We start from the raw sequence: 461373 nt of genomic DNA, 5'->3' as shown, positions 1-461373 counted from the left end.
GCCTCGCCTTCCCCGGCATCCGCGCCGTCGTCGGCCGGCACCCCGGCGAGTTGCTGCGCGGGTTGCAGGTCGGGGCCACCGCCAGGTCGGATGACCTCGCCGATGCGGCGGCGGTCCCCGAGCTTGCCGACGAGGGGCAGTTGGCGCTGCTGGATCCCAGACCCGAGGCTGCGGCGGTCATCACCTTCGCGCCACGGGTTGCCCGCCCGGAGCCGGCACCGCCGGAGGCGGACAGCGCCGGCCCGGCTGACCCGGTCGGGCCGGCCATCAAGATCGTCTGGACCGCGGCGACGATGCTCGCCGGCGTGCTGCGGCTGACCCCCGCGCGGGACGCCGACGTGCTGGCAGTCCTCTTTCCGGGCCTGCAACCGTGAATCGCGCCGCCCCCGCGGCCGCGGACCACGCCCCCTCGGCGCGGGACGACACCTCCGCGGTGACCCGCATCGACCAGATCGTCTACGCCTGGTCCAGGCGGACGCGGGCCGGCGCCGAGGGCTACTTTCCCATCGCAAGCTCGCTGAGCTCCGCGGCGACCCGTTCGTGGAACGGCCTGCTCGCCGCCCAGGTCGAGGCGGGCGACAGCCCCGTCGACCAGCCGCCGCCCGCGCTCGCCTACGTCGTCGGCGCACCCGACCGGCCCGTCCGGGACGATCCGGACGACGTACCGGACGCCGCGCTCGTCCACCACGTCCACGTGGCCGGCCGAAGCGGCGCCGGTAGCGGCCGGCTACGGGCGCACGTCCTGATCGGGCGGGCCGACTACCTGACCGAACGGGTCGCGCTGGCCCTGTACGCGGCCGGCGGGGCCACGGCCGGCGGCGCCCGGACCACACCGCGGCTGAACCCCCTGCACCTCGACGACCTCACCGCGCAACGACGGGCCGGCGAACGGACGCTGCGCCAGGCCGCCCGGGCCGCCGCCCGGCGCAACCGGCTGACCGTCCTGGTCTCCGCAGCCCTCACCTGGTCGTGGACGGATCGACCGGTCGTGGTGTCACACACCGGCTCGGACGAGGCCGTCACGCTGATGTGGGCACTCGTCGAAATGCTCGAAGAGGTGCTCCCCTACCGGCTCACCTTCTCCATCCACGCCGCCCCGCCCGCTCCCCGTCCCACATCGCCCGCCGCCCTCGCCACCGGTGCGAGGCATGAGCCGGCGGACGAGCCGGCGTGGGCGTCGAGCGGCCCGTCGGCCGCGGGCCACGGACCGGCGGCATCGGCCGGGGCGGCCACCGGCGTGGGTCGATCCGAGCCGCGGTTCCGGTTCGTCCCGGTCCCGCCCGAGCTCGGGCCCGGCGCCGACCCTGCGGCGATATACGTGGATCCCCGCATGGCGCCGCCGGTCCCCCCGGCCGTCTCCGACGCGGCCCACCTGCTCGTCGGCGTCTACGGGCGGGGCGGGATCCGCGGCGTCAGCGACCTGCTCGCCCAGGTCGGCGACGAGGCGTTCCGGCCGCACGATCCGGAGCGCTGGTGCCGCCGGCTGGTGGCGACCGGCGGGCGGGACGCGGCGGTGGCCGAATCAGGCGCGCAGCCGGGCCCCGACCCGGCCGGCTCCCTCACGGCCGACCGCCACCCGATCGACCCCCACCCGATCGACCGCCACCCGATCGACTCCCACCCGATCAGCCCCCGCCCGATCGGCGAACCGTCCTCGAGCTGGGAGGCCTCACCGGCACGGCCGTCCCCGGGTCAGCCCGCACCGTCACCGGCGGATGCGCGATCACCCGCGGCGGCGTTCGCGGGGCGAGGGACCGCCGGGCAGGCGCACGCGGTCGCCGAGCACCTTCACGACGCCTACGAGCGGTTGCTGGCGCCGGGAGGCGCCGTCGGGGACGACGCCGACCCGGCAGGTCGCCTGATCGCGATCCTGGCCCACCCGGTCGGCCTGCCCGCCGACCTGCCAAGCGCCGAACGACTGCGCGGGCAGCTACACCGCATCGCGGGCCGACTGACCGTTCCGGGTGCCTCCGGCCGGCCGCCGAGATCGCCGGCGGGGCAGGAGGCACGCACCGGGCCGGCATCACGTGAGCAGGGCCGCGCCATGATCGTAGCCGGCGTCCTCGACCGGCTGGGGGAGACGGATGCGGCCGATCGTGCCCGGGTCGCCGCGGACGTCGAGGCCGCCGTCGTCGAGGAGCAACGGCAGGTCGAGGGGGCACTGACCGCGCTGGCCGACGATCTCGCCGCGCTGCGCGGTCCGTCGCCCACCCGTGGCGCCGAACAGTCGATGCGCCGGGCGATCCCGCCCCTCACGGCCGGCCTGGAATCGGTCTTTTCGTCCTACCGCCTCGCGACGGCCAGCGGCCGCGCGCGGCGGCTCGCCACCGAGACCCTCGACGCACTGCGCGCCGTCCGCCCGGCCGCCCCTGCGCCCACCGCCGCCCCGCCCGACCTCACCGCCCAGCCCAGCCTCACCGCCCAGCCCGACCTCACCGCCCAGCCCAGCCTCACCGCCCCGCCCGCCCTCACCGCCCAGCCCGACCCCAGCGTGCGACCGGACGTCTCCGTCACGAGCCGGGAGGGCGGCGGCGCCGGAGACGACCTCCCGGCCGGAGCGGAGACCGGCTTCGAGGTGACGGTGACGGTCCTGCCGCCGGTCGCCGCCTCCCCCGCAGCGGCCGCCGCCGCGCACCGGCAGGAGCTGGAGCGAGCCGCCCGGGCCGCGGTCACCCGGCACGTCGCGGCGGCCTACCGGACGGAGTGGTCGTACTGGGACGGCCGGCTGCATCCCGTCGACCGGCTGCTTGCCGCGCTCGGCGTGCCGCTGGGGGTCTCGCTGGCGCAGTCGGGTCCCGATCCGCTGGCCGATCCACTGGAATCGCCCACCGAGCTGCGTGAACTCGCCGCGCTGCGCGACCTGTTCGGCCCGCTGTGCCCGCCGGGCTCCCGGTCCCGGCCGCAACCTGACCGCCCACCTGGTCGGCGCGCCAACGTCCTGGCCCGCGCCGCCAGCGACGTCACCCAGGCAATCACCCGGCTGGCACCGGACGCCCACCTGGCGGAGGTGAACCGGGCGGCCTACGTCGCCGCGGTCCATACCGCCGTCGCGGAGATGCATCGGCAGATCGTGCAGCTACTGGCCGGGCTGGTCGCGGATCTGGCCGCCCTGCCGGTCGCCACCGAGGCCGGCCCGGACCGGCCGGACGAGGGCCACCGCACCGCGCGCGTGCGGGACCTGCTCGCCTCCGCCCTGCGGACCGTGTTCGACCGGTTCGGACTCCCGGAGGGGTTCGCGTTCGCCGACGCCCTGGCCGACGAGCTGGCCTGGCTGATCGCCGGCGCGGCCCTCCCCGCGGCAGCCCTCCCCGCGACGGCGTTCCCTCCGGCGGCATTCCCTGCGACGGCCGCCTACCCGGCAGACTCGCCGCAGTCCGGTCCCGCGGCCGAATCGGCGGCACACGACACGCCGGTGGCCGGCCACGCCGTGTCGGCGTGGACCGCGGGACAGCCCGCCAGCGGGTGGCCGGCCGAGTCGCCGGCCGCGGCGGTGGTGCGGCTGCTGCGGGAGACCCGATCGTGGGGAGCCGACGCCTTCCGGATACTCGTCCTGTACGCCCCGGGCTGGTACGGAGCCGAGGACATCCGGTATGCCATCGCCGCCGCCGTGGCGGCCGGGCCGGGCGGGTTCGGGCCGCCGGGAGCCGACGACGGATCCGGGCTCCTCGCCGCCGGCGCCCGACCCTTCTTCGAGCGGCTGGCGACGGCCCGACCGGGCGGGGGCCAGGTGATCGACACCGTTGCTCGCGTTCTGGACCTGTACGCCCGCGGCGAGAACGGCCAGGCGCACGGCGAGGACGGCCAGGCGCACGGCGAGGCACACGGCGGAGGTGGCGAGACTCGGCGCGGGGGCGGCGAGGACCGGGCGGCGAGCGCGAGGCAACAGTCGCGGCCCGCCTCGTCCGCGGCGGAGCTTCACGCCCTGGGTGCCGAGCTCACCGCGCGCATCCCGCCGACCGCGGCGGCCCCGCAGGATCCGGCGGTCGCGTTCCTCGACGCGTGCGCGTCGGGCCGGCCCGACGCGGCCCGGGTCTTCGGCCTGCTCGTCCGGTACGTGCCGAGCTGGGACGATGCCTGGGACCTCTACGAGGCGATCTGGAGCTGGGGCGCGCCCCAGCGCAGCGGCAGGGCGTCGCCCGAGCCACCCTCGGAGGCGGAGCTGAGCGTGGCGGCGGAGCGGTACTTCCGCCACGCCCAGCGCGCCGACGGCGGCGACGGCGACGGCGACGGTTTCGGCCCCGGCAGCGCCGACGACTACGCCGCGGAGGCCTACGGCGCAGCGGCCTACGGCGACGGGGCCTACGGCGGCGAGGTCGGCGGCGGCCCGTATGCCGCCGACCTGGAACGCGTCGTGCGCCGGCTGGTGGCGCTCTACCTTCCGGACGATCCACGCCTGCGGGCCGCCCACGAACTACCCGGCTTCGTCGAGTCCCGGGTCACCGCCGAGATCGCCGCAGGTGGCGCGGCCCCGCGTCGGCGGCGCTCCTTCGGGCTCCCCGTGTTCGCTCTCACCTTGGCCGCCGCCGTACTCGCCCTGCTCGTCGTCGTCCGGTGACAGCACCGGTCGCCGGGCCGCCGAGCGACGACCGCGAGCCCGCCCGACCGGCAGGACGATCACCGCGGCTGACCCGTTCGCCCTACTCGGCGTCGGTGGAGTCTGGAACAATGACCAGCACTTGTGTCGGTGTCGCGACACACCCGGGGTTCTCGGTGCGTCGGTGCCCTTGGGTAAGAAGGAAGACGGCTGGCGACACGTCCCGACAGCGTGATCGTGACTGGTTCGGCGAGGACGGAGGCCATGGGTAGCTCGCTGGTGCCGATCATGCTCATCGTGGTGCTGCTGGTAGCCCTGGTGATCTACTTCGCCCTGAACAACCGACCAGTTCGGCAGGGAAGCCAGCGCCGCAGCCGCGGCTTGGACCATCAGCGGCATCGATCCGGTACGGTGCCGCTGCGAGACGGCTCTGACGCCGCCGCGCCGGACGGGATCGTGCCGGGCTTCACCGAGCCGGCGCCGAGCCCCCCCGCCGCACAGACGGCCGACGACCCGAGCGACGGCCCGGAGGCGGGCTCGTCGTGGGGAGGGGATGTGACCACGCAGGTTCCAGTCGGGGGGGAGAACAGTCGCGATCCCGACGCGACCGGTTGGACTCCGCCACCCGCCGTCCCGCCGCACCAGGCACAGTCCTTCGAGGACGAGCGGGAGGACGCCACCCGCTACTACGACCCGCAGACCGGCGACTATCCGATCGCGCCGCCCACGACGACCTTCGTCGCGCAGTCGGCCGCGGTGGGAGCGGAGCCGGCGGGGGGCCGGGCGGCCGCGGGCGACCCGCGGTGGGAGAGCACGCCGACCGCGACCACCTATCCCAACGGCGCTCCCGACGCCGCCGCCGCGCCGCGGGAGCAGGCTGCCGACCTGATGGCGACCGAGCCCGAGCAGACCACGGCCGCCCCGCTGCGGCTGGCCGCCGCCGGCCGGACCCGCCGGGGCAAGCGCGGCGGTCCCAACGAGGACGCCTTCGTCGTCGTGGACGGCCTGCTGGCGGTCTCGGACGGCGTCGGCGGGGAGGCCGCCGGCCAGATCGCCTCCACGCTGACCGTCACCACCGTGGCCGGCTTCCGACCGCAGTACGCGGAGGATCCGCTGGAGGGGCTGCGCAGGGCCGTGGAGCGGGCGAACCGGGTGGTCCGCACCCGGGCCCGGGAGGAACCGACCTGGCTGGGCATGGCCTGCACGCTGGACGTCGTCATCCTCGGCCGGCAGCACAACACCGGCGAGTACCTCACCGTCGCCCACGTCGGCGACAGCTCGGTGTGGCTGCAGCCGGGCCGGGGGCGCCCGCGGGCGCTGACCACCCCGCACGCGATCCGCAACGGCCCCTTGCTGAACGCCGTCGGCCTCGCCGACGAGATCGAGGCCGACATCTTCAGCGAGCCGGTCCGAGCCGGCGACCGGGTCGTCCTCGCCAGCGACGGCATCACCAAGGTGATGACGCCCGAGCAGCTCGACGGGCTGCTCGGCGAGCTGGGCTCCGAGCCGCCCGAGCGGGCCGCGGATGCCCTCGTCGAGGCGGCTCTGCTGGCCGGCGCCCGTGATGACACCACCATCGTCGTCGCCGATCTGGTATCCGAGCCCACCTCGCGGTGAGCCCGGTCGGACGTCCGGCGCGGCCACGGCGCAGCCGGCGTCGGCGGTCCCGGTCCCGCCCCCGGCAACCCGCCCGGGACGGCCACGGTGATCGGCCGCGGCGCGCCCGGCGGCCGGGGCGGGCGCGCGGGCCTGGGGCATCGGCTGGAACGCTGGGCGGCCCGGCCACTGCTCGTCGCCGGCCGGGTGGCCCGCTGGTTACGCCGTCACCTGCTGGGGACGTTCGCCGTCCTCGGGGTGGTCGCGTTCAGCCTCGGGCTGATCGGGATGTACCGGCATTTCCGCAGCGAGCCGGCGATGTTCAGCTGGCCCAACATCGTCTTCTTCACGGCGACGCTCTTCCTCGCCGACGGAACGGTCTTCCAGGACGGCGGGAAGTTCCCGCTGACGCTGGAGATCGCGCGGTTCCTCGCGCCGGTGGCGACGGCCGTCGGGGTCGCCGACGGCGTCAGTACGATCTTCGCTCAGCGCTTCGAACGGTTCCGGGCCCGCCACGCCCGCCATCACGTCATCGTGTGCGGCACCGGCCCCACGGCGTCGGCGCTCGTCGACAAGCTCTCCCGGTCCAAACGGGTGGTGCTGGTCGCCGAGGACGCGGAGCGGGAGTATCCGGACGCCGAGCTGCCGCCCGGCCTGCTGCGGGTCGTCGGTGACCCGGTGGAACCGCTGGTGCTGGCGAAGGCCGGCGTCGCCCGTGCGGACGTGGTCTACGGCTGCCTGCCGGACACCTCGTCGAACCTGGCCATCGCGCTGGCCGCCCGGCGCCTCGCCGCCGATCGGGCGGAGCAGCCGCTGCGCTGCCTGGCCCAGGTGGGCGACCTCTCCCTGATCCCGCACCTGCGCGCCCGGCGGATCGGGCTGAACGACGACAGCGGGTTCCGGCTGGACTTCTTCGCCGTCGAGGTGCTCGGCGCGCACGCCCTGCTCAACCGGTACCCGCCGAGCTGGGCCGCCCCGGAGCCCGGCGCGGCACCGACCGTCGCGCCGGCGCCCCTGGTCGTGCTCGGGCTGTCCGGCCTCGGCCGCGCCCTGGTGATGGAGCTGGCCCGCCGCTGGCGGGCCCTGGCCGGCGCGTCCGGGCCGCTGCTGCCCATCGCCGTGGCCGATCCGGCGGCCGAGGAGAAACTCGCCGCGCTGCGTGCCCGGGAACCCGCGCTGGCCCGCGTCGCGCTCACCGCTCACGACACCCCGCACGGCGAGCTGCCGCCGGCCGTCACACAGGCGGATGGTCCGCAGGGGTCGCCCGAGTTCGTCTACGTCTGCCAGAGCGACGAGGAACGGGCGCTGCTGTACGGACTGGACGCCGCGCAGGCCCTCAACGACCGGTTCGGCGTCGCGCGGACCACGGTCATCGTGCGCACCGGGCGGCAGCGCAGCCTGCAGGACGTCTTCGGCCGGCCGACGTTCCCCCGCCCCACGACCCCCCTGCCGGGCCCGCTGCTGGAGGACCTCCAGGGGGGCGTGCGTTTCTTCGCCGTCAACGACGAGGCGCTTCCACTCGACCTCGGCGACACCGACCTCATCGAGCGCTTCGCCCGGGCAAGCCACGAGCGCTACCTGGAGACGGAACGCCGCCGGGGCAACGCGATGGGGGCCAGACGGGCGATGGTCCCGTGGGCGGAGCTGCCGGACGACCTGCGCGACTCCAACCGGGCGCAGGCCGCCCAGTTCGGGGAGGTCCTGCGGGCACAGGCGCTGATGCTGATGCCGGCCGGGGAGGCCGACGCCGACTTCGCGTTCACCGTGGGGGAGATCGACGAGCTCGCCCAGCAGGAGCACGAGCGGTGGCGCCGGGAACGCGAGGCGAAGGGCTTCGCCCTGGGGCCGACCCACCAGGACGGCGCCGACCGGCGCCACCCCGCGATGGTCGACTGGTCGGCGCTGTCCGAGACCGACCGGGAGCGCGACCGCGACGTCATCCGCAGCCTGCCGGCGATCCTCGCCCACGCGGGGCTGCGCATCGTCCGCCTCGAAGAACCCGGCTGACCGCTGGCCCGGCCCAGACCCCGACCCAGACCCCGGCGCCGGCGCCGGCCCCGGACCCGGACCCGGACCCGGTCAGGAGATGCGCTGGTCCACGGGGCAGTCCAGGGCGCTGGCCCGGGTCAGGCCGTCGACCGAGAGCCGGGCGGACAGGCGCACCGGCCCGGACGCCTCGGTGAGGATGCCCGTCCAGCCGCCGGCGGCGCGGAACACGCACGCCCGCCCCTCCGACAGCCGCCAGTAGGGCGTGTAGTGGACGAGCACGGTGGCTACCCCCGGCGTGCGGAAGCGCACGGCCACCGAGCTCACCCCGAGCTCGGTGAGGCTCGCCGGCCCCTGCACCAGACCGGCGGAATCGGTGACGAGCCAGACCTTCCAGTGCGGGTTGTGCCAGGCGAGCTCGAGGTAGGGCAGGCCCGCCCGCAGCAGTTTCGCCTCCGCGACGGCGGACGGGTCGAGCTCCACGTCGGGCAGGGCGACATAGCGGATGCCCCGGGCGAGCAGCCACTCGTGGTAGGTCTCGGCGTTGAGGCTGCCGTCGTAGAACAGCGCGTTGTACTTGCTGTCGAGCTGGCGCAGCCAGCCTCGGGCCATCGGCACGCTCGGCGCCACGAAGCGCGCCTCCCAGTGGGCCCGGGTGAACGGGACCTCGACCCGGCCGGCCGGCACCGGCGCGCCGCGGTCGAGGTAGTCGAGCAGCTCGGTGTAGTACCCGGCGGACGAGGACGGATCGCCCTGGGTGAGCAGCGCGCCGTGGATCGGGCCGATCTGCCAGCCGATCAGCGGGATCGCCACGATCGCGAGCACCCGGCGGCGGTCGGCGAGCAGCAGCGCCGCCGCGGGGCCGGCCAGCAACGTCGCCGGCCGGGTGATGTTCCCCCCGACCTGGGAGGGGATGAAGAAGAACACCGCCGCCGCGGCCGCCCACAGCAGCAGGCCGTGGCGGATCGCCCGGGCACCCTTCGGGACCACCAGCAGTCCCACCGCGATGAGCGCCAGCAACGACAGGAAGGTCAGCGCCGGGAACGGTTGGTAGCCGTCCTCGGGGAAGGCGAGCGCGACGACGATGCCGGCACCGGCGCCGGCGAACGGCAGCACGCGCCGCCAGCCGATGGTCAGCAGCAGCGCGACGCCGACGAGCAGCACGAAACCGGCGGCCAGAGGCGAGGCCAGCGACGACAGCACGGCGCCGGCCCAGGTCAGCTTCGTCCGGCGCTCGCGGGCCCCGAGCAGCGCCAGCGCGCCGAACGCCATGCCGAGGGCGAACGGCATCCGCCCGACGACGAGGTTCGACACCGTCGCCACGGCGAACCACACGAGGACGAGGTCCTGCCCCGACCGCCGGCCCGGCCCACGCAGCAGCCGGGTCACGATCACCGTGGAGGCGACGCAGGAGATCGCGCCCAGGAGCTGCACCCCGAGCAACGCCCCCAGCGGCGGGAACAGCACACTGTACCCGGGTATGGTGTGGCCGCCGTACCATTGATCGTCCCAGAGGACCGCCCCGCCGTGGCGGAACAGCCACACCCGGTATTCCTGGGCGGGGGTGTCGGGGCCGGTCACGCCGAGCCCGACGCACAGCAGACACAGGGCCGCGGTCAGCGTCCAGGGCCACCGGCGCACGGCCGCGACGAGGACGAGCAGGCCCCGCACGACCGGCCCGTGGTGCCGCGGCGGCTCGAGGGCGATGAAGGGGGTCTGGGGCAGTGGAGCCACGCGAGACTCGGTCTCGCCCGCCGGCACCGCCACGGCCACGGTCGTCGGCCGGCTACCGCGCGTGGCGTCGACCGGGGAACCGGGCGCCGCGAGCGCTGTCACCCGCGACCTCCCAAGACACCGACGACGGTCCGTCCGCCGCATCCCACCGATCATCTCCCGACGGTCCGCCGGTCGGCGAACGGCCGGCCGCGGCCACCTCAGCTCCGGCGGCGCGCGGCGGCCGCGGACCGTCCGCCATCAGGTCCCCGACCAGCGTCATCTGGTTGATCCTCGGCGGAGCCGGCGCCGCGGTCGCGGCCATGCTGGCCGAGGGGCGGCTCGGCCCGCGCGATCCGAACGTCTCCGACCCCTCATCCTGGTGGGGAATTCTCCCATCGACCCCGCCGACGGAGACGGCAAGGGGCGTTCTGGCCGGACTGTCCGCGCTCAGCGTCATCACGCTGTGCCTGTGCTGGGTTCTCCTGGTACGCGCGATGGCCGCCGGGCGGGTGTCCACCCGCGCCGGGCTCGCGGCGGCCGCGGCCTGGAGCCTGCCGTTCGCCGTCGGGCCGCCGCTGTTCAGCCGGGACGTGTACGCCTATGCCGCTCAGGGCGAGCTGGCCAGGCTCGGCCTGGACCCGGCGACCCACGGGGTGGCCGCGCTGCTGACGGCCGGTGCACCGGACGGTTCGGGCCGGGTGTTCGTCCGGGCCGTCGACCCGCGGTGGTGGCACACCCACTCCCCCTACGGCGGTGCCGCGGTCGCGGTCGAGAAGGCCGCGGCGGCCATCGGCGGCGGCCCGACGGGGACCATCGCGGTCCTCCGGGTGATCGCCGTGCTCGCCACGATCGCCGTGATCGGCCTGTCGCTGCGCCTCGCCGGGTCCGAGCCGTCCCGGCGCCGGGCGGTCGCGGTCCTGGTCGCGGCGAACCCCGTGGTCGTCATCCACCTCGTGGGCGGCGCGCACCTCGACGCGATCGCCGCCGCGCTCGTCGTCGCCGCCCTCGTGCTGGACCGCACCACCCGACGCGCGCCGGCACCAGGCTCGCAGGTGGCGGACCCACCGGCGCCGGGACCGCAGGCGCCGGGACCGCAGGCGCCGGGACCGCAGGCGACAGAACCGGGGCGGACCGGGGCGCGCGGAATCCTGCCGGGCGCCGCCGCGACGGGACTGGCGTGCCTCGCGGGCAACGTCAAGGCGACCGCCCTGCTCTGCGTCGGCTGGCTGGTGCTGGCCCACCTGCTGGCCGCGCGGCAGGCGCCGCGGCCGGTGCGGGCGGGGGTCGTGCGTCTCGCCGCCGACGCCGCCGCCGTCGCCGTCGCGTCGGGCCTGAGCATCGCCGCCGCCGGCTTCGGCCCGACCTGGATCCACGCGCTGTCGACCTCGGGCACCCTGACCACCGGAATCGCTCCGGCCGCGGTCCTCGCGGCGGCGGCCGACGGCGTGCTCGCGCTGGTCGGCATGCATACCGCGGACGGCGCGACGCAGCGGGTAACCCGGGCGCTGTGCCTGGCGGCCGCGGCGGCCGTCGTCCTCGCACTCGCCCTGCACGCCTGGCGCCGCTGCTCCCGCGAGGCGCCCGCCGGCACCGGCACGGCGGACGAGACGCGGCCAACGGACGCGACGCGGGCGGCGAACGACACGCGGGCGGCGAACGACACACCGCCACCGGCGGAGTCGTCACGGGCGGAGTCGTCACGGGCGGAGTCGTCACCGGCCGGAGGGGCGCCGGCGGGCGGCGACCGGGCGTTCCGGACGTTCGCCGGCAGCCGGCCGGATCTGGTCGTCGTCGGCTTCGGCGGCCTGGCCGTGGCGCTCGGCAATCCGGTGGTCTACCCCTGGTACCTGGCGCTGTGCCTGACGCCGCTCGCCATCCTGGCGGCCGGCGGCGCCCCGGGCGGGCGGCGGGCGGGGCGGCTGCCCGGCACGGCCGCGGGACGCACGGTCGCCGCGCTGGTCGTGACCTCCACCTGGCTGTGCCTCGCGACCCTCTCGCCGCTCGCGGCCACCTGGCGGCTGCTCGGTCCCGCCGGGGTCGCCGCCCTGGTCACGGTCGTCGCGCTCGCCGTCGTGGCCGCGGCCGCACTGGTGGCGGTCCGGCGGCGGCCCGCACCGCCCACCAGCACACCGTGAGCAGACCGAGGTTGCGCCCGACCAGCAGCAGGCTCAGCACGATCCGGCCCTGGATGACGTCGTTGTACCGCCAGGGGTAGATGAGCTGGGTCAGCGCGACGCAGGCCAGCAGCGCCACCGGCAGTCGCCCACGTGGGCCCCGCGGCCGGCCGCCGAGTTCCGGCGCCGGCGCGCTGCCGACGCCACCCACATCGTCCCCGAACTCGGCATCGCACCCGCAGCCGGCATCGCACCCGCAGCCGGCGTCGTCCCCGAAGTCGCCGTCATCCCCGAAGTCAGTGTCGTCCCCGAAGTCAGTGTCGCCCTCGCAGCCGGCGTCGTCCCCGCAGTCCGACGCGGCCGGGGGCGCGACGGCGAGTCCCGCGGCGACGAGCGCAAGGATCCACACGAGATACTGCGGGCTGAGCACCCGGGCGGTCACGACGACCACGACGACAAGCGCGAGGGCCCGCCCGGCGAGCGTCGCGGCCACCGTCCGGGCGGCCCCGGCCTCCGCCGGCGGCCGACCCCGCGTCCACCACCACACCGCCGCGGCGGTGATGGCGACGGCCTCGACCAGGCTGCACGCGGTGGCGACGGCGCGTGCCACCGGTCCGTCGAACTGCAGGGAGCCGTAGGAGTAGTCGGGCCCCGGGCCGCCGAGCATGTGGGCGATGACGAACGGCGTCGCGGCCACCGCCTCGACCTGCAGTCCGCGGGCCTGCTGCGCGCCGAGGAAGCCGAGGACGTCGCGCCACCAGCCGGTCAGCGCGAGGACGGCGGCCAGCAGCCCCACCGCGCCCGCCAACCCGCCGATCAGGCGAGCCGCCCCCGCCCGCAGCCAGGCCGGCCACCGGACGGGCGAGCCTGCCGGCGCCGGCATCGCGACCAGCAGCAGCAACGGCCACACCTTGAGCAGCGTCCCCACGCCGAGGTGAAAGCCGGCGCGGCCGAACCGGGCCCGCGACACGGCGAGCACCGCGGCGACCGCCGCCGCGGCCGGCAGCAGGTCGAACCGAGCCAGCGCCACGGGGCCCAGGGCGGTGATCCCGACCACCCAGAACAGCGCCGCGCCACGGTCGCGCCGTGCCAGCGCGGCGGTCACGGCGAGGTCGGCGAGCAGCGTCAGCACGACGAACGCCACCCGATAGGGCACCGCCGAAAGGGTGTGAGCGAGCTCCGGTAGCACCAGCGCGACCGCCGCCCCCGGCGGGTACTGCCAGCGGTCGTCGCCGACGGGCAGCCCGCCGCCGTGGCCGAGATCGTGCGCCCAGCCGGCGTAGATCCGAAGATCACCGAGGACGGTCTGCTGGGCACCGAACGTCTGGCCGGTCAGGACGCCGGCGACGAGCAGCGCGCGAGTGACCAGCCAGCCGCCCCACAACCGGCGAGCGGCCGGTAGGGGGGCACCCGGACCGGTCCGGGATGTGGCCGCCGGGCCGGCGGCGGCGGTCGGCTCCGGGGCCGGCGGGCGGGGCGGCCCGGCGGACGGGGCCGACTGATCCGGACGCACGTCCGCGACCGTACCCGCCCGTTCGGGCGGCCCGAGGCGCGCCCTCGATGCGCCGGGCGGGGGGGCTCTGCCGTCACCTATTGTTTGCGCCATATCGAGTCACTGCCACGGTGCGCAACGGAGCGCGCCGTGGCCGACGAACCCGGCGGCGCGTTCGGCGGCAGAGGGTGGCTCGAAACGCGCCGCGGAGGTGCCTGTGATCCTCGGATCCGGCTCAGCATGGGACACGGCCTGCGTTCAACTGGGGAACGCGGCTCGTCATCTGGGCCTCGACGACGGACTGCACGAACTGCTCCGCACGCCCCGCCGGGCGATCACCGTCAGCGTGCCACTGCTGCGTGACGACGGATCGCTGATGGTGCTGACCGGCTACCGCGTCCAGCACAACCTCGCCCGCGGCCCCGGCAAGGGCGGCATCCGCTTCCACCCGAGCTGCGACCTCGACGAGGTCAAGGCGCTGGCGATGTGGATGACCTGGAAGTGCGCGCTGATGGGGATCCCCTACGGCGGGGCGAAGGGCGGCATCGCCGTCGAGCCGGCGCTGCTGTCCCGCCAGGAGCGCGAGCGCATGACCCGGCGCTATGCCGCCGAGCTCGTCCCCCTGATCGGGCCGGAGAAGGACATTCCGGCCCCCGACGTGGGCACCGACGAGCAGACCATGGCCTGGATCATGGACACCTACTCCGCCCACACCGGCCACACCGCGACCGGCGTGGTGACCGGCAAGCCGCTGTCGATCGGCGGCTCCGCCGGGCGGGCCGGGGCGACCAGCCGTGGCGTCCAGCTCGCGCTGTTCGCCGCCCTGCGCCAGACCGGGCGGGACCCGTACGGCACGACCGTCGCCATCCAGGGCTTCGGCAAGGTCGGGGCGCTCGCCGCCCAGTACCTGCACGACGCCGGCTGCAAGGTCGTCGCCGTCTCGGACGTCAAGGGCGGCGTGTACAACCCGCAGGGCCTCAACCCGGCGGCGCTGATCCGCCACCTCGCCGAGGGGGCGGAGACCGTCGTCGGTTTCCCCGGCACGGACACGCTCACCAACGACGACCTGCTCGAACTCGACGTGGACGTGCTGATCCCCGCGGCCCTCGAAGGCGTCATCACCATCGAGAACGCCGACCGGATCAAAGCGAGGATCATCGTCGAGGGGGCCAACGGCCCGGTGACGGCGGACGCCGACCGGATCCTGGAGGGCCGGGACGTGATGGTCGTGCCGGACATCCTCGCCAACGGTGGCGGCGTCGCGGTCTCGTACTTCGAGTGGGTGCAGGACATGCAGGCCTACTTCTGGTCCGAGGACGAGGTCAACGACCGGCTGCGGACCCTGATGGAGCGGGCCTACAGCGAGGTGGCGATGCTCGCCACCACGCAGGGCGTCAGCATGCGCCAGGCGGCGCACATCATCGGGGTGAGCCGGGTCGCCGAGGCCCACCAGACGCGCGGCCTCTACCCCTGAGCGACCCGCGGCTCCCGCCGAGGGACCCACGGCCGATCCGCCGTTCCCGCCTGGACCGACCGTCCCTTCCCACCCGGGATCCTCCCCCAAGGGAACCTGCCGCACAGGACCCGGCCGCACAGGACCTGGCCGCACAGGACCCGGCCCCACGGGACACAGATCCGACCCACGGGACATCCGCCGGCGCGAGGTGACGCGCCGGCCGGCGGAACGGGCCGCGCCGGGCGGCATCCCGGGACGCCCGGGACTGCCACCGGACGGTGCCGGTCGCCGAGTTGCCGAGGGTGACCACGGTCAAGGCCACCGATCGTGCGAGCTCTCGGCAACTCGTGCGGCTGCCCGACCTGGCGGCGTCGAACCTGGGCGCCGGCGCTCAGCGGCCCCGCCCGGCTCGGGCGCGACGCCGGGGCCGGGGCCTGGCACGGGCCGAGCCCGGCCCGACCGGAGACCCCCACGCCGGAGACCCCGCCGCCGGGAAGTCCGCTTCGGCGGGGAACACCGCCGCCTGGGCCGCCGCGGCGGCGACGGCGAGCAGGGCGTCGCGGTCGTCGGCCGGCGCGGTACGGTTGCGGCGGCGGTGACCGCAGCGCTCGCAGGCGTGCGTGAGGATCACGTCGTGCGTCCGGGTCTCGACGGCCACCGGGCGCATCACCCCACCGCAGGCGGCCGCGCGGTCGCCGGGATGCACGTCGACGTGGCGCGAGCACAGGCAGGCCGGGCAGTGGTTGGTGTACCCGTCGCCGCGCACGGCGGTCCCGCAGACGAGGCAGTCGAAGTCCTCCGTGGTGCGGGTGAATCGCCGGCTCACCGGTCCAGCGTAGCCATCGGCCGCCTTGCGGCACGGTGCGCACGGTTTCCGGACTCAGACCGCGCAGAACGCACCGCAATCGGCTCGGCCCGGTCTGCAACGAGCTCGGGTGTCGGTCATCGGCCGGAACGTGTGTTCCCGGAGACGACCGGGGATGTCGGACCCACAGGATGAAATAGTGGGCGGCGAACCATACCGGGCGTGGCGTGACCGCGTCCGACCGCGATCGTCGTCCCGGATGCGTCCCAAGGAGGTCCCGCTGTGCAAGCAGCTCAACCCCTGCCGCCCGAGGAACCCGGGCGGGCGAGCACACCGGCCGCGGAGCTGTCCGACCGCGACCGGCGCATCCTTCGCTTCGAGCAGGGCTGGTGGCGTCATCCGGGGGCCAAGGAGGAGGCGATCCGCGCCGAGTTCGGCCTGTCCTCGACGCGCTACTACCAGATCCTCAATCGACTGATCGACTCGGACGCGGCACTGATCACCGACCCGATGCTCGTCCGGCGGCTGCGCCGGCTGCGCGAGCAGCGCCGGGCCGCCAGGTCCGGCCGCCGGGACCGGAACGAGGAGTAAAGCCGCGCTTGGCATCCTCCCTCGCGTGAAGGCGAGGGATTCCAACATCTACACATCCACCAGGAGAGGGGGTGCGCGGTGTTGAGGTTCGCGGTTCACCGGCCGCCCATCGGCGTCGCCTCCCCGCGCAGTCATCCACGTGGTTTCCCACCGATGTCCCAGGGCGATGTTGCGTGCGGCGTTCACGTTGGCGTTCGCCTGCTGCCCGCAGGATCGGCACCGGAAGACGGCTTGGTTCTCGCGCGCCTGGCGGTCTCGGGTCCCGCAGGTGTTACAGGTCTGCGACGTCCACGCAGGGTTGATTTTTTCGGCCCGGCCGGAGGCTTTCTGTTCCAACCGGGCGACGAGCAGCCCCGCCGGCCTGCGGTGCGAACCCCGAAAAAAGTTCGCCATCGCCGTCGCGAAATCCCGCAACGCCTGCTGCTGAACGGTCTGCGAACCGGCCGCCAGCCACGGATTCTCCCGCCGCGCCTCGGTCAACTGCCGGGACTGCTCGTTCTACCCCGGCGCCGGCCCGCGCCGCGGATTCCACCACGACTACTGTTCCACCGCGAGGTTCCACACATACCGCGCATGCCCGCGATGGACTTCCATCACAGCCGCCTGTTCGACGGTCAGATAAAGCCGGTAACGGGATATACCTCAATTCTACGACAAGGACGTCAACCGATGGGCAAGACAGGGCGGCGTTTCCTCCCCACCGTGAACGGCGGGGTCTCCACGCCGCAAGTCCGATGACGCATGGCACGAGCGCGCCACCGCGCCGCCGCCCCCCGGGCCGGCGCGCGGACCGGCTGCACGCCGTGGTGGCGGGGGCCGTCGCCGTCCTCGCCGTGCTCGCGGGCATCCTGCTGGTCAACCTGTTCAACGGCACGTCCGACCCCGAGCGGCCGAGACCGGTCGCGGCGCCCACCCACACCCCGGACGGCGGCAGCCCGAGCCCGTCCCCCGCGGGGCACCGCACGACACCCGCGGCCTCGCCGACCCGTCGCCCGAGCCCGGCCGCGACGACACCGCCCACCGAGCGGCCGCCATCCCCGACACCCGCGCCGCCGCCGGCACCGCAGAGCCGGCGGCCCACCGTGACGGCGCCGGTGGTCGTGCTGAACAACTCCCGGATCTCCGGCCTGGCGGAGACCGCGGCCGGGCGGGTCGAGGCCGCCGGGTTCCCCGTCGAGCGGACCGGTAACTTCCAGTCGGTCTACAACGTGCCGGTCTCGACGGTGTTCTACGACGACGACGACGCCGCGGCCGCCCAGGCGCTCAAGGACGCCGTTCCGGGCATCGAGAAGATCGTCCCCCGCTCGCAGACGAGGATCGTCTCCACCGACACCCTGATCCTCGTCATCACTCGCGACTTCCCCACCGACCCGGAAAAATGATCAGTGATCGTCCCAGCTGAGGCATCCCCCGGTGCGCATGTCCGCCGGCCCTCGACCATCGACCCCGGGAAGGCTCCGTGAGCGATTCCGCCCAGCACCGCGCGCCAGCGCCCCGCACCCCCGCCGGGGGTGCCGGGCTCGCCGCCCTGCTCACAGCGCCCGACCGCGCGCTGATCGCCCTCGACTACGACGGCACGCTCTCCCCGATCGTCGCCCGCCCGGCCGACGCCGTCCCCGCCCCCGGGGCGATCGAGGCGCTGCGCCGGATCTCCCGCGCGGTGGGCACGCTGGCGATCATCACCGGGCGACCGGTCGACGCGCTGCTGGAGCTGACCGGGTTGGAGAAGCTTCCCGACCTCGGTGAGCTGGTCATCCTCGGCCAGTACGGACTGCAGCGGTGGGACTCGCGGTCGCACGCGATCACCAGCCCGGAGCCGCTGCCGGGTGTGGGCGCCGTCCGCGCCGCGCTGCCCGAGCTGCTGCGCGACGCCCCCGCCGGCACGGTCGTCGAGGACAAGCACCAGGCGCTCGTCGTGCACGTGCGCCGCACCGCCGACCCGGACGCGGCGCTGGCCGCGCTCGCCCCCGCGTTGACGACCCTCGCCGAGGAGCACGGGCTGGAGGCCGCCCCCGGCAAGAAGGTGCTGGAGCTGCGTCCGCCCGGTCACGACAAGGGGGGCGCGCTGCGCGAGCTCGTCGCCGCCCGCGGGGCACGCTCGGTGCTCGTCGCCGGGGACGACTACGGCGACCTGCCCGCCTTCTCCGCCGTCGACGAGATGCGAGCGGCCGGGCTGCCCGGCATCACGGTCTGCAGCGACAGCCCCGAGGTTCCCGCCGTGTTGCGGGAACGCGCCGACCTTGTCGTCGGCGGTCCCGCCGGCATGGTCGCGCTGCTGGAGGTACTCATCGAGCGCCTCGGCGGCTGACCGGTGCGTCGGGGCGATCCGCGGCGAGGGCGTCGAGCTGGTCGGTGAACCAGACCCGCGGTGGCAGCCGGCCCGCCACGGCGGCGAGCTCGCCGGCGCGGCGCCGGCGGTCGGCCGCGGGCATCGTCAGCGCCGCGTGCAGCGCCTGCGCCGTCGCCTGGATGTCGAACGGATTGATCACCAGCGCCGCCCGGCCCATCTCCGCGCAGGCCCCCGCCTCCCGGGACAGCACCAGCACGGCGTCGCGCCGCGACACGACCGGCCCCTCCTTCGCGACGAGGTTCATCCCGTCCCGGATCGGGTTGACGACGAGCACCTCGGCGAGCGAGAGCGCGGCGATCGACCGCGGGTAGTCGTCGGTGATCTCCAACCGCAGCGGCAGCCAGGTGTCCGTGGCGAACTCGTCCTCGATCTCCGCGGCGAGCCGCTGCACCGCGGCCGTGTACTCGCGGTACTCTGGCAGATCGTGCCGCGACGGGTAGGCGCAGACGAGGTGCATCACCTTGCCACGCCACTCCGGGTGGGTCCGCAGCAACTCGCGGTAGGCGGCGAGGCCGCGCACGATGTTCTTGGACAGCTCGGTGCGGTCCACCCGGACGATCAGGCGCCTGCCCTCGGCCAGCTCGACGAGCTCCGCCGCCCGGGCAGCGACGTCGGGCGCGTCGGCCCGGTCGCGAAGCTCGTCGGCGTCGACGCCGAGCGGGTGCACGCCGATGCGCACCGTGTGCCCGGCCCCCGTCGCCCCGGCGGACGGCGCCACCGTGATTGAGCGCCGCTCGACCCGCACGCCGGGCAGACCGCGGACGCACTCGGTGAAGGCGTCGGCCCACGCGTCGGTGAGGAACCCCAGCCGGTCGGCGCCGAGCATGCCGCGCAGGATCTGCTCGCCGATGTCGTCGGGCAGCATCCGGAAGTACTCCGGCGGCGCCCACGGGGTGTGGCTGAAGTGGCCGATGCGCAGGTCCGGGCGCAGCCGGCGGAGCTGCCCGGGGACGAGGGTCAGGTGGTAGTCCTGGATGAGCACCGAGGCGCCCGGGGCGGCCTCGTGCGCCAGCGCCTCGGCGAACATCGCGTTGTACGCCTCGTAGGCCGCCCAGTCGCGGCGGAACGACAGGTCGAACACCGGCTGCGAGGCCGGGGCGTAGAGCAGGTGCTGGATGAACCACAGGATGCGGTTCGCGACGGCGTTGTAGGCCCGGTCGAACACGACCCGGTCGACGTCGAGCATCCGCACGGCCGTGCCGCCGGTGTCGTGGCCGGCGAGGTCGAGCCGGCCGGCCGGTGCGGCACGGACCGCGCGCCGGTCGGCGTCGCCGAGCGCGGCGCACACCCAGACCATCGGCAGGGCCTCGGGCGGGGCATCGGCCGCCGCCTGGCCCAGACCGCTGACCAGCCCGCCCGCCCCCCGGCGCAGCACCAGCTCCCCGCTGTCACCGGTGACGAAGGCCACCGGCCCCCGGTTGGAGGCGACCAGCACCCGGGCCGTCCCCAGCGGCGAAGGACCCCCCGACGTGCCCTGCTCGGCTTCCCGCATCCGCTGCACACTGCGGAGGGTAGGCCATCCGGACGGCCGTCCAGGCCCGACCGCCGGCCACACCGCGGCCATCCGGCGCGGGTTCCGCCGGGTATGGCCGGACATCGTCCGTCCGGTGTCCGGATACCGTCCAGTCCGCCAACACCAGGCGAACCCGCAGCGAACCACCAGCGAACCGGCCGCGAACAGGCACTGGATCGGCATCGCACGCGCCGCGAACCGGGTGCCGGCCGGACGCGGGTGCCGGCCGCATGCGGGCCGCTGCCGGCGGGCGGGTCAGGCGGCGACGGCCGTCCGTACCGCGCTCGCCCATCCCGCGCCGACCGTGCCCGCCTCGACGGTGACGTTGTCATACCGCTCGAGCAGGGCGTTGATGTCGGGGTGGCGCAGCGCGTTGGCAACCAGGTGCATGTGCCCGACATGCGGGGCCATCGTCAGGTCGCTGGCGGAGTCGCCGATCGCGATCGCCTCGGCCGGGGACACGCCGCGCCGCTTGAGGTCGTAGGCCACCGCGTCGCCCTTGCCCACCCCGGCGGGGACGAGGTGGTAGACGTGCGGCGCCACGCCCAGCCCAGGCATGTGGGCCGGCGAGATCAGACCGTTGTCACGCATGCTCAGCCAGGCGAAACCGGTCTCGGCGAGCCAGCCGTCGACCTCGGGCACGTCGATGCGGCCGCGGAGCATGACGTCGACCTCGCGGCCGGCGTGCCAGGGGGTGTGCAGCTCCAGGCGGCCCGGGTAGCGCTCGATCAGCCGGTCGAGCAGCGACTCGGGGACCTGGTCGAAGTCCGGCGGCATGGCACCGCGCAGGATCTCGCTGTCCCGCCCGTCGTTCCAGCCGACGATGGCGCCGAGCTCCCCGATGAAGCCGTCCGCGCCGAAGATCTGCGCCGCCTCGACGAGCTGCGGCCGGGTGCGGCCGCTGACCAGCACCAGCGCGATGCCGGCCGAGTGCAGCTCGGCGAGCGCCTGCGCCGGGTCCAGGGTGATCGCCCCGCCCTCGGCGCGGAAGAAGCAGCCCTTCGGGCCGACCATCGTGCCGTCGAGATCGGTGTAGACGACGCGAATACTCACTGTCACGGACTCCCTGGTCTGCGAGGTGGGTCGGCCCGCCGGCACCGGCTGCCCGGGCACCGGGCGCGAGCGGCGGTCACCGGACGCGGGCCCGGCGTGCCCGGCGCCGGCGAACATTACGGAGGCCGGGGCGGGCTGCACCCGGCGAAACACGATCTCACGGCCGTGAACCACGAAACACCGGTGCACGATCTCCGGCACACGGTCTACAGTACGGACAGACAACTTCATCTGGCTCATCCAGAGGGGCAGAGGGAACGGCCCAGTGAAGCCCCGGCAACCACCCGCATCCGATGCGTGGCAGGTGCTAATTCCGACCCGTGGCAGGTTGCCCCGGGAAAGATGAGGAGCTTCTTCATGACTCTCGCGCCCGAGCGTGCCGACACCACCGCCCTCGACGTCGCGAACCCCGCGGTCGGACTGGCCTGTCGCCACTGCGGCGCCACCTATCCGCTCTCCCCGACCCACGTGTGCGTGGAGTGCTTCGCCCCGCTGGAGATCTCCTACGACCCCGACCTGCTCGGCCGGGTCACCCGGGAGTCCATCGAGCGCGGGCCGGCCAACCTGTGGCGCTACGTCGGCCTGCTGCCCGCGGGGCATGACCCGGCGCGCCGGGTGTCGCTCGGCGCCGGCTGGACGCCGCTGCGCCCGGCCCCGCGCCTGGCCGCCGAGCTGGGGATGAAGACGCTCTACGTCAAGGACGACAGCGCCAACCCGACGCACTCGTTCAAGGACCGCGTCGTCTCGGTGGCCCTCAGTGCCGCCCGCGAGCTCGGGTTCACCACAGTGGCCTGCGCCTCGACCGGCAACCTCGCCCAGTCCGTGGCCGCGCACGCCGCCGGGGCCGGCCTGCGCTCGGTGGTGCTGGTACCGCACGACCTGGAGGCCGGCAAGACCGTCTCCACCGGCGTGTACGGCGGGACCCTCGTCGCCATCCAGGGCAACTACGACGACGTCAACCGGCTGTGCAGCGAGCTGGCCGGCGAGTACGAGTGGGCATTCGTCAACGTCAACGTCCGCCCCTTCTACGCCGAGGGCTCCAAGACGCTGGGTTACGAGGTCGCCGAGCAGCTCGGCTGGCGGCTGCCCGAGCAGGTCGTCGTGCCGATCGCGTCCGGTTCGCTGCTCACCAAGGTCGACAAGGCGTTCGGCGAGCTCGGCAAGCTGGGCCTGGTGGAGCCGACGCCGTACCGGGTCTTCGGCGCGCAGGCCGCCGGTTGCAACCCGGTGGCCGCCGCCTTCGCCCGCGGGGTGGACACGGTCGCCCCGGTGCGACCGTCGACGATCGCCAAGTCGCTGTCCATCGGCAACCCGGCCGACGGCCCGTACGCCCTCGACGTCGCCCGCCGCACCGGCGGTGCGATCACGGACGTCACTGACGACGAGATCCTCGAGGGTATGCGGCTGCTGGCCCGCACCGAGGGCATCTTCGGCGAGACCGCCGGCGGCGTCACGGTCGCGAACCTGCGCCGCCTGCTGCGCGAGGGCCTGCTCGACCCGGCCGCCGAGACCGTCATCTACAACACCGGCGACGGGCTGAAGACCCTCGACCCGCTGGTCGAGACCGGTGGACCGACGGCCACCATCAAGCCGTCGCTGCGCGCCTTCGAGGCCGCCGGCCTCGGCGACGACTGACCACCCCCGCCGTCTCCCAGACCCGCGGTCTGGGCCCCTGCGGCGCGGTTCCTTGCCCTTTCAGAGGCACGGATCAGACACAAAGCCTCCAGAAGGGCAAGGAAGTCGCCGGCCCTGCTGCACCTGACTGACGGCCGCCGGTGCCGCGGCCTGTCGGCTAGCCGACACCGAGCCGGCAGCCAGCGTGCCCGCGGCCCTCGTGCGCGGCTGACCGGGGATGTCGCCGCGCCGCATCCGGTCGAGAAAGGGGCTGAGGACGCGGCGGGGCGCGACGCGGAGGGGCGGTACCGAGCTTGCACTCTCCCATGCCGAGTGCTAAACAGGACTTGGCACTCTCACCTAGGGAGTGCCAAGGCTGAAACGGCGAGGCTGCCCGTACCGCCCGGCGTCCACGGTGGTTGCACCGAGGTCGGAGCCGGCGGGAGCCGTCCGTCGCGGGCGTCGTTGTGGCCAGGCCATCGAACCTGCCATCCCACTGGGAGGACCCAGAAACCATGCCGAAGATCATTGCCTTCGATGAGGAGGCTCGGCGCGGCCTGGAGCGCGGCATGAACCAGCTGGCCGATGCGGTCAAGGTCACGCTCGGTCCGAAGGGTCGCAACGTCGTTCTGGAGAAGAAGTGGGGCGTTCCCACGATCACCAACGACGGTGTGAGCATCGCGAAGGAGATCGAGCTCGAGGATCCGTACGAGAAGATCGGTGCGGAGCTCGTCAAGGAAGTCGCGAAGAAGACCAACGACGTCGCGGGTGACGGCACGACGACCGCGACGATCCTGGCTCAGGCTCTGGTGCGTGAGGGTCTGCGCAACGTGGCCGCCGGCGCGAACCCGCTGGGCCTGAAGAAGGGCATCGAGGTCGCGGTCGAGCGGGTCTCCGAGGAGCTGTCGAAGCAGGCCAAGGAGGTCGAGACCAAGGAGCAGATCGCCTCGACCGCGTCGATCTCCGCGGGTGACTCGGCGATCGGTGGTCTGATCGCCGAGGCGTTGGACAAGGTCGGTAAGGAGGGTGTGGTCACCGTCGAGGAGAGCAACACCTTCGGTCTGGAGCTTGAGCTCACCGAGGGTATGCGCTTCGACAAGGGCTACATCTCGCCGTACTTCGTCACCGACGCGGACCGTCAGGAAGCCGTCCTCGACGACCCGTACATCCTGATCGTCAACAGCAAGATCGCCGCGGTGAAGGACCTGCTCCCGTTGTTGGAGAAGGTCATGCAGACCTCGAAGCCGCTGGTCATCATCTCCGAGGACGTCGAGGGCGAGGCGTTGGCGACCCTGGTCGTCAACAAGATCCGTGGCACGTTCAAGAGTGTCGCGGTGAAGGCGCCGGGGTTCGGGGACCGTCGTAAGGCGATCCTGGGGGACATCGCGATCCTCACCGGCGGGCAGGTGATCTCCGAGGATGTGGGTCTGAAGCTGGAGAGCACCTCGCTGGACCTGTTGGGCCGCGCCCGGAAGGTCGTCGTCACCAAGGACGAGACGACCGTCGTGGAGGGTTCGGGTGACCCCGACCAGATCGCCGGTCGGGTCAGCCAGATCCGCAACGAGATCGACAAGTCGGACTCCGACTACGACCGGGAGAAGCTCCAGGAGCGTCTCGCGAAGCTCGCCGGGGGTGTCGCGGTCATCAAGGTCGGCGCGGCGACCGAGGTCGAGCTGAAGGAGAAGAAGCACCGCATCGAGGACGCGGTGTCCAACGCGAAGGCCGCCGTCGAGGAAGGCATCGTCGCCGGGGGTGGCGTCGCGCTGCTCCAGGCCTCGATCACCGCCTTCGAGAAGCTCGACCTGTCCGGCGACGAGGCCACCGGCGCGAACATCGTCCGCCTCGCGCTCGAGGCGCCCATCAAGCAGATCGCCTTCAACAGCGGTCTCGAGGGCGGCGTCGTGGTCGACAAGGTCCGCAACCTCCCCACCGGCCACGGCCTCAACGCCGCCACCGGCGAGTACGTCGACCTCATCGCCACCGGCATCATCGACCCCGCCAAGGTCACCCGCTCCGCACTCCAGAACGCCGCCTCCATCGCCGGCCTCTTCCTCACCACCGAGGCCGTCATCGCCGACAAGCCGGAGAAGAACCCGGCCCCGGCCGTCCCCGGCGGCGGCGGCGAGATGGACTTCTAGTCCAGCTCCCCCGCACCACCCAGCGCACGCGCTGGTCAGTACCACCGTCACGACGAAGGCGGCTCCGGCTCACGGGGCCGCCTTTCGCCGTTACCCCCGCCGATCGCCGTTACCCGCCGCCGATCGCGGTCGTGCCAGCCAGCCGCCGCCTTACCACGCCGGTCCACGGCGCCCAGCCTTCGGTATCTTCGCGGACCGGACCGCCCCTCATCCGGGACCTCCTACGTCAGCTCGACGCGGTCACCGTCCACGCCCACCATTGCGGTCGGTGCGGTCTGGGCCGGAATATCGCGCAGGCCGCACCAGCGGCCACCCGATCCGACGCCGCGTCAACGCCGCGATACCCCTTTATTGGGGTGATTGATGTCAGAGTCGCACGTCACACCGAAAGCGCATCATGGGCTCCACCATCCGCACCCACGCGGCAAAGCCGACATCTCCGGCTTTTCATCGGACTTAGACGCCCCAGGAAGATCGCCGAACGGCGATCCGACGAAGACCCGAACGGCGCCCCTAGGGCAGCCGCTCCTCAGCCCCTTGCCGGTGTTCGGGGAAGGGTGTGGCGTCGATCCGCCCCCGCCTGGGCCCGGGGTCCCCGCGAATCGCCGGAGGCCCCACCGGCTCCCCCAGGAAGATCGCCGAAGGCGATCTGACGGAAACCCCGAACGGCGCCCTGGGCCCGGGGTCCCCGCGAATCGCCGGAGGCGATTCACGGGGAAAGGCCCGCCTCCGCGGACGGGAGGTTCCGCGGAGGCGGGCTCATCGACCTGGGAGCGGCGCCACTCGGGACGGAGCGAACGCCGGGAGGTGCTCCCAAAGTCGACCTTGCGCCAAGAAAGGTCCTCGGCTACCAGCAACGGCGATCAAGTTACCACCGGGTATTGGAGCCGACAAGAGTTTTATGTCACTTCTTTTCAACAATTCGCGGCGGGGACGGTTAGAGCTCGACTATTTGCACGACACGGACAATTAACGCAGCCGGGCTTTCGACAGGACCCCCGTGGCAGGGCACCATAGGCAGCGTGGTCCAGGCACCCGCGCAGTCCCGCTCCCACCGCCCGTCCGTGACCGTGCCCGCGCCTCCGGTCACGGTCGAGGATCTGGATGCCGGCGGGTACGACGATGCCCGGCTGGAGCTGCTCGACGGGCTGTGCCTCCTGCGCCCGTGGCCGACACCGCTGCGCGCCCGGGTGACCAGCCGGCTGACCCGGTTGCTGACGCAGGTAGCCACCTCCGGCGCCCACGTGCTCCCCGCCGGCGTCGGGGTGGAGCTGTCGGCGCGATCCCTGCTCGTGCCGGACATCGTCGTCGCCCCGAGCGCCGAGGTGGCGGGCCGCCGGCTGCTGGAGACGCCCTACCTGGTCGTCGAGGTGGCGGATGCGAGCACCCGCCGCTACGACCGCACGCTGAAGCTCGACCTCTACCGGGAGCGCGGGGTCCCGGCGTGCTGGCTGATCGATCCGGATACGGCGACGCTGGAGGCGTTCGAGCTGGTCGGCGGCGTCTACGTGACCGCCAGCGCGACCGGCCCACACGGTGAGTTCAACGCGACACGACCGTTCCCGGTGACCGTCCGGCCCGCCGAACTGATCGACCCGCCCGACGCCGAGTGAGCGGCGGCCCGGCGGGCCCGGGGCCCCCGCCGGCGCCGCCGCGGGGCATGCGCAGGCGGGCGCACAGGCGGCACTGACTGGTTAGTCCCGCCCGCCGGCGCCGTCGGCGATGTCGTCCGGATCCGCCAGATCGTCCGGATCCACGACACCATCCGGATCCACGACACCATCCGGATCCACGGCACTGTGCGGGTCCGCGGCACTGCGCGGATCCACGACACCGTGGTGATCCGCGACACCGTGCTGATCCGCGAGTTCGTCGCGGTCGGCGGCGTCACGCGAGTCGGGGATGTCGTCGGCGTCGACGATCGTGTACGCGTAGCCCTGCTCGGCGAGGAAGCGCTGACGGTGAGCCGCGTACTCCTGGTCGAGGGTGTCGCGGGCGACCACGGTGTAGAAGTGCGCCGCTCGGCCGTCCGCCTTGGGCCGCAGCACCCGCCCGAGGCGCTGCGCCTCCTCCTGCCGCGAGCCGAAGGTGCCCGAGACCTGCACCGCCACCCCGGCCTCCGGCAGGTCGATGGACACGTTCGCGACCTTGGAGACGACCAGCGTGGTGATCTCGCCCGTACGGAACGCCTCGAACAGCCGTTCGCGCTCCCGGTTGCGGGTCGAGCCCTGGATGACGGGGGCGTCCAACAGCTCGCCGAGCTCGTCGAGCTGATCGAGGTAGGCGCCGATCACCAACACCCGGTCGTCGGAGTGCCGGCGGACGAGACGCTCCACCACCGCCCGCTTGCTGTGGGCCGTGGCGCACATCCGGTAGCGCTCCTCCGGCTCGGCGACGGCGTAGGTCATCCGCTCGTCGTCGGTCAGGGTGACTCGCACCTCGGTGCACTGCGCGGGGGCGATCCAGCCCTGCGCCTCGATCTCACGCCACGGCGCGTCGTACCGCTTCGGCCCGATGAGCGAAAAGACGTCGCCCTCCCGGCCGTCCTCGCGGACCAGGGTCGCCGTCAGGCCGAGCCGGCGGCGGGACTGGATGTCGGCGGTCATCCGGAAGACCGGCGCGGGCAGCAGGTGCACCTCGTCGTACACGATCAGCCCCCAGTCCCGGGCGCCGAACAGGTCCAGGTGCAGGTACTCGCCCTTGCGGCGCGCCGTCATCACCTGGTAGGTCGCGATGGTGACCGGACGGATCTCCTTGCGCTCGCCGGAGTACTCGCCGATCTCGTCCTCGGTCAGCGAGGTGCGACGCAGCAGCTCGTGCCGCCACTGCCGACCGGCGACCGTGTTCGTGACCAGAATCAGCGTGGTCGCGCCCGCCTGGGCCATCGCCGCGGCGCCCACGATGGTCTTGCCCGCGCCCGAGGGCAGCACGACGACCCCCGAGCCGCCCTCCCAGAAGCCCGCGACCGCGCCCTTCTGGTACTCGCGCAGCTCCCAGCCGTCCTGACGGAGCTCGATCGGGTGCTTCTCGCCGTCGACGTAGCCGGCCAGGTCCTCCGCGGGCCAGCCGAGCTTGAGCAGCGCCTGCTTGAGCCGGCCCCGCTCGGACGGGTGCACGGCGATCGTGTCGTCGTCGATGCGCGTGCCCAGCATCGGCGCGACCTTCTTCGCCCGCGCGACCTCGACGAGCACGGCCCGGTCGAGCGCCCGCAGCACCAGCCCGTGGACCGGATCGTTCTCCAGCCGCAGCCGGCCGTAGCGATCCATGGTGTCGGCGACGTCGACGAGCAGCGCGTGCGGGACCGCGTAGCGGGAGTGGCGGACGAGCGCGTCCACCACCTGCTCGGCATCGTGCCCGGCGGCGCGGGCGTTCCACAGGGCCAGCGGGGTCACCCGATAGGTGTGCACGTGCTCCGGGGACCGCTCCAGCTCGGCGAACGGAGCGATGGCCGCCCGGGCCTCGGCCGCGCCGGGATGGTCGACCTCCAGGAGCAAGGTCTTGTCCGACTGAACGATCAACGGGCCGTCCGCCACCCTCACCATCCTCCCGGTCCGCCATACGGCATAAGCCCACCACGGGCAGGTCCCGGCGGGCACGCCGCTGTGCTGGCGACGTACTTTGACGGTACAGGCGCCCACCGACAGGTTGGCGACCCCGTCCCGCCGCGGCCCATGGCTCAGGGCGGGTCGGCCGCGTCCGGCGTGGCTGCCGTCCAGTCGGCCGGCGCCACGACGCCACCGCCACCGAACACCTCGTCGATGTCGGCGACCCCGGTCACCCGGTGCAGGGCGAAGCGGCGCGGGCCGGCGCTGAGCTCGTCCCAGGCGGTCAGCCAGCCGCCGTCCACCGCGGTCGGCCGCACGATCCGGTCACTGGGCGTGCCCTGCTGGTCGACGTACCCGAGCAGGACCCGGCGCCGATCCCGGACGGCACCCTGCAACATCACCAGGATCAGCGGGGCGGACCGGGTGAGTCCGATCTCGGCGCCGGCGACGCCACCGGCCGCCCGCATGGCCTGCGCGCTGTCGTCGCCGCGGCGGACCAGCCGCAGCACGTCGCGCGCCTGCGCGAGCCGCCCGTCGGCGACGTCGACCGGCGCCTGGCGCGGCCTGGCCGGAGTCCGGTGGGCGGCCGGCCGGCTGAGCACCACCCTGCCGTCGGGGGCCTCCGCGACCGGCGCGTAGCCCGCGGCGCGCAGGCCGGCCAGCAACTCGCCGGTCGGCAGCGACGAGATGACGATGGTCGGCGCGATCCGGCGCAGCCCCAGCGTCTGCGTGCGACGGCTCGCGACCACCTCGGCGAGCAGCGCGGTGTCGTCGCATCGCAGGTAGCTCGACGCCGGACCGGCGCGCAGCCGGCCGTGCCGGCGGGCGGTGTCGTCGATCAGATAGGTCAGTCCCTGGGGAACGCCGGTGCGGCCCAGGCGATCGAGTACGGCGTGGATGTCCTCAGCGGCCAGCCCCGAGTCGAACCCCCGGCGCAGCGACTCCTCGGAGAAGCGGTAGACGGTCGCGGCCCCCGACGACTCGACGTCCGCCATCCGCGCGAGCTGCGCGGCCACCCGGGGAACCAGCGGGCCGGGGGCGACCGCGGTCAGGTCCGCCTGCAGCAGCAGCTCCTCGACCGGTTCGGGCAGCAGCGGCGTGAGGGCGTCGGCGAGCCGGGCGCACAGCGCGGCGTCCCCGCCGGCCGGCCGGCTCGGCAGGCCGACGACCCGCGCCGGGTCCGCGCTCTCCTCGTCGAGCTGCGCGGCCAGCAGTCGCCCGACGGTGCTGGGTGCCCCCCGCCCGGTCAGGCCGAGCAGCTCCGCCTCGGCGACAGTGCCGTCGATCATCCCGGCCAGCAGCGTGCCGGCCCGCCGCGGCGCCCGCCAGGTCAGCAGGGCGCGCAGCGACTCGCCGGTCGGCGCCACCCCGGCCGGCGCCGCCGCCAGCGCGCGCAGAACCTGGGCCCGCAGGTCCGGCGCGGAGGAGCGGCGGACCTCCAGCGACAGCGCGGCGATCTGGCGACCCCGCTCGTCCCGCTCGCCGACCAGCCAGGCGGCGCTCAGCGACCGCAGCCAGCCCTCGACCAGCACCGCCCACCGCGCCGCCACCAGGTCGGTGCCCCAGCGGTCATAGGCAGCGGTGGGCACGTACTGGACATCGACGCCGGCGGTGGCGTCGACGAGTCCGGCGGCCGCCGCGAGCTCCACGACGAAGGCGGCGGTCCGCTCGTCGGTGTCGAGCAGCTTCGCGGTCGCGCGCAGGTCGCGCACGCTCAGGCCGCCGGTACGCAGCGGCGTCACGGGCGTAGTACCCCACGCGTCGAGCAGCGTGGTGATCCAGCGTACGACAGTGTCCGCGGCGAGCGCGGCCGCACCGTCGGCGGCCGAGGCGCCGACAGCGACGCCCGTCAGCTCGGGCGGATGCGGATGCAGCCGACCGGCCGGCTCGTCGCCGCGCACCGCGAGGCCGACCTCCCGTGGCAGCTCGACGGTGTCATCGTCGATCCCGACCAGCAGACCCCGCGCGAGCAGCTCCTCCACCGGGCTGCGGGCCGTGGCGACGGTGAGCAGCCGACCCGCCTCGCTGGTGGTGCCGAGCGCGGGCCCGGCCGCCAGCCGGCGAAGGAGCTGGTGGGCCCGCTCGGAACACCCGTCGAGCCAGCCGCGGACCCGGGCCGGATCGGCGAACAGGTCGGCGATGGCGTCGACGAGATCGGCTCGGACGGTGAACCCGCCCCCGGACTCCGTCGGATCCGTCGCGGCCGGGATCAGGTCGAGGGCGCCCGCGATCCTGGCGAGCTGGGTGTGCCGGTAGACCGACAGGCACTCCCGCACCGGCCGGCCGAGCCCGAGCGGCCGCGCGCCCACGAGGTCGACGGCCATGCCGACGACCCGCAGCGCACCATCGTCGCCCCAGAGCAGACCCAGCTCACGCAGCCGGCGCACCACCCCGACGATCTCGGCGTGCCCGCAGAACGCGGCGAGCTCGGCGAGCGGCACCGGGGAGGGCAGGATGGTCAACGCCTCCAGCACCTCGCACGCGTTGGTATCGAGGCGCTCCAGGGCACGGGCGACGCTCACCCGGATCTCCAGCCGGGCGGCCAGGACGTCGAAGTCCGGCGGCGGTGGCGTCGCGAGATCGGGCCGCAGCAGGAAAAGCCGGATGATCGCCTCGTCGGGCAGCGCGCGCAGCCAGCCCACGAGAGTCGTGGACTCGTCTGGCGCGGGATCGGCCGGCATCGACACCATCATGACGGTAGCTGGCCCGGCGCCAGCCGGACACGGCGCCGCGACCTACCCCGAACGCGCCGCGTCACCCGTCCGGGCCCCGGAGTCGCAACCCCGCCGGACGCCGCCGTCACGGCGAACCGGTGGCGCCCCGGCGACCTGCAGGTCCGCGCGCCGCATGGTCGGGCCGCCGCCGCCGCCCGTCCCGAGACCGAGCCGGGCCGTGCCGACCTGGTCCAGCACCCAGCCGCAGCAGGTGTCCCAGCGCAGCACGGCGATCGCCGGGTCGGTGCCGCCCGGGGTGCGCAGGACGGCGAACGCCCAGTCCGGCGCGCCGGTCGAGGTACGGATGCCGGTGATGCGAAGATCCGCCGCGACTGTGGCGACCAGCGGGCTGTCGAGGACAGCGGCGGCGATCGCGGCGGCCTCGGCCTCGGTGGCCGGGCGACCGGGACCGTCGGAGACGTCGGCCATGGTGGCGCCCGTCCCCGCGAGACCCGGCGCCGTCCAGTCCCGCTGCGGCACCCCGCGACCGGCGTCGCCAGCCAGCGGGACCGCAGGGGCTACTGCGAGTCTCGGACGCACGTGGCCTCCTTGGATGCCTTGGCAGGCCGGGGCACGCGTTCGGTCGAACATCGGCGACCAGGCTGCCCGGCGGTAGCGGGCGCTCACGAGACGAGGTCGACGGAATGCGACAGACCTACCAATACCGATTGGACACGCCGAGGACCGCCGGACGCAAGGGGATTCGGCAAACTGGGACGCACCAATTTCGGCCGGGTCCGCTTCCCCCGTCTCGGGGGCGGGAAGGCCACTCGCGCCCTAGATCGCAGGTTACCCGAACATTGATTTGATCATACGCAAGGGCGACCATAAAGTGACAAGCTCGACAACAGCGACAACAATGCCCCTCCACCCGACAAACCGGTAACTAAGTCACCGCCTGCGACCACATTCCCACGCGGACCACCAAAGCGGCCACCGGGCCCACCGGCCGGCCGTCAGCGCCGCGCATCGACCCGATCGACGAGGAACGACAGGTGGTTTGCGCGGCCCCAGTCCCCGAGCCTCGAGATCGTCCCGGCGTCCCCAGGCAACGCCAGCGTCCGGCCGAGTGACACCCCGACGACGAGTACCGCCAGCACGAGCGCTGCCTGGAGCAGGCCGGGCCGATCGCCGCGCCGGCGCCGCCCGCCCGGGCGAGCACCAGGCCCGCTGGCCGGACCGCCCGTCCGGGCCCGGCCGCCGCCGCGTTCGCGCGACCCCTGGCGGTCGTACGGATCGTGCCGGTCGTCGCGGTCGTACGGGTCCCGGTCGTCGCGGTCGTACGGGTCGTCGCGGTCGTATGGGTCGTCGCGGTCGTATGGGTCGTCGCGGTCGTACGGGTCCGTCGGCGGGCGCCCCTCCTTGGGCGGCCTGTCGAATCGCGCGCGAGGCCGGTCGTCCCGGCGCACAGCCGTCCCGACGGCGGGCTCGCCGGCCTGCGGCGCGCGCCCGGAGGACCGGGTCCGCCCGTCATCCGGGAGACGGCGGCCCGGCCGGGGACGCTCGGCGCCCGCGGACGGCCGCGCCCCCTCCCGGGCGGCCCCGCGCGGCTGCCAGCCCTCGCGGATGGCGGGCTGATAGCCGGTGAAGCTGACCTCGTCCAGCGCCGAGCCGCCGTCCGGACTCCGTCCGCGGGGGCTGGCCGGCTCCGGTCCACCGACCGGCACCGCCCGCTGTACGCCGGTGAAGCTGACCCGGTCGAGCAGGCTGGGCGTGGCAGGGCGGTCGCCGGTCGCGCCGGCAGCGGTAGGGCGTGGCTCGGGCTGACGGAGATCTCGGTGGCGAGGATCGCGGTGGTGGGGATCTGGACGGCGGGGATCTGGATGGCGGGGATCTGGTGCCCCGGGGACGGGAGCGACCGCGGGTTGCCGACGCTGGTCGGGAAATCGACGGCCGCCCGGCGGATCGGCCGCGGGAAAGTCGCGACGGCCCGGCGGATCGGCGCCGCGAAATCCGCGCCAGCCCGGCGGGGCGTCATCCCGAAAGCCGGTCGGAGGCGGCGCGGGTTCGCCGCCGAACTCCGCATACGCCGCCCGTCGCCGAATTCCGGCGGGGTCGGATCGGTCGAACCGGTCGGACGGATCAGCCGGCGGATCACCGGCGGAGGCGCGGTCGGCGGGGGCGCGGTCGGCGGGATCGGGGCGCCACGGGCCCGGCGGAGGTGCGTCCGCGGGGTCGAACGGCACCACCTCGGCGCCGCCGGCCGTGGGATTGCCGAAGGCCACGGCTCGAAACGTCTGGCGAGTCCGGCCCCCCGGCGCTGCCCCGGGCGCTGCGCGGACGGCCGGAGGCGCGTCGGCGGGCCGAGTCGGCAGCCCGCCGTCAGGGGGCAGGGCGGTCACCATGTCCGCCGGGTCGAACCCGGTCACGGCCGCGATGCGCTCAGCCCGGGGCTCGGGGCGCCTGGTGGGGCCGGTCGGCAGGGTGCCGAACGCGACGATCCGGCCGCCCCCGGGCGGATCCAACCCGGCTGGGTCTGCGTACGGAGCCGGCCCCGGGGGCGGGGGCGGGGCGCGTCGGGCGGCGTCGGACGGGTGGCCCCGCGAACCATCGCGGCTCCGGCCCTCAACGACCACCGCCCGCACCTTCCCGCCTTCGCGTCTTGCCACCGCGACATCGACCGACCGGCAAAAAAGATCCGCCGCCAATCACCACAAGGTGGTCTTAACACGGACAACCCTGGCACCGATCGGAGTCACATGCGGCGATTCCCCTCAGACTAGCTCCGGCTCCGAGCCGCCCGGCGACCAGCTCGGCGGTCGTGACCAGCCCCGATCCGCCGACCGCGAGCACCGGGAGACGGCCGGCTCGTTCGGGCGAGCACGGTCACACCGCGGCGGTCGGGAGACGGGACGCCGGGCCGGAGCCGTCCACATCCCGCGTGGACAGGACCTGCTCGTCCAGGGCTACGGCTTCTTGACCCGGCACACCCGTTCGAGGATCAGCCCGCCGACGAGAAGAACGACGGCGGCGGCCAGGCCGAGCCCCGCGCTGATCGCGTCGCCGCCCGCGGTCGGAAACTCGTCCGTCCGCGGCGCGGTGTACCCGAGCACGCCCGCCCAGGCTCCCGCGAGCGCCGCCCCCACGACCGAGCTGGCCTTCGCCAGTGCCGCCAGGCGGGCGACGGTGAGCGGCAGGATCGGCCGGGTGCCCGGCCGGCCCTCCAGCCGGCGCCGCGTCTGGGCCGCGACCTGAAGCTCGATGACCCCGATGACGACCACCGACAGCGACGCCGTGCGGGGCAGCGTGGGAGTCGACCGGTACGCCCACCACAGCAGCAGATAGCCGAGGATCCCGAACACGACCGCGGCCAGGACGAGATCGCGCGGTCGGGTGGGTCTCACGCCGACGCACCGCCCTCGCCGGTCTCCCCGGCCGGGGTGGACGCCCCGGCGGCGTCGGCCGGGCAGCCGCCGGCCACCGCTGTGCCGGCCGGATCGGCGCCGGCCGGATCGGCGCCGCGCAGCCGGCCAGAGGTCCGCCGCAGGCCGACGAGCTCCCCGGCGCCCGCCATCCGGGCGACCAGGTCGGCGACCCGGCCGTGACCCGGCAGGGTCGCCTCCGGGTCGACGTCCAGCCAGGGCACGCAGACGAAGGCCCGCAGGTGCGCCCGCGGGTGGGGGATGGTGATCTCCGGGTCGTCGCTTCGCAGCGCGCCAAGGGCGATGACGTCCACGTCGAGCGTGCGCGGCCCCCACCGCACGCTCCGGGTCCGCCGCGCCCGCTCCTCGACGGCGCGCACGGCGGCCAGCAGCTCCCGCGGCGGCGCCGGCGCGGTCAGCACGACCGCGTTGAGGTAGTCATCCTGCTCGGGACCGCCCACGGGGGCGGTCTCGTACACCGCCGAGCACGCCGTCACGCCGAGGATCTCGTCGAGCTGGCGCACGGCGGCCCGCAGCAGCGCCCAGCGGTCGCCCAGGTTGGAGCCGAGCGCCAGCACCGCGTGGGCGACCTCGGTCATCCGGTCACCGGCCATCGGGTGCGGGGCCGGCCGGCGGCGGCGGGTCTGCGGGCCGGGCCCGGGTCACGGTGACGGCGACGTCGCCGAAGGGGATCGGGATCGGCGCGGCCGGCTTGTGCACGGTCACCTCGGCGCGCACAACCCGATCCGCGCGTAGGCAGGCGGCGACGAGACGCTGGGCCAGGGTCTCGATCAGATCCACCGGGGGGCCGCCGACGATCTCGGCGAGCGTCTCGGCGAGCTCGCCGTAGTGGACGGTGCGGGTGACGTCGTCGTGGCGCGCCGCCTCGGAGACGTCCAGCCAGACGACCGCGTCGATGACGAACTCCTGGCCGAGTTCCCGCTCGGCCGGCAGCACCCCGTGGTGGCCGCGGACCCGCAGCCCGGTCAGGGTGATCCGGTCCAGCGGCACGTCGCCGGGCCCCGAGCCGTCCGTCATCGGGCTGACCACGGTACCTCCCGCTCCCCCGCGCAGCCGGGCGTGGCCGTGGGCCGGTCCCGGCGACCCGGGCCGGACTCGACGCCGCCGCCGCCGCTCCTGCCCGTGCCCCTGGCCGGGCCGGCACCGGTCCGCGGCGCCGCGCCCAGCCGCGGCCGGTGCCCGGCCGAACCGCCGGCGGTGCCGGGCACCACCACCGGCAGGCTCGCGGTGCGCGCCGCATCCCCGGCACCGCCCTGCCGCCATGCCCGCACGACGCGCACCGCGTCGGCCGCCGGCCGCACCGCGTGCACGCGCACGGCCCACACCCCGGCGGCGGCCAGCAGCGCCGTGGTCGCCTGCGTGGCGTCGTCGCGCTCGTCGCTCGGGCGCGCGCCCGCGCCCCCGGCGGCCAGGACCGTTCCGAGGAAGGACTTGCGCGACGTGCCCACGAGCAGCGGCCGGCCGAGGGCGGCGAGCGCGTCGATGTTGTTCAGCAGCGCCCAGTTGTGCGCCGCCGTCTTGGCGAAGCCGATCCCGGGGTCGAGGATCACCCGCTCCGGCGCGACCCCGGCGGCGACGACCACCTCCAGCCGCGCGGCGAGCTCGGCGGTGACCTCCGCGACCACGTCGCCGTAGACGGCCCGGCTGGACATGTCGACGCTGGGACCGCGGGCGTGCATGAGCACGTAGTGGACGCCGCGGTCGGCCACCAGGGCGAGCAGGTCCGGGTCGCAGCCGCCGGAGACGTCGTTGACGAGCACCGCCCCCGCGTCGACGGCGGCGGCCGCCACCGAGACCCGGCTGGTGTCGACGCTGACCCGTATCCCGGCCGCTGCGAGCTCGGCGACGACCGGCAGCACCCGGCGCATCTCCTCCGATGCGACCACTCGGGACGCACCTGGACGGGTCGACTCGCCGCCGACGTCGATGAGATCGGCGCCCTCGTCCACCATCCGCAGCCCGGCCCGCACCGCGTCCACCGGGTCGAGGAACGTGCCGCCGTCCGAGAACGAGTCGGGCGTGACGTTGACGACGCCCATCACCTTGGTGAGGCCATCCGGCTCGAGGAGGTCGTCGACGGTCGCGTTCACGCGGCACCCGCCCCGGTCGGCCCGCCGTCCCGGGCGTCCGGCAGGTTCCGGGCCGCCGACGCCGACGCCGACGCCGACGCCGGCGCCCGGCGGTAGGAGTAGCGGTAGACCGGCCGGAAGCCGAGATCGGCGTACAGCCCCCTGGCCACGGTGCTGACCTCCTCAACCTGGAGATAGGCGTGCGTGGCGCCGCGCGCCCCGGCCCACTGCGCGAGCGCGGCGACGACCCGCCGCGCTGCGCCGCGGCCGCGGGCCGCGGGCAGGGTCGCCATGCTGTAGATGCCCAGCCAGCGGTCATCGGCGACGCCACGGCCCACCGCCACCGGCGCACCGTCGACGCTCAGCGTCACATAGACGGTGGGCAGGCGCAGCGCCGAGAGCACGTCGAGGGTACCGGCCCGCTGCCCGTCGAAGGTGGCGAGCACCTGGCCGGCGACCCGCAGCCATTCGTCCCCCGGCGCGTCGGCGGTGGTCACTCCGACGGAGGTCGACGCCGACGCCGCCCCCGGCGCCAGCGCCTCGAGCGGCGCCACGCACATGTCGGTGGTCCCGGTGTCGTCGTAGCCGGCGGCGTCGAGCGCGGTGCCGAGCTGCGCCGGCTGGGTGACGGGGGTCTGCTGAAACATGGGCGGCAGGCCGGCGGCGGCGTAGAAGTCGGTGACCGCGGCGAGCGCGGCCCGCACGTCGGGCACGCCGCCGTGGGCCCAGACCGAGTTCCCGCGACGGGACGAGCCGGCGGAGGCCCGCAGGGTCCACCCGCCGATCTCGATCTGCCGCAGCGGCGGCCAGGCCCGGTGGGCCACGGCCTCGAGCTCGCGGGCCAGTGTCGCCCCGGCCGGCGGCAGGTCGGCCCGCGGGCCGATCAGCGGGTCCGGCGCACCGGGCGCCGCGTGGTCACCGGGCACGGCGCACCCCGGTGGGCCGGGCAGGTCCGCGCCCACGGCGCGACCTGCTGGAGTGGGAGTACTGCTGGGCCGCATCCGCCATCATGCCGAGGCTACCGACCCGATGGCGTCGATGGACGGCGACACCGGTCGGACGAGCACCACCCCCGTACCCCACCCAGCAGCGGCAACCATGACCGAATGTCATAATTTCGATACTATTGCCGCTTCGTTCCCATTCTGGAGCAGACCGACGGTCGGTTGCCGTCGACGGCCGATCCGGCGCCACCGCGCAAGGCCGGCGGATTCCGACGGCAACTGCACAATCCTTCACCGTTCGGTCCGGTCAGGACGTGATTTCCTTCTCCGCAGCCGCCGGAACCGGCGTCGGCGCAGCCCCACCAGGCGATCGAGAGCAGCCGGCCACAACAAGATCAGTTGTGGAAACCTCGGAGAAACACCACGTAGAGCCACAATGGCCGGCACATTGCGGCTGCTTCATCGTCACCCTCCGGCGCAGCGGTCCTTCTACTATCGATAACGAGGAACCGGTAGAGCCGGGTCAGCACGACCGGAGTGATCGGCCGGTGGCAGCGTCGCCGCCGCGCGATCGCCGGAACAGCCGGCCATCGACCGCCGAACCAGACCGGACCGCCGCCGGAGCAGCCGACGGTCACGGAACCCGCTAGGTCTCGTGGTCTCACTGTGCGCTTCCGACGGGTTGCCCCTCGCAGCGGACCTCGTCCCTCGCTACCTTGTCGACACGGTCGCTGACCGTGATGTTTTCGGAAGGAAGGACGCGCGGCATGCCGCAGTCGAGCGGATCGTCACCGGGCCGTGGAGCCGACCACGGATCCTCGGGTCCGACCGGTCGCTCCGGCCCTCCCCCGGTCCGGCGAGCGACGAGCGAGTCGATCAGCATCCCGCCGGCCCGCACCCCGCCGGACGATCACCCTGAGGACTATTCGCCGGAGCCGCCCGCGCAGCCGCCGGTCGACCGGTGCGACCTCGGCCCCATCAGCGCGCCGTCCGCCCAGCGGCTCTGGGCCGCGGACGACCTCGCGGACCTGGCCCGTTCGTCGGCCCTGTTCGGCCAGGATCCACTCGGTCCCGGAGGCCCGATCGGTCCCGGAGGCCCGATCGGGTCCGGGTGGTCGCCGGGCGGCCCGCAGCCGTCGTGCGCGGCGCCCTCGACGCACCCCGCCGCCCTCTCGTTGACGATGTTCGGCGGACCGCCCGCGTTCGCGCCGACCGCGACCGGCCCCGCGCCCACCGGTGCCGTGCCCCCGGCCACGCGGCCCGCGACCCCGGGCGTCTCCGACCGGCGGCAGTTCCACCGTTACGCCGGAGCGGCGATGATGACCGCGATCCTCGCCGAGGGCCAGATCATGGAGGTCTCCGACGTCCTCGCGGCCAGCCCCATCCAGCTCGCGCTGGAGCGGGCCGACGACATGCTCGGCGACCTCCTCGACGCCCACGAGGCGACCCCTCCGGCGCACATCTTCGCCCAGACCGCCCGCCTGCGCCGGGGGCTGGAGCGGCTCGGCCGCCGCTCGATGCCGGCCGGCGACGCCCGTCGCCGCGACATGCTCACCGGGCGGGTCGCGGTCCTCGGCGCCGACGCGGCCTTCAAACTCGGCGACATCGAGACCGCCCGGTCGCTGACCGCCCTCGGCTTCCAGGCCGGGGGGCTCGCCGGGGAGGGGTCACTGCGCGGCTCCGCCCGGGAGGTCGCCGCGGTCAACGAGTTCTACGCCGGCCGCCCCGACGAGGCCCTCCGCCTCGCCCGCGACGGGCTGACCCACGTCGGCGACGGACCCGTGCGCGCCCGGCTCACCTGCCAGGTGGCCCGCGCCCTGGCCGCCCTCGGCGACGTGCGCGGCGCCGCCCAGGCGTTGGACCAGGCCTACGACCTGGCGGATCTGATCCCCCCGGACCAGTGGGGGCGGCCGGGTCCGAGCTTCGAGAACTTCAACCCGGTCGAGGTGTCCTACAACGCCACCACCGCGCTGTGCCTGCTCGGCCGGCCGCAGGCGGCGCAGGAGCATGCCGAACTCGCCCTGCCCAAACTCGACACGATGAACGCCCCCGGCTTCCGTTCGGTGATCCGGCTGGACCTCGCCCTCGCCCTCGCCCGCCAGGGCCGCCTGGAGCTCGAACGGGTCTGCGACCTGGCCACCGAGGCCATCCAGATCTCCTGGGGACGCACGGTCGCCTCCGTTTCCGGCCGCGCCGACCAGCTCCTGTCCGCGACCCGTCCGCACAGCGAGGTGCGTGAGGTCCGGGAGCTCGCCCTGCTCGTCCGGGAATGGCAGCGCTCCGCCGCCGGCCAGCGTCCCGGACCGGGTGCGGTCACCGCGCCGGGCCTGACCGTCTGACCCGACCGACCCGCCGGAGACGGGGCCCGCGTGCCGATCCCGCGGCCCGCGGCCCGACTCGGCGCCCCGACCCGGTGTCCCTCGATCGGGAGGACCGCGGCGATGGCCGACGACAGTCCTACTCGGCACGATCCACCCGGCCCGCCCCGTCGGGCCCGTTTCACGGCGGCGGCCACCCGCCGCGCGGTGGCCGAGCTCGCCGCCCGCGCCGGGCTCGACGATGCCGGCGCCGTCCTGGTCAAACGCACGGTGAACGCCGTGTACCGATTACCCCGCGCGGGGGCGATCATGCGCATCACCGGTTCTGCCGCGATGACGCACCGGGTGGCGAAGGTCGTCCGGATTGCCGGCTGGCTGGCCGATCGGCGTGCCCCCGCCGTTCGCCTCCTGCCCGGCGTGCCCGCCCCGGTCGAGGCCGGTGGCTTCGTCGCGACCGTCTGGGTGGACGCGACGCCCGCCGGCGCCCCGCCCGCCGGCCCGGCCCCGCGCACCGGAGACCTCGCCGCCCTGCTGCGCGTCCTGCACGCCCTCGACCCGCCCAGTCCTCCGCTGCCCCGCTGGGATCCCCTCGACGACGTCCGGCGGCGATTATCGGACGCGGAGGCGTTGGCCGGCGCCGACCGCCGGTTCCTGGAACGGATGACCGAACGCGTCGCCGCTGCGCTCGGCACCGTCCGCTACGCGTTGCCGACCGTCGTCGTTCACGGCGACGCCCACCTGGGCAACCTGATCCGGGCCGCGGACGGTCGGGTCCTGATGTGCGACTTCGACGCCACGAGCGTCGGCCCGGCCGAATGGGACCTCGTGCCGGTCGCGGTCGGCCGGACGCGATTCGGCCACGACCCCCAGGCCCACCGCGACCTGGCCCGCGGGTACGGCTTCGATGTCACGTCCTGGGAGGGATTCGCCGTCCTGCGGGCCGTGCGCGAGCTGAAGCTGGTCACCAGCGTCCTGCCCGTGTTGGCCAGCAGCGCGACCGTCGCGGCCCAGTTCCGGATCCGGATCGACAGCCTGCGGCACCGGGACCACGATGCCCACTGGTCGCCGTACCGGTGATCCTGCCCCCCGGAGCCGGGCCGGCCGGCCCCGCGCGCCCGGCGGCGACCTCACCCGGCTGCCACGGACGCAGCAGGGCCGCCATCCCCAGCGCCCACGCGACGCCGAGCAGGTAGCCGCCGAGGACGTCGGACACGAAGTGCACCCCCAGCCCGAGCCGGGAGAATCCGGTCAGCGCGACGATCACCCCCGATCCGACCCACCAGGGCCATCGCGCCCGGCGACCGGAGACGGCCCGGACGGCGACGAGGCAGACGACGGCCGCGACCATCGCGCCGAGCGCATGCCCGGAGGGGAAGCTGAGCCCGGCGGCGTGCGCCACCGGGTTGGTGAACGACGGCCGGGCCCGCCCGATCAGGTCCTTGAATCCCGTCACCAGCAGGCCACCGGCGCCGACCGTGACCAGGACGTAGACAGCCAGTCGGCGGGTGCCCGCCGGATCGGCTCGGCCTACGCCACCGCGACGAGAACGCCACCACAGCGCGCCGGCGCCGACGACCGCGAGCACCCGGAAGACCGTCGGGTGGAACACCTCGCTCACCCATCGCAGCGCGGTCACCAGCCAACCCGTGGTGGCCGCCAGCCGGCCGAGCGCCTCCGCGACATCGGCGTCGTTCTCCACCACCGGCGACCAGCCGGCGTCGACCATGATCGCGAGCACCGCAAACGCCAGGGCGGCGGCCTGCGCACCCCGGCGAATCCCGCGGGTTCCCGATGGCATCGTCGTGTCCCTGCCCAGCTTCGTCCGGCTTATCCCGTGCGGCGCCCGGCTCTCGAACCACGCGAGCTGGGCGTTCCTCAAGCGACACGGGCGAGCCACGGCGTTTGGGACGCACCGGCCCGTGCGGTCCGTCCCATCGCATGTCATTCTGGTTCGACCCGCCGGACCCGTCCGGCCGGCCACGTCCTGCAACGGACGGTCGGTTCCGCTCGACGCGGACCGGCGTACCGTCCCCCCGCACGGGCGTCAGACAGCCCCGGCCGCATGGCTCGGCTCGCCCGATCGGAGGGGAGACCCTTGGACATCGCGGAGGGAAAGCCCGGATCGGAAGATCCAGCGCAGGGCCTCGCCGCCCGGGGAGTCCGCCCGTGAACGGCGACGGGCGGGAGATCAGCGCCATTCAGGTCGGCGGTGTGACCGACGCCGAGCGGACCAGCGGGGATGCCAGGCGGCGCAGTGGCGACGCCAGGCCGGCCGCCGGCGACACGGGGTGGGCCCTCGGCGACACGGGGTGGGCCGTCGGCGACACCGGACGGGCCGTCGACGACACGGGGTGGGCCGTCGGCGAACCTCGGCGGTCCGTCGACGAACCTGGGCGCGCACAGTCGCCCGGCCGTGGTTCGACCCGCGGGCCGGCTGGCGGAAGCGCGCTGCCGGGACCCGGGCATCCGTCCTGGCCGCAGGGCCGGCTGCCGGCGGCCCGGCCAGCGACCCCGCCCCCCGGCGGGGGAGCGACCAGCGCCGCCGCAGGAGGTTCGGCGGCAGCAGCAGGTTCCGGGTGGTCCGCCCCGGCGGGGCGGCCTCGTTCCGGTTGGTCCGCCGGGGCGGACATCGCCGGCCCCCCTGCCGCGGGCCAGGGCTGGTCGGTCGACGCTGCCCCGCGCGGCCGCGACGTGGGCGCCCTGCCGGCCGAACGGGCCGGTCACGCGACGCCGCCGGCCGTCTCCGACACCTGGCCATCGATCCGCCAGGCCGAGCCCGGCCCGGCCCCCGAGCCGGTCCCGCAGCCCGGTTGGACCAGCGGCAACGGCCGGATGCTGCCGGTCGAGACGCGCACGTTCGACCCGCTGCTCGACCAGTTCCCGTTGGCCCCGGGCGGTTCGTTCGGTCCGTCGTACCCGCCGGCCCCGCCCGCCGAGACCCGCGCCTGGCGGGCGGACCCGCTCCCGCCCGGCCCCCAGGCACAGCCGCCCGGCGCGCCGCTCCCGCCGGCCCCGGTGCCGCCGCCGGCCCCGCCCACAGCGCGCCACGCCACGCCGGTGATCCGCGGCGACCAGCGACCGGACGATCCGGCCGGCTCGGCGGCCCTCCCTCCCCCCGCCCGCGGCGAGCGCTTCGACGAGTACCGCCCCTCGACCGAGTACCCGGCCCCGCCGCCCAGCAGCGCGGCGACCGGGGCGATCGCCCTCGGCGGCCCGTTCACCGGACCGGCGCCGCTTCCCACCCCGCCCGGCCGCGTCCCGTCCTGGCTGCGCGACCCCACCGTGCCACCGTCCCGCCACCAGCCGGCTCCGGTGGACCCCGAGGCCTCGGCGGGACGGGACGGCCGCGGTCCCGACCCCCGGCGCCGGCTGCCTGCGCCCGAGGTCCCGCACCCGGGCGAGACGCGCCAGCACCGGCCGCCCGCCCAGCCGCCCCACCCTGGCCGGGCCTACCAGGGTCGGCCGGCCGACACGCCCGGCCGCGACGCGCCCCGTCCCGCGCCGCGCGCGGACAGTCACCGCCGCGTCATCCGGCAGGAGGCGCTCGGCCGCGGCGGCGCCCTCCCCGGACCGCCGCCCGTCGACGGTGCGCCATACGGTGCCGGGCGGGCACCGCTCGGACCACCGCCGGGACCGGCCCCGTATCCCGACGACGGCTCCTACGGCCGGTCCCGTCGCCCGACGGATGCCGACCGGCAGCGCGCCCAGCGGGTCGCCGGGTCCGGACGCCACCGAGGCGCCCGGACCGACCAGGAGCCCCGGATCGACCGGGAGCCGGGGATCGACCGCGAGTCCCGGACCCGGGCGGACCAGGCGTCCGGGCCGGACCGCGGCCCCCAGCGCGATCGCCGCCACCCCTCCCAGGACGTCGGACCCGACCGGGATGCGGAGCTCCGTCCGGACGTCGGGCACCGCCATGACCCCGCCGCCCGCCAGGACGGCGGGCCGTGGCCGAGTCGTGAGGCGCGAGCCGCCCGTGGATCTCGCGCGGACTACGACCCATACCCGGGCGACGGTCCATCGGTCTCCGCAGATCCGTACGTCCCGTATCCGGACGGCGACGCCCATCTCGACCAGACCCGGCGGCATCGGACGGACGGGTCCGACCCGTATCCGGCCGGGGAACGCCCGCCCGCCGGAACGGTGCCGGGCGGGACACGCCGGCCGCCCGCCGAGGAGCCGGGGCCGCGCGACGCGGGTGGCCGCGCCGGGCTGCTCACCAGCGCCCTGCTGCCCCCGCCGCCGCAGACGGCCTCCCGCGGCTGGCGCAAGCTCGTCTATCAGGTGTCGGCCGGCGCGGTGAATCCCGGGCCGTCGCCCGACGAGGTCCGCGATCGCCGGCAGATCGCCCGCATCCGCACCCCGCTGCTGGACTGCCACCGGATCGCGGTGCTGTCCCTCAAGGGCGGGGTCGGCAAGACCACGACCACCGTGGCGGTCGGTTCGACCCTGGCCAGCCTGCGCGGTGACCGCGTGGTGGCGATCGACGCCAACCCCGACCGCGGCACGCTCGGCTCGAAGGTGCCGCGCACCTCCGCGCACACCGTGCGGGAGCTGCTGGAGGACGCCCCGCGCCTGCACCGGTACGTGGACGTCCGCAAGTACCTGTCCCAGGCCGACTCGCGGCTGGAGGTGCTGGCCTCGGCCAACGACCCGGAGTTGTCCGACACCTTCGGCGCCGACGACTACCGGGCCGTGGACGATCTGCTCCAGCGGCACTACTCGATCCTGCTCACGGACTGCGGAACGGGCATCCTGCACAGCGCCATGCACGGGGTGCTGGAGCTCGCCGACACGCTGGTGATCGTAAGCAGCGCGACCGCGGACGGCGGCTCGAGCGCGAGCGCCACGCTGGACTGGCTGGATGCGCACGGGTATTCGGAGCACGTCCGCGAGGCGGTCGCGGTGATCTCGATGTTTCCGGCGCAGGGCGAACACGTCGACGTGGACGCCCTCGCCCGTCACTTCGAGGCGCGGACCCGCCGGGTGGTGCGGGTCCCCTTCGACCCACACCTGGCCGACGGCGGACGGATCGTGCTGTCGGACCTGAAGCGGGAGACCCGGACGGCGTACCGGGAGATCGCGGGCGCCGTGGCCGAACGCTTCGGCGAGGATCGCGGCAGCCGCCCCCGCTGAGCCCGCCGCCCCAGGACCTCCGCCGGGCGGCGGCGACCTCTGGCCGGCTCGCGGCCGGCCGCCTCAGCGGCCCACGCAGCCGGCCGCCTCAGCGGCCCAGCGCCGCCACCGCCGCCCGAACACCGGGGCGCCGCAACTGGCGGGCGACCGTCGTGCGACCCTCGATGAGCCGGGTGAACAGTCCGAAGGTGCCCGGGCCCGCCATGAGCGCGTGCATCACCCCCGGCCGCCGGGTGAACGCGCCGAGCACCTCGCGGCCCGCCGCCATCTCCGGACCCAGAACCGCCTCGACGCGGGCCGGGTAGGCGTCCAGGGCCGCCGAGCCGACGGGCCCGGCGGCACCAGGGGCGCCGACCGCCCCCGCCGCCGCCTCCCCGGCGAGCCGGCCCGAACGCAGCGCGAACGAGATGCCCTCCCGAGTCCACGGGTCAAGCAGGCCGGCGGCGTCCCCGACGACGAGGACCCGGCCGCGGCGCAGCGGGGAGTCGACGGCCCGGACCCGGGTGAGGTGGCCGGAATCGTGCTGGCGCGGGGCGCCCGCGAGCCCGAGCCGCTCGACGAACCGCTCGTAGTAGCCGCGTAGGGCGGCGCCCTCGGCCCGGTCGCCGATCACCCCCACCGTCAGCACCCGCCCCTTGGGGAACAGCCAGCCGTAGGAGCCGGGCACCGGACCCCAGTCGAGCAGCATTCGGCCGGCCCACCGGTCGGCCATCGCGGCGTCCACGACGAACTCGCCCTCCAGGCCGACGTCGATCTGATCGCACCGGACTCCGACGTGGGTGCCGCAGCGCCCCGAGGTGCCATCCGCCCCGATGACGACGCGGGCCCGCAGGTCGGCGCCGCCGCGCACCCGGACGTTCACCCAGCCGTCGTCGGCCCCGGGCACCGCGGCGCCCGCCAGCCGGTCGACCGGGTCGATCGGCTCGACCGGGTCGGCCGCCTCGCGCAGGCCCAGCACCTGCACGCCGGTCCGCACGATCGCGCCCGCCGTCTCGGCGGCGGCCAGCAGCGCGGCATCCAGGTCGGTCCGCATCACCATGGACAGCCAGGGCCGCGCGTCCGGCTGGCCGCGGCTGACCGTGTACCGGCCGTCCAAGGTCATCGTCAGCGAGCTGACCGTGGCCCGGACCAGGCCGGCCAGGTCGATGCCGACATGGTCTGTCGACAGGCCGACCAGCCCGCCGCCGCAGGTCTTGTACCGGGGCATCGACGACCGTTCGAGGACGCAGACGCGGGCCCCGGCGGCCGCCGCCGCCCGCGCCGCGCTGCCCCCGGCAGGGCCCGCCCCGACGACGATGACGTCGAACGTGCTGTCCGGCCTGTCGCTCGTGCCCACCGCAATCCCCTCCTGTCGGACCACCGCCCGCGTCAGCGCAGGGTGAGGCTGCGGCCGACGAGACCGGCCCGGACCCGACGCTCCTGCGCGCTGAGCGGGGTCGGGTCCGCGAGCGCCTCCCGGTAGGCGAGCCCCAGCGCGGCGGCCGGCTCCTCGCAACGCTCGGCCGCGGTGTCCGCGGCGAGATCCCAGACCGGGATGACGAGACCGTCAGCCCGGAAGAAGCCGACGAACCGGGTTCCCGGACCGACGGTGAGCCGCTCGGCCGCAGCCAGCCGGGCGAGGGCGTCGAGCAACGCCTCCTCCGAACGGGCGGCGTCGCCGGCGTCGGCCGAGTCCGTGGCAGCTCCGGCCGGCGCGGCCAGGGGCAGCGCCCAGCGCAGATGCCACCGGTCGCTCGGGTGGCACCAGTAGGCGGCGGGCACGGCGGACAGCCGCACCGTGGGCACCACGGTGGCGTTGGCGCGCTCCAGCATCGCCGCCACCTCCTGGTTGGGCCCGCTGTCGTCGTCCGACGACGGCAGCCACCACCCGAAGCCGGGGTGGACCGTGATCTCCAGGGGGGCGGGATCGAGCAGGTCGGTGAGCCGGGGCAGCCCGGCCAGCCCGTCCGGCCGCTGTTCGACCAGGCGCGGCGACGAGGCCGCCGGGGCGTCCACCACGTTGCCCGGGTCGGCGTCGAGGGCGGCCAGCAGCGCCCCGGCGATGTCCCGGGACGCGTCCAGCCCGGGCAGCGCGGTCTGCATGGCGACGAGGATCTCCCCGTCCTCCCGGACCAGCGCCGGCGCCGCCTGCGGCAGCATCGTGCAGAGCGTGATGCGCCGGTCGGCATGCTCGGGATGCTTGGCGAGGTGGTCGGCCGCGAGGATCACCGGGGCGGTCGCGCTCGGCACCAGCTCCCGCAACGCGACGAGGTCGGGCTCGTCCCGGCGGCCGAGGAAGGGCCGCAGCACCGGCGCCGGCCGGCTCCGCTCGCCATGGCACGCCTTGTAGCGGCGCCCGGAACCGCAGGGACAGGGCTCCCGCGGCCCGACGACGCCGATCGCGCCGGTCGGGCCGTCGGGTCCCGGCTCGGATGAACGGCGGCGGGCGGCGGTCGAACCGGCCGCGACGCGGGAGGGGCCGGCGCCCGGACGCTGGGGTGCGGGTCGACGTGCGATCACGGGCTCCTAAGGTCATGACCGTCACGCACGGTCGTGGACATGGACTGGGTACGGCTGGATTCGGGGTAAGGCTAGGCCATGGGCGGCGCGAGGCGGGAACGCCGGGCGCCGCGGCGGCACCCCGCCAGCGCATTCCGGGAGAACCCCCACCCGTCCTGGGTGTTGTCCTGTGGAGTCGGCGCTGGCCGCACCCGGGCGTCGGGGATGACAGGCACGATGGTGGTGCCTGACCGCCGGGTCGCTCCCGGCGGGTGCGCGGAGATGATCGCCGCGCTCGGCTCGCCTGCGGCCGCCCGGTCGGGCTCCGCGATCCCACGAAAGCGATGTCCGGGACGGATAATGGGGGTTTACCCGCGAGCCGGCCGGCGTCGATGTCGAGACAATGGGGGGGTTGGTGACAAAGGTCGTCGTCGCCGGCGGAGGAATTGCGGGAATCGCCTGCGCCAGTGTGCTGCAGGCCCAGGGAATCACGGTGGAGGTCCGGGACCGGGGCCGAGTGATCGGCGGCCGGATGGCCTCTCGGTGGATTGACGGGCGGATCGTGGACTCCGGCGCTTCCTACTTCACCGTCACCTCACCCGAGTTCGCCGAGGTCGTGGACGACTGGACGGCCCGGGGAACAGCCCGCCTGTGGACCCGGCGGATGTCGGTGATCAGCGGGCCGACCGCGACGCTGACCGCGGCCGAACCGGGGCCGCTGCGCTACGCCGCGCCCCGCGGGCTGCGGTCGCTGGTCGCGGACCTCGCGTCCCGCGCGGGGGTCAGCGTGACGCAGTCCGCCCCGATCGCCCGCATCACCCCGGGCCCGCTCGTCGACGGTGAGCCGGTGGACGCGGTGGTGCTGGCCATGCCCGATCCGCAGGCGGTGCGCCACCTCGACGAGGCCTTCACCGAGGAACGCGCCCTGATCGCCGACCGGTCCTGGTCACCCACTCTGGCGCTGCTCGCGGGCTGGTCGCACCGCTGCTGGACGCCGATGGACGGCGCCTTCGTGCACGACGACGACACGCTCGAGTGGATCGCCGACGACGGGCGCCGCCGCGGCGACAACGCGCCTGTCCTGGTGGCGCACTCGACGCCCGGGTTCGCCCGGCCGCGCCTGGCCGAGCCGGCCACGGCCGGGCCCGCGCTCACCGAGTCGCTGCGGCGGCTGCTCGCCATCCCGGAGCAGCCCCGGTGGGTATACGTGCAGCGGTGGACGTTCGCCCGGCCGGAACGCCCGCACGAGCAACAGTTTCACCTGTCCGACAATGGAATCGGTCTTGCGGGCGATGGATGGGGCCGGCCGAAGATCGAGAATGCCTGGCTCTCGGGTACCGGGTTGGGCCGGGCGATCGCCGGGCGACTCCGATGATCCGCAACGGTGTGACGCACTTCCGAGAATGTTCGTCTAGCAGGTCCGATTGACGTTGCCCGAGGGGGGTACACCAGCCGACATGGAGATCAAACTAAGCCTGTCGTTGCCCCGCGATGAGATCTCCATACCCGTGGTCAGACGAATCTGTACGCAGTCCCTAAAGGTTCTCGGGGTATCCCAGGAATGCATTGATGATGTTGAGCTTGCGTTGACCGAGGCATGTGCGAATGTTCTTCTCCATGCCCAGGCTGAGGACGAGTACGAGGTATCGGTCGGCGTCGACAACGAGGTGGCCGTCATCGAGGTGAGCGACCGCGGTGGCGGCCTGGACTCCACCTTCGAGAGCATGTTCGATCCGGAGCGGACGACGCGCCCGACCCCGGACGGCACAGCGCCGGAGAACGTCCCGGAGCAGGGGCGGGGGATCTTCCTGATGCGGGCGCTCATGGACCGCGTCCAGTTCCACCGGGTCGAGGGCCCGCATCGGGGTACCCGCGTGCACCTGGAGAAGGGGCTGGTCTGGGAGGAGAGCGCCCCTGGTGCGCAGCTGGCCCGGGCACGCAGGGCGACCGGGCCGTGGGGCACCTCCCGCTCGCCGAAGGCCGCGGACGAACCCGTCTGACCCCCGCCCGTCCACGACCACCCCGAGGACGATCAACCGGCCTTCCCGCCCGGGGGGAGCGGTTACTCTGACGCTAGCTGACGGAAAGCCGACGGAAGCTGACGGGCGAGCGGGAGCTGGGTGAGGGCCGGGATGGATGCGGTGGGAACCGACGCGACCAGGACGACGGCCAGGATCGGGGTCGTCACCTTCCCGGGTTCACTCGACGACCGGGACGCGGCGCTGGCCGTGCGGGCCGCCGGCGCCGAGCCGGTCGCCCTCTGGCACGGCGACGACGACCTCGCCGGGGTCGACGCCGTCATCCTGCCCGGCGGCTTCTCCTACGGGGATTACCTGCGCGCCGGTGCGATCGCCCGGTTCTCCCCGATGGTCGCGGCCCTCGTCGCCGCGGCCGCCGACGGCCTGCCCACGCTGGGCATCTGCAACGGCTTCCAGGTGCTGTGCGAGGCCGGCCTGCTGCCGGGCGCGCTGACCCGCAATGCCGGGTTGCACTTCGTCTGCCGCGACCAGCGACTGCGGGTCGAGACCGCGGCCACGGCGTGGACGCGCGACTACCAGGCCGGCGAGGAGATCATCATCCCCGTCAAGCATGGTGACGGCCGCTTCGTGGCGAGCCCCGCGGTGCTCGCCGAACTGGCCGCGCAGGACCGGATCGTCCTGCGTTACGTCGGCGGCAACCCCAACGGCTCGGCCGACGACATCGCCGGAGTCTGCAACCTCGAACGCACGATCATGGGGCTCATGCCCCACCCGGAACACGCCGTCGACGAGCTGACCGGCCCGGGCCTGGACGGGCTGCGCATGTTCACCTCGGTGCTGACCGGCCTGCTCGCCCGCACCTGAGGCGGCCCTCCGGTCACACCTGCCCGGAACCGGGGGCGGCCTGCGCGGCCGACCGCACCGGCCCGGCCGACCCAGCGGGCTGCTCGATCTCGGCGTCGGGCTCTGTGTCAGGCTCGTCGTCGGGCTCGTCGTCCCGCGCCACCGACCGGCGCAGCGCCGCGTGCAGGGCCGCCGGCGTGAGCACACCTGCCAGCTCGCCGCCGGCGTGGACGTCGAGCACGCCGCTGTCCTGCGCGAGCAGCGCGGACAGCGCCTCCCGCAGGGACGCCCCCACCTCGATCCCGTCCACCCGGATCCCGTCCACCCCTGCGGCGCCGCCCGGCGGCCCGCCGCCCGGCGGCCCGCCGCCCGGCTGCGCGTCGCCCGGCTGCCCGTCGCCCGCGGCCTCGACCTGGCCGGCTCGGGGCGGTTCGAGATCCTCCCGGCGCAGCGTGGTCACGGACAGCCGCCGCAGCGCCCGGTCGGAACCGGTGAAGCCGGCGACGAAGTCGGTGGCCGGGCGGCCGAGGATGCGGGCGGGCGGGTCGATCTGCTCCAGGTGACCGCCCTGGCGGAACACCGCGATCCGGTCACCGAGCCGGATCGCCTCGTCCAGGTCATGGGTGACGAAAACCACGGTCTTGCGGATCTCCCGCTGCAACCGCAGGAACTCCGCCTGCAGCCGGTCCCGCGCGATCGGGTCGATCGCGGAGAAGGGCTCGTCCATGAGCAGCACCGGCGGATCGGCGGCCAGCGCCCTCGCGACGCCGACCCGCTGCTGCTGCCCGCCGGACAGCTCGTGCGGGTAGCGCTTCCCCACCGTCGCCGGGTCGAGGCCGACGAGGTCCAGCATCGCGTCCACCCGGGCGCGGTCCCAGCCCAGCATCCGCGGCACGGTGCCGACGTTCGCGCGCACCGTCAGGTGCGGGAACAGACCGATCTGCTGGATGACGTAGCCGATGCGCCGGCGCAGCCGCACCGGATCGGTGCGGGCCACGTCCTCGCTAGCCACCAGGATGTGCCCGGACGTCGGCTCCACCAGCCGATTGATCATCTTCATCGTCGTGGTCTTGCCGCAGCCGGACGGGCCCACCAGGCACAGCAGCTCGCCGGCGGGCACGTCGAAGGACAGGTCCGCGACCGCGGCCGTGCCGTCCGGATAGCGCTTGCCCACCCCGCGCAACGAGATCATCGGGTCCACCGAGGTCGTCGGTTCCACGGTCATGGGCGTCGGGTCCTCCGTACCGGTTACGGTGCTTCGGTGGCCATCGTCGCGTCCGGGAGCTGCCTCGAACGGAACGCCTGGATCTGCGGAGATTACGTCGAGACCCGCTCGGACGAGCTGCAGGCGGCACTGCGCGAGCACGTCAGCCTCACGCTGAGCGCGGTGGCGATCGGCCTGGTGATCGCGGTGCCGCTGGTCCTGCTCGCCCGGCGCTGGCGGTTCGCCGTCGCCTGGATCAGCGGGCTGGCGAGCATCCTGTACACGGTGCCGTCGCTGGCGTTCTTCGCGCTGCTGCTGCCCGTCACCGGCCTGTCCACGACCACGGTGCGGATCGGGCTGGTCGCGTACACGCTGGTCATCCTCTTCCGCGGGCTGCTCGCCGGGCTCGACGCCGTGCCGGCGGACGTGCGCGACGCCGCCCGGGGCATGGGTTACGGCCCGCTGCGGCTGCTGGTCACCGTGGAGATCCCGCTCGCCCTGCCCTCGATCATGGCGGCCATCCGGGTCGCGACGGTCTCGACGATCGCGCTGGTCACCGTCGGCGCGACGATCGGCCACGGTGGCCTGGGCGATCTCATCTACGACGGCCTGACCAGCTCGTTCAAGTCGGAGGTGCTGACGGCCTCGGTGCTGTGCGTGGCGCTCGCCGTCGTCGCCGACCTGCTGCTCGTCGGCCTGCAGTGGCTGCTGACGCCATGGCGCCACGGCCGCCGAGCCCGAGGAACCGTCGCATGAGCACCCTGACCAGCGCGTTCGACTGGCTCACCACGGGCGCGAACTGGCGCGGCGACGAGGGCATCGCCCACCGCCTCGGCGAGCACCTGCTGCTTACCGGCGCCTCGGTGGGCATCGCGTGCGCGGTCGCGCTGCCGGTCGGGATCGGCCTGGGGCACCTCGGCCGGGGCGGCACCCTGGCCATCAACGTCTCCAACATCGGGCGAGCGGTGCCGACGTTCGCCGTGCTCGTCCTGCTGGCGATTGGCCCGCTCGGCATCGGCGACACGACCACCGTCGTCGCGCTCACCCTCTTCGCGATCGCCCCGTTGGTCACCAACAGCTACGTGGGGATGCAGGAGGTCGACGCGGGAGCGAAGGAGGCCGCCCGGGGCATGGGCATGTCCGGCGGCCAGCTCCTGCGCCGGGTCGAGCTCCCGCTGGCACTACCGATGATCATGCTTGGTCTGCGACTGGCCGCGGTGCAGGTGGTGGCGACGGCGACCATCGCGGCGCTGATCGGCGGGGGCGGGCTCGGCCGCTTCGTCGTCGACGGCCTGGCCAACAACCGCCGCCCCGAGGTGGTCGGCGGCGCGATCCTCGTGGCGGTGCTCGCGATCCTCGTCGACGGCCTCCTGCTCCTGCTGGCCCGCGCGGTGTCGACCACCAGGGCCTCCGGACCCCGCTGACCCACCCGGAAGCCCACGCGCCTGCCGTGAGATCGGCTTTCACCCGCGGGAGATTGGCAAGCAGCAGCTCCGCCTGCTGGTCAGGCGTCAGATCGTTCAGACGCCGCAGAAGCACGTCGGACGGCGCCCTCCGCCGAGTCGCGCAAAAATCTCACCGAAGCCACTGTCGCCGGAGACGACGGGGCCGCGTCGTCCTAGGCCGGGCAGCACATCGCCCGAGGCGCGTGGCTGGTCCGTGGAGCGACCAGGCGCGTGTCGGCGACACCCGAGCGCACACGTCGGACCTGCAGGAACCGGGTAGGGAAGGCGTCCAGCGGACGGGAACGGTGCGCCTCGACCTGGGTGTCGAGATGCCGAAACAGTGCGAAACCTGCGATGTCGATATAATCTGCCGGAATGTCCACACTATATTCGGGTGATGTGGAGAGCGGCACGGGGGCGTGGACGGACCGCTGCTGGAGGTCACGCGCTGGAGGTTGTATGTCGGCGGTTCTCTTCAATGTCGCGATCGGGATTCTTACGAGCGTCTTAAGTGGAACCGGAGTCTGGGCGTGGCAGCGCCTGGCGCACGTACGACGACTGGCCCGAGAGCGGAGGTTTCTCGGCATTTCCGTGAACAGGGAGTGCATTCTTGTCGTTGGCCACCAGATGCAAAACAGATCAGGGATACATCGCGCCGACGTCAACGCGGTAATCGAGGTCGGGGGTATGACGAACGACCTCGTCTCCGGGGCGTGTATTTCAAGCCATACCGGCCGGGCCACCGAGACTCCATCGCGATCATTGCCGGCGAAGAGGAGTTCATTCGGGAGCGAGACCAGCGGGAATACGCCATCCTCGCCAGGATAATTCTCGATCGAGAATCACGTCCACTCTTCCTCATAGCCGGACAGACAGCGGTGACCAATCACGCTGCCGCTTTTTATCTACGATCACGCATCCGCCAGATGAACAAAGAGTACGGCTTTGATCGAAAATTCTGCCTGATTCTCTCGGTCAACCAGCCCATGATCTATGGTCACTCGGCGGTTCGACTGGAGAGTGATGTGACCGGTGTTGCTTTTGCCGATCCGTCGGAATGACAGGGGCCTGCCTCGTCTGCCCCCAACCGCATGTGGCAGGCATCCGAAGTACTCAGCGCCCTGGACGCGTTCGCGGCACGCGCCGGCCGCCACATAGCACAGTAGGCGTCCGGGTACGACCGGCCGAATCCGCGGACACAGCATGCTTCGACCGCACTTCTGCGGCCCGGCGCGGCAGCGCGGCGGCCTGGTGTCAGGCCGGCTCGGAAACCTCCCGAGCCGGGCTCGACAGGTCTGTTTCGCCGTCAGTCGTGATCGGTGTCTTCGGGACGGAAGAGCTGAGTCTGGTAGGTGCGACGGTAACGCACATATCTACTCTTGGGGCTGTTACCGAGAGCCTCGATCGAACCTTCCTCGCGCATGATCTTCAGCCATCGCCTGACGGTCTGATCACTGAGAGCGGTCCTGGTGACAAGCTCGGTGCGCGAGAGGATATCGTTGCCCAAGGCGACGAGCAGTTCCGATCTGCGGTCGGCCCGAGCAGACCTGCCATCGCCTGAGGCGGTTCGCGAGGACAGTTGGTACCTGGCCCATCGGCGGCTTCCGGCCTGTGTGACGAGTTCGCGAACGACCAAATCCCGAAGTTCGCTCGTTGCGACGCGGGAGTCAACCCCGGTCACGTTGCGGTAGGTTCGATTGTCGAGGATTCCTCCCTGGCGCAGGAGCGCGAGCGCGACGCACTGGCTTTCGGTAAGACCCCTCTCGCCCAACCCGCCAATCCAACTGATGGTGTCCTCGCTCAGCAGGGTGTGGTTGGGAAATACCACGGCGAAGGACGAGATCTTATCGTTGAACTCCGGCGGACTCATTCCCACGGCGAGCAGCGAGTCGCGCATGGCGCGGATACCCGAGCCGCGGTTTTCGCAGACGGTACGGGTCTCACCGGGCAGCGGTACGTCTTCGAGAATCTTGATAAGGGTGGCGTTGCGAGCCGAGGAGATGCCTTCTTCACCGAGGCTGGCTAGCGTGACAGGACCGAACAGACCTCCAGGATTACGGATCACCAGGCGGTCGGGGTACATCTCGATCTGCACCTGGGTACCTCGAGCACCGCTGGACAGGTCACGGTGAACCAGGGCGTTGACAATCGCTTCGCGCAACGCGGTCTCCGGGTACTCCCAGACGTCCTGACGGCCCGTGCCCTTGATAAACGCGCGACGAGACATGTTCCGGCGAACGGTTGCCAGGGTGTCGCGGACCATGACCGGGACCGGCCCTTCCAACGTCACGTTGTCCAGGAACCTCTCATGTGATCGTCCGCCGGTCTCGGTGGGGTAGTGGACAAAGGTGACCATCATCTGCGGGAAGTATTCCTGCGGATACCTACCGAGCGCCAGCAGTCCCCCCAGTGAGGCAACATCTTCGCCGTCGTCCCCGGACACGAGCACCTTGGCACGGCGCAGTATCGCCAAGCGGTCCAGGTCTTTGAACGCGTATGGCCTGCTGGTTCTCAGCCGGGCGACCAGTGCGTCGACACTCGCCACATCCAGGTGATCTGGACCGGCGCCGGGCACGGCCTCCTCGTCCTCGCGGGGCTGGCCACGTGAGGACAGCATCATCTGGACCTCGTAGGCCGTCAGCCGGCGATCTCCGTCACCCACCCTGACATAACTGCCCCTGGTGACTCCGGCGCCGCGCGAGTAGCAGGGTCTCTGAGCGGGGTCGAGCTCGGGAACCTCGGCGACCAGGACCTGCGCACCCTCGAAGTTGTGGATCTTGATGAGTGGTCGCAGTGGAGGCTCCATATCCTCGGAGCACATGGCGCCGAGATCGGCTGCAAGCCTCGCTGGATCGGAGAGTCCCGTCGCGGCGAAGCCCCTGCCTTCGTCTAGACCGAGAACGATCACGCCGCCCTGCGTGTTGGCGAACCCCGAGAGGGTCTCGCGCAGCGACTTCGGCAGCCCACCCTGCGCCTTCTTCACCTCCACGTCTGCGATGTCCGCGCCGATGGCGCGAAGATTGTCGACGATCTCTGCGAGTTCCGCGTCGAGCATCTGTCCTCCTCCGCAGCCACATGTTAGTTAGCATGTTAGTTAGCATGACCAGCGACCAGGTACCGCTCCAGAGTTGATCGTCACCGCGTCATGTGCAGCGCGCCAGAGGGACGATCGAAAGCAGTGCGGCCCGGAGGGGGTCGCATCGTCCACGTGACTGTTTGTCCACCTTGACGGTGTTGCTTGTGTCTTTTGCGGTTGCGGGGTCGCCCCGCCGGGGAGGAGCGTGTCCCGGGCGTCCGGAAATTGTCGGACCGGGGTGCGAGGGTGGGGGACAGCCGGGGGCCGCCGTGGCACGCGCCCGACGATCAGGAAGAACAGTCTGACGACGAACGGTGGGGTCCTCGAACGTGACTGATCCAACATCACCGAGCGAACCGGGGAGCCGACGCGCCCCGTGGGGCCGGCTGAACCGCAGCGCCATAGCCGGTCGCCGGCACGCCGGGCGTCCACGCCGCGTGCTCGCGGGTCTGGCCGCGCTGGTCGCCCTCGCGCTGACCTCCGCGGCCTGCGGCTCCGACTCGGACGGCGGCGGCGCCGGAGCCAGCGCGACGACCTCGGCCGGGGGCTCGCTCACGGTCGCCGACGCCGGTTTCACCGAGAGCAAGATCCTCGCGGAGATGTACGCGGCGGTCCTGGAGAAGGCCGGCTACAAGGTCGACCGGACCTCGGTGCAGCAGACCGAGCTCGCGCAGTCCTCGCTGGAGAAGGGCACGGTCGACGCGATGCCGCAGTACGTCGCGACCTACGCCGACCTGCTCAACTCCAAGGTTCACGGCCCGGACGCGGCCTCGGTCTCCTCGCCTGACCTGCAGAAGTCGCTGGCCGCGCTGCGCCCGCTCGCCACCGGGCTCGGCCTGACGGTGCTCGACCCGGCCGACGCGGTCGACCAGAACGCCTTCGCCGTCAGCAAGTCGTTCGCCACCCAGCACAACCTCAAGACGCTGTCCGACCTGGGCGCCAGCGGCCAGACGGTGAAGATCGCCGCCGGCCCCGAGTGCGAGAGCCGGCCGTTCTGCCAGCCCGGCCTGGAGAAGACCTACGGCATCAAGATCAGCGAGATCGTCAAGACCGGGGTCGACACGCCGCAGACGAAGGCTGCGGTCAAGGACGGCACGGCGCAGCTCGGCCTGGTCCTCACCACCGACGCGACCGTCACCGACTACGACCTCGTGGTGCTGACGGACGACAAGAAGCTCCAGAACGCGGACAACCTCGTGCCGATCGTCAACACGAAGTCGCTGACACCGCAGATCTCGGCGGCGCTGAACAAGCTGGCACCGGTACTCACCACCGCCGACCTGGCCGAACTGAACAAGAAGGTCGACGCGCAGCGGGAGAAGCCCGCCGACGTCGCCAAGGAATACCTCCAGAGCAAGGGCCTGCTCAGCTAGCCACGGCGCGGTCCCGGCGTGGCAGTGGCCCATGCCACGCCGGGCTCGCGGGGCCGGTGTCCGGGCACGGGGGCCGCGAGCTGGCGGAATCCGCGAGGATGGGGGGGTGACCGGCAACCCGACCGCCCCGGCGGCCACCTCCGAGACCACTGGCAGCGCGACTTCCGGTGCCACGGGCACCGCCGAGCAGCCGTACCGCGAGCTGGGACTCACCGACGACGAGTACGCCCGGATCGTGGCGACCCTCGGCCGCCGCCCCAGCGACGCCGAGCTGGCGATGTACTCGGTGATGTGGAGCGAGCACTGCTCCTACAAGTCCTCCAAGGTGCATCTGCGGCAGTTCCGGGACACCCCGTCCACCGACCGGCTGCTCGTCGGCATGGGGGAGAACGCCGGTGTCGTCGACGTCGGCGAGGGTCTGGCCGTCACCTTCAAGATCGAGTCACACAACCATCCCAGCTTCGTGGAGCCCTACCAGGGGGCGGCGACCGGCGTCGGGGGCATCGTCCGCGACATCCTGACCATGGGGGCCCGGCCGATCGCGGTCCTCGACCCGCTGCGCTTCGGCGACGCCGACGCGCCCGACACGGCGCGGACGCTGCCCGGGGTGGTCGCCGGCATCGGTGGCTACGGCAACTGCCTCGGCCTGCCCAACATCGGCGGCGAGGTCGTGTTCGACCCGACCTACGCCGGCAACCCGCTGGTCAACGCGCTCTGCGTCGGGGTGATGCCGGTCGGCCGGGTGCAGACCTCGGCGGCCACCGGGGTCGGCAACGCCGTGGTCCTGCTGGGCGCGAAGACCGGCCGGGACGGGATCGGCGGTGTGTCCGTGCTCGCGTCGGCGACCTTCGACGAGGGCGGCGGCCCGGCCCGGCGGCCATCCGTGCAGGTCGGCGACCCGTTCACGGAGAAGATCCTGATCGAGTCCTGCCTGGAGCTGTTCGACCGCGGGCTCGTCACCGGCATCCAGGACCTCGGCGGCGCCGGACTGACCTGTGCGCTGACGGAGACGACGGCGGCCGGGCTCGCCACCGGCCAGCCCGGCGGCATGGACGTCGACCTTGACCTGGTGCCCCTGCGCGAGCCGTCGATGGCGGCGCACGAGGTGCTGGCCAGCGAGTCCCAGGAGCGGATGCTCGCGATCGTCACCCCCGAGGCGCTGCCCGAGGTCCTCGCGCTCGCCGAGCGCTGGGGGGTGCTGGCGACCAGGATCGGCACCGTGACCGACACCGGGCGGCTGATCGTGCGCTGGCACGGCGAGGTCGTCGTCGACGTGCCACCCGGCTCGCTCGCCGACGAGGGCCCCGTCTACGAGCGCCCGCTGCGCCGCCCCGCCGACCTCGACCTGGTCCGGGCGGACGGTCCGACGGCGGCCCGGCTCGACCGGCCGACCACGCCGGCGCAGCTCCGGGAGACCCTGCTGCGGATGGTCGCCTCCCCCAACCTGTGCTCCCGGGCCTGGGTGACCGACCAGTACGACCGGTACGTGCAGGCCGCCACGGTTCTCGCCCAGCCGGAGGACGCCGGCGTGCTGCGGCTGTCCGAGTCGACCGGGCTCGGCATCGCACTGGCCACCGACGGCAACGGGCGCTACGCCCGGCTCGACCCGTTCACCGGCGCGCAGCTCGCCCTCGCCGAGGCGTGCCGCAACGTCAGCGCCGCCGGGTCGGTGCCGATCGCCGTGACGAACTGCCTGAACTTTGGCTCCCCGGAGAACCCCGAGGTGATGTGGCAGTTCGCGCAGGCGTGCGCGGGCCTCGCCGAAGGCTGCCGGCGCATGGGCCTGCCCGTCACCGGCGGCAACGTGTCGTTCTACAACCAGACGGGCTCCGCCCCGATCCACCCGACCCCGGTGATCGGAGTGCTGGGCCTGTTCGACGACGTCGCCCGGCGCACCCCGATCGGGTTCACCGACGAGGGCGACGCGCTGATCCTGCTCGGCGAGACCGCCGATGAGTTCGGCGGCTCCGAGTGGGCCTGGGTGACGCACCGCCACCTCGGCGGAGCGCCGCCGGCGGTCGACTTCGCCCGGGAGAAGCTGCTCGGGGAGGTCCTCGTCGCCGGTTCCCGCGACGGCATGCTCACCGCCGCCCACGACCTGTCCGAGGGGGGACTCGCGCAGGCCCTCGTCGAGTCGTGCCTGCGCGGCGGCCGCGGCGCGCGCATCGTGCTGGGCGCCGGAGCCGACCCGTTCGTCGAGCTGTTCAGCGAGTCGGCCGGGCGCGCCGTCGTCGCCGTGCCGCGCTCGGAGGAGCTGCGCTTCACGGACATGTGCACGGTCCGCGGCCTGCCCTGGCGGCGCATCGGCGTGGTCGACGGCGACACGCTCGACGTACAGGACGTGCTGCGCGTCGGCCTCGACGAGCTGCGTGACGCCCACGAGGGCACCCTGCCCGCCCTGTTCGGCCGCACCGCCTAGTACTGCCGCACCAGGCGGGTACTGCCGCACCCGCCTGGTACTGCAGCCGCGCCAGGGCCGCACCGCCCAGGGACGCACCCGCCAGGGACGGGGTGAAACGGGCCGGCGATCAGGAGTGGCCGTAGGGCTCGGGGTCGGCGCCGTCCTCGGCCAGCTCCCCCGGCTCGACGTCCGCCACCGAGCCGGGGCTGTGGGCGGCGACGCCGATCAGCTCGACGTCCGTCGGCTCCAGGTCGGAGGGGTCCTCGTCGAAGACGATCGGTTCCGGGTGCGCGGACGGCGCCACCAGCGCCTCGGAGTGCGCCCCGCAGCCGTGATCGATGGCGGTGACCCGCCCGTCGTCGGGGGCCAGCTCGTTGGCGCAGGCGCCGAACATGCGGCCGAGCGCGCCCGCGAGGCGGACATGGAAACCGCAGGTCAGGCACGAGGCCGGGGCGACCTTGGCGATCGAGGCGTCCGGCCCGGCATCACCGGCGTACCAGCGCTCGACGGCCTCCTCCCGACCGGTGACGGACAGCACCCGGGCCCGGCCCAGGCCGAGCTCGAAGTAGTCGTCGGTGTCGACGAGCTCCTCGACGTCCTCCACGCGCAGCGCGAGCCGGGGATCATCGATCGCCGTGGGCAGCAGGTCGCCGACCCCGACATCGCCCGGCCGCAGCCGCTCCGACCACGGCACCCACGCCGGGGCGAGCATCGCGCCCTCGCCCGGCATCAGCACCACGTCGTCGACCGTGACCTTGCGCACTCGCGAGGCGCGGGTGACGACGACCGTCCAGGCCCAGCCCGGGTAGGCGGGCGAGGTGCAGGCGAAGCGGTGCAGCACGATCCGATCGCCTTCGGCCTCGATGCCGAGGTGCTCGCCGACCTCGCCCTCGCCGCCCGCCTGCTCGACCGCGGCCGCGCGGGCCAGGTCCACGGCGGCCGCGCACACCGCGTCCACCGCCGGCTCCCGCGACGCACGGACCGCCCGGGACCGCGCGGCCGGCGCCGCCGGGTCGGCGACCGCCTCGGTGGCGATGCTCACGTCGGGCGGCGGCGCCGCGGTGGTGGTGGACGACGCCCGGGGGCGAGTCCGCAGGGTCGGCGCGTCAAGGTCCGTCGCCGGAGCCGTTGTCACCGTTGTCACGTCTGGGACCTCCGCGCTGCCCTGGGCCGTTGCACCCGCCATGAGTTCCGCGCCGGCCGCCTGCGCGGCGTCCGGCACCGAATCCGCACCGAGGGTAACGGATGGATCCGGCGGCTCGGTCGTGGCGGAACGGACCTCGGGAGCATCCACGCAACGTATTCTCACCCACGGACACTCGCACCGCCCGACGTGGTCGTAGAAGCGCAGGCCAGGGACGAGGACACTCGGCATGGTGAACCTGGGCAGCACGGTCTCGAACAACCTGCGAAGGTTGCGGTCGAGCGTGCGCGGGGACGGTGCCGACCGGACCGGACTGTCCGCCCTCACCGAACTGTCCTTCGTCAACGCCGCGGGCGACGCGCTGGTCACGGTCGCACTGGCCGGGTCGCTGTTCTTCTCGGTGCCCTCGGGGGAGGCCCGGTCGAAGGTCGCCCTCTACCTGCTCATCACCATGGTGCCATTCGCCCTGCTGGCACCGGTCATCGGGCCGCTGCTCGACCGGGTCGCCCACGGCCGGCGCACGGCGCTCGCCGCCATCTGCCTGGGCCGAGGCCTGCTGGCCTGGCAGCTTGCCGGCGCGCTGCACGGGCTGGCCGTCTACCCACTCGCCCTCGGCCTGCTCGTGCTCTCCCGCGGCTTCGGCGTGGCGCGCAGCGCGGTCATCCCCCGGGTCGCCCCGGCCGAGCTCACCCTCGTCAAGGTCAACTCACGGATCTCGCTGGTCAACATCGTCGCCGGCGCCATCGTGGCACCGGTCGGGCTGGGCATCGCGCACATCCCGTTCGTCGGCTATCCGTGGGTGCTGCGGCTCTGCGCGATCGTCTACATGGCCGGCGTCCTGCTGGCCTTCAACCTCCCCAGGCACGTCGACTCGGCGGCCGGCGAGCTGCCGCTGCGCGCCCCGGTCGCGCCCGGCGGCCGACGCGGGCTCGGGGCGCGGCTGCGGGCGTTCCTCGGCGCGCTGCCGGTGGCCCTGCGCGCCACCGCGGTCCTGCGGGGCCTCGTCGGCTTTCTCACCTTCTATCTCGCCTTCCTGCTACGGACCAACGGCGGCAACAACCTGTGGCTGGGCGGCCTGGCCGTGGCCGCGGGCGTCGGCAGCGGGCTCGGCGTGTTCATCGGCGGCCGGCTCGGCCGGCGGCGCCCGGAGGGCATCCTCATGCTCGCCCTGGTGCTGGCGGCCGGCGGGTGTCTCGGCGCCGCCATCACTTACACCAGGTTCACCTCGCTCGTCGCGGCGCTGCTGGTCACCATGGCCGGCTCGATGGGCAAGCTGGCGCTCGACGCGGTCGTCCAGCGCGACATCCCGGAGGCGACGCGCAATTCCGCGTTCGCCCGCTCCGAGACCGCACTCCAGCTCACCTGGGTCGCCGGCGGCGCCCTCGGGCTCATCGAGATGCCCGGGACGGTCGGTTTCGCGGTGGCCGCCGCCGTCGTCTGCGCGACGCTGTTCGTCCAGGCCGGCGCACTACGCCGCTCGCGCCTGGCGGCCCGCGACCGGCTGGCGGGCGCCGAATTCCCGCCGCCGGGCGGCGCGGTCCCGGCGGGTGCACCCCCCGGTGCCGTCCCGACTCCCGCCGACCAGCCCCGCGTGGGACCACCCGGGCCGGCGTACCCCGCCGGCGCCGCGGCGTACCCCCCGGGTGCCCAGCCGCAGGCCCCGCTCCCGGACCTTGCGGCATATCCGGACCCAGCGGCATACCCGGGTCCGGCGGCGATGGTGTCCGCACCGGCGCCGCCCGTCGACCCCTGGCGGGAGGCGCCGGCGCCCATCCCACCCACGCTGGAGGACCCCACCCGCCCGGACGCGCCGCGGCAACGCCGGGGACTGGGTCGCCGGCGGCGCGCCTGACCTACGCCACCCGCCTGACCAACGCCACCGACCAGATCAACGGCGGGGGCCTGACCGACTGTAGGGGCCTGACCGACGGCACCGGCCTGACCGACGGCAGGGCCCGGCCGTCCCCGTCGGCGCGGACGTGACACCGCTCACGACGCCGGCCCCACGCCACTCGCGGACGCCTCGACCCGGGACGCCGCGACTGCGGCGGCGATAACCTCCGAGCGTGCGCACGTCAACGCGGTCCCGTGGCAGGCCGTTCCCACGGCTCGCCGCGATCACCGCCGCCATCGTCGCGGTCGGTCTCGGGGTCGCCGGCTGCGACCGTCCGACACCGCTGGTGACGATGGAGTCGGGCGGCGACTTCGTGAAGACGAACGCGGCCCAGTACCTGCGGGACGGTGCCCTCATCCAGCAGGCGGTCTCCCCGCCGCACCTGGATGCCCGGCCCGGGAGCAGCCTCAACATCGACGTCCCGACCTCGGTGGCCGATCGCGGCTACTTCCTCTCGGTCAACAACCAGCGGATCACCGAGACGATCAGCGACACCCATTACCGCTACCTGCTCCCGAACGTGCAGGGCACGGTGAACCTCGTGGTCTTCGCCGCGCCCACCGACCCGAAGTCGACCACGGCATCGGGGAGCTGGCCGTTCGTGGTCTCGATCAAGCCCTGACCCGCATCCTGCCGCGCCGCCCGCCCGCGACGGCGGCCCGACCGGCGACCACCCGGGCCGGATCGGGGGACATACCGTCCGGGTACCCCCGTTGCCACCGCCCGGCCCCCCGGCATGCGCGCAGCGTGCCCCTGGTCGCCATCAGGACCACGCAGCGTCGACCGTGGTGCTAAGGTCCGGCAACAAGTCCGATTTGCACCACATCGAAAATCCCGTGCCGTTACATCGCCGTCCGGCCCGGTGGCATTCGAGTAGATCGACCGACAGCGCATGACGGCAGACGAGGACATTCCAGATCATGATCCGGACCTGGTCGTGAGCCGCACCCTGATCGTCACCGCGGTGACAGCCGAGGCAGACGCGGTGTGCGCAGGGCTGATGGGTAGCTGGTCGCGTGGCCGGACAAGGTTGCCGGCCGGCCCGGGTAACCTCGTGTCCCCGGACTGGGACCGCCAGTTGCTCACCACGTCGACGTTGGGCCCCTACGTCGGGCGCCGGCGTGGCCCGGTCACGGTCCTCGCCGCGGGCACCGGCGGTCCGGCCGCCGCCGCCGGCACCGCGACGGCCCTGGCGGTCGCGAGCGCCGCCGGGCAGCCGTTCGATCTCGTGGTGACCATGGGCGTCGCGGGCGGCTTCCGCGGCTGGGCGGAGGTCGGCGACATCGTCGTCGCCGAGCGGATGGTCGCCGCGGACCTCGGCGCCGAGTCCGGGCTCGACGAGGAGCCCCCGTCGGCACCGGCCGGCCGGATCAGCGAGATGGACCGCAACCTCGGCTTCCACGCGGCCGGCGCGCCGACCCGTCGGGGCCCCGACGGACGCGGCCCGGCCGGCGGCGGGGCGTTCCTCACCTTGGACGACCTGGGACTCGGCTCGTCCACCGTGCGCCCTGAGCCCGAGCTGGTGTCGCGGCTGCACACCGTGCTCGACGCCACCGGGCGGCGGATCGTCACGGGTACCGTGGTCAGCGTGTCGACCGTGACGGGCACGGAGCGCCGGGCCAGCGCCCTCACCGAGCGGCTGGACCCGGTGGCCGAGGCGATGGAGGGCTACGCCATAGCCCTGGCCGCGCGGTCCTTCGGCGTCCCCGCCGCGGAGATCCGTGCCGTGAGCAACCCGGTCGGCCGCCGGGACCGCGCCGGCTGGAACCTGCCGGCCGCTCTGACCAGCCTGCGCACGGCCGCGGCGGCGCTGGTCGCGCACCCCGAGGGCCTGGTCGCCGCCGAGGCGCTGCCCGCCGCCGGCGGCGGGACAGCCGCGGCGGGCTCCGGCCCCCAGCACGGCAGCAACGGCGCGCGCTGACGGATCGGACGACGGGACCTTCAGGGCGACGGGACCTTCAGGGCGACGCGCCTGTCGGGGCGAACGGCGGACGCGAGCGAACGGCGGGACACACACCGACGAGCGGGAGGACACCGGATGAGCGAGCGCCCGACGGGCACGGCGCGGGACACCCAGTCGCTGTCCCTGGCCATCTCCCCGTGTCCCAACGACACGTTCGCCTTCCACGCCCTGGCCCACGGGCTGGTGCCGGACGCGCCCGCGGTGACGGTGACGTTCGCCGACATCGACGTGCTGAACTCCCGGGCGGCCGAGCGGCGTGACGATCTGGTCAAGGTGTCCTACGGTGCACTGCCCTGGCTGCTGGCCGACTACCAGTTGCTGACCTCCGGCGGGGCGCTGGGCCGCGGCTGCGGCCCGCTGGTGCTCACCGCGGGCCGCACCGACCTGCGCGGCGCTCGGGTCGCCATCCCCGGCACCCGCACCACCGCCTACCTGCTGTTCCGGCTGTGGGCCGCCGATCGTGGCGTGGCGAGCATCGACGTGGTGCCGTTCGAGAAGATCATGCCGGCAGTGCAGGAGGGCCGGTACGACGCGGGACTGGTCATCCACGAGTCGCGCTTCACCTACCCGTCGTACGGACTGACGGCGCTCGCCGATCTCGGCGACTGGTGGGAGGAGCAGACCTCGCTGCCGATCCCGCTCGGGGCGGTCCTCGCCCGCCGCGAGCTGGACGGCGCCGCGCTGTCCGCCGCGGTGCGCGCCAGCGTCACCGCCGGGTTCGCCGACCCGTCCGCGAGCGCCGACTACGTCCTCGCCCATTCGCAGGAGATGGCACCGGACGTCGTCGACGCGCACATCAAGCTGTACGTCAACGAGTTCAGCCTCGATCTCGGCGACGAGGGGTTCGCCGCCATCGAGACGCTGCTCGCCCGTGCCGCCGACGCGGACCTCGTGCCGAGGCTCAGCCAGCCGTTGCGCTGAGCTCCGGTATCGCTGAGCTCCGGTATCGCGCTGGGCGCGGGGTCGCCGAGCACGGTATCGCTGGGCCCGGGATCGGCGCCACGGGTGAGACACTGCGGTCATGCCGGAGCTGCCGGAGGTCGATGCCCTCGCCGCCTTCCTGCGCGAGATCGCGCTGGGCCGGGTCGTCGACCGGGCCGAGCCGGTCGCCGTGAGCGCCCTGAAGACGTTCGACCCGCCGCCGTCCGCGTTGCACGGGGCCGCGCTCGCCGCGGTCGAGCGGCACGGCAAGTTCCTCGACCTCGTCTTCGCCCTTCCCACCGGGGAGCGCCTCGACCTCGTCACCCACCTGGCCCGGGCCGGCTGGCTGCGCTGGAAGCCGAACCAGCCGGCGGCGCCGGCGCGCCCCGGGCGGGGCCCGCTGGCGTTGCGGGTCACCTTCGCCGACCGCAGCGGCTTCGATCTCACCGAGGCCGGCACCCAGAAGCGGCTGGCCGTCTACGTGGTCCGCGACCCTGCCGAGGTGCCCGGCATCGCCCGACTCGGCGTCGACCCGCTCGGGGCGGCCTTCACCGCGGCCGCGCTCGAGGAGATCCTCGCTGCCGCCGGGCGGGCCCAGCTCAAGGGGGTGCTCACCGATCAGGCTCGCCTCGCCGGCGTCGGCAACGCCTACTCCGACGAGGCGCTGTGGACGGCGCGGCTGTCGCCGTTCAAGCCGGCCTCGGGGCTGTCGGCGGCGGAGACCGAGAGCCTGCACGCCGCGCTCGTCGGTGTGCTCACCGCCGCCCGCGACAGCGCCGCCGGGCTCGCCGCCGGCGAGCTCAAGGCCGAGAAGAAGGCCAACCTGTCTGTGCATGGACGGGCCGGGTCGCCCTGTCCACGCTGCGGCGACACCGTGCGGGAGGTCTCGTTTGCCGACCGGGCCCTGCAGTACTGCCCGACCTGCCAGACCGGCGGGCGGACGCTCGCCGATCGCCGGCTGTCCCGACTGCTGAAGTAGGTGGCAGGATGGCAGGGTGAGTTCTGATCAGATCCCGGCCGTCAGCGTCGCCGACCTGCCTGCCGACCTGTCCGCGGACGGTGCCCCGCTGCTCGTGGATGTCCGGGAGCCCGACGAGTGGTCCGCCGGTCACATCGCCGATGCCCTGCACATCCCGATGGGCGAGCTCGTCACCCGGCTCGACGAGGTGCCTCGCGGGCAGGACGTGGTCGTCGTGTGCCGCTCCGGCGGACGCTCCGCCGCCGTCACGGGCTACCTCGCCCAGGGCGGCTGGCAGGTCCGCAACCTCACCGACGGAATGCTCGCCTGGCAGGCCCACGGCCGGCCGATGGTGAGCGAGAGCGGCGCCGCGCCCCGAGTCCTCTAACCAGCCCCGGCGGCGGTCGGGGCCGGCCGGCTCAGCCCGCGGCGCTCGGGCTGGGCTCGGCCGACGCGTCCTCGACCCGCACCACGTAGTCCTCGATGACCGGATTGGCCAGCAGCGTCGACGCGAGATGTTCGACCCGCGCCAGCACCGCGCCGTCCAGCGCCACCCCGTCCGCCAGCTCCAGCTCGAACCGCTTGCCCTGGCGGACGCCGACGATCCCGCTCACCCCGAGGCGAGGCAGCGCGCCCAGCACCGCCTGGCCCTGCGGATCGAGGATCTCCGGCTTGAGCATCACATCCACCACAACCCTGGTCACACCCGCGGACACTACCGGCCCGGCGGCCCCGTCGGCGGCGATTGCGGGCCGATTGGGGACCGTGCCGGGGAGTCGGCCCGCCGCGGCCGCGGCGGTGGCCACGCGGGCGAAACGTCCGGCCGGCCCGTCGGGTCCGGCCTAAGCTCGGTTGGTGCCGTCCTGGAATGCCTCAGCACCGGTTGTCGGGTTCGACCTCGACCTGACCCTGTTGGACGCCCGTGCCGGCATCCGGGCCACCTTCGCCGCCCTGTCCGGCGAGACCGGCGTGGCCGTCGACGCCGACCTGGTCGTCTCCCGGCTCGGACCGCCGCTGGAGAGCGAGCTCGCCCACTGGTTCCCCGCCGCGCAGGTACCCGCCGCCGCCGCCCGCTACCGGGAGCTGTACACCGTGCACGCCCTTCCCGCGTCGAGGCCGATGCCGGATGCCCGCGACGCGGTGGACGCGGTGCGCCGGCTCACCGGTCGCGTCGTCGTGGTCACCGCCAAGAGCACCGCGCTCGCCCGGGCGAGCCTGGACCGCATCGGCATCGCCGCCGACGTCGTCGAGGGTGCGCTGTTCGCGCGGACGAAGGGTGTCGCCCTGCGCGCCCATCGCGTGGACGTCTTCGTCGGGGATCACCGGGGTGACATGATCGGCGCGCGGGAGGGCGGCGCGCTCGCGGTGGGCGTGACCACGGGCCCCTGCTCGGCGGGGGATCTGCACAGCGCCGGCGCGGACGTCGTCCTGGCCCGGCTCGGCGAGTTCCCACCCTGGCTGCTGGGCGAGGACACCCGCCGGCGTTGACCGCGGCTCAGGCGGTCGAGGCCGGGGCATCGGGATCGACGCCCTCGCCGGCGTCCCCGGCGGGCCCGCTGGGCGGTGCTGGTTGGGGGCGGCCGACCGGCGGGTCGATCGGGAGGTACGGGTTGGTCCGGTAGAGGTCCGGATCGGCCTCCTCGGGGATCCGCGAGCGGACGGCGGCGAGCACCCCGGCCAGCGCGACGGCGAACCCGATGGTCAGCCCGCCGCCGGCCACGGCGTTCAGCCACGTCGGCAGGTTCTTTACGCCGAAGAAGAACGGGATCACCGCGACCGCCGTGGCGAGCAGGCCGATCCCGAACAGCACGCACCCGGCCCCGACGAGCCGGTCCGCCCGGCCCGCCGCCGGCTCGCCCCGGGGTCCGACCTGCTCGGACGGCGGCGACGTCGACGGCACAGCCGCCAGCCTACGGGGAGCTGCCCACGGGAGCTGATCTCGGGAGCTGATCTCGGGAGCGGCGACGGGAACCGGTGAGGACTCCCCGGGGTGCCCGGCTCCGGGGCGGGCACCCCGCGGCGGCGCTCAGACGACCGGCGCGCCCTCGCCCTGCTGGTGTGCGCCCCGCTCGACGTGCTCGCGGTAGTTCGCGGCCTCCTGCTCGGAAACCTCCAGACCCTCGGCCGCGCGGTTCGCCTCGGGATCGTCCGGGCCGCCGTCCGCGCCGAGCACGGCCTCGTCCCGAGCCCGGCTCCGCTCGGCCTCCTCGAAGTCCTCCGGGGTACGAAAGTCCTCGCGATCGGGATTCGCCATCGAAACGCCTCCTGCCATCGGGGACCGGCCGTCCAGCCCGGACGGTCGGCCCAGGGTCAGGACCTGGCATGCCCGGGGTACACCCCGGATAACGCCGGGGAGGGGATCGTCACTGGTGAGGTCCGGCTGACAGCCGATCGCGACCGAAGACCCCGCGCGTGGTGCGGTCGACGGATAGCCTGGGATTCCCTCAGCTTTCGTCGCGTTGTCCTGTCGTTACACAGAACGAGGTCGCCCGTGCCCACCGGCAAAGTCAAGTGGTTCGACGTTGACAAGGGCTTCGGCTTTCTCAGCCGTGACGACGGCGGCGACGTCTTCGTCCACAAGGCCGCCCTACCGGCAGGGGTGGAGCGGCTCAAGCCGGGCGATCGGGTGGAGTTCGGCGTCGCGGCCGGGCGGCGCGGGGACCAGGCGCTGTCGGTCCGGCTGCTGGCCGCGCCGCCGTCGGTGGCGAAGGCAGCCGCGCAGGCCGCCCGCCGCAGCCCCGACGAACTGCACAGCATGGTCGAAGACATGATCAAGGTGTTGGACGACGTCCAGCGCGATCTGCGCCGCGGCCGCTACCCGGACCGCCGGATCGCGCAGCGGGTGGCCAAGGTCGTGCACGCCGTCGCCGATGAGCTGGAGGCGTAGGAGGCGGCGGGGCGCCAGTCCTCACGACTCCGTCGGCGGCAGGAAGCTCACCCGGCGGCCGCAGCCGGTGCACACCGCCACCTGGGAGCCGGGTTCGTCGTCGGAGGCGACGAGATGGGTCAACGGGACCGGCCCCGCGCACCAGGGGCACAGCAGCCACGGTCCGTCGACGCCGGGCGGGCCACCGGTATCCATTCGCCCACGATGCCTCATCCCGCCGCGGGCACGGGCCACTATCGCCACATCCACTATCCGCAAACGCCCGGAGTCCGCAAACATCCACAATCGCAACACATTGTCGGCCAACCGACCCGAACGGCCGGCCGAGAGCCCGTGCGTGCCGAAGACGGCCCGCGGTGCGGCAGACTGCGAACGGAGACGACGCGACCCAGAAACACCGGCGAACCCCGACCGCCGCGTGCCGCCGGACGGGGACGAGCTGGTAGCGGGTCGGGTCCGGGCCGTGCGTGGGATCGGGAGCTGAGAGGCATTCGCGTGACAAGCAGTGGGCAGCGGTCGTGATCACATCCGTAGGGTGCTGACCGTGGTCGACGACGCCGCGGGCCCGAACCCCCGTCGCACCGATCCGGGCGACCCACTCAACCCCCACGAGCCGCGGTCCATCGGTCCCTATGCCCTCATCAGCCGCCTGGGCGTCGGCGGGATGGGCACGGTCTACCTGGCCCGCAACACCACCGGGCGGCGGGTCGCCGTCAAGGTGATCCGGCCCGACCTCGCGGCCGACGAGGAGTTCCGCCGCCGGTTCCGGGCCGAGGTGGAGGCCGCCCGGCGGGTCGCCCCCTTCTGCACCGCCGAGGTGCTCGACGCCGATCCGAACGCGCCGGCGCCCTACCTGGTCACCGAGTTCATCGACGGCGTCCGGCTGGACGAGCAGGTCGAGTCCGGTCCGCTGGCCTCCTCGACCCTGACCGGTCTGGCCGTCGGGGTGGCGACCGCCCTGACCGCCATCCACAGCGCGGGGCTCGTGCACCGTGACCTCAAACCGAGCAACGTCATGCTCTCGCTGTCCGGTCCCCGGGTGATCGACTTCGGCATCGCCCAGGCGTTGGATGGCGCGAAGGCCAAGCCGACGGCGTGGGGGTTCGGCTCGGCCGGCTGGATGGCACCCGAGCAGGTGCACGGCCAGCCGATCGGACCCGAGGCGGATGTGTTCGCGTGGGGCATCCTCATCGCCTACGCCGGCACCGGCCGGCACCCTTTCGGCGACGGCTCGGATATCGACCTCGGCATGCGCATCGTGGGCTCCGCCCCGGATCTGCGCGGCCTGCGGGAGCCGCTGGTCGGGCTGGTCAGCGCCGCCCTGGCGAAACATCCCGACGACCGGCCGAGCGCCCGGGAGCTGCTGCTGCGGCTCGTCGCGCAGCCGCCGGCCCGCGGTGGCCCCGCCATCGGGCCGGCGATAGGCCAGGTCGAGGAGCTGCTCAACCGCACCGGCGAGGTGCCCCGCCCGGCACCGACGCGGGTGGGCCCGGTGACCTCGGCCCCTGCCCGCCGCCCGCCCCGGGACGGCGCGCCCGCGGTGCGGCCCGACCTGGCCGGCCCACCGGGCCGCGCGCCAGCCGCGAACCGGGCCCCGGGTGCCCACGGGCCCAGCCCGACACCGGCGGTGGGTGGCTTGCCGCACGGCGGCCGGCCGCGGGGCGCCCCCTACCCGGCAACCGCCGGCCCTCCCGGTGGTCGCGGGCCGGGAGCCGTGCCAGGCGCGCGCCCGTCCCAGGACGCCCGCGCGCCGGCCCCACCGGACGGCCGCCAGCCGGACGGCCGCCAGCCGGCCCCACCGGACGGGCGTCAGCCGGACGGGCGTCAGCCGGACGGGCGTCAGCCGGGCGGGCGGCCGCGCGGGTCGGCGCCGGGCACGCCCGCGGCCAGGTGGGCCGGTCCTGGCGGCCAGCGCGCACCCGGCCAGGCGCCGGGACCCGGGCCGCAGCCGGCGCGGATGGCCGAGCCGAACCGCACGCCGGAGCCGGCCCGGACGCCCAGCCCGCCGCGGATGTCGGAGCCGCCGCGGATGCCGGGGCCGGCCCGGATGTCGGAACCGGCTCGAGTCCCGGAGCCGGCACGAGTGCCGATTCCCACGCCGATGCCGGGCGCCGCCGACACCCCCTACCCGCCCTATCCACAGTCCCGGCCCCGGCGCGGACCGGACCACCGGCAGCTCGCACTGATCATCGGGATCGTCGTGGCGGCGCTGATCGCCATCGCGGTCGTGGTCAGCCTGCCGAGCCGCAACGGCGGCGGGGCTGACTCCGGCCGGCCGCCTGGTTCCGCCGGGACGGTGGCGGGCGGTGCGTCGGTCACCCCGAGTCCCACCGCGGGGCTCGGTCTGCCGGCGACGGACGGCCGACTGGAGTTCGTCGTGGCGGGCGTCGACTGTTCGAAGTCCCAGCTAGGCGACGGGATCCTCGCACTGCGCGCGAGCGGCAGGTTCTGCCTGGCCCAGGTGACGGTGCGCAACACCGGCGACACCTCCGCGGCGCTGGACAACACCACCGAGCTGCTCTGGGACGACCACGGCGACCGTCACGAGGCGAACTTCCTCGCCCGCTTCAAGCTGGGCGAGAACCTGTGGGACTCCATCGACCCCGGCGAGACCAAGCGCGGCACCCTGGTCTTCGACGTCCCCCGCGACGCGGAGCCCCAGGAACTCGAGCTCCACGAGAGTTCGCAGAGCGCCGGGGCCCGCATCCAGGTCGGCTGACGGCTGCCGGCCGCCATCAGTCGACGCTCGCCGGCGTCTCCCCGGCGCCCGCCAGCGCGGCGTAGGCCGGCACCGGGGGCACCGGCAGCTCGCCGTTGCGGGAATCCGGCCTGAAGCCGGCCAGGATGATCTCCAGGGAACGCCGCCAGGAACCCGGCGCGACTCGCTCGGTGAGGTCCACGACCAGCCGCAGGGACCGCATCAGGACCAGCAGGTCCGCCAGCACCACATCGCTGCGGACCGTGCCCGCCCGCTGGGCCGCGACGAGCATCGCCGCCACCGGCGGGACGACCTCGGCAATCATGCGCTCCGCGGTGCGCCCGCTCCACAGCCGCTGTGCCAGGAAGGCCCCGTGGCAGGGGTCGGCCGCCAGCACTCGCACCACGAAGCAGTGCAGCGCGCTTGCCGATGGTTCCGTCGCGGCCACCTCCACGGCGAGCTCGCGGATGTCGTCGACAGTTGACCGCAGAATCGCCTCGATGAGCGCGTCCTTGTTCGGAAAGCGTCGGTAGAGGGTGCCCATGCCGACTCCGGCGCGGCGGGCGATCTCCTCGACGCCGACGTCGTTCCCGCGCTCGACGAACAGCTCCCGGGCGGCGGTGAGGATGCGGGCACGGTTCAGTTCGGCGTCGCGGCGTAAGGGCCGGGAGGGCACAGCCGAGGATCGCGGCGACGCGGACGGGACGGCAACCACGTGCTACCCGCGGGGATGGGACGGCATCGGGGCGGCGACCTCCGCCAGCAGTCTGAGCATGGCAGCACACTGTAGGGGATTGACTGGCTACAGTGCGATGTTTCGCGCTAAGAACTGCTCTTTCCGGGTTGTACCCACCACCAAGACAGCACGATCGACCGCTAACGTGACTCTCTGCCCGGACGGGCGTCAAGCGGGCAGAGGCGTTCTTCCCGCGGACCCGGGGCGTCGATGGTGGGCGGGGCGTCGAGGTGGGGAGTCAGGTGCGGACAAGCGCTGTCGGTGCGGGCCCGCGCCGCCGGGTCGGGCGGACGGGATTGGTTGGGCGGACGGGATTGGTTGGGCGGACGGGATCGGCCAGACAGGCGGGATCAGCCAGCCGGATCAGGTACGGCGGCCTCGCGCTGCTGCTCGCGGTGGCCATGTCGTTGGTCGCCTGCGACAGCCTCGGCGACCAGGCCGGCGCGGCGGATCCGGGCTCGGCAGGCGCGGCAGGCTCGGCCTCCCGGGGCGCCGCGGGCTCGGCGCTCGCGCTGCTCGCCAGCCTGCCGGTCCGCGTCGAGGACAACTCGCCGAAGTACCAGCGCGACGAGTTCGGCGCCGCCTGGTCCGACGTCGACCACAACGGCTGCGACACCCGCAACGACATCCTGCGCCGGGACCTGCGCAGCACCACCGTGCGGAAGTCCGACGGCTGCACGGTGCTGACCGGCGAGCTCACCGATCCGTACACGACCCGGATCATCCGCTTCGACCGTTCCCGCAACGCCTCGGCCGTGCAGATCGACCATGTCGTGCCGCTGGCCGACGCCTGGCGGACCGGCGCACTCGACTGGACCGACGCCCAGCGCCTGCAGTTCGCGAACGACCCGGAGAACCTGCTCGCGGTGGACGGCCCCACGAACCAGCGCAAGAGCGACCACGATGCGGCCGAATGGCTGCCGCCCAGCCCCGGCGAGCAGTGCCCGTACATCGCCCGCCAGGTGGGGCTGAAATCCCGCTATCACCTGTGGGTGGTGGCGGCGGAGGCCCAGGCGATGCGGGCGGTGCTCCAGAAGTGCTCCACCCAGCCGGCGCTCGGCGCCACCGCGGCGCACTGATCACCGCCAGCCGCCCCGCCCGCCGCCGCCCCGCCGGCCCGACCCGCGGGGGGGTCGGGCCGGATCGCCTACCGCGCCGGCGGATAGCCCTGGTAGGGGGTGCGCTCGTCGTCCGGGTAGTACTCGGTGGTGCTGCGACGGCGGTATCCCGCCGCGGCGGGCGCGGCGGGCGCGTCGTAGGTGTCCACCTCGCGGACGGCGCCGATGGACCGCCGCCGCCGCGGCGCGAGGATCGCGAGGTCCACCACGAGCCCGATCGCACCGGCGATCATCAGGACCACGCCGACGACGGCGAGATCGAGACCCGAGATGGAGACGTCGACGGCGAACGTCAGGATCGCGCCGAGAGCCATGAGAAGAATGGCGGCACCGATTCCCATGCGGTGCACTCCCTTCGCCCCGGCCTCCGATCGGAGGCGTGCGGATCACGCCCTACCCGCCGACTGATCCGGTATGCGCTCCACCGGGCCACGACCCCGACACCGATCCCCGCCGCCCCGACCCACACCGCCCCGCGGTGCACTGCGCTGCCCCGCGGTGCACTGCTCAGCCCCGTGCTGCACTGCCCAGCACTGCCTGACCGCCACGATCGGCCGTCCACTTCACGACAGTCGCCCGCCCGACCCCACCCCCCGAGGGGCACTCAGTGGTGTGGCCGCAGGGGCGCCCCAGGGGCGAGAGCGGTTGCTGTGCGGCTTGGAATGGCTGCTTTGGGCCAGTTTCTTAGTGCGGGGGCGGCCTGGACGGGGTGGTCGCCTTAGGGGTGCCAAAGTTCGCCCCCCACCCCCCACCTAACCACCCGACCAGACGACCGTGGGGGGTTCGGGGGGGCTCGGCCCCCCCGGCAAAATAAAGGAAGCCCCTACCGGCGCAGCATGCTCCGGTAGGGGCTGACGTGGGCGAGGGGGGAGTTGAACCCCCACGTCCGCTAGGACACACGGACCTGAACCGTGCGCGTCTGCCATTCCGCCACTCGCCCGAGTGGGACTATCTCTTAACCAGGGGACACGCTATCACGCCGGAGATGTCCGCTGCGTCGGGGGGCCGCCCACCGCGGTGGACCTGTCAAGCGGCCGAGCCGTGGGGCGTCCGCGCCCGGGGGCATACGATCTCACAGACCGGGAGAAGGGAGGTCGAGCATGGGCGTGCTACAACGCTTCGAACGGCGCCTGGGCGGCCTCGTCGAGGGTGCGTTCGCCAAGGTGTTCAAGGGCGGGGTCGAGCCCGTGGAGATCGCCAGCGCGCTGGCCCGGGAGACCGACGACCGGCGGGCGGTCAGTTCCAACCGCGTGCTGGTGCCCAACGAGTTCGCGGTGGAGCTCGCCAGCGGCGACTTCGCCCGGCTCTCCCCGTATGACCGGGCGCTGTGCGACGAGCTGGCCGAGATGGTCCGCGAGCATGCGGCCGAGCAGCGGTACACCTTCGTCGGCCCGGTGTCCGTCCGGATGTCCGAGGCGGCCGACCTCGACGTCGGCGTCTTCCGGATCCGCAGCAGCGTGGCGGCGGCGGACCCGGGTGTCGTCAGCGGGCGCCGCGGCCGTCCGCGCCCGAGTGCGCCCGGCACCCCCCATCTACTGATCACGACGAAGGCCCCGGGCGGGACGGGTGGCGGCGGGGAGCGGGAGTACCCCCTGGACGCCGAGACCACCGTCATCGGGCGCAGCGTCGAGTGCGACATCCGTCTGAACGACACCGGGGTGTCCCGGCGGCACGGGGAGATCCGCCGGCTGCCGGACGGGCAGTTCCTCTACGTCGACGCCGGCTCGACGAACGGCAGCCTCGTCAACGGCCGCGCGGCCACCCAGGTCAAGCTCGTCAGCGGGGACCGGATCGAGCTCGGCACCGCGACCATCGTGTTCCGCCGTGCGGACGGCCGGGGCAGCGCCGCGGGCCGGTCGCCCTCCCGGGCCACCCCCCCGCCGGAGCGGGTCGGGCATCGGACGACGGCCCCGCCGGACCGGCGCCCCACGCCCCCGCCGGACGACCCGTACCGGCGTGGCACGACCCCGCGCGGCGGACGGCCGGAGCCGTACGAGGAGCGGGAGCCGCGTGGCGGCCAGCCCTACCCGGCGGATCCCTACCGGGAGCGCCCCGCCCGGGCGGGCAGCGACCCCGGCTACCACGGGCGCGGGCACGACCAGGGCTCGGATGTCGGCCGGGCCCGTGACCAGGCTCGTCCGGCCCGCCGCGATCCCGGCCCCCGGGACCCGGGCCGCGACGCCGGGCCCGAGCACGCGGTACCGGAACGCGGCGGGCGCGACCCGTATCGCCGCGATCCGCGGGACCGCCGCGACGACGTTCCCCACCGGTCGGACCCCTACCGGGAGGATGCCGCCGACCGCTACCGCGAGCCGGCCCGGCCCGCCCGCGGCGCGGCGGGGCCCGACAGCGGCCTCGAACCGCTGGACGACGTGTACGACGCGCAGACGTACCTGCCGGGCCAGCTCGACCCGCCGGCGGGCGGCGACGGTGGGCGCGGACGGTCGCGGTCGGATCGGGGCTGGTAGCGGCCGATGGATCCGACCGAGCCCAGCGAACTCGTCCTGCTGATCGTCAAGATCGGTTTTCTCGCCCTGCTGTGGGGATTCGTCCTGGTCGCCGTGCGCGCCGTCCGGCTGGACATGTTCGGCCCGACGAAGCGCCAACAGCGGCGCGAGCCACCCCCGATGGCGCGGCCGACACCCCCCCGGACCCCAGCCCAACCGGCACGCAAGCCACAGTCTCCGAGCAAACTCGTGGTGACCAAGGGGCACTTGGCAGGCACAACGATTCCCCTAGGATCGTCGCCTGTCACCATCGGACGGGCACAGGACTCGACTCTGGTCCTCGAGGATGACTTCGCATCAGGGCGGCATGCGAGACTCGTGCCCCACGACGGACAGTGGTTCGTCGAGGACCTCGGCTCGACCAATGGCACATTCCTCAACCGTTCGAAGGTGACCAGTCCCATGCCGGTACCTCTCGGCGCGCCGGTCAGGATCGGGAAGACGGTCCTGGAGCTCCACCGGTGAGCCTCAGGCTTCACTTCGCCGTTCGCTCGGATGTCGGGCACGTACGGGAAGGAAACGAAGACTCCGCCTACGCCGGGCAGCGCCTGCTGGCGGTGGCCGACGGCATGGGCGGGCACGCCGCGGGCGAGGTCGCCAGCTCCATGGTGATCTCCCGGCTGGCCGACCTCGACGACGACATCGACAGCGACGACCTCGTGACGGAGCTGAACGAGGCCGTCCGCGACGCCAACCGTCAGTTGCGCGAGATGTCGCTGGAGAACAGTGCGCTGGACGGCATGGGCACCACGGTGACCGCGGTGCTCTCCTCCGGAGACATGCTCGGGGTCCTGCATGTCGGGGATTCGCGGGCCTACCTGCTGCGCGAGGGCATCCTCAGCCAGGTCACCCACGACCACACGCTGGTACAGGACCTCGTCGACCAGGGCCGGATCACCCCCGAGCAGGCGAACACGCACCCCCAGCGCTCCCTGCTGATGCGTGCGCTCGACGGCCGCGAGGTCGAGCCCGACCTGTCGGTGCGCCAGGCCCGAGACGGGGACCGCTACCTGCTGTGCACCGACGGTCTGTCGGGGGTGGTCAGCGAGGAGACGATCCTGGAAACGCTGCTGCTGCCCACCCCGCAGGAGGCGGTGGACCAGCTCGTCGACCTGGCGCTCAAGGGCGGTGGTCCGGACAACATCACGGTCGTCGTCGCCGACATCTCCGAGGACCGCGGGGAGGGCCGGCCCTACCCGCTGGTCGCCGGTGCCGCGGCGGAGAAGCGGGTGGTGCCCGGGGCCGCGTCCGCGCGCAGCGGGCCCGACCCGCGCTACCCGGACACCGAGTCCGCGGCGGCCAAGGCGGCCCGGATCGGCCGGTCGGGCTTCCACCGCCGGGACCGCCAGGAGCAGGCCAGCGACCGCGGCGACGGCGAGAGCGACGACGCGGACGGGGACGGGGTCGGCCGACGCCGCTCGGGTCGGCGGATCCTGTTCGTCTCCACCGTCGTGTTCGTCCTCGTCGTCGCGGGCGCCGCGGCGGGGTGGACCTACGTGCGTGGCCAGTACTACGTCGGCGTCGACGAGCACGGGCGGGTGGCCCTGTTCCAGGGGGTGAAGGGCAGCATCGCCGGCGTCCATCTCTCGTCGAAGGTCTCGCCCGGCGGCCGGCTGCTGTCCGAGGTCTCCCCGGCCGACCAGGACGATGTGCGCCGCGGCATCCCGGCCAACAGCCGGGACGAGGGGAAGCAGATCATCGCCCGGCTGCACACGCCGACCCCGACGCGGTCGACGGTCACCGCGACCCCCAGTCCGTCCCCGACCAACCGTCCCAAGTCCCCGTCGCTGAACCCCGCCGGGCTGGTGCCTGCGGCGTGCCAGGTCGCGAGCCCCGCCGGCGTCGTCCCAGGCTGCCCGAGCACGCCCGTACCCACCACGTCACCGTGACCCCAGGCCAGCGATGACCCGCCCGCCGATACCCCTTCCTCCGCTGCGCAGGCCGAGGTCGGCGGACCTCACCGCGACATTCGCCGGCCTGCCGCTGCCGCAGGGCACCGACCTTCCGCCGTACCGGCGCCGCGAGCTCGGCCTGCTGGTCTTCGCCGGAGTGCTGGCGACCAGCGCGCTGGCCGCACTGACGTTCGCCGACATCGGGGAGCTCTCGCTCGGCATCTTCTCGATCGGCCTGGGCTTCTTCTGCCTGTGGGCGCTCGCGCACCTGGCGGTCCGCCGGTTCGCGCCGGCCGCCGACCCGGTGCTGCTGCCGGTCGTCGTCGCCCTCAACGGCCTCGGCCTGGTCATGATCTACCGACTGGACCTGGCCAAGAGCCAGGCGGCCAAGCAGGCCGGCACCCACATCCCGCCCAGCGCCGCGCAGGTGCAGCTCGTCTGGACACTGCTGGCGGTCATCGTCTTCGTCCTGGTGCTGGCGGTGGTGCGCGACCACCGCAAGCTCGCCCGCTACGCCTACACGGCCGGGCTGGTCGGCATCGTCGGCCTGCTGCTGCCCATCGTGCCGGGTATCGGCACCTCCATCAACGGCGCCCGGCTCTGGCTGCGCGTCGGGCCGTTCTCGTTCCAGCCGAGCGAGGTCTCGAAGATCATCATCTTGATCTTCTTCGCCGGCTACCTGGTGAACAAGCGGGACGTCCTGTCCGTGGCGTCGCGCTCGGTGCTCGGCGTGAAGCTGCCGCGCGCCCGCGACCTCGGCCCGGTCCTGGTGGCGTGGCTGGCGAGCCTGGGCATCCTGGTCGTGCAGAACGACCTCGGCTCCTCACTGCTGTTCTTCGGGATGTTCATGGTCGTGCTCTACGTGGCCACCGAGCGGGCGTCGTGGTTCCTGGTCGGGTTCGTGCTGTTCATGATCGGCGCCGTGCTCGCGCACAGCATGTTCAGCCACGTCCAGGTCCGCGTCGACGGCTGGTTGCACGCCTTCGACGGGGACAACCCGTCGAGCACCTCCTACCAGCTCGTGCAGGGCCTGTACGGGTTCGCGGCCGGCGGACTCACCGGCACCGGCCTCGGCGAGGGCCATCCGCAGAAGGTGCCCTTCGCCAACACCGACTTCATCATGGCCAGCCTCGGCGAGGAGCTGGGCCTCACCGGGGTGATGGCGATCCTGACGCTGTACGCGCTGATCGTGCTGCGCGGCATGCGCGCGGCCCTCGGCGCGAAGGACGCCTTCGGCAAGCTGCTGGCCACCGGGCTGTCGTTCACCCTGGCGCTCCAGGTGTTCGTGCAGGTCGGCGGGGTGATGCGACTCATCCCACTGACCGGGCTCACCCTGCCGTTCGTCTCCTATGGTGGGTCGTCCATCGTGGCCAACGCCGCGATCATCGCGTTGCTGTTGCGGGTCAGTGACAGCGCGCGCCGCGCGCCCGAGCCGGCGTCGGACGCCCCGCTGTTCGATCCGGGCGCGGTCGCCGACAGCCCCACCCAGGTGGTGAAGACGACATGAACCGCCCGGTGCGCAAGGTCGCCATCGCCTGCCTGGTCCTGTTCGCCGCGCTGCTGGTGAACGCGAACTGGCTGCAGGTCGGCGAGGCGAGCGACCTCAAGACCCAGCCGACCAACGGCCGCCAGATCACCGAACGGCTCGAACGCGAGCGCGGGGCGATCCTGGCCGGCGACGTGGAGATCGCCCGGTCGACTCCGTCGAACGACCAGTACAAGTTCCAGCGGCAGTACCCGGCCGGAACGCTCTACTCCGACATCACGGGCTACTACACGCTGTTCACCGCCGCCGGGCTGGAGCGCTCCCAGGACGTGTTCCTCTCCGGCGACGACGACCGGCTGCTGGCCAGCCGGGTGACCGGGCTGTTCACCAACAAGCAGCGCCGCGGCGGCACCGTGGTCACCACGATCCTGCCCGCGGTCCAGCAGGCCGCCGCGCAGGCGCTGGGCGGCCGCAAGGGCGCCGTGGTGGCGCTGGACCCGTCCACCGGCGCCATCCTGGCGATGGTGACCAGCCCGTCCTACGACCCGAGCCCACTGGCCAGCCACACCGAGAAGACGGCGACGGGCGCCTACGGGGCGCTCTCCGGCGACCCGGCCCAGCCGCTGCTGAACCGGGCGACGCAGCAGACCTATCCGCCGGGTTCGACGTTCAAGCTCATCACCGCCGCGGCGGCGCTGTCGCACGACCGCCACCCCGACGACCGCATCCCGGCGCCCGACGAGCTCGCGTTGCCGCTGAGCACGGTGCGGCTGCCGAACTTCGGCGGCGAGCGGTGCGGCGACGGTGAGACCGACACCCTCATCCACGCGCTGACGATCTCCTGCAACACCGCCTTCGCGCAGCTCGGCATCGATCTCGGCGCCGAGACGCTGCGCCAGCAGGCCGAGGCGTTCGGCCTGAACTCGACCTTCCCCGACTTCCCGTTGCAGCAGGCCCGCAGCGTGTTCCCGGCCAAGCTCGACGCCGCGCAGACAGCGCAGTCGGCGATCGGCCAGTACAACGTCCGGGTCACGCCCCTACAGATGGCGGAGGTGGTCGCGGCGATCGCCAACGGTGGCACCGAGATGAAGCCCTACCTCGTCTCCGAGCTGCGCGGCCCGGACAAGAAGACGATCAGCCGGACCGATCCCAAGGAACTCGGCAAGCCGGTGAGCAGCGACGTCGCCGCCGAACTCACGACCATGATGGAGAGCGTGGTGACGTCGGGAACGGGCCGCAAGGCGCGCATCGACGGCGTCTCCGTCGCAGGGAAGACCGGAACCGCGGAGCACGGCACAGGCGAGGCGCCGCACGCCTGGTTCGTCGGGTTCGCCCCGTCGGACGCGCCCAAGGTGGCGGTCGCCGTCATCGTCGAGGACGGCGGGGGTGAGCTGAGCACCGGTGGTGCCATCGCCGCTCCCGTCGCGAAACAGGTCATGCAGGCCGCATTGGACACACCATGAACAACTCGCCGGGTAACCCCACCTCACCGTCGCAGCCGTTCGCGGGCGCCGCCTCGCCGAACACCGTCCTGGACAACCGCTACCGGCTCGACGGCCGGATCGCCGCGGGCGGCATGGGCGAGGTCTGGCGGGGCCTCGACCAGACCCTCGGCCGCCCCGTCGCGGTGAAACTGCTGCGCCCGGAGTACGCCAGCGACGAGTCGTTCCTGGTGCGCTTCCGCGGCGAGGCCCGCCACGCCGCCCGGCTGTCGCATCCCGGGGTCGCCTCGGTCTACGACTACGGCGAGGTCGCCACCGCGGACGACTACCCCACCGCCTACCTGGTGATGGAGCTGGTGGAGGGCGAGCCGCTGTCGGCCGCGCTGCACCGGGAGAAGCGGCTGTCGCCCGAGCGGATGCTGGACATCCTCGGCCAGGCCGCCGACGCGCTGCAGGCCGCCCACGCCCTCGGCGTCGTCCACCGCGACGTCAAGCCCGGCAACCTGCTGCTGCGCCCGGACGGCGCCGTCAAGGTCACCGACTTCGGCATCGCCCGCGCGGTGGACGCCGCCCCGCTGACCGCCACCGGCATCATGATGGGCACGGCGTACTACGTCTCACCCGAGCAGGCCTCAGGGCGGCCGGTAACGCCGGCCAGCGACGTCTACTCACTCGGCGTCGTCGCCTACGAGTGCCTCGCCGGCCGCCGGCCCTTCGACGACCGCAATCCGATCGTCGTGGTGATGGCCCACCAGCAGGACACCCCGCCCCCGCTACCCGCCGACGTCCCCTACCAGGTGCGAGCCCTGGTCGAGTCGGCCATGGCCAAGGACCCGGCGCGCCGGCCGAGTTCCGCGGGCGCGTTCGCCCGCTCCGCTGCGGGCATCCGGCGCAGCCTGTGGAGCTCGGACTCCGGTCGGTGGCCGGGCCCCGGCGACGTGGCGGATGCGACCGCGCGCCATCCCGGCCCGGGCACCGGCCTGCCCTCCTCGAGTCCCGGCAGCCGCCCGCACCGCCCCACCTCCCGCAACCGCCCGCCCTCCTGGGTCACTCCCCCGCCGCCGGCCACGGGGCGGACCAGCGGGCCTGGCCGGTCCGGCGCCGGGCCGGACCAGACCCAGGCGGTGCCCGGCGGTCCGGCCGGCCCCCCGCATGGCGCCGCCGAGCTGCCCGCGACGGCGATGCACAGCCCGTCGTTCGGTCCCGACACGGGGTACGCCGACTATCGGGGCGAGCAGGGCGGCTACGGCGCCGAGACCGCCTACAGGGAGCAGGGCTACCGGGCGGGCGACCGCGGCGACAGCCGCGACCCGGGCACGCTCTACCGACCGGGTCCCCCGTCGTGGTCCCGCCCACCGGGCGGGTCGGCAGGCCCCGGCGAGCCGGACGCGGCCCGGCCGGGCCGGGCGGCCCGGCGCCGAGCCGGTCCGGCGGCCCGGCGGCCGATGCCGCTACCGGTCCTGATCATCCTGCTGGTCCTGACGGTGGCCATCACCGCCTTCGTGACCAACAAGCTGTTCTCCAGCAAAGGCTCCGAATCGAACTCTGCGGCCACACCACCAGGTGTGGTGTATACAAACGCATTCGGTGATGAAATCGTCAGCGGCAACGCCGGGTCGGCGCTCTCCGACGCGGGAGGGGCGACGGCGGGGGAGTATTCGTGACCGACGCGACGGAGATGTACACGCCCGACGCGGCGCCGCAGCTCATCGGTGGCCGCTACGAGCTGGGCGCGGGCATCGGCTATGGCGGGATGGCCGAGGTCTTCCGCGGCCGCGACATCCGGCTCGGCCGCGAGGTCGCGATCAAGACGCTGCGCTCGGACCTCGCCCGCGACCCCACCTTCCTCGCCCGGTTCCGGCGCGAGGCGCAGTCCTCGGCCGCCCTGAACCATCCGGCGATCGTCTCGGTGTACGACACCGGCGAGGACGTCATCAACGGGACCCACATCCCGTACATCGTCATGGAGTTCATCGAGGGCCGGACGCTGCGCGACGCGCTGCAGGCCGAGGGCCGCTTCACCGAGCGCCGCGCCATGGAGATCACCTCCGACGTCTGCGCCGCGCTGGACTACAGCCACCGGATGGGGATCATCCACCGGGACATCAAGCCGGCGAACGTGATGCTGAGCCCGGACGGCTCGGTCAAGGTGATGGACTTCGGCATCGCCCGCGCCACCACCGCGACGTCCTCGACGATGACGGCGACGGCGGCCGTGATCGGCACCGCCCAGTACCTGTCCCCGGAGCAGGCCCGCGGCGCCCGCGTCGACGCCCGCAGCGACGTCTACACCACCGGGGTGCTGCTCTACGAGCTGCTCACCGGCTCCCCGCCGTTCCGCGGGGACAACCCGGTGGCAGTCGCCTACCAGCACGTCCGGGAGGATCCGGACCCGCCGTCCGCACACGACCGCGACATCTCCCCCGAGGCCGACGCGATCGTGCTGAAGGCGATGGAGAAGGACCCGGACGACCGCTACCTCACCGCGGGTGAGATGCGCGACGATCTGGAACGGGCGTTGGCGGGACGTCGGGTGCAGGCGATGATGGGAGGTGGTGGCGCCAGCGGTGCCGCCACCACCCTCGGCCCCGCGGCCACCGCCGGCACCGCGCTGCTCGGTCGGGGCGACCGGGCTGGTTACCCGACCCGGGACCGCTACCCCGACGACCGGTTCGGCGACGACGCGACCTCCTACCGCGACGATTCCTACGACGACGGCCGGTTCGGCACCGGTCCGTTCGACCGCTACGACCTCACCGGCGCCATCGACCGCCGGGCGGTGCCGGACCAGCAGCGGTCCCAGACGTTGAAGTACGTCCTCGCCGGCCTGAGCATCGTCGTCGTGTTCGTCGCGGTGGTCCTGCTCGCGACCACCTTCCTCGGCGGCGGCGACGGCAACCAGACGGCCAAGTCGTTCACCATGCCCAAGGATCTCGTCGGCCAGTCCGAGCAGTACGCCCGTGCCCGGCTCCAGAGCGCCGGCTACACCGGGAAGCCGACGATCGTCTCGGTGGACGCGCCGGAGATGGCCGGCCGGGTCACCAAGGTGGACCCGGACGGGGGCAAGCAGGTCGACGTCAACGCGGTGGTCACCCTGTCGATCGGCAAGGCCGCCGGCGACGTCGCGATCCCGGCCGACCTCGTCGGCAAGTCGCAGGCCACCGCGGAGGCGGAGCTGCGTGGGCTCGGCCTGGTGCCGAACTCGGTGCCCTACGCGAACGCGACGAGCCACAAGGTCGGCACGGTCGACAGCACCGACCCGCAGGTGGGCTCCGCCGTCAAGCCCGGCAGCACCGTCCTGCTGAACGTCGTCAGCGACAACGTCAACGTGCCCGACGTGCGCAACCGCTCCTATGAGAACGCCGTCGCCGAGCTCGGCCGCTTCGGCCTGAAGGCGACCCAGCAGTCGGTGGCGAACAACAACGTGGCCCCCGGCACCGTGGTCGACCAGCAGCCCTCCGGTGGGAACGTCCCCCGCGGGTCGACGGTCCAGCTCTCGACAGCCGCCCAGATCCAGACGACCCCGCCGCCGAGTCCCACCCAGACCCAGCCGACCGACCAGCAGCCGACCGAGCAGCCGGACACCGCCAGCCCGAGCCCCGCGGCCACCCAGACCCAGCCGAACCCGAACCCGACCCCGAGCCGCACAGGCCTGCTCGGCCTGTCCGCCGGCAACGGCGGGACGCCCAACCGCGGCGCGGGCGCCGCAGGCACCGGCGCCGGCGCGGGTGGCGGCGCGGCACAGAACGGGAACGGGTGAGCTCGATGACCGAACTCGCCCCGAACTCGCCGGAGGTGGCGTGCTGATGCGGATCCTGGTGGTCGACAACTACGACTCGTTCGTCTTCAACCTCGTCCAGTACCTCGGCCAGCTCGACACCGAGTGCGTGGTGCGCCGCAACGACGAGATCACGCCGGCGGAGCTCGGCGACCTCGGCGTCGACGGCGTGCTGCTGTCCCCGGGGCCGGGCACGCCCGAGGCGGCCGGAGTGAGCATCCCGATGGTGCGCGAGTGCGCCCGGCGCGGCACCCCCCTGCTCGGGGTGTGCCTGGGGCACCAGGCGATCGGCGTCGCGTTCGGGGCGACGGTCGACCGCGCGCCGGAGCTGCTGCACGGCAAGACCTCCCAGGTCCACCACGACCGCGTCGGCGTCCTCGCGGACCTGCCGTCGCCGTTCATCGCGACCCGCTACCACTCGCTGGCCGTGGAGGAGAGCACTCTGCCGGCCGAGATCGAGGTGACCGGCCGGACCGACAGCGGCGTGGTGATGTCGCTGCGCCACCGCGAGCTGCCACTCGAGGGCGTGCAGTTCCACCCCGAGTCGGTGCTGACCCAGGGCGGCCACCTGATCCTGGCCCGCTGGCTCGACCAGTGCGGCGACGGCGGCGCCGCGCGCCGGCTGGCACCCGAGCTGTCCGCCGAGGTCGAGACGCTGCGAGCGGCCGCCTTCGCCTGAGCCACCCGCCACATCGACTCGACCGCCATCCGCCCCCGTGACGGCGGCCGACTCAGCCTCGACGACTCCCTCAGTCCGCCCGGCCCGCCGGGTCGCCCGGGTGGGCGAAGGTCAGCGGCCCGTCGTATGCGGGCATCCCGACGTCCGCGACCTCGCCGATGCGGTAGCCCAGCCGGTAGGCGGCGACATACTGCTGGTAGATCGCGATCTGCGGGCTGTCGCGAAGCGCCGCGCGCAGGGCGGCGACGCCGCCGATCGCGGTGATCCGGAACGGCGGTGAGAAGACCTCGCCATGCAGTAGCAGCGTGTTGCCCACGCACCGGACGGCCGTCAGGGCGGTGACCCGCCGACCCATTATCGTCATCGCCTCTGCGCCGCCGGCCCACAGCGCGTTCACGACCGCCTGCACGTCCTGCTGGTGCACGACCAGATCGTCCGGCCCCGGAGCGGGGATCCCCGACGGATAGGGGCCGCGGCGACTCTCCCGCGGCGCGTCGTCGAGCTCCACGGTCAGCGCCGGCCCGTGCACCGGCGCCAGCCCGGCGGCCTCCGCCAGGCCCGCGACCGGCCCCTCGCCGGCTCCCGGCGACCCGCCCGACTCCGTGGCCGATCCGCGCGCCGCCGAACCGTCCGCGGCCAGCCCGCTCGCGGTCGGGTCGGTCGCGGCGACTGCCGCGGGCCGATGGGAGTCCTCGGCCACTGCGCGGCGCCGCGCCGCGACCCGCTCCGACTCGTTCCCCACAACCTCGGCGATACCGCCGGGCCCCAGGGCGGCCGCGGCCGGGGAGTCACGCAGGCTGGGCGGATCGGCGAACGGTCCGGCGCTGGCGGCGGCGCCGGCCAGCAGGCCGAGGCAGCACACCAGCCAGATCGCCGTCAGCCGCCGAGCCCGCCGTCCACCCGCCAGCACGCCGGCCAGCCGACCGAACCCAGGCGACCGGCCCGCACGGAACACCCGACCCGCGCTCGCCGTTCGACGCCCGCTGAACGCCCAACCCACCGTGGCGCCGGCCTCTCCGACGCGCCGGGCGGGCGGCGCGTCCGCATGTCGGCGGATCGCCGGTCGACGGCGTGCGGACACGCCATCACAGTCCCGGCCGGGCGATCCGTCCGCCGCGTCGGAGGTATCGCCTCTTGCCGCAGGCTACGCGGCCGGCGACACCCGCGATGCCACGTCGCGGTGATCGCCGGGCCCCGTCGCAGGTGAGAATCCCGCACGCCGGTACGCGGCCGGTGTGTTCACCGTCCCGCTGTCCACCCTGCTGGCCGCCGTCTAACCTGTTGCCCGCCGTCTAACCTGCTGCCCGCCGTCTAACCTGTTGCCCGCCGTTTACCTGCTGCCCGCCGTCTAACCTGTTGCCCAGTGCGGGACCGCCACCCGCCGAACCGGGAGGGCGGCGGCGGTCGCCGCTCGTCCACGCACGGCCAGCCGAGGAGTCCCGCAGTGCCCGAGTCACGACGTCGCAAGCCGAAGAAGCCGACGCCGAGCGTCAACGCCAGCCAGACCCGCCGCAGCAGGCCACCGTCCCCGCCCTGGTTCGGCGGGCTCATCCTGGCCTTCTTCCTCATCGGGATCGCCTACCTGCTCGTCTACTACTTCTCCAACGGCGGCGTGCTGGGAATGGAGGGGTTGGGCGGCTGGAACATCCTCATTGGGTTCGGCTTTGTCGTCGTCGGCCTCGCCGTGTCGACCCAGTGGCGCTAGCCGGATATCTGTCGAGCCGGCGGTCGTTCCGGCCGGTGCCCCGGACGCGCCCGGCCGGACTTCCAGCGGTGTCATTTATCCACAACCGTTGTCCACAAGTGTGGATATCAACCCCCTCGCGCCACTGACGAAAAGCGACCTCATGCATACCGATCGTCAGCTCATCGCCGGAACATCCCCGTTCGAGGCGACCATCGGGTTCTCCCGGGCTGTCCGGGTCGGTGACCGGGTGTTCGTCAGTGGTACGGGCCCCGTCTGGCCGGACGGAACGGTGGCCGCGGACGCGCAGGCGCAGGCCCGGCGCTGCTTCGAGCTCATCGGCGCCGCGCTGGCGCAGGCCGGGGCGAGCCTGCACGACGTCACCCGCACCCGCATGTTCCTCACCGGTACGCAGCACGCCGCGGCGGTGGGCACGGTCCACCGGGAGCTGTTCGCGGCGACCCGTCCGGCCGCCACCATGGTTGTGGTCGCCGGCCCGCTCGACCGGCGTTGGGTCGTCGAGGTGGAAGCCGAGGCGATAATCGGGATTGGGTAGGGCGCCGGTTGTGTCAGCGAGCGAGGACCGCGGCGCGCAGCCGGGACACGGTGCTCTCGGCGTCGTCGGCACCGATGATCAGCCGGCGGAACTCCCCGCCCGGCCGGACCTCGACGACGACCGCCGGCCGCCCCCGGTAGACGGCGGCGAAGGCCTTGCCGTCCCGGGAGCGCCACGTGCCGAGCGCGATCACACGCGGGATTCCGGTTCCCGGCAGCCGCCAGCCGCAGAGCTCGGTGAACGGTTCCGGTGCCGGGCGGACGTCGAGGATTTCGTCGAGGGACACAGAGACATCGCCGCGTAGCGCGCCGAGCCGCTCCAACCCGCTCATGACGACCTCGACCCGCTTGTCCCTGACCTCCAGGCTTGCCACGCCCCCACGTTAGTGCCACAACCGCCGTCGACGCCGCGAATACGGCCGAGACCCAGGTGGCCGAGACCCAGGTGGCCGAGACTCAGGTGGCCGAGACTCAGGTGGAGGGGGACGGACGGGCGTACGCCTCGGCGTCCTCGGCCCGGATCACGTACATCACGGCGTTGATCAAGGCGAGGTGGGTGAACGCCTGCGGGAAGTTCCCGAGGTGGCGGCCGCTGTTCGGATCGATCTCCTCCGCGTAGAGGTCCAGCGGGCTGGCCAGGCTCAGCAACCGCTCGCAGAGCTGGCGGGCCCGGGTCAGCTCACCGATCTCGACCAGCGCCGACACCAGCCAGAACGAACAGATCAGGAAGGCGCCCTCCCCCCCGGCGACGCCGTCGTCGGTCTCCTCGGTGCGGTAGCGCAGCACCAGGCCGTCCTCGGTCAGCTCGTCGGCGATCGCGAGCACGGTCGCCTTCACGCGTTCGTCCGATGCGGGCAGGAAGCCCAGCAGCGGGATCAGCAGCAGCGAGGCGTCCAGTGCCTTCGACCCGTAGTACTGGGTGAACACGCCGCGGTGGTCGACGCCCTTGTCGCAGACCTCCGCGTGAATCTCCTCGGCGATCGCCTTCCACCGCATGGCCGTCTTCGCGTCGCCGCGCATCTGCGCGAGCCGGCGGCCGCGGTCCAGCGCCACCCAGCACATCATCTTCGACACGGTGAAGTGCTGTAGCGCCCCGCGGACCTCCCACATCCCGCAGTCCGGCTCGTGCCAGTGGGCGGCGGCGGCCTCAACGAGGCGCACGAGCACCGGCCACAGCCGCTCGGACAGGTAGTCGCGCGACTTGGTGTGCAGGTAGACCGAGTCCAGCACGACACCCCACACGTCGTGCTGGCGTTGCAGCGCGGCGGCGTTGCCGACCCGGACCGGCGAGGCCCCCTCGTAGCCGGAAAGGTGACCGAGGATCTCCTCGTCGATTCTCGGCTCACCGCCGACCCGGTACATCACCTGGATGTCCTCATCGTGCTCCGCGACGTCGGCGATGAACGAGAAGAAGTCGTTGGCCTCGTAGTCCAGACCCAGGGTGTACAGGCCCCACAGCGCGAAGGTGGAGTCCCGCAGCCAGCTGTACCGGTAGTCCCAGTTCCGCTCGCCGCGTGGCGTCTCCGGCAGCGAGGTGGTGGCCGCGGCCAGCAGTGCCCCGGTCGGCGCGTAGGTCAGCCCCTTCAGCGCCAGGGCGCTGCGCTGCAGGTGGCGCCGCCAGGGATGGTCGGGGAACATCCCGCGCGAGAGCCACTGCCGCCAGAACTCGGTCGTGCGGTCCACCGCGCCGCAGGCCTGCAGGTAGGTGTCCGGCAGCAGCGGCTCCTCGGGGCGCCAGGTCAGGGCGACGAACGCCGTGTCGCCCTCCCGCAGGGAGGTGCGGGCCAGGGCACGCCGACCGTCGAAGCCGAGCCGGAGGTCGGTCCGCAGCCGCAGCGTGATGTTGCTGCCGGCGTTGGCGATCACCCCCGAGGAGTAGTCGTCCTCCTCGTACTCCCAGGACTCCGCCTGACGGCCGTAGTCGAAGTTCGGCTCGCAGACGAGGCTGAGGTCGACCGTGCCGTGCTCGCAGCGGGCGAGGCGCAGCAGCACGTGGTCGGCGTCCCAGTCGCTGGGGGTCCGCCGGTGGGTGTTGGAGCGCTTGTGGGTGCGGTGCCAGCGGCCGACGACCAGGCAGTCGGTGACGATGAGCCAGCCGTTCGGCGTCTGCCAGGTCGTCTCCAGGATGTTCGTCCCGGGCAGGTAGCGGCGCCCGGCCGGGATCTGCGTGCGGTCGGGCCCGAACCGGAAGCCGCCCGCCGAGCGGTCCAGCACCGAGCCGAAGATGCTGGGCGCGTCCGGCCGCGGCACGCACATCCACTCGACGTTCCCGCTGGGCGCCACGAGGCACGCCGTCTCGCAGTCGGACAGGAATCCATACTCGGCGATCGGCGGGAACGGGCTGCTCCCGCTGCGTCGCACCGGTGAATGTGCCACCCGAACCCCCTGATCACGACCTGCCACGGCATCTCTCACGCCATCGCCACCTCACCGAGATCAATACAATGAGTGTTGATGAGATAGCGAATAGTAGCCGCTACTCAGCATGGTGCAAGCACCTCGGCCACCCGGCAACTCGGCGCCGATCTCCACAGCCCGCGCCGACCGCGGCCGCCCGGGCGGGATGTGGTTGCGTGGTGGCGTGACCACGCAGCCCACCGGGTCCGGGGAACCGCCCGGCGCCGACCGTCCGCCGACGTCCGCCGCCTGGTCACCGCCGCTGTGGCGGGTCGGGCTCTACGCCCTCGCCGGCACGGCGGCGGCGCTGGTGGCCGCCGTCGGTCCGCTGGCGCAACGGGTCGGCTCGCTCGACGCCGCCGGCCGGCTGCTCGTCGGGGTGCTCGCCGCCGGTCTGTGGGTGCTGACGCTGCGCGACCTGCTCGCCCGGCCGACCCTGCGGGTCTCCCCCGCCGGGCTCGACCTCGTCGACGGCCTGCGCCGCCGGCACCTGCCGTGGGCGGCGGTGCTCCGGGTGCGCGCCGGCACCCTCACCCACAATCGGCGCGCGGTGCACCTGCGCACCCTCGAGGTGGAGACGATCGACGGCCCGATCCTGCTCACCCGCCGCCAGCTCGGCACCGATCCCGGCCCGGTCGCCGAGTGCATCGAGGAGATCCGGCTCCGGCTGGGCTGACCGCCGCGGCCGAGGCGGGCTGTGCGAGGCGGGCTGTGCGAGGCGGGCTAGACCAGCGTCGAGGACTTGACGGCCGCCGCGACGAACAGCAGCGCGATCATCCCGACGACGCCGCCCGCCTGCACCCACACCCGCCGCGGGGGGACGTAGGCGTAGATCAGGCCGACGATCAGGCCGGCCGCGAGCCCGCCGAGGTGGCCCCACTTGTCGATGCTGCTGAACGAGAAGGTGATGAGCAGGTTGATCCCGAGCACGATGAGGATCTGCCGCGAATCGACCCGCAACCGGCGGGCGATGACGTAGTAGGCCGCGAAGAAGGCGAAGATCGCGGTGGATGCGCCGACCGAGGCAGTGAACAGGCCGCCGAGCAGGTAACTCAGTGTGTTCCCGCCGACCGCACCGGCCACGAACAGGCCCAGGTAGCGGGCCCGGCCGAGGATCGCCTCGAGCTGGAAGCCCAGCAGGTACAGCGCGTACATGTTGAACAGGATGTGCAGCACGCCCGCGTGCAGGAAGGCCGCGGTGAGCAGCCGGTAGTACTGGTCGTCCGCCGCGATCCGGAAGCCAATCATCGCGAAGTCGTCGGTGAACCGGTTGCTGCTGTCGCCGCCGGCGAGCCCCGGCGCCCCCTGGAGGATGTACGCGACCACGCACAGCCCGATGAGGATCTGGGTGACCAGCCCCTGCCGGGCGAGCTGCGCCCGGCCGCCGAGGGTTGTGCGCGGCTCGCGCTCACGCGGGGCGACCCGCCCGCCCTGCGGGCGGCCCTCCTCCGGGCAGTGGAATCCGACCGCCGCGGGCCGCATGCAGTCGGGACAGATCGGCCGGCCGCAGCGCTGGCAGGAGACGTAGGTCTCCCGATCGGGATGGCGGTAGCAGTGCGGAATCGACGACGCCTGCGGCCCTGGCACTGGCGGGGGACCTGGCAGGTGCGAGGAACCTGGTGCGGGCGAGCCGGGCGGCGGGGTCCAGCCCGGGTGGCCGGCCGGCGGTCCGATGGCGGGCCGCCAACCCGCCCCGGCCGAGCCGGAGCCCGCGTCGCCCCCGGCTCCGCCCGGCTCCGGCGGCGGCTGGGTCATCGCCCGACCCCGTGAGCGCGGCCGGGTCGCACCCGCCGTGCCGGGCGCGGCCGGCCGGCCGGCGGCACGTCCGGTGCTCTCATGGTCGAACTCCCCCGGGGTCGGGTCCGGCCGGACCGGTCAGGCCGGCCGACGGTCGATGACGATCTCCTGGATCACGATGTCGGACTTCGGGCGGTCCTGAGCGGCGGTCGGCGCCTTGGCGATCGCGTCGACGACGTCGGTGCCCCGGGTGACCTCACCGAAGATCGTGTGCTTGCGGTTGAGCCAGTCGGTGGGCGCGACGGTGACGAAGAACTGCGAGCCGTTCGTGCCCGGCCCGGCGTTCGCCATCGCGAGCAGGTAGGGCTTGCTGAACGTCAGATCGGGGTGGAACTCGTCGGCGAACTGGTAGCCCGGGCCCCCGCGGCCGGAGCCCAGCGGGTCCCCACCCTGGATCATGAAGTTCGGGATGACTCGGTGGAAGATCGTGCCGCTGTACAGCGGGGTTCCGGTCTTCTTGGCGCCGCTCGCCGGGTCCGTCCACTCCTGCGTCCCGGTCGCCAGCCCGACGAAGTTGCGGACGGTCTTGGGAGCGTGATCGGGGAACAGACGGATCTCGATATCCCCCTGAGTCGTCCGCAGCGTCGCGTACAGCTCCTCGGCCATGAGCCTCTCTTCTCTTCAGGTCTGGGTCGATGTCCGGTCAGACGGCGCCCGAGCCGGACCCGATCGTATGCGCCGGACGCAGCCGACGTTCCGCACCGCCCGCATCGGCATGCACCGCGTGACGGGCCTCTGCACAGCCCAGGCATGTCACGCAGGTCGGCGTGACACGCCTGCGGGGGGCCGGCGCGTTGGAGAGGGCCGCCAACGGGGTACGGCACACTGCACAGATCTTGACCGCCCGCGACCCCCCGCCACGATCTCGGCTCCAGGGAAGGACGCCATGAGCACGACCTTTAAGGACCGTATTTCGCACGTCACCGACGCCGCGCCGGTCAGCGGGCTCTCCGATGCGGCGAAGCACGCTGCCGACCGGGCCGGCACGGTCGCCCACCGCGCGGCGAGCATCGCCGGGGAGACCGCCGGCACCGCCGCGTCGGCCACCCGGGACGCCGGGGTGACCGTGGCCCACCGGATCTCCGACGTCTCCGGCTCCGCGACCCGCGGCGGGACGGCCGTCCCGCGCGCCGCGGGCAAGGCGGCCGGCAAGGCCGCGGGGAAGGCCGTCGCCGTCTCCGGGCGGGCCGGCCGGCGGATCGAGAAGGCCCGGTCCCAGGCCGAACTGTCCGCCGAGCGGGCCCGCGCCGCCGCCGAGCTGCGCTCGGAGCGGCAGCGTTCGCGCAAGGCCGTGGCCAACGAGGCGAAGGCCCGCGTCCAGGCCGACAAGGCCCAGGAAATCCTGGAGAAGCGGCTGGCCAAGGCCGAGGGCAAGCTCGCCAGGGTGCACCGCCGGCGCCGCCGCAGCCTGGTGACACTCGCCCTGGCCGGAGCCGGTGCGGCGGGCGCCGTCGCGGTGCGCCGTTACCTGGCCCAGCAGGACAGCCCGACGGTCACCGCGGAGCCGGCGCCGATCGGCAGCACGACCGGCTCGGCCGCGGCCACCGATCGGGCGAGCGGCCGCGACGCCTTCGACGACCGCCTGTCGAGCTCGACGAACAGCCTCGAGGAGATGCCGGGCGTGGACACGACGTTCGGCGAGCCCAGCCGGCCCCGCTGAGGCACGCGGCGGCGGCATCCGGCCGGCGGGCGTAGCGCCCGCCACACGCCGGTTCCGCCGCCGGTGTCCGCCCCGGTCACCGGCCCGACCGTGGTGTCCGTCCGGCGGGGCGGGCGCGGGCGAGGCGGCGCGACCAGTCAACGGCGCGGCGCGGCGACCGGATCGCCGATGCGGTACGCGCCCGGGGCGCCCACCGGCACGGCCGGGCGGGCCGGCGGGCGGGGATCGACCCGCCGGTAGGGCTGACCCATCGTCGGACGGGGGTCCGCTTCCCCCTTGTTCGGCCAGAACGACATGGCCCGTTCGGCCTGCGCGGTGATCGTCAGCGATGGGTTCGCCCCGAGATTCGCCGAGATCGCCGCGCCGTCGACCACGTGCAGGCCCTCGTACCCGAAGACCCGCTGGTAGGGATCGATCACCCCGCTGGACGGGTCCGCGCCGATCGGCGCGCCGCCGAGGATGTGCGCGGTCATCGGGATGTCGGCGATCTCGCCGACGGAGCCGCCGGGGTAGCCGCCGATCCGGGCCGCGATCCGGCGGACGGCGTCGTTACCCGCCGGGATCCACGACGGGTTCGGATCGCCGTGGCCCTGCCGGCTCGTCAGCCAACGTAGGCCGAACGGGCCGCGCCGCAGGGACACCGTCAGCGAGTTGTCGCGCGACTGCATGACCAGAGCGATCATGGTCCGTTCGGACCAGCGCCAGGGCAGCCCCATGGCCAGCGCGTGGTGCGGGCGCACCAGCAGCTCCCGCAGGTACTTCAGCCAGCGCGGCACCCGGCCCCCACCATCCGTCATCGCCGCGCTGATCAGGGCCATCAGGTTGCTGCCCCGGCCGTAGCGGACCGGTTCGACGTGGGTCTGCCCGTCCGGGTAGAACGACGACGTGATCGCCACTCCGCGGGCGACCCGGCGGTCCGGGCGGAACCGCGTCGCGCCGAGGATGGACTCGGAGTTCGTCCGGGTGAGCTCGCCGAGCCGGGGCGACAGGGCGGGCAGATCGCCGCGCTCGCGCGCCGAGAGCAGCAGACGTTGGGTCCCCAGGGTGCCGGCGGCGAGCACGACCTGCCCCGCGGTCAACGTGCGCCGCCCGCGCCGGGGCACCCCCGGCGTCCGGACCGTGTCGACCTCGTACCCGCCGCCGGACCGCGGGCGGATGGCGGTGACCGTGGTGTCGGGCAGGACCTGCGCGCCGGCCCGCTCGGCGAGGAACAGGTAGTTGCGGTCCAGCGTGTTCTTCGCCCCGCGGCGGCAGCCGGTCATGCACTCGCCGCATTCGACGCAGCCCGTTCGGCCGGGCCCGACCCCGCCGAAGTAGGGGTCGGGCACCCGGACTCCCGGCTCCTGCCGGCCGTCGCGGCCGAAGAAGACCCCGACCCGTGCCGGCGCGAAACTCGGACCGACGCCCATCTCGTCCGCGACCGCGTGGAACACCTCGTCGGCGTAGGTCGTCGTCGGGTTCGCGGTCACCCCGAGCATCCGCTCGGCCTGCTCGAAGAACGGGGCCAGCTCGGCGCGCCAGTCGGTGATGCCGCGCCACTGCGGGTCGGCGTAGAAGTCGTCGAGCGGCCGGTACAGGGTGTTCGCGTAGACGACCGAACCGCCGCCGACCGCCGTCCCGGACAGCACGATCACCCGACCCAGCCAGGTGATCTTCTGGATGCCGTGGCACCCCAGCCTCGGCAGCCACAGGAACCGGCGGATGTGCCAGTTGTTGCGCGGCAGCGTCCGCGGGCTGAACCGGCGACCCGCCTCGACGACGAGGACCCGGTAGCCCTTTTCCACGAGACGCAACGCGCTGACGCTGCCACCGAAGCCACTGCCGACCACGATCACATCCGCGTCGAGGCCACCCGCGTCGAGATCATCGCCGGATCCGCGTTCCGCCATGCTTGTCACCTGCCGCCGTCGACGCCGGCCTCCCATGATGACCCACCGACCGGCCCGTGCAACACCGCTCGACGCGCACAGCCCGCCGCGACCGGACCGGATCCGGTCAGGCCGCGCCGTCCGCTGCCTGCTGTCGTTCCCGCAGCCGGGCCTCACGTGCCGCCTGAGCGGCTCGCTCGATCGCCTCGAGGGGAGGCCGCGGGATCTCCACCGGCGGTGCCTCGGTCTTCGCGGCCGCGGAGCGTTTCGGCTCGGCCGCCGCCGCCGGCCGGCCGGCGCCGCGACCGGCCCCGCCCGTGCGGTTGAACCGGCCCTTGGGGGAAGGGGCTGACGGCGACTTCAACTGGTCGGCCCGGCGCTCCCGGCAGGAGCGGCACTCGCAGTCGGTCGAGGCCCGCGGCAGCCGGTCAAGGCGCCAGGACAGGTTGTCGATCTCGTCGCCGTCCCCGACCAGCACCCCGGTCTGGATGATGTGGACGAGGTGCAGGGCCAGCGTGACCGGATCCCAGTTGTCCTCGTCGAAGATGATCTGCAACTTACCGAAGATCTCCAGGAAGTCGGAGGTCGGGCGGCGCATCGCGTTCGCCAGCACGTTGATCACCTGGGTCGCGGCGAGAGTCATCGGCGCGGGCGGCGGCGGGGGCAGCGGAACCGTGGGCGCCGGGGCCTCGCCCGACGTGGCCTCGTCCGCCGCATCCTCGTGCGTGGCCTCTTCGTGCGCGGCCTCTGGCCCACCCTCGTCCGCGGTCGCTTCGTCCACCGCGGGCTGCGCGGCGGGCGCCTGGTGCGCCGTGGCCTGATCCGTAGGCTCCGCAGCGGCGGGCTCGGCGAAGATCAGGTCGGTGACGGCGGTAGCGGTGGGCGCGGTGGCAGTGGGCGCGGTGGCAGTGGGCGCGGTCGGGTGCGGCGGCGCAGCCGCGTCCACGGTGGCCGGCTCCTCCGGCACGGCGGGAGCGTCCGTCGGCTGGTGCGGATAGTCCTCGCGATGCCAGTCCTCGGGACGCTGATGGGGCTCGGGACGCTGATGGGGCTCGGGACGCTGGGCGGCGTCGGAGACGAAGGGGCCACGATCGCGCGAGGGCACGAGGTCGACGACGAATCCGCCGGCCCGGTCCTGCGCCTCGCTGCCCACGGTCGCCATCTCGCGCTCGCGGGTGCGGCGCCGGGCGGCGCCCTTCGGGTGGGCGCCGGCACGGCTGCGGCGCCCGCGGCGGCGGCCCGACTCGCGCGAGGATTCCTGGGTGCCGGCGGCCCCGGCGCGCGTCTCGCCGGTGGACTCGACGGGCGGCTCGACCAGGCGGACGAGACCGGCCCGGACCATGGAGTCGGGGATGCTCAGGGCGAACCGGGTCGTCCGGCCCGCGGCCGGCCGCGCGACGGTGGTCAGCCATCCCTGCCGGCGCAGCAGGGATACCTGCCGCTGGACGTGGGTCCGGCTGTAGCCGGTCTCCTCCCGCAGGGTGATCAGCCCGGGGCCGCTCACCGCCGCACCGGCGGGGAGGAACTCCGGCGCCTCGGCGATGTGGCACGCCAGGGTGCACGCGACGAGTTTCGCCGCGGAGGGCATGGATGCGCGCAACACGGCCCGCTGCCATCCGCTGCGGTCCGCGATCAGGGTTCCCGGCTCCTGCACCGCCTGAACCGAAACCAGAGCACCGGGGATGGTGAGCTGGATCGTGTCCGGCGGCACAAGCCTCCTTCCCTCGGCTGGGTCACTCGATGCTGGCGGACTGCCCGGACCCGATGTGGTCACGGCCGGCTGTCCGGGGATCAGCCCCACCGGAACGGGCTCGGTGGGGCGAGAGCGGGTCGACGTCTGTTCAGGCACCGTACTCCGCACCGGGTCAAGCGGCTCCTGTGGAGGGCCACCACGGTCACATGAAGAGGACATGACTCCATCACCGCCGTTGGGTAGTCGTGGTGTGACGGAAACATCAAACATCGCCCGACTGCTGCCAAGCAAAAAGATGGCGACGCGGCCACGAAAGGGCCACACCGAGGCATCCGAATAGCGAGTCCGAGCGGCCGAAAAATTCAGCGAATCAAGCCGCCGATGACAACCGGTCATCGATTTGATCGGTTTCTTTCGGCCGCGGTGCCGGCTTTCCGGCGGGGTAGCAGAGGTGTCCGCGGGCACGAGGCCCCCGGCGCCATGCCCGCGCCCCGCGACACACCCGGCTCAGGTTCACCACGCCGCCTGAGGGCCGCCCGGCCGCGCCTCGCGCCGGCCGCCCGGCCCGGTCCGCCCGCCGACCACCGCGCGTCGGGCGCGCAGACGACCGGATCTGGCCCGGGCGCGGCGTCCGACGCCGAATCAGCCCCTCTCATCGGCCATCCCGGCCTGCCGGGGCGACCATTCACCAGCGGCCCTTCCGGCCGCGATCCCGGCGCCGCCACGAGCCGGACGGGCCGGCCGCGCGGCTCGGGGTGCCCCGGGGACACGGCGGCGGTGAGGCGGCGACGGTGCCGGCGGGAGGAATACCAGGCACCAGAGCGACGCATCCCCGCAATCGTCGAGGGCGTGGAGAACCAGCCGTCCCGTTGCCCGCGAACAGAGCCGACAACACCGCACCCGCCGGCAAATCAGCGAGCGGCAGGCTGACATTCTTCCGAACAAGACGCCACATCTTTGCGCGACCTTGTCGGGCGATTTCGGCGTCCCTTCCTCGCGCGTCCGGCGCCCGACCCAGGCCGGGGCACGGCGCGACAACCACCGACCGACGGCGTCGGCCGGGGCCGGCCGGTACATCAATGCCGGGAATGCGGAACGGAGCACGGCCGGCAACATCTCGTCGCGCCCGGTGACGAATGCCGCCCGGCGGCGCCGTGATTCGCGCGCGACCGGATTGGAAGGATCTCCGGGGGATATGGATCATTGCCGGATCGCGGCCAACCGAGGCTGTTGCGGATCAGACGCTGCCGGGCTTGCCCAACCACCCCTCATGGTCAACCGACTTTCCCGCCGGCAGGTGTGACTGAAAAGTCACGAGTAGCGCGTGCACGGCGGCAACCCACGGTGAGACCACCACAGCGGGCCGCCCTCCGACCACTTCCGGCCCTGACCCTCCGGACGGCCGGGAAACCGCGGCCAGGACCATCGAACCCATCTGTCCGGCTATGGAGGCACCACACCACGGGCCCCGGTAGCTCTGGCCGGGGGGTGGTCGGGCTTGCGGGGCGGGCCGCCGGCCGGGCCCACTCGCCGAGGGTTCCCCACCGGCGGGTGGGGTATTCCGACCGTGCTTCCGCGGACGCGGCGCCACCCGGGCGGCGAAGGAGGCGGCGGATGGCCGACATCGTGGTCGGGGTCGACGGCTCACCGGGCTCCCACGTGGCGTTGTGCTGGGCACTCGACGAGGCCGAGCGGCACGGCTGTGGGCTGCGGGCCGTCGTCGGGATCGGACACGGCGGCCCACCCCGGCCGGAGACCGCCGACGGCCTGGCCGAGCGGGCGGCCCAGGTACTGCACGAGACCGTCACCGCCACGGCCCCGGCCGGGTCCGCGGTCCACGTGGCCGAGGAGGTCGTCGATCAGCCCGGGGCGGAGGCACTGCTCACCGTGGGGCACGACGCCCGCATGATCGTGGTCGGGGCCCGCGGGCGGGGCCTGCTGCACCGGCTGCGGGTCGGCTCGGTCAGCGCCTCGGTGGCCGTGCACTCGCCGGCACCGGTGGTGATCGCCCGCGGCGGCGACCCGGCCCAGACCCGCGGCCGACCGGCGCGAGCGGTGGCCGTGGGCGTGGATGGTTCCCCGAACTCGCTGGCCGCCCTGGCCTGGGCCGCCGAGGAGGCCGACCGGCGTGGGGTTGCGCTGATCGCCGTGCACGCCTGGCTAGCGGCCATCCCGCTACCCTTCGCCGAGGCACCCGGGGAGATCACTCAGGCGCTGGAGGAACAGGCCCGGGCCGCGCTCGACGAGGCAGTCGCCACGGTGCACGACGCCCTGCCCGCCGGGCTGGAGCTGCGACGCCGGGTGGTGCCGGACTCGCCGACCCAGGCGCTGCTCGCCGCCGGCCGGGAATGCGACCTCGTCGTCGTCGGTGCCCGCGGCCATGGCGGATTCGCCGAGTTGCTGCTGGGTTCGGTCAGCCATCAGTGCATGATCCACTGTCCGACTCCCGTCGCGATCATCCGCAGGCGGTAGCCGGCCGTCACCGAGTGGGCCCGTGCACGACCGTGTGCACGTCCGCCACGACCTGCGACCAGGCGTACCACCGCACGTTGTCCGCACCCGGCGCGGGATCCCAGGGATTTCGCAGCAGCACCCGTCCCCGCGCGGCATCCACCGCCAGCGCCGGGTACGCGTGGGCGGCGACGAGGCCGCCGGGCCGGGTCCGGCTCCGGGTCGCGAGCACGACGACCTCGCCTCGGCCGAGCAGAGCCGCGAGGTCCGCGACACTCGTCGCGCGGGCGGCTCGCCGGCGCACCGGCCGTCCGGTGAGGGTCCCCAGGGCGACCGAGGCGCTGCCGAATCCGATCGCGGGGTACCCGCCGTGCAGGCGGGCGTACGCCTTCTCGTAGAGCGCCGGCCAGAGCTCAGGCTGGCCCGCGGCGTTGTCGCCGTCCATCGCGATCTCCTGGACCGCCTCGCCACGCCCACCGCCGCCGGGGGGCGCGGGTGCGGGCACCCGGCTCGCGGGCAGCGTCGCGGTCACCGTCACGCCAACCGGCGCGCCCGAGCCCGGGTGGAGGCTGATCGTGACGGTGCCGTTGGAATTGCGCCGCAGCCGTTCGGCGAGCAGGGCGGGGTCCTGCCGCGCGAGGCCGATCAGCGCCGCGGCGAGGTAGCAGTCGGCGACGGCGCCCTGCCCGACATCACCAGGGTCGGCGCCGTCGTGCACGATGGCATCCCCGGACCGGTCCACATCGACGACCGGTCCCGACCGCTCGCCGCCGCCGGGCGGCGGGGCGGCGGGTTCCAGCCATGGCACGGCCCGCACCAGCTCGCCGAGCAGGTCGGGCGGCGCCCCGGCGAGCAGATCGTCGGCGAGGCCCGCGAGTTCGGCCGCGGCGAGCACCGCCCCCGGCTTCGCCGTGCCGGCCAGCCGCGCGGCCATCGCGGCGAGGACGGTCAACGGCCCGCCCCGCAGCTGCCCGATCACTCCCGCGCGGGCCGGACCCGGCAGGTCCGCCAGCCGCGCCCGGATCGCCCGCAGCCGCTCGACGCCGGGAGTGTCCGGTCCGGCTCCAGACCCGGACCCGGCATCGGACCCGGACCCGGCATCGGAGCCAGACCCGGCATCGGAGCCAGACCCGGACCCGGACCCGGCATCGAACAGGGCCAGCAGGCCCGCCGCCACTGCCAGGGCGGCCGGCGACGCGGGCGGGGCGGCCGGCGACGCGGGCGGGGCGGCGGGCGTCCGGCCGACCCGTTCGGGCGGATCGCTCGGCCCGGCCCGGCGCAGGGTGATCGGCGCGGCGGCGAAGCGGGCCATCCGCAGCTCGATGTCGGCGGCGACGGCGGGGGCTTCGACGGCCACGAGCCGCAGCCCGCGCCCGGCCGCCCCGACCATCTCGACCATCCCGACCATCTCGGCGGACGTCCCCATGCGCGCCAGGGTGCGGTCGGCCTCGCCGACGGCGACGGCCACCGCGCGGCCGAGCGCCGCCGCCCGGTCCGCGGCGGCACGCAGGCGCGCGGCGAGGACGCCCAGCAGGACCGGATCGAAGCGAACCGCCGCGCCGCCGATTCCCCCGACCCAGGCCTCGGCCGGCGCGGACGGCCCGATCGGCACCCGCGACGAGGTCGGTCCGGGCGAGATGGCCGCAGCGGACCAGGGGCCTGGGTCGGGCAGCACCCAGCCGGCCGCGAGGCGGTCGAGCAGCGCGGCGCGGGCCCGCAGCGCCTCGGCATCCGCGTCGAGAGCCGCCTGCCAGGCCAGGACGCTGCCGCCGAACCGGGCCTGCAGGGGCGAACCGGCGCCGCCCGCGGCCCGAACCCCGGTCAGCACAGCAGCCACCCCGGTGGCGGCCCGGCGCAGGGCGGCGGCGTGCCGGCACAGGTCGTCGGCCGCGCCGGCCGACACCACGGCGCCACCCGTCGGAGCAGGTCCCTCGCGCATCCGCCCGTCCGTCCGGCTCGGTCCATCCCGATGATCAAAGGGTAACCCGGCCGGTCCGGCATCGCCGCGCCGGCCGCGAGGCCGCGACCGAGGGCACCGCGCCGCGCTAAAGTTTGATCATTTAGCCACGAGTGGCGCGCGATCAGGTGACCGCGGCGCCGAGCTTCCGGGAGGGCGTCCGTGACCGAGGCCGTCGTCGTCGCCGCCACCCGCTCGCCGATCGGGCGGGCCTTCAAGGGCACGCTGCGGGGGCTTCGGGCCGACGACCTCGCCGCGACGATCATCCTTGCCGCGCTCGACCAGGTTCCGATGCTCAACCCCCACGAGATCGACGATCTGATCGTCGGCTGCGGGCTGCCCGGCGGGGAGCAGGGGCACAACATCGGCCGGGTCGTCGCGGTCAGCCTCGGTCTCGACGGCGTGCCGGGCACGACGGTCTCCCGGTACTGCGCGTCGTCCCTGCAGGCGATCCGGATGGCGATGCACGCCGTCCGCGCCGGGGAGGGGGACGTGTTCGTCGCCGCCGGGGTCGAGGTCGTCAGCGGCTTCGTCAAGGGCAACAGCGACAGCCTGCCCGACACCCAGAACCCCAGCTACGCCGGCGCCCAGGCGCGGACCGCGGCGCGGGCCGGCGCCGGCTCCCCGTCGTGGACGGATCCCCGCCGCGACGGGGAGCTGCCGGACGTCTACATGGCGATGGGCCAGACGGCGGAGAACGTCGCCCGGCTCACCGGCGTGGGTCGCGCGGAGCAGGACGAGTACGCCTGCCGGTCGCAGCACCTCGCCGAGCAGGCCGTCGCCGCCGGCTTCTACAAGCGGGAGCTCACCCCGGTCCGGCTCCCCGACGGCACGGTCGTCGACGCCGACGACGGCCCCCGGCCGGGCACGACCATCGAGGCCCTCGCCGCCCTGCCGCCGGTCTTCCGGCCCGACGGCACGGTGACCGCCGGCAACGCCTGTCCACTCAACGACGGCGCGGCGGCGGTCGTCGTGATGAGCGACACCCGGGCCCGTGAACTGGGCGTCACCCCGCTTGCCCGGATCGTTTCCACCGGAGTGAGTGCGCTCTCGCCCGAGATCATGGGGCTGGCGCCGGTCGAGGCGTCCCGGCAGGCGCTCGCCCGGGCCGGGATGACGATCGACGACGTGGACCTCGTCGAACTCAACGAGGCGTTCGCCGCACAGGTCATCCCGACCTACCGCGAACTCGGCGTCGACCTGTCGAAGCTGAACGTGCACGGCGGCGCGATCGCGCTGGGGCACCCGTTCGGCATGACCGGCGCGAGGATACTGACCACGCTGATCAACGGGCTGCGCACCACCGACGCGACCATCGGGCTGGAGACGATGTGCATCGGCGGGGGCCAGGGCATGGCGCTCGTCCTGGAACGGCTGTCCTGACTCCGGCTGTCCCGAGTTCCTCAGGTGCCGGCCACTCCGTCAGGTGCCGGGGCTCGGGACGGCGTCTCCCGGGGCATTGCCCGCGAGACGGGCGCCGGCATCGTCCTCGGTCGCGGCCCGCTGCGGCGGCGCGGCACGGGGCGCATCCCCGCCGGACGGGTCCGGAGCATCGGCGAGGGTCGCGCCGACGGCGGCCGAGGAGCCCTTCCTGGCACGCGGCACCTCGGATGCGGGTCGACCGAGGGCCTCTGGACGATCGCGGATGACCGCCCCGGGTGACGGTCCGCCCGCCAACACCACCGGTGCGCCCGTCCCCGGTGCGCCCGCCATCGCGGCGGCGGGCAGGGCCCGGACCGGCAGGTGGAAGGCGATGGCCCACAGCCGCAGGCGGGCCTGGACCTCCGGCCGGGTGAGCTGGACCGCAGCCACGACCAGGCCGCCGCCGATGATGCCGTCGAGCCAGTAGTGGTTCGCCGTGATGACCACGACGATGGTCGTGATGATCGGATGCAGGACGGCGAGCCACCGGGCGCGGGCGCGCAGGATGGTGATCACCCCCCACGCCTCCAGGATGGACCACCCGATGTGCAGACTCGGCATCGCCGCGTACTGGTTGGCGACGGTGTCGTGCGGCCCGTAGGGCGACGGCCCGAACACCGCCCCGGTGTCGACGAGATTCACTCCGGGCACCAGCCGCGGCAGGAATCGGGGGGGCGCCAGCGGGTAGGCGATGTGAATCAGCAACGCGACACCGGTCGACGCCATGATGACCGTCCGCACCCGGCGCCAGGCCGGCCGCTGAAAGATCAGCACCCAGAGCAGAAAGATGATCGCTGCGGGGAAGTGCACGGCAATGTAGAAGCGGTTCGCGAACTCCAGCAGGTGGCTGGAGTGCAACGCGAGGGACTGAATGGACGACTCGTTCGGCAGGTCGAACAGGCGCTCGACGTGCCAGACACGCTTCGCGTGGTGCAGGGCCACGAGCTCCCGGCCGTCGGCGAAGTGCCGGCCCAGCCCGTAGAGCCAGTACAACGAGCCCAACAGAACGACCTGACCCACGATGAAGGCGCTACTGCGCAGCGCCCCGGCCGCCCGACCAGGTCGGTCACTCCGACCGGAGCCTCGGGCCAGCGCGGCCGGCCGGCCCGGCCCGCCCATCAGGGTCTGGCCCGTCGTGCTCACCATGAGCAGCTCCGAACCATCTCCGCCTCCCCATCACGACACTTCCCGTTAACCCATCCATCGTTCCTACCGACCGATCGGTAAGGAGGACCGGGAAAAAGATGTGAGATAGGGCTCAGTCCCCGGAACTCTGCTCGACATCTCACGCTGGGTCGCATAGCGGTCCCAGCCGTGAGACCGGCGGCGGACGAGTGATCGCCTCCCGCAGGAGCCTTACCCGCAGATTAATGACAGGGAACCCACTTCCTACGTTTTCACCGCAGGTAGGTCGTCGCCCCCGCAACCGCCCCGCTTTCGGACATCGACCGGCGTAGGACGAACGATCCGGCGACGGCGGCGGGTGTGACCGGACGGGGAACCCCCGGCCTCCAGCGGTGCCCGTGATCCCCGCCGCGCGGCCGCGCCGGACTCGGCCGGGACCGGCGGGGATCGGTGGGGACCGGCTGGGCTCGCCGCGACTTCGGCGACCTTTCGGACTTCGGGCCAGCCGGGCCCCCGCGGCTGTGTTACGCAGATAGCGCAGGTGCATGCCATCGGTCACCACAACGGCAGGGAGGTTGACCGCCATGATGTCCGCATCCGTCGGAGACAGGTTCGTCGTCCACGGCCGCACCGTGGGCAGCCCGGAACGGCACGGCGTCGTGATCGAGATACGTGGCGCCGACGGCGGTCCGCCGTACGTCGTTCGGTGGGACGACGGGCACGAGGGGCTGTTCTTCCCGAGCTGTGACTCGCTCGTCGAGCTCCACGTCGCCCGGGAGACCGTCCGGGTCTGAACCACCGGCGTCGGCGGTCGGCCGGCCCCGCGCCGGCCGACCGCCGACGATCACGCCACGCCGCCGCCGCGCACCGGCACCATCGGGCGACGCATGGGGGAGGTGCGGGGTCGCTCCCCGGCCCGCCCATTCCTACGGCCACCTTCAGGCCGAACGAGGGTCACCGGGACGGCATTGCGTCTATGAGGCGTCGAGACCTCCGCCGCCGATTACGCAATGTGCCCCCTCGGTTCCATTCGGAAGTTGTGCAAAAGATCAACGTCCGAGCTACTCCCCTCGGATGTGATCTGCGCTATACACCGAGGGGTGTAGCCCTCGGACCGACTGGTCACTTTGCGTTGATCCGGAGGCCAACGAAGACTCCGGAGCGTGCCCGATGCCGCCAAGCACCATGCCAGCCGATGATCCGACGAGCCCTCCTGACCCGACCGACCGCACGAGCTCGTCCGACGCGGATCCCGGCGGCCCTTCCTCGCGGAGGCCGACCGGTCCACGAGGGCGCGGGCCCGCCGACCCGCCGGATGGCCCGGGCGGGCGCTGGCGGGCACTCGTCGCACGCAACGGCCGGCGCTCCGGTGTCGTCGCCGTCGTGACCCTGCTCGTCACGCTCGTCCTCGGGTACGGGCTGAACCGGCTGGAGTTCACCACCGGCCAGGACAACTACCTCAACAGCGATTCGCAGGTGGCCCGGGACAACGTCGACTACCAGTCGTTGTTCGGCGGGCAGGCGATGCTCACCCTGTTCACGATCGAGCGCGGCGCCGACGCCGGCGATCTGTTCACCCCGCACAACATCAAGCAGTTCCGGGACCTGCAGGCCGAGCTCGACGCGGACCCGCGCATCCAGTCGGCGATCACCCCGCTGACCGCGCTGGAGTTCACCGACAACCTGGTGCGCAGCAAGAACGGCAACGTCCTCGACAGCCCGGCCGCGAAGATCCTGCTGGGCGCCCAGAGCCGCGACCCGGATCCGGGCTCCGCGCAGCGCCGCCTCGCCGACTCGCTGGCCACCCTGAAGCGGATGCAGACGATCCCCGAGGCACAGCGCACGGTCGACAACCCGGCCTGGGTGGATTTTCTGCTCCACGACAACACCGGCGCGATCCGCAAGTCGCTGCGGCCGTTCTTCCCGACCCCGTCGACCGCCCAGATGGTCACCCGGCTGGAGGGCAACGCCTCGCTGGCGGCCGAGGGTGAGGGCGCGCGGATCGTCGAGCGTGCCACCTCCGGGCTGCGGTTCGACCACGCGACGACGATGACCACCGGCGCCGCCGTACTGCTCCGGAACATCAACAACTACCTCCGCGGCGGCTTCCTCACCCTCGGCGCCATCTCGCTGGCCCTGATGGCGGGGCTGCTGGTCGTCGCGTTCGCGGTGCGCTGGCGGCTGCTGCCGCTCGGGGTCGTCGGGGTCGGGCTCATCTGGGCCTTCGGTCTCGCGGGATACATCGGCGTGCCGCTGTCCGTGGTGACCATCGCCGGCCTGCCCGTCCTGCTCGGCGTCGGCATCGACTTCGCCGTGCAGTTCCACAGCCGGGTCGAGGAGGAAGCCCAGCTCGACCGGGCCGGCAACCCCGTGGTGGCGGCCCTGGCCGGGCTGCTGCCCGCGCTGGCGCTGGCCACCGTCGCCGCCGTGCTCGCCTTCCTGGCCCTGGAGTTCAGCCAGGTTCCGATGATCCGGGACTTCGGCACGCTGCTCGCGCTCGGGCTGCCGGTCATCGTCGTCGCGACGGTGCTGCTGCTCACCGCGTCGCTGACCATGCGGGAACGGCGCCGCCCCACGCCGCCGAAGGACTACACCCACGGCCCGCTCGGCCGCACCGTCATCCGGCTGGGCGCCCTGCCACGGATCACCGCGATCCCGCTCGTCGTGGCCGCTGTGGCGATCTTCGTCGGCGGGATCTTCGCGGACGGCCGGCTGACGATCCAGACGGACCCCGAGAAGTGGGTCGACCAGCAGAGCCAGGTGATCAAGAACATCAACACGCTGCGGGCGAGCACCGGCTCGGCCAGCGAGCTCGGCATCTTCGTCAAGTCGGGCGACGTGTTCGACGACGCGACGGCGGGCTTCGTCGGCAGATTCGCCAACGCACAGCTCGCGGCCCACCCTGACGACCTGCTGGACGCCTCCAGCCTGGTCACGACGATCAGCTTCATGATGGAGGTGCCGAACACCACCGTCGTGATGCCGACCGGCGCGGACATCCGGCTCGCCTACCAGGTGGCGCCGCCCGACATCCAGCGCGCCATGGTCAACCGCGAGCACCACGCGCTGAACCTCGTCTTCAGGACCGGCTCCGGGTCGCTGGAGCGCCAGGCCGGCGTCGTCGACGGCATCCGCGACCACGTCCGCCCCCCGGCCGGCATCAGCGCCACCCCGTCAGGGCTCGCCGTCGTCGGCACCGGTCTGCTGGACAACTTCGCCAAGAACCGGGTCGAGCTGACGTACTACGCCCTGGCCGCGGTGTTCGTCCTGCTCGTGCTCTACAACCGGAGCCTCGTGCGGGCGGTGCTGTCGGTGGTGCCGGTGCTGATCGCGGTGGGCCTCAGCTCGATCATCGCCCTGCTGATCGGGGTCGATCTGAGCCCGCTCACGGCGGTCAGCGGCCCGCTGATCATCGCGTTGTGCACGGAGTTCACGACCCTGCTCGTGCTACGCCACCTGGAGGAACGTCGCCGGGGCCTGGGGCCGCTCGAGGCGGTCGAGGCGGCCGCGGCCCGTACCGGACGGGCCTTCCTCGTCTCCGCGCTGGCCGCCGTGATCGGCGTCGCCGTGCTGGCGTTCAGCTCGTTGCCGCTGCTGCGGGACTTCGGCCTGCTGGTCGCCCTGAACGTGGCCGTCGCGCTGCTGTCCGCGCTTGTCGTCCTGCCTCCGCTGCTGGTCTGGGCCGACGAGCGGGGTTGGGTGCACCGCCGCGGCGGCGGCGGCGCGGTCGCGGCGGCGGAACCCGGATGGTTGGACAAAAGGCTCATAAGCGGGCAGGCGGCTACAGGGAGGACCGGTGAGGGCCGGCCATCCGGCACACCGCGCAGCGGCGGGGGCGCGGCCGGCGCCGGTGACGCGGGGCCGGGCGCGCCAGGGGCCGCGCCGGCGGCGGGAGTCCGACCAGCTCAGCGGGCATCACGGCGAGGGTGAGGCAAAACCCGGGCCGGGCTACCCCGCTGTGCGGGCGGGACTGGGCGGCCGTGCCGCCCGGCTGGCCCGGGTCTTCGCTCCCCTGCCCGCATGTGGCACGCTCAGGAAACGTGTTCCCGGGCCGGCGCATCACGGCCACCGCCGCCGCTGGCGGGTGGTTCCCGGGACTCCGCACCCGCCACCCAGGCTCGGCAGCCGCCCGAGCGTCGAAGGAGAAGGCATGAGTTTCGACTTCAAGGTCGCGGATCTCGCGTTGGCCGAGTTCGGCCGCAAGGAGATCCGTCTTGCCGAACACGAGATGCCCGGCCTGATGGCCACCCGGGCGGAGTACGCGGCCAGCCAGCCGCTGCGGGGCGCCCGCATCATGGGCTCCCTGCACATGACGATCCAGACCGCGGTCCTCATCGAGACCCTGGTGGCGCTCGGCGCCGACGTCCGCTGGGTCTCCTGCAACATCTTCTCCACCCAGGACCACGCGGCCGCCGCGATCGTCATCGGGCCCAACGGCACCAAGGACGACCCGCAGGGCGTGCCGGTCTTCGCCTGGAAGGGCGAGACCCTCGAGGAGTACTGGTGGTGCACCGACCAGGCGCTGGCCTGGCCGGACGGCGGCACGCCGAACATGATCCTCGACGACGGCGGCGACGCGACCCTGCTCGTCCACAAGGGCGCGCAGTTCGAGGCGGCCGGCGCGGTCCCTGCGACCGACCCCTCGGACAGCGAGGAGTACGCGATCGTCCTGGAGACGCTGCGCCGCACCATCGCCGAGAAGCCCGGCCGCTGGACCGAGACGGCGCGCAACATCAAGGGCGTCACCGAGGAGACCACCACCGGCGTGCACCGTCTTTACGAGATGGCCAAGGCCGGCACGCTCGCCTTCCCGGCGATCAACGTCAACGACTCGGTGACGAAGTCGAAGTTCGACAACAAGTACGGCTGCCGGCACTCGGTCATCGACGGCCTCAACCGCGCCACCGACGTGCTCATCGGCGGGAAGGTCGCCGTCGTCTGCGGCTACGGCGACGTCGGCAAGGGCTGCGCCGACGCGCTGCGCGGCCAGGGCGCCCGGGTCATCGTCACCGAGATCGACCCGATCTGCGCGCTGCAGGCCGCGATGGACGGCTTCCAGGTCACCGTGCTCGAGGACGTCGTCGGGATCGCCGACATCTTCGTCTCCACCACCGGCAACTTCAACATCATCACCGCCGAGCACATGGCCGCGATGAAGCACCAGGCGATCGTGTCGAACATCGGACACTTCGACAACGAGATCGACATGGCCGGCCTGACGAAGACCGCCGGCATCGAGAAGATCAACATCAAGCCGCAGGTCGACGAGTGGGTGTTCCCGGACGGCCACTCGATCATCGTGCTCGCCGAGGGCCGGCTGATGAACCTCGGCTGCGCGACCGGCCACCCGAGCTTCGTGATGTCGAACAGCTTCACCAACCAGGTGATCGCGCAGATCGAGCTGTTCACCAAGACCGAGAGCTACCCGGTCGGCGTCTACGTGCTGCCCAAGCACCTCGACGAGAAGGTGGCCCGACTCCACCTCGACGCGCTCGGGGTGAAGCTCACCGAGCTGACCAAGCAGCAGGCGGACTACATCGGCGTGCCCGTCGAGGGTCCGTACAAGGCCGACCACTACCGCTACTAGGTCCCGCTGCTACTCAGGACCCGCTGCTACTCAGGTCCCGCTGCTACTCAGGACCCGCTGCCGCCGGTACTGGCGGCCATCCCTGGCGGGGGCCCTCTCCACCGGGAGAAGATCAGGGCCCCCGCCGGGTGCGGCCGTCAGCGCCGGAAGGACGACCAGCAGACCGACGTCCACGCCGGGTCGCTGGTGTCGCCCAGGTCGTACCAGCCGTCCGGCAGGTAGGTCCCCCAGGTCACCGGCGGCCCGTCGGCGCCGCTGCCGCCGCCGGCGGCGGGGCGCGGCACCCCGAAGGTCGCCTCCCCGCCCGGGCAGCCCTGGTGCTCGAACCGGAACGTGGGCTCGCCCGCATCGACCCCGCGGCCGGCCTCGGTCCGGCACAGCAGCGCCGTCGCCGGCCGCCAGAACGTCGCGATGTGGGCGTAGTAGCCGGCCTCGAGCCAGGTCGCGCCGGTCGCCGGCGCCCCGTCCGACGCCGGCACGCTGACCTCGCTGACCTGGCCGGACGGGCAGCTCGCCCAGACCACGCCGCCGGCGCGGGCGGCCCCGGCGTCGGCCACGGCGAACAGCCCGGTCAGGGCGATCGTGGCGCCGGCCGCCGCGAGGGTCGTGCGGGTTGGCCGGGATCCGCGCAGGCAGCGGCCCCGCCGGCGCGGCGCGGTGGGCCGGGCCGGTGGGTGGTCGTCGCCGGGAGCGGGAGGGCCCCCCGCGGGGGCGCGCATCGGTCGCCCGGCCCGCCGTCGCGAGGCTGCGGCATACGGCATTGAATGCCTCCTTGTCGAACCCGGCCGCGAACGACCGTCGAACGAGCCGTCTACGCGGGATCGGAACGCCCGTTCCACCATTTGGTCCGGGATTCCCGTAAATAAAACAGCAGGTGCCCGTCAGGATAGCGAGAGTTGGTGGGACGTTGGGATTTCGTTCGCCCCCGGCCCCGCGCCGGGAAAGGCGGGAGGGGCGAGATCCTCGGCCACCGTGGTCGGTCCGGCTTGCTCACGCGCCGGCCGGGGAAGCCGGCAGTCCCTTCACCGGGGCGGCGGCGGGGGCCAGTGGGGGCAGCTCGCGGCGAAACTCGATTTCGGTCGTCGCCGAAAGGTCGTGCAGGTCGCGGCTGTGCCCGGTAGCCCGGTAGCCCAGCCGCCGGTACAACCGGTGAGCGTCGGTGAACCTCGTGTCCGTCCACAGCCGCATCTGCCGCGCCTCCCACCTCCGGGCCTCCCGTTCGGCGCGGCGCACCAGGGCCGCGCCGAGTCCTCGGCGGCGGGCGAGGGCCGACACGTACAGCGTCTTCAGCTCGGCCGCCGCCGCGAGGTTCGCCACCGGTCGGGCCCACACCGCCACGCTGGCCAGCACCCCGCCGGCCGGCCCCGCCGCCCCGGCCGGATCGGCGGGGTCCGTCGGGACCACCCACAAGGCCCGAGCGGGTTCCCCCGCGCCCGCCGCATGGGCCGACCCGGGGGCCCGCAGCCAGGGCTCCTCGGCGTCCACGTCGAGGACGCAGCTCGGGTACTCCGCCCAGGCGGTCGCGATCAGGTCCTGAAGGGCGGCGGCGTCGGAGTCCCGCACCCGCCGCAGGCCGGGGAGCAGCTCGCGGCGCATCCACACGTGTTCGATGCCCGCCTCGACGTCGGGTTCGCCGATCGACCGGTACCCCTGGCGGGTGTAGAAGTCCGTCACCCTCATCTGGGCGTGCAGCTCCACGGCCGGCAGGCCGCGCTCCCCCGCCCGTCCCTCCAGGGCCGCGGTGACCAGCCGACCCAGGCCCCGGCCGCGCCAGGCAGCGGAGACGGCGACCCGCCCGATGACCCCCGCCGGCTCGGTGTCCGGCTGGCGGGGCCCCGGATCGAGCAGGCGGGCCGTGGCCACCGCCCGACCGTCGCCGTCGAGGACGACGGCGTGGTCCGCGGTGGCGTCGAGGCCGTCGTACTCCAGCTCCGGCGGCACGCCCTGCTCCCGGACGAAGACCTCGTACCGCAGGTCGAGCACGGTGCGCGGGGGCGCCCCCGCGAGCACTGTGACGGCGGCGTCGCCGGAGGGCCCGGTCACCGGCACTGGTCCGATCGGGGGAGACGCAGGCCGGATCCGGACATAGGCCGGCAGTCTAGGCGCCGGGCCGGCAGACGGCCGGCGGGTGAGTCCGGACCCGGGCCCCCGAACGAGGCGGTCCGGCGCCGGATGCCGACGGCGGGCGGCGCGCAGGTTCCGTGGGCGGTACGTCCGGGCATCCTGCCCGATACAAACCGACAACCATCAGACCCGGCATCACGACCATCTCGGCGCTCCGAGTAGAAAGCAGGACTGTACCGGTCGGACCGACCATCCTAGGTCGGCACCGACTATCGACCGCACGAAGAGGAAGCGGCCCGGAATCGTGAGTTTCCAGACGAGGACCTGTCGTGACGACGCGTGCGCACGGGAGGGCCGCTGACGATGGCGCCGACCCTCTACCCGCCCGCCCGGCTGCGGCCGGTGCGGAACACGTCCGGCACGATGATCCAGCCGACCCGCGGACTCATCGCGCACGTCCAGGTCGGCACCGGCTCGCTGTTCGGCTGGTTCGACAACGCCGCCAGCCAGGTCAGCTCCCATCTCTGGCTGTCCAGGAACGGCGACTTCGAGCAATATGTCCCGTTCGATCGGCGGGCCTGGGCGCAGGCGGCCGGGAATCCGTACTGGATCTCCTGCGAATGTGAGGGTTACGACACCGAGGACTACACGCCGGTACAAATCACCAGGCTGGCCGAGCTGTTTGGCTGGGGGATGCGGGAGTTCGGCTGGAAAGGGGAGATCGCCGACTCGCCGAACGGGTATGGCCTCGGCACCCACCGGATGGGTGGGCAGGCATGGGGCGGGCACACCTGCCCCGGCGACCTGCGCGCGGCACGCCGTAGCGACATCCTGTCGCTCGCGCTCGGTAATGGTCGCGGTGCGGCGTCCGATCCCCGCGACCGGTACGTCGGCCGGCCGACGCTGCGCGAGGGCGCCCACGGCGCGGATGTCGTGGAGCTCCAGAACGCGCTAAACATCATCTTCGGCCACGAGGCGCCGACCGGCGATCCCAACCGGATCAGTCCGGATGGCAAGTACGGGCAACGCACCACCGCGCGGGTGGCCTCGCTACAGCGCTACGCGTCCCCGTGGTTCGGCCGCATCCCCGATGACGGCATCTGCGGAGCGAACACCTGGCGCAAGATCGGCTACATCCTCACCGGAATGAACCGCGCCGTCTGACGCCGTCCCGCCCGGCCGGGCCGGCAGCCTCGGCAGGGGGCCGGCAGCCTCGGCAGGGCCGCCGGCGGGGCCGGCGCCTCCCCGCTGCGATGTCAGCCAGCCCGGCTGGCGAGCTCCGCGCCGGCCGCGCGCAGCCAGCGCAGCGGCTCGGCCATCGCCGCCTGCGCACCGCCCGCCAACCGGGTCAGGGCGACCTCGGCGATGGCCCCCTCCGGACGGGGGGCATCCACCTGGCCCGCGGCCAGGAGCACCGGCACGCCCGCCGCCCGGGCCAGGGCCAGCACCCCGCCCACCACCTTGCCCGCCAGGGACGTGCGGTCGAAGCGGCCCTCGCCGGTCACCACCCACCCGGCCCCGGCGAGGGCGGCCGGTAGGCCGGCCGCCTCGGTGATCGTCCGGACGCCCGGCACCAGGTCGGCGCCCCAGGCCGCGGCGAGGCCGTAGGCGGTGCCGCCGGCCGCGCCCGCCCCCGGGGCCGTCGGTTCGCCGCCGAGCACCTCGGCCAGCCGCCGCAGCCCGGCCGCGAGCAGGTCGACGTCGGCGGGGCCCGCCCCCTTCTGCGGCCCGAACACGGCTGCCGCGCCCGCGGGGCCCAGCAGGGGGGCGTCCACGTCGACCAGACAGCGCACCCCCCGGAGCGGCGGGGGCCGCAGGCCCGCCAGCTCCACCCCGGCCAGCCCCGTCAGGGCACCCCCGCCCGGTGGCAGCACCGCCCCGCGCGCGTCGAGGAAGCGGGCCCCCAGCGCGGCGAGGGCGCCGGTACCGCCGTCGGTCGAGGCCGAACCGCCCAGCGCGACCAAAATCCGTTGGGCCCCACCGGCCAGGGCGGCCCGCAGCGCCTCACCGAGGCCGATGGTCTGCGCCCGCAGCGGGTCCGGAGCCAGCATGAGCGGCAGACCGCTCGCCCGCGCGAGTTCGATCACGGCCACGTCGCCCGGCAGCGCCAGCCATTCGGCGTCGTGCGGGCGCCCGTCCGGGCCGGTCACGCGCACCGGGTGGCGTACCGAGTCGGGCACGGCGGCGGCGAAGACGTCGAGGGTGCCCTCGCCGCCGTCGGCGATCGGCAGCGTCACGATCTCGTCGTGCGGCCGCCGCGAGCGCCAGCCGTCCCCGAGCGCCGCGGCGACCTCCGTCGCGGTCGCCGAACCCTTGAACGAGTCGGGTGCGATGACCACCCGCCGCGGGCGGTCACCCGCCGCCGATCCGGTTCCGCCCATCGGGCGCACCGCGCCGTTCTCGTCTGCCCGGCTCAGCCGGCGGCCGGAGCGGTCAGCGGAGCCGGCGTCGCGAGCCAGGCATCGATGGCGGCCAGGGCCGCCGCCCGCACCGGCTCCGGGGCCGCGCCGGCGAGCACCGAGCTACGCGCACAGGCCGCCAGCTCCTCGTCGGACAGGCCGAGCTCGCGGCGGCACAGCTCGTATTCCTCCAGGCAGGTGGGCCCGAACAGCAGCGGGTCGTCCGCGTTGATGGAGCAGCGCACCCCGGCGCGCAGAAGGGCCGGCAGCGGGTGCGCGGCCATGGACGGCACGACCGACAGCAACAGGTTGGAGGTGGGGCAGACGTCCAGGCACGTGCCCCGGTCGAGCAGGTCGTCGACGAGGGCCGGGTCCTCGATCGCCCGGATGCCGTGCTGCAGGCGGTCGGCGCCGAGGGTCTCGACGGCGCCGCGTACCGACTCCGGACCGTCGAGCTCGCCGGCGTGCGGGGTCGACAGCAGTCCGCCCTCCCGGGCGACCCGGAACGCCGCCGCGAACGGTTCCGGTGGCCAGCCGTTCTCGTCGTTGTGCAGCCCGAGACCGACGATGCCCCGGTCGGCGTGGCGCAGGGCCGTGCGGGCCACCTCGACCGCCTGTTCGGGGGAGTCGTAGACGCGGTCCACCGCGGCCATCCAGCGGACCGTCACCCCATGCCGCGCGCCCGCCTCCTCCGACCGGGCCAGCACGGTCTCCCAGGCGGCCTCGGCGCTGCCGAAGACACCCAGGTGGGCATACGGCCAGAAGCTGGGCTCGAGATACACGACGCCCTCGTCGGCCGCGTCGCTGACCATCTCGTCGACGAGCCGCTCGAAGTCAGCCGGGCGGCGGAAGACCGGCAGGATCCCGCCGATCACGTCGCTGAAGCCACCGAACTCCGTGAATCCCCCGGTCCGGGGGGTCGGAATGCCCGCGGCGGCGGCCAGATCGGCAAGCGTCGACGGCCGCATTCCCAGCTCGAAGTGCAGGTGCAGATGCCCCTTGGGCAGGCAGCGGAGGTCCCGCATCGACGTCCTTCCTCCTCGCGGCACGGCTTCACGCCCTCGTGGCACGGTTTGACGCCGTCCCCGGCGTCCGGACTATCACATGCCGGCGGGGGCGGTGGATCGAAACCTATGCCGGCCCCGCGGGGCCGTGTCCGGTCGGCGGCGGCTTGTTACCTGCCTGTCACCTCCCGGCATGCGGACGGCGCCGGGCCACGCGCGGAGGAGGAAGGGAAACGGCGCGGCCGGCCCGATGTCGGACCGGCCGCGCCGCTCGTCGTGCTCCGTTCAGCCGCGATCACCAGCCGCCGGCGGGGCTCCCCGGGTTGCGGCGGTTCTGGGCACCGGTGCCCTGGCCACCCGCCGCGCCGCCCGAACCGGGGGTGTACGGCGCGCCACCCGGGCCGGGCGCGCCCGAAGCACCACCCGAACCGGGAGCACCCGTCGAACCGCCCGAACCGGGGAAGCCCGAAGAACCGGCCGAGTCGGGGGTACCCGAAGCGCCGAAGGACGGGTCGCCCGGCGTCCCGCCCGCGCGGGGGTCCCCCGGGCTGCCGGCGGCGTCGGGCCGGGGCACGTCGCCGCGCCAGCCGCCGGTCTCGCTCTGGCGGTGCTCGATGAACGACTTGAACCGCTTGAGGTCGGCCTTGACCCGCCGGTCGTCCACCCCGATGGCGGCGCCCGCCTTCTCGGCGAGTCCCTCGGGCTGCCAGTCCATCTGGACCGTCACCCGGGTCTCGTCGTCCGCGAGCCGGTGGAAGGTCACCACGCCGGCGTGCGAGGTGCCCTCGGTGCTCTTCCACGCCACCCGCTCGTCGGGTAGCTGCTCCGTGATCGTGGCGTCGAACTCCCGCTCCTGCCCGCCGACCTTCACCTTCCAGTGGGTGTGGGTGTTGTCGAGCTGCGAGATGGATTCGACACCGTCCATGAAGTTCGGGAAGGACTCGAACTGCGTCCACTGGTTGTAGGCGGTGCGAATCGGGACGTGGACCTCGATCGATTCCTGTACCGTGCTCGCCATGTTTCCTCCCGGCTGACTTCGGTGTCGGATGCAACGCTCATCCCCAGCCGCCAGCCCCTAACACACCTGTGCGCAGGACGCCGGGGACTGAGCACCGCGACTGCGCGGGACACGAGCAGCACGGCTGCCGGTGGTGCGGCGCGGCGGCGCCGCCGGCTCAGCCGAACGATCGCGGCGTGGCCCGCGTCGACGCCCGACGGGCCGCGGCCATCGCGACCGCGGCCTCCGCGAAGCCGCGGATGACCGGGTGCGGGCGGCTGGTATCCGAGCCGAGCTCGGGCTGGAACAGCGTCGCCAGAAAGAAGGGATGGCCGGGCAGCTCGAGAACGCGGACGTCGCCGGACTCGTCCACCCCGCTGAACCGCAGGCCGTGGGCGAGCAACAGGCCGACGTGGTCCGGGTTGATCCCGTACGAGCAGTAGTACCGCTCGACCGTGCGGTCCGCGCCGATGACCCGTTCGGCGAGGGAGTCGCGGGTGATCCGGACGGCGCCCTCGTGACCGTTCAGGGCACAGGCGATCGGCACGATCAACGGGTGGGGCGCGTCGGGGTCGACCTCGGCGTGTGCGGCGTCGGCGAAGCCGCACACCGAGCGGGCGAACTCCAGCACGACGTGCTGGAGGCCGCCGCAGGTCCCGAGGAAGGGAATGCCCCGCTCCCGCGCCGTGCGGACCGCCGCGAGCGCGCCCGCCTCGCTGGCGTACGGGCTGCCGGGCACGAGCCAGATGCCGTCGAAGCCGTCGAGCGGCCCCGCGGCCACCACCTCGTCGGTCGGGATCCAGTAGACGTCCACCGGCAGTCCGTCGCGCCGGCGCAGCGCGTCGAGCAGGTCGGGGATGCGGCCATGCGCGGCGATCTCGGCGCTGCGGTCGCCGACCAGCGCCACGCGCGCAGGAGGTGCTGAGCCCGGGAGAGGCCCTGAGCCCGGGAGAGGTGCTGACCGCGTCACGGGTGCGGCCGATGCGACGGGTGCGGACGGCGTGGCGGCGGCGCGGGAGGTCATGCGTCGATCGTCGGCGAACTCCCAGTTCAGGTCCAACGATTATGGATGCATCCAGCATAAGCAAGACTGATGTCGTGGATCCCCAACAGCTACGCACGTTCGTCGGCGTCGCGACGGCGGGGTCGTTCTCGGCCGCCGCCCGCGAGCTGGGCTACACGCAGTCCGCCGTCTCGCAGCAGATCGCGGCGCTGGAGGCCGACCTCGGCGTCGCGCTGCTGCACCGCCGGCCCGTCGGCGTCACGGAGGCCGGCGCCCGCCTGCTGGAGCATGCCGGCCCGTTGCTGCTGCGCCTGGCCGCCGCGCGCACCGACGTCATGCGCACCGCCGGCGCGCCGAGCGAGCGGTTGACGGTCGCCACCCATGCGCTGGCCGCCGACCGGCTCGCACCGGTCCTCGCCGACGTCCTGGCCGGCCGGCCCCGGCTGGACGTCCGCGTGGTCGTCGCCGGCACCGTGACGGTGGCCGACGGCGTGGCCCGGGGCGAATTCGATCTCGGCCTCGCCGTCGGGCTGGCCGCCTCCGGCGACCCGTTGCGACTACCCGACGTGGGGCCCGTTCGGGCGGTCGGGGTGGCCGCGGATCCGGCCGCCGTGGCCCTCCCTCGCGGGCACCCGTTCGCCCGGCGCACCGGGCTGCGGTTGGCCGACCTCGTCGACGCCCGGTGGATTGACGCACCCGAGGTGGCGAACGCGGTGGCCGATCTTCGGATCGTGACCGGGGAGCTGCGGTTCCGGGCACACCTGCGCTATGACGGCGCGGACGTCGCGGGCCTGCTGGCGCTCGTCGCCGCCGGCCACGGCCTCGGCATGCTTCCCCGCCGCCTGCTCGCCCCCGGCCGGCCGCCCGGTCCGGCCTGCGGCGACGACCCTGACACGCACGATCCCGACACGCACGACCCCGACACGGACGGCGGCGACACGCACGGCGGCGACGACGACGGCTCGAGTACCGTCCGGGCGGACCCGATCGGCGTGCGGCTGCTCGGGCCCGCCCCGGAATTTCGCACTGAGCTGCTCTGGACCGGCCGGCCGGGACCTGCGGTTCTGGCTCTGTCCCGGGCGCTCGGCGGGTGACGGCCGGGCCCGGACCGCAGCAAGTCTGACGCTGGTCCAGCGCGCCGAGCCGGGCGGGGGGTAGGCTGGAGGTGTTGCTTGTTTCTCGGTGCGTGACCTACGCGGGAGAACGGCACGACCAGACCACGGAACCGATCGGGGTCTGGTGCGAGGCCGGTACGCGAAGGACGCCTACCGGGAGCGCGGCAAGGAGAAAGTATCGTGGCGCAGGGTACCGTCAAGTGGTTCAACGCGGAGAAGGGCTTCGGATTCATCTCCGTCGACGGTGGCGGCCCGGACGTGTTCGTCCACTACTCCTCGATCGTGGCGGACGGCTACAAGTCCCTGGATGAGGGCCAGAGCGTCCAGTTCGAGATCGTGCAGGGCCAGAAGGGACCGCAGGCGGACAACGTGACTCCCGCCTAAGGTCGCACCACCCCCAGCTTTGCGTTCGGCGCGTGGCTCCACCCCAGGAGCCACGCGCCGAAACTGCGTTGTGGACCGGGTCTCATCCGGCGATACTTCGCCGATGTCCGCCTTCTCGCAGTTCGACCTGCGCGGATACCCGACTGTGGACGTCCGGACCGGCTACGAACAGTGGTCGGCCAGCTATGAGCGGACGGTCGAGGACTTCATGGACCTCGCACTGCTGGCCCGACTCCGGCAGCCGGCGTGGGCGCAGGTCGTGCGGGCGGCGGACCTCGGCTGCGGCACCGGCCGCACCGGCGCCTGGCTGCGCGCCCGCGGGGTCGCGGCCGTCGACGGCGTGGACCTGACTCCGGGGATGCTGGCTCTCGCCGCGCAACGAGGCGCACACGACCGGCTGGTCGTGGCGGACGCGACCGCCACCGGCCTGTCCTCGGCCGGCTACGACCTCATTGTGGCCTGCCTGATGGACGAGCACCTGGCCGGACTCGTCCCGCTCTACGCCGAAGCGGCCCGACTGGCCCAGCCCGGCGGCCTGTTCGTCCTCGTCGCCTTCCACCCGCACTTCATCATGACCTCCGGCATGCCGACCCATTACACCGACGGCAATGGCACGCAGCGGGCGATCACCACCCACGTCCACCTGCTCAGCGACCAGATCGAGGCGGGTCTGGGCACTGGCTGGACGCTGGCGGAGATGCAGGAGAACGTGGTCGACGACTCCTGGCTCGCCGCCAAGCCCAAATGGGGACGTTTCCGCGGACACCCGTTCACCCTCGCCCTGGTGTGGCGCCGGGACCTCGGCTAGTACCGGGGCCTTGGGTAGTGCCGGGGCCTTGGGTAGTGCCGGGACCTTGGGTAGTGCCGGGACCTGGGGTGACGCCGGGGCTCAGCGCTCAGCGACGGGGCAGGCGGACGACCGTGATGAAAAAGTCGTCGATGAAGCGCACGTCGTCGACGAACCGATCGAAGTCGACCGCCTTCGTCACGTAGGCGTTGGCGTACAGGTTGTAGCTGTGCAGGATGTCCTCGGCCGCGTCCGACGTCGTGAGCACCACGACGGGGATGCGGCGCAGTTCCTCATCGGCCTTGATCTCCGCCAGCACCTCGATGCCGTTGCGGCGGGGCAGATTGAGGTCGAGCAGGACCAGGTCGGCGGTGGGGGCGTCGGTGAACGGCGCCTCGCGCCGCAGGAAGGCCATGGCCTCGATGCCGTCGTTCACGACGTGCAACCGGCCGTTGATCCGATCGTCGGCGAACGCCTCGCGAGTCATGAGGACGTCCCCCGGATCGTCCTCGACCAGCAGCACTTCGAACGAGTTGACGGGCAGACTCGTCGTCATCTGGCACCTCAGGATGTGTGGCCGACCTGCGGTGCGGTCAGCCGGCGGTGAAGGCGGGGAGGTTCGCAACCTCGTCGGGGGCGATCGGGAGTGCCACCGGCCGAAAGCCCGAATACGGGCCCCGAACTGAGGGTTTCCTGACGGTACGCCAATTGAGGTGACCTGTCGCCCTCCACCTCGGCGACAGCGCCGTCGCTGTGCGCACAGCAGAGGCGGCCACAGTCGGCGGTGTGACCATTGTCATAACTGACCATCCATGGTCGGGAGTGGCGGGCACTTCCGGCGGAGGGTGGCGGCTGCGCCGCCCGGCGAGACGTAGCCTCGGTCTGCGGGCCCGCCTCGGTCCCGAACAACCCGGACCGGAACCCGCGAGACAATGTCGACGCTCGGCCCGGCGCGGACCCCTTCGAGTACCGGCAGGTCCCGCGGACGGCTCGCAGCCCTGGGAGGTCAGTACGGACGCCACGGCCGACATCAGCGGGCGGGCGGACATCGCGGCGCTGGTGACGGAGTTCTACCGGCGGGCGTTCGCCGATCCGCGGCTCGGCCCCGTCTTCGTCGACGTCGCGCGGCTCGACCTACCCGCGCACCTGCCGGTGATCTGCGACTTCTGGCAGGCGGTGATCTTCCGGGCCGGCACCTACCGGCGCAACGCCTTCGGGGTACACGCCGAGCTGCACGCCCGCGTCCCGCTCACACCGGAGCTGTTCGCCCGCTGGCTGAAGCTGTGGACGGCCACCGTCGACGATCTGCACAGTGGTCCCCACGCGGACCGCGCCAAGCTCCAGGCCCACCGGATCGCCGATTCGATGGGCCGCCGCCTCGCCGACGCCCCGACGACGTCCGGGACGGCCGCCCCCGCCAACTCCCGCGCCGTCACGGTCTCCGGTCGGCGTCGTAGGCCGTCCGAGCCCGACTGATCTCGGCCGCCGACGCCTCGAACAGGTCCGCCAGGGCGCGCAACTGCCCCGCGACCCGGCCGCCCAGCGGGGTCAGTGAGTACTCGACCCGCGCCGGGATCGTGCTGACCACCTCGCGGATCACCAGGCCGTCGCGCTCCAGGACCTGCAGCGTCCGGGAGAGCATCTTCTCGCTGACGCCCTCGACGCGGCGACGCAGGGCATTGAACCGGTAGCTGCCCTCGCCCAGCGCGAGCATGGCGAGCATCCCCCATTTGGACCCCACGTCCTCCAGCGCCGCCCGCGAGCTGCATCCCCGGGCGAAGACGTCGCTGATGAGCTCGTCGCTGGGCCCGATCTCCCCGGGACACGGCTCGGCCACCGCCATATCACGCTCGGAAGACATGGTCGCAAGCCTACGATCCGTCTGAGGACTAGCACTATCTGATAGTTAGTACTTACCAAAGGAAACTGCAACCGACAGGGAGAACATCCATGGCAACCATCGCAGTCACCGGCGCGACGGGACACCTCGGCCGGCTCGTCGTCGAGGAGCTCCTCGAGTCCGGAGTCGAGCCGTCCACGATCGTCGCGGTCGTGCGGACGCCCGCGCGCGCCGCCGACCTCGCCGAGCGGGGGGTGCAGGTCCGGGCGGGCGACTACTCGGACCCGGCGAGCCTGCCCGCCGCCCTGGCGGGGGTCGACACCCTGCTGCTCGTCTCGGGCAGCGAGCTCGGTCAGCGCGTCGCCCAGCACACCGCCGTGATCGAGGCGGCGAAGGCGGCCGGCGTCGGGTGGATCGTCTACACCAGCGCGCCGCGGGCCGACGTCACCGACCTGTCCCTGGCCGCCGAGCACAAGGCCACCGAGGAGGTGCTCGCGACCGCGGGCGTGCCGTTCACGGTGCTGCGCATCAACTGGTACCACGAGAACTACACCGCCCAGCTCGGCCAGTACCTGGGCCAGGGGTTCATCCTGGGTGCCGCGGGCGACGGCCGGATCAGGGGCGCCTCCCGGGCGGACTTCGCCGCGGGCATCGCGAAGGTCCTGACGAGCGCGGGGCACGAGAACGCGATCTACGAGTTCGGCGGCTCGCCGTTCACCCTCGCCGAGCTGGCCGCGACGGTCACCGAGGTCACCGGCACCACCGTCACCTACCGCGACGTAACGGTGGCGGAGCTTGCCGACGCGCTGGGCCAGGTCGGGCTCGACGAGGCGACGGCGGGCCTGTTCGCCGGCATCGACGGGTCGATCCGCGGCGGTGCTCTCGACGTCGACGCGGACGACCTGCAGCGGCTGCTGGGCCGGCCGACCACCAGCCTGGCCGACTCGGTGCGCGCCGCCAAGGTCTGACTCCACCACGCCCCGGCCGCCCAGCCCCGGCCTCACCCGCCATCCCCATAGCAAGGAAACGGACGTCGAGACGTCCGAACGGGTGAGCCGGACCCGGCTGGGGCCGGTTGCGGTGCGCTCTGCGCGGTCCGAGCCCCGCAACCGTGCAACAACGCACCGCGATGCTTCCCGCGCCGGCCGACGACCCCGCCGGCCCCGTCGGCCCCGTCGGCCCCTCGACGAGCCCGGCGGGCCACTGGGCCCGGGGCCGACGGCTGTCGGAGCCGGTCACCTGCCGGTTTGCCGTCCGTGCGCGGCCGCGGCGAGCGCCACCAGCGCCGTCTGGACCCGGCCGGCGTGGTGGGGACGCAGGTGCAGCAGCGCGACCGTGACCAGGAAGACGGCAACAGGCACGGTTACCACCGCGCTCGCGGCCAACGTTCGATCTCGCCGCGGTGACCCATGGCACCGGGTCCACCACCGCACCAGCTCCGCCGCCGCACCAGGCGGCCAGGAAAAAGCCATCCTTAACTTTTTCCGGGGCCCTGGGATCTTCCTATCGAAGGCCGCCGAGTACGAGTCGACTTGTTTACGCTCCCTTTACAGCCGTCCTCGCCAATCGGCCCGGTCCCCTGTTACGCTTTCCTGGAAGCCGCAAGTAAGGCCGAACCGTAGAATCGGGCCGGTTCCGGTGGCAGGGATTCCGTGGTCGACGACGGAGCCCACCATCGATCCACGGGTCACCGTGGACCCGGCCCGCCTTCAACACTCGACCCGTCCCGGCGACCGGCAAAGAAGGCACTCATGACGTTTGTCGTCACGTCCGGCTGCATTGATGTGAAGGATACCGCCTGCCTGGGCGAGTGTCCTGTCGACTGCATCTACGAGGGCGCGCGGAAGCTGTACATCAATCCGAACGAGTGCATCGACTGCGGGGCGTGCGAGTCGGCCTGTCCGGTCGACGCGATCATGAGCGTCCGGCTGGTACCGCAGGCGGAAGCCGAGTTCGTGGTGGACGAGGCCCGCTTCTTCACCACCATCCTGCCTGGGCGGGATGCACCCGTCGGCGATCCGGGCGGCGCGGGCAGGGTCGGCCCGATCAGGGTCGACACCCCCTTCGTCGCGGGGTACGGACGCTGACGGCACAAGCCGCCGGCGAAGGCTGACGCGGCCACGGCGTCAGCGGGACCGCCGGCTACGGCCGGTGCTCAGGACCACCCCCGTCCGGGCACCGGCCTTTCAACGTCACATCATGCCGCCGGTCGGCCGCAACGAAGCGGCCGACCGGCGGCATTGTCATGAGCCGCCGCCGGCAATCAGGGCCGTGAACGGCGCTGCTTCCCATTCCAGCCTTTTCCGCGCCGGCCTTTCCCGCGCCGGCCTTCCCACCCTTGCCCTTCCCGCGCCGGCCTTTCCCCTGTCCGCCTTTCCAGTGTCCGCCTTTCCCGTGCCGGCCCGCCCAGACCGGGCCCCCCACGCGGGGTCGGTCGACACGGTATTCCCGGGCGGAATCCCGCGGTGGTCGATCCGGTCGTGCCACCATCGGGCCCCGCACGCACCGGGCCGGACATCCCGGAGGGCACCCAAGAAGCGGGCACACACAAGGGGACCAGGCCGACCGGAGTCGGCCTGGTCCCCTCACATCGCGGGACGGGCGGTCCGCCCGGCCGCCCGTCCGCCCCGGCCAGGGGCGCAGCTCCCCGGCCGGAGATCTGGGTGTCAGCCGGCGTGTGCCCAGGAGTCGGTGCCCTTGAGCAGCGTCCGCAGGTCCCCGCGGCCGTCGGGGCGAGCCGTCGCCAGCCGCTCCTGGTAGAGCTGGTCAAAGCTCGGCTGGGAGACCGACCGGTACACCCCGATCGGCGGCTCGGCGAGCGACGTCTCCGCCAGGCGGGCCAACGCGTAGGCGTAGGTCGAGTTCTGGGTGCCCGGGTCGTGGACGACGACGCGGGAGTCGCCGCCGTGACCGATGCCCAGCTCACCGGTGCTCGGGTCGCGGATCACGCCCCACTGCTCGTTGGTGCCGAAAACGATCGGCAGGCCGGGCGAGAGCCGGATCGGGCCGTGCTCGGGCGCCGCCGGGTTGTCCGGCTCCGCGGGGGTCGCCTGGGCGGCGCCCCGGCCGCCCTGGCGGGGAATCGCGCTGAACGTGGGGCAGCCCTGCCGGATCTCCACCAGCGCCGCGCCCTTGTGCGCCGCGGCGGCGGTCAGCGTCGCCGTGAGGTGGCGACGGTCGGAGTCGATCGTGCGGGCCACGAACGTCGCCCCGGCGCCGAGCGCGAGCGCGACCGGGTTGAACGGGTTGTCGAGCGAGCCGAACGGGCTCGACGGGCCGATCGTGCCGACCTTGGACGTCGGCGAGGCCTGCCCCTTGGTGAGGCCGTAGATCTCGTTGTTGAACAACAGGATCTTGAGGTTCACGTTGCGCCGCAGCGCGTGGATCAGGTGGTTGCCGCCGATGGACAGCGCGTCACCGTCGCCGGTGACGACCCAGACCGACAGGTCCGGCCGGTTGATCGAGATGCCGGTCGCGAACGACGGCGCCCGACCGTGGATGGAGTGGATGCCGTAGGTGTCGAGGTAGTAGGGCAGCCGCGAGGAACAGCCGATGCCCGACACCACCACGGTGTTCTCGGGCGCGACGCCGAGGGCCGGCAGCAGCCCGCGCATCGTCGACAGGATCGCGTGGTCCCCGCAGCCGGGGCACCAGCGGACCTCCTGGCCGGTGGTGAAGTCCGCCACCGTGGGCGCCCGCCGGCTGCTCGCGCCGGCCGGCTCCTCGGCCTTTCCGTTGACCGTGCTCATCGTCCCGCCTCCCGGGTCGCGTCGTGCTGGGTGCCAGTGGGGGTGCCGCTGGGGGTGCCGCTGGGGGTGCCGGAGTGGGCCGCGGGCTTCGTCGACGCCGCCTCCGACCTGGCCGCGAGGCGCGCGCCGACGTCGCCGACCGGCTTCGTGCCCGCGTCCGGCGCGGAGTCGGAGTCGATTCCCTGGATCACCCGGGTGATGACGGAGGCGAGCTCCGCCGTCCGGAACGGCATCCCGCGGGTCTGGTTGTAACCGACGGTGTCGATCAGGGTCTCGCGGCGCAGGTGGCCGGCGAGCTGCCCAAGGTTCATCTCGGGCACGAGCACGGTGTGGTACTCGGAGAGCACCGAGGCGAGGTTCGCCGGCAGCGGCGCGATGTGGCGCAGGTGCGCCTGGGCGACCTTCATGCCCTGCGCCCGCACCTCCCGGCAGGCCTCCCCGATCGGGCCCCACGTCGAACCCCAGCCGATCACGAGCACGTCCGCGCCGGATCCCGGCGGACCGCTCGGGTCGTCGACCTCCAGCGGCGGCACGTCGATGTTGTCGATCTTCGACTGCCGGGTCCGGATCATGAGGTCGTGGTTGTCCGGGTCGTAGGACACCGCGCCGGTGAGGTCGGCCTTCTCCAGGCCACCGATCCGGTGGGTCAGCCCCGGGGTGCCCGGGATCGCCAGCGGGCGGGCGAGGGTGATCGGGTCACGCGCGTACGGCAGGAAGACCGGGTTGCCCTCGGCGTCGACCGCGTTCGCCTCGGTGGCCAGGTCGATCCCGATGAACGGCAGCTCCTCGACCTCGGGGACCCGCCAGGGCTCGCTGCCGTTGGCGATGTAGGCGTCGGAGAGCAGGATGACCGGCGTGCGGTAGGCCAGCGCGATCCGCGCGGCCTCCATCGCGGCGTCGAAGCCGTCCGCCGCCGAGCGCACGGCGATCACCGGCATCGGCGCCTCGCCGTGCCGGCCGTAGAGCGCCTGCAGCAGGTCGGACTGCTCGGTCTTGGTCGGCAGGCCGGTGGACGGCCCACCGCGCTGCACGTTGACGATGACGAGCGGCAGCTCCATGATCACCGCGAGGCCGAGCGCCTCGGCCTTGAGCGCCATCCCGGGCCCGGAGGTGACGGTCACGCCGAGCATGCCGGCGAAGGACGCGCCGATCGCCGCGCCGACGGCCGCGATCTCGTCCTCGGCCTGGAAGGACCGCACGTCGAACGAGGCCAGCGCGGCCAGCTCGTGCAGGATCTCCGACGCCGGGGTGATCGGGTAGGCGCCGAGGAACAGCGGCATCGCGGCCTGGTGCGCCGCGGCCACCAGGCCGTACGCGACGGCCTTGTTGCCCTTCATGTGCCGGTAGGTGCCAGCCGGGAGCGGGGCCGGCTTCACCTCGTAGACGTTCGCGAAGGCCTCGGTCGACTCGCCGTAGATCCAGCCGGCGCGCAGCGCGGAGACGTTCGCGGCCTGCACGTCGGGCTTCGAGGCGAAGCGCTTGTGCAGGTAGGCGATCGTGTCCTCGATCGGCTGGCTGAACATCCAGGACACCAGGCCGAGGGCGAACATGTTCTTCGTCCGCGCGGCGTCCTTGCGCTTGAGGTTGTGATCGGCGACGGCGGCCGCGGCGAACCCGGTCAGGTTGACGGCGTGCACCTGGAAGGCGTCCAGCGAGCCGTCGGTCAGCGGGTCGATGTCGTAGCCGGCCTTTTCGAGCCCCAGCACCGTGAACGAATCGGTGTCCAGGATGATGACGCCGCCGGGGCGCAGCTCGGCGACGTTCGCCTTCAGCGCCGCGGGGTTCATGGCGACGAGGACGTCAGGCTGGTCACCGGGAGTCCGGATGTCGTGGTCAGCGATGTGAAGCTGGTAGCTCGAGACGCCGGCCACGGTGCCCGCTGGGGCGCGGATCTCTGCCGGGTAGTTCGGCAGCGTCGCCACATCGTTACCGATCGCGGCCGCCTGGGCGCCGAACCGGTCGCCGGTGAGCTGCATCCCGTCGCCGGAGTCTCCGGCGAAGCGGATCACCACGTTCTCCAGCCGTCTGGCCCCTTCGGACCGTTCGGACAACTGCTCGGTGGGCATGAGGGACCTCATCTCAACGTCGCGATCCCGCGCCGGGAGTGCCAGGACCACGGCGTGGCGAGACTGGCAGCGCGGGCCGGTCATTCAGGGCAGGGCAGATCGGGGAACGGGTAGTTCCGGGGTCCGCCCCGGGGGCGGGGTGACCGCGCCGGACCAGCCGACGGGGGGCCCGTTCGGGCCCGGCCGCTCGGGCCCGGCGGGCTCGGCGGGTGCGGCGGACTGGGGGACCTCGCCGGACCCGCCCTCCCGCAGGGACTGCACGCGCAGCACGGCGCGGGCCACCGTCGCGGCGGCGGCGTGGATCTGGTCGACGGTCGTGAACCGGCCCACGCTGAACCGCAGGCTCTCCCGCGCGGCGGTCGCCGAGCGGCCCATCGCCAGCAGTACCGGGGACGGTTCGTTCCCCGCGCCGTGGCAGGCGGAGCCCGCGGATACCGCCACGTCCGGCAGGCAGGACTGGACCGCGTCGGCGTCCGCGTCGACGAAGCGCAGGTTCAGCGTGTTCGGCAGCCGGATTGGGCCGGGCCGGGCGGTGCCGTCCTCGACCGGCCCGTTGACCTCCAGGGCACCCACGCCGAGCCAGCCGACGAGCAGGTCGAACAGCAGCTCCGTCTGGGCCCGGTGCCGGGTGGCCTCGTCGTCCATCATCGCCGCGGCGATGCGGGCCGCGGCGCCGAAGCCGACGATGCCGGGGGTGTTGAGGGTGCCCGCGCGCAGGCCGCGTTCCTGCCCGCCGCCGTGAATCAGGGGGGTGAGGCGCGCCCGCGCCGGCCGGCCGGCGATCAGCGCGCCGGTGCCCTTGGGACCGTAGATCTTGTGCGCGGACGCGGTGGCGAAGTCGATCCCCGTCTCGATGACCGAGACCGGGATGCGACCGAACGCCTGGGTGACGTCGCACAGGAACAGGGCTCCGGCCTCATGGGCGAGGGCGGCGACCGGTCGGGGGTCGTTGAGCGTCCCCGTCTCGTTGTTGGCCGCCATGACCGCGACCAGCGCGACCTCGTCGGCCTCGCCGCGGCCCCGGGAGCCCCCTGAGCCCTCGGGATCCGCGGCCGGCCCGGCAGTGGGTGGCAGTACGGCTGTGGACGGCGGCACGACTGTGGACGGCGGCACGACTGTGGACGGCGGCACGACTGTGGACGGCGGCACGGGGTGCAGCAGCGCGCGCAGGTGGGCCAGGTCGATGGCGCCGCTCGGATGCACCCGGACGGTCTGCACGCTGCCCCCGTGCAGTTCGGCGGCGGCGTGGGCCGCGGCGAGGACGGCCGGATGCTCGGTGGCCCCGACCAGGACGCGCCGCCGGTTCGGGGGCGCCGTGGCGAGCACCCCGGCGATCGCCAGGTTGGCCGCCTCGGTCGCACCGCTGGTGAACACCACGTCGCGCGGGCGCGCACCGGCCAGGATGGCGACGTCGCGACGGGCCCGTTCGACGAGCCGGGCGACGGCCTGACCGGCCGGGTGCGGGCTCGCAGGGTTGGCGAAGTGCTCCCGCAGCAGCGGCAGCATGGCGTTGAGGACCTCGGGGTCGACCGGGGTCGTCGCGTTGTGGTCGAGGTAGATCACGGCGTGCCCCCCGGGCCGCAGTCCGGGCAGGCCGGGTCACGCCGGGTCCGCGGGGTGCGCAGGTCGACGTCCCACAGGTCGAGATGGACGAGGCGGCCGACCGCCGGCTCGGCGAATCCGCCGGCGACCTTGAGCGCCTCCGTCGCGGCCAGGCAGCCCACCGTGCCCGCGACGGCGCCGAGCACCGGAAAGCCGAGCGGCTCCCAGGCCGGGTCGCCCTCGCCGAACACGCAGCGCAGACACGGCTCCCCCGGCCGGACCACCATCAGGTACGCCTCGGTGGCGTTCATCGCGGCGACGACCAGCGGCACTTCCGCCCGCACGCACAGCCGGTTGATCAGATACCGCTCGGGGAAGTTGTGCCGGGCGTCGACGACGACGTCCGCCTCGGCGATCAGGCCGGGCACGGCCGGGTCCGCGAGGTCGCGATCCACCGCGACGATCTCGACGCCCGGGTGGTGGGCGCGCAGGGTGTCCGCCGCGCAGAAGACCCGTGGCTCGCCGACCCGCTCCGGCCGCATGAGCGTCTGCCGGTTCAGGTCGGGCTCCTCCAGGTCGCCCGGGTGGATCAGGATGAGGCGTCCGACCCCGGCTGCGGCCAGGTAGGTCGCGGCCGCCCCGCCGACGCCACCGACGCCGGCCACCAGCACCGTCGCCCGACTCAACCGCCGCTGAGCCGCCACCCCGAAGCCGGGGATGGTCAACTGCCGGTCGAAGCGCCGGGACGTCTCGGCCATGGGCGGGGCCGCCTGGACGGGCAGGATCCGCGCGGGCGGGCCGGGGCACATCGACCGCAGGCGCGGGTGAGAGTGAGACCGGGCAGTGACCATCGAGCTCTCCGCGGATTCGGCAGGACGGGTGGATGCGCACTGGTCAGGCGGGTCAGGGCCAGGGGCGGACAGGGTCATCGGCGGACAGGGTCATCGGCGGGCCAGGGGGTGGGGCCAAGGCCAGGGGCGGGGTCACGGCCAGGGCAGTCCGGTCGGGCGGATTGCCCCCGGGGTGGCGGCGGGCGGCCGGCAGGTCCGCGGACCTGCGGCCACCCGCCGCCGTCACCCCCGCGCGGGCGGGGCGGTCAGGCGACGAGCGCGACGCGGCCGATCTCCGGCAGCTGCTCCCTGAGCCGGGCCTCGATCACGCCGGTCAGCGTCGCGTTCGCGCTGGAGCAGCCGCCGCAGGCACCGGTCAGGCGCAGGTGCACCTCGGCGGAGCCGGGCTGACCGCCCCCGGCGAGGACGGCGACGACCTCGGCGTCCCCGCCGTCCCCGCGCAGCATCGGGCGGATCTCCTCCATGATCTCCTCGACCTGCTCGCGCAGCTTCGAGTCGGCCGCGGTGCGCTCGGGATCGTCGGACGAGCCGAACGACGACCCGCACCCGCAGGAGCTCTTCGCGTTCGGGTTCGCGAAGGTGAAGCCGGAGGAGGTCAGCGTCTCGGTGTAGTCGACGCGCATCCCGCGCAGCAGGTCGATGCTGGACGTGTGCACGACGACGTCGAAGCCGTCCTGCGGCAGCACGACGTCCCCGGTCTCGGCGCCGGGAACCAGCGCCAGCTTGTAGGTGTAGCCGGAGCAGCCGCCCGGGTCGACCCCGATGCGCAGGGCGAATCCCTCGGTGCCCTGGGTCGAGCCGAGCAGGTGGCGCACCTGCGCCACGGCCTTGTCGGTCAGTTCGATGACGGTGGCGGTCGCGGTCATGGGGTACCTACCTCCGCAGGGGCGCGGTCCGTGACGAGGCGGGCGCCGACCTCGGCCACCGCCTTGTCGATCAGGTCGTAGATCTCGACCGGCTCGATGCCGGCCTCCTCGAGCGCCTCGCGCGGCCCGAGGCCGATCTTGCTGCACAGCACGGCGGCGCAGTCGGACAGCATCGCGATGGTGCGGTCGAGCTTGGAGGCGTCCTCATCGCAGTCCGACGGGCCGTTGCAGTAGCGGTCGACGTCGCGGGTCTGCACCAGGCGGGCCCAGCCCGGGCCGGCCTCGTAGATCCAGAACTCGCCGGCGTGGCCGAAGTGCTGGTTGACGACGCCGCTGCCCTTGGTGGCGACCGCGACCAGGACGACCTCGTCCGGCCGCACGGGCTCGGTGGCCGGCACGTCGGGGATGCGCGCGCCGGTGGCGATGTTGAGGGTCTGCCGGGTCGCGGCGACCTCGGTGCGCCAGCGCTCGATCTCCTCGTGCGCCTGCTGGCGGCCGGCGAGGTCGTAGACGATCTCGCGGCCCTGGAACGTCTCGGGCAGGAACTCGTCGCCGCGGTCCTCGCCGAGCAGGCCGACCGCGTCGGCGCGGCACTGCCGGCAGTGGCGCATCATGTTCATCTCGGCGCCGTCGTCCTGCTCGCACCGGTCCTGCAGAGCCTTGAGCTCCTGCGGGGTCGGGCCGCGCTGGCCGGTCAGGCCGAAGACGGTGCCGTGTTCGGGCGCCGAGACCAGCGGCATCACGTTGTGCAGGAAGGCACCGAGCCCCTTGACGGTCCGGGAGACCTCGACGAGGTGCTCGTCGTTGATCCCGGGGATCATCACCGAGTTGACCTTGCAGAGGATCTTCCGCTCGGTCAGCGCCGCGAGCCCCGCGAGCTGCTGCTCGGAGAGGATCTTCGATGCCTCTCGGCCGGTGTACCGCTTGCCCCGCCAGGCGACCCACGGATAGATCCGCTCGCCGACCTCGGGGTCGATCATGTTGATCGTGATCGTCACGTGGTCGACGTTGAGGTCGACGATCCGGTCGACGAACTCCGGCAGGCGCAGGCCGTTGGTCGACAGGCACAGCTTGATGTCCGGGCAGTCCCGGGCCACCAGCTCCATCGTGCGGAAGGTCGGCTTCGGGTTCGCCAGCGGGTCACCGGGGCCGGCGATCCCCAGCACGCTCATCTGCTTGATCTCGCTGGCGACCAGCTTGACCTTGGCGAGCGCGTCCTCGGGAGTCAGCAGGGTGCTCGTGACGCCCGGCCGGCTCTCGTTGGCGCAGTCGAACTTCCGGTTGCAGAAGTTGCACTGGATGTTGCAGCCGGGCGCGACCGCGACGTGCATGCGGGCGTAGTACTGGTGCGCCTCAGCGCTGTAGCACGGGTGGTTGGCGATCTTCTCGGCGATCTCCGGGTCCTGCACGGGAGCGCTGGTGCCGCAGCTCGTCGTCGTCTTGCAGCCACCGGCCGAGGTGGGCGCCTGCGCACTGCGCCGGGGGAGCCCGCCGGCGGGGGCGCCAGCGACCACCGGCGGCGCGACCGGCTCCCCCGTCACCGTCGGCCGTCCTTCGCGCCGGGCGTGCCGGCGCCGACGGTCCTGCCCGCGGGCTTGACCGGCGGCGCGGGCTTGGCCGGGGTGGCGGCCTTGGCCGGGGTGGCGGCCTTGGCCGCCGGCGTGGGCTTGGGGGCCTCGGCGGGCGTGGTCGGCACGGCGGACTCGGCGTCCGCCGCGGCGGACTTGCAGTTCGCGGACCCGTGCTTGCAGTTCTTCCCCGCGTGCCCGCCGGCGCCGTGCGCCGCGGGCTCGGCCGGCACCTTCTCGGCCACCAGGACGGCGGCCGGGGCCTTGCCCTCCGCCGCCGCGGCGGCGGGCGTGACGGTGGGCTCCGCGTCCGCGGGCTCCGCCTCCGTGGCGTCCTCGGCGGCCTCGAGCTCGCGTTCCAGCGCGCCGACGATGCGGCCGTTTTCGAACGCGATCGCGTAGACGATGTGCTCCTGCAGGTACAGGCCGACGTTGATGACCTGACCGCGGGTGCCGGCCTCGACCAGGATCTCGCCGATGGAGATCGCCGGGTCCGGGTAGGTGCCATCGTTGCGCAGCGCCTTGGCGGCCATGACGACGTCGCCGACGTCGTAGGTGCTGGTGGTCATCGGGCCTCCTCCGTCCGCTCGGACGTTTCCGACGGCTGGGTGGACCCCAACCGCTGCACGGTGATCTCGGATGCCGGCACGAAGGCCGACTGCGGCGCGCGGTCCTTCAGCACCTTGAACAGGCGGTGGTCCAGCGCGGTGGCGTTGGTGAACGCCTCGTAGGAGCGGACGAGCGCGTCGCGGTAGTCGCGCAGGAGATGCCGCGGGTTCTCCGCGTCGGCCCCGGCCTCGGGGAGCTTGGCCAGCTCGCCGGCGAAGTGCTTGAGGATGTGCAGCCGGTTGACGGCCACGACCCGTGGGTCGTAGTCGACCTCCAGCAGGGTGAAGTACTCCTCGGCGGTGGAGCAGCGGTGGAACGCGGCCAGTTGGCCGGCGTCGGTGGTCGCGCTCATCGCGACGTCTCCTTCTCGGCCAGGCCCTCCAACAGGGCGATCTCGGCGTAGGCGTCGTAGGTGCGGCGGGCGACGTCGAGAAGGCCCTCCCAGCCGAGCGGGAGGTCCTCGGCGAGGTCGTGCAGATCGAGCTTGAGCTGGGTGGCCTTGCTCTGGAGCTTGCGCAGCCGCTGCTGGACGGCGGCGGCGTCAAGGCCAGCGGCGTCGGGGGCCGGCGTCTCAGGAGTCATCGCGGGCGACCTCGCTCCAGCGCTCGATCAGCTTGCTCGCGCCGATCACCAGGGCCTCGCCGCGAGCGGCGAGCTCCTCGAACGAGTTGAAGCCGAACCGCTGCACGTCGCGCAGCGCGTTGTCGAGCACGACAAGCCGGCCGGCAAAAATGATCACCCGGCCGAAGCCCTCGCTGTTGAGGTCGAGGATCGTCGTGGTGAACGCGCCGGTCGCCTTCTCGGTCGCGGCGGCGACGGCCTGGTAGAACGACCGCAGCCGGGCCGCGGTGGCGATGTCGAGGTCGCAGTTGGTCGCGATCGTGCGGCGCTGCTCCTTGGTCACCACGAACGGGGCGAGCAACTGCTGGTCGGAGAACCGGTCGAGCTGGCCGTAGGAGTCGCCGGCCCGGACCTGATCGAGCAGGTCACGCAGGAAGTCCTTCGCCTCGCTCATGCCGCGTCTCCCTTCAGCACCGCGGCGACGCTGCGGGTCCAGCTCTGCGCGGCCGGCTGCGGCTCGCGGGCCTTGAGGACCTTGCGCAGCCAGGGCGGCGGGGTCCCGGCCAGCGTCGCGACGTAGCGGGTGAGCAGGTCCTCCACGCTGGTGCCCTTGGCCACCTTCACCGGGTGGATCTTGGCCTTGACGACCTTCGCCGCGGCGGTCCCGCCGATGTCGGCGATGTTGAGGATCACGCAGTCCGTGACCGCGGCGAGCCTGGATTCGATCTTGTCCTGCTCGTCGTCCGACGCCGCCTCGAGCAGGCGGGTCTCGAACAGGTGTGACCCCTCGGGGCCGACCTCGTACACGTCGAACCGTCGGCACCAGCCGAAGTGCTGGTCCACAGCGGTGCCGTCGCCGGTCGCGAAGGCAATCTTCAACACGGGGACTCCTGGAACAGGTTGTCGAGTTCGTCGGGTTCTGCCGTCGGGCGCCCCTGTTGGGGAATCTCGGTGGCGGCCAGGTGACCGGCCGCGGCGGATCCCGGCGAGGCGGGCAGCGGCGGCCGGCCCGGCCGGGCGTGCGCGTGCCCGTGGTCGAGGACCCGGTTCGCCGCGTCGAGCAGCAGCCGCAGGCTGCCGGCGTAGCCGGCGGTACCGGCCAACGCGGTCCCAAGCCGGTCGAAGATCGGAAACCCGATCGGCAGGAACGCGGCGCCGATCCGCTCCGCGATTCCCCGGACGTGGCTGGAGCCGAGGACGAGCTCGGCACCGGCCGCCTGCGCCCGTTCGGCGAACTCGGTCAGGTCGCCGATGACGACCTCGGCCCACGGAGCGTCGGCCAGGGCCGGCGCCGGAGTCGGCGACACCGCGGTCACGATCTCGGCGCCGACGTCGCGCAGCAGCGAACCGGCGGCCAGCAGGATCTCGGGCTCGCCGGCGATCGCCACCCGGACGCCGCCCAGGACGAAGTGCGCGTCGAGCAGGCCGTCGGCAAGGCGCGCGCGGGCCCGGCGGACCTGCTCCGGGGCGGTGCGGCCGGTGTGCGCCATCAGCTCCGCGACCAGGGCGTCCGTCTCGGTCAGGCCGGACAGGTGCCGGTGGCGCAGCAGCCGGGCACCGGTGCGGGCGGCGAGCAACTCGCCCGCGGGGGCGGCGGTGGCGCCCGCGACGAGCACGGCGCCGGCGCGGCGCAGCGAGCGCAGCTCGGCGAGGCCCGCACCGCCGGTCGTCGTCGGCTGCCAGGCCGGGGCGAGGTGGCCGTCGACCGAGGCCGACAGGTCCGGCACCAGCACGGGTTCGAGCCCGAACGCCCGGACCAGCCCGGCGACCTCGTCGAGGTCGGCCGCGGTGAGGGCGGGACCGGCGAGAACGGCGACCAGATCCCGGTCGGCGACATGGTTCCGCTCGGCGACATGGTTCCGCTCGGCGACATGGTTCCGGTCGGCGACATGGTTCCGAGCGGCGACGTCCTCGTCGGTCGTACCGGCCCGCCGGGACAGGGGCGAGGCCGGGACGGTGGTGGTGACCGGCGCCGCGGCGGGGATCGCGCGGGCGGCGCCGGCCAGCATGGTGGCGGCCGGCGAGGTGGCGGCCAGCGGGGCGGCGGGGAGGGTGGCGGCCGGCGGGGCGGAGGCCGCGATGAGCGCGGTCGGCGCGTCCGGGCCGGCCTCGGCCGTCATCGGCGCGGGCACCACCGCCCGGATCAACGCCTCCAGCGCGGCCGACCAGCCGTCGGACAGCCCGCCGAGGAAGTCCGGGGTGGACACCCCGATGATCAGCGGCGCGGTGTCGGTGTCGGCGTCGGCCCAGGTGGCCAGGTAGGTACGCAACTGGCCGCCGACGTCCTCCCCGGAGACCTCGGTGACGCCCGTGGTGAGCAGGCCGATGATGGCCGGACGCTGCTTCTTGCGGATGGCGTCGAGGGTGGCCACCATGGCCTCGCCGCTGCCCATGACCGCGGTCACCTCGCTGATCGCCGTGGTCTGCAGCGGGATCGGCTCGTTGAAGTGCCGGGTCAGCAGGGCCTTGGCGAACGACGCGCAGCCCTGCGAGCCGTGCATGATCGGCAGGGAGTCGGCGAGGCCGAGGAAGACGAGCGCGGCGCCGAGCGGCTGGCTGAACTTGAGCGGGTCGATCGCGGCGCGCCGCTCCCCGGTGATGATCTCGGCCATCAGAGGGCCCCGACCAGGTCCCAGGGGGCGGGCCGGCGGACCTGCTCCCAGACCGGGCTCGCGATCGCCATGTCCAGGCGGCGGGCGAACTCGACCATGCCGGTGTAGCCCGCGTAGGGGATGTGCCGCTCCTGGTTGATGTCGAGGAACGGCAGCCGGCCCTTGATCGCGGTGTACTGGTTGCGGCCGCCGGCGACGAGGATGTCGGCGCCGGTCTCCTCCGCCACCCGCAGCAGTTCCCGCGGACTCCCCTCGGAGATCATCTTGGCGTCGCCGAGCAGCTCACGGATCTTGTCGACGTCGCCGTCGGAGCTCTTGGTGATGCCGCTGCCGACGACCTCGATGCCGAGATCCTGCAGCGCGGACACGATCGACCAGCTCTTGACGCCGCCGGTGTAGAGCACGGCCTTGCGGCCGGTCAGCCGGGCGCGGTAGGGCGCGATCGCGGCCTCGACGGCCGCCTCCTCGACGGCGATGAGTTCCTCCGTGCGGCGGGAGAGCTCGTCGTCATCGAGCAGACGGGCGAAGCCCCGCAAGGTGTCGCCCATCGCGCTGACGCCGTAGAAGCTGCCCTCGAACCACGGGATGCCGTAGCGCTCCTCCAGGCCGCGGGCGAGGCCCAGCAGCGCCCGGGAGCAGACGACCATGGTCGCCTTCGCCCGGTGGGCCGCGGCGATGTCGCGGTAGCGGGCGTCGCCGCTGATGCAGGACCGGACCCGGATCCCCAGCCGGGTCAGCAGCGGCACGACGTCCCACAGCTCGCCGGCGATGTTGTACTCGCCGATGAGGTTGACGTCGAGGTCGGTGACGTCGTCCGGCTCGACGGTGCCGATCACGTGGTCCAGCAGGGCCTGGCCGGCGATCTTGTTGCCGAGGTTCTTGTTCCCAGCGAAGCCCGGGGCCTCGACCGGGATCACCGGCACCCCGGTCTGCTCCGCGGCGGCCGCGCACACCGCGCCGAGATCGTCGCCGATCATCGCGGTGACGCAGGTGGAGTAGACGAAGACCGCGGGCGGCGCGTACCGCTCGACGACCTCACAGATCGTGTCGAACAGGCGCTGCTCGCCCCCGAGCACCACGTCGCTCTCGGTCATGTCGGTGGTGAAGCCGTGGCGGAACAGCGTCGGCCCGGACGACAGGCTGCCCCGACCATCCCAGGAGTTGCCGGCGCAGGCGATCGGGCCGTGGACGATGTGGGCGCTGTCGGCGATCGGGACGAGGGTGATCATCGCCCCGTCGAAGGTGCAGCCGCCGGAGGTACCGCCCGGCTTGGGCTTGGGGCAGCCCGCCTTGCGAGCCTTGGCGCTCTTGGTGTTGTTGTGGTCGCAGGCCGTCTCGGTGAATAGGGCGGCACGTTCAGTAGCAGCCATGGGCCATCCTCGGGAGGGGGCGGTCCTCGGGAGAGGCTGGACAGAGGGTCGATCGGCCCGGGAGGGAGCCGATCGACCCGGCGCGGGGAGATGTCGCCATCGGTCGACCCGCGGGAGGTGGTCGACCGGCCGCAGGGAGCGCGGTGGGCGCGGCCGGCCGACCACGTTCGGATCCGGCTGGGAGCCGGCCCGGCTACAGCGCGGCGCCGATCAGCGAACGGCGTCGAAGCTGTGGTCGGGGGCGTTGCGGTCCATCTCGTCGAGGATCGTGTTGACGAGCTGGGTGAGCAGGTGCAGACCGCCCGTGTACCCGATGATCGGGAACCGGTGCAGGTGGTGCCGGTCGAAGATCGGGAACCCGACCCGGACCAGCGGCACGTTCGCCTCGCGGGAGATGTACTTGAGCTGCATGCTGCCGATGAGCACATCGACCGGCTCGGTGAAGACCAGCGACCGCAGGTGCCAGAGGTCCTTCTCCGGCCACACGGTCGCCTCGTCGCCGAACTTGCTGGCGGAGAGCACCTTCTCCATGCGGGCCTTGAAGGTGGTGTCGGCGTTCGTGCTCACGATGTGCACCGGGATCATCCCGAGCTCGAGCACGAAGCGGGTCAGCGCGACGACGAGGTCCGGGTCGCCGGCGATGGCCACCCGCTTGCCGTGCACGTAGGCGTGCGAGTCGGTGATCGCGTCGACCAGGCGGCCGCGCTCGGCGGTCAGCTCCGCCGGGACCTCGACCTCCGCGACCCTGGCGACCGCGGTCAGGAAGGCGTCCGTGCCCTTGACCCCGAGCGGGGTCTCGAGCGTGATCGTCTCCTGCTTCCAGTCCTTCTCGATGTACTCGGCCGTCCGGCGCAGCGTGGACTCCTGCAGCACCAGGCTCGCGCGGCTGAACTTCGCCAGCGCCCCCTCCGCCAGCGGGGTGCCGCCCGGGTAGAGGTCATACTCGCCGTCCGCCGGGGAGTCCAGCGAGCTGGAGTGGTCGCCCAGGATCAGCGGGTCGACGCCCATCAGCTCGAGGATGCGCTTGTACTCGCGGTGGTTGCCGATGTACGTGTCGAACCCGGGGATGACGTTCAGCCGGACCTTGTCGGACTTCGCCACCTTCGACGCGTCCGCGTCGGGGGACTTCGCCAGCATCTCGATGATGCCCTTGAGCATCACGTCGTAGCCGGTGATGTGCGAGCCCACGAAGGACGGGGTGTGGGCGTACGACACCGGGAAGTCCTGGCTGATCGCCTCCTGCTCGCGCGCCGCGCCGATGTAGGCGAACAGGTCCTCACCGATGACCTCGGCCATGCAGGTGGTGCTGACCGCGATGTGCTTCGGCTTGTAGAGGGCGGTGATGTTCTCCATCGCCTCGACGAGGTTGTTGATCCCGCCGAACACGGCGGCGTCCTCGGTCATCGAGGTGGAGGCGGCGGGCACCGGCTCCTTGAAGTGCCGGGCGAAGTGGCTGCGGAAGTACGCCACGCAGCCCTGCGACCCGTGCACCAGCGGCATGGTGCCCTCGAACCCGAGCGCGGCGAGCACCGCGCCGAGCGGCTGGCAGGCCTTGGCCGGGTTGACGGTCAGGGCCTCCCGGGCGAAGTTCTTCTCCCGGTACTCCCACCCGCGGGTCCAGTCGAGGACCCGCTCGACCTCTTCCTTCGGGGCCGCGTTCTCGAACTCGCGCTTGCCCTCGAACTGCTTCTGGTAGACCTCATCGCGGAAGATGTCGTTGTGGTCAAGGACCCGCAGCGGGACCGCGCTGGTGTGCTCGGGGGTCGTCGTCACCGGACGTCCCTCCTCTCCCCTGTGGGGCTTGTCCCCAGGTGGGGCTTGAGGCCTGCCGCGGCAGCCGCCAGCGACCGTTTCGCCGGTCACGGGGTCGCTGGCGGCTGCGTTCGGCCAGACCTGGATGAACTACTGGTCAGCTACTGCTGGGCGCCTAGCGCCCGAGTGCCCGAAGGGCGGCGGATCAGGCGACCTCGCCGGCCTTCGACCAGGGGGCCTCGAGGAGGTCCCAGGCCGGGCTGTTGATGGCGATGTCCATGTCCCGGGCGAAGACCGCGAAGCCGTCGACGCCGTGGTAGGGCCCGGAGTAGTCCCAGGAGTGCATCTGCCGGAAGGGGATGCCCATCTTGTGGAAGACGTACTTCTCCTTGACGCCCGCACCCATCAGGTCCGGCTTGAGGAACTTGGCGAACTCCTCGAGCTCGAACGCGGTCGGGTCGTCGTAGAGGACGGTGCCTTCCTTGAGCATGCCGTAGGTCCGGGTGTAGTCGTCCTTGTGGGCGAACTCGTAGCCGGTGCCGACGACCTCCATGCCGAGGTCCTCGTAGGCGCCGATGGTGTGCCGGGGGCGCAGGCCACCGACGGCGAGCATGACGCGCTTGCCCTCGAGCCGCGGCCGGAACGCCTTGGTGATCTCGTCGAAGCGCACCTGGTAGCGAGCGATCGCCGCCTCGGTCTTCGCCTTGATCTCGTCGTCGAAGAACTCGGCGATCTTGCGCATGGAGGAGATGATCTTCGTGGGGCCGAAGAAGTTGAACTCGGTCCAGGGAGTGCCGAAGCGCTCCTCCATGGTGGTGCAGATGTAGTTCATCGAGCGGTAGCAGTGGATCAGGTTGAGCTTCGACAGGTGCGTCGAGGCCATCTCGTTGATCGTGCCGTCGCCGGACCACTGGGCGATGACCCGCAGGCCCATCTCCTCGAGGATGCGCCGGGAGGCCCAGGCGTCACCGCCGATGTTGTAGTCGCCGATCAGCGCGACGTCGTAGTCGGTCCGCTCGAAGGAGTCGCCGCCGGTGCCGAGCACGTGATCGCGGACAGCGTCGTTCGCGATGTGGTGGCCCAGCGACTGGCTCACGCCACGGAAGCCCTCGCAGCGGACGGGGATGACCGGGATGTCGAGCTTCTTGGCGGACTTCTTGGCCACGGCCTCGATGTCGTCGCCGATCAGACCGATCGGGCACTCGGACTGCACCGAGATGCCCTTGGCCAGCGGGAACATCTCGACGATCTCGTCGCAGACCTGCTCCAGCTTGGAGTCACCGCCGAAGACGATGTCCTTCTCCTGGAAGTCGGTCGTGATCTGCATCGCCGTGAAGTTGTCGACGCCAAGGTGACCATGGGCGTAGTTGCGCCGGGTGGCCCAGGAGTACTGACCGCAACCCACCGGCCCGTGGCTGATGGTGACCATGTCCTTCACCGGGCCCCACACCACGCCCTTGGAACCGGCGTAGGCGCAGCCGCGGATCGTCATGACCCCCGGGCGGGACTTGATGTTGGACTTGACCTCGCACTCCTTCGACCCCTCGGGGTCGTTGGCCTTGAGGTGCTTGGCCCGGAACTTGGCTGCCTTCTTGGGGTACTGAGACAGAACCTCGGCGATCATCGCCTCGGTCTCGGCCCTCTCGGGTGCCGGTGTCGTCGTCATGGTCGGGACCTCATCCTCGACGGTGCGGAGCAGGTGGGAGTGGGATCGTCAGGCGACGGCGGCGGCCTTGCCGATCACGGTCTCGTCCTCCTGCGCCATGATCCCGAAGTCGATGAGGAGCTCCTCGAGCTCGTCCATGGTGATCGGCGTCGGGATCGTCTTCATGTCGTTGTTGACGATCTTGTTGGCCAGCTCGCGGTACTGGTCGGCCTGGCTGTTCTTCGGGTCGTACTCGATGACCGTCATCCGGCGCAGCTCGGCGTGCTGCACGACGTTGTTACGCGGGATGAAGTGGATCATCTGGGTGTTGAGGCGGCGGGCGAGCTCCATGATCAGCTCGTCCTCGCGGTCGGTGTTACGGCTGTTGCAGATGAGCCCGCCGAGCCGGACACCGCCGGAGTGCGCGTACTTCAGGATGCCTCGGGCGATGTTGTTCGCCGCGTACATCGCCATCATCTCGCCGGAGGTGACGATGTAGATCTCCTGCGCCTTGCCCTGGCGGATCGGCATCGCGAAGCCACCACACACAACGTCACCGAGGACGTCGTAGGTCACGAAGTCGAGGTCCTCGTACGCGCCGGCCTCCTCCAGGTAGGTGATGGAGGTGATGACGCCACGGCCGGCACAGCCGACACCCGGCTCCGGGCCACCGGACTCGACGCACTTGATGCCCCACTGGCCCTCGACGAGCACCTCGTCGAGCTCCAGGTCCTCGACCGAACCCTTCTCGGCCGCGAGCTGGATGACGGAGGTCTGCGCCTTCGCGTGCAGAATCAGGCGGGTCGAGTCAGCCTTCGGGTCACACCCGACGATCATGACCTTCTTGCCCATCTCGGCCATGGCCGCCATGGTGTTCTGCTGGGTGGTGGACTTGCCAATACCACCCTTGCCGTAGAAGGCGATCTGGCGCATGCGGTGCTCCTCCTTGGGACGGTTGCCCGGCGCGCGGTCACCGGGGCTCGGCCATGCCGATCGGGCTGGCCGGGCCGCTAGGCCCGCGGGCTGCCGGACGTGCCGCCGGTCGGTTGACCGGGACGTCGGCACTACCGTGGTGCTGGTCGTACGACCCCGTGACGCGGGGCAGGTCGGTCAGACCTGCTCTTCGCGCCGGGGGGCCTCCGCTCGGGGGGTCGGCATCTCTACCCGCCCGAGAAGCTCTTGGAAGTCGCGGCCGTGAAGGCCGCGCTTGTGCTGGGTGGCGGCGGCACGGACCCGCTCCAGCAGAGGCTCGATCTCGTCGTCCTCGGCGGTCAGTCCGTACTGCTCGAGCGCGTAGCGGACCGAGGCCCGCCCGCTGTGCTTGCCGATCGCCAGCCGCCGGCGCCCGCCGACCTCGGCGGGGTCGAACGGCTCGTACGTCGCCGGGTGGCGCAGGATGCCGTGCACGTGGATGCCCGACTCGTGCGCGAACACCGACTCGCCGACCACCGCCTTGCCCGCCGGCAGCGGCCGGCGCGCGGCCCGCGACACCAGCCGCGCGAGGCTGCGGAACGACGTCGTGTCCAGGTCGACGGGCAGCTTCAGCAGGTGCCGAAGCGCCATCGCGACCTCTTCGATCGGGGCGTTCCCGGCGCGTTCGCCGAGGCCCAGCACGGTGGTGCTGACCCAGGTGAACCCCGCCTGGACGGCGGCGATGGTGTTGGCCGTCGCCAGGCCGAAGTCGTCGTGGGCGTGGATCTCCCACGGCCCCGGGACCGCCCTGACCAGTCGCCCCAGCCGATCGTGCGCGCTCACCGGGTCGAGCAGGCCGACGGTGTCGGCCCAGCGCAGCCTGGTGACGCCCAGTTCCCGCAGTTCGCCCGCCAGGTCCGTGACGAACGCGTCGTCGGCGCGGGAGGCGTCCTCGAAACCGACGCTCACTCGCATCCCGCGATCCGTCGCGTCCGCGACACAGTCGCGGACCCGCAGCCGCGCCCAGGCCCGATCCCGCCCCAACTTGCTCTTCAGGTGCAAGTCGGAGACCGGGATGGTCAGGTGCGCGGTCACGAGGCCGCAGCTTGCCGCGGCCTCGACGTCGCGGTGGTCGGCCCGGCACCAGCCCACGATCTCCGCGTGCGGATCGGTTGCGAGGATCTCCCGCAGCACGTCCCGCTCGGTGACACCCATCGCCGGGATTCCGGCCTCGATCTGGTGTACTCCGATGGCGTCCAGGGCAGCGGCGATGGCGAGTTTCTCGGCCGCGGTGAATGCGACGCCAGGCGCCTGCTCGCCGTCGCGGAGCGTGGTGTCGCAGAATTTGATCGCCGCGTCCGACTGTATCGCCGTGGTAGATGAGCTGGGAAAACGGGGGTCTCGCACTGTCATCACCAGCCGTTGCTCCGGGACTGAAGACCATGGGCTGCGCCGCGAACTGTGGTTCTGTGTTTGTCCGGCGGCGACATGAATCAGACTAGGAGGCGATTATTTCGAGGCTGCAAGCGCCGGTAACTTCCGGGTTAACAGGTATTCTCGGCGGATGAGTGCAAGCTTTTCCACCGGGATATCTCGAAGGATATCTGCCAGGAAAAACTTATCCTTGAAGTTTTCTTTGGGGGACTTCGTGCGGGCCGGGGGTGGCCCAGGTCACCTGGCGGGGGTGGGCCGCCCAGGGCGGCCGGGGGCCCTCGTGGTCGCGCACTTCACCGAGGGCACGAGCCCGTCCGGGACGAAAGGGAGCACCGGCCGAGGCGTCCGACCGTGCATACGCCAGGTTATCCGACCGGACCACCCCGACGATTCCTTTCCGTAGCGCAAATGTCACGGACGGGAATCCAGGACGGTCACGAGGGCGTCTCGACGGAGTCGCGAGAGGGCCGCGGCGGCAGTGCGGAGTACGCACTAATCGGCACGTCCCGACGGCGTCACCATCGGCCTGTGCAGCGAGGGTTAACGTTATCGAAACCCTTGAACTTCTTCCCGGGTTGGACCTCGCCGAGCGGGTCGGATATCTTACGGATAACAAAAAGACGCCGGGCGAAGCCGGGCGAGGCCGGCCCGGCAGCACGCAGTGCTTTCCCCCGGGGAAGCGGAAGGAGCTGGGCGTGTCGGTACACGTATACGCGGGATACTTCGGTTGCCAGCCGGGATGGTAGAGATGTCGGAGGCGCAGATGATCGGTGTGCCGACCGACGCCCCCGGGACCTGGGAGGACCTGCGGTCAGCCGTGGTGGGGAACAACGGAGTCTTCAGGACCACCATGGGCATGCTGCGGGAGATCGGTGGCTACGGCCGGCTCGGGACGAACGTGCGGCAGATCCTCAGCCGCAACCTCGCCGGCATCGGTCTCGGTCACCTACCCATGGAGCTGCCGGCATACCAGGACAAGGAGATCCTTCTCTTCCAGTACGGCACCCCCGCGGCCGAGATCGTGGAAGCCGTCCGCGAGGGCGCCTCGGATGGCGCCGAGACCGCCCTGATCCGGTTGAACTCGTCGCAGGACATCGCCAAGGTGCGTGACGCCTCACTGAAGGCCGTCGAGCTCCTGTCGATCCTGAACGACCGTTGCCGGGACTGCATGCGTCCACTGCCGTAAACGACCGGTAGGCGGCACCCCTCAGCGATACTCGCCGATCGCCGAGGCACCGCCTGCCCGTCGACTCGGCCCGGAGATCACAGTCACCGGCCCGGGCCTGGGGACGGCGGCTACCACGGGCTTTCTCTCGGAGTGGCGACCTCGGGCGCCGCTGCGAGAGAAAGCCTGGGTCACCGTCCGACCACGAGCCCGACCCGCCCGCGCTCCGAATCCGGGCCGATCAACGCCCATACGGGTCACCGACCGTATCGATACGACGCCTCACCCGGCGCCGATCCGACGGTCGGTGACCCGTGTCCTGTGCCGCCGGCCCTGCGCTGTCCGTGTTGGGACGATGTGGGGAGTCGGGGCTGGCGGGGATGCTGGCGTGGGTGCTGGGAACGGCAGCGTCGGCCTGCGGCTGCTGTGAAGACCGGCAGGTCAGGTGAGGTTTGTAGGCTGGGTCATGCCGAGCTTTCCGATCAGAGTTGCTGCCGCGCTTCTTGGCGTCAGTGATGACACGGTGCGTCGTTGGGCGGACAGCGGCCGGTTGTCGGTGATCACGGACGATGCTGGACGTCGGGCGGTCGATGGTGCTGTTCTTGCCGGGTTCATGGAGGATCTGGCCGTCGAGCAGGGGTTTGCGCGGTCCCCGGTGGTCGCCAAGTCGGCCCGGAACCGTTTTCCTGGCCTGGTCACACGGGTGGTGCGGGGTCCGGTGATGGTGCAGGTCGAGGTCCAGGCCGGGCCGCACCGGGTGGTGTCGCTGATGAGCCGGGAGGCTGCCGACGAGCTCGGGTTGGAGCCGGGTGCGGTGGTGGTCGGCGCGATGAAGTCAACCAATGTGGTCATCGAGCTTCCCGAAGGGCGCTGATCGGGGCGCACGAACGGAGGATTCCGGGCCGGTCAGAGGGCTTGGGTGAGGTAGACGGCGGCCAGCGCGATGGCGAGGCCACCGAGTAGCAGTCGCAGGCCGGTGTTGGGAATGTGATGGTGGAGGCGGGCGCCGAGGTAGGCGCCGGCTAGGCCGCCGAGGCCGCTGGCGAGCCCGACGGCCCAGTGGGGGGCGATGTTGCCGGGGGTGGTCAGGGCGAGGATGGCGTAGGTGGCGGCGCCGACGATCGAGGTGGCGAGGGTGGAGGCGAGAGCTGCAGGGGCGACGGCGGGGACGGGCATGCCGCGTCCGACGAGGATCGGGCTGAGGATCGAGCCGCCGCCGATGCCGTAGACGCCGCCGATGAGGCCGACGAACACAGCCAGCGCGGTGATGGTCCGGGGCCGCGGTGGCGTAGGGGGGTGTCGCTGGTCTGAAAGGCGGAGGGTGCGTGCGCAGAGCCAGATGCCCAGGGGCAGCAGGAATAGGCCGAGGAGCAGGCGGAACAGGCGGGCACCGGGGACGAGGTGGACGCGGATGATCGCGCCGGCGATGACGCCAGGCAGGGTGCCGGCGACGAGCAGGCGGGCCAGGGGCCCGGCGAGCTGGTTCTGCCGGCGGTAGCGGGCCAGGGCGCCGGGGGTGGCGATGACGTTGAACAGCAGATTCGTCGGGGTGACGGCCGGGTTCGGGGTGTGCAGGACGTCAAGCTGCACGGGCAGCAGGAACACCGCCCCCGACACCCCGACGGGAGTGGTGACCGTCGCGATGAGCAGGCCGGCGGCGAACCCGAGCAGGACCGTCGTCATCTGACCGATCCTGGCCGACATGGGCGGTGCGCGGGGCGGCTGTGGTGACGATGGATGCGGTTCTGGGCGAGGTGGTCGGAGTCAGCGCCGGCCCGGTCAGGACCCGGTTGGAAATCGCTGGTGGACGTGAGCGGAGTCCGGAGGCGATCGAGGAGATCGAGGACGGGACGGATGGCGGATACCAGCCGAGCAGGCGCCGTGGCCGCGGCGCGCGTGACCTGGGTGCTCATCCCCGGTGCGGGGGGCGCGTCCTGGTACTGGCACCTCGTGGCGCGCAGGCTGGGCGAGACGGGCGGAACCGTCGTCGCCGTCGACCTCCCGGCCGCGGACGAGAGCGCCGGCCTGCCCGAGTACGCCGACGCGACGGTCGCCGCGGTGACCGCGGCCGCGGTCCGGCCGGGCGTCGACGGGGCCGGCCACGCCGCGCCCGGCAGCGGCGAGGTGGTGGTCGTCGCGGCCTCCCTGGGCGCCTTCGTCGCACCGCTGGTGTGCGAGCGGCTGCCGGTGTCGCTGATCGCCCTGGTCAACGGCATGATCCCGCTGCCCGGCGAGACACCGGGCGGATGGTGGGAGGCGACCGGCCAGCCGGCGGCCCGGCGCGCGTCGGACACCCGTGCCGGCCGGCCGCCGGACGCGGACTTCGACGCCATGACGTACTTCTTCCACGACCTGCCGGCCCCGCTGGCCGCGCAGGCGTTGGCGGGCGAGCCCGCCCAGTCGGAGGCGGTCTTCGGGTCGCGGCTGCCGATCGACGCCTGGCCAGCGGTGCCGACCCGGGTTCTCGTCGGCCGGGACGACCGCTTCTTCCCGGCGGCGTTCCAGCGCCGCGTCGCCCGCGAACGCCTAGGCCTCGATGCCGACGAGATCACGGGCGGCCACCTCGTCGCGCTGGCCAACCCGGCCGACGTCACCGCCCGGCTGTTTTCCTACGCCGACGCGGTCCTCGGCCCGTTCGGGCCCCACTGATCAGCGGTTTCCCTTCGTTCCACCCGCTTACTGATCAATAGGCAAGTAGCCTGGGGGCCGTGAGCCAGACCAGGGAACGGATCCTCGCGATCGCCCGCGAGCTGTTCGTCCGCCATGGCTACACCGGCACGACCAACGCCGACATCGCCCGCGAGCTGGGCACCACGACGGCCGCGCTGTACTACCACTTCCCGTCGAAGGCGGCGATCCTCGACGGCCTGCTCGCCGAACCGCTGGCGGCCTATCACCGGATCATCAGGTACCTCGACACCGGGCCGCCCGCCCCGGCGGAGCTGCTCTGCGCGTTCGTCGACCTCGCCGCGGACTCCCGCGAGCTGGCCGCGCTCATCGACCGGGACCCGAGCGTGCTGGCGGTCGTCGACAAGCGGCTGCCCCGCACCATCGAGCGGATGACCAGGCAGGTGATCGCCGCGCTGGCCGGCCCTGACGCCGACCGCGGGGCGGTCCTGCGCGCGCACGCCGCCTTCGCCGCGACCAAGCACGCCACCATGGCCGCGCTCGCCCTCAACGACGGCACCCTCGACCCCGCCGACCGCGCCGAGATCCTCCGCACCGCCCTGCGCATCCTTCAGCCTCCCACCGCGGACTGAGGCGCCCGCCGCCTCCGGCCGCCGGCTTCGTTCTCGGCCTCGCTCTCGGCCTCGTTCTCGTGCTCGTTCTCGTGCTCGTTCTCGTGCTCGTTCTCGCCGACGTCTCGTCGCGGGATGGGCGATCCGGCTGTCTTGTCGCGCCCGGCGGCGTACAAGGAAGGGATGTCGCAATATCACTTCGACCCTGGGACCTATCGGGCCATGGTGGTCGCCGAGGTGCCGCACTACGAACGGCTCCAGGATGAGGTGGCGGCGGCGACAGTGGACCGGCGGGTGATGCGCATGCTCGATCTCGGGGTGGGCACGGGCGAGACCAGCGGGCGCGTGCTCGGCATCCATCCGGACGCCGCTCTCGTCGCGCTCGACGAGAACCCGGCGATGCTCGACGCCGCCCGCCCCCGCCTGCCACCCGCCGACCTACGCGTCGGCCGGCTCGAGGAGCCGCTCCCCGCCGGCCCGTTCGACCTGGTGATCTCGGCGCTGGCCGTCCACCATCTCGACGGGCCCGGGAAGGCCGACCTGTTCCGCCGGATCGCCGCGATCCTGCCGCCGAGCGGCCGCTTCGTGCTCGCGGATGTGGTCGTGCCGGACGACCCTGGGGACGTCGTCACTCCCATCGACGGCGTCCATGACAAACCGAGCCCGTTGCCCGACCAGCTCGACTGGCTTCACCAGGCCGGTTTCGACACCGCGGTCACCTGGCAGCACCGCGACCTGGTGGTCATCACCGCCGACCGCCCCTCTCACCGAGCAGCAGTCCCATTCGGTCGCAGGCGAGGCGCGTCCTGATGGCAGGAGCGTCCTGTCGGCAGGTGTGTCGCGCCGGTCGCCGTGAGATGTCCGGGATTCAGGCCGGCGAGCGCAGGATGCGCGGGTTGGCGGGATCGGTGTTGTCGAGCAGAAAGTGCGCGCGCTCGTGCGGGACGGCATTCCGGCGGTACATCTCCTGAGCCGGCAGATAGCGGGCCTCGTAACGCTCCCGGACCGCGGCCGGAGAGCCGAAGAGGTCGACGTCGCGCAGCAGCGCCCGGCACAGCGATTCGCCGGGGCTGATGCTCAGGAAGATGCTCGCGTCCCAGTGCTCCCGCAGCTCCCGGCGCAACAGAAAGACACCGTCGACGAGCAGCACCGCATCGGCCGGTGCCAGGTCGGCGGGCGCGTCGACCGCCGTCTCCGTGCGCAGGTCGAACGCGGCGGTCCGGTACCACCGGTCGCCGCCCGGGCCGAGTGGGTCGAGGAGCAGCCGCCGCAGCGCGCCGTGGTCGAAGGCGTCCAGGAAATACCCCTGCGGTGACAGCGGACCGCGCCGACGACGTTCCGCCCGCGGCCGGTGAAACGCATCCGCCCCGGCGCGGATGACGGGCCGCCCCAGGCCGCCGATCCGCTCGGCCAACTCGTCGGCCAGAGTCGTCTTTCCGGCCGCGTCCGGACCGTCGAGGGCGACCCGCACGACCCGCTCCCGGCACAGGGCGACAATCCACTCGGCCAGGGTGTCCACAACCGTGAGCCGTGCCGTCTCGATCTCGGCATCCGCATCCGCATACGGGCCGACGGGATGACAATTCCCGCTCACATCGGAAGATTACGCGACCCGCCCCAGGCGGAGGGTATCGACGGACTTTGACGGCGGGTATTACCGCAGCGTTCGGCTACCTCACGGCCTGGATGCTGCTCGCCCTCACCGGCCTACTCACCACCGCCCGCCGCCGGCGACGCTGAAGGTGACGACGCTGAACGTGACGACGCCGAAGGTTCGGTGGGTGGCGGCCCGGTGGCCTGTTGCCGTAGCTGCTCGTTGAGCCGTCGGGACTCGGCCAGTTGGTCTTCGAGCAGGACGATGCGGCAGGCGGCGTCGATCGCGGTGCCCCCGTCGACGAGTTCGCGGGCGCGACCGGCAAGGCGGAGTTGGTGGCGGGAGTAGCGGCGGTGACCGCCGTCCGAACGCAGGGGAGTGATCAGGCCGGCCTCGCCGAGGGCTCGCAGGAACGCGGGGGTGGTGCCGAGCATGTCGGCCGCACGGCCCATGGTGAAGGCGGGGTAGTCGTCGTCGTCAAGGCTGTCGGCCGGTTTGCGGGTGGTTCCAGGGGTCATCGCGCCTCTTGAGCACACATCGAGGGACCCCGGTGCCGTATGGCACCAGGGTCCCGAGGGGTCAACACCATCTACCGGCGAGGTACGCCGGATCTCTGTATCCGCGTGACCGCCCCGAGCGGGCGGGGACGCGGGGATCGCATATGCGTGACCGGGGACCACCTTCCAATCTGGGGCCGGCGGTAGCCGAGCGAGCTAGAGCATCGCTCCGGCGATCCTGATGGCGTCTGCTCCTCTCTTCTCGTTCGTTACATGGCCAGGCGTTTCTGATCTTGCGTCATCGTGCTCGACAGCCCGCCTTGGCTGCCGTCCCGCTCGCGCCAGTTCCTGTCTGGCGCGACCATGGACTCTCTTGGCTACGAGAAGAACTCTACCCAGGACAGCGCCCGATGTCTACTGCCGCGGGCACAGATTTTTCGGCTCCAGGGAGACAGGTAGTCGTTGCATCAGATCTTGATGACGGTGACCCGCCCGCCGCACAACACCAGGAGATCGTCGGGATCCGACGTGAGCACCGTGACCGGGCCGGGGGCGGCCAGCGCGGTCGCGCAGACCATCGCGTCGATCGCATGCCGGTGACCGTGCAGGCCGGCCTCGCCGAGCAGCGCGGCGGCGTGGCGGGCCAGCAGCTCGGTGACGGGCTCGACGACGAGCCGAGACAGCGTCCACTCCAGCGCGGGCCGCCTGACCCGCGGATGGACCACCTCGACGAGGGTCGCCGCGCTGGTGACCACCCGCATGTCGTCGGCGCGGGCGAGCGCCAGCCATCCGGTTACGTCGCGGTCCCGCTGGACCGGCGAACAGGGCAACTCGGCCGCGGCGGCGCGCCGGTAGGGTCCATGACCCTCATTGCCGAAGGGCCTTGAGAAGCTTGTGGTTCCACGACGCGCGGGCCGACTCGTGCTCACTGGCGCACGATGCCCGCCCTCGGCCGTGGGCGCGGCGCGTCCATGAGATCCGCCCCTGAGTCGGATGTCCGGCGACACGAGCACTGCAGACCATCGGTTACGTGTCATCGCTTTCTGTTACTGGTCACATGATGCTCATGCATCCGGCGGACGCGGCGCGAGGCCACGATGACGCAGTTCGACTATCCGATGACGTGCTGGTGGAGGGCCGGGCTCCCGTCGCCTTCCGGCGGCCGGCGGATCGGCCCCCCGAGCGGGTGGCCGGGCAGTCCCCCGAGTCGCGGGATCCGCATCGGCGCGGCGTGCTCGGCACCGCCGGACTGCTCGGCGCCGCGCGACTGTTCGGCAACGCGGGACTGCTCGGCGGCGCCGGCATCGTCGGCGGCGCTCTCGCCCCGAGGGGACTGCCCGGCCTCGGGGCCGGCACCGCCCTGGCCGCCGACGACGCCCGCCACCAGCCCGGGATCGCCGATCCTCCCCTGGGATGGCTGGTCTTCACCGCCTACGACCTGACTGCTGCCGATCCCGGCATGGCGCGCCCGTCGCTCGAGGCGCTGCTGCGCGCGTGGACCTCCGGCGCGGCGGCGTTGACGACCGCGCCGGCACCGGGCGGCGGCCCGGACGGGACGGTCGACGGCAGGGCGGGGTCGACCGTCACCGTCGGGCTCGGCGCGTCGGCGCTGCGCCGCGCAGGTCTCGACGGGCGGATGCCCGGGGAGCTCGCCGACATCCCGGCGATGCCCGGCGACCAGCTCGACCCGGCCCGCAGCGGCGGGGACCTCGCGGTGCAGGTGTGCGCCACCGATCCGGCGGCGGCTGTGACGGCCGCGGCCCGGATGGGTGCGCTCGCCGCGCCGTTCGCGGCCGCCCGCTGGGAGCAGCGGGGGTTCCAGCCCACCGACGCCGGCTCGGCGGACCCCTCGGGCACACACCGCAACCTGATGGGGCAGCTCGACGGGATGGGCAACCCACAGCCGGGCACGCCCCAGTTCGATCAGGCCGTCTGGGCCTCGGGGGAGCCCGCGTGGATGCGCGGCGGCAGCTACCTGGTGTGTCGGCGCATCCGGATGCTGTTCGACGCCTGGGGACGACTCGGCGAGTCGGACCGGGACGAGGTGATCGGCCGGCGGGAGTCCGATGGCGTCCCGCTGTCGGCCGGCGCCGACGGCACGGCGTTCACCGTGCCGGACATCAACGTCCGCCGTGCCGACGGCCGATTCGCCATCGCGGCCGACGCCCATGTCCGGGTGACGAGCCCGCCCGCGAACGGCGGTGCCGTCCTGTACCGGCGCAGCTACTCCTACGACGACGGGTTGGACCCGGCCGGCACCCGGGACGCGGGCCTGTTCTTCGCCGCCTACCAGGCCGATCCGCGGACAGCCTTCATACCGATCCAGCAGACGATGGCCGCGTCGGACGCCCTGAACGCCTTCATCCGCCCCACCTCCAGCGCCCTGTTCGCGGTCCCACCCCTGCCCCCTCCGGGCGGCTACCTCGCCCAACCCCTGCTCGAGAACCGCTGAACTCTCGCCACCGCCCTGAAAAACCTGGCCTCGGCACTGCTAACCCTGGGCCGGGTCGCTGAAGCGATGCCGATGCTCCACCGTGCCCTGGCCATCACCGGAGGCGTCTACGGCCACGATCACCCAAGTGGCAAGACAATCCGTTTCAATATTGAAGCTGCTCGAGGCTTCCTCGACATGTGATCACAGAAGGCCTCGCCGCTGGCAGGCCGGACGGTCGGGCCGTTCGGGAAGGGCGGACATGACGACCGGTCCGCAGGGCCAGCGGTTCAGCTTCCCCGATCGCACGATGAGAGTGATCCGGGCCCGGGCGGCCAGGCCGTCGCCAATGCCCTCCTCCGCGATCGACACGCCGGCGGGTCCAGGTCGGGCTCCGGAACGCTGCCCGTCGTGCCCGCCCGGCCGATGCATACCTGTGGGATGCCGAACCCGTCCGCGATCCGCTCGAAGATCTCCAGAACGATGGTCTGTGGCCGTCCCGACTGGGCTGCGCGGGCGCCGCGCTGCGGACGGCCCTTGATCTGCATCCGTGCCGACCGGACTCGCGGTGGATGACGAGCGGGGAGCGGGCCGCCTTCCAGGCCGGTCAGGTGGAGGCACTCGAATCGGTCCGCCGGGCCATCCTGCACGCCCTCGGCGTCCCGCCGGTCCCGTGAGCTGACCGCACGGAACGGCCCCGAATCCGAAAGGGCCGGTCTCGACGGGCACTACTCCACCGGGCCCGACCCGAAGGCGTCACCGACCAACCCCACCGCGATGCGCACCGCGAGTTCAGCAGGAAGAGGCGACGTAGGAAGCTGCCACGCCACATCGGGGGTCCGGGGGGTCGACCCCCCGGGCAGGCATTGCGGCAGCTGGGAAGCCGCCCGAAGGGCGGCGAACAGCCGAATCCAGCGCGTGGAGACGAGGGGAATCGAACCCCTAACCCCTGCCTTGCAAAGGCAGTGCTCTGCCAATTGAGCTACGTCCCCTGGACCTGCCTCGGCCGGGCCGCGCCGCCCGGAGACGGGCGCCGCTCGGAGAGGCGCCCCCTAGACTACGGCATCGACACCATCCCGGACCTTCACCAGGGCGGGAGGACGTGGGCGTCATCGCCTGTCGCTCTGGGCGCCGTCCGACCGATTCGGTGCCTGCCCGGGAGCAGCGTGGCGCGACCCCGCCCCTGTGGATAACTCCAACGCTGCCCTTCGAGGGCGACCTGGGTCCTGTGGATAACTTTCCACGCTGCCCTTCAAGGGGCTGTGACGCAGGTCCTGTGGATAACGTCCGCGGTGGCCGCTGGAGGTCATCGACGGGGGCCTGTGGATAACTCCTCATGGACCACTGAGGGGCGGTGACCCGGGACGGCTCCACGTCGCGGTGACCCGGCCGGGTCATCGCGACGTGCAGGCCAGGTCGTGGTGGCCGGCGGGTCAGGAGCGGCGGAGGGTGGGGTCGATGAAGGCGAGGCGTTCGCGGACCTTGACGGCGAGGTCGCGGAAGTCGGAGTAGCAGCGGCGGACGGCGGTCTGGGTGCCGCCGAGGGCGCCGTCGCCGGCGCGCAGCTCGAACATGGGCTTGCGGGCGTCGTGGGCCAGCGGGATCAGGTTGGCGTAGTGCCGCAGGGTCGCGATCTCGAAGGAACGGTCGTGCGGGCCGGGGTTGCCGCTGGTGAGCACCGAGGTGGCGAAGACCTCGGGGATGCGGTCGAGCCAGCGGTCGTGGGCCTTGGCCGGGCGGTCGGCGCGGGCGGGCGGCTGCATGACGATGTAGCCGATGGGCATCATCAGGCCGCGGGGCGCCGGGATCCGCTCGGGCACCTTCGGCAGCACGGTGCCCTGCCAGGTCGAACGCCACTCCCGCAGCGTCGGGCCGAGGTTGCGCAGGCCGCGCAGCGAGAACAGGTCGGCGGCCAGCGGCATGAGCACCGTGTCGGCGGACAGCAGCGACGCCCGGTTGATCGCGCCGAGGTTCGGGCCGACGTCGATGAGCACGATCTCGGCGCCGACGGTGCGCGCGCCGTTGTCGATGACCCGGTGCAGCGCCGTCGTCGTCCGCAGCGCGGCGATGTCCTTGCCGAGGAAGCTGTTCGGCCAGGCGGCGGACAGCCGGTCCTCGAAGACGCTCAGTTCGACGTCCCCGGGCAGCAGCCAGAGGCCGTCCTCGATCATCACCGGGTCGGGCAGCTCGACGTCCCCGATGCCCTCCATGATCGGCGCGATGGCGGTGGCCATCGTTCCCGTGCCAGTGAAGACCCGCGCTGGGCGCACGTCGAACTCGACGGGTTTCGGCGCCGACGACGCGGTGTCCTCCGGTTCCGCCCAGAGCCGGGTCAGCTCGTCCTCGTCGAGAAACTGCGCGGTCAGGTTCGCCTGCGGGTCGAGATCGACGGCGAGCACGCGGTGACCCATCCGCTGGAGCATGTGCGCCAGGTGGTAGGCCAGAGTCGTCTTACCGACGCCACCCTTGTTGTTGAACAGCGCCATAGTGATCACGCGCGGATCCGATCGCGTCCCTGGTGCCGCTGCCCGCCGTGTGTGGCCTCACCCCGGTTGTCCCTGTTGTCCGACACGCCAGGCATTCTCTCGCCTGCCCGAATTGCAGGCATGAGCGGGAGACACCCGCCGCGGGCGCGTCTCGGCGACGAGGGCGGCCGACGGACTGTTCCAGGCACGGCTCACGACGGGTCTGCGCTGGGCGGACCCGCTCCCAAGGGCGGCGGGCTCCCGCCGGTCACCACCAGGGGCCGAGCTTGGGCCACTCGGGGTGGCCCGGGTCGCGGCCGGTCAGCCAGGCCAGCGCGGGGATGGTCGGGGCGTCGACGACGACCAGCTCGTCCCCCCGCCCGACCGCGGTCGACGGCCGGTCGCCCGGCGCGAGCAGGACGGTGACCTCCGGCGGCAGCCGCGATGGCAGGCCCCGCACGGTCCAGGCCCATTCGACCTCGACGTAGGCGGGGCTCAGGTCCGCCCAGCGGGGTCCGCCGAGGTCGGTGAGGGCGAGATCGACGAGGTGGATCTCGGTCTCCCGCCACCGCAGGAAGACCAGATCGGCGAGGGTCGTCACGCCGTACGTGCTGACCTGCCCGAAGCCGGTGCGCCAGACGTCGACGTGGACGGCGTCCCAGGCGCGTTCCAGGCGCGTGACGGCGGCGGCGACCTCGGCCCGCACGGTGGCGGCGGGCAGGTCGCGGCCGGCGGCGATGTCACCGTCGCGCTGCTCCTGACCGCCCGGGTACTGGTCGCGGACGTCGCCTCCGGCCGCGGCCTCGACCATCCCGCTGTGGCCCTCGGCGTTGCGGGCCAGGTGGGTGAGCAGGTGGGCGACCGTCCACCCGGGCAGCCCCGACGGGCGGCGCAGCACGTCGTCGTCCACCCGCTCCACCAGGTCCAACAGCCGGCGGTGGGCGGCGGCGCAGCCGGCCAGGCGGTCGTGCGGCACCACGGAGGGCAGGTAGTCGGGGCCGGCGGACCAGGCCGCGGACGACGCCGACGCCTCGATGCCGGACTCCTGCGCCGGCCCCGGGTCGGGGTCGGGGCCCACGTCGCCGCGTACCGGGCCGAACTCACGATCGGCAGCCGCGTCGGCGTCGGCCTCGGGCACGCCGATGGCGGAAGGTCGGGGAGAGGACGGGGCAGCCATGCTTCCACCGTGCACCCTGCGGGCGGCGATACGCCAGGCGAAACGCCATTCCCGTAACGATGGCCCGAACATCGCAGGAATGCCCGGCCGCACGCCAAGATCACCATTGAATCAGTCGCGACACAGACTCTTTACCGACCGATCCCTTGCTGTCCCGCAAGGCTGCTGGGAGGGTCGAACCGACTGGACAGCGCCGTCAGGTCATCGCGGTGTCGGGATGGGCGACAGACGGAGGCCGAGGGCGGATGCGAGCTGAGCGGTGCCCGTGGTGACGACGTGACAGCGACCAGTGACACCGCGACCAGTGACACCGCGACCGGCGATGTCGACACCCGCGACGCCGGGACCGGCGACGCTGAGATCCGCGACGCTGAGATCCGCGACGCTGAGATCCGCGACGCCGGGATCGGGGCGCCGGCGGCGATCGAGCTTGTCGGGGTGGCCAAGGACTACCAGTCCCGCGGCCGGGCGGTGCCGGCGGTCAGCCGCGTCGATCTCGCGATCAGGCCGGGCGAGTTCTTCTCACTGCTCGGGCCGTCGGGGTGCGGCAAGTCGACGACCCTGCGGATGATCGCCGGCTTCGAGGAGCCGACCCGCGGTCGCATCCTGTTGCAGGGCCGCGACGTCACCGCGGTGCCGCCGAACCGCCGGGACGTCAACCTCGTCTTCCAGAGCTACGCCCTCTTCCCGCACCTGGATGTGGCCGGCAATGTGGCCTTCGGCCTGCGCCGGCGCGGGGTCAAGGGCCGTGAGCTGCGCGAGCGGGTCGGGGCGATGCTCGACCTCGTCGAGCTGTCGGAGTTGGCCGACCGGCGGCCGCGGGAGCTCTCCGGCGGCCAACAGCAGCGGGTGGCGTTGGCCCGCGCGCTGGTCAACCGGCCGGCGGCGCTGCTGCTCGACGAGCCGCTGGGCGCCCTCGACCTCAAGCTGCGCCAGACCATGCAGATCCAGCTCAAGGCCATCCAGCGCGAGATGGGCATCACCTTCGTCTACGTCACGCACGACCAGGGCGAGGCGTTGACGATGTCCGACCGGATCGCGGTGATGAACGGCGGCCGGGTCGAGCAGCTCGCCTCGCCGCGGGACATCTACGAGCGGCCCCGGACCCGCTTCGTCGCCGGGTTCATCGGCACGTCGAACCTGCTGCGCCGCACCGTCCGCGCGGTCGACGCGACTGGCCCGGGTGGGCGCCCCACGGTCGTCCTCGACGCCGGCGTCGAGGAGCGGCTCAGCGCCCCGCTGCACCCGCAGACGGGCCCGCTGCGCGCCGGGAACCAGGTCGAGCTGACCGTCCGCCCGGAGAAGATCGAGATGTCGGCCACCCGCCCGGACGGGCCAGGCTGCGCGCTGCGCGGCCGGATCGTCGAGGTCGTCTACCTCGGCACCTACACGACGTACACGGTCGCCACCCACGGCGGCACCGAGATCACCGTGTTCTGGCAGAACTCGACCGGCGCCGGCAACGTCGCCGAGCGCGGGGACGAGATCTGGCTGTCCTGGCTGCCGGAACACTCCTACGTCCTGCCCGACTCGGTCGACCCGTCCGACTCGGTTGACCCGTCCGACTCGGTTGACCCGGCGGCGGGGACCTCGGCGGACCCGGTGGCGTACCGGGTCTCCCACTGACAGCACAGGCCAGCACGCGGACCCGGCGGGCATACCTGCCGGGCCTGCCCTGATCCAGAGGAACGCGCACCGTGACGCAGCCCGACACCCCCGGCGACGCCGGCCGCTCCGGCGACCACCGAAGCGGCGGTGATCCGCAGGCCGCGGCGCCTGCGGACCCCGCGATGCTGCGCGGCCTGACGCAGGCCCGGTTCGGCCGCCGCGGTCTGCTGCGGTTCGCGGGGCTGGCCGGCGGGGCGGCGTTCCTCGCCGCCTGCGGCGTCAGCGGGGAGAAGAAGGACTCCGCGGGTGACGATGCCGCGTCGTTCTGGAAGGACCGGACGAAGGCCGGCACCCTCGACTTCGCGAACTGGCCGCTCTACATGGACGTCGGCTCCACCGACGCCGACCATCCGTCGCTGGACGTGTTCACGAAGGAGACCGGCATCAAGGTCACCTACCGGGAGGTGATCCAGGACAACGAGTCGTTCTTCGCGCAGATCCGACCGACGCTGGCCGCCGGCAGGTCGATCGGCTACGACCTGATGGTGCTCACCAACGGCATCACGCTGAGCCGGGTGATGCAGCTCGGTTACCTCGCACCGCTCGACCACGCCAGGCTGCCGACGTTCGCCGCGAACGCCTCGCCGAGCGTGAAGAACCCGACGTACGACCCGGGCAACGCCTTCACGATCCCCTGGCAGTCCGGGCTCACCGGAATCGCCTACGACCCGGCTAAGACCGGCCGCGAGATCACCAGCTACAACGACCTGTTCGACCCGAAGTTCGCCGGCAAGGTCGGCATGTTCGGCGACAACCAGGACCTGCCGAACCTGGCCCTGCTCGGCATCGGCGTCGATCCGGCGAAATCCACCCCGGACGACTGGAAGAAGGCCGCCGCGAAGCTTACCGCGCAGCGCCGGGACGGAATCGTCCGCAAGTACTACGACCAGTCCTACATCGACGCCCTGGCCGGCGGGGACCTGTGGATCTCGATGGCCTGGTCCGGCGACGTCTACCAGCAGATCGCCACCGGCACGAACCTGAAGTTCGTGGTGCCGTCCGAGGGCGGCCTGCTGTGGACGGACAACATGTGCATCCCGAAGACCGCTCCGCACCCGGTGGATGCCATCTCCTACATGGACTTCGTCTACCGGCCCGAGATCGCCGGAATGCTCACGGAATACATCAACTACATCACGCCGGTACCGAAGGCCGCCGAGCACGTCCCGGCGGACCTGGCGAAGTCCACCCTGCTGTTCCCGTCCGCGGACGAGCTCTCCCGGGTCAGCCGGTTCCGGGTGCTGACCACCGACGAGGAGACCGAGTGGAACCGCATCTTCCAGCCGGTCTACCAGTCGTGACGGCCGCTGCCGGCACAGGCGCGCGGTGAGGCGGCGGGCCGGGGCCCTCGCCCCCTACTTCCTCGTCCTGCCCGGCGGGCTGTGGCTGGCCATCTTCTTCGTCGTGCCGATGGCCGTCATGCTGTCGGTCTCGCTACAGACCGGCAACGTCGTCGACGGCTTCACGCAGACCTTCGACTTCGGCGTCTACGCCGACGCGATCACCACCTACGACACCCAGTTCATCCGCTCCCTGATCTTTGGCCTGATCGCCACGATGGCGACGATTCTGCTGGCCTATCCGATGGCCTACTGGATCGCCTTCCACGCCGGCCGGAACAAGTCCAACTACCTGTTTCTCGTACTGCTGCCGTTCTTCGTCTCGTTCGTCATCCGCACGGTCTCCTGGAGGTTTCTGCTCGCCGACGACGGCATCGTGCTCGGCAACCTGAAGGACGCCGGGCTGCTACCGGCCGACTTCCACGTCCTGGCCACCTCGTTCGCGGTCGTCGCCGGCCTGACGTACAACTTCTTCCCGTTCATGCTGCTGCCGATCTACGTGGCGCTGGAGCGGGTCGACCCGCGGCTGCTGGAGGCCGCCGACGACCTGTACGCGAACCGCTGTGGGGTGTTCAGTCGAGTCGTTCTGCCGCTGTCGATGCCCGGGGTGTTCGCCGGATTCCTGCTCACGTTCGTCCCGGCGACGTCGGACTTCGTCAACGCCTATGTCCTCGGCGGCACGAACACCACGATGATCGGGAACATCATCCAGACGACATACCTGACGAACGCGGACTACCCCCTCGCCTCGGCGGTGTCGTTCATCCTGATGGCCGTGCTGCTTGTCGGGATCTTCGTCTACGCCCGCCTGCTCGGCACCAGGGACGTCCTGGAGATGAGCGCACGTTGACCATCCTGGATGCCGCCCCGCCCCGCCTCGACCCGGCGGGCGACGGCCGATCGCGGTCCGGCCGGCGCGGCGGGCGGCTGGGCGAGCGGCTCCTGCACGCCTACACCTGGTTGATCCTGCTCTGGCTGGTGCTACCGATCATCGTGATGATCGTCTTCGGTTTCAACGACCGGGTGGGCAAGCGCAACAACACCTGGAACGGCTTCACCCTGCGCTGGTGGGGCGAGCTGTTCGCCATCCCCGACCTCACCACCGCGCTGGTCAACTCGCTGACGATCGCGTTGCTGTCCACCGCCGTCGCCACCGTGCTCGGCACCCTGATGGGCCTCGCGCTCGGCCGGCACAGCTTCCGCGGTCGCGGCGGTGTGGAGCTGCTGATGTTCGCCAACATCGCCGCGCCCGAGGTGGTGCTCGGCGCGTCGCTGCTGTCGCTGTTCATCACGATGGGCGTGCCGCGGGGCTACCTGACCATCCTCATCGCGCACATCATGTTCAACATCTCCTACGTGGCGGTGGTCGTGCGGGCCCGGCTCGCCGGTTTCGACAGCTCCGTCGAGGAGGCCGCCCGCGACCTCGGCGCCGGCCCGTTCACCACGTTCCGCCTGGTCACGCTGCCGCTCATCCTGCCGGGAGTGGTCTCGGGGGCGTTGCTCGCCTTCGCGATGTCGATCGACGAGTACGTCATCACGACGTTCAACGCGGGCAGCACCCTGACGTTCCCGCTGTGGGTCTTCGGCGCCACCCGGGTCGGCGTGCCGCCCCAGGTCAACGTGATGGCCACGATCATCTTCGTGGTCGGGGTGCTGCTCGCGCTCGGCAACGCGCTCCTGCTGCGCCGCCGGCGGGTCTGACCCGGGCCGGCCGTAACATGACGGAAACACGCTCGAGCGAAAATCCGCGGGGCGGAAGCGTCCGGACGGCCTGCGCGCGCATGCTCCAGGGTTGCGCGTATGCCTCGAGGGGAGGAGCTGGGGATGTTCACCACGCCCCGCTTCCTGCAGGGGATCGTCCCGTTCGAGGGCAGGGGCCTGGACGCGCCGTTCCCGCTCGGGCCGGCGTTCAGCTATGTGGTCCCGGCCGGCGTCACCGCCCAGCCGCTGTACTTCCGCGGCGGCAACTCGACCGACGAGCTGATCTGCCTGATCCTGCAGCGGGACGGTGCGCCGATGCGCTTCTTCCCGATCGGCGCCCGCGGCTCCGTCCACGTCCCGCTGCGCGTGGTCGAGGATCTGACCCCTGCGACCCGCATCGAGCTGCACCTCGCCGCGCCCGCCGGCCTGCTCGGCACGCTCGTCGCCGACGTCGGCATCGTCGAACTCTGACGCGGCATCGAACTCTGACGCGGCATCGAACTCGGACGCGGCATCGTCGCGCTCTGACCAGGCGGCAGCGGCGGGCTCAGTCGTCGGGGGGCCGGCTGCGGCGGTCCCGTTTCGTGGCGGAGCGCTGCTTCTTCGCCTGGAGGCGCCGCTCGACGGCCCCGCGTGAGGGCCGCGTCGGCCGCCGCGGGCGCGGTGGCGGAGCGGTCGCCACCCGCAGGGCGTCGACCAGCCGGTCGAGCGCGGCCTCGCGGTTACGCAGTTGCGAACGCTGCTCGCTGGCGACGACGGTGAACACACCGTCGGTGAGCCGGTCGCCCAGGCGCGCGAGCGCACGCTGCCGCAGCGTCGGCGACAGTGCCGGCGAGCCGGCGACGTCGAAGGAAAGCTCCACCCGCGAGTCGGAGGTGTTCACCGACTGGCCACCCGGCCCCGACGAGCGCGAATACCGCCAGCGCAGCTCGGCCGAGGGCAGTACGAGACCCGGGCGAACCGGGATCTCACGGGGCAGCATGGCTCCCATGGTGCCCGACCACGGACCCGACGTCAGGCGAGTTCCGCGCCGCCGAGCCGCTGCGGCGCCCCGCCGCCGCTGCGAAGGTCAGCGGCCGCCGGCCGGGTACCCGGTGGTGGACGTCGCCTCCCGCCAGAGGTCGATCTCCTCCTTGCCCCGGGATCGCCGCCGGGCGGCGGAGAAGGCGGCCCCCGCACCAGCCAGCAGCGCCAGCACGGTCATCTTGCGCGCCATGTCGACTCCTTCGTCGGCGTCCTCGGCCGGGGTGGCTCCGTCGTTCCACGGTATCCCGACCATCGCCGGCCTGTCCGCGACGGGTCCGCCGACCGATCTCGACCTGCCCCGCGGCAGGTCCGCGACCGGACCAGCGACCGGATCAGCGACCGGATCAGCGACCGGATCAGCGACGCAGCAGGCCGCGCAGCCGGGAGCGGGCGGGCCAGGACGGCGGGGGCCCGGACACCTCGTAGGCGGGAAACGCCCGCTCGGCCACGTCCACCAGCATCGCCACGTCGATGGGCCGCAGCACCACCCCGGCGGACAGGATGTACTCGGCGACCCCGGCGGCGGGCAGCAGCAGCACGCCCTCGACGAGGGCGAGGCCGGCCGGAACCTCGGCGCGGGCGAAGGCGACGACCGGTTGGACCTCGAGCTGCCAGCCGTCCGGCAGCTCGCCGAGCAGTTGGGCGGTGGCCTCCTCGCCCATCCACGCCACCAGGCCGAGCATCGCCCGCAGCGGCACCTTGCCGGCCCAGACACCGGCCGCGTTCTGCCGGACGGGCCCCTGGTGGGCGTCGGTCTCGATCACCCAGGCCCCGGACGGCCCGATGACGAGGTGGTCGATGTTGCCGGCCGAGTCCGCCAGGCAACGATCGTGCAGGACGGTGTAGCCGGCGCGGACCAGTCGGTCGAGTGCGCGGGCTGTGCTGCGTTCGGCCTCCGCGTCCTCGCGCCAGGCCTCGATCTCCGGCGGGGTGCGCAGGAAGCGCACGGCGCCGACGACACCGACCGCGATCGCGGCGAGCACCGCAAGCTGGGCGGTTCCGACGCCGGGCAGCCCGGCGAGAGCGCACAGCACGGCGATGACCAGAGCCGCGCCCACCGCGAGGGCCCCGCCGATGGCCAGCGCCCGACCTTTGTGATCTCCGCGTTCGGCGGAATACAACTGTTTACGCCGCAGGTACTCGGCCATGGCCGAACGTCCCGCTGACTGTCGATCGGACACGGCCGCGGTCACCACCTCCCGGCGCCGTCATGACGCCGTCGCGCTCGGCGTTGTCTCCGGGTCCGGGACCGGGTCGGGCGCCAGTTCGTCACGGCGCGCTACCGGCTTTCTGGTCCATCCCGGTCACCATTCCATCGAATACACAACAGCGACAGGGTCAGGGGCGTGGAATATGCGAGAGAGAACCACGTTGAACCCACATCTATACCACCCATCGGCGAACCGGCCGAGGCGACACCACACACGACGGCCGGGTAGGGAGCGGGCTGCGCAGGGGAGAACCCCCGGGAAGGCCGCCACCGGGCGCCGTGCCGACCAGTGGCAGCACCGAGAAGGAGCCGCAGGATGCCACGTCACGTGACACTCCGGGGATCCGGGGACAATGAGCCTCCGTCGTCCCACCGGTCGCCCGGAGCGCCGTCGCCAGGCCGACAGTCGCCTGCCGGACAGCCCTCCGCCCCGGCTCGCCCGGAGTCGGCTCACCCGGACCGGCCGATCGACCTCGACGCGGTGTGGGCCTTCGCCGCCGGCTGCGTCACCCCGGCCGAGATCCCCGCGGGTGGGTCGCTCTCGGTACCCGCCGGCGAGGTCGCGCGCCTCCAGACGCCGGCGGCCCGCGCGACCTCAGCGGACCACGGGACGCCGGTGGGACTCGGGACGCCGGTGGGACTCGGGACGTCGGTGGGGATCGAGACGGAGTGGTTCGTCGTGGACAGCCGGGCGGTCCACCGGCCGGTCCCGCCCGCGCGGACCCGCCGGGCGCTCGACTGGATCGCCGGCCTGACCACCGGCGCCGCCGGGCCGGTCCTGCCGGGGGGCAGCCGGCTCACCTTCGAGCCCGGCGGCCAGTTGGAGCTGTCGGGTCCGCCGGCCGGGCTCGCGGCCGCCGTCAAGTCCACCGCCGCGGATCTGCACCTGGTACGGGCGGCGCTGGCCGAGGACGGCCTCGCGATCGTCGGGATGGGGGTCGACCCGCTGCGCGCCGGGGTGTGCCAGACCACCGCGTCCCGGTACGCCGCCATGGAGGAGCATTTCCGGACCGGTGGGGGGACCTCCGGCGAGGTGATGATGTTCTCGACCGCGTCCGTCCAGGTGAATCTGGATCTCGGTGCCACGCCCGCGCAGGCGGCCGACCGGTTTCGGCTGGCTCACGCGGTCGGGCCGGTGCTGACCGCGATGTTCGCCGCCTCGCCGGCGCTGACCGGCCGGCGAACCGGCTGGCGCTCGACCCGCCAGGCGGTCTGGTCGGGTATCGACGCGAGCCGCACCGGCTCCGTGCTGGACCTGTCCGCGCTGCCGGCGGCGGGCGGTGACGCGGGGCCCGGCGCGGCGGCGGCGCGCCCCGGTGATCTCGCCGGCCGCTGGGCGCGGTACCTGCTGGAGGCGAAGCTGATGATGATCGGCGACCCGGCGGGCGACATCGGGCCCGGCGAGGACCGCCGCTTCGTCGCGGCCACCGGCGGGCACACGTTCGGGGACTGGATCGCCGGGCGGGGCCCGGTCGAGCGGGCACCCACCCTCGACGATCTGTCGTACCACGCGACGACACTGTTCCCGCCCGTCCGCCCGCGGGGCTGGTGGGAACTGCGCTACCTCGACGCCCAGCCGGGGGAGGGCTGGCGGGTGGCGGTGGCGGTGGCCACCGCCTTGCTCGACGATCCGGTCGCCGCCGAGGCGGCGGCACAGGCGTGCGCGCCGGTGGCGCGGCGCTGGCCGGCGGCGGCGATGCTCGGCATGGCCGACGAGCCCCTGCGGCTGGCGGCGGTGCGCTGCCTGGAGCTGGCCGCCGCCGCGCTGCGCCGCGCCGGCTGCGCCGACCTCGCGGACGCGGTCGAGATGTTCGGCGAACGTTATCCACAGCGGGGCCGATGTCCGGCCGACGAGCTGTCCGAGCGGTTCATCCTGATCGGCCCGACCGGCCTGATGCGCGAGGAGGCACAACTGTGCGTATCGGTCGCCTGACCCAGGAACCGGCGTCCTCGGCGGCGCCGGTCACCGCCCAGGCCGTGGCCGACGCCCTCGGCCTCGCGCGGGCGCGCTCGCTGGCCTACACCGACATCGACGCCGAGGAACTCGTCCGCCAGCACTCGCCGCTGATGTCGCCGCTGGTCTGGGACCTCGCCCACATCGGCAACTACGAGGACCTGTGGTTGGTGCGCGCGCTCGGCGATGCCGCCGCGACCCGGCCGGGCCTGGACGACGTCTACGACGCCTTCCGGCACAGCCGGGCCAGCCGGATCCGCCTCGCCCTGCTCGACCCGGCCGAGGCCCGCGCCTACCTTCGCGAGGTCCGCGGCCGAACCCTCGACGCCCTCGACCGGCTCGCTCCGCTGCCCACCGACGCCGGGGAGGCCGACGCGCCGCCGGTTCCCGGCGCCGGCGGACCCGGCGAGCCGCCCAGCCCCGGCGGCCCGGCCGCGGACCGGCGCCGGCTGCTCGTCGGCGGCTTCGTCTACGGCATGGTCATCCAGCACGAGCACCAGCACGACGAGACGATGCTCGCCACCCATCAGCTCCGCGCCGGACCGCCACTGCTCGCCCCGGGACAGGCGCCGCCGCCCGGACGGACCGTCCCGCGCGCCGAGGTGCTGGTGCCGGCCGGGCCGTGCACGCTCGGCACGAGCACCGAGCCCTGGGCCTACGACAACGAGCGGCCCGCGCACCGGGTGGACCTGCCGGCGTTCTGGATCGACACCCTGCCGGTGTCCAACCGGGCGCACATCGCCTTCATCGACGCCGGCGGTTACGACGATGAGCGGCTGTGGTCGCCCGCGGGCTGGCAGTGGCGCCGGCAGGAAAACCTGACGGCGCCGGCGTTCTGGTGGCGCGACGGTGAGGTGTGGCTGCGCCGGCGCTTCGGCCGGGTCGAGCCGGTGCCACTCGACGAGCCGGTCCAGCACGTCTGCTGGTACGAGGCCGAGGCGCACGCCCGCTGGGCCGGCCGCCGGCTGCCCACGGAGGCGGAGTGGGAGAAGGCCGCCGCTCACGATCCGGCCACCGGACGTTCACGGCGCTATCCATGGGGCGACGCCGATCCGACGCCGGAGCGTGCCAACCTGGGGCATCGCACGAGTGGCCCGGCCCCGCTGGGGGCCTTTCCCGCGGGCGCGAGTCCCTGCGGAGCCGAGCAGATGATCGGGGACGTGTGGGAATGGACCGCGAGCGGTTTCACTCCGTACCCGGGTTTCCGGTCCCATCCCTACCGCGAGTACAGCGAGGTCTTCTTCCCGAAGCCGGGGACGGATTCGGCGTTCCGGGTCCTGCGCGGGGGAAGCTGGGCGACGGACCCCGCAGCCGTGCGCACCACCTTCCGCAACTGGGACTACCCGATCCGCCGCCAGATCTTCGCGGGCTTCCGCCTGGCTCGCGACGCCGGCTGAACCGATGTGCCGCCACCTCGCCTGGCTCGGAGCGCCGCGCACCCTGGCGCGGCTGACCATGGATGCACCGCACAGCCTGCTGCGCCAGTCCTGGGCGCCGCGCCGGATGCGGCACGGAACGATCAACGCCGACGGCTTCGGGGTCGGCTGGTACGCCCCGGCGCTGCGCGCGCAGCCGGCCCGGGTGCGCCGCGCGGTACCGATGTGGACGGACGCCTCCTACGCGTCGATGGCGGGCACGATCGAGTCCGGCTGCGTGCTGGCCGCAGTGCGCAGCGCCAGCGTGGGCATGCCGGTGGAGGAGTCCTCGACGGCTCCGTTCACCGACGGGACCCGGCTGCTCAGCCACAACGGGCGCGTCGACCCCGGGGCCGTGCGGGCACTGCTGCGCGAGCGGCCCGATGCTCCCACCCCCGACTCCGCGTGCGACTCGGCGTTGCTGGCCGCGCTGGTCTGGGAGCGGGCCGCGAAGCGCCCCCTGGCCGACGCCGTGGCCGACGTCGTGCTGTCCCTGAGTGGCGCCGGGCTCGCGGACCGGCGGGCGGGTGGCGTCGTGCCGTGGGCCGGCGACTGGGCGTCCGGGACGGGACCAGAACCTGCACCGCAGGCGGCGGCGGTGGCCGGAGACGACGTGGCCCGGCTGAACCTGCTGGTGACGGACGGCACCCAGCTCGTGGCGACCGCCTGGCTGGACAGCCTGTCCTACCGAGTGGAACCCGACGGTGTCCTGGTCGCAAGTGAGCCGGATGATGACGAACCCGGCTGGATCGACATTCCGGACCGTCATCTCCTCTTGGCCGACACACGCAAAGTTACTCTTCGTAGTTTGATCCCCTAGATCGGTTACTGTGGGTTGCACCACATCGATGGAGGGCGCCACGATGACACCGAGGACTCCGACGACCACCCCCGCGGGTGCCGTCGGCACCACCGGCCCGGACGGCACCGCGGGCCAAGACGGCACAATCGCCGCGGCGGCACCGCCGGCGGGGCTGACCTTGGACCGGCACGTGAGCGAGGCGGATCGCGCCGTCAACCTGGCCCGCGACGTGCTCACCGGGCTCACCGCGAACCCGCGGGAACTGCCGCCCAAGTGGTTCTACGACGCCACCGGCGGCATGCTGTTCGACGAGATCACCAAGCTGCCGGAGTACTACCCCACCCGGCGTGAGCGGGCGATCCTCGACGGCCACGCGGGCGCCATCGCGGCCGCCTGCGCCGCGGACACGCTCGTCGAACTGGGCTCGGGTACGTCCGAGAAGACCCGGCTGCTGCTCGACGCCCTGCGGGCTGGCGGCGGCCTGCGCCGGTTCGTCGCGTTCGACGTCGACGAGTCCACGCTGACGCAGGCCGGTCAAAGCCTCGTCGCCGCCTACCCGGACCTCGCCGTGCACGCCGTCGTCGGCGACTTCGAGCGGCACCTGGCGCACCTGCCCGGCGGCGGCCGACGCCTGATCGCCTTCCTCGGCGGCACGATCGGCAACATGCGGCCCACCCAGCGCGGTGCCTTCCTGCGCGCGCTGCGCGAGCAGTGCGGCTCCACCGACGCCCTGTTGCTCGGCACGGACCTGGTCAAGGATCCGGACCGGCTCGTCGCCGCCTACGACGACGGGGCCGGGGTGACCGCCGCGTTCAACCGCAACGTGCTCTCCGTGATCAATCGGGAGCTGGGCGCGGACTTCGACATCCGGGGCTTCGCGCACGTCGCCCGCTGGAACGCGGCGGACTCCTGGATCGAGATGCGGCTGCGGGCGGTCCGCGACCAGCGGGTGACCATCGACTCCCTCGCGCTGGCCATCGAATTCCAGCGCGGGGAGGACCTGCTGACCGAGATCAGCGCGAAGTTCACCCGGGACGGCATCACCGCGGAGCTGGCGGACGCCGGCTGGGCGGTGGCCCAGCAGTGGACCGACCCCGAGGGCGACTTCGCCGTGACCCTCGCGACGCCTTCGACCGCGCCGGCGGCGGCCCCGGTCTGAGCCCCCGGCGGCGCGCCCGAGGGCAGGCCGCCAGCCGCCCCGTCGTCGGCCGCCCCGTCGTCAGCCGCCGAGGAGGCTGACGTCGCGGGCGGCACCGGTCGACGCCGAGGTCGCCATCGCGGCGTAGGCGCGCAGGGCCGCCGAGACGGCGCGCTCCCGGTCCGCCGGCCGATAGCCGCCGGCCGCCTCCAGCTCGGCACGGCGCCGCGCCAGCTCCTCGTCCGAGACGAGCAGCTCCAGCCTGCGCGTCGGAATGTCGATGTCGATGACGTCGCCGTCACGGACGAGGGCGATCGTGCCGCCGTGCGCCGCCTCCGGCGAGACGTGGCCGATCGACAGGCCCGAGCTCCCGCCGGAGAACCGGCCATCGGTGATCAGCGCGCACTTCGGCCCGAGCCCCCGCCCCTTGAGGAAGGCGGTCGGGTAGAGCATCTCCTGCATGCCGGGGCCGCCGCGGGGGCCCTCGTACCGGACGATGATCACATCGCCGGGCTGGACCCGCTTGTTCAGGATGGCGTCGACCGCGTCCTCCTGGCTTTCGACGACGAGCGCCGGGCCACGGAAGGACCACTGACTCTCGTCCACCCCGGCGGTCTTGACGACCGCGCCGTCGGCGGCGAGGTTGCCGAACAGAACGGCGAGGCCGCCCTCGGCGGAGTAGGCGTGCTCGACGGAGCGGATGCAGCCGTTCGCCGCGTCGGTGTCGAGGGAATCCCAGCGGTTGGTCGAGCTGAACGGCTCGATGGTGCGCACCCCGCCCGGCGCCGCGTGGAACAGCTCGACCGCGTCCGGCGCGGGGTCCGCGCCGCGGATGTCCCAACGGTCGAGGAACTCCCGCAGGCTGGCGGCGTGCACCGAGTGGGTGTCCTGGTCGAGCAGGCCGGCCCGGTCCAGCTCGCCGAGGATCGCCGGGATCCCGCCCGCCCGGTGCACGTCCTCCATGTAGTACCGGGTGGAGCTCGGCGCGACCTTGCACAGGCAGGGCACGGTGCGCGAGATCTGGTCGATGTCGGCGAGCGTCACGTCGACTCCGGCCTCGACGGCGGCGGCGAGCAGGTGCAGCACGGTGTTCGTCGAGCCGCCCATCGCCACGTCCACGGCGAACGCGTTGCGGAACGCCGCCGCCGTCGCGATCGAGCGGGGCAGGACGGCCTCGTCGTCCTTCTCGTAGTAGCGCCGGGCCAGGTCGACGACGAGCCGGCCGGCCTCGACGAACAGCTCGCGGCGGGCGGCGGAGGTGGCCAGCGTCGAGCCGTTGCCGGGCAGGGAGAGCCCCATCGCCTCGGTCAGGCAGTTCATCGAGTTCGCGGTGAACATGCCGGAGCAGGAGCCGCAGGTGGGGCACGCCGACCGCTCGATCGTCGACAGGTCGTCGTCGGAGACCTCCGGGTTCACGGCCGCGGACATCGCCGTGATGAGGTCGAGCTTGGACCGGGCAGTGCCCCCGGAGATCACCGCGTTGCCGGACTCCATCGCCCCGCCGGAGACGAACACGGTCGGGATGTTGAGCCGCAGTGCCGCGAGCAGCATGCCGGGGGTGATCTTGTCGCAGTTGGAGATGCAGACCAGCGCGTCGGCGCAGTGCGCGTTGACCATGTACTCGACGCTGTCGGCGATGATCTCCCGCGACGGCAGCGAGTACAGCATCCCGCCGTGCCCCATCGCGATGCCGTCGTCGACCGCGATCGTGTTGAACTCCCGGCCCACTCCCCCGGACTCCGCAACCGCCTCCGCGACCAGGGCGCCGAGGTCACGCAGATGCACGTGGCCCGGCACGAACTGGGTGAAGCTGTTCGCAATGGCGATGATCGGCTTGCCGAAGTCGTCATCGGTCATGCCGGTCGCGCGCCACAGGGCGCGGGCCCCGGCCATGTTCCGGCCATGCGTGGTGGTACGGGAGCGGAGAGCGGGCATCTCGACCTCGGACATCACGTCGGCTACGCCCCGACGGGGACCGCCGACAGCGGACTGGCGATGCCACGACGGTACGCCACATCTCGGGCGCCGCCCTGCGCAGCGGCCCGGTCAGCCCGAAGCCGCGCGGGCCACCCCGCACCTGTCCCCCTCTGTCCGGAGGGTTCCGCGCCCGATTTATCCCTCTGGATAAGCAGGAGCTGGGGTTCGCACGGGCTCTCCCTGCCCGTCCACAGGCTCCGCACCCACTTCGTCCCCTGTGGACGGACGGAGGCAGGCCGGGAGTCCGGCGCCGGGGTCGAGGTCAGGCGACGGGTCGGTCAGCCGTCGGAGTCGGGTTCGTCGGGTGCCGACCGAGGCTGCCGTGGGGACGCGTCACCCGGACGCTGCCCGGGCGGCGGGGCCGCCCAGGGGTAGCCGGCTATCCGGCGCCCGGCACCTCGCCCACCCGCCGGGCCGGGCGGCGAACCGGCGCCGGTTGCCGGCCCACCATCCGGCGCGGTCGGATCGGTCGGGCGGTCGGGACCATCCCGGCCGGCCGCGGGGTCCGGGAACTCGTCGAAGGTCGGCGGGTAGTCAGGGATGGGCGGGATCGGCGGGAAGTCGGGGATCGGGGGGAAGTCAGGGATGGGGGAGAAGTCGGGGACCGACGGGTGCTCGGCCAGCGGCGGGTAGTCCGGGATCGGCGGGAAGTCCGAGCGGGGCGGACCGTCCGCGGCCCCCCGCGGGCGGCCGTCGGGCTTCCCGGGAGGAGTCCCGCGGCGACCGCCGGCCGCCGGCGCGCCAGGCCAGCCGGGTGGCGGGACGGGCACCGCGCCACCCGGCTGGCCAGCCGGCGGGGGACCCTGATAGCCGGACTGACCTGGCACTCCAGGCCGACCACCCTGCGGGCCCGGCCAACCTGGATACCCGGGCTGAGCCGGATAGCCCGGATGGCCGGGCTGACCCGAGTAACCGGGCTGACCCGGGTAACCGGGCTGTCCAGGCTGAGCCGGATAACCGGGCTGACCCGAGTAACCGGGCTGTCCAGGCTGAGCCGGATAACCGGGCTGACCCGGATTGCCGATCGGCTGACCGGGGTACCCGACCGGCTGCTGACCGTCGGGGCCAGGCTGGCCGGGCTGCGGCGGGCCGCCGCGGCGAGTTCCCTTCCGGCTGGCCAGGGGCCGACGCCGCCGCCACTGATCCCGGATCACCCAGACGAGTCCCAGCGAGGCAGCGGTGCCGGCGATCGGCCCCACCCAGGATCGAGCGATGAGCAGGTAGAGGGTCAGGACGCCCGTGAAGGCGTAGCCGGTCACGAAGAACGCGAACGGGCGGATCTGGAACCTGGTGATCTGCTCGCGGAGCAGGATCGCCGGGATCAGCCAGATGAGGAAGCCGAAGAAGCCGGCCGTCAACGGCGCGACGAACAGATACCCGAAGAACGCTTCCATGGTCAGGGGTCCAGGCGGTCGCGGGGTGGGTCAGGCCGGGCCGGGACCGGCCGGGACGTCCACGCCGTGCACCACGGACGGCGGACCGGCGAAGTACGGTCCAAGCGCCGCGCGCCAGCGGACGAAACGGTCGGACTCCCGGAAGTTCTTCAGGTGGCTGTCCAGGGTGTCCCACTCGACAAGCAGCACGAAGCTCGACGGCGACTCGATGCCCCGCGTCAGCCGCGCGGACCGGCAGCCGGGCGTGCCGACCACCTCCGTGCGCACCTCCCGGTAGGCGGCCACGAACTTCTCCTCGGTGCCGGGCTGAACGTCGAAGCGGGCGATCTCCAGGATGCCCGACGCCTCGGGCCCACTGTTCCCGCCGTCACTCACCGGACGTCTCCTCGATGCGCTGCATGTTCCCGGTCGTCCCCACGTTCCCGGTCGTCATAGCGCCCAGTGTGTCACCGTCCGGGGATCGTGGTCCGCCGACCGGCGCAGGTGGGCACCGGGCTGGGCACGGGGCCGGGCAGGGGTCAGTTCGCCATGTCGACGAATCGCGAGTAGTGCCCCTGGAAGGCGACGGTGACGGTGCCGGTCGGCCCGTTGCGATGCTTGGCGATGATGAGGTCCGCCTCGCCGGCGCGCGCCGACTCCTTCTCGACCGTGTCCTCCCGGTAGAGCAGGATGACCGCGTCGGCGTCCTGTTCGAGGCTGCCAGACTCGCGCAGGTCGGAGACCTGGGGGCGCTTGTCGGCCCGCTGCTCGGAGGCGCGGTTGAGCTGGGAGATCGCCACTACCGGCACGTCGAGTTCCTTGGCCAGCAGCTTCAGCGACCGTGAGATCTCGCTGACCTCCTGCTGGCGGCTCTCGACCTTCTTCGGCGACGACATCAACTGCAGGTAGTCGAGGATGACCAGACGCAGCTCGTTGCGCTGCTTGAGCCGGCGGGCCTTGGCCCTGATCTCCATCATCGTCAGGTGCGGGCTGTCGTCGATGAACAGCGGCGCCTCGGCCACCTCGCCCATCCGGCGGGCCAGCCTGGCCCAGTCGTCGTCGGTGAGCCGGCCGGTGCGGATGTTCTGCAGCGACACCCGCGCCTCGGCCGACAGCAGCCGCATGGTGATCTCCATGCGGCTCATCTCCAGCGAGAAGATGACCGAGGTCAACCCGTTTTTGATCGACGCGGCCCGCGCGAAATCCAACCCCAGCGTCGAGTTGTGCGTCGGGACACAGGTCTCGCCCGCGAGGTAGAGATGATCGGGGCTGTCGACCTCGACGCATCGGACCGGCACAGACACGATCGACCGGACATCCGTGATGTACCGCACCCCCGCCGCCTGGCGTCCGGTCGGCCGCAGTCGGGCAGCCTTGCGCGCAAGCCGGAAGACCTGATCCTGGGGAGCGAAGTTCACAGTGAAACAGATGGACGTTTCCTCCGACTTTCCCCGTACCCGCTTCGCCATGACGGCCGCCTGATAGCCCAGCGAGAGAACGAGCTCACGCACCTCTCGGGCCAGCCTCGGGTTGGTGGAGGCGAACTGGGCGGTTGACCCGTCGCTCGCCACGGTGCCGTCGGTGTCCAGCAGGCCTGCCAGCAGGTCACGGCGTTGCTGCTCGCTCGCCCGCAGATAACTGGCCGGGATGTGCTTGTCGCCCAGCACGCCGAGGGTGCGCAGCCGGGCCTGCAACGGCCCGGCCTGGGCATGGCAGGAACGGCAGCGCGGCCCGAAGCTGGTTGTCCGGCCCCCGCAGTCCACGCAGCTTCGAGCCGGAAGCGGCTCCGCGAGGAAACGCGGCTTGCCCCCGCAGGACTGGCCACAGGTGCGGACGCCGGGCATCGCGTTGGTGAACGGCCGCCCACACACCATGCAGGCCCTCTCGGTCACCGCAGGCCGCCGCAGCCCCAGTCGATAGCGGTACCTCGCACCGGTGCTGCCCACGACGTCGTAGCCCCGACGCCGGATCTCGTCGGGAATCTCAGGATCAGCCGAGGTCAGGCTCGCGCAGGCCGACGTTCCGTCACCGAGCCAGACTCCCAGCACATAAGGGTCGACCGGCAGGTCGACCGGCGGCAACTGGAACGGGCCGGCATTGCGCACCGCGTGGTTGCAACGACGATCGGCAGTCCGACAACGCAGGGTGCGGGCGATCTCCTCCGTGGTGACCGGTCTGGTGAGCGTCGCGGAACGGGAGCCCGAACGAACCGCGCCGCCAGGGCGACGCTCCGCCCGGGTCTGCGTGATCCACTGATGCTGACCGTCCGCCACGATCACGGACCCGTCGGAGAACTCGACCTCGTAGCACGGCCGGCCGTGCATCACATCGGTGGCGGCGACGACTCGCGTCGGCCGCCCGTCGGCACCGATCAGCATGTCGCCGACGGTGACGCGGCCCATCGTGGTCCAGCCGGTCGGGGTGGGGAGCGCAGTGTCGAGGGCCAGCGCCTTTCCGACGGCCGGGCGGGCCGCGACGATCCAGAGCTGGCCGCCGTGCAGGCCGTTCGTCAGCTCGTCGAGGTCCACGAAGCCGGTCGGCACGCCGGTCAGCGCGCCTTCCCCGCGGCCCTGGATCGACTCGATCTCCTCCAGAGCCGGGTTGAGCAGCTCTCCCAGCGGCAGGTAGTCGTCGTTCGACCGCCGCTCGGTGACCTCGTACACGGCGGCCTGAGCGCGATCCACGACGTCGCTGACGTCGGGGGCGGCGCCGTAGGCGAGCTGGACGATGCGGGTGCCCGCCTCGGCGAGGCGGCGCAGGACCGCCTTCTCGGCGACGATGCGCGCGTAGTAACCGGCATTCGCCGCGGTGGGCACGCTCGAGATCAGGGTGTGCATGTACCCCGGGCCGCCGACCCGCTCCAGCAGGTCGCGGCGGCTGAGCTCGGCCGCGACACTGATGACGTCGGCGGGCTCGCCCCGGCCGTACAGGTCGCCGATGACCTCGTAGACGAGTCCGTGGGCCGGGCGGTAGAAGTCCGCCATCCGCAGGACCTCGACGACGTCGGCGATGGCGTCCTTCGACAGCAACATGCCGCCAAGCACGCTCTGCTCGGCCGGAAGGTCGTGGGGCGGGGTTCGCTCGAACTCCGCGCCGCCGCCTGCGCCGCCACGCGAGATCTCGGTGACGCTCACGACGTACCCTCCCCGCTCTCCCGCAGATCCAGATTCGAACACATGTTCGTACACATCAGGGCCGCGGTCAACGGGCCACGCCGCCGTGCCCCGCAGATCCCGGCCACCCGTCGACCCCCGTCACGCCGCGTCCGGTCCGGCGGCCGACCGACCGCCGGACCCCTCGACCGACCCACCCTCGGCTGCTCGCCCCACCGGCGTCCCCGCCCCGGCGTCCCTGCCTCGACGATCCGGCTCGGCAGTCCGGTTGACAGTCCGTTCCGGCCGAGTCGCCATCTGGCGACCGATCGCACCGCTACGCGACCCGTGCACCTGGTGAGCGGCCGCCGAGCTGGCCGGGCGAGTCCGGCGGACCCAGTCTGGAGGGTCCGACCATACGGATCGACGAGCACCCCCACCAAAAAGTTATCCACAGGCCCATGTGGAAAAGCTGTGGGTAACCTGCCTGAACCTGGGGAGGAGCTCGGGACAGCGGCTCGCGCCCTGTGGATAACAAGGATCACAAGACGGAGGGTCCGCAGGTACAGCAAGCACAGCCGACCCGCCTCCTGTGGATAAAAAGGGGCGGAAGAAAGTTCGTCGCGCACCGGTCCCGCAACGACGAACTCCCCCGGACCGAGGACCACCGCTGGGGTGGGTCGGCCGGGGGAGTTCGTCAGTCCGGGGCATCCGCGCCTCGCCGGCGAGGCGGCGATGCCGCCTCGCCGAGGGCCGGTGCCGCCGGTCCTATGCCTTCTTGACCTGGAGCTTCACCGAGGCGGTCACCTCGGGGTGAAGGTGCACGGCAACGGTGTACGCCCCGAGCGACTTGATCGGCGTGGTCAGCTCGACCCGCCGACGGTCCAGCTCGGGACCGCCCGCCGCGGTGACGGCCTCGACCACGTCGGCCGCCGTCACCGAGCCGAACAGCCGGCCTTCCTTGCCGGCCCGGCTGATCAGCTCGACCTTGAGGCCACCGAGCTGGCCGGCGATCTCCTGGGCGTGGCCGAGGTCGCGGACCGCCCGAGCCGAGCGGGCCCGCTTGATCTGCTCGACCTGGCGCTCCGCGCCCTTCGTCGCGAGGATCGCGTACCTGCGCGGCACGAGATAGTTACGCCCGTAGCCGTTGGCGACCTCGACGATGTCACCCGGGCTGCCGAGGCCGGGGACCTCCTGGGTCAGGATGAGCTTCATCCCGCCACCCCCTAGCGGGCCGAGGCGGTGTAGGGCAGCAGCGCCATCTCGCGGCTGTTCTTCACCGCCGTCGCCACGTCGCGCTGGTGCTGGCTGCAGTTGCCGCTCACCCGCCGGGCGCGGATCTTGCCCCGGTCCGAGATGTACTTGCGCAGCAGCGAGGTGTCCTTGAAGTCGATGTACTCGACCTTGTCCTTACAGAAGACGCAAACCTTCTTCTTGGGCTTGCGCACGGCCGCCTTGGCCACGGAAGTGCTCCTACCTCGTTGTGTCGACCGCGAGGACGACGAGCGCCCGCTCAAAACGGAGGCTCGTCTGAGTAGCCACCGGCCGGCTGCTGCGACCAGGGGTCATCATTCGGAACTCCGCCGGCCGGCGCGCCGGAGGGGACGCTGGCGGGCGCGCCGTAGCCGCCACCACCGCCGCCACCGCTGTAGCCACCGCCACCACCACCACCACCGCTGCCGCCACCGCGGGCGGCGCGGACGACCTTGGCGGTCGCGTAACGCAGACTTGGGCCGACTTCGTCGACCTCGAGCTCAATCACAGTGCGCTTCTCACCCTCGCGAGTCTCGAACGAGCGCTGCTTGAGCCGGCCCGTGACAATGACCCGGGCGCCCTTCTGCAGCGACTCGGCGACGTGCTCGGCGGCCTGACGCCAGATGGAACAGCGCAGGAACAGCGCCTCGCCGTCTTTCCACTCGTTGGTCTGGCGGTCCATCGTGCGCGGCGTGGAGGCGATGGTGAAGCTCGCCACCGCGGCGCCGTTCGACGTGAACCGCAGCTCGGGGTCGCTGGTCAGGTTGCCAACGACGGTGATGATCGTCTCACCGGCCATGGGCGCCCTCCCGGATGTCGGCGGTCCACGACGGCGAGGAGATCGCCGTCGCCGCGGACCGGGTCATGCCGCCACCCGGCGGCTCTGGCGAGGCTTCTTCGGCTCGGGAAGCCGGATGACCTTCGTGCGGATGACCGACTCGTTCAGGACGAGCTGACGGTCGAGCTCGGCGACCACGTCCGGCTCCGCGTGCAGATCGATCACCGCGTAGATGCCCTCGTTGCTCTTCGCGATCTCGTAGGCGAGCCGGCGCCGCCCCCAGATGTCGACCTTCTCGACCACACCGCCGCCCTGCCGGACGACGCCAAGGTACTGGTCGAGAGACGGCGCAACGGTGCGTTCCTCGAGATCCGCGGCAAGGATCACCATGAGTTCGTAATGACGTGCCAAGTTGAACCCACCTCCTGTGGACTCAGCGGCCACGGATTCTCCGTGGCAGGAGGAGCCGTGGAACGGATCTGCGTCGCCGCGGACGCGCGCGGCGACGCAGATCCAGGAGGGATCGTCCACCGGCACATCCGGACGATCAGCAGTGCACTGCGGCCGCTCGCGGCAGGCGGACGATCTCGACGAGATCACCGGCTGACCAGCGAACAGACGCGTGCGCCGACGCACGGCGTGTCCCGATGAGCTTACTCGATCCTTTTCGGCGTCCCGGGCGCCCCGACGGCCAGGACCACACGCAGCCAGGCGGTCGCCACCCCGGCCAGGCAGACTAGATCAACCGAGACGAGCAACCCGCGCAGGTGCCGCGACGGAGCGGGATCCGCGATCGCCAGCCCGAGCACCACGAGCGCGGCCAGGCCCGCGAGCCCGGCCGCCAGTCGGGCGAGGGAGTGCGGACCCATGCCTGCGGCGCCGCCCGGGCGACCGTCGTCCGAGCGGCCCTCATCGGACGAAGCGTCCACACCGGCCCCGGATCCGACGTCAGGCCGACCCGGCCGGGGCTCCCCGGTATCCACCGCATCGTCCTTTCGTCACCTGGCTCCGACGCGGCGACGCGCGCGTCAGCGACATCGTCGCGCATCCCCCGTCTGGACGGTCGTACCGCCGCACCGACATCCAACGCGTCGGGCAGGGTCAGTCGACCCACTGCCCCTGGGTGAAGGCGATGACCAGCGCCGCCATCACGGGAACGCACAGAGACAGGTACACCGGCGCGACCCGGGGACTGCGCGCGGCCGCCCGCGCGAGCAGTAGGTAGAGCGGGAAGGCGACCAGAATTCCGCGGATGCCCGAGGCGTAGTAGTTCGTGCACGCCATGATCGTGGTCATCACGCCGACGAAGGTCGCCTCCCCCCACCGCTGGCCGACCAGCAGGACGACCGTCAGCAGCACGCCGACGACCACCGCGAGCAGCTCCCCCCGCCAGAACCACACGAAGGTCGACGCCCCGTTGCCGTCGGTTGCCGACCCCCAGGTGGTCGCCCATCCGGACCAGGGCCAGTCGGTGCCGCGATGCCAGCCGTCGCGCATGGCGTCGGTATAGGCACCCCAGCCGCCGGTACGCGCGCGCAGGTAGCCCAGGTAGGCGAGGACCGGGATCGGCGGAAGGGCCAGCGACAGCGCCGGCCAGGCGAACACCGGCCGTCCCGCGGCGCGCCGGCCGACGACGTACTGCACGGCAAGGGCCACGCCGAAGGCGACACCGCTGATCCGCGTACCCGCCGCCCCCGCACCGAGCAGGCCGGCCAGCCACCAGCGCTGCCGACGGGCGGCCAGCCAGGACGCCGTCGCGAACGCCAGGAACAGCCCCTCCGAATAGGCGGCGAACAGGAACACCGCGTAGGGGAAGGCGATCAGGCTGACGACGGCGAACCTCGCGCCCGTCGGGCCCACCTCGTCCGCGGCCAGGCGCCAGAGCGCGGCCACGGTGACGGCGCCGGCGAGCAGGGAGACGACGAGACCGGCGGCGATCCAGTCCGGCACGACAAGATGGACACCGCGGATGGCCAGCGGCAGGCCGGGAAAGTCGACCTCGGTGCGGTCCGAGTAGGCGGGGGAGAGATAGCCGTACCGGGCGACCTTGGTGAACAGGCCGACGTCCCAGCGGTCCCAGAGGGTGCGCAGCCCGGGGGCGTCGCGGGCCGGACGCGAGGTCAGCGCCCTCGCCGCGGCGAGGGAGAGGATCGCGACGGCGATCCGGCTGCCGAGCCAGAGCGGCAGCGTGGCCCGAACGGACTCCGGCAGGCGGGACCAGCCCGAACGGACGGTGCCGGTGAGGCCGCGAGGGGCGGCGAGTTCGTCTACGCCGCCCCGGCTTCCCGATCCGTCCTGCTCCCTGTCGTTCCGCGTCCCCTGACCGGGCCGCTCCCCCTGACCGATCGGGTCCCCAGGACCGATCTGGTTCCCATGACCGATCGGGTCCCCCTGAGCGGCCTCAGCCACCAGCGGATCCGCTGCCGTCGGGTTCCGGTCCGCCGACAGTGTCCAACCGGTTCTGCCGCGGCCGGAACAGCGCCCCCGGCTCCATCGGCGCGAGCTCCGGCCGCGGAGTGGACTCGACTGCCGGCTCGGCTGCCGGCGACGCGGCGACGGCGACGGTCGGCTCCGGCTCCGGCTCCGGGGTGCTGCGCGCCGGCCTCGTCGGCCGGCCGCGCCAACCGCCACGCACGTCGGGCGCGTGATCCAGGACCCCTCCGGCCGGGTCGTCCACCGCGTCCGGGTCCAGCGCCGCCGCCGGCCGATCCACGGCGATTAGGTCGGCCGGGTCCAGCGACCCCCCGGTCCGCACCACATCCGTCCGCGGATGCAGGATCTCCCGCACCACGAACGCCGCCATGACGAGCAGCACCAGGTCGCGCAGCGCCACCGCACCCACGAACCAGCCCCGGTCGATCCCGTGCCGGCCCTGGGTGTCGTTGTAGATGAAATGCATGAAGCGGGTGAACAGGACCCAGGCCTCACATGCCTGCCAGAGCAGGAACAGCCGCCACCGCGGCCGGGCCAGCGCGACCAGGGGGAGCAGCCAGATCGTGTACTGAGGAGAGAAGACCTTGTTGCTCAGCAGGAACGCGACGACCAGCAGGAACAGCACCTGGGGCAGCCGCGGCCGGCGCGGCGCGAACCAGGTGAGCAGCCCGATCGCGACGACCGCGACCACCAGGGTCGCGGCAGTGATGATGTTCAGAGTCCCGATGGGCAGGCCGTGCTCGCGGATGCCCTGCAGGACCAGCGGTACGCCGAGCGCGACGGTCCCCCACGCCGCCACCGCCGAGGCGACGACGAGGCGGTGGGTGTCCGGGCGGTGCACGATGAGCGCCGCCGCCACCGCGAGGACGACGACCGCCATCACCGCGCAGACCACCAGGTGCAGCGGGCCGAACCAGGCCGGGTCGTGACGGTCGGCGAGCCAGGTCGCGCCGAAGGCCACCGAGTCCCAGTCGGCGCCCCGGTCCGAGTTCAGGTCGATGAACCGGGCGAGACCGTTACGTGCCCCGTCCGGGCCCCCGCCGAGCAGGCGCAGCCAGTCTCCGCCGTGCCAGAAGGTCGTCCAGATGCTGTCGCCGACCTTGTTGCTCTGCTCGTCGAAGTAGCCGGCGGACAGCCACAGCGGCACGATGACGACGATCACCGTCACGATCGCCGCGGTGACGGTCCTCGCCAGCTCCCGCAACTTCCCGGCCCGCAGGCAGAGGAAGCCGAGCCCGATCAGGAACAGCACCGGGTACAGCTTGGTGAGGATGCCCAGGCCGAGGAGCAGGCCGGCCAGCCGCGGCGCCCGTCTGGACCAGGCGAGCAGGCCACCGGCCGCGAATGCCACCGCGAGGATGTCCCAGTTCGTCAGCAGATGCAGGACCAGCGCGGGCGCCAGCGCGAACAGCGCCGCGTCCCAGACCCGCCGGGATCCGGCCGTCAACGCGGTGCAGGCCACCGCCACGCACACGGCGACCATGAACAGCAGCGCCGTGAGGTCGTAGAAGACGGCCGAGCGCCGGTCCATCGTGTAGTGGTCGAACACCCGGCGGCCGTCCTCGTCCCGGTAGACCGCCCTCGGGCCGGAGGCGTGACCCGCGGGCCAGGAGACGAGGGCCATCGCCGCGCCGATCAGCGGCGGGTACTCCGTCGGGTAGTCCAGATAGGGGACCTTCCCGTCGACCAGGCCCTCCTGGCTGTAGAGGGCGACTACGTCGGAGTAGCACAGCGCGCTGTACTGGTGCTCGTGCGTCCAGGTTCGGGTGTCCCGACAGCCGATCTTCTGCGTGTAGCCGAGCACGCTCGCCACGATGGCCAGGGCCATCAGCACGCGCAGCGGGGTCAGCCAGGTCCGCCGGTCCCCAAGGACCGCGTGTTCCCCCGGCGGCCCGCCGATGAGCTGGCTCGCGCCCGCCACGACCGGGTCCTCCCGGGCCGGGCTGACGCGGGCGGGAGACGCCGGTGTCGTGGCCATGCGGGCCATTGTGGTACATGGCCCGCTCGGGCCGGGGACCGCAGTTCCCGCAGGTGTCGCCGACTCGGCCCGGCACGCCGACGCGGCGTGCGCCCGGCCACACCCGGCACCGACGGGGCGGGCCGGCCGCACCCGGACCGCCGCCTTCCCGCCATCCGGCGGCTGTCGAACCTCGCCCGCGCGAAGAGCGAAAAGCAATCACCCAGGGGTGGGACCGGTGGACGGACCGCCGCCCGCCGCGGCGGATTCGGGATTGCGGGTTCGCATCTCGACGACGCCCCGATGTCCCGAACCCGGCGGCGCGGTCGGCCCACCGGTCACCCCAAAGGGTCCGAGAAAAGCCCCGTCGGTCTGGGCGAACCGTTCGGGCGGTTCGCTCCGGGCTGCGGCTGCGGCTGCGGCTGCTGCGGTTGTTGCTGACCGCCGCCGTTCCCGCCGAACAGGCCGCCCAGCAGATCGGTGAGGCCCGACGTCGGCGTGGTGCTCGGAGTCTCCGTCGGCGTGGGCGTGGGTTCCGGCTCGTTGTCCTGGACCAGTCCACCGAACGCCGGCGGATCGAACTTGGACTTCGGCACCCCTTGCAGGGCCGCATCCATGAAGGCCTTCCAGACCCTGGCCGGGAGAGTGCCGCCGTACACCCCGTCCGCTGCACCTGGGATGCCCTTGAGCTGGTCCGTGTTCAGGCCCTTGCCGCGGAACATGTCGACGCAGGAGGCGATCTCCTTGGTGTATCCGCAGAACCAGGCAGACCGGAAGTCGGTCGAGGTGCCGGTCTTCCCGGCGGCCTCACGGCCGCCGGCGAGCGCGGCCCGGTGTCCGGTACCGCTCGGATCGGTGATCACACTCTGCAGTGCATAGGTCGCGTCACGGGCAACCGAGCTGGGGATGGCCTGCTTCGCGTTCTGGTCGGCACCCGAATAAATCACCTGACCGCTGCCGTCCAGGACCTTGTCCACGATGTGCGGTTTGGCGCGCACCCCGTTGCTGGCAAGGACCGCGTAGACCGACGTCATGTCGATGGGGTAGACGTTGTCCTTACCCAGGGTGATACCGGCGACCGGTTCCAACGTGGTCGAGTCACGGATGCCGAGATTACGCGCGGTGGAAATGACGTTGTTGACGCCGATGTTCTGGCCGAGCGGCACGAACACGGTGTTGATCGAGGCGGCGGTCGCCTGGATGAGGTTCTTGTAGCCGAGGTCACCACCCTCGCCCTCGTCGTTCCCGAACTCGTAGCCGGGAAGAAACGCTTTGGCGGGCGCTGCGAACGTGGATTTCAGGTTGATGTTCTTCTGGAGCGCGGCCACCAGGGTGATCGTCTTGAAGGTCGACGCGGACTGCACCTGCGCCGTGGCCACGTTGTCCTCGTACTGCTCGCGGCCCTGCGCATCCTTGCCGTAGAGCGACCCCCCGTACCAGGCGAGTATTCGGCCGGTCCCGGGTTCGACCGCCGACAGGCCGGTCCGCAGATCCGGCACCGCCGCGTACGCGGTGCTCAGCACGCTGGTGACCGCGTTGAACGCGGCCATCTGGCGACCCTTGTCGATCGTGGTGGTGATGCGCAGGCCACCGCGGTTGATCTGATCCTCGGTGATCCCCCCCGCCATCAGCTCACGCTTCACCTCGTCGCGGATGTAGGCGACCTGAGCCGAGGAGGTGGTGGAGTCGTCCAACTTGGCGACGACCGGTGGGGGCTGCTCGCTGGTGATCGACGCGGGCGCCCAGCCCTTGGCGGCCATCGTCGCGACGACGTCATGCCAGCGGTTGGCCGCCGGCCCCGGATTCTTCGCGGGATCAAGATAGTTCGGCGATCGGATCAGACCCGCGATCACCGCGCCCTGCTGGGCCGTGAGATTCGCGGCCGTCGTGTTGTAGTAAGCCTTCGCCGCGGCCTCGATGCCGTAGGCACCGCGGCCGAAGTAGATCGTGTTCAGGTAGAACTCCAGGATCTGGTCCTTGGAGTACTTGCGGTCCAGCTTCACCGCCAGGACGATCTCCCGCATCTTGCGGCTGAACGTGCGCTCCTGGCTCAGGTAGGCGTTCTTCGCGTACTGCTGGGTGATGGTCGAGCCACCCTGCAACTCGCCACCGGTGACGTTGACGTAGAGCGCCCGCGCGATGCCCTTCGGCGAGATGCCGGGCTCGTTGTAGAAGTTCTTGTCCTCGGCCGCGAGCACCGCGTGCTGCATGTCCTTGGACACCTGGGCCAGCGGCACGTCGGTGCGGTTCTTCGTCCCGATGCGCGCGAGCTCGTCGCCGGTGCCCTGGGCCGTCCCGGCCGGCGGACCGTAGAAGATGATCGAGGTCTGGTCGGTCTTCACCTCGCCGGGCAGCGGCACCCGGGTCGCCGCGTAGACGACGGCGACGCCGGCAGCGAACAGCAGGATCGACGAGAACACCCCGGCCAGCACGAGCCGGCGCAGCCAGCGTGGCCGCCGCCGCCACCACTTCGGGCCACGACGTCCCTGGCCCGGCCTGGGCGAACGACCGCCGCCGCCCGGCCCGCCCGGCCCCTCGGGTCCGCCTGGTCCGTCCGGGCCTCCCATCGCCGCCCGTGACGAGCGCGCGGGAGCGCCGCGCCCCGGCCCGGTGCGCTCGGGTGTAGGACGGCGGGCACCGGGCCGGCCCGGGCCGGTGCGGCCCTCGGCCGCCTCCAGCTCGCCGACCCGAAGCGCCATCCGCTCGGTCGCCTGGGTGGGCCGGTCACGGCGCCGACCGGCGACCCGGCGCACCGGCGTCACCTCCGTCATGCCGGCACCGCCCGCCGCGCCGCGCCCGGCCTGATCCGCCGTCACCTTGCGGTAGACCGTCGCGTCGGCGGTGCGTTCGCTGACGTCGACCCGGCGCAGCGCCGCCTGGTCGACGGTGTCGTAGAGCGTGTTCACATCCGCCGAGGTCCGCGGGGCGCCAGCGGCCCGATCACGTCCGGTCGGCAGCGGTGGGCCGGATGGGCGGTCCAGGTCGGGCCCGCTGCGGTCGCCCACTCCGGCCATCCCGCCCGAGCGCCGGTCCGGCACGCCCCGCCCCCCGGTGCGCTCCCGCCCCCGCCCGCCGCGGACGGCGGGCTCGTCGACGGCCGCCCGGTCGGTCCGGCGACGCGGATCGGTTCCGTTTCCACCCACGGACGGCTGATCGGGGCGGGCGCCGCCCCTCGGGTCCACCACCGGGATGAACGGCCCGCCCGCGACCGCGCGAGTGGCCCCCGCATCGCGGGCAGGACCCGGATCGCGGGCGGAACCCGCATCGCGAGGCCTCCCGGCATCCCGGAACTCCGCCGGATCACGGGAGGCTCCCGGAACGCGGCCGGGTGCGTCGGACGATGTCTGCCGGCCCGCCGCGCGGGTCGCGGGCCATTCGGGTGCGCCGCCGGGCAGCGACCGCTCGGCGGCGGCCCGGTCGGGCGTTCCACGCTCCGGTCCCCGCCCGGGGGAGGCCACCCGCTCGGGGGAGATACCACGCTCGGCGGAGACACCGCGGGCGGCGCGGCCGGCCCGCTCGTCGGCGACTGGGTCGGGGCCAGGAGGCACCCCACGACCGGCGGCCCGGGCCGCCGAGCCGTGGTCGGGTACCCAGCCGGCGGTGGGGATCCCCGCGGCGCCGGCACCCGGGCGCCGGTCGGGCTGCGCGGCCTCGGCGGGAGCCACCGCGCGAGGCGGCGGTCCCCCGGCACGTCCGCCGGGACCGGCCGACCCAGCCGGCCCGGCAACTCCCGGCGGCCCGGCAACTCCCGCTGGCCGGGCAACACCCGGCGGCCCGACGGGTCCCGCGGGTCCGGCGGGTCCGGCGGGTCCGGCGGGTCCGGCGGGCGGCACCAGTGCGGCGCGTCCGGCGGCGGACCGACCGGCCGCCGGCACCAGGGCGGTGCGCTCGCCGCGGGGGCGGTCGACCGGCGGCGGGCCGTCGTGGCCGGTCCGGGCAGGCGAGTCCGGCCGGCCAGGCTGGCCGGCTCGGGCGATCCGGTCGTGCCTAGCCCGATCGGGGGACGCGTCCTGAGGCTGGCCGGGTTCGGACCGCGTCGGGTCCGAATCCGGGCTGCCCCGATAGGCGCCCCGGTCGTAGGGAGAGCTCACCAACCGCTCCATCCGTCGCTCTGGGACTCCCCGGTCACCGATCCGCCGCAGGGGACGGGCCGGCACCCCCGACCGCTACCGAAGGTCCGGTGCCCACCGGACCGATCCCGCTGGAACCCGGCCGTAGGGGACGCCGGCGGCCACAGGCCCTGGGCGGGACTCGGCCGACCACGCAGGGCCGGGCCACCCGCCGGGCTCACACCGGCAAGGTCACGGAACGGGACCACTCGTGGTCGGCACCACGCCTGGACCCGCCGCGACACCCACATGGCAGACCAGGATCTCATGCCAGATTCCGCCCGCTCGCGCAGGGCGCCCGGACCGCGGTCGCGCCGAATGACGTAGCGCTGCGGCGCGACCGGGAAAGGAGGAAGGAGGGAGGACAGCGGGAGTGCGCCGTCAGGTGTCGGCGGCACGTCGGTGCTGGCGCTTCGCCTTCGGCTCGCCGGTGCCGATCACGTAGGACGTGATCAGGTGGTTCCACCCGCACGGGCGGCACACCTCGACGACATAGACCCGCAGCTCGCTGTACCTCGCCGCAAGCGCCGGAAGGTCCTTCGTCGCCCGCACGCGGCCGGAGCTCTCACCGAGCTCGTCACCGTAGGTGTAGGTGACGTGGATGAGCGGATCGGTGCCGCGGCAGACCGGGCAGCGCTTGCTTGTCGGCTCGCCGTGGTACTTGGCCGCGCGCAGCAGGTAGGGATGCGCGTCACAGACGTCGAGCGAGGACACCCGACCCGCGAACAGATCCGCGAGCGTCGCCCGGCGGGCGAGCGCGTAGTCGATGACCGACCGCGACCGCATGTCTCAACGGTACGCCGCGGACGTGTTCCAGGCAGATGGTCCGGACAGATGGTCACCGAACGGACTGCCGTCCACCGCCCGCGCAACGGCCAGGCCCGCACCCCAGGACGGGCCCCGCAGCCACTGTGAGCCGGATTACACTGTGACGCCGCCCCCACCCACGGCGAGGTCGCTCGGTGGGCGCCGCCGGACCCGGCCCGGTCATGCGGGTGGGCGGGCCACGACTGGATCGGACCCCGATCACCCCTGCGAACAGGTAGTTCCCGGGTCAGCCACCGGCTGCGGCGAGATCGCCGGGGGCCGAGCGGCGCCGGCCCCGGACGGCTGCCGGCCGGGGCCGCGCCCCGCCCCGGCCCGGAGGTGGAGGTGTCGTTCTGTCATCTCCTGGTCGCCGGATAGTCATTCGTGGTTGCGGCGCTCGTCCCGAGACGTCTATCCTCGATGTATCGCTTCGATATGTCGGCGCGACAGTATCGGCGCGACAGTGTGGGCCGACGACATCGGCCCGACGACATCGGGGCGACAGCACGAGCGAGACGCGGCGGGGAGCGCCGCACAGCCGGGGAACGCCACACAGCGGGGCGGCAGGCCGGCAGGCGATCAGCCTGCGGCCGGGGCACGGTCGAGGGAGGGTGGATCATGCTGGAACTGGCGGTTCTCGCCCTGCTCTCCGAGAGCCCAATGCACGGTTACGAGCTGCGCAAGCGGCTAGCGGCGGTCCTCGGCGCGTTCCACCGGTTCAGCTACGGCTCGCTCTACCCCTGCCTGCGCCGCCTCGCGGACGCCGGGTACGTCACCGCGGACGACGTCAGCGCGACGACCCGGCTCGGCGGGCGCAGTCGGGTCGTCTACACGCTGACCGGCGAGGGCAAGGAGAAGCTCGCCGAGCTGCTCGGTGAGGGTGGCCCGTCCTCCTGGGAGGACGAGATGTTCGGCGTGCGGTTCGCCTTCTTCGCGAAGACGGACGCCGCCGTCCGCCTGCGCATCCTGGAGGGGCGCCGCGGCCGGCTCGAGGAGCGCCGGGAGAAGGTCCGTTCGGCCCTGACCAGGACCGTCGAGCGGTTCGACACCTACACGCTCGAGCTGCAGCGCCATGGGCTCGAGTCGGTGGAACGCGAAGTCCGGTGGCTCAACGAGCTGATCGAGACGGAGCGTGCCAGCGCCCCGGCGGGATTCACGGAACCCCAGTTGTCCACAGCATCCACAGGGTTGTCCACAGCTCCATCCACAGGATCGGATCCATCCACCGGATCGGAGCCGGGCACGCTCCCCCCTCCCGCTCGTGGCGGCGGGACGGGGCGCCGGCCGGTCAGGCCGGCCCGAGCGGGCCGGACGGCCCGGCGGGACGGACGCGCCACCTATCTCGACGGCACGCACGGCGGCAACGACGACGACGCGCGCAACCGGAACAGGCACGCCCCAGCCGAGGCCGGCCCGGACCCCGACGGTGAGGTTCCGGCCGGCCGGTGAGTGGCACCGCGTAGCGGCGCCCACACCCTGCCGTTCGGCTGGCGGGTGGCACCGCAGCGGAGCCGTATGCCCGATATTTCCACTTCCATAGAAATCGCAGCTAAGGAGCAGACCGTCATGGGTTCGGTACGTGTCGCCATTGTCGGCGTAGGCAACTGCGCCGCCTCGCTGGTCCAGGGGGTCGAGTACTACCGCGGCGCCGACCCGTCGGCGCAGGTCCCCGGGCTGATGCACGTGACGCTTGGCGACTACCACGTCTCCGACCTGACGTTCGTCGCCGCGTTCGACGTGGACGCCAAGAAGGTCGGTCGCGATCTCTCCGAGGCCATCGTCGCCAGCGAGAACAACACCATCAAGATCGCTGACGTGCCGCCGCTCGGCATCACCGTCTCCCGGGGTCACACCCTCGACGGCCTCGGCCGCTACTACCGCGAGACCATCGAGGAGTCGGACGAGGCGCCGGTCGACGTCGTGGCCACCCTGCGGGAGGCCCGGGCCGACGTGCTCGTCTGCTACCTGCCCGTGGGTTCCGAGGACGCCGCGAAGTTCTACGCCCAGTGCGCGATCGACGCCGGGGTCGCATTCATCAACTGCCTGCCGGTGTTCATCGCCGGGGTGCCCGAGTGGGCGGAGAAGTTCCGCGCCGCCGGCGTGCCGATCGTCGGCGACGACATCAAGTCGCAGGTGGGCGCCACCATCACCCACCGGGTGATGGCGAAGCTCTTCGAGGACCGCGGCGTCGTCCTCGACCGCACGATGCAGCTCAACGTCGGCGGCAACATGGACTTCAAGAACATGCTCGAGCGTGACCGGCTGGAGTCGAAGAAGATCTCCAAGACCCAGGCCGTGACCTCCCAGCTCTCCCACGATCTCGGCAAGGACAACGTGCACATCGGGCCGTCGGACTACGTGGCCTGGCTCGACGACCGCAAGTGGGCCTACGTCCGGCTGGAGGGTCGCGCGTTCGGCGACGTCCCGCTGAACCTGGAGTACAAGCTCGAGGTCTGGGACTCCCCCAACAGCGCCGGCGTGGTCATCGACGCGGTGCGCTGCGCCAAGATCGCCCTGGACCGGGGTGTCGGCGGCCCGATCCTGTCTGCCTCGTCGTACTTCATGAAGTCCCCGCCGGAGCAGTACCGCGACAACGAGGCCCGCGACAAGGTCGAGGCGTTCATCCGCAACGAGGGCTGAGCGAAGCCCGCCGGGCCGCTCGACGGACCCGTCCACCCAGCCTGCACGCCCGCTTCCCCGGCTGGGGAGGCGGGCGCCGGGTTCGGTCGTCCGGAGGGGGCGACCGAACCCGGATGGCACCCCGGCCACGCCGCAAGCGGCCCGAGCGGCCCGAGCGGCCCGAGCGGCCCGAGCGGGCCTGCGCGGACCCACCGGTGACCTGAGGCGGGCCGGGTGGCCCTACGCTGACAGGCGTGGCATGGTCGGCGAACCTCCGCGAGCTGCTCGGCGGCCGCCGGTTCCGGATGCTCTACGCGGCCCGGCTCACCTCTCAGGCCGCCGACGGCGTCTTCCAGGCGACCCTCGTCAGCTACGTGCTGTTCTCCCCCGAGCGGGCGACGTCCGCGGGGGCGCTGGCCTCGTCGCTGGCGATCGTCGTGCTGCCCTTCAGCGTGATCGGCCCGTTCGCGGGCATCGTGCTGGACCGGACGTCCCGCCAGCGGGTGCTCGTGGTCAGCTCGCTCGTGCGGATGGTGCTCATGGCCATCCTGGTGGTCCTCATCGCCGCCGGGCGCACCGGCGTCGACTTCTACGCGGTGGCGCTCGCGTCGGTGAGCGTGAACCGCTTCGTCTTGGCGGCGCTGTCCGCCGGGCTGCCCGTCGTCGTCGACGTCGACCGCCTCGTCACCGCCAACGCCCTGTCGGTCACCTCCGGCACCGTCGCGACCCTGCTCGGCGCCGGTCTCGGCAGCGGGGTGCGGGGCCTCGTCGGCGGCGACGACCGGACGGTGGCCCTCGTCGCGGGCCTGGCGGCGCTCGCCTACCTGGTGGCGATGGTGACGGCGTCGCGCTCCGGCCGGGCCGACTTCGGTCCCGTGGTCGCCGTGCCCTGGCAGGGCGCCTGGCGGCAGGCCAGCGAGGTCGTCGCCGACATGGTCGACGGCGCCCGCTACCTCGCCGGCCACGGCCCGGCCCGCCGGGCGCTCGCCGCGCTGACCAGCTCGCGTGCGGCCTACGGGCTGGTCCTCGTGATGACGGTGCTGCTGTACCGCAACTACTTCACCGGCAGCGAGGGCGGGCTGACGGGTCTCGCCGCCGTCGTGACCGCCAGCGGGGTCGGCACCGTCACCGCCGCCGTCGTGACCCCGCGGGTGACCCGGCGGATGCCGAAGTCGAGCTGGATCACGCTGGTCCTGGTGTTCGGGGGCGTCGTCGAGGTGGTGCTCGGTCTGCCCTTCCAGGCTCCCCTGTTCATCGTCGCCGGCGCGCTGCTCGGGTTCTCCGCCCAGGCCAGCAAGATCTGCGTGGACACCATCGTCCAGGAGCAGACCGACGACGCCTACCGCGGCCGCGCCTTCTCGCTCTACGACCTGTTGTTCAACGTCGCCTTCGTCGCCGCGGCGGCGGTCGCGGCCGTCATCCTGCCCGACGACGGCCGCTCGGCCGCGGTGGTCATCGTCGCCGGGCTGGGCTACGCGCTGGCCGGGCTGGTGTACTACCGGGCCGCCCGCCGGCACCCCGAGGACCGGGTGATCCGCGGCGTGGGCGACGGGCCGCCGCCATCGCACCCGGCCGTTCCCCCGCCCAGCGGTGCCGCCGACCCGGTTGATCCGACCGATCCCGCCGGCCGGATCAACCCGATCATCTCGGCGGGACCGGCCGAGAATCGCGGCTGACCCGCCCGATCGCCCCGGCTGACCCGGCTGACCCGGCTGATCGCTTCGGCCGCCCCGCCCGGTTATGCGGTCATGCGGTCACGCGCCCGGGATCGGCACCTCGTGCTCGCGGGCCCACCGGAACAGCTCGGCCTCGGCCGCCTCGCGCCCGACGAGGCCGCACTCGAAGCGGAACTCCAGCATGTGCGCGCGGGCCTGACCCACCAGGCGGGACGGGGCGAGCCCGAGCAGCGCCATGATGTCGTCGCCGGACAGCTCCGGCCGGATCGCCGCGATCTCCTCCCGCGCGGCGAGGTCGGCGATCCGTTCCTCCAGCGAGTCGTAGGTACGCGACAGCACCGCCGCCTTGCGCCGGTTGCGGGTGGTGCAGTCGGAGCGGACGAGCTTGTGCAGCCGGGTGAGCTGGGGGCCGGCGTCGTGGACGTAGCGGCGCACGGCCGCGTCCGTCCATTCGCCCTCGCCGTAGCCGTGGAAGCGCAGGTGCAGGTAGACGAGCCGGCAGATGGCGTCCGTGACGTCCTTGGGGAAGTGCAGCGCGGCCAGCCGGCGGCGCGTCATGTCCCGGCCGACGACCTCGTGGTGATGGAACGACACCCGGCCGCCCGGGATGTGCCGCCGGGTGCGCGGCTTGCCGATGTCGTGCAGCAGCGCCGCCCAGCGCAGCACCTCGTCGGGTTCGCCCGGCTCCTCCAGGGCGATCGCCTGGCGCAGCACGGTCAGGGTGTGCGCGTACACGTCCTTGTGCTGGTGGTGCTCGTCGATCTCCATCCGCATCGCCGCGACCTCGGGCAGCACGATGTCGGCGACGCCGATCTCGACGAGCCGCTCCAGGCCCGCCACCGGGTCGGGGGCGACGATGAGCTTGCGCAGCTCGTCCCGGATCCGTTCGGGGGAGACGATCGCGAGCCGCTCGGTCCGCGCGCGCATCGCCTCGACCAGCTCGGGCACCGGGGTCAGCCCGAGGGCCGCCTCGAACCGGGCGGCGCGCAGGATGCGCAGCGGGTCGTCGTCGAACGACGCCTCCGGGCTCGCCGGGGTGCGCAGCACGCCGCGGGCGAGGTCGGCCATCCCGCCGAACAGGTCGACGAAGTCGTGGCCCGGGACCGACACCGCCATCGCGTTCACGGTGAAGTCCCGGCGGGACAGGTCCGCCTCCAGGCTGTCGCCGTAGGTGACCGCCGGGTTGCGGGACTGCCGGTCGTACGCCTCGCTGCGGTAGGTGGTGATCTCGAAGCGCAGGCCGCGCCGGGCGAGCCCGACCGTGCCGAAGGCGATCCCCGCCTCCCAGGTGGCCTCCGCCCAACCCCGGGTGATCTCCAGCACCCGCTCGGGCCTGGCGTCCGTGGCGAAGTCGAGGTCGGCCGGGGCGCCGGTGGCGCCGGTGGTGGGCCGGCCGAGCAGGGCGTCGCGGACCGACCCGCCGACGAGGTGGAGCAGGTGGCCGTGGGCGGCGAAGACACGACCGAGCTCGTCGGCGGCCGGCGGCACCCTGAGCAGCTCACTCACCACCCGTTCGGCCGAGTCGCGCGGGTTGTCCAGACTGATCACTGACACACCTTCAGGTTACGGGGTTGGACGCGGTGAACCGGCACCCGGACGGGCCGGGGACGATCACATCGCGCCCACGGTGACGCGGTTCCGACCACCGGGATCAACGGGCACAACCGGGGCGTTGCGGGCACACGGGCCGGCCGGGGGACCCGCGCCTCGTACGATCAATCCATGCCGCCGTCGACCTCCTCCGCCGGTCGCACTCCGCTGCCCCGGGTGGAGGAGACCTCGGCGGGCGGCCTCATTCTCGACCAGTGCTCCACGGACGCCTCCGCCGCGCTCATCGCCCGCCGGGATCGCCACGGGCGGCTGTTGTGGCTGCTGCCCAAGGGTCACGTCGAGGCCGGCGAGACCACCGAGCAGGCCGCCGTGCGGGAGGTCAGCGAGGAGACCGGGCTGACCGGGTCCGTCCTCGGCCGGTTGGGCACCATCGACTTCTGGTTCGTCGCCGGGGGGGCACGCATCCACAAGACGGTGCACCACTTCCTGCTGCTGCGCAGCGTCGGCTCGCTGTCGGACGCCGACATCGAGGTCGACGCCGTGGCCTGGGTCCCGCTGGCCGAGGTCGCCGAGCGCCTCGCCTACGCCGACGAGCGGCGCCTGCTCGACGAGGTGCCCGTCGTGCTGGCCGCGACCGCATGACGGCGCCGCGCCGGCCCGCGCGACGGGCGCGGCCCTGCGGGGAGCCCGGCGCCCGGCGCTGGCCGGCCCGGCTCGCCGCCGTGGTGCTGCTCGCCCTCGTCGTCCCGGTGGCCGGCGGCTCCGCGGCGGTCGCGGCGATCCGCGGCGGGCTCGTGGAACGGATCGCCCGCCCCGATTCATCCACAGGATCACCACGGTCTTCCACAGCTTCATCCACAGACGAACCGGGCAATTCACTACCTTCTTCACCGGGATCGACCTCGTCGTCCACCGGTGTGGACAACCCGGTGACCGTCACCCTCACCGAGGTGCAGGCACCGCCGGCCGGCTCGTCCGTCGTGTCCGTGCAGGGGACGCTGGCCACCTCGGCGGCCCAGCCCCTGACCGACCTGCGGATGAGCTTGTGGATCGGCTCCGCGCCGGTGACCTCCCGCGGACAGCTCGAGACCCTGGCCGGCAGTACCGCCGCGGCCCGCGCCCTGATCAACCGGCAGCTCGCCCTCGCGAGCGGCGACCGCTCACAGCCGCTGACGGATCCGCCCGTCCGCGGCGCCAATCCGGTCCCCTTCATGATCACCGGAGACCTCGGCGGGTCGGCTCCGCCGGCGCGGGTCGGCGCCTACCCGCTGCGGATCCTGGTCACCGGTTCCATCGGCGGGACGGCCGCGCGCCCGATCGGCGCGGCGTACACCTTTCTGGTGCGTTCGTCCGGCCAGCAGGAGCAACGGACCCCGGTGGCGGTCGTCGTGCCGCTCGCCGACCAGCCCCGCCTGCGCTCGGACGGCCTGCTGACCGACAACGTGCTCGCCGACGAGGTGAAGCCGACCGGACGGCTGTACCGACTGCTCGACGCGGCCCGGTCGACCGTCACCGCCGAGGGCCGCCGCGCGGTCACGCTCGCCGTCGACCCGACGCTGGTGCAGGCGCTGCAGACCATGGCGAACCCGGACGGCTACCACTACGCCAGACCCGGCGGCGGCGCGGACGGCGTGAAGCAGCCGCCAAGCTCCGACGCCGCCCAGTTCCTGAGCGACATCAAGAACTTCGCCGAGGCGGACGGCACGGTCTTCGCCCTGCCCTACGGCGACGCCGACCTGGCCGCCCTGGTCCACGCCCAGAAGCTGGACACGGTGAGCTACGCCGTCAACACTGGCCAGGTCGTGCTGGCCGCCCTGCTGAAACGAGACCCCGCGCAGATGGCGTCCGTCGCCTACCCCGTCGACGGGCTCGCCGACGCCGCCACCGTGGACGTGCTGCGCCAGTTGAAGGTCGGGACCGTGCTCCTCGACGACCGCGTCCTCCGTCCCCGGTCCACCGTCACCTACACGCCGTCGGCAACCTACGAGCTCCCGACGTCGGCCGGCCCGATCCGGGCACTCGCCACCGACCACCGCCTCGCCGAGATCGCCACCTCCTACGACGGCCGGGCCGACGGTCCCAGCGCCGGGGTCGTCCTGGCGCGTTTCCGGGCCGACCTCGCCATGATCACCGCCGAGAGGTCCGAGCCCCGGTTCCAGGTCCTCGCCCTGCCGAGGGACTGGAACCCGCCCACGGACGACTGGGCCAAGCAGGTGCTGGGGGCGATCGACAGCGACTACTCCGCGCCGGTCCCGCTCGACGGCGGCGCCGGCCAGACCCAGCCGCCGGTCCGCCGCGGCGTGCTGGTCTATCCGGCGGACGGGCAGGCCAGGGAACTGCCCGCCACCTACCTCGACGCGGTCACGAGCGTCCGTGACGAGGCGCGGGCGCTGGGGCCGGTACTCTGCCCACCGCTCAAGTCCCTCCCCACCTGCCAGGTCGACAAGGTCAACCCGATGAGCGACGCTCTTGTCACAGCGACCTCCGTCGCCTGGCGCGGGGGGCGCATGGTCGACGGTGTGTCGTTGAGCCAGCAGGTGGACGGGGACGTGTCCACGATCCGCAACGGCATCCAGGTGGTGGCCTCCCGCAGTGTCAACCTGACGAGCAAGCACGGGCTGGTGCCGATCACGCTCGAGAACAACACGAAGTTCGAGGTCACCGTCGTGCTCGCCTTCTCCTCGACCCACTCCCGGCTACGCTCGCCGGCCCGCGAGACCCGTATCCTCCCCTCGGGGCAGAAGGCCCAGATCGAGATAGAGGTGGACGCCGAGGGCGCGGGGACCTTCCCGCTGGAGATCCGCCGCCTCAACCTCGACGGCCAGGCCCTGTCGACCGATCCCCCGACCCGGGTGCTCGTGCGCTCCACCGTCTACGGCGCCATCGCCACGGCCATCACCATCGGCGCGGTCAGCGTGCTGCTGCTGGCCGTCGTGGTGCGCCTCGCTCGCCGGCTGCGGCCGGGCGCGCGCCGGACCGCCAGCCCCGCCGGCGGCGCCGGCGAACCGATCGCCGGCGGCACGGCGGTTCCGGACGGCACCGCGGTTCCGGACGGCACGGCGGACCCGGGTGCCGCGGCGCTGCCGGGTCGCCCCGACAGCGAGTCCGACGCCGCCCGGCGGGCGCCCGCCGCAGTTGCCTCCGGGTGGTCGACGGGCGCCCCAACCACCGACCTCTCTTACGCCGCGCGTCGTGGGCCGGGCGTCGCGCCCGCCGACCGCGGCCTAGAGCCCGGGACCGGCCGGGACCAGGACCGGGACCGGGGCCTGAACCCGGAGCATCAGCCCGATCCCGGCCACGGCGCCGCGGGCCCCGGCCGGCCGGCGCCCGCGGCGGAACACGCCGCCCCCGGGCGGGACGCGGCCACCGGTCAGGTTCCGGCCCGTCGGCGACGGAGCGGCCCGTGACCCCCGTCGAGGGGGAGGGCGGCTCGGGTCCCCGGCACCGCCGGGGCGGCACCGGCCCCCGCGGTGGACGCGGCGATCGTGGTCGCGATTCGTGGCGGGACACCGCCGGCGGCCCGGACGACCGGGCTGACGAGTGGCCCGACGGCGCCGACCGGCCGGGGGCGGCTCCCGATCCGTCCCATGCCCCCGGCCCGCCGCCCCAGGCGGACTGGTCCTACCCCGCCCAGGACCCGCGGCAGTACCGGGATTCCGGCCGGCCTTACCCAGAGCCCAAGCGCTCCTACCCGGATGGTGGTCAGCCATATCCGGGTGGCGACCGGTCCTACCCGGGAGACCGCCGCTCCTTCCCCAACCCGAGTGGGCAGCGCCCGAACCTCGACCAGCGGTATCCCGATCCAGCCGATCGGTACCCCGGTCCCGACAGCCAGCCCGGGAACCCGGACGACGGGTACGCGGATCGCGACGACGGCTACCGCGGCCGGGGCGATACGTACGCGAATGAGCCGTACGCCGAAGGACCGTACGCCGAAGAGCCGTACGCGGAAGGGCGCTATCCCCAGCGGGCACGGCGGGCGGCCTACCCCGAACACCCGGTCGGCGATCACGACCCGGCCGGGCGGAACGACGCGCCCCACCGCGGCGACGACCGATGGGTCGACCCACGGGACGGCGCCGCGCCGCGCCCGGTCCCACCCCCCGGCCCGCCGCGAGCCGCGGTTCCGGAGGCGACCCGGAAGCTGCCGGCCCCGCCGCGGACACCACCGCCTCCCCCCGGCGTGCCGCCCCCGACCGAGAGAGGTCCCGGCTCCGCCGCACGCGGGCGGGTCCAGCCCGCTGCGCCAGGCGATGGGACACGGACCACCAGACTGCCCACCCCGCCCGGCCCGCCGCGGCCGGCGGACCCGACGCCCGGGCGACGGCCACAGTCGGAACCCGGCTCGCCCTCCGGCCCGGTCGGTCGGCCCACCGGCCCAGGTGCCGCCGGTCCAGGTGCCGCCGGTTCGGGTGCCGCCGGTTCGGGTGCCGCCGGTTCGGAATTCGTCGGGCGCGGGTCGCAGGAGCAGCAGCCGGATGCGGCCGACCGCCCCCGACGCTTCGCCGGCGAGCGGCGCCGGCCGTCTCTCGGCGAGTCCCGGCCGACGGTGGCGCTGCCGCGCAGCAACGTCCGGCGCATCCCCCCGGAGTCACACCAGCACGGGCGCGGGCGGGACGACGGCCGCGGACGGGGCACCGCCCTGCCCCCCGAGGCCCGGGACGGCCGAGACGCCCGCACCCGCACCCGCGACCGTCGCGGCGACGCCCGCTACGGCGCTGAGCGCGACGGAGCCCCCGGCGGTTGGCGCGACGATCCGGCCGCCGAGCCGCGGGCAGACCGCCACGTCGGCGAGGTCGGGGACGGCGGGAACGCGGGGAACGGCGGCGGCTTCAGGGAGGGCGACCTCAGGGACGTCCGCGCCGCCCGCCCTCGGACCCCGGCCTCTCGCGAGACGGGCGGGCGGACCGCCCGGCGTGACCCGTCACGTCGACGGACCCCGCGCCCCACGGATGCGGCGGCCACCACCGCGCTCGCGAAGCCGTCACCCGCGAAGGCAGCGACCGCGCAACCCGCGAGCACACAATCCACGAGTGCCCAACCCGCGAGGGACCAGTCGACGAGGGCACAGTCGACGACCGCGAAACCGACGACCGCGAAACCGACGACCGCCCGCCGGGGGAAGGCCGGCGCGGGGAAGTCCGGGCCGAGCCTCGGCCAGGCCAGCGGGATCATGGCGATCGGCACGATCGCCTCCCGGGCGTCCGGCTTCCTGCGCACGGTCGCGATCGCCGCCGCGCTCGGCACCAGCGGGGTCAGCCAGGCGTACAACGTCGCCAACACCACCCCGAACGTCCTCTACGACCTGCTCCTCGGCGGGATCCTGACCAGCGTCATCGTCCCGGTGATGGTGCGCGCGGCCAAGGAGGACCCGGACGGCGGGGACGGCTTCGCCTCCTCCCTGCTGACCATCATGATCCTCGGGCTGGGCGCGGCGGTAGCGGTCGGCATGCTGGTCGCGCCCTGGATCACCGACGCCTACCTGCACTCGGGGCCGGCCGAGCGGGCGCTGGGCACCGAGATGCTGCGCTGGTTCCTCCCGCAGATCATCTTCTACGGGGTGGGTGCGACGATCGGCGCGATCCTCAACGTCCGGCAGTCCTTCGCCGCGCCCATGTTCGCGCCGATCCTGAACAACCTGATCGTCATCGCGACGTGCGTGGCCTTCGTCTACATCGTGTCGGGACCGCATCCCCCCGGGGTGGACGGGCCGAAGGCCATCAGCAACGCGCAGATCACCGTGCTCGCCGGCGGGACGACGCTGGGTGTCGTGGCCATGACGCTCGCCCTGCTGCCCTCGCTGCGCAAGGTCGGTTTCCGCTACCGCCCGCGGCTGGACCTGCGCCATCCGGAACTGCGCTCGGCGGCCCGGCTGGCCGGCTGGACGCTGCTGTTCGTCATCGTCAGCCAGGCCGGCTATCTGGTGATCGTCAACCTGTCGACAGCGACGACGGCGTACACGATCTACACCTACGGCTACCAGATCTTCCAGCTTCCCTACGCGATCATCGGCGTCTCGGTGATCACGGCGCTCCTGCCGAGGATGAGCGGGCACGCCGCCCAGGGCCGCCGGGATCTCGTCCGGGCCGACATCTCGACCGCGACCCGGGTCGCGGTCACGGCCATCGTGCCGGCGGCCCTGTTCATCCTCGCCCTGGGTCGGCCGATCGCCGTCGCGGTGTTCTACCACGGCGCGGTCCGTTACCACGCCGCTGTGGACATCGGCGACACGCTCAGCGCCTTCGCGCTGGCCCTGGTGCCCTTCTCGCTGTTCCAGGTGCAGTTGCGGGCGTTCTACGCCTACCAGGACAGCCGGACGCCGGCGCTGGTCAACATGGGCGTCGTCGCGGTGAACGTGCTGGGCGCGGTGGTGCTCACCGTGCTGGTGCCCGAGCAGCACCGCGCGCCGGCGCTGGCGCTCGCCTTCGCCTTCGCCTACCTGGTCGGGCTCGCGGCCACGACGATCCTGCTGCGCCGGCGGCTGGGCGGCGTCGACGGCAACCGCACCGCCCGGGTGATCACTCAGGTCGCGGTCGCCGCGGGCCTCGGCGCCGTGGTCGCGTCCCTGCTGGCCCGGGGAATCCGGTCGGTGATCGGGACGGGCTGGCTCAGCTCCGGGATCGCGGTGGTGATCGCGGCCGTCGTGGGCGGCGCGCTGTTCATCGCGGTCGCCAAACGGATGAACGTGCACGAGGTCAACGCGCTGGCCGAGGTTGTCAACGGCCGCCTGCGCCGCGGGCGCGGGCGGGGCAGGCCCGGCGGGCCGACCGCATCGCCGGCGGCGGCCGACCGGACGGGGCGGACGGACCGCACGGGCAGGACCGACCGGACGGCCCGCCGGGAGCCGTCGTCGCGGACCGGGGCACGCGCCCCCACACCACCGCGCCGGGAAGGCCCGGACGACCGGTCGGGCTCCGCGACCGGCACGCGCCGGACCGGGCGAGCGCCGCGGCGGCGCTGACCGGTCGGCGCCCGTGACGACCCGGGCCGGGCCCGGCGGAGATTGCCGATCGACGCCCGCGGCGGACACCAAAGGGCCAGCCCGGACGCCACCCCCGACCCGGCGAAATCCTCCTGGCCATGCTCCGGTAACGGGGGTGTACGCGGAGCCGGCAGCGCCCGCCGACCCATCCATCGCCATAACGCGGTGTAGTTGGGAAACACCGCGGGGACTACTCTACTAATGCGTAGGAATACGGCGAATATTCGCCACGGCCCGGTTGGCTGGACGAGAACTTAACGACCCGGCGGACAGCTCCGTCATGGCCGGGGGAAACCTCCTGCCGGGCCCTGCGGCGGCGCGACCGGGCGCGGCCGGGCCGGCGGACGCGGAGGCCGGCGGGGGCCGACCAGGCGGGCATCGTCACAGCCGGTACACAAGGGCGGGTTGTCCCAAGACATTCGCGAGATCCTCCGGCCATCCTCGTACACTGGACACGCTGTGCGCGGGCCCCGCCCAACGTCGCCGGTGAACCAGGCGCAGCCTCCGCTCGTCACGTCGTTCACCGTGGCGACCAGTTCCGGGCGACGAAGGATTTCGGGGTCTCCGCCCACAGTCACGGCACACTGGGCGGACCCCTGCCCGGGTGAGGTAGGGAAGCCCGACGGCGGATCGTCCCCGTCAGGCCCGTGGACGACGGAGGCGCTGTGGTCGACGGAAGCAACCGACCGCAGGCTGAGGACGTCGACGACGTGACACTGACCGCCGCCGACGCGCGGAGCTCGTCGCCCCCCGCCGGCACCGCGGTCCTCGCCGAAACCGTCCTCGACCGCCGCTACCGTCTGCTTTCCGCGCTGACCAGCCGCGGGCCGGTCACCCTCTGGCGCGGCGACGACAACGTGCTCGCCCGACCGGTCGCGGTGCGCATCGTCGAGCACGGCCCGACGAACCCGGGCGACAACGGCGCCGCAGCCGCGGATCCGAACCAGGAGCAGGCCGCCCGGCGTCTGCTCGCCGCGGCCATCAACTCCGGCCGGCTCGTGCATCCGGGTGCCGCCTCCACCTACGACGCCACGACGACGACCACCGGATCACGGCGCATCTCCTACGTCGTCTCCGAGTGGGTCGACGGCAAGACCCTGCGCCAGCTCACGGCCCAGGGGGCGCTGCGCCCCGAGCAGGCCGGCGCCGTGGTGCTCGCCGCGGCCCGGGTCATCGCCGCGGCCCACGAGCGGGGCATCCATCACGGCGATCTCAACCCCGGCGACGTCATCGTCTCCAGCCACGGCACTGTGAAGATCATCGATCTGGAGATCGGCGGCGTGCTCGCGGAGCTGGAGCGCTCGGGGACGCCCGGGGAGCTCGACGGCCCCGACGCCGCCGGGAACGGCGATGACGCCGAGGCCACCAGGGTGGTGGGCGCGGGGGACGGCGCCGCCGCCGACCTGCGGGCGCTCGGCGGCCTGCTGTACGCGGGGCTCACCGGCCACTGGCCCCTCGGCGGGGACCGCGGTCTGCCCACCGCGCCGACCTCGGGCGGGCGGCTGCGTAGCCCCCGGCAGGTCACCTCGTCGGTGCCGCGCGACCTGGACGCCATCACCATGGCCACCCTCGGCGACGAGCGGGCGGGCGCGCCCATCACCACCGCGGCCGAGCTCGTCGAGGAGCTGGAGTCGATCAACCCGGTCGACGCGGTGCTCGACACCGGCCTGATGAGCCTGGGTGAGTACGCCGCCAGCACCGAGGCGATGGACGTCAACCGCCTCGATTCCACCGACTACGGGACCACCGCGGACTACGGGGCCAGCGCCGACTACGGGGCCACCGCCGACTATCCCGCCCCGGGCCGCTACGCCGACACCGGCGGCTACCCCGCCGGGGCCCAGGAGGGTCGCAACTCCCGGTACGGCCCGCAGGCAGGCGGCGCCGGTCGGGGCAGCGGCTTCGACACGCGTGGCGGCTACGACCGCGACCGCGACAATCGCGGGTACCCCGAGGGCCGCGCCGGCTATCCGCCGGCGGACCGTCGTCCGTCCGGCCCGGGGCGGGAACGCGGCCAGGAGAGGTCCTCGTGGGGCCGCATGGTGCCGTGGATCGCTCTCGTCGTCGTCGCCGTCGTCGCCGTGGTGGCGGTGATCGTGTCGCAGAGCGGCGGGCACGGGGGCGGCGCCTCGCCCACCGCGACCGCTCCGGCCCAGGCCCTTCCGAGCGGCACCGTCCTGAGGCCGGTCAGGGTCAACTCCTTCGATCCCCCCGCGGACAACGGCGACGGCAGTGAGAGGGACAGCGAGGTCGGGAACGTCATCGACGGCAACCCGTCCACGGTCTGGCACACCGAGGGCTACGCGACCGGCAACTTCGGTGGTCTGAAGTCAGGCGTCGGTCTGCAGCTGAACTTCGACAAGCCCATCAGCCCCACGTCGGTGACGGTGCAGGTGGCCGGCGGGCCGGTGTCGTTCGACCTGCGCAGCGCCGCCTCCCCGGCCGACTCGATCGAGGGCTACCAGACCGTGGTGTCCAAGGCCGGGGCCGTCGGCCCGGTCAGCCTGGCCATGCCCTCCGACCTGACCCCGGCCCAGTACTGGGTCCTATGGCTGACCTCACTGCCACGGATTTCCCCGACTCCCCCTGATGGCAAACCGTACCGCGGCGCTATAGCCGAGGTTACTTTCCGTTACTAACCTGGTTATAAGCGGGTCGAGGGCGGCGGCGCCCGACGCAGATGCTGGGAGATCTGCCCGGCTCACTGACAACTGCACGCGGACGAGTGGACGAGCGACCCCTTGCACCCCAAGGCTCCGCTCGCGCAGCGTGGCGATTCGCCGCCTTCTGAGGCCGACAGGTGAAGCAGTACTCGATCGCGAGAGCCCGGCTATCGATTCCACCCGCGCTACCCCATCCTCAGTGCCCTCGTCGGACGGGAATGTTGCAAGAGCGATCGAATCCCGCCCGGCGCCGAGGGGCCAAGCTTCAGACGTAGTTCCAGCGCGTAGGCGGTCGCCCCACCGTCGCCACCCCAAAGATCATCTGCTTCACCCGCAACATGCTGCCCAATGCCGGGACCAGATGAGGGTTTGCTGTGAACGTGCAGGTCAACACCTCTCTCGGGTAGCGTCCTCCGTGACACTCCCGTCACAGAGCCCAAAAGCCCTAGGCGCTTCCTGCGAGAGTGCGAACAGCGCCAAGTGCTTAATCTAACGAAAGCCGCAGCGGTTCTTAAGAGTTATGCGTCCATCTGACGGATGCAGTACGGATGATTGTCCGCTGGAGGGTCCGAAATGGGGCATCCCGGAAATAGGTGAGGGCCCTGGCCTGGCGCCAGGGCCCTCACCGTTGGTGTGGCGCTGTGGGTATCAGCGGCGCTTCCGGCAGAGCCGGCCGTAGTTCACGTCGAGCCTCTCGACCTCCGGGGCACAGACGGTGCCACGCAGCCCGTCCATCGCTTCGTCAGCGGCTCCACGGCTTCCAGATATCGTCACTAATCCCATTCACATCCGGCAACTCCCGACCAGGAAGAAATATAGCAATGATTACTTTTGTTATAATGAGTGCTACCAATGTTGAAACTCATTGCGCCCCAGATACCGCCGGTAGTCGTAGTGGAGCACCAGCCTCCATTGGGCGCTGTTCCGATACTCCCCGATGAGCCTAGATTCGACGACCCCTCAGAAGTTCCCGCTTTGACAAGCAGGCTACTTTTCCCGTTAGCGACAAGATTCGCACCACGAATTGCGAACGAACTACCATTCACCCAAAACTCAAGCCTTGCACCCCCGTACTCATAGGCATCTGCGCGGCTCCATCCGGACGCGGGAGGACTACCGCAGGGTCCGGCCGCGCTCGCCGCAGGGGCGAAGATCACAAATCCCGCACAAAGCGCGATGGAAGATACTACAGCCAAAAGGCTTTTTTTGAACCAGGATCGATTCCAATACTTAGACATACCGGTAGTATTTACCGTACGTTTCGGTATGGTTACCACCCATTCATGCAGAGAAGGGACCTTAGTCCCAGACGCGGCGGCTTGCCCCTCCCTCTGTGTCAGTCCCGGGTGAGACACCTTCGAGCTGCGCAGCGGGGATTCGCCGGCCAGCACGATCGCCGGTTACCGGGTTGTCGTGCCGGAGCGCAACCGAGGGGCTGGTGACCCTGCCCATGCCCTCGGACCTGACCCAGGCCCAGTACTGGGTGCTGTGGCCAACCTCCCTACCCCTCGACGACGACGGGCAGTACCGCGGATCGATCGCCGAGATAACCTTCCGGTCCTGACGGGGGAGTGCTGATGAGGCACAGGTGAGCGCCCCACGGAACCCGACCATCCGCACCCGACCGACCGACTAACCGACCGATCCACGGCACACCATCGCTGAACGTGACATCCGGCTCGGGGCCGACGACCTGCTCGGCCGGCCGCCCCGGCCGCTGCGCACGGCCTGGTGCTGGTCGACGTCCGGGCGCTGCGCCGCGCGGAGGTTCGCGCGGCTGCTCGACGTCCCTGCCGGCACGGTGAAAAGTCGCTATTAGGGGGGCGGGCGCACCTCACCCGGCACGTCGGTCACCTCCCGCTCGGGAACCCCGGAGCCCCGCCCACCGTCTCGGAAGAAGGACACCATTCGTCGTCCCGAAGCCCGACCCCAGCAGCGGCACGGTGAACCTGCCTACCCATGCCCTCCGACCTCACCCCCGCGCAGTACTGGGTCCTGTGGCTAACCTCTCTGCCGAAGGACAGTGACGGGCAGTATCGCGGTTCGATCGCGGAGATCACCTTCCGGTCCTGACCGAGAGCCGGTCCCGAAGGGGGAGGAGGTGAGAATCCCGATGCCTTCGGCGAGCTGTTCCGCCGGCACGCGGATCGGCTCCGGTTGGTCGCCCACGGCCCCCGACCGATCCGCATTCGACCGATCCGCGGAGCACCATCGCCGAGCATGACATGCGTCTCGGTGCCGCCGCGTGCTCGGCCGGCCCTCCCCGGCGCTGCGCACGGCCGTGGTGCTGGTCGGCGTCCAGAATCTGCCCCTCGCGGACGCTGCGAGGCTGCTCGACATCCCTGCCGGCACGGTGAAAAGTCGCTGTTCGCGGGGGCGGACGCACCTCGCCCCGCTCCTCGGAGACCTCCCGCCCGGGAACCCCGGAGCCCCGCCCACCGTCTCAGAAGGAGGACACCACGATGCGGCGGCCTCCGCGCAGCGGCCGCCCGACGCCCGCAGTCGGTCCGCCGGCCGTCGTCCCCACCATGCGGCCCCATTGGCGCCCGGACCTGCCGGAGGAGGTGATCAGCAATGGCGAACGACCCGATGGACGACCGTCACCGATCAGCGGAGACGCGCCCCGCATTCCCCCTCGGCCGCCGGTCCCGCGGGCTCGACCAGCATCCCGACGTGGAGCAGCTCGACGCCGTCGCCGGGGGCGAGACGGTCACCCGCTCGGCCCGGGACCACATCGAGGCCTGCCCGGCGTGCCGGGAGTCGATCGCCGCGCTGCGCAAGGTCCGCGCCGACCTGTCCCGGCTGGCCGCGATGACGATGCCGGGCGACGTCGCCGAGCGCATCCAGGCGGCGCTGGCCGCGCGGATGCCCCCCCACCCCCTCCCGTTGCACGATCCTCCCGCCCGCCCCGGTGCCGACGTGACCACCACCGACGCGCCCGCGCCACGCCCAGCCCCTGACGCGGGCCGCTCCCCCGCCGGCCCGACGACCTCGGCGCCGACCGGCGCTCCCCAGCCCGGCACCGTCCAGCCCAGCACCCCCCAGACCGGCGCGCCCCAGACCGGCACCGTCCACGGCGGCCTTTCCGGCGCGGACCGTACTGGTCATGCCTTGGCGGGCACCGCGGCCGACTCCGACAGCACGACCGACTCCGGCAGCGCGCGCACCCGGGGCGGTCGGCCCGTCGGCGACGCAGGCGGTAGCGGGCGCGGCATCCGCCCCGTCCGGGGTGCGGCGCGGACCGGCCCCGGCCGGCGGCCGGCCGCCCGCCCCGAGCGGCGACCAGCGCCGGGCGCGGCGGCGGCCCCGCGGCGGGACTGGGTGTCGATCGCGGCGGTCTGCGCGGCGTTCGTCACCTTCGGTGCCGCCATCCTCGCCTTCTACGGTCTTCGGGTGGTGGAGGCCAACCATCCGGTCGCGGCGTCGAGCGTCACGCAGGGCCGGAATTCGGCCGGCGCCGCCGCGGCCGCCGGAGCCGGGTCGGCCAGGCTGACCATGATGGCGGACTCGCGGACGACCGTCGCCCCTGCCGATGTCGGCCAGCACGGCAGGGAGCTGCTCACGGGCCAGATCGCGGGCTCGGTGGCGCTGCCCCTGCCGCTGACCGGACCGATGGGGGACACCACCGAGGCGGTGGCCGTGGCGACGGCGCCGTCGACGGGCGCCGTGCCGTTCCAGGGGGTCGCCCCGGCCGCCGCGCGGCATCCCACCTCCGTCGTGGCGGCACCGCCGGCCATAGCCGGCAAACGACTGCGCGCCCTGCTGGACACCCCGGATCTGCGCTCCTGCTACCAGAGCCTCATCGCCCAGTCGGGCGGCGAGATCCTCGCGGTCGATCGCATCCGGTACGACGGCCAGTCGGCGCTGCTGGTCGTGCTGTCCATCCCCATGCAACCCGCGGCGGCGCGGGTGCTCGTCGTCGACGCGCACTGCGGCGTCGTCAGCGTCTCCGCCGCACTGTGGTACAGCGCGACCACGCTGCGCAGGTAGCGTGACCAGCGACACCGATGGTCACCGGTTGCTCGGCACCGGCGGGCACGGGATGGAATCAGACGCCCTCGAAGACCGTTGTCGCTCTCGGACACCGTCTTCACGGATCAGACCTACGACCAGCGATCCCGACGCATCACCGAGGCCGATGGGCACCGGCGGGGTCCACCCCGGCTGACGGGGAATCGCGCAGCGTGAAAGGAGCGGGTGTGACAGCCCAGCAGCAGGTCCAGGACGTCACCGGGCACGGTGATCGGCCGGCAGACGACGTGCGCGATGTCATCATCGTCGGCTCGGGGCCGGCGGGCTACACGGCCGCCATCTACACCGCCCGGGCCAACCTGCGGCCACTCGTCTTCGAGGGTGCGGTCGCCTCCGGCGGCGCGCTCATGAACACCACCGAGGTCGAGAACTTCCCCGGCTTCCCCGAGGGCGTGCAGGGCCCGGAGCTGATGGAGAAGCTGCGCCAGCAGGCGGAGCGGTTCGGCGCCGAGCTGGTCGCCGACGACGTGACCGAGCTCGACCTCGCCGCCAACCCGAAGATCGTCAGGGTCGAGGACCAGACGTTCCGCGCCCGCACGGTCATCGTCGCCACCGGCTCGGCCTACCGCATGCTCGGCGTCGCGCACGAGGAGCGGCTGCTCGGGCGCGGGGTGTCGGCGTGCGCGACCTGTGACGGCTTCTTCTTCCGCGACCACGACATCGCCGTCGTCGGCGGCGGCGACTCGGCGATGGAGGAAGCGACGTTCCTGACCCGGTTCGCCCGGTCGGTCACAGTGATCCACCGGCGGGACAAGCTGCGGGCCAGCGCGATCATGCAGGAGCGGGCCTTCTCCAACGAGAAGATCCGGTTCCGGTGGAACGCCGACGTCGTCGAACTCCTCGGCGACGACAAGCTCGGCGGCGTCCGACTGCGCGACACGGTCACCGGTGAGACGGAGGAGCTCGACGTCACCGGCTTGTTCGTCGCGATCGGCCACGATCCGCGGACCGAGCTGGTCCGCGTCCAGCTCGAGCTGGACGACGCTGGTTACGTCAAGGTCGCACATCCCACCACCAAGACGAACCTCGACGGCGTGTTCGCCTGCGGCGACGTGGTCGACCACACCTACCGCCAGGCCATCACCGCCGCCGGCACCGGGTGCGCCGCCGCCCTCGACGCGGAGCGCTTCATCGCCGCCGGAGAGGGTCCCGGCGAGACGACCACCGAGGCCCCGCGGGTCTCCACCCCGGCGCCGCAGCCGGCCTGACGCCGCCCCACGTATCGACCATCCATCCCACCACCACATCCAGCAGGGAGAACAGCAATGGCAGGAACCACCCCCGTCACCGACAGCACCTTCACCGCCGAGGTCCTCCAGAGCGACGTACCGGTCCTCGTGGACTTCTGGGCCGAGTGGTGCGGCCCGTGCAAGATGGTCGGACCGGTCCTCGAGGAGATCGCCAAGGAGCACGGCGAGAAGCTGCGGATCGTCAAGCTGAACATCGACGAGAACCCGGAGACGGCGCGGAACTACCAGATCATGTCGATCCCGACCATGGCGGTCTTCGTCAAGGGCGAGGTGGACAAGAGCATCGTCGGCGCGAAGCCGAAGGCCGCCCTGCTGCGCGACCTCTCGCCGTACATCTGATCGTTTCCTGACAACCGACCTCCTCGACGGCCACGCGGCGCGCCCACCCCTGACGGGTGGGTGCCCGGCGGCCCGCCGCCGACGGCCCGCCGCGCGTTCCTGCCGGCGGGCCGTCCGCGTGTCCGGGGGACCGGACCGCCCGCGCATCCCCGTCGCCCGCGCATCCCCGTCGCCAACACACCCCCGTCGCCAACACACCCCCGTCGCCACCGCACGCCCGCCCGCCACGCCATCCGCCGGACAGCCGTCGCCGGGTGCGACATGTGCCCGGCGGGGGGCCAGCGACGGGAATCGGGATGTCACAACACAGCGTGGACAGGTTGGTCACGCTGGGTCAATGATGGAGGATCCCCTTCGCGGCCGGTCGGGACCACGTGGGCATGCCCTAGGCTTGAGATTCAGCAATCGGCAGTCGGGAATCAGTTCGTCGACGCGGCGGCCGCGACCACCGGGTTCCGCCGGGGAACACGTTGGGGGCAGGCAAGCTGAAAGGTACACGTTCGTGAAGCTGTTGCGGCTGGGAGACCAAGGTTCCGCCGTCGCCGAGGTTCGGGCGGCCCTGACCTATCTCGGTTTTCTTCCCGCGACCCCCCGGCAGAGCGGAGAACGGGGCGAAGCGGTACCGCCCGCGGCACATCCCGGGGAGTCGAGAGGGGCCGAGCTTCCTCCGGCGGCCGCCGAGCCGGCCGCCACGGATGGCGCGCACAGCCCGGCTGTGGGGCCGGCCGGCGGCGCGGGCGGTGCCGCGGCCGCTCCCCCTGACCGGTTCGATCGCGACCTCGACAATGCGCTGCGGGCCTTCCAGCAGAGTCGTGGCCTGTCCGTCGACGGGATACTCGGTCCGGATACGGCGCGGGCGCTCGAGGAGGCCCGCCACAATCTCGGCGACAGGTTGCTCTATTTCAGCGCCGCGCACCCCTTTGTCGGAGATGACGTGGCCGCGTTGCAGGAGCGCCTGTTCAACATGGGCTTCGACATCGGCCGGACCGATGGCATCTTCGGTCCGCGGACCGAGAGCGCGGTGCGCGACTTCCAGCGCAACCGTGGCCTGGATCCCGACGGTCGCTGCGGCCCGCGGACGCTACGGGAGCTCAAGCGGCTGCGCCGCACCGTGACCGGTGGTCGTCCCGATGTGCTGCGCGAATCCGTCCGTCTACTCGCCCGCGGCACCTCGCTGCTCGGGGTGGTCGTCGCCCTCGATCCCGGGCACGGCGGCGACGACCTCGGCATCGTCAGCGGCGGCCTGTGCGAGCGGGACCTCATGGCCGATCTCGCCGCCCGGCTCACCACCCGCCTGCTCGACTCGGGCCTGGAATCCCACCTCATCCATGGCCCGGACGAGTCGCCGAGCGAGGAGGAGCGCGCCGCCCGTGCGAACGAGCTGGAGGCCGACCTCCTGATCTCGCTGCACACGGAGGGAAGCACCTCCCGTCACGCGCAGGGGGTATCGGCCTACTACTACGGCAACGCCCGCGGCTCCTCGGCCGTCGGCGAGCGTTTCGCCCAGCTTGTCCAGCGCGAGATCGTCTCCCGCTCCGACATGCTGGACTGTCGCACCCACCCGAAGGTCTGGGACCTGCTCCGCCGGACCCGGATGCCGACGGTCCGGCTCGACCTCGGCTACCTGACCAACGATCACGATGCACGTGCGCTCGGCTCGACCGACTTCCGCGCCGCGGTCGCCGAGGCGGTCCTCGCAGCAACGCAGCGGCTGTTTCTCCCGCCGGAGATGGACGCCCCGACGGGACAGCTTCATGTCCCGCGGCTCGCCGGTCGCGCGTGACAGGTCCGCCGGCCCCCGTCGACGGGACGGAGAGGCTGGCCCGCTGGTCCGCAGCCGTGCGGCCCGGGGCGCGAGAGAGGTTTCACGTGAAACGGGCGCGGTGCGTCGGGGGTGGATCCGCGCCGGTCGGCCTAGGCTGATGCCAAAACGGCCGCCGTCCACGCAACCGGTGCGGACGGCGGCCCGGTGGCCGACCGCGGGAGTGCCCTTTCGATGAGCCGTCGCATCGCGAACATCACCCTGGACAACATCGACGACATGCCGCTGCCCTGCCGCCGCTGCGTGTTCTGGGAGCTCGATCCGGTCGCGCGCAGCCGCGCGGAGGAGACCGGAGCCACCGACCTGGAGAAGGAGGCCTGGCTCTCCGCGGCGCTACTCGAATGGGGAAGCTGCGGGAAGATCGTTTACGTCGACGACATCCCGGCCGGCTTCGTCATGTTCGCGCCGCCCGCGTACGTCCCCCGCTCGGTCGCCTTCCCCACCAGCCCGGTGTCGCCGGACGCGGTCCTGCTGATGACGGCGCTCATCGTGGAGGAGTTCGCGGGCCAGGGCCTCGGCCGCATCCTCATCCAGTCCGTCACCAAGGAGATCCTGCGGCGGGGGTTCAAGGCGGTGGAGGCGTTTGGTGACCTGCAGAACTCGGGCACCCGGTGCGTGGTGCCCGCCGAATACCTGCTGGCCGTCGGCTTCAAGACGGTGCGACCCCATCACCGGTGGCCCCGGCTGCGTCTGGAGGTGAAGAACACGGTGAGCTGGCGCGAGGACGTCGAGGTCGCACTGGAACGACTGCTCGGCTCGATGACGCCGGAGGGCGTGCTCCGCAAGGTCGGTCAGGCCGGCAACCCCGCCTGACCGCCGCCGGGACGCCGCGCCCCCGCGTCCCTTACCGGCGGCCACTGCTCCGTCGGGAACCATCCCTCGGTCTGGCGGCTCCACCACCCCTGCCGACCCGGCCCCGCAACGTTGGCGGGCCGGCAACGACGCGCTCTCGGCCGGCCGGCCCAGCCATGCCGGCCCAGCCCAGCATGTGGCCAGGCCCCAGCCCAGCCCGGCCAGCCAGCCAGGCCAGCCCAGCCCAGCCCAGCCATGGTGGACCTCATCCACGACGGACAACCCGATCCCCTCGGACCCGGCGGCACCGACCGGCTCGCGAGTCGGCGCGGACGCCGCCGCCAGTCGTCGTGCCGAGGACGCGACGACGCCGATGCGGCCGGGAGGGCTAACGCGTCGAAGCGGCGTCCGGCGCGGTCGCGGGGGACATCACCGCGACGATCCGCTCCAGGTCCTCCAGCGAGCCGAACTCAACCGTGATCTTTCCCTTGTTGCGGCCCATGTCGACCTTCACCCGCGTCTCGAAACGGTCCGAAAGCTGGTCGGCGAGTCGAGACAGGGTGGGTGGGGTCGAGCGGGGGCCGCGCGGGGCGCGCTTGCGCGGCGTGTCCTCGTCCAGCGCGTTGATCTCCTCGACCGCCCGGACGGACAGCCCCTCCGCGACGATACGGGCGGCGAGCCGGTCCTGGGCCTCGGGATCCCGCAGCGAGAGCAGCGCCCGCGCATGCCCCGCCGAGAGCACCCCGGCCGCCACCCGCCGCTGCACCGCGGGCGACAGCCCGAGCAGGCGGATGGTGTTGGTGATGTGCGGGCGGGACCGGCCCAGCCGGCCGGCCAGCTCCTCGTGGGTCGCCCCGAAGTCCTTGAGGAGCTGCTCATAGGCCGCCGCCTCCTCCAGCGGATTGAGCTGCTGGCGGTGCAGGTTCTCCAGCAGTGCGTCGCGCAGCATGGCGTCGTCGGCGGTCTCCCGCACGATCGCCGGGATGCGGGTCAGCCCGGCGAGCTGGGCCGCCCGCCAACGCCGTTCCCCCATCACGAGCTCGTACTGCTCCGGCCCCACCTGGCGGACCACGACCGGCTGGAGCAGGCCGACCTCCCGCAGGCTCGCGGCCAGCTCCTCCAGCGCGTCCTCGTCGAAGTGCGCCCGAGGTTGGCGCGGATTCGGGACGATCGACCCGATCTCGAGCTCGCGAAAGGTCGCGCCCTTGACGGGCAACGGACCGGTGTTCTCGCCGCCCCGCAGGCCGAAGGCGGTCAGGTGGCCACCGCCGTCGAGACGGCCGGCGGCGTCGGCCGCGAGACGATCGACGTCGGAGCCCTCCACGGGCGCAGGACCGACGGGGATGAGCGCCCCGAGTCCACGCCCCAGACCGCTGCGGCGCGCGCTCACCTGACCGCACCGTTCGGCTCGAAGCCCCGCTCGGCGAGCTCACGGGCCGCGGCCAGGTAGGACAGGGAGCCACGGGAGGTCGGGTCGTAGGTCAGCGCCGACTGCCCGTAGCTCGGGGCCTCCGCGAGCCGGACGTTCCGGGGGATCGTCGTGCCCAGCACTCGGTCCCCGAAGTGCTCCTTGACCTCGTGCACGACCTGATCGGCCAGCCTGGTGCGCGAGTCGTACATGGTGAGCAGAATCGTCGACAGGCGCAGATCCTGGTTGAGGTGGGCCTGGACGAGCTCCACGTTGCGCAACAGCATGCCGAGTCCCTCCAGCGCGTAGTACTCGCACTGGATCGGAATGAGCAGCTCCCGCGCCGCCACCAGCGCATTGACGGTCAGCAGGCCGAGCGACGGGGGGCAGTCGATGAGGACGTAGTCGACCTCCCGCTGCATGCTCTGGATGGCCCGATGCAGGCGGTTCTCCCGAGCCACGAGCGAGACGAGCTCGATCTCGGCGCCGGCCAGGTCGATCGTCGCCGGGGCGCAGAACAGTGCGGGCGCCTCGGCCGAGGCGACGATGACCTCGTCGAGCGGGCGGTCACCGAGCAGCACTTCGTAGATGGAGGGGACGCCGGAGTGGTGGTCGATGCCGAGCGCCGTCGACGCGTTTCCCTGCGGATCGAGATCGATCACCAGGACGCGGATGCCGTGCGACGCCAGGGCGGCGGCCAGGTTGACCGTCGTCGTCGTCTTGCCCACGCCACCCTTCTGATTGGCCACCGAGATGATGCGCCGCCGAGTGGGACGGGGGAATGGTTGTCGTCGTTCTGCCGCCAAGGCTTCCACTGCTGCTGCCGCCGCCGCTCCGATCGGGGTCGACCGGTCGAGCGGGTCCAGTGGGGGAATGACGGAGTCGTCGCCCCGATATCCCCCACCCACGGATCCACCTCGGCCCGTCGACGCTGTTTCACGTGGAACGAGACTGCCCACGCGTCGGCTGGTCACGATCGACCTCCCGTGATCGTCGTGAGTCCCGCGCCGTTCGTCTGACCTGTCTGCCATCGTGCCGCTCACCGTCGCCGCGCCCTTTCCTGCCTTCGGCCCGGGAGAGCTGGGATGACCGCACGGCTCGGAGGACCCGGGTGGGTTCGTCCACCCGTCCCTCTCCGCACACCACGACATCCACGGGATGCCACCCCTGGGTTCCGAGACTGCCGCGCGCGTCCTGCAACTCCTCCAGGATCCGCGAACCGCGCATCGCCAGCATGACACCACCCGGTTGCAGCATCGGAAGGAGGATTACGCCCAGCCGCTCGAGCGGGGCGACCGCGCGTGCGACGGCTACCCCGAATCTACGACCCTCCGGGCCGATTCCGGCATCCGGCGCGCGGCCACGCAGGACGGAAACCTGCTCCTCCAGTCCCACGGCAGCCACAACCTCCTGAAGAAAGCGGCAGCGTCGTTCCATCGGTTCGAGCAACACGACCCGCACGTCCGGGCGGGCCAGGGCGAGGGGGATTCCCGGCAGGCCGGCGCCGCTGCCCACGTCAACGGCGTCGGCACCCTCGGGAACGACCTCGGCGAGGACCCCGCAGTTGAGCACGTGCCGCTCCCACAGCCGGTCGGTCTCCCGCGGACCGATCAGCCCGCGTTCCACTCCCGCGGTCGCCAGCAGCGCGGTGAAGCGCTCCGCCGCCGCGAGCCGCGGGCCGAACAGCTCGGCCGCGGCCGCCGGCGTCGGCGGCGGGGGACCCGCCGGACGCGCCGGACGCGCGGGATCGGAGTCGGTCATCGCACACCCGCCCGGGCCAGTCCGGTGGTGCCATCCCCCACGTCCCCGCCATCCCTGCCGTCTCCGACGGCGGCGCCGACGACGTGTGGGCGAGGCCGGTCGGCTCCCCTCCGGGGCAGCGGGTCGGGTGGTCCGCCGCCGGGCACCGGGAGCCGGGGGAGACAGGACGAGAGGGGTAGAGGATCGCGCACCCGACAAGCATCCCCGCTGCGCCCGGCTGGGCATGCGCCGCGTGCCGTCAGATCCCGTCAGCCCGCGTCAGCCGCCGCTTCGGGGCCGGGTCCACCGGGGTCGAGGCCACCGAGGGCAGCCGCTCGTCAGTGTCCTTCCGGTGTTCGGTGACGGGGGTGAAGTCAGACCGCGCCCGCCTCGCCGCCGGACGGCCCACCGGCACCGCCCCGCGAGGAGGTCTGTATAGGAGCGGAGCCACGTGGGTTCTTCTGCAGGGACAAATGGGATGCCGAACCCCAGAAGGACCCGGTTAGGAGCTCTCCCACGCACGCCGCCCACGCACGAGCCGTCGCCCGGTTCGCGCCCCGTCTCAGCCACACCGCCAGACGTCACGAAACGTGACAGCAGGATGGGAAGGGGACTTCTGCGGCGCTGCACTGGAGTCGAGGCCGCCGCGGGGCGGGTCAGTGGAAGGCGACGATGAGCCGCCGGGGTGTCGGGGCGCCTGGGGCGCAGCGGTCGTAGCGGGTCAGCACGCCGGTCAGCCGGAAGTTCCAGTCCTGGGTCGCACACCAGCCGGCCCGGTGCAGCGGCGCGAGCTGACCGGCCAGGCCCGTCCGCTCGATGTCGAAGACGAAGACGAGCAGATGCCCGGGCGGGACGGGGCGGCGCGCAAGCTGGCGCAGCAGAGCGGGCTCGGCGCCACCGAAGAAGACGGTGTCCCGCCGGGCGATCCGGGCGGGCGCACCGACCCCGCCGGTCGCGGGCGCCTGGGCTTCTGTCGCCGGTCCCGCGGGCCGGTGGCCGCCGGCGACGCTCATTCCGCCGGCCGCGGAACCGCCGGCGGCGACGCGACGCGGCGCGGGCACCGCCACCACCGAGCCGACGGTGGACGCCTTACTCGCGGACGCCTCGCCGCCGGACCTCTCACCGGCGGAGTCGGAGTCGGACTCGGAGGCGACCGTGCCGCCGGCGCCGCCCCGCCGCGGGCGCCCGTCCCCGGCGGGGACGGGCTGGAGATCGGTGGGCTCGCGCGGCCCGTCGTCGCTGGCCTCCATCGCATAGAGCCAGCCCGGTCGGGCGAGGCGGCCGCCGACCGCGACGACGTCACCCGCCCGGGCCACCCGTCGGGTGACGACGGCCGCGTCGACCATCAGGTCCAGGCCGCGCAGGCGATCCCGGTGCTCCCACAGCGGCCGACTGCCCGACAGGGACGTCTGCAGGAGCAGCACGCCGCAGCCAGTGATCGCGACGATCGCCGCGAGGGGAAGTGCCACCGCGGCGCGGGCCAGGCCGACCCGCGCGTCTGCGAGCCCCGGCACCTGTGCCGGGCCGGCCGGCGCCGGCGGCGGGGATGCCTCGACGGCCGGGACCGGCGCCCCGGGAAGGGCGAAGGGGCCGTCGCTTTCTGTTACCAATTCCACCGAAGAAGCCGAAAGTGATCGGGCAATCACTGACCCCGGAAGGGCAAGGGTAGGGAGCGCACCCTCGGAGCGCCCAGCGGCCCGCTGGGACCCACCACGGAGCAGGCGGTCGCGCATCGCCGACAGGAGGGACCGAATCACCCGCTCGGCACCCACCACCACCACCACCACAAGCAGCGGCACCACGTACAGGTTGGTCCGGGTCGGTCCGAACGGCCAGTACCGGGCGGCGCTCGCGCCGAGCATCATCAGCTCCGCGCCGCCGAGTGCGGCAAGCAGAGCCCGGCCCTGCCGGCGGCGGGCCAGCGTCACGATGCCGGTCCCCCCGGCCACGGCGATCGCGATCGCGATCAGGGCGGCCGGTGCGGAGCCCAACGGCCCCGTGGGCACCGTGCCGTGGATGAGGCTCGGGTCGAAGCGGTCGATCCCCGGCGGCGAGCCGGTGACGGTGACGCGGACCTGATCGGCGACGAACCGCAGTGCCGCCCACGGCCCGCGGCCCGCGAGGAACTGGCGATCCCAGTAGTCGCCGTCGCGCTGGCTGGACTGGTGGGCGACGAAGCCGACGGTATGCACGGTGCTGAGGGCGAGCGCGGGCAGGCACTCGACCAGCCGCCACCGACGCGCCGGGCCACGCCACAGGTCGACCGCCGCCAGCGGGAGCACCACGAAGATCCCGGGAACGGCGACGAGCGCCAGCACACCCGCCGCCGTCCGCCGGACCAGGCGGCCACGGTCAGGCCCTCGCGGGGCCCCGGCGACCGGGACCTCGTCGGGCGGCCCGAACGGGTCCGCGGTCCAGACGACGACGATGCACACCGCGGCGAGCGCCTCGACCGTGTACGGCTTGAGCTGGGTGGCCAGATCCAGAAACGTCGTGTTGAGGCACAGCCAGCAGGCGGCGACCACCGCCGACGCCGTCCCGGCGAACCGGCGGGTGAGCACGACGATCGCGGCCCCGAGCAGGGGCAGCGCGACGAAGCCGGGCAGACGCAGCGACCAGGAGTGCCAGCCGAACGCCTCGCCCGCGAGCCGGGTGATCCCGAGCCAGCCGAGCGCGGACGGGGTGTTGGCGACCGTCAGTTCCGACCAGAACGACGACAGCGGCTCGCTGACGAAGTGCGCCCGCCAGATCTCGTCGTACCAGAGGGGTCTGGTCAGGTAGGCATGCAGCAGACACAGGACGGCGGCCAGGCCGAGCGCCACCGCGCCGGCCGCCACCACCGTGGACCGCCCAGGCCTGCGACGGCCCGCAGGCGGCACGGCATCCCCCGATCACCAGCGACGCTTACCGCCGCGCTTCCAGCCCGAATCTAGCGCCCGGCACCGGCCCCACCGCGGGGGTGGTCGTTGTGCCCACCCGGCGAGGTCCGCGCGCAACGCGCCGAATCAGCCGCCCGAGTGCCGGTCGCGCGGGGGTCGGGTCAGCCGAGCAGGATGACGACCCGCCGGCTGGGCTCCTCGCCCTCGGACTCGCTGTGGACGCCGTCGATCTCGGCGATGGCGTCGTGGACGACCTTCCGCTCGAAGGGGGTCATCGGAACGAGCGTCTCGGGCTTGCCGCGTTCGATCGCCTGCTCCGCCGCCGCGGTCGCGATCTTGCGGAGCTCGACCCGACGCCGCGCCCGGTGACCGCCGACGTCGAGCATGAGGCGGCTACGGGTCCCGGTCTTCTGCAGGACGGCGAGCCTGGTCAGCTCCTGCAGCGCCTCGAGCGTCTCGCCACCGGTCCCGATCAGCTTGTCGAGCTTCTCCCCGACCACCGCGACGACGGCCCGGCCGCCCTCGACATCGAGATCGAGGTCGCCGTCCATGTCGACGATGTCCAGCAGGCCCTCGATGTAGTCGGCGGCGATCTCCCCCTCCTGTTCGAGGTCGACGAGTCGCCGCTCCTGCGGGCTGAGCCCGGCCTCCTCCGGGGAGCCTTGCTCGTCGGAGACTCCAGCTCCATCCACAGCCAGGTCAGGTGCCGAACCGGTCATCAGCGCTTCTCCAGGGGAACAGGGGGCGGCGGAGCAGAGATTACGGGATGCCCCCGCATGGTGACGAAATCAGGGGGACCGGCGAGGTCGCCCGCCGGTCGGGGAGGGGTTCCCCGGGTCAACGCCGCCCGCCGGGCCGCTTGCCCTTGCCTCGCCGCTTGGCGGGACGGGAACCACCGACCTGGCGGCGGACACCGGCGGGAACCGGGGCGGGGCGGTTCGCCGCGCCGTCGCCCGTCGCGGGTACGGCTGCCGGCTCGGCGCCACTACCTGCGGCCGGCGGGGTACCCGTGCCCGGCGAGCTCTTCCGGCCGCCCGACGAGGCCTTTCCACCCGCAGTCTTCCCACCCGCGGTCGTGGAACGCGCCGCTGCGGGGGCGTCTTCGGCTCCTCCGACCACACCCGCGACCGGCGGTGCGGGCGGCGAGGTCTTCGCCGTCCCGGTGGCCCGTGCCGCCGACGCGCCGTTGCGGGACCGGGTCCCGGGCGGGGCCGACGACGAGCCTCGCCCGGCCTTCGCCGCCCCGCTCTTGCCCCCGGCGCCCTTCGCCGCGGTCGAACCGCCGCCCGCCGCGGCCACCGCCCCGGCGCCGGAGTCGCCGCTCTTGGTCAGGCTCGGCCCGCTCACAGCCGCCGGCCGCGCGCGGTTCTTGGACTTGGCACCGGCTCGCACGCCGGGCGCCGGCCGGGCCGGGGTGGGCGCTCCGTCGGCACCGGCACCGGCACCGGCACCGGCGCGGGCACCGGGGAGCCGGCCACCGGCGGCGAGCGGGCGGACCGGCGGCATCCGCTTGATCACGAAGAACTGCTGACCCATGCTCCACAGGTTGGTCGTCAGCCAGTAGAGCAGCACGGCGATCGGGAACCGGAAACCGAAGATCGCGAGCATCAGCGGGGAGCCGTAGAGCAGGACCTTCTGGACGATCGCCTGCTGCGGATCCACCGGCCCGGTGCGGGCCATGATCTGCCGCTGGGTCATGAAGGTGGTCAGACCCATCAGCACGATCAGCACGACCGCGAGGATCTTGACGTGGGTGCTGTTCACCCCGAGGAAGTGCACGAAGTCGCTGTCGGAACCGAACTCGCTGGCGAGCGAGATTCCGAAGACCTTCGCCGAGGCGATCTGCTCGACCTGATCCGCGGACAGCCCCACCCGGGGCCGCCAGACGAGGGCGCCGTTCGGGCCCTCGTTCATCGGGGCCAGGTGGGTGAACACGTGGAACAGCGAGATGAACAGGGGGATCTGGAGCAGAATCGGCAGGCAGCCGAGAAGCGGGTTGCCGTGCTCCTTCTGCAGCGCCATGATCTCTTGCTGCATGCGGGGCTTGTCGTGCCCGTACTTCTCCCGGATCTCCTTGATCCGGGGCTGCATCATCTGCATCGTCCGCTGCGACTTCACCTGCTTGACGAACAGCGGGAAGATCAGAACACGAACGGCGATGACGAGCAGGACGACCGAGAAGGCCCAGGCGAAGAAGCTGTCGGCGCCGAAGATCGGCGCGAACCCCTTGTGGAAGAAGACGATCGCGTTCGCCGCGAGATGGTAAAGGGGATTCAACAACGTTCAGACTCCTCACGCCCACGGTCCGCGACCGGAACCGACGATCTCGGCCCGCGTCCCCTCGGCCGGAGACGGAAAGCCATGCCTGTGGGCCGGCGCGACGGCACCGGTGGTCCGGGCGCGACCGCGCGGTTACCACGCCCGGAGACGGTCGACACCCCTCTGGGCTTGCGAACGACTCTCGGCCCCGCGCTGGTTCCCGAATCCGCACTCGTTCCCGGCCGCGCCCCGGTTTCCGGTGGCCCGTCGGACGGCGGGGGCCGGTCGATGGGCTCGCCGGGGACCGGGTCGTACCCGCCGGCCGACAGCGGCTGGCAGCGCAGCAGCCGGCCGACGGCCAGCGCCCCACCACGCATGCCGCCATGGCGGCGAACCGCCGTCAGCGCGTAGGCGCTGCACGACGGCTCGAACCGGCACATGCCTGCGTTGCGGCCCGACCAGCCGGCCCGGTAGAGCCGCACGAGCCCGGCGAATACCCAGGCCAGAGGACCGCGGACCGCGCCGTCGGCCGTGCGGGCCACGGTCGGCAGGCGCCTGCGGGCCAGCCCGGAGGCCAGGACGAGATCGACGACGACGGCCACCGCCAGCGCCACGAGCAGGAACATCCCGACGGTCATCGGCCACTTCCCACCACGAGTCGCGAGGATCGGGCCGGCTGCGCACGTGCGTCATCGCCCCGAGCGTCCGAGCCTGCGCGGGTACGCAGCGCCCGCGCGAGCGCGTCGTCGAGGGCCTGACCGAGCCGCTCGGAGCTGGCCGAGGCCGCTTCCGGCAGGGCGCGGACCACGAGCATCGTCCCCGGGGGCAGCCGGTCCAACCGGGCCCGCACCTGCTCTCGCAGGCGGCGGCGCACCCGGTTGCGCACCACGGCATTGCCGACCCGGCGACCGACGACGAAACCCGCGCGCGGCGACTCCCCGCTGGTTGTCCACAAGCTGTGGACAACCAGCGGACCGGACCGGGTCCGCCGGCCCGCAGTCCCCACGCGGGCATGCTCGCCCCGGGTCCGCACGCGGGAAACCTCGGGAAGCATGTCAGCCGGGGTACAGCAGGAACCCGCCGTCAGGCGGAGAGCTCGCTGCGGCCCTTGCGACGGCGGGCAGAGACGATGGAACGACCAGCGCGGGTCCGCATGCGCAGCCGGAACCCGTGCGTGCGGGCCCGCCGGCGGTTGTTCGGCTGGAAGGTGCGCTTACTCACGTGAAGACTCCGTCTGCAAGATGGACGCGGGCGGTGATCTCCGCCGCCGAGGGGTGGGCCCCACACGGCCCGCGCAAGCGCATCCCACGACAAACGAAGCGGTCTAACACCGCGGTTCGACCTAGCGTACACATGCCGGTGCCGCGGATGACCCGCCGACCGCACCCGTCCGCCGTCACGTCAAGCCCGGCCCGCCCGACCCGGACCGCGCCCGGACCGCAGCCGCGGCCCGCACTGCGACCGGGGCCCGGGCCGGTCACCCCGAAGCCACCGCGGCCCCGACCGCGGCCCACCGCGGCCGGGGCCGGCCATCGACGTGACTGCTTGTAAGCAAATGCCACACGAGCGGGTCCGCCGACTCTGGTGATCTGCCCGCGGTGCCGGGGCAGGACATTCCCGTCCGGCCCCGGCACGGCGGTGCGGGCGGCGCCTTACGATCCTTGGACGACATCCCGCGCACGCGGGTGCCGGACGGTGCCGGGCAGACCCGCGTTCGGGGGGCACCGCCGGCCGGGTGCACTCTGGCCTGTGGAAAACGCCTGTGGAGAGGGCGATCGGCGGGGGGCCGGGGCAGGTCCGGATGACGGCCCGGAGTAGGGCGCCGTACCGGGAGTGAGCCGATGCCGCCACGCCGGAGGCCCTGCCGTGTCCATGCACAGGTTGTGGACGACGATGTGGAGAACCATCGGGACGAGGCGTCCCGGTCGCGGCCGGACCGGGACCACATCAGCATCCGCGACGTACCCCCCACTCATGGGGCCAGCACCGCCCGCAAACCGTACCGAACTGCCCGAGGAGCCCCCGTGTCCAACCCCCGCGCCGACTCCGTCGCCGGTCTACCTTTCGGGGAGGAACCCGCGGGCGACCCGGACCTGGCCGCGGTCTGGAGCCAGGCCGTCGCCGGGGTCGCCGACGGCACGCTGTCCGCGCAGCAGCGTGCGTGGCTGCGGCTGACCCGCCCGCTCGGCCTCGTGCAGGACACGGCCCTGCTCGCCGCCCCCAACGAGTTCACCAAGGAGCTTCTCGACTCGCGGCTGCGGCCGTTCCTGTCCACAGCGTTGTCCACAGCGTATGGACGGGAGATCCGGGTCGCGGTCACCGTCGAGCACCTGCCCGACCCGGAGCCGATGAGCGGTCCGATCAGGATCGTCCGGCCGGGGGAGGGCGACGGCGGCGCGCAGCGGGAGGCAGGCGGCTCCCGCGGACGCGGGCCGGGCGGCGCGGCAGCCACGGACACCGGCCGGCGAGCGGGAGATGCCGGCGCGCCGGTGAACGGCGAGCTGCCCTTCCCCGACTCTGCCGAGGGCACCCCGCCGGTGCGGGTGGGCGCGGGGCTCGGCCGCGACGCCGCGCCGCTGGAGACCGAGCCGGCGCAGGCCCGGCTGAACCCGCGCTACGTCTTCGAGACCTTCGTGATCGGGGACAGCAACCGGTTTCCCCACGCGGCCGCGGTGGCGGTCGCCGAGGCGCCGGCGAAGGCGTACAACCCGTTGTTCATCTACGGGGACTCCGGGCTCGGCAAGACCCACCTGCTGCACGCGATCGGCCACTACGCGCTGAAGCTGTACCCGAACACCCGGGTCAAGTACGTGAGCTCGGAGGAGTTCACCAACGACTTCATCAACTCGATCCGGGACGACCGCCAGCAGGCCTTCCAGCGCCGCTACCGGGACATCGACGTCCTGCTCGTGGACGACATCCAGTTCCTGGAGAACAAGGAGCGGACGCAGGAGGAGTTCTTCCACACGTTCAACGTCCTGCACGACGGCGAGAAGCAGATCGTCATCAGCTCCGACCGGTCGCCCAAGCAGCTCTCGGCGCTGGAGGACCGGCTGCGCAGCCGGTTCGAGTGGGGCCTGATGACCGACATCACCCCGCCGGACCTCGAGACCCGCATCGCGATCCTGTCGAAGAAGGCCGCCACCGAGCGCCTGCCCGTGCCGCCCGACGTCCTCGAGTACATCGCCACGCACATCGAGCGCAACATCCGCGAGCTGGAGGGGGCGCTGATCCGGGTCGCGGCGTTCGCGAGCCTGAACAAGTCCCACGTCGACCGCACACTCGCCGAGATCGTGCTGCGGGACCTGATCCCGGACGCCGGCAACCCGGACATCACCGCAGCCGCAATCATGAACGCGACCGCGGCGTACTTCGGTGTCTCCATGGACGACCTGTGCGGCACCTCCCGCAGCCGGGTGCTCGTGACGGCCCGGCAGATCGCCATGTACCTGTGCCGCGAACTGACCGACCTGTCGCTGCCCAAGATCGGCCAGCACTTCGGTGGCCGCGACCACACGACGGTCATGCACGCCGACCGCAAGATCCGCGGTCTGATGGCCGAACGGCGCGCGATCTACAACCAGGTCACCGAACTGACCAACCGCATCCGGGTCCAGGCCCGCCAACCCTGACTCGGGCAGGGCACCTCCGACCGCAGCAGGCAGGCGGACACCGGTCCCTGATCCCCGGACTGCGCGGGAGTGGGCCGCGCTCGGGCCCTGCGGGCCGGACAGCGCGGCCGCCGGCCGATTGGCTGCCGGCACGCACGCGTCGAGGTGGCCGGGATGCACGTCGCCCGGTCGGGGGACCCCCGGGGCGGCGGGTCGCAGCGTGTGGACGGCCGTCGCGGCGGTGGACACCACGAAGCGTCCCGTAGCACACCCGGCCGGCGGCCTCGAGCCCACGGGGTGGTTCCACCCACAGCTTGTGGAAAACCTTGTGGACAGCCTGGGGGCGGATCGGTGGAAGAAGACGTGGACAGCCTGTGGATAACTCGGGGAAGGCCTGTGGAGGGACAAAGTGGTCCCTGGGGACGACCGCTCGACGTGTGGATATCCACTGCGCAAACCCACAGCTCCACCCACAGGTTTTGCACCGGCTCTTCAGGCCTCTGACCTGCGAAAACGGAGGTTATCCCCAGCATCCACAGCCCCTACTACCACCACGAACTTCAATTTTTTCTAGAAAGATCAAAAGCTTGAAGTACTAGGGGGTGTGGACAACTTTTCGCGATCTTGAACGAGCGCGATCTGTGCCACTCCGTGGGCTCCGGGTGAGCGTTCGTGGTGGGGCCCACCGCCCGCCGAGGCCGCCTGGCACTCTGGGATGCTGATCGGTGTTCCCGACGGGCTGACTCCGAACACCGGAGGGGACGAAGGAGGGCTAACCATGAAGTTCCGGGTGGAACGGGACGAATTCACCGAAGCGGTCGCCTGGACCGCCCGCACGCTGCCGAGCCGGCCGACCACGCAGTTGCAGGTGCTGTCGGGCCTCCTTCTCGACGCCACCGGGCCGATGCTCAAGGTCGCCGCCTACGACTACGAGGTGGCCGCGCAGGGCACGGTGCACGCGACGGTGTCGGAGGAGGGCCGCGCCCTCGTCAACGGCAAGCTGCTCGCGGAGATCACCCGGGCGCTGCCGGCCGCACCGGTCGACCTCGGCATCGACGGCACCCGACTCGTGATCACCTGTGGAAACGCCCGGTTCGCGCTGCCGATGCTGCCGGTGGACGACTACCCGGCGCTGCCGGCCATGCCCCCCGTCACCGGCCACATCGAGGGATCGGCCTTCGCGGCCGCGGTCGCGCAGGTGGCGATCGCCGCCGGGCGCGACGACACCCTCCCGGTACTCACCGGCGTCCGTATCGAGATCGAAGGCGACACCCTCACCCTCGCCGCGACCGACCGCTACCGGCTCGCCGTGCGCTCGCTGAAGTGGCGTCCGGACGACTCTGCCGGCGAGGCGGACGCCGCGGCCCCCGTCACGGTGGCACTCGTCCCCGCCCGGACGCTGCTGGACACGGCCAAGTCGCTGTCCGGGTCGGGAGTGGAGGTCTCGATCGCGCTGGGGACGGGCCCGTCCGGGGAGACGCTCGCCGGCTTCGCGGGTTCCACCCGGCAGACGACCACCCGGCTGCTCGAGGGCCAGTTCCCGCCGTTTCGCAAGCTGCTTCCGGACAGCTCCCCGCTGATCGCCCAGCTCGAGATCGCGCCGTTGCAGGAGGCGGTCAAGCGCGTGGCCCTGGTGGCGGCGAAGACCGCTCCGGTGCAGTTGTCGTTCTCCCCGGACCATCTCGTCCTGGAGGCCGGCACCGGCGGCGAGGCGCAGGCGACGGAGACGCTGCCGGTGACCTACGACGGCCCGGAGCTCTCGGTGGCGTTCAACCCGTCCTACCTGCTCGACGCGCTCGGCGCGCTGGAGTCCGACATCGTGCGGATCGGCTTCGCCAGCGCCGAGGACCCGGCGGTCGCCGCGAACAAGCCGGCGATCCTCACCGGCAAGGCCGACGACGACGGCGAGGTGCCCGACTACCGGTACCTGCTGATGCCGATCCGCCTGCACGGGTGACGTGCACCTCACCCATCTGTCCCTCGTCGACTTCCGGTCCTACCCGTCCCTGGATCTCAGCCTTGGCCCGGGAGTGGTCACGCTGGTCGGCCGTAACGGTCAGGGGAAGACGAACCTGATCGAGGCGATCGGGTACGTCGCGACGCTGGCCAGCCACCGGGTCTCCGCGGACGCCCCCCTGGTCCGCCAGGGCGCGTCGCACGCCGTGGTGCGGGCCAGGATCGTGCGCGGCGACCGGGCGGCCCTGGTGGAGCTCGAGATCGTGCCGGGGCGGGCGAACCGGGCCCGGCTTAACCGGGCGCCGGTCCCCCGGCCCCGCGACGTCCTCGGGCTGCTGTGCACGGTCCTGTTCGCCCCGGAGGACCTCGCCCTGGTGAAGGGGGACCCGGCGGGACGCCGGCAGTTCCTCGACGAGCTGCTTGTCGCCCGCACCCCGCGGATGGCCGCGGTGCTCGCCGACTACGACCGGGTGCTCAAGCAGCGCTCGACCCTGCTGCGCACGGCCGGGGCGGCCCGACGGGCCGGCGGCAAGGGTGACCTGCGCACCCTGGATGTCTGGGACGGCTACCTGGCCAGCTACGGCGCCGAGCTGCTCACGGCCCGCCTCGCCCTCGTCGAGGCGCTGCGTCCGGGGGTGGCCGGGGCCTACGCCGCGGTGGCCGGCGCGCAGGCCGCGATCGGGTTCGAGTACCGGGCCAGCGTGCCGCAGCCGGCGCCGGACCTGGTCCGCCCCGACCGCGAGCAGTGGGAGGAGGCGATCCGGGCCGAGCTGGTGGCCGCCCGCCCGCGGGAGATCGAACGCGGGCTGACTCTTGTCGGACCGCACCGCGACGACCTGCTGCTGACCGTCGACGGGCTGCCGGCGCGCGGCTACGCCAGCCACGGCGAGTCCTGGTCGCTCGCCCTGGCCCTGCGGCTCGCCTCGTTCGAGCTGTTGCGGGCCGACGACCGCGAGCCCGTCCTGCTCCTCGACGACGTCTTCGCCGAGCTGGACGTCCAGCGCCGGTCCCGACTCGCCGAACTCGTCGCCCCCGCGGAGCAGGTGCTGGTCACAGCCGCCGTCGAGGCCGATGTGCCGGCCGAGCTGACCGGCACCCGCTACGTCGTCGCCGCGGGAGAGGTGCTCCGTGCCCCCTGAACCCGACGACCATCAGCCCGACCCGACCCGGACCCCGAGCCCTGCCCGGACCCCGAGCCCTGCCCCGGCGGCGGATGGCGGGCGCGGCGCCGACCTGGCCCGGGAGATCCTCGCCCAGGCAAAGCGGGACGCCCGCGAGCGGGCCCGGGGACGTCGCGGCGGGTCACCCCGCACCGACGGCTCCTGGTCCGGCTCCCCCGCCGGCGGCCCCGTTCCGGACGGGGGAGCCGGCGCCGGGGGTGGCCCCGGCGGCGACCCCGCGGCCGCGGACCGCGCCGGGCGGCGGCCCCGGTCCGGCGAGGACGACGACCAGGTGCCCCAGCGCCCGCGGTTGCCGGGCATCGCCGCCCCCGGCCGGGATTGGCGCGACCCGGTCTCCTTCGGTACCGCGATCAGTCGGCTGCTCGCCGCGCGCGGCTGGAAGGCACAGGCCGACGACGCCGGCGTGCTCGCCCGGTGGGACGTCATCGTCGGCCCGGACATCGCCGACCACTGCACTCCGGTCTCGCTGCGCGACGGCGATCTCGAACTTGTCGCCGAGTCGACGGCCTGGGCGACCCAGCTACGGATGCTGTCCCGCCAGATCCTCGCCATCCTGCACCGGGAGCTCGGTCCGCAGGTCGTCCGGCGGATCACGGTGCGCGGCCCGACGGCGCCGTCGTGGCGGCACGGGCCGATCCGCACCGCCGGCCGCGGCCCGCGCGACACCTACGGCTGAGTTCGCCGGCCGGTCACGGCAAGGCCGGTCACGGCAGGCCGGTCACGGCAGGCCGGCTACAGCAGCCGGCTGGGGAAGGCCGGTCACGGCGGCCCGCCCGGGACGGCCGCGGGCTCGCCGGGTGTCCCGCCGGAAGAGAGACGGACAGACCGGGGGAGCGATCCAGTGCTCACCGTTCGCGACGGTCCGCCCGGGCGGTGGGGGTGGTCTGGACGTCGCCGGGGCGCGCAACACGAGGCGATCATGTGGGCGAAGATTGATCGTCGCGTCGGGTGACCGTCGTGAAGGCGCGCCAAGGCCCCGGGAGGCGCCGGTCCCGTAGGGGGGTTCACCGTCCCGCCGTACGGGGCGCTGCGCAGACGTCAGGGGTCACCCTGCGTCCGCTATAACGGGTCGGCGGGTAGACTGGTGGATACTTCCGCCCAGAACGAGGGGACCCGCCGCGTGGCCTACGATGCAAGTTCGATCAAGGTTCTCGAAGGTCTTGACGCGGTCCGCAAGCGTCCGGGCATGTACATCGGCTCCACCGGGGAGCGCGGTCTGCATCATCTCGTCTACGAGGTGGTGGACAACGCGGTGGACGAGGCGCTCGCCGGCTACTGCGACACGATCACCGTGAGCCTGCTGGCCGACGGCGCCGTCCGCGTCGTCGACAACGGTCGTGGCATCCCCGTGGGCATGCATCCCACCGAGAAGCGGCCCGCGGTCGAGGTCGTGCTGACGACGCTGCACGCGGGCGGGAAGTTCGACGGCAAATCCTACGCGGTCTCGGGCGGTCTGCACGGCGTCGGCGTCAGCGTCGTGAACGCGCTGTCGACCAAGCTGGACGTGGAGATCCAGGTGGACGGCCACGTCTGGTTCCAGCCGTACGTGGGGACCCGTCCGGCGGCGCCGTTGGCGAAGACCGGCACCACGAAGAAGACCGGCACGTCGGTCACCTTCTGGGCGGACCCGACGATCTTCGAGACGACCGAGTACAAGTTCGAGACCCTCTCCCGGCGCCTGCAGGAGATGGCCTTCCTCAACAAGGGCCTGTCGATCACGCTGATCGACGAGCGCCCCGAGGAGCGCCTCGAGGTCACCTACAGGTACACCAACGGTCTGGTCGACTTCGTCGCCCACCTCAACGCCACCAAGGACGCGATCCACCGCAGCGTGATCTCGCTGGAGGCCAAGGGCGTCGGCATCGAGGCCGAGCTCGCGATGCAGTGGAACGCCGGCTACAGCGAGTCGGTCTACACCTTCGCGAACACGATCAACACGCACGAGGGCGGCACCCACGAGGAGGGCTTCCGTGCCGCGCTGACCAGCGCCGTCAACGCCTACGCCAAGGACCAGAACCTGCTCAAGCCGGTGAAGGCGGGCGCCAAGAACGGCGACGAGCGGCTGTCGGGCGACGACATCCGCGAGGGCCTGACCGCGATCATCTCGGTGAAGCTCGCGCAGCCCCAGTTCGAGGGTCAGACGAAGACGAAGCTCGGCAACACCGAGGCGAAGAAGTTCGTCCAGGAGATGTGCTACTCGGCGCTGAAGGACTGGTTCGAGGTCAACCGGACCGAGGCACGGGCCATCGTCAGCAAGTCGCTCGACGCCCAGCGCGCCCGGATCGCGGCCCGCCAGGCCCGGGACCTGACCCGGCGCAAGGGCCTGCTCGGCGGCACCGGCCTGCCCGGCAAGCTCGCCGACTGCCAGTACACCGACCCCGAGCGCTGCGAGCTGTACATCGTCGAGGGCGACTCCGCCGGCGGGTCGGCCAAGGGCGGGCGGGACTCGAAGTTCCAGGCGATCCTGCCGCTGCGCGGGAAGATCCTCAACGTCGAGAAGGCGCGGATCGACCGCGTCCTGAAGAACACCGAGGTCCAGGCGCTCATCCAGGCGCTGGGCACCGGCATCCACGACGACTTCGACATCGCCAAGCTGCGCTACCACAAGATCGTGCTGATGGCGGACGCCGACGTCGACGGCCAGCACATCCGGACCCTGCTGCTGACCCTGCTGTTTCGGTTCATGCGGCCCCTGGTCGAGGCCGGCCACGTGTTCCTCGCCCAGCCGCCCCTCTACAAGATCAAGTGGGGGCGGGAGGACTGGGAGTACGCCTACTCCGACCGCGAGCGCGACGGGCTCGTCCAGCGCGGGGTGGAGGCCGGCCGCAAGCTGCCCAAGGACGCCATCCAGCGGTTCAAGGGCCTCGGCGAGATGAACGCCACCGAGCTGTGGGACACCACCATGGATCCGGACAAGCGCATCCTGCTCCAGGTCACCCTCGATGACGCGGCCGTCGCTGACGAGCTGTTCTCTGTGCTCATGGGCGAGGATGTCGACGCGCGCCGCAGCTTCATCCAGCGCAACGCCAAGGACGTGCGCTTCCTGGACATCTGACGTGGTGTGAGCGGTGCCGCGGCGGTCCGGCCCGCGCGGCGCCGCCTCGCGCCGCCCGACCGGGACGACCCCGGGGCGAATCGTGGCTGGCGCCCCGCCGGACAGCCCGGCCATCCGCCGGGACGCCCGTCCCACCTGACGACTGATCCCACTGCCCTGGAAGGACCCCGTGGTCGACGTCCTACCGCCGCCCCCCGGCGACCGCATAGAACCCATCGGCATCGAAGTCGAGATGCAGCGGTCATATCTCGACTACGCCATGTCGGTCATCGTCGGCCGCGCGCTGCCGGAGGTCCGGGACGGGCTCAAGCCCGTCCACCGACGGGTCCTCTACGCCATGTACGACGGTGGTTACCGTCCCGACCGCGGGTACTTCAAGTGCTCGCGCGTCGTCGGTGACGTCATGGGTAACTACCACCCCCACGGCGACTCGGCCATCTACGACACCCTCGTCCGGCTCGCGCAGCCCTGGTCGCTGCGCTACCCGCTGGTCGACGGCAACGGCAACTTCGGTTCGCCCGGCAACGACCCGCCCGCCGCCATGCGGTACACCGAGGCGCGGATGGCAGCCCTGGCGATGGAGATGCTGCGCGACATCGACCAGGAGACCGTCGACTTCGCGCCGAACTACGACGGCCGCTCGCAGGAGCCGCTGGTCCTGCCGAGCCGGTTCCCGAACCTGCTCGTCAACGGCGCCGGCGGCATCGCGGTCGGCATGGCGACGAACATCCCTCCGCACAACCTGCGCGAGGTCGCCACCGGCGTCCAGTGGGCGCTCGACCACGCCGAGGCGACCGACGAGGAATTGCTCGAGGCGCTGATCGGCATCGTCAAGGGGCCGGACTTCCCGACCTCGGGCCTGATCGTCGGGCGTAGCGGCATCGAGGACGCCTACCGGACCGGCCGGGGCAGCATCCGGATGCGCGCCGTGGTCAACGTCGAGGAGAACAAGGGCCGCACCCAGCTCGTCGTCACCGAGCTGCCCTACCAGGTCAACCCGGACAACCTCGCCGAGAAGATCGCCGAGCTGGTCCGGGACAACAAGGTCACCGGGATTTCGGACGTCCGGGACGAGACCTCGGCCCGCATCGGCCAGCGGCTCGTCATCGACCTCAAGCGCGACGCCGTCGCCAAGGTCGTGCTCAACAACCTGTACAAGCACACCCAGCTCCAGGACACCTTCGGCGTCAACATGCTGGCGATCGTCGACGGGGTGCCGCGCACGCTGCGCCTCGACCAGATGATCCGCTACTACGTCGAGCACCAGGTCGACGTCATCGTCCGGCGCACCCGCTACCAGCTGCGCAAGGCCCGCGAGCGGCTGCACGTCCTCGACGGTCTGCTCATCGCGCTCGACCACCTCGACGAGGTCATCACCCTCATCCGCAACGCGGAGTCCGCCGAGGCCGCCCGCGGCCAGCTCATGGAACGCTTCACGCTGTCGGAGATCCAGGCGACCGCCATCCTCGACATGCAGCTGCGTCGCCTCGCCGCCCTGGAACGCCAGCGGATCATCGACGAGGCCGCCGAGCTGCGGGCGCGGATCTCCGAGCTGGAGGCCATCCTCGCCTCGCCGGCCCGCCAGCGTGAGATCATCGGTGAGGAGCTCGCCGAGGTCGTCGAGAAGTTCGGCGACGAGCGGCGGACCCGCCTCGTCCCCTTCGAGGGCGACATGTCCATCGAGGACCTCATCGCCCAGGAGGACGTGGTCGTCACCGTCACGCGCGGCGGCTACGCCAAGCGGACCAAGACCGACCTCTACCGCTCCCAGCGCCGCGGCGGCAAGGGTGTGCAGGGCGCCGCGCTGCGCGAGGACGACATCGTCGAGCACTTCTTCGTCACGACGACGCACCACTGGCTGCTGTTCTTCACCAACAAGGGCCGGGTGTACCGGGCGAAGGCGCACGAGCTGCCCGAGCAGGCCCGTTCGGCCAAGGGCCAGCACGTCGCGAACATCCTCGCGTTCTCCCAGGACGAGCGGATCGCCGAGGTCATCGCGCTCAAGGACTACGAGGTCGCGCCGTACCTCGTCCTCGCCACCAAGCGCGGGCTGTGCAAGAAGACGGCCCTGAGCGACTTCGACTCCAACCGCGCCGGCGGCCTCGTCGCGATCAACCTGCGCGACGACGACGAGCTGATCGCCGCCCGCCTGGTCGCGCCCGGCGACGACCTGCTGCTGGTCAGCCGCAACGCCCAGTCGATCCGCTTCCACGCCGACGACGAGCAGTTGCGGCCGATGGGCCGGGCCACCTCCGGCGTGATCGGCATGCGTTTCGACGCCGAGGACGAGCTGCTGTCGATGGACGTCGTCGTGCCGGGCACGACTGCCGACCTGCTGGTGGCCACCTCCGGCGGCTACGCGAAGCGCACCCCGCTGGCCGAGTACCCGGTGCAGGGCCGCGGCGGCAAGGGCGTGCTGACCGCTAAGATCGTCTCCACCCGGGGTGGTCTGGTCGGCGCGCTCGTCGTCGACCCGGACGACCAGCTCTACGCGATCGCCTCCAACGGGGGCGTGCTGCGCACCATCGCCAAGGACGTCCGCCGCGCCCAGCGGCAGACGATGGGGGTCCGCCTCATCGATCTGGAGACCGGTGTGCAGGTGGTCGGGGTGGCGCGCAATGCTGATGCGGAGGACACCGACGCCCGCACCGACCTCGGGGACCAGGAGAGCTGAGCCCGGGGCCGGCAACGGTCCAGGCCCGGGGCGATGGCGGTCCTCGACGTCGGCGCCGTCCCCCGGCGCCGCGGTGACGCCGAAGCGGGGATCCGGCGTGCGCATGGCCCGCGTACGCCGCCAGGAGCGAACCGGGAGTAGACCGTGAGCGACAGTCAGGAAGACCGGCCCGCCCGGTCGGCGGTCCACCGCGGCTCCTCCCCGGCCGCCGGGCCGGGGGGAGCGCGTGACGGCGACCGTTCCCGCCCCCTCGGCGACGGCGGTGACGGGGAGCCGGGCGGCGAAACGCTGAAGATGCCCGCCGCCGGCGCTTCCGGCGGCGCAGCTCCCCCCGCCGGGGCGGCCGCCGGTGGGGCGGCCGCCGGCACCCCGGCCGGTGGCGACCGCCCGGCTGCCTCGGGTGGGGCCCGTTCCGGCGGCGCCGGCTCGCTGGACCCGTCGGCAGGCAACCCCTTCTTCCAGCGCTCCGGCCGGTCGGGGGCGGGGCAGTCCCAGCACGCCGACGACGGCCGTGAGGGCACCCCGGGGGCCGGCGCGGCCGGGTCCTCCCCGTCCGCCTCGTCGCCCGTCTCCCCGCCCATCTCGTCGAAGCCGGGATCGTCCGCATCGTCGTCCTCGACCGTCCTGGGGGGTAAGGCATCCGGCAGCGCGGGCGGCGACCGGGCGACGGCCGCGGAGCCGGCGCGGTCGTCCGCGGTGCCGGCCAGGTCCGTGCCCCCGTCGAAGTCCGTGCCGCCGCCGAAGTCCGTGCCGCCGCCGAAGTCCGTGCCGCCGCCGAAGTCCGTGCCGTCGTCCAAGTCGGGATCGGCCCCGTCAGCGTCGTCCTCGGTGTCGCCGTCCTCGCTGCCCTCCGCCTCCGCGGCGGCGTCCCGGCCCGCGGCATCGGCGGACGAGCGGTCCGGCCGGTCGCGGGTGGCGCCGACCCGCAACGGAGCGGGCGGGGCCCCGGCTGGCATCACGGGGTCGGCGGTGCCCCCATCCGGGTCGGCTCGTACCGGGAACGGCGGGACCCACGGCGGCGATGCGGGCTCGGCTACCCGCAAACTCGGCTCCCCCGCCGTATCGTCGCCCGCGAAGTCCCTCGGTACGACGCCGCCCGGCGTCCGCCGAAGCACGACGGGCCTGCCCAGTGCCCGCCCCGAACACCCGGTCGAGCGGCCCGGTGAGACCGACACGATCTCCCTGGTCCGTCCGCCCAGCATGACGAGGAGCGGTACCACGAAGCCCGACAGCAACCGTGCCGCGCCGGAGCGGGTGCCCGCTCCCGACGCGGTGCGGCCGGCCGCGCCCGCCGCGGGCCGCAGTGCCAACGCGACCGCGGCCTACGAGCGGCCGATCGCCGCGCCGGCATCCGCGGGCACCGCTACCGCCGCCGCCGCGCCCCCGCACGCGGTGACCACGACCTCTCCCGGTGCCCTCGACGACCAGCTCGAGGCCGTACCGGCCGACCGGGCCAGCGCCCCGCGCAGCCCCGGCCGCTCTGGTCCGGGTGCGGGTTCCACCCGCCCGCCCGGCGCCGGCCGGCGCGCCAAGCTGCGGCTGTCCAAGGTCAACCCGCTGACCGTGACCCGGCTCAGCTTCGCGTTCTCCCTGTGCGTCTTCGTCGTGTTGCTCGTCGCGGTCGCCGTGCTGTGGTTCGTGCTCAACTCGATCGGGGTGTTCAACAGCGTCACCGACGCCGCGGACACCCTGACCGACAGCAGCGCCAGCAACGTCAAGAGCTGGCTGTCGTTCGGCCGCGCAATGGAGATCAGCCTGCTCATCGGCGCGATCAACGTCATCCTGATGACCGCGCTGACCACTCTCGGCGCCCTGCTCTACAACCTCTGCGCCGAGATGATCGGCGGCATCGAACTCACCCTCAGCGACCAGTAGCGCCAACGGACGGCGGCGGCCGCCACCCCGGCCCCGCCGTCCTGTATGGTTGCAGTCGTTGCCGGGACCTATAGCTCAGTCGGTTAGAGCGCTTCCCTGATAAGGAAGAGGCCGGTGGTTCAAGTCCACCTAGGTCCACGCGCTGGCTTCGCCTGTTCGCCGCCCTTGGGGCGGCTTCTCCATCGCCGCGATGTCTGCCCGGGGGGCGACCCCCGGACCCCCGGTGTGGCGTGGCAATCCTCTTGGGGCTTGTGGATCTGAGAAGGTCAATGGCCGGGATGCGCGTCCAGCGAGATCGGGTGGGGCTCGGAGCTCAGGACTGCTTCGGCCTGAGGGTCGTAGACGACCAGGCCGAGGGGGCGTGCGATGCCGGCGATGAACCTGACGACATCTGGACCGCCATCCCAGGACATCGTGATGTAGATGAACTCGCCGTCGGCCTCGCTGGTCAGGTCGCCGTCGATCGGGCCTTCCCAGATCTGCGGCTCCTGAGGGAACGCGGCCCGCATGCGCCGAAGCAGTTCGACCAGCTCGGGGCAGGCCGGGTCACGGATATCGGCGTCGTATCGCTGCTCGGCCTGGTCCAACCGGCGCTCGTACTCGGCCGCCGCCTCGTCGTCGCTCAGGGGGCCGCCCTGCCGCCACACGGCCACGTCGTAAGTCATAGGCGGATCCTTCCGCCCGGGGATCGGACCATGGCCAGCCCACCCGCCGTCGGCTGCGAGGCTTTCTGCCGATCACTCGACGCTGTCGGCCCGTGACCAGGGCCACGTCATCGCCGCAGGGAATCTGACAGTCGACAGTCGTTCTGGCACAGCCGCGGCGGCACCGTCAGCCATCCCCGAACCACCTGCTCGGGAATGCGCTGATCCGGGCCGGTGCGACCCCGTTGATCGGAGCCGACGCGGTAGGCGGTCAGCTTGTCCGGCGGTGGCCGGGCAAATCGTGGCCGGGCGGGCGGACGCCGTTGCGGCGGGGAAGGGAACGGCGGGGAAGGGGACCGTCCACCGTCAAGTCCTGGCGTTTCTGGGAATCATTCCCGTCCGCAGGGTGCGGGCTTTCCGCGCGCACCCGGTCGCCATATGACGGCAGGCTGGACGTATCGCCGCGCTCGTATTGCGGGGCGACCGGGGATCGCCCCTGCGGGGGTGGAAGAACGATCCGGCCATCCCCCGCGAGCGACGCCAGGTCCGTCATGACCGGGAACAGTCCGCGGCCCACCGTGAACGCGATGTCCCGGCACGTCCGTCGGCCGTCGACCCGGGCCAGCAGATCGGCCTGCGCCCTGCCCGTCGTCGCGCGTCGCGACGATGCTGCCGCCAGCAATGGGCGGGCCTGAGGTTCCAGGCCCAGGTCGGCGCGCCAGCGGGACGCGTTCGCCAGTCGTCGGCTCGTCTCCCGGATGGCCCGCTCGACCTCGATTCCCGGCTCCACGGGCAGCACGGGGGGTAGGAAACCGGGGCCGGCGGGCTCCGCGGCCACCCCCGCGATCTGGGTCATGGCCAGCGCGAACAGGGCGTCCATCGTGGCCATCCGGGTCACCACCTGCACGCCCGCGCTGCCCAGCAGCCGGCGTTCGACCAGCGCCGTCGGTAGCCGGCCGCTCGGCGCGGCCGCGGCGAACACCGCGGTCCACTCCTCGGCGGAGATGCGTCCCGACCGCAGCAGCAGCGACTCGAGCCCGGGCGCCGCCGAGGTCGTGGCGGTCGTGAGCAGACCCTCCCGAAGGACGACCTTCCCGCTCGCCTCGCCCAGCACCACAACCGCGCCCGAGAATGCCTCCCGGGCCTGCCGCTGGAGCGCAGCCAGCAGGATGTCGACGCCGGCCGGCATTTCTTCCGCCGGCCGCGTGCCCGTCTCCTCCCTGTGGGGTGGGCCGATGGTAGAAGAAACGGGACTCTGCGTGTTCTTTATCTCATCCGGCATCGTGAGGTCCTCGATGTGACAATCCGTTCGCGCACAGGTACGGTCGCCTCGTCTACACGATATGCCCGCCGACGTGCACGCGAATGCTAAATGGCCTGCCGACGTAATTGCGTCATGCTGTCAACGGGTTGAAGGGTACATGATGGATATCGAGACCGCGCTCAAGGAAGCAATGACAATCGACGGTGCGATCGGTGTTTCGCTCGTCGATTACGAGAGCGGAATGATGCTCGGTTCCGCCGGTGGCGGCCGGACCCTCGATCTCGAGGCGGCCTCGGCCGGCAACACCGACGTCGTGCGCGCCAAGGCCCGCACTCTCGACGCGTTGGGAATCAAGGAGGGGATCGAGGACATCCTCATCACCCTCGATCAGCAGTACCACCTGATCCGGCTGCTCCACCGTGGCGGCAGCCCGCTGTTCTTCTACCTCGCCCTGGACCGGCCCCGGGCGAACCTCGCGCTCGCCCGGCACAGCCTGCGCGCCATCGCGCGCGGCCTCGACCTCTGACGGCGCCAGCTCTGACGGCCCTGGCGGCGTCGGCAGACGCCGAGTTGTGAGACCTGTCGGTCCGCGCGGACTTCCGCGGCGGGAGAAATGAGGCATCGATGAGCACAAGCACGATCACCGATGGGGTACTCGCCGAGCTCTACGCCCTGCGGGACCAGGTTCCGGGCGTCACCAGCAGCGCCGTCGCCTCCGCCGACGGCCTGCTGGTCGCCGCCGACGCCGACGGCGTCCGACCCGAGGTACTCGCGGCCATGGCCGCCGCCGCCCTCGGCCTCGGCCGCTCCACCGGCCAGGAGGCCGGGATGGGGCCGCTGCGTGAGGTGATCACCCGTTGTCAGGGCGGCCACATCATCGTCTACGCGATCGGGGAGACCAGACTGCTCGTCGTCCTGGGCGACGAGGGTCTCGACCTCGAACGGCTGCACCTGCAGTCGCGGCCCGCCGTGACCCGCCTCGCCGGGCTGCTCGCCGCCTGAACCCGCTCGGGGTGCCTGGCTCCCGGCCGGGCCGGTCACCCGACGGCGGGCTCACCTGGCTTGCCTCGCCTCCCCCCAGCCTGGCTTGTGGATAACTTTGGATGGCCAACTCGGGCCGATGCGCTCGGGCGGTTCGTGTGTTCGAATGCCCCCGTGCAACCGTGTTCACTTTGTGGCCATGCGTGGTCAGAACACCACGGCGCCGGCAATCTGTCTCCCTGGGTGACCTGCACGTTCGGGTCGGTGAGCTGTTTCTGTCGGCGGACGGTCGAGGAGGCTCACCGCGAGATGGGCGGAGCCGCCGGGCCGACGTGCGTCACCTGTGGGCAGCGTGCCGCCGAGGACACCCAGTGCCGTCCATGCCGGGAGGAGCGGCAGCGCCGCGCGGAGGAGGAGTTCGCCGCCTGGTGGGAGCAGCTCGGCCGCAGTCGCCGGGCCGGCCGCCGTCCATCCCGCTGACGGTCCCGCCGCCGGTCCCCCGTGGTCCCGCCGCCGGTGCTGCTGACGGCCCGCGGCCGGGCCCGCCCCGGTTCTGCTGACGGCCCGCGGTCAGCCACCGACATGCCGGGCGTCGTCGCGTGAACCGCTCCACCCGCCCGACGGTGAAATATTCGCCCGGGGAGCGCCGATCCGTCGCGCGGACGGCGGCAGCGCTCTGCCAAGCTCGTAGGCAAAGCATGTCGAGGATCGACGGCGGCCCGGTTCGGCCTGGCGGACGGCGGGTGGGCCGGCCGGCACCGCGCCGCCGCCCGCGCGGGCGCGCCGGCGGTCGGATGGAAGGAGAAGCCCGCCATGGCCTCGCGTACCGCGCGATCTGATGAGGCGAACGAGAAACGGGATCTGCGGGTCCGGGTCCTGGGAGAGCCGGTCGACGCCTATCCCGAGGTCCCGCCCGAGGTGGCGCGGGGCACGATCCGGCGCATCACGGTCGTCGGGGAGCCCATCCTGCACCGACCCTGCCGGAAGATCACCGAGTTCGGCACCCCGGAACTCGCCACCCTCATCGACGACATGTTCGCCACGATGTACGGCGCCGAGGGGGTCGGGCTCGCCGCGAACCAGATGGACGTCGACGCCGCTCTGTTCGTCTACGACTGCACCGATGACGACGGCGTCCGGCACGTGGGGCACATCGCCAACCCGGAGCTGGAGGAGTCCGATCCCGCCGAGCGCCGGCTGGTCAAGGGCGAGGAGGGCTGCCTGTCCGTGCCGGGCGCCTACATGGAGGTCGCCCGGCTCGAACGCGCCGCCGTCCGCGGCCAGGACTCCACCGGCGCGCCGCTGCGGCTGGAAGGCACCGGCCACTTCGCCCGGTGCCTGCAGCACGAGACCGATCATCTGCACGGCGGCCTCTACCTCGACCGGCTGTCCAGCCGGGGACGCAAGAAGGCGCTGAAGGAGATGGAGGAGCGGGCCGAGGAGGTCTTCGCCCGCCGCACCGAGGTGGCCGAGACTCTCGGCAAGTAGCCGCTGGCGCCGGGGCGGCGCCGGGGCGGCCGCGAGACCGTCGCCACGGCCTCGGCCGGCGCGCTGGTAGATCAGTCCGGCCCGGCCGGTCGTGCCGGCCGGGCCGGACTGCCGGTGGGATCAGCCCTGCCGGCGGGTGGCGAAGCGCCGCGGGCTGCGGCCCACGCCCGTCGCCCCGGTCGCGCCGGGCAGCCTTGGCGCAGCCGGCCCGGACCGGGGACCCCCGTCGTCCCCGCCATGCCCTCGCCGCTCCCGCCGGGAACGGCGATCCTGCGCCGCTACGCCAGCAGGGTTGGCGAGCGGCAACGAGGCCGGGCCGGCGACCAGCGGTGCGGCTGTGTCGGCAAGCGGTGACGCGGCTGGTGTGGCCGGGCTGGCGAGCGGTGACGCGGCTGGTGTGGCCGGGCTGGCGAGCGGTGACGCGGCCGGGTCGGCACCGGGCGCGGGCGCCGCTCCCCCGGCCACCGGCCGAGGGTCGGTGGGGGTGGTGTCGCGCAGGTGCGGCTTTCGGGATCGGGAACGAGCAGCCATCTGTGCTCCTTTCGGGCAGCGTGGAATCGCGGCGCCGACCCGCGGACATCCGATTCCCGAAATCACGCGAGAAACGACGTGAGCATCATCGGGAAAACGCCGGCCGGTCGCCGAACAATGGCACTGACGGGCGGTTGGCGCCGCGAGGAAGAGGGTCCGCGAGTGGACGAACCAGCAGGACTACCAGGCACTATGGCGTCACACGTGGCCGGAGGTTCGGCGCCACGAGGCCAATCGCCCACGTCGGCTGGAGAGATAAGAAAATCGGCCACCCGGCCGCGACGGCGGGTGCACCGGGGCGTTCACACGCCTGCTCAGATGCCCATGAAGGCAGGTTAGTTCATCCCGGGCGGCCGGGCAAATATTTTTCGACTGCCGGTCGCGGACATCGGCTCGACGCGGCCGGGTGGCGACGTCCGCCCCGTCTGCGCCGGGCCGGCGGCCGGCGGCCCGGCGCCGGAAGACGGCCAGTCGGCGACCCCGGGGCACTAAGTTCGGTACCGGCCGGATCGGGCGGTACCCGCCAGCCGGCGGGAAGCGGGACGGCGGCATGACGACCCAGGGAAGGGAGCCGGCGGTGGACGCGGCATTGCGGCAGGTGGCCGAGGGGGCGACGGGCTTCATGCCCCCGCAGGAGGGGCTGGCCCTGTACACGGCGGCCACGGCGATCCCCGCCGGCGGCCTGATCTGCGAGGTCGGCACCTACTGCGGCAAGTCCACCCTCTACCTGGCCGCCGCGGCCCGGGCGGCGGGCGCCACCGTGGTCACCGTGGACCATCACCGCGGTTCGGAGGAGAACCAGGCCGGCTGGGAGTACCACGACACGACCCTGGTCGATCCGCGCACGGGCCGCCTCGACACGCTGCCGTTCCTGCGCCGGACGCTGGAACAGGCCCAGGTCGAGGACGTGGTGACGGCGATCGTCGGGCGGTCCGAACAGGTGGGGCGGTGGTGGTCGACCCCGGTCGCGCTGCTCTTCCTCGACGGCGGGCACACCGAGGAGCAGGCCCAGGCCGACTACTCCGCGTGGGGGCGCCACGTGGCCCCCGGCGGCCTGCTGGCCATCCACGACGTGTTCCCCGATCCCGCCGACGGCGGCCAGGCGCCGTACCACGTCCTGCTGCGCGCGCTCGACGAGGGCTTCCGCGAGCAGTCGCAGACCGGGTCGCTGCGGGTGCTACGCCGCGTCGAATGACCGGCAGCCACACGCCGGCCCCGCGACCGTTGCGGCCGGCACCGGCCCGCCTTCCGCCGCCGGTGCCGCCGGTGGTGCGCAGTCCGGTGTCGCCAGCGGGTCGCCGTCGGGCGCCGGACGCTGGTCGGGCGGGCGCGGCTCCCTGCGGGAGCGGCGCGCGTCGGCGTGGGTCCGGCCGTCGAACGGTGGGTGCAGCCCAGCCGGCAGGTCGTCCCCGCGGAACAGCGTCTCGGTGACCCCGCCGGCCAGCGTGTCGGCCGCGAGGATCACCGCCGCGGCGGTCCACGTCGAACGTTCGACCGGCCAGAACGTGCGGTTGGCGAACTGCCAGCCCGTCCAGTAGCCGCCGTCGTCGTGGCGCAGGTGCTGCATGTCCGCGACCAGCTTGGCCGCGGCGGCCGTCTCGCCGACCAGGTGCAGGGCGATCGCTAGTTCGCAGGTCTCCGCGCCGGTCACCCAGGGCTCGTCGTCCACGCAGCGGATCCCCAGGCCGTCGACGACGAAGTCGTCCCAGCGAGCGGCGAGCCTGGCCCGGCCGGCGGAGCGGCGCAGCGCCCCGCCGATCACCGGGTAGTACCAGTCCATCGACCAGCGGTCGCGCGGTGCGAAGTACTCGGGGTGCGCGACCAGCGCGTGATGCAGCGCGCCGGTCGCCCGCTCCCAGGCCGGCGGCACCTCGCCGACGAGCGCGGCGAGCGCCATCCCGCACCGCAGGCTGTGCAGGGTGCTCGAGCAGCCGGTGAGCAGCGACTCGGGATAGTCGACGCCGTCCGACCCCCGGGCCCACCAGATCTGGCCGCTGGGGGCCTGCATGTCCACGACGAAGTCGAGCGCCCGGCGGACGACCGGCCAGATCCCGGCGGCGAAGGCGCGGTCCCCGGTGAGCAGCCAGCGGTGCCAGGCAGCCGTCGCCACGTAGGCGCACTGGTTGCTGTCGGCGAAGTCCTCCTTGACCGCCCCGGCCACGTGGCTGGTCGCCCACGAGCCGTCGGCCCGCTGGTTGCGGCGCAGCCAGGCCCAGGCCGCGTCGGCCGCGTCGACGAGTCCGCCGAGGTCGAGCGCCATGGCGCACTCGAGATGGTCCCAGGGGTCGGTGTGGCCGCCGGGATACCAGGGGATGGCGCCGTCCGGTTCCTGGACGGCGGCGATCGCGGTCGCGGTCGCGGTGAGCGCCTCGGGGGTCAACACCGGTGCAGACTCAACCGACCGCACGCGCTACCTCCGGTTTTCGTAGGTACAGGACGATGCTCTTGCCGATGACCGGATTGAGGATCCGTTCGGCGAGCCGCGTGACCTGGGGACGGCGCATCATGTCCCACACCAGCAGCCGGTGGTAAAGGCGCGTCGCCGGATGGTCGTCGTCATGGACACCAACGAGACACCGCAGCCACCAGTACGGCGCGTGCAGGGCGTGGGCGAAGTGGGTGCCGATCGGCTCCAGCCCGACGGCGGTCAGCCGCTCGCGCAGCTCGGACTGCCGATAGATGCGGATGTGACCGCCCTCGACGGTGTGGTACGCCGTCGACAGGCTCCAGCACACCTGCTCGGGCAGGCGGTTGGGGACGGTGACCGCCACCCAGCCGCCGGGCCGCAGCACCCGGGCGATCTCCGCCATCGCCGCCGTGTCGGCGGGCAGGTGCTCGAGGACCTCGGCGATGATGACCCGGTCGAAGGTGGCGTCCGCGAACGGCAGGGCGAGCGCGTCGCCGCGCACCCCGGCGGCCCGTGCCGTGGCCGGCGCCTGCCCCTCCAGGGCCATCGCGGCGAGCATCGCGTTCACACCGCCGACCTCGTCGAGGGAGTAGTCCAGCGCGACGACGTCGGCGCCGCGCCGGAACGCCTCGAAGGAGTGGCGCCCGGCCCCGCAGCCCAGGTCGAGCAGCCGGCAGCCTGCGGGTACGGGAAAACGATCGAAGTCGACGGTGAGCATGCGGCGCGGGCTCAGCCGGCGAGCGTCGGCGACGCCGACGAGTTCGCAGCGCCCGGTGCCGACGCCGGGGCGGGCGTGCCGGCGGAGGCCAGCCCGGCCGGCCAGGAGGCGGCTGTCGGCGGCGCCCACGACCAGGACGAGCCCGGGTAGGGCGAGCTCGGCGTCCCGCCCACCGCCGCGATCCGCTCGGCGTACCAGGCCGCGGTCGCGGCACTCGCCGCCCGCCAGGAGAACCGCTCCTCCACCCGGCGCCGCCCGGCGGCCCCCATGCGGGCGCGACGCGCCGGGTCGTCGAGCAGTGTGCCGATGGCCCCGGCCAGCGCGTCCGGATCTCCCGGAGGGACCAGCAGGGCTGCCTCGCCGTCGGCGCCGGCCACCTCGGGCAGTGCCCCGGCGGTCGTCGCGATCAGCGGAATGCCGCAGGCCATCTCCTCCACCGCGGGCAGGCTGAACCCCTCGTACAGGGAGGGGACGACCGCGACCTCGGCGGAGCGCAGCAGCTCGATCAGCTCCTGCTCCGGCACGTTGGAACGGAACGTCACCGCATCGCCCAGGCCCAGTTCGGTCACCCGGCGCTGGGCCTGCCCGCCCTCGCGGACCTTGCCGATGCAGACCAGGTGCGCGGCGCGCTCGGAGCGCAGCTTGGCCAGCGCCTCCAGCAGCACTCCCAGGCCCTTGAGCGGCACATCCGCGCTGGTCACGACCACGATGCGGCCGGGGACGGGGGGCGTGCCGGCGGGCGCGGGCGTGAAGACGTCGGAGTCGACCCCGAGGGGCACCGTGTGCATGACCTCCGACGGCAGGTCCATGTCGGCGATGATCTCGCGCCGCGAACTCTCGGAGGGGATGACGATGCCGTCCAGCCGCCGCGCCACCCGGGCCTGCATCGGCAGGAACGAGTACCACCGCCGCAGCCCCACCCGGGCGGTGAAGCTCGACGCCGCGGCCAGACTCAGCCGGCGGTCGACGGTGATCGGGTGGTGCACGGTGCTCACCACCGGGATCCGGTAGGGACGCAGCGCCGCCCGCAGCGCCAGCAGCCCGTAGCCGAGCCCCTGGTTGTCATGGACGATGTCGAACGGCGGCCGCCCACCGGCCGCCCGGGGCCGCAGCGCCTGGTAGGCGCGCAGGCTGAACGACAGCGGCTCGGAGAACTGCCCGGTCCGCATCATCCCGAACTCGACGACGTCGGGCAGCGCGCGGAGCTCCGCCAGGCCCGGCCAGCGGAACGGGTCCGAGTCGCGGTAGAGGTCCAGGCTCGGCAGCTCGGTGAGATCGACCCCGTCGTCGAGGTCGGGGTACGGCGGCCCGCTGAGCACCTGCACGTGGTGCCCCAGGGCGACCAGTTCGCGGGACAGATGTCGGACGTACACGCCCTGGCCACCGCACGTGGGCAGGCTCCGGTACGACAACAACGCAATCCGCAACTGTGCGCCCTCCGTCCGTTTCGGGCCAGTCCTGGTCCCTCGACGTCGAGGGTGGCGCCGCTTCTTTCGCACATTAGGACATTGAGGTCCGATCTTCACTGTGTTCGCATGCGCCGCCCGTGGCCGGCCGGATTGCGGGCCGGCCGGCCACGGGGGCGCGTCGACCTGCGGATCCGCCGGGACACACGTCACAGGGACGCGCGGACCCGACGGACCGCGGGGACCGCGGGCCCGGCTGTGGACTACCGGACGGTTCGGTCAGTCGTTGTCCACAAGGACGACCTCGGAGGGGATGTTGCCCTTCGTGGCGCGGGAGTACGGGCACATCGCGTGCGCCGCTTCGAGCAGTTCCTGGGCGGTGGCCCGCTCGAGCCCCGGGATCTGCGCCTCGATCCTCGCGCCCAGGCCGACGGCGCCATCGTCGTCCCGGAGCAGCTCGATGGTCACCGACACCGCCGAGTCGGTGACGTCGGCCTTCTTGCCCCGGGCGACGGCCTTGAGCGCGCTGTGGAAGCACGCCGCGTAGCCGGTGGCGAAGAGCTGCTCCGGGTTCGTCCCCGGCCCGTCGTCGCCGCCCACTCCCTTCGGGATGGAGAGCTGGAGGTCCACCCGGTTGTCGCTGGATGCCACCCGCCCCTCGCGGCCGCCCCAAGCGGTCGAGGTCGCCGAGTAGATCGTGGTCGCCATGTCGCCTCCGTGTCATGCTGTGCGTCGCCGGACGGGTACCGTCCGATCGCGACGCGGGCTGTCGGAGCTCCGTGGAGCCTGTCAGATTTACGCAACCACGCTGGTGCCCTAAATATTCGCGGTCCACACCCACGTTTCCCGCTTAGCCTGAGCGGATGGTGCAGGAGGAGAGCGGGCAGCTCGACCGGCCGCGGCGGGGACGCCCCCGTGACGCGACGATCGACACCCGCGTGCTCTCCGCCGCCGTGGACGAACTGGCCGAGCACGGCGTCGGCGGGTTCAGCGTGAACCGGGTCGCGGCCCGCGCCGGCGTCGCCAAGCGTGGCATCTACGTGCGCTGGCCGGCCCGCGACGATCTCGTCCTGCACGCGCTCGGGACCCTGGCGGCGGGGCTCGTGCCCCCGCGCACCGGGTCGCTGCGTGCGGACCTGCTGCACCTGGCGCCCTACGTCGACGCGGTGTTCACCGAGCCCCGGCTGTCGATCCTCGCCCGGTGCATGGCCGAACTGCGCCGCTTCCCCGCGATGTACGCGGCCTTCCGCCGCGAGTCGGTCGACCGCTGTGCGGCCGCCATCGAGGACGCCCTGCACGACGCCGTCTCCCGGGGCGAGGCCCGTGCCGACCTCGACACCGACCTCGCCGCGGGGGCCTTCCTGGGCGCCCTGCTGGCCCGGCACGCCTTCGGTGGCGCCCGCCAGCCCATCGACGATCCCGCCTTCCACGGCCGTCTCGTCGACTTCTGCGTCGCGGCCGTCCAGCCGGTCACCGTGGCGCGCTCCAGCCCCTCCTGCTGAGCCCCTCCCGCCGGACCCTCCCGCTGGACCCCTCCCGCTGGGCGGCGTCCGCCGGGCACCGTCCGCCGAACAGCGCCGTCCGCCGAACCCTGTCCGCTGAACCCCGTCCGCTGAGCAGCCCCGTCCGCGTCCCGTTCGCGGGCGCGGCGTCGACTCAGCGCCGTCCGTCCGCCGGCCCGTCCGTCCGTCCGCCGAGTGCTGCCTCCCCCGGCCGAGGCACGGTGGATCGCGGGGGACGGTGGTCACCGTGCCGGCCCGCGCCGCGTTGTCCACAGCCGTCTCCCTTGGGGGACAGCGTCGCCTGGGGGACAGCGTCGCCTGGGGGACAGCGTCGCCGCCGACTGGCACCCACGGGCGGGCATCGTGCTGCCCACTGCTCGACGCGCCCAGGCGTCGCGCGAGCACGCCGCCTCCAGTACCGCCCGGTGGGCCATCCACAGGGGGAGCGGTGACCATCGGCGCTGATCGTGGCTCAGGGCATGCGCTGTCCACAGGCGCCGCCGGTGTCCGCAAGGGGGCGTGCGCGTTCCACCCGTGCGGCGATGCATCCCCCGGAGCCGGGATGGTCGTCCATGAGCAGCGCCCTCGATCACCGGTGCGCGGGGAGGGCACCCGTCCGGATCGCTCGGTGCCCACGGTCACGTCCGCGAGCGCAGCCGCGATCAGCTCCCTGACCAGGAGATTCCCGGGTTTTCCACAGGCGAAGTACCGGCCGTCACGGTCGCTGGGGACGTTCCTTGACGGTCACCGCCGGCTGCCTTCCGTGCCGCCTGTGGATAACGCTCGGCGCGTCCGCCACCCTCCTCGATGAGGAGCACCGTGCCGCACACGATGACCAACTATGGTCATCGTGGTCGACGGTTCGACGCTGTCCACAGGGGCGCAGGTCCGCGCGGCGAACGGTGCTCGACGGTCGTCCCTCGAGGTTCCTGTCCAGCTCGACGGGGCCATGGCGCGGGCATCGTGCCAGGCGCGGCCGCTGACCATCCACGACCTGCGCTGGGCCGACCGGGAGTCGCGGGCGCCACCCGCAGGGCACCCGTCCACAGCAGGCGAGCACCGATCCGGCCGGCGCCCCGGGCGGTCATGGTCGTCTCCTCGGACGCTTACCCCCCTTGGGCCCCGACGACCGCCAGCCGAGAAATCCACACACCCTCCGTGGGCACCGTGGGCAAATCGGCGCCGTCGCGGGGATCCGACCCCGTCGTCACCGCCACGCCGGCGACGGTGTCCACCGGTGCGGCCGGGGCCGCGGCGGCCGCGGATCTCCCGTGGGCACCGTGCAGCGCGCTGCCGGGTCGGCCCGACGTCCACCCATGACCACCCCGGGTGTGCCTGCCGGAAACCCGCGGGCGCGGCCACGGTGTCCGAACCTCTGGCGAGTGCGCGGGGTCACGGATGGCGTCCGGGAACCCGGGATGGGCCGCGCAGCGGTTGTCCCCAGCTCTCCGGTGGGCATCGTCGTTCCCCGGCGCCTGGGGACGAACGTCGAGGGGGCGCGGCCGGACGTACACCATCCACAGCCGCCTTCCGCGCCCGCCTGCGGACGACCTGCACCGGCGCCAGCACACCGTCCATGGGCATCGTGCTGTCCACAGATCCCTCGCGGGTAGCGACGGCGCCCACCCCCACCCCCGCCCCCGTCCATGGGCATCGTGTTTCCACAGGCTCCCCCCGCAGGGAGAGCGCCCCCGCCGACCGGGCCCCGGTCCGCGGGCATCGTGTTTCCACCGCCGGCAGCGGCGGATGATCGCGTGAGCACACCGACCCGACGCGGGGGACCGAGCTGTCCACAGGGCGACGGTGACCGTCGGCGCCGCCTGCCTCCGGGAGCGCGCGCTCCACCGGGCGGCCCGGTGTCCGGCGGGAGCCCCGCGCGTCCAGCGCACAGGCGGTGTCGGGTCCGCGGGCGTCGGCATGACCGGCGATGGGCACCGGCCCTGCTCATCGGTGCGCGGGGAGGGCACCCGTGCGGACCGGCCATGCCCATGGCCAGAACCGCGCCTCAAGCTCCGCACAGCCCCGCTGACCAGGGACTATCTCGGTTATGCACAGGGAGGTCGGCGGCCGTTGCCGGTCGCCAGACGGGCCCCGGGATCCACCCTCGGTCGCACGCCACGCGTCCTGTGGATAACTTCCCGCCCCCTCCCGACCAGCCTCGAAGAGGGGCACTGTGCTGGACACCATGCCCACCAATGAGCAGCGTGGGTAACGGTCGGGCCTTATCCACAGGGTCGAGCGAACACGTGGCGAAGGGCGCGCCACGGTCGCCTTTCCGGGCTCCCCTCCTGCTGCGACGGGGCTCGGCACCGGGCATCGTGCAGGGACCGGACGCTGACCCCGACGGGGTCGCGTGCCCGGGCAGAAGTCGCGTTCGCGATCCATCGGGTACCTGTCCACAGCAGTGCGGGCGCGGAACCTGCCGTCGCCCCGACCGGTCATGGTCGTTTCCTCGAACGGTTACCCGGGTTGGAGCCCGAGACCCACCGGCCCGGAAATCCACAGGTCATCCGTGGGCACCGTGGACTGGAACGGTGCGGCGCCGGCCGCCGCCGGCCGGGGCGCCGCCGCCTTGCCTGGACGGTGTCCACAGGCGCGGCCGGACTTGGTACCGCCGAGCCCCCTGCGAGCCTGTCCCCAGCTCCGTGGTGGGCATCGTCTGTCCTCCCCTGCGGCAAGGGTGGTCACCGTGCGGCGGGGTACTCGTCGGGCTCGGCGCGGCATGGTCATCGGGGGTGGGCACCCATGGTCAGCAGGCGGACGCCGATCCCGCGTGGGGACCGTGCACCGATCCAACCGTGACCGTCAGTGGGGCACCCCGAGGTTTTCCACAGGGTCTACCTGCGGGCGGCCGCGCCGAGTGGGCAGATGTCGGCGACTACCGGCGGGCGGGCGGCGAAGCGTTGCGCGACCCATCCCATCAGGTCGTTCATCGACGCGCCGAGGATCGAGCCATGGTCGGCCAGCGGGTAGCGCCGGTAGTCCACCGTCGTGCCCTCGCCGCACAGCCGATGGACCACGCCGTCGGTGACCGGCTGTCGAATGATCTCGTCGCGGTCACCCTGAAGGATGAGCGTGGGAGCCATTCGTCGCATGATCTCGTCCCGCTGCCGCGCGAATCCGGCGGCGAACGGCGGGTGCGTGAGCGGATCCGCGGTGAAGGCCGTGCGGATCGACGAGCCGACGCTCGCCTTGGTCACCTCGCCGGCGCACCGGGTGCGCGCGACCGCCAGCAGCCGCCGGCCGGTCGAGGTCAGGTAGCGGTCCAGGTCGATCCGCGGATCGTCGACGGACAACCCGATCATCGCCAGCAGCAGGTATCCGACGCCGTCGGCGCCGCGCTGCAGCGTGGCGAGCGAGGCGGGCAGGTTCGCCAGGGGTGCGGTCGCGACCACGCCGCGGATGCGCAGCTCCGGGGAATAGCCGGCGGCCAGCGCACCGGCGGCCAGGACCGCCTGCCCGCCCTGTGAATAACCCCAGAGGACGACGTCGCGGCCGGCCCCCGTCTCGGTGAGGGAGCGGGCGGCGCGGGCGGCGTCGAGCACCGCCCGCCCCTCGGGGGCGGCGACGTAGATCGCATGGTCGCCGGGGCCGCCCAACCCGGCGTAGTCGGTCAGCGTGACGACGTATCCGGCCCGGACCAGCGGGAACGTCCAGGCGGCCGCGGCCAGCGGCGGGCGGGCGCGCGAGGGCGCACAGGAATCCTGGATGCCGGTCGTACCGTGCCCGAACGACACGACCTTCCGGCCGCCGGCGGGCACCGGAACATCTGCACCCGGAGCAAGAATGATGCCGGAGACCGCACCTGCGCCCTTGCCGGTCGGCCGGGACGAGTAGGTGACCCGCCAGGCGCGGATGCCGGCCGGGGCCGGTGTGACGACCTGCCGAGAGAGCAACTCGCCGGCGGCACCCAGCGGCCGGGTCGGTTGAGCGGCCGCGGGTGCGTCGTCGCTGCTCACGACGCCCTGCCCGCCGTCGACGTCGCTCCGGCGGCTGCAGCCGGCCAGCGGAATCAGCCCCAGCACCACAAGCAGCACCAGGAGCGGCACGCGGACCACCCTGAGACCGGATCGGCGCTCGGACCCCCGCTGTGCGGGCCGGCCGGCCGCGCCGGGTGCGGCCGGGGAACGGCAGCAGTGCTCCCGGCCGTCCGATCGGGTCGGGCACGGTCCGGTGGAAGGCGGTGAATCATCGTCCGGACCGAGCCGCGAGAAAAGCACGAATGAAGACTATGGTTCCTGTTCCGTCGTACAGGTAGCGGTCCGTGCCGTCATGGGCTCCTTGGTCGATGCGGGCTCGTTCCCAGCCTCGCCGTATCGGGTTGAGCCGCGCGGATGGATCAGTCGCGGACCGTCGGGACGGCGCCATACGGCTCCTTCCGACGGGTTCCCGTCCGAGGCCGATCTGTGAGCCCGATGTGGACCGGAACTGTGGACCTTCTGTGGATCGGGGCGGATACCCGCAGGTGCCGGTCGTGGCTGCCCGGGCGCTCGATACCCTTACGGTGTCCGCAGGCGGGGCCGGTGCGGTGGGGTGGACGTCACCGTCATCTCAACGGACGCGTCCGACCCGTCGCCCGAAGCCGTCGGAGGCCCGCGATTGTGACCACGTTCGCGTCGAGCACGTTCGCGTCGAGCACGCTCGCCCTAGGCCCCAGCGCGATCAGCGCTGACAGCCTCATCAAGGCGGGGCTGGTCGTCGTCCTGCTGATCGTCTTCGCGGAATCGGGGCTGTTGATCGGGTTCTTCCTGCCCGGTGACTCCCTGCTGTTCACCATGGGGATGCTGATCGCCAGGGACGAGGTCTCCACCCCGTTGCCGGTCGCGATGATCCTGATCGGGTTGGCGGCGATCGCGGGTGACCAGGTGGGGTATCTGATCGGCCGAAAGGCCGGCCCCGCGCTGTTCCGGCGCCCCGATTCCCGGTTGTTCAAACAGGAGTACGTCGAGCAGGCGGAAGTGTTCTTCGCGAAGAACGGTCCGCGCTCCATCGTGCTCGCCCGGTTCGTTCCGATCGTGCGCACCTTCACCCCGGTCATCGCCGGGGCGAGCCGGATGAACTACCGGGTCTTCACCATCTACAACATCATCGGCGGGTTGCTCTGGGGCTGTGGAGTGACCCTGCTCGGCTTCTATCTCGGAAAGATAGATTTCATCCGCAACAACATCGAGGCCATGCTCATCCTGGTCGTCCTGGTTTCGGTGGTACCGATCATCGTCGAATACCTCCGGAACCGGCGGAAGCGTGCGCGGGCGACCGCCGGGTCCGCCGCGACCGGTCCGACGGCCGGGACTCCGACGGCCGGGACTCCGGTGGCGGCCCAGGCCCACCGCGACGGTCTGCCGGCCGACGGCGGTGACGAGGACGGCTGGCGCCAGGGCGAGGACCAGAGCACAGACCCGTCCGTCACCATGCGCCTGCGCCGTGGCGGTGTTGGCGGCGGCGGCGGTGGCGGAGGCGGTGGCGGAGGCGGCGGAGGTGGCGGAGGTCGTCACTCGGCGGCCCATCGCCGCGAGACCGCCCGGGACTGAGCCCGGCAGCGGCCGACACGCGCGCGCCTTCACCGGAAGATCTCTGTGCCTTTGAGGGATCCGACACGGGTCACAGCGCGCCGAACCGTCGTTTCCTCGGCGGCGACTCGGCGTAGGCGGCAGCGGCGTCGGTTTGGCGGGAAGGTCGCGCCGGGCGATTGCCGGCGGCCGGCGTCGCACTCCGCGGAGTGCGACGCCGCGGCGACGCCGGTCCGTCCACGGGGAGGCCGCGAGTGCGCGGGAAGCCGCCGGTCCAAGCGGGAAGCCGCCGGTCCAAGGGGAAACGGCCTGGCCAGATGGGTCCCGACGGGCTCCGCGCCGATACGGGGGGAGTCGACGGGACACCCGCCGGGACCTGTCAACCGTATCGGGTCAACGGGGCATTGTCGCCCCGCTGATCGCTCGCCGAAGTACGGAATTGCAGGTAGCGTGAGCGATGTCGGCTAAATGTGACGATCATCTCACTCGAACGGGTGGCCAGTCGGTCTGCGGCGCACGTCACCACGCCTGTCCCGGTGCGTCCCATGGCGCCTCGCCGCTTCGCTCAGACCGGACCTCGAAGCAGGCCGCGGCCCTGATCACAACGCGTCGAGCCCGCGCTCGCCCGTGCGCACCCGCGTCAACGTCTCGACGGGCAGCACCCAGATCTTCCCGGCCCCGCTCGCCGTCGACCCGGCCGAGCGCAGGATCACGCTCACCACGTCCTCGACGTCGGAATCGGCGACGACACACTCGATCCGCGCGGCGCTCACCGACTCGTCGTGGAACGTCCGTCCGCGGTATGTCTCGGTGCGCCACAGCTCGGTGCCGAAACCGGTCACCTGGCTTAGGGTCATACCATGGATACCGTAGGTGCCGAGGGCGGCCCGCACGTCGTCGACGCGGTGTGGGCGCAGGATCGCGGTGACCAGTTTCACGGAGTTTTCTCGTCCTCGCTTCCAGGGTGAGGTTTCATCGCGGGGAAGCGTAGAGCCGACAGGTGACGGTTTCGTCTCGGGAAGGTGAGCGGATCGGCAAACTGATCGGATCGGGAACGTCATCGGATGGTGCAACGAAAGGAATAGTAGATGTCCCTGCTCGACCGCGGAACTCCCCCCGACCCGTATGATGTGCTCCCCGTGCGCCCGTCATTCGACGTGACCAGCACGGATCTCGTCGACGGCGGAGTCATGCCGCTTGACCAGGTGTACACGGACGCCGGCGGCGCGAACCTCTCCCCACAGTTGTCGTGGTCCGGCCATCCCGCCGGGACGGAGAGCTTCGTCGTCACCGCCTATGACCCGGACGCGCCGACCGGCAGTGGTTTCTGGCACTGGGTGCTGGTCGACCTTCCCGGCTCGGCGACGGAGCTGCCGCGCGGCGCTGGCGGCGGTGCGTCCGCCGGCCTGCCGGCCGGGGCCTACCACGTCCGCAACGACTGGGGTACCAAGGAGTACGGCGGCGCCGCGCCCCCGCAGGGCGACGTGCCGCACCGCTACGTGTTCACCGTGCATGCGGTGGACGTGCCCAAGCTGGAGATCAACGACGAGGTCTCGCCGGCGGTCGTCGGCTTCAACCTCGCCTTCCACACCCTCGCCCGGGCCGTGCTGCGGGTGACCTACCAGCACTGAGTATCGGCCCGCCCGGCCGCACACCCCGCCGACGCGGCGGGCGGGGGCGGGCGGCCCTCCGGCACCAGGGTGGGAACCGGAGCACCGTCATTTCCGTCGCGTTTCCGGCGCGTTCCCGCTGGAAGCGGACCGTTGGCCGGGGTGTCGGCCCCGGCCGACGGAGGGTCATGACGTCTTTTCCTGGCGTACCGCCCCTGTGCGGGGGGAGTCTGGAACCGACTCACGCTCGGGAGGAACTGCATGGGCGACGGTAGACAGACGGATGTGAGCGGTGTCGGCGCGGCCGGCGCCTATGACGCCCGCCGGATCTGGGAGGTGGGGGAGCCGGTCCACGCGGTCATCTACTTCCACCCCGCGGTCCGCCGCTTCGGGGAGGAGGCCGGCTCCCACGGCTTCTGGATGGGGTACATCGGCATGCGGGCCGCACCGCTCGGAGCCGCGTCCGCGGCGACGATCACTTCGGCCTTCTACAACTTCGCGCCGCGCCGGATCGCGCGCTCGGTGCCCGACGTCTGGGCCTACTCCACGCCGGCCCGGCTGCTCGACGCCCGCCTCGCGGCGATGGACGCGGTCCTGCGCGAGCTGTGGGGGCTGGACACGACGGGCGTGGCGGTGCGGCGCGCCGCGGCGCTCGCCGGCCGGGCAGCGGCGGCCGCGGTCACCGCCGGGCGGCCGCTCGCCGCCGCCAACGCCGCCCTGCCCCTTCCCGCCGAGCCACATCTGGCGCTCTGGCAGGCGCTGACGACGCTGCGGGAGCACCGCGGCGACGGACACATCGCCGCCCTCGTGCACGCCGAGGTCGGCCCCTGCGAGGCGCTGGTCCTCGCCGCGGCCACCGGGCGCAGCCCCGATGAGCAGCTACGGATCTCGCGCGGCTGGAACGAGCGGGAGTGGGCGGACGCGGTCCACAACCTTGCCGCGCGGGGTTGGCTCACCGCCGACGGCGCGCTGACCGAGCTCGGGGCCCAGGCTCGGGCCGGGATCGAGGACGCCACCGACCAGTTGGCCTCGACCCCCTACCTGGCACTGAGCGCGGCGGAGCTCGGTGACCTGTACGCAACGCTGTACGGGCTCGCCGAGCGGGTGGCGCTGGGCGGCGGGTTCACCTGGCCCAACCCCATCGGGTTGGACTGGCCGCCGTCCTCCGAGCGGGCGATGGTGGACCTGCGTCAGCCGGTGGAGCTGGGCTCGACCGAGGGGTAGCCATGGCCTCCGGTGAACGGCTCCTCGCCGAACGCGCCGCCGTCGAACTCCACGTCGTCGGCGACGCCTTCGGCGACGCCGCGGCGCAGCCGACCCGGACCGAGATCCGGCGGGTCCAGCTCCGCCGGGTCGAGGTCGGCCGGGGTCAGGTTGGTGTCGTCGACCTCGCCGTGCATCTTCGACCCGTTCAGGACCACCGGGATCTCCAGGTCGCCGACCACGTGCTCGACGTAGAAGGCACGGGCGCCGATGAGCCACAGCGCGAAGCCCGGATCGAGCCGCGGCAGCAGGTCGGCGGCGACGTCGGTGAGCCCGAGGGCCTCCTGGGTGTCGGCGATCTGGTCGGACGCCTGCTTGTACAGGATGCGGATCGCGGTCTCGGCGAGCAGACCCTTGGCGATCTCCACCGAGTCCGGAGAGGCGGACAGCAGGTCGGAGATGCGATGGGCGACGATCGCGTTGGCACAGCCCCACTGGCGGGCGAGCTTCTGCTGCGCCGAGAGCCGGCGGACGAGCCCGGCGAAACGCATCAGCCGCCAGCACTCGTCGTAGACGACGTAGCGCTGGACGCCGTCCTGGCGCATCAGGGCCGCTTCCATCCACGCCTGCGCACAGGTCATGATCAGCGCGATCATCTCGTCGCTGCCCTGGACCCGCTCCAGGTTGAGCACGGCGATCGGCCGGTCGAAATCCAGTGGGGAGGTCGTCGGCCCGTCGAACAGGCCGCCGAGCGCGCCGTGGGTGAGCCGGCGCAGCGTCAGGGTGGCGTCCCGGGAGGCGTCGCGCAGCTCGGTGGCCGTCATCGGAAGGTTGACGCAGTCCTCGTCGGTGGGATCGGTCATCGCCTCCAGGACGTGCGGGAGCAGCGGGGTCGCCCAGCGTTCCGGCGACGCCCCGCTGATCTGCCGGGTGACGACGTCGAGGGCGAGGTCCACGGCGGTGTGCTCGGCCGGGGTCAGCGGCACGCCCTTCGCCGTCTCGATCAGCGACGACAGCAGCGACGACCTGGCCCGCTTGACCTCCCGCGCCCAGTCCGCGTCGGCAATGCCCATCGGGCGCGGCGGCGCGTCCAGCGGGTTGAGCCGGGTCGCCATGCCCGGACCGATGTAGGTGGGCTCGCACCCGAGCCGGCGAGCCAGCCGGGTGTACTCGCCCTTGGGATCACAGGGCACCGCAGCCTGGTAGCCGAACGCCGCGCCGCGGGAGATCAGCGTCTTGAGCAGGGCCGACTTGCGGGAACCGACCGCGCCGAACACGGCGAAGTTCGGGTTCTCGATGACCTGCTGGCGGTACAGCTCGAAGACGTCGAAATCGAACGAGTTCCCCGACCAGACGTGCCGGCCGATGTACATCCCAGGCGCGGCCAGCCCGGAGTCGACCACGAACGGGTAGATACCGGCGATCTGCGCGGTCGTCTCCATATGCGCGGGCAGTCGCATTTTGTGGTAGGCGCGCCCGGCGAAGGGGCCGAGCAGCTTCGAGGGCTGCGCCCCGCGGCGCAACGCTGCCTGGGCGCGACGCATCGCGGCCTTCTCCGCAGCGGCGGCGGCCCGTTCCGCCCGGCGGCCGCGGCGGGGCGACGGGGCCGCCGGGGGAGTCGACCGGCGCCGGCGCGGACCGCCACCCAGGTCGACGAAACCCTCGGCGTCACGTCCCGGGTCGTGCCCGGCCGCCTCGTACGCCGCGGCCTGGTAGCCGTCCGGGTCGTAGCCGGCCTCGTCGTAGCTGGGCGGGTCGAGTTCGTCGAAGCCGGCATCCTCGAAGCCCGCCTCGTCGTCGTACCCGGGCCGGCCGTCGTACCCGGGCTCGTCGTTGTATCCGGGTTGGCTGTTGTATCCGGGCTGGCCGCCGTGTCCGGGCTGGCCGTCGTGTCCGACCTCGTCGCCGACGCCGCCATACCCGTTCGCCTCGTAGGCGGCCTCGGGGGCGGCCCCGTTGGGGCCGGCCACCGCGGAGGCGATGTCACCCGTCGGGTACGCGGCCGGGATCGGTACGAAGCCGCCACGGCCGCCGCCCGAACTCGCCGGATCGGGGATCGCTCCGTTGCCGTTGACCGCTCCGTTGCCGTTGCCGTTCATCACGCCACTCCCACCGCCAACGGTAGGGCCCCGACGCTGAAGCCCTGGTCCTGTTCCCCGACGAGGCGCACCATCTCCAGCCGGCTGCGTGACGCCAGCGTCTCGGCCTCGCCGCAGGCGTCGGCGAGGCCGTCGAGATCGTCAGCGGAGACCGTGACGAACCCGTGGAAGCGGAACGCCCCGAAACCGGCGATCAGCTCCTGCTCGCGCCGTTCCACCTCGTCGGCCTCGGCGACGTCCCGCTGCGTCGTGACCTTGCCGACCTTGTCCCGCATCTGCTGTTCGCCGAGGTGCGCCATCCGCCGCCGGTTCACCGCCTTCTCCGCCTTCCGGCCGGGCAGCGGCTCCACGACCAGCGACACCGTGCGCCGGCAGGTCGTCTCCATCAGCAGCGGGGCGAGGAAGGCGGCGGGCGAGGGCACCCGGGGCCAGCCGTTGATCCAGTAGGTGGTGTGGTACCCCGAGTCCGTGCGGTAGTGATCCCATGCGGTGATGGTCCGTACTGGTCCGGCTACCGCGGGGTCGATTCCGGATGCCAGGCCCTTCAACCCGCCGGCGAGGTCGGTACTCGCGCCGCCGCGAGCGTCGATCATCTCGATCGAGTACGGATCGTAGGTCGTGCGGATGACTGCGGCCAGCGCCCGCGGGGGCAGCCAGCCAACCGTGTTGATCGACGCTCGGGCGAGCGCAGCCTCCATCGTGCGCAGCTCGCCGAGCAGGACCGCGCAGGCCGCCTGGTCGCCGCCGCCCGCCCGCTGGATCGCCCGGCGGGCGTCCTTGGCGCGCAGTTGGAACGACAGGTACGTCTCGTGCCGCTGGGCGACGGGACCGGCGGCGTCGATGACCTGCTGGTAGGCATCCGCGGCCCAGGAGTCGTCGTGGTGGCCGCGCACCCGCCAGTGGCGCTGGAGCTGGTCCCCGGAATCGGGCAGGGTGCGCTCCAGCCACTGGATGCGGGACAGCTTGCCGCCGCCGGCCGTCAACCCGGCCAGCAGCTCACCCCAGGCGTCGACCCGGGCCTGCTGGTCACCGGACTCCAGCAGGGCGAACTGGCTGCCCTGCACCTGCAGGACGGCGGTGTAGGTCTGCTTCTTGGCGTCCTTGACCACCGCCACGTACCGGCCGCCACCGACCGGGACGGACAACATCACCAGGGAGGACAGCGGCCCGGGAAGGACCGTGCGGCTGAGCTGGTCCTCCCCGGCGCCGAGCCGGAAGAACGCGCCACGGAACACCGTCTCGCCCGTCACCTTCTGCATCGTGAAGCCGAAAAGGATCGGCACCCACTGGTCGAGGTTACGATCCTCCACCCGGACGAAGGCGACGAACAGCAGGGCCACCGCGAGCAGCACCCAGATCGGAATGGCTACCAACGGTGACCGGAGGGCGCCGAGGACGCAGAGCATCACGCCGATCATCAGAGCGAGCTGCGGCCAGCGCATGCCGAGCATGACGCCGCCGCGTTCGAGCGGTCCGAACCGATAGCTGCGTTCCGCGACCATCTACTACCTCACTCGCCGATTGATCTTCTGCGTGGTGCCGGCCGCCCGCACGCTGCGGCCTGTTCGCACGCCGTGCTCACTGACCGCCGGTGCGGGACGGTGGCAGTTTCGGTGCCGCAACCGTGGCCGGTCGGGGCGCCGGAGCGACCGGGGGTCGGGCCTGACTCGTCCGCGGGGACGCGCCGTTCCTGGCCGGTGCGACGCGGGCGGCCGTCCGGGGGGTCGCACCGTTCGGCCGGGCGCTGGCGCCGACCGGGACGGCCGTCCGGCTGGGACCGCCGGACCGGGCCGGCTGCCGCACGGCGCCGCCCGCGCCGGAGCCGCCGGTCCGCGGTCTGCCGCCGGAGCCCCGCACCGACGCGGTCGCGGCACCGGCCCGGGACGACCCGCCCACGGGCGCGCCGATTCCACTGCGTCCGGTCCGTAGCGCTGCCGGCCGAGCGAGTCCGGGCTCCACACCGATGCCGCCGGTGTCTCCGAGGACGCCGCGATTACGCGTCTGGAGCCGGGCACCAATTCCGCGGAAGGTCTCCCGGGACGTCGATCCGAGCAGTGCGCCCGCACCCTGGCCGAAGGATGCGGCGCTGCGCCGGCCCGCCGAGCCGACGGCCCGCATCAGATGGACGTCGGCGAATCCCATCAGATGCATGAGGACGAACGGGGCGAACACCGCGGCAATCATGACCACGGTCCCGCCGAGGATCGTCAGGGTCTGATCGACCGTAGACCCGGTCGAGTCGCTGGCCATCCCGGCGCCAAGCGTGAAAATGGCATATATGACTGGCTTCGCGAAGATCAGGGCCAGGAGGAGTTCGGTGGCACGCTTGAGCCAGGCGCTCGTCGACATCGTCGGCTGCCCGGCGAGGTAGAGCGGGATGAAGACCGCCATCACGATGATCGCGACCTTGCGGATGTAGAGCACCACGAACAGCGCGAACGAGAACATCGCGACGAGCAGCGACAGCACGAGATCGAGGGCGAAGTTGCCCTGTTCCGGTAGCGCGCGTACCTGAGCCACGAGGTCGGATCCCAACGGTTTCCCGTTGCCGAAGGCGTCGGCGATTCCATCCGAGGCGGTCAGAATCATCTGAAGCAGGGCAAGCGCGATGAAGGAGCCCAGGATCGAGGTGCCGGTCGCCGTGAGTGCCCGAACGAAGATGTGCGGGTCACCCCGCACCGCCCCCATGATGCAGGCACAGAGGAAGAGGCCGGTGACGATCAACACCGCGATCCCGAACGCGATGTTGTAGTTCTCGACGACGTAGTCGGCCTTCAGATCGATGGTCGTCTTCTGCGCCGCGAAACTGAACACGGAACTCGACAGGTCCGCGGCCATCCCACAGAACGCTGTCCCCATCGAATTGAAGTAAGCATCCACACTCCCCGAAATCGCGCCCTTAATGGCACTTAGGGGATTCGGGTTGAAGGCCAGAATTACCGTGCCGTCGCCTGAGTTACCAGTCGTCATGCACCCGCTCCGATCAGAAGAAAATTCTGGAATTCCTCGGACCGTTGCTCGGCCGGGTCTGGGCCATCTGGGCCATCATCGGAATTGGAAAGTTTCCAATCCGATCCGTTCCAATTCACGCTACACAGGTCGGTTCCCCAGAAGTCGCGTGGCTTGAAGTTCGGCGATCCGTTAAGGTTGCCGGCGTTTGTATTGAGCCATATGCGAATTTTGGCTTCGTCGGAACTGAAGTTATCAACTGCGTAGCCAAGTACTCGATACCTAAACAAAAAGTTGGGGGAGTTGACGGAGGGTACACCGAAGTTTTTCGCGGTACCATTGTTTGATTCAATAAGCCGTTGACTGATGTGATCGGCGACGGAAGGCTGCGTTGATACAGACCTAAAAACTTCTCTCAGTCGCGCCGGCTCACGGTTCGACGGATTCAAATAGCCTGCAACGTAGTTGGCGCAGGCACTTACGGCGCCCGACTTGTTGTGGGGGTAGCCAACCGGAATGCCGAACTCGTTGATGCGGGTGGGGAGGCCGGGGATCTGGCTGCTGCTGGCCGTGTCCGCGGGCTTCCCCTCCGGGGAGTCCGGTTTCGGGACCAGGGTGGGCGTGGGTGCTATAGCCGCCGGGCTCGAGGTCGGAGTTGTACTAGGAGTGGGTGCGGGCGCGACTGAGGCGGTGTCTGGACTCGCGCCCTTGTCTGGGATGACATAGCGTCCGATCACCAATCCGCCGATCACACTCACCGTGCCAGTGGCTACGATGATGATGATCAGACGTCTGGCCACACTCTCCATCAGGCCCGGCAACGCCCACTCCCCTCACAAGACGGCACGGTCATCATCGCAATGTCCGCCCGCCGGTACCCGGGGAACCGGTCAGAAGAGCGTTGACGATGGGTCATGGACCACGCCGGGGTCAACGGCGACGGTGACAACGACGGCGGGCGGGCGCTGGCCCCCTGGGTTGGGCGCGGGGGCGGTGGCCGTTGCGCCGGTGGCCAGGAAGAAGTTGATGAAGGCCGCGGCGGCGCCGACGAGGAATGCCAGACCGAAGCCGGCGATGACGCCGCTCTTTCCGACGGTCGAAGCTCGCTCGAGGCCCATCCGCTCGCCGAGTGCCCAGGCGATCCCGCCGAGTAGCACCGCGGCGACGGCAGCGATCACCGCATAGGCGGCCAGGCCGTTGACCAGGTCTTTCAGGGCGTTGATGCCGGGCGCTTTGGTGTCGTCCGGGTTCACCTTCACGTCGGCCAGGATGACGGTCGCCTTGGCGGCGGCGTCCAGGATCATCGCGGTTCCTTTCTCACGGGCGGGGTCCGCCCGGACGATCCGGTCCGGCGATCCTTGAGGGTGCCGTTGGTGACCGTAGGTCGCCGAATGATACGCCTGGCGGCGTGGGGTGATCTCCGGTAGTGCTCGCGGGGCCGCTGGTCGCGCCGGCCTCCGTGCGTGGGGTGACCGGTCCGATGGCTTCGGGTGAGGTCCCCGCCGGCCGCTCGCCGGCCGCCGGAGGGGCCTCTACCTCGGCCTTTGCCAATGCGAACAGGCTTTCCACGGTGGCCGCGGCCAGTCGCATGTAGGCACGGCGAGTACGTCGGCGCAGCCGTGGGATGCGGACCGGGGTATGCCGGCTCGGGTCCAGCCGGGCGTCGTAGGGGATGCGCACGAGGGAGTCCACCTGCCGACCGAGCCGTGCCGCGGCCGCTCGGGTGCGGGGCGACGGCCGACCGCGCCGCGGCGCGACGATCGCCGCGACGATCGGCGGCCCCCCGTCGCGGGCCGGCCCCCGGCCCGGCGCCTCACGGAACGCCCGCAGCCGCATGAGAGTCGCTTCCAGATCGGCCGCCGTGGCGAGCGTCGTCAGGACGACGAGATCCGCGGCCTCTACCGCGGCCTCGGTCAATGGAGCCCCGGTCGGCGCGTCGACCAGTACCAGCGGGTAGGAGTGCGCGAGCAGGCCCAACGCCGAGCGCAACCCGGTCGGCGTGACGGGCTGGGCGCCGGCCGGGACGGCGGGCGCGTCCTGGCTGACAGGGACGTCGTCGACGGGTGGCGAGTCGGCGGCGATCTGGCCGGCGTCCGGCCGGACCGGCAGCACATCGAGGTCCCGGGCACCCCCGGAACGGCGGCCACTGATCATCAGGCGCAGCTCCGCGGCGGAACCGTCGGCGGCCTGGTGTCGGACGATGTCCGCGACCGTGGTCGTCCCGGCGGAGCCGACCCGACTGGTCAGCGGGTCGCCGCGGGGCTCGTCCTCGTCGCCGCCCGAGGCCGGCGCCGTGCTCCCGGCCGGGAACTCCCCGGGCCACAGGTCGACGGCGAGCACTGGATGCGCACGCACCCCCGTCAGGGTCAGGCCGATCACGCCGGCGAGCGTCGTCGTCCCCGAGTACGGGAACAGCGACGTCACGGTGACCCGCCAGGAGCCCGGCAGCGGCATGCGGGCCCGGTCGCGAACCGAGAGCCGGACCGGGATCTCCTCCCACGACTGCAGGCCGCCCGCGCCGCGGCGCGATTCCTGCCATGGCCTGAGCTGACCGTCGGATTCCGGCCGGCGCGCGGAGCCCGGCCGATCCGCAACCGGTACGGCCGCCTCGCGGGAGGGGCGGGGCGGACGAGCGGTCCGCGGTGACGGCGCCGGCTCCGCGCCGGGTGCCGGCGCTAGCGCCGGTGTCCGGGCGGGCGATGTGGACGGGTCCGGCTTCGCCCCGGGCTGGACCGTCGGCGTGGCGGGGGCCCCGGGCCCGCCCGCCGCCGCGCGCGCCCGGGGCGGGGTGGGCGGCGAGGCCGGGCGGGGCGCGGTCGGCGGCTGGCTCTGGGTCGATGGGGCCGTGCTGCTCGATGGGGCCGTGCGGTTCGGGATGGGCGCGCGGCCGGGGGTGGGGGTGCGGCTCGGTGTCGGCGGGGCCGAGCGGGCGATGGGTCCGGTGGCGGCGGTGGGCCGCTCCGTCGGGGCCGGCCTGGTGACGGGGGCGGGCGGGGCCGCCGCACCGGAACCGGGCACTCCGGTGGGGCCGGTCACCTCGATCGGGCCGGTCACGGCGATGGAATCGGTCACGGCGACGGAGTCGGACACGGGGATGGAGTCGCCCACAGCGATCGAGTCGGTCACCACGATCGGGCCGATCGCGGGCGTCGGCACGGCGGTGACGGCTCGGTCGCCCTGCTCCGTGGCAGCCGCACCGGGGGCCCCCGGGGGTCCCCCGGCCGAGACCGGCCGGGTGGCCGCCGCCCGGGGTGGAGCCGATGCCCTGGGCGGGCGGCTGCGCGGGGGCGTCGCGGTGGCAGGGGGATCAGGGACGGGCAGCGGCCCGGGGGCGTGCGGGGGAATCGCGGTAGGCCCGGGACCTGCGGCGAGTGCTTCGGCGGGGGCGGGCGCGGGGCCGTGATCGGCCCCCGGACCGGAGCCTGCGGTCCGTGCGGTCGTGCCTGTGCGGGTGTCTACTTCGGTGCCGGCGGCATGATCGGAGCCGTCCGCTCGGGACGGGACCACCGTGTCCCGCGACGATCCCGGGGCCGGGGCGTCGGCGCCGCCGGGCGGCGCCGGGCGGCGGGAAGGGTCTGCCTGGTTGCGCGGCGCGATCGCGGCCGGCCGGCCGGCGCGGCGCGTCCGGCTGCCGCGTGTGCGCCGGAGGTCCTCGGCCGGCTCCGCGTCCGGCGTGGTCTGGGCGCCGCGCCCGGCACCCGGCGGATCCGCCGGGGATGTGGCCTCCGCGGCGCTTGCACGGTCCGCACCCGGTTCGGTCGCCGATGTCGCATCATCGAGGTGAAACGCCTCGCTCTGCCACGCTTCGTCGGGTGGCTGCGGTGAGTCCGACCCGCTCCGCCGCCGATGCCGCCGGCGCCCGGAACGCGCGTATGGAGGTGACTCGGCGTCCTCGGTGGTCGGTGACTCGTCGCGCCCGTACTGGTCGTCTCGGTCAGGCAGCCGGTTGGAACGGGAGGCCGACGTGGGGATGCGGGCTCCTATGAGCGAAACGGGCCGCGCGTCGCCTTCCTCACCGTACGGTGCCTGTGGCACATCGCTCACGCGCCGTCGCCCTCCCGGCTCTCTACAGGTTAGCTAGTGCCACTTACGGTTACTTACGGTTACTTGCCTTCGGCTGCGGTCGGATCGATGTAACACGAGCCATTCGAGTATGACAAGCTCTGGTTGAGGCTACCCACAACGGATGGGTCGGTGTACCTTCCGGAACCGGAGATGTGCGATCCGCCATTACCGAGGCGAACCGGTGGCGGGTCCGGCGGAAGATCCGCGCCGGGGCCGGCGGGGGCGGCCAGGTACACGCGGCGCGAATCGTGCGGCAGAGCGAAAGGAGCGTCGGTGGCGCAGGACGGCTTCTCGACGGCGACGCCCCGGCCATCCACCCGTCCGGGGCGCTCGGGCGCCCCGCAGGGTGCGCCGCTGTCCGGCCGGACAGCGCCGGTCGGATCGACTCCTCTGCGCTCCACGCTCACCGGGTCGAGCCGGCCCCGGGCGAGCTCCGGCGGGCCGGCGGGCATGCCGTCCGCGACCGCCCCGGGCACGCCGCCCGGCGCGCCCGCCGCTGCGACGCCTCCGGTCGCGCCGCTCGCGCCGCCGCTGTCCCCGCCGGGGACCAGGACGTCGGTGTCCGGTGGCACCGGCGGGGCCACCAGGCTGGGGGCCGTCGGCGCTCCCACAGGCGGGGCGGGCACGGCGCCCACGGCCGGTGGACCGGCGGCCCGGCCCGACGACGACGACGTGCTCACCGTCGACGAGCTGGTCGCCTGGCTACGCCTGTCCGAGAGCACGGTCCTCAAGCTTCTGTCCGAACGGGCGATCCCGGCCCGCAAGGTCGGCCACCAGTGGCGGGTGCGCCGCGGCCGCGTGCGGGACTGGCTGGACGGCCGGGAGTGACCGGCGGCGTGGCAAGGTCGGGCACGAGGATCGCCGATGCCGGCGTCCCCGAGTACGGCGGCGTGCCGGCGATCGGGCGCCACGGCGGCTCGGCGTAGCGGCGCCCGGACGTGTTAGTGATCCAGGGCGGTTCGGCGCCGCTGCGCCGGGGGGCCGGCCGGCGTCGAGCCGCCGCTCTGGTCCAGGCCCGGGCCCGGACCAGAGCGACGATGCGGCCTGCGGTCCCGCGACGCCTCGGGGGGCGGCGCGCGGCGGCGGTGCGTGCCCTGCTGATCCCGTTGCGTGCCCTGCTGATCCCGCTGGCGCTGCTGGCCGTGCTGGCCGTGCTGGCGGGCTGCGGGACGTTGGGCCGGGCCGCGGACCCCACCCCGAGTCCGTCGGTGACCACCGGCCCGCCGCCGGGTGCCAGCCAGGCGCCGGGGCCCCCGCTGGCCACCGCGACCGCCCCGGCGACCGGCGAGGTCGACCGCACGAACCCGGCCGCGGTCGCGGCCGACTGCTTCACCCGCTGGCAGTCGTTCGACGCCCGGACCGATTCGGGACCGTCGGCCGGCGTCGAGCGGGCCCGGGACTGCCTCACCGAGGACTTCGCCGCCTCGCTCGGGGCGGGCTCCACCGGCGCCGCTGATGGAGGCGCCGACGGACAGGCCTGGGAAGATCTACGTGCCCATGGCGCCCGCTCACAGGTGTCGGTGCTGGCGACCACGCCCCTGGGCGGCATCGACACCACCGCCACGGGCCGCGTCGTGCTCCAGCTCAACGTGCGTCGCGAGAGCACGACGGGCAACGACGCTCCGGTAGCGACGTTGTCCACCCCGGCCCTGACGCTACTGCGCCAGGCCGACGGGACGTGGCGGGTCGCCGGGGCGGACCTCGCCAGCGTCGCCGGCGACGCGCCGGGGCGGTGAGGTCGGATGGCCCGCCGCTTCCCGCCCCAGCGATCCGGGTGGCTGGTGTGGTTGGGCACCGGCTCGGCGATCGTCATCGGTGGGATCATCCTGATGATCTCGGTCCTGATCATGACACTTGCCGGGCCGTTCGTCGGTGACCACGGCCGGGGCAACAAGGCGATCGAGAACGCCGACGGCATCCCGGCGGAGTACGTGCAACTGATCGCGGACGCGGCGAACGGCGCCGGCTGCGAAGAGGTGACGCCGGCCCTGCTGGCCGCCCAGCTCCATCAGGAGTCCGGGTTCAACCCGCAGGCCCGCTCGCCCGTCGGGGCGATGGGGATCGCCCAGTTCATGCCCGCTACCTGGGCCAGCCACGGCCAGGGCGACGTGTGGAACCCCACCGACGCGATCCCGGCCGCGGCCCGTTACGACTGCGCGGTGGCGGCGTCGGTCGCCTCCGTGCCCGGCGACGGGCAGGAGAAGATGCTGGCCGCCTACAACGCCGGCGCCGGGGCGGTGCTCGCCTACGCGGGCATTCCTCCTTACACCGAGACCCGCAACTACGTGCGCACGATCCTCGCCCAGATGCAGGTCTACGGGGACTCGCTCGAGTTCGGCGTGGAGATCCCCGCCGGCACGATCGCCCCCGTGGTCGCGTTCATGGAGTCACAGATCGGTAAGCCCTACGTCTGGGGGGCGATCGGGCCGGACTCCTGGGACTGTTCCTCGCTCGTGCAGGCTGCCTACCGGAACATCGGCATCGAGCTGCCCCGGGTGACCACCGATCAGCTCCGGTTCGGCCCGGTGGTCGCCGGGGTCGATCCGCAACCCGGGGACCTGCTGTTCACGCCGGGCACCGACGGCACCGCCGACGCACCCGGCCACGTCGGCATGTACATCGGTGACGGCCGGGTCATCGCGGCCAAGGGGGCGCGCTGGGGTGTCGTGGAGTCCGACATCTCGGACTGGACCGGCACGGTCGCGGTGACCAGGCCGTTGGCCAAGGAACTCCGTTAGCCCGGCCGGTCCGCCCGGCCGGTCCGCCCGGTGTCGCGGGCGGCCGGCCGGATCGGCGACGGTTCAGGCGGTCGCCTCGGACACGAAGTCCGACAGCCCATTGGCCACCCCGCCCAGCACGCCCACGGTGTTGTGCACCACGTCAGCGGCGTCACTCGGGGCGGTCACCGCGAAGAACAGGATGAACAACCCGATACCCCACGGCCAGATCAGTCTCTTCATGCAGGACCTCGCAGCACAGCCAGCCGATAAGGCCGGACGGACACCAACGTCGATAAGTCACCGACAGCATGTGTGTACTCACCTTGAGTAGTCGCCGCAAGGGGAATCGCCGAGGGGTGGGTGGCGCCCCAACGGACGGCCGGCTCTCCACCCGGTCTGGGTGATGCGCAGCCCCGCCCGTCCTCGGACGCGCCGGCGGACACCGTCGCGGACACGGCGTACCCCTCGGCGGGATACCGAACGGACAGTGAGATGACCACCTGTAGCCAATTGGCGACCTTGAAGTGATGGGCTCTAATGGTTCAAGCCACCCCGGGCCGGCTGACGTCGACTCCTGGCACGGGGTGGCTACCCAAAGTGACCGATCATCGCCGCGGCCCGGCGGCTCGAGACCTTGCCTCCTCGCCTGGCGGGGTGGAGCCCGACCTGGAATGGCCGGATCACCCGGCCGCCGCGGTCAGGCCGGCGTAATGCCCTGCGCGAAGCGGAACAGGTCGTCGGGGTCGTAGGCCCGCTTCACCTGCCGCAGCCGATCCAGGTTCGCCCCGTAGTACGCCTGCGCCCAGCCGGCGAGCTCGGGGTCGATGTAGTTCTGGTAGGCGGACTGGGAGACGAACGGCGCCGTCACCTCGACGGTGGAACGCAGCCAGCGGCGGTTTGCCTCCTTCGCGGCCGGCGTGGCGTTCGGGGCGTAGCCGGCGACGTACTGGGCGCTGGCGATCGCGCTGCGGTGGACGAACGCCGTTTCGCCCGGGGCGACCCGGTTGATCGCTCCGCCCCAGGAATCCAGGATCACCCCACCCGAGCCCGCCCCGGCGGTCCGCTGGCGCTCCTCGACCGCGCCCAGCAGTACCTCGACGCCGCGCGACGGCATCGGCTTCAGCAGGAACGCCGACGCGGCCCGCTGGGCGACCCGTGGCACCAGGCCGCCCGGCGTCCGGCCGCGCAGGTGGCAGGACTCGACCGCGCGGCCCGCGCAGCCGCCCTCGATGAGCATCGCCTCCAGATGACCCCGGGTGGTGACGTAGGTCCCGGTGGGCCGGTGGCCGGCCGCAGCGACCAGGTCGGCGAGCCGCGCGCGCAGGCCGGCCACCGCGTCGTCGCCGGCACCGCCCGACAGCACCCCGCTCACCCGCAGCGTCGGGGTGCCGCCGATGCCGGCCGACGGCGCCGAAAAGGCGACACATGTCGACCACAGGCTCTCCGGTGCGCCGCCGGGAGCGGAGATCCAGTCCTGCCAGGCGGCCACCACGTCGGCGGCGCCGTCCCAGGCCCAGTGGTAGGTGAACAGCACCAGCGGCGTCGCCCGGTGGGTGGCGAAGGTGAACGAGGTGACGATGCCGACGTTGCCGCCGCCCGCGCCGCGCAGCGCCCAGAACAGATCCGGTTCGTGGTCCGCGTCGGTGTGCACCACCTCTCCGGAGGCGAGCACCACCTCGGCGGACACCATCCGGTCGCAGGTCAGGCCGTAGCGCCGGCCGAGCACGCCGATCCCGCCGCCCATGGCGAGCCCGGCGATGCCGACGGTCGGGCACGAACCCGCCGGCAGCGCCAGCCCCGCCCGCGCGAGACCGGAGTACACGTCGACGAGCAGGGCGCCCGCCCCGATCCGCGCGACCTGGCCGGGCGCCGCGGCCACCTCGGCCATCGGGGTGACGTCCACGACCAGGCCGGTCGTCGTCGAATAGCCGCCATAGCTGTGCCCGCCGGCGCGGGCGGCCAGCGGCAGCCCCGTCCGGCGGGCGAACTCGACGCAGGCCTGGACGTCGGCGGTGGACGTGGCCCGGGCGACCGCCTGCGGTCGGACCGCGTCGAAGGCCGGGTCGAACAGCATGCTGGCCGCGGCGTAGCGCGGGTCCGCCGGACGCAGCAGCGGGCCGGTCAGGCGCGCATCGAGGGCCTGCCAGTCGACGGCGGAGGGCGCCGGACGGGTGTCCCCGCGGCACCCGGCGAGCAGCGTGCTGCCGAGCCCGGTGCCAGCGAGCGCCAGCCCGCCGGCGCCTGCGGCCCGTAACACCGACCGGCGGTCGGGTCCGCCCACGCGTCCTCCCAGAGAGCCGTCCGGCAACCCACCACCCGCTCGCCACTGTGGCCGCCACGGGCGCTCTGACCGGCCGGGGCAGCATCGGCCTGCGGCCCGTGGATCCGACCGGGAGCGGCAGCGTCCGGCCGGCGGCACCGACCGGGCCGGCGGCACGACCGGGCCGGCGGCACGACCGGGCCTGCGGGTCGCACCGGCAGGCAGGCCTGACGGGCGGGCAGTTCTATCGGCGAAGGTATGCCAATCCAGGCGGCGACGGCGCCCTGGCGGCACGAGTGGGCTGCCGGCGGCCGGCCCAGGCCCACGCGAGGACACCGAGTCGGGCGTCCACGCCCGGAAACTCCGACCCGGGACGGCGGCCGCGGCGCGGCCGGGACGGACCGGCTCGGTGCGGGTCAGTGCTCGGGCGGCCCCAGGGCGGTCGTCATGAATCCGTCCCGCCCGACCCGTCGCACGGTCCCGTCGGAGCAGGCGATGTAGACCGCGCCGGTCGGGTCGACGGCCACCCCGGCCGGGTCGCTCAGCCGGGTCTGCGTGGCCAGCGCCCCGTCGTGGTCGCCGGCGGAGTAGGAGGCGGTCCCGGCCACCGTGGTGATGATCCCGTGCCCGTCCACCCGGCGGATGACGTCGTTGCCCGAGTCGGCGATGTACAGCGAGTCGTCGGGACCGAGCGCGAGGCCCGCGGGGTCGTCCAACAGGGCCGCGGTCGCGGCCTTGCCGTCGCCCCGGCTGCCGTAGGTGCCGGGCCGGCCGGCGACCAGAGTGATGCGTCCCGACGGGTCGATCCGCCGCACGGTGTCGTCGCCCCTGTCGGCGACGTACAGGCTCCCGTCGTCGCCGAGCGCCAGGCCGCTGGGCTGGTACAACGTCGCGTTGGCGGCCGGGCCGCCGTCGCCGGCCGAGCCGAACTCGGTCGCCTTGCCCGCGACCGTGGTGATCCGGCCCTTCTCGATGCGCCGGATCCGGTAGCCCTCCGCCACGTACAGCACTCCGTCATCGTCGACGGCGACGGCGCTTGGATCGTCCAGGTGCGCCTTGGAAGCGTCGCCGACGTCCGCGGTGAACCCGTCGGAGTAGTCGGGACCGGCCCCGGCCACCGTGGTGATGACCCGGTCCCGGCCGATCCGCCGGATCCGCCCGGCGTCGCGTTCGGCCAGGTAGACCGCGCCGTCACGCCCGACCGCCACCCCGGCCGGATCCTGCAGGTCCGCGGCGAGGGACGAGCCCCCGTCGCCGATCACCGGTGGTGGGGACGGCGACGGTGACGGTGCGTCGGCGGTCGGCGTCGGCCGCGGCCCGTCGCCGCCGATCCGGTCGGCGCGGCCGGCGGAGGTGAGCCGGACGACCTGGCCCTGCCCGGTGCCGACGCCGGGGTCGGTGAGGTAGAGCGAGCCGTCGGCGCCGAGCGTGAGGCCGCCGGCGTCGGACAGCCCGGCGAGGGCGACCGGCGCGCCGGCGTAGGCGGGATGCCGGTCGCCGTCCCCACCGCCGCCGAACGCCCCAAGGCCGACGAGCAGCCCGGCCGCCACGGCAAGCGCGCCCACCGCCGCCACCGAGGTGACCACCAGCCGCCGGCGGCCACCCCATCGCGCCCGCCGTCCGCCCCGTCCCCCGCGTGCGCCCCGTCCGCCCCGTCCGCCCCGCGCAGGGTCGCCGGTGCGGTGCGGCCCGGGGGCGTCCGGCGGCCCGCTGCGCGGCCCGAACCCCCCTGGACCGGCCGGATACGCCGGTTGGGCTGCGGCGTCGCCATGGCGTTGGGCGCCCAGGCGGGCCGGGTCGTCCCAGTGGGGCGTGGGGCCCCAGTGGGACGTGGGGTACAGGCGGGAATCGCCGGGGTGCCGGGTGGTGCCGGGGTGTGGGGCGGTGCCGGGGTGTGGCGCGGTGTCGGGGTGTGGGGTGGTGCCGGGATGTGGCGCGGTGTCGGGGTGCCGGGTGGAGCCGGGGTGCGGGGTGGAGCCGGGGTGCGGGGTGGTGGCGGGGTGCGGGGTGGTGACGGGGTGGTGGCCGGCCGCGGAGAGCACGTCGTCGGGGAGACGGACCGGGATGCCGCTCGCGGCCAGCCAGCCGGGACCGAGAGTCGCGGTCATCGCCGCGGCGAGGCGCACCGCGAAGTCGAGTGCGGACGGCGGTCGCCATGACGGCTCCTTCGCCATGGCCGAGACGATCAGGTCGGCGACCGGTCCCGGCGCCTCGGTGAGGGGCAGCGGTGCCACGGACAGGTGGTGGTGCAGCAGCGCGGCGACCGGCAGGTCGGGCGGGAACGGCGAGCGGCGCGCGAACAGCTCGTACAGCACCACGGCGAGGGAGTAGAGGTCGGTCCCCGGACCCAGCCGCCCACCGGTGATCTGCTCCGGCGCCATGTACCGCGGGGTGCCGACCAGCCCGGTCGTGGTCGCCGCGGTCGCCTCGACGATCTTGGCGATGCCGAAGTCGGTGACCTTGGGGACGCCGTCCCCGGTGAACAGCAGGTTGTCCGGCTTCACATCGCGGTGCAGCACGCCCCGCCCGTGCGCGGCGGCCAGGGCCACCGCCGCCGAAACGCCGATCGCGCCCACCTGCGCCGGGCCGGTCAGCGTCCGGCTCCGGTGGCGCAGGCTGCCGCCGGTGAGCTGCTCCATCACGAGCAGGCACAGTCCGTCGCGCTCGACGTAGTCGTAGATGCGCACGACATGGGGATGGTCCAGCCCGGCCAGCACCCGCGCCTCGGCGAGGAACCGCGCGCGCAGGTCGTCGGCACCGCCGGCGCCGCCGGCATCGCCGCCGCCGGCGCCGCCCGGGTCCAGCAGCACCTTCACCGCGACGATCCGGTCGATGAGCCGGTGCCGGCCGGCGAGCACCGCGCCGAATCCACCGCGGCCCAGCTCGCCGCCCAGTTCGTAGCCGGGCAGTGCGGCGGCCACGCGCCCGGTGTCCACCTGTCCTGTCATCGGGTTGGGGGCGTGCGGACCCCGCCGTTCACGGTGGGAAGGAAACGCCGCTCCATCATGGTGGGCACCTGCCGATATCCCTTCCGTAGAACCGGATGCGGGGCGTCCCGGCCATCGATTGCCCGTGCCGGGCCGGCGCCTGGGCGCGGTTCCCACGCCGCCGGGGACGCGCCCGGCGTGGCGGCGTCCCCGGACGGTCGGCTCAGCCCGGCTGGGCGATCGTCGCGATCGTGCCGGCCGGGTCGATGCGCCGGACCCGGTCGTTGCCGTTGTCCGCGACGTACACGGCGCCGCTGCCGTCGACCACCACCGAGCTCGGGTTCTTGAACTGGGCGGCCGTCGCCGGGCCGCCGTCGCCGCCGGAGCCCTCGGTGCCGGTGCCGGCGATGGTGGTGATGACGCCGTTCGGGTCGATCTTCCGGACCCGGTTGTTGCGGTAGTCGGCGAGATAGAAGGTCTTCCCGTCCGGCCCGATCGACAGGGATGGCACGTTCAGCTTGGCCGCCCGGGCCGGGCCGCCGTCGCCGGAGAAGCCGGCCTCCCCGGTGCCGGCGATCGTGCTGATGACGCCGTCCGGGGTGACCTTCTGGATGGTGTCGCTGCCGAGATCGGCGAAGTAGAGCGTGCCGTCGTCGGTCATCGTGATGTCGTTCGGGCCGTCGATCTTCGCCTGGGTCGCCGCGCCGCCGGCACCGGTGTAGCCGGCGACGCCGGTGCCCACGTACGTCGTGATGATCCCCGTCGGGTCGATCTTCCGGATGCGGTGGTTCTCGTAGTCGGAGAAGTACACGCTGCCGTCGGGCCCGGTGGTCACCTTCTCGGCGCTGTTGAGCTGGGCCGCGGTGGCCGGCCCGCCGTCGCCGCTGTAACCCGCGGTGCCGGTGCCGGCGACCGTGGAGATCACCCCGGCGGGCGTTACCTTGCGGATGCGGTTGTTCTTCGCGTCCCCGATGTAGATGTTTCCGGCCTTGTCCCGGGTGGTGGAGCCCGGACCGTCAAGCTGGGCCGCGGTGGCCGGGCCGCCGTCGCCAGCGCTCCCACCCGCGCCGGTGCCCGCGAAGTCGTCCGCGGCACCGGTCGAGGTGATCTTCTGGATTCGGTCGGTCGCCAGGCTGGACACGAGCAGCGACCCGTCGGGGTCGAGGGCAAGGCTGTACGGGCTCAGCCCCTGCACGGACAGCGCCTGACCGCGGTACGCGGTGGCGACCCGAGGCGCGGCCTGGGCGGCGCGGTCGTCGCCCCCGCCCCCGCCGCCTCCGCCGCCGGAGGTCGCCACGGCCAGGACGATGCCGACGGTGGCCGCCACAACGAAGGCGAAGACGATGCCGCCGATGATCCAGGAGGCGCGGATGCGCGTGGCCGCGGTCTGGCGGTGCCCGGCCTGCCGGGTCGGGTCGAGCGGCACGCCGCCCGGACGCGGGCCGAACTGCGCGCCGCCCGGTCCGCCGGCCCCGGGCGCGCCGCCGTAACCACCGCCCTGGGGGCGTGGCGGCGGCGTGTAGGGCGGAGGCGTGCTTCCCGGCGGGTATCCGCCCCACCCGCTCGGTCCGGGCCCCTGGTTGCCCCGCACCGTGGGGGCACCGGTGAACCCGGGGTCGCCGGGGCCACCGAGCCCTCCGGGGCCGCCGCCGGAACCCGGCTGGCCGCCGAGGCCGGCCGGCGTGCCGGGAAGCCTCTGGTAGCCGCCGGGCGGCGGGTAGCCGCCCATCCCCGGCCCACCCGTCCCCGGTCCACCCATCCCCGGTCCACCAGCCCCAGGTCCGGAAGGCCCAGCCCCAGGTCCGGAACCAGGCCCAGGTCCAGAAGGCCCAGGCCCAGATCCGGCGGGCCCAGGCCCAGGCCCGCCAGGCCCAGGCCGGGCTCCGGGACCGCTGGGTCCGCCTGGTCCGCTGGGCCGACCCGGGCCACCGGCGCCGACGGGGTTGCCGAACGCGCCTGGACCGGCCGGGTAGCCGGGGCGGGCCGGGCCGGATCCGCGGGCGGGTCCGGCCGGGTAACCCGGCGCGCCCGAGACCGGCGGCCGCGGGGTGGTCGAGACGCCGAGCGCCGACTCCCGGATCTCGTCGTCCACCCGGACCTTGATCTCCGACCGGGACAGCCAGTTCGGCCCGAAGGCCCGGCTGCCGGCCCGGGCGAGTTCGAGGGCGAAGTCGGTCGCGTCCGCGAACCGGGCGCTCGGGTCCTTCGCCAGCGCGCGCATGATCACGGCTGAGATCGGCGGCGGAACCGTGGTGAGCGGCTCCGGCATGACGGTCAGATGGTGGTGGGTGAGCGGTTGCACCGCCATCTGGCGGCCGAACAGGGGCCGGCCGGCGATCATCTCGTAGAGCACCCCGGCGAGGGCGTAGAGGTCGGTCGACGGGAACAGCCGCACGCCCATGATCTGCTCGGGGGCCATGTACCGCGGGGTGCCGAGGATCGCGCTGGCGGTCGTCTCCGCCCCGTCGAAGATCTTGGCGATGCCGAAGTCGGTGACCTTGAGCAGGCCGTCCCCGGCGAACATGATGTTGTCCGGCTTGACGTCGCGGTGCAGCACGCCCTGCGTGTGCGCGTTGGCCAGGGCCGCGGCGGCGGCCAGGCCGATCGAGCAGGTCGTCTCCGGGGACACCGGACCCGCGCTGATCCGCTGCTTGAGGGTGCCGCCGGAGAGCAGCTCCATCACCAGCAGACAGGTGCCCTCGTGCTCCACGTAGTCGTGGATGCGCACGATGTGCGGGTGGTCGAGTTCGGCCAGCACCCGGGCCTCGGCCAGGAAGCGGGCGCGCAGATCGGGGTCGTCGGAGGTGTCCAGCAGGATCTTGATGGCGACCTTGCGTCCGATGAGCCGGTGCTGCCCGGCGAGCACGAGCCCGTAGCCACCCCGGCCCAGGTCGCCCTCGACGGTGTAACCCGGAAGCGCCGCCTCCACGAGTGATCTGTCAATCAACAAGGTTCAGATCCGTCCGCTAACGCCGTCGGGCACCCTGCCGCACCGCCGTCCCCGTCCCGACCCGCGGCATCCTGGCCTGCAATGACGCCTTCGTCGGGTTCCTGGCGATCCTACGACCCCGACCTTCCCATTCCGCCGCCCGTCCGGGGGCGCCCTGCGACGTCGGATCGGCGACATGTGCATGCTGCTGGGGTCGACGAGTGTCGGCGCCGCCACGGTCCGGATGATGCAACAGGTGTCGGGATGACGGGCAGGAGTCCGGATGATGTGCCACGGGCACCGATGGTGGTTGTGGCGGCAACGTGTTGAACCTGCGAGGAAGGGCGTCCACGTCATGTCGACAACCGAGTCCGCCGCCCTGGCGGCTCCGCCCGACATCACCGCGACGGAGGAATGGACGGCGCTGAGGGCGCATCTGCGCGAGATGTCCGAGGTGTCGCTGCGGGGTCTGTTCGACGCCGATCCCACCCGGGGTGAGGCGTTCACCGCCGAAACGGACGGCCTCTATCTCGACTACTCCAAGAACCGGCTGACGGCGCGCACCGTCGAGCTGCTCGTGGCGCTCGCCCGGCGGGCCCGCCTCGCCGAGCGCATCGAGGCCATGTTCCGCGGCGAGCGGATCAACGTCACCGAGAACCGGCCGGTGCTGCACGTGGCGCTGCGGGCCCCGGCGGGGACCCGCATCGAGGTCGACGGCGTGGACGTGGTGCCCGAGGTGCACCGGGTGCTCGACCGGATGTCCGCGTTCGCGGAGACGGTGCGTTCGGGGGAGTGGCGCGGGGCGACCGGCGAGCGGATCACCACCGTCGTCAACATCGGCATCGGCGGCTCCGATCTGGGCCCGGCCATGGCGTACGACGCGCTGCGCGACTACTCCGACCGCGGGATCGCGGTCCGGTTCGTCTCCAACGTCGACCCGACCGACGTCTGGGAGGCGACGGTCGACCTCGACCCGGCGCGGACCCTGTTCATCGTCGCGTCGAAGACGTTCACCACCCTGGAGACGCTCGCCAACGCGCGGGCCGCCCGTTCCTGGCTGACGGCGGCCCTCGGTGAGGACGCGGTTTCCCGGCATTTCGTCGCGGTCTCGACGAATGCCGAGAAGGTTGCGGAGTTCGGCATCGACACCGAGAACATGTTCGAGTTCTGGGACTGGGTGGGCGGCCGTTACTCGGTCGGCTCGGCGATCGGACTGTCCGTGATGATCGCGATCGGGCCGGCGGCCTTCCGCGAGTTCCTGGCCGGGTTCGCCGCGATGGACACGCACTTCCGGACCGCGCCGTTCGAGCGGAACCTGCCCGTGCTGCTCGGGCTGATCGGCGTGTGGTATCGCGACTTCCACGGATTCACCGCGCACGCCGTGCTGCCGTACAGCCAGTACCTCGACCGCTTTCCCGCCTATCTCCAGCAGCTCGACATGGAGAGCAACGGCAAGAGCGTCGATCTCGCCGGCCGGCCGGTGGGGGCACAGACCGGCCCGGTCGTCTGGGGAACGCCGGGGACGAACGGCCAGCACGCCTACTACCAGCTCCTGCACCAGGGGACGACGATCGTCCCGGCCGATTTCCTCGGCTTCGCCCAGCCGAATCACCCCGGCGTGGGACCGGCGGACGGGCCGGACCAGCACGCGCTGCTGCTGGCCAACTTCCTCGCGCAGACCGAGGCCCTCGCCTTCGGCAAGACCGCCGAGGAGGTGGCGGCGGAGGGGGTCGCACCGGAACTCGTCCCGCACCGGACGTTCCCGGGTAACCGGCCGACCAACACCCTGCTCGCCCCGAAGCTGACCCCGTTCGTGCTCGGGCAGCTCATCGCGTTGTACGAGCACAAGGTGTTCACCCAGGGGACCGTCTGGGGCATCAACAGCTTCGATCAGTGGGGCGTCGAACTCGGCAAGGTGCTCGCCGGGCGGATCGTGCCGGAGCTGACGGCCCCGGACTCGCAGCCGCGCCACGACAGCTCGACGAACGCGTTGATCAGGCGCCTGCGCGGCGCCTGAGAGCCGCCGGACGGGCGCCCAGCCGACCTCCTCATGTTACTCTCCGTAAACAGTTCGGGGGGGCGGCCCCGCACGGTGACGAGGACTTCGGGGGGGCGGGCAGCATGCGGGTCGACGCCGGAGCCCTGACCATGTCCGTGCGGCGGTCGGGCGAGGACGTGGTCATCGAGCTTGTCGGTGAGCTCGACACCGCCGGCCGGCTGCGGTTCCGGGAGCAGATCGGCGAGCTGCTGGGCCGGGGCGGGGGAACGGTGACGGTGGACGTCGCGGGCCTGCGCTCGATCGACATCCCGGGGCTCGCCGCCCTGCTCCGGGCCGATCTGCTGCTCCGCCGCGTGCACTGCGAGCTGCGGATTTCCTCGCCGACCCCGGCGTTCGTCGCCCTGTTGCACGAGACCGGCCTCGACGGTCGCCTTCGCGTCGGCGAGGGCGTTCGCCGACGCTGACCGGGCCGGGCCGGACTTGGCTGGACCGGACTTGGCTGGACCTGGCTTGGCTGGACCTGGCTTGGCTGGACCTGGCTTGGCTGGACCTGGCTTGGCCGGGCGCCGTCTTCCGTTCCGGAACGGAAGACGGCGCCCGCGCCCCGGCCGGCTACTGCCGCCGTCAGCCCGCCAGCGGTGGGGAGCTCGCGGCGGGAGCCGGCTGGGGGCGGTCCAGCGGGTGGGTGTGGGCGGCCGAGACCGCGGCGGAGCTCGCCACCGCGGCCGCCATGCTGGGCGCCAGGGCAGACGCCAGGCCGGGCGCCGTGGTGTTCCGCGGAGCGCGGGTGCCGTCGTCCGACATCACTGTCCGTAGCGTGAAGCGGAGTGGAGCGGTCGGGACGTCGTCTGTCCGGAAGGGGCCCATAAGTGCCGGATGTGGCGGGAGCCCGCGACCGGCGGGGTTCTCGGTGTCACCCGCGGACCCGGCCGCGGCGGCGGCCTCCTCGGCCACCCGGGACAGCATGCTGCGCGAACCGATCAGCTTTTTCTCGATCCCACCCATCATCAGCATTCCAGCCATGACGAGAAGCGGAAATCCAAGCACCATCAGCAGGACGGGTGGTGTGAGACTCACCGAAAGACCCCCAGGCCGGACTTACGGATCCGATCGACGCCGCCGGCGCCGTACCGTATGCCTTCCCTCCGATCCCGGTTGCTCACATCCGGGCGGCCATCTCACCCGACCCGGGTATCCCCCGGGGTGGGGTGGAAGGTCACCGATCTGTCCACCCCCGGTACTGTTCCCGGGGGCGGTTCGCTCGTACGCTTCAAACAACATGTCTGTGCGGCCCGTACCGTTGCCCGCCTACAGCGGCCGTCCCGGGGTCGGTGATGCGGACCTGTTGGCGCGGCTTCACCTGCTCACCGAGCAGGTCGACTACGCCCTCGCCGAGATCGTCCTGCGCCGCGCCGCCTACCGGCGGGCCTGCGAGGAAGAGGCCGACTGGCAGTGGTCGCCGTCCGGGGTCGAGGCGCTGAGCCGGCCGGCGGTCGCCGAGGCGCTTGCCCGGCAGCTCGCCGCGGTCGAGCGGCTGCGGCTGTGGGCCCAGGAGCTGCACTGGCTGCAGGAACAGGCCCGGCTGCGCGGCCTGCTGCGCTGACGGCCCGGGGGCCCAGGCCCGGTGGCAGACGCAGGCCCGGTGGCAGACGCAGGGCCGGTGGCGGACGCAGGCGGCGGTGGTGAGCTCAGCCGGACAGCGACGACGGCCGGTCGAGGGTCTCGAACAGCCTGCGCCCGAGATTCGCCGCCGCGATGTTGCCGCGGTGCAGGTACCGGGTGATGCCGGCCTCCATGCTCTCCGCGGCGTCGTCCTTGCGCCCGGCCCGGTAGAGCACCTCCGCCCGCGACAGCAGCGCGTGGCCCTGCCCGTCGACGTCGTCGGTGCGTCCGGCGAGGTCGACGGCGGTGTCGGCGAAGCGCAGCGCCTCCGCGTCGCGCCCGCGCAGGGACAGCAGCCTGGCGTGCACCCCGCACCAGCCGGCCTGGGCGGGTAGCTGGTCGGCCGCGGCGGCGTCCCGGCAGCGGGTCACGTACTTGCCGGCGTCGTCGACCTTGCCGAGGCGCACCAGCACGTCGGCCAGCGCCGCGGCGCGGTTGGCCAGCAGCGCCCGCTCCCCCATCCGGGACAGGGCCCGGCAACTGCGGCGCAGCTCCCGCTCGGCGACCGTCAGCTCGTCGGCGAGCAGGGCCACCCGCGCGACGATGAACCCGCCGTGGAACGGATCGGCCCGCGGGGCCCGCAGGTCGTGGACGATCTCCTCGGCGGCCTTGAGGTGGATGCGCGCACCCTCCAGGTCGCCCGACATCGCGGTGAGGACGGCGAGTTGGGCGAGCAGCGCGCGGCGCAGGGCCCGGTCGTCCCCGGCCGCGTCGAGGGCCTCGCCGGCGCGTGCCAGGCCGCTCGCGACCGGCCGCGGCCCCCAGCTCATCAGCAGCGTGAGTTCGCGGCGCAGTGACTGCGCCGCCCGCGGCACACCGGACTCCTCGGCGTGGCGCACGGCGTTCTCCATCGCCCGCTCGGCCGCGGCGAACTGGCCGGCGGCCAGGTAGGCGTTGGCCTGGCTGCGGCAGGCCAGTGCCGCGCCGACGTCGTCGCCGGAGCGGACGAAGTTGGCCAGCGACGCGGCGGCCTCGGTCAGGGTGGTGGCGACCAGGCCCTCCGGGTCGGTGGAGAACAGCACCCGCAGGTGGGCGAGCCTGGCGTGCGCCCGCAGCCCATCCTCACCGGCGCGCCGGGCCCGCTCGGTGACCTGGCGAAGGATGCGTTCGGCGTCGGAGAACCGGCCGAACGAGTACAGCGCCCAGCCGAGGTCGATCTCGGCGCGCAGCCGCAGCGGGTCGGTCTCGGGCAGCAGGGTGATGGCCCGCTTGAGGAGCTGGGCGGCGCCCGTCTCGTCGCCCTGGCGCACCCGGTCGGCGGCCTCGATGAGGCAGGTCGCCGCGGAGCGGCCCAGCTCGACGGTCTCCGCGTCGCGCTGGCCGATCTCCACCCGATTGCGGAACGCCTGCTCCAGGTGGTAGCCGACGAGCTCGTCGTGCTCGCCCGGGCCGCCGACGAGACGGGCCTGCAGCCAGTGGGCGAACTGCTGGTGCAGATCGGCCCGGCGCTGCTTCGAGGTGGCCTCGTAGGCGCAGTCGCGCAGCAGCACGTGCAGGAACCGGAAGGCCTGGACGCCCGGCAGGTCCGAGCGGTCGGGGTGGACCAGCTCCTTGCGGACCAGGTTCAGGCAGTGCACGGCGACCATCGACCGCTCGGCCGGATCGGACAGGTCGATGACGGCGTCGAGGTAGAAGCGCTCCCCGACGACGGCGGCGCGTTCCAGCACGCTGCGCTCGGGCGGGTCGAGGCGGTCGAGCCGGGCGGCGAGCAGCGAGGAGATCGTCGGCGGCACCGTCACGTTGCGCAGGCTGCCGGTGGCGATCCAGCGGCTGCCCTCGCGCCGCAGCAGCCCGTCGTCGACGAGGGCGGCGACCATCTGCTCGACGAACAACGGGTTGCCGGCGGCCGAGGTGGTGATCCGGGTGACCAGCGCCGGGTCGAGGTCGTCGGAGCCCATGAGGCTGCGGATCAGGCGCTGGCAGCGGGCCTCCGTCAGCGGGGCGAGCAGCATCGAGGTGGCGTTGAACTTGCCGCCGCCCCAGTCCCGCCGGTCCTCCAGCAGCTCCTGGCGGGCCAGGCAGAGCAGCATGATCGGTGCGTCGCGGGACCAGTCGGCGATGTTCTCGATCAGGTCGAGCAGCGTCGGCTCGGCCCAGTGGACGTCGTCGAACCACAGGATCAGCGGGCGGCGCGCCGCCAGAGCCTGGAAGAACGAGCGGACCGCCCAGAAGCTCTCCTGCGGGCCGAGTTCGGCGCCACCGAGCCCCACCAGCGGCGCGAGCGCCTCGACGATCTCGGCGGCCTGCCCGACGCCGTCGAGCAGCTCGCGCAGCCGGCGCCGGCCGTCCGGGGCGGCCTCGTCGGCGGTCAGGCCGGTGGCCTGACGCACCATCTCCATCAGGGGCCAGTAGGCGATGCCCTCGCCGTAGGACAGGCAGCGGCCGGTGAGCACCGTGGCCCGGGTGGCCATGGAGGTGCAGAACTCGCCGACCATCCGGGACTTGCCGATGCCCGCCGAGCCGAGCACGGTGAACAGGTGGCAGGCGCGCTCCTCGGCGACCGCCTCGAACGCGTCCTGCAGGCGGCGGCGCTCCCGGTTGCGGCCGATCACCGGCGCGGTGAAGCCGTGGATCTGCGCCCGGCTGCCCGGGCCCGCCGTCGGGTCGACCAGGCCGGTGAGCCGGTGCACCCGCAGCGGGTCGCGTTTGCCCTGCACGACCAGCGGGCCGACCGGGGTCACCGTGACGCTGTGACGGATGAACCGGTGGGTGGTGTCGCCGATGAGGATCTCGTCCGGCGGCGCGGCGCTCTCCAGCCGGGCGGCGACGTTGACCGCGTCCCCGGTGACGCCGCCGCCGGCGACGGTGACCTCACCGGTGTTGATCCCGATCCGCACCCGCAGCCGCAGACCCCACTTCTCCTGCAGGTCGGCGTTGAGCGCCTCCATGGCGGCCCGGATGTCCAGCGCCGAGCGCACGGCCCGCAGCGCGTCGTCCTCGTGCAGCACCGGGATGCCGAAGACGGCGAAGACGGCGTCGCCGATGAACTTCTCGACCGAGCCGCCGTGGTTGTAGATCACTTCGCGCACCGTGGTGAAGAACCGCCACATCACCTGCTGTAGCGGTTCCGAGTCGATCTTCTCGCCGATGTCCGTCGACCGGGCGATGTCCACGAACATGATCGTTACAGTCTTGCGCGCCCCGCTTCCCGCGGTGGGCAGGGGATTCCCACACCCGGAGCAGAAGCGCGCCCGCTCGGGATTGTCCTCCGCGCATGTCGGGCACGGCACCATGTGCCGGATGGTAGGCCGATCTCGGGCCGGCGCGGTGGGGGATGCGTCTACCCGACGCGTCGGAGGTGATCCGTCCCACACCGGTGCTACTTTTCTGTCCCGTCCGTGCGGTGGGCCCGCGGGGCGCGGCGATCGGTCCGGATCGCGCGGGCCGCCGGCCGGTGGGCGAGGTGCCTCGATCATGAGGACAGGTCCCGTCCCACCGCGAACAGCCCGGCGACCAGGGCAAGTACCCCCCAGCCGACCGCACTCGCCAGGGCGGCGGTCTCGAGTTCGGTCGTCAGGGCCGCCGTCCGATGGCGGTACTCCTGCGCGACGACGAGGACGCCGAACGCCATCATGGCGTAGCCGGTGAACAACCCCGAGCGCGACCGCAGTCCGTGCCAGCTCGCCGCCGCGTTCTGGCCGGCCCACAGCATCGGCGGCACGTGCAGGATCAGGACCGCCGTCAGGGCGACCGGCTGCCAGCGACTGCTGGCGACCTTGAACAGCTCGGTACGCACCAGCAGGCCCACGCCGGCCTGTCGTCCGGGCATCTCAGCGGGCACCCTGCGGTGACCCCGCCCGGCCGGGTGGCCGGTCTGGCCGATCGAGGTGACGGTAGGCGCGACCGAACACCAGGGCCGCTCCGGAGGTCGGGGCCACCAGGCCCAACAGGGCGCGCAGCGTCGTCGTCTTCCCGGAGCCGTTCGGGCCGAGAAAACCGGTGACGTCGCCCTCGCGAACCGCGAAGCTGATCGTCCGCACGGCGTCGTGCGACCCGTATCGCTTGGTCAGGCGGTCTACCTGGACGACGGCGGTGACGGGAGCCTCCCGGCGGATCGTCCGATCGGGGCGCCTCTACGGTAACCGCTCGGTCGCCGCGGTCTACCGTTGGGCTGCCCCGGAATGGGTGGTGGATCCGGGCGCGGCGGGTACGTGCCGCGGGATGGAGGCCAGCAACTCGACGAGCTGGGCCCGCTGCGCCGCGGTGAGATGCCGGGTGAAGCCGGCCACCGTCTCCGCCCGCCGTCGGCGGCCGACGGCAAGCGCCTCCCGGCCCGCCGGGGTGAGCGCCAGCAGCACCGCACGCCGGTCGGTGGGATGCGAGCGGCGCGCCACCAGGCCGTCCGACTCCAGGTCGTCCACCGTCTCGGTCATCGTCCGGGGCGCCACCGCGACCGCGTCGGCGAGGTCGCGCAGCCGGCAGGGCCCGCTGTCCGCGAGCAACTGCAGGACCTTGAACCGGCGCAGGGTCAGCCCGACGCTCGCCCGCAACGCCTCGTCGACCGCGTTGCGCACCTGGTGGCCGGCGGCGAGCAGCAGGTTCACGACCTCGTCGCCGGTGTCCGGTGGCGGCATCCGGGTGCCCTCCTCGTCTACGGTGGTGGCGGCGTTATCTTAGGACGGTGCTCCTCATAGTGAGGGTACCTCGTCAATGAAGGAGTCCCACGTGGATGCCCTCGCCTGCCTCATGACGCGTCGCACCGCGACCCGCCTCGTCGAGCCCGGGCCGACGACCGAGCAGCTCGCCGTCCTCCTCAGCGCCGCCACCACGGCGCCCGACCACAAGATGCTGCGGCCATGGCGGTTCGTCGTCGTCCGCGGCGACGCGCGGGCGACCCTCGCGGGCGCCATCGCCGCGGCGGCACAGGCCGTCGGTACCCTGCCCGAACCGGTCGTGCGCAAGGCCGCCGGCAAGGCCACCCGCTCCCCGGCGCTCATCGCCGTCGTCGCGGCCCGCGTCGAGTCGAAGGTGCCCGTCGCCGAGCAGGACGCCTCCGCCGCCGCCGCCGCGCAGAACATCTGCCTGGCCGCCCACGCCCTCGGCCTGGCCTCGGCCTGGAAGTCGGTGCCGCTGCCGGACAGCGCGCGTGTCCGGGCGGCCTTCGGGCTGGCCGACGGCGAGGAGCTGGTCGGCTGGGTCGAGCTCGGCACGCAGGCCCAGGCCGCGCCGCTGCCGCCGCGGCCCGCGGTCCCGCTCGACCAGGTCGCCGCCGAGCTGGCGGTGGACGGCACGCTGCGGCCCGTCGCCGCGGTCGTCCCGGACCAGGTCGCGACGACCAGCGGGGCCGCGCGGCCGGTCGGTTCGGCGCGCTCGGGCCCGGTCGGGTAGGTGGCCGCGCTGCGCGTGCTGCGCCCCGCCGACCAGCGGACGGTCGTCGCCGTCGTCTTCGTGGCGACGACGTTCGTCACGATCATGGACACCACGATCGTGCCGACGTGGCGCTCCCGTCGATCGCCAGCGTTCTGGGGACCGGCATCGACTCCATCGACACGGTCGCGACCAGCTACCTGGTCAGCCTCGCGGTGGTCATCCCCGCGTCGGGCCGGCTCGCGGACCGCTTCGGCGCCCGGCGGGTCTTCCTCGCCGCCCTGACCGTGTTCACCGCGCCGTTCTGGCGCTGCCGGACGCGGGCTCCAGCGCGGCCGACGCGCTCACGCGACGTTGGGTCCTTCTCGTCTCCGCATCGCTGGCGTTGGTGGGTGCGGTGCTTGCGTTGTTCGTTCGTGACGTGGATGCGGCCACGACAACGCGCAGCGTTGCCCAACGGGTCCCCACATCGCCGGGAACGAGCCCGGACGGCCCAGTTCCCGGCAAGTTGCCCCGACGGGAGCAGGCGGCTACCTAAGCTGGACCGGGGGCCTTGGTCGGCCGGGCCCGAAACCGGGTATGACTCGGCTCCCGACCTGCGACGGGAGGTTCGCCGTGAGTGGTGCGCAAGCACCGGGACGGCACGGGTCCGCCCGCCCGCGTCCGGGGTACGGCCGGCCGGCCGCCCGTTCGGGCTCGGGGCGGCTCGGCCTGGCCATGACGGGCGGCCTGCTGCTCGCGGTTCTGGTCGGCTGCTCGGAGTCCGGCTCGACGGGTGAGGACGTCGCCGCCCGGTCGGACACCTCGGTCGCCGCCAGCCCCTTCCCACCGGACCAGGGCACGTCGGCCGCGCCCACCGGGACCCCGCCGGCCGCCAGGGGCGCCACAGAGTCGGCGAGCGCCGCGCCCGACGGCGCCACGGCCGGCGGTGGTTCGTCCGGCGCCTCCGGGGCAGCGGGCTCGGCTGGGTCTGGGGGCACGGCTGGGTCTGGCGGCTTGGCTGGGTCTGGGGGCACGGCTGGGTCTGGGGGCACGGCGGGCTCGGCTGGGTCGGGTGCGGGCGCGGCGCCGGCGGCTCCCGGGGCGAGCCCCGCCCCCGGCGCGGCCAGCGGGGGTGCCGGTGCCGGCGGGGTTGCCGCGACCACGGCGGTGCCGGCCCCGCAGCCGTCGGCGGTGTTCCTCGGCGAGGCGTGCGCACCTGACCGCAACAAGGCCCCGGCGATGGCCGTCAACGGCCTGGTGCTGTACTGCGTCCCGGACGACGCTGGTGCGTCCGCCGCCGGCGGTGGTGTGTCCGCCGCCTACGGCCGGTGGTCCACCGAGCCGCCGACGTCCTCCGCCCAGTCTCCGCCGGAAGAGGGCGGATCGTGCCAGCCGACGGACGTCGGCCGGGTCCTGCGGGACCCCGCCGGGCGGCCGGTGTCCTGCCTGCGGGACCCGAACGGCATGCTGAGCTGGTCGGACGTCTCCTGAGCGACCGCGGCGGAGCCACCCGGCCGGCGCTCAGCCCCGGCGGCGGGCCCGGCGAGTGGTGAGGGCCTCCGCGAGCGACCAGGCACCGGGCAGCACGAGCGCTCCGAACACGGTCGCCCACGCCCAGGGATGGTCGGCGAGGTAGGGAACCGCGTCGTCCTCCAGCCAGTCGAACAGCCGGTCGTGCAGCACCGGGAACACTCCCGCCGCCGCGATCACCGCGATCAGCCCGGCGGCGAGCACGGCCAGCCCGCCGGGCACCCGTCGCCAGCTCGTCAGTCCGATCATCAGCAGCCCGAGCAGGGCGACGAGGATGCCGAGTCCCCCGACCACGCCGGAACTGACCAAACCACCGGCGATCCCCAGAGCCACCAGCGCCGCCCCCAGTCCGATCACCACCCGCCGCCGGCCATGGGACACGTCCCGGACCAGCTCGTAGGCCAGCCGCGCCGCCGTGCGCACCACGAACGCCGCCGGTCGCAGGGGCCGCGGCAGGACCCGCATCGTGGCGATCCAGGCGGCGGCCACCGCGACGATCTGGACCAGGGCGGTGACGAGGATCGGGCCCTGCGCCCGGTCGGTGATGCGTTCCGTCGGGACCTGGCAGGCCCGCAGCACATCGTCGACGGCTCGTGGCGCGAGCATTCCCGGTGCCACCGGCACCCCGCTGAGGCCTGGCGGTCGTGGCGGGGCTGAGGGCCGTGGCGGGGTCGACGGCTGTGAGGTGGCGGGCGTGGCGGGTGGTGGCTCCTGCGCCGTCGCCGTCGCCGTCGCCGGCGCGGCCCGCTGCTCTGGCGTGCCCCGCTGCACTGGCGTGCCCGGTTGGTCTGGCGTGCCCGGTTGGTCTGGCGTGCCCGGCTGCTCTGGCAGGCCCGGTTGGTCTGGCGTGGCCCGCTGCGAGGCCGCGACCCGGGCGGCTGCGGCCGCCGCCAGCGAGATCACCTCCGCACCGGTGGAAGCACCCGCCGTCATCCCGTCGGCGCTCCCTGCCGGGGAGGTGCTGGCCGGCGGGGTGCTGGCCGGCGGGGTGCTGGTCGGCTCGGGGGCGAGGGCGCGGTCGACGGCGGCGAGGAAGTTGGCGGTGGGTCGCGGATCGAGGCCGGAGTCGTTGTCCTGGCGGACGGCCCGGGCAAGGCCGACGAGCTCCTTGGCGGCGATGTCCCGCTGAATTCCGGCGGCCACCCAGGTGGCCGTGACCGGCAGGCTGAGCGGCACCGGCGCGTCCGGATCGGTGAGGAAGGCGAGTTCGTCGAGCGCGTCCTGCGGGACGGGGGTGCCCGCGACCTCGGCGAGGTCGTCGACGAGCGTGACCAGCCAGCCCCGGCGGGCCAGCGCCGCGGTGCCGGCGACCCGCCCCTCGCCGGCAACACCGCCTGGGTCGACCGGGGGGCCGGTGGGCACGGCGAGGTCCCGCCGCAGCACGAGCCGGCGCGGGTCGAGCAGGATGCGCACGAGCCAGCCGGCGCCGTCGAGCCGCCCCCACATCCAGTCGTTGGCCCGCCAGGAGGACTTCGCGAAGGCGCCGAAGTTGCCCAGTTGCAGGCCCGTGACCTTGTCTTCGGCGAGGCGGCGGGCGGGGTCGAGGGCGGTTGGAAGGTCGGCACTGATCTGGACGAGCTCGACCGACTGGTCCAGCACGCCGCCGGTCGTCGTGCGTTCGACCAGGTGCAGATCGAGCAGGGCGATCAATGCGTCCGCACCGGCCGTCGGCAGGTAGTGGACGAAGTCGGTGAGCGTGCGGGCGGCGAGCGCCCGGCGCTGCCCGACGCTGAGCCCCGCCGGCTGGATCCTGGGCCCCGCGGGGGGTGGCGTGGGCGGGGTCCAGCGACGGACGAGGGCGGCGATCTCACCGCGCAGCTCGCCGACGACCGGAGCGAGGGACGCCCACCCGGACCCCGGCTGCGCCGGGTCGTCGGGACCCGCTGGGCTGCCGGGTTCCGCTGGGTTGCTGGGACCTGCTGGGCTGCTGGGACCTGCTGGGCTGCTGGGACCCGCTGGAGACGCCGCCCCTACGGGATCGGAGCGCAGCCACCGGCGGGTCGCCTCCTCGAGAACGTCGAGCAGCGGGGCCCCAGGCATCGCGGCGAGGGTCTCGCTGACCGTCGTGAACACCCCCGGCCGCGGCGACGAGGTGTAGAGGGAAGCGGGCCCGCGCGCGTCCGCGATTGCCGACCCGGCCGCGCCCGCCCCTCTGTGGCCGGATCCGGTCGGGCGCGGTGGGCCGCCGGCTGCGGGCAGGGCGGCGTCGTGCACGGCGGCGGCGAGCCGGGCGAGGCGGGCCCGCTCGACCGGCTCGGGGCACAGCACGTACCCCTCGTTGATCATGGAGACGAGGATGCCCCGGACACCGTCGAGGGCGGGCTGCCCGAGCCGCCACAGCTCGTCGAGGTCCCCGACGCCCGGCAGCCGGCCGGGCAACGTCTCCAGGACGGCGCCGACGGCGGCGTTGGTCATCCGGGCACGGCCCGCGGCGTCGGTGCGCAGCGCATCGGCGTCCGGCGGGCGCGGCAGGTCCGAGCGGTCGGTGAGCACGCGCAGCAGTGCCTCGACGACCGGCACCGCGATCTGTTCGGCCACCGCGCGTCGGTAGGCGTCGTAGACGCTGTCGTCGGCGAGCCGGGCCGAGCCCGCCGGAGCCAGCCGCAGCAGACGCCGGCGGCCGGCCCGGGCTCCGCGGACGGCCTCGTTGTGCTCGCGCAGCGCGGCGAGGTCCGTGCCGATCGACTGGTTCAGGGCCGCGCCCAGCGCCCCCAGCAGGGTGCTGCTCACCGACGGCAGGGGCGGCGCCGGCGGCGCGTCGGTCGCCCGCCCCGGCTCGCGCTGTGTTCCGCGGAGCAGCTGTGTCCCGCGGAACAGCCGTGGTCCGCGCAACAGCCGTGGTCCGCGCAACAGCCGTGGTCCGCGGAACAGCCCAGGCCCCCGTGTCTGGTGCGTTCCGGTGAGCTGGTGCGTTGCGGGGGCCTGCCGCCCACTGGGCTGCGCGTCGGGCATCGACGAGGTCGGGCGGGGGGAGGGCACGACGTAGGTCAGCACCCGGCGGACCTGGCGTTCGGCGGGGCGGTCGAAGATGGCCGCCAGCGCCGGGCCGATCGGCCGGTTGACGAGGATCCCGCCGTCGGAGGCGTGGAAGGAGCGGGCGGCGTTGACGAAGCGCGCCATGTCCGGGTGGGCGTCGTCGAGGGCGTGACCGACCGGCACATAGGCCGGCTCGAACGCGCCAGGGAACGCGGAGCTGGCCCGGGCGGAGAGCGCCAGACGGGGGATTGCCGCGGGATCGGTGAGGTCCGGCGTGCCGAACACGAACAGGCCCCGGTAGTCGACGTCGTACATCGTGCCGCCGAGGGAGTCGGTGTGTTCGGCGACCTCGCCCCGAAGGATCGTCGTCGTGACGAACACCGAGGTCGGCCGGGCGGCGGCGGATTGCTGCGGCGCGGTCGTCCCGGCCACGGCGCCGAGGGCGGTGTGCAGGGCGGGCAGTACGGCGGCGTCCCCCCGCAGCAGCGACGGGTACGCCCTCTCGTCGGGGGTGCGCATGAGCGTGTCCAGCGAGCCCAGGGACAGCCACAGCTCGCGCAGCGGGGCGAGGTCGCCGTGACGGGCGTTCGCGAAGCCGAGCATGGTCGCGTTGATCCCGCCGGCGGAGGCCCCGGCGAGCACGTCCACGCTGAGCTCGACGTCGAGGATGGCCGCGAGCCGCGCGTACCGGGCGGCGACCGCGGCGTCGGCATCGTCGGCGCGAGTGTGCCCGGGGCTGGTGGCCAGGTTGATCTCGGTGGCGACTCCGCCCATCCACACGGCGAGGCTGGCGCCACCGGTCATGACGACCGCAAGCCGCACTTCCTGGGTCGTCTCGTCACGCATGGTGGCAAGGGTAGACGTGCCGGACATCGACCGATCCGTGCTTGTCGCGGTCGGTGCGCGTTGGTGGAGCTGCCTACCGCGTCGCCCTACTTGTCAACGGGTTACTCGTGGGTAGCATGGGAACACCGTACTCACGAGTAGCAAGCCGGTCCCGGCCGTGCGCGCCGCCCGGCGCTCCCGGAAAGGAGCCGTTCATGGGCCACTACCGGAGCAACCTGCGGGATCTCGAGTTCAACCTGTTCGAGGTGTTCGGCGTCGATCGCACGCTCGGCACCGCTCCGTTCGAGGAGATGGACGCCGAGACCGCGCACGAGGTGCTCGCCGAGCTGGAGCACCTGGCCACCGGCCCGGTCGCGGAGTCGTTCGCCGATGCCGACCGCAACCCGCCGACGCTCGACCCGGCCACCGGCTCGGTCACCCTGCCCGAGTCCTTCAAACGCTCCTACCGGACGGTCCAGGACGGCGAGTGGTGGCGGCTGTTCGTCCCGACGGACCTCGGCGGGCTCGGCGCGTCGCCGACGGTCGCCTGGGCTGCCGCGGAGCTGCTGCTCGGGGCGAACCCGGCCGTGTTCATGTACATGGCCGGCCCGACCTTCGCGGCGATCCTGCACCGGCTGGGCAACGAGTGGCAGCGCACACTCGCCGGCTTCGCCCTCGAGCGGCACTGGGGCGCGACGATGGTGCTCACCGAGCCGGACGCCGGGTCCGACGTCGGCGCCGGACGGACCCGGGCGGTCGAGCAGCCCGACGGGACCTGGCACATCGAGGGCGTCAAGCGGTTCATCACCAGCGGCGACTGGGATGTTCCGGAGAACATCTTCCACCTCGTGCTCGCCCGGCCGGAAGGGCACGGCCCGGGCACCAAGGGCCTGTCGATGTTCGTCGTGCCGAAGTTCATGCCGGATCCGGCGACCGGAGCGCCCGGGGAGCGCAACGGCGTGTACGTCACCAACATCGAGAAGAAGATGGGCCTGAAGGTCTCCGCGACCTGCGAGCTGAGCTTCGGCGAGCGGGCCCCGGCGGTCGGCTGGCTGGTCGGCGACGTGCACGAGGGCATCGCGCAGATGTTCCAGGTCATCGAGTACGCCCGGATGATGGTCGGCACGAAGGCCATCGCCACGCTGTCCTCCGGCTACCTCAACGCGCTCGACTTCGCCCGCACCCGGGTACAGGGCGCCGATCTCACCCGGTCCGCCGACAAGACCGCGCCCCGGGTGGCGATCATCAACCATCCCGACGTCCGCCGGATGCTCATGCTGCAGAAGGCGTACGCCGAGGGCATGCGTTCACTGGTGCTGTACACCGCGACGTTCCAGGACCGGGTGGCACAGGCGGCGGCGCGCGGCGAGAGCGACGAACTTGCGGTCCGGATCAACGACCTGCTGTTGCCGATCGTCAAGGGGGTCGGCTCCGAGCGGTCCTACGAGCTGCTCTCGACCTCGTTGCAGATCTTCGGCGGCTCCGGCTACCTGCAGGACTACCCGATCGAGCAGTACATCCGGGACGCCAAGATCGACACTCTCTACGAGGGCACCACCTCGATCCAGGGTCAGGATCTGTTCTTCCGGAAGATCGTTCGCGATCGCGGGCAGGCGCTGACCGCTGTGCTGGGGGAGATCCAGACCTTCGTGAAGGCGGAGGCCGGCAACGGCGCACTGCAGTACGAGCGGGAGGCGCTGGGGGCCGCGCTGGACGACGTCCAGGCGATGGTGGGTTCGCTGGTCGGCTACCTCACCGGTGCCGCCGACGACGCCCGGCAGGTCTACAAGGTGGGCCTGAACTCCACCCGCCTGCTGCTCAGCATCGGTGATGTGCTCATCGGCTGGCTGCTGCTGCGGGGCGCCGAGGCGGCGCAGCGCGCCCTCGACCAGGCGGGCACCGGCCCGGACCGGGGCGGCCACCAGGGCACGGCCTTCTACCAGGGCAAGGTGGCCGCGGGCCGCTGGTTCGCGGCGAACGTGCTGCCAGAGCTCAAGGCGCGCCGGGCCGTGGTCGAGTCGACGGAGCTCGGACTCATGGATCTCCCGGAGGACGCGTTCTGATCTCGATGATCCACGAGTCGCGGTTGGTCCGCGAGGGTTGCCACGGATCGCGGAAGGTCTCACGCGATCCGTGGCAATTGCCGTCCCGGCGGGGTTGTATTGGGCGGATCCGGGGGTAGATGGGGCTGCATGGGAATCCCGTTGAGCCTCGCCTTCTTCGCCCTCGGCGCCATCCTCGCCTTCGCCGTCCGCTCCGATCCCTCCGGCCTCGACCTCGACGTGGTCGGCCTCATCATGATGCTCGTCAGCGCAGTCGGTCTCGGCATCACGCTGTACCAGAGCCAGTGGCGCCGCAAGATCGTCGAGGAGTCGGTGGAGAGCGGCGTGCCGACTCCGATCTCGATCGACGACACGGTCCTGGTCGACCCGGTCACCCCGGTCGAGGCGCCGCGCCGGCGTGAGCCGGGTCTGACGCCCGAGGAGGACCGCAAGCTGAACGCCACGCGTCACCTGGAGGCGGACCCCGACCCGCAGCCTGTCGTCCACGTGGGCAGCGAGGAGCGCTACGCACCGCGGCGGTGAGTTCCTATCCCCTGCCGGCCCGTCCACCTGCCCGCCGCCGCCCGGCCCGCCTCCCGGAACGACCCGTGAACCCGGGTCCGGGGAACCGGGCTCCGGGCGGCGTGGTCGTCCGGGTCGCCGTCAGGACGTACGCAGCGGCGGGAAGGCCTGGTCCAGCTCGTTGCGCATGTCCCGCTTCAGCAGGTCGTCGGTGTCCGAGGAGGACTGCCCCTCCAGGAGGAACCGGGCCACCCGGAGCGTGAGGTCGACCCGTTCGGCCAGGTTCAGCGTGCCGGTGAACCGGCCGCTGGAGTTGGCAGAGGTCAGAACCTTGGCGACGAACTCGTCCGCGGCCTGAAGTGCCTCCACTCGCGTCATGGTTCCACCTCTTTGTGCCGGAAGCCGGTCAGAGGCGCAACCGTACCAGGGGGCCGACTGTGCGCCGTTGTGCGCCCCTCTCGCGTGCTTTGTGGCGTGCTGGTGGATCCGATGAGTCGATCACGACCAGGCGAGGGCGAGCGTGGGATCCGTCAGCACTGCGCCCACATCCGCGAGCACCGCCGCACCCAGTTCCCCGTCGACGATGCGGTGGTCGAAGGACAGGGCGAGCTGCACCACCGTACGTACCGTGAGCTGACCGTCGTGCACCCAGGGAGTGGGACGGATCGAGCCCAGAGCAAGTATGGCGGCCTCCGGCGGGTTCAGGATCGGCGTTCCGACGTCGACGCCGAGCACCCCCACGTTGGTGATGGTGATGGTCCCGCCACGAAGATCCGCCGGGTCGAGCCGGTCCGCCCGGGCCGACGCGGTGAGCCCCGCCAGTGCCCGCGCGAGGCCGACGAGATCGAGCCGGCCCGCGTCGGGGATGTTCGGCACGACGAGGCCGCGCGGCCCCGCCACGGCGATGCCCAGGTTCACCCGGTCGGGGACCTGGATCTCCGCCCGGCCCGCGCCCCCGTCCTCGACCCAGCGAGAATTGATCATCGGATGCCGGCGCACGGCGACGAGCAGGGCCTTGGCGACGAACAGCAGTGGCGTGACCTTGATGCCGCCGAACTCCGGCAGCGCCGCCACGCGCTCGCGCGCGGCCATGGTGGCGGTCACGTCGACGCTGAGGAACTCGGTGACGTGCGGCGCGGCGGCGACGCTGGCGACCATGGCCTGTGCCATCGACCGCCGCACCCCGATAACGGGCACGTGCCAGGCACCGGTCCCCGGGGAGAAGGCCGCGTCGGCCGGGACCGCGCCGATCCGCCGGGAGGCGGCCGGCATCGCATCCGGTGTGGGTGCATCCCGTGTGGTGGGTGCGTCCCGTGTGGTGGGTGCATCCGGTGTGGTGGGCGCGGTCGGCTGCGACGCCGGGGTCGCCACGGGCGTCGCTGGGGCGGCGGTGCGCACGGCGGCCTGGACGTCGTCCCGGCTGATCGTGCCGTCGGGGCCGGTGCCGGCGATCCCGGCGAGGTCGACACCGAGGTCGCGAGCCAGCTTACGGACGGGTGGCTTGGCGAGCACCGCGGGTTTGGCGAGCGCCGCGCCGTCCACCCGCGCCGGTCCGCTCCCGCGGGCGGGCCCCGGGGCGGCCTGGCGGCGGGGACTGCGGCGACGTTGCTGACCCTGGCGCGGCCCGTAGCCGACGAGCACCGGCACGCGTTCGCCGGCACCGCCGTCGCGGGAGGCCGGCAGCCGTCCGCCGCCCGCCGCGCCGCCGGTGGACCCGGAGGCGGCCGCCGCCGGTTCGGGGGCCGCGTCCGCGGGCTCGGGCTGCCCGGCATCGGCCGTCCGGACCGTCAGCAGCGGTTCGCCGACGGCCAGGGTGCTGCCCGCTTCGCCGTGGATCTCCACCAGGACCCCGGCGAACGGACTCGGGATCTCGACGACCGCCTTGGCGGTCTCGACCTCCACGAGCGGCTGGTTCACCGTGACGGAGTCGCCGACCTGGACGAGCCAGCGGACGATGTCCGCGTCGGTCAGACCCTCGCCCAGGTCGGGGAGCCGGAACTGTCGCTGCGCCACGGGGAACCCCAGTTCGGATAGTGCGGGCGGGTCAGTAGCCGAAGGACCGGTCCACCGCGTCGAGGATGCGGTCGACGTCGGGCAGGTAGTGGTCCTCAAGGCGGGCGGGAGGGTACGGGGTGTCGAATCCGGTGACCCGCAGCACCGGCGCCTCCAGCGAGTAGAACGCCTGCTCGGTGACGCGGGCGGCGACCTCGGCGGAGATCGAGACGTTCGACGGCGCCTCGTGCACCACGACCAGCCGTCCGGTCCGCCGCACGGAGGCGAGCACCGGCTCGAGGTCGAGGGGGGACAGCGAGCGCAGGTCGACGACCTCCAACGACCGGCCGTCGTCGGCCGCGCTGACCTCGGCGGCATCCAGGCAGGTCCGCACCGTCGGGCCGTAGCCGACGAGGGTCGCGTCGGTGCCCGCGCGCACCACCGCGCTGCTGTGCAGGCCGGTGGTCCCGTCCGGAGACGGTTCGCCCGGCGGCCGGGGGTCCACCACCGCTTTCTCCCAGTACCGCCGCTTCGGCTCCAGGAAGATGACCGGGTCGTCGGAGCGGATCGCCTGCTGGATCATCTGGTGGGCGTCGACCGGGTTCGAGCAGGCGACGACCTTCAACCCCGCGGTGTGGCAGAAGTACGCCTCCGGGGACTCGCTGTGGTGCTCGACGGCACCGATGCCCCCGCCGAACGGGATGCGGATCGTCACCGGCAGCCTGATCCGCCCGCCGGAGCGGTAGTGCAGCTTCGCGAGCTGGCTGACGATCTGGTCGAACGCGGGGTAGACGAAGCCGTCGAACTGGATCTCGCAGACGGGCCGGTAGCCGCGCATGGCCAGCCCGATCGCGGTCCCGATGATCGCCGACTCGGCCAGCGGCGTGTCGATGACCCGGGCCTCGCCGAACTCCTTCTGCAGGCCGTCGGTCACCCGGAACACGCCGCCGAGGGTGCCCACGTCCTCGCCCATCACGACCACCTTGGGGTCCGCCGCCATCGCCGAGCGCAGGCCCAGGTTCAACGCCTTCGCGAGCGTGATCGGTACGGGGGTGGCGGGCTCGCCGGTCCGCTCCCCACCGACCTCGGCGGGCTGCTCGCCGGTGATGACGGCTCCGCTGGTCACCACGCCTCCCCTGGTACGTGCGCCTCGCCCGCCACGAGTCCACCCTTCATGTCGAGCCCATCTCTCACGCCGAGCCCATCTCTCACGCCGAGTCGATCCCCGGTGCCGAGTCGATCCTCCAGGTCGAGCCGGTCGTCCGTCCCGCCGTCACCCGGGTCGAGCGTCGCGGCGAACGCCGAGCGTTGCTCCGCCACCAGCCCATTCTCGGTGACCTGCACATGGTCGAACAGGCTGGTCGGGTCCGGGTCAAGCATCGCCGTGCAGCGGGCGCGCAGCTCATGGGCGAAGGTGTCGGCCTCGAGGGCCAGGTGTCGGTCACGTTCCTCACCGAGCAGGCCACGGGCCGCAAGATGGGCGCGCATCCGGTCCAGGGGATCACGCCGGCGCCACGCCTCGAGCTCGATCGGCGACCGGTAGCGGGTGGGGTCGTCGGCAGTCGTGTGCGCGCCCATCCGGTAGGTCACCGCCTCGACGAGCACCGGCCCACGGCCGGCCCGCGCGGTCGCCAGCGCCCACCGGGACACGGCGAGGCACGCCAGCACGTCGTTGCCGTCGACGCGCACGCTGGGGAAGCCGAATCCGGCCGCCCGCTGGAAGATCTCGGTCCGGCTCTGCCGGCGGGTCGGTTCCGAGATGGCCCACTGGTTGTTCTGGCAGAAGAACACCAGCGGGGCGCAGTACACGCTCGCCCAGCCGAACGCCTCGTTGACGTCGCCCTCGCTGGACGCGCCGTCGCCGAAGTAGACGATCGCGGCGCCGGCCGAGCGGTCCCAGGTCATCCCCATCGCGTAGCCGGTGGCGTGCAGTGTCTGCGAACCGACGACGATCGAGTAGAGGGCGAAGCCGTGCGTGGCCGGATCCCAGCCGCCGAGGTTGACGCCGCGGAAGATGGCCAGGACCGCCGCCGGGTCGACGCCGCGGCACCAGGCCACCCCGTGCTCGCGGTAGGACGGGAACGCCATGTCATCGGGTCCGAGCGCCCGTCCGGACCCGACCTGCGCGGCTTCCTGACCGCGCAGGCTCGCCCACAGCCCGAGCTCGCCCTGCCGCTGCAGGCTGGTCGCCTCCTCGTCCATGCGTCGGACCAGCACCATGTCCCGGTACAGGCCGAACAGCTCGTCGTCGGTGAGGTCGGCGACGTACGCGGGCAGGTCGATGTCGACGGCGGTGAGCGCTCCACTCGGCCTAACGGCGTCCGGCCCGTCCGCCGGCCGGCCGGGCGTCGGCCGGCCGGGGGGCGGCGGTGTGTCTGCCGGCCGGTCGGGCGCCGCGGCGGGCGGCGCGTCCGGTTCGGGCGTCCTGGCCCGGGACGCGACGGTGATCCGATGACCAGCCGGAGTGAGTAGCTGCATGAGCTCCGTCACACTCGGCAACGATAGACCTCAGACGGAAGCCGGCAACCCGATCTGTGAGTCCGCCGCGCGCGTGGTCACGCCGCCCCGCTCGGTGCCGGGGTCCCGGGTCGGTACGGTGTCGCGGTGACGAGTGCGCAGGACGTGCCCCGCCCGCCGGCCCGCCGCGACATCGGGAAGGTCGGTGTCTGGAGCGGGCAGTTCGACTTCTCCCCGGCCGGTGTCGTCCGGGAAGCCATCGCCGAGCTTGACGAGCTCGGCTACCCCACCCTGTGGACGGGTGAGGTCAAGGGCCGGGAGGTCCTGGTCACCGCGAGCCTCGCCCTCGCGGCCACCGCACGGATCACGATCGCGACCGGGATCGCGCAGATCCTCGCCCGCAACCCGCTGACGATGACCGCCGCGCAGCTCGCCCTCGCGGAGGCGTACCCCGACCGTTTCCTGCTCGGGCTGGGCGTCTCCCACGCCGAGCTGATGCACATCCGGGGCGCCCCTTACACCCGCCCGCTCGCGCAGATGGCGGCCTACCTCGACGAGATGGACCGGATGGCCGCCGAGCAGTACCGGGCGGTGGCGCCGGTCGAGCCGCCGCCGCGAGTTCTCGCCGCGCTCGGGCCGAAGATGCTGGGTCTTGCCCGCGATCGCGCCGACGGCGCGCACACCTACTTCGTCCCGCCCGAGCACACCGCGGCGGCCCGCGAGATCCTCGGCCCGGACAAGCTGCTCGTTCCCGAGCAGGCGTTCGTCCTGCACGACGACCCCGAGCAGGCCCGGGAGCTGGCGCGCCGGCACACCGGGTCCTACCTGCGGCTGCCGAACTACACGTCCAACCTGCGCCGGTTCGGGTTCGACGACGACGATCTCGCCGGCGCGGGCTCCGACCGCCTGGTCGACACGATCGTCCCCTGGGGCGACCCCGACGTCCTGCTCGGCCGGATCAAGGAGCATCTCGACGCCGGGGCCGACCAGGTCGCCGTGCAGGTTCTGGACTTCGACCGCCGCGGGCTGCCCCGCCGGCAGTGGCGCGAGCTGGCACCGGCGCTGTCGACCCTGTGACCGCTGTCAGCCGGGTGACTGCTGTCGACCCTGTGACTGCTGTCAGCCGGGTGGCCGTCAGCTCGGTCTCGGCTGGTCGCCCTGTCCCGACTGTCGGTCCGGTGACGTCCACTGGCCCGGCGCGGCCGGGTCGGCGAGGCTTGCCGGACGGGGACGTCGGACGGAGGAACGCGGCATGGGCGGCGACGGGGGGGTCGCGCGGCGGTTGACCGGGCGTCGGTCGAGAGCCGCGGGGTTGGCCCTCGGCACGGCCGGAGTCCTGCTGGTCGGGCTCGTCGCCTGTTCGATGCCCTACGGCGACGACGCGGATCCGACTCCCGCGCCGACCGGTGCGACCGCCTCGGCTGCCAGCCTGGGCGGGACCGGTTCCCCGGCTGCCCCGGGTGCGGCCGCCGGGAGCACCGGTTCGGCCGACGGCTCCAGCCCGGTCGGGAACGGCCCGCGACGGCCGACGGGGCAGCCCGTCACCATCGCGTTCGGCGGTGACATCCACTTTGCGGGCACGCCCGGCCAGCGCCTCGCGGCCGATCCCGCCACGGCGATCGGGCCGATCTCGGCGACCCTGTCCGCCGCGGACCTCGCCGTCGCGAACCTGGAGACCGCGGTGACCGACGGCGGCACCCCGGCGCCGAAGGAGTTCACCTTCCGCGCCCCGCCCACCGCGTTCGACGCGGTGCGCGCCGCTGGCATCGATGTCGTGACCATGGCGAACAATCACGGCATGGACTACGGCCTGACCGGGCTGCAGGACTCGCTGCGCCACGCCCGCGACGCCCACTTCCCGGTCATCGGCATCGGCGAGGACGACACCAGCGCCTTCACCCCGTACACGACGACGGTGAAGGGGCAGCGCATCGCCGTCATCGGAGCGACCCAGGTCCTCGACGACCAGCTCATCCCCGCCTGGACCGCCGGGCCGCACAAGCCTGGCCTCGCCTCGGCGAAGGAGGTCGACAAGCTGATCGCCGCCGTGCGGGGCGCGCGGGCGCGGGCCGACACCGTTGTCGTGTTCCTGCACTGGGGGGTCGAGCAGCAGCAGTGCCCGAGCGACGCGCAGCGATCCCTGGTCCCCCGGCTCGCGGCGGCCGGGGCGGACGTCGTAGTCGGCAGCCACGCCCACGTCCTGCTCGGGGCGGGTTGGACCAGTGACGGCGTCTACGTCGACTACGGCCTGGGGAACTTCGTCTTCTACTCCTCCGGGACCGGACGCAATACCGAGTCCGGGGTGCTGCGCCTGACCGTGGCCGGCAGGGCGGTCACCGACGCCACCTGGGTGCCGGCCCGGATCGTGGGGGGCGCGCCGCGGCCGCTGAGCGGCGCCGCCGGCAGCCAGGCGCTCGCCGCCTGGAACGCCCTGCGTGGCTGTACCGGCCTCGCGGCCACTGCCCCGTGACGGTTCAGGAGGCGGCCGACGCTGCCGCGCAGTCGGCGCACGTGCCATAGATCTCCACGGTGTGCTCGACGTCGACGAAGCCCTCGGCGTCGGCGACGGCGGCGGTCCACGCCTCGATCTCCGGGCCGGCGATCTCCACGGTCCGCCCGCAGACCCGGCAGACGAGGTGGTGGTGGTGCGCCGCGGTGGCGCAGCGTCGGTAGACCGTCTCGCCGTCGTCGCGGCGGATCATGTCGACCTCACCCCGGTCCACCAGCACCTGGAGATGGCGGTACACGGTGGTCAGCCCGACCCCGGCGCCCCGCGAGCGCAGCAGGGCGTGCAGGTCCTGAGCGCTGGTGAAGGCGTCGGTCTCGGCGAGGGCGGCGCACACCGCGTCGCCCTGCCGGGTGGCGCGCACCGTCGTGCCGCGGCCGGGTGCGCCGCGCGCCGCCGCGCCGGGGACCGGCCGCGGGGACGGGTCGGCATCGGCCGATCTGGGCTCGTTCCTCGCGATGCTCACCGCCACTCCCTTCGCCACGTCCGTGCTGCTGTCCGAGAGGCCCAGAGGTCCGAGGTGCCGTCGCCCCCGGCCGGGCCGCGACGTCCTTGCGGCTCGGGTCGCGGCTCGGGGTGCTTCACGGTCTCATTTTCTCACCTTCGCGCGCTGTCAGGGCCGTTCGGCCGACCCGGATGGCACTCCGATGGCAACGTTATTGACAATGGAATCCATTTCCGAAAGAGTGGATCACGGCGGGGACAGGCTCGCCACCACTCCTGGAGGTTCCGATGTCACTTACGGTCACTCCGCAACTCGTCGAGGCCGCCCGTGTCGGCGAACTGACCGACGAGGCGTTCCTGGACTGCGTCCGCACCTCGCTGCCGTTCGCCTATGAGCTGGTCGAGCGGCTCGCGGCCGAGCTCGAGTCGGCCCGCGCCGCCGGGTCGGACTTCACCGCCTTCGACGGCACGCCGCCCACCGACACGGAGGGCGGCCAGCTACTGCGGGCGATGGCCAGCACCTCCATCCGCTCAGCGTTGGAGCGGCGTTTCGGCGTGGCCCTCGTGTTCCAGAACTGCCACCGGGTCGGGATGTTCGGCCTCGACGCGGTCGGCGGGGAGCAGTACCGGCAGTTCGTCTCCCGTGAGGCGCAGGTCCTCAATCAGAAGCCCGAGCTCGTCAACTGCTGAGCTCCCCCGACGCCGGCCGGCCACTCCCCGCGGCATAACCTTTGCGCTGCGTCGGGTGTCAGGGCCGGATGGGCAGAGGAGGATCGGCATGGCGCGGCAGGGCGGCCGGCCGGGTTGGCTGCGTGAGCCGGACCCGTTGCAGAATCCGATGGGGAGCCGGCTCGCCATTCTCGGCGTGATCGCGCTGGTCGTCGGTGGCTCCGTGGCCATCTTGACCGGAGGCGAGCAGCCCGCGTCCGGCCTGCCCGGCGGTGGTGCGCACGTGAGTACCCCCACCCCCGTCTCGGCCATCCCGGTGTCCGCGGAGAACGACGCCGCGGAGCTGGCCTCCTGGTACCACGGGAGCGAGGGACTACGGATCCGGGTGGCCACCGACGTGGCCACCGTCCGTTCCCAGCTCACCGCGCAGAACGGCGCCGCCCTGAAACCCGCGTGTGCCACCCTCGGGACCGACATCTCGGCGGCGATCACCGCGCCGGTGCCACCCACCGCCGGGGCACGGGCCCGTTATGACGCAGGAGGCCGTGGCTATACCGCGGCGGCGGCCTCCTGCGCCCAGTTGTTCGACGGCACCCGCATCGAGGTCGGCGTCCTGCAGCAGCGCATGCTCACCTCGCTGGCCGACGGTGACCGGCAGTGGGCGGCGCTGGCGGCGATCATCGGCCAGCCGATGGCGACGGCGGCCCCCGCCGCCCCGTGACCGCGCAGCGGTCCAGCTCGTGCAGCGTCCCGGTCAGCGGGAACGAGCGGACGCCGCGGTTGCACCATCCGCCGCGGCGCAGGGTGGTGAGCTCCGCGGCCGTGCCCCGGCGGTCGTAGGCGAGGACGAACAGCAGGACGCGCCGCGGCGGATGCTGGCGGGTCCGCACGGCCTGTTCCGCCCCGCCGCGACCGATCGCGTTCAGGAACGTCGTCGCCGAGCGCGGCACCCGCGCGCCTGGTCGCCGCGGGCCGTCGGCGCTGAGCTCCATCCCGTACAGCCAGCCCGCCCGAGCGAGGCGGCCACCGACGATGACGGCGTCACCCGGGCGGTACTGCTCGCGCACTGCCAGAGTCGCGTTGACCATGCCCTCGATCGGGCGCACCTCGTGGCGCTCCCGCCACATGGTGCCGATCCCGGCGGCCGCGCAGACCGGCGTCGCCGCAACGCCCGCGAGGCAGAGCACGCTGGCCGCACTGATGACGCGTCCGCGGCCACCCGCGCCGCCCGTGCCGCCCGCACCGTCAGCGCCGCCCCCACGGCGGCGCCGACGGGCCACGGCCGCCAGTTCGCCCGCGCCGACCGCCGCAACGATGGTCAGCAGCGGGACGAGGAACAGGTTCGGTCGGCATGCCCCGAATGGCCAGTAACGTCCGCCGCTCGCCACGAGCTGAAGGAGCTCGGCGCCGACCAGGCTCCACAGCAGGGTCGCGCCGTCCGCCCGGCGGCGCAGCGCCCGGGCGCCCGCGAGCACGGCGACGGCCGTCGCGGTCCCCACGAGGGTCGTGGCGAGTCGGTGGCCCTCGAGCAGGGAATGCACCAGGTTGGGGTCGTAGCGGTCGATGCCGGGGGGCGCACCGCCCAGCACCGCGCGTGCCTGGTCGGCGGTGAAGCGCAGCCCGCCGAGAACGCCTCGCCCGGCGAGGAACTGATCATCCCAGAAGTGGCTCGCGCGCTGGCTGGACTGGTGGGAGACGAACAGCACCGTGTGCCCGCCGGCCAGCAGCAGCGCCGGCGCGGCGCGCCAGCCGGTCCGGCGGTCGCGGACGAGGTCGCCCACAGCCAGCGGTACCAGCAGGAACACGGCGGGCAGCGAGACCGCGGCCAGGGCGCCGGCGGCGGTCCGGTTCCGCAGCGGCGCGCCGGGCGCCGTCCACAGGGCGAACACCGCGAGGGAGACGACCGCCTCGAGGACGTACGGCTTGAGCTGGGTGCCGGAGTCGACGACGGTGCCGCTCAGCGACACCGCGACCGCGCCGCCCGCGGCCGGGAGGACGCCGGTGAAGCGCCGCGCGGACAGGAACGTCGCCACCGCCAGCACCGGCAGCCAGATTCCGGCCGTGACGGTGCGCAGCGCCCAGGCATGCCAGCCGAGAACGTCGCCGGTCATCCGGGTCAGTGCGATCGATCCCAGCGACGACGGCGCGTTCGCCGACTTGAGCTCCGACCAGAACGTCGGCCATGGCTCGCCGGCGAAGTGCGGGCGCCAGAGCTCGTCGTACCAGAGCGGCCGCCCGATCCGGGCGTGCAACGCGATCTCCACCCCGATGGCGGCGACGGCGAGCAGGAGCGCGACCCGTAGGTCGCGACGCGAGTTGTCCACAGGTTGTCCACAAGCCGCCGCCTGCCTGTGGACAACCTCGTCGATGGTGTCGATAGGACTAGTTCTGCTTGTACCGAGCCAGGAACCGGTCGATCCGCCCGACGGCGTCGGTGAGATCGTCCACCGAGGGCAGCGTCACGATCCGGACATGGTCGGGATGCGGCCAGTTGAAGCCGGTGCCCTGGACAAGAAGGATCTTCTCGGCTGCCAGCAGGTCGAAGACGAACCGCTCGTCGTCCTCGATCGGGTAGACCTCGGGGTCGAGCCGCGGGAATGCGTACAACGCGCCTCGCGGGGGCACGCAGGACACGCCCGGGATGTCGTTGAGCAGCTTCACGACGGTGTCCCGCTGTTCCCGCAGCCGGCCGCCGGGCAGGACGAGATCGCCCGCACCGCCGTCCTCGGCGAGTGCGGCGAGTGTGGCGAACTGCCCAGGCACGTTCGCGCACAGCCGCATGTTCGCGAGGATGTTCAACCCCTCGATGTAGGACGAGGCGTGTCCACGCGGGCCCGACAGCACCATCCAGCCGGAGCGGAAGCCAGCCAGCCGGTACGCCTTCGACAGCCCGTTGAAGGTCATGCAGACCAGGTCCGGAGCCAGCGACGCGGTCGCGATGTGCTCAGCGTCGTCGTAGAGGATCCGGTCGTAGATCTCGTCGGACAGCAGCATCAGATGGTGGCGCCGCGCGACTTCGACGATGTCCTCCAGCACCCGCCGGTCATAGACGGCGCCGGTGGGGTTGTTCGGGTTGATGATGACGATCGCCCTGGTCCGCGGGGTGACCTTGCGAGCGATGTCCGCCACGTCCGGCGCCCAGCCGGCGGTCTCGTCGCAGAGGTAGTGCACCGGCCGCCCGCCGCAGAGGCTCACCACGGCCGTCCACAGCGGGTAGTCGGGCGCCGGCAGCAGCACCTCGTCGCCGTTGTTGAGCAGCGCCTGCAACGACATCATGATCATTTCGGACACGCCGTTGCCCAGATACACACTGTCGGACGTGATCCCGGTGATGCCCTTGCGGTTGTGGTAGCCCACGACCGCCTCGCGCGCGGCGCGCAGGCCCTTGGAGTCGCTGTACCCCTGTGCGCCCGACAGGTTTGCCACGACGGCCTCAAGTACCTCCGGCGGTGCGGAGAAGCCGAACGGCGCCGGGTTGCCGATGTTCAGCTTGAGGATGCGCGCGCCCGCGGCTTCCAGCCGGGTCGCTTCGTCGAGGACAGGCCCACGGACGTCGTAACAGACGTCGGCGAGCTTGTCGGACTGGGTGAACTCCATCTACCCAGAGTAGGTGGGGCGTCCAGCGGATTTTCGGCGGCCCGCAGCCGCGACGGCCAGTTCACCCCACGGGAGTGACCGCAACACCAGCGAGATCATGAAGAATGCGGCGACGGAGAGGACGATCGCACCGCCGGCCGCGACGTTCCACTGCTCGCTGACAGCGAGTCCGATCACCCCTGAGGCGACGCCGACGCCGACGGCCACGACGGTCATCGTGGATGTCCGGGAGCACCAGAGCCGGGCGGTCGCCGCCGGACCCACGATCAGGGCGATCGCCATGATCGTGCCGACGGCGGGCAGGGAGGTCACCACCGTCGCCTCGAGTGCCAGCAGCAGAACGAGATCGAGCCGGCGGGCCGGATAGCCCGCGGCGGCGAGGGCGTCCGGATCGAAGGCGGCGAGGAGCAGCTCCTTGCGCAGCGCCGCCAGCACCCCCAGCACGACCGCCGCCGTCACCGCGCTGACGGCGAGATCGCTCGGCTGGACGGTGAGCACCGAACCGACCAGAAAGGCGGTGAGGTCCCGGCTGAAGCCCTCCTGCGTCGACATCAGCGCCATCCCCAGGGCGAAGCCGCCGGAGAGCACCACGGCGGTGACGCTGGTGGTCTCCCGTCCGTGCTCAGCGCCGCGCGGGCCGGTCAGCGCCGCCACGACAGCCACGAGAAGCACGCCGAACACCCCCGCGCCGAGGACGAGGCCCAGGCCGAGCAGCGTCGCGATCACCACTCCGGGGAAGGTCGCGTGGGTCAACGCCGTGGTCAGAAAACTCAGCCGACGCAGCACGACATGGACGCCCACTGCACCGCAGAGCACTCCGACGATCACGACCTCCAGCAGCGCGCGTCGCACGTAGCCGTCGCCGAGCGAGGAGAACAGGATCATCGCCGCACCAGCCGCCGGGTGGCCTGGCCGAGCGTCACCAGGGCATAGAAGGCGACGAGGACGAGCACGATGGTGGCCCCGGCGGCGAGCCGCAGGTCGTGACCGACCGACGCCTCGTAGCTGGTGGCGAGCCCCAGCCAGGCGCCGACCATGCCGACGAGCACCGCCACGGCGGCGATGACGCCGAGCCGCTCGGACAGCAGCCGCGCCGCCGCAGCCGGCACGACGAGCATCGCGATCACGAGCACGGTCCCGACAGCCTGGACCGAGGCGACCACGACCAGCGCGATCAGCATGTTGCCGACCAGGTCGAGCGCGGTGATCCGGTAGCCCGCCGCCCGGGCCCACTCCGGATCGAAGGCCCGCAGCAGCAGCTCCTTGCCCAGCCCGAGCAGGACCAGGCCGGCCAGGACGGTCACCGCCGCGGTGACCACGATGTCCGCCGTGTCGATGGTCAGCACGTGCCCGAACAGAAAGGCTGTGAGATCGGCGGTGTACGAATGCTGCCGCGAGATGAGGATCACCCCCACCGCGAAGAAGGCCGTCAGCAGCACGGCCAGGGTCGCGTCCTCGTTCACCCGCCGGGTGGCCGCGATCGCCGTGAACAGGGCCGCCGCGGCCACCGCGCAGACGAGCGCACCCGGCACGATGCCGGACCGGCCCGAGACCAGAAACCCGACGACGACCCCGGGAAAGACGGTGTGGGTGACGGCGTCAGTCAGAAACGCCAGCCGTCGTAGCAGCACATACACGCCGACCGCGCCGCAGAGCGCACCGAGGAGCAGCGCCTCGACGAGAGCCCGTGTCATGTACGGCCGGTCAAACGGCGTGACCAGGATGTCGATCATGAGCGGGCGACGATCAGCCCGTGATCGCCCAGCTCCAATGCCGCTCCGCCGTAGGCGGCCCGCAGCAGGTCGGGGGTGAGCACGTCGGCGGGTGGTCCGAAGCCGAACTGATGCCGATTGAGCAGGCAGATACCGTCGCAGGTCAACTGCGCCAGGCCAAGGTCATGGGTGGACACGACGACCGCGGCGCCGCCGGCGGCGAGAGTCTTGATCGTGGCCAGCAGAGCCTCCTGGGAGACCGCGTCGACCCCGTTGAAGGGCTCGTCGAGAAGCAGCGCCTCCGGTTGTGCCGCGATCGCCCGCGCGAGCAGCACCCGCTGCCGCTGCCCCCCGGACAGCGTGCCGAACCGGTCTGGCGCCCGGTGCGCGAGGCCCACCGCCGCCAGTGCTTCGGCGGCCGCATCCCGATCAGCCCGCCCGGGCGGCCGCAGCCAGCCGATCCGCCGGTAGCGGCCCATCAGGACGACCTGTGCCACTGAGATCGGGAAGTCCGGGTCGAGCGTGTCCGCCTGCGGCACGTAGGCGACCAGCCGGCGCGCCTGCGCGGGCGGCCGGCCGAGGACGGTGATCGAACCCGACGCCACCGGCACCAGGCCAAGCAGCGCCTTGATCAGGGTCGACTTGCCGGCGCCGTTGGGCCCGACGAGCGCGACGATCTCCCCCTGACGCACCGTGCCGTGAACCTGCTCCAGCGCAGGCACCCGCCCGTAGGCGATGCTCGCCTGGTCGAAGACGATCGCGGCGGGTCGGGACATGACCTAATTGGAAACGATTGTCGATGCCGATGTCAAATTGGACTCACTGGTCGCCGTAGGTGATGGTCACTCGGCGGTTGATTGCTCGTCCGGCCGGGTCGTCCGACCCGTCGGGCAGGGTGTTGGGGGTGATCGGATCGGCGGATCCGTGCCCCCTGGCGGAGAAGAGCACCCCGGCCGGCGCCGCGCGACGGAGGAGATCGGCGACGGCGCTGGCGCGCCGTTGGGAAAGGATCACGTTGTAGGCCGGGGTGCCGAAGCTGTCGGTGTACCCGTCCACCCGGACCGGCGCCGCGGCGGACCCGGCGAGTCGGCCTGCCACGTCGGCGATCTGGCGACGCGCCATCGCGGTGAGCTCGGCTGAGTCGAAGGCGAACAGGACGTCGGCACTCAGGGTGATCATGGTCTGGGTGCCGCGATGTTCCTCGGTGCGAAGCTCGACGACGCTCCTGTCAAGGTCGATCGGGCGGACCGCCTCGTCGGTCCGCAGCTCGTGCACCGCGGTGCGCAACTCGTCGTCCGGTACCGGGGCCGCGGCGACGAGCACCAGCACCGCGACCAACGCCAACGTTGCGCGGACCGGACCACTCGCGAGGAGAGGTCCACTCACGGGGTGATGTCCACACCGTCGAAGGCGATCTGATCGTCCAGATAGACGTCGATCTTCTTGACCTCGGCCGGCGGCGCGGCGAACGTGAAGGTCGCATCCAGTGGGCTGTCGTTGGCGGTGCGGACCACGGCCGGGATCGGACCGAGTGGCTCATTGCGGCTGTCGCGCACAACCAGGTAGCGACGCAGGTTCACCGTGTCGACCAAGCTCACGCTGCCGCCTCGACCACCCGCCATGTCCAGCAGGGAGACGCCGCCGGGGCGGTCTGTGCGAAGGTGCGGCGTGAAGGTCAGCCGCAGGACGGCGAGTCTGCCGCTGATACGCAGGTCGACGAGCCCGATCTCGACCGGGCCGTCCTCGCCGGCAGTGAGCCGAGTGGTGCGGGTGACTACAGGGTTCTCGCTCCTCGGCGACGCCGGACTCGCCGGCCGTGCGGACTCGGCGGCCGATCCGGGTTTGTCGATGCCGTCCGATGCACCGGAACAGGATGCGGTGGTCAGTGCCGCGAGCGTGGCCAGTGCCATGACTGCAAAACTCAGGCGGTGACGCGATCGCGGCATCTGAGCCTCCGGGCGCGGGGCAGAAACGTCCGGAGCCGATTATGGGCGTCATTCCGAGGTGTTGGCCGACTGGTCGAGCAATCGACGTAGTTCGCGGCCGAGGGAGCGCGGTTCGACGAGCGGCTGCCGGAAGGCGACCCGTACCTGCTGGGCTCCGCCGCCGTCAACCCGCCACAGGTCCATGCCGTACCGATCCAGGCCGCTGACCTGAACGCCCGCGATGTCGCCCTCGATCGCCGCCGGCAGAGCGTGTCGGGCGAGCTGGCGCATCTGATCCGCATGTCCCACGTTGAGATGCTCGATGAGCTCCGGCGCGTAGGCACTGATCAGGTCCGGCTCGGCAAACGCGTAGGAGGCAAGGTCGATCCGCCGACCCACCGTGGCGGAGGGCCATCGGCGTGCACGGCCGTCCCTGACCACTGTGGGTAGGCAGAGCACGACGTCGTCGACCGAGAGCGCCAGCACGGAAAGGCCATCGGCGACGCCATCCTCCGTGCTGACCGTGCGACCCAGATCGGCGAGCCGGCTCAGGATCTGCTCCGTGGTGCCCGGCACCACCCGCAGCGGACCGGCCAGGATCAGGCGCTCGCCAGCGTGTCCTGGCACCTCGACCCAGCTCCGCCTCCCGTTCCTGGCGGCGCTGGCCAGCCGGCCGTCGGCGCTCGCCATCAGCACCGGCTCCCCCCCGTCGTCGATCACTCCCACCCAGCCCCGTGCCTGCTCACAGGGGAGAGTCAGCAGTGCCGTGCGGCCACCGGCAAGGACCGTCCTCGCCCGTCGAGCCATAGTGATCATGTCTAGGGTATGGGCTGGCGACGTCATCGCGACCTCCGTAAACTCAGGTTAGGCTTACTTAAGCCAGACCTGACGTAGAGGTCAAGGGATACGCCGGCTCGATGCGGGGATCCGCCACACGGCCGTGGTCCTGATGTCCACCCGGTTCCCGCTCCGGGCCGACCGGGGTCTTATAGACGGGGCGGGGATTCTAGGCTGTCGTAGTCGACGGATGTCTCGCCCTCGAGGAGGAGGTGCCGGTGATCTTCAAGTTGGTCGGAGACGGTCGCCCGTACCCCGAGCACGGCCTTGGCCAGCGGGACTGGGCGGCCATACCCCCTCGCCAGGTCCGGCTCGATCAGCTCGTCACGACGAAACGGGTACTGGCGCTCGATGTGCTGCTCGATGAGGACTCGACCTTCTACGGAGACCTCTTCCCGCACGTGATCGAATGGGGGGGCGCTCTCTACCTCGAGGATGGCCTGCATCGGGCGGTCCGCGCGGCGCTGCAGCAGCGCACCTCGATACACGCCCGTGTCTATGTGCTCACGGGACCCGCTTTGAGCGACTCCGCTCAGTCTTCGGTGGCGCGGTAGGTCACGTAGACGTCCTTGCCGACCTTGGCGAACAGATACTGCGGGCAGGTCGAGGACGGACGGTGGGCGGTGATCGGCCGAAAGACCGGTGACCGCATCACTGGCTTGAGGTTTCCGCCAGCGGTCCTCCTGGCCTGTCGGCCGGTGACATCCGGCGTGTCGGCTCGCTCGTACCATCCGCCGCAGTAGCGGATGTCGTGCGGACGCGACGTCCAGGCCGGGGTGTGGAAGAACCACAGGAGGTAGGCCGTCCGCATCATCAGAACGAGCAGAAGAATGATCAACACAGATCGGAGGAAGTTCCCAGCTCGTCCGGACGCGAGGATGGGGCTCACAAGACCGGGAGCCTACGGGCATCGCCTCACGTAGCCACGCAACCGACCTCGTGTCACGCCAGATTAGGTCACGAGACGGGACGCCGGGTCGAGTGCGACGTGTGCAGACCGACCGGCACTCGGCCCGCGAGGAGGCGCTCACGCGGCCTGTCCGGCCGAGGATCCGTGGCCTGGGCCACGGGACGCGGCGGAGCGGAAGAAGCGCAGCGGGTCAGGATCGCTGCTGATCGGTGGCGCCTCCTGCGTGACCGTTCCATCCGGATCGAAGACCAGGAGCTCTCCGGTCGGTCGCCGCTCGAGAATCAGGCCTCTGTCGTGAATCAGCCGGTGATGGAGTGAACAGAGCAAAACCAGATTTGCGGGGTCCGTCGTCCCGCTCTCGGACCCCCATTCCTGCAAGTGATGGATCTGAAGCCATTGGGTGTGCCGACAGCCGGGATACCGGCAGACGCCCTTATCTCGTGCATAAATGGCCCTCCGCAGCTTGGTGGATGGACTCCGTCGGGTGCGGCCGAGCGCGAGCGGGTTTCCCTTCGAGTCGGTCAGAAACGCACGGAGAAGGCTGTCGCAGGACAGCCGTCGGACGACACTTGGCGCGAGCGTGGCACCGCCCTCGATCTCGCAGGTCCGACCGTTCGGATCCTCCTTTCCTGCCCTCTGTGCACGGTCGTCCCGACGAGTTTCGGCTCCGCCGATCAAAGTGTCGACATCGACATGCACGTTGACGGTGTAGGAGGTCGGATCAGTCAGCCCCGGTGCGCCGTGGGCAAGGAAAGACTCCGCGACTCCAGCAAGCGCGTCGACTCGCAGGGCCCGTGGCACCGCCTTTTCCAGGTCGTCATCCGCAGAATCGGTAGTGCTCTTTCCGTCGTCGCGTGGTCCGGTTGACTGGTCGAGACTTGACGCGGCCATTGCGAGAGCCTTCGCGACCACCGCGCCACGCTCCGAGTCGAGATGGGCGATCAGAAAGAAAGTGCCGTCTTCGTTCCAGTGCCAGGAACAGCGCACAGAGTCCTTCCTGTCGCTGTTCTTCGCGCGGTCGTTACGCCCATCCGACTTGATCTTCGACTGGAGGGAGACGAGCCGTTCGAGCTCGCGGGCTGAGCATCGCGCGGCCGTACGGGCCCACTCGGCGTCCGTGTCCGGGGTTGCGACGCGCGTGACGGCTCTGACCTTGGAGTAGGAGATCTCACCTCGGGCGAAGGTCGCACTGATCTGCGGAAGCGTCTGGAGTGCGCGAGCGACGCGCAGATACTCGTAGCTCGCACGCAGGCCGATCCCGCAGCGCCAGGCCAACCAGTGCGCACAGGTCGGCAGCCCGGTTGCAGACCAGCCCTTCCGGCGGTCGAAGGCCGCGATCAGAGTCAGCCAGCGGCAGGTCGCGGCCGAGATGCGACCAGCCCAGCTGCAGACTTCCACCTCGAGGTCAGGGAGGGGGACGACATTCAGATCATCATCGAACATGCGTTCGATTGTGCGTCGTGTCGGCATCCTCGTCAAGTGTCGCGTGCCGACGCGATTCTCGCCGAGGAGGTCGGCCGGCATTGTGGTCGGATGCGGTAGTCCCCCTTGGGGTTGTGGCGGCCAATACCAACGCCAATACCAACGCCAATACCAACGCTTCTGTGCTCCGCAGAGCGCATCTTGTCCTTGTGATCGCTGGCGCGTCCACTGGAGCGGTCTGGATGGACATGCTGTTCTTGCTTGATCCGTTGGTGAGCCCCGGGCCTGCTTGACAAGGGCGCGCAAGAGCCACATAATCGATCAAACATTCGAGCCGCTGGAAGGAGGTGAGCTGCCGATCGAGCCGCTCAGCTTCGCAGATAGGCGAGGACCGCCAAGACCCGACGATGGTCCTTCGTGGTCGGCTCGAGTCCGAGTTTCGAGAAGACATTTGATATGTGTTTCTCGACGGCGCCACCGCTCACGACCAGGTGTGCGGCGATCGCGGTGTTCGATCGGCCTTCTGCCATGAGAGTGAGGACCTCTCGTTCCCGAGGAGTCAACGAGGACATGGGGTCGTTACGACGATTCCGGACGAGAAGCTGTGCTACCACTTCCGGATCCATGACGGTGCCGCCTGCGGCGACCCGACGTACCGCGTCAACGAACTCACGCACGTCGGCGACGCGGTCCTTCAGGAGATAGCCGACGGCGCCAGCGCCGTCAGCGAGAAGCTCCGCCGCGTACTGTTTCTCGACGTACTGGCTCAGGACGAGAACCGGTGAGCCAGTGACCTCGGAGCGAGCCCTGATCGCGGCTCGTAGCCCTTCGTCGCGGTGGGACGGAGGCATCCGGACGTCCACGACGGAGACGTCGGGCTGGTGCGTGACCACCGCATCGACCAGGCCGGGCCCGTCTCCGACCGTGGCGACTACCTCGCAACCGGCGTCGGTGAGAAGGCGGCGCAACCCCTCACGGAGCAGTACCGAATCCTCGGCGATGACCACCCGCACGATGCATCAGCCCTTCTTCGGGATCCTGGGCTCCGGCGTCGGAGAACGCCGACGCTACCCGTGGATGGGTGTTGACCGTCCGAGGTTGACGGATTTCGGGGGGTGCTGCCAGCAGGACAACTGACGGCTTGGCGACGTTGCGGGAGGGGGTATGGCGATGAGCGGGCCGGACATGGCAGTCTTGGTCCCTGTGAGCACAGGTTGGTCGGCGAGTGGAGGGACGGCTCGCCTTGGACGAGCTGCCACCTTCGCGTCGTCCTCCGTGTGCCTGGCATGGGCGGCGCACGTGGCTGGTGGTGCCCAGCGGTCGCCGGCCACAACTATGATCATCGCCTTTCTCCTGCTCACCCGGATCGCCTACGGCCTCGGTGGCCGGGAGCGGCGCCTTCCGATGCTCATGGCAGGCGTCGCGGGGACCCAGGTTCTGCTCCACATCACCTTCGCTCTCGCGCACCCGCACACGCATCGGGTGGGCGGCCACTTGATCGAGGCGCGGATGGTGTTCGCGCACGGTCTGGCGGCGGTGTGCGTCGCGGTGCTGCTGCGCCGCGCGGAGCGTGTGCTGTGGTCGGCGTCCGGGCTCCGTCCCCATGCGGTCCTGTTCCGTCTGTTCCGGCCGGTGGCGAATCGCGCCGTGCCCTCGGTCCCGCCAGTGCCACGCGTCGACGTCCGCCGACGGGCCCCCCGCCCCCACACCCGGCCACTTGGGCCATCCGCCCGTAGGCGTGGTCCGCCGCCGGGCCAGCCGGAGGTCGGTCGGACGGAGCGGTGTGCCACGGAATGCTCGCCGCTGCTTTTTGCCATGGCCTGACGAACGACACTCCGGCGCCCGAGAGACACGGAATCTCTGTGTTCCCGCTGCGCTGTGGGACCGTTTGGAAGGACTTACATGTTTCGCCTTTTTCGGCGTGTGGGCGTACTCGGCGTGGTTGCCGGCGCGGCCGTACTCGCCATGACAGTGCCGGCCTCCGCGCACGTCACCCTTCAGCCGTCCACGGCGTCCGCAGGTAGTTACGCCACGCTCTCGTTCAAGGTGCCGACCGAGGAGGACAACGCTTCCACCACCGGCATCGATGTTCAGTTCCCCGTGGACACGCCGCTCGCGTCGGTGTCGGTGCAGCCCAAGGCCGGCTGGACCTACAAGCTCGCGAAGGCGGCGCCGGCGAAGCCCCTGAGTACCGATGACGGCCAGGTGAGCGAGGTGGTCACCCGCATCACCTGGACGGCGCAGGGGAGTCAGGGGATCAAACCGGGGGAGTTTGACACGTTCACCGTCTCCGCCGGTCCGTTGCCGGACAAGGCCGGCCAGCTCACGTTCAAGACGCTGCAGACCTATTCGAACGGGGACGTGGTGCGGTGGGTCGATGTCGCGCAGCCTGGAGCCGGCGAACCGGAGAGGCCGGCGCCATCGCTGACGGTAACGGCAGCCGGGGCGGTCGCGGGTTCATCCACCGGCGGCCACGATTCGGTGTCGACGCAGAACGCCGCCGAAACCTCGCAGCCGGATGGCAGCGACGGGACCGCCCGCTGGCTCGGGATAGTCGGGGTGGTCCTGGGCGGGCTCGGTCTGCTGGCCGGTGCCTTCGCGCTCGTGACCTCCCGGCGGCGGGCGTAGCTCCGTGCGAAGAGTGATGGTGGTGACCATGGCCGTTCTGGCCATGGTCACCACCTCGATCGGGCTCGGGCTCGGCGTCGCGCCGGCGTCTGCTCATGCCCTGCTGACGGGCACCAGTCCGGCGGACGGCGCGGCGCTCGCCGCGGCGCCGACTCGAGTTGTGATCAGTTACAGCGAGTCGGTTCGGGTCTCGCGGGATTCCATCCGGGTACTCGATTCGGCCGGTGCCCGGGTCGACGACGGACAGGCGCGCTCGGGGCAGAAGGCGTCCCAGGCGATGGTTGCGCTGCGACCCAATCTGCCCAGGGGTACCTACGTGGCCAGCTGGCGGGTCATCTCTGCGGACAGTCACCCGATTTCCGGTGCCTTCGCCTTCGGCGTGGGCGGACCGCCGGAGGCCGGGGCTGCCAGTGCGGAGGCGGACACCTCCGGTTCGCGGACGGTCGGATTCCTGTTCGGTGTCGCGCGGTTCGCTGGTTACGCAGGTATCGGCGTTCTGCTGGGGGCCTGCTTCTTTCTGCTGATGCTGTGGCCGTTGGGGCTGCGGACGAGCGGTGCAGGCCAACTGGTGGCGGCGGCGTGGGGACTGTCGGCGCTCGCGGGGCTGGGGCAGCTACTCCTCCAGGGGCCCTATGCCGCCGGGCTGGGAGTGAGCGGGCTGGGCCGCTGGTCGGTGCTGTCGGCGACCCTGGAGGAGCGGTTCGGTCACCTGTTGCTGATCCGACTGCTTGCGCTCTGTCTCGCGGTTCCGCTGCTGCGCCGGATGCTCCGGATCGGCTCGCTGGATGTGTGGCGCACGTGCGAGCTGGCGGGTCTCGGCGTCGTGGTGGCGGTCACCCTGGCGGCGATCGGCCACGGCAGCGCGGGGGATCTGGTGTGGCTCGCGACGGCCAGCTTGACGGTGCACGTGCTTGGCATGTCCGTGTGGATCGGCGGGCTGGTCGTCATTGCGCTCTTCCTGGTCCGGCGGGCCGCGGCGGTGGAGCTGGCGGAGGTGCTTCCGCGTTGGTCGAGAGTGGCCGCCGTGGCCGTGGCCCTGATCGTGATCAGCGGCCTGTTCCAGAGCTGGCGGGAGATCGGGACGCTTCGAGCGGTCATCGACACCGGCTACGGGCGATTGCTGCTCTACAAGGTGTGGTTTGTCCTTGGCATGATCGCTCTCGGCGCCCTCGCCCAGCGCTGGGTGCGCCGCCACTATGCTGGTGATCATGCCGATGTCCGCTCCGGTCCGGATGGGACGGGGACGGGGACGGCGCCCAGCGTCGGCGCACTGACCGGGCTGCGGCGTGGTGTCGTTTCGGAGCTGGTCGTCGGGGCGGTGGTGCTGGGGCTCACCGCGACGCTGGTGAACATGGTTCCCGCACGCACCAGCTATGCACCGCCGTTCACCGGGACGGCGTTCGCCGGCCCGATGACGGTGAAGGTCCGGGTCGCTCCGACCAGGATCGGAGCCGAGTCGCTCGACGTGTACACCTGGGCGCCCAGTGGCAAGCCGCAGAAGCTGGTGCAGGCAAGCGCGGCGCTGTCCCTGCCGACCGCGGATCTTGGGCCGTTCGAGGTGCCGCTCGACCTGTCTGCGCCGGGGCACGCACGCAGCGACCGGGTGCAGGCGCCCTTGGCGGGGAAATGGCAGCTCCGGCTGACCCTGCGGATCAATGACTTCGACCAGTATGTGACGACGCTGTTCTACACCGTCCGCTGACGGGCGTCGGCTAGACGGAGACCGGTGCCGCCGCGGTGACGGGGCCGACGATTCGCCCGTCGGACTCGGACGGGCCGACGCCGGTCGAGCTGGTGCCTTCGGTCCTGCCAGTGCCCTCGGTACTCCGGGTGCCCTCGGTACTGCCGGTCCTCGGGCCCGCCGACGGCCGGGCGGATTGTTGTTGGGGGCTGGACGGGGCGGCTGGCGCGGACGGGGCATTTCCACCCGGCGGCGTCGTGGGGGGCGACACGGCGCTGGTTGGTGGCACGCTCACCAGCGGTGGGACGGTGGCTGTCGGCTGTGGCGCCTGTGCCCTCGGCGGGATCGTCGATGCGGAGGTCCCCGGGGTCCCAGGGGTCGGAGAGGTCGCAGCCGTTGTGGACGTAGCGGTGCTGGCCGGGAGCTTCGGCGGAGTGGTGCGCGGCGCCGTGGTCGATGGCACCGCCGAGGTTGCGTGGGGGCGGTTGGTGCTTGGCGCGGCGGAGGGCTCGGACCTGTGCACGTCTCGAGCGATCGGCTCCACGAGGCGGGGCCGTACCTCCCTGGGCGCCGCAGCCCGGCTGGTGAAGGCGCCGGCCACCGTCGGGACGACGGTGGGGCCAGCCGCGGTGCCCCCACTGGGGGCGGCGGGCGCGGTGGCGGGGCGAACCCTGTCGGGGGACCGCAGCGGACTCACCACCGCCACACCGTTCTCGGACATCAGACGGGGATCGGACGACGGCCAGTTCATCGCCGCGGTGAGACCGACCACGGCGACGACGACCGCCGCCGCGGCAGCCATCGCCGGCCGACTGCGCCAGTCCAGAGTTCCCCGGCCCAGCGCCGAAGCGGTGTCGGCGGGTTCGACCTCGGCGTCCATCCGCATCAGCGGCAGCGCGCGCACGGTGGCGGGGGCGATCAATGTCTCCGCGGCGTCGGACATGGGGATGGCCGCGGGCTCAGCCGGCGCCTTGACGAGGCTGATCTCTCGGGGCGCCGCAGGGGCGGCGGGCGGGGCGACTCGGCGGCTGGCGGCCGCGGCTTCTGCGACGGCGGCGGCGCGATCGAAGGTGCGGGCGAGACCCACCCGCAGGCTGGCGGGGGCCGGCACCACGGAGCCGACCAGGAGTTCCTCGGGCGGCACGCCGTGGGGCACCGGGATGCTGCGGGCCTGTGGGGACCCCGACCAGGCCAGGGCGCTGCCGCGGGCGAGTTCCAGCAGCCAGGACCGCAGCCGGGCCGGGTCGCTCAGCGGGTTGAGCCGGGTGCGGGCGACCAGGGCGAACGCCGTACCGGCGGCCGCCCGGGCCACCGTGGGATCACCAAGGATCAGCAGACACATGGAGAAGACATCGTCCGCGTAGAGATCGTAGAGGTCGTCGAACGCCTGCCGATCACCGCGTCGGACACGGGCCGCCAGGTCCGCGTCGTCGTCCATACTTTAGCTTCTCCCCGGTCGACTAACCGCGAGCCCGGAACGGATCGTGAGGTCAATGCTAGGAGGTGGGCCTCCCTAACGGGTGAACGTTGTGCGGATTTTGTTGTCGTCGATTCGACAGCGCGAATCGCTTGACCCGCACGTCGGTAGCGCTTTGATAGCTTTCGCCTACTTGTAGTCACTATGTTTGGCGATGCGCGTGGCCGAGGTTGGCATGTCCCGCCGGCGGACTAGTCAGAAAGACGGGCGGACGAATAGCCCGCCGACGGTCATGCCCCGAATTCCACGACCGATCGGGCCCAGCGGGCCTTCCACGCCGGCCCGGCCATTCGCGACCGTCCGCCGGATTGGCTCACGATTATTGCGGGGTCGGTATGTCGGCTCCGAAGCGGTACGACGGCGACGATCAGGGCGTTGCTCAGGGCCGTGATCAGGGCCGGGATCAGGAGGTCGGTGGCTGCTGGGCGAGCCGGGTCTTCACGGTGCCGGTCTGGCCGTTGCGGGTGTAGGTCACCTCGACCTCGTCCCCGATGGCGTGCGAGCGCACCGCCGCGATCAGGGAGTCGACGTCGCTGACGGCCCGGTCGCCGACCTTGGTGATCACGTCTCCGGGGCGCAGGCCGGCGCCTTGCGCGGGGCCGCCGGAGACCATCGACCGGATCTGCGCACCGGTCCCGCTGGACGCCGTCGAGCGCGTGTTCTCCGCCGCGGTCGACGCGGTGACGCCCAGGTAGGGATGCTGCGCGCGCCCGGTGGTGATGAGCTGGGTGGCCACAGATTCGGCGTAGTTGCCGGGGATCGCGAAACCGACGCCGATGTTGCCGGACTGCTGGCTGCCGCCGAACGGACCGCCCCCCCCGCCGCCGACGGTCGCGATCGCGCTGTTCACCCCGATGATCTCGCCGCGGCTGTTGACCAGCGGGCCGCCGGAGTTACCCGGGTTGATCGGCGCGTCGGTCTGGATCGCGTCGAGGACGGTGTTCTGCTGGTCCTGCACGGTCGAGTCGCCGGTGCGGACCGGTCGGTGCACGGCGCTGACGATGCCGGAGGTCACCGTGCCGTTCAGGCCGAGCGGGCTGCCGACCGCCACCACCAACTCGCCGATGCTCAACGAGTCGGAGTTGCCGAAGGTCGCCGCGGTCAGCCCCGAAGCGTTGATCTTGATGACGGCGAGGTCGGAGCTCGGGTCGGTCCCCACGACCTGCGCGTCGAAGGTGCGGCCGTCCTGCAGGGTGACCGTGAGGGTGCCGCCGTCGGAGGCGCCCGAGACGACGTGGTTGTTCGTCAGGATGTGGCCGTCCGAGCGAATGATCGTCCCGGAACCGGTGCCCGCCTCGCTGCTCGACTCCTCGGAGATCGTCACCACGCTGGGGAGGATCTTCTGCGCCGCCGCGGCGACGGTGCCGGAGGCCGCTGGGGATGTCCCGCCGGAGCTGTCGCTGCTGCGTTCGAGCCCGGCGGTGGTCACGACCGTGTTCCCGCTGTCGTTGTCGGCGACAAGGGCGCCGACGCCACCCCCGATGCCGGCGGAGACGAGGGCGATGGCGAGCCCCGCGGCCACCAGTCGGCGCCGCCGCCAGGGCGGCGGGGAGGCTGTCGCCGTCGCGAGTCGGCTGCCGTGGATGTCATACGTGGTAGGAGGAATGCCCCCACCGGGAGCGCCCCACTGGCCGCCCCACGGCTGCCCCCCCGCCGGTGGACCGGGCGGCTGAGCAGGACCGTGCGGCCCGCCCGGGCCGCCGGCTCCCGGGGCGCCCGGAGTGCCCGGGCCGTAGGGACCGCTCACCCCGCCGGGACCGGCGTTCGCCCTGACGACGCTCTGGCCCGGGCCGCCCTGCCCCGGGCCGCCCTGCCCCGGGCCGCCCTGCCCCGGACCCGGGCTGGGCTGGCCCCAGGACCCGGACGCGAGACCGCCCGTGTTGAACGGCGCCGTCTGGCCGGGGCCGGCGGCCGGGTGGATCGGCGCCGGGGCGCCGTAGGGCGCCCCGGGCGGGCCGGAGGGCGATGACGTCACGGGACGGTCGGGCGCGGAGCTGCCGGGGCCGGCCGGGTAGGGCTGTTCTGCCCGGGACCCGAATGCGCCTTCGGCGGGTGGGGCCCAGGGGGACGGCGAGTCGTGCCCGGCGCCGGACTCCTCCCGGCCGCTGTCCGCCTGAGCGTCCTCGGCGCCGCTGCTGAAGGGGAGACGCGGTGTCATGGTAGGCACTTTCCCTTGCGAGCCTGAGCGATTCCTGAATGCCGACCAACGTTCGGGTAAGCGATCGACACGATGGATCGGTGCGGAGTCCCTCCGCGATCGACCGGGTCAGGAGGTAGGACGGCGTTCCGCCAGTAGATCACGAATCTCGGTGAGCAGGCGTGCCTCATCGGTCAGCACCAGGTCCTCCTCGGGCGGGATCTGGCCCCGGGCGCGCCGGTCGTTGATGGTCTTCAGGGGGAGCACCACGACGAAGTAGATCACAGTCGCCACGGAGAGGAAGGCGATGACACTGTTGATGAACTCTCCGTAGCGAAAGACGCTGCCGTTAAGCGTGAACGTGAGGGCCGAGAAGTCCGGCTTGCCGAAGATCGCCGCGATCAACGGGGTGAAGATGGTCTTCACCAGCGACGTCACAACGGCGGTGAATGCGGTGCCGACCACCACGGCGACCGCGAGGTCGACCACGTTCCCCCGCATCAGGAACTGCTTGAAGCCCTTCAACGACGATCCCCCCATCGGGCGCCTAGTGCGCCATGGGAGGATATCGCCCCAGGTCGGTGGTATCCGGCCCGGCCCCTATGCCCATGACGGGCTGTTGTCAACTAGGCGCGCGCTACGTGTCGGCAACTCCGTGGTACACCGGTGGGACGAACGAATGTGTGCGGGGGCTCGGGATCGGAGGTCGTCTGGTGACGGACGGTGCGCGACGGGCCGAGTGGGACGACGACCACAACCAGCCCGCCTACCGTCGGCCCGGGGGAAGCCTCCCGCCGCGCGGGCCTTACCCGCCGGCCGATCCAGCATCCCACCCGGCCGCGGCCGCGGGATATGGCGGTCAACCCGCCCCTGGCGGTCACGGCGGCCCGCCCGCCGCCGGTGGCTATGGCGGCCCGCCTGCTCCCGGTGGCTATGGCGATCGGCCTGCCGCCGGTGGCTATGGCGGTCCGCCTGCCTCCGGTGGTTACGGCCACCGGCCGCCGGCCGCGAGCTATGGGACGGAGACCGGCTCCTACGACCCCGGCGGCCTGCCGACCGGTTCCTATGTCCCCGGGGGTGCGGGCGGCGAATTCGGGCCCGCGGACGGCGCGGGAGACGATCCGTACGGTCGAGGCCGCCGCCCGCAGGGCCGAGACGACGGCCCGGGCCCGGCCGGCTCCGCAACCTCCATGCGCAGGGCGCTCGTCCCGCCGGTCGGCGATCGGCGGATGGCGGGCGAGCCCGGCGGCCCGACGGCGCGGTCGGGTGCCGCCACCGGGACGACGGGCCGACACGCGGTCGTGCGGTCGCGGCCGGTCCGCGCGGCCGGAGCGGATGATCCGGCCCCCGACGGGGAACCGGCGGGGCGGCCCGGCCGCTCGGGTCACGCCGGCCCGCGGGATCGGACGACCCCGCCGGGGTTCGGGTCCGGCGGTGGCCAGGCCGACGACGGCCCGCCGCCCGGCGCTGGCAGGCGGGCAGGCCGCCCCGGGAGCGGGGGCAGGCCCGGAGGCACCGGCGCGCGGGCACGCTTCGCCGCACCCGAGGGCGTCGAGGACACCCGCCTCGACCGGTCGCGCCCGCGCCGGCCGGCGCCTGGTTCCGGCGACGACCACAACGATCCTGGTCGCTCCGACCGGCCCGCGGGCGCGGCACGCCCGTCCCGGGCACAGCGCTCGGGCGGCCAGGGACAGGCCGGCGCCGGCGGCCCCACCGCCGGTCGGGGTGGCGAGCGGCCACCGGACTCGCCACCCACCATGATCAGGAAGCGCACGGGGCCGCATCGAGCTGGCGGCGATCGGGCTTCCGCGCAGCGCCGCTCGGGGGGTCCCCTCACGGCGGCGATGGAGCGCGACTTCCCCGAGCCCGACGACGTCAACGACCTCGACGAGGCCGACGAACTCGACGGTCGCCGCGATGGTGGCGGTGCCGACTCCATGTCCTTCCTGCACCGTCTCGGCGTCGCGCTGGTGGTGCTGGCGGTCGCGCTCGGGGTGGGGGTCGGTGCGGGCGTCGTGTGGGAGAAGGTGCGCCCCAGCGGCCGCACCGCCACGGACGCGCCCGCGGTGCCGTCCCCGTCAGCCTCCGCTGGCGCCAGCGCGCCGGCGGCGACCGGGCCGGGCGCGTCCGCCGCCGCGAGCACCGGCCAACCGGCCGCGGGGCAGATCGCCGTGCCGGCGGACTGGGCCCCGTACACGGACCCGTTGCAGAAGGCGACCTTCTCCCACCCGCCGGTGTGGAAGCAGCGTCGCGACAACACCGGCATCTTCTACGGTGAGCCCGGCACCGTCTCGGACTACGGCCCGCAGATGATCGGGGTCGCCCGGATCGCCGGCGCTGACCAGACGGCGGCGCTCACGCACGTCCAGGCGGGCGAGTTCGACGCGGTCTCGGGGCTGACGAAGGAGCGTTCAGGCCCGGCGACGGACACCAGCGGCCAGCCGACCCAGGAGCTGGCCGGTTCCTACGACCGTGAGGGCCAGCGCGTGTCCTACCTGATGCGGACGGTCGCGGCGGATGGCGCCGTCTACGTGCTCATCGCGAGGGTCTCGACCAGCGCGGCCGCCACGCTGAACACGCTGATGGGTGCCTTGCGCGCGTCGTTCTCCCCGGCTGCCTGACGGGCGTTCGCCGTCACATCCGGGGCCCGGGGCGGGCCGACCGCGCCGGCGCCAGCAGGTTCCAGATCACCCCGGTGGTGGCGAAGGAGTTCGGTCCGGTGGCGGGCGGCCAGCCGTGGGCCATCGAGGGCAGCAGGTACTGGACGACTCGGGCCGAGGATGCGCACCGGGCCTCGCGGCGGACGGCCACCGGTGCGGCCGTCACGGGCACGGCAGGGGGGCCGGCGGGGGCGGCCAGACCGTCGGGCAGCGGTGTCGGCGTCCCGGAGGGCGGTGTCGGCACCGCGGAGGGCGGTGTCGGCGTCGGCGCTGCGGACGAGCCGGTGGCCACCCCGGGCTGCTGCCCGGCGGACAGGCCGATGGGTGACTCCGCGGCGTGCCAGGGCACCCCGGTGGAGTCGGTGAGGATCGTGTCGCCGGGTTGGCTGGGCAGCGGGCACTGGTCCACCGCGCGGAACGGCGCCATGCTCTCCTCGACCGGCGTGATCGCCGTCTGCAGCACCGGTGACCACTGCGAGCCCAGGTAGGGGACGTGACCGTCTGCTCCGCCGTGCACGACGACGACGGTCAGCGGGGCCGCCGGCTGGCACTGCGCCACCTGCCGGCTCGCCGCCACCACGGCGATGCCGGCGAGTTCGTCGCCGTGCTCGCAGGCGTACCGGTAGGCGAGCATCCCGCCGTTGGACAGGCCGATCAGGCTGACGCGCGTGCGATCGATCGGGTAGTTCTCACTCAGGTGGGCGATCAGGGCGCGCAGCCAGTCGACGTCGTCCGTATTATTGATCTTTGCGGTGTCGCAGCAGGTGCCGGCGTTCCAGGCCTTGCCGATCCCGTCCGGGTAGACGACGGCGAGGCCCGCGGTGCGGGCGAGGCCGTCGAGATCCCAGTGCGCCTTGGGGTCGGTGCCGTCGTAGTGCAGGCTGTGCAGCGCCACGATCAGCGGGTACGGCCGGGGCGTGCCGGGCGGCGGCAGCGTGATGCGGATCGGCATGCCGCGGCCGGACCGCTCGAACGCGTCTGGCCCGGTGGTCGGCGTCGCGGTCGGGGCGGTCTCGGGGACCACACTGCCGCGACGGGTTCCGCTCAACCCGCTACAGCCAGTTACAGCCAGTATCACGGGGAGCAGGAAGGTGAGGAGCCAGACCGCGGTGACGCGGCGGCGACGAACGGCCGGCACGGTGGCCATTCTGACCCGCCGGGCGCGGGCTGGGCGTCACCGGTGCCGGTGATTACTCTTCGTGTTGGAACTACTACGAGCGAGGTCGCCCTCCGGGGCGCGGACCACATTGAGGCGGGGGCGCTCCGCCGCGGCCGGCGGCGCCCAACGGCCGGCCGGACGCGCCGGGGGAGCCGGGGTGCTCTCCGCGGCGGTGCGGTAGCGGTCGAATGCCTCCTGGGCGCGACTCTCCAGGTCGTCGACGAGCGCCAGCGACTCGCGCACCCGACGTTCTCCCGCGGGACCGGCGGCGAGCAGGTCCGACAGACAGTTGTCCACCGCGCGCCGCGCCGCCAGCCAGCCGAGGAGCAGTCGGGAACGCTCCATGTCCGAAAGCTCCTCCACCGAGATGTCCCTCCGCTCGCCACTCGTGACGTTGATGAGGTTCCTGCCGCGAAGATCGGTCATGTGGAGATCGATCGGCGGGTCTCCTGGCTGGGTCAGGTGTCTGGATGCAGGTGTCCGGGTCAGGTGCCCGGGTCCGGGCGGTATGGGCGGTTCAGGTCCACGACCGGCATTGACATCCCGTCCTCTCCCAGAGTGCCCCACCCAGGGGCCGAACGCGCCGTAGTTCGCCTAACGCACACCCACTGGTCCCTGCGTGACGGTAGAGGCGGGAGCGAGCCACAGGCTACGGGGGTCCCTCCGGTCGGGGCCGGTCGGCGGGCCGGGACGGGTCGTTCGGCCGTGGCGGCGAGGCGGATGCCGAGGTCCGGTCGGGCGCGGCGGGTTCGAAGGGGACCTGTTCACCCGGCGGCGGGATCGACGGGCGGGGCGCGGTGGCGGCGACCGCTCCCGAAGCCGGGGCCGGGATCGACGGCGTCACCGGGCCGGCGGTCGGATCGGGTTCGACCGGCACGTCCGGGTCGGCGGCCAGCTCCGCGGGCTCCGGCCCGCTGCCTCCCGGCCCGGCGGCGTCGACGTACGAACCTTCCCCCTCGGCGGGGTCCCTGCCGGCGGCGTATCTGTCGGTAGCGGATCGGTCGACGGAGGGTGGGTTGGCGAGGCCTGAGCCGCCGAGGTCCGCGCCGGCGAGGTCCGCGCCGGCGAGGTCCGCGCCGGCCATGTCCACGTCGGCGGGGCGCACGTCGGCTGGGTCTGCGCCAATCAGGTCCGGGTTGCCACGCTCCGGGACGCCGGGGTCGCCGGGGTCGGCGGCGCTGGGGTCGGCCGTGCTGGGGCCCGGGTTGGCGGGACGGGGGTCGGGGTGGCGTGCGCGCCAGGTCAGCCGAGCCTGGGCGGCGGTGTCCTCGGCATGTTCGAGGATCTCCTCCCAGCGAAGCTGCATGGGGCGGACGAGGCCCCCGCCGACCCCGACCACGATCACCCCGGTCAGGGTGGCGAGGACAGCCCAGAGCACGGGCGTCGTGACCGAGGTCGCGAGGCCCACCTCGTCGAGCCCGGCCTTGCCGAACCCGATCACGAGCACGGCGGCCACCGTGTTGCCGGCCGCGCGCGCATAGCTGAGTTCCCGCAGCGCCTCGCGCACGAAGGTCCGGGCGAGCCGGGCGAGGCTGACCCCGATCGCGATGATCACGGTGGCGAGCATGGTGTGCAGCAGCAGCGCGAGCAGGTCGGTGACGGTGTCCTCGGCGGCGCTCGGGCCGAAGACCCCCACGGCGACGCGCAGAACCGCGAGCAGGCCGAGCGCGGTGAGCACCCGCATCGCGCCCGTGCGAACGTCCGCGGCCGGCCGACGCAGCAGAGCCGGCAGGCCGCACCGGTCAAGGACCCCATCGATTCCCAGCCGGGTCGCCAGGGCGGTCAGCAGGCGTGCCCCGGCCCGGACCAGCAGGCCGCCGAACAGGCAGATCGCGAGGAAGACGCCGATCTTCGGCCCGGTTTCCGCGATGCGGGACCAGGCGTCCGAGAAGCCGCGATCCCACGCGATGGCGACGGTCACCTGCACTCGCCGATTATAAGCTCACAGTAGTCTTCCAATGACGCACAGCTATAGATCGGCGGGTCCTTTGGGCGTCGTCCCGCGCTGCCGCGGGGAGGGCCGGGCGCCGGTCTACCGTCCGGTCGCATGACGGTGTCGGTCTGCTGGCTGCGGCGGGATCTGCGACTGAGCGACAACCCGGCGCTGCGCGCGGCGGCGGACGGGGTCGACGAGGTGCTGGTGCTGTTCGTCCTGGACGACGTGCTGCGCCGCCCGGCTGGGCCGGTCCGGCTCGCGTTCCTGTACCGCTGCCTGCGGGAGCTGGACGACCGGCTGGGCGGCCGGCTGTGCGTGCGCGTTGGCGATCCGGCGGACGTCGTCCCCGCGGTCGCGCGGGCCGTCGACGCGCGCCGGGTGCACATCGCCGCGGACTACGGGCCCTACGGGCGGCGTCGCGACGGCGAGGTCGAGCAGGCGCTGCGCGCCGACGGCCGAGAGCTCGTCCGGACCGGGTCGCCGTACGCGGTCGCGCCGGGCCGGCTGGCCACGGCGGGCGGAACGCCGTTCCGCGTCTACACGCCGTTCTACCGGGCGTGGAAGGAGCATGGCTGGCGCCGCCCGATCGGCGAGCCGGCCGGCGCGCGCTGGGCACGGTTGGCCTCGGACGGCATCCCGGCCGATCCGGACCTCGGGGGTACCCGGCTGCCCGCGGCGGGCGAGAAGGCCGCGCGCGAGCGGCTGGCCGAGTTCCTGCACGGCTCGCTGACCGGCTACGCCGAACGACGCGATGTGCCTGGGCAGGACACCACCTCGCGGCTGTCGCCCTACCTGAAGTACGGCTGCATCCATCCGCGGACGATCCTCGCCGAGCTCGACCGAGCCACCTCCCCCGCGTCGACGGCTCCCCCCGCGTCGACGGCCCCCCCTTCGTCGACGGGGTCCGGGGGGAGGGAACAGGCGGCCGGCCGGGAGCGTGACGCCGAGAAGTTCCGGTCGGAGCTGGCGTGGCGGGAGTTCTACGCCGAGGTGCTCGCGGCGAATCCCGCATCGGCGCGGGCGGATCTGACCGGCGCGCTGGCCGACATGGCATACGACCCGCCGGAGGCCGGATTCGAGGCCTGGAAGTGGGGGCAGACGGGGTTCCCCATCGTCGACGCGGGCATGCGCCAGTTGCTCGCCGAGGGCTGGGTGCCCAACCGGGTGCGCATGATCGAGGCGTCGTTCGTGTGCAAGGACCTGCACGTCCACTGGACCCACGGGGCGCGGTGGTTCCTCGACCATCTCGTCGACGGAGAGCTGGCGTCGAACCATCACGGCTGGCAGTGGACGGCCGGTACGGGTACAGACGCCGCACCGTACTTCCGGGTGTTCAACCCGGTGTCGCAGGGCCGCACGTACGACCCGGACGGGACCTACGTGCGCCGGTGGATACCGCAGTTGCGTGACGTGCCGGGGGCGAAGGTGCACGAGCCGTGGACGCTGCCCGGCGGCCCGCCCGCGGGGTATCCGGCACCGGTGGTCGACCATGCCACCGAGCGGCGGGAGGCGCTGGCCCGTTACGAGGCGGCCCGCCGCCGCGGCTGAGCCGGCTCGGACAGCTCCGCACTCGAGAAGCGGAGTCGGTCATCGTTCGGATCTTTTAGCGGATAGATGGCTTGCCCGCAAGCGCGACACGTGTCGCGAATCCGACAGGCGGGTTGTGCGGTCCGATGGGTACGGCGGGCGGGGATTGGCCACCCTTGTTCCAGGGCAGGGAGTGTGTGGGCAGGGATCTCCCGCTCGAAGCCCGGTGGAGAAGTGACGGGCTCCGCCGGAGGTGGTCGCGCCCGCGTGGGGTGTGGAGGGCAACCCACGTGTGGCGCGCCACGCCCACCCCGGCGGGGCTGCGGATGGGCGCGTTCGATTGAATCTCAGGATGGACACACAGCCCGTCGCGGTCCCCCCCGGCGCGGACCTGCCGGCGCTGGCGGCGGCCGCCGCGAGCTGCCGGGGCTGTGACCTCGCCGAATTGCCCGGTACCCGGACCGTCTTCGGTGCGGGCCCCGCGCGCACGTGGCTGGTAGTGGTCGGTGAGCAGCCCGGAGACGTCGAGGACCGCCGTGGCCAGCCCTTCGTCGGCCCCGCCGGCAAGCTGCTCGACCGGGCGCTCGGCGAGGCGGGGCTGGAGCGGGCCGAGCTGTACGCGACGAACGCCGTGAAGCACTTCGGCTACCGCACGGGCAACGGACCCCGGCGCATCCACCAGACACCGCAGGCGCGGCACGTCACCGCCTGCCGTCCCTGGCTTGCCGCCGAACTGAACGTCATCCGGCCGTCGCTGGTCGTCGTGCTGGGCGCGACGGCGGGTGCGTCCCTGCTCGGGCCGTCGTTCCGGGTGACCCGGATGCGCGGACGGCTGCTGCCCGGGCCGCCCGGGTCGAACGCCCGGCTGCTCGCCACCCTGCACCCCAGCGCCGTGCTGCGGGCGGACCCGGCGAGCCGGGACGAGGTGTACGGCGGGTTTGTCGCCGACCTGAGGATCGCCGCCGAGGCCCGGCCTGCCCCGGTCGGCGGCGAGCAGGGCTCCCCGCCCGCCTGACCGGCCCGGCTGCCCGATCGGACGCCCGCCTGGCTCCACCCCGCCACCTGAACGAGCCGGCCACCTGAACGAGCCGGCCACCTGGACAAGCCCGCAACCTGGACAAGCCCGCAACCTGGACAAGCCCGCAACCTGGACAAGCCCGCAACCTGGACAAGCCCGCAACCTGGACAAGCCCGCAACCTGGACAAGCGGCCGCCTGGACGGGCCGAGTCGGCCGGCGGATTCGGAGTCGCCAGTCAGGCGACGATGTCGACCGGAGTGCCCAGCGGGACGGTCTGGGCGAGACGGGTGATCGCGTCGTTGCTCAGCCGGATGCAGCCGTGGCTGACATCCTTACCGATCATCTTCGGTTCGTTCGTGCCATGCAGGCCGATCACTGGCTTGCGGCCGTCGAACGAGCTCAGCGACGTGGAGAAACCGTTCAGACCGAATGCGTACGGGCCGTACGGGCCGTTCGGGTTGCGCGGCCGAAGCAGCTCCATCAGGTAGAAACGGCCGCCCGGGGTCGGCGTGTCGGTGGTGCCGATGGCCACCGGCTCCTGCGCGATCTGCTTGCCGTCGCTGAACACCTGCAGCAGGTGGTGACCGCGGGACACGACCAGCCGGTAGGGCGTCTCCGACGCGCTGACCTGGTCGGCCTTGACCCAGCCGGTGCTGCCGTTGGGCTGGACGGGCAGCATCACCTGCCACCAGCCGGGCATCTTGGCCTGGACCAGGAAGACCCGCCTGACGCCGTTCTCGTTCGGACTCGCCAGCGTCGACGATGGCTGGGTGTCCGTGGGGGCGCTGTAGATGTCAATGCTCGTGCCGACGGCGGTGACCACCGTGCTCTTGCTCTGCCCGAGGCCCGCGATCGCGGCGAGCTGGTTGCGGACCTGCGGTGAGAGGTTGGTGGCGGCGTCGTGGCTGCCGTCGCCACCGCCACACCCGGTGAGCACCACGCCGCCGAGGACGGCCGCGAGGATTCCCGCGGCCGTCCTGGAGCTGAGCCGGTTGATGGTCATCCGGTGTAGTACGGCTCGGCCGTGACGGAGCTGCTGGCGGCGGGCGCCGCGACCGGCAGCGCTGCGGGCACCGGGATCGCCGGCGGTGCGCTCGTCGCGCCGCCGCAGTTCGACACGCCGACGGTGGGCACGGTCACGAGCAGGAGCTTCGTCTCGGCGTCCCAGGGCGAGCCGACCACGGCGAGGGCCTTCGACGGGATGTCGACGGTCTGCTTCGGACCGATGTCGAGGATGCCGCCGCCCAGGTTGGTGTCGAACCAGCCGAAGCCGAAGCTCTTGTTGCCGGTGTTCTTCAGCTTCCAGGCCGGCTCGCTGCCGTTGCAGGTGAAGGTGAGGACGAGGGGGTTCACGTCGATGTCCTCGACGCCGTTGATCTCCTTGTCCAGCGGCACCTTGAACGGCAGCAGGTCGAGGAACCCGTCGAGGGTCGGGTCACCGGTGCCGCCGGTCGACGCCGCCGCAGCGGCCGGGGAGGCCGAGGCCGAGGCCGAGGCGTTCGGGTCGACGCTCGCAGTGGCGCCGGCCACCGGGCTCGGCGTGGCGCTCGGGTCGACGCTCGGGGTCGCGCTCGGGCTGGTCGCGGCCAGTGCGGCGGTGGTCGGGGTCGGCGATGCGCTGGAAGACGCGCCGACGGTCGCGGGGGCGGTCGGAGTCGGTGAGCTGACGGCGGCGGTCTCGGTCGGCGTGGGTGACGGCGTCTGGGCGGACGCCGGCGAGGCCAGCGCGATCGCTGCCACGCCGAGAACGCCGGCCACCACGGCCCGCATTCGAGTGCTGCGCATGAATCCGTCTCCCTCGACATCTGCCGGGTCAGGAATACCTCGACGGGAAGCTTTGATCGGAAAGAAGATAGCAACGCGGTCGACGTCCCGGTACGTCCGGGTCGGTCGTAGCGGGACCGTTGGGTGAACGGCGCGGTGATTCGTGGTCATCCGGTGGTGTTCGCCGCAGCCGAGTGGCGTCCGGATGAACCCCGACGCTGAACGACACCGAACTGCGAACAGTGATCGGCTCGGATGAACCGGTGACCGCGCCGCCGCGGCAATGGCGCCCCGTCACGGCCGACCGCAAAGCCGTCGCGTTCGCCGCCGGTATCCGCGTTCGCAAGCGGTATCCGCGTTCGTCGGCGGTATCCGCGTTCGCGGCGCGTTCGCCGCCGGTATCCGCGTTCGGGGGAGGCGGCGGGGTTCGGTGCCCCGCCGGCGTTCGATGCTCCGCCGGTCGCCGCCCAGATCCGCTCGGCCGGTGGCTGCGCCGGCGGCGAGGTTCCTGGCTCCGTCCCACTCCCGGCCGCCCCCCGTCCGAGTCGCCCCTGTCCGAGTCGCCCCTGTCCGCGGCGCCCCGCGTGGGCTGGCCCGTTTCGGCCGTGCGCCCTACCCCGTCGGCGCGGGACGGCGCCCTGTCCGTCGGCACGGGTTGGCGCGCTGGCCCGGCCCGTGGCCGCCGCGGATTCCGGCATGGCGGTTCCGCGTCGAGGGAGCGGCTGAACCCGACAGGCTGTACGTGCCTTCATCTCAGCCGCGTCCCCTAGGGTCCGGCCGGTCGAGTTCAGCCTGCGGCGGGGCGGCCATGGAGGCACGGCCGCGCCTCACCACGCGGAGACATCGGCGGGTTGTGCGTCGGGTCCGCGCGGTGGGAATCCGGCTGCGGACGGGCGGTTCCGAACAAATGTCGCCGGGACACCGGATCCGGAAAACCGGCCGGATTCGGGGAGGCGATTCATGTGGGCGGCGGCGTGACCACCCGGTGCCGGCGCACCGGTTGTCGCCGGACCCGACCGGCCGCAATCACACCGGTCGGCGACGGCGTCGCCGGCACCCCCGCCGAGAGCGTGGACGACAGGGCGGTAGCCGGGATCAGCCTGGGCCGGGTGAGAGCCGGGTGAGAGCCGGGTGAGAGCCGGGCGGGGGCCGGGTGCGAGCCGGGCGAGGTCGGGGCGGGGGCCGGGTGTCAGGGGGACAGGCGTTCGACGGCCCAGCGGTCCGCGGTGGAGGCACGGCGGTAGCGCAGCCGGTCGTGCAGCCGGTTCGTCCGCCCCTGCCAGAACTCGACGGTGTCGGGCACGAGGCGCAGCCCGCCCCAGAACGGCGGGGTGGGCACCGGGGTCCCCGCGGGCCAGCGGGCCGCGAGCTCGGCGGCGCGGGTGTCCAGGACGTCCCTGGACTCGATGATCTGCGACTGGTGGCTGGCCCAGGCACCGAGCTGGGACCCGCGGGGCCGGGAGGCGAAGTAGTGCTCGGTCTCGGCCCGGCTGACGCGCTCCACCGCGCCGATGGCCACGACCTGCCGTTCCAGGGCATACCAGGGGAAGACCAGCGAGCCGAAGGGATTCTCGGCGCTCTCCCGACCCTTGCGGGAGGTGTAGTTCGTGTAGATCACGAAGCCGCGGTGGTCGAAACCCTTGAGCAGTACCGTGCGGGCGCTCGGCCGGCCGTCTGCGGACGCGGTGGCGAAGACGGCCGCGTTGGCCTCTGGGACGCCCGCGCCCGCGGTGCTCGCGTCGGCGAACCAGCGGGCGAACTGCTCGACCCAGGTCGCCGCAAGCTGTTCCGGTTCCAACCGACCGGTGTGGTAACTCTGCCGCTGCCCGGCCGGGTCTGGCCTGTCCGGGAGGTCTCCGCCGGCGGGAGAGTCCGTGCCGGCGGGAGAGTCCGTGCTGGCGGAGAAGTCTGTCCTGGCGGGGACGGCTGTGCTGGCGGGGACGGCTGTGCTGGCGGGGACGGCTGTGCTGGCGGGGACGGCTGTGCTGGCGGGGACGGCTGTGCTGGCGGGGACGGCTGTGCTGGCGGGGACGGCTGTGCTGGTGGGGACGGCTGTGCGGCGTGGGGAGGCACCGGACGGCGGGATGGAGGCCATCGAAGGATCGTGCCAGCCGCGCCCCCGCGCTCAGCCGAGCTCGCGCAGGACCTCGGCTACCCCGCGATCCCAGTTGGTGGTCAGGTCGAGGCAGGGCCGCCCGCCGAGCCGGGTGGGGGCCTCGGCACCGGAAAGGGTCACGGGCAGCATGATGATCCCGCGAGACGAGAGGTCCGCGGCGAGCGCCGGCAGGAATTCCTGCGCTATCCATGGTGCGTGAATTCCGAGGGTGGAGTGGCCCAGCACGAGAAAATCCGCGGTGGCGAGGGTGTCATTCATGAACATGGGCACGGTATCGCCGATGCGCACCTCCCAACGGTCCAGGTGCACCGCATGGCCCACCGCGTTGACCGCCCGCCCCAGCCGTTCGGCGCTGGCGATGTCCGCCGCGCGATGACTGATGAAGACGAACGCCATGATCTCCCGAGCTCCTGGTCCAGTTTTTGCGCAGCGTGACCGCCGGTCGGGCGGGCCATTTCCTCCTGCCGACCGTAGCGCGGCGAGATCTCCGCTGGTCGGCCGTCCCTGACGTCACTTCCGGCAGCTTGTTGCAAATAGCCGCACAAACGGACAAAGTGACTGTGAGGGATCTCATAAATTGTCGTGTGAGTGTGTCAGGGTTGGTGAAGTGTGAGGCTGCGGCGAGCGTCAGCGGGCCGGCTGGAACGGCGCGAAGCGGCGGCGCTCTGGCGCGTCCGGATGCCGCGGGGCAGGATCGGATGGAGCAGGACCGACGAGGCAGGCACGGCGGGCCGCCGGTCGAAGCGACAGATCGCCGGTCGAACCAACAGACAGAAGCGGAGATCCGGACTCGATGGCCGAGAAGACGAGCGATTTCAAGCCAGGTCTGGAGGGCGTGATCGCCTTTGAGACGGAGATCGCCGAGCCGGACAAGGAGGGCAGCGCGCTGCGCTACCGCGGGGTCGACATCGAGGACCTCGTCGGCAAGGTGGACTACGGCCACGTCTGGGGGCTGCTGGTCGACGGTGCGTTCGAGCCCGGGCTGCCGCCGGCCGAGCCGTTCCCGGTGCCGGTGCACTCCGGTGACATAAGAGTGGACGTGCAGAGCGCGCTGGCGATGCTCGCCCCCTACTGGGGCCTGGGCCAGCTCATCGACATCGCCCCTGAGCAGGCCCGCGACGACCTCGCCCGCGCGTCGGTGGTGGCGCTGTCCTTCGTCGCCCAGTCCGCCCGGGGCCTGGGGCAGCCCGCGGTCCCGCAGAAGGAGGTGGACCGCGCCCGGACGATAACGGAGCGGTTCATGATCCGCTGGCGTGGCGAGCCGGACCCGAAGCACGTCCAGGCCGTCGACGCCTACTGGGTGTCGGCCGCCGAGCACGGCATGAACGCATCGACGTTCACCGCGCGGGTGGTCGCCTCGACCGGCGCCGACGCCTCGGCCGCGCTGTCCGCCGCCGTCGGTGCGCTGTCCGGGCCGCTGCACGGCGGTGCACCCTCCCGGGTGCTCGCGATGCTCGACGAGGTCGAGCGGACCGGGGACCCGCTCGGCTACGTCCGCCGTGCCCTGGACCGCAAGGAGCGGCTGATGGGTTTCGGGCACCGGGTGTACCGCGCGGAGGACCCGCGCGCCCGGGTGCTGCGCCGCACCGCGCGCGACCTCGGCTCCGACCGCTACGAGGTGGCCGAGGCGCTGGAGGCGGCGGCGATCGAGGAGCTGACCAACCGCTTCCCCGACCGCCCGCTGCGCACGAATGTGGAGTTCTGGTCGGCCGTGGTACTGGACTTCGCACAGGTGCCCGCCCATATGTTCACGTCCATGTTCACCTGCGCCCGCACCGCGGGCTGGAGCGCCCACATCCTCGAGCAGCAGCGCACTGGCCGGCTGATCCGCCCGTCCGCCCGTTACGTCGGCCCGGACCCGCGTCCGCTCGGCGACGTCGTGCCGGGGGTGCCCCGTGGCTGACGCCGCCGCGATCGAACTGCCAGACAGCCTGCGCCCGGCCGACGGCCGCTTCGGCTGCGGCCCGTCGAAGATCCGCCCGGACGCCGTCGCCGCCCTGGCCGCCAGCGGCGCGACCTACCTCGGCACCTCCCACCGCCAGAAGCCGGTCAAGGGCCTGGTCGGCCGGGTGCGGGCGGGGCTCGCGGAGCTGTTCTCGCTGCCCGCGGGCTACGAGGTCGTGCTCGGCATCGGTGGCGCCACCGCCTTCTGGGACGCCGCCGCGTTCAACCTGGTCCGTACCCGGTCGCAGCACCTCGTCTTCGGCGAGTTCGGCGGAAAGTTCGCGGACACGACGAAGGGTGCGCCGTTCCTGGCGGAGCCCTCCGTGGTGTCCTCGGACCCGGGCACGCACCCGGACTGGGCGCCCGAGGCCGGCATCGACGTCTACGCCAGCCCGCACAACGAGACCTCCACCGGCGTCGCCCGCCCGGTGCGCCGCCCGGTCGGCGCCGACGCCGGCGCCCTGCACCTGGTCGACGCCACCTCCGGCGCCGGTGGCCTGCCCGTCGACGTCTCCGAGGCCGACGTCTACTACTTCGCGCCGCAGAAGAACTTCGCCTCCGACGGGGGCCTGTGGACGGCGCTGTTCTCCCCGGCGGCGATCGATCGGCTCGCCGAGATCGCCGCGACCGACCGGTGGATCCCGCCGTTCCTCGACCTCACCACGGCCCGCGACAACAGCTCCAAGGACCAGACGTACAACACTCCGGCGGTGGCGACGCTGTTCCTGTTCGCCGACCAGATCGAGTGGATGCTCGCTCAGGGTGGCCTGGAGTGGTGCGTGCGGCGCACCGCCGAGTCCTCGTCGATCCTCTACACCTGGGCGGAGAAGACGGCGTACACGACGCCGTTCGTCGCCGACCCGGCGCAGCGTTCCCAGGTCGTCGTGACGATCGACTTCGACGGCGTCGACGCCGCGGCGGTGGCCAAGGTGCTGCGGGCCAACGGCGTCGTCGACGTCGAGCCGTACCGCAAGCTCGGCCGCAACCAGCTCCGCGTCGCCTGCTTCCCGGCGATCGAACCGGCCGACGTCGAGGCCCTGACCGCCAGCATCGACTACGTCGTCGAACGCCTGTAGTACCCAGGCTCTGACGAATTGCCGAGCGGGTCGGGGAGTGTTCGCTTCTCGGCCCGCTCCGGGCCTGCGTCACGTTCGTGGACGCGTGCCGCCCGCTTCGATGAGATAGTTGGCCAAGGCCGAGACAGCGCTGGAGGGGTTCGGCCCGCGGGTTCCAGGAGCGCACTCGGGCGCGGCTTGTTCTGCTCTGCCACAGGCTGCGGGGTAGTTGCCGAATGGAAAGCTGGCGGGTAGCGCCTTGTTTCGATGACCATGGCCGCGAAGAATCTGCCGGAGCCGGTCGCCACTCGCATGCGCCGTATGGTCCGCGTAGTGCCAGAGTAACCAAATTTCGAAGCACGGGTTGCTGACAGCGATCTTGACCCCTGCCGAGGACGCGAGGGCGATCGCACGGTCTAGCGTTGCATGTGCGTCGACATCTACCACGCACCAGCAGGCGTCCACATCTCCCGCCCGCTCCCGATGGGACATCGCACTGCGGACCACCGTCTCGGGATCACGTCCCGTTCCGATGACCTTCGGCTTGATGACCCGGACACCGGTTGCACGGATCGCTCGTGCCAACCCGTTGAAGTAATCGGGTTCGGTGCGTTCGCCCTCGGTGACAATGATGATCCGTGGTCGTTCCGTCCGAGTCCCTCGCCTGCGCCGGAGTTCCGATTTGCCCGGTTGACCCGCGGGGCTCATGTTGCAACCCGGCCCAGAATCCCTGCGAGCGCGTCGGGGTCCACCAGCGGCACGGCTCCGTACCGGCCGTCGAGGTACCTCTTGGAGAAGTTGTCGGACCGGCGGGTCGGGTATTCCGCCAGTGAGTAGAGCTCGGTTGCTCCATCCGAGTTCTTCTCAGCGAACCAGATCTCATCGGGTTCGAGCGCGGCCGGGAACGACGGGCTCATGAAGCTCACGTCGTGGGTGGTGAAGACGATCTGCGCCCCGGACTTGTTGATCTCCGGCGCCTTGAACATCCCGACGAGAGCCGCGGCCAGGTGGGGATGCAGGCTGGCGTCCAGCTCGTCCACCAGGAGGACGCCGCCGTCCTGGAAGGCGTGCAGCGCGGGCACGGCAAGGCTGATCCAGGCGAGCGTGCCACTGCTCTGGTCGACCTCGGGTATTTCGAACTCTGCTCCGTCGGCGGTCGTATGCACGAAAGAGAGCCTTTTTCCGACCGCGGCGATCGCGCGTGCGTTGACGTCATTTCTGCGTTCATCGTCGTCGGTGGCGAGGATGGTCTTCAGGATAGATTGCCGCCCCCGATCGCGAACCACCACGCTCTTGATGCCGAGATCGGCCATCTTGAGTAGCGCGACCGTCTTTTCTCGAGAGTCCTTGTCCTCGACGACGTCTCTGACCAGGCGGAGTCGGGTTCGTCGGTCAAATTCCGTGTACCTGGCGTACTGGATATGGCGGGTGATCTGATGCTGGACGCGTTGCAGAAATTTCTGATTGGAGTTGGCTGCGACCGAGAGGAAGAGGCTGCGTGGGCGCAGCAGACTGGCCGCCAGAGCCTTGTCGCCGGGGAGGTGGTTGCTGAATGAGATTGGAACATCTCCGGTGGAATTGCGTACAAACAGCCGTCGCCGCCTGCCTTCCGGGTAGCTGTAGAGCCATTCGCTGTGGACGCCCTGGTCTGTGCATCTGAACCCGTAGTCGTAGCGGACGTCATCCACGGTCAAGGAAAACTCGTAGAATGAAGGTTGCGCTTCCTCGGTCTTGGTCAGCCGAAAAGGTTGATATGGGAAGCTTTCACTCTCGGCCCAGGTGGTGGCTGAATGGCGAACTGCGTTGATGGCGAAATCGAAGGCGTCGAGCAGATTTGACTTCCCGGCCGCGTTGGCGCCGTAGATGGCCGCTACGCGGGTGGTCGCGCCGGTCCAGTCGCCGTCAGGTGGGGTGATCGTCCGCAATGAGGACGAAACGAGCGAAAGTTCCGCTTCGTCCCGGATTGACCTATGGTTGGCCACCCGGAAGCGCAGAAGCACCTCTGGCCTCCCTCTGGGCACGGTTTCGGTCCGAATCTCGGCGAACTTCCCCCGATTCGCGTCGGTAACTGAGGTCGATCGTACAGTCGGCGCCTGTCGACAGCTAGCGCCTTACTGGTGGGCGGGCCCCCTTGGGCGACAGATGACGCTGGTGCCTCCCTGACCACCGCGCCAAGCGCGACCAGGGAAACCGACAAGGCCGGCGAGCTGGACAGCTCGCCGGCCTTGTGTCGATCATCTGAAGGCGCTCGCGCGTGGCTCTGGCAGGCGGCTGGAGTGCCGCAGACCACGCTGACGCCGGGTGTCGCTCAGCGCAGGGGGCGCTCCGGGGCGGCCTGGGCGGCCTGGGCGGCGATCGGGTCGGCCTCGGTGTCGGCGATCGCGCCGCGGTCGTCCATCGGGACGTACGGGCGCTGGTCGTAGCCGACGTAGAGCTGGCGCGGGCGGGCGATCTTCTGCTCGGGGTCGAGCAGGCCCTCCTCCCACTGGGCCAGCCAGCCGGGCATCCGGCCGATGGCGAACAGCACCGGGAACATCTCCACGGGGAAGCCCATGGCCTGGTAGATGATGCCGGTGTAGAAGTCGACGTTCGGGTAGAGCTTGCGAGCGATGAAGTACTCGTCCTCCAGCGCGATCCGCTCCAGCTCCATGGCCAGGTCCAGCAGCGGGTTCGTGCCGGTGACCTTGAAGACCTCGTCGGCGACCTGGCGGATCACCCTGGCGCGCGGGTCGTAGTTCTTGTAGACCCGGTGGCCGAAGCCCATCAGCTTCTTCTTGCCGTCCTTCACCTGGGCGATGAAGGAGGGGATGTTCTCTACCGAGCCGATCTCGGCGAGCATCCGCAGCACCTGCTCGTTCGCCCCGCCGTGCAGCGGGCCGTACAGCGCGGCGATCGCGGCGGCGGCCGCCGAGAACGGGTCCGCCTGCGAGCTGCCGACGGCGCGCATCGCGTTCGCCGAACAGTTCTGCTCGTGGTCGGCGTGCAGGATGAACAGCACGTCGAGGGCGTGCTCCAGGTTCGGGTCCGGCTCGTACTTGAGCTCGGTGGCCTTCCACATCATGTTGAGGAAGTTGCCGGCGTAGGACAGGTCGTTGTCCGGGTAGACGTACGGGAAGCCGACCGAGTGCCGGTAGGAGTACGCCGCCAGCGTCGTGATCTTGGCGATCAGGCGGACGATCTGCAGCCGCCGCAGGCCCGGGTCGTCGATCGTCTTGGCGTCCGGGTAGAAGGTCGACAGCGCGCCCACGGTGGACACGAGCATGCCCATGGGGTGGGCGTCGTGGTGGAACCCGTCGATGAACTTCTTGATCGACTCGTGCACCAGGGTGTGGTGCGTGATCTCGTCTTCCCAGGTCGACAGCTCGTCGGTGGAGGGAAGCTCGCCCGCCAGCAACAGGTAGGCGACCTCCAGGAAGCTGCTCTTCTCGGCGAGCTCCTGGATCGGGTAGCCGCGGTAGCGCAGGATGCCGGCGTCGCCGTCGATGTAGGTGATGGCGCTGCGGCAGCTCGCGGTGTTCGTGAACGCCGGGTCGTACGCCATCAACCCGAAGTCGTCGTCGCCCGTCTTGATCGAACGCAACGCACTCGCGCGTACCGTGCCGTCCGTGACCGGGATCTCGTACGTCTTACCGGTTCGGTTGTCGGTGACGGTCAGTGTGCTGACCTGCTCGGACACGCCGGGCTCCTCTCGCGGTGGCGATGCCGCTGGTGACGGCTCTGGCCCCAGCCGGGGCGCGCATCCGGGTACGGAGCGCTCACGCCGGTTTGCTGGCTCACATGGTTCTTCCCAAGTCTGGCCGTTCGCGGCTGCACATGCGCGTGATCGGTGAGCCTCATCCCACGTGTGCTGCGCCACCCCTTGGCGGAAAACACATCCCCTGGCTGCGGTGATGGGGCGCGGCACGCTCGGTGAGCATGCGGCCGGCCACCGCGCGGGTGGATTGCACCTACCCGAACGGGGAGAAGCCACTCTGGTGCCCGGGGCCACTCGTCGAGCGGGTTCCCGGCGTGATATCGGATGACGCGCCGGCGGGGGTTCCCGCGGCGGCACCCGGCTCGCCCGGGCCGGCGGCGGCGTTGCGCAGCCAGGTGAGCACGGCGAGCACCCGACGGTTGTCGTCCGTGGACGCCGGCATCCCGAGCTTGCTGAAGACCCCGGCGATGTGGTTCTCCACGGTCTTGGGCGCCAGGTGCAGGCGGGCACCGATGCCCTGGTTGGACCGGCCCTCGGCCATGTGCGCGAGCACCGTGCGCTCCCGCGGGGTGAGCTTGGCCAGCTCGTCGGCACGCCGCCGGTGGGCCAGCAGGCCCGCGACGATCTCCTCGTCGAGCACGAGGCGACCGTTGATCACCCGCCGCAGCGCGTCCTGCAGCGCCCCGACGTCGTCGACCCGATCCTTGAGCAGGTAGCCGAGGCCACCGCTGCCGTCGCCGAGCAGGCGCAGCGCGTAGGGCGTCTCGGCGTAGGTCGACAGGACGAGCACGGCGATCGCGCGGTGCTGGGCGCGGATCCGCTCGGCCGCGACGAGACCCTCGTCGGTGTACGTGGGGGGCATTCGGATGTCGAGGATCACCGCGTCCGGCCGGCTGCGCCCGAGCCCGCGGATGAGGTCCTCGGCGGTGGCTGCCTGCGCCACGACCTCGGCGCCCGCGGCGGTCAGGAGCATCGCCAGCCCCTCGCGGAACAGGGTCGAGTCGTCCGCGATCGCTACCCGCACGGGTCCGTTCTCCTCTGCTCGGTGCTGGCCGGCCGTCTCGGTGCTGGCCGGCCGTCTCGGTGCTGGCCGGCCGTTTCGGTGCTGGCCGGGACGGCGTCTCGATGTTGGCCGGGACGGTCAGCACGGGATGCTCGCCGTCAGCCGGGTCCCGCCGCCCGACGGGCTGACGATCACCAGGGCGCCGCCGAGTGCCCGGACGCGGTCGGTGAGCCCGGCCAGCCCCCCACCCTCGACCGCGGTGGCGCCGCCCTTGCCGTCGTCGGTGACGTCGATGCGGACGACGCCGACGTCGTGGCGCACCGCGACCCGGGCCCGGCTGGCCCCGGCGTGCTTGACCGTGTTCGTGAGCGCCTCGCAGATCGTGTAGTAGGCGCCCGCCTCGAGGACCGCCTCGAACCGCGCCGCGGGGACGTCCAGTTCGACCTCCACCGGCAGCGCGGCCGTGACGACCTCCAGGGCTGGCAGCAGCCCACCCTGGCTGAGCACGGCCGGATGAATTCCCCGCGCGAGGCTGCGCAGGTCCGCGAGGGCGTGGCGCAGGTCCTCCCGAGCGGCCTCGATGGCGGAGATCGTATCGGGATCGGTTGCCTTCGTCCGGGCGAGACCAAGTCTGGTGGCCAGCGTCAGCAGCCGTTGCTGGGCGCCGTCGTGCAGGTCGCGCTCCAGCCGGCGCCGCTCGTGCAGGCCGGCCTCGACCAGCCGGGCCCGGGAGGCGCGCACGGCGTCGAGCTGCGCGGCCACCGTGGCGTGCAACTGGGCGTTCTCCAGGGCCATGGCGCTCGCGCGCACGGCCGCCTCGACCAGGTCGCGGTTGCGTCGCATGGCCGGCGCGGCGGCGATCACCGCCAGGGGCGCCCCGACCGCGGTCCGCACGGCCATGACCAGCTCCGGCGCGCCGGGCGGCGGCGGGGGCCGGACCGCCCCGTCCGCGTCGACGTGGTGGTCCTCCCCGGGCAGCCACAGGTGGATCTCGGCGGATTCGTCGTGCAGCGCCGCCCGCAGCGCCGCGCGGACCGCCCGCACGTCCGGCGGGGTGGGCAGCGTCGCGAGGAGCTGCGCGATGCGGGCCCGGACGAACACCCGGCGAAGCACCGCCGCCGCGAATGCCAGGGGGATCGTCAGGAGGGTGAGGGAGATGACGACGAACTCGGGCCCGACGTCGCCGTTGCTCGGGTTGTAGACGAAGAAGTTCACCGTCGCCGCGAGGACGAACGCCAGCAGCAACGCGACCGCTACCGGCCGGAAGACCCGCCGGTCCAGCTCGGAGTACCGCCGCAGCCGCCTGCGGACGACGAGCAGGAAGGCGGCGGCGAGCACGAGGGTCAGGCCGTCGAGGATCCAGACCGTGGTGTCGAACGCTCCGTGGCCGATCGGCTCGCCGTACCACCACACGTCGGGGTGCCCGGAGTAGCCGAACCATTCCGGCCGGCCGATACCGATCAGCCCGAGGTTCGCCACCGGAATGACGAGCACCGCGCTGCCCAGCAGCACCCGTTCACCCTTGTTCTGCAGCCGCCCGGTCGGGTAGCGCAGCACGCCCCACCCGAGGCAGACCCAGAAATGGGTGTAGGCGAACGTCGACACGAGGGCGGACGGGCCCGCATCCCAGCTCGCCGTCCATGACAGCGGCCACAGCAGCCCGCCCAGGACCAGCGCCGCGGTGACGCTGCCCAGCGACTCCTCGCCGTTGAGCATGGCGGCGGTGAGCACGAACGCGAGCGCCACGACGACATTGAGGGTCGCGAAAAGCGGACTGTGCCCGAAGGAGGGCCACTGGCAGGCGATCGCACCAGCGGTGACGGCGGAGCCGCCGATTGCCAGACACCATCGGCGGTGGCGGGCGGCGCACGCGGACAGGCGACCGGGCAGACGCGGATGCGGCACGTCAGTCGACGTTATGTAGCCAGGAACTCACCCGACAAGCGTTGCACACGCCGATTGTCGGATTGCGGGTTACCCCCCACTCCCCCGCCAGGAGATCCCCCGGCGAACTGCGGAGCTCTCCCCGAAGTCAGCGAGTGCGCGGCGGTGGAACCTGGGTGGCGCGGATCGGTGTCGTCGGTGGTCGCATCCGGACGCAGGACACCGCACCGTGCGGGGGTCGGCTGCCGCCGGGGGGTGGCCGACCCCTTTTCGTCCTCTTGGCGATGCATCCCCCGAAATCACCCTTTCTCCGGTCCCCCGGCCGAGTACCGTCAGAAGATGGAGACCGAGACGGCGAGCGACGCCGAACTCGCGTCCGCGCTGCGGCTGTCGGTGATGCGCCTTTCCCGACGAATGCGCCAGGAGCGGTCGAGTCAACTCACCCCCACGCAGACGTCCGCGCTGGCGTCGCTGGAGCGCCACGGCCCGATGACTCTCGGGGAGATCGCGGCGCACGAGCGCGTTCAGCCGCCGTCGATGACGCGGGTCATCGCGCATCTCGCGGTCGCCGGGCTGGTCGAGCGCCGCCCGCACCCCACCGACGGGCGGCAGGTGATCGCCGAGGTCACCGCGAAGGGGCGGACGCTGCTCAGCGACGATCGCCGGCGCCGGGACGAGTGGCTGACCGACCGGCTCGCGGCGCTGTCGGCCGAGGAGATCGCCGCCCTGACCCGGGCGGCGCCGATTCTGGACGCCCTCGCCGGCTCGTAGTACTGCAACGGCACTGCCGCGTCACAGCTCGACCCAGCCGCCTCGCTGGCGGGAGGTGCGGGCGGCGGCGATGAGCCGGTTCGCGGTGAGCAGGTCGTGGAAGGTGGCGCCCCGCACCGTCCGCGCGTCGTCGAGTTCGGTGGCCCGCACGACGTCGTAGGTGGCCTCCATCAGTCCGGGCCGGGCGGTCGGCGGGGTGGGCATCAGCAGGTCGCGCACGCCGGCGTCGTCCTGGCGGCGGACGCGGCGGCCCTGGACGACGATGCGCCCGGCGTCCCCACACACCGTGAGGGTGGCGGTGTCCAGATTGCCGCCCATCTGCTCGTTGATCAGTACGGTGGCACCGCTGGCGGAGAGCAGGGCCAGGGTCACGGGCGCGTCGGGCGTCAGCGTGGGGGCGGGCATCGCGGCGGGATCGGCGCAGACCGCCAGGATCTCCCCGCACCAGCGCATCGCGAGATCGATGATCTCGACCCGGCCAGCCGGTCCGGTCGGCGCGCCGACCACGGTCATCTGGGAGAGCCGACCCAGTGACGGGACCGTGGCCGCGACGTGGGTCGCCGCCGGCCAGGCACGCCCGTCCAGGGCCACCACGTGGGCGAGATCGCCCTCCTCGGCCAGGTCGGCGACGGCACGCAGCGTCTCCGCCTCGGCGGTGGCGGGGCCGGCGAGCAGCACGTGCAGGCCGATCTCGGCCGCCCGCCGGGCGACGATGTCCGAGCCGGGCGGTGGGGTCTCCACGCAGACCGCCTCGATGTCGTCCGAGAGCAGGGCCAGCAGGTCGGCGTAGGCGCGGGGAACCCCCGCCTCGGCCGCCCAGGCCAGCGATTCCAGCGGCTCCGGGGCGAGCAGGCCGACGACCGCGACCCCGGCGTCGCGCAGGACCCCGGCCGTCGTGCTGTCGGAGCCGTCGGTGACCAGCGCCATCGCGAGCGGCAGGTCGGGCTGGCGGCGGCGGACGAGCCGCCGCAGTTCTCGCCAGCTCGCGGACAGTGCCGGATCACGCGGTGGCACCAGCTCGGGGAGCGTCGTCACGGCTCTGATAGTGCCCCCGGGTCGCCCGTGGTGGTCGGCGATGGCCCCGATTGTCGCGGAGAGCGGACAGCGTTCCCTCGTGTCAATCAGAATTGACACGCCGCGTGTGTCAACGTAAGTTGACAGCCATGAACATGACCGCCACGAAGCTCGCCGGGGCGGCCTCCGACGACGACCCACGGGTGGGTCTCGCCGCCGTCGCCTCGCTGCGAGCCCTGTTGGAATCACTCGAGGAGCTCCAGGTCGCCAGTGCCCGGCACAAGGGCTGGTCCTGGCAGGAGATCGCCGATGTGCTCGGCGTGAGCCGGCAGGCGGCGCACAAGAAGTACGGGCGTCGGTTCGGAAAGGGGAGGTAGGCGGTGTTCGAGAGGTTCACGCCGCAGTCCCGCGCGGTCGTGCGCGCCGCGACCCGGGTCGCGGCGGCCTTCGAACACGACCGGGTGCACAGCGGCCACCTGCTGTTCGCCATCGTCACCGAGGGCGGCGCTGTGGGGCGTGCCCTGGCCGACCTCGGGCTCGACGAGCCGTCGCTGCGGGCCGAGCTGCACGGTGCCCGGGTGCTCTCACGCGGCGGCCGGGAGGTGGACACCGATGCGCTCGCGGCGATCGGGGTGGACTACGAGGCCATCCGGGCCGCCGCGGACGAGCGGTTCGGCGCCGGCGTGCTCGGGCTGACGATGGTCCGCAAGACCCCGCGGCGGTCCTGGTGGCGGCGGCGTCCGCGCGCCCGCGGGCGGCGCTTCTCGGCCGAGGCGCGGCGGGCGTTGGAACGCTCCGTGCGGCTCGCGGCCACCCGCGGCGAGGGCGACATCACGCCGCTGCACCTGTTGCTGGGGATGCTCGCCGACCGGTTCTCGCTGGCCGCCGGGATCATCGAGCGCCGAGGGAGGAGCCTGGAACAGGTCCGGCTCGCGGCGGCGGCGGTAGCGGACGACGCCGACCCCGGAGCGCGGAGCTGACCGCGCGGCTGTTCGTGGCCGCCGTGCCGCCGGCCGCGGTGACCGATGCGTTGTGTACCGCGGTGCACCGGGCCCGGGGGGCCGCCCCCGACCTGCGCTGGTCGGCGCCAGACCGGTGGCACGTCACCCTTGCCTTCCTCGGCCAGGTGCCGGACGAGCGGCGCGGCGACCTCGACGCCCGGCTCGCGCGGGTGGCGCGGCGGCACGGCCCGATCGACGTCGAGACCGTCGGCGGCGGTCACTTCGGTGACCGGGTGCTGTGGACGGCGGTGCGGCCCCGGTCCGCGGCGGCACAGCCTCGGGGCGCGGGGGCACGGCCTGGGGGTGCGGGGGCACCGCCTGGGGGTGCGGCGGCACGGCCTGAGGGCGCGGCGGTACCGGCCGGGGCGCTTGGGGCGCTCGCGGCCGGCGTGCGGCGGGCGGCCGAGCGGGCCGGCGCCGCCGCCGGGGCGGACGACCGGCCGCTGCGGGCCCACCTGACGCTCGCCCGGGTGCCCGACCGCGGCCACCGCGAGCTCGGCCCGCTCGTCGAGCTGCTGCGCGCCGATGTGGAGCCGCTGCCGTGGACCGTCGACCGGCTGGTCCTGATGCGCAGCGTCGATGCCGGCCCGGGCGCCGCCCCGGTCTACCGGCAGGAGGCGTCCTGGCCGCTCACCGGCCGGTGACGGCCGCTCTCAGGACGCCACGGCCGGGTCGAGCGGGCGGTAGCGGTAGCCCACGCGGCGGACCGTCTCGATCCGGTACCGGTGCTCGGGGCCGAGCTTGCGCCGCAGCCGGGTCACGAGGACGTCGACCGTACGCACGTCCGGGGACGTGGCGTCGTCGGCCTGGTGTCCCCACACCGACGACAGCAGTGCCTGCCGGCTGTGCGCCTGCCCGGGGTGGTGGACGAAGAAGTCCAGCACCTCGAACTCGAGGTAGGTCAACTGCAGCGCCCGGCCGTCCACGGTCGCGAGCCAGGCGGTCCGGTCGATCCACACCCCCGAGCGGGGCGGGGTCTGGGCGGTCGGGCGGTGGTCGGGCCGGGCCGGTGCCGCGGTCGCCCGCGCGTGAGCCGGGGCGGGCGCGGGCTGACGGGGGAGGGTCGCCGCCGTCCCGAGGGGCGTGCGCGGCGGCGTGGTCACCAGGCGCGGCCGGTACGGGAGGGTGGTCGTCTGCGGGGGCATCGCTGGCCTTTCGGTCAGTGGTTCTCCCGGTCGCCGGGAGCTGTGGGCGCGGAGCCGGGTGGGCTTGTGGAGCCGGGTGGGCTTGTGGAGCCGGTTGGGCCTTGGAACCTTGAGCCTTGGAGCCCTGGCGGGCCCTGAAGTCTTGGCGGGCCTTGGAGCCGGGCGGTCCCTGGGCCGGGGCGGGAGTCCTGAGTGGGCGTGGCGGCGGGGCTGCTCCCGTCCCGGTTTCGGTGGGCTCGGGCCAGGGGCTGGACAGCGCTCGGGCACCGCGACGATGGGGCGGCCGAGCAGGTGCGGACCGGGCGTCGATGGTGCCGGGCGTCCTCGCCGGTGGCGTGGAGGGATGTGGTGGCCACCGCGACGACGCGGTGCGCCTGATCGACTACGGGCCCGTGGTGATGACGGCGGGCCTCGGCAGGCCGGGGCCGGACCTCACGGGGCCGGAAACCGCACTGGGCCGGAGTCCGGAGCCCTTGCGGCGGCTCCGGTCGGCCCGCAGGCGTGGGCACCGGTGGTGCGGTTGGCGGCCGCCCGTCAGACAGCCGGACAGGCAGCCGAGGCGACGCGGAGCAGATCGATATGGCTCCGGGTGACCAGGATCAGCCGCTTCAACACAAGAGCAACGGAAGCACACTGCTCCGGTCGCCGCCAAGAGAATAAAAGTGTGACTTGATTCACATGATGGTATGAGATGTATCGAATGGGTGGCGGCGGGGGCGTGGGACCCCAGGTCCGCGCGGTCGGCCGGCGGTTGGGTGAAGGTTTCCGGGCGGGCGGATCGTGTCCGCATCCATCCGATTAGGAGGGTTTCGGCCGGAATCTCGCGAGTCGCGCCGACGGTCGAGCGAAGTCGATTTTTCCGGTGGGGAAGCCGGGAATATACTGGCAGATCATTCGGCACCCGCTGGTCGGGGACGCGAAGTGGCCGAGAACAGGAGATCTCATGGCGCTGCCTGATTTCCTCGTGATCGGTGCGCCGGACGCGGGGATGGAGGTCCTCCTCGCCGATCTGCGCCGCTGCCCGGCCGTCTTTCTCCCCGGCACCGCTCTCACCCCGCCGACCGCGCTTGGTCCGCCCGGCGATCCGGACTCGGATGCCGGGGGAACGGCGCAAGGCGGCGCAGGAGCATCGGGCCTGGATGCGGCGCGTCGTCGGGCGCGGTTCGAGGCCCTGGTGGACCCCGCGCCCGCGGGCGTCCTGTGCGGCGTGAGTGCCCCGTACCACCTGGCGGACTTCACGGCGCTGCGGCACCTGCACGAGGTGCTGCCCTACGTGCGGCTCATCGCCCTGCTGCGGGACCCGGCGGCGCGGGCCCACGCGCACTGGCTGCGGATGCGTTCGTCCGGCCTGGAGCCCATCGCCGACTTCGAGGGCGCCCTGGCGGCGGAGGCGGAGCGGGCCTGCGCCCCCTCGTCCTGGCCGTGGCGGTATCTGGCCCTGGGCCGGTACGGGGCCCAGGTGCAGCGCCTGTACACCCTCTTCGCGCGCCAGCAGGTGCTCCTCGTGCCCTACCCCGAGCTGAGCGCAGATCCGGCGATCGCGCTGGGGCGGGTCTACCGCTTCCTCGGCCTCGGCCGCCACCGCGGCCCCGCCGGTGCCGACCGCGCGGACCATCCCGCCGAGGTCCTGGTCGAGCATTGCCGCGACCCGGTCGGCCCGTGGTGCGCCGAGCCGGCGGCGGCTGCGGCGGCTGCGGCCCGGCGGCTCGATCCGGCCGTGGCCGCGCGGCTGCACGCCGGTTTCGGCGCCGATCTCGACCTGCTCGATCAGGTGACGGGACGGCGCTGGGCGCTCGGTCCGTCCCCGGACTGATCCCTGCGGGGACCTGTTGCCGGCCGGGGCGGGTCGGCGCCCAGCGCCGCCGGGTCAGCGGGAACCCTGGGTGAGGGCGACCGAATCGGGCACCCGGACGGCCTCGGGCACGGTGAGTGGGATGACGCCCTGGATCTGAGCGATCACGTAGTGGGCCGACATCATCGCCCCCTCCTGCCAACCGGGCAGCGGGGAGCTCTGGTCACCCAGCACGTAGAAACGCCCGTCTCCCTCGGGCTGGAGAAGCTGCTTGTAGGCCCGCATGTGGTCGGGGTTCCCCGGATCCCAGGCGGCCCAGCCGCCGAGCTGGTACGGCACCTTGTGCCAGGCGATCGTGATGCCCTTCGTGGTGGGAACGACGCCCTCGTCGGTGAACTGCGGGTGCAGTTCCGCCGCCCCGGCCCGGGCCTGCGCCAACCGCTCCGGCGGTGCCAGGTCGCCGAACTTCGCAGCCACGCCGGCGAAGTTGTAGGCGCCGGTCACGGTGCCTGCCGCCGAGAAGTAGTCGTTGCTCGGATACCAGAGCTGGGTGATCGGATGATTCGTCCAGCTGATCCCGCCGTAGATCTGGTCGGCGTCGCTCTCCCAGAAACGCTCCTCGGCCTGCCAGCCGACCTTGCAGGTGTTCGCGAACTCGACGGCCCTGATCGCCGCGTCGAACTCGGCGGAGAAGTTCGTCGAGATTCCCCGCAGTACCGGCAACGGGATACTGCTCACGCAGTAGTCCGCGACCAGCGTCCGCGGTTGGCCGTCGCGCCGGTATTCGACGGCCACCTTACCCTCGTCGAGCAGCCGAATCGTGGTGACCTCGGAGTTCAGCTCGACGACCTCGCCGAATTCACTGCGGAGTTTCCGGTCGAAGGCGCTTACTATGCGATCCATGCCGCCGACCGGCTGGAACATCGTGGCCTGCCACAGATAATCCACCGGCTGGTAGAAGCTGTGCCGCCAGAATCCCGACTCCAGCAGATCCTGGAGGGGGATCGGCGGCGCCGGGCGGGGAAAGTCGTGGACGTCGGGGTCCTCGAGGTACCCGGAGCGGGTGGAGCCGTCGTAGCTGTGGTCGTCCGCCAGCGAACCGAACACCCGCAGCAGGTCCAGCAGTTCCCCGGTGCCGGCGTCCCGTCGTACGAGCGTCCTGGCGAGCATTGCCGCGAGGTGCCCGCGGGTGTCGTTGGCGACCTGCCGGTTGCGCCACCGGACGACCCGACCGTCGGCGAGGTGGATGACGTCCGCCGTCGTTTCCATGATGTACGGCTCGAGGCCGACGCCGAACGCGCGGCAGTAGTCGAGCACCCGGCGGTGGTGATAGGGGATGCGGCCGGGGCCCAGGTTGAGGTAGAGCCCGTCGTCGAAGGAGCACCGGTGGGTGGTGACCGGCTCGCCGGTCGGGCCGAGCTCGCGGAGCACGTCGCCGCCGCGGGCGGTGCGGTTGCGGCCGCCTGCACGGTCCGACGCTTCCAGCACGGTGCACCGGTAGCCCAGCCGGCCGAGTTCGTACGCCGCGGTCAACCCGGCGACCCCGGCGCCGAGGACGGCGACGGTGGCGCCCGCCCGGGGCGCCGGGGGCAGCTCGAGCGAGCCCGTCCAGCCTGTCGCCTCCGGCCCACCCTGGCCGATCATCGCCTCGCGCAGTGCGTCGGCGGCACTTCGCGCGGTCACGGGAGTCGTCCCCGGTCGGCGTCGCGCATGGTTTACCCACCTGCCTTCATCGTCGTCCGGTGTCTGGTACTCGTCCGGTGTCTGGTACTCGTCTGGTGACCGGTACTCGTCCGCGGTCGTGAGCGGGCCCGCCCCGTCCGCCGGCCGGAGCCGGCCGGCGGACGGGACCCGGCGTCACCCGGTGAAACCGAGGTCGATGACCTGGTAGAAGCCCTTGGCGGTGTCGGCGATCTCCCAGACGCTGAGCAGGACGTGGTAGCCCTGCCGCTGCGGCAGCACGATCGTGTGGCGGGTCGGGTTCTCCGGCAGGAGGTCGTCGGCCGACCAGTAGGGCTGCCCGCTGTTCTGGACCTGATGGATGGGGTTCGGCTCGAACTGGGCCCGGCTCAGCGGGGCGTTCGGATCCCAGCCCTCCCGGGTCAGGAAGTAGTTCCACCGCCGCGTCTTGTGGGGGGCGTGGAAACTCCAGTTGATGGTGAGCCGCTGGCCGGCGGCGACGGAGTGCTTCTGCCAGTCCGATCCCGGCTTGTCCAGTTCGGCGGCATAGTCCTGGCCGGCGCTGGCAATCTTCCCGTCGGCGGGCGGGGCATCGTTCCGGACATCGTCCGGCGCATACGGGTCAGCCAGCCCTGCCTGCGTCTCCGGGAAGAACTTGCCTGATTCCAGGCCGGCGGACTGCCATTCGGCAAGATATATGTGCGCGCGGGAGGCCGGTTCGGAGACCGTACCGTGCCGCGGCGCCACTTTGCTCTGAGTCATGGTGTAACGGTAGCGTCGGACCTCTTGGTTTGCATTCCCGAAACACGGGAAAGAGTCGGCCTTCCGTGATGATTTTTTGAAACTCGACCGAGTCATTTAAGGAGTTTTCCGCGGAAAGCCCCGGACCGGGATCGTGTGCCGCGTTCCGGTCGAGCGGGGGCGTCCCGGCAGCCCCGGCCCGCGGGCGGCGGGTACCGTCTGGCGGGATGAGTGCGTCAGCGAACAGCGACCCCGCCGGGGGCGTCGCCGCCGGGCCGGTCTCGACCGACCCGCCGGCGCCCCAGCCGCTGCCCTACGACGGCGTCGTCTCCGTCGCCGTCGGCACGGTGCTGTGGGCCGTCGCCGCGCTGGTCATGCTGGTGTTTCTGGACGACCTGCGCGACGACGGCCACCTGTGGTGGCTGGCCACCGCGATCTGCGGCTTCGGGCTCGGGCTCGCCGGGCTGTGGATCGTGATCCGCCGCCGCAACCGGCTGCGGGGCCGGCAGGGGTAGCTGGCCCACGCCGGCCCACGCCGGCTCACGTCTCGTCGAGATCGTCCTCCGCCGCGCGGAAGGCTGCGCCCGCCGGGTCGCGCAGCTCCGCGGCGAACGCGTGCCGCCGATCCCACTGGCCGCCCCGCCAGGCCAGCGCCCGGGCCAGCGCGTCCGGACCGGCGTCGGCATCGACGTGCACCTCGCCGCCGATCCCGCCGAGCACCCGCCACGGCACCCTCGTCGGCCGGCCGGTCAGGTCCTCGACCAGCAGCGGGCGGTGCACGCGGTACGGGGTGCCGTCCGGGGCCCGCCGCAGCTCGCCGTCCGGGCCGTCCAGGCCCCACTCGGTGGCGGCGCCCCCGGCCCCGTCGGCCGCGATCTCGCAGGGCGCGATCTCCGCGGCCAGCGGCACCCCGAGGACGTGGGCGACCTCGGCCGCGCGGTCCAGCGGCAGCCGCAGCGCGCCCCGGCCGGTGCCCAGCAGGCCCAGCAGGTCGGGCGCGTCCACGACGACGGCCTGCCCGCTCGGCACGACCCCCTCGGGTGTCCGCACGGTCAGCGGCGGGTCGAACCGCTCCCCGCCCGCGGACCGGTCCGGTACCGCGAGCACCCGGGCCATGGCGTCGACCGCGGCGATGTAGAGCGTCCGCGCCGCTGGCCAGGGGACGTCCCGGTCGGCGTCGCCCAGCCGGTCGAGCAGATCCATGACCGCGCCGAGGTCGCCGAGGACGTCGTCGAGGGTGAGCCGGGCGCCGAGGTGGCGCAGGAACTCGTCATCGACGCCGGCCAGCGGGGCGGCGGGGGCGAACAGACCGGCGAGCAGCGGATCGGCGGCGGGAAGCAGCAGCTCGCGCGGCGGCAGCACCCGGCCGGTGCCCGCCACGGGCAGCACCGCATGCCGCGCCAGCCACCACCGGGTGTACGACGGTTCCGGGGCGAACACGGCCTCGCGCAGCGGCGGGCGGGCCAGCTCGGCGAGCGCCTCTGGCCAGGCCGCCGGGTCGACGAGTTCGAGGTCGCGCACCGCGACGAACACCCCGATCATGGCCGGCGCGGGCGGTCCTCCTGCCGGCGGACGGCGCAGGTTCGCCGAGCCCCCCGGCGCGCCACCATGATCGTCCGCTGCGACGTCGTCGACCCAGATGTCGCTGTCGTCGAGATCGAGCAGGATCTGCTCGTCGGCGTCGAGCGGCAGGTCATAGGTGCGAAGCACGCCGAACGAGTGCAGCACGCCGACCCGCTCCAGCACCTGCGCGGGCCACGCCCGGGCGACCTCGGGCGAAAGCGTCGAGAACGGAGCGTCCTGCGCCAGCACGCGGTCCAGCGGGCCCCCCTCGACGAGCAGCTCCCCGGCGGGGGTGAACTCGCCGTCGGCGGCCGGCAGCAGCAGGTCCTCGAGCCAGCCGAGCTCCGCCGGGTGCTCCTCGCCCGCGTCACGGACCAGGGCGAGCACGGCGGCGGCCAGCGCCAGCAGGTCGTCGGGGTGGTCGTCCGGCTCGGCGTCGAGCACCGCCTCGCGTACCGCCGGATCGCGCAGCACCCCGGCCGGCGTGCCCTCCAGGGCGCCCAGCGTGCGCAGCGCGTCCCGAGCGCCGCCGGCGCAGGCGTCGGGATGGACCACCCGCAGCGGCAGCCCCGAGCGCACCAGGGCAACGATGTCCAGATCGGCGGTGGGCAGCAGGGTGCCTCGCGGGCCGGTGACCATACGGGTCCGCAGGCCGCCGTCACCGGTAGGCCCCGCAGCCGCGGGGGCGGCCAGCGCGTCGGCCGCGTCGGGCCCGTCCGCGCCGACCTCGGCGAGCGGCACCGGCAGCGCCCCCAGGGCGTCCCGGTCCGGCGCTGCGACCAGCAGCGGGTAGAGCCGTCCCCACCAGTCCGGCGGGCGGGAGACTCCGGACAGCATCTCGACCAGCGCGGCGCTGTCCACCCGCCGGACGCCGAGCAGGTCCAGTGCGGTGCGCCACCGACGGGCGGCGTATGCCGCCGGAAGCAGGCCCGCCACCAGCTCCGCCCCGCCCGCACCCGGATCCGTATCCGCACCCGGACCGCCCGCGGCGATCGGATCGGCCGGGTTGGCGGTGTGGGCCGGGTTGGCGGTGTGGGCCGGGTTGGCGGTGTGGGCCGAGTTGGCGGTGTCGGCCGGGCCGGCGGGATTGATCTGGCTGGCGGGGTCGGCCGGGGGGCCGGGGGCGCGCAGCAGCTCGGTCACGGCGTCGGTGGCGGGGCCGAGGTCGGCCACGGAGCAGTCCCGGCCACTCAGGGCGCCGGGGAACAGCGCCGAGTCGGGAAGTAGCCGTAGCAGGGACTCGCGCAGCCGTCCGTCGACCTCGCCGAGGGGGAGCCCCGTCGGGATCAGGGTCAGGGCGGCCAGCGGATCGGGCGGCTGCCCGCCTGGCCCGGCCCGCCCGACCGGTGCGGACTGCTCGCCGGGGCCGCCGCCGGCCTGCGCCTGGTTGCCGGGCTCCAGCCCGGTGCCAAGGTATTCGGCCAGGACCACGGCGGCCGCAGCCAGCTCGTCGGTCAGTCGATCACGCAACGGGCCGCCGACGGTGTGCCGTCGGGACGGATCCAGCGGCAGCTCGACGCTGGCCAGGACCGGCAGCGACAGCAGCTCGTCGGTGGGCTGCGGCGCCCGCAGCACCCGGGCCACGCTGTCCGGCCACCCGCCGTCGCGGACCATCACCCGGGCGGTGAAACCGGTCCGTCCCCGTTCCTCGACCGGGCGGTCGGCGAGCAGCGCGGCGGGGATCACACCGCTGCGCGCGATCCCGCGCCACCGCTCGCCGTTCAGGTCGGCTATCTCGACGCGTTCGGTGACCGGATCGCCGGCCGGCCCGGCGCTGCCCGCCGGTGCCGCATCCCGCTCGCCGTCCCGGCCGCCGCGCAGCCAGTGACAGGTGACGGTCCGCACGGCGCCGTCCACGTCGACGACGATCTCGCCCGGGCCGCCGAGCACCAGCGGCAGGGTGGGATCGAGCCCGGCCAGCAGCTCCCGCGCGAGCGCCGCCGCGGCGCCGTCGCGCAACGGGAGCCGGACGACGGTGTCGTAGCCCTCGGGCGGCGGCCCGGCGGTGATCGTGAACGGCAGCCGGAGGATCGGCACGGCGCCCTCGCGCCGGGCGAGCTCCTGGCCCAGACGCACCGCCTGACCGCCGCCGTTGCCGCCGACGCCGTCGGGAACATCGAGGAGTGAGCCGGGATTCGTTGCGTCGCGATTCGTTACGTCGCCGCTGATTACGTCACCATCGTTCGGTGCGGTGGCCGGCGCGGCGAGGGCCGTCACCGCCTCGATCACCCGGGTTCTCGACCAGGCCACGCCGGTCGCCAGCGGGTCCGGTCCGCCGCGGGAGACGATCGCGGGTTCGTCCGTCACCGCGAGGACCGAGGCGAATCCGGCGCCGAACCGGCCCACGGAGGCGCTGTCACGTTTGGCCGAGGCCCGCAGGGTCGACAGCGCCTCGACACCGGCGGCCGACAGCGCCGCCCCGGTGTTGGCGATCTCCAGCAGGCCGCCGGGCCCGGCATCCGGCGCGGTGGCGTCGGTGCTCAGCCGGAGGAGCACCCGTGCCGGCACGCCGGCCTCGCCCGCGGCGTCGACCGCGTTCTGCAGCAGCTCCACCACGAGACGGTCGTGGTAGGCGCCGAGGGCGGCGTCCTCCTCCGCGTTGGCGTCCTCCCGGAAGCGGGCCGGCGAGGCGACCCAGGCGTCCAGCACCCGCCGCCGGATCGCTGCGGTCCCGTACACGTCTGCCGCAGCATGTGCGGCGGTCACTGACACCCGCCCATCCTCGTCTTCCCGCGCCGCCCACGGCGGGAGCGGGTTGGCCCGGATCGCGCGCGGCGCAGTGGCCGGGCCGTCACTCGGGCCGTCGCCGCTCGGGCTGGCATCGCTCGGCCAGGCCTGGCATCGCTCGGGCTGGCATCGCTCGGGCTGGCATCGCTCGGGCCGGCGCCGACCGGGCAGGATGGGGCGATGCCTCCCCGAACCCGTCGCCGGGACGCCGCGGCGGCGCTGCCCGAGCTCGCCGCGGCCGTCGTGCCCCAGTGGGAGCGCGTCGCCGGTGCCGTGGCCGATCTGCCGGACGCCGCGTTCGCCGCGCCGAGCGTGTTACCCGGTTGGACGGTCGGAGAGCTGGTCATGCACGTCGGTCGATCCGCGACCGCGCTGTCGCTGGCCCTCGCCCCGTTCGCCGCGGACGGGCCGGCCACGGCGCCCGCAACCGCACCGCGGCTCGTCTCGGCAGCCGACTATCTCACCGGCACCGGGGCACGGGCGGAGGCGATCGCGGGCACCGCCCGGGCCCTGGCGGCGCAGACCGGTCCGGCCGGGACGCGCGCGGGGCTGGCGGGCGAGGTGTCGGCGGCGGCGGCCGCGCTGGCGCGGGTCACCGACGGCGACCCGGTGGTCGCGACCCCGGGTGGCCCGATGCTGCTGACCGAGTTCCTGCGCACCCGGGCGGTGGAGGCGGTGGTGCACGGGCTCGACCTCGGCGTCGAGCCGTTGCGGCCGGCGTTGAAGGTGGTGACGAGGCTGTTCGCCGAGCTGTTCGTCCACCGGGTGCCCGGGCACACGGTGGAGCTGCGTGTGCCCCCCTTCGCCGCCATCCAGGTGGTCGAGGGGCCCCGGCACACCCGCGGCACCCCGCCGAACGTCGTCGAGGCCGGGCCGGTCGCGTTCGTCCTGCTCTGCGCGGGACGGCTGGCGTGGGACGACGCCGTGGCCGACGGGCGGATCTCCGCCAGCGGCGAGCGGGCCGATCTGAGCGGTCACCTGCCCCTGTTGTGACGGAGGGGTGAGGCGCGGGGGAGGCTGCGGGGTAAGGAGCCGGCACGCGAGGCAAGGGCCGATGTGCGTCGTCGCTGCTAGCGTGGAGAGAGGTAGCTGCCGGTCGAGGCGGTGGCCGGAACCGGTCCGCCACGTCTCGTCACGAGTGAGGACGGGCCGGCGTGGACGCGGTCCCGCGTGTAACCCTCCGCATTTCTCCGGTGTCCCTGACCAGTCGAGGAGTCCTGGTGCCAGACGTCGCCGCCCGCATTGGCGCCACCCCCGCAGCGGGGTCCGAGCTGTCTGATGATCCCGGTCCCCGGGATGCCTGCGGAGTCTTCGGCGTCTGGGCGCCCGGTGAGGACGTGGCGAACCTGGCCTACTACGGGCTGTACGCCCTGCAGCACCGCGGCCAGGAGGCGGCCGGCATCGCGGTCGGCGACGGCCGGACGGTCGTGGTGTTCAAGGAGCTCGGGCTCGTCGCGCAGGTCTTCGACGAGATCACCCTGTCCAGCCTGAGCGGCCACGTTGCGGTGGGGCACACCCGGTACTCGACGACCGGCTCCTCCACCTGGGAGAACGCCCAGCCGTCCTACCGCACGGCCAGCTTCGGCGGCCCGATCGCGCTCGGCCACAACGGCAACCTCACCAACATCGTCGAACTTGCGCGAGGGCTCGGCGCCGGGCGGGACCGGCTGCGCGCGACCACCGACTCCGACCTCATCACCGCGATGCTCGCCGACCATCCGGGGCCCACCCTCGCCGACGCGGCGATGGCCGTGCTGCCCCGGCTCGCCGGCGCCTTCTCGCTGGTCTTCTCGGACGCCTCGACCCTCTACGCGGCCCGCGACCCGCACGGCATCCACCCCCTCGTCCTCGGCCGGCTCGACGACCATCCGGCCGGGGCGTGGATCGTCGCCAGCGAGACGGCCGCGCTCGACATCGTCGGCGCGACCTTCGTCCGCGAGGTCCAGCCCGGCGAGATGATCGTCATCGACGCCGCCGGCGTGCGGTCGCGCACCTTCGCCGAGGCGAATCCGCACGGCTGCCTGTTCGAGTACGTCTACCTCGCCCGCCCGGACACGGCGATCGCCGGCCGTTCGGTGCACGCCACCCGGGTCGACGTGGGCCGCCAGCTCGCCCGCGAGGCGCCCGTCGAGGCGGATCTCGTCATCCCGGTGCCGCAGTCCGGGGTGCCCGCCGCCGTCGGCTACGCGGAGCAGTCCGGCATCCCGTTCGGGGAGGGGTTGGTCAAGAACTCCTACGTGGGTCGCACCTTCATCCAGCCGTCGCAGACGATCCGCCAGCGCGGGATCCGGCTCAAGCTGAACCCGCTGCGCGACGTCATCGAGGGCCGCCGCCTGGTCGTCGTGGACGACTCGATCGTGCGCGGGAACACACAGCGGGCGCTGGTCCGGATGCTGCGCGAGGCCGGTGCCGCCGAGGTCCACATCCGGATCTCCTCACCCCCGGTGCGCTGGCCGTGCTTCTACGGCATCGACTTCGCCACCCGCGACGAGCTCATCGCCAGCGACGCCGGCGTCGAGGAGATCCGCGCCTCGCTCGGCGCGGACTCGCTGGCCTACGTCTCCCTGGAGGGCCTGGTCGCCGCGTCCCACCAGCCGGCCGAGTCCCTCTGCCGGGCGTGCTTCGACGGCGTCTACCCGGTGCCGCTGACCGAGTCGGACAAGCTTGGCAAGCACCGCCTGGAGCCGATGGCCGGCGCGCAGACGACCGCGGACATGATCGCCGAGGCGATGCGCCGGGAGGTGACGCTCGGCATGAACGGGGGCGATCCGTCCCCGGACGGCCACGACGACGTCGACCTGGCCGACGGCGCCGACCTGGCTGTCAGCGCCGACCTGGCTGTCAGCGCCGACTTGGCCGACGACGTCGACCTGGCTGTCACCGCCGACCTGGCCGACGGCGCCGAACCGGTGTCCCGCACGGTCGACGGCCCGCCGACCCGAGGGGAGAACGGTCGGGCGCCCGTGCCCGGCTTGGACCCGCCGTCGGCGGCGGAGCGCCGCGGCGCGCACCGGCCCGAGCCGGCCGGGGCGAGGCCGGCATGAACGGCGCCGAGCGGAGCACGGCCGAGGCGGCCACCCCGGCCTCGACGGCCGCTCCCATGTCGACGAGCGCCCCGACGTCATCGGGCACTCCGACGTCATCGGGCACTCCGACGTCATCGGGCACTCCGACGCCCGCGAGCGCCTCGTACCGGGCCGCGGGGGTCGACGTGGCCGCGGGGGACCGGGCTGTCGAGCTGATGCGCGGGCACGTCTCGCGGGCGACGCGGCCCGAGGTGGTCGGCTCGCTGGGTGGGTTCGCCGGCCTGTTCGCCCTGGACACGGCGCGCTACCGGCGCCCGCTGCTCGCCTCGTCCACGGACGGCGTGGGCACCAAGATCGCCCTCGCCCGCGCCCTCGACACGCACGACACGGTCGGCATCGACCTGGTCGCCATGGTGGTCGACGATCTCGTTGTCTGCGGCGCCGAGCCGCTCTTCCTGCTCGACTACATCGCCTGCGGGGCCCTGGTACCCGCGCGGATCGCCGAGATCGTCTCGGGGATCGCGGCCGGCTGCGAGCAGGCCGGCGCGGCGCTGGTCGGCGGCGAGACCGCGGAGCATCCCGGGCTCATGGGTAGCGACGACTACGACCTGGCCGCGACGGGGGTCGGGGTCGTGGAGGCCGACGGCGTGCTCGGGCCGGAGCGGGTCCGGCCCGGGGACGTGGTGGTCGCGATGGCATCATCCGGCATCCACTCCAACGGCTTTTCGCTCGTACGGCACATCTTGTTCGGTCCCGTCGATTCTGGCCAGCCTGGTGGGGTCTCCGAAACCGCTGCGGCGGGTCTGAGGGCATACGTCCCCTCGCTGGGGGACACACTCGGCCGGTCCCTGCTTACCCCGACCCGCATCTACGCGAAGGACTGTCTGGCCCTGGCGGCGGCGGTGGAGGTGCACGCCTTCGCCCACATCACCGGCGGCGGCCTCGCCGCGAACATCGCCCGCGTGATCCCCGCCGGCCTGGTGGCGACCCTCGACCGCGCGTCCTGGACGGTCCCCCCGATCTTCGGCCTGCTCGCTGAGCGCGGCGCGGTGGCCCAGGCGGACATGGAGAGCACCTTCAACCAGGGCATCGGCATGGTCGCGGTGCTGCCGGCCGGCGTCGTCCCCGAGGCGCTCGCGCTGCTCACGGAGCGCGAGGTGCCCTCGTGGGTCGTCGGCGAGATAGGTGCCGCGGCCGACGAGTCCTATCCCGGCGGTGAGCCCGGCGAGGACAGGGTGGCCGGGGTGCGGGGCGCGGCGGAGGCCGGCGAGACGAGGACGGACGCTACGCCGCCGGCCCGGGCCCGGCTGGTCGGGCGGCACCCGGCCTGAGCTGCTCGCAGGCGGGCGTCGCCCGGCCTGAGCCGGTCGCGAAGGCGGGTGCGGCGTCCGGCCCGGACGCCGCACCCGCCGGAGCGGGTCTCCGGTGAGTGTCCGCCGGCCAGAGCCCCCCGCGCGTGTCGCTACGGGCGAGGCGCCTGCGAGCATGGCTGTGGGCGCTGTGGCCGAGGTGCGCGCCAGCGCGGCCCGGCCGGACAGCACCAACGCTGGCGCCATCGGTCTGCGATGCCTCCGACTGCGGTGCGATCGGCCTTCAGCTATCAGTCTGCGCGATACGCCCGCCCATGCGAGGACGGCTCGCGTGCCGACGACTTCGTGCCCGACGCGGAGCGCGCCACGACGACGGGGCGCGTGCGGAAGCGACGCTGCGCTTCTCGGCCGCGTACCGAGGATGGGCACGGCAGTCAGCGTCATCGCGCGTGCACGGAGGCAGCACGACATGCGGTGGATGCCCGGACCGAAGCCCGGGCCGCCACCATCGGCGACGACCGCCGGGGTGAGCCTGCCGCGGCGGGACGGCTACCGACGTGACGCTATGTCAGCGGGAGGAACGGCGGTCGTCCTCGTCATCTGCGTAAGCGTCGTATCCGTAATCGTCATCTACGTACGCGTCGTCGCTGTTGTTCTCGCGCGTCGAGCCCGCGCCCAGATCCGCCTTCAATCGGTCGAGATCCATATTGGGCGAGTTGTACTTGAGCTCGCGGGCGACTTTCGTCTGCTTGGCCTTAGCTCGGCCGCGCCCCATGGCTCGACCCCCTCGAACATGACGACGGGGACCCGCCCCGGTGCTCTCACTGTCTCGTGCTTCCCGAGACTACAGGGACCGGAGGCTTCTCGGCACGCCAACCCGACAGTTGCCTGTCCTCGGACAAGATCTCCACGATCGGAATCGCTCCGTGAAGCCTGCTGTCCGGTGGGGCCGATCGGGGAATCGGGGCCGCTCACCGGCTCGCGGGCGGCCCGACTCGCCGCGTCGCGATGTGCGCACCGTCACATTCTCTCGATCGTCCTGACCTGCGCGGACGTGCCGTGACCCGGCGCCCGGGTCCAGGCCGGGTCACTCGCCGCAGGCGCGCGTCACTCGGCGCAGCGTGTATGACTCAGCGCAGCAGGAGCCCTCGTAGCCGGCCCACCTCGGCCATCCGGCGCTCGGCGAGCCGTTCGGCTGCCTCCGCCGGCGTCACGCCCTCGTCCTCGGCGAGGCGGAGGACCTCGGCGGTGGTATCGAAGATCCGTGCCGCCCGGGCCCGGGCCCGCTCCGGCGAGTACCCCTCGATCTCGTCGGCGACCTGGATGAGTCCGCCGGCGTTGACGACGAAGTCGGGCGCGTAGAGCACCCCGGCATCGGCGAGCCGTTGGCCGATCTCGGGCGTGGCGAGCTGGTTGTTGGCCCCGCCGCAGACGATCTCCGCGCGCAGCCGGCCGATCGTCTCGGCGCCCAGCACCCCGCCGAGCGCGCACGGCGAGTAGACGTCGAGGTCGAGATCGAACAGCTCGTCGGGGTCGGCCGCGGTCTGCGCGGTCGGGAACTCGGCGCGCAGCCGGGCCAGGGCCGCCGGGTCGACGTCCGAGACGATCACCGAGGCGCCGTCCGCCACCAGGTGCCCGACGAGGCGGCGGCCGACCTTGCCGACGCCGCTGATCCCCACCCGGCGCCCGGCGAGGTCCGCAGTCCCCCACCGGTGCCGGGCGGCGGCGCGCATGCCCTCGAAGACTCCGTAGGCGGTCAGCACGCCGGAGTCGCCCGACCCGCCATGGGCCGGCGAGCGCCCGGTCACCCAGCGCGTCTCGCGGGCGATGACGTCCATGTCGTCGACATAGGTGCCGACGTCGCAGGCGGTGATGTAGCGCCCGCCGAGGGAGGCGATGTGGCGGCCGAAGGCGCGCAGCAACGGCTCGGACTTGTCGCGGGCGGGGTCCCCGATGATGACCGCCTTACCGCCACCGAAGTCCAGACCCGCGCAGGCGGCCTTGTAGGCCATCGCCCGGGACAGTGCCAGGGCGTCGGCGAGCGCGTCGTCGTCGGCGGCGTAGGGGTGGAAGCGGGTGCCTCCGAGGGAGGGGCCCAGCGCGGTCGAGTAGACCGCGATGATCGCGCGAAGCCCGGCATGCCGGTCCGAGCACAGCAGCACCTGTTCGTGGTCGCGAACGGCACCGAACAACGCTGTCATGGTGCACCTCCTGGGGGACGGACCCGGCTGGAGACCCGGACCGTCGCGGCGCCGTCCGCCAGGCGGACCTGTGGGTCGGTGGCCGGCTGGGCGCGGGCGGCGGGGTAGGCCGGGTCCTGGCGAACCCTACGGCCCCGGTAGCGCGCACGGCTTGCGTGCGGACGTGCCAGGATCGAGCCATGCCAGGTTCCAGGGCATCCGCGTGGGTGTCGTCCGCGGCGCTGCGGCGTCTGACGGGGCTCGCCCCGCGGCGTGGGTGGCACGCCGCCCGCGCGTGGCCGGGGCCCGGGCCGGACGCGGTCTGTGGGAGCTGAGATGGCTGTCGTCTCGCCCGCGGCGTACCTGCGCGTGTACGAGCCGCTCGCGGCGTTTCCGGCCGCCGAGCGCGGGCGCTGGCAGCGGTATGCGGCCGCGGGGCCACCGTCCCGGCGGGCCGGCTCGCGCCGGGAGCGCGCCGTAGCCCTGGTCGCGACCATCCGGCCGACCCTCGACGTGGCCGACGAGTCGGCGTTCGTGCAGTGGATCGACGGGTTGATGTTCGTCTGCCCGTGGTCGACCCAGTTGCGGGTGTGGCAGGCGGCGCTGGAGTTTCGCGGCCTGATGCCCGAGCGCGTCGCCGAGGCGTTCCTGCCGCGGCGGATCACCGAGCCGGCCGAGATCGAGCTGGACCGCTGGAAGGCCCGCCGGCCGAGCCTGAAGGTCCACGTCCAGACGTGTACCTGGATGGTCCCGCCGCCGTGGTTTCTGCTGTTCGACCCGGCCGAGCGGTCGTTGGTGACCGGGGACACCGCCGAGCGGTCGATGATCTACCGGACGACGATGAGCCTGGCCCGGCGCCGGGCGAACCGCGCCGTGGAGGCGGTGGAGACCCTGCGGGGGGGTTCGAGTGAAGCCCCCGCGGTCGAGGGCATCGGTGATCTGGCCCGTTGGCTGGGGTCCTTCCATCCGCAGAGCAGGGTCGAACTGGACTACGACGGGCTAGTTGACCTGCTCGACGATGACATGCTTCGGCGCGACAGCTCGGTAGAGGACATCGTCGAGGCTGTCAGCGCGTTACGCCGTGGGCGAACAGACCTAGCGGTCGAAGCCTACGAACGGGTCCTGATGAGGTGGAGACCCTTGCAGGCGCGGGAATCCGCAAGCTGATCGACGCATTCCGTTAACCGAGAGTCGCCGTCCGCTTCGGACGAGCTGTGACTAGTCAGCAGATGGTCCTGACGTGCCATGTCCGAAATGCCCCCGAAGGATGCACGATCTGTATGGGACGGAGCGACGCTCTGTGACGGGAGGCCAACACAATGACGACACGAACGCCGGACGCCGAGCCGCTGCTGACGCCCGCCGAGGTAGCCACGATGTTTCGGGTTGACCCGAAGACCGTGACCCGGTGGGCGAAGGCCGGCAAGCTGACGTCGATTCGGACCCTTGGTGGGCACCGCCGGTACCGGGAGGCCGAAGTGCGTGCCCTGCTGAAGGGGGTCCCGAGCATCGGAGGCGACATCTAGATCGCGCTGACCTGGCGTGTAGCCGGAAGCACCTCCTTTCCCTCGTCCGGGCGGCACTCGCCGCTAGTGCGAGGGTGTCGGTGGTCCGAGGTCGTGGAACAGGGCCGAAGGTCCGCAAGGCAGTCCGTTCGGTTGAGAACGAGGCAGGCCGGCCGGTCCGGGCCCCCACCTTGGGGCCACGCGACGTAAAGGAAGTGTGAAGATCCGAATGCCGGGCTGCCCGGCCGGCGGGGAGGCCGCCGGGCGGGGTCCGGTTCGCGTCGACGTCCGCGTCAAGGGCCACCTGAGCACCGGGAGGGCGCAGGGTGGACCTGTTGGGGAACCGGCGGACGGCCTGATGGGCCGTCCGCCGGCCTCGGCGCACGCGACGACGACGTCGGACGGGGCCGCCGCGGCCCGGCGGCGCTGCACCGACTGCGGCGTGGCGTACCGCTGCCGTGCACCGACCGCCGCGTTCACCGAACGATGACCGGCACCCGCCGTCTGGTCCGTCCAGGCGGTGTGGGGTCGGGCGAGGGGCAGCACCATGGACCGTGACCGCCCCCAGGGCTGGGTGGTTCGTTCGACCGTGCCCGGGTTCCTGCCCGGCGTCAGCGCGTTCCGGTTCACGAACAGCTTCGACGTCCAGCCGCTGTTGGCGCTGCGGCTGCCCGGCATGCCCTGGGTCCTCGGGATCGGTGACGCCAGCCGTGGCCTGTGCGGCGGCATGATCTTCGCGGTGCGCGACCTGTTCGAGGCCGGCCTCGCCGTGCCACCCGACGCCGAGCCGCCCCGGCGGGGCTCCCCGCTGTACGGCTATCTCGTGCGCCGGCTGCTGGCGAGCTTCGACCTGCCTCGCGGCGTCGCCCGCTACTACGGGCTCATGCGGGCCGCCGACGCCTACCCGCGACCGCACCGCGGGGTCGCTTGGTTGCCCGGCACAAGCCGGCCGGACCGCCGCGGCTCTACCTCTGACCCCCGCGGCTCCATTACTGACCCCCGCGGCTCCGCCTCTGACAGTCCCGGCTCTGTCCCCAACCGTCCCGGGTCTGCTCTGGGACGGCCCGGCAGCGCGCTGGGCCGCCTTGGTGTCGGACGGCGCAGCCTCGCCGACGAGTGGCCGCGGATCCGGCTCGATCTCGACTCCGGACGGCTCGCCCCGATCGGCGTCATCACCGTCCACTCGGCGGACCCTCTGCAACTCGGCCTGAACCACCAGGTCCTCGCCTACGCCTACACCCAGGTCGACACGGCGGTGACCCTGCGCGTCTACGACCCGAACACGCCCCTGGAGCGGGCCGACGACGTCACGATGTCCTTCGACCTCGCCGACGGTGGCGGTGGCGGTGGGTCCGACGGTCCCGGAGGTGGCGCGCAAACCGTGCGTATCTCCCACTCGATCGCGATCGGCGGCCGGCCGGTGCGAGCGTTCTTCCACTCCCGCTACCGCTGGGCCGACCCGCGCCCGGCCCTGCGCGCTCACGCCGCCGGCATCGGCTGACCGGACTGGCGCGGACGGGTTTGTCGGCCGCCCTGGCCATCCCCTATGCTTGCAGTGCTTCAGACGATCGACGATGTGGCTGAGCGGCTGCTCCGCCACGGCAGTGGTCGTCACCGCGCCCCCATCGTCTAGCGGCCCAGGACGTCGCCCTTTCAAGGCGGTAGCACGGGTTCGAATCCCGTTGGGGGCACCAGAGTGTAGCTAATCAAATACGGAATGTAGATAGCTGCCGATAATTCACCGGTTTCTGGTGACACCGTGGGATCCGTCAGAGGAATTCTCGCTACGTTGCGTGGCTGGCGGCTTGTTCGCGCCTCGCGCTACCCAGCAACAACATGCACGGGTTCGAAGTCCACTGTTGCGCGAATTCAAACCCCTGTGGCCGGAACCGCTTAACATGCCGTCCAGTCCGTGCGACACCGCGTCCGCGAAGCGGCACATCTCACGGGCTCCGAACGGGGCCCTGCCAAGCAGCCAGACGCCTGCACAGGCGGCGCTCGACGCCTATGGCGCGGCCAGGTGCGATCGACTGGTCCTCGGGGATCGTGGTGCCAAGGGCCGATCCACGGATCGACGTGTTTACCTCGGCCCGGTTCGTGGTGCATCTGGCTGGCCTCGCGGGATTGCGCGCTAGGGCGCCCTCCTCGTCGATGACGAGGAGGGCGGGTCGTGTGGGCCCGGCCGCGCGGGCTTCGTCGAGTACGACGTCGAATGCGTTCCCGATCAGTTGGCTCTATCGGGGGCCGAGTTCCGGATTGTGGTGAGGTCCTGTGTCCGGTGCCGGATCCGGGTGCGCCTGCCGGGATTCCTGAGGGGTCGTGTCCGGAGCCGGCCGGGTCTGTGGGGGGGATGCGGCAAGCCGGTCACGCATCTCGGTGAGTCGCTGCCTGATCGGGCTGTGCTCTTCTGGTCCGCTCGCCGAGGACGGATCGGCACGGTGAGCGGGATGCGCGGCGAGACCGCGGGCAGGCTGACGAGCCGGGGGCCGGAGCACTGGGTCGGTGCGTTCCACTGCCGCGGTTGTGAGCAGTCGAGGGGTCAGCTGGGACAGCAGGTCGGCGGTGGCGGCGGTGCTGGTGGTCCAGGGGTGCGCCAGGTGAGGCCGGGCGAGGTCGACGACGGCGTCCACCGCCTGCCGTTCGTCGTGGGTCCTGGCCAGGGCGTGCAGTCGGCGTGCAGCTGTGGCGAAGTGGACGGTCTCGCGGGGCGTCCATAGCCTGGTGCGTTCGGTGTGGATCATCATGGCGGCCTGTGGGGGTTTGCGCCAGTTGCTGTCGGGTTGCCGGCTGTTGAGGTAAAGAGCGGTGTTCCCTCGAAGGACCACGCTGGTGACGTGGACGGGGACGGTGCTGGCGTCGATCGCCTGGGCTTCGCGGTGGATCGCGGTGTAGGAGGCGTCGTGGACGGCCGGGTCGATCGGCCGTCCGTGGCCGTGGGCGGCGACCTGCTGCCAGTACCGGTCGAGGACCCCGAGCCGGCTCCACGCGGCGGGCACGGCGAGAAAGAGGACTTCGACGCGGTAGCCGGCGGCGGCGAACCGCCGGGCTGGTAGGTCGAACTCGTCCGGCAGCCGCATCGCCGACTCCATGATGACGTCGACACGCTGGCTGATCGCCCACTGCTGGGCCTTCTCCATCCAGCGGCGGCCGTCGATGCTGGTGTAGGCGCCGGCGGTGGTGTCGTCGGCGGCCATGAGCGCGGGGTAGCGCGGATGGTAGGGCTTGAGTACGTCGAGGTCGATACTGACCGCGCCGCCGCGCAGGTCAAGGGCGCGGCGGACCATCAGCGCGGAGGCGGTCTTGCCGGCGCCGGTCTGCCCGGCGACGAACACGACCACCGGGGTGGTCTGCGACGGCCGGCCGGCGTACTCGTTCGGCACGATCGCCTCGCGGAAGATCGCCTCATTGTCTGCGTCGGAAAGCTGGTAGCGAGTGCGGTCGACGTCAGCCATGGAACTGCCGCAGGTAGGCGAGTGCCTCGGCGGCGGCCTGCCGGGTCTCGTCGATGAACGCAGGGTCGGTGGGGCTCAGCGCGCGACGCCGGGCGATGAAGGCTGTCTGCTGGGCCTCCCATGCGGCGACGTCGGTGGCCGGGTAGGCGGCGGGGTCGCGCCGGGCCTGCCACAGCAGGGCGGCGTAGCCACCGACAACCTGGTTGATCTCCTCGACTGCGATCTCGCAGCGTGCCGCGACGGCATCGTCCCAGTCGAACGGCTCAAGCCCACCAAGAACACCGTCCTGCTCGTCGACCATGTCTCCTCGTCTCCTTCTGATGGTGGATCCGTGCCCGCCCGTTCCGGACGGCATGCGTGGGGATCTGGCGCGGGTCAGGGAGCTGGTCGATGGCTTAGGCCACGGCTTTGTCGACCCACCGGCGGGTGTCCTGGTCGATCACGGTATCGAGGTCGGTGACGGCGAGTCATTCCGCTTCGGCGGGTCCGATGGCTGCGGCGGAGGTCTGCAGGTCGATGAAGGTGGCGAAGTCGTTGTCTTCGTGGGCCGGGGCCGGGCCGCGTTCCTTGTGCGTGCCGATACCGCAGCGGGGGGACCGGTGGGCTAGGCGGGTGCGGACGCGGGCGAGCCAGTCCAGCCAGCGGACCGGGTCGTCAGGGTGGGCGTCGGCGTGGTAGGTGCCCTGCCAGGCCAGCCACAGGCCGGTGAGCTCCTCGACGAGGTCACCGTGCAGGCCGCCTACGCGTCAGCGCATGGCGTGCGGCGACACAGCGATGCCCCGGGCACCGGCCTCTGCGAGATCAGCTAAAAGACTTTCGCCACGCTCGGTGGCTATTGGCCTGTTCGCGGCCTCGCATCAGACGGCAGCGACATGCACGGGTTCGAAGACGCTTTCGCGTAAATTCGAACCCCTGCGGCCGGAGCAGATCGTTCCGGATGATGGTCCAGTCCGCGCGACACCGGTCCGCGAGGCCGTCGCATGCTGACGCCCAACATGCAAGAGGGGCCGTGACGCCCGACGAACTCGGACACCAGAAGCCGCCTCCCGGCTGCGGGGTGCAACCGGTGGTACATGATGGCCGATATGGGTGCTGACGAGCCGGCGCAGAGCGCATGGTCGCGGGTGGACACGAGCGTGCCGCACTCCGCTCGGGTCTGGAACTACTGGCTCGGGGGCAAGGACAACTTCCCCGCCGACCGGGAGCTGGGAGACAAGGTCTTCGAGGTCTACCCGGACATCGTGCACGTCGCCCGTGCGCAGCGGGAGTTCCTGGTCCGAGCGATCACCTACCTCGCCGGCGAGGTGGGCATCCGCCAGTTCCTGGACATCGGCACCGGCCTGCCGACCGCCGACAACACCCATGAGGTCGCGCAGCGGATCGCGCCGGACTCCCGCATCGTGTACGCCGACAACGATCCGCTGGTGCTGGTGCATGCCCGCGCGCTGCTGACCAGCGCACCCGGTGGGGCGACCGCCTACGTCGACGCCGATGTGCGCGACCCCGACACGATTCTCGCGGAGGCCGCCGAGCTGCTGGACTTCACCCAGCCGATCGCTCTCGTGATGTTCGGCATCGTCGGGAACGTCGCCGACAACGACGAGGCGAGCGGGATCGTGAAGCGGCTGCTCGATGCGGTGCGGCCGGGAAGCTATCTCGCGCTCAACGACGGCACCCACGGCGAGGCCGTCGACAAGGCCATCGAGATCACCCAGGCGGACGGGCACCCCTACAACCTGCGCACCCCCGAGCAGGTCGCGTCCTTCTTCGACGGCCTCGAGCTCGTCGAGCCCGGCGTGGTCTCGACCCCCCTCTGGCGGCCCGCGCCCGGGCCGGTGCCGCAGCCGCTCCACATCTTCGGCGGGGTCGGTCGGAAGGTGTAGCCGCCGTTCCCGGCGGGGTTGGTCGCGGGCCGCGGCTGTGCATCGAACCGACCATCTCCGCGTTCATGGCCGTGACGGTCGTGGCCCACCTGTGGCAGCCGATCGGCCGCAGTCAGCGCACCGCGTCGTCGGCTCACACTTGGGCCGCATGGGGCGTTCTTCTTGGCATGGGGCGAGAACCGTTCGAGGTCGTCGTCGAACGCTACGGGCCGATGGTGCTGCGGGTCTGCTGGGCCGTCGTCGGGCCGACGCTGGCCGAGGACGCCTGGTCAGAAACGTTTCTCGCGGCGCTGCGGGCCTACCCGGGGCTGGCGCCGGACAGCAACGTCGAGGCATGGCTGGTGACGATCGCCCGGAACAAGGCGATCGACCAGCTTCGCGCTCAGTCACGGCGTCCGGCGCCGACGGAGCGTCTCCCGGAGTCGATCAAGTGGGAGGAACGCGACGCCGGCCTGGACCTGTGGGACGCCCTGAGGCGACTTCCCCAGAAACAACGGGAGACCGTCGCCTACCACTATCTGGCCGGGCTTCCGTACACCGAGGTCGCCCGGCTCCTCGGCGGCAACCCGGCGTCCGCGCGGCGAGCCGGTGCCGACGGCATCGCGTCGCTCCGGAGCATGCTCGCTCCTTCGGCGCAGGAGGAACGGTCGAGATGACTGGTCGAGACATTCCGGAGCTGGACCCGTTCGCCACCGTGTCCGGCGCCGAGGTGAACCTGAGCCGGCTGCGTCTGCGGCTGCTGGCCGAGGCGGAGCGAGACGGCCTCCTCGACGTGGTGTACCGCACCGTGGACGCGCCGGTCGGACGGCTCCTGCTCGTCGCGACCCGCCGGGGGCTGGTGCGGGTGGCGTACGAGGTGGAGGGCCACGACACCGTTCTCGCGATCCTGGCCGAGCGGATCAGCCCTCGCATCCTGAAGGCAGGTGGCCAGCTCGACGCCGTTGCCGGGCAGTTCGACGACTATTTCTCCCGGGCCCGGTCCGGCTTTGACGTGGATCTCGACCTGCGGCTCGCGTCCAGGTTCCGGCTCACGGTGTTGGAGCACCTGCGGGAGATTCCCTACGGCAGCACGGCGAGCTACGCGGCGGTGGCCGCGCTGGCCGGAAGCCCGCGCGCGGTCCGGGCTGTCGGCACGGCCTGCGCGACGAATCCGCTGCCCATCGTCGTCCCCTGCCATCGCGTGGTGCGCAGCGACGGCGGGATCGGCCGGTACGTCGGGGGCGACGAGGCCAAGCGTGCCCTCCTTCGGCTGGAAGGAGCGGTCTGACGCCGGCAGGCCGCTGGCCGGACACTCGGAGCGCCGGAGCGCCGGAGCGCAACCGGCACCTCACGTTCCGGGCGGTCCCGGCGTCTTCCGGGTGGGAGACGCACCGGCGCTCTCGCTGCTGATGCCGCGGGGGCGTGTCGACACTCGGATTGGACACGTATGTCTGTCGCACTCGTCACGGGAAGCAGCCGCGGCCTGGGCTTCGCCACCGCGCAGGCCCTCGGCCGCCTCGGCCACCGGGTCATCGTCACCGCACGCGACCAGTCCTCGGCCGACAAGGCCGCGGGCGACCTGAGGGCGAAGGGGTACGACGCCGCCGGGCTGACGCTCGACGTCACGTTGCCTGCCGGCGTCGAGGCGGCCGCGAACCGGGTGCTGGAACTGGACGGTGGGCTGGACATCCTGGTCAACAACGCCGGAATCCTGCCCGAGGCCACCGACGATGAGCAGCACGAGTTCGCCTCCCTCAGGCTGTTCAAGGAGACGTACGCCACCAACGTCTTCGGCCCGGTCGCGGTCACCGAGGCATTCCTGCCCCTGCTGCGCAGGAGCCCGGCCGGACGGATCGTCAACGTCTCCACGACGATGGGTTCGCTCAACGACCAGGCCAGTCCCGAATCGCCGTACTACTCGACGGTCGTGCCGGCCTACCAGAGTTCCAAGGCGGCGCTGAACAGCGTCACGATCGCCCTGGCCAAGAGGCTCGCCGGCACCCCCATCAAGGTCACCTCCGTCTGCCCCGGTTTCGTCCGGACCGACCTGACCCCCATCAACCGGGAGCAGGCTCCGCTCACCGCGGAGCAGGCATCGGAGATGGTCGTCCGGGCCGCGACCCTGCCCGCGGATGCGGCCTCGGGAACGTTCCTCGACCAGAACGGCGCGGTCGCCTGGTAGGCGAGGTCATCCGCGCCGCCTCGATCCGCGTCACCCCGATCCGCGCCACCCTCATCCGGACGGCGCCGGCCGAGCTCCTCGCCGAGGCGTGCTGGACGAGGTCGGTCGGCTCGGTGGGGGGAGCCTAGGGTGAGTGGGTGTTCGTGGCGTATCTGTCGGCTTTCGCGTGCGCCGTCTGCTATGGGGTCGGTTCGATCCTGCAGAGCGTCGGCGCCCGCCGGACCGCGACGGCCGTCGGCGTCCTGGATCCCCGCCTGCTGGTGCGGCTCGCGACGCAGGCTCCCTACCTCGTCGGGATGGGGCTGGACCTGGTCGGCTGGTTGCTCTCGCTGGTCGCGGTGCGTGCGCTGCCGTTGTTCGCCGTCCAGGCGATCCTGGTGGCCAGCGTCGGCGTGACGGCGGTGCTGGCCAGGGTCTTCCTGGGGCTTCGGCTGCGCCGGGCCCAGGTGGGCACTCTGGTCGTCCTCGGGCTCGGGGTGGTGCTGCTCGCGGCCACCGCCGCGCCGGGGAAACCGCGACCGGTGGGGTCGATGGCCGCCGTCCTGATCGCGCTCGGCATCCTGCCGACGGCCCTGGGTTGTTTCTGGGTCGGCCGGGCGCTGTCCGCGGGCCGCGCCGTCCTCGCCCTCGGCGGCCTGTCCGGCCTGGCATTCGGCGGAACGGCGCTGTGCGCCCGCGCGTTGGAGGCCGATCACACGCTTGTCGATGTCGTCGCCGATCCCTTGTCCTGGGCGCTGCTGGTCTACGGGGCGGTTGGCATGGTTGCGTTCGCCGCGGCCCTGCAGCGGGGCTCGGTCACGATCGCCATGGCGGGGCAGGCGACGGCGGAGACCGTCGTTCCCGCGATCATCGGGCTGACCCTGCTGGGCGACCACGCCAGGTCCGGCAGCGATGGGATTGCGGCGACGGGATTCGTGCTCACGGTCATCGCGGCGGCCTGGCTCGCCGCCCACAGCCACGTCGAGCCCGCCGCGGTCACCACACCGCTCCCGTCGGGAGCTGGGAGTGCGGACGTCCCGACGGCTCCGGCCCAGGCTCCGGCTCCGGCTCCGGCCCAGGCCCAGGCCCGGGTTCCGGCTCGGAGCCCGACCTCGCGTCGGACCGATCGGCGTCGGTGACCGCCCGCGGGGCAGGTACCGGCTGTGGCAGTCGCGCGGCGCGGGCGAGGTGGCGGGAATGGGTGATGTCTTGATCGGGACGGCGTCCTGGACGGATCCGACGCTGCTGCGGTCGGGGTGGTATCCGCCGGAGGCGACCACCGCCGAGCAGCGGTTGCGGTACTACGCCCGGCAGTTCCCGCTCGTCGAGGTCGACGCCACCTACTACGCCCCGCCCGCGGAGCAGACCGTGCGGATGTGGGCGGCGCGCACCCCGCCCGGGTTCACCTTCAACATCAAGGCGTTCTCGTTGCTGACGGGGCATCCGACTCGTCCCGGGGCGCTGTACAGGGATCTGCGGGGCCTCGTCCCGGCGGAGCGCAGGAACCTGTACCTGAAGGACGTCGACGCCGCGGTTGTCGATCAGGTGTGGGAGCGGTTCCTCGCCGCGCTGGGTCCGCTGGCCGCCGCGGGCAAGCTCGGCGCCGTGCTGTTCCAGTTTCCCCAGTGGTTTCCGATCAGCGCCGCGAACAAGCGGTACATCCTGGAATGCCGGGAACGGTGCCGGCCGCTGCGGATCTGCGTCGAGTTCCGCAACCACACCTGGATGGACGAGCGCAACCGCGACGAGACTCTCGACTTCCTCGCCTCCTACGCGCTTCCCTACGTCTGCGTCGACATGCCCCAGGGCCACCCGAGCTCGATTCCGCCGGTGCTCGCCGCGACCGCGGATCTCGCGGTCGTCCGCTTCCACGGGCACAGCGAGAAGTGGACGAGCCGCGACATCCACGAGCGCTTCGGCTACCGCTACAGCGAGGACGAGCTGCGGGAATGGGCGCCGAAACTGCGCAGGCTGGCGGACACCGCCGCCCGGACCCAGGTGCTCATGAACAACTGCTGCGCCGACTACGCGCAGCGCAACGCCCGCCAGCTCGCCGGCCTGATGGCCGCGCTCGCCGGCGCCAGGTGTTCGCGGTCCAGCTCTCCCCGCGCTGCGGCGGTCGCACCGGGTGGTGTCGGTCAGGTCGGGATGCCCGGTCGCCCCGAGGGCCTGCCGCCCGGTGCCTCCGTAGGCTGAAGGTCTGTTTCATGACGACAAGGAGCACGAGCCAGTGTCGACCGCGTCTGCTTCCTCCCCGCTCGAATCCGCCGCCGGCGGCGTGCGCATGCCGGCGATCTACGCCACCCAGGGCGCCCCGCCGCTGATCGACCACCCGCACTGGACCGCCGAGCTCGCCGCGTGGGGCCGGGCGCTGCCGCGTCCCCGGGCGATCCTGGTGATCTCGGCGCACTGGGAGCAGAACCCGATCGCCTACGGGGCGACGACGACGCCCGTCCCGCTGTACTACGACTTCTACGGCTTCCCCGAGCGCTTCTACCGGCTGCGCTACCCGGCTCCCGGGGCCCCCGACCTCGTGGCCGAGGTCGCCCACCTGCTCGGTCCCGGCCAGCCGCTCGTCGCGCAGCCCGATCGCGGGCTCGACCACGGGGCCTTCATCCCGTTGATCTACATGTACCCGGACGCGGACGTCCCCGTGTTGCAGATCTCGCTGCCCACGGAGGAACCGGCCGGGCTGCTGGAGCTCGGCCGACGGCTGGCGCCGCTGCGGGACGACGGCGTGCTGATCTTCGCCACGGGGCTGCTCACCCACTCCACCGGCCACGCCGACCTGTCGAACCCGGACAGCAGCCCCCATCCGGACGTGGCCGCCTTCGACGCCTGGGTGGCCGACGCGCTCGGCCGCGGCGACCTCGACGCTTTGGTGCACTACCGCGACCGCGCGCCCGGGGTGCGCCGGGCCCTGCCGAGCCAGGAACACTTCGTCCCGCTGTTCGTGGCCCTGGGCGCCGCCCTCGACACCCCCGGGCCGGTGATCTTCCCGCACCACGGCTTCTGGTACGGCAACTCGATGCGCTCGGTCCAGTTCGGCGCGGCGGCGACGGCCGACGTCCCAGCCTGACCCCCGGCGGGCGCCGGGAGCGGCGCCCGCCGAGAGGAGTGCGGCAGGGGAAGGCGCGGCCCGGAGGGGCGAGGGTCAGGAGGCCGGCCGCGGGGGCGGGTCGAGGCGGCGGGTGGGGCGAACCACCATCTCGGTCACGGTGGTGCGGGGTGGCAGGGTGACCGCGGTGGTCACCGCGACCGCGATGTCGTCCGGGTCGACGAGGTCGTCGGCGTTCCACCGGCGGCCCTCCGCCGCGAAGATCTGCTGCTGCATCGGGGTGGCCGTGCGGCCGGGGAACACGCTGCACACCCGCACGCCGTCGGCGGCCACCTCGGCCCGCAGGCTGTCGGCGACGGCCCGCAGCGCCTGCTTCGCGGCCGCGTACGCGCCGACATCGGGGCCGGCGGCGAGACCCTGGGTGGAGTTGACGAACACCACGTCCCCGGTCGCCGCGATCAGGTCGGGCAGCAGGGTCCGGGTCAGCGCGTAGGAGGCGCGGACGGTCACGTCGAGCAGGCGGTCCAGCTCGGCCAGGGAGGTCTCGGCGATGGGGCCGCGGTGGTAGAGGCCCGCCGAGTGCACGACGACTGCGAGGTTCGGCAACTCGCCGCGGGCCGCCCCGGCGAGCAGCGCGCGGTCGGCCGGCCGGGTGACGTCCGCGGCGTGGTGGTGGATGGCGAGGTCGAGCTCGCCGGCCTCCTTGGCCAGCCGCGCGAGCGCGTCGTGGTTGCGGCCGGTGGCGAGGACGGACGCGCCGGCCTCGGCGAGCCGCAGGGCGATGGCCCGTCCGATGCCGCTGGATGCTCCGGTGACGAGCGCCCCGCGGCCGGCCAGCGGCGCCGAGGACCGGGACTGCCTGCTCCGCAGGACAGTCCGCCGGTCTGCTCCCATCGCCCGGTCAACCCCCCTCGTTCCCACCGTTCCGAGTCCCGGCCACAATACAGTTACGTAAGGGGCGATTGGTCCCGCGTGGCGGCCTTGACGGCGACTCCACGTCTACCCCTTGGAGCCGCTCGTACTCGTGGAGCGACGGGCGGACCGATTGGCGCTTCGTGGTGGCCGATCGTCGTGGCCCGCGGCCCCGATGATGCGGCCCTGTCACTACGGGGGCATCACCGTGGCGCGGTCACCGCGTCGTCGGCGCGGCCGGCGGTGCGGACCTGGCGGTGCAGGTGGTACAGCCAGGGTGGGATCGTCGCCCAGAAGACGATGATGTTGCCGACGACGACCCCCTTGGCGCCGCCGACGAACAGGCCGGTGATCGGGCAGGCCAGCAGGAACGGCACGAAGAACAGGTTGATCCAGAAGGTGAGCCGGGTCTTGCCGAAGGCGTAGAGCACCGCCGCCGGGCCGACCGCGAGTCCCGGGCCCACCTGCGCGACGACGGCGAGCAGGAGGAGGTCGTGGGTCTGGCCCCAGGTGTCGCCGAGCAGGGCCGCGCCGAAGTCGGCGGGCAGCAGCATGAACGCCAGCCCCCACAGCGAGCTGGAGACGACCACGAGCCCGGAGACCAGGTAGGCGCCGCGGATGACCCGGCTGGGGGGCATGTGCTTGCGCCGCGCGAACTCGGGGATGGCGAAGCTCATCAACGCGACAGCCAGGTTCGTCGTGGGGGCCAGCAGGGTCTGCAACCCGCGCAGGGCACCGACGAGCGACGTGGAGCCGACCGCCCCGATGATCAGGGTGGACGTCTGTTGGGCGCCCTGCAGCGAGATGAACTCCGCGGTCATGAAGCCGGTCGTCTCGCGGTGGCCGGTGAACCAGGCCAGCGCGCGCTTCGGAGCGGGCCAGGCGTGGTGCTGCGCGACGCCGACCAGCGCGGCGAGGGCGGCCGCCGCTCCCCAGACCAGGACCATCGCCGCGGCTCCGCCGCCGGTGTCCGAACCGGCGGCGAGCAGGCCGACGCCGACGGCCAGCCCCGCCGCCCAGACGAGGTCGTTGCCGACGGCGAGCAGGGGGCGGCCCTGGGCGAACGAGGCGTAGCGCCAGGCGTCCTGCACGAGCAGCGCCGGCATGATCACGCCCATCGCGACGAGGTTCAGCCCCACCGCGCCGCGCAGGGCGGCACCGACGACGAGCAGACCCACGCCGACGGCGGCGCCGAGCGCCAGCGCCGTGCCGGCCGCGGCCCGCACCGCCGAGCGGAACGTCGACGCCGGGACGTCGGCGTAGCTGATCCCCAGGGGCGCCGTTCCGGCCGCCCGGGACAGCCCGACGACCATCGCGAAGATCGTGTAGGCGATCGCGAACGCGCCGAACTCGCTCGAGTCCACCCGGCGGGCGATGATGAAGTTGATCGCCGCGTTCGTGCCGCTCGACACCACCTGGTCGCCGACCGTCCACAGCGCGTTGACCCGGCTGCGCGATCGCGAGGGCGAGGGCACGGGCGCGGGCTCAGCCGGGATGTCCCCGTGAGCCAGATCATGGTAGGCGTCCGTGTCGCCGAGCCGGATCGGGCGGTCGGCGTGGCCGAGATGTCCGGGATGGTCGAGGTGGTGTTCCGGGTGCTGGAGGTGGTGTCCGGGGCGCTCGAGGCGGTGTTCGGGGCGCTCGAGGTCGCGTTCGGGGCGTTCGAGGTCGCGTTCGGGGTGCTCGGGGCGGTCGGGGTGCCGCGGTTGCGGCACCCTCTCGCCACTGCCGGTCGCGCGGTCCGCGCCGAGCCTCACGTCGTCATCCACGTCGGTTCCCTCGCGCCTGTCTGGGGTCTCCGCGGGACACGCGGGCGTCGGCGGGCGGCCCGAGGCCGTGGTCGGACGGGTCTGCTCGCCGGCGGCCGCGCCTTGCCGCGCTCGGCCCCCGGCCTCGTCCGATCACGTCACCGCGGCTCCGCCCATGCCGGTCCCGACTCTACCGTGACGTAACTGTCATCTTTGGGTAAGCGGGCGAGCACGTTGGCGCCTTAGCGCAGCGCGGCGACGATCGTGCGGGTGTTGTGCTCCTCCATCTGCAGGTAGGTGGCGCCGGCGGAGCCGGCCGGGCCGAGGGTGTCGCCGTAGAGCGAGTCCTCCCCGGCCTCGACCCGCACGCCGGCCTCGGCCGCGATGGTCCGCGCGGTCCGCGGCGGTAGCGACGACTCGGAGAAGACGGCCTTGGTGCCGGTCTGGCGGATCTTGGCGACGATGTTCCTGATGTTGCTGCCGGACAGCTCCGCGGCGGTGTCGAAGCTCGGGATGATCGAGCCGACGAAGGTGAGGCCGTAGCGGTCGATGTAGTAGCCGAAGGCGTCATGGTTGGTGACCAGCTTGCGGTCGGCGGGCGGGATCGTGTCGATCTGACGCCGGATGTCGCCGTCGAGCACGTCGAGCTTCTTGTCGTAGACGATCCGGTTGGCGTGGAAGTAGCCGGCGTTCGCGGGATCGGCCTGCGCCAGCCCGCGTTCGATGTCCGCGACCATGATCTTGGCGTTGAGCGGGTTGTGCCAGATGTGCGGGTCGCCCGCTTTCTCCTCCTCGTCCCCGTTGCCGGTCCGGATGGTCACGCCGCGGCTCGCGTCGACCCGGATGCCGTCGAAGCCGGCGGCGCCGACGGCGTCGTCGAGCCAGCTCTCCAGCCCGACGCCGTTCTCGACCAGCACCTTGGCGTCGCCGACCGCCGCGATGTCGGCCGGGGTGGGCTCGTAGTCGTGCGGGTCGACGTTGGGTTTCAGCAATTGGGCGACGCGCACCCGGTCCCCGCCGAGGACCCGGGTGAAGTCGGCGACCTGGCTGGTCGTGGCGACGACAGGCAGCCGCCCGCCGGCGGCGGCGCCGTTGCCGCCGCCGGCGGAGGACGGGCCGCAGCCCGCCAGGAGGGCCGCGAGCAGGGCCAGGCCGGCGACCCCGGCCGCGAGCCGGGTGGGGAGGGGGATGACGGGCAAGGGATCCTCACTTCGCAGAGCGGATGCCCCTGATGAAAACGATTCCGAAAACGGATGTCAATAAGTCGCGTGCCGGGGTCGTCCCGGCCGGCGCGGGTTCGTCCGCGTCGCAGCAGGCCACGGGGTGGTTCGGCGGTGGTCGGGTCAGGAGATGATCCGAGGTTGCTGCTGGGTGATGCAGTGGATTCCGCCGCCGTTGCCGAAGATCACCCGGGCGTCCACCGGTTCGACCCGGCGGGTGGGGTACAGCCGGGCAAGCAGGTCGAGGGCGTCGGCGTCGCGGGGGTCGTCGAAGACGCCGGCGACGACCAGGCCGTTGGCGACGTAGTAGTTGAGGTAGGAGTAGCCGGCCGGGCCCCCGTCGATCTCCAGCACGGTGGGCGCCGCGATCTCCACGACCTCCAGCGGGCGGCCGGCGGCGTCGCGGCTGGCTCGCAGCAGCGCGGCCAGCTCCCGGGTCGTGGCGTGGTCGGGATGCGCCGGGTCGGGCTGGCTGTGCACGGCGACGAGGCCGGGCCGGACGAACGCGGCGACGACGTCGACGTGCCCGCGGGTGCCGAACCGGTCGTAGTCGCGGGCGACGCCGCGCGGCAGCCAGATCGCCTTGGTCGTGCCGAGCTGGGCGTGCAGCTCCGCCTCTACCCGGGCGCGGTCCCAGCCCGGGTTGCGGTGCGGGTCGAGCTGGACCGTCTCGGTCAGCAGCACGGTGCCGGCGCCGTCCACGGCGATGCCGCCGCCCTCGTTCGTCAGCGCCGAGCGGCGCACCGCCGCGCCGGCCCGTGCGGCGACGGCCGTGGCCAGCAGCCGGTCCGCGTCCCAGCTCGCCCAGTCCTGGGCGCCCCAGCCGTTGAAGACCCAGTCGACGGCGCCCAGGTGCCCGCCGCCGTCGATCGTGAACGTCGGGCCGCTGTCGCGCATCCAGGCGTCGTCCAGCGCGATCTCGATCACCGTGACGGCGGGCGGGACCAGCCCGGCCGCGGTCGCTCCCTGACCCGGGCCGGCGATCAGGGTGACCGGCTCGTGGCGGCTGACCGTCGTCGCCACGCGGGCCCAGGCGGAGCGCGCCTCGGCGAGGCCGGGGGAGCCCTCCGCGCCGAAGGTGTCGTTCGGGGGCGGGAACGCCATCCAGGTCCGGGCATGCGGCTCCCACTCGGCCGGCATCCGGTGGGCGGCGGGGGCGGCGGTCACGGTGGTCATCCTCGCAGGCCCGACGTCCGCTACCCGCCGGCCGCCGATCGGCGGCGGGGCACGGCGGGGCAGGCCGCGGGAGGTCGGTGCGGGCGCGCCGGTCATGAGAGCATCGGGGCATGCTGACGATCACCAGCATCGGGGCGCCCGCCTCGCCGGCCCGGGTGGCGCCGCCGACGCGCGCGCCGCTGCGGATCGCCGCGGTGCAGCACCGCTGGCATCCCGACCCGGCCGAGCATGCCGCCGCGCTGCGGGCGGGCGCGGTCGCGGCGGCCGAACTCGGCGCCCGGCTCATCTGCTTCCAGGAACTGACGCTGTCGCGCTACTTCGCCGACGTGCCGCCGGACGGCCGGCCGCCGGTAGGTCGAGGTTCGGACGGGCACGTGTCGGACGGGCAGCCTGCGGGGAGCGGCGGCGGGCCCGCGGCGCTGGCCGAGAGCGTCGACGACGGGCCGACGCGCACCCTCGCCGCCGGTCTCGCCGCCGAGCTCGGCGTGGCCGTGCACATGTCGCTGTACGAGCGGGCGGACGGCCCCGACGGGCTGGGCTTCAACACCGCCATCGTCGTCGGCCCGGACGGTGCGCTGCTCGCCCGCACCCGCAAGCTGCACATCCCCGTCACCGCCGGCTACCACGAGGACCGGTACTTCCGGCCCGGGCCGGCCGGGGCGGACAGCTTCCCGGTCGTCGAGCTGCACCAGGGGCGCTTCGGCTTCCCCACCTGCTGGGACCAGTGGTTCCCGGAGCTGGCCCGGGCGTACTCGCTCGCCGGCGCCGACGTCCTGGTGTACCCGACGGCGATCGGCTCCGAGCCCGATCATCCCGGCTTCGACACCGAACCACTGTGGCACAACGTGATCGTCGGCAACGGGATCGCCAACGGCACGTTCATGGTGACGATCAACCGGATCGGGACGGAGGGCGCCCTGACCTTCTACGGCAGCTCGTTCATCAGCGATCCCTACGGCCGGGTGCTGGTCCGGGCTCCGCGGGACGTCCCGGCGGTGCTGGTCGCCGACCTCGACCTGGACCAGCGCCACGACTGGCTCACGCTGTTCCCGTTCCTCACCACCCGCCGCCCCGACGCCTACGCCGGCCTGGCCGAGCCCGGCGCGGGCGACGTCGAGGACCGCTGACCGGGACGCACCCGCCCGTCGACATCGGTGCACCGTCTTCGACGGGTCGTAGAACTACGGGCGGTCGACCCCCTAGACTGTGGCGGCATGGAGGCGTCCATCCGACCGGTAGCGCGCGGCCTGCGGGCCGGCGTGTTCGCCGCGGTGTGCGTCGCGCTCAGCCTGGCCGCGCACGTCGCCGCGCACGGGGCGGCTCCGGACCCGTGGGTGCTGCTCGCGGGCCTCGCGGCCGTCGCGGCGGTCGCCGCCGCCTGCGCCGGCCCGGCCCCCTCGCTGCCGGTCGTCGTCGGGTTGATGACGGCCACGCAGGTCGGGCTGCACGCCGTGTTCAGCGCGTGGCCCGGCACCACCGCCGCGCCGGACCTGGCGCGGCTGCTGTGCGCCGCGCCCGGTACCCACGCCGCCGCGGCGGCGGCGTTGCTGCGCCGCGACGGCCTGCTCGCGAACGTCGGCGGTCCGGCCCCTCGTTCGCCGCTGATGCAGGCGGCGATGGCGCACGGTGGCGGGATGCTCGTCATGTCCGGCGCCCACCTGCTGGTGGCGGTGCTGGCCGCGTGGTGGCTGCGGCGGGTCGACGCCGCCGTCGGCGTCGCCGGCGCCCTGGTCGGGATGCTGGCCCGGGGCCTGCGCCGGCTGCTGCGCCCGCGGGACGTCACCGCCCCGGCACCGTCGGCCGTCCGTCGCCGGATCGCCGTCGCCGCGGTGGCGCCCGCCGGCTGGCGGGGCCCCGTCGGGCTGCGCCACAGCGTCATCCGCCGTGGCCCCCCGCGACTGGCCTGACCCAACCGACCCCCGTACCGGACACCCCCGTACCGGCGCTGACGCCACCGACCGGGGCCGAGGTCCGCCGACCGGTGCCAAAGCTGCTGACCGGCGCGAAGTCCGCTGACCGGCGCGAAGGCTGCTGATCGGCGCGAAGTCCGCTGATCGGCGCGAAGTCCGCTGATCGATGCGGAGGCTGCTGACCGGTGCGGTACCGGCGCCACGCTGCCGACCGGGCGATGTGGCCGCCAGCCAGTGAAGTGGCCGCCGTACCGGTGAGCGCCCGCGGGATCGACCTCTGCGTCGATCCGCATCACCCGTGATCGATGCGGGCGTCGCCGGGCGTCTCGTCCGCCTGCCCGCGCCCCGCGGGGACCTCACCTTCACGAGCTCTGCCCGTGCGTCCTGGAACGCCACCGCGCCGGCCGTCCACCGGCACCGTGCTCCCAGGGCGCCGCACTCACACACCATGGAGTTCCCATGCCACACGGAGTTCCACTCCGTCCCATCCCCCGGCGGGCCAGGGCCGCGTCCGCGGTGACCGCGGTCGGGCTTGCCGCCGCGGTCGCGCTCGGGGCGTGTTCCGGCGGCGGGTCCGCGGGGACCGGCGGTGCCGCGGTGATCGTCGGCGGTGCCGAGAAGGCCGGGCCGGGGGTGCGCGGCACGGCGCTTGGCGCGCCGATCGATCTGCCCGACCTGCGCCTGACCGACACCACCGGCCATCCGTACGACCTGCGCGCCCACGCCCCGGGCCGGGTGACCCTGCTGTTCTTCGGCTACACCCACTGCCCGGACGTCTGCCCCACCACCATGGCGGATCTGGCGGCCGCCCTGACGCAGGTCTCGCCGGACGTCCGCCGACGTACGTCGGTGGTCTTCGTCACCTCGGATCCGCAGCGGGACACCCCACCGGTCATCCGGCACTGGCTCGACTCCTTCGACAGCGGGTTTGTCGGGCTCACCGGGCAGCTGGCCACCATCGACGCGGCCGCCCGTTCGGTCGGGGTGCCGCTGGAGCCACCGCGCCGCCAAGCCGACGGGAGCTGGATCGTCGACCACGGCGCCCAGGTTCTCGCCTTCGGTCCGGACCGGCGGGCGCGGGTCGTCTACACGGCGGGCACCCCGGTGGCCGACTACGCCCACGACCTGCCGCTGCTGGGGAGCGCCGCGTGAACGGCGGGGAGACGTCGAACCATCCGGCGCCGGATCCGCCGCCCGCCACTCCGGGCACTCCGGCCATCCAGCCCAGTCCGGCCATCCAGCCCAGTCCGGCCATCCAGCCCAGTCCGGCCATCCAGCCCACTCCGGCCAGGCAGCCTGATCCGGCCACGTCGGTCACTCCCGCCACGTCGGCCAGCCCGGTTACTCCGGCTGTGGATCGCCGACCCGGGCTGCACCGGCGTCGGGTGCTCGCCGGCGCCGGCCTGTTCGGCCTGGGCGCCAGCGCCGGCGCCGGCGCGACCCTGGGGACGCAGCGGCTGCTCCCCGAGCGGGCCGATCCCGTCGGGGCGGCCCGCCGGGCGGCGCTGGCCCCCGTGGCGGGCGACGGCGTCCATCAGCCGGGCATCGCCGAGCGCGCGCCCGCCCATCTGGTGTTCACCGCCTACGACCTGGCGGCGACCGAGCCGGCGGCAGCCCGAGCGGCGCTCGGCACGGTGCTGCGGGCGTGGTCGGACGGCGGCCGCACGCTGATGCGCGGCGCGTCTGGGAGCGGTGCGTCCCAGAGCGGCGCGGTCCAAAGCGGCGTGGTCCGGAGCGGTGGGGCGGGGGTGGGTCGGGAGGCGGCGGGGCTGGGGCCGGCGGGGCTGACGGTGACGGTGGGGATCGGGGCGGCGGCGCTGCGGCGGGCGGGCCTCGACGCGCGGGTCCCCGGGCCCCTCACGGACATCCCGGCGTTGCCCGGCGACCGGCTGGAGGCGGCCCGCGGCGGCGGGGACCTCGCCGTGCAGATCTGTGCCGAGGATCCGATGGTCGCCTTCGCCGCGGCGCGGCAGCTCGGCCGGCTCGCCGCCGACCTGGTCCGGCCCCGCTGGGTGCAGCGCGGCTTCCAGCGCACCGCGGCGGCCGCCGCCGACCCGACGGCCACCCCGCGCAACCTGATGGGGCAGCTTGACGGCACGAACAACCCGCGGCCGGGCTCGGCCCAGTTCGACCTCGCCGTGTGGGCTGCCGAGGGCCCGGCCTGGATGCGCGGCGGCACCTACCTGGTGTGCCGGCGGATCCGGATGCTGCTGGAGAGCTGGGAGCGGCTGACCGAGGACGCCCGCGGCGAGGTCGTCGGGCGCCGGATCGACGACGGGGCGCCGCTGTCCGCACCGCCCGCGGCGGCCGGGGGCGGTGCGGACACGGCTTCGGACTTCGCCGCCCGCGGCCCGGACGGCCGGCCCCTGATCGCCGAGAACGCCCACATCCGCCTGTCCAACCCGCAGTTTCACGGCGGCATCGCGATGTTCCGCCGCGGCTACTCCTACGACGACGGCCTCGACGCCGGCGGCGAGCCGGACGCCGGGCTGTTCTTCCTGGCGTTCCAGGCCGATCCGCGCACGGCGTTCGTGCCGGTGCAGCGCACCCTCGCGGCCTCCGACGCGCTGAACACGTTCATCCGGCACACGTCCAGCGCGCTGTTCGCCGTCCCGCCGGCGCCGCCGACCGGCGGCTACCTCGGCCAGAGCCTGTTCGAGGAGGCCTGACGCGGCTCGGTTCTCGGTGACGGCTTGGTGCTCGATGGCGGCTTGGTGCTCGGTGACGGACGGCTCAGTGCCCGGCGGCCAGAGAGGCGAGCGCCCGGGCGTACCGCTGTGCGCAGTACGGCGCGGGATGGACGAAGTCCACGATGCACCGGTGGCCGTCGAGTTCGGTGTTGAAGGCCATCGCCGGATGGATCGCCCGCGCCGCCCGCTCCGAGTAGCGCACCTGTACCGGGAACTCGTCGGCGAGCTCCCGGTACAGGTCGTTGAGCCGCGCGCTGCCCAGCATCCAGCCATGGAGGCGGGAGGCCGGCGTCGTCCAGTCGACCTGGCCGGACGTGCTGTTGAACGAGGACGGCACGGCGGCCGCCAGCACGATCCGGGTCACCCCGTGGCGCAGGTACCAGCGGATCTGCTCGGTCAGCTCGGTGCGGTAGGCGGCGACGAGCTGGGTGCCGACGAGGTTGCCGGGGTTGTTGCCGTTCCAGTTCAGCACCACGGTTCGCGGCCGGCCCGCCGCCGCCAGGTCATCGGAGATCAACGGCGAGGTGGCGTCGGCGTAGACGCTGGGGGCGAGTCCCGAGTAGCCGACGAGACGGACCGGGGCCGTGTCGGTGGACCTGGCGGCGACGGTGACCATGGAATCGCCGACCACCAGGGCGGATTGTGGGGGCCCGCCGCCGCCCGCCCGGCCGCCGCCGAGGATCACGGCTACCGCGAGCGCGGCCAGCACGGCGAGAGTCAGCCATGGCCTGGCCGCGCCTGGGGTGGCGCCAGGCGCCGCGGGCGAACTGGGCCGATGCGTCCCGGAATCCGGCTCCGCCCGCGGCGTCAACGGGCCGCCGTGCACGGATCGGCGTGGGGTCGGCGAGATCTCGGGACCTTCTTTCCGTCCGGGGCGCCGGTGGCCGTGGTCGGGAGGTTTTCAATCTCCGGATACCCGGGAGCGTCGCGATAAACCGGTTGACCGGGTACGCACCATCGCCCGCCGTCGCCCATTGGGAGAAGCGTGGTGAGCCTCCGGAAATCGTTGATAAATGCGCTCTCGGCCGGTCCGGCGGAACGGGGTCGTTCAGCCGAGGGAGTGGCTGCGCTGGGCATTCAGTGCTGCCACCGTCGGGACAAGATCGCCGATGGTGGTGAAGTCGGTCGCGAGGAACGTCGGGGTGAGCCCGGCCCGTTCACAGCGGCGCAGGTGGGCGAGCAGGGCGGGTTCCCGGTTGACCGCGTCGGCGTAGGTCCGGCCCGGATCGTCGCCCTCCACCCAGTGGTTGACGAGCAGCATCGGCGCGGTGCGCGAACCACGCCCGACGCGGCAGGTGAACCCCGCGGGGGAGGGCACGTCGAACGGCGTGTCCGCCCCATACCGGAAGAACCGCCGATACCAGCTCTTCGGGACGTCGGCGTTCTCCGCGAAGACCACCAGCCGGCGGTCGGTCGCCACCAGGTGCCCCAGCGTCGGCCAGCGCCCGTGCGGGTCCGCGGGCGGCGTCACGATCCGGTGCAGCAGCCCGACCCGGCGGAAGGCGGCGATCACCTCCCTGGGCGGCACCGAGTCCTGCAGGACGAACGTCACGACCTCGGACGGGTTGCGCGCCAGCCAGTCGTCGACCGAGCGCAGGGCCTCCTCGAAGTTCACCGAGCCGAGCTGGCACACGCTGTGGCACAGCCACAGGCCGGGCCGGGCGGAGCGGGCCCCCCGGGCCAGCGGCGCCAGCGCGTCGCGTTCCCGCGGGCGCAGGCCCGCCAGGAACGTCTCCACCTGCGTCGGCGTCGTCCAGTGCTGCACGTCGAGCAGCAGCGCCCGCACGCCGGTGTCGAGCTGGCCGACGAGGTCCGGATCCTGCGTCGCGCCGACGAAGTCGGCGGCGCTGGAGGCCATCGCGTTGTGGCTGGCGGCGTAGACCGCCTCGTCGTAGCGCAGCCCGCACAGGCTCCGGCTGCCGTTGCAGCTCGCCGCCTCCCCGCCGAACCGCGCCGGTGTCGCCAGCCACGAACAGCTCAGCAGCACCGCCGCGGACAGTGCCATGACCACCGAGCGGCGCCGGGTGAACGGCCGGCGCCGGCGCCGCACCAGCAGGCCGACGAGACCGAGCAGGCACCCCGCCAGCGTCACCCCCGCGGCGACCTGGCCCCACACGGTGCGGATCCGGCCGATCAGGTTTCCCTGCAGGTCGTGCAGCAGATCCCGCACCCGCATGGGCAGGGTCGGGTTGGCGCCGACCACGCCTGCCGTCGGGTCGCCGACCAGGGTGGGTAGCAGCAGTCCGAGCAGCAGTGCGGCGGCCCCGCCGGCCACCATCCCCCCGGCTACCAGCAGGATCGTGTCGCCGCGCCCGAAGCGGACGTGCCGCGCGGCGAGCATGGCCGCCAGCACGGCCACGGCCGCGAACAGCGCCCCCAGCGTGACCGTGCCGTACCGGCCCAGGTCGTGGAGCACGTGCAGCAGGCCCACACCGGCCGACTCGTGCGCGCGGGCCAGCGGGGTGCCCAGGTCGAGCTGGTCGCCGGCCAGCCGCTGGCGCAGGTCGGCCAGGGCCGCCTCGTCGCCCTGGAACAGCAGGGGCCCGACCACGGCGAGCGCGGCGGGCACCTTCCCCTGCCGCAGCAGCCCGATGACCTGGTCGTCGACCCGGGCCCGCTCGGCGTCGGGGAGCCGGGCCAGCAGCACCGAGCCGATCTGGTCGGCCTGCCCGCCGGTCAGGTCCATCGTCGGGATCCCGGCGGGCCGGCGTCCCTGCGCCATCTGGTCGAGGCCGCCGACCAGCACCTGCGTGACGGCGGCGACGTCGTGAGCCTGGAAGGTCGGTGTGCCCGACACCTGCCCGGCCAGGTAGATGGTGGCAAGCTTCGCGATGGCCGCGAACGTCGGGCGCAGGTCGACGCTGAGCGTCAGCGCCGGGCGCTGGCCGGCGAGATAGCCCGAGATCTGCGCGCTGAGGCTGTTCACGGCGCCGCGTACCGCCGGGGCCGGCGCGACCAGCCGCAGGTTGTCGACGACGACGTCCGGCGGGACGGGCAGCCCGGCGAGCAGGTCCCGGGTGACTCCGGCCAGGGCCGGGTCGGCCAGCACCTCGTCGTAGAGCCGACGGTAGAGGTCGGTCTCGTCGACGGCCTGCCGGTAGTAGCCGGCGCGCTGGACCGTCAGGTTCGTCGTCAGCGCCACGACCGCCACCGGCCAGCACAGCATCGCGCCGGTCAGCGCCAGGACGATCCACGTCCGCCCACGCCGCACGGCCGCGGCGGAGACGTCGAGGCGGCGCACCGTCGGGACATGCCCGGTCGGGATGGCCCCGATGCCGCCACGGCACCGGGGGTCACACTTCTCACCTCATCGATGGTCGACCGGCCACCCCCGGCCGGTTCACCAGCATCCACCCGGCCGGGCCACCCGTCGCCGCGGGGCCGCCGCGCGTCGCCGCGGGGCCGCGGCCCGCCGCCGGGCGGTGATCCCGGGTCTGGCGGCGGGGCCTGCGGTTCGGCGGTCGCCGGGGCTAGCGCTCGACCTGGGTCTTCAGGTCGTACAGGGCGGACTCGACCAGCTTGTCCTCCGCCTTGCGGCGCAGCAGGCCGGGGATCGGCACCTTCAGCTCGACCGTCAGGTCGTAGGTCACCTCGGTGCTGCCGTCGCCGAGGTCGGTCAGCGTGTAGCTGCCGTCCAGCGTGCGCACCCGGTCCGACTCGAGCATCGTCCAGGTGACGGAGTTCGGGCCGGCCCAGTCGTAGACGAGGGTGTAATCCTCCTTGCCGAAGGTCGTCTTCGCCTGGAAACGGGCCTTCGCCGGCCGGCCGGCCGGCGTGGTCTCGATGACCTCCGCGGACTTGATCGGCTCCGACCAGTCGGGGTAGCGGCTGATGTCGGCTATGACGGCCAGTACCGCCGCGGGCTGCGCCTTGATGACGATCGTGGACGAGACGTGATCGGCCATAATGGCAGGTCCTCCACATATTCCGGGTACGTACGGGATTCGCCGGCAACCTTTTGTGGCAGCACGGCCGATCTTTCCTGACGCGAAACGGAACGTATAAGAACCCGGCGTATTGGTAAACATAAAACACCCGAACGTGTGGAGTTACGGCGGGCCTCGAGTGTTCGACCGGTCACGCGCGTAAGGGCGGTTTTGGTGCGGCGGCCGCGAATAACCCGTCGCGGATATGCTCCCGCGGCCCGGCGAGATCGTTCCGCCGGGCCGCGGGCGATGGTTGAGGTCGTTTGCGGTCGGTTTGCGGTCGCTTTGAAGTCAGTTGTTACGTGGGGTCGTAGGCGAGGTTGGGGCGCAGCCAGCGTTCGACGTCGCCGACGCCGAGGCCGCGCCGGCGGGCGTAGTCGGTGACCTGGTCCCGGCCGATGCGTCCCACGGTGAAGTACTTCGACTCCGGATGGGCGAAGATGAGCCCGCTGACGGCCGACGCCGGGGTCATCGCGAACGACTCGGTCAGGCCCAGGCCGGCCTGGCCGGCGTCGAGCAGATCGAACAGCGCCTGCTTCTCGCTGTGGTCGGGGCTGGCCGGGTAGCCGAGCGCCGGGCGGATGCCGCGGAAGCGCTCCGCGTGCAGGTCCGCCAGGCTTGGCTCGGCGTCGGGCTCGAACCACTCGCGGCGCGCGGCCAGGTGGATGTACTCGGCGAACGCCTCCGCGAGCCGGTCCGCGAGGGCCTTCGCCATGATCGACCGGTAGTCGTCCTGGCGCGCCTCGAACTCGGCGGCGAGCGTGTCCGCGCCGTGGACGGCCACGGCGAAGCCGCCGAGGTGGTCGCCGGCGGGCGCGACGTAGTCGGCGAGGCTGCGGTTGGGCCGGCCGGCGGGCTTCGCCGTCTGCTGGCGCAGCATCGGCAGCCGCAGCCGCCCGTCGCGGGCGCCCGCCACCTCGCCGGCCTCGATCACCAGGTCGTCGCCGTCGGCGAAGGCGGGCCAGAAGCCGTAGACGCCCTTCGCCTGCAGGCTGCCTTCCTTGATGATCTGGTCGAGCAGCACGTTCGCCTCGTCGTACAGCTCGCGGGCGACCGGCTGGTCGAGGATCGCCGGGAACTTGCCCTTCAGCTCCCAGGCGAGGAAGAAGAACTGCCAGTCGATCATCTCGCGCAGCGCGGTGAGGTCCGGCGTGACGACCCGCAGCCCGGTGAAGGCGGGGACGGGCAGTTCGTCGAAGGACACCTGCTCGCGGTTGGCCCGCGCCTGCTCCAGGCCGAGCAGCGGCTGCGCCCGGCGGTTCTCGTGCTGCTCGCGCAGCTTGGCCTGCTCGGCCCGGTTGCGGGTGTCGAGCTGCTCGGCCCGCTCGGCGTCGAGCAGATCCGAGACCACCCCGACGACGCGGGAGGCGTCGAGCACGTGGACGGTGGTGGCCTCGTAGGCCGGGGCGATGCGCACCGCGGTGTGCTGGCGCGAGGTGGTGGCGCCGCCGATGAGCAGCGGCAGGGTCAGCCCACGGCGCTGCATCTCGGCGCCGACCGCGACCATCTCGTCCAGCGACGGTGTGATCAGCCCGGACAGGCCGACCGCGTCCGCGCCCTCGGCGACGGCGGTGTCGAGGATGACCTTGGCGGGGACCATGACACCGAGGTCGATCACCTCGTAGTTGTTGCAGCCGAGCACGACGCCGACGATGTTCTTGCCGATGTCGTGCACGTCGCCCTTGACGGTGGCGAGCACGACCTTGCCGTTGCCGCTGCGGGCCGCCGGGGCGTCGCCGGCGAGGGCGGCCTGCGCCTTCTCGGCCTCCATGAACGGCTCCAGGTAGGCCACCGAGCGCTTCATCACCCGCGCGCTCTTCACCACCTGCGGCAGGAACATCTTCCCCGAGCCGAACAGGTCGCCGACGATCTTCATGCCGTCCATCAGCGGACCCTCGATCACGTCGAGGGGTCGCGCGGCCTGTGCCCGCGCCTCCTCGGTGTCGGCCTCGATGAAGTCGACGATGCCGTGCACGAGCGCGTGGGAGAGCCGCTGCGCGACCGGCGCCTCGCGCCAGGACAGGTCGACGACCCGCTGCGTGCCCTTGCCGTTGACCGTCTCGGCGAAGGCGACGAGCCGGTCGGTGGCGTCCTCGCGCCGGTCGAACAGCACGTCCTCGACGAGTTCGAGCAGGTCGGCGGGAATGTCGGCGTAGACGGCGAGCTGGCCGGCGTTGACGATGCCCATGTCGAGCCCGGCGCGCACCGCGTGGAGCAGGAACGCCGAGTGCATCGCCTCGCGCACGACGTCGTTGCCGCGGAAGGAGAACGACAGGTTCGAGATACCGCCGCTGATCCGCACTCCCGGGCAGCGCTGCTTGATCAGCGGAAGTGCGTCGATGAACGCCTTGGCGTAGCCGTTGTGCTCGGCGATGCCGGTGGCCACGGCGAGCACGTTCGGGTCGAAGATGATGTCGGTGGCGGGGAAGCCGAGCTTGCCGGTGAGCAGGTCGTAGGCGCGCCCGCAGATCGCCACCTTGCGCTCGGTGGTGTCCGCCTGGCCCTTCTCGTCGAACGCCATGACGACGACTCCGGCGCCGAAGTCGCGGATGCGCCGGGCGTGGGAGAGGAAGACCTCCTCGCCCTCCTTGAGGCTGATCGAGTTGACCACGCCCTTGCCCTGCACGCAGCGCAGCCCGGCCTCCAGCACGCTCCACCGCGAACTGTCGATCATGATCGGCAGGCGGGCGGCCTCGGGCTCGGTGGCCAGCAGGTTCAGGAACGTCGTCATCGCCTGCTCGCTGTCGAGCAGGTCGGCGTCCATGTTGACGTCGAGCAGGTTTGCCCCGCCGCGCACCTGCTCCAGGGCGACGTCGACCGCGGCCTGGTAGTTGTCGGCCTCGATGAGGCGGCGGAAACGCGCCGAGCCGGTGACGTTGGTCCGTTCACCGATCATGACGAAGCCGGTGTCCTCGCCGATCTCGAACGGCTCCAGGCCGCTGAACCGGGTCCGCGGCGTGGGCGCCGGCACCTGCCGCGGCGCCGTCCCCTGCACGGCGGCGGCGATCTGGGCGATGTGCGCCGGCGTCGTCCCGCAGCAACCACCGACGATGTTGACCATCCCGGCGGCGGCGAACTCGCCGATCAGCCGGCCGGCCTCGGCCGGGGTCTGGTCGTAGCCGCCGAAGGCGTTGGGCAGCCCGGCATTCGGGTGGCAGGCGGTGTAGGTGCCGGCGATGCGGGACAGAGCCTCGACGTGGGGGCGCATCTCCTCGGCGCCCAGCGAGCAGTTCACGCCGACGACCAGCGGGTTCGCGTGGGCGATGGAGCTCCAGAACGCCTCGACCGTCTGCCCCGACAGGGTCCGCCCGGACAGGTCGACGATCGTCACCGAGATCCACAGCGGCAGGTGCGGCGCGACCTCGCGGGCCGCGGCGATCGCGGCCTTCGCGTTGAGCGTGTCGAAGATCGTCTCGATGAGCAGCAGGTCGACCCCGCCGTCGGCGAGAGCCTGGATCTGCTCGGCGTAGGCGGCGCGGACCTGGTCGAAGGTCACCGCCCGGTACGCCGGGTCCTCCACCCGCGGGGACAGTGACAGCGTGACGTTGAGCGGGCCGATGGAGCCGGCGACGAACCGCCCGCCCGCCTCGTCCGCGGCCTGCCGGGCCAACTGCGCGCCGCGCAGGTTCATCTCCCGCACCAGCGACTCCAGGCCGTAGTCGGCCTGGCCGATGCTCGTCGCGGTGAACGTGTTCGTGGTGGTGATGTCCGCGCCCGCGGCCAGGTACTGCCGGTGCACGTCGAGGATGACGTCCGGCCGGGTCAGGTTCAGCAGGTCCGGGTCGCCGGTCACGTCCTTGGGATGGTCACGCAGCGAGTCAAGCCGGTAGTCCGCCGGGGTGAGCCCGGCGTTCTGCAGCATCGTGCCCCAGGCGCCGTCCAGAACGACCACCCGCCGCGCGAGCAACTCCCGCAGCGCGGCCGCGCTGTCACGGGTACCGGGGCGACCCGCCACCTCACCGACGGAAGCGGTTCCAGCCATGAGACACCTCCCTGTCGTGGGAGGCGCCCTTGGTGACCGGTTCGGGTCGAGCGTGGCGGACCTGGGTCCGTTGCAGCGCCTCTCGACCTGACAACGACGATACCGTGCCCGCGTGATCGCTTGGCGACAGCTCGGGTAGTCGCAGGTCGGCGCGGGCTTCCCTGGCCGGCGCGGGGTTCCGCCGCCCGGCACGGCGTTCCCGGGCCACCACACGGGGTTTCCAGGACACCACACGAGGTTTCCTCCCCGGTGCGGTCAGCCGGCCCGGTGCCGCCCCGGTGGACGGACCCGGGCCGCCGACCGCGGACCTTGGCCCGTCAGGCTTCCTGGATCAGGCCGGTGACGTTGCCGTCGGCGTCCAGCACGGTCGCCGTCAGCTTGCCGCCGCCGACATCGCTGACCGGCTGCCCGGCCCGCGCCCCGGCGGCGACGAGCCGCGCCACCGTGTCGGCGATGTCGGGGACGTGCCAGTAGCCGACCGGGCCGGTCATACCCTTCTCGTGGCCGTGGGGGTCCAGACCCACCTCCACCGCGCCGGCCGCCGCGGCGCCGCCGCGGTCGGCCCCGGCGTCGCCCAGCCGGAACCCCACGTAGTACGGCTCGTCCAGGTAGGGCTCGACGCCCAGCAGCTCGCGCAGCAGCGCCGTCGCTGCCGCCGCGTCGCGGACGGGGTAGATGACGGTGCGCAGTCCCGGGGTTGTCATGACCAGCTCCTTCGGTTCACCGCGCGATGTGCGCGCGGTTCGGCTCGGTTCGTCGATGTCATGACGGCGGGCGGCCGGGAAAGGTAACGATGGACGACCAGGACCGGTGGGCCGAGCTGTTCGAGGGACATCGTCCGCGGCTGCGAGCGGTGGCGTACCGGATGCTCGGCTCGACCGGCGAGGCGGACGACGCCGTGCAGGAGACCTGGCTGCGGCTGGGCCGCGTCGACCCCGCCGGCCTCGCGAACCTGGGCGGTTGGCTGACCACCGTCGTCGCCCGGGTGTGCCTGGATCTGCTGCGCGCGCGGGCGGCCCGGCGCGAGGAGCCACTGGACGCGCACCTGGCCGGCGCGGTGGGCACAGCCGCGGCTGCGGGCGTGACGGCATCCAGCATGACGGCGTCCGGCAGGGCGGCGTCCGGCAGGGCGGCGTCCGGCGTGGCGGGGTTGGGCGTGGCGGGGTCGGGACTCGCGGCTGGGGGCGCTCGGGACGGTGGGCTCGCGCGGGCGGGGATGGGCGGCGACCCCGAGCAGGAGGCGCTCGACGCCGACGAGGTGGGCCTCGCGCTGCTCGTCGTGCTCGACACGCTGACGCCCGCCGAGCGGCTCGCCTTCGTCCTGCACGATCTGTTCGCCGTGCCGTTCGACGAGGTCGCGCCGATCGTCGGCCGGTCGACGAACGCGGCGAAGATGCTCGCCAGCCGGGCGCGCCGGCGGGTCCGGGAGGCCTCCGCGGCGGACACCGGGACGGACCCGCGCCGACGCCGGGAGATCGTCGGCGCCTTCCTCGCGGCCTCCCGCGACGGCGATTTCGCGGCCCTGTTGGCGATGCTGGACCCGGACGCCCTGCTGCGCGCCGACCGTGCCGCCGTGGCGATGGGCGCCGCCGAGCTGGTCCGCGGGGCCCGGAACGTGGCGCAGACCTTCGCCGGCCGGGCCCGGGCGGCCCGCGCCGCCCTGGTCGACGGCGTCGCGGCGGCCGTGTGGGCGGCGGGCGGGCGGCCCCGGGTGGTGTTCGCGTTCACGTTGGCGCACGACCGGATCGTCGGCATCGACCTGCTCGCCGACCCCGACCGCCTGCGTGATCTCGATGTGGTGTTTCTTGATGCGTGACGCTGGCGGAGGGGAGCGCGTGATGGGGTCTGGCATCGCGGGACGGGCGGGGTACTCCGGGACGCCGCTGGCCCGCAAGCTGGGGGTGAAGGCGGGCCACCGGCTCGTGCTCGTCGCCGCGCCGCCCGGGTGGGCGGTTCCGGAGCTGCCCGAGGGCGTCGAACCGGTGCACATCGCCGGTCTGCCCGCTGACGGCACCGACGACGGCGGGGGCTTGGCGGCGATTGACGTGTGCGTCGCGTTCTGCCGGAGGGAGGTCGACGTTCACGCGGCCGTGGCGGCGTTCGCCGAGGCGATCCGGCCCGCGGGTGCGCTGTGGATCGCCTGGCCCCGTCGGGCCGCCGGTCATCGCAGCGACGTCAGCGAGAACCTCATCCGCCAGGTCGTCCTGCCGCGTGGCCTGGTCGACACCAAGGTCGCCGCGCTCGACGAGGACTGGTCCGGGCTCAAGGTCGTCTGGCGCCGCGAGCGACGCTGACCGGTCGTGCCGGCACCGCCACACCCACCCCGCAGGTCAGCCCTCCCCGTCCGCGCGCACGCCCGCGAGGTGCGTCGCCGTGTTGAACTCGGCGAGCGTGAGCTGATCGCCGTCGCGGGTGAAACGGGTGATCCCGGCGTTGCGTATCCCGCCAGCCCCGGCGATCCGACCCAGCTCGTCGTAGGACAGCCCCTCGACGAGCTGGCGCAGCATGACCACGACGGCGTCGTGGGCGACGATGAGGACCCGCCGGTCGGCGTGGTCGCGGTGCAGATCGGTCAGCAGCGAGCCCAGCCGGCGGGCGATGTCGGGGAAGTTCTCCCCGCCCGGCGGGCGGTAGTCCCACTGGCCGGCGGCGCGGCGGCGCTCGGCCTCGGCGGGGAAACGAGTCTCGATCGCCGCCATGGTCATCAGCTCGAACCGGCCCATCAGCCGGTCGACCAGCCGGTCGTCGATCACCGGCTCGGGCAGCGCCAGGCCCCCGCGGGCCGCCGCCTCGGCGGCGATCCCGTAGGTGCGGCGGGCCCGCAGGTAGGGGGAGCAGACGACGATCTCGGGCGGCCGGATGATCGGCGGGTCGGCGGCCAGCGCCCGGCCGAGCGCGGCGGCCTGCGCGCGTCCCAGCGCCGTCAGCTCGACGTCGGCGTCCCGGCCCGAGACGCCCGCGTCGAGCCGCCCCGCCGCCCGCGCCGCCGGGAAGGCGACGTTCGCGACGCTCTGCCCGTGCCGGACCGCCGTCAGTTCGGCGACCAGACCCCCCACGCCCACCCCCGCCTCGTCGCCGCCGCGACCGCCGACGACCGACCCGTGGACGCGCCGGCTCCCCGCCGCGGCCGGCGGAACCTCGACGACGACCATCCCATAACCCCGCCTCGCCGCGTCCGGCCTCCCCGTCCACTGTCCCTCGCCTTTCAACTGTCCCTCGCCTTTCAGCGGAACGAACCGGACACGGAACCTGGCCCGGACACGAAACCCTGGCAAGGAAGGAAGGTGAGGAGGAAGCGCGCGTCGCGGCTGCGGAGCGCGGGCGTCAACGGGGGCCAGCCGGGCAGGGCCGGCCGGGGCGGGATCAGGCGGCCGGGGCGGGATCAGGCGGTGGGGGCGGCCGGCGGGCGGAAGGCGTCGAGGATGAGGCGGGTGAACCGCAGCCGGCTGTCGATGTCCTGCTGACCGGTCTCGACCAGGCGCTGGGCGCAGCCGCTCATCATCGTGCGCAGGTCGGCGGGGGTGACGTCGAGGCGGACCGCGCCGGCCCGCTGCGCACGGACGACCACCTGGTCGACGAGGGTCGTGATGCGATCGATCTGGATCTCCGCGCTGGCCAGGGTCCGTAACCGCATCACGTCCTGGACCAGCCTGTTCGCGACGAGCCGGTCGAACCAGCTCGTGATCAGCGTCTCGAAGCCGGTCGCCGGGTCGGGGTCGTGCAGCGCGGTCGTGGCGATCGTGTCGAACCACTGGAGCTGGCGTTCGACGACGGCGGTCAGCAGCTCGTCGCGGCTGGGAAAGTTACGATAGACGGTCGCCTTGCCGACACCGGCTCGGGCGGCCACGTCCGGCACGGTCGCCGACAGCCCGAGCTCCGAGAACACCTCGACCGCGGCCCGGACAACCCGCTCATGGTTACGCCGCGCGTCCGACCTGCGCATCTCGGACGTCGTCACGGGACCATTTGAGCACACCACCTTGCAGCGGGCCCGGCCGCGGGAAGCGGTCGGGCCCGGACGGGCAGCTGCGAAAGGCGCGTGCTCGGGCGCCGGTGGAAGGCGGATCAACCGACGGTCTGGCGTCAGCCGACGGTGCGGTGTCAGCCGACGGTGCGAGGCGGATCGGCCGACGGCGCGGAGTCGACCGACGGTGTGGACGCGGTCAGCCGCCGGAGGCGGCGGGTGTGCCGGCGTTTGCGTGGGTCGCGTCGACGGTCGCGCCGCTCTGGGTCGGGATCGTCGCGACCTGCGGGGTGGCCGCGATGGTGGCGGTGGCCGGCGCCTCGTGCCGGCGGTGACGCAGGCCGGGGAGGGTGAGCGCGGCGAGGCCGGCGACGAGGGCGACGAGCGCCGAGACCGCGAACGCCGTCTGGTAGGCGTCGGCGGTCGGCAGCCCGGTGGCGTCGGCCTGGGAGACGAGGATGCTGGCGCAGATCTGCGAGCCCAGCGACGCGCCCACGGAGCGCAGCAGGGTGTTCACCCCGGTGGCCTCGCCGGTCTTCTCGGCGGGGACGGCGTCGACGATGAGGTTCGGGATGGCCGCGAACACCATCCCGATCCCGCCGAACAGGACTATGCACTCCACGATCAGCGTGCCCTCGGAACCGGGGACGCCGGCGAGCAGGACCAGGCCGACCGTGGCCAGCAGGCTGCCGGTGAACAGCGCCGCCCGGCCACCGAAGCGCTGGCTGATGACCGTGGCCAGCGGGCCGGTGACCAGCATCATCAGGGCGCCGGGCACCATCAGCAGGCCGGCGGTCGTGGCGCTCGCGCCGAAGCCGTAGCCGCTGGCCTTCGGGGTCTGGGCCAGTTGGGGGATGAGCAGGAAGGCGCCGAACATCCCGAACCCGACCAGCAGGGTCGAGATGTTGGTGGTGAGCACCGAGCGCCGGGCGAGGATGGCCACGTCGATGAGCGGCTCGGCCTGGCGCCGCTCGAAGGCGAGCAGCCCGGCGAGCACGACGACGCCGCCGATGATCATGCCGAGGGTCGTCGGGCTTGTCCAGCCCCAGCTCTTGCCCTGGCTGATGGCCAGCAGCGGCAGCGCGAGGCCGACGCCGAGCAGCAGAGTGCCGACCACGTCGATGCGGCCGGGGACGCGGGTGGGCGACTCGGGGATCAGGAGCTGGGAACCGACGGCGGCCAGGGCGGCCATCGCCGCGCCGCTCCAGAAGATCCAGTGGTAGGTGGCGTGGTCGACGAACAGCCCGCCGAGGACGAGGCCGAGCCCGCCGCCGAGCCCGGTGACCGCGGAGATCAGCCCGATCGACACCGAGCGCTTCTCCACCGGGAACTCGTCGCGGATGATGCCGAAGCACAGCGGGAAGATGCCGCCGCCGGCGCCCTGCAGAATCCGTCCGACGATCACCAGCGGGAGCTGGGTCGCCATAGCCGCGATGACCCCGCCGAGCGCGAAGATCGCCAGGGACGCCACCAGCATCCGCCGTTTGCCGAACATGTCGCCGAGCCGGCCGATGATCGGCGTCAGCACGGCCGCGGCCACCAGGTAGCCGCTCATCGTCCAGGTGACGCTGCTGACGGACGAGTCGAGCTCGCGGGCCATGTCCGGGATCGCCGGGGCCACGGTCGTCTGCGCCAGGGCGAACGACATCGCGGCCAGCAGGAGGACGGTCAGGGTGCGCCCGGGCTTCGGGCGCGGTTCAACCACGCTCATGGTGCTCCTTGGGTGCTCCGCCTGCGGGTCCGGTGCGTCGACGTCACCGGCGGAAGAGGGGCGGAAAACGGACTCAGTGAGTCCACATACTACGTGGACTCATCGGGTCCGTTTCGCGTTGCCGCGCCAGGAGCCCCATAACGTCGGTCACAAAGTCCCGGCACCATCGGGGTTGTCCCGCCGGCGCCCGAGGCGTCCGGGCCCGGGCGCGGGCAACCGGGAAGTGCGGGCAACCGGGAAGTGCGGGCGAACGGGGAGCGCTGCCGAACCCGGAGCGTGGGGACTACTGAACGTGGGTGGCTCAGCGCGACCAGTCGCTGAGTGCTTCCAGGTGACGCCGCATCCGGTGCCGGGCGAGCCCGCGGTCGCCGGCGATGACGGCGTCGATGATCGCCCGGTGCGCGGTCCGGGCGTCACACACGGGCTGAGCGCACCCGCCGCCGGGCGCCGGTTCGCCGCCGCCGACCGCGGGGGCGGGATGGGAACCGTCGACGTGCCGCCGCCAGATCGCCGTCAGCACCCGGACGAACGACGCCAGCGCCTCGTTGCCGGTCAGCCGGGCCAGCTCCATGTGCAGGTGGTGCCCGGCGTAGGCGGCCCCACCGGGCGCCTCGTCGGCGTCGGCGGCGAGCAGCGCCTCGAGCCGGGCGGTGAGCTCCGGCCCGCGGCGTTCGATGAGGATGTCGACGCAGCTCAGCTCCAGCGCGTCGCGCACGATCCGCAGGTCGTCGACGCTGGCCTGGCTGTACTCCAGGTACAGGGCGGTCGCCTCGACGGTCGCCGCCGGGTCGGGTTCGGTGACGACCAGGCCGCCGCCGGGACCGCGGCGCATCTGCGCCACCGAGTGGTATTCGAGCAGCCGGACGGCCTCGCGCAGCACCGCGCGGCTCACCCCGTAGCGGGCCAGCAGCTCGCTCTCCGAACCGATGACCACCCCCACGGGAACGCCCTCGCGGGCCACGTCCCCGCGGATGCGCCCCGCGACCGTCTCGGCGAGCTTGCCCGCCGGCATCGTGCCGCCCGGGCCCGACCCCAGACCCGCTTCGCGGGGCCGGATCCGCGGCCCGCTCACCCGCGCGACTGTGTTCGCGTCGGCGACTGTGCTCTCGCCGGCGGTCGTGCTCTCACCGGCGACTGTGCCCTCGCCGGCGGCCGTGCCCTCGCCGGCGGTCGTGCCCTCACCGGCGGTCGTGCCCTCGCTCGCGGGCGTGCCCTCGTTCATGGCTGTGTCTCCGCCTGCGGCCGTGCTCTCATGCCGGGCCCGGTCCGAGCCGTCGGCAGCGGTCGGCGCGGTCATCCACTCGTACATGGCCTCCAGGTGCACCGCCGCGAGGTGCTGGGCGCGGGCGGCGTCGCCGCCGATCACCGCCTCGGCGATCGCGGCGTGGTTGCGGTGCACCTCCTCGGCGACCTGGGCGCGCCGCGCCGGCGAGGCGCTGCTGCGGGTCGTGGCGTACTGGTGAGCGGCGTAGCGGAAGGTCAGCGAGTTGAGCACATCGACAAACAGCACCAGCACCGGGTTGCCGGTGGCCGCCGCGATCGCGTGGTGTAGCTGATGGTGGGAGCCGAACTCGGTCGGGTCCGCGGTCTCCCGCCGGCCGATGATCTCCCGCAGGGTGCGGATGCCGTCCTCGGTGATCCGCGCCGGGGCGAGGGTGGCGGCCAGCGACTCCATGATGAACCGCGCCCGCAGGATCGACTCGATCGTGACGCCGACGTACTCCAGGTAGACGCCGAGCGCGGTCGTCACCGCCGCCTCGTCCGGCGCGCGGACGATGAGCCCGCCGGACGGGCCCCGGCGCATCGTCGCCACCTGGTGGTGCTCGACGATCCGCACGGCCTCCCGGAACACCGCCCGACTGACCTTGTAACGCTCGATCAGCGTCGGCTCGGAGCCGATGACCGCGCCGACCGGCCAGCCCGCGCGGACGATGTCGTCCTCGATCCGCCAGGCGACCTGCGCCGCGAGCTTGCCACGGGCGTCGCCCCGTGGGGGATGCCTGACACTGATGGCCGGGCCGCGCGCCGACTCCACGAGCCTGTCCGTGGAGGGCATCGCCGTCGGCCTCCTCCCGGGATGTGGCATGACGCGACGGGATGGCGCGGTGCCCGAACCGGGCCGGCCCCAATCGGCGGGGCAGGTGAGCGGAACGGGCATCTCGCCCGGGCTGCCGTCGTACACGCTCGGATGTCCAAGGATATGCGTGCTGGGACACGCCCGGGAGTGCCCTCCGGAACGCGCCGGCCGCTTTGGGTAGCCCGAACGGGGGTGCCCACGACCTCCCGTGCGGCCGGGGCGCCAGGGGTCCACCTGCGGTTGGACAGCCGACACGGGGTCATCGGCCCGGCGGCGGTGGACGGCCTGCCGCCCGGCGGAGACGGCAACCCTCGCCTCTCCTGGTGGCCCTCCTCGGCCCGACCATGGCCCGAACGGGCGCCCCGGCGAACCCGTCCGTGTGGTGCCCGCCGGCCGGAGCACTCGATCGCTCGCGTCCGGCGACTCCCTGTCGTGCCCGCCCGGGGCGTCGTGCCCAGGTAGCGCCCGGCGAGTGCTCGGATGCCGGAAGCGTTGGGCAAGAATCCACCGCCCCCGCCGGTTCCGCTCGGCCCGCCGTCGTGTAGCATCACTTCCAGATCCTGATGGACAGCACCTCGAGGTCCGCCGGGACGACAACTGAAGATCGCTGCAAGAGCATGGTCCCGTGGTGAAGTCTGGAGTTCACGCCGCCCTGTCAAGGCGGAGGTCGCGGGTTCGAATCCCGTCGGGACCGCGTTCGTATGGCCGGAAACTCGTTTCGGCTCCTACGATTCTGCACAAACCGGGGCAGGTAGCTCAGTCGGTACGAGCGTCCGCCTGAAAAGCGGAAGGTCGGCGGTTCGACCCCGCCCCTGCCCACCCTTTTGACCTGCGGAAATGCCGGATTTTTCGATCAACTCTAGATCGTTATGTGGCAACGAGACCGTGCAATCCCGGCGGTGACCCATCTCGAACCCCGGCTGACCTGGGAAGACGGCGAAACTGACTGCCCGCTTCCGGGGTGGAAGGTTGCGAAGATCGCTTCCGTGACGACCAGCCGCCAGGGCGTCTCGGCGCCGTTTGCGCTGGTAGGAGGCCACGGTAGAGCTCCGGGAGCCGGGGCATCCGTTCGCCAACGTCCGCGGACGTTGCCACACGGAATGGCCTCTGTATGGCAGCGGAGCTTCGCCGGTCCGGCCGGCAGTGCCACTGACCTGCGATGATGAGCAAGATCGAGGACGGTGACCGTCCGTTTTTGCGGCGGCCGGTCCGCGCGGCGCTCTCCCCGTGGCGGCGCCTGCGATGGGCCACGTAGGCGCCGGACTCGAGGGCCCGACGAACCGATCAATGGTAACTACTCGCTCACCGTCCCTTTCCGCCGATCAAGTGCGCAGATCATGCCTGTCGTCCCTTGGGACTTGTGGTCCTGAGTATTGGGGGAAGAGCCAGGTTCGGGTAGGGGCGAGGCGTCGAGCCGTCCGCGGGGCGGAACATCGGGGGTGGCTACGTTGCGATCAGTGAGTAGACCGAGCCGTCAGGCATGGCGGAGCGGACCTCGCGTGTATCTCTTTGGCCGGGGGGCCGGGACTCGCGCTCACGTGGCGACCGCCGGCGCTCCTACCAGGTGATCGGCATCTCGGCCGGACCTAACGCCTGGATCGAGTGGTACTTGTACGTCAGCTCCGCCTCGGGCACCGTCAGCGCGAGCGCGGAAGCCCGCTCGAAGAGCGTCGTGTAGACGATCTCCAGCCGTTCGAACACCGCTGATTACCACGAACCCGGCCGAACTCGCCGCAGAGCTCCGCGACGGCGGCGGCTTCTTTGATCTCGTCGCGCTGACAACACCGGACGGCCCGGACGACCCCGACGACCCGATCTACCTGGACTGATCACCCACCGTAGCCGCATGGAGAGCGTAGCTCGGCGAACTCCGGCAGCTCGCGGAGCTGGTCGAGCAGTTCCATGGTCGCGGTGACGTCGACGGTGTGGAACACCGGGACCTGCGGGACCTGCGGGACCTGCGCACTGGCCACCATCGTCCGGGCGGTCGCGGCCCGCACGCCCCGGCCGGCGGTGGGTGAGAGGGACGTGGGCGGTGAGCTCGATCAGGGCGACGTGGATGGTAGATTCTAACGAGCGCACGATTTATCACAGCAAGCGGAGGGTGATGGAGATGCTCGCGGTCCAGGTGGAGGCGCCGGGTGGGATCACGTCCCTGGTCGTGCGGTCCGTCGAGGACCTGACGCCGCGGCCGGACGAGGTGAAGATCGAGTTGATCGCGTCGTCCATCAACCCCGCCGACGTCAAGATCCGCACCGGCGCTGTCGTGCCACTGCGGGGGGCCTATCCCTTCACCCTGGGATACGACCTCGCCGGGACGGTCGTCGAAACGGGTGCGGAGGTGATTGACCTGGCCCCAGGCACACAGGTACTCGCCATGTCGGCCGTGGCGCTCACGGGGGTAGGCGCGTGGTCCGAGCGCGTCTGTCTGCCTCGGACGTCCGTGGCGCGCCTGCCCGCGCACATGGATCCGCTCTCGCTGGCCCGACTCCCTCTCGCCGGTCTCACCGCCTACCAGGCGGTCCAGCGAGCGAAGCCGGGGCCGGGGACGGCCGTCCTCGTCTGCGGGGCGGCCGGCTCCGTCGGTCGTCTCGCCGTCGAGCTGCTGCTTGACCGGGGTGCGCGGGTCCACGGACTGGTTCGCCGCCCGGAACAGGCAGATCAGTTGCCGACCCATGAGCTGTTCACCCCACACGTCGGCCAGCCGCCGACCCGTTCGGTCGACGTGGTCATCGACGCGGCCGGAGCCGACTTCTCCCCGGCTCTCGTCGACGGCGGCCTCTACATCTGCCTTGTCCCCGACCGTGCGCCCGCGCGTGACGTGCTCGCGCGACGGTCGCAGCGCCGCACCGTCCTCGTCACCGAGGAGTCCGGCGCCGATCTTGAGGAGTTGGTCGAGCTCTTGGGCGCGGCCGTCCTCACCCTCGAGACGACGAGCATCTTCCCCATGAAGAACATTCACGCCGCGCACAGGGAGTTCGAGCAGGATGGTCAACGAAACGTCGTCCTCATCCGTGAGGACTGGTGACAGCATGCTTCTCGAGAACGCGTTCGAGCATATCGAGATTGAAATCAGTGGCGCCATTACCACCGTCTGGCTCGCGCGTCCACCGGTAAACTCGGTCTCGCAGGCCATGTATCGTGAGATCGAGGCATTTTTCTCGTCTCACGACACCTACGCCCCCAGCACGAAGGCCATCGTGCTTGCCGGCCGGGGTCGTCACTTCTGCGCGGGTAATGATCTGCACGAGTTCGGAACGCTGACCCCGGAGAACTCCGACGAAAGAATGGCCGAGGTCCGCGCCGCGTTCTTTGCCATCCAGGACTGCCCGGTCGCCGTGGTCGGCGCGGTACAGGGCGCGGCGGTGGGCACCGGCCTCGCGATCGCCGCCTCGTGCGACTTCGTGGTTGCCGCCGACAATGCGCGGTTCTGCACTCCGGAGATCGGCGTCGGAATCATGGGGGGCGCCCGTCACCTCGCCCGCCTGGTGCCCGAGCCGATTCTGCGCTGGATGTATCTGACCGGAGAGCCGATCGATGTGCGCCGGCTCGAGGCGTTGGGTGCCGTCCTCGCGGTGACCACACCGGACGCGGTGGTCGCTCGGGCTCGAGAGCACGCAGGCCGCGTCGTCCGGCACAGCTTGGCCGCGATCCGGATGGCCAAGCGCAGCTTGAACGCCATCGAGCTCCTGGATCTTCAGCCCGGCTACACCTTTGAACAGGGCCTCACCCGGGAGCTTTCGGGTCATCCTGATTCGGTGGAGGCGCGCCGGGCCACGCTCGAACAACGGATCCCGAACTACTCTGCGTGATGTTGTTGCCCCGGTCGGCTGAGATCAGCGCGTACGCGGGGCGACCCACAGGCCTTCCGCCTCGGCGACCAGCCTGTCGCCGTGGCACAGTTCGCCGCGGATGAAGCGCTTGCGGCCATCCACGGCCTCGATCCAGACCCGGCAGCGGAGCTCGACATCCAACGGAGCCAAGCTCCGGTAGTCGATTCGGAGGAAGGCGGTGCGGGCTACGCCGCCGGTCACGGATCCGTTGGCGACCATTCCGAGCGCGTCGTCGAAGAAGAGGCTGAGCGCACCGCCGTGAACGGATGCGGTGCCGCCGAACCGAGGGCTGAACTGAACGCGTCCGACCAGCTGCCCAGTATCCCCGGCGTCGATGGCGAATGCCGGGACGAGACCGCGCTCCGCGGGGTTGAAGCGAGGGTTTCCGGGCGCATGCGCGGGTGCTTCCACGTCCTCAGGCAGAGTTGGCAGCGATCGCAGGGCATCCTCCACCTGCGTCAGGGCTCTCTCGCATTTTCTCAGCGTGTCGGCGTCGGGCTCGATCACCGCAAGTCGATCGAGTATGCGAACCGCGGCGTCGACGGCGTTTCGGTAGGTCCTGCGCTCGAGCGCGGTCGGGACGCTTGCGACCATGGCATGAATCCTTTCCGTCACAAAGAACGGTTGGTGGGCTGAACGACATGTGCTGATCTATTGACGCGACATCTGGACGTGGCCTACGGTACCTAACGAGCGCTCGATCGAATCTAGCCCGGAGGGATGTCCGATGAGCCATACCGGGGCACGACTCTTCGACGAGTTCACCTTGCGCGAGGTCACCCTGCGCAACCGCACGGTCCTCTCTCCGATGTGTCAGTACTCCGCCACCGACGGGCTCGCGAACGACTACCACCTGGTCCACCTGGGGCGGTTCGCGCTGGGTGGATTCGGTCTCGTCATGGCCGAGGCCACCGCGGTAACCGCTGATGGGCGGCTGACCTACGGTGACCTCGGACTATGGAGCGACGACCAGATCGACCCGTTGCGCCGGATCGCCGACTGTGTGCGCGGGGCGGGCGCGCGCTTCGGGATCCAGCTCGCCCACGCCGGCCCGAAGGCGGCTACGCTCCCGCCCTGGGCGTCGGAGCCGGACCGGCCGGCGTCGGGCCGGTGGGAGATTCGGTCGGTTACGGACGCGCCGTACCTCGAGGGGTGGCAGCGCCCCGTGGCGCTGCGGTCCGAGGAGCTCGCGGCGCAGCTCGATCTCTGGCGCTCCGCCGCCGAGCGTGCGCACCGGGTCGGTGCGGACGCCATCGAGCTGCATATGGCCCACGGGTATCTCTTGCACTCCTTCCTCTCGCCACTGAGCAACACGCGTGAAGACAACTACGGCGGCTCCCTCGAGGGTCGGATGCGGTTCCCTCTTCAGGTCGTCGACGCCGTGCGGGCCGCCTGGCCGGACGGCAAGCCGTTGCTGGTCCGCGTCGCAGCCGTCGACAACGGCACCGACGGCATCGACATCGAGCAGACCGTCGAGTTCGCCCGGCGCCTGAGGGCACTCGGGGTTGACGCGGTCGACTGCTCCTCGGGAGGCTACGGAGGCAGTTACACCCACGGGATCCGACCCGGCTACCAGGTCGGTTGGGCCGGCGAGATACGGGCCCGCGCCGGCGTGCCGACGGTCGCGGTGGGTCTGGTGACCGAACCAGCGCAGGCGGACGCCATCGTGCGGGACGGGCACGCCGACCTCGTCGCACTCGGCCGTGAGGCGCTCGCGAATCCCAGCTGGCCGGTGCACGCGCGCGAACAGCTCGGCCAGTACGATTTCGCCGATCGCTTCGACCTCCTGCCGATCCAGAGCAGATCCTGGCTGGCCAAGCGGCAACGGCAGTTGGACCGTCTCGCGCGTGGTGAGCGGCCGGCGGGTGGGCGGTGATGAGTAGTCCGGAGGAGTCGGTCGACCGGCTGGAGGAGCTCTGGGTGCGGGCGAAGTGCGTCGAACTCGGCGCCCGTTACTGTCACAGCGTCGACCGGGCTGACCAGGAGACGTTCCTGTCGATTTGGCACAGCCGAGGCGAGTACGTCATCGGCCGGCGATCCGGGCGCTTCTCCGGTCACACCGAGCTCGCCACCGCTCTGGACTTCGTGCGCGCGGCGTACGCCTCGACGCACCACTGGACCACGAACCAGGTGGTGACCCGGTCGGGCCCCGACTCGGCGACCGGGGTCAGCGACTCCTTTGCGATCTGCGTCGACCATGACGACCGGCCGAGCCTCGTGGCGGCCACGTACGATGACGAATACCGGCTCGTCGACGGTGAATGGAAGATTCTTCGTCGTATCGTGCGCAGGTGGCTGGTCACGGATGGAATCGAGGTGGCCGTCCGGCACCCGGCATCGCAAGGGATGGGGAGGAAGGCAGACCCGTGAGAATCGCAGGGTCCAACCGTGACGAGACCTGGAAGCGGGTGCGTGCCGCTGGTGTGAGTCTGCTGTACCGCCACGGCTTTGAAGCTATGAACACGCGACAGCTCGCTGAGGCGGCCGGTCTCAAGCCGGGGTCGCTGTACTACTACTTCTCCAGCAAGGAAGATTTTCTGCACCGTCTCCTGGTCGACCTGCTCGACGAGATCCTCCTGGACCTCGAGCAGAACCTCGAAGGCCTGACGGAGCCCGTCTCTCGACTCGAGGCCTACGTTCGCACCCTCGTCCGGTGGCACGTCGTCCGACGTGAGGAGACATTCATCGCGAGCATCGAGGTCCGGTCGCTCACGCATGATCGACAGGAGTCTTACCTGCAACGGCGGGATCGGTTCGATCTGATCCTCGCCGAGATCCTTCAGGACGGCGCTGCTGCCGGGATCTTCGATCTCACCCACCCTCGGATCACGCGGAACGCCATCCTGTCCTCGCTGACCGCGATTTCCAGCTGGTATGACCCTGCCGGCCCCTTCGGGCTCGAAGTGCTGACCATGGACTTCCTTGAACTGACGCGCCGCATGGTCGGCCTGAAATGAGCTGGCTGACGCGCCGCCGACGGTGTGCGGCGTAGCCCCGGCGCGCATCTCGAGGTCGAAGCACCGGCGTTACCGACACATTCGTCGTCCTGACCACCCGGTAGTTGTCCGGGCTGGTCTCTGATCGCGCGCCAGGGCGGTCGCGGAGACGCACCGGCCGCTTCCAACACCAGCCACCTGGTCAGCGCGATCACCTTCGGTACCTCAACAGCCGCGGGCGCCGCTCGGGCGCGGGCGGCTGGAGCGCGTCCCCGCGCTGGCCCCAGCGCCGGATCGGCCGCACCGGCGTCCGCCGTCCCCGTTGACCACGCGTGGCGAGTGACAGTAGTGTAATGAATCAAGCGTTCGCTCGAATAGTGAGACCGACCACAGGCGCCGCACGATCAAGGAGACGGCGATGGAGCGCAAGCAGCTCAAGGGAACCCGGCTGGCCGCGGGGATGCGTTTGTTCGATCCGGCCGAGGTCCAGCGTTTCCGGGCTGAGGGACAGTGGCGTCATCGGACCTTCCTGGACGACTTTCTCGATCATGCCGACAGCACTCCGGACAAGGCCGCCGTCGTCTCCTACGCCAAGGGCCGCCTGCTGCCGGAGACCGTGACCTATGGCCAGCTGCGTGCCTATGTCGACCGGTTCGCCGCGGCGTTACTTGACATCGGCACCGGCCCGGGGAAGGTGGTGTCGATCCAGGTCGCGAACGGCTGGGAAGGCCCGGCACTGGCGCTCGCCACCATGCGCGTCGGTGCGGTTCCCAACCCGATCCCGATCATCTATCGGGAGCACGAGGTGCGGCACATGCTCGAGGAGGCGGGGAGCGCGGTGTATGTCGCGCCCCAGCACTTCCGCGGATACGACTTCGCGGAGATGGGGGCTCGTCTCCACCGCGAGATCGCGTCGCTGGAGCACGTGTACTTCATCAACGCCGACGATGCCGTCAGCAGCGAACTGCACTTCACGCGCCAGTTTATTGAGCCTCGGCGGGAGTTAGATCCGGCTCTCGGCGCGACACTCGATTCGCTGCGTCCGGGAGCCGACGACCTCGCGATGCTGGTATTCACCTCCGGCACGACAGGCAAGCCCAAGGCGGCCCTGCACACCTTCAACACCGCATGGTCCGGCTATCGCAACGTCATTGTGAACGCCCTGGATCTGAAGTCCGACGACATTGCGTTCATGGCATCGACCCTGGGGCATCTGACCGGATTCATCCACGGTATGCTCGTCCCCCTCTCGCTGGGGCAGAAGGTCGTCTACCAGGACCAGTGGGACGTCGACCAGATGCTGGACCTGCTGGAGACCGAAGGGCTCACCTGGACGCTCTCGGCCACCACCTTCGCACTTGACATGGTCGACGCGCAGAAGCACCGCCCCCGGCCGCTCGCCAGCAAACTTCGGGCCTTCGCCTGCGGCGGTGCCTCGATCCCGCCCGGCGTCGCGGTCGACATGGACCAGATCTTCTCGACGAGCCTGGTCCCCCTGTGGGGGTGCTCCGAGACCGGGATCGCCAGCATCCACCATCTTGGTGCCGCGCTGGACGTGCTCGACGCGAGCGACGGCTACCCGGTGCCCTGGCAGGAGACCCGGGTGGTGGACGACGACCTGGCGCCGGTTCCCGCGGGGACGATCGGCAATCTGCAGGTACGCGGGCCCGGGGTGTTCGCCGGCTATTTCGGCCGGGAGGATCTCACCCTGGATGCGTTCACCGCGGATGGGTGGTACGACACCGGAGACCTCGGCAAGGTCCTTCCGGACGGCGCGATCCGGATCGCGGGGAGAAGCAAGGACATCATCATTCGAGGTGGCCAGAACATCTCCGCGGTCGAGATCGAGAGTGCGCTCTACAAGCACCCGGAGGTCCAGGAGGTCGCGGTCGTCGCCTATCCCGACGAGCGGCTCGGCGAGCGGGTCTGCGCCATGGTCGTTCCGCGCCCGTCCGGCTCCTCGCTCACACTGGAGAACGTCGCCCGCTTCCTCGACGCGGCCGGCATGGCGAAGCCGTTCTGGCCGCAGCGTCTGGTCCTGGTGGACCAGCTCCCTCGCACGCCCTCAGGAAAGGTCCAGAAGTTCGTGCTGCGCAGGGAACTCGCCGACGTACTGCGCGAGGAGCAGGCATGACCGCCCGCTCGCTGCCAGGCGCCCGCCGGTGGGCGGACGGATGAGTGCGAACCAGGGCCCGCCGGTCTACATCTCCGGATCGGCTCAGGAGATCGTCGGCCGCGGCCGGCCGGCCCCGGCGTACCTGAATCTGCTCGCCGCGGCCGCCGCCGATGCCGTCGCCGACGCGGGCCTCGACCGAGCGGCCATCGATGGTCTGGTGCTCTCCTCCTCGATCCCGCAGCCGTTCGAACGTAATCCCGCCGAGGTCGCCGAGTATCTGGGCCTCGGGGCCGCCTATACGGCGATGGCCCCCTACGGCGGTCGGCCGGCCACCGACGTCCTGCACCTCGCCCGTTCGGCCGTTCGCGCCGGACTCGCCACCAACGTGCTCGTGCTGTCGGCCGACACCTTCGCCACCACGCTCGGCCTCGAGGGGGCGATCGACCTCTATATGAAGAGTTTCGACGCCAGCTACGAGCGACCGTTCGGTCCGCTGATCCCGACGGCTTTCGCGCTCATGGCCGCCCGGCACGTCCACGACTACGGCACCAGCATGGAGCAGCTCGCCCAGGTCGCGGTCAGCATCCGCAAGCACGGCCTGCTCAACCCACACACCGAGGTGTCGGGCGAGCTGACCGTGCGATCCGTCGTCGACGACGTCCTGGTGTCGACGCCGCTGACGCGGTCGATGCTCGCCCTGATCTCCACCGGTGGGGCGCAGGGCTTCGTCGTGACCCGCGAGCGGGTCGACCGCCGCTCGGTGGCGCTGCTGGGGTACGGCGAGGCGAGTGCGTTCATGAGCCTGTCCCAGGCGCCGAGTCTGGTCCACTTCGCGCACATCCGCCGGGCCGCGGACCTCGCCCTGCGACAGGCGGACGCGGAGCTGACGGACGTCGACTTCGTGCAGTTCTACGATCCGGCCACGATCGTGCCCCTGATCCTGCTGGAGTCGATCGGATTCTGCGGTCCGGGCGAGGGCGGCGCCTTCGTCGAGGACGGTGCCATCGAGATCGGTGGCCGCCTGCCGATGAACACCCACGGCGGCACGCTGGCCTTCCGCCATCCCGGCATGGGCGCCGCCCTCGACTCGGTCGTCGAGGCGGTCACCCAGCTTCGCGGTGAGGCGGGGCCGAGGCAGGTGCGGGACGCCGGGCTCGGGCTCGTGCACGGACAGGGGAGCTGGCTGGCGAACAATGGTTTCCTGATCCTGGGGAGTTCGTGATGAACGACGGCGCCGACGCGGTGAGGGCCGACGGGGTGGGGGCCGACGCGGTGCGGAAGGTCGACCCGTCCGGCGACGTGGAGGCCACCTTCTGGGACGGCTGCTCGCGCCGGGAGTTCTGGCTCCAGCACTGCACGGCCTGCGACGCCTGGCAGTTCTACCCGCGTAGCCTCTGCTCGCACTGCTGGGCTCCCACCTCGGAGCTCGAGTGGCGTCGGCCGGCTGGCGGCGCGGTCCTCGAGTCCTTCAGCGTGGTGCACCGCGGCAGCGGCCCGTTCGCCGACTACGCACCGTACGTCGTGGCCCTGGTCCGCTTCGACGAGGGGCCGATCATGATGTCCAACGTCGTGGGTGACGTCGAGGGCCTGGCCATCGGGGACCGCCTGGAGCTGGACTTCGCCGAGCGGGCCGGCCGTGTCGTCCCGGTCTTCACCCGGGCGGGCAAGCTGTCATGAGTGAGAGCGTGCTCATCACCGGGGCCAGCGCTGGCCTGGGCGCCGGCATGGCGCGGATCTTCGCCGCGCGCGGTGCTGACCTCGCGATCACGGCTCGCCGCCTCGACCGGCTGAACGAGCTCCGTACCGCCGTCGTGACGGAGCACCCGGGCCGGACCGTCGCGACCTACGCCCTGGACGTCAACGACCACGACGCCGTCTTCGAGGCGTTCGAAGCCGCGGCGCAGCACCTCGGGCACCTGGACCGGATCATCGTCAACGCCGGGCTGGGGAAGGGCTCGGCGGTCGGGGCGGGGCACCTGCGCGGCAACCGCGACACCGCTCTGACCAACTTCGTAGGCGGCATCGCCCAGTGCGAGGCCGCCATGCGCATCCTGTACCGGCAGGGCCGCGGCCAGCTCGTGGTGATCTCCTCGGTGGTGGCCGCCCGAGGCATGCCCGGACCGATGAACGTGTACGCCGCCTCGAAGGTGGCACTCACCCACCTCGCCGAGGGCATCCGCGGGGATGTCCGGGCCAAGGGGCTTCCCATCACGGTCTCGACGATCCGGCCGGGCTACATCGACTCGGAGATGCAGAGCAGGTCCGGGCGACGCCACCCGCTGCTGATGGACGCGGACGTCGGCTGCACGGCGATGGTCGACGCCATCCAGCGAGAGGTCCGTGACGCCTGCGTGCCGCGCTGGCCCTGGACGGCGTTCGCCGCCGGCCTGAAGGTCCTGCCCATGTCCGTCGTCCGTCGGATGGTCTGACCCGGCGCCCTCTCTGTGCGGAAAGAGGCTCCTGATGAGCTACCAGCATGTCCGGTTCGAGCGGGTCGGCGCCACGCGTGTCGTCACCATCGACAACCCGCCGGTGAACGCCCTCCATCCCGACGTCGCGGCGGACATCGAGCGAGCGGCGCGCGAGGTCGAGGAGGACACCACGGCCCGGTCGATGATTCTGACCGGGGCGGGACGGTGTTTCGTTGCCGGTGGCGACATCCGGTACTTCACCGAGATCGACCGCCGGGGCGCGGCCGACATGGCACTGCGGGTGCAGCGCATGCAGAACGCCCTGTTCGATCTTCGGGTCCCGGTGATCGCGGCGGTCAACGGGCACGCCCTCGGGGGCGGTCTGGAGCTCCTGCTGTCCTGTGACTTCGCCATTGCCGACGAGCAGGCGAAGATCGGTGTCACCGAGGTGCAACTCGGCCTGATCCCCGGCGCGGGTGGAACGCAGATGCTGTTTTCAGCCCTTCCCGTCGGCACGGCGAAGCGGCTGCTGTTCACCGGCGACCGGTTGACGGCCACCGAGGCTGCGCGGATCGGCCTCGTCGACCAGGTGTGCGACGCAGGGAAGGCCGTCGAGGCCGCGCTCGACGTCGCCGCCCGGATCAACTCCGCGGGGCCGTTGGCCGTCGAAGCGGCGAAGCGGTCGGCCAACTACCGCCTGCGGCACTCGCTCGACGAGGGACATCGACGCGAGGTTGAGATCTTTGCCGCTCTGTTCGAGACCGCCGACCACCGTGAGGGCATCGCCGCCTTCCTCGAGCGCCGCGCTCCCGCGTACGAGCGACGGTGAGGACTGTGGACGGGGACGTCGCCGTCGTCACGGGGGGCGGTGGAGGTCTCGGCGCTGCGGTGTCCCGGCGCCTGGCCGACGACGGCTGGAGCGTGGTGGTCGTCGACATCGTCCCGGAGGGTGCGCGGGCGGTGGCGGAGTCCATCACCTCGGTCGGCGGCCGGGCCGTCGTGGCGGTCGCTGACATCAGCGACCCGGCGCGGGTCGACGAGCTCAGGGACGAGGCTGCGGCGGCGTTCGGCCGACCGGTGGCCGCGCTCGTGAACCTGGCCGGTGCGGTGCGTAACTCGGTCCTGTCCAAGCTGTCCGACGCCGACTTCGAGCTCGTGCTGCGGACGCACCTGTTCGCGACGATGCACACGGTGCGTGCCTTCGGGCCCGGGATGAAGGCCGCGGGCTTCGGCCGGATCGTGAACACGAGCTCGGTGGCGGCGCGTGGGGTCGTCGCCGGGATCAGCTACAGCTCGGCCAAGGGCGGGATCGAAGGCCTGACCCGGTCGGCCGCGGTCGAGCTGGCCCGCCACGGGGTCACGGTCAACTGCATCGAGCCCGGCGTGATCGCCACCGGAATGTTCCTCGGCACGCCGGCGGAGTTCCAGGCGGCCCAGGTGGCCCAGATCCCGGTGGGCCGGGCGGGCCACCCCGAGGAGATCGCGGCGGCCGTCTCCTTCCTGGTCTCGCCCGAGTCGGCCTACATCACGGGGCAGACCCTGACGGTCTGCGGCGGGCTTTCGGTCGGCGCCCTGCGCTGAGCTGGTGCACGGCTCTTGACCCCGGGACCTGTGTTCCCCACAATATCGAACGGGCGCTTGATTTTATTTCAGGGAGATGCGAGATGCGACTTGCCGTCGTACACATCAACGCCGAGCGTGGATCCGAGCCGTACACCGAGATGGTCACCGAGGTCTTCAACCGCGTGAAGCGTCCGGAGACCGAGATCGTTCATCGCTGGGCCAGGCTCAGGCGCGCCTCCGACACCGTCTTCGGCTACCCGTACCTGCTGAACGCCGTCGACGTGATCCACAACATCCTGGATGCCGGTCGCAGCGGGGTCGACGGCGCGATGGTCGCGTGCAGCGGGGACCCGGGCATCACCGAGGCGCGCACCCTGGTCGACATCCCGGTCGTCGGCCCCTGGGAGGCGACGCTCCATCTCGCGAGCTCCTACGCCTACCGGTTCGGCGTGGTGACGGTCGAGGACCGCGCCTGGGCGGAGACCTGTCACAGCCTGATCGCCCGCAACGGTCTGCTTGACCGGTGCGTCGGCGTCGAACGGATCGAGACGCCGTCGGCGAAGGCGTTCACCGAAGGCTTCGGCAATCCGGACTTCGTGGTGGAGGACATTCGCCGCCAGGCCGGGAAGCTCGTCGACCGGGGCGCCGGTGCCATCGTCATCGGCTCGGCCGGTCTGAGCACGATGGCGGCGGCCGCGGGTCTGCACAGCATCGACGGCGGAATCCCGGTCTTCGAGACCCTCAGCGTCGGGCTCAAGACACTCGAGCTGCGCGTCGAGCTGACCCAGAAGGGCGGCCTTCCCCCGACCAGTCGCACGGGCTACACCCAGCGGCTCGCCGAGGCCGACACCGATCGCGTCCGCGCCCTGTTCGGGCTCTGAGCGCGGGTTCAACCAGAGGAGAAGAAGATGGTGAACGCTTCCGTTGCCCACTCGCTGCTGACCGAGGAGGAGCGCGAGTTCCAGACGGTGGTGCGCCGATTCATGGACACGCACGTCCGGCCGATCGTGCCCGACATGGAACGCGCGGGACGGCCGCCGGCCGAGCTGCTCAAGCTGATGGGGGACCAGGGGCTGCTCGGCTGCTTCGCTCCGGAGGAGTACGGCGGTGGCGGCGGAAGCCTGATGACCCGGGCCATCGTGGCCGAGGAGACGGCGCGGGTGGATGCCGGCCTCGATGCCACGCTCTTCGTGAACATGAGCCTGATCGCGCGCCACCTGATCAAACGAGGCACCGAGGGACAGAAGCGCAAGTACCTCGTGCCGCTCATCGCGGGAACGTCGTCGGCGTCCATCTGCCTGACCGAGCCGCACGGCGGTTCGGACGCGCTCAGTCCCAGGACGACAGCCCGGCTCGACGGGGACGAGTGGGTCATCGACGGCTCCAAGACCTTCATCACCAACGCTCCGATCGCGGACGTCTTCCTGGTGTTCGCCCGGACCAGCGGCGAGAACCGCCGAGCTCGGGGTGGCACCGCGTTCTTTGTCGAGAAGGACACCCCTGGCCTGTCGGTGGGCCAGCCCTTCGACAAGCTTTCGCTGCGGAGTTCGCCGACCGCCGAGGTCTTTCTGGACAACGTGCGGGTCTCGCGGGACCAGGTACTCGGCGAGGTCGACATGGGCTTCTACTACATGCTCGAGGGCCTCGACCTGGAGCGGGTGTTCGAGGGGGCGTCCAACACCGGCATAGCCCAGGCCTGCCTGGAGCTGGCGGTGGAGTACTCCGGCCAGCGGACGGTGTTCGGCGAACAGCTCTCGTCCTACCAGCTGACCCAGGACAAGATCGCCCGGATCGCGACCGGTGTGGAGATGTCCCGCGTGATGTTCTATCACCTCATCCGCGAGCTGGAGCGGGGCGAGGAGCTCACCAGATCCTCGGCGATCCTCAAGCTCTACAGCTCGCAGGTGGCGGTCGAGGCTTCGCGGGAGGTGGTCCAGATCCTCGGCGGCTACGGCCTGATGGAGGAGTACCCCGCCGCGCGGCTCTACCGCGACGCCAAGCACCACGAGATCGGTGCGGGCACCAGCGAGATCATGAAGGTGATCATCGCCCGCGAGACCTACAAGGCCGCTGGCGCGGGACGATGAGCATCGAAACCAACCGCTACCTCACCGAGGACGCGCTCGAGCTCCGTTCCGTCGTGCGCCGGTTCGTGTCCGAGAAGATGTCGCGTTCCGACGCCGCGGGGTGGGACAAGGCGGCGCATTTCCCTCGCCCCGTCCTCGACGAGTTGGCCGAGCTGGGCGTGATGGGCCTGGCCATCCCGGAGGAGCACGGCGGTGTCGGTCGCGACATCCACGCGACGCTGATGGTGATCGAGGAGCTGTCGAAGCGGAGCATGGCCGTGGCCATCCCGTACATCATGGCCGCCTGCTACGCCGGGATGACGGTCGTCGACTGCGCCTCGAAGGAACAGAAGGCGCAGTGGCTGCCGGAGATCGCGGCCGGGCGCATGCTGTTCGCCTACGGCTGGACGGAGCCGGATGTCGGGGCCGACCTGGCGAGTGTGAGAACCACGGTGCGGCGCGACGGTGACGAGCTGGTCATCAACGGTGCCAAACGCTTCTGCACCGGCGCCGGCCTCAGCGACTACATCTACACGCTGGCCAACTCCGACCCCGGCGGAGCGAGGTACCGCAACCTGAGCCTGGTCCTCGTCCCGCCCGACGCCGAGGGCGTGACCATCACGCCGATCGACGCGATGGGCATCAAGGGCAGCCAGACGACCGATGTCGTCTTCGACGACGTGCGAGTGCCGGCCGACCTGCTGATGGGGGGTGAGGACGGGTGGAACCGCGGTTGGTCGATGATCACTGGGACCGGTCTCGACGTCGAGAAGCTCGAGGTCGCGGCCATGGCGCTGGGCCTGGGGATCGCCGCGTACGAGGACGCGCTGGCCTACGCCGAGCAACGCGAGCAGTTCGGTGTGCCGATCCTGAAGCACCAGTCGGTCGCGCACACCTTGGCGGACATGCGGGTCCAGCTCTACGCGTCGCGCCTGGTTCTCGACGATGCGGCCGAGTTGGCCGACCGGAACGACGTCTGTGGCGTGCAGACGTCCATGGCGAAGCTCTTCGTCACCGAGACCTGCCGGCAGGTCGTGCTCGACGCCCAGACGATCCTCGGCGCGTACGGGTATGTCGCCGACTTCGATGTGGAGCGCTACGTCCGCGATGCCCTCCTGATGCCGATCATCGGTGGCTCGTCGGCGATCCAGCGCAACAACATCCACAACTGGTCGCGTCGGCGCTGATGGCCGTCCGTCCATGACCGGACCCTGGAGGAACATCGTGCGTAGGGCGGGTGCGGCTGACCTGGCACCTCGAATACCGATCTACCGGTCGCACGCTCGAATCCTTGTTGACCAACTTCCCGCATCGCTCTAGTCTCGAGCGCTCTCACCAGATTCAGCGGCGTCAGGTCGGAGCTGTCATGACATGTTCTCCCGTTCCTGCCGACCTCACCCGCTTCGTGGGCCGGGAGCAGGAGTGCGTCCAGATCGCGGAGCTCCTGTCCTGCTCGCGGCTGATGACCCTGACCGGACCCGGCGGGGTGGGAAAGACCCGATTAGCCAAAGAGGTGCTGCGCCGGCAGGCGGGCGACCTGGTGGACTCCGTCGTCTTCGTCGAGCTCGCCGAGGTCGCCCACGGCGACCAGGTCACGGCGGCGATCGCCGCGGCGCTGGGCCTGGCGCTGGACAGCGGCGGCGAATCGCTGCCGAGCCTGGGCCGGGCCCTCCAGGAGCGCGACATCCTGCTGGTACTCGACAACTGCGAGCACCTCCTCGCCGCGTGCGGGCGGCTGATGGGCGCCCTGCTGCCCACAGCGCCCGGGGTCAGGGTTCTCGCGACGAGTCGTGAGCCACTCGGCATCTTCGGCGAGCGCACCTGGCGGGTTCCCCCGCTGAGCCTGCCGGCGCCGTCGTCGAACTCCGCTGCCGACAGCGATGCCGTGAAGCTCTTCCTGGACCGGGCGCTGTCGGTCGCACCGGACTTCGTGGTCACCGCCGACCGGCTCCGGATGGTGGGTGAGCTCTGCCGCCGCCTCGACGGCATCCCTCTCGCCATCGAGCTGGCCGCGGTCCGCACGCGCTCCTTCGATCTTCCGCAGATGCTGTCGGATGACGTGCCGATCTTCCGCGTGCTCGACCGGGGGAACGAGGCTGGCCCACTCCGCCACCACACCCTGCGCAAGGCGATCGAGTGGAGCCACGATCTCTGCACGCCCCAGGAGCAGGCCTTGTGGAGCCGGCTGGCGATCTTCAGCGGGTCCTTCAGCCTCGCCGCCGCCCGGGAGGTGTGTGCCGGTGACGGCCTGACCGGGGACGAGATTGTTCCACTGATCGGGAATCTGGTGGAGAAGTCGGTCGTAACCTGCAACGTGATCGAGGCCGCCCCACGCTACCGGCTTCTGGAAAGCCTGCGCGTCTTCGGGCTCGAGCGTTGTGAACAGGTGGAGACGTGGCGTCGTCGGCACCGCGACCACTACCTCGGGCTGGCGCTGGAAAGTACGCACACCTCGACCGGGGACGAGCAGCTCGTCACGGTCCGGCGGCTTCAGGGTGAGCTTCCCAACATCCGCTCCGCCGTCGGCTACTCCCTCTCGCGGAGCTCGGAGCGGCTGATCGGCCTCGAGATGACGGGTGCGCTCTGGTTTTACTGGAATGCCTGTGGCCACCTGCGTGACGGCTGTCGTTGGTTACAACGCGCGCTCGCGGAGAATCCCGAGTCGACGCCGGCGCGCGCAAAGGCCCTATGGGTGCTCGGGTGGTACGAGATGGTCCAGGGAGACAAGGCCAACGCTCGGCTTCACCTGGAGGCGGCCCGGGACATGGGTCGGGCGATCGGTGACGCCTCGGCGGCCGCGACCGCCATGCAGTTCCTCGGCACGCTCGAAGAGCTGGGCGGGAACTCCGAGGGCGCACTACTGCTGCTCGAGGACGCCCAGCGCCGCCACCGGAAGGCCGGAGAGGACGGGGCGCTGAGTATCCTCTGCGGCGCCCAGCTCGCAATGCTCCACACTCTCGCCGGCCGGATCGATGAAGGGCGGCGACAGTGCGACGTGGCGGTGGCCCAGGCGGAAGCCCACGACGAGCGGTGGGCGGCCTCCTGGGCGCACTGGAACCGCGGACTGGTCCACCACTTCGCCGGAGAGCCGGCACGTTCCGTCGAGTCACTGCGTATTGCCCTCACCGCCAAGGCATCCCTGCGTGACTGGCTGGGCGCTTCAGCCTGCGTCGAGGTCATGGTGTGGGACGCGGTCGACCTGGGACGGCTGGAGTACGCCGCCCGGCTGCTCGGGATTGGTCGCATGCTGTGCCGGGCCATGGGCGGGCGGCAGCCCCTGTTCGGATCAGCGTTCTTGACGGCGCGACGGGCGGAGTACGTGGAAGGCATCCGTCATGCGACGGGAGTCGAGAACTTTGAGCGTGAGTTCGCCGCGGGGCTCGCCCTGGACATCGAGGAAGCCATCGACTTCGTCCTGGACATGTCGTCGGTCCGGGCCAGCCTCACCGTCCCGCCGGACCGCTCGCACGGCGACGCGCTGACCGCTCGCGAGCGGGAGATCAGCCGCTTGATTTACCAGGGGCTGAGCAACGCCGACATCGCCGGGTCGCTCACCATTTCGCGCCGCACCGTCGAGGGCCACGTGAACCGAATCCTGGCCAAGCTGAACTTCCGCTCCCGATCCCAGGTCGCCGTGTGGATGGCACGCCGAGAGCCGGTCGAGTCCGGGCGTTAGAAGCCTGCGACCGTTCACCACCTCGAGTCGACGGGATTGCGGCGGAATACCCGGCGAGGGACGGGATCCCGCGCGTCACCGCGCGGAATACCCGTCGATCCCCGCCTCACCCCGCCTCACCCCGGCGAGATGTCCACCGGCGGTCTAGTGCTCGTGCGCGATGATGCCGCGGATGTTCCTGTGCGCCATCAGGTCGTCGTAGCCCTCGTTGACCTGCTCCAAGGTGTAGATGCTCGTGATGAGCTCATCCAGCTTGACGTGGCCGGTGCGGTAGAGGGAAAGCAGCTTCGGAATGTCGTACAGGGGGTTGCACCCGCCGTAGAGGGAGCCCTGTATCCGCTTGCCCCAGAGCGCCAGCTGAACCCCGGAGAGCTTGATCGTCTCGTCCTCGTACTGACCCATCGACGTGATGACGATGGTTCCGCCCTTGGAAGTCGCCTCGGTGGCCTGCGACACGACCTCGGCGGTCAGCTCGTCGACCGTGATGATGGTGCTGTCGGCGCCGACCCCGCGCGTGAGCTGCGTGACCAGCTCGAGTGCCTCATCCGCCGTGGCGGCGGTGTGCGTCGCCCCGAAGCGCTTCGCGCTCTCCCGTCTGTCCGGCGCGGGATCGACGGCGATCAGGTGCTGCGCGCCGGCGTAGGCCGCACCCTGGACCGCGTTGGTGCCGATGCCGCCGATGCCGTAGATGACCACGGTGTCACCGGGCCGGACCTCGGCCGAATTGACCGCGGAACCCCAGCCGGTGGGCACCCCGCAGCCGACGAGGGCCGCCTTGTCCAGTGGGAGGTCGTCGTCGATCTTGACGATCGAGTTCTGGTGCACGGTCGCGTACTGACTGAAGGTGCCCAGCGTCATCATCGAGCCGTACTCGCCGCTCTTGCCCCTGAAGGGGAAGCGGCCACCCGGGAGAAAGCCTTCCAGGCCGTTCGCGCCGAGGTCGCACAGTCGGGAGTTGCCGGTCGCACACCAGCGGCACCGGCCGCACACAGGGTAGAACGAAGCGACGAAGTGGTCGCCGGGATGGAAACCGGTGACGTTGGACCCGACCTCGAGGATCTCGCCGGCTCCCTCATGGCCGAAGACCATCGGGGCCCGGAAGGGGAGGTGGCCCTTCACCATGTGGAGATCGGAATGGCAGAGGCCGGAGTAGTCGTAGCGGACGAGCACCTCCTCGGCCCCCGGCTTGACGATCTCGAGCTCCTCGATCTCGAACGGCTTGCCCGCCTCGTAGAGGACTGCGGCCTTGGTCTTCACGTCAGTGGTCCCTCTCCTGCTTCAGGTGGATGGCTACGCGTGTCGACGCATCAGTCGCCCCACGCGGGGGCGGGGGTGGACAGTGCGAGGCCGTAGGCCCGCTTCTGAATGTCCGGCTCCATGCTGATCTGGATGGACTTGGCCTCCGTGTAGGCGTCGAGGGCGTTCACGCCGAGTTCGCGACCCACCCCGCTCTGCTTGAACCCACCGAACGGGTAGTTCTCGTTGGCCATGTGGAAATCGTTGATCCAGACTGACCCGGCCTCCAGCCGTCGGGCCACGTCCAGTGCGGCGTCCACGTTGCTGCTCCAGACGCCGGCGGCCAGGCCGAAGTCGCTGTCGTTGGCGATCTCGATGGCCTCGTCCACCGTGTCGTAACGCAGGACGCACAGGACGGGGCCGAAGATCTCCTCCCGAGCGACCCTCATGTCGTTCGTGACGTCGGTGAGGACGGTCGGCTCGACCCAGTACCCCTTGTCGGTGCCCGCGGGCACGCGCCCGCCGCACGCGACGGTGGCCCCCTCCACTCGGGCCAGCTCGACGTACCTGAGGACCCGGTCCCGCTGCGCCGCGCTGATCAGCGGGCCGAGGTTGGAGGTGGGGTCCAGCGGGTCGCCGATCCTGACTGTGGCCAGCCGCTCGACCAGCCGCGCGACGAACCGGTCGTGGACCGAACTCGGCAGCAGCAGGCGGGTCCCGGACTCGCAGGCCTGTCCGGCGTGCATGAGGAAGCCCCAGATCGCGCCGTCGACCGCCATCTGCATGTCGGCGTCTGCCAGCACGATGTTCGGGCCCTTGCCGCCCAGCTCGAGCGTGACTCGCTTGAGGTTGCTCCGGCCCGCGGCCTCGGCCACCTTCCGGCCGACCTCGGACGAGCCGGTGAAGCCGATCTTGTTGACATCGGGATGGGCGGCGAGGTGGGCGCCGACGACCTCGCCGTCCCCGGTGACGACGTTGAACACGCCGTCCGGCAGACCAGCGGCCTGCAGCTCCCGCGCCAGTTCGAGGGCGCCGATCGGGGTCTTCTCGTCGGTCTTGAGGACCACGGAGTTGCCCGCCGCGAGGGCGGGGCCGATCTTCCAGACCGCGAGGGCCAGCGGGAAGTTCCAGGGCACGATCGCCGCGCAGACGCCGATCGGCTCCCTGCGGATGACACCCCCGTGCGCGATGCCGCCGACGACCGGCCCGGGAGCCTCGAACTGGTACCGGCGGGCCAGCTCGGCGAAGTACCGGAGATTGGACACCGGCGTGATCGCATTCAGGCCCATGGAGAGGTACAGCGGCGCGCCGCCCTCGCGCGTCGCCGTCGCCGCCAGCTCCTCGGAACGAGCCTCGAGAGCGTCGGCCACGGCTTCCAGAACCGCCGCGCGGCGCACCGGCGGAAGACTGCGCCAGACGCCTTGCTCGAACGCACGGCGGGCCGCCGCGACGGCGGCGTCCGCCTGGTCAATGCCACCTTTGGCCGCCGTGGCGACCGTCTCCTCCGTTGCGGGATTGACGATGACGTACTGTTCCGAGGTGTCGACCCATTGTCCGTCGATGAACAGCCGATAATGTGGGACCGAGACCTCGCTGGACGCGAGAGCGGGGCTTTCGATGGTGGAAGTCATAGCCTGTCCTTGCCGAGAGGGGCCCTTGCCGAGAGGAAGGACGGTTGCTCGCGAGGGAGCCGTCAGCTGGCGGGGGTGAACTCCACGATGAGAGATTCGGGACCGCGGGTGAACAGGCCCGCGTCGGTGGGTTCGATGCCGTCCGCGAAGCGGATGTCCGGCATCGCGGCGAGGATCTGGTTGATGGCCGTTTCGGCCTCGCGCTTGGCCAGCAGGGAGCCGACGCAGAAGTGGCGGCCGAGTGCGAAGGCGATGTGGTCGGCCGAACCGGCGAAGGCCTGCCTGATGTTGATGTCCGCGCGGAAGATGTTGTATGTGTCAGGGTCATCGAACCGACGCTCGTCCCGGTTGGCCGCGCCGTTGACACAGCCGACGACGCTCCCCACCGGGATCACGGTTCCCGCCACCTCGACGTCGTCGGTCGTCGTGCGGAGGATGATCTGCACGGGTGGGTGGTAGCGAAGCGTCTCCACCAGCGCGCGGGTCGCGAGGGAGGGGTCCTGGCGGACGGCCTCAAGCTGCTCAGGGTGCATGATCAGATATTTGAGCGTGCTCGCGATCGACTTGTCGGTGGTCTCGCCACCCGCGATCAGCAGCAGGCCGATCAGGGCCTTGATCTGCTCGTCGGAGAACTGCTCGTCGTTGATTTCGGCCTGGGTGAGGCGCGAGATCAGGTCGGTACCGGGATTCCGTCGACGCTCGGCGATGATCGGCAGAATGTAGGCCGGATACTCCTGCTGGGTGCGCATTCCCCAGGCGTGGATCTCCGGGTCGTTCGTGAGATTCGCGAGGAACGCCATCAGCGAGGAGTACCACTCGTGAAACTTCGGCAGATCTTCACGGGGCAGGTCGAGCATCTTGACGATCACGTTGATCGGGAACCATTTGGTGAAATCCTCCGCCAGGTTGACACGACCGGCGGTCCGGAACTTGTCGATCATCTCGGTCGCCAGTTCGTCGACCTGGGGGAGCAGCTCCTCAAGGTAGTTGCCGCGCAGGGCCGGCGTGATGAGCTGCCGGTTGATGGCGTGTTCGCGTCCACCCATCTGGATGACGGTCTTGCCAATGACGGGCTCCATCTGGAACGCGTAGTTCTCGTTCGAGAAGCCGATCGAGTCCTTGTAGATCCGGGCCACGTCCTCGTACCGACTGACGAAGTAGTAGCCGCTGACCTCGTGGTGCAGCACCGGATAGAAGTCGCGCATGATCTTGTAATAGGTGTGCGGGTCGCGGGCGAACTCTGCGGAGAGGACGTCGGGCTTCTCCGGGACGGTGGTGGGGGTGGTGGTCACCGTTCTCCCAACTCTCGGTAGTCGGCTGGCGGAGCCGGTCGATGTGACGAGCGTCTCCCTCTGGACGCCCGTCGTCTTGCGCGAAAACACCTGATCTGACACCTGACCCGGCACCTACTCGTCGACGGACGTGTGTGAAGAGTCACAGCATGTGACGAGGTGCGACTGCGCATATCGGTGCAAAGCCGGCTGGAGGTAAGCGCTGGTCAGGCGGGCGGTGCGACAGCGGCTCGCCCCCGAACACGTGAGCAACCGGGTGTTTTCACCTGAGACACACGTCACCAGGCGATGGGACAGTCCTCGACGTCACGAGGGTGCCTCGCACCGGCCTGACCGCCCTCACCGTTCTGACTCCAGACACCAGACACCAGCGCCGCTGAAGCGGCCGGCGGCTGCCCACATTCACTTTGGGCTATCGGAGGACAGCAGTGCGTACGAGAAAAAGGATCGGCCTTAGCCTGGCGGCGGCGGCCGCAGTGCTTGTGGGCGTCGCCGCGTGTGGCTCGAGCGGTTCGTCGGACACCGCCGGCGCGTCTGGCGCCGCCGAGCCGCAGAGCACGGCCAGCTCGTCGTCGGAGGCGGCAGAGTACCTGGCCAAGGTCGTCGCTGCCCCGTCGGGGATCGGCTACTCGACGCCGATCACCAAGAAGGCTCCTCCCGGGCTGAGAGTGGTCGTCCTGGAGGCCAATGTGCCCATCGCTCGCCGTATCGACGAGGAACGAGCGGCCGCCGCGGAGGCGTTGGGCTGGAAGTATTCAAAGATCGTCATTGGTACTGGCGCGGAGGACGCCGCCAAGGCGATGTCGCAGGCTCTCGATCAGAAGCCGGACTTCATCTTCGAGGCCGGCTACAACATGTCGGCGTTCGGCGACCAGGTGGCCCGCGCGCAGAGCCAGGGCGTGAAGATCATCGCACAGTGCATCACCGACAAGCCGTCCGGCCCGCTCATCGCCGTCGACTGCGACCTGCACTCGACCGACCTGATGGCGAAGGCCACAGCCGCCTATATCGCGGCTCACGGCAACGGCGAGGACGTCATCCAGCTCCTTTCGTCGACGGCGTTCCCCATCGACGACTACTACGGGAAGTCGCTGGCCAACCAGCTCAAGCCGTGGTGCCCCAAGTGCGAGGTCAAGACGGTGTCGTTCCAGCTTTCCGACCTCGGGACGAAGCTGCCCGGCATGGTCGTCAGCGCGCTGCAGCGCGATCCCGACACCACCTACATCGTCTCGTCCTTCGGTGACGCCCTGACCGGGGTCGAGCCGGCGCTGGCGGCGGCTGGGCTGACCGGCAAGGTCAAGATCGGCGGCTACCTGCCCGGCGTCGACCAGTACCAGGCACTGCGCGACAAGAAGCAGGTCTTCTGGGCCCAGGATCAGGCGCCGATCGCTGGATGGCGAGAGATGGACATCGCGGCCCGGGCCGCTGTCGGCGATCCCATCAGCACGGTGACGAACACCGCCCCGGTGTCCCAGGTGCTCACGTCGGACAACATCGGCAGCGCGTCCTTCGACACCTCGGGTTTCTGGCTCGGCGTGCGCGACTTCGCCGACACCTACAAGAAGCTCTGGCTGCTGTCCTAGCAGCCTCGCCCACTGGGTCGCTTACGATTGAGGATTCTGGATGAGTAACTCGTCGTCACCAGCCCTGCGGGTGGTGAACCTTGCGAAGACCTTCGGCGGGGCCCGGGCGTTGAAGGACATCAGCCTGGAGATCGCACCAGGCGAGATCCACGGGCTCGTCGGCGAGAACGGGTCAGGGAAATCCACCTTTGTGAAGATCCTTTCGGGCTACCACAGCCCGGAGCCGGGCGGTGTGATCGAAGTCGGTGGGAACGAGCTTTCCTTCGGTAAACCCGCCGATTCGCACGCCGCCGGGCTCCGGTTCGTGCACCAGGATCTTGGGCTTATCGACGACCTCAACTGCGCCGAGAATCTGGCCCTCGGCCGGGGATTTGACACCGCGTTCGGCCGACGTATCCGGTGGCGCTCCGAGCACGAGGCGGCGCGCAGGGCGCTGGCCGCACTCGGTTACGAGATCGACGTCCGCCGGCCGATCGGCCGCCTGTCGGTCAGCGAGCGAACCGCCATCGCTGTCGCCCGGGCGGTGTCCGACCACGGCGGGCGGACACACGTCATCGTCCTGGACGAGCCGACCGTCAATCTGCCCAAAGCGGAGATCCAGCGGCTCTTTCGGCTGCTCCGACTCATCCGCGACCGGGGCGTAGCGCTGATATTCATCTCCCATCATCTCGAGGAGATCTTCGAGCTCGCCGACCGTGTGACCGTCCTACGCGACGGCGAGGTAGTCGTGAGCCGTTCGGTGACCGAACTCAACCATGACTCCCTCATCGAGCTGATGCTCGGCCGTGCGCTACGCGCCGTGCGGAGTGACGCGCGGGCTGCCGCCGGCGCACCGGTGCTGACCGCGAGTGGCGTGTGCGGTCAGGTCGTTCAGGACGTCGACCTGACTGTCCACGCCGGCGAGGTGGTCGGCGTGGCGGGCATCACCGGGTCGGGCCGCGACGAGCTGGCTCGGCTCATCGCTGGCAGCGCGCCTTTCACTGGACGCGTCGCCATTGACGGTGAGCCGCTGCGGTCCAATCGCCCGGACCTGTTCATCAGAGCCGGCGTGGTGGGCGTCCCGGCGGAACGTACGGTGAACGCCGCGCTCCCCGACCATTCAGTCCGTGAGAATCTGACGATTTCCCACCTTGCGCCGTACTCCAGTTTTGGATTGCTGCGGCGCTCCGCCGAGCGCACCGACGTGCGCACCCTGCTGGAGAAGTTCGACATCCGCCCCGCGCGTCCGGAGCAGCCGATCGACTCGCTGTCCGGCGGTAACCAGCAAAAGGTCATGATCGCCCGAGCAATGCGGCTGGGACCGAAAGTACTCGTCCTCGACGAACCGACGCAGGGCGTCGATGTCGGAGCGCAGGCAGAACTGCACAGACTCGTCCGCGCGTCCGTCGAGAACGGTCTGGGTGTGCTCGCCTGCAGCTCCAGCAGCGAAGAACTCTCAGAGATCGCCGACCGGGTGCTGATAATGCGCAGCGGCCGCGTCGTCGATGAGCTCACGGCGCCGCTTGTCGCCGACGATATCAGCGCCGCGACTCTCGCTAAGCAGAAGGAGACAACGTGAGCACCACCGACACCGCGGCAACTTCGGAAGCGACGCGAGTAACCGGCCGCGACTCGGCTGGCCCCACGAAGCGCTCAGGCCGGATCATTCCGCGGCTGGGCCTCGATCGGTTCAGCGGCCTGTACGTGCTGGCCGCATTGATCATCGCCTACGGCATCTGGCTGCCCGACACGTTCCTGACGAGCCAGACGGCGCGCAGCGTCGCGGACGGCCAGGCGATAGCCGCCATCGTCGCCCTCGCGTTGGTGGTGCCGCTCGCCGCCGGAGTCTTCGATCTTTCCGTCGCTGCGACTCTGGGGTTCAGCGTCTGCCTGGTGGCGTGGCTGCAGGGTCATCATGTCAATGCCATTCTTAGCGTGCTGACTGCTGTTGCTGCCGGCATCGTCATTGGTGCTGTCAACAGCCTCGTCATCATTGTACTCCGGGTCAATTCTTTCATCGGGACCCTGGGAATGGGCAGCCTGCTGGCTGCCGGCTCCTACTGGATCACGGATGGCCAGACGCTGATCAAGGGTTTCTCGCCCGATCTACTCAAGGCCGGGCGCGCGCAACCAGCGGGCATTCCGGTGACGGTGTGGTACCTGGTTGGTATCGCCCTGGTCCTGTGGTTTGTCCTCGAGTACACGCCGGTGGGCCGGTATTTCTACGCGGTCGGCGCGAACCCGCAGGCCTCTCGGCTGGCCGGCCTCCGAGTGGACCGCCTGGTGGCCCGCTCGCTGATCCTCGCGGGGTTCCTGTCCGCCCTGGGAGGCGCGATTCTCGCCGCCAAACTGGGGCTCGGCAGTCCCGACGTGGGGCCGCCCTACCTGCTGCCCGCCTTCTCGGCCGCGTTCCTCGGCGCGACGCAGATCAAGTCAGGACGGGTCAATGTTCTCGGCACTCTTGTCGCCGTCTACCTGCTAGGTGTGGGAGTGAAAGGCCTCCAGCTCGCCGGTGCACCGTCGTACGTCGGTGACCTGTTCAACGGGGCTGCGCTCATCATCGCCGTCGCGCTCGCCGCCCGGACGAGCCGGAAGTGATTCGGCCGCTGGACCGACCGCAGCCAGGGAAGGTGCTGCTTGGCCTGTATCTCCAGTACCCGGTGTTCGGTGTCGTGCAATGTCTTCGCCGGTTGAAAACTAACTGCGGGGCGAGGCGGCAGGCAATCTTTCGGCCGGCACGGCTTCAGCCGACCAGAATCAGCTTGACTCCGACCGCATCATAGGTTCCACGCGCGCGTGCATCCCTTGTCTCGAGGGCCAGGCCATGCGCTTTGGCGGCGAGCGCCACCAGCCCGTCATACACGGCGCCCCCGGCGATGCCGAGTTGGCTCAGGGGCGTGTGGATTTTCTGGGCGGGCGGGGCGGGCCGCTCAGACCATTCCGATCCCAGCTGCGCCGCTGCCACTTCGATGCTCATCGGAGACCCGCACGGCCGTGGTCAGCTGCCAGGCGTCGGCGGGTCTCTGGGGTGGGGCTGTCTGCTTCGCCCTGGCTGCTTCCGTACCGGTTGCCACACAGGGGCGGAACGAGGGCTCGGCGCTGGCCCTCTGGGGAGCGAGGGATGTGTGGCAGTGCAGGTGGCAACGCTGGCCACCAGAGGGGTACTCCAACGGCCGGCTATGGACGCCAGGGCACGTGTGCGGACGTTCCTGGACGGTAGGGACCGGCCTGAAAAGCGGAAGGTCGGCGGTTCGACCCCGCCCCTGCCCACCACCTCTGAACAGGCCTCTTGTCTCTCCATGGAGATCGACTAGGGTCTTTTGTGGATCGCTATGTAGCAACGGGTGTAGCAACCTAAAGCGGCGGTCGGTCCGGGCATACCCCGCTGATCTGCATAAATACTCTAACTTGACCGTCCGCCGCAACATTTCGGGTCGTTGCTACACCGAGGGGCCCCGGCGGAATGCGGACTCACGGCAGTGGGGCAGGGCGCGCCTTGGACCTGCGGCAATGCGCGAAGGCGCGGTAGATGAACGTCCGCTGCAGCGGCGGATGGTCCACATTTCGCTCTCGCGGTAGTGCGTCAGCGATGGCCGACGTCGGCGACGTACTCGAGGACCCGCGGCCACCACTAACCGACCCATCACCTACCCGCCACGAGACCCATGTACTGGGTAGTCGGAGACTCCCGCCGACAGCGGTCCACAGCATTCTGGCACAGTGATGTCATGGCTGAGCAGGCTCCGGCCGCTTCGGATAGCCCGATGTCCAGGCGGCGGGAACAGGCACTTGTGGAGGTGATGCTGCGCCATCAGGTGCAGATCGATCCTGACGATCTCGGTGCTGTCCTCGATTTAGCTGCAGTCGGAATCGTCAACGGCGCCTGGCGCAACAGCCCTGTCGAGGACTGGCACAGCCAGGGACGACTGCGTGACGGCGACATGCTGCGGACCAATGCCCACACCTGCTGGCGGGTGCGTGAGATTGTCCGGCGATGGCGCGGCGACCTGGGACTCGGACCGCAGTCTCTGCGGGAGGCCTGCGATGGTCCTGACAGCGATGCGACCGACTGGCTCGCCGAGCGGATCTGGCGATGGCTGGTTAACCCCGCCAGACGGCTGCCAACAGGACCGACACTGGCCGAACTCGCCGGGAGCGACCTGAACGACTACCGCGACCACGCCGACGAGGCATTAGGCGGATTCGCGGCGATGGCGGAAGAGCGCGGGATGCTCTACGCGTTCTGGAAGGCGGCGGCTCTCGCGAACCTACATATAGCCGCCGTCCCTTGACCGGGCCGGCAGCGCTCTACTCTGCGGACGCGGTCGACTCGGTTGGGAGCACGTACTCCTCAGCCAAATTCGCCTTCCTCCACCGTTCGAAGAAGCCGTAGACGGTCTTCCAAGGCGGGAGGTCCGGGGGTCACGTCCGGTGGCGTGGTGTACGGAGGGTGACTCCGCGTGATCCTTGGTTTAGTTTATGCGGTGAGTGTTTCTGGTGTCACGCTGATCTCGGGTGTGTCGGCCGGCGTGTTCCCCGCGTCGGCTTTCCCGAGGATTTCCAGGCCGAAATAGCGGTGGGTTTCGATCCACTCGTCGTGTTGCTCGGCCAGGACCGCGCCGACGAGACGTATGATCGCACCACGGTCCGGGAAGATACCCACGACGTCGGTCCGCCGGCGGATCTCCTTGTTCAGCCGTTCCTGCGGATTCGACGACCAGATCTGCCGCCAGATCTCCCGCGGGTAGCCGGTGAACGCGAGCAGATCCGCTTTCGCCTCTTCCAGATGTGCGGCGGCGCGCGGTAGTTTCTCGGTGAGAGCGTCGACGACCCGGTCGAACTGCACGGCCACCTCGTTCGCGTCCGCCTGATCAAAGATTGTCCGGACCAATGTTGCGACCCACGGCTGCGACGACTTCGGTGTGAACGTCAACAAGTCGCGCAGGTAATGCGTCCGGCATCTTTGCCACGACGCGCCCGGCAGCGTCGCCCCGATCGCCGCGACCAGGCCCCGGTGGGCGTCCGAGGTCACCAGGCGGACCCCGGACAGGCCGCGGGCGACCAGCCCGCGGAAGAACGCCAGCCAGCCGGCCCCGTCCTCGCTGGACACGACGTCGAGGCCGAGGATCTCCCGGTGCCCATCGCCGTTGACCCCGACCGCGAGCAGGCAGTGGACGTTCACGACCCGGCCGTCCTCGCGGACCTTCATCGTCAACGCATCCGCCTGCACGAACCGGTACGGCCCGGCGTCCAGCGGCCTCGAGCGGAACGCCTCGACCTGGCCGTCGAGATGCTTCGCCAACTCCGACACCTGCGACTTCGAGATATGCGCCACCCCGAGCTGTTCCACGAGCTTGTCCACTCTTCTCGTGGAAACACCGAGCAGATAGGACGTCGCGACCACCGAGATCAACGCCTGTTCCGCCCGCCGCCGGCGTGTCAGCAGCCATTCCGGGAAGTACGAACCGGACCGCAGCTTCGGAATTGCTAGATCAATCGTCCCGGCGCGCGTGTCCCACTCCCGCATCCGGTACCCATTCCGACGATTCGTCCGATCCGGTGATATCTCCCCGTACTCCGCACCACAGATCCCATCTGCCTCAGCGCCCATCAACGCCTCCGCAAACGCCTTCACCATCGAACCCAACAGATCCGGACTCGCCGCCACCAGTTCCTTGCCCAGCCCGTCGGCGTCGGTCACAGTCGGACGCACGGCCATCGCGTTTCCTCCTCATCGAGTTGCCTTCGCATGTTTCTCGAGAGGATCACGCGGTGGCCGTCCCACGTCACGGACCGCCACTCCGGCGAGTCGTCAGACGATCACAACCCGTACACCACGTCTGTGGACTCAACTGGTCCGGGCAGCGCCCGCCACACGACTCCGTTGTGGGTCACGTACAGGATCGCGCCCACGATGTCGCGCCGGTCGTGCTTCTCGGGCCGGCCGTCTTCGGCTGCGGAGGTAGCAGTGGCTGTACGTAGGCCCACTCCGCGTCGGACATGCGGAAGGGCAGCCGCGGACTGCCGCGTCTGCCGCGCCGGCACCCGGACCAGCTCGTGAGGAGCCTCCGCCGACCGCTTCACCATCCCTTACGCGCCGCGCATACGCCTGGCTCCCCTGCGTGGAAGCCGCGTCCACGCCGCCAGCAGAAAGGTGCGAAACGGATAATTCGGGACAATCGATCGGTGTCCCGTGACTTTCTCGCTGCAGATCGGCGCAAGGGACCGTAAGTTCGGCGTAGAAGCGGTCTATAGTCGCCGATAGCTCCGCATCTGCGGGTTTTGTGCAGCGTCGCACACCCTGCGTTACACGCGCGGACGTTGCCATCCCCGGTGCGGACGGGCACATCTGCCCGCGTCGCGCACCCCTGACGCGAAGGTTGACGTGAGATCACATCTGTCCGTGCGTACGCGCACAGCGGGAACAGCACTGGTCCTGGGCACCGCGCTGGCGGTTGCCTTCCCGGCCGCGGCGTACGCCAACACCGTGGGCGTCACGGTGAAGTCACCCGGGGCTACCAGCGGTCCTGCAAGCGCCAACTCCGAGATCTCAACCCACGCGGACTGCAGTAGTGGCCTGATCTCCGGCGGTGGGATCAACCAGGCCACCGGCACCGGCAACGGCAACCACGTGATGGGCACCTCGCCCAGCTCGGACGGCTCCACCGAATACACCGGTTCCACCGGGGTTGTCGGCACGGACGTGACGCATTGGCTCGGGATCGGCGGAAGCGGCGGCCAGGTCGACAGTTCCTTCTCCACCACCCCCTTCGCGGTGTGCTTCACCAGCAACCTGATCAACCACACCCAGGTGGTCATGAACAAGACCAATGCGCCCACCAGCGGGTCGACGGTGGGCCTGGTCACCGCGACCTGTCCGGCGAACACGGTCCTGCTCGGCGGTGGGGCGCGCGCCACCCCGGCCAGTGTCGGCAACTTCAAACCGATCGCCAGCTTCCCCACCTTCACGGTGAGGTGGTGCCCGTTCTTCGGACAGTGATCCCTGTGGGATAATTGATCCGTGGACGGAGGATATTGATGGCGCAGTCACGCAGGCGGTTCACGCCGGAGTACAAGGACGAGGCGGTGAAACTCGTCCTCGATTCGGGTCGGCCGGTCTCGGCGGTCGCGAAGGATCTGGGTATCAACGAAGGCACGCTCGGCACCTGGGTCGCGTCCTGGCGGCGCGCGCACGAGAACAGCGAGGACGAGCCGCTGACGATGTCGGAACGGGCCCGGCTGCGGGAGCTGGAGAAGGAGAACCGGGAACTCCGGATGGAGCGTGAGTTCCTCTCAAAAGCGAGTGTGCCACGAACGCTGAAAGTTGCCTGTTAGCTGGGTGACGGACGGCGGTGCTGTACGAAAGATGGAGGATTGCAGGCCCTCCGGAGCCGCCCTTCGGGGGGAGGCTTCAAACCGCCCTCTGCCGCGTTGGCTGAAGACCGTCGTGGTGAGCGATGAGGGAAAAGGCGCACGTGATGCGTCAGGTGGGGTCCAGGAAGGGGCGACCTCAACAGGTCAGTGCATCAACCGCTATGCGATAGTAACAGCTGATCTAGCCTTTCGGCGGGCGTTTCCCACTCCAATGTCTGACGCGGCCGCCGGTTGAGGAGATCGGCTACGCGGTCGAGCTCCGCCTGTGTGTGCTCCGACAGATCAGTGCCTTTCGGAAAGTACTGGCGGAGCAGCCCGTTGGTGTTCTCGTTGCTCCCTCGCTGCCACGGAGAATGCGGGTCGCAGAAGTAGACCGGAACGCCGGTGGCGACGGTGAAACGGGCGTGGTCGGCCATCTCTGTGCCCTGGTCCCAGGTGAGCGACCGGAAAAGTTCCTCGGGTAGCGTCCGGACCTTCTGGGAGAGGATGAGCGCGACCCGGTCGGCATATCGGTCGTACGGCACGCGGGCGAGCATGACGAAACGCGTCTGGCGTTCGACCAGCGTGACGATCTGACTCTTCCCGCCCTTTCCGATGATCAGGTCGCCTTCCCAGTGCCCGGGCACCGCACGGTCGGCGACCTCGGCCGGGCGCTCGGAGATGCCGACCATGCCGGCGATCCTGGCCTGCTTCGGCCGGGTCGACCCCCGCGGCCGGCGCTCCGCTCGGCCCGACCGCAGCGCGAGCTTCAGCTGCGTGTTCAGCTCGCCGCGCGCCTGGACAAAAAGCGTCTGGTAGATCGTCTCGTGCGACACGCGCATCTCCGGGTCGTCCGGGAAGTCCTTCTTCAGCCGATTCGACACCTGTTCCGGCGAGAAGTCAGCCGCCAGCCGCTCGGCCACCACGTCGTGCAGCCGGACGTGCGTCTCCAGCTTGAACGCCTTCGGTCGCCGACGCTGCCCGTCGGCGCGTTTCTGCGCGTCCGCGGCGCGGTACCCGGCATTGCCTCCGTTGCGCGAGACCTCACGGCTGATCACCGACTGGTTCCGGTCCAGCCGCACCGCGATCATCCGGTGTGACAGTTTCTCGGCCAAGCCCCTGGAGATCGACTCCCGCTCCTCCAAGGTCAACTCGACGCCGCGCACTCAGCCCTCCGATCGGTGGATCACCTTTCTACCAGGACTGATGCACTGATCATCTGAGACCGCCAGGCGTTGCATCGAAAGTCCCGCGAGGGATTCACCGTTTGATAGCGTCGTTATTTAGAAGGTGTTTGAGATCGTCGGTTAGATGATTCTCTGTAGCGGTCGGGGACCGGGCCGGTGGGCGGGGGTGCGCCGGTCGATGCGACGGACCATGGTGCTGATCATGGCCCAGCGGATGAGGGATTCGGCGTGGTCGGGGCGGCGTTCGTAGTCGCGGGCGTGCCGGCGATGCGCGGTGATCCAGGAGAGAGTGCGTTCCACGACCCAGCGCCGTGGCAGGACGGCGAAGCCCTTCTGTCCGGCCGGCTTGCGTACGACCTGCACGGTCAGAGTCAGGATGCGGGCGGCCCAGTCGACGAACGTGCCGGCGAACCCGCCGTCGGCGAACACCAGCCGTAACCGCCGGCCGGCGAAATAGGTGTCGAGGAGAAGCCGCCGGCCGCCGACGGTGTCGTGCGTGCTCGCGGGCACGACCAGCACGGCCAGCAGCAGACCCAAAGTGTCCACGACGACAAACCGCTTACGGCCGTTGATTTTCTTGCCCGCGTCGTAGCCGCGGGAGACCGCGGGAACGGTGTCGGCGCCCTTCACCGACTGGGAGTCGATGATCCCCGCCGTCGGTTCCGGGTCACGTCCGTCCTGCCGGCGAGCCTGATCCCGCAGGGCGTCGTGGACACGTTCGGTCACACCCAGATCGTGCCAGCGGGCGAAGTAGTAGTAGACCGTCTGCCACGGCGGATAGTCCGACGGCAGCGCCCGCCACGCACAGCCGTTGCGCACGACGTACAGGATGGCGTCGACGAGATCGCGACGGTCGTGCTTCTCGCGGCGGCCGATCGACGCCGCCGGCGGCAGCAGCGGCTCGACCAACGCCCACTGGGTATCGCTCAGATCAGACGGATAGCGGTGACGGTGACGTCGCGGCATCCCCTGACCGTCACCCGCCCAACGACCCGGTCAGGCCCCTTCCCGGTGAGTGCACACCCATTGCACACCCCGAACATCACAGCCAGCTACCAGCCGGAGATCTCAAACACCTTCTTAGAGAAGTGGCATCAAAACCGGGTGTTATTGCTTGGCCCGGGATGAGCCTGGCGGTTGCCCGGATCGCTGGCCAGGTGGTGCCCGGCGCAGAGGTGGCGCGAGCCTGGACTGCGGCTTTCGTGCGGAACGTGGGAGGGCGTGCCCTGACACTGCCACCTTGGAAAGTGCGGCGAGAGGGAGAGTTCCAAGCGTTTGAATCGCAAGGAACTGAGTACCGTCGCGGGGCGCGCAGGCGGACCAGCTCGTAGTAGCGGTGAGGTTCCTGCCTGATGCGGTGGGAGCGGAGCGAAGGGGCTGGCTTGTCCGTGGTTCGTTTGCAGGATCAACCAGCGTGGCTGGGAGGAATCAGGTGAGCGGGCAGGTATCACCAGGAAAGTCGTTTGACATTTCCAAGTGGGAGGTGTGGCAGGCATATCGGAAGGTGGCGGCCAACAAGGGCGCTGCCGGGGTCGACGGGGTGGGCCTGGCGGAATTCGAGTCCGATCTGAAGGGAAACCTGTACAAGATCTGGAATCGGATGTCGTCGGGATCGTATTTCCCGCCTCCGGTAAAGGCGGTCGAGATCCCGAAGGTGCATGGCGCGGGAACAAGGATACTCGGTGTTCCCACCATAGGTGACCGGATAGCGCAGACCGTGGTCGCGACCCGACTGGAGAGCGTGGTGGAGCCAAAGTTTCACCCCGACTCCTACGGGTACCGGCCACGGAAAGGCGCGCTGGACGCCGTGGGGAAATGCCGGGAGCGGTGCTGGAAGTACGACTGGGTCATCGACCTGGACGTGCGGAAGTTCTTCGACACCGTTCCCTGGGACCGTATCATCGCGGCCGTCGAGGCCAATACCGCCTTGTCCTGGGTGATCCTCTACGTGAAGCGGTGGCTTGCCGCTCCCGTCAGGATACCCGACGGAACGCTGGCGGAACGCGACCGCGGAACCCCACAGGGATCCGCGGTCAGTCCCTTACTCGCTAACCTGTTCATGCACTACGCGTTCGACCTGTGGATGGTCCGGGAATTCCCGGCCTGCCCTTTCGAGCGCTACGCCGATGACGCGGTCGTGCACTGCAAGTCCCTGGCCCAGGCCCGGTTCGTACTGGACAGGCTGCGGAAGAGGATGGAACAGGTCGGCGTCAGCCTGCACCCGGAGAAAACCCGGATCGTGTACTGCAAGGACGGGAAGAGACGTGGCTCGCATGAGCACACGAAATTCACCTTCCTCGGCTTCACCTTCCGGGCGCGAGGGGTGCGGGCCCGGAACGGGAACGTGTTCACCGGGTTCGCCCCGGCGACCAGCAAGGACGCCATCAAGAAGATGAGCAGGAAAGTGAAGTCCTGGCGGCTTCACACGCTCACCGGTCACACGATGGACGGGATCGCCCGTGCGGTCAATCCTGTCATCCGGGGCTGGATGCAGTACTACGGCGCTTTCTACAAGACCGAGCTGTATCCGCTCCTCTACCGCATCAGCGCCTATCTGCTGCGGTGGATACGGAAGAAGTATCGACGACTGAAGACATTCGCCAAAGCGCACAAGGCGTGGAAGAGAATCACCTTGCAGTACCCCACGCTGTTCGCGCACTGGCGGTGGATTCACGGTTTCTGGTGAGAAGGGCGAGAAGAGCCCGGTGACGCGAGAGTGTCACGCCGGGATCTGCGGGAGCCCGGGGGTGCGATTCCCCCGGGCTACCCGACCCGCCTTCTTCGCGCAACGCCATCAGTGACCGACAAGTATCAGCTGATCGCCGCGGAGAAGGACTGCTACCCGGTACGAAACATGTGCCGATGGCTTGCGGTGTCCGCATCCGGTTTCTACGACTGGACCCGCCGGCCCTCCCCGACGAGCACGCGGCGGCGCGCCACGTTGGAAACCCGGGTTCGGGCATTGTTCGCCGCCTCACGGCAGACCTACGGGGCCCGGCGGATCGCCGCTGCCCTAGGGCGTGTCATGACGACTGTGTAAGCCGGAGGTGGACCAGGATCGATCTACCTTGATCGGGTAGGTCGGAAAGGGACACCGAATGACACAGAGCACGACGCTTCGGACAAAAGACGAAGCGGCGGCGAAGAGGATCGCCGAGGCTTTCGCGCCGGAGGCGATCGACACGTTGTTGAAGGACGCGAAAGCGACCGGAACACCGATCGACGGGGTCGATGGCCTGTTGAACCAGATGACGAAGGCTGTCCTCGAGCGGGCCTTGCAGGTCGAGATGACGGGCCATCTCGGCTATGAGGTGGGTGATCCGGCCGGTCAGGGCACGGGAGACTCCCGGAACGGGAAGTCCACGAAGACGGTGTCGACCCGGAACGGGCCGGTCGAGATCGAGGTACCGCGTGACCGGAACGGTTCGTTCGAGCCGACGATCGTGCCGAAACGGGCGCGGCGGATCGGGAATCTTGACGACACGATCCTGTCGTTGTACTCGCGGGGCATGACGACCCGCGACGTCGAGGCGCACCTGCGTGAGGTCTACGGGGTCCAGGCCTCCCGGGAGCTGATCTCGAACGTGACCGAGGTCGTCGTCGACGAGATCAAGGCCTGGCAGTCCCGGCCCCTCGACGAGGTCTACCCGATCCTGTACGTCGATGGGATCCGGCTGCGGATCAAGGACAACGGGGTGGTCACGACCAAGGTCGCCTACCTGGCCGTGGGTGTCGATGTCGATGGCCGCAAGCACGCGCTGGGCTGTTGGATCAAGGACACCGAGGGCGCGAAGTTCTGGCAGAAGGTCCTGGCCGATCTCCGCAACCGCGGGGTGCGCGACGTGCTGATCGTGTGCTGCGACGGGCTGTCCGGCCTGCCCGACGCCGCGGTCGCGGTCTTCCCCGAGACCGTCGTGCAGACCTGCGTTGTGCACGTGATCCGCAACGCGATGAGGTTCGTGTCCTACGGCGACCGGAAAGCCGTCGTCAAGGCGATGAAGGACATCTACACGGCACCGACCCTGGAAGCCGCCGAACTCGGCCTGGCCGCGTTCGACAAGAACTTCGGCGTCCAGTACCCCGGCGCGGTCGACGTGTGGCGCCACGCCTGGACCGAGTTCATTCCGTTCCTCGACTACCCACCCGAACTCCGGAAGATCGTGTACACGACCAATGCGATCGAGTCGATGAACTTCCAGCTCCGGAAAATCACGAAGAACCGCAGGCATTTCCGGCTCTTCGAAGTTAAGCGGGGTTGAGGCATCCGCGGGCTCGGCGGGTGGTTGCGCAGCGTGTGCGTAGACGCTGGTTTTCGGGGTTGCGGTAGCCGTAGGCGTTGCGGGCGTCGAGTTTGACGACGCGGTTGTAGCCTTCGCTGGCGGCGTTGGTGATCCCGGTGTGGAGGAACGCCTCGATGCAGGGCCACCAGGTGCTGATGGTGGTGGCGAGGCGTTCGAGTTCGGGGATGTCGGCGTCGGCGCACCAGGTGTAGAACCGGGTGAGCCGGTGGGCGATCACGGTGCGGTCGGGGTGGGTGCGGGCCAGCGCGAGCAGCGCGCGGAGTTCCTCCTTCCCGATCCAGGCGGCCAGGATCATCTGGCCGGGTTCGCCGAGGTCCATGAGGGTGTTCCACAGTTTCGCGAGTTGGCGGTCGGTGAGGTTCTCGCGGTTGCGGCGGAGCAGGCCGCGGATCTGCCACTCGGGGTCGCCGCTGCGGCCGCGCCGGCCTCGGGTCGTGGTGGTGATCCGGCGGCGGACCTCGTTGAGGATGTCGTTCGCGAGCTTCACCACATGGAAGTGGTCGACGACGACGATGGCCAGGGGTAGGTAGCGGCGGATCGCGGCGACGAAGACGGAGCACATGTCGATCGCGACGTAGGCCACCCGGTCGCGCCACGCCGCCGGCTGGCTGGCGAGCCAGTAGGCGACGTCGTCGCCGGTGCGGCCCTCGACCTGACCGAGCATGCCGTGGGCGCCGTGCGGGTCGGTGAACCCGACGTGCCACCGGTCGGCGAGTATCCGGGCCTTCGCCGGCTCGCCACCAGCGGGCCCGCCGTGGGCTTCGGCGTCCTCGGGCTCGCTGGCAGCCCGGCCGGGTGGGGGGCTTTCGGGGGGCCGCCAGCGGGGCCGGCCCCGGCGCACCTCGTCGATCCCGAGTACCTCGATCGGTGGTGGCGTGCTCTCGGTCAACGGCGCGGCCGCCTGGCGGACCGCGTCCATCGTCGTCGGCCACGACAGGCGCAGCGACCGGGCGGTGGCCACGACCGTCGCGCAGACCCCGTCGACGACGCGCACCGCGGCCTGCTGACGTAGCCGGGCCGTCAGCCGTGCCCGGGCGGGCACCGCGGGCAGCGACTCGGTGAACGACCCCCGCGCGCACCGCGGCTCGTCGCAGTACCAGCGCCGCTTGACCCACTCCAACCGCAGATCCCAGGACCCGCAGGGCACGTCCCGCGGCCGGGTGCGCACCACCCCCTTGACCCGCGTCGCGAACACCCCGCATGACGGGCACGCCCGCGCCGTGTCGTCCGCGGTCTCCAGCAAGGCCAGCCGCGACCCGTCCGCCTGCCGCTCGATGCGCCGTACCGCCAGACCGTCCAGTTCCAACAACAACGTCGCGGCACACGTATGATCGTCCAAGCCCGTAACCCCTGTGGCGTCTTGATTGCGTGAGAACAACCAAGATCGCCCGGGTTGCGGGCCTTTTCATGTCACGACATGCCGCAATGCCACACCAGGCACACAAGCCCACGGCAAGCCAACATCACGCACGGTCATCAACCGGATGGCGGCCCCACAGCCCACCCCGATTAACTTCGAAGACCCGCATTTCCCCGACCGTGACGCGGCGATGAAGCTACTCTACCTCGGGCTCCGTAACATATCGAGCCAACGCGGCGGCGAGTCCGGTACCGGGACCCACGGATGGAAAATCGCGCTCAACACGCTCTCCAGCCTCTTCCCCGGACGCCTACCTTTCTGATAGTGTGAACGCGTAGGCCAAGCTATTCACCTCTGGCTTACACGGAAATCGTGACAGGCTCCCGCCCTACGCGCCTCGGGGACACCGGCGTCGGTGCGCCTGGTCCGCCGGGTCATGCGCCAGGCCGGGCTGCAGGCCTGCCAGCCCAGGGCCTACCGGCGCACCACCATCCCCGGCCAGGCCCCCGCGCCCACCGACCGCGTCCGCCGCGACTTCACCGCCACCCGACCAGGAACCAAACTCGTCGGAGACATCACCTATATTCGCACCGACGAAGGCTGGCTGTACCTGGCCACTGTCATCGACTGCTACTCGAGAAAAGTCGTCGGCTGGTCAATGGCAGATCACATGCGCACCGAACTGATCATCGACGCGTTCACGATGGCCGCCACCCGCACCCGCATACAGGAAGGCGCGACCTTTCACTCCGACCGCGGCTCGCAATACCTGTCCGACGCCTACCAACGAGTCCTGCGACACCACCAGGTACACCCCTCGGCCGGAGAAACCGGTGTCTGCTGGGACAACTCGCTCGCCGAATCATTCTTCGGAACCCTCAAGAACGAACTCATCCACCGCGAGACCTATCCAACCCGCCGCGCTGCCCGCACCGCGATCATCCAGTACATCGAGGTCTTCTACAACCGGCAGCGACTCCACTCCACCCTCGGCTACCAGACCCCCGAACACGTCGAAAACCTATACCACACGGCCACCGCAAACATTGCAGACGCCGCATAAGCCAGATAGAATCCCGCTACGCAGGTGTCCGAGAAACAGGGCTCACCTCACGGGAACAACCCGCAGGGAATTGTGATCACACCCGACGGCAAGACCGTGTACGTCACGGACAACGCCGACGCTGCCAGCGCCACCGTGACGCCGATCGATGTGGCCACCAACACCCCCGGCAAACCGATTCAGGTCAGCGACCGCCCGGTCGGGATCGCGATCACGCCCGATGGTCGAACCGTGTACGTCACCAATGAGCGTGACGCCGTGGTGACGCCGATCGATGTCGCCACCAACACCCCCGGCACTCCTATCTCCACCGGAGGCATCGAACCGTTCTACATCGCGGTCACGCCGGACGGCGTGGCCGCCTATGCGGTCAACCGCGACAGCGACACGGTGACGCCGATCGATGTGGCCAGCAACACCGCCGGCACCCCGATCCCCGTCGGTGACCGGCCGGTGGGGATCGCGATCAGCGCACCACCGAAGGCCGTACCATCTCCGCCGGTATGCGGGACGACCGGAGTGCTGTCCGGGACGACGACAATGACCTGCACGTATCACACCATCGGATCGGACACCTTCACGGTGCCCGCGGGAGTGAGCTCGGTCGAGGTCGTGGTGACCGGCGCCCAGGGCGGGCACTACTTCATCGCTGGTGACGCGGCACACCCGTCCCCGGCAGGGGACATCACCGGGCGTCCCGGAGGTGGCGGTGGCCAGGTGTCCGGGGCACTGGCGGGGCTGAAGGGCAACCAGGTCCTGCAGGTGAACGTGGCGGGCAAGGGCGCCAACGGAACCGGGGCCTCGCGCTCGGGCGGAATGAGCAATGGCCCGTCCGGCGGATCGGGAGCACTCGGCGGATTCGGTGGGTCCGACGCCGGCGTGTCAGGTGGGCCTGGTGATGGCTCCGGTGCGAACGGCGGAACAGCGTTCAACGGTGGTAACGGCTCCGGCGGCGGCGGTTCCTCCGACGTCCGCGTGGCCGCGGCGGGATGTGTCGCACGGAAGTGCGACCAGTCCACCCGGGTGCTGGTCGGTGCCGGCGGAGGCGGCGGCGGCGGCGTCGGCGGGCAGGGCAACGCGCTCGGCGGCGCCGGGGGTGCCGGCGGCGGTGACGTCGGCGCCGACGCTGGGTCGACCGTCGATGGTGGTAATGCCGGACTCCCGGGTAAGGGCGGCACCCAGACCACCGGAGGCGCCGGAGGGCTGAACGCGTGCCGGCACGGTGCTGGGAATCCCCCGACCACCGATCCGCTGACCGATCCGCGCTGCGGCGGGGACGGTACTGAAAGCACGTCCGGTGCCGGCGGTGCCGGCGGTGCCGGGAACCTGCCCTGCACCGGAGTGCACACCCCACCCTGCCTGGACCCGACCGCCACCACGGCCGGTGGTGGCGCGGGCGGTGGCGCGGGCGGGAGCTCGTTCGCCGCGTCGACCATCGAGAACCCCGTCCTGACCGCCGGGGTCAACTCGGGCACGGTCAACGACGGCAACGGTGAGGTCACGATCACCTGGACTCCGCCCGTTATCTCGGCTCCGGCTCAGATCGTGACCGCCATGCCGACCCCGACCCCGACCCCAACCCCAACCCCCATACTGGCCCCAACGCCCACACTGGCCCCGAAGCCCGACCAGGCGTAGACGAACCCTCAGAAGTAGCGCACGCAAGCAGAGCAGGACCCTGCGCTCGGCCGGTGATCGACTCAGTCACCGGCCGAGCCAGGGTTCGACCCAGGCACATCAGCCGGTGGACGGAACAGTCCAGGCCTACCAACAGGGCTTCGGCGTGTTTGAGGATTGACCGGTTCACCCGGCCTGTCCGATCGGCGCTGATCGTGAGGGTTGCCGGTCGGGACACCGCGCGGGACACGTGTCGCTGGCAAAGGGGTTTGGCGTGCCTGTTGGCGCATTGTCCCGTGTCGCGGCGCACGACGGTGGGGTGGGTGAAGTCGACCATGCGCGGGCACAATGGGAGCAGGTCGACGCCTATATCCGGGAGACAGCCGTCGGCGCCGGGACGGGCACGGACAAGATCTCAGGCTTGTCGAGTTCAAGGCGAGTGGCGACCTGTCCGAGATGGAATGCCAGCGTGCCAAGGAGAAGATCCTGCGCTTGAACCTCTCGACGAGGACGGTAGGAGCGAGCCGCGCCCCACCTGATCGCGGCGGAGCGGTTGTGAAGCTCGGAAGGGTGGTTAATCGTGCGTTCCTGGATGGTTCGCCGGTCGGGGCGGCGTGCGGGAACGCCGGTTTCCCGGTCCCGGCGGGTGGCGGCTTCAGCGGCGTTGGTGGGCTTCGCCGCGGCGGTCGCTGTCGTATTCGCCCGGCTGATCGACCGGCCGATCGCCTTGCCGGTTTCGGTCGCCGCTGTGACGATCGCGTTGCTAGCGGGCTGGACGGCGCTGGTCGGACGGCGGCTGCGCCGCCTGAGCGCGGCTGTCGTGGCGGCCTTCGCAGTCGGCGGCCTGATCGCCTTCGCGGGGGTGGTCGGCCTGACCACCGTGCTGGTCACCGCGTGCCTGCTCGTCACGTCGGGAACCGCGGCGCGCGGCGCCTTCGGACGACACCGACCAAAGGGGCTCATGGTTGGAGCCGCCCGGCGCGGCGTCCTGCTGGTGAACCCGCGCTCCGGGGGTGGCGCCGCCGACCGCCACAATCTCGCTCAGGAGGCCGCCCGGCGCGGGATCGCGGTCGTTACCCTCACGGAACGCGCTGATCTTCGTTCCCTCGCCGAGGACGCCGCCGACCGCGGAGCCGACGTGGTGGGCATGGCGGGCGGCGATGGTTCGCAGGCACTGGTCGCGGACGTGGCGCGGCGGCGAGGGATGGCGTTCGTCTGCGTCCCAGCCGGTACCCGTAACCACTTCGCCCTTGACCTTGGCCTCGACCGGAAGGATGTGGTGGGGGCGCTCGACGCGTTCGACCTCGCTGTCGAGCAGCGCGTTGACCTTGGTCAGCTCGGTAACCGCGTGTTCGTCAACAACGTCTCGTTGGGCGTCTACGCCGAAATCGTGCAGTCCGACAGCTACCGCGACGCCAAGGTGGGAACGGCGGCCGCGATGCTGCCCGACCTGCTGGGCGTGGACCGCGCTCCGCCGGATCTTCGCTTTACCGGCCCGGACGGCCGCGCCGGATCGACCGCGGACATCCTGCTCGTGTCCAACAACGCCTACCGGCTGAACAGCCTTGGTGGTTTCGGTACCCGGCCCCGGCTCGACAGCGGCCGGCTTGGCGTGGCGGCGTTGCGTGTCGATCGCGCTCGCGACCTACCCGCACTCGTCGCGCTCGAGTCCATGGGTGCTATCAGCCGGTTCCGCGGTTTCCACCAGTGGAGCAGCCCCACCATGAGAATCGACTCCGCGCGACTGGTCAGCGTCGGCGTGGACGGGGAGGCGCTGCGCCTGCCGCCGCCGCTGGATCTCCGCTCGCTTCCGGCGGCTGTGCGCGTTCGGATCCCGCTGCACGCTCCCGGGGTCCCCGCCGCGCGGCCGGGTGTCTGGGGGATGGTCCCCGCGCTGATCCGCATTGCGGCCGGCCGGTCGCCGGCGTGAGCCGGGCCGCGCGGCCTCGGCCTGGGTGTCAGCCGTCCCAGTCATCGTTCTCAGGGATTCGTCTGCTCGATCGGAGTGGTCGGCGGCTTCACGGCGTCACGGCGTGGCTTCAGGGCGTGGCTTCCGGGCATCGGAGGGCCTGCCGTCGGGGCTCGCGGGCCCGGGTTGTGTGGTGCCGGCGGCGGCAAGGATAGCCAGGGCGGCCAGGGCGACCACGACTATAAGGAGAACGAGGGCGACCGATGACGGCGTCGGCGAGTTCCACAGCGCCAGGGCCAGCGCCCCGGCGCCGATGACGATCCCGCTGGTGAAGCGGCGATGTCTGTCCAACCAGCGGCCCGTGCGGCCGGTGCGCACACCCACCCGGGCCGCGGACCGACCGATGGCTCCGGTGGCGTGGGCGGCACCGGAGCGGATGGCGCGGGCGCCGCGTCCCGGCCCGTAGAGATATCCAGCGACCACGGTGATGACGGCTATGGTCAACCAGGTAAGCGCGTTGTTTCGCAGGAAACGGACGAGAGTGTCGTAGATGGCCGCTGCCGCGTCCTGAGGCTGGGTGTCGGACGGGACGGAGTCCAGATAGATCTGGCGCATGACGGCCAGTCCCACGAGCAGCACGATCATCGTCACGCCGATTCCGGTGCCCGCGGCCATGAGCCCGGCGCGGTGCGAGGGCGCCAGCCACACGCCCAACGCGACGAGTGCCACAATGGCGACCGGCAGCCAGAGGCCGAGGATGTCGAGTAGACGCAGGGCGTCCTGAGCCTTGGTCAGTTTGTCCGTCCGCAGCAGCACGATCTGCCGGTCGACGTCCGGAATCTTGCCGGCCTTCTCGAAGCCGGCGTCGGCCAGTCGCTTCTGCACGCTGTCGACGACCGGGCCAATGTCCAACACGATCGTGTTGTCCTTGGCCTGCACGGCGCTGCCGCCCTCACCGGTGAGAACCTTCACCACGGCGGCATGTGCCCGACGGTTCGCGTTCTCCCACACCAGGGGGAACTGGTCACTGGTGACCACCCCCTGAACCACCTGATGCACCGCGCTGGTCAGGGCGGTCTTCATCGCGCCGGCCAGTGCGTCGGCGTGGTCCACGACAGCGGGGCGAGCGCCGTTTCGCGCGAGGACGCCGGCGAGCGACGAGGCGACCTGATCGACGTTGACGTTGCTGACGACCCGGTCGGTCAGACGGTTGATCACCATGTTCTGCACCGCGGGGTCGGTGGCGAGCGGGGCGACGGTATCCACGTACCGGTCCGTGTCGGAAATCGTCGTGTCCGCCCAGGTCGCAACCACGCCGAGCGGCGCCAGCACGGCGGCCAGCAGGAGCAGGAGGGACGCCCCGACGGTCCGAAGCCGGTCGTGCCGCACCGCCACCGCGCTACGCAGCCGCTCGTACTCCGCCCGCTCCCCGACGGACAGGGAACGCTTGTCGGCGGAATGCGCCGGGCCGTCGGAGCCGTCGCCAGCACTGGCAACCATGGCACAGTCCCTCCCGCATTCTGCCCGGCGCGGCCGCCATCACGGTCTCGCGGCCGCGTCCTTCCCTGCGAGGAGTAGCTGAAAACTGCCGGCGGGCGAGACGGGAACGTGGTGCCGAGAAACTGCGGACAAATAACGAAAACTACTTCCTCCGCCTCGATCCGTTGACGTCGTATGTTTGCGGGCAGCCGGTCTCGGGCAGCCAATACTAGGTAAATATCCTCGAATTTCAAGTGGCCAAGACAGCAAGTGGTCAAATAGGGGGAGAGTAATGACGACACAGGCTCCTGAGCGGACACTCGGCGCTATCGCGCACGGCGACGCGCCGGTCTTCGAAGAGATTGTGCAGATGCACCTGGACACGCTCGAGCGGTCGGGCCTGGACGAGCGCACCTACCATCTCGTGCGCCTGGCGGCACTCGTCGCCGTGGACTCGGCGCCCGCTTCCTATCTGATGAACCTCGCCGCCGCCCAGGAGGCGGGCCTTACCGCCGCCGACGCGCAGGGCGTGACCACCGCCATCGCGCCGATCGTCGGAAGTGCCCGGGTCGTGTCGGCGGCGGGGAACGTCCTGCGCGCGCTCGGCTTGGAGGAGATCCTGAACGAGAACCCGGAGTAATGGGCTCGCGCCGGCCGAAAGGGACCGTCGGGGTCGACGGTCCCTGGCCCGGGCCGGCGGGATGCGCCGACGCTCACTTTGAGTAATGCTACGGGGGTGGGTCGGCGATGGGTCCGACCGGCCGCGAATGCCGCCGGTGGTCGGACCAGGCGGGGGTACCGGCGCACCGTCAGGTACGCCCAAGAGCGGGCACCGAAACCGCGCGGTGCGTTTCGGGAAAGATGGGGCGGTTCGTCCGCGGAGAACCTGGCCCGCCAGTTGCGCCAGAGCGATCTGATAAATGGTGCGATGACCCTCGCCGCGCTCATCCTGATGCTGTTCTTCCCATTCATCATCACACTGGCGGCGGTGTCGCCGCTGCGCCCCGGCGGTGCGGCCGAGATCATCATCAGACGGATGGGGCTGAACCACGAGGCCGCGATGGCCGTCGAGCGTCTCTTCATCCCCCACGGCGGCGGCGGATCCGCGCAGTCCGGCTGGACGGTTCTCGGCGCGCTCTGGCTGACCCTGGGCGGACTGAGCCTGGCCGGGGCGGTGCAGTCGGTGTACCTGCGGGTCTTCCGGCTTCCGGCGTTCGGCCTGCGCGGTGTGCCGGCTCAGGTGGTCTGGCTCGCCGGACTGATCGTCTTTCTTGCTGGTACCACCGCCACCGGGGCGGTGCTCACCGGCACGGTCGCCGGCCAGGTATGCCAGGGTCTGATCGTTACCGCTGCGATGGGACTGCTGCTCTGGAGCGGTACCTGGGTTCTCCTCCGCGGCCGGCTGGGCTGGCGGGAAATCCTGCCCACGGCCGTGTTCACCACGATCGGCCTGACCGGCCTCGGGGTGGTGAGCCGCCTGCTGTTCTCGGCGTCGATCGTCGAGAACGAGCGGAACTACGGCGAGATCGGAGTCGTTTTCACGTTTCTTTCGTGGCTGATCGGGTTCGGAGTCGTTCTCACCGGAGGGGCGATCGTCGGCGGCTGGTACAACGAGCAGGGCCTGTCCGTCCTCCGTCCGGTCAGGCGACGTTTGAGATCTCTGTTCAGGTGATTGTCCCTCGCTCGCCGTCAGGGTCGCGAACCGTGTGGTGACGTGCAGTTGCGGGTAGGTCTCTCAGCGACACGTCATCGATATCCGATGTCGGTCTGCGCTAGGGGGCTTCGTCATGGATTATCCACTTCTGTCAGCCTTTTGGACGATGCTGCTGTTCTTCGGATTTCTCCTGTGGCTGTACCTGCTCTTCGTCATCGTGTCGGACATCTTTCGCAGTCGTGACCTCTCCGGCTGGGGGAAGGCCGGATGGTTGACCGCCGTCATCATCCTCCCGCTTCTGGGTGTGCTGGCATACACCATATTCCGTGGCGATTCGATGGGTGAGCGGGCGATGGCGGACCGACAGCGACAGCAGGCCCTGTATCAAGGGTTCCAGCCGTCCGCGGTGCAGTCGCAGGGGGTTGCCGACGAAATGGCGAAGCTGGTCGACCTCCGCAGGAACGGTGAGATCAGCGAGGAGGATTTCCAGCGGGCGAAGTCCCGCGTTCTGACCTGAGCGTGCTAGGATCTGCTGCCTCCGACCTGATCCGGGGGACCATCGGTCTGGGGCGCCGCGGACGGCTGCCGGGTCGGGGTACGGCGCGCGAAGAACAACGCGAGCAGGGCGAATACCGCGAGCAGGGACAATGAGGCGCGTAGTCCGTCGAGGCGCGCATCTGCATTCTCGTCGATGATCGCCTCGGCTGCCCTCGGGGGCACACCAGCCTCGGCGAGGGCGGTCTCCAGGTCCTTGTCAGACAGAAAAGGAATGCCCTCCGCCAATTTCACCTCGGCGGTCGAGACGAGACCTACGGGCACTTCGGGGTTGTGCTGGACACCGGTGAGGAACGATGTAGTGAGTGTCGAGATGAGCACCGCGCCGGCCATCGCGGTGCCGATCGACGCTCCGAGGTTTGTCACCGTGTTCTGCACTCCGCCGATCTCGGCACTGTGTTCGTCAGGCACGGCGGAGACGGTGACGCTGCCCAGCTGCGATGCCAACGCGCCGACACCGAGTCCCGCAAGCAGCATCGGCCAGGTCACGATTTCTGGACCGGCTCCGACGTCGAGCGCCGCTATCATGATTATGATGCCGATGAACAGGGCGAGGAATCCACTCCGGATGATGCGACGCGGCGAGCTGTGCGGCAGTGCCTTGGGAATGCCCGCGGCGGCCAGGAGCAGGGTGACTGACAGCGGCAGCAGCCTGACCCCGGTCTCGACTGCGGAGAGCCCGAGCGCCACGGACAGGAACAAAGGGATGGTGAAGAAGAGGCCGGCCTGGAGCAGGTACTGGAAGAAGAACGAGGTGAGGCCGCCCCGAAGGGTTGGGTTTCGCAACAGTTCCGGATCGAGTAGTACGGCGTCGCCCCGGGCGAGGCGGTTGTCCTGCCACCAAACAAAGATCCGGAGCGTGCAGCCGCCGGCGAGTATCAGCCAGATTGCTGGTGACAGTCCCAGCCAGCTGGGCATTCCTCCCTTCGGTTGGATGAAGCCCCAGCTTCCCGACCGCAGGATTCCGTATACGATCAGGCCGAGGCCGAGTGCGGACAGTGTGGTTCCGACGAGGTCAAGGTGGCGATGTTCCCTCGGCGACGTGTCGACGATGCCGCGGGCGAGCGCCAGAATGATGAGAACCACGAGTACCTCGCCGGCGAACACCCAGCGCCAGGAAAGATAGGTGGTGAACATGCCGCCGACGAGGGGGCCTGTCGCGACGGCGATCGCTCCGGCCGCGGCGACGAGTCCATATGCGCGAGGTCGTTGGTCACGGGCGAAGTTCTGCGCGACGAGTGCGACGATCGCAGGCATGATCAGTGCTGCGCCGGCCCCCTCGAGAAACGACCAGCCGAAGATGAGGACCGTGAGATTCCCGGCGAGTGCGGTGGTCAACGATCCGCAGCCGTAGATGACGCAGCCGATGGCGAACGCGCGTCTGTGACCGAGGATCTGGCCGAGCCTACCACCGGTGATCATGAATGCGGCCATCATCAGCGTATAAAAGGTGATGGCGGTCTGAATTCCGGTCACCGTCGTGTCGACATCCGCGGCGACTGTCGCGATCGACACGTTCATGACCGAGCTGTCCAGTGTCATGAGGAACTGCCCCGCCGCAAGCGTCAGGAGAACGGTCCTGGCTCCCCCAGCTTCTTCTCCGCAGGCGTGGCCGTCTTCGCCGACCCGGTCTCGGTCTGGCCCGGCCTTGTGGTATCGACCCGCGCGCCAGCTCATATCCTGATTTCCGGGCTCGGTCGCGGCCCGGTCCACCAATTACCAGCCAGCACACTCCCAGTACCGTCCACCCGGTGAGGATGGTTCCACACGCGGCCATCATCACTCGTACGCCGGATCCGGGGCATAGCGTCCTCTCGGTCGCAGGGCTCATCTCCAGATTCACCCACCTCCCAGAACCAGTGTCAAAACTCATCCGGGGCAGGCAGGAAGAGCCGGCCTGTCAGATCTCCTCGAATTCCGCGTATCGTGGGAAGAGGTGGGAAAGTCAGGTAGGCGTCCCGGTCGTGTTCGCCTGGCCGTCGTGTTCGGTCGTTCGACGAAGGGGTGCGGACCCCGCCGGGGTTCGTCACGGCCGTCGAGTGTCCGGCGCGGGCGCGGGTGTCTCCGGCGGCGCGGTCTTGCGCCGTTGCCCGTGCTCGACCGCGCTGAGGACCGCGCGTATGAGCAGCCCCAGCACGAGCAAGTCGGCGAGCATCTGCACCATCGTGACGATCCGGACTGTTTCCGATTTCGGCACTATGTCGCCGAATCCGACGGTGGCGAACACGGTGACGGTGAAGTACAGCGCGTCGGTGCGGTTCATCGGTTCGGTGAAGGTCTCCGCCCCCGTCCGGCTCATCAGGAAGTACGTGCTCGCGAACAGGATCAGAAACAGGGGGATCGACAGCGCAAGCGCCTCGATGGCCCGGACCGCGGGGTACTGCGACCGCAGGATCGAGCGCAGCTGCCAGCCGGCGAGCACCGCGAACGCCAGCAGCCCACCGACGAGCAGCAGGATCGCCGGCGGGTCCAACGCCCCCCGCAGTGGCAGCACGTAGTAAAGCGTCACGAGCACCGTGACGTTCAACGCGGCCCGCCGCACCGCGTGTCGCATCAGACGCCGCCGGATGGCCGGATCCGGTGGCTGGGGACGCTCCCCGCCCACCCCAGGCGTGGTCATGGAGCGGGTTGCGCCGCGCGGCGGACGGCCGGGGCCACCGCGGCGAGGCTGATCAGCGGAGTTTCCGCCGCATCCGGGTACAACGGTTCCTGGCATCGGTGAAACGACGGGCCACAGGACATGACGGTTAATCACCCCGATGGTGGATCCAGCCCGGTTAGCACGTCCCGCGGCGGGGCACGGTGGCGGTAAGGCTGACAGGAGATACCCGTTCCCGTTTCTCGTGGAACGCGAACGGGCGTACGGTGGCGGTTCGGCCGTCGCCGCCGGGGGCCCGGAAGAATCGCCGCCGGCGGGCGCGTAGCGGGACGGCCGGCGGAAAGGAGCGACGGATGCGTACGGCGCTCAACATCATCTGGCTGGTGCTCTGCGGACTGTGGCTGGCAATTCTGTATACCCTGGCCGCAATACTCTGCTTTATCCTGATCATCACCATCCCGTTCGGGATAGCCGCCTTGAGAATGGCGAACTACACGCTCTGGCCATTCGGACGGACGCTGGTCCCGCGACCGGACGCCGGGGCCGGATCGCTGATCGGGAACGTTCTGTGGATCATCGTGGCCGGGTGGTGGCTCGCGATCGGTCACCTTACAACCGGCATCGCGCTCTGCCTGACGATCATCGGCATTCCGCTGGGCCTGGCCAACTTCAAGCTCATCCCGGTCTCGCTGATGCCGCTGGGGATGCAGATCGTCGACGTCGACGAGTACGAGGAGAGGGGCGTGCCGGCGTTGCGGTGACCCTGCTCGGCGAGCCGGCCAGGAGCTTGAACCGATGGCGACCGTCACCCCGAGGGTGGTGACGAGAGGCCCTCCCACAGGCCACGAGAGGTCGAATATGACCACTGATGTCACGCATCCCGCCGCGCGCGGCTCCCAGCCGCGACGGCCAGCCAGGACAGGGCCCGACCGGATCCCGCCGACACCGGCAGAGCGCACGGCCCGGGGAAAGGAGGCGCGGACCCGGGCCCCGCGCCGGGCCCACGCGGAGTACGACCCGGCGCCGGACCGGGCCGACCCGATCGACGTGATCGACCGGCAGTCGCGGACCCGCCTGCCTGAGCTTGTGCCCCTCCGCTACCAGCGCATGATGGAGTCGCCGTTCCGGTTCTACCGAGGCGCTGCCGCGATCATGGCGGCGGACCTCGCCGGGACACCGACGTCGGGAATCGACGTCCAGCTCTGCGGCGACGCGCACATGCTGAACTTCCGGCTGCTCGCGTCCCCCGAACGGCGCTTGGTGTTCGACATCAACGACTTCGACGAGACCCTTCCCGGCCCGTGGGAGTGGGATGTGAAGCGGCTCGCGACAAGCCTGGTCATCGCCGGTCGCGCCAACGGCTTCGCCCGGTCCGAACGGCGCGGGATCGTCACCGCGGCGGTCGGGGCGTACCGCATGTGGATGCACCGGTTCGCGGCGATGACCAACCTCGACGTCTGGTATGCGCACGTCGACGTCGCCGATCTGACCACGCGGTTCGCCGACGTTCTGGGTCGGCGGACGTCAAAGCGCCTGTCGCAGGCGACGGCGCGCGCCCGGTCGCACGACCGGCTGCGGGCGTTCGCCAAGCTGACCGAGGTGGCGGACGGCGAACGGCGCTTCGTGACCGACCCTCCGCTGCTCGTCCCGGTCAACGAGCTGCTCGCCGGGACCGAGCAGGAGCTGCTGATGGGATGGCTCGGCTCGATCGTCGACCGGTATTCGACCACCCTGTCGGCCGATCGGCGCTCGCTGCTCGCCCAGTACCGGCTCGTCGACTTCGCGCGCAAGGTCGTCGGCGTCGGTAGCGTGGGCACCCGCTGCTGGGTCGCGCTGCTGCTCGGCCGCGACGGCGGCGACCCGCTCCTGTTGCAGCTCAAGGAGGCCGGGACGTCGGTCCTTGCCGATTACCTGCCCGGGAGCGAGTACGACAACCAGGGCGAACGGGTGGTCGCCGGACAACGGCTCATGCAGGCGACCACCGACATCTTCCTCGGCTGGCAGCGAGTGGACGGCATCGACGGGCGGCGGCGCGACTTCTACGTCCGGCAGTTGCAGGACTGGAAGGGCATCGCGGTGGCGGAGGACATGGTCCCGCACGGAATGACGCTGTTCGGGCGACTGTGCGCCGCCACCCTGGCCCGGGCCCACGCACGGTCGGGTGACCGCATCGCGATCGCGGCCTACCTCGGCACCGGCGAGGCGTTCGACCGGGCGGTCGCGCAGTTCGCGGAGGCCTACGCCGATCAGAACGAGGCCGACCACGCCGCGCTGGCGGAGGCGGTCCGGACCGGACGGGTCAGCACCGCTGTTCAGGAGTCCGGGCGTTCAGGCGTTCGCAGGCACAGGTGCTCAGGTGCTTAGACGCCGGTATCGGGCGAGGCGGCGTACCCCGTCCGCGGCGGGGCGGTCGGTGGAGGGCTGGAGGGCCGCCTCGAGCCGGGTGCGGACGGCGGGCTCGTCGAGATGCATGCCGATCGCGACCAGGCCGTCGGGACCTTCCGTCACGGGCCTGACCGCGACGTGGATCTGGCGTCCGACGACATTGACGACGTGGCCGCGCATGCCCCGCCCGGTGTCCACGGTCACGGTGCCCTTGAGCCGGTACATGTCCGCGGGCAGGTCCTCAAGCAGGTCGACCAGCCGGCCGGGATCGACCGGGCCGGTGGCGGGAACGGTCACCGCGTTGACGCGCGGGTGCGGCTCGCCGTCGTGGTCGTGATCGTCCCGGGCCAGGGCCGCGAGTGGGAGTTCGTCGACCGGGTCGTGCGGGCTGGCTGCGTCGAACACGAGAACCGGGTTGATGCGGCCATGGGTGGTCTGGACGACGTGGGCGTGGGGGTTGCTCGCGTGAATCCGGCCGGCGATCCGCGCCACCGTCTCGGCGCGGTGCGCCGGCGCAATCCGGTCGGTCTTGTTGATCAGGACGAGGGAGGCCGACGCGAACCGGGCCGGCGGTAGGCCGCCCGTGTCGACGGTGTCGAAGTAGGCGGCGGCGTCGACCACGTCGACAAGACCGCCGGGGCGCACGCGGTCCACGCCGCTGAACCGGATGAGCCTGGCGAGATGTGGCGGGTCGGCCACCCCGCTGGCCTCCACGATCACCGCGTCCAGCCGCAACCGCGGATGGGTCAGCTTCGCCAGCGCCTGGTCCAGGCCGTCGGTGTCCGGCAGGCAGCACAGGCAGCCGCCCGCGATCGAGGCCGGCTCGTCCACCTGGCCGGTGACCAGCGCGGCATCGACGTTGATCGCACCGAAGTCGTTGACCACCACCCCGAGGCGCGCTCCAGGCGCCTGGAGCAGGTGGTTGAGCACCGTCGTCTTGCCCGCGCCCAGGTATCCGGTGAGCGCGATCACGGGTACCCGCACGCCCATCCCCGCCTGCCTCCCCCCGGGCCGCGCTGCGCCGGTGGCGCGATCCGCATCGCCAGGTGTGCGGATCCCGGGCTCGGGCCACGAAGACTATCCACCCGGGCCGGCCGTCGACCCGGCGGCCACGGGCCGCCCCGCCCCGGGTGCTTCACAAATGGGAACCTCACGGGGAGCCATAAGGCCCCGCCACCAGAGTGGAAAGGCGTCGCCGAGCCCGAAGGTTGTCGTCGGATTGCTTGCTAGGATCGGCGCGCGGGCGGCAGCGCCGAGGTCCGGCGGTCGAGAAGTCCGGTCGTGACCGGCGTCCGCGGATACTCTGGAAGGACATTCCCGTGAGCAGCAGGCTCAACTGGCTCGTCTGCAAGGTCGGCTGCATCGAATGCGGCATGATAGAGGACCCGGCGCTGAGAATCATCGGAGTCTATGCGGACGAGCAGGAGGCCATTGCCGCCGCACGCAGTACTGCCCAGACGATTGCGCGACGTTGGGGGATGACCAATCCCGAGGAACCGTATCCGGTAAACGCGACCGAGACGCTGGGTTCGCGCACGGGCGCCGGCTGGATGTGGACGCCCGCAGACCACGAACAGGTCTTCGCGGTGCAGGTCCCGTCCTGACAGCTCGGTTGCCCGGGGGTGGCGGACCTGGATCGATCCGCTTCCGAACGCAGCCGAGGCGGTTATCCTGCGGTGACGGACTTCAGCAGCCGGCCATTGGCGTCGTAAAACCGTAGGGTGGACGCCTTTGACCGATTCCAGTCGCCCCCGACCATAGTCCGGTCGGTCGATTCGGGTCCGTCCACCTGAACGGACCGCGTGATGAAGTAGCCGTTCTGGATCGGGACCTGGATAGTGTGTCCGTTGGGCGTGGTCGCCGTGATCCGTACGACCTCGGTGCTCACCCGTCCGCCGACGGTGTGCACTGTTCGTGTTTCATCAGGATTGGCCAGCCATCCGAAGCCGTGGGAGCCGGAAATGTCGATCGATACGGGGTTGGGGACGGAGAGGGTGGTTCCCGTGCTGCTCATAAATCCGTACGCCAATGAGATGTCCGGCCGTCCGGCGGAATCGAGTGGGATCTCGCACTCGGTCGCCGTAGAGCCAATGGCCAGCAGCACACTCATACTGATCCCCAGACCGTCGCGGACCGCCGCTCGCGGGATCAGACCGAAAGTGGGGGACCGGGCCGGATCCGCCTGACCGGGACCCGACTGCGCGCATTCCAAGGGGATCGCCGCCTTCTCCGCCGGGGAGAGGTGAACGGCCGTCATCGTGGGGTGACCAGCGGGATCGTTCGCCTCGCCGCCCGGCGTCGGCGTTCCCCGGATACCCGCGCCTCGACGCTCGTCCAGATGCGCTCCGAAGGATGCGCTCGCAGATCCCCGGCCGCCGCACGCAGCCACGCGACGGTTGCCTCGTCGGTTGTCACGCGGAACCTCCCGTCATCGATTCAATGTCATGGGTCGCAGCGTCAGACGCCGCGGTGTCCTGTGCCGATGCCACCTGCTGGTGGTGACGCCCCCGATCAAGGGGCCTCGGTGACCCGGCCCACTCGGAATGCAGCGCGGGGTGCAACCGCAGCTTCGCCAGTCCCCGGGATGCCTGGCTCTTCACGGTCCCGACCGACCGGCCGAGCACCTTGGCCACCTGATCCTCGGAAAGGTCGTCGCAGTAGCGCAGGACGACCACCGCACGCTGGCCCGGCGGCAGCGTGGCCAACGCCGCGGCCAGCCCGGCCCGGTCCTCCACCGCGGTGAACCCACCGCCGTGCTCAGCCGCCTCCGGCACCGTCGCCACGAGATCCTCGGCCACCCGTCGCCGGCTGAACCGCCGCCTGTTCGCGTTCACCAGGATGCGGCGTACGTACGCGTCCGGATGGTCGCTGTCGCGGACCCGACGCCACGCCACAAACGCCCGCGCGAGCGCGATCTGGGTCAGGTCCTCCGCCTCCGTGGCGTCCCCGCAGAGCAGGTAGGCCAGTCCCAGCAGCCGCGGTAGCCGCGGCGCGAAGAACTCTCGGAACTCAGGCCGGCACCGCTGGCCAGCTGGGTGGCGGCTGTTGCCCTGGGCGCGTCGAGGACGGTGTACTGCTCGAGGCGGCAGGTCGGGCCCAGGTGACGCAGACGGAGACCACGAGGGCGGCGCCGCCCGACGAATGGAGACGCGGATGAGCATGGCCACGGGAACGGGCACGGGGACGGGCGCGGACTCGCCTGCGCTGCACGTTGCCGATCGCCACGAGCTGATCCGCGTGCAGGGTGCGCGGGAGAACAACCTCAAGGACGTCAGCATCGAGATCCCGAAACGCCGGCTGACGGTGTTCACCGGCGTCTCCGGCTCGGGCAAGAGCTCGCTGGTGTTCGGCACGATCGCCGCGGAGTCGCAGCGGATGATCAACGAGACGTACAGCGCCTTCGTGCAGGGTTTCATGCCGACGCTGGCGCGCCCCGAGGTCGACCTGCTCGAAGGGCTGACGACCGCGATCATCGTCGACCAGCAGCGGATGGGTGGCGACGCCCGTTCCACCGTCGGCACCGCCACCGACGCGAACGCGATGCTGCGCATCCTGTTCAGCCGGCTCGGGCAGCCGCACATCGGCCCGCCGGGCGCGTTCGCCTTCAACGTCCCCTCGGTCCGGGCGAGCGGTGCGATCACGGTTGAACGCGGCGCCGCGAAGGCGGTACGGAAGACGTTCACCCGCACCGGCGGAATGTGTCCGTGCTGCGAGGGCCGGGGCGCGGTCACCGACTTCGACCAGACGCAGTTGTACGACGAGACCAAATCGATCAACGAGGGTGCGCTCATCGTCCCCGGCTACAGCGTCGACGGCTGGTACGGCCGCATCTTCGGCGGCTGCGGCTTCTTCGACCCGGACAAGCCGATCCGCCGGTTCACCAAGCGGGAGCTGCACGACCTGCTCCACAAGGAGCCGACCAAGATCAAGGTCGACAACGTCAACCTGACGTACGAGGGCCTGATCCCGAAGATTCAGAAGTCGTTCCTGGCCAAGGACGTCGACGCGCTGCAACCGCACGTCCGCGCGTTCGTGGAGCGGGCGGTGATCTTCACCACCTGCCCCGACTGCGGCGGCAGCCGGCTCAGCGAGGCCGCCCGATCGTCGAAGATCTCCGGGATCAGCATCGCCGACGCCTGTGCGATGCAGATCAGCGACCTCGCCGGGTGGGTGCGTGAGCTGGCCGAGCCGTCGGTGGCGCCGCTGCTCGCCGCGCTGCACCACACCCTGGAGGCGTTCGCGGAGATCGGGCTGGGCTACCTCTCGCTCGACCGGCCGGCGGGCACGCTGTCGGGCGGCGAGGCACAGCGCGTCAAGATGATCCGCCACCTTGGTTCCTCGCTCACCGACGTCACGTACGTCTTCGACGAGCCCACCATCGGCCTGCACCCCCATGACATCGCGCGGATGAACGACCTGCTGCTGCGGCTGCGGGACAAGGGCAACACGGTGCTCGTCGTGGAGCACAAGCCGGAGACGATCGCGATCGCCGACCACATCGTCGACCTCGGCCCAGGAGCCGGCGCGGCGGGCGGCACCGTCTGCTTCGAGGGAACCGTCGCCGGGCTGCGGGCCGGCGGCACCCTCACCGGCCGCCATCTCGACGACCGGGCCGCGCTCAAGGACACGGTGCGCACGCCCACCGGGCGGCTTGAGATCCGCGGCGCGACGACGCACAACCTGCGCGACGTCGACGTCGACATCCCGCTCGGGGTGCTGGTCGTCGTCACCGGCGTCGCCGGTTCCGGCAAGAGCTCGCTCGTGCACGGGTCGCTGCCGTCCCTGTTCGAGTCGGACGGCGGCGCGGGCGCGGGGTCCGGTTCCACCCGGGGAGGCGACGGCGGGGCGGCCATCGGGGCGCTGGTGTCGATCGACCAGACGGCGATCCGCGGCTCGCGACGGAGCAACCCGGCGACCTACACCGGGCTGCTCGATCCGATCCGCAAGGCGTTCGCGAAGGCCAACGGAGTGAAGCCGGCGCTGTTCAGCGCGAACTCCGAGGGCGCCTGCCCCACCTGCAACGGCGCCGGCGTCATCTATACCGACCTGGCGATGATGGCCGGCGTCGCCAGCACCTGCGAGCAGTGTGAGGGGAAGCGGTTCGAGGCCTCGGTGCTGGACCACCACCTCGGCGGCCGTGACATCAGCGAGGTGCTCGCGATGTCGGTGACCGAGGCCGCGGAGTTCTTCGGCGCCGGCGAGGCGCGCACGCCGACCGCGCACGCCATCCTCGGCCGGCTCGCCGACGTCGGGCTTGGCTACCTCGGCCTCGGCCAGCCGCTCACCACATTGTCCGGCGGCGAGCGGCAGCGACTCAAGCTGGCCACCCACCTCGCCGCCAAGGGCGGTGTCTACGTCCTCGACGAGCCGACCGCCGGCCTGCACCTCGCCGACGTCGAGCACCTGCTCGGCCTGCTCGACCGGCTCGTCGACGCCGGCAAGTCGGTCATCGTCGTCGAGCACCACCAGGCGGTCATGGCACACGCCGACTGGATCATCGACCTCGGCCCCGGCGCCGGCCACGACGGCGGCCGGATCGTCTTCGAGGGCACCCCCGCCGACCTCGTCGCCGCCCGCTCCACCCGCACCGGCGAGCACCTCGCAGCCTACGTCCGCACCTGACCGGTGCACGACCGTGTCGGCCGGCGCGGGCGTGGCACCGTGGGCGATGGGGTAGCCGTCCCGGCTATGAGCAAATAGGAATTTCTGCTGGTTAACGCTCGAACCGACCTGCGTGCGCCATATGCCCGGTATGTCTGCGAGAATCGCGCCGCTGGGATGCTGGACGCAGGGAGGGCGGCGGGCGTTGGCGAGAAAGCTGGGAAGTTCCTACACCCTGGACACGGTGATCGGTCGGGGTGCGATGGGCGAGGTGTGGCGTGGCCGCGATGAAGACGGCGCGCCGCTCGCCTTCAAACTCCTGCTGCCGGAGCTCATGGTGGACCCGGACATCGTCGCCCGGTTCATGCGGGAACGCTCGGTGCTCCTCCGGGTCGACTCACCCTTTGTCGTGCGGGTCCGGGATCTCGTTGCCGAGCGCGGGGACCTGGCCATCGTCATGGACTTCATCGAGGGTTCCGACCTGCGTCGTGAACTGATACGGCGCCGAACGGTCCCACCGGCGGAGGCCGTGGCGACGACCGTCGACATTCTGACCGGGCTCGATGCCGCGCACGCGCTCGGCATCATTCATCGCGACCTCAAACCCGAGAACGTGCTGCTCGACCGGCATGACGGCGGGTATCGCCCGAAGATCTCCGACTTCGGGATCGCCGGGCTGACGGACGCGTCGACGCGGCTGACCATGCAGCCGGGCATCCTCGGTACTCCGCTCTACATGGCGCCCGAGATGATCGAGGAGGGCGTCGCCGGTCCGCCCGCGGACATCTATGCCGCGGGGCTCGTGCTCTACGAGCTGCTGTGCGGGGTCACGCCGTTCGCCGGGCGAGCGCCGCTGGCGATCCTGCGGGCGCACGTCGACCTCCTGCCCGGCCGCCCGCCGAACCTCAGCGACGAACTGTGGTCCGTCCTCGCCGCCATGCTCGCCAAGGACCCGGCCGCGCGGACCGGGGCCGATCAGTTACGGGCTCTCCTGCCGGACCTGTACGGGTTGCCCGCGAGCCCGCCGCTGACCACCCCGCCGCTGGCCACTCCGCTGCCGGGCACCCAGCCGGGCACCCTGCCGCCTGAGACCGCGCCGCCTGAGACCGCGCCGCCGGGCACCCCGCCGCCCTGGGCGGTCGGCAACGGCGTGCCCGCCGAGCGGGTGCCAGCGCCGCCGTCGGCATTTGGATCGACCCCGCCGGGCGGCGCCGTTGCGATCGGCTCCGACGTCGACCGACCTGGGGATTCCTCCGTCGAGCCGGGCAGGCGGCGCCGACGTCGCCTTCTCGTCGTCGCTCTCGGCATCGTCGTCGTGATTGCGGCCATGGCTGCGGCCGTCGTGTCGACCACCGGCTCACCGTCCGACCCGTCGAAGCGGCTCCTGATCCAGGCAAAGGCCAAGGACACGCAGGCGATGGCGGGGCACCCTGCCCCCACGGCCAGCCCGAGTCCCGGTGCTTCCGCTCGTGCCGACGGCGCCGACGGCGCCGGGTCACCGGCACCGACATCGATGCCGGCATCCGCATCGACACCGGCACCGGCACCGGCATCCGCACTGGCACCGGCATCCGCGCCGGCACCGGCGGCCGCCATGCGCGTGGCGAATCCGACGGTCCTGCCCCCGCCACGCCAGGCCGGTCCCGTTGCCGCGGCGCCGCCCGCCGCCGCGACCGCGCAGGGCGGTCTCGGCAGGACATTCACCGACGTCGCGACCCATAGCTGCCTCGACAGCAATGCGCAGGGGCAGGTCTACACGCTGGGTTGCAACCAGGGCAACTACCAGCACTGGGTGTACACGGCCGGGAACGGCGGGGTGCGGCTCAGGAATTTCCAGACCAACAACTGCCTGGGCAGCCGGGCGAATGCCGCGCCGGACGGAACCAGGTACCAGGGCACGGTGTACGCCACCGGCTGCGACGGCGGGGCCGCGCAGCTCTGGACCATGTCCAGCGACAGTGGCGGAATGACCTTCCGAAACGCCTCCACCGGCGAATGCCTGGACAGCAACGCCGATGGACGCGTCTACACCCAGGGCTGCAACAACGGCGACTACCAGCGCTGGGGTTAGTACTACGGGCCCGTCCTGGTCGAGGGGAGGTCCGACAGAGCCGCCAGCCGGATCCTATTCGTCGGCGATCCAACAGCCGTGGAATCCGGCGGGCACCCGACGGGGCAGGGATACCGACGCCACGGTGTCAAGGTCGGAGGCGGCCAGGACGAGCAGCTCGGAACCGCTCCCGTCCTGGTCGGTCACGATCGAGATCAACCAGCCGTCGTCCTCCGAGCGGGCCCCGGGCGCGGGGACGAAGATCGCTTCGCCGGTGGTTGCAGCGAGGGTGCGGACCCTGCTCGCGCCGGTCCGGACGTCGTATTTGACGATCGTGTCCTGGCCGACGGAGTAGAGGAAGCGGTTCGGCCGCCCCACCCGCTGCTCGTTGAGGGTGGGGAACTCGACCGCCCGGTCGTCGAGTGCGTGCTCCTTGACCACCCCGTTCGCCGGGTCGATCAGCCAGCGGTGCACGAAGCCGTCGGCGATCAGGCCTGCCTCGGCCGGGGCTCCGCCGAGGCGAGGCCAGGTCGCCGCGAAGCGGGCACGGTCGTAGCGGACGGCGTCGAGCGAGACCCGTCCGGCGTCGTCGACGTGGGCGTTGCCGACGTGGAAGACGTAGCAGGGGTCGATGTCGAACCACCGCGTCTCGCCCCCGTCGCGCGCCATGACGCCGATGCGCGCGCCGTAGGCGTCGTCCCACCGGTAGGGCATCCCCTGCCCGAGGAGCGCGAGGTCGAAGACGACCGGCAGGTCGAGCCACACGACGTGGCTCTCGGTGATGGCGAAGTCGTGCATCATCGTCGGGCCCGGCACGTCGATCACTCTGCTCTCGACGAGCTCGCCGGCCGCCGAGAGCCGGTGGTAGGTCAGGTACGGCGGGGCCATGCCGTAGCCGAAGAACAGCAGGTCACCGGTGAGCGGGTCCCGCTTTGGATGCGCGGTCATGGCGGTGGTGAGTCTCCCGCCGAAGTCGCACGGCCCGGTCGTCGCCAGCTCGGGCGTCAGCTCGTACGGCAGGCCGACCTCGACCAGCGCGAGGATGTGGCCGGCGTGTCGGATCACGCTGGTGTTCGCGGGAACGGCCGTCAGATCGAATCCGGCGGGCCCCACGAACGGCGCGCCCGCCAGCTCGCGGGTGCGTACCCAGCGGTTGCGATACCACTCGGCGCGGCCGTCCCGCAGCCGGACGCCGTGGATCATCCCGGATCCGGTGAACCAGTGCCCCGGATCGGCGCCGGGGGGCGGGTTGGGGCCGTTGCGGAAGTAGCGGCCGCGCAGCGCGCCGGGCAGCGCGCCGGAGACCGGCAGGTCGACGGCATCGATCTCGTCGGCCACGGGCGCGAGCAGGCCGCTGAGGTAGGTGGGGGCGCTCGGCGTCATCGGCTCTTCTCCGATCAGAGTGACGGCCGACCCGTGTGCATGGCCTCCACCCCGGCCGGCGATATTCCATCCTTGACATGTCAATGATAGAACATCCAACTGTGACCGGTCAAGGCTGACCTAAGCTGGGAGCATGAGCCTCCGTCATGCCGTGCTCGGCCTGCTCGCCGACCGCCCCGCCAGCGGCTACGACCTGCTCAAGACCTTCGCGATCTCACTGGGCAACGTCTGGTCGGCAACCCAGAGCCAGGTCTACGCGGAACTCGGTCGCCTGGCCGACGCCGGCCAGGTGACCGTCACGGCCGAGGGGGCCAGGGGTCGCAAGGAGTACACGATCACGGAGTCCGGGCGGGCCGAGCTGCACCGTTGGCTCACCACGGTCGAACCGAACCGGTCATCACGCAACGACATGCTGCTTCGGGTGTTCTTCCTCGGCCTGCTCGAGCGCGAGGAGGCCCAGGCATTCATGCGGCGGGAAGCCGAGACCGCGGCGGCCCACCACGAGGAGCTGTCCGCGCTGACGGCGGTCGCCTCCGGGCCGGACTCCTTCTCCGTACACGGCCGCCTCGCGCTGGAATGGGGCCTGCGCGTCACGGCCGCCCAGCAGGAGTGGGCGCTGTGGGCGCAGAAGCAGCTCGTCGACCGCGCCGCGAGTGGCGTCAGCGACCCGGACACGCCCGCTCCGGCCCCGGGTTGTGCTACGCCGCCCGCCTGGACTGAACCGTGAGTGAACCGTCGCTGGACCCCGCAGAGGCAGGCTGTTAGTTGCAGGTCATAAGTTGCACGGTCAATGAGTTGGGAGCCGAGGCCGGAGTGTTGGGCCACCGACGGCAGTCACCGGAGCTGGCCGAGCCGCCCGGGTATGACCGGCTCGAACTCGGAGGGGAAAGGTATGAAGGCGACATATGAGGCGCCGGCCCTTCAGGGCCAGGGGTCGTTCCGGCAGGCCACCGGCTTCGTCGGCTTCTTCGGAGGCTGGGGCTGGGGTGGTTGGGGCGGCCACCGGCATCACTGGGGCCGCTGGGGCCACCGGGGCCACGGCGGTTGGGGCGGTTGGGGCGGTTGGGGCTGATAACCCGATCGCTCGACAGCGCACCAACCCGACGGTCCGACATCATCAACCAGCAGGAAACGAGTGGCGACGAGCCGGCGAGCGGCCGTCGCCACTCGCCGTTTCCGGTCGCCGGGTCCGGCGCGGCCCTGGTCGATGTGGAACGCCGCGGAGCCGCGGTGATTCCGTGTCCTTTCAGCCCGGCGACGTTCTGATAGCTCCTGACGCGACTCGGCTCGAGCCAGCCGGGCTTCGTGAACTCCCTCGTGCCCGGCGAACGTGCCAGCTGTGCGACGAGATCCGGGTCCGGTCCTGGACAGAGGGGAGATGCGTGATGATCCGAGCGCTCCTTTGGGACCGTCCACCACGCTGGGACCGATCGTCATCTTGGGTGATGTGTCGACGGCATGAGGTGATCGCCGTCGGTGTCACATGGTGACCACTCTGACCCGGATGGGTCTCGAGGGGCCTTCGGTCGAGGGCACGGCCCGGGCTACCGCACTGGTCGTGGAGGCGGTGGCCTACGCCCGAGGGCTTGCTGACCTGAAGGAGGCGGGCTACCAGGCGGCGGCGGACCTCGACCGGCGGCTGACGGGTCGATCCGCCCTCACGCTGGCACTGGACACGCCGCGCGCGGCGCGGCTGCTCGCCGAGTCGGAGGTGGTGCGCCGCGCCCTCGCCACCGGCGCAGCGTCCGCCGCCGAGCAGGCCGCCGCGGACCGGGTGCGTGCGGCCTGCCACACGCTCGGGTTCGACCCGACGGCGCGCGACGCACCAGGCCGGCTCGTCGGGGACCTGACCGTGGAACAGGTCGTCGCCGCGGCCGCGGCCGTCGGGCGGATGTCGCGGCTGGCCGACTCGCTCACCGACCGAGCCGCCCGGGCGTCGGCGAGGCGCTGGTCGGCCGCGCTGGCTGCCGGACCGTCCGTGGAGCGGGAATTCACGGCCATTCGCCGGCGACTCGACAGCATGCTGACGCCGTCGGGACCGGGCGGTCCCGAGACGGACCCGTCCCGCCTCGCCACACGCCTGCTGTCGGAGTCGGAGCTCGTCCACTGGCCGGTGCTCGCGGCGCGGCTCGCCCGTATCGGCGAGGCCATCGGCGACGCGCGGATCGCCGCGATGGTGCGTGCCGCGAAGGCCCGGCTGACCGACCAGCAGGCGGAGCGCCGCCGGCAGGCGAGCGTGCGTGGTGGCGTCCACCTGGCCGTTCGGATGGGCCGGGCGGCGAACCTCCGCCCGCCGGCCTGGCCGCTCGCGGCTCCCCGCGGCGAGACGCTGGCCTGGCTGCGCCGTCTGATCTGCGCGCCGCTGCACACCCCCGACGCGGAACGGGTGCTGGCCGCAAGGCTGGGCGCGGACCTGTTCGACCTGCGCAGGCCACCCCCGGCGCCGGCCTTCCTCGCCGGTGTCGACATCGGGAACCTGCGGCCCGAGCATGTCGCGCCGTTCCTGCGCCGCATCAGCATGACCCGCCCCGCTCCGAGCGCCGAGGAGTTGTCGGAGGAATCCCTCGAGGCCGACCGCGGCGCTGTCAGCTGGGCGCGGCGCTCGGCGGACGAGCGGCGCTGGGGGCAGGCGGCCGGCACCGGCGTGCCGCTGCTGCCGGAGGTGGTCGGAATACCGCATGTGGTGCACGGAATCTGGTTGGGCCAGCCGATGCCCGCGCGGACGGCCTTCCGCGACAACTACGGTGCGGCGGCCCGTCGGTACGCGGGCCAGGTCACCGTGGTGCTGTGGACGGATGTCCCGCGTGCGCAGTGTGCGGCTGTCCTGGCCGAGCCCGCCCCCCCGGTCGGCGCGGCCGACCCGCTCCGGTACGTCCGCACCCTGGCGACCTGGGCCCGTGACAACGACGTGGCGCTGGTCAACGTCGACGAGGTCTTCCACGCCGACCATCCGCTGTACCTGCGTCCGCAGTACGTCCTGGAGATGGCGAAGCAGCGTCCCCGCGGCTACACGAGCGCGACCGATCATCTGCGGGTGGAACTCGTCCACACCTTCGGGGGTCTCTACATCGACGGCGACATCAGGTTCGACGCCGGATCGCCGGAAGGCGGGCACCCCGGCTCGGTCCCCGACCTGCTCGCGGCCGTCGCCGCCTCCACCTGTGGCTTCACCCTGAACATCCTGCCGATCGACATCGGCATCAGCAACGACCTGATCGTCGGATCCGCCCGCCATCCGGCGCTGCGCCTGTGGATGGAATGTGCCAGGCTCAACTACTTCCCGCTGCAGCGGGAGATCGTCGGCGGACTCGGGATGATGGCGCGGCCCTACGTCGGAGCCCCCCACCAGGGGCTGCGCCACCTCGCCCCGCACCGCACGGGACGGGTCCACCACGTCCCCCTCAAGCTGCTGGGCATCACCCGCGACGACCTCACCCCCACCGGGGGAGCCGTCATCACCACCAACGAGATCACCTGGGTGCCCCGCGGGCGGGAACGAGTCGAGTTCGACGTGACCGGCGCCGATCCCGCCGATCCGGCCACCCGGGACGAGGTGCTGACGCGGACGATGGGGCTCGTGACGTTCCTGCTCTGGCAGCTCGTGGCCAGGGAGGGCAACCTGTACCTGTCGGCGGTGGAGCCCGTCGTCCTCGCCCTGCCGGACCCGGACGCGGTCTGGATCGCCCTGCTGGGTTTCATCGCCGCTGTCGGCGCCGCGCGCGCGCTCGTCACGTCGGTCACCGACCACCGTCGCGGTGAGGACGGCACCCTCGAACACATCCGGCTACCCCGTGAGGCGGAGGCGTTCCTGGATCGGGAGGCCGGTCCGCCGTCCTGGTTCGGCAGCGAGCTGGCCGAATTCGACCGGCCGGTGTGGCTCCTCGACGAGGCCGTCACCCCGGTCGCCCTGCGGACGCCGTCGGCGGCAGCCGCGGTGCTCGCCGGCCGGGCATGATCCGGACCGTTCGGCAGGCCGAAAACTGACGCGACGCGGGGGGATCGTCTGAGCAAGACTGTTCAGTCGTGCTGCTGACCATCGCCACGACTCACCCGCCGGCCCGCGACCTCGGGTACCTGCTGCACAAGCATCCCGACCGGGTGCACTCGTTCACCGAGCCGATGGGCACGGCGCACGTGTTCTACCCGGAGGCGACCGGCGACAGGTGCACCGTCGCCCTTCTGCTGGAGGTGGATCCGGTCGGCCTCGTGCGGGGACGCAAGGGACCGCCGGGGGAGGGGTTCGCGCTCACCCAGTACGTCAACGACCGGCCGTACGCGGCGTCGAGCATGCTCGCGATGGCGCTCAAGGACGTCTTCCGCACGGCCATGACCGGCCGGTGCGACGCGCGACCGGAGCTCGCCACCGCGGCCATCCCACTCGAGATCCGCGTGCCCGCGGTCGCCTCCCGAGCGGGCGCGGACCTGCCGCGTCGCCTGTTCGAGCCGCTCGGCTGGCAGGTGGCGGTGGCGACCAGCCCGCTCGATCCCGACGTTCCCGACTGGGGCGTGTCGCCCTACCTCGACGTCCGGCTGAGCGGGACGGTCCGGCTCGCCGACGCGCTCAACCACCTGTACGTGCTGCTGCCGGTCCTGGACGACGCCAAGCACTACCGGGTCGGCGGCGACGAGGTCGACAAGCTGCTGCGGGCCGGTGCCGACTGGCTGCCGAGCCATCCGGAGTCCGAGTTCATCGCCCGCCGTTACCTGTCCCACCGCCGCGAGCTGACCCGTTCGGCGTTGGCCCGCCTCGCCGAGGTGGACGACACCGAGCCCGAGCAGCTCGACGACGCCCTCGGCGGCGCCGTCGACCTGGACCCGCCGGACCGTCCGCTCTCCCTGGCCGAGCAGCGCCGCGGCGCGGTGCTCGCCGTGCTGCGGTCGCATGCCGCCCGCCGGGTCGCCGACCTCGGCTGCGGCGAGGGTCTGCTGGCCCGGGACCTGCTCGGGGAGGTGACCATCGAGCACGTCCTCGCCGCGGACGTGTCCGCGCGGGCGCTGCGCATCGCGGGGGAACGGCTGCGGGTGGAACGGATGAGCGACTCCCAGCGGGCCCGCCTGACCCTGATCCAGTCCTCGCTGACCTACCGGGACGAGCGGTTGACCGGGCTGGACGCGGCGGTGCTGATGGAGGTCGTGGAGCACGTCGACCCCTTGCGGCTCGGCGCCCTGGAGGCGACCGTCTTCGGCTACGCCGCCCCTGGCCTGGTGCTCGTCACCACGCCGAACGTGGAACACAACGTCCGCTTCGCCACGCTGCCCGCGGGGGCGATGCGCCACCGGGACCACCGCTTCGAGTGGTCGCGGGCGCAGTTGCGCGCCTGGGCCGGGCGGGTGGCCGCCGAGCACGGCTACACCGTTCGCCACCTGCCGGTCGGTCCGGACGACCCGGAGGTCGGGCCGCCGACGCAGTTGGCCGTCTTCAGCCGGGCGGTGGCCGCATGACGCCCGACCACACCGAGCCTTCGCCGCTGTCGGCCTCGCCGCCGTCGCCGTCGCCGTCGCCGCGTCAGCTCGCCGTTCCCGCGCTCAGCCTGGTCGTCCTGGTCGGGGCGAGCGGCTCGGGGAAGTCCACGTTCGCGCGGACGCACTTCCGGGCTACCGAGGTGATCTCGTCCGACTTCTGCCGCGGCCTGGTCGCCGACGACGAGAACGACCAGTCCGCGACGCCAGAGGCGTTCGAGCTGCTGCGCTACATCGCCGGCAAGCGCCTGGCGGCCGGTCGGCTGACGGTGATCGACGCCACCAACGTCCAGCCGGACGCGCGCCGCCCGCTGGTCGCCCTCGCCCGCGAGCACGACGTGCTGCCGGTCGCGATCGTCCTCGACGTGTCCGAGGGGGTGTGCGCGGCGCGCAACGCGAGCCGCGCGGATCGCGACTTCGGCCCGCACGTCGTGCGCCGCCAGCGCGACCAGCTCCGGCGCGGGCTGCGGGGGCTGTCGCGCGAGGGGTTCCGCACCGTCCACCTGCTGCGCGGCGAAGGCGAGATCGCGGACGTCGGCATCACCCGGACACCACTGTTCAACGACCTGCGGCACGAGACCGGCCCGTTCGACGTCATCGGTGACATCCACGGCTGTCGCGCGGAGCTGGAGACGCTGCTGGAACGACTCGGCTACGCCGTGCGCCGAGACGAGGCGGGCAGAGCGGTCGGCGCCGCGCACCGCGACGGCCGCCGGGTGATCTTCGTGGGTGATCTCGTCGACCGCGGCCCGGACACCCCGGGCGTGCTGCGGCTGGTGATGGGGATGGTCGCCGCCGGCGAGGCGTTCTGCGTGCCGGGCAACCACGAGAACAAGCTGCTGCGGGCGCTGAGTGGTCGGGACGTGCGCATCGGCCACGGCCTGGCCGAGTCGCTTGCCCAGTTGGCGACGGAGCCGGCGCCGTTCCGGGCGGAGGTCGAACGCTTCCTCGACGGTCTGATCTCCCACTACGTGCTCGACGGGGGCCGGCTGGTCGTCGCGCATGCCGGCCTGCCCGAGCGCTACCAGGGCCGCGCCTCCGGGCGGGTCCGGGAGCTCTGCCTGTACGGGGAGACGACCGGCGAGAGCGACGAGTACGGCCTGCCGGTGCGCCACCCGTGGGCGCAGGAGTACCGGGGCAGGGCGACGGTGGTCTACGGCCACACGCCCGTGCCGACCCCGGAGTGGGTGAACAACACTCTCTGCGTCGACACCGGGTGCGTCTTCGGCGGGAGTCTGTCGGCCCTGCGCTATCCGGAGCGTGAGCTCGTCGCGGTGCCGGCGGCCGAGGTCTACTGGGCGCCGGCGCGGCCGTTCCCGGCCAACCCCGAGGCCGCGGACTCCGCCGAGCGGCCCGCGGCGGGATCCGTCGCGGTGGGCCGCCGGGATCCCGACGTCCTCGACCTCACCGACGTGCTGGGCACCCGGGTCGTCGAGACGCGCCACCAGAAGCGGATCAGCGTGCGGGAGGGGAACGCCGCCGCCGCCCTGGAGGTGATGAGCCGGTTCGCGATCGACCCGCGGTGGCTGCTCCACCTGCCGCCGACGATGAGCCCGGTGGCCACCTCCACCGTCGCGGACCTGCTCGAACACCCCGACCAGGCCTTCGAGGCCTACCGCGACGCCGGCGTCGACGCGGTGGTCTGCGAGGAGAAGCACATGGGTTCGCGGGCGGTCGCACTGGTGTGCCGGTCGCTCGACGCGGCGCGGGCACGGTTCGGCGCGCCCGGCGACCGGGCCGGCGCGGTGTGGACGCGCACCGGGCGGCCGTTCTTCCCCGGCGAGCTCACCGCGGAGCTCGTCGACCGCCTGCGGGCCGCCGCCGAGGCGGCCGGGCTGTTCGACGAGCTCGACACCCCCTGGCTGCTGCTCGACGCCGAACTGCTGCCCTGGAGCGCCAAGGCCGGGCAGCTCCTGCGCGAGCAGTACGCCGCGGTCGGTGCGGCTGCGCGCGCGTCCCTGCCGCTCGCGGTGGACCTGCTCGACCAGGCGGCCCGGGCCGGACTGGAGATCGGCGACCTGCCGACCCGAACCCGGTCCCGGGCGGCGAACGCCGCCGCCTTCAGCGCCGCCTACCGGCGCTACCAGTGGCCCACCGACGGCCTGCGTGGGGTTCGGATCGCTCCCTTCCAGGTGCTGGCGAGCGAGGGCGCGGCCCATCACGGGCGGCCGCACGCCTGGCATCTCGACCTCGCCGACCGGCTGGTGGCCGCCGACCCCGACCTGGTCGCGCCGACCCGGCGGATCTTTGTCGACACCACCGAGCCGGAGTCGGTCGCGACGGCGACCGCGTGGTGGGCCGAGCTGACCGCGGCGGG

General features: G+C 72.2%; 378 protein-coding genes, 6 tRNA genes, 6 pseudogenes and 2 riboswitches (2 of these 392 running past the window's edge). Of the genes and pseudogenes, 195 read left to right on the top strand and 195 right to left on the bottom strand.

The annotated features are described in order from the left end of the window. The 4 genes from AC5R91_RS20845 to AC5R91_RS20830 all read left to right on the top strand — a co-directional run. Nucleotides 1-374, top strand: the 3' portion of a protein-coding gene (locus AC5R91_RS20845) for a hypothetical protein (protein ID WP_495393007.1). It extends 778 nt beyond the left edge of the window; the window shows 374 of its 1152 coding nt (coding positions 779-1152); the start codon falls outside the window, past its left edge; its stop codon occupies nt 372-374. Next, nucleotides 371-4555 carry a hypothetical protein gene (locus tag AC5R91_RS20840; RefSeq protein WP_495393006.1) on the top strand — a complete coding sequence of 1395 codons (4185 nt, stop codon included), beginning with the start codon at nt 371-373 and terminating at the stop codon, nt 4553-4555. Before AC5R91_RS20845 ends, AC5R91_RS20840 begins: the two co-directional genes overlap by 4 nt. Before the next feature lie 243 nt (nt 4556-4798). Then, a complete protein-coding gene (locus AC5R91_RS20835) occupies nt 4799-6151 on the top strand; it encodes a PP2C family protein-serine/threonine phosphatase (RefSeq protein ID WP_495393005.1) in 1353 nt (450 codons plus the stop codon). 87 nt (nt 6152-6238) lie between these two features. Next, a complete protein-coding gene (locus AC5R91_RS20830; protein WP_495393004.1) occupies nt 6239-8137 on the top strand; it encodes an NAD-binding protein in 1899 nt (632 codons plus the stop codon). A 72-nt stretch (nt 8138-8209) separates the two neighbouring features. Here AC5R91_RS20830 and AC5R91_RS20825 read toward each other — a convergent pair whose 3' ends face one another. Beyond that, complete coding sequence (locus tag AC5R91_RS20825; RefSeq protein ID WP_495393003.1) at nt 8210-9850, bottom strand: hypothetical protein; 1641 nt, start codon at nt 9848-9850, stop codon at nt 8210-8212. Nucleotides 9851-10116: 266 nt separating this feature from the next. On the opposite strand from AC5R91_RS20825, the gene mptB reads away from it, so the two are divergent. After that, complete coding sequence (mptB, locus tag AC5R91_RS20820) at nt 10117-11967, top strand: polyprenol phosphomannose-dependent alpha 1,6 mannosyltransferase MptB (protein ID WP_495393002.1); 1851 nt, start codon at nt 10117-10119, stop codon at nt 11965-11967. Here the strand turns inward: mptB and AC5R91_RS20815 are convergent. Then, on the bottom strand, nt 11882-13459 hold the full coding sequence (locus AC5R91_RS20815) for a glycosyltransferase 87 family protein (RefSeq protein ID WP_495393001.1): 1578 nt from the start codon (nt 13457-13459) through the stop codon (nt 11882-11884). The two genes, mptB and AC5R91_RS20815, sit on opposite strands and share 86 nt — an antisense overlap. A gap of 196 nt (nt 13460-13655) precedes the next feature. Between AC5R91_RS20815 and AC5R91_RS20810 the strand changes: the two genes are divergently transcribed. Then, nucleotides 13656-14912 (top strand): Glu/Leu/Phe/Val family dehydrogenase, encoded by a 1257-nt coding sequence (locus tag AC5R91_RS20810; protein ID WP_495393000.1) that lies wholly within the window; start codon nt 13656-13658, stop codon nt 14910-14912. 373 nt (nt 14913-15285) lie between these two features. Here AC5R91_RS20810 and AC5R91_RS20805 read toward each other — a convergent pair whose 3' ends face one another. Further along, a complete protein-coding gene (locus tag AC5R91_RS20805) occupies nt 15286-15720 on the bottom strand; it encodes an RNHCP domain-containing protein (protein ID WP_495392999.1) in 435 nt (144 codons plus the stop codon). A 261-nt stretch (nt 15721-15981) separates the two neighbouring features. Between AC5R91_RS20805 and AC5R91_RS20800 the strand changes: the two genes are divergently transcribed. Beyond that, complete coding sequence (locus tag AC5R91_RS20800; protein ID WP_495392998.1) at nt 15982-16290, top strand: DUF3263 domain-containing protein; 309 nt, start codon at nt 15982-15984, stop codon at nt 16288-16290. Between the two features lie 48 nt (nt 16291-16338). Here AC5R91_RS20800 and AC5R91_RS20795 read toward each other — a convergent pair whose 3' ends face one another. Beyond that, a complete protein-coding gene (locus AC5R91_RS20795) occupies nt 16339-16770 on the bottom strand; it encodes a zinc ribbon domain-containing protein (protein WP_495392997.1) in 432 nt (143 codons plus the stop codon). A gap of 57 nt (nt 16771-16827) precedes the next feature. Continuing rightward, nucleotides 16828-16884 carry a hypothetical protein gene (locus tag AC5R91_RS20790; RefSeq protein ID WP_495398019.1) on the bottom strand — a complete coding sequence of 19 codons (57 nt, stop codon included), beginning with the start codon at nt 16882-16884 and terminating at the stop codon, nt 16828-16830. Between the two features lie 140 nt (nt 16885-17024). On the opposite strand from AC5R91_RS20790, the gene AC5R91_RS20785 reads away from it, so the two are divergent. Together AC5R91_RS20785 and otsB are read left to right on the top strand one after the other, a co-directional pair. Further along, nucleotides 17025-17672, top strand: coding sequence for a LytR C-terminal domain-containing protein (locus tag AC5R91_RS20785; RefSeq protein WP_495392996.1), 648 nt, complete (start codon nt 17025-17027; stop codon nt 17670-17672). 77 nt (nt 17673-17749) lie between these two features. Further along, a complete protein-coding gene (gene otsB / locus AC5R91_RS20780) occupies nt 17750-18598 on the top strand; it encodes a trehalose-phosphatase (protein ID WP_495392995.1) in 849 nt (282 codons plus the stop codon). Here the strand turns inward: otsB and AC5R91_RS20775 are convergent. After that, nucleotides 18576-20132: an alpha,alpha-trehalose-phosphate synthase (UDP-forming) gene (locus AC5R91_RS20775; protein ID WP_495392994.1), complete on the bottom strand. Its 1557-nt coding sequence runs from the start codon at nt 20130-20132 to the stop codon at nt 18576-18578. The two genes, otsB and AC5R91_RS20775, sit on opposite strands and share 23 nt — an antisense overlap. A 276-nt stretch (nt 20133-20408) precedes the next feature. Next, nucleotides 20409-21206, bottom strand: a complete 798-nt coding sequence (locus AC5R91_RS20770; RefSeq protein WP_495392993.1) for an HAD hydrolase family protein — start codon at nt 21204-21206, stop codon at nt 20409-20411. A 233-nt stretch (nt 21207-21439) separates the two neighbouring features. Then, nucleotides 21440-21555, top strand: a riboswitch (SAM riboswitch). Between the two features lie 8 nt (nt 21556-21563). On the opposite strand from AC5R91_RS20770, the gene thrC reads away from it, so the two are divergent. From thrC to AC5R91_RS20755, 3 genes are all read left to right on the top strand, one after another. Then, nucleotides 21564-22841, top strand: a complete 1278-nt coding sequence (gene thrC / locus AC5R91_RS20765; RefSeq protein ID WP_495392992.1) for a threonine synthase — start codon at nt 21564-21566, stop codon at nt 22839-22841. A 494-nt stretch (nt 22842-23335) separates the two neighbouring features. Continuing rightward, nucleotides 23336-24958 (top strand): chaperonin GroEL, encoded by a 1623-nt coding sequence (gene groL / locus AC5R91_RS20760; protein WP_495392991.1) that lies wholly within the window; start codon nt 23336-23338, stop codon nt 24956-24958. Between the two features lie 1013 nt (nt 24959-25971). Then, complete coding sequence (locus AC5R91_RS20755) at nt 25972-26571, top strand: Uma2 family endonuclease (protein WP_495398018.1); 600 nt, start codon at nt 25972-25974, stop codon at nt 26569-26571. An 81-nt stretch (nt 26572-26652) separates the two neighbouring features. On the opposite strand, the gene AC5R91_RS20750 is transcribed toward AC5R91_RS20755, so the two are convergent. The 9 genes from AC5R91_RS20750 to AC5R91_RS20710 all read right to left on the bottom strand — a co-directional run bounded on the left by AC5R91_RS20750 (nt 26653) and on the right by AC5R91_RS20710 (nt 37595). Continuing rightward, nucleotides 26653-28491, bottom strand: coding sequence for a DNA repair helicase XPB (locus AC5R91_RS20750; RefSeq protein WP_495392990.1), 1839 nt, complete (start codon nt 28489-28491; stop codon nt 26653-26655). A gap of 143 nt (nt 28492-28634) precedes the next feature. Beyond that, nucleotides 28635-31196, bottom strand: coding sequence for a helicase-associated domain-containing protein (locus AC5R91_RS20745; protein ID WP_495392989.1), 2562 nt, complete (start codon nt 31194-31196; stop codon nt 28635-28637). Between the two features lie 42 nt (nt 31197-31238). Then, complete coding sequence (locus AC5R91_RS20740) at nt 31239-31757, bottom strand: hypothetical protein (protein ID WP_495392988.1); 519 nt, start codon at nt 31755-31757, stop codon at nt 31239-31241. A 416-nt stretch (nt 31758-32173) separates the two neighbouring features. After that, nucleotides 32174-32884, bottom strand: coding sequence for a hypothetical protein (locus AC5R91_RS20735; protein ID WP_495392987.1), 711 nt, complete (start codon nt 32882-32884; stop codon nt 32174-32176). 1239 nt (nt 32885-34123) lie between these two features. Beyond that, the gene (locus tag AC5R91_RS20730; RefSeq protein ID WP_495392986.1) at nt 34124-34561 is read right to left on the bottom strand and encodes a DUF3180 domain-containing protein; all 438 of its coding nucleotides are present in this window, start codon (nt 34559-34561) and stop codon (nt 34124-34126) included. After that, the gene (gene folK / locus AC5R91_RS20725) at nt 34558-35178 is read right to left on the bottom strand and encodes a 2-amino-4-hydroxy-6-hydroxymethyldihydropteridine diphosphokinase (RefSeq protein ID WP_495392985.1); all 621 of its coding nucleotides are present in this window, start codon (nt 35176-35178) and stop codon (nt 34558-34560) included. Before folK ends, AC5R91_RS20730 begins: the two co-directional genes overlap by 4 nt. 4 nt (nt 35179-35182) lie before the next feature. Further along, a complete protein-coding gene (gene folB / locus AC5R91_RS20720) occupies nt 35183-35617 on the bottom strand; it encodes a dihydroneopterin aldolase (RefSeq protein WP_495392984.1) in 435 nt (144 codons plus the stop codon). Further along, complete coding sequence (gene folP, locus AC5R91_RS20715) at nt 35614-36690, bottom strand: dihydropteroate synthase (RefSeq protein WP_495392983.1); 1077 nt, start codon at nt 36688-36690, stop codon at nt 35614-35616. Before folP ends, folB begins: the two co-directional genes overlap by 4 nt. Beyond that, on the bottom strand, nt 36687-37595 hold the full coding sequence (locus tag AC5R91_RS20710) for a GNAT family N-acetyltransferase (protein ID WP_495398017.1): 909 nt from the start codon (nt 37593-37595) through the stop codon (nt 36687-36689). Before AC5R91_RS20710 ends, folP begins: the two co-directional genes overlap by 4 nt. Nucleotides 37596-38380: 785 nt before the next feature. On the opposite strand from AC5R91_RS20710, the gene AC5R91_RS20705 reads away from it, so the two are divergent. Both AC5R91_RS20705 and AC5R91_RS20700 read left to right on the top strand, forming a co-directional pair. Then, nucleotides 38381-39952 (top strand): NsdA family TPR-like regulatory protein, encoded by a 1572-nt coding sequence (locus AC5R91_RS20705; protein ID WP_495392982.1) that lies wholly within the window; start codon nt 38381-38383, stop codon nt 39950-39952. 102 nt (nt 39953-40054) lie between these two features. After that, the gene (locus tag AC5R91_RS20700; RefSeq protein WP_495392981.1) at nt 40055-41008 is read left to right on the top strand and encodes a phosphotransferase family protein; all 954 of its coding nucleotides are present in this window, start codon (nt 40055-40057) and stop codon (nt 41006-41008) included. Here AC5R91_RS20700 and AC5R91_RS20695 read toward each other — a convergent pair. Then, on the bottom strand, nt 40893-41729 hold the full coding sequence (locus AC5R91_RS20695; protein WP_495392980.1) for a phosphatase PAP2 family protein: 837 nt from the start codon (nt 41727-41729) through the stop codon (nt 40893-40895). The two genes, AC5R91_RS20700 and AC5R91_RS20695, sit on opposite strands and share 116 nt — an antisense overlap. 368 nt (nt 41730-42097) lie before the next feature. Here AC5R91_RS20695 and AC5R91_RS20690 point away from each other — a divergent pair, with 368 nt between their 5' ends. Beyond that, nucleotides 42098-45067, top strand: coding sequence for a nucleotide-binding protein (locus AC5R91_RS20690; protein ID WP_495392979.1), 2970 nt, complete (start codon nt 42098-42100; stop codon nt 45065-45067). 88 nt (nt 45068-45155) lie between these two features. Here AC5R91_RS20690 and AC5R91_RS20685 read toward each other — a convergent pair whose 3' ends face one another. Together AC5R91_RS20685 and AC5R91_RS20680 are read right to left on the bottom strand one after the other, a co-directional pair. Next, entirely contained in the window at nt 45156-46403 is a 1248-nt protein-coding gene (locus AC5R91_RS20685; RefSeq protein ID WP_495392978.1) for a geranylgeranyl reductase family protein, read from the bottom strand. A 32-nt stretch (nt 46404-46435) separates the two neighbouring features. Continuing rightward, complete coding sequence (locus tag AC5R91_RS20680) at nt 46436-47566, bottom strand: DUF5926 family protein (RefSeq protein ID WP_495392977.1); 1131 nt, start codon at nt 47564-47566, stop codon at nt 46436-46438. A 394-nt stretch (nt 47567-47960) separates the two neighbouring features. Here AC5R91_RS20680 and AC5R91_RS20675 point away from each other — a divergent pair, with 394 nt between their 5' ends. The 3 genes from AC5R91_RS20675 to purQ all read left to right on the top strand — a co-directional run bounded on the left by AC5R91_RS20675 (nt 47961) and on the right by purQ (nt 50388). Then, nucleotides 47961-48920: an NAD(P)/FAD-dependent oxidoreductase gene (locus AC5R91_RS20675; protein ID WP_495392976.1), complete on the top strand. Its 960-nt coding sequence runs from the start codon at nt 47961-47963 to the stop codon at nt 48918-48920. An 82-nt stretch (nt 48921-49002) separates the two neighbouring features. Beyond that, entirely contained in the window at nt 49003-49545 is a 543-nt protein-coding gene (locus AC5R91_RS20670) for an ATP-binding protein (protein ID WP_495398016.1), read from the top strand. Nucleotides 49546-49677: 132 nt separating this feature from the next. Beyond that, the gene (purQ, locus tag AC5R91_RS20665) at nt 49678-50388 is read left to right on the top strand and encodes a phosphoribosylformylglycinamidine synthase subunit PurQ (protein ID WP_495392975.1); all 711 of its coding nucleotides are present in this window, start codon (nt 49678-49680) and stop codon (nt 50386-50388) included. A 13-nt stretch (nt 50389-50401) separates the two neighbouring features. Here the strand turns inward: purQ and AC5R91_RS20660 are convergent, their stop codons facing one another. Then, entirely contained in the window at nt 50402-51592 is a 1191-nt protein-coding gene (locus tag AC5R91_RS20660) for an ABC transporter ATP-binding protein (RefSeq protein ID WP_495392974.1), read from the bottom strand. Between the two features lie 36 nt (nt 51593-51628). On the opposite strand from AC5R91_RS20660, the gene AC5R91_RS20655 reads away from it, so the two are divergent. The 3 genes from AC5R91_RS20655 (at nt 51629) to AC5R91_RS20645 (ending at nt 54077) form a co-directional block, all read left to right on the top strand. Then, a complete protein-coding gene (locus AC5R91_RS20655) occupies nt 51629-52327 on the top strand; it encodes an ABC transporter permease (RefSeq protein WP_495392973.1) in 699 nt (232 codons plus the stop codon). Further along, nucleotides 52324-52995 carry an ABC transporter permease gene (locus AC5R91_RS20650; RefSeq protein WP_495392972.1) on the top strand — a complete coding sequence of 224 codons (672 nt, stop codon included), beginning with the start codon at nt 52324-52326 and terminating at the stop codon, nt 52993-52995. The genes AC5R91_RS20655 and AC5R91_RS20650 overlap by 4 nt, the downstream gene beginning before the upstream one ends. 734 nt (nt 52996-53729) lie before the next feature. Beyond that, nucleotides 53730-54077 (top strand): hypothetical protein, encoded by a 348-nt coding sequence (locus AC5R91_RS20645; protein ID WP_495392971.1) that lies wholly within the window; start codon nt 53730-53732, stop codon nt 54075-54077. A 245-nt stretch (nt 54078-54322) separates the two neighbouring features. Here AC5R91_RS20645 and AC5R91_RS20640 read toward each other — a convergent pair whose 3' ends face one another. Further along, nucleotides 54323-56071 (bottom strand): ATP-binding protein, encoded by a 1749-nt coding sequence (locus AC5R91_RS20640; protein WP_495392970.1) that lies wholly within the window; start codon nt 56069-56071, stop codon nt 54323-54325. Between the two features lie 458 nt (nt 56072-56529). On the opposite strand from AC5R91_RS20640, the gene AC5R91_RS20635 reads away from it, so the two are divergent. Together AC5R91_RS20635 and purL are read left to right on the top strand one after the other, a co-directional pair. Then, the gene (locus AC5R91_RS20635) at nt 56530-57465 is read left to right on the top strand and encodes an ABC transporter substrate-binding protein (RefSeq protein WP_495392969.1); all 936 of its coding nucleotides are present in this window, start codon (nt 56530-56532) and stop codon (nt 57463-57465) included. Nucleotides 57466-57571: 106 nt separating this feature from the next. Then, nucleotides 57572-59884, top strand: a complete 2313-nt coding sequence (gene purL, locus AC5R91_RS20630) for a phosphoribosylformylglycinamidine synthase subunit PurL (RefSeq protein ID WP_495392968.1) — start codon at nt 57572-57574, stop codon at nt 59882-59884. A gap of 109 nt (nt 59885-59993) precedes the next feature. Here purL and AC5R91_RS20625 read toward each other — a convergent pair whose 3' ends face one another. Continuing rightward, on the bottom strand, nt 59994-61010 hold the full coding sequence (locus tag AC5R91_RS20625) for a DUF3027 domain-containing protein (protein ID WP_495392967.1): 1017 nt from the start codon (nt 61008-61010) through the stop codon (nt 59994-59996). A gap of 229 nt (nt 61011-61239) precedes the next feature. Between AC5R91_RS20625 and AC5R91_RS20620 the strand changes: the two genes are divergently transcribed. The 6 genes from AC5R91_RS20620 to AC5R91_RS20595 all read left to right on the top strand — a co-directional run bounded on the left by AC5R91_RS20620 (nt 61240) and on the right by AC5R91_RS20595 (nt 67134). Then, entirely contained in the window at nt 61240-62862 is a 1623-nt protein-coding gene (locus tag AC5R91_RS20620; RefSeq protein ID WP_495392966.1) for an MFS transporter, read from the top strand. A 214-nt stretch (nt 62863-63076) separates the two neighbouring features. Next, entirely contained in the window at nt 63077-63526 is a 450-nt protein-coding gene (locus AC5R91_RS20615) for a hypothetical protein (RefSeq protein WP_495392965.1), read from the top strand. Nucleotides 63527-63796: 270 nt separating this feature from the next. Continuing rightward, entirely contained in the window at nt 63797-64825 is a 1029-nt protein-coding gene (gene mqnB / locus AC5R91_RS20610) for a futalosine hydrolase (RefSeq protein WP_495392964.1), read from the top strand. 117 nt (nt 64826-64942) lie between these two features. Beyond that, the gene (locus tag AC5R91_RS20605) at nt 64943-65788 is read left to right on the top strand and encodes a 1,4-dihydroxy-6-naphtoate synthase (protein WP_495392963.1); all 846 of its coding nucleotides are present in this window, start codon (nt 64943-64945) and stop codon (nt 65786-65788) included. A 100-nt stretch (nt 65789-65888) separates the two neighbouring features. After that, entirely contained in the window at nt 65889-66767 is an 879-nt protein-coding gene (locus AC5R91_RS20600; RefSeq protein ID WP_495392962.1) for a DNA-formamidopyrimidine glycosylase family protein, read from the top strand. Nucleotides 66768-66783: 16 nt separating this feature from the next. Then, entirely contained in the window at nt 66784-67134 is a 351-nt protein-coding gene (locus tag AC5R91_RS20595; protein ID WP_495392961.1) for a rhodanese-like domain-containing protein, read from the top strand. 31 nt (nt 67135-67165) lie between these two features. Here the strand turns inward: AC5R91_RS20595 and purS are convergent, their stop codons facing one another. Beyond that, on the bottom strand, nt 67166-67450 hold the full coding sequence (purS, locus tag AC5R91_RS20590) for a phosphoribosylformylglycinamidine synthase subunit PurS (protein WP_495392960.1): 285 nt from the start codon (nt 67448-67450) through the stop codon (nt 67166-67168). A gap of 151 nt (nt 67451-67601) precedes the next feature. Between purS and AC5R91_RS20585 the strand changes: the two genes are divergently transcribed. Next, on the top strand, nt 67602-68234 hold the full coding sequence (locus AC5R91_RS20585; RefSeq protein WP_495392959.1) for an HAD family hydrolase: 633 nt from the start codon (nt 67602-67604) through the stop codon (nt 68232-68234). Nucleotides 68235-68241: 7 nt separating this feature from the next. Here AC5R91_RS20585 and AC5R91_RS20580 read toward each other — a convergent pair whose 3' ends face one another. Together AC5R91_RS20580 and AC5R91_RS20575 are read right to left on the bottom strand one after the other, a co-directional pair. Then, entirely contained in the window at nt 68242-68646 is a 405-nt protein-coding gene (locus tag AC5R91_RS20580) for a hypothetical protein (RefSeq protein WP_495392958.1), read from the bottom strand. A gap of 126 nt (nt 68647-68772) precedes the next feature. After that, nucleotides 68773-69000: a hypothetical protein gene (locus AC5R91_RS20575; protein ID WP_495392957.1), complete on the bottom strand. Its 228-nt coding sequence runs from the start codon at nt 68998-69000 to the stop codon at nt 68773-68775. Nucleotides 69001-69237: 237 nt separating this feature from the next. On the opposite strand from AC5R91_RS20575, the gene AC5R91_RS20570 reads away from it, so the two are divergent. After that, complete coding sequence (locus AC5R91_RS20570) at nt 69238-69633, top strand: cold-shock protein (RefSeq protein ID WP_495392956.1); 396 nt, start codon at nt 69238-69240, stop codon at nt 69631-69633. A gap of 21 nt (nt 69634-69654) precedes the next feature. On the opposite strand, the gene AC5R91_RS20565 is transcribed toward AC5R91_RS20570, so the two are convergent. Then, nucleotides 69655-69828 carry a hypothetical protein gene (locus tag AC5R91_RS20565; protein ID WP_495392955.1) on the bottom strand — a complete coding sequence of 58 codons (174 nt, stop codon included), beginning with the start codon at nt 69826-69828 and terminating at the stop codon, nt 69655-69657. A 349-nt stretch (nt 69829-70177) separates the two neighbouring features. Between AC5R91_RS20565 and AC5R91_RS20560 the strand changes: the two genes are divergently transcribed. After that, entirely contained in the window at nt 70178-72352 is a 2175-nt protein-coding gene (locus AC5R91_RS20560) for a protein kinase domain-containing protein (protein WP_495392954.1), read from the top strand. Between the two features lie 16 nt (nt 72353-72368). Here AC5R91_RS20560 and AC5R91_RS20555 read toward each other — a convergent pair whose 3' ends face one another. Continuing rightward, nucleotides 72369-73007, bottom strand: coding sequence for a TetR/AcrR family transcriptional regulator (locus tag AC5R91_RS20555; RefSeq protein ID WP_495392953.1), 639 nt, complete (start codon nt 73005-73007; stop codon nt 72369-72371). 374 nt (nt 73008-73381) lie between these two features. Here AC5R91_RS20555 and AC5R91_RS20550 point away from each other — a divergent pair, with 374 nt between their 5' ends. Next, nucleotides 73382-74146: an HNH endonuclease family protein gene (locus tag AC5R91_RS20550; protein ID WP_495392952.1), complete on the top strand. Its 765-nt coding sequence runs from the start codon at nt 73382-73384 to the stop codon at nt 74144-74146. A gap of 68 nt (nt 74147-74214) precedes the next feature. Here the strand turns inward: AC5R91_RS20550 and AC5R91_RS20545 are convergent, their stop codons facing one another. Together AC5R91_RS20545 and AC5R91_RS20540 are read right to left on the bottom strand one after the other, a co-directional pair. After that, nucleotides 74215-74526 carry a DUF6458 family protein gene (locus tag AC5R91_RS20545; RefSeq protein WP_495392951.1) on the bottom strand — a complete coding sequence of 104 codons (312 nt, stop codon included), beginning with the start codon at nt 74524-74526 and terminating at the stop codon, nt 74215-74217. Between the two features lie 516 nt (nt 74527-75042). Further along, nucleotides 75043-75125: transfer RNA gene (locus AC5R91_RS20540), tRNA-Leu, on the bottom strand. 160 nt (nt 75126-75285) lie between these two features. Here AC5R91_RS20540 and AC5R91_RS20535 point away from each other — a divergent pair. Genes AC5R91_RS20535 through AC5R91_RS20500 form a run of 8 tightly spaced genes read left to right on the top strand, consistent with a single transcriptional unit; the run spans nt 75286 to nt 85969 of the window. Continuing rightward, nucleotides 75286-76653, top strand: a complete 1368-nt coding sequence (locus AC5R91_RS20535; protein ID WP_495392950.1) for an FHA domain-containing protein — start codon at nt 75286-75288, stop codon at nt 76651-76653. Nucleotides 76654-76659: 6 nt separating this feature from the next. Continuing rightward, nucleotides 76660-77157 carry an FHA domain-containing protein FhaB/FipA gene (locus AC5R91_RS20530; protein ID WP_495392949.1) on the top strand — a complete coding sequence of 166 codons (498 nt, stop codon included), beginning with the start codon at nt 76660-76662 and terminating at the stop codon, nt 77155-77157. Beyond that, nucleotides 77154-78581, top strand: coding sequence for a Stp1/IreP family PP2C-type Ser/Thr phosphatase (locus AC5R91_RS20525; protein WP_495392948.1), 1428 nt, complete (start codon nt 77154-77156; stop codon nt 78579-78581). Before AC5R91_RS20530 ends, AC5R91_RS20525 begins: the two co-directional genes overlap by 4 nt. A gap of 13 nt (nt 78582-78594) precedes the next feature. Continuing rightward, nucleotides 78595-80091 (top strand): FtsW/RodA/SpoVE family cell cycle protein, encoded by a 1497-nt coding sequence (locus AC5R91_RS20520; RefSeq protein WP_495392947.1) that lies wholly within the window; start codon nt 78595-78597, stop codon nt 80089-80091. Continuing rightward, on the top strand, nt 80088-81533 hold the full coding sequence (locus tag AC5R91_RS20515) for a peptidoglycan D,D-transpeptidase FtsI family protein (RefSeq protein ID WP_495392946.1): 1446 nt from the start codon (nt 80088-80090) through the stop codon (nt 81531-81533). The genes AC5R91_RS20520 and AC5R91_RS20515 overlap by 4 nt, the downstream gene beginning before the upstream one ends. Then, entirely contained in the window at nt 81530-83176 is a 1647-nt protein-coding gene (locus AC5R91_RS20510; RefSeq protein ID WP_495392945.1) for a serine/threonine-protein kinase, read from the top strand. The genes AC5R91_RS20515 and AC5R91_RS20510 overlap by 4 nt, the downstream gene beginning before the upstream one ends. Beyond that, on the top strand, nt 83173-85272 hold the full coding sequence (gene pknB / locus AC5R91_RS20505) for a Stk1 family PASTA domain-containing Ser/Thr kinase (RefSeq protein ID WP_495392944.1): 2100 nt from the start codon (nt 83173-83175) through the stop codon (nt 85270-85272). Before AC5R91_RS20510 ends, pknB begins: the two co-directional genes overlap by 4 nt. 46 nt (nt 85273-85318) lie before the next feature. Beyond that, the gene (locus tag AC5R91_RS20500; protein WP_044886101.1) at nt 85319-85969 is read left to right on the top strand and encodes an aminodeoxychorismate/anthranilate synthase component II; all 651 of its coding nucleotides are present in this window, start codon (nt 85319-85321) and stop codon (nt 85967-85969) included. A gap of 70 nt (nt 85970-86039) precedes the next feature. Here the strand turns inward: AC5R91_RS20500 and AC5R91_RS20495 are convergent, their stop codons facing one another. Continuing rightward, a complete protein-coding gene (locus AC5R91_RS20495; RefSeq protein WP_495392943.1) occupies nt 86040-86924 on the bottom strand; it encodes a DUF881 domain-containing protein in 885 nt (294 codons plus the stop codon). A 489-nt stretch (nt 86925-87413) separates the two neighbouring features. Between AC5R91_RS20495 and AC5R91_RS20490 the strand changes: the two genes are divergently transcribed. Beyond that, nucleotides 87414-87674 carry a cell division protein CrgA gene (locus AC5R91_RS20490; protein WP_041939973.1) on the top strand — a complete coding sequence of 87 codons (261 nt, stop codon included), beginning with the start codon at nt 87414-87416 and terminating at the stop codon, nt 87672-87674. A gap of 142 nt (nt 87675-87816) precedes the next feature. Next, nucleotides 87817-88209 (top strand): RidA family protein, encoded by a 393-nt coding sequence (locus AC5R91_RS20485; protein ID WP_495392942.1) that lies wholly within the window; start codon nt 87817-87819, stop codon nt 88207-88209. A gap of 13 nt (nt 88210-88222) precedes the next feature. Here AC5R91_RS20485 and AC5R91_RS20480 read toward each other — a convergent pair whose 3' ends face one another. Together AC5R91_RS20480 and AC5R91_RS20475 are read right to left on the bottom strand one after the other, a co-directional pair. Next, the gene (locus tag AC5R91_RS20480; RefSeq protein WP_495392941.1) at nt 88223-88582 is read right to left on the bottom strand and encodes a hypothetical protein; all 360 of its coding nucleotides are present in this window, start codon (nt 88580-88582) and stop codon (nt 88223-88225) included. A gap of 97 nt (nt 88583-88679) precedes the next feature. Then, complete coding sequence (locus tag AC5R91_RS20475) at nt 88680-90584, bottom strand: glycoside hydrolase family 15 protein (RefSeq protein ID WP_495392940.1); 1905 nt, start codon at nt 90582-90584, stop codon at nt 88680-88682. A gap of 205 nt (nt 90585-90789) precedes the next feature. Here AC5R91_RS20475 and AC5R91_RS20470 point away from each other — a divergent pair, with 205 nt between their 5' ends. After that, a complete protein-coding gene (locus tag AC5R91_RS20470) occupies nt 90790-91281 on the top strand; it encodes a PH domain-containing protein (protein ID WP_495392939.1) in 492 nt (163 codons plus the stop codon). 47 nt (nt 91282-91328) lie between these two features. On the opposite strand, the gene AC5R91_RS20465 is transcribed toward AC5R91_RS20470, so the two are convergent. Together AC5R91_RS20465 and AC5R91_RS20460 are read right to left on the bottom strand one after the other, a co-directional pair. Further along, nucleotides 91329-92192, bottom strand: a complete 864-nt coding sequence (locus tag AC5R91_RS20465) for a rhomboid family intramembrane serine protease (RefSeq protein WP_495392938.1) — start codon at nt 92190-92192, stop codon at nt 91329-91331. A gap of 288 nt (nt 92193-92480) precedes the next feature. Beyond that, nucleotides 92481-93008 (bottom strand): peptidylprolyl isomerase, encoded by a 528-nt coding sequence (locus AC5R91_RS20460; RefSeq protein ID WP_495392937.1) that lies wholly within the window; start codon nt 93006-93008, stop codon nt 92481-92483. Between the two features lie 280 nt (nt 93009-93288). Between AC5R91_RS20460 and AC5R91_RS20455 the strand changes: the two genes are divergently transcribed. Then, nucleotides 93289-94062 carry a hypothetical protein gene (locus AC5R91_RS20455; RefSeq protein ID WP_495392936.1) on the top strand — a complete coding sequence of 258 codons (774 nt, stop codon included), beginning with the start codon at nt 93289-93291 and terminating at the stop codon, nt 94060-94062. 137 nt (nt 94063-94199) lie between these two features. Here AC5R91_RS20455 and AC5R91_RS20450 read toward each other — a convergent pair whose 3' ends face one another. After that, nucleotides 94200-95951: an FAD-dependent oxidoreductase gene (locus tag AC5R91_RS20450; RefSeq protein ID WP_495392935.1), complete on the bottom strand. Its 1752-nt coding sequence runs from the start codon at nt 95949-95951 to the stop codon at nt 94200-94202. 106 nt (nt 95952-96057) lie between these two features. After that, entirely contained in the window at nt 96058-97641 is a 1584-nt protein-coding gene (locus tag AC5R91_RS20445) for a hypothetical protein (protein ID WP_495392934.1), read from the bottom strand. A gap of 1596 nt (nt 97642-99237) precedes the next feature. Here AC5R91_RS20445 and AC5R91_RS20440 point away from each other — a divergent pair. Continuing rightward, entirely contained in the window at nt 99238-100095 is an 858-nt protein-coding gene (locus AC5R91_RS20440) for a universal stress protein (protein ID WP_495392933.1), read from the top strand. Nucleotides 100096-100102: 7 nt separating this feature from the next. Here AC5R91_RS20440 and AC5R91_RS20435 read toward each other — a convergent pair whose 3' ends face one another. Next, nucleotides 100103-102013: a C2 family cysteine protease gene (locus AC5R91_RS20435; RefSeq protein ID WP_495392932.1), complete on the bottom strand. Its 1911-nt coding sequence runs from the start codon at nt 102011-102013 to the stop codon at nt 100103-100105. A 180-nt stretch (nt 102014-102193) separates the two neighbouring features. Here AC5R91_RS20435 and AC5R91_RS20430 point away from each other — a divergent pair, with 180 nt between their 5' ends. Further along, complete coding sequence (locus AC5R91_RS20430; RefSeq protein WP_495392931.1) at nt 102194-103414, top strand: acetyl-CoA C-acetyltransferase; 1221 nt, start codon at nt 102194-102196, stop codon at nt 103412-103414. A 39-nt stretch (nt 103415-103453) separates the two neighbouring features. On the opposite strand, the gene AC5R91_RS20425 is transcribed toward AC5R91_RS20430, so the two are convergent. Next, nucleotides 103454-104599 (bottom strand): phosphatase PAP2 family protein, encoded by a 1146-nt coding sequence (locus tag AC5R91_RS20425; protein WP_495392930.1) that lies wholly within the window; start codon nt 104597-104599, stop codon nt 103454-103456. Nucleotides 104600-105165: 566 nt separating this feature from the next. On the opposite strand from AC5R91_RS20425, the gene AC5R91_RS20420 reads away from it, so the two are divergent. The 3 genes from AC5R91_RS20420 (at nt 105166) to ahcY (ending at nt 110165) form a co-directional block, all read left to right on the top strand. After that, nucleotides 105166-105372: a DUF1918 domain-containing protein gene (locus AC5R91_RS20420; RefSeq protein WP_495392929.1), complete on the top strand. Its 207-nt coding sequence runs from the start codon at nt 105166-105168 to the stop codon at nt 105370-105372. 376 nt (nt 105373-105748) lie between these two features. Next, entirely contained in the window at nt 105749-108508 is a 2760-nt protein-coding gene (locus AC5R91_RS20415) for an efflux RND transporter permease subunit (protein ID WP_495392928.1), read from the top strand. 220 nt (nt 108509-108728) lie between these two features. Continuing rightward, on the top strand, nt 108729-110165 hold the full coding sequence (ahcY, locus tag AC5R91_RS20410; RefSeq protein WP_495392927.1) for an adenosylhomocysteinase: 1437 nt from the start codon (nt 108729-108731) through the stop codon (nt 110163-110165). Nucleotides 110166-110302: 137 nt separating this feature from the next. On the opposite strand, the gene AC5R91_RS20405 is transcribed toward ahcY, so the two are convergent. After that, entirely contained in the window at nt 110303-110926 is a 624-nt protein-coding gene (locus AC5R91_RS20405) for a hypothetical protein (RefSeq protein ID WP_495392926.1), read from the bottom strand. 229 nt (nt 110927-111155) lie between these two features. Continuing rightward, nucleotides 111156-112208, bottom strand: a complete 1053-nt coding sequence (locus AC5R91_RS20400) for a GNAT family N-acetyltransferase (protein ID WP_495392925.1) — start codon at nt 112206-112208, stop codon at nt 111156-111158. 384 nt (nt 112209-112592) lie between these two features. Here AC5R91_RS20400 and AC5R91_RS20395 point away from each other — a divergent pair, with 384 nt between their 5' ends. Further along, nucleotides 112593-113393 carry a peptidoglycan recognition protein family protein gene (locus AC5R91_RS20395; RefSeq protein WP_495398015.1) on the top strand — a complete coding sequence of 267 codons (801 nt, stop codon included), beginning with the start codon at nt 112593-112595 and terminating at the stop codon, nt 113391-113393. 92 nt (nt 113394-113485) lie between these two features. Here AC5R91_RS20395 and AC5R91_RS20390 read toward each other — a convergent pair whose 3' ends face one another. The 4 genes from AC5R91_RS20390 to AC5R91_RS20375 form a co-directional block, all read right to left on the bottom strand. Next, nucleotides 113486-114610 (bottom strand): glycerate kinase, encoded by a 1125-nt coding sequence (locus AC5R91_RS20390; RefSeq protein ID WP_495392924.1) that lies wholly within the window; start codon nt 114608-114610, stop codon nt 113486-113488. 32 nt (nt 114611-114642) lie between these two features. After that, the gene (gene add / locus AC5R91_RS20385; protein WP_495392923.1) at nt 114643-115653 is read right to left on the bottom strand and encodes an adenosine deaminase; all 1011 of its coding nucleotides are present in this window, start codon (nt 115651-115653) and stop codon (nt 114643-114645) included. A 274-nt stretch (nt 115654-115927) separates the two neighbouring features. Then, nucleotides 115928-116650: an SRPBCC family protein gene (locus AC5R91_RS20380; protein ID WP_495392922.1), complete on the bottom strand. Its 723-nt coding sequence runs from the start codon at nt 116648-116650 to the stop codon at nt 115928-115930. A 157-nt stretch (nt 116651-116807) separates the two neighbouring features. Beyond that, nucleotides 116808-117536: a CTP synthase C-terminal region-related (seleno)protein gene (locus tag AC5R91_RS20375; protein WP_495392921.1), complete on the bottom strand. Its 729-nt coding sequence runs from the start codon at nt 117534-117536 to the stop codon at nt 116808-116810. Between the two features lie 191 nt (nt 117537-117727). On the opposite strand from AC5R91_RS20375, the gene AC5R91_RS20370 reads away from it, so the two are divergent. The 3 genes from AC5R91_RS20370 to AC5R91_RS20360 all read left to right on the top strand — a co-directional run bounded on the left by AC5R91_RS20370 (nt 117728) and on the right by AC5R91_RS20360 (nt 119939). Next, the gene (locus AC5R91_RS20370) at nt 117728-118726 is read left to right on the top strand and encodes a LysR family transcriptional regulator (RefSeq protein WP_495392920.1); all 999 of its coding nucleotides are present in this window, start codon (nt 117728-117730) and stop codon (nt 118724-118726) included. 201 nt (nt 118727-118927) lie between these two features. Continuing rightward, nucleotides 118928-119131, top strand: a complete 204-nt coding sequence (locus AC5R91_RS20365) for a cold-shock protein (protein WP_009741546.1) — start codon at nt 118928-118930, stop codon at nt 119129-119131. Nucleotides 119132-119234: 103 nt separating this feature from the next. Then, complete coding sequence (locus AC5R91_RS20360) at nt 119235-119939, top strand: class I SAM-dependent DNA methyltransferase (RefSeq protein ID WP_495392919.1); 705 nt, start codon at nt 119235-119237, stop codon at nt 119937-119939. A gap of 88 nt (nt 119940-120027) precedes the next feature. Here the strand turns inward: AC5R91_RS20360 and AC5R91_RS20355 are convergent, their stop codons facing one another. Beyond that, nucleotides 120028-120474 carry a response regulator gene (locus AC5R91_RS20355; protein WP_495392918.1) on the bottom strand — a complete coding sequence of 149 codons (447 nt, stop codon included), beginning with the start codon at nt 120472-120474 and terminating at the stop codon, nt 120028-120030. Nucleotides 120475-120977: 503 nt separating this feature from the next. Here AC5R91_RS20355 and AC5R91_RS20350 point away from each other — a divergent pair. Next, entirely contained in the window at nt 120978-121394 is a 417-nt protein-coding gene (locus tag AC5R91_RS20350; RefSeq protein WP_495392917.1) for a group III truncated hemoglobin, read from the top strand. Here AC5R91_RS20350 and AC5R91_RS20345 read toward each other — a convergent pair. Next, nucleotides 121351-121761 carry a winged helix-turn-helix transcriptional regulator gene (locus tag AC5R91_RS20345; protein WP_495398014.1) on the bottom strand — a complete coding sequence of 137 codons (411 nt, stop codon included), beginning with the start codon at nt 121759-121761 and terminating at the stop codon, nt 121351-121353. The two genes, AC5R91_RS20350 and AC5R91_RS20345, sit on opposite strands and share 44 nt — an antisense overlap. Before the next feature lie 107 nt (nt 121762-121868). Between AC5R91_RS20345 and AC5R91_RS20340 the strand changes: the two genes are divergently transcribed. Beyond that, on the top strand, nt 121869-122726 hold the full coding sequence (locus AC5R91_RS20340; RefSeq protein ID WP_495392916.1) for an SDR family oxidoreductase: 858 nt from the start codon (nt 121869-121871) through the stop codon (nt 122724-122726). Between the two features lie 267 nt (nt 122727-122993). Here AC5R91_RS20340 and AC5R91_RS20335 read toward each other — a convergent pair whose 3' ends face one another. Beyond that, entirely contained in the window at nt 122994-123119 is a 126-nt protein-coding gene (locus AC5R91_RS20335; protein WP_495392915.1) for a hypothetical protein, read from the bottom strand. Between the two features lie 390 nt (nt 123120-123509). On the opposite strand from AC5R91_RS20335, the gene fdxA reads away from it, so the two are divergent. Further along, the gene (gene fdxA, locus AC5R91_RS20330) at nt 123510-123845 is read left to right on the top strand and encodes a ferredoxin (RefSeq protein WP_495392914.1); all 336 of its coding nucleotides are present in this window, start codon (nt 123510-123512) and stop codon (nt 123843-123845) included. Between the two features lie 579 nt (nt 123846-124424). Here fdxA and AC5R91_RS20325 read toward each other — a convergent pair. The 17 genes from AC5R91_RS20325 to nifV all read right to left on the bottom strand — a co-directional run bounded on the left by AC5R91_RS20325 (nt 124425) and on the right by nifV (nt 143277). After that, entirely contained in the window at nt 124425-125507 is a 1083-nt protein-coding gene (locus tag AC5R91_RS20325) for a 2-oxoacid:ferredoxin oxidoreductase subunit beta (protein ID WP_495392913.1), read from the bottom strand. Next, complete coding sequence (locus tag AC5R91_RS20320; RefSeq protein WP_495392912.1) at nt 125504-127573, bottom strand: 2-oxoacid:acceptor oxidoreductase subunit alpha; 2070 nt, start codon at nt 127571-127573, stop codon at nt 125504-125506. The genes AC5R91_RS20325 and AC5R91_RS20320 overlap by 4 nt, the downstream gene beginning before the upstream one ends. A gap of 84 nt (nt 127574-127657) precedes the next feature. Further along, nucleotides 127658-129136, bottom strand: coding sequence for a cysteine desulfurase family protein (locus AC5R91_RS20315; RefSeq protein WP_495392911.1), 1479 nt, complete (start codon nt 129134-129136; stop codon nt 127658-127660). Continuing rightward, nucleotides 129133-129966: a HesA/MoeB/ThiF family protein gene (locus AC5R91_RS20310; protein WP_495392910.1), complete on the bottom strand. Its 834-nt coding sequence runs from the start codon at nt 129964-129966 to the stop codon at nt 129133-129135. Before AC5R91_RS20310 ends, AC5R91_RS20315 begins: the two co-directional genes overlap by 4 nt. A gap of 245 nt (nt 129967-130211) precedes the next feature. After that, complete coding sequence (locus tag AC5R91_RS20305; protein ID WP_495392909.1) at nt 130212-130832, bottom strand: iron-sulfur cluster assembly accessory protein; 621 nt, start codon at nt 130830-130832, stop codon at nt 130212-130214. Continuing rightward, on the bottom strand, nt 130829-132373 hold the full coding sequence (gene nifB, locus AC5R91_RS20300) for a nitrogenase cofactor biosynthesis protein NifB (protein ID WP_495392908.1): 1545 nt from the start codon (nt 132371-132373) through the stop codon (nt 130829-130831). Before nifB ends, AC5R91_RS20305 begins: the two co-directional genes overlap by 4 nt. Next, nucleotides 132370-132969 (bottom strand): nitrogen fixation protein NifZ, encoded by a 600-nt coding sequence (locus tag AC5R91_RS20295; RefSeq protein ID WP_495392907.1) that lies wholly within the window; start codon nt 132967-132969, stop codon nt 132370-132372. Before AC5R91_RS20295 ends, nifB begins: the two co-directional genes overlap by 4 nt. Then, on the bottom strand, nt 132966-133361 hold the full coding sequence (gene nifW / locus AC5R91_RS20290) for a nitrogenase-stabilizing/protective protein NifW (protein ID WP_495392906.1): 396 nt from the start codon (nt 133359-133361) through the stop codon (nt 132966-132968). Before nifW ends, AC5R91_RS20295 begins: the two co-directional genes overlap by 4 nt. Further along, entirely contained in the window at nt 133358-133591 is a 234-nt protein-coding gene (locus tag AC5R91_RS20285; RefSeq protein WP_495392905.1) for a CCE_0567 family metalloprotein, read from the bottom strand. The genes nifW and AC5R91_RS20285 overlap by 4 nt, the downstream gene beginning before the upstream one ends. Then, on the bottom strand, nt 133581-134024 hold the full coding sequence (locus AC5R91_RS20280; RefSeq protein WP_495392904.1) for a NifX-associated nitrogen fixation protein: 444 nt from the start codon (nt 134022-134024) through the stop codon (nt 133581-133583). The genes AC5R91_RS20285 and AC5R91_RS20280 overlap by 11 nt, the downstream gene beginning before the upstream one ends. Further along, nucleotides 134021-134452, bottom strand: a complete 432-nt coding sequence (gene nifX, locus AC5R91_RS20275) for a nitrogen fixation protein NifX (RefSeq protein WP_044885608.1) — start codon at nt 134450-134452, stop codon at nt 134021-134023. The genes AC5R91_RS20280 and nifX overlap by 4 nt, the downstream gene beginning before the upstream one ends. Continuing rightward, nucleotides 134446-136182 carry a nitrogenase component 1 gene (locus tag AC5R91_RS20270; protein WP_495392903.1) on the bottom strand — a complete coding sequence of 579 codons (1737 nt, stop codon included), beginning with the start codon at nt 136180-136182 and terminating at the stop codon, nt 134446-134448. The genes nifX and AC5R91_RS20270 overlap by 7 nt, the downstream gene beginning before the upstream one ends. Further along, nucleotides 136182-137552: a nitrogenase iron-molybdenum cofactor biosynthesis protein NifE gene (gene nifE / locus AC5R91_RS20265; protein WP_495392902.1), complete on the bottom strand. Its 1371-nt coding sequence runs from the start codon at nt 137550-137552 to the stop codon at nt 136182-136184. Before nifE ends, AC5R91_RS20270 begins: the two co-directional genes overlap by 1 nt. A 210-nt stretch (nt 137553-137762) precedes the next feature. After that, a complete protein-coding gene (nifK, locus tag AC5R91_RS20260; protein WP_495392901.1) occupies nt 137763-139325 on the bottom strand; it encodes a nitrogenase molybdenum-iron protein subunit beta in 1563 nt (520 codons plus the stop codon). A gap of 184 nt (nt 139326-139509) precedes the next feature. Then, nucleotides 139510-140970: a nitrogenase molybdenum-iron protein alpha chain gene (gene nifD, locus AC5R91_RS20255; protein WP_495392900.1), complete on the bottom strand. Its 1461-nt coding sequence runs from the start codon at nt 140968-140970 to the stop codon at nt 139510-139512. 48 nt (nt 140971-141018) lie between these two features. After that, on the bottom strand, nt 141019-141882 hold the full coding sequence (gene nifH, locus AC5R91_RS20250) for a nitrogenase iron protein (RefSeq protein WP_495392899.1): 864 nt from the start codon (nt 141880-141882) through the stop codon (nt 141019-141021). A 177-nt stretch (nt 141883-142059) separates the two neighbouring features. After that, on the bottom strand, nt 142060-143277 hold the full coding sequence (gene nifV, locus AC5R91_RS20245; RefSeq protein ID WP_044885614.1) for a homocitrate synthase: 1218 nt from the start codon (nt 143275-143277) through the stop codon (nt 142060-142062). Nucleotides 143278-144043: 766 nt separating this feature from the next. Between nifV and AC5R91_RS20240 the strand changes: the two genes are divergently transcribed. Then, nucleotides 144044-144481 carry a hypothetical protein gene (locus tag AC5R91_RS20240; protein WP_495392898.1) on the top strand — a complete coding sequence of 146 codons (438 nt, stop codon included), beginning with the start codon at nt 144044-144046 and terminating at the stop codon, nt 144479-144481. Nucleotides 144482-144926: 445 nt separating this feature from the next. After that, nucleotides 144927-145334, top strand: coding sequence for a TOBE domain-containing protein (locus AC5R91_RS20235; RefSeq protein ID WP_495392897.1), 408 nt, complete (start codon nt 144927-144929; stop codon nt 145332-145334). A gap of 32 nt (nt 145335-145366) precedes the next feature. Here AC5R91_RS20235 and AC5R91_RS20230 read toward each other — a convergent pair whose 3' ends face one another. Continuing rightward, nucleotides 145367-146143, bottom strand: a complete 777-nt coding sequence (locus AC5R91_RS20230) for a TSUP family transporter (RefSeq protein ID WP_495392896.1) — start codon at nt 146141-146143, stop codon at nt 145367-145369. A 171-nt stretch (nt 146144-146314) separates the two neighbouring features. Here AC5R91_RS20230 and AC5R91_RS20225 point away from each other — a divergent pair, with 171 nt between their 5' ends. The 3 genes from AC5R91_RS20225 (at nt 146315) to AC5R91_RS20215 (ending at nt 148509) form a co-directional block, all read left to right on the top strand. After that, nucleotides 146315-147109 carry an alpha/beta fold hydrolase gene (locus tag AC5R91_RS20225; RefSeq protein ID WP_495392895.1) on the top strand — a complete coding sequence of 265 codons (795 nt, stop codon included), beginning with the start codon at nt 146315-146317 and terminating at the stop codon, nt 147107-147109. A 59-nt stretch (nt 147110-147168) separates the two neighbouring features. Continuing rightward, nucleotides 147169-147720: a TetR/AcrR family transcriptional regulator gene (locus AC5R91_RS20220; protein ID WP_495392894.1), complete on the top strand. Its 552-nt coding sequence runs from the start codon at nt 147169-147171 to the stop codon at nt 147718-147720. 162 nt (nt 147721-147882) lie between these two features. Beyond that, nucleotides 147883-148509, top strand: coding sequence for a class I SAM-dependent methyltransferase (locus AC5R91_RS20215; protein ID WP_495392893.1), 627 nt, complete (start codon nt 147883-147885; stop codon nt 148507-148509). A gap of 58 nt (nt 148510-148567) precedes the next feature. Here AC5R91_RS20215 and AC5R91_RS20210 read toward each other — a convergent pair whose 3' ends face one another. From AC5R91_RS20210 to AC5R91_RS20200, 3 genes are all read right to left on the bottom strand, one after another. Next, nucleotides 148568-149293: a nucleoside/nucleotide kinase family protein gene (locus AC5R91_RS20210; RefSeq protein ID WP_495392892.1), complete on the bottom strand. Its 726-nt coding sequence runs from the start codon at nt 149291-149293 to the stop codon at nt 148568-148570. 113 nt (nt 149294-149406) lie between these two features. Further along, nucleotides 149407-149811 carry a MerR family transcriptional regulator gene (locus AC5R91_RS20205; RefSeq protein ID WP_495392891.1) on the bottom strand — a complete coding sequence of 135 codons (405 nt, stop codon included), beginning with the start codon at nt 149809-149811 and terminating at the stop codon, nt 149407-149409. Between the two features lie 446 nt (nt 149812-150257). Then, complete coding sequence (locus tag AC5R91_RS20200) at nt 150258-150620, bottom strand: hypothetical protein (RefSeq protein ID WP_495392890.1); 363 nt, start codon at nt 150618-150620, stop codon at nt 150258-150260. A gap of 299 nt (nt 150621-150919) precedes the next feature. Here AC5R91_RS20200 and AC5R91_RS20195 point away from each other — a divergent pair, with 299 nt between their 5' ends. Both AC5R91_RS20195 and AC5R91_RS20190 read left to right on the top strand, forming a co-directional pair. Next, a complete protein-coding gene (locus AC5R91_RS20195; RefSeq protein WP_495392889.1) occupies nt 150920-152242 on the top strand; it encodes a Dyp-type peroxidase in 1323 nt (440 codons plus the stop codon). A gap of 15 nt (nt 152243-152257) precedes the next feature. Beyond that, a complete protein-coding gene (locus AC5R91_RS20190; protein WP_495398013.1) occupies nt 152258-152425 on the top strand; it encodes a tetratricopeptide repeat protein in 168 nt (55 codons plus the stop codon). A gap of 715 nt (nt 152426-153140) precedes the next feature. Here the strand turns inward: AC5R91_RS20190 and AC5R91_RS20185 are convergent. The 3 genes from AC5R91_RS20185 to AC5R91_RS20175 form a co-directional block, all read right to left on the bottom strand. Beyond that, a tRNA-Ala gene (locus AC5R91_RS20185) sits at nt 153141-153213 on the bottom strand. A gap of 441 nt (nt 153214-153654) precedes the next feature. Further along, on the bottom strand, nt 153655-154716 hold the full coding sequence (locus AC5R91_RS20180; protein ID WP_495392888.1) for a ParA family protein: 1062 nt from the start codon (nt 154714-154716) through the stop codon (nt 153655-153657). Between the two features lie 238 nt (nt 154717-154954). Beyond that, entirely contained in the window at nt 154955-155863 is a 909-nt protein-coding gene (locus AC5R91_RS20175) for a maleylpyruvate isomerase family mycothiol-dependent enzyme (RefSeq protein WP_495392887.1), read from the bottom strand. A gap of 276 nt (nt 155864-156139) precedes the next feature. On the opposite strand from AC5R91_RS20175, the gene AC5R91_RS20170 reads away from it, so the two are divergent. The 5 genes from AC5R91_RS20170 to AC5R91_RS20150 all read left to right on the top strand — a co-directional run bounded on the left by AC5R91_RS20170 (nt 156140) and on the right by AC5R91_RS20150 (nt 161043). After that, complete coding sequence (locus AC5R91_RS20170; protein WP_495392886.1) at nt 156140-157489, top strand: ABC transporter ATP-binding protein; 1350 nt, start codon at nt 156140-156142, stop codon at nt 157487-157489. A gap of 71 nt (nt 157490-157560) precedes the next feature. Continuing rightward, nucleotides 157561-158832 carry an ABC transporter substrate-binding protein gene (locus AC5R91_RS20165; RefSeq protein ID WP_495392885.1) on the top strand — a complete coding sequence of 424 codons (1272 nt, stop codon included), beginning with the start codon at nt 157561-157563 and terminating at the stop codon, nt 158830-158832. Between the two features lie 25 nt (nt 158833-158857). After that, nucleotides 158858-159721, top strand: a complete 864-nt coding sequence (locus tag AC5R91_RS20160; RefSeq protein WP_495392884.1) for an ABC transporter permease — start codon at nt 158858-158860, stop codon at nt 159719-159721. Beyond that, on the top strand, nt 159718-160572 hold the full coding sequence (locus AC5R91_RS20155; RefSeq protein ID WP_495392883.1) for an ABC transporter permease: 855 nt from the start codon (nt 159718-159720) through the stop codon (nt 160570-160572). The genes AC5R91_RS20160 and AC5R91_RS20155 overlap by 4 nt, the downstream gene beginning before the upstream one ends. A gap of 123 nt (nt 160573-160695) precedes the next feature. Next, the gene (locus AC5R91_RS20150) at nt 160696-161043 is read left to right on the top strand and encodes a molybdopterin oxidoreductase (protein WP_495392882.1); all 348 of its coding nucleotides are present in this window, start codon (nt 160696-160698) and stop codon (nt 161041-161043) included. Nucleotides 161044-161119: 76 nt separating this feature from the next. Here AC5R91_RS20150 and arfB read toward each other — a convergent pair whose 3' ends face one another. The 3 genes from arfB to AC5R91_RS20135 form a co-directional block, all read right to left on the bottom strand. After that, nucleotides 161120-161554 (bottom strand): alternative ribosome rescue aminoacyl-tRNA hydrolase ArfB, encoded by a 435-nt coding sequence (gene arfB, locus AC5R91_RS20145; protein WP_044885673.1) that lies wholly within the window; start codon nt 161552-161554, stop codon nt 161120-161122. 87 nt (nt 161555-161641) lie between these two features. Further along, the gene (locus AC5R91_RS20140) at nt 161642-161788 is read right to left on the bottom strand and encodes a DLW-39 family protein (protein WP_495392881.1); all 147 of its coding nucleotides are present in this window, start codon (nt 161786-161788) and stop codon (nt 161642-161644) included. A 166-nt stretch (nt 161789-161954) separates the two neighbouring features. Further along, nucleotides 161955-162746: a nuclease-related domain-containing protein gene (locus AC5R91_RS20135; RefSeq protein ID WP_495392880.1), complete on the bottom strand. Its 792-nt coding sequence runs from the start codon at nt 162744-162746 to the stop codon at nt 161955-161957. 378 nt (nt 162747-163124) lie between these two features. Here AC5R91_RS20135 and egtA point away from each other — a divergent pair, with 378 nt between their 5' ends. The 4 genes from egtA to egtD are packed head-to-tail and all read left to right on the top strand — an operon-like array spanning nt 163125 to nt 168138. After that, the gene (gene egtA, locus AC5R91_RS20130; protein ID WP_495392879.1) at nt 163125-164741 is read left to right on the top strand and encodes an ergothioneine biosynthesis glutamate--cysteine ligase EgtA; all 1617 of its coding nucleotides are present in this window, start codon (nt 163125-163127) and stop codon (nt 164739-164741) included. Further along, entirely contained in the window at nt 164723-166159 is a 1437-nt protein-coding gene (egtB, locus tag AC5R91_RS20125) for an ergothioneine biosynthesis protein EgtB (RefSeq protein ID WP_495392878.1), read from the top strand. Before egtA ends, egtB begins: the two co-directional genes overlap by 19 nt. A gap of 4 nt (nt 166160-166163) precedes the next feature. Beyond that, on the top strand, nt 166164-166997 hold the full coding sequence (gene egtC, locus AC5R91_RS20120; protein WP_495392877.1) for an ergothioneine biosynthesis protein EgtC: 834 nt from the start codon (nt 166164-166166) through the stop codon (nt 166995-166997). 43 nt (nt 166998-167040) lie between these two features. After that, a complete protein-coding gene (egtD, locus tag AC5R91_RS20115) occupies nt 167041-168138 on the top strand; it encodes an L-histidine N(alpha)-methyltransferase (protein ID WP_495392876.1) in 1098 nt (365 codons plus the stop codon). A 60-nt stretch (nt 168139-168198) separates the two neighbouring features. On the opposite strand, the gene ilvD is transcribed toward egtD, so the two are convergent. From ilvD to AC5R91_RS20050, 13 genes are all read right to left on the bottom strand, one after another. Next, nucleotides 168199-170052 carry a dihydroxy-acid dehydratase gene (ilvD, locus tag AC5R91_RS20110; RefSeq protein WP_495398012.1) on the bottom strand — a complete coding sequence of 618 codons (1854 nt, stop codon included), beginning with the start codon at nt 170050-170052 and terminating at the stop codon, nt 168199-168201. Between the two features lie 320 nt (nt 170053-170372). Next, nucleotides 170373-171488 (bottom strand): hypothetical protein, encoded by a 1116-nt coding sequence (locus AC5R91_RS20105; RefSeq protein WP_495392875.1) that lies wholly within the window; start codon nt 171486-171488, stop codon nt 170373-170375. 30 nt (nt 171489-171518) lie between these two features. Next, entirely contained in the window at nt 171519-171863 is a 345-nt protein-coding gene (locus AC5R91_RS20100) for an antibiotic biosynthesis monooxygenase family protein (RefSeq protein WP_495392874.1), read from the bottom strand. Between the two features lie 143 nt (nt 171864-172006). Then, nucleotides 172007-174601: a replicative DNA helicase gene (dnaB, locus tag AC5R91_RS20095; protein ID WP_495392873.1), complete on the bottom strand. Its 2595-nt coding sequence runs from the start codon at nt 174599-174601 to the stop codon at nt 172007-172009. Nucleotides 174602-175327: 726 nt separating this feature from the next. Then, complete coding sequence (gene rplI / locus AC5R91_RS20090; RefSeq protein WP_495392872.1) at nt 175328-175774, bottom strand: 50S ribosomal protein L9; 447 nt, start codon at nt 175772-175774, stop codon at nt 175328-175330. Nucleotides 175775-175785: 11 nt separating this feature from the next. Continuing rightward, on the bottom strand, nt 175786-176022 hold the full coding sequence (gene rpsR, locus AC5R91_RS20085) for a 30S ribosomal protein S18 (RefSeq protein WP_009741495.1): 237 nt from the start codon (nt 176020-176022) through the stop codon (nt 175786-175788). A 50-nt stretch (nt 176023-176072) separates the two neighbouring features. Next, a complete protein-coding gene (locus AC5R91_RS20080; RefSeq protein WP_495392871.1) occupies nt 176073-176612 on the bottom strand; it encodes a single-stranded DNA-binding protein in 540 nt (179 codons plus the stop codon). A 63-nt stretch (nt 176613-176675) separates the two neighbouring features. Further along, nucleotides 176676-177002 (bottom strand): 30S ribosomal protein S6, encoded by a 327-nt coding sequence (gene rpsF, locus AC5R91_RS20075; RefSeq protein WP_495392870.1) that lies wholly within the window; start codon nt 177000-177002, stop codon nt 176676-176678. 242 nt (nt 177003-177244) lie between these two features. Beyond that, nucleotides 177245-177460 (bottom strand): hypothetical protein, encoded by a 216-nt coding sequence (locus AC5R91_RS20070; RefSeq protein WP_495392869.1) that lies wholly within the window; start codon nt 177458-177460, stop codon nt 177245-177247. Nucleotides 177461-177692: 232 nt separating this feature from the next. Further along, nucleotides 177693-178802, bottom strand: a complete 1110-nt coding sequence (locus tag AC5R91_RS20065; RefSeq protein WP_495398011.1) for a hypothetical protein — start codon at nt 178800-178802, stop codon at nt 177693-177695. A gap of 190 nt (nt 178803-178992) precedes the next feature. Next, on the bottom strand, nt 178993-181011 hold the full coding sequence (locus AC5R91_RS20060; RefSeq protein WP_495392868.1) for a glycosyltransferase 87 family protein: 2019 nt from the start codon (nt 181009-181011) through the stop codon (nt 178993-178995). A gap of 308 nt (nt 181012-181319) precedes the next feature. Then, a complete protein-coding gene (locus AC5R91_RS20055; protein WP_495392867.1) occupies nt 181320-184646 on the bottom strand; it encodes a transglycosylase domain-containing protein in 3327 nt (1108 codons plus the stop codon). An 825-nt stretch (nt 184647-185471) separates the two neighbouring features. Next, nucleotides 185472-185876, bottom strand: coding sequence for a DUF5318 family protein (locus AC5R91_RS20050; protein ID WP_495392866.1), 405 nt, complete (start codon nt 185874-185876; stop codon nt 185472-185474). A gap of 639 nt (nt 185877-186515) precedes the next feature. On the opposite strand from AC5R91_RS20050, the gene AC5R91_RS20045 reads away from it, so the two are divergent. From AC5R91_RS20045 to AC5R91_RS20035, 3 genes are all read left to right on the top strand, one after another. Next, on the top strand, nt 186516-187346 hold the full coding sequence (locus AC5R91_RS20045) for a PadR family transcriptional regulator (protein ID WP_495392865.1): 831 nt from the start codon (nt 186516-186518) through the stop codon (nt 187344-187346). Nucleotides 187347-187463: 117 nt separating this feature from the next. Further along, nucleotides 187464-188537 carry an inositol-3-phosphate synthase gene (locus tag AC5R91_RS20040; RefSeq protein ID WP_495392864.1) on the top strand — a complete coding sequence of 358 codons (1074 nt, stop codon included), beginning with the start codon at nt 187464-187466 and terminating at the stop codon, nt 188535-188537. Nucleotides 188538-188770: 233 nt separating this feature from the next. After that, nucleotides 188771-190192, top strand: a complete 1422-nt coding sequence (locus tag AC5R91_RS20035; protein ID WP_495392863.1) for an MFS transporter — start codon at nt 188771-188773, stop codon at nt 190190-190192. Between the two features lie 78 nt (nt 190193-190270). Here AC5R91_RS20035 and AC5R91_RS20030 read toward each other — a convergent pair whose 3' ends face one another. Next, on the bottom strand, nt 190271-191740 hold the full coding sequence (locus AC5R91_RS20030) for a CCA tRNA nucleotidyltransferase (RefSeq protein ID WP_495392862.1): 1470 nt from the start codon (nt 191738-191740) through the stop codon (nt 190271-190273). Between the two features lie 174 nt (nt 191741-191914). Between AC5R91_RS20030 and AC5R91_RS20025 the strand changes: the two genes are divergently transcribed. The 11 genes and pseudogenes from AC5R91_RS20025 (at nt 191915) to AC5R91_RS19975 (ending at nt 209644) form a co-directional block, all read left to right on the top strand. Continuing rightward, nucleotides 191915-192385 carry an NUDIX hydrolase gene (locus tag AC5R91_RS20025; RefSeq protein WP_495392861.1) on the top strand — a complete coding sequence of 157 codons (471 nt, stop codon included), beginning with the start codon at nt 191915-191917 and terminating at the stop codon, nt 192383-192385. After that, a complete protein-coding gene (locus AC5R91_RS20020) occupies nt 192382-195150 on the top strand; it encodes a DUF6049 family protein (RefSeq protein ID WP_495392860.1) in 2769 nt (922 codons plus the stop codon). Before AC5R91_RS20025 ends, AC5R91_RS20020 begins: the two co-directional genes overlap by 4 nt. 1142 nt (nt 195151-196292) lie before the next feature. Continuing rightward, a complete protein-coding gene (gene murJ, locus AC5R91_RS20015; RefSeq protein WP_495392859.1) occupies nt 196293-198704 on the top strand; it encodes a murein biosynthesis integral membrane protein MurJ in 2412 nt (803 codons plus the stop codon). Nucleotides 198705-199390: 686 nt separating this feature from the next. Continuing rightward, the gene (locus tag AC5R91_RS20010; protein ID WP_495392858.1) at nt 199391-201364 is read left to right on the top strand and encodes a protein kinase family protein; all 1974 of its coding nucleotides are present in this window, start codon (nt 199391-199393) and stop codon (nt 201362-201364) included. Between the two features lie 1462 nt (nt 201365-202826). Continuing rightward, a complete protein-coding gene (locus AC5R91_RS20005; protein ID WP_495392857.1) occupies nt 202827-202952 on the top strand; it encodes a hypothetical protein in 126 nt (41 codons plus the stop codon). A 681-nt stretch (nt 202953-203633) separates the two neighbouring features. Beyond that, nucleotides 203634-203717, top strand: a pseudogene (locus AC5R91_RS20000) (RNA polymerase sigma factor SigM); the annotation flags it as partial. Nucleotides 203718-203962: 245 nt separating this feature from the next. Continuing rightward, entirely contained in the window at nt 203963-205378 is a 1416-nt protein-coding gene (locus AC5R91_RS19995; RefSeq protein WP_495392856.1) for an RsmA family anti-sigma factor, read from the top strand. A 209-nt stretch (nt 205379-205587) separates the two neighbouring features. After that, complete coding sequence (gene trxB, locus AC5R91_RS19990; RefSeq protein ID WP_495392855.1) at nt 205588-206628, top strand: thioredoxin-disulfide reductase; 1041 nt, start codon at nt 205588-205590, stop codon at nt 206626-206628. A gap of 57 nt (nt 206629-206685) precedes the next feature. Beyond that, the gene (gene trxA, locus AC5R91_RS19985; RefSeq protein ID WP_044885652.1) at nt 206686-207009 is read left to right on the top strand and encodes a thioredoxin; all 324 of its coding nucleotides are present in this window, start codon (nt 206686-206688) and stop codon (nt 207007-207009) included. A 502-nt stretch (nt 207010-207511) separates the two neighbouring features. After that, entirely contained in the window at nt 207512-208792 is a 1281-nt protein-coding gene (locus AC5R91_RS19980; RefSeq protein ID WP_495392854.1) for an N-acetylmuramoyl-L-alanine amidase, read from the top strand. A 213-nt stretch (nt 208793-209005) separates the two neighbouring features. After that, nucleotides 209006-209644, top strand: a complete 639-nt coding sequence (locus AC5R91_RS19975) for a GNAT family N-acetyltransferase (RefSeq protein ID WP_495392853.1) — start codon at nt 209006-209008, stop codon at nt 209642-209644. A gap of 367 nt (nt 209645-210011) precedes the next feature. Here the strand turns inward: AC5R91_RS19975 and AC5R91_RS19970 are convergent, their stop codons facing one another. The 9 genes from AC5R91_RS19970 to rpmH all read right to left on the bottom strand — a co-directional run bounded on the left by AC5R91_RS19970 (nt 210012) and on the right by rpmH (nt 219130). Next, nucleotides 210012-211013 (bottom strand): ParB/RepB/Spo0J family partition protein, encoded by a 1002-nt coding sequence (locus AC5R91_RS19970; RefSeq protein ID WP_495392852.1) that lies wholly within the window; start codon nt 211011-211013, stop codon nt 210012-210014. Further along, nucleotides 211010-211759, bottom strand: a complete 750-nt coding sequence (locus AC5R91_RS19965) for a ParA family protein (RefSeq protein WP_011607912.1) — start codon at nt 211757-211759, stop codon at nt 211010-211012. The genes AC5R91_RS19970 and AC5R91_RS19965 overlap by 4 nt, the downstream gene beginning before the upstream one ends. A gap of 208 nt (nt 211760-211967) precedes the next feature. Continuing rightward, nucleotides 211968-212792 carry a 16S rRNA (guanine(527)-N(7))-methyltransferase RsmG gene (gene rsmG, locus AC5R91_RS19960; protein ID WP_495392851.1) on the bottom strand — a complete coding sequence of 275 codons (825 nt, stop codon included), beginning with the start codon at nt 212790-212792 and terminating at the stop codon, nt 211968-211970. A 635-nt stretch (nt 212793-213427) separates the two neighbouring features. Next, complete coding sequence (locus AC5R91_RS19955; RefSeq protein ID WP_495392850.1) at nt 213428-215650, bottom strand: glycosyltransferase family protein; 2223 nt, start codon at nt 215648-215650, stop codon at nt 213428-213430. Nucleotides 215651-215811: 161 nt separating this feature from the next. Further along, nucleotides 215812-216369: a Jag family protein gene (locus AC5R91_RS19950; protein ID WP_495392849.1), complete on the bottom strand. Its 558-nt coding sequence runs from the start codon at nt 216367-216369 to the stop codon at nt 215812-215814. A gap of 118 nt (nt 216370-216487) precedes the next feature. Then, nucleotides 216488-217930, bottom strand: a complete 1443-nt coding sequence (gene yidC / locus AC5R91_RS19945) for a membrane protein insertase YidC (protein WP_495392848.1) — start codon at nt 217928-217930, stop codon at nt 216488-216490. Further along, nucleotides 217924-218547 carry a membrane protein insertion efficiency factor YidD gene (yidD, locus tag AC5R91_RS19940; RefSeq protein ID WP_495392847.1) on the bottom strand — a complete coding sequence of 208 codons (624 nt, stop codon included), beginning with the start codon at nt 218545-218547 and terminating at the stop codon, nt 217924-217926. Before yidD ends, yidC begins: the two co-directional genes overlap by 7 nt. Then, complete coding sequence (gene rnpA / locus AC5R91_RS19935) at nt 218544-218963, bottom strand: ribonuclease P protein component (protein WP_495392846.1); 420 nt, start codon at nt 218961-218963, stop codon at nt 218544-218546. The genes yidD and rnpA overlap by 4 nt, the downstream gene beginning before the upstream one ends. A gap of 29 nt (nt 218964-218992) precedes the next feature. Continuing rightward, the gene (rpmH, locus tag AC5R91_RS19930; protein WP_009741462.1) at nt 218993-219130 is read right to left on the bottom strand and encodes a 50S ribosomal protein L34; all 138 of its coding nucleotides are present in this window, start codon (nt 219128-219130) and stop codon (nt 218993-218995) included. An 803-nt stretch (nt 219131-219933) separates the two neighbouring features. Here rpmH and dnaA point away from each other — a divergent pair. From dnaA to gyrA, 6 genes are all read left to right on the top strand, one after another. Further along, on the top strand, nt 219934-221541 hold the full coding sequence (dnaA, locus tag AC5R91_RS19925) for a chromosomal replication initiator protein DnaA (protein WP_495392845.1): 1608 nt from the start codon (nt 219934-219936) through the stop codon (nt 221539-221541). Nucleotides 221542-222298: 757 nt separating this feature from the next. Continuing rightward, nucleotides 222299-223477, top strand: coding sequence for a DNA polymerase III subunit beta (dnaN, locus tag AC5R91_RS19920; protein WP_495392844.1), 1179 nt, complete (start codon nt 222299-222301; stop codon nt 223475-223477). Between the two features lies 1 nt (nt 223478). Continuing rightward, on the top strand, nt 223479-224615 hold the full coding sequence (gene recF, locus AC5R91_RS19915; protein WP_495392843.1) for a DNA replication/repair protein RecF: 1137 nt from the start codon (nt 223479-223481) through the stop codon (nt 224613-224615). Beyond that, nucleotides 224605-225333 (top strand): DciA family protein, encoded by a 729-nt coding sequence (locus AC5R91_RS19910; RefSeq protein WP_495392842.1) that lies wholly within the window; start codon nt 224605-224607, stop codon nt 225331-225333. Before recF ends, AC5R91_RS19910 begins: the two co-directional genes overlap by 11 nt. A 444-nt stretch (nt 225334-225777) precedes the next feature. Next, nucleotides 225778-227712: a DNA topoisomerase (ATP-hydrolyzing) subunit B gene (gyrB, locus tag AC5R91_RS19905; RefSeq protein ID WP_495392841.1), complete on the top strand. Its 1935-nt coding sequence runs from the start codon at nt 225778-225780 to the stop codon at nt 227710-227712. A gap of 169 nt (nt 227713-227881) precedes the next feature. Continuing rightward, complete coding sequence (gyrA, locus tag AC5R91_RS19900) at nt 227882-230386, top strand: DNA gyrase subunit A (protein ID WP_495392840.1); 2505 nt, start codon at nt 227882-227884, stop codon at nt 230384-230386. 155 nt (nt 230387-230541) lie between these two features. Here gyrA and AC5R91_RS19895 read toward each other — a convergent pair whose 3' ends face one another. Then, nucleotides 230542-231342 carry a hypothetical protein gene (locus AC5R91_RS19895; protein WP_495392839.1) on the bottom strand — a complete coding sequence of 267 codons (801 nt, stop codon included), beginning with the start codon at nt 231340-231342 and terminating at the stop codon, nt 230542-230544. Nucleotides 231343-231586: 244 nt separating this feature from the next. On the opposite strand from AC5R91_RS19895, the gene AC5R91_RS19890 reads away from it, so the two are divergent. Together AC5R91_RS19890 and AC5R91_RS19885 are read left to right on the top strand one after the other, a co-directional pair. Then, nucleotides 231587-232261 carry a DUF3566 domain-containing protein gene (locus tag AC5R91_RS19890; RefSeq protein ID WP_495392838.1) on the top strand — a complete coding sequence of 225 codons (675 nt, stop codon included), beginning with the start codon at nt 231587-231589 and terminating at the stop codon, nt 232259-232261. Nucleotides 232262-232325: 64 nt separating this feature from the next. Continuing rightward, nucleotides 232326-232399, top strand: a tRNA-Ile gene (locus tag AC5R91_RS19885). A gap of 128 nt (nt 232400-232527) precedes the next feature. On the opposite strand, the gene AC5R91_RS19880 is transcribed toward AC5R91_RS19885, so the two are convergent. After that, nucleotides 232528-232926 (bottom strand): hypothetical protein, encoded by a 399-nt coding sequence (locus tag AC5R91_RS19880; protein WP_495392837.1) that lies wholly within the window; start codon nt 232924-232926, stop codon nt 232528-232530. Between the two features lie 250 nt (nt 232927-233176). Next, the gene (locus AC5R91_RS19875; RefSeq protein WP_495392836.1) at nt 233177-234187 is read right to left on the bottom strand and encodes a hypothetical protein; all 1011 of its coding nucleotides are present in this window, start codon (nt 234185-234187) and stop codon (nt 233177-233179) included. A 142-nt stretch (nt 234188-234329) separates the two neighbouring features. On the opposite strand from AC5R91_RS19875, the gene AC5R91_RS19870 reads away from it, so the two are divergent. From AC5R91_RS19870 to def, 4 genes are all read left to right on the top strand, one after another. Then, nucleotides 234330-234695 (top strand): hypothetical protein, encoded by a 366-nt coding sequence (locus tag AC5R91_RS19870; RefSeq protein WP_495392835.1) that lies wholly within the window; start codon nt 234330-234332, stop codon nt 234693-234695. 98 nt (nt 234696-234793) lie between these two features. Then, nucleotides 234794-235171, top strand: a complete 378-nt coding sequence (locus tag AC5R91_RS19865) for a roadblock/LC7 domain-containing protein (RefSeq protein ID WP_495392834.1) — start codon at nt 234794-234796, stop codon at nt 235169-235171. A 222-nt stretch (nt 235172-235393) separates the two neighbouring features. After that, nucleotides 235394-235630 (top strand): hypothetical protein, encoded by a 237-nt coding sequence (locus AC5R91_RS19860; protein WP_495392833.1) that lies wholly within the window; start codon nt 235394-235396, stop codon nt 235628-235630. Nucleotides 235631-235963: 333 nt separating this feature from the next. Further along, on the top strand, nt 235964-236638 hold the full coding sequence (gene def, locus AC5R91_RS19855) for a peptide deformylase (RefSeq protein WP_495392832.1): 675 nt from the start codon (nt 235964-235966) through the stop codon (nt 236636-236638). 120 nt (nt 236639-236758) lie between these two features. On the opposite strand, the gene AC5R91_RS19850 is transcribed toward def, so the two are convergent. Further along, entirely contained in the window at nt 236759-237169 is a 411-nt protein-coding gene (locus tag AC5R91_RS19850) for a hypothetical protein (RefSeq protein ID WP_495392831.1), read from the bottom strand. A 577-nt stretch (nt 237170-237746) separates the two neighbouring features. Here AC5R91_RS19850 and AC5R91_RS19845 point away from each other — a divergent pair. Next, nucleotides 237747-238364 carry a class I SAM-dependent methyltransferase gene (locus tag AC5R91_RS19845; protein ID WP_495398010.1) on the top strand — a complete coding sequence of 206 codons (618 nt, stop codon included), beginning with the start codon at nt 237747-237749 and terminating at the stop codon, nt 238362-238364. Here the strand turns inward: AC5R91_RS19845 and AC5R91_RS19840 are convergent. From AC5R91_RS19840 to AC5R91_RS19825, 4 genes are all read right to left on the bottom strand, one after another. Further along, complete coding sequence (locus AC5R91_RS19840) at nt 238347-239576, bottom strand: hypothetical protein (protein ID WP_495392830.1); 1230 nt, start codon at nt 239574-239576, stop codon at nt 238347-238349. The two genes, AC5R91_RS19845 and AC5R91_RS19840, sit on opposite strands and share 18 nt — an antisense overlap. Beyond that, a complete protein-coding gene (locus AC5R91_RS19835) occupies nt 239563-240294 on the bottom strand; it encodes a class I SAM-dependent methyltransferase (RefSeq protein WP_495392829.1) in 732 nt (243 codons plus the stop codon). The genes AC5R91_RS19840 and AC5R91_RS19835 overlap by 14 nt, the downstream gene beginning before the upstream one ends. An 11-nt stretch (nt 240295-240305) precedes the next feature. Then, entirely contained in the window at nt 240306-241721 is a 1416-nt protein-coding gene (locus AC5R91_RS19830) for a glycosyltransferase family 4 protein (protein ID WP_495392828.1), read from the bottom strand. Between the two features lie 258 nt (nt 241722-241979). Beyond that, entirely contained in the window at nt 241980-242408 is a 429-nt protein-coding gene (locus tag AC5R91_RS19825; protein WP_495392827.1) for an organic hydroperoxide resistance protein, read from the bottom strand. Nucleotides 242409-242563: 155 nt separating this feature from the next. Here AC5R91_RS19825 and AC5R91_RS19820 point away from each other — a divergent pair, with 155 nt between their 5' ends. Then, on the top strand, nt 242564-243202 hold the full coding sequence (locus tag AC5R91_RS19820) for a TetR/AcrR family transcriptional regulator (RefSeq protein ID WP_495392826.1): 639 nt from the start codon (nt 242564-242566) through the stop codon (nt 243200-243202). A gap of 2837 nt (nt 243203-246039) precedes the next feature. Here the strand turns inward: AC5R91_RS19820 and AC5R91_RS19815 are convergent. After that, the gene (locus tag AC5R91_RS19815; protein WP_495392825.1) at nt 246040-247251 is read right to left on the bottom strand and encodes a lipase family protein; all 1212 of its coding nucleotides are present in this window, start codon (nt 247249-247251) and stop codon (nt 246040-246042) included. Between the two features lie 552 nt (nt 247252-247803). Here AC5R91_RS19815 and AC5R91_RS19810 point away from each other — a divergent pair. Then, nucleotides 247804-248733 carry a DedA family protein gene (locus AC5R91_RS19810; RefSeq protein ID WP_495392824.1) on the top strand — a complete coding sequence of 310 codons (930 nt, stop codon included), beginning with the start codon at nt 247804-247806 and terminating at the stop codon, nt 248731-248733. A 578-nt stretch (nt 248734-249311) separates the two neighbouring features. Here the strand turns inward: AC5R91_RS19810 and AC5R91_RS19805 are convergent. After that, on the bottom strand, nt 249312-249650 hold the full coding sequence (locus AC5R91_RS19805; RefSeq protein ID WP_495392823.1) for a P-II family nitrogen regulator: 339 nt from the start codon (nt 249648-249650) through the stop codon (nt 249312-249314). Between the two features lie 150 nt (nt 249651-249800). Between AC5R91_RS19805 and AC5R91_RS19800 the strand changes: the two genes are divergently transcribed. Together AC5R91_RS19800 and AC5R91_RS19795 are read left to right on the top strand one after the other, a co-directional pair. After that, nucleotides 249801-250343 carry a YbhB/YbcL family Raf kinase inhibitor-like protein gene (locus AC5R91_RS19800; RefSeq protein WP_495392822.1) on the top strand — a complete coding sequence of 181 codons (543 nt, stop codon included), beginning with the start codon at nt 249801-249803 and terminating at the stop codon, nt 250341-250343. Between the two features lie 240 nt (nt 250344-250583). Next, a complete protein-coding gene (locus tag AC5R91_RS19795; RefSeq protein WP_495392821.1) occupies nt 250584-251546 on the top strand; it encodes an SCO6745 family protein in 963 nt (320 codons plus the stop codon). Here the strand turns inward: AC5R91_RS19795 and AC5R91_RS19790 are convergent. The 6 genes from AC5R91_RS19790 to AC5R91_RS19765 form a co-directional block, all read right to left on the bottom strand. Further along, nucleotides 251513-253624: a putative type IV secretion/conjugal transfer ATPase gene (locus AC5R91_RS19790; RefSeq protein WP_495392820.1), complete on the bottom strand. Its 2112-nt coding sequence runs from the start codon at nt 253622-253624 to the stop codon at nt 251513-251515. The two genes, AC5R91_RS19795 and AC5R91_RS19790, sit on opposite strands and share 34 nt — an antisense overlap. Continuing rightward, nucleotides 253624-255126, bottom strand: a complete 1503-nt coding sequence (locus tag AC5R91_RS19785) for an SCO6880 family protein (RefSeq protein WP_495392819.1) — start codon at nt 255124-255126, stop codon at nt 253624-253626. Before AC5R91_RS19785 ends, AC5R91_RS19790 begins: the two co-directional genes overlap by 1 nt. 76 nt (nt 255127-255202) lie before the next feature. Next, nucleotides 255203-256594: a TrbL/VirB6 family protein gene (locus AC5R91_RS19780; RefSeq protein ID WP_495392818.1), complete on the bottom strand. Its 1392-nt coding sequence runs from the start codon at nt 256592-256594 to the stop codon at nt 255203-255205. Continuing rightward, nucleotides 256591-257394, bottom strand: a complete 804-nt coding sequence (locus AC5R91_RS19775) for a DUF8175 domain-containg protein (RefSeq protein WP_495392817.1) — start codon at nt 257392-257394, stop codon at nt 256591-256593. The genes AC5R91_RS19780 and AC5R91_RS19775 overlap by 4 nt, the downstream gene beginning before the upstream one ends. A gap of 69 nt (nt 257395-257463) precedes the next feature. Next, nucleotides 257464-257877, bottom strand: coding sequence for a DUF6112 family protein (locus tag AC5R91_RS19770; protein WP_044885412.1), 414 nt, complete (start codon nt 257875-257877; stop codon nt 257464-257466). Nucleotides 257878-257890: 13 nt separating this feature from the next. Then, the gene (locus tag AC5R91_RS19765; RefSeq protein WP_495392816.1) at nt 257891-259027 is read right to left on the bottom strand and encodes a hypothetical protein; all 1137 of its coding nucleotides are present in this window, start codon (nt 259025-259027) and stop codon (nt 257891-257893) included. A 286-nt stretch (nt 259028-259313) separates the two neighbouring features. Here AC5R91_RS19765 and AC5R91_RS19760 point away from each other — a divergent pair, with 286 nt between their 5' ends. From AC5R91_RS19760 to AC5R91_RS19745, 4 genes are all read left to right on the top strand, one after another. Further along, a complete protein-coding gene (locus AC5R91_RS19760) occupies nt 259314-259976 on the top strand; it encodes a hypothetical protein (protein WP_495392815.1) in 663 nt (220 codons plus the stop codon). Nucleotides 259977-260911: 935 nt separating this feature from the next. Further along, nucleotides 260912-261466, top strand: a complete 555-nt coding sequence (locus AC5R91_RS19755) for a helix-turn-helix domain-containing protein (RefSeq protein ID WP_495392814.1) — start codon at nt 260912-260914, stop codon at nt 261464-261466. Nucleotides 261467-261675: 209 nt separating this feature from the next. After that, complete coding sequence (locus AC5R91_RS19750) at nt 261676-262374, top strand: hypothetical protein (RefSeq protein WP_495392813.1); 699 nt, start codon at nt 261676-261678, stop codon at nt 262372-262374. A gap of 6 nt (nt 262375-262380) precedes the next feature. Continuing rightward, on the top strand, nt 262381-263376 hold the full coding sequence (locus AC5R91_RS19745; protein ID WP_495392812.1) for an NlpC/P60 family protein: 996 nt from the start codon (nt 262381-262383) through the stop codon (nt 263374-263376). Between the two features lie 63 nt (nt 263377-263439). On the opposite strand, the gene AC5R91_RS19740 is transcribed toward AC5R91_RS19745, so the two are convergent. The 4 genes from AC5R91_RS19740 to AC5R91_RS19725 form a co-directional block, all read right to left on the bottom strand. Next, entirely contained in the window at nt 263440-263598 is a 159-nt protein-coding gene (locus AC5R91_RS19740) for a hypothetical protein (protein ID WP_173402669.1), read from the bottom strand. Nucleotides 263599-264055: 457 nt separating this feature from the next. Then, nucleotides 264056-265639, bottom strand: coding sequence for an FAD-binding oxidoreductase (locus AC5R91_RS19735; protein WP_495392811.1), 1584 nt, complete (start codon nt 265637-265639; stop codon nt 264056-264058). Nucleotides 265640-266034: 395 nt separating this feature from the next. Continuing rightward, nucleotides 266035-268566, bottom strand: coding sequence for a serine/threonine-protein kinase (locus AC5R91_RS19730; protein ID WP_495392810.1), 2532 nt, complete (start codon nt 268564-268566; stop codon nt 266035-266037). A 202-nt stretch (nt 268567-268768) separates the two neighbouring features. Further along, a complete protein-coding gene (locus AC5R91_RS19725) occupies nt 268769-271495 on the bottom strand; it encodes a serine/threonine-protein kinase (RefSeq protein WP_495392809.1) in 2727 nt (908 codons plus the stop codon). Nucleotides 271496-271829: 334 nt separating this feature from the next. Here AC5R91_RS19725 and pgi point away from each other — a divergent pair, with 334 nt between their 5' ends. Continuing rightward, on the top strand, nt 271830-273491 hold the full coding sequence (pgi, locus tag AC5R91_RS19720) for a glucose-6-phosphate isomerase (protein ID WP_495392808.1): 1662 nt from the start codon (nt 271830-271832) through the stop codon (nt 273489-273491). A gap of 104 nt (nt 273492-273595) precedes the next feature. Continuing rightward, nucleotides 273596-273937 carry an STAS domain-containing protein gene (locus AC5R91_RS19715; RefSeq protein ID WP_495392807.1) on the top strand — a complete coding sequence of 114 codons (342 nt, stop codon included), beginning with the start codon at nt 273596-273598 and terminating at the stop codon, nt 273935-273937. 160 nt (nt 273938-274097) lie between these two features. On the opposite strand, the gene AC5R91_RS19710 is transcribed toward AC5R91_RS19715, so the two are convergent. Continuing rightward, on the bottom strand, nt 274098-274550 hold the full coding sequence (locus AC5R91_RS19710) for a hypothetical protein (RefSeq protein WP_495392806.1): 453 nt from the start codon (nt 274548-274550) through the stop codon (nt 274098-274100). Between the two features lie 202 nt (nt 274551-274752). Here AC5R91_RS19710 and AC5R91_RS19705 point away from each other — a divergent pair, with 202 nt between their 5' ends. After that, a complete protein-coding gene (locus tag AC5R91_RS19705) occupies nt 274753-275076 on the top strand; it encodes a hypothetical protein (RefSeq protein ID WP_082121896.1) in 324 nt (107 codons plus the stop codon). An 85-nt stretch (nt 275077-275161) separates the two neighbouring features. On the opposite strand, the gene AC5R91_RS19700 is transcribed toward AC5R91_RS19705, so the two are convergent. From AC5R91_RS19700 to AC5R91_RS19685, 4 genes are all read right to left on the bottom strand, one after another. Beyond that, complete coding sequence (locus AC5R91_RS19700; RefSeq protein WP_495392805.1) at nt 275162-278368, bottom strand: ATP-binding protein; 3207 nt, start codon at nt 278366-278368, stop codon at nt 275162-275164. A gap of 179 nt (nt 278369-278547) precedes the next feature. After that, nucleotides 278548-278904, bottom strand: a complete 357-nt coding sequence (locus AC5R91_RS19695; RefSeq protein WP_495392804.1) for a hypothetical protein — start codon at nt 278902-278904, stop codon at nt 278548-278550. 1 nt (nt 278905) lies between these two features. Then, nucleotides 278906-279115 (bottom strand): ATP-binding cassette domain-containing protein, encoded by a 210-nt coding sequence (locus AC5R91_RS19690; protein ID WP_495392803.1) that lies wholly within the window; start codon nt 279113-279115, stop codon nt 278906-278908. A gap of 120 nt (nt 279116-279235) precedes the next feature. After that, on the bottom strand, nt 279236-279709 hold the full coding sequence (locus tag AC5R91_RS19685; protein WP_495392802.1) for a MarR family winged helix-turn-helix transcriptional regulator: 474 nt from the start codon (nt 279707-279709) through the stop codon (nt 279236-279238). 91 nt (nt 279710-279800) lie between these two features. Here AC5R91_RS19685 and AC5R91_RS19680 point away from each other — a divergent pair, with 91 nt between their 5' ends. Further along, nucleotides 279801-280463 (top strand): nitroreductase family protein, encoded by a 663-nt coding sequence (locus tag AC5R91_RS19680; protein ID WP_495392801.1) that lies wholly within the window; start codon nt 279801-279803, stop codon nt 280461-280463. Nucleotides 280464-281057: 594 nt separating this feature from the next. Continuing rightward, entirely contained in the window at nt 281058-281915 is an 858-nt protein-coding gene (locus AC5R91_RS19675; RefSeq protein ID WP_495392800.1) for a hypothetical protein, read from the top strand. Nucleotides 281916-281945: 30 nt separating this feature from the next. Here AC5R91_RS19675 and AC5R91_RS19670 read toward each other — a convergent pair whose 3' ends face one another. Then, nucleotides 281946-285803 carry a patatin-like protein gene (locus AC5R91_RS19670; protein ID WP_495392799.1) on the bottom strand — a complete coding sequence of 1286 codons (3858 nt, stop codon included), beginning with the start codon at nt 285801-285803 and terminating at the stop codon, nt 281946-281948. A gap of 167 nt (nt 285804-285970) precedes the next feature. On the opposite strand from AC5R91_RS19670, the gene AC5R91_RS19665 reads away from it, so the two are divergent. Next, a complete protein-coding gene (locus AC5R91_RS19665; protein WP_495392798.1) occupies nt 285971-287818 on the top strand; it encodes an acyl-CoA dehydrogenase in 1848 nt (615 codons plus the stop codon). 129 nt (nt 287819-287947) lie between these two features. Then, complete coding sequence (locus AC5R91_RS19660) at nt 287948-288340, top strand: hypothetical protein (protein ID WP_495392797.1); 393 nt, start codon at nt 287948-287950, stop codon at nt 288338-288340. A gap of 120 nt (nt 288341-288460) precedes the next feature. Here the strand turns inward: AC5R91_RS19660 and AC5R91_RS19655 are convergent, their stop codons facing one another. The 4 genes from AC5R91_RS19655 to pdhA form a co-directional block, all read right to left on the bottom strand. Next, nucleotides 288461-288697, bottom strand: a complete 237-nt coding sequence (locus tag AC5R91_RS19655) for a hypothetical protein (protein WP_009741405.1) — start codon at nt 288695-288697, stop codon at nt 288461-288463. Between the two features lie 120 nt (nt 288698-288817). Continuing rightward, nucleotides 288818-290332: a dihydrolipoamide acetyltransferase family protein gene (locus AC5R91_RS19650; protein ID WP_495392796.1), complete on the bottom strand. Its 1515-nt coding sequence runs from the start codon at nt 290330-290332 to the stop codon at nt 288818-288820. A gap of 31 nt (nt 290333-290363) precedes the next feature. After that, complete coding sequence (locus AC5R91_RS19645; protein WP_495392795.1) at nt 290364-291437, bottom strand: alpha-ketoacid dehydrogenase subunit beta; 1074 nt, start codon at nt 291435-291437, stop codon at nt 290364-290366. Then, on the bottom strand, nt 291434-292789 hold the full coding sequence (gene pdhA, locus AC5R91_RS19640) for a pyruvate dehydrogenase (acetyl-transferring) E1 component subunit alpha (protein ID WP_495398009.1): 1356 nt from the start codon (nt 292787-292789) through the stop codon (nt 291434-291436). The genes AC5R91_RS19645 and pdhA overlap by 4 nt, the downstream gene beginning before the upstream one ends. A gap of 126 nt (nt 292790-292915) precedes the next feature. Here pdhA and AC5R91_RS19635 point away from each other — a divergent pair, with 126 nt between their 5' ends. Together AC5R91_RS19635 and AC5R91_RS19630 are read left to right on the top strand one after the other, a co-directional pair. After that, nucleotides 292916-293845, top strand: coding sequence for an LLM class F420-dependent oxidoreductase (locus tag AC5R91_RS19635; protein ID WP_495392794.1), 930 nt, complete (start codon nt 292916-292918; stop codon nt 293843-293845). A 175-nt stretch (nt 293846-294020) separates the two neighbouring features. Beyond that, nucleotides 294021-295238, top strand: coding sequence for a CapA family protein (locus AC5R91_RS19630; protein ID WP_495392793.1), 1218 nt, complete (start codon nt 294021-294023; stop codon nt 295236-295238). Nucleotides 295239-295242: 4 nt separating this feature from the next. On the opposite strand, the gene AC5R91_RS19625 is transcribed toward AC5R91_RS19630, so the two are convergent. Next, complete coding sequence (locus tag AC5R91_RS19625; protein ID WP_495398008.1) at nt 295243-295638, bottom strand: Fur family transcriptional regulator; 396 nt, start codon at nt 295636-295638, stop codon at nt 295243-295245. A 368-nt stretch (nt 295639-296006) separates the two neighbouring features. Here AC5R91_RS19625 and AC5R91_RS19620 point away from each other — a divergent pair, with 368 nt between their 5' ends. Both AC5R91_RS19620 and AC5R91_RS19615 read left to right on the top strand, forming a co-directional pair. Next, nucleotides 296007-296408, top strand: a complete 402-nt coding sequence (locus tag AC5R91_RS19620) for an SCO5389 family protein (RefSeq protein WP_495392792.1) — start codon at nt 296007-296009, stop codon at nt 296406-296408. 88 nt (nt 296409-296496) lie between these two features. Then, nucleotides 296497-297108 carry a hypothetical protein gene (locus AC5R91_RS19615; RefSeq protein WP_495392791.1) on the top strand — a complete coding sequence of 204 codons (612 nt, stop codon included), beginning with the start codon at nt 296497-296499 and terminating at the stop codon, nt 297106-297108. On the opposite strand, the gene AC5R91_RS19610 is transcribed toward AC5R91_RS19615, so the two are convergent. The 8 genes from AC5R91_RS19610 to AC5R91_RS19575 all read right to left on the bottom strand — a co-directional run bounded on the left by AC5R91_RS19610 (nt 297065) and on the right by AC5R91_RS19575 (nt 304347). After that, complete coding sequence (locus AC5R91_RS19610; RefSeq protein WP_495392790.1) at nt 297065-298711, bottom strand: hypothetical protein; 1647 nt, start codon at nt 298709-298711, stop codon at nt 297065-297067. The genes AC5R91_RS19615 and AC5R91_RS19610 overlap by 44 nt on opposite strands. 58 nt (nt 298712-298769) lie before the next feature. Continuing rightward, nucleotides 298770-299984: a pyridoxal phosphate-dependent aminotransferase gene (locus AC5R91_RS19605; RefSeq protein WP_495392789.1), complete on the bottom strand. Its 1215-nt coding sequence runs from the start codon at nt 299982-299984 to the stop codon at nt 298770-298772. Next, nucleotides 299985-300869, bottom strand: coding sequence for a metal ABC transporter permease (locus AC5R91_RS19600; RefSeq protein WP_495392788.1), 885 nt, complete (start codon nt 300867-300869; stop codon nt 299985-299987). Next, nucleotides 300866-301717, bottom strand: a complete 852-nt coding sequence (locus AC5R91_RS19595; RefSeq protein WP_495392787.1) for a metal ABC transporter permease — start codon at nt 301715-301717, stop codon at nt 300866-300868. Before AC5R91_RS19595 ends, AC5R91_RS19600 begins: the two co-directional genes overlap by 4 nt. Beyond that, nucleotides 301714-302472: a metal ABC transporter ATP-binding protein gene (locus AC5R91_RS19590; RefSeq protein ID WP_495392786.1), complete on the bottom strand. Its 759-nt coding sequence runs from the start codon at nt 302470-302472 to the stop codon at nt 301714-301716. Before AC5R91_RS19590 ends, AC5R91_RS19595 begins: the two co-directional genes overlap by 4 nt. Before the next feature lie 43 nt (nt 302473-302515). Further along, nucleotides 302516-303082: an OmpA family protein gene (locus tag AC5R91_RS19585; protein ID WP_495392785.1), complete on the bottom strand. Its 567-nt coding sequence runs from the start codon at nt 303080-303082 to the stop codon at nt 302516-302518. Further along, entirely contained in the window at nt 303079-303606 is a 528-nt protein-coding gene (locus tag AC5R91_RS19580) for a hypothetical protein (protein ID WP_495392784.1), read from the bottom strand. The genes AC5R91_RS19585 and AC5R91_RS19580 overlap by 4 nt, the downstream gene beginning before the upstream one ends. 84 nt (nt 303607-303690) lie before the next feature. Next, the gene (locus AC5R91_RS19575) at nt 303691-304347 is read right to left on the bottom strand and encodes a DUF2470 domain-containing protein (protein ID WP_495392783.1); all 657 of its coding nucleotides are present in this window, start codon (nt 304345-304347) and stop codon (nt 303691-303693) included. Nucleotides 304348-304676: 329 nt separating this feature from the next. On the opposite strand from AC5R91_RS19575, the gene AC5R91_RS19570 reads away from it, so the two are divergent. Then, nucleotides 304677-305012 carry a type II toxin-antitoxin system VapB family antitoxin gene (locus tag AC5R91_RS19570; protein ID WP_009741388.1) on the top strand — a complete coding sequence of 112 codons (336 nt, stop codon included), beginning with the start codon at nt 304677-304679 and terminating at the stop codon, nt 305010-305012. On the opposite strand, the gene AC5R91_RS19565 is transcribed toward AC5R91_RS19570, so the two are convergent. The 3 genes from AC5R91_RS19565 to AC5R91_RS19555 all read right to left on the bottom strand — a co-directional run bounded on the left by AC5R91_RS19565 (nt 304991) and on the right by AC5R91_RS19555 (nt 307803). Then, nucleotides 304991-305347, bottom strand: coding sequence for a hypothetical protein (locus AC5R91_RS19565; protein ID WP_495392782.1), 357 nt, complete (start codon nt 305345-305347; stop codon nt 304991-304993). The genes AC5R91_RS19570 and AC5R91_RS19565 overlap by 22 nt on opposite strands. Before the next feature lie 138 nt (nt 305348-305485). Next, a complete protein-coding gene (locus tag AC5R91_RS19560) occupies nt 305486-306811 on the bottom strand; it encodes an HNH endonuclease (RefSeq protein WP_495392781.1) in 1326 nt (441 codons plus the stop codon). Nucleotides 306812-307158: 347 nt separating this feature from the next. Further along, nucleotides 307159-307803, bottom strand: a complete 645-nt coding sequence (locus AC5R91_RS19555) for a response regulator (protein ID WP_495392780.1) — start codon at nt 307801-307803, stop codon at nt 307159-307161. Nucleotides 307804-308692: 889 nt separating this feature from the next. On the opposite strand from AC5R91_RS19555, the gene AC5R91_RS19550 reads away from it, so the two are divergent. Continuing rightward, a complete protein-coding gene (locus tag AC5R91_RS19550; protein WP_495398007.1) occupies nt 308693-309418 on the top strand; it encodes a YcnI family copper-binding membrane protein in 726 nt (241 codons plus the stop codon). Nucleotides 309419-309446: 28 nt separating this feature from the next. After that, nucleotides 309447-311120 (top strand): copper resistance CopC/CopD family protein, encoded by a 1674-nt coding sequence (locus tag AC5R91_RS19545; protein WP_495392779.1) that lies wholly within the window; start codon nt 309447-309449, stop codon nt 311118-311120. A gap of 10 nt (nt 311121-311130) precedes the next feature. On the opposite strand, the gene AC5R91_RS19540 is transcribed toward AC5R91_RS19545, so the two are convergent. The 3 genes from AC5R91_RS19540 to mscL form a co-directional block, all read right to left on the bottom strand. Then, on the bottom strand, nt 311131-312537 hold the full coding sequence (locus tag AC5R91_RS19540; RefSeq protein WP_495392778.1) for an RNA polymerase sigma factor: 1407 nt from the start codon (nt 312535-312537) through the stop codon (nt 311131-311133). Between the two features lie 442 nt (nt 312538-312979). Then, complete coding sequence (locus AC5R91_RS19535) at nt 312980-314734, bottom strand: S1C family serine protease (protein WP_495392777.1); 1755 nt, start codon at nt 314732-314734, stop codon at nt 312980-312982. A 108-nt stretch (nt 314735-314842) separates the two neighbouring features. Continuing rightward, the gene (gene mscL, locus AC5R91_RS19530; protein ID WP_495392776.1) at nt 314843-315238 is read right to left on the bottom strand and encodes a large conductance mechanosensitive channel protein MscL; all 396 of its coding nucleotides are present in this window, start codon (nt 315236-315238) and stop codon (nt 314843-314845) included. A 1319-nt stretch (nt 315239-316557) separates the two neighbouring features. Between mscL and AC5R91_RS19525 the strand changes: the two genes are divergently transcribed. Beyond that, nucleotides 316558-317334, top strand: coding sequence for an LpqN/LpqT family lipoprotein (locus AC5R91_RS19525; RefSeq protein WP_495392775.1), 777 nt, complete (start codon nt 316558-316560; stop codon nt 317332-317334). A gap of 13 nt (nt 317335-317347) precedes the next feature. On the opposite strand, the gene AC5R91_RS19520 is transcribed toward AC5R91_RS19525, so the two are convergent. From AC5R91_RS19520 to AC5R91_RS19510, 3 genes are all read right to left on the bottom strand, one after another. Beyond that, a complete protein-coding gene (locus tag AC5R91_RS19520) occupies nt 317348-318520 on the bottom strand; it encodes a CE1 family esterase (protein ID WP_495392774.1) in 1173 nt (390 codons plus the stop codon). Between the two features lie 27 nt (nt 318521-318547). Continuing rightward, nucleotides 318548-318958 (bottom strand): hypothetical protein, encoded by a 411-nt coding sequence (locus AC5R91_RS19515; protein ID WP_495392773.1) that lies wholly within the window; start codon nt 318956-318958, stop codon nt 318548-318550. Nucleotides 318959-319181: 223 nt separating this feature from the next. After that, nucleotides 319182-320453 (bottom strand): mechanosensitive ion channel family protein, encoded by a 1272-nt coding sequence (locus AC5R91_RS19510; protein WP_495392772.1) that lies wholly within the window; start codon nt 320451-320453, stop codon nt 319182-319184. Nucleotides 320454-320579: 126 nt separating this feature from the next. Here AC5R91_RS19510 and AC5R91_RS19505 point away from each other — a divergent pair, with 126 nt between their 5' ends. Beyond that, nucleotides 320580-322016: a cryptochrome/photolyase family protein gene (locus AC5R91_RS19505; RefSeq protein WP_495392771.1), complete on the top strand. Its 1437-nt coding sequence runs from the start codon at nt 320580-320582 to the stop codon at nt 322014-322016. Nucleotides 322017-322347: 331 nt separating this feature from the next. Then, a complete protein-coding gene (locus tag AC5R91_RS19500; RefSeq protein ID WP_495392770.1) occupies nt 322348-323010 on the top strand; it encodes a UdgX family uracil-DNA binding protein in 663 nt (220 codons plus the stop codon). A 239-nt stretch (nt 323011-323249) separates the two neighbouring features. Here the strand turns inward: AC5R91_RS19500 and AC5R91_RS19495 are convergent, their stop codons facing one another. The 4 genes from AC5R91_RS19495 to AC5R91_RS19480 form a co-directional block, all read right to left on the bottom strand. After that, nucleotides 323250-324017 (bottom strand): L,D-transpeptidase, encoded by a 768-nt coding sequence (locus AC5R91_RS19495; protein ID WP_495392769.1) that lies wholly within the window; start codon nt 324015-324017, stop codon nt 323250-323252. Continuing rightward, nucleotides 324014-324799, bottom strand: coding sequence for a hypothetical protein (locus tag AC5R91_RS19490; protein WP_495392768.1), 786 nt, complete (start codon nt 324797-324799; stop codon nt 324014-324016). Before AC5R91_RS19490 ends, AC5R91_RS19495 begins: the two co-directional genes overlap by 4 nt. A 1168-nt stretch (nt 324800-325967) precedes the next feature. Further along, on the bottom strand, nt 325968-326576 hold the full coding sequence (pdxH, locus tag AC5R91_RS19485) for a pyridoxamine 5'-phosphate oxidase (protein WP_495398006.1): 609 nt from the start codon (nt 326574-326576) through the stop codon (nt 325968-325970). A 327-nt stretch (nt 326577-326903) separates the two neighbouring features. Next, nucleotides 326904-327290, bottom strand: coding sequence for a toll/interleukin-1 receptor domain-containing protein (locus tag AC5R91_RS19480; RefSeq protein WP_495392767.1), 387 nt, complete (start codon nt 327288-327290; stop codon nt 326904-326906). A gap of 397 nt (nt 327291-327687) precedes the next feature. Here AC5R91_RS19480 and AC5R91_RS19475 point away from each other — a divergent pair, with 397 nt between their 5' ends. Further along, nucleotides 327688-328797, top strand: coding sequence for a citrate synthase 2 (locus tag AC5R91_RS19475; RefSeq protein ID WP_055750573.1), 1110 nt, complete (start codon nt 327688-327690; stop codon nt 328795-328797). Beyond that, nucleotides 328790-329914, top strand: a complete 1125-nt coding sequence (serC, locus tag AC5R91_RS19470; RefSeq protein WP_495392766.1) for a phosphoserine transaminase — start codon at nt 328790-328792, stop codon at nt 329912-329914. The genes AC5R91_RS19475 and serC overlap by 8 nt, the downstream gene beginning before the upstream one ends. Before the next feature lie 69 nt (nt 329915-329983). On the opposite strand, the gene AC5R91_RS19465 is transcribed toward serC, so the two are convergent. From AC5R91_RS19465 to AC5R91_RS19445, 5 genes are all read right to left on the bottom strand, one after another. Continuing rightward, complete coding sequence (locus AC5R91_RS19465; RefSeq protein ID WP_495392765.1) at nt 329984-330601, bottom strand: RloB family protein; 618 nt, start codon at nt 330599-330601, stop codon at nt 329984-329986. Next, complete coding sequence (locus tag AC5R91_RS19460; RefSeq protein WP_495392764.1) at nt 330598-331893, bottom strand: AAA family ATPase; 1296 nt, start codon at nt 331891-331893, stop codon at nt 330598-330600. Before AC5R91_RS19460 ends, AC5R91_RS19465 begins: the two co-directional genes overlap by 4 nt. A 308-nt stretch (nt 331894-332201) precedes the next feature. Next, the gene (locus AC5R91_RS19455) at nt 332202-333569 is read right to left on the bottom strand and encodes a citrate synthase (protein WP_495392763.1); all 1368 of its coding nucleotides are present in this window, start codon (nt 333567-333569) and stop codon (nt 332202-332204) included. 271 nt (nt 333570-333840) lie between these two features. After that, nucleotides 333841-334611, bottom strand: coding sequence for a response regulator transcription factor (locus AC5R91_RS19450; RefSeq protein WP_495392762.1), 771 nt, complete (start codon nt 334609-334611; stop codon nt 333841-333843). A 117-nt stretch (nt 334612-334728) separates the two neighbouring features. Further along, nucleotides 334729-336336 (bottom strand): sensor histidine kinase, encoded by a 1608-nt coding sequence (locus AC5R91_RS19445; protein ID WP_495392761.1) that lies wholly within the window; start codon nt 336334-336336, stop codon nt 334729-334731. Between the two features lie 477 nt (nt 336337-336813). Between AC5R91_RS19445 and AC5R91_RS19440 the strand changes: the two genes are divergently transcribed. After that, entirely contained in the window at nt 336814-337245 is a 432-nt protein-coding gene (locus tag AC5R91_RS19440) for a MarR family winged helix-turn-helix transcriptional regulator (RefSeq protein ID WP_044885462.1), read from the top strand. A 21-nt stretch (nt 337246-337266) separates the two neighbouring features. On the opposite strand, the gene AC5R91_RS19435 is transcribed toward AC5R91_RS19440, so the two are convergent. Beyond that, nucleotides 337267-338280, bottom strand: coding sequence for a Gfo/Idh/MocA family oxidoreductase (locus AC5R91_RS19435; protein ID WP_495392760.1), 1014 nt, complete (start codon nt 338278-338280; stop codon nt 337267-337269). 128 nt (nt 338281-338408) lie between these two features. Between AC5R91_RS19435 and AC5R91_RS19430 the strand changes: the two genes are divergently transcribed. From AC5R91_RS19430 to AC5R91_RS19420, 3 genes are read left to right on the top strand one after another with little or no spacing between them, the layout of a single operon-like run. After that, a complete protein-coding gene (locus AC5R91_RS19430) occupies nt 338409-338636 on the top strand; it encodes a helix-turn-helix transcriptional regulator (RefSeq protein ID WP_009741358.1) in 228 nt (75 codons plus the stop codon). 3 nt (nt 338637-338639) lie between these two features. Continuing rightward, nucleotides 338640-339239 carry a Clp protease N-terminal domain-containing protein gene (locus AC5R91_RS19425; RefSeq protein WP_495392759.1) on the top strand — a complete coding sequence of 200 codons (600 nt, stop codon included), beginning with the start codon at nt 338640-338642 and terminating at the stop codon, nt 339237-339239. A 14-nt stretch (nt 339240-339253) separates the two neighbouring features. After that, nucleotides 339254-339904 carry a 2'-5' RNA ligase family protein gene (locus AC5R91_RS19420; RefSeq protein ID WP_495392758.1) on the top strand — a complete coding sequence of 217 codons (651 nt, stop codon included), beginning with the start codon at nt 339254-339256 and terminating at the stop codon, nt 339902-339904. Nucleotides 339905-339913: 9 nt separating this feature from the next. Here the strand turns inward: AC5R91_RS19420 and AC5R91_RS19415 are convergent, their stop codons facing one another. Then, a complete protein-coding gene (locus AC5R91_RS19415) occupies nt 339914-340405 on the bottom strand; it encodes a winged helix-turn-helix domain-containing protein (RefSeq protein WP_495392757.1) in 492 nt (163 codons plus the stop codon). Between the two features lie 943 nt (nt 340406-341348). Between AC5R91_RS19415 and AC5R91_RS19410 the strand changes: the two genes are divergently transcribed. Next, nucleotides 341349-342218 (top strand): sulfotransferase, encoded by an 870-nt coding sequence (locus AC5R91_RS19410; RefSeq protein WP_495392756.1) that lies wholly within the window; start codon nt 341349-341351, stop codon nt 342216-342218. Nucleotides 342219-342272: 54 nt separating this feature from the next. Here the strand turns inward: AC5R91_RS19410 and AC5R91_RS19405 are convergent, their stop codons facing one another. Then, the gene (locus tag AC5R91_RS19405; protein WP_495392755.1) at nt 342273-343880 is read right to left on the bottom strand and encodes a flavin monoamine oxidase family protein; all 1608 of its coding nucleotides are present in this window, start codon (nt 343878-343880) and stop codon (nt 342273-342275) included. 174 nt (nt 343881-344054) lie between these two features. Continuing rightward, nucleotides 344055-344639 carry a lytic polysaccharide monooxygenase auxiliary activity family 9 protein gene (locus AC5R91_RS19400; RefSeq protein ID WP_495392754.1) on the bottom strand — a complete coding sequence of 195 codons (585 nt, stop codon included), beginning with the start codon at nt 344637-344639 and terminating at the stop codon, nt 344055-344057. Nucleotides 344640-344845: 206 nt separating this feature from the next. Here AC5R91_RS19400 and AC5R91_RS19395 point away from each other — a divergent pair, with 206 nt between their 5' ends. Then, nucleotides 344846-345133: a DUF2530 domain-containing protein gene (locus tag AC5R91_RS19395; protein WP_495392753.1), complete on the top strand. Its 288-nt coding sequence runs from the start codon at nt 344846-344848 to the stop codon at nt 345131-345133. Nucleotides 345134-345158: 25 nt separating this feature from the next. Here AC5R91_RS19395 and AC5R91_RS19390 read toward each other — a convergent pair whose 3' ends face one another. Then, on the bottom strand, nt 345159-348893 hold the full coding sequence (locus tag AC5R91_RS19390) for a sacsin N-terminal ATP-binding-like domain-containing protein (protein WP_495392752.1): 3735 nt from the start codon (nt 348891-348893) through the stop codon (nt 345159-345161). A gap of 195 nt (nt 348894-349088) precedes the next feature. On the opposite strand from AC5R91_RS19390, the gene AC5R91_RS19385 reads away from it, so the two are divergent. The 3 genes from AC5R91_RS19385 (at nt 349089) to purM (ending at nt 353265) form a co-directional block, all read left to right on the top strand. Then, on the top strand, nt 349089-349901 hold the full coding sequence (locus AC5R91_RS19385) for a sterol carrier family protein (RefSeq protein WP_495392751.1): 813 nt from the start codon (nt 349089-349091) through the stop codon (nt 349899-349901). Between the two features lie 227 nt (nt 349902-350128). Then, the gene (gene purF, locus AC5R91_RS19380) at nt 350129-351952 is read left to right on the top strand and encodes an amidophosphoribosyltransferase (RefSeq protein ID WP_495392750.1); all 1824 of its coding nucleotides are present in this window, start codon (nt 350129-350131) and stop codon (nt 351950-351952) included. Nucleotides 351953-352008: 56 nt separating this feature from the next. Next, nucleotides 352009-353265 carry a phosphoribosylformylglycinamidine cyclo-ligase gene (purM, locus tag AC5R91_RS19375; RefSeq protein WP_495398005.1) on the top strand — a complete coding sequence of 419 codons (1257 nt, stop codon included), beginning with the start codon at nt 352009-352011 and terminating at the stop codon, nt 353263-353265. A gap of 547 nt (nt 353266-353812) precedes the next feature. Here purM and AC5R91_RS19370 read toward each other — a convergent pair. Both AC5R91_RS19370 and AC5R91_RS19365 read right to left on the bottom strand, forming a co-directional pair. After that, the gene (locus AC5R91_RS19370; RefSeq protein ID WP_011601395.1) at nt 353813-354019 is read right to left on the bottom strand and encodes a DUF3073 domain-containing protein; all 207 of its coding nucleotides are present in this window, start codon (nt 354017-354019) and stop codon (nt 353813-353815) included. A gap of 355 nt (nt 354020-354374) precedes the next feature. Further along, entirely contained in the window at nt 354375-355445 is a 1071-nt protein-coding gene (locus AC5R91_RS19365; protein WP_495392749.1) for a Leu/Phe/Val dehydrogenase, read from the bottom strand. Between the two features lie 315 nt (nt 355446-355760). Here AC5R91_RS19365 and AC5R91_RS19360 point away from each other — a divergent pair, with 315 nt between their 5' ends. The 4 genes from AC5R91_RS19360 (at nt 355761) to AC5R91_RS19345 (ending at nt 358623) form a co-directional block, all read left to right on the top strand. Continuing rightward, on the top strand, nt 355761-356591 hold the full coding sequence (locus AC5R91_RS19360; RefSeq protein WP_495392748.1) for a DUF8083 family protein: 831 nt from the start codon (nt 355761-355763) through the stop codon (nt 356589-356591). A gap of 152 nt (nt 356592-356743) precedes the next feature. Then, a complete protein-coding gene (gene bldC, locus AC5R91_RS19355) occupies nt 356744-356950 on the top strand; it encodes a developmental transcriptional regulator BldC (RefSeq protein WP_009741343.1) in 207 nt (68 codons plus the stop codon). A 526-nt stretch (nt 356951-357476) separates the two neighbouring features. Then, nucleotides 357477-358430, top strand: coding sequence for a hypothetical protein (locus AC5R91_RS19350; protein ID WP_495392747.1), 954 nt, complete (start codon nt 357477-357479; stop codon nt 358428-358430). A 117-nt stretch (nt 358431-358547) separates the two neighbouring features. Further along, nucleotides 358548-358623: transfer RNA gene (locus AC5R91_RS19345), tRNA-Glu, on the top strand. Between the two features lie 540 nt (nt 358624-359163). Here the strand turns inward: AC5R91_RS19345 and AC5R91_RS19340 are convergent. Then, a complete protein-coding gene (locus AC5R91_RS19340; protein WP_495392746.1) occupies nt 359164-360381 on the bottom strand; it encodes a zeta toxin family protein in 1218 nt (405 codons plus the stop codon). Beyond that, nucleotides 360374-360682 (bottom strand): hypothetical protein, encoded by a 309-nt coding sequence (locus AC5R91_RS19335; RefSeq protein WP_495392745.1) that lies wholly within the window; start codon nt 360680-360682, stop codon nt 360374-360376. The genes AC5R91_RS19340 and AC5R91_RS19335 overlap by 8 nt, the downstream gene beginning before the upstream one ends. A 775-nt stretch (nt 360683-361457) precedes the next feature. Here AC5R91_RS19335 and AC5R91_RS19330 point away from each other — a divergent pair. The 7 genes from AC5R91_RS19330 to AC5R91_RS19300 all read left to right on the top strand — a co-directional run bounded on the left by AC5R91_RS19330 (nt 361458) and on the right by AC5R91_RS19300 (nt 367483). Continuing rightward, nucleotides 361458-362264, top strand: a complete 807-nt coding sequence (locus AC5R91_RS19330; RefSeq protein WP_495392744.1) for an SAM-dependent methyltransferase — start codon at nt 361458-361460, stop codon at nt 362262-362264. Between the two features lie 167 nt (nt 362265-362431). After that, nucleotides 362432-362920: an RNA polymerase sigma factor gene (locus AC5R91_RS19325; protein WP_495392743.1), complete on the top strand. Its 489-nt coding sequence runs from the start codon at nt 362432-362434 to the stop codon at nt 362918-362920. Continuing rightward, nucleotides 362917-363531, top strand: coding sequence for a methylated-DNA--[protein]-cysteine S-methyltransferase (locus AC5R91_RS19320; RefSeq protein WP_495392742.1), 615 nt, complete (start codon nt 362917-362919; stop codon nt 363529-363531). The genes AC5R91_RS19325 and AC5R91_RS19320 overlap by 4 nt, the downstream gene beginning before the upstream one ends. Nucleotides 363532-363690: 159 nt before the next feature. Then, on the top strand, nt 363691-364425 hold the full coding sequence (locus tag AC5R91_RS19315; protein ID WP_495392741.1) for an SDR family NAD(P)-dependent oxidoreductase: 735 nt from the start codon (nt 363691-363693) through the stop codon (nt 364423-364425). 137 nt (nt 364426-364562) lie between these two features. Further along, complete coding sequence (locus AC5R91_RS19310) at nt 364563-365543, top strand: hypothetical protein (protein WP_495392740.1); 981 nt, start codon at nt 364563-364565, stop codon at nt 365541-365543. 58 nt (nt 365544-365601) lie between these two features. After that, nucleotides 365602-366600 carry a DUF72 domain-containing protein gene (locus AC5R91_RS19305; protein WP_495392739.1) on the top strand — a complete coding sequence of 333 codons (999 nt, stop codon included), beginning with the start codon at nt 365602-365604 and terminating at the stop codon, nt 366598-366600. A 34-nt stretch (nt 366601-366634) separates the two neighbouring features. Beyond that, nucleotides 366635-367483 carry a dioxygenase family protein gene (locus AC5R91_RS19300; protein WP_495392738.1) on the top strand — a complete coding sequence of 283 codons (849 nt, stop codon included), beginning with the start codon at nt 366635-366637 and terminating at the stop codon, nt 367481-367483. Nucleotides 367484-367558: 75 nt separating this feature from the next. Here AC5R91_RS19300 and AC5R91_RS19295 read toward each other — a convergent pair whose 3' ends face one another. The 4 genes from AC5R91_RS19295 to AC5R91_RS19280 form a co-directional block, all read right to left on the bottom strand. Continuing rightward, nucleotides 367559-368356, bottom strand: coding sequence for an SDR family oxidoreductase (locus AC5R91_RS19295; RefSeq protein ID WP_495392737.1), 798 nt, complete (start codon nt 368354-368356; stop codon nt 367559-367561). A gap of 221 nt (nt 368357-368577) precedes the next feature. Continuing rightward, nucleotides 368578-370143, bottom strand: a complete 1566-nt coding sequence (locus AC5R91_RS19290) for a hypothetical protein (RefSeq protein ID WP_495392736.1) — start codon at nt 370141-370143, stop codon at nt 368578-368580. 221 nt (nt 370144-370364) lie between these two features. After that, nucleotides 370365-371321, bottom strand: a complete 957-nt coding sequence (locus AC5R91_RS19285; protein ID WP_495392735.1) for a metal ABC transporter substrate-binding protein — start codon at nt 371319-371321, stop codon at nt 370365-370367. Between the two features lie 144 nt (nt 371322-371465). After that, complete coding sequence (locus AC5R91_RS19280) at nt 371466-372518, bottom strand: agmatine deiminase family protein (protein ID WP_495392734.1); 1053 nt, start codon at nt 372516-372518, stop codon at nt 371466-371468. A gap of 110 nt (nt 372519-372628) precedes the next feature. Here AC5R91_RS19280 and AC5R91_RS19275 point away from each other — a divergent pair, with 110 nt between their 5' ends. The 4 genes from AC5R91_RS19275 (at nt 372629) to AC5R91_RS19260 (ending at nt 377097) form a co-directional block, all read left to right on the top strand. Further along, the gene (locus AC5R91_RS19275) at nt 372629-373645 is read left to right on the top strand and encodes a nitrilase-related carbon-nitrogen hydrolase (RefSeq protein ID WP_495392733.1); all 1017 of its coding nucleotides are present in this window, start codon (nt 372629-372631) and stop codon (nt 373643-373645) included. A gap of 87 nt (nt 373646-373732) precedes the next feature. Continuing rightward, nucleotides 373733-374425 (top strand): hypothetical protein, encoded by a 693-nt coding sequence (locus AC5R91_RS19270; protein ID WP_495392732.1) that lies wholly within the window; start codon nt 373733-373735, stop codon nt 374423-374425. A 462-nt stretch (nt 374426-374887) separates the two neighbouring features. Continuing rightward, a complete protein-coding gene (locus AC5R91_RS19265) occupies nt 374888-375580 on the top strand; it encodes an SCO family protein (RefSeq protein ID WP_495392731.1) in 693 nt (230 codons plus the stop codon). Between the two features lie 200 nt (nt 375581-375780). Further along, nucleotides 375781-377097, top strand: coding sequence for a Dyp-type peroxidase (locus tag AC5R91_RS19260; protein ID WP_495392730.1), 1317 nt, complete (start codon nt 375781-375783; stop codon nt 377095-377097). Nucleotides 377098-377161: 64 nt separating this feature from the next. Here AC5R91_RS19260 and AC5R91_RS19255 read toward each other — a convergent pair whose 3' ends face one another. From AC5R91_RS19255 to AC5R91_RS19235, 5 genes are all read right to left on the bottom strand, one after another. After that, nucleotides 377162-377827, bottom strand: coding sequence for a hypothetical protein (locus tag AC5R91_RS19255; protein ID WP_495392729.1), 666 nt, complete (start codon nt 377825-377827; stop codon nt 377162-377164). Between the two features lie 339 nt (nt 377828-378166). Beyond that, nucleotides 378167-380359 carry a PI-PLC domain-containing protein gene (locus AC5R91_RS19250; protein ID WP_495392728.1) on the bottom strand — a complete coding sequence of 731 codons (2193 nt, stop codon included), beginning with the start codon at nt 380357-380359 and terminating at the stop codon, nt 378167-378169. 229 nt (nt 380360-380588) lie between these two features. Then, the gene (locus AC5R91_RS19245; protein WP_495392727.1) at nt 380589-381023 is read right to left on the bottom strand and encodes an SRPBCC family protein; all 435 of its coding nucleotides are present in this window, start codon (nt 381021-381023) and stop codon (nt 380589-380591) included. A gap of 319 nt (nt 381024-381342) precedes the next feature. Beyond that, nucleotides 381343-385026, bottom strand: a complete 3684-nt coding sequence (metH, locus tag AC5R91_RS19240) for a methionine synthase (RefSeq protein ID WP_495392726.1) — start codon at nt 385024-385026, stop codon at nt 381343-381345. A gap of 14 nt (nt 385027-385040) precedes the next feature. Further along, nucleotides 385041-385116, bottom strand: a riboswitch (S-adenosyl-L-homocysteine riboswitch). 227 nt (nt 385117-385343) lie between these two features. Beyond that, nucleotides 385344-385730 carry a VOC family protein gene (locus tag AC5R91_RS19235; protein WP_495392725.1) on the bottom strand — a complete coding sequence of 129 codons (387 nt, stop codon included), beginning with the start codon at nt 385728-385730 and terminating at the stop codon, nt 385344-385346. Between the two features lie 89 nt (nt 385731-385819). On the opposite strand from AC5R91_RS19235, the gene AC5R91_RS19230 reads away from it, so the two are divergent. Next, nucleotides 385820-386842 carry a sigma-70 family RNA polymerase sigma factor gene (locus AC5R91_RS19230; RefSeq protein WP_495392724.1) on the top strand — a complete coding sequence of 341 codons (1023 nt, stop codon included), beginning with the start codon at nt 385820-385822 and terminating at the stop codon, nt 386840-386842. A 22-nt stretch (nt 386843-386864) separates the two neighbouring features. Next, the gene (locus AC5R91_RS19225; protein WP_495392723.1) at nt 386865-387320 is read left to right on the top strand and encodes a DUF3052 domain-containing protein; all 456 of its coding nucleotides are present in this window, start codon (nt 386865-386867) and stop codon (nt 387318-387320) included. 36 nt (nt 387321-387356) lie between these two features. Here the strand turns inward: AC5R91_RS19225 and AC5R91_RS19220 are convergent, their stop codons facing one another. From AC5R91_RS19220 to AC5R91_RS19205, 4 genes are all read right to left on the bottom strand, one after another. Continuing rightward, entirely contained in the window at nt 387357-388178 is an 822-nt protein-coding gene (locus tag AC5R91_RS19220; protein ID WP_495392722.1) for a histidine phosphatase family protein, read from the bottom strand. Nucleotides 388179-388408: 230 nt separating this feature from the next. Beyond that, nucleotides 388409-388969 (bottom strand): TetR/AcrR family transcriptional regulator, encoded by a 561-nt coding sequence (locus tag AC5R91_RS19215; RefSeq protein ID WP_495392721.1) that lies wholly within the window; start codon nt 388967-388969, stop codon nt 388409-388411. 220 nt (nt 388970-389189) lie between these two features. After that, on the bottom strand, nt 389190-390701 hold the full coding sequence (locus AC5R91_RS19210) for an MFS transporter (RefSeq protein WP_495392720.1): 1512 nt from the start codon (nt 390699-390701) through the stop codon (nt 389190-389192). Between the two features lie 301 nt (nt 390702-391002). Beyond that, nucleotides 391003-392757 (bottom strand): FadR/GntR family transcriptional regulator, encoded by a 1755-nt coding sequence (locus tag AC5R91_RS19205; protein WP_495392719.1) that lies wholly within the window; start codon nt 392755-392757, stop codon nt 391003-391005. A 640-nt stretch (nt 392758-393397) separates the two neighbouring features. Here AC5R91_RS19205 and AC5R91_RS19200 point away from each other — a divergent pair. Further along, nucleotides 393398-393472: transfer RNA gene (locus tag AC5R91_RS19200), tRNA-Asp, on the top strand. Between the two features lie 51 nt (nt 393473-393523). Then, nucleotides 393524-393597: transfer RNA gene (locus tag AC5R91_RS19195), tRNA-Phe, on the top strand. 738 nt (nt 393598-394335) lie between these two features. Here the strand turns inward: AC5R91_RS19195 and AC5R91_RS19190 are convergent. Together AC5R91_RS19190 and AC5R91_RS19185 are read right to left on the bottom strand one after the other, a co-directional pair. Then, nucleotides 394336-394479: a hypothetical protein gene (locus tag AC5R91_RS19190; RefSeq protein WP_495392718.1), complete on the bottom strand. Its 144-nt coding sequence runs from the start codon at nt 394477-394479 to the stop codon at nt 394336-394338. Nucleotides 394480-394607: 128 nt separating this feature from the next. After that, complete coding sequence (locus tag AC5R91_RS19185; protein WP_495392717.1) at nt 394608-394751, bottom strand: hypothetical protein; 144 nt, start codon at nt 394749-394751, stop codon at nt 394608-394610. A 62-nt stretch (nt 394752-394813) separates the two neighbouring features. Between AC5R91_RS19185 and AC5R91_RS19180 the strand changes: the two genes are divergently transcribed. Beyond that, entirely contained in the window at nt 394814-395806 is a 993-nt protein-coding gene (locus AC5R91_RS19180; protein WP_495392716.1) for an NADP-dependent oxidoreductase, read from the top strand. A gap of 4 nt (nt 395807-395810) precedes the next feature. Beyond that, on the top strand, nt 395811-396590 hold the full coding sequence (locus AC5R91_RS19175) for an enoyl-CoA hydratase-related protein (RefSeq protein ID WP_495392715.1): 780 nt from the start codon (nt 395811-395813) through the stop codon (nt 396588-396590). Between the two features lie 24 nt (nt 396591-396614). Here the strand turns inward: AC5R91_RS19175 and AC5R91_RS19170 are convergent, their stop codons facing one another. Next, nucleotides 396615-397205, bottom strand: a complete 591-nt coding sequence (locus tag AC5R91_RS19170; protein WP_261575054.1) for a PaaI family thioesterase — start codon at nt 397203-397205, stop codon at nt 396615-396617. 133 nt (nt 397206-397338) lie between these two features. Here AC5R91_RS19170 and AC5R91_RS19165 point away from each other — a divergent pair, with 133 nt between their 5' ends. From AC5R91_RS19165 to AC5R91_RS19105, 13 genes are all read left to right on the top strand, one after another. Continuing rightward, a complete protein-coding gene (locus AC5R91_RS19165; protein WP_011601444.1) occupies nt 397339-398487 on the top strand; it encodes an NADH:flavin oxidoreductase/NADH oxidase in 1149 nt (382 codons plus the stop codon). Then, nucleotides 398487-398981 (top strand): nuclear transport factor 2 family protein, encoded by a 495-nt coding sequence (locus AC5R91_RS19160; protein ID WP_495392714.1) that lies wholly within the window; start codon nt 398487-398489, stop codon nt 398979-398981. Before AC5R91_RS19165 ends, AC5R91_RS19160 begins: the two co-directional genes overlap by 1 nt. Beyond that, entirely contained in the window at nt 398978-399568 is a 591-nt protein-coding gene (locus AC5R91_RS19155) for a TetR/AcrR family transcriptional regulator (protein WP_011601446.1), read from the top strand. Before AC5R91_RS19160 ends, AC5R91_RS19155 begins: the two co-directional genes overlap by 4 nt. A gap of 397 nt (nt 399569-399965) precedes the next feature. After that, entirely contained in the window at nt 399966-401681 is a 1716-nt protein-coding gene (locus tag AC5R91_RS19150) for an AMP-binding protein (RefSeq protein ID WP_261575052.1), read from the top strand. A 40-nt stretch (nt 401682-401721) separates the two neighbouring features. After that, nucleotides 401722-402885, top strand: coding sequence for a thiolase family protein (locus AC5R91_RS19145; protein WP_495392713.1), 1164 nt, complete (start codon nt 401722-401724; stop codon nt 402883-402885). Continuing rightward, nucleotides 402885-403340, top strand: a complete 456-nt coding sequence (locus AC5R91_RS19140; RefSeq protein ID WP_261567244.1) for a Zn-ribbon domain-containing OB-fold protein — start codon at nt 402885-402887, stop codon at nt 403338-403340. The genes AC5R91_RS19145 and AC5R91_RS19140 overlap by 1 nt, the downstream gene beginning before the upstream one ends. After that, a complete protein-coding gene (locus AC5R91_RS19135; protein ID WP_251743498.1) occupies nt 403337-404092 on the top strand; it encodes an SDR family oxidoreductase in 756 nt (251 codons plus the stop codon). The genes AC5R91_RS19140 and AC5R91_RS19135 overlap by 4 nt, the downstream gene beginning before the upstream one ends. Nucleotides 404093-404126: 34 nt before the next feature. Continuing rightward, a complete protein-coding gene (locus AC5R91_RS19130) occupies nt 404127-404903 on the top strand; it encodes an enoyl-CoA hydratase/isomerase family protein (RefSeq protein ID WP_261567243.1) in 777 nt (258 codons plus the stop codon). After that, nucleotides 404900-405655, top strand: coding sequence for an SDR family NAD(P)-dependent oxidoreductase (locus AC5R91_RS19125; protein ID WP_197537236.1), 756 nt, complete (start codon nt 404900-404902; stop codon nt 405653-405655). The genes AC5R91_RS19130 and AC5R91_RS19125 overlap by 4 nt, the downstream gene beginning before the upstream one ends. An 83-nt stretch (nt 405656-405738) precedes the next feature. Next, nucleotides 405739-406518, top strand: a complete 780-nt coding sequence (locus AC5R91_RS19120) for an aspartate/glutamate racemase family protein (RefSeq protein ID WP_011601454.1) — start codon at nt 405739-405741, stop codon at nt 406516-406518. Between the two features lie 27 nt (nt 406519-406545). Beyond that, the gene (locus tag AC5R91_RS19115; protein ID WP_251743502.1) at nt 406546-407724 is read left to right on the top strand and encodes an acyl-CoA dehydrogenase family protein; all 1179 of its coding nucleotides are present in this window, start codon (nt 406546-406548) and stop codon (nt 407722-407724) included. Then, entirely contained in the window at nt 407721-408890 is a 1170-nt protein-coding gene (locus AC5R91_RS19110) for an acyl-CoA dehydrogenase family protein (RefSeq protein ID WP_251743504.1), read from the top strand. Before AC5R91_RS19115 ends, AC5R91_RS19110 begins: the two co-directional genes overlap by 4 nt. Before the next feature lie 50 nt (nt 408891-408940). After that, on the top strand, nt 408941-411379 hold the full coding sequence (locus AC5R91_RS19105) for an ATP-binding protein (protein ID WP_495392712.1): 2439 nt from the start codon (nt 408941-408943) through the stop codon (nt 411377-411379). Nucleotides 411380-411523: 144 nt separating this feature from the next. On the opposite strand, the gene AC5R91_RS19100 is transcribed toward AC5R91_RS19105, so the two are convergent. The 3 genes from AC5R91_RS19100 to AC5R91_RS19090 all read right to left on the bottom strand — a co-directional run bounded on the left by AC5R91_RS19100 (nt 411524) and on the right by AC5R91_RS19090 (nt 415652). Then, the gene (locus AC5R91_RS19100; protein ID WP_495392711.1) at nt 411524-412636 is read right to left on the bottom strand and encodes a Zn-dependent alcohol dehydrogenase; all 1113 of its coding nucleotides are present in this window, start codon (nt 412634-412636) and stop codon (nt 411524-411526) included. A 50-nt stretch (nt 412637-412686) separates the two neighbouring features. After that, entirely contained in the window at nt 412687-414246 is a 1560-nt protein-coding gene (locus tag AC5R91_RS19095) for an aldehyde dehydrogenase family protein (protein WP_261575049.1), read from the bottom strand. A 62-nt stretch (nt 414247-414308) separates the two neighbouring features. Beyond that, complete coding sequence (locus AC5R91_RS19090) at nt 414309-415652, bottom strand: cytochrome P450 (RefSeq protein WP_495392710.1); 1344 nt, start codon at nt 415650-415652, stop codon at nt 414309-414311. Nucleotides 415653-416014: 362 nt separating this feature from the next. Between AC5R91_RS19090 and AC5R91_RS19085 the strand changes: the two genes are divergently transcribed. Genes AC5R91_RS19085 through AC5R91_RS19075 form a run of 3 tightly spaced genes read left to right on the top strand, consistent with a single transcriptional unit; the run spans nt 416015 to nt 419698 of the window. Next, nucleotides 416015-417121, top strand: coding sequence for a substrate-binding domain-containing protein (locus tag AC5R91_RS19085; RefSeq protein WP_495392709.1), 1107 nt, complete (start codon nt 416015-416017; stop codon nt 417119-417121). A gap of 40 nt (nt 417122-417161) precedes the next feature. After that, nucleotides 417162-418679: a sugar ABC transporter ATP-binding protein gene (locus AC5R91_RS19080; RefSeq protein WP_261575045.1), complete on the top strand. Its 1518-nt coding sequence runs from the start codon at nt 417162-417164 to the stop codon at nt 418677-418679. Beyond that, nucleotides 418676-419698, top strand: a complete 1023-nt coding sequence (locus AC5R91_RS19075; protein ID WP_011601464.1) for an ABC transporter permease — start codon at nt 418676-418678, stop codon at nt 419696-419698. The genes AC5R91_RS19080 and AC5R91_RS19075 overlap by 4 nt, the downstream gene beginning before the upstream one ends. Before the next feature lie 145 nt (nt 419699-419843). Here the strand turns inward: AC5R91_RS19075 and AC5R91_RS19070 are convergent, their stop codons facing one another. Beyond that, nucleotides 419844-420077, bottom strand: coding sequence for a hypothetical protein (locus AC5R91_RS19070; protein ID WP_495392708.1), 234 nt, complete (start codon nt 420075-420077; stop codon nt 419844-419846). A gap of 751 nt (nt 420078-420828) precedes the next feature. Between AC5R91_RS19070 and AC5R91_RS19065 the strand changes: the two genes are divergently transcribed. Beyond that, complete coding sequence (locus tag AC5R91_RS19065) at nt 420829-421392, top strand: hypothetical protein (RefSeq protein WP_495392707.1); 564 nt, start codon at nt 420829-420831, stop codon at nt 421390-421392. A 185-nt stretch (nt 421393-421577) separates the two neighbouring features. Here AC5R91_RS19065 and AC5R91_RS19060 read toward each other — a convergent pair whose 3' ends face one another. Together AC5R91_RS19060 and AC5R91_RS19055 are read right to left on the bottom strand one after the other, a co-directional pair. Continuing rightward, the gene (locus AC5R91_RS19060) at nt 421578-422819 is read right to left on the bottom strand and encodes an IS256 family transposase (RefSeq protein ID WP_495392706.1); all 1242 of its coding nucleotides are present in this window, start codon (nt 422817-422819) and stop codon (nt 421578-421580) included. A 101-nt stretch (nt 422820-422920) separates the two neighbouring features. Beyond that, nucleotides 422921-423187 (bottom strand): transposase, encoded by a 267-nt coding sequence (locus AC5R91_RS19055; RefSeq protein WP_495392705.1) that lies wholly within the window; start codon nt 423185-423187, stop codon nt 422921-422923. A gap of 316 nt (nt 423188-423503) precedes the next feature. On the opposite strand from AC5R91_RS19055, the gene AC5R91_RS19050 reads away from it, so the two are divergent. Both AC5R91_RS19050 and AC5R91_RS19045 read left to right on the top strand, forming a co-directional pair. Then, complete coding sequence (locus tag AC5R91_RS19050) at nt 423504-424100, top strand: hypothetical protein (protein WP_495392704.1); 597 nt, start codon at nt 423504-423506, stop codon at nt 424098-424100. Nucleotides 424101-424138: 38 nt separating this feature from the next. Further along, a pseudogene (locus AC5R91_RS19045) lies at nt 424139-424402 on the top strand (transposase); the annotation flags it as partial. 224 nt (nt 424403-424626) lie between these two features. Here AC5R91_RS19045 and AC5R91_RS19040 read toward each other — a convergent pair. Continuing rightward, nucleotides 424627-425619, bottom strand: coding sequence for an IS30 family transposase (locus AC5R91_RS19040; RefSeq protein ID WP_495392249.1), 993 nt, complete (start codon nt 425617-425619; stop codon nt 424627-424629). A gap of 141 nt (nt 425620-425760) precedes the next feature. Next, complete coding sequence (locus tag AC5R91_RS19035; protein ID WP_495392703.1) at nt 425761-426606, bottom strand: IS5 family transposase; 846 nt, start codon at nt 426604-426606, stop codon at nt 425761-425763. A 466-nt stretch (nt 426607-427072) separates the two neighbouring features. Between AC5R91_RS19035 and ltrA the strand changes: the two genes are divergently transcribed. From ltrA to AC5R91_RS19020, 3 genes and pseudogenes are all read left to right on the top strand, one after another. Then, nucleotides 427073-428326 (top strand): group II intron reverse transcriptase/maturase, encoded by a 1254-nt coding sequence (ltrA, locus tag AC5R91_RS19030; protein WP_495392702.1) that lies wholly within the window; start codon nt 427073-427075, stop codon nt 428324-428326. 87 nt (nt 428327-428413) lie between these two features. Further along, nucleotides 428414-428656, top strand: a pseudogene (locus AC5R91_RS19025) (IS3-like element ISFsp8 family transposase); the annotation flags it as partial. A 133-nt stretch (nt 428657-428789) separates the two neighbouring features. Beyond that, a pseudogene (locus AC5R91_RS19020) lies at nt 428790-429872 on the top strand (IS256 family transposase); the annotation flags it as partial. 13 nt (nt 429873-429885) lie between these two features. On the opposite strand, the gene AC5R91_RS19015 reads toward AC5R91_RS19020, so the two are convergent. After that, nucleotides 429886-431280, bottom strand: coding sequence for a transposase (locus AC5R91_RS19015; RefSeq protein ID WP_495392701.1), 1395 nt, complete (start codon nt 431278-431280; stop codon nt 429886-429888). Between the two features lie 400 nt (nt 431281-431680). On the opposite strand from AC5R91_RS19015, the pseudogene AC5R91_RS19010 reads away from it, so the two are divergent. The 3 genes and pseudogenes from AC5R91_RS19010 to AC5R91_RS19000 form a co-directional block, all read left to right on the top strand. Further along, a pseudogene (locus AC5R91_RS19010) lies at nt 431681-432364 on the top strand (IS3 family transposase); the annotation flags it as partial. Between the two features lie 72 nt (nt 432365-432436). Further along, nucleotides 432437-434002: a YncE family protein gene (locus tag AC5R91_RS19005; protein ID WP_495392700.1), complete on the top strand. Its 1566-nt coding sequence runs from the start codon at nt 432437-432439 to the stop codon at nt 434000-434002. 625 nt (nt 434003-434627) lie between these two features. Then, nucleotides 434628-435911, top strand: a complete 1284-nt coding sequence (locus AC5R91_RS19000; RefSeq protein WP_495392699.1) for a diacylglycerol/lipid kinase family protein — start codon at nt 434628-434630, stop codon at nt 435909-435911. Nucleotides 435912-436007: 96 nt separating this feature from the next. Here the strand turns inward: AC5R91_RS19000 and AC5R91_RS18995 are convergent, their stop codons facing one another. Continuing rightward, a complete protein-coding gene (locus tag AC5R91_RS18995; RefSeq protein WP_495392698.1) occupies nt 436008-437390 on the bottom strand; it encodes a hypothetical protein in 1383 nt (460 codons plus the stop codon). A gap of 271 nt (nt 437391-437661) precedes the next feature. Here AC5R91_RS18995 and AC5R91_RS18990 point away from each other — a divergent pair, with 271 nt between their 5' ends. From AC5R91_RS18990 to AC5R91_RS18980, 3 genes are all read left to right on the top strand, one after another. Then, complete coding sequence (locus AC5R91_RS18990) at nt 437662-438009, top strand: carboxymuconolactone decarboxylase family protein (protein WP_495392697.1); 348 nt, start codon at nt 437662-437664, stop codon at nt 438007-438009. Nucleotides 438010-438297: 288 nt separating this feature from the next. Continuing rightward, nucleotides 438298-439041 (top strand): ribonuclease BN, encoded by a 744-nt coding sequence (locus AC5R91_RS18985; RefSeq protein WP_495392696.1) that lies wholly within the window; start codon nt 438298-438300, stop codon nt 439039-439041. A gap of 115 nt (nt 439042-439156) precedes the next feature. Continuing rightward, nucleotides 439157-439540 (top strand): SHOCT domain-containing protein, encoded by a 384-nt coding sequence (locus tag AC5R91_RS18980; protein ID WP_495392695.1) that lies wholly within the window; start codon nt 439157-439159, stop codon nt 439538-439540. Between the two features lie 5 nt (nt 439541-439545). On the opposite strand, the gene AC5R91_RS18975 is transcribed toward AC5R91_RS18980, so the two are convergent. Then, nucleotides 439546-441120 (bottom strand): MFS transporter, encoded by a 1575-nt coding sequence (locus AC5R91_RS18975; RefSeq protein WP_495392694.1) that lies wholly within the window; start codon nt 441118-441120, stop codon nt 439546-439548. A 484-nt stretch (nt 441121-441604) separates the two neighbouring features. Beyond that, nucleotides 441605-442132 (bottom strand): potassium channel family protein, encoded by a 528-nt coding sequence (locus tag AC5R91_RS18970; RefSeq protein WP_495392693.1) that lies wholly within the window; start codon nt 442130-442132, stop codon nt 441605-441607. Between the two features lie 398 nt (nt 442133-442530). Between AC5R91_RS18970 and AC5R91_RS18965 the strand changes: the two genes are divergently transcribed. Both AC5R91_RS18965 and AC5R91_RS18960 read left to right on the top strand, forming a co-directional pair. Continuing rightward, the gene (locus AC5R91_RS18965; RefSeq protein WP_495392692.1) at nt 442531-442938 is read left to right on the top strand and encodes a YccF domain-containing protein; all 408 of its coding nucleotides are present in this window, start codon (nt 442531-442533) and stop codon (nt 442936-442938) included. A gap of 97 nt (nt 442939-443035) precedes the next feature. Then, entirely contained in the window at nt 443036-444541 is a 1506-nt protein-coding gene (locus tag AC5R91_RS18960) for a DUF2252 domain-containing protein (protein WP_495392691.1), read from the top strand. Here the strand turns inward: AC5R91_RS18960 and AC5R91_RS18955 are convergent. Then, on the bottom strand, nt 444530-445552 hold the full coding sequence (locus AC5R91_RS18955; protein WP_495392690.1) for a CobW family GTP-binding protein: 1023 nt from the start codon (nt 445550-445552) through the stop codon (nt 444530-444532). The genes AC5R91_RS18960 and AC5R91_RS18955 overlap by 12 nt on opposite strands. A 329-nt stretch (nt 445553-445881) precedes the next feature. On the opposite strand from AC5R91_RS18955, the gene AC5R91_RS18950 reads away from it, so the two are divergent. Continuing rightward, a complete protein-coding gene (locus AC5R91_RS18950; RefSeq protein WP_495392689.1) occupies nt 445882-446166 on the top strand; it encodes a hypothetical protein in 285 nt (94 codons plus the stop codon). A gap of 62 nt (nt 446167-446228) precedes the next feature. Here AC5R91_RS18950 and AC5R91_RS18945 read toward each other — a convergent pair whose 3' ends face one another. Then, on the bottom strand, nt 446229-446672 hold the full coding sequence (locus tag AC5R91_RS18945; protein ID WP_495392688.1) for a hypothetical protein: 444 nt from the start codon (nt 446670-446672) through the stop codon (nt 446229-446231). Nucleotides 446673-446973: 301 nt separating this feature from the next. Continuing rightward, nucleotides 446974-447573: pseudogene (locus tag AC5R91_RS18940) on the bottom strand (SigE family RNA polymerase sigma factor); the annotation flags it as partial. Between the two features lie 142 nt (nt 447574-447715). On the opposite strand from AC5R91_RS18940, the gene AC5R91_RS18935 reads away from it, so the two are divergent. Both AC5R91_RS18935 and AC5R91_RS18930 read left to right on the top strand, forming a co-directional pair. Further along, nucleotides 447716-450184, top strand: coding sequence for an ATP-binding cassette domain-containing protein (locus tag AC5R91_RS18935; RefSeq protein ID WP_495392687.1), 2469 nt, complete (start codon nt 447716-447718; stop codon nt 450182-450184). 184 nt (nt 450185-450368) lie between these two features. Further along, nucleotides 450369-452234 carry a serine/threonine-protein kinase gene (locus AC5R91_RS18930; protein WP_495392686.1) on the top strand — a complete coding sequence of 622 codons (1866 nt, stop codon included), beginning with the start codon at nt 450369-450371 and terminating at the stop codon, nt 452232-452234. Between the two features lie 54 nt (nt 452235-452288). On the opposite strand, the gene AC5R91_RS18925 is transcribed toward AC5R91_RS18930, so the two are convergent. Beyond that, on the bottom strand, nt 452289-453596 hold the full coding sequence (locus AC5R91_RS18925; protein ID WP_495392685.1) for a carotenoid oxygenase family protein: 1308 nt from the start codon (nt 453594-453596) through the stop codon (nt 452289-452291). 133 nt (nt 453597-453729) lie between these two features. On the opposite strand from AC5R91_RS18925, the gene AC5R91_RS18920 reads away from it, so the two are divergent. The 5 genes from AC5R91_RS18920 to AC5R91_RS18900 form a co-directional block, all read left to right on the top strand. Beyond that, on the top strand, nt 453730-454323 hold the full coding sequence (locus tag AC5R91_RS18920) for a PadR family transcriptional regulator (RefSeq protein WP_495392684.1): 594 nt from the start codon (nt 453730-453732) through the stop codon (nt 454321-454323). A 165-nt stretch (nt 454324-454488) separates the two neighbouring features. Next, nucleotides 454489-454668, top strand: a complete 180-nt coding sequence (locus AC5R91_RS18915) for a putative RiPP precursor (protein ID WP_495392683.1) — start codon at nt 454489-454491, stop codon at nt 454666-454668. A gap of 414 nt (nt 454669-455082) precedes the next feature. Continuing rightward, nucleotides 455083-457551, top strand: a complete 2469-nt coding sequence (locus AC5R91_RS18910) for a hypothetical protein (RefSeq protein WP_495392682.1) — start codon at nt 455083-455085, stop codon at nt 457549-457551. Nucleotides 457552-457619: 68 nt separating this feature from the next. Beyond that, nucleotides 457620-459038 (top strand): 3' terminal RNA ribose 2'-O-methyltransferase Hen1, encoded by a 1419-nt coding sequence (locus AC5R91_RS18905; RefSeq protein WP_495392681.1) that lies wholly within the window; start codon nt 457620-457622, stop codon nt 459036-459038. Beyond that, nucleotides 459035-461373, top strand: the 5' portion of a protein-coding gene (locus AC5R91_RS18900; RefSeq protein WP_495392680.1) for a polynucleotide kinase-phosphatase. Its footprint extends 313 nt past the window's final position; the window shows 2339 of its 2652 coding nt (coding positions 1-2339); it begins with the start codon at nt 459035-459037; its stop codon lies off the right edge, out of view. The genes AC5R91_RS18905 and AC5R91_RS18900 overlap by 4 nt, the downstream gene beginning before the upstream one ends.

This window comes from Frankia sp. BMG5.60 (assembly GCF_059428125.1).
This window is presented reverse-complemented; position numbering and strand designations above follow the sequence as displayed.

Coding starts and splice junctions, on each gene's coding strand:
- AC5R91_RS19335 (WP_495392745.1), bottom strand. CDS start 360,682: ATGGTCGACGAGCAGGACGGTGTTCTTGGTGGGCTTGAGCCGTTCGAC.
- AC5R91_RS19350 (WP_495392747.1), top strand. CDS start 357,477: ATGGACCGTGACCGCCCCCAGGGCTGGGTGGTTCGTTCGACCGTGCCC.
- AC5R91_RS19395 (WP_495392753.1), top strand. CDS start 344,846: ATGAGTGCGTCAGCGAACAGCGACCCCGCCGGGGGCGTCGCCGCCGGG.
- AC5R91_RS19475 (WP_055750573.1), top strand. CDS start 327,688: ATGGCCGAGAAGACGAGCGATTTCAAGCCAGGTCTGGAGGGCGTGATC.
- AC5R91_RS19415 (WP_495392757.1), bottom strand. CDS start 340,405: ATGCCCCCGCAGACGACCACCCTCCCGTACCGGCCGCGCCTGGTGACC.
- mqnB (WP_495392964.1), top strand. CDS start 63,797: ATGACGGCAGACGAGGACATTCCAGATCATGATCCGGACCTGGTCGTG.
- AC5R91_RS20535 (WP_495392950.1), top strand. CDS start 75,286: ATGGGCGTGCTACAACGCTTCGAACGGCGCCTGGGCGGCCTCGTCGAG.
- AC5R91_RS19265 (WP_495392731.1), top strand. CDS start 374,888: ATGCCACACGGAGTTCCACTCCGTCCCATCCCCCGGCGGGCCAGGGCC.
- dnaN (WP_495392844.1), top strand. CDS start 222,299: ATGAAGTTCCGGGTGGAACGGGACGAATTCACCGAAGCGGTCGCCTGG.
- AC5R91_RS20700 (WP_495392981.1), top strand. CDS start 40,055: ATGGCCGACGACAGTCCTACTCGGCACGATCCACCCGGCCCGCCCCGT.
- AC5R91_RS19790 (WP_495392820.1), bottom strand. CDS start 253,624: ATGAACGGCAACGGCAACGGAGCGGTCAACGGCAACGGAGCGATCCCC.
- egtD (WP_495392876.1), top strand. CDS start 167,041: ATGACACCGAGGACTCCGACGACCACCCCCGCGGGTGCCGTCGGCACC.
- AC5R91_RS19490 (WP_495392768.1), bottom strand. CDS start 324,799: ATGCGCAGCACTCGAATGCGGGCCGTGGTGGCCGGCGTTCTCGGCGTG.
- AC5R91_RS20510 (WP_495392945.1), top strand. CDS start 81,530: ATGAACAACTCGCCGGGTAACCCCACCTCACCGTCGCAGCCGTTCGCG.
- AC5R91_RS19140 (WP_261567244.1), top strand. CDS start 402,885: ATGAACGACGGCGCCGACGCGGTGAGGGCCGACGGGGTGGGGGCCGAC.
- AC5R91_RS19750 (WP_495392813.1), top strand. CDS start 261,676: ATGCGGCCTGCGGTCCCGCGACGCCTCGGGGGGCGGCGCGCGGCGGCG.
- AC5R91_RS19620 (WP_495392792.1), top strand. CDS start 296,007: ATGTCACTTACGGTCACTCCGCAACTCGTCGAGGCCGCCCGTGTCGGC.
- AC5R91_RS19280 (WP_495392734.1), bottom strand. CDS start 372,518: ATGACCACCGTGACCGCCGCCCCCGCCGCCCACCGGATGCCGGCCGAG.
- AC5R91_RS19220 (WP_495392722.1), bottom strand. CDS start 388,178: ATGGTCGTCGTCGAGGTTCCGCCGGCCGCGGCGGGGAGCCGGCGCGTC.
- AC5R91_RS20775 (WP_495392994.1), bottom strand. CDS start 20,132: ATGCGGGAAGCCGAGCAGGGCACGTCGGGGGGTCCTTCGCCGCTGGGG.
- AC5R91_RS19070 (WP_495392708.1), bottom strand. CDS start 420,077: ATGAGCATCGAAGTGGCAGCGGCGCAGCTGGGATCGGAATGGTCTGAG.
- nifH (WP_495392899.1), bottom strand. CDS start 141,882: ATGCGCCAGATCGCCTTCTACGGCAAGGGTGGTATTGGCAAGTCCACC.
- AC5R91_RS20070 (WP_495392869.1), bottom strand. CDS start 177,460: ATGGGTCCGCACTCCCTCGCCCGACTGGCGGCCGGGCTCGCGGGCCTG.
- AC5R91_RS20520 (WP_495392947.1), top strand. CDS start 78,595: ATGACCCGCCCGCCGATACCCCTTCCTCCGCTGCGCAGGCCGAGGTCG.
- AC5R91_RS19630 (WP_495392793.1), top strand. CDS start 294,021: ATGGGCGGCGACGGGGGGGTCGCGCGGCGGTTGACCGGGCGTCGGTCG.
- AC5R91_RS20050 (WP_495392866.1), bottom strand. CDS start 185,876: ATGCGGTCGCGGTCGGTCATCGACTACGCGCTCGCCCGCCGGGCGACG.
- AC5R91_RS19880 (WP_495392837.1), bottom strand. CDS start 232,926: ATGACTTACGACGTGGCCGTGTGGCGGCAGGGCGGCCCCCTGAGCGAC.
- AC5R91_RS20670 (WP_495398016.1), top strand. CDS start 49,003: ATGGAGATCAAACTAAGCCTGTCGTTGCCCCGCGATGAGATCTCCATA.
- AC5R91_RS20545 (WP_495392951.1), bottom strand. CDS start 74,526: ATGGGAATCGGTGCCGCCATTCTTCTCATGGCTCTCGGCGCGATCCTG.
- AC5R91_RS20420 (WP_495392929.1), top strand. CDS start 105,166: ATGTCCGCATCCGTCGGAGACAGGTTCGTCGTCCACGGCCGCACCGTG.
- pdhA (WP_495398009.1), bottom strand. CDS start 292,789: ATGCAGCTACTCACTCCGGCTGGTCATCGGATCACCGTCGCGTCCCGG.
- AC5R91_RS20565 (WP_495392955.1), bottom strand. CDS start 69,828: ATGGATACCGGTGGCCCGCCCGGCGTCGACGGACCGTGGCTGCTGTGC.
- AC5R91_RS20355 (WP_495392918.1), bottom strand. CDS start 120,474: ATGACGACGAGTCTGCCCGTCAACTCGTTCGAAGTGCTGCTGGTCGAG.
- AC5R91_RS19495 (WP_495392769.1), bottom strand. CDS start 324,017: ATGACCATCAACCGGCTCAGCTCCAGGACGGCCGCGGGAATCCTCGCG.
- AC5R91_RS19110 (WP_251743504.1), top strand. CDS start 407,721: ATGAGCATCGAAACCAACCGCTACCTCACCGAGGACGCGCTCGAGCTC.
- AC5R91_RS19430 (WP_009741358.1), top strand. CDS start 338,409: ATGAACATGACCGCCACGAAGCTCGCCGGGGCGGCCTCCGACGACGAC.
- AC5R91_RS20455 (WP_495392936.1), top strand. CDS start 93,289: ATGAGCACGACCTTTAAGGACCGTATTTCGCACGTCACCGACGCCGCG.
- AC5R91_RS20660 (WP_495392974.1), bottom strand. CDS start 51,592: ATGACCGTGGAACCGACGACCTCGGTGGACCCGATGATCTCGTTGCGC.
- AC5R91_RS19245 (WP_495392727.1), bottom strand. CDS start 381,023: ATGGCCGATCACGTCTCGTCCACGATCGTCATCAAGGCGCAGCCCGCG.
- AC5R91_RS20785 (WP_495392996.1), top strand. CDS start 17,025: ATGACGCATGGCACGAGCGCGCCACCGCGCCGCCGCCCCCCGGGCCGG.
- AC5R91_RS20310 (WP_495392910.1), bottom strand. CDS start 129,966: ATGGTCACTGCCCGGTCTCACTCTCACCCGCGCCTGCGGTCGATGTGC.
- AC5R91_RS19060 (WP_495392706.1), bottom strand. CDS start 422,819: ATGGCCGTGCGTCCGACTGTGACCGACGCCGACGGGCTGGGCAAGGAA.
- AC5R91_RS20835 (WP_495393005.1), top strand. CDS start 4,799: ATGGGTAGCTCGCTGGTGCCGATCATGCTCATCGTGGTGCTGCTGGTA.
- AC5R91_RS19320 (WP_495392742.1), top strand. CDS start 362,917: ATGACTGGTCGAGACATTCCGGAGCTGGACCCGTTCGCCACCGTGTCC.
- AC5R91_RS20460 (WP_495392937.1), bottom strand. CDS start 93,008: ATGGCCGAGGAGCTGTACGCGACGCTGCGGACGACTCAGGGGGATATC.
- AC5R91_RS19605 (WP_495392789.1), bottom strand. CDS start 299,984: ATGGAGTTCACCCAGTCCGACAAGCTCGCCGACGTCTGTTACGACGTC.
- AC5R91_RS18965 (WP_495392692.1), top strand. CDS start 442,531: ATGCGTACGGCGCTCAACATCATCTGGCTGGTGCTCTGCGGACTGTGG.
- AC5R91_RS20605 (WP_495392963.1), top strand. CDS start 64,943: ATGAGCGAGCGCCCGACGGGCACGGCGCGGGACACCCAGTCGCTGTCC.
- AC5R91_RS19695 (WP_495392804.1), bottom strand. CDS start 278,904: ATGCCCGGACGACAGGCCGGCGTGGGCCTGCTGGTGCGTACCGAGCTG.
- AC5R91_RS18925 (WP_495392685.1), bottom strand. CDS start 453,596: ATGACGCCGAGCGCCCCCACCTACCTCAGCGGCCTGCTCGCGCCCGTG.
- AC5R91_RS20135 (WP_495392880.1), bottom strand. CDS start 162,746: ATGGCCGAGTACCTGCGGCGTAAACAGTTGTATTCCGCCGAACGCGGA.
- AC5R91_RS20215 (WP_495392893.1), top strand. CDS start 147,883: ATGTCGCAATATCACTTCGACCCTGGGACCTATCGGGCCATGGTGGTC.
- AC5R91_RS18990 (WP_495392697.1), top strand. CDS start 437,662: ATGACGACACAGGCTCCTGAGCGGACACTCGGCGCTATCGCGCACGGC.
- AC5R91_RS19865 (WP_495392834.1), top strand. CDS start 234,794: ATGAGCACAAGCACGATCACCGATGGGGTACTCGCCGAGCTCTACGCC.
- AC5R91_RS19035 (WP_495392703.1), bottom strand. CDS start 426,606: ATGCCGCGACGTCACCGTCACCGCTATCCGTCTGATCTGAGCGATACC.
- AC5R91_RS19305 (WP_495392739.1), top strand. CDS start 365,602: ATGGGTGATGTCTTGATCGGGACGGCGTCCTGGACGGATCCGACGCTG.
- AC5R91_RS20175 (WP_495392887.1), bottom strand. CDS start 155,863: ATGGCTGCCCCGTCCTCTCCCCGACCTTCCGCCATCGGCGTGCCCGAG.
- AC5R91_RS19330 (WP_495392744.1), top strand. CDS start 361,458: ATGGCCGATATGGGTGCTGACGAGCCGGCGCAGAGCGCATGGTCGCGG.
- AC5R91_RS18935 (WP_495392687.1), top strand. CDS start 447,716: ATGAGCATGGCCACGGGAACGGGCACGGGGACGGGCGCGGACTCGCCT.
- fdxA (WP_495392914.1), top strand. CDS start 123,510: ATGACGTTTGTCGTCACGTCCGGCTGCATTGATGTGAAGGATACCGCC.
- AC5R91_RS19135 (WP_251743498.1), top strand. CDS start 403,337: ATGAGTGAGAGCGTGCTCATCACCGGGGCCAGCGCTGGCCTGGGCGCC.
- AC5R91_RS19770 (WP_044885412.1), bottom strand. CDS start 257,877: ATGATCCTGGACGCCGCCGCCAAGGCGACCGTCATCCTGGCCGACGTG.
- AC5R91_RS19780 (WP_495392818.1), bottom strand. CDS start 256,594: ATGACGACTGGTAACTCAGGCGACGGCACGGTAATTCTGGCCTTCAAC.
- folK (WP_495392985.1), bottom strand. CDS start 35,178: ATGACCGAGGTCGCCCACGCGGTGCTGGCGCTCGGCTCCAACCTGGGC.
- AC5R91_RS19270 (WP_495392732.1), top strand. CDS start 373,733: ATGGAGGCGTCCATCCGACCGGTAGCGCGCGGCCTGCGGGCCGGCGTG.
- AC5R91_RS19595 (WP_495392787.1), bottom strand. CDS start 301,717: ATGATCGACATCCTGGTCACGCCGTTTGACCGGCCGTACATGACACGG.
- AC5R91_RS19895 (WP_495392839.1), bottom strand. CDS start 231,342: ATGCCAGCCGGGGCCCCGCCCGCTCCGTTGCGGGTCGGCGCCACCCGC.
- AC5R91_RS19740 (WP_173402669.1), bottom strand. CDS start 263,598: ATGAAGAGACTGATCTGGCCGTGGGGTATCGGGTTGTTCATCCTGTTC.
- AC5R91_RS20650 (WP_495392972.1), top strand. CDS start 52,324: ATGAGCACCCTGACCAGCGCGTTCGACTGGCTCACCACGGGCGCGAAC.
- AC5R91_RS19995 (WP_495392856.1), top strand. CDS start 203,963: ATGGCGAACGACCCGATGGACGACCGTCACCGATCAGCGGAGACGCGC.
- AC5R91_RS19590 (WP_495392786.1), bottom strand. CDS start 302,472: ATGTCCCGACCCGCCGCGATCGTCTTCGACCAGGCGAGCATCGCCTAC.
- AC5R91_RS19800 (WP_495392822.1), top strand. CDS start 249,801: ATGTCCCTGCTCGACCGCGGAACTCCCCCCGACCCGTATGATGTGCTC.
- AC5R91_RS19225 (WP_495392723.1), top strand. CDS start 386,865: ATGGGGTCTGGCATCGCGGGACGGGCGGGGTACTCCGGGACGCCGCTG.
- AC5R91_RS19705 (WP_082121896.1), top strand. CDS start 274,753: ATGTCTGTGCGGCCCGTACCGTTGCCCGCCTACAGCGGCCGTCCCGGG.
- metH (WP_495392726.1), bottom strand. CDS start 385,026: ATGGCTGGAACCGCTTCCGTCGGTGAGGTGGCGGGTCGCCCCGGTACC.
- thrC (WP_495392992.1), top strand. CDS start 21,564: ATGACTCTCGCGCCCGAGCGTGCCGACACCACCGCCCTCGACGTCGCG.
- AC5R91_RS18915 (WP_495392683.1), top strand. CDS start 454,489: ATGAAGGCGACATATGAGGCGCCGGCCCTTCAGGGCCAGGGGTCGTTC.
- AC5R91_RS20235 (WP_495392897.1), top strand. CDS start 144,927: ATGCCGAGCTTTCCGATCAGAGTTGCTGCCGCGCTTCTTGGCGTCAGT.
- nifE (WP_495392902.1), bottom strand. CDS start 137,552: ATGGCTGCTACTGAACGTGCCGCCCTATTCACCGAGACGGCCTGCGAC.
- AC5R91_RS19745 (WP_495392812.1), top strand. CDS start 262,381: ATGGCCCGCCGCTTCCCGCCCCAGCGATCCGGGTGGCTGGTGTGGTTG.
- AC5R91_RS20640 (WP_495392970.1), bottom strand. CDS start 56,071: ATGCTCGACGCGGAACTCGCAGAGATCGTCGACAATCTTCGCGCCATC.
- AC5R91_RS19145 (WP_495392713.1), top strand. CDS start 401,722: ATGAGTGCGAACCAGGGCCCGCCGGTCTACATCTCCGGATCGGCTCAG.
- AC5R91_RS19835 (WP_495392829.1), bottom strand. CDS start 240,294: ATGCTCACCGTCGACTTCGATCGTTTTCCCGTACCCGCAGGCTGCCGG.
- AC5R91_RS19170 (WP_261575054.1), bottom strand. CDS start 397,205: ATGGTCGCAAGCGTCCCGACCGCGCTCGAGCGCAGGACCTACCGAAAC.
- AC5R91_RS19825 (WP_495392827.1), bottom strand. CDS start 242,408: ATGGCGACCACGATCTACTCGGCGACCTCGACCGCTTGGGGCGGCCGC.
- AC5R91_RS20620 (WP_495392966.1), top strand. CDS start 61,240: ATGGTGAACCTGGGCAGCACGGTCTCGAACAACCTGCGAAGGTTGCGG.
- AC5R91_RS19065 (WP_495392707.1), top strand. CDS start 420,829: ATGGCTGAGCAGGCTCCGGCCGCTTCGGATAGCCCGATGTCCAGGCGG.
- AC5R91_RS19235 (WP_495392725.1), bottom strand. CDS start 385,730: ATGACAACCCCGGGACTGCGCACCGTCATCTACCCCGTCCGCGACGCG.
- egtA (WP_495392879.1), top strand. CDS start 163,125: ATGCCACGTCACGTGACACTCCGGGGATCCGGGGACAATGAGCCTCCG.
- AC5R91_RS18975 (WP_495392694.1), bottom strand. CDS start 441,120: ATGACACTGGACAGCTCGGTCATGAACGTGTCGATCGCGACAGTCGCC.
- AC5R91_RS18970 (WP_495392693.1), bottom strand. CDS start 442,132: ATGCGACACGCGGTGCGGCGGGCCGCGTTGAACGTCACGGTGCTCGTG.
- AC5R91_RS19115 (WP_251743502.1), top strand. CDS start 406,546: ATGGTGAACGCTTCCGTTGCCCACTCGCTGCTGACCGAGGAGGAGCGC.
- AC5R91_RS20060 (WP_495392868.1), bottom strand. CDS start 181,011: ATGGCCCGCATGGCCACGACACCGGCGTCTCCCGCCCGCGTCAGCCCG.
- AC5R91_RS20230 (WP_495392896.1), bottom strand. CDS start 146,143: ATGACGACGGTCCTGCTCGGGTTCGCCGCCGGCCTGCTCATCGCGACG.
- AC5R91_RS20320 (WP_495392912.1), bottom strand. CDS start 127,573: ATGCCCACCGAGCAGTTGTCCGAACGGTCCGAAGGGGCCAGACGGCTG.
- AC5R91_RS19325 (WP_495392743.1), top strand. CDS start 362,432: ATGGGGCGAGAACCGTTCGAGGTCGTCGTCGAACGCTACGGGCCGATG.
- AC5R91_RS19360 (WP_495392748.1), top strand. CDS start 355,761: ATGGCTGTCGTCTCGCCCGCGGCGTACCTGCGCGTGTACGAGCCGCTC.
- AC5R91_RS18960 (WP_495392691.1), top strand. CDS start 443,036: ATGACCACTGATGTCACGCATCCCGCCGCGCGCGGCTCCCAGCCGCGA.
- AC5R91_RS18945 (WP_495392688.1), bottom strand. CDS start 446,672: ATGAGTGTGCTGCTGGCCATTGGCTCTACGGCGACCGAGTGCGAGATC.
- AC5R91_RS20020 (WP_495392860.1), top strand. CDS start 192,382: ATGACGGCGCCGCGCCGGCCCGCGCGACGGGCGCGGCCCTGCGGGGAG.
- AC5R91_RS19515 (WP_495392773.1), bottom strand. CDS start 318,958: ATGACCGATCTTCGCGGCAGGAACCTCATCAACGTCACGAGTGGCGAG.
- AC5R91_RS19400 (WP_495392754.1), bottom strand. CDS start 344,639: ATGACTCAGAGCAAAGTGGCGCCGCGGCACGGTACGGTCTCCGAACCG.
- AC5R91_RS20600 (WP_495392962.1), top strand. CDS start 65,889: ATGCCGGAGCTGCCGGAGGTCGATGCCCTCGCCGCCTTCCTGCGCGAG.
- AC5R91_RS20295 (WP_495392907.1), bottom strand. CDS start 132,969: ATGACCACCAGCACCTACGACGTCGGCGACGTCGTCATGGCCGCCAAG.
- purM (WP_495398005.1), top strand. CDS start 352,009: ATGTCGACGAGCGCCCCGACGTCATCGGGCACTCCGACGTCATCGGGC.
- AC5R91_RS19540 (WP_495392778.1), bottom strand. CDS start 312,537: ATGGACGACGACGCGGACCTGGCGGCCCGTGTCCGACGCGGTGATCGG.
- AC5R91_RS19655 (WP_009741405.1), bottom strand. CDS start 288,697: ATGACGCGAGTGGAGGCACTTCAGGCCGCGGACGAGTTCGTCGCCAAG.
- AC5R91_RS20485 (WP_495392942.1), top strand. CDS start 87,817: ATGCATACCGATCGTCAGCTCATCGCCGGAACATCCCCGTTCGAGGCG.
- AC5R91_RS20280 (WP_495392904.1), bottom strand. CDS start 134,024: ATGAGCGAGGCGAAGGACTTCCTGCGTGACCTGCTCGATCAGGTCCGG.
- AC5R91_RS19525 (WP_495392775.1), top strand. CDS start 316,558: ATGGAGCGCGACTTCCCCGAGCCCGACGACGTCAACGACCTCGACGAG.
- AC5R91_RS19160 (WP_495392714.1), top strand. CDS start 398,487: ATGAGTAGTCCGGAGGAGTCGGTCGACCGGCTGGAGGAGCTCTGGGTG.
- AC5R91_RS19730 (WP_495392810.1), bottom strand. CDS start 268,566: ATGACAGGACAGGTGGACACCGGGCGCGTGGCCGCCGCACTGCCCGGC.
- egtC (WP_495392877.1), top strand. CDS start 166,164: ATGTGCCGCCACCTCGCCTGGCTCGGAGCGCCGCGCACCCTGGCGCGG.
- AC5R91_RS19275 (WP_495392733.1), top strand. CDS start 372,629: ATGCTGACGATCACCAGCATCGGGGCGCCCGCCTCGCCGGCCCGGGTG.
- add (WP_495392923.1), bottom strand. CDS start 115,653: ATGCGGGACCTCCGCTGCCTGCCCAAGGGGCATCTGCACCTGCACTTC.
- AC5R91_RS19715 (WP_495392807.1), top strand. CDS start 273,596: ATGCGGGTCGACGCCGGAGCCCTGACCATGTCCGTGCGGCGGTCGGGC.
- rnpA (WP_495392846.1), bottom strand. CDS start 218,963: ATGCTTCCCGAGGTTTCCCGCGTGCGGACCCGGGGCGAGCATGCCCGC.
- arfB (WP_044885673.1), bottom strand. CDS start 161,554: ATGCTGCCCCGTGAGATCCCGGTTCGCCCGGGTCTCGTACTGCCCTCG.
- AC5R91_RS19165 (WP_011601444.1), top strand. CDS start 397,339: ATGAGCCATACCGGGGCACGACTCTTCGACGAGTTCACCTTGCGCGAG.
- yidD (WP_495392847.1), bottom strand. CDS start 218,547: ATGACCGTCGGGATGTTCCTGCTCGTGGCGCTGGCGGTGGCCGTCGTC.
- AC5R91_RS19465 (WP_495392765.1), bottom strand. CDS start 330,601: ATGAGCCCCGCGGGTCAACCGGGCAAATCGGAACTCCGGCGCAGGCGA.
- AC5R91_RS19600 (WP_495392788.1), bottom strand. CDS start 300,869: ATGATCCTGTTCTCCTCGCTCGGCGACGGCTACGTGCGACGCGCGCTG.
- AC5R91_RS19700 (WP_495392805.1), bottom strand. CDS start 278,368: ATGGTGCCGTGCCCGACATGCGCGGAGGACAATCCCGAGCGGGCGCGC.
- AC5R91_RS19660 (WP_495392797.1), top strand. CDS start 287,948: ATGGGAATCCCGTTGAGCCTCGCCTTCTTCGCCCTCGGCGCCATCCTC.
- AC5R91_RS19150 (WP_261575052.1), top strand. CDS start 399,966: ATGGAGCGCAAGCAGCTCAAGGGAACCCGGCTGGCCGCGGGGATGCGT.
- pgi (WP_495392808.1), top strand. CDS start 271,830: ATGTCGACAACCGAGTCCGCCGCCCTGGCGGCTCCGCCCGACATCACC.
- AC5R91_RS20080 (WP_495392871.1), bottom strand. CDS start 176,612: ATGGCCGGTGAGACGATCATCACCGTCGTTGGCAACCTGACCAGCGAC.
- AC5R91_RS20045 (WP_495392865.1), top strand. CDS start 186,516: ATGCTGGAACTGGCGGTTCTCGCCCTGCTCTCCGAGAGCCCAATGCAC.
- AC5R91_RS19870 (WP_495392835.1), top strand. CDS start 234,330: ATGGATATCGAGACCGCGCTCAAGGAAGCAATGACAATCGACGGTGCG.
- nifD (WP_495392900.1), bottom strand. CDS start 140,970: ATGACGACGACACCGGCACCCGAGAGGGCCGAGACCGAGGCGATGATC.
- AC5R91_RS19545 (WP_495392779.1), top strand. CDS start 309,447: ATGGCCGTTCTGGCCATGGTCACCACCTCGATCGGGCTCGGGCTCGGC.
- AC5R91_RS20415 (WP_495392928.1), top strand. CDS start 105,749: ATGCCGCCAAGCACCATGCCAGCCGATGATCCGACGAGCCCTCCTGAC.
- AC5R91_RS19560 (WP_495392781.1), bottom strand. CDS start 306,811: ATGTTCGATGATGATCTGAATGTCGTCCCCCTCCCTGACCTCGAGGTG.
- AC5R91_RS19385 (WP_495392751.1), top strand. CDS start 349,089: ATGCCTCCCCGAACCCGTCGCCGGGACGCCGCGGCGGCGCTGCCCGAG.
- AC5R91_RS20340 (WP_495392916.1), top strand. CDS start 121,869: ATGGCAACCATCGCAGTCACCGGCGCGACGGGACACCTCGGCCGGCTC.
- AC5R91_RS19120 (WP_011601454.1), top strand. CDS start 405,739: ATGCGACTTGCCGTCGTACACATCAACGCCGAGCGTGGATCCGAGCCG.
- AC5R91_RS20405 (WP_495392926.1), bottom strand. CDS start 110,926: ATGCCGTATGCCGCAGCCTCGCGACGGCGGGCCGGGCGACCGATGCGC.
- rsmG (WP_495392851.1), bottom strand. CDS start 212,792: ATGACCGACTCCGATCCCGCGCGTCCGGCGCGTCCGGCGGGTCCCCCG.
- AC5R91_RS19615 (WP_495392791.1), top strand. CDS start 296,497: ATGGCGCGGCAGGGCGGCCGGCCGGGTTGGCTGCGTGAGCCGGACCCG.
- AC5R91_RS18920 (WP_495392684.1), top strand. CDS start 453,730: ATGAGCCTCCGTCATGCCGTGCTCGGCCTGCTCGCCGACCGCCCCGCC.
- AC5R91_RS19480 (WP_495392767.1), bottom strand. CDS start 327,290: ATGGCGTTCGTCTTCATCAGTCATCGCGCGGCGGACATCGCCAGCGCC.
- AC5R91_RS18985 (WP_495392696.1), top strand. CDS start 438,298: ATGACCCTCGCCGCGCTCATCCTGATGCTGTTCTTCCCATTCATCATC.
- AC5R91_RS20440 (WP_495392933.1), top strand. CDS start 99,238: ATGGCCGACATCGTGGTCGGGGTCGACGGCTCACCGGGCTCCCACGTG.
- AC5R91_RS18955 (WP_495392690.1), bottom strand. CDS start 445,552: ATGGGCGTGCGGGTACCCGTGATCGCGCTCACCGGATACCTGGGCGCG.
- AC5R91_RS19370 (WP_011601395.1), bottom strand. CDS start 354,019: ATGGGGCGCGGCCGAGCTAAGGCCAAGCAGACGAAAGTCGCCCGCGAG.
- AC5R91_RS20205 (WP_495392891.1), bottom strand. CDS start 149,811: ATGACCCCTGGAACCACCCGCAAACCGGCCGACAGCCTTGACGACGAC.
- AC5R91_RS20575 (WP_495392957.1), bottom strand. CDS start 69,000: ATGGCGAATCCCGATCGCGAGGACTTTCGTACCCCGGAGGACTTCGAG.
- AC5R91_RS19210 (WP_495392720.1), bottom strand. CDS start 390,701: ATGAGCGTGGTTGAACCGCGCCCGAAGCCCGGGCGCACCCTGACCGTC.
- AC5R91_RS19670 (WP_495392799.1), bottom strand. CDS start 285,803: ATGTCCGGCACGTCTACCCTTGCCACCATGCGTGACGAGACGACCCAG.
- AC5R91_RS20105 (WP_495392875.1), bottom strand. CDS start 171,488: ATGGAAGCGTTCTTCGGGTATCTGTTCGTCGCGCCGTTGACGGCCGGC.
- AC5R91_RS20395 (WP_495398015.1), top strand. CDS start 112,593: ATGGCGCCGACCCTCTACCCGCCCGCCCGGCTGCGGCCGGTGCGGAAC.
- AC5R91_RS19875 (WP_495392836.1), bottom strand. CDS start 234,187: ATGCCGGATGAGATAAAGAACACGCAGAGTCCCGTTTCTTCTACCATC.
- AC5R91_RS20040 (WP_495392864.1), top strand. CDS start 187,464: ATGGGTTCGGTACGTGTCGCCATTGTCGGCGTAGGCAACTGCGCCGCC.
- AC5R91_RS20425 (WP_495392930.1), bottom strand. CDS start 104,599: ATGGTGAGCACGACGGGCCAGACCCTGATGGGCGGGCCGGGCCGGCCG.
- AC5R91_RS19340 (WP_495392746.1), bottom strand. CDS start 360,381: ATGGCTGACGTCGACCGCACTCGCTACCAGCTTTCCGACGCAGACAAT.
- AC5R91_RS20270 (WP_495392903.1), bottom strand. CDS start 136,182: ATGGCCGAGATCATCACCGGGGAGCGGCGCGCCGCGATCGACCCGCTC.
- AC5R91_RS19975 (WP_495392853.1), top strand. CDS start 209,006: ATGAGCCGTCGCATCGCGAACATCACCCTGGACAACATCGACGACATG.
- AC5R91_RS19580 (WP_495392784.1), bottom strand. CDS start 303,606: ATGGCACTGGCCACGCTCGCGGCACTGACCACCGCATCCTGTTCCGGT.
- AC5R91_RS19175 (WP_495392715.1), top strand. CDS start 395,811: ATGCTTCTCGAGAACGCGTTCGAGCATATCGAGATTGAAATCAGTGGC.
- AC5R91_RS19440 (WP_044885462.1), top strand. CDS start 336,814: ATGGAGACCGAGACGGCGAGCGACGCCGAACTCGCGTCCGCGCTGCGG.
- AC5R91_RS19080 (WP_261575045.1), top strand. CDS start 417,162: ATGAGTAACTCGTCGTCACCAGCCCTGCGGGTGGTGAACCTTGCGAAG.
- AC5R91_RS19765 (WP_495392816.1), bottom strand. CDS start 259,027: ATGCCGCTGCCGGGCTCCTGGCGGGTCACCGTGACGTCGCTGTTCCCG.
- AC5R91_RS20500 (WP_044886101.1), top strand. CDS start 85,319: ATGCGGATCCTGGTGGTCGACAACTACGACTCGTTCGTCTTCAACCTC.
- AC5R91_RS20705 (WP_495392982.1), top strand. CDS start 38,381: ATGCCGCAGTCGAGCGGATCGTCACCGGGCCGTGGAGCCGACCACGGA.
- AC5R91_RS19410 (WP_495392756.1), top strand. CDS start 341,349: ATGGCGCTGCCTGATTTCCTCGTGATCGGTGCGCCGGACGCGGGGATG.
- AC5R91_RS19535 (WP_495392777.1), bottom strand. CDS start 314,734: ATGACACCGCGTCTCCCCTTCAGCAGCGGCGCCGAGGACGCTCAGGCG.
- groL (WP_495392991.1), top strand. CDS start 23,336: ATGCCGAAGATCATTGCCTTCGATGAGGAGGCTCGGCGCGGCCTGGAG.
- ahcY (WP_495392927.1), top strand. CDS start 108,729: ATGAGTTTCGACTTCAAGGTCGCGGATCTCGCGTTGGCCGAGTTCGGC.
- AC5R91_RS20530 (WP_495392949.1), top strand. CDS start 76,660: ATGGATCCGACCGAGCCCAGCGAACTCGTCCTGCTGATCGTCAAGATC.
- AC5R91_RS19665 (WP_495392798.1), top strand. CDS start 285,971: ATGGGCCACTACCGGAGCAACCTGCGGGATCTCGAGTTCAACCTGTTC.
- AC5R91_RS19095 (WP_261575049.1), bottom strand. CDS start 414,246: ATGACTTCCACCATCGAAAGCCCCGCTCTCGCGTCCAGCGAGGTCTCG.
- AC5R91_RS19315 (WP_495392741.1), top strand. CDS start 363,691: ATGTCTGTCGCACTCGTCACGGGAAGCAGCCGCGGCCTGGGCTTCGCC.
- AC5R91_RS19205 (WP_495392719.1), bottom strand. CDS start 392,757: ATGCCCTCCACGGACAGGCTCGTGGAGTCGGCGCGCGGCCCGGCCATC.
- AC5R91_RS19520 (WP_495392774.1), bottom strand. CDS start 318,520: ATGGCCACCGTGCCGGCCGTTCGTCGCCGCCGCGTCACCGCGGTCTGG.
- AC5R91_RS20305 (WP_495392909.1), bottom strand. CDS start 130,832: ATGACCGCGACCGCCACCGTCATCGAACTGACCGACAAGGCCGTGGCG.
- def (WP_495392832.1), top strand. CDS start 235,964: ATGGCCTCGCGTACCGCGCGATCTGATGAGGCGAACGAGAAACGGGAT.
- nifW (WP_495392906.1), bottom strand. CDS start 133,361: ATGAGCGCGACCACCGACGCCGGCCAACTGGCCGCGTTCCACCGCTGC.
- AC5R91_RS20240 (WP_495392898.1), top strand. CDS start 144,044: ATGTCGGAGGCGCAGATGATCGGTGTGCCGACCGACGCCCCCGGGACC.
- rplI (WP_495392872.1), bottom strand. CDS start 175,774: ATGAAGCTCATCCTGACCCAGGAGGTCCCCGGCCTCGGCAGCCCGGGT.
- AC5R91_RS19215 (WP_495392721.1), bottom strand. CDS start 388,969: ATGCGCAGGTCGGACGCGCGGCGTAACCATGAGCGGGTTGTCCGGGCC.
- AC5R91_RS20285 (WP_495392905.1), bottom strand. CDS start 133,591: ATGACTCCTGAGACGCCGGCCCCCGACGCCGCTGGCCTTGACGCCGCC.
- AC5R91_RS20695 (WP_495392980.1), bottom strand. CDS start 41,729: ATGCCATCGGGAACCCGCGGGATTCGCCGGGGTGCGCAGGCCGCCGCC.
- AC5R91_RS20380 (WP_495392922.1), bottom strand. CDS start 116,650: ATGGCGAGCACGGTACAGGAATCGATCGAGGTCCACGTCCCGATTCGC.
- AC5R91_RS20745 (WP_495392989.1), bottom strand. CDS start 31,196: ATGATGGTGTCGATGCCGGCCGATCCCGCGCCAGACGAGTCCACGACT.
- trxA (WP_044885652.1), top strand. CDS start 206,686: ATGGCAGGAACCACCCCCGTCACCGACAGCACCTTCACCGCCGAGGTC.
- AC5R91_RS20150 (WP_495392882.1), top strand. CDS start 160,696: ATGTTCACCACGCCCCGCTTCCTGCAGGGGATCGTCCCGTTCGAGGGC.
- AC5R91_RS19685 (WP_495392802.1), bottom strand. CDS start 279,709: ATGCCGCCACCGGACACCGGCGACGAGGTCGTGAACCTGCTGCTCGCC.
- AC5R91_RS20515 (WP_495392946.1), top strand. CDS start 80,088: ATGAACCGCCCGGTGCGCAAGGTCGCCATCGCCTGCCTGGTCCTGTTC.
- AC5R91_RS20390 (WP_495392924.1), bottom strand. CDS start 114,610: ATGGGCGGAACCGGATCGGCGGCGGGTGACCGCCCGCGGCGGGTGGTC.
- AC5R91_RS20025 (WP_495392861.1), top strand. CDS start 191,915: ATGCCGCCGTCGACCTCCTCCGCCGGTCGCACTCCGCTGCCCCGGGTG.
- AC5R91_RS19295 (WP_495392737.1), bottom strand. CDS start 368,356: ATGGGAGCAGACCGGCGGACTGTCCTGCGGAGCAGGCAGTCCCGGTCC.
- AC5R91_RS19850 (WP_495392831.1), bottom strand. CDS start 237,169: ATGGCTGCTCGTTCCCGATCCCGAAAGCCGCACCTGCGCGACACCACC.
- AC5R91_RS19785 (WP_495392819.1), bottom strand. CDS start 255,126: ATGGTCGCGGAACGCAGCTATCGGTTCGGACCGCTCGAACGCGGCGGC.
- AC5R91_RS19795 (WP_495392821.1), top strand. CDS start 250,584: ATGGGCGACGGTAGACAGACGGATGTGAGCGGTGTCGGCGCGGCCGGC.
- AC5R91_RS19505 (WP_495392771.1), top strand. CDS start 320,580: ATGACGGTGTCGGTCTGCTGGCTGCGGCGGGATCTGCGACTGAGCGAC.
- AC5R91_RS20345 (WP_495398014.1), bottom strand. CDS start 121,761: ATGGCGGTGGCCGAGCCGTGTCCCGGGGAGATCGGGCCCAGCGACGAG.
- AC5R91_RS19365 (WP_495392749.1), bottom strand. CDS start 355,445: ATGACAGCGTTGTTCGGTGCCGTTCGCGACCACGAACAGGTGCTGCTG.
- AC5R91_RS19550 (WP_495398007.1), top strand. CDS start 308,693: ATGTTTCGCCTTTTTCGGCGTGTGGGCGTACTCGGCGTGGTTGCCGGC.
- AC5R91_RS20140 (WP_495392881.1), bottom strand. CDS start 161,788: ATGGCGCGCAAGATGACCGTGCTGGCGCTGCTGGCTGGTGCGGGGGCC.
- AC5R91_RS20325 (WP_495392913.1), bottom strand. CDS start 125,507: ATGAGCACGGTCAACGGAAAGGCCGAGGAGCCGGCCGGCGCGAGCAGC.
- AC5R91_RS20435 (WP_495392932.1), bottom strand. CDS start 102,013: ATGCGCGAGGGACCTGCTCCGACGGGTGGCGCCGTGGTGTCGGCCGGC.
- AC5R91_RS19820 (WP_495392826.1), top strand. CDS start 242,564: ATGGTGCAGGAGGAGAGCGGGCAGCTCGACCGGCCGCGGCGGGGACGC.
- AC5R91_RS18995 (WP_495392698.1), bottom strand. CDS start 437,390: ATGGTTGCCAGTGCTGGCGACGGCTCCGACGGCCCGGCGCATTCCGCC.
- AC5R91_RS20450 (WP_495392935.1), bottom strand. CDS start 95,951: ATGGCGGAACGCGGATCCGGCGATGATCTCGACGCGGGTGGCCTCGAC.
- ilvD (WP_495398012.1), bottom strand. CDS start 170,052: ATGCCCGCTCTCCGCTCCCGTACCACCACGCATGGCCGGAACATGGCC.
- AC5R91_RS19230 (WP_495392724.1), top strand. CDS start 385,820: ATGGACGACCAGGACCGGTGGGCCGAGCTGTTCGAGGGACATCGTCCG.
- AC5R91_RS19055 (WP_495392705.1), bottom strand. CDS start 423,187: ATGGTGAAGCGGTCGGCGGAGGCTCCTCACGAGCTGGTCCGGGTGCCG.
- bldC (WP_009741343.1), top strand. CDS start 356,744: ATGACGACACGAACGCCGGACGCCGAGCCGCTGCTGACGCCCGCCGAG.
- purQ (WP_495392975.1), top strand. CDS start 49,678: ATGGATGCGGTGGGAACCGACGCGACCAGGACGACGGCCAGGATCGGG.
- AC5R91_RS18980 (WP_495392695.1), top strand. CDS start 439,157: ATGGATTATCCACTTCTGTCAGCCTTTTGGACGATGCTGCTGTTCTTC.
- AC5R91_RS20360 (WP_495392919.1), top strand. CDS start 119,235: ATGTCCGCCTTCTCGCAGTTCGACCTGCGCGGATACCCGACTGTGGAC.
- folB (WP_495392984.1), bottom strand. CDS start 35,617: ATGACGGACGGCTCGGGGCCCGGCGACGTGCCGCTGGACCGGATCACC.
- AC5R91_RS20225 (WP_495392895.1), top strand. CDS start 146,315: ATGGCGGATACCAGCCGAGCAGGCGCCGTGGCCGCGGCGCGCGTGACC.
- AC5R91_RS19950 (WP_495392849.1), bottom strand. CDS start 216,369: ATGACCGGTTCGGCACCTGACCTGGCTGTGGATGGAGCTGGAGTCTCC.
- AC5R91_RS19500 (WP_495392770.1), top strand. CDS start 322,348: ATGGACACACAGCCCGTCGCGGTCCCCCCCGGCGCGGACCTGCCGGCG.
- AC5R91_RS19130 (WP_261567243.1), top strand. CDS start 404,127: ATGAGCTACCAGCATGTCCGGTTCGAGCGGGTCGGCGCCACGCGTGTC.
- AC5R91_RS19890 (WP_495392838.1), top strand. CDS start 231,587: ATGACGAGGAGCGGTACCACGAAGCCCGACAGCAACCGTGCCGCGCCG.